Annotated in this window: 377 protein-coding genes, 4 tRNA genes, 4 pseudogenes and 1 riboswitch (2 of these 386 cut by a window edge); of the genes and pseudogenes, 175 read left to right on the forward strand and 210 right to left on the reverse strand. The window is 50.3% G+C overall.

Annotated features, from left to right (window positions below):
* Both LQ777_RS06015 and lepB read left to right on the forward strand, forming a co-directional pair.
* Positions 1-1,781, forward strand: partial view of a PspC domain-containing protein gene (locus tag LQ777_RS06015; protein ID WP_232561618.1) — the 3' portion only. The gene continues 748 nt to the left of window position 1, outside the view; only the last 1,781 of its 2,529 coding nucleotides appear in the window; the start codon falls outside the window, past its left edge; it ends in the stop codon at positions 1,779-1,781.
* Between the two features lie 202 nt (positions 1,782-1,983).
* Entirely contained in the window at positions 1,984-3,153 is a 1,170-nt protein-coding gene (gene lepB / locus LQ777_RS06020) for a signal peptidase I (protein ID WP_232561619.1), read from the forward strand.
* Positions 3,154-3,183: 30 nt separating this feature from the next.
* Here lepB and LQ777_RS06025 read toward each other — a convergent pair whose 3' ends face one another.
* From LQ777_RS06025 to LQ777_RS06050, 6 genes are all read right to left on the reverse strand, one after another.
* Positions 3,184-4,263, reverse strand: a complete 1,080-nt coding sequence (locus LQ777_RS06025) for an AI-2E family transporter (protein ID WP_232561620.1) — start codon at positions 4,261-4,263, stop codon at positions 3,184-3,186.
* A 68-nt stretch (positions 4,264-4,331) separates the two neighbouring features.
* Positions 4,332-5,714 carry an L-serine ammonia-lyase gene (locus LQ777_RS06030; RefSeq protein WP_232561621.1) on the reverse strand — a complete coding sequence of 461 codons (1,383 nt, stop codon included), beginning with the start codon at positions 5,712-5,714 and terminating at the stop codon, positions 4,332-4,334.
* A gap of 82 nt (positions 5,715-5,796) precedes the next feature.
* A complete protein-coding gene (locus LQ777_RS06035; RefSeq protein ID WP_232561622.1) occupies positions 5,797-6,609 on the reverse strand; it encodes an oxygenase MpaB family protein in 813 nt (270 codons plus the stop codon).
* A 206-nt stretch (positions 6,610-6,815) separates the two neighbouring features.
* The gene (locus LQ777_RS06040) at positions 6,816-8,621 is read right to left on the reverse strand and encodes an SGNH/GDSL hydrolase family protein (RefSeq protein ID WP_232561623.1); all 1,806 of its coding nucleotides are present in this window, start codon (positions 8,619-8,621) and stop codon (positions 6,816-6,818) included.
* Positions 8,622-8,677: 56 nt separating this feature from the next.
* Complete coding sequence (locus tag LQ777_RS06045) at positions 8,678-9,115, reverse strand: nuclear transport factor 2 family protein (RefSeq protein ID WP_232561624.1); 438 nt, start codon at positions 9,113-9,115, stop codon at positions 8,678-8,680.
* A 112-nt stretch (positions 9,116-9,227) separates the two neighbouring features.
* Positions 9,228-10,175 (reverse strand): bestrophin family protein, encoded by a 948-nt coding sequence (locus LQ777_RS06050; protein ID WP_232561625.1) that lies wholly within the window; start codon positions 10,173-10,175, stop codon positions 9,228-9,230.
* 144 nt (positions 10,176-10,319) lie between these two features.
* On the opposite strand from LQ777_RS06050, the gene LQ777_RS06055 reads away from it, so the two are divergent.
* The gene (locus LQ777_RS06055) at positions 10,320-11,615 is read left to right on the forward strand and encodes a type IX secretion system plug protein (RefSeq protein WP_232561626.1); all 1,296 of its coding nucleotides are present in this window, start codon (positions 10,320-10,322) and stop codon (positions 11,613-11,615) included.
* Positions 11,616-11,766: 151 nt separating this feature from the next.
* Here LQ777_RS06055 and ychF read toward each other — a convergent pair whose 3' ends face one another.
* On the reverse strand, positions 11,767-12,867 hold the full coding sequence (gene ychF / locus LQ777_RS06060) for a redox-regulated ATPase YchF (protein ID WP_232561627.1): 1,101 nt from the start codon (positions 12,865-12,867) through the stop codon (positions 11,767-11,769).
* A 246-nt stretch (positions 12,868-13,113) separates the two neighbouring features.
* Positions 13,114-13,434, reverse strand: coding sequence for a DUF3276 family protein (locus LQ777_RS06065; RefSeq protein WP_232561628.1), 321 nt, complete (start codon positions 13,432-13,434; stop codon positions 13,114-13,116).
* A gap of 271 nt (positions 13,435-13,705) precedes the next feature.
* Between LQ777_RS06065 and LQ777_RS06070 the strand changes: the two genes are divergently transcribed.
* Positions 13,706-14,146 (forward strand): septal ring lytic transglycosylase RlpA family protein, encoded by a 441-nt coding sequence (locus LQ777_RS06070; RefSeq protein WP_232561629.1) that lies wholly within the window; start codon positions 13,706-13,708, stop codon positions 14,144-14,146.
* A 184-nt stretch (positions 14,147-14,330) separates the two neighbouring features.
* Complete coding sequence (locus LQ777_RS06075) at positions 14,331-15,242, forward strand: DUF58 domain-containing protein (RefSeq protein WP_232561630.1); 912 nt, start codon at positions 14,331-14,333, stop codon at positions 15,240-15,242.
* A gap of 86 nt (positions 15,243-15,328) precedes the next feature.
* On the opposite strand, the gene LQ777_RS06080 is transcribed toward LQ777_RS06075, so the two are convergent.
* Entirely contained in the window at positions 15,329-16,810 is a 1,482-nt protein-coding gene (locus tag LQ777_RS06080) for a thioredoxin-like domain-containing protein (RefSeq protein ID WP_232561631.1), read from the reverse strand.
* A gap of 100 nt (positions 16,811-16,910) precedes the next feature.
* Between LQ777_RS06080 and LQ777_RS06085 the strand changes: the two genes are divergently transcribed.
* Positions 16,911-17,690, forward strand: coding sequence for a YdcF family protein (locus LQ777_RS06085; protein WP_232561632.1), 780 nt, complete (start codon positions 16,911-16,913; stop codon positions 17,688-17,690).
* Between the two features lie 45 nt (positions 17,691-17,735).
* On the opposite strand, the gene pfkA is transcribed toward LQ777_RS06085, so the two are convergent.
* The 13 genes from pfkA to pseB form a co-directional block, all read right to left on the reverse strand.
* Positions 17,736-18,710 (reverse strand): 6-phosphofructokinase, encoded by a 975-nt coding sequence (pfkA, locus tag LQ777_RS06090; protein ID WP_232561633.1) that lies wholly within the window; start codon positions 18,708-18,710, stop codon positions 17,736-17,738.
* 190 nt (positions 18,711-18,900) lie between these two features.
* Positions 18,901-19,668, reverse strand: a complete 768-nt coding sequence (locus LQ777_RS06095) for a glycosyltransferase family 2 protein (protein WP_232561634.1) — start codon at positions 19,666-19,668, stop codon at positions 18,901-18,903.
* A 41-nt stretch (positions 19,669-19,709) separates the two neighbouring features.
* The gene (locus LQ777_RS06100) at positions 19,710-21,029 is read right to left on the reverse strand and encodes a glycosyltransferase family 4 protein (RefSeq protein ID WP_232561635.1); all 1,320 of its coding nucleotides are present in this window, start codon (positions 21,027-21,029) and stop codon (positions 19,710-19,712) included.
* Positions 21,026-21,832 carry an FkbM family methyltransferase gene (locus tag LQ777_RS06105; protein WP_232561636.1) on the reverse strand — a complete coding sequence of 269 codons (807 nt, stop codon included), beginning with the start codon at positions 21,830-21,832 and terminating at the stop codon, positions 21,026-21,028. The genes LQ777_RS06100 and LQ777_RS06105 overlap by 4 nt, the downstream gene beginning before the upstream one ends.
* A 6-nt stretch (positions 21,833-21,838) precedes the next feature.
* Positions 21,839-22,684, reverse strand: a complete 846-nt coding sequence (locus LQ777_RS06110) for a class I SAM-dependent methyltransferase (RefSeq protein WP_232561637.1) — start codon at positions 22,682-22,684, stop codon at positions 21,839-21,841.
* A 36-nt stretch (positions 22,685-22,720) separates the two neighbouring features.
* On the reverse strand, positions 22,721-23,962 hold the full coding sequence (locus tag LQ777_RS06115; RefSeq protein WP_341871368.1) for a lipopolysaccharide biosynthesis protein: 1,242 nt from the start codon (positions 23,960-23,962) through the stop codon (positions 22,721-22,723).
* Between the two features lie 348 nt (positions 23,963-24,310).
* Entirely contained in the window at positions 24,311-25,366 is a 1,056-nt protein-coding gene (gene pseI, locus LQ777_RS06120) for a pseudaminic acid synthase (RefSeq protein WP_232561639.1), read from the reverse strand.
* 138 nt (positions 25,367-25,504) lie between these two features.
* Positions 25,505-26,443 (reverse strand): LamG domain-containing protein, encoded by a 939-nt coding sequence (locus LQ777_RS06125; protein ID WP_232561640.1) that lies wholly within the window; start codon positions 26,441-26,443, stop codon positions 25,505-25,507.
* Between the two features lie 55 nt (positions 26,444-26,498).
* Positions 26,499-27,041: a UDP-4-amino-4,6-dideoxy-N-acetyl-beta-L-altrosamine N-acetyltransferase gene (pseH, locus tag LQ777_RS06130; RefSeq protein WP_232561641.1), complete on the reverse strand. Its 543-nt coding sequence runs from the start codon at positions 27,039-27,041 to the stop codon at positions 26,499-26,501.
* Between the two features lie 7 nt (positions 27,042-27,048).
* Positions 27,049-28,083: a UDP-2,4-diacetamido-2,4,6-trideoxy-beta-L-altropyranose hydrolase gene (gene pseG, locus LQ777_RS06135; RefSeq protein ID WP_232561642.1), complete on the reverse strand. Its 1,035-nt coding sequence runs from the start codon at positions 28,081-28,083 to the stop codon at positions 27,049-27,051.
* Positions 28,076-28,777 (reverse strand): pseudaminic acid cytidylyltransferase, encoded by a 702-nt coding sequence (gene pseF / locus LQ777_RS06140; protein WP_232561643.1) that lies wholly within the window; start codon positions 28,775-28,777, stop codon positions 28,076-28,078. Before pseF ends, pseG begins: the two co-directional genes overlap by 8 nt.
* Complete coding sequence (gene pseC, locus LQ777_RS06145) at positions 28,774-29,949, reverse strand: UDP-4-amino-4,6-dideoxy-N-acetyl-beta-L-altrosamine transaminase (RefSeq protein ID WP_232561644.1); 1,176 nt, start codon at positions 29,947-29,949, stop codon at positions 28,774-28,776. Before pseC ends, pseF begins: the two co-directional genes overlap by 4 nt.
* 59 nt (positions 29,950-30,008) lie before the next feature.
* Entirely contained in the window at positions 30,009-31,049 is a 1,041-nt protein-coding gene (gene pseB, locus LQ777_RS06150) for a UDP-N-acetylglucosamine 4,6-dehydratase (inverting) (protein WP_232561645.1), read from the reverse strand.
* 363 nt (positions 31,050-31,412) lie between these two features.
* Between pseB and LQ777_RS06155 the strand changes: the two genes are divergently transcribed.
* Positions 31,413-32,171, forward strand: a complete 759-nt coding sequence (locus tag LQ777_RS06155) for a hypothetical protein (protein ID WP_232561646.1) — start codon at positions 31,413-31,415, stop codon at positions 32,169-32,171.
* 201 nt (positions 32,172-32,372) lie between these two features.
* Here the strand turns inward: LQ777_RS06155 and LQ777_RS06160 are convergent, their stop codons facing one another.
* From LQ777_RS06160 to LQ777_RS06170, 3 genes are all read right to left on the reverse strand, one after another.
* A complete protein-coding gene (locus LQ777_RS06160; RefSeq protein ID WP_232561647.1) occupies positions 32,373-33,278 on the reverse strand; it encodes a hypothetical protein in 906 nt (301 codons plus the stop codon).
* Between the two features lie 130 nt (positions 33,279-33,408).
* Entirely contained in the window at positions 33,409-34,359 is a 951-nt protein-coding gene (locus LQ777_RS06165; protein WP_232561648.1) for a GNAT family N-acetyltransferase, read from the reverse strand.
* Positions 34,360-34,791: 432 nt separating this feature from the next.
* The gene (locus LQ777_RS06170; RefSeq protein ID WP_232561649.1) at positions 34,792-35,679 is read right to left on the reverse strand and encodes a Ppx/GppA phosphatase family protein; all 888 of its coding nucleotides are present in this window, start codon (positions 35,677-35,679) and stop codon (positions 34,792-34,794) included.
* Positions 35,680-35,845: 166 nt separating this feature from the next.
* Positions 35,846-35,961: riboswitch (SAM riboswitch) on the forward strand.
* A gap of 152 nt (positions 35,962-36,113) precedes the next feature.
* On the opposite strand from LQ777_RS06170, the gene metH reads away from it, so the two are divergent.
* The 4 genes from metH to LQ777_RS06190 all read left to right on the forward strand — a co-directional run bounded on the left by metH (position 36,114) and on the right by LQ777_RS06190 (position 42,694).
* Complete coding sequence (gene metH / locus LQ777_RS06175) at positions 36,114-39,845, forward strand: methionine synthase (RefSeq protein ID WP_425276941.1); 3,732 nt, start codon at positions 36,114-36,116, stop codon at positions 39,843-39,845.
* 672 nt (positions 39,846-40,517) lie between these two features.
* Complete coding sequence (locus LQ777_RS06180; RefSeq protein ID WP_232561651.1) at positions 40,518-41,180, forward strand: hypothetical protein; 663 nt, start codon at positions 40,518-40,520, stop codon at positions 41,178-41,180.
* Positions 41,181-41,230: 50 nt separating this feature from the next.
* Complete coding sequence (locus LQ777_RS06185; RefSeq protein WP_232561652.1) at positions 41,231-41,944, forward strand: sensor histidine kinase; 714 nt, start codon at positions 41,231-41,233, stop codon at positions 41,942-41,944.
* Positions 41,945-42,046: 102 nt separating this feature from the next.
* On the forward strand, positions 42,047-42,694 hold the full coding sequence (locus tag LQ777_RS06190) for a response regulator transcription factor (protein WP_232561653.1): 648 nt from the start codon (positions 42,047-42,049) through the stop codon (positions 42,692-42,694).
* Between the two features lie 79 nt (positions 42,695-42,773).
* On the opposite strand, the gene LQ777_RS06195 is transcribed toward LQ777_RS06190, so the two are convergent.
* Entirely contained in the window at positions 42,774-43,394 is a 621-nt protein-coding gene (locus LQ777_RS06195; RefSeq protein WP_232561654.1) for a type II toxin-antitoxin system HicA family toxin, read from the reverse strand.
* A 607-nt stretch (positions 43,395-44,001) separates the two neighbouring features.
* Positions 44,002-44,958, reverse strand: a complete 957-nt coding sequence (locus LQ777_RS06200; RefSeq protein WP_232561655.1) for a GDP-mannose 4,6-dehydratase — start codon at positions 44,956-44,958, stop codon at positions 44,002-44,004.
* 963 nt (positions 44,959-45,921) lie between these two features.
* Between LQ777_RS06200 and LQ777_RS06205 the strand changes: the two genes are divergently transcribed.
* Positions 45,922-49,386 (forward strand): putative Ig domain-containing protein, encoded by a 3,465-nt coding sequence (locus LQ777_RS06205; protein WP_232561656.1) that lies wholly within the window; start codon positions 45,922-45,924, stop codon positions 49,384-49,386.
* A gap of 91 nt (positions 49,387-49,477) precedes the next feature.
* Here LQ777_RS06205 and LQ777_RS06210 read toward each other — a convergent pair whose 3' ends face one another.
* Positions 49,478-50,356, reverse strand: coding sequence for an HAD-IIA family hydrolase (locus LQ777_RS06210; protein ID WP_232561657.1), 879 nt, complete (start codon positions 50,354-50,356; stop codon positions 49,478-49,480).
* A 305-nt stretch (positions 50,357-50,661) separates the two neighbouring features.
* Here LQ777_RS06210 and LQ777_RS06215 point away from each other — a divergent pair, with 305 nt between their 5' ends.
* On the forward strand, positions 50,662-52,221 hold the full coding sequence (locus LQ777_RS06215) for a serine hydrolase domain-containing protein (RefSeq protein ID WP_232561658.1): 1,560 nt from the start codon (positions 50,662-50,664) through the stop codon (positions 52,219-52,221).
* Positions 52,222-52,240: 19 nt separating this feature from the next.
* Here LQ777_RS06215 and LQ777_RS06220 read toward each other — a convergent pair whose 3' ends face one another.
* Together LQ777_RS06220 and LQ777_RS06225 are read right to left on the reverse strand one after the other, a co-directional pair.
* The gene (locus tag LQ777_RS06220; protein WP_232561659.1) at positions 52,241-54,043 is read right to left on the reverse strand and encodes a cytochrome c peroxidase; all 1,803 of its coding nucleotides are present in this window, start codon (positions 54,041-54,043) and stop codon (positions 52,241-52,243) included.
* A gap of 186 nt (positions 54,044-54,229) precedes the next feature.
* A complete protein-coding gene (locus LQ777_RS06225; RefSeq protein WP_232561660.1) occupies positions 54,230-55,066 on the reverse strand; it encodes a fumarylacetoacetate hydrolase family protein in 837 nt (278 codons plus the stop codon).
* Positions 55,067-55,239: 173 nt separating this feature from the next.
* On the opposite strand from LQ777_RS06225, the gene recO reads away from it, so the two are divergent.
* Positions 55,240-55,932 (forward strand): DNA repair protein RecO, encoded by a 693-nt coding sequence (recO, locus tag LQ777_RS06230; protein WP_232561661.1) that lies wholly within the window; start codon positions 55,240-55,242, stop codon positions 55,930-55,932.
* A gap of 83 nt (positions 55,933-56,015) precedes the next feature.
* Here the strand turns inward: recO and lptB are convergent, their stop codons facing one another.
* A complete protein-coding gene (gene lptB, locus LQ777_RS06235) occupies positions 56,016-56,747 on the reverse strand; it encodes an LPS export ABC transporter ATP-binding protein (RefSeq protein WP_232561662.1) in 732 nt (243 codons plus the stop codon).
* 247 nt (positions 56,748-56,994) lie between these two features.
* Between lptB and LQ777_RS06240 the strand changes: the two genes are divergently transcribed.
* The 3 genes from LQ777_RS06240 (at position 56,995) to LQ777_RS06250 (ending at position 60,441) form a co-directional block, all read left to right on the forward strand.
* Positions 56,995-58,095 (forward strand): Nif3-like dinuclear metal center hexameric protein, encoded by a 1,101-nt coding sequence (locus LQ777_RS06240; RefSeq protein WP_232561663.1) that lies wholly within the window; start codon positions 56,995-56,997, stop codon positions 58,093-58,095.
* 17 nt (positions 58,096-58,112) lie between these two features.
* A complete protein-coding gene (locus LQ777_RS06245) occupies positions 58,113-58,868 on the forward strand; it encodes a zinc ribbon domain-containing protein (protein WP_232561664.1) in 756 nt (251 codons plus the stop codon).
* 67 nt (positions 58,869-58,935) lie between these two features.
* Positions 58,936-60,441, forward strand: coding sequence for a tetratricopeptide repeat protein (locus LQ777_RS06250; protein WP_232561665.1), 1,506 nt, complete (start codon positions 58,936-58,938; stop codon positions 60,439-60,441).
* 60 nt (positions 60,442-60,501) lie between these two features.
* Here the strand turns inward: LQ777_RS06250 and LQ777_RS06255 are convergent, their stop codons facing one another.
* The 4 genes from LQ777_RS06255 to LQ777_RS06270 form a co-directional block, all read right to left on the reverse strand.
* Positions 60,502-61,140 carry a hypothetical protein gene (locus tag LQ777_RS06255; protein WP_232561666.1) on the reverse strand — a complete coding sequence of 213 codons (639 nt, stop codon included), beginning with the start codon at positions 61,138-61,140 and terminating at the stop codon, positions 60,502-60,504.
* Positions 61,141-61,232: 92 nt separating this feature from the next.
* Entirely contained in the window at positions 61,233-62,420 is a 1,188-nt protein-coding gene (locus tag LQ777_RS06260) for a phosphoglycerate kinase (protein WP_232561667.1), read from the reverse strand.
* A gap of 70 nt (positions 62,421-62,490) precedes the next feature.
* Positions 62,491-63,678: a hypothetical protein gene (locus LQ777_RS06265; protein WP_232561668.1), complete on the reverse strand. Its 1,188-nt coding sequence runs from the start codon at positions 63,676-63,678 to the stop codon at positions 62,491-62,493.
* Positions 63,675-64,646 carry a DUF2157 domain-containing protein gene (locus LQ777_RS06270; RefSeq protein ID WP_232561669.1) on the reverse strand — a complete coding sequence of 324 codons (972 nt, stop codon included), beginning with the start codon at positions 64,644-64,646 and terminating at the stop codon, positions 63,675-63,677. Before LQ777_RS06270 ends, LQ777_RS06265 begins: the two co-directional genes overlap by 4 nt.
* Before the next feature lie 83 nt (positions 64,647-64,729).
* On the opposite strand from LQ777_RS06270, the gene LQ777_RS06275 reads away from it, so the two are divergent.
* The 3 genes from LQ777_RS06275 (at position 64,730) to LQ777_RS06285 (ending at position 68,502) form a co-directional block, all read left to right on the forward strand.
* A complete protein-coding gene (locus LQ777_RS06275) occupies positions 64,730-66,418 on the forward strand; it encodes a VRR-NUC domain-containing protein (RefSeq protein WP_232561670.1) in 1,689 nt (562 codons plus the stop codon).
* Positions 66,419-66,517: 99 nt separating this feature from the next.
* Positions 66,518-67,387 (forward strand): sugar phosphate isomerase/epimerase family protein, encoded by an 870-nt coding sequence (locus tag LQ777_RS06280; protein ID WP_232561671.1) that lies wholly within the window; start codon positions 66,518-66,520, stop codon positions 67,385-67,387.
* A gap of 314 nt (positions 67,388-67,701) precedes the next feature.
* A complete protein-coding gene (locus LQ777_RS06285; RefSeq protein ID WP_232561672.1) occupies positions 67,702-68,502 on the forward strand; it encodes an SDR family oxidoreductase in 801 nt (266 codons plus the stop codon).
* 132 nt (positions 68,503-68,634) lie between these two features.
* Here LQ777_RS06285 and LQ777_RS06290 read toward each other — a convergent pair whose 3' ends face one another.
* From LQ777_RS06290 to LQ777_RS06310, 5 genes are all read right to left on the reverse strand, one after another.
* Positions 68,635-69,711, reverse strand: a complete 1,077-nt coding sequence (locus LQ777_RS06290; protein ID WP_232561673.1) for a phytase — start codon at positions 69,709-69,711, stop codon at positions 68,635-68,637.
* Between the two features lie 76 nt (positions 69,712-69,787).
* The gene (locus LQ777_RS06295; RefSeq protein WP_232561674.1) at positions 69,788-71,062 is read right to left on the reverse strand and encodes a right-handed parallel beta-helix repeat-containing protein; all 1,275 of its coding nucleotides are present in this window, start codon (positions 71,060-71,062) and stop codon (positions 69,788-69,790) included.
* 62 nt (positions 71,063-71,124) lie between these two features.
* Positions 71,125-73,992, reverse strand: a complete 2,868-nt coding sequence (locus tag LQ777_RS06300) for a TonB-dependent receptor (RefSeq protein ID WP_232561675.1) — start codon at positions 73,990-73,992, stop codon at positions 71,125-71,127.
* 264 nt (positions 73,993-74,256) lie between these two features.
* On the reverse strand, positions 74,257-75,864 hold the full coding sequence (locus LQ777_RS06305) for a tetratricopeptide repeat protein (protein ID WP_232561676.1): 1,608 nt from the start codon (positions 75,862-75,864) through the stop codon (positions 74,257-74,259).
* A gap of 267 nt (positions 75,865-76,131) precedes the next feature.
* Positions 76,132-76,611 carry a hypothetical protein gene (locus LQ777_RS06310; protein WP_232561677.1) on the reverse strand — a complete coding sequence of 160 codons (480 nt, stop codon included), beginning with the start codon at positions 76,609-76,611 and terminating at the stop codon, positions 76,132-76,134.
* 110 nt (positions 76,612-76,721) lie between these two features.
* Between LQ777_RS06310 and LQ777_RS06315 the strand changes: the two genes are divergently transcribed.
* From LQ777_RS06315 to LQ777_RS06325, 3 genes are all read left to right on the forward strand, one after another.
* Complete coding sequence (locus tag LQ777_RS06315) at positions 76,722-77,279, forward strand: DUF3575 domain-containing protein (RefSeq protein WP_232561678.1); 558 nt, start codon at positions 76,722-76,724, stop codon at positions 77,277-77,279.
* A gap of 51 nt (positions 77,280-77,330) precedes the next feature.
* Positions 77,331-78,191 carry an AraC family transcriptional regulator gene (locus tag LQ777_RS06320; protein WP_232561679.1) on the forward strand — a complete coding sequence of 287 codons (861 nt, stop codon included), beginning with the start codon at positions 77,331-77,333 and terminating at the stop codon, positions 78,189-78,191.
* Between the two features lie 71 nt (positions 78,192-78,262).
* Complete coding sequence (locus tag LQ777_RS06325) at positions 78,263-79,093, forward strand: NAD-dependent epimerase/dehydratase family protein (protein WP_232561680.1); 831 nt, start codon at positions 78,263-78,265, stop codon at positions 79,091-79,093.
* A gap of 368 nt (positions 79,094-79,461) precedes the next feature.
* Here the strand turns inward: LQ777_RS06325 and LQ777_RS06330 are convergent.
* Positions 79,462-79,534: transfer RNA gene (locus LQ777_RS06330), tRNA-Thr, on the reverse strand.
* Positions 79,535-79,618: 84 nt separating this feature from the next.
* Between LQ777_RS06330 and LQ777_RS06335 the strand changes: the two genes are divergently transcribed.
* The 5 genes from LQ777_RS06335 (at position 79,619) to LQ777_RS06355 (ending at position 86,458) form a co-directional block, all read left to right on the forward strand.
* Positions 79,619-81,562, forward strand: a complete 1,944-nt coding sequence (locus tag LQ777_RS06335) for an ABC-F family ATP-binding cassette domain-containing protein (RefSeq protein ID WP_232561681.1) — start codon at positions 79,619-79,621, stop codon at positions 81,560-81,562.
* A 426-nt stretch (positions 81,563-81,988) separates the two neighbouring features.
* On the forward strand, positions 81,989-82,471 hold the full coding sequence (locus tag LQ777_RS06340; RefSeq protein ID WP_232561682.1) for a response regulator: 483 nt from the start codon (positions 81,989-81,991) through the stop codon (positions 82,469-82,471).
* Positions 82,472-83,733: 1,262 nt separating this feature from the next.
* A complete protein-coding gene (locus LQ777_RS06345; RefSeq protein WP_232561683.1) occupies positions 83,734-84,273 on the forward strand; it encodes a hypothetical protein in 540 nt (179 codons plus the stop codon).
* Between the two features lie 545 nt (positions 84,274-84,818).
* A complete protein-coding gene (locus LQ777_RS06350; protein ID WP_232561684.1) occupies positions 84,819-86,057 on the forward strand; it encodes a site-specific integrase in 1,239 nt (412 codons plus the stop codon).
* A 167-nt stretch (positions 86,058-86,224) separates the two neighbouring features.
* Complete coding sequence (locus tag LQ777_RS06355) at positions 86,225-86,458, forward strand: hypothetical protein (RefSeq protein ID WP_232561685.1); 234 nt, start codon at positions 86,225-86,227, stop codon at positions 86,456-86,458.
* 16 nt (positions 86,459-86,474) lie between these two features.
* Here LQ777_RS06355 and LQ777_RS06360 read toward each other — a convergent pair whose 3' ends face one another.
* Both LQ777_RS06360 and LQ777_RS06365 read right to left on the reverse strand, forming a co-directional pair.
* Positions 86,475-87,101: a P63C domain-containing protein gene (locus LQ777_RS06360; RefSeq protein WP_232561686.1), complete on the reverse strand. Its 627-nt coding sequence runs from the start codon at positions 87,099-87,101 to the stop codon at positions 86,475-86,477.
* Between the two features lies 1 nt (position 87,102).
* Positions 87,103-88,317, reverse strand: coding sequence for an ImmA/IrrE family metallo-endopeptidase (locus LQ777_RS06365; protein WP_232561687.1), 1,215 nt, complete (start codon positions 88,315-88,317; stop codon positions 87,103-87,105).
* 144 nt (positions 88,318-88,461) lie between these two features.
* Here LQ777_RS06365 and LQ777_RS06370 point away from each other — a divergent pair, with 144 nt between their 5' ends.
* On the forward strand, positions 88,462-89,265 hold the full coding sequence (locus LQ777_RS06370; protein WP_232561688.1) for a hypothetical protein: 804 nt from the start codon (positions 88,462-88,464) through the stop codon (positions 89,263-89,265).
* Between the two features lie 158 nt (positions 89,266-89,423).
* Positions 89,424-89,708: a hypothetical protein gene (locus LQ777_RS06375; protein ID WP_232561689.1), complete on the forward strand. Its 285-nt coding sequence runs from the start codon at positions 89,424-89,426 to the stop codon at positions 89,706-89,708.
* A gap of 99 nt (positions 89,709-89,807) precedes the next feature.
* Here LQ777_RS06375 and LQ777_RS06380 read toward each other — a convergent pair whose 3' ends face one another.
* From LQ777_RS06380 to LQ777_RS30655, 6 genes and pseudogenes are all read right to left on the reverse strand, one after another.
* Positions 89,808-90,785, reverse strand: coding sequence for a HEPN domain-containing protein (locus LQ777_RS06380; RefSeq protein WP_232561690.1), 978 nt, complete (start codon positions 90,783-90,785; stop codon positions 89,808-89,810).
* A gap of 213 nt (positions 90,786-90,998) precedes the next feature.
* Positions 90,999-91,790 (reverse strand): SH3 domain-containing protein, encoded by a 792-nt coding sequence (locus LQ777_RS06385; RefSeq protein WP_232561691.1) that lies wholly within the window; start codon positions 91,788-91,790, stop codon positions 90,999-91,001.
* A gap of 94 nt (positions 91,791-91,884) precedes the next feature.
* Positions 91,885-92,664, reverse strand: a complete 780-nt coding sequence (locus tag LQ777_RS06390; protein WP_232561692.1) for a hypothetical protein — start codon at positions 92,662-92,664, stop codon at positions 91,885-91,887.
* 375 nt (positions 92,665-93,039) lie between these two features.
* On the reverse strand, positions 93,040-93,981 hold the full coding sequence (locus tag LQ777_RS06395) for a DUF4145 domain-containing protein (protein WP_232561693.1): 942 nt from the start codon (positions 93,979-93,981) through the stop codon (positions 93,040-93,042).
* A gap of 19 nt (positions 93,982-94,000) precedes the next feature.
* The gene (locus LQ777_RS06400) at positions 94,001-94,486 is read right to left on the reverse strand and encodes a S24 family peptidase (protein ID WP_232561694.1); all 486 of its coding nucleotides are present in this window, start codon (positions 94,484-94,486) and stop codon (positions 94,001-94,003) included.
* A gap of 213 nt (positions 94,487-94,699) precedes the next feature.
* Positions 94,700-94,849, reverse strand: a pseudogene (locus LQ777_RS30655) (helix-turn-helix domain-containing protein); the annotation flags it as partial.
* A gap of 112 nt (positions 94,850-94,961) precedes the next feature.
* Between LQ777_RS30655 and LQ777_RS06405 the strand changes: the two are divergent.
* The 9 genes from LQ777_RS06405 (at position 94,962) to LQ777_RS06445 (ending at position 101,578) form a co-directional block, all read left to right on the forward strand.
* Entirely contained in the window at positions 94,962-95,198 is a 237-nt protein-coding gene (locus tag LQ777_RS06405) for a hypothetical protein (protein WP_232561695.1), read from the forward strand.
* Positions 95,199-95,202: 4 nt separating this feature from the next.
* Positions 95,203-95,565, forward strand: a complete 363-nt coding sequence (locus LQ777_RS06410) for a helix-turn-helix domain-containing protein (RefSeq protein ID WP_232561696.1) — start codon at positions 95,203-95,205, stop codon at positions 95,563-95,565.
* A gap of 158 nt (positions 95,566-95,723) precedes the next feature.
* Entirely contained in the window at positions 95,724-96,509 is a 786-nt protein-coding gene (locus tag LQ777_RS06415) for a hypothetical protein (protein WP_232561697.1), read from the forward strand.
* Positions 96,510-96,521: 12 nt separating this feature from the next.
* A complete protein-coding gene (locus LQ777_RS06420; protein WP_232561698.1) occupies positions 96,522-98,378 on the forward strand; it encodes a toprim domain-containing protein in 1,857 nt (618 codons plus the stop codon).
* Positions 98,379-98,494: 116 nt separating this feature from the next.
* The gene (locus tag LQ777_RS06425) at positions 98,495-98,929 is read left to right on the forward strand and encodes a hypothetical protein (RefSeq protein ID WP_232561699.1); all 435 of its coding nucleotides are present in this window, start codon (positions 98,495-98,497) and stop codon (positions 98,927-98,929) included.
* 2 nt (positions 98,930-98,931) lie between these two features.
* Complete coding sequence (locus LQ777_RS06430; RefSeq protein WP_232561700.1) at positions 98,932-99,624, forward strand: antA/AntB antirepressor family protein; 693 nt, start codon at positions 98,932-98,934, stop codon at positions 99,622-99,624.
* A complete protein-coding gene (locus LQ777_RS06435; protein WP_232561701.1) occupies positions 99,621-99,983 on the forward strand; it encodes a LytR/AlgR family response regulator transcription factor in 363 nt (120 codons plus the stop codon). Before LQ777_RS06430 ends, LQ777_RS06435 begins: the two co-directional genes overlap by 4 nt.
* 70 nt (positions 99,984-100,053) lie before the next feature.
* Positions 100,054-100,344 (forward strand): hypothetical protein, encoded by a 291-nt coding sequence (locus LQ777_RS06440; RefSeq protein ID WP_232561702.1) that lies wholly within the window; start codon positions 100,054-100,056, stop codon positions 100,342-100,344.
* Positions 100,337-101,578, forward strand: coding sequence for a phage integrase SAM-like domain-containing protein (locus LQ777_RS06445; protein WP_232561703.1), 1,242 nt, complete (start codon positions 100,337-100,339; stop codon positions 101,576-101,578). The genes LQ777_RS06440 and LQ777_RS06445 overlap by 8 nt, the downstream gene beginning before the upstream one ends.
* Before the next feature lie 203 nt (positions 101,579-101,781).
* Here LQ777_RS06445 and LQ777_RS06450 read toward each other — a convergent pair whose 3' ends face one another.
* The gene (locus LQ777_RS06450) at positions 101,782-103,077 is read right to left on the reverse strand and encodes a sensor histidine kinase (RefSeq protein WP_232561704.1); all 1,296 of its coding nucleotides are present in this window, start codon (positions 103,075-103,077) and stop codon (positions 101,782-101,784) included.
* Positions 103,078-103,321: 244 nt separating this feature from the next.
* Between LQ777_RS06450 and LQ777_RS06455 the strand changes: the two genes are divergently transcribed.
* Positions 103,322-103,702, forward strand: a complete 381-nt coding sequence (locus LQ777_RS06455; RefSeq protein ID WP_232561705.1) for a response regulator — start codon at positions 103,322-103,324, stop codon at positions 103,700-103,702.
* Positions 103,703-103,752: 50 nt separating this feature from the next.
* Here the strand turns inward: LQ777_RS06455 and LQ777_RS06460 are convergent, their stop codons facing one another.
* Positions 103,753-103,998: a hypothetical protein gene (locus LQ777_RS06460; RefSeq protein ID WP_232561706.1), complete on the reverse strand. Its 246-nt coding sequence runs from the start codon at positions 103,996-103,998 to the stop codon at positions 103,753-103,755.
* 189 nt (positions 103,999-104,187) lie between these two features.
* On the opposite strand from LQ777_RS06460, the gene LQ777_RS06465 reads away from it, so the two are divergent.
* Together LQ777_RS06465 and LQ777_RS06470 are read left to right on the forward strand one after the other, a co-directional pair.
* Positions 104,188-104,460: a hypothetical protein gene (locus tag LQ777_RS06465; protein ID WP_232561707.1), complete on the forward strand. Its 273-nt coding sequence runs from the start codon at positions 104,188-104,190 to the stop codon at positions 104,458-104,460.
* Between the two features lie 710 nt (positions 104,461-105,170).
* Positions 105,171-105,752, forward strand: a complete 582-nt coding sequence (locus LQ777_RS06470; RefSeq protein WP_232561708.1) for a hypothetical protein — start codon at positions 105,171-105,173, stop codon at positions 105,750-105,752.
* A 73-nt stretch (positions 105,753-105,825) separates the two neighbouring features.
* Here the strand turns inward: LQ777_RS06470 and lgt are convergent, their stop codons facing one another.
* A complete protein-coding gene (lgt, locus tag LQ777_RS06475; RefSeq protein ID WP_341871369.1) occupies positions 105,826-106,836 on the reverse strand; it encodes a prolipoprotein diacylglyceryl transferase in 1,011 nt (336 codons plus the stop codon).
* Between the two features lie 346 nt (positions 106,837-107,182).
* Between lgt and LQ777_RS06480 the strand changes: the two genes are divergently transcribed.
* On the forward strand, positions 107,183-107,539 hold the full coding sequence (locus tag LQ777_RS06480; protein ID WP_232561709.1) for a hypothetical protein: 357 nt from the start codon (positions 107,183-107,185) through the stop codon (positions 107,537-107,539).
* Between the two features lie 211 nt (positions 107,540-107,750).
* Here LQ777_RS06480 and LQ777_RS06485 read toward each other — a convergent pair whose 3' ends face one another.
* From LQ777_RS06485 to LQ777_RS06495, 3 genes are all read right to left on the reverse strand, one after another.
* A complete protein-coding gene (locus LQ777_RS06485) occupies positions 107,751-108,296 on the reverse strand; it encodes a hypothetical protein (protein ID WP_232561710.1) in 546 nt (181 codons plus the stop codon).
* Positions 108,297-109,976: 1,680 nt separating this feature from the next.
* On the reverse strand, positions 109,977-110,471 hold the full coding sequence (locus tag LQ777_RS06490) for a hypothetical protein (RefSeq protein ID WP_232561711.1): 495 nt from the start codon (positions 110,469-110,471) through the stop codon (positions 109,977-109,979).
* A gap of 450 nt (positions 110,472-110,921) precedes the next feature.
* A complete protein-coding gene (locus LQ777_RS06495) occupies positions 110,922-111,746 on the reverse strand; it encodes a PD-(D/E)XK nuclease domain-containing protein (RefSeq protein ID WP_232561712.1) in 825 nt (274 codons plus the stop codon).
* Between the two features lie 333 nt (positions 111,747-112,079).
* Between LQ777_RS06495 and LQ777_RS06500 the strand changes: the two genes are divergently transcribed.
* The gene (locus tag LQ777_RS06500; RefSeq protein WP_232561713.1) at positions 112,080-113,168 is read left to right on the forward strand and encodes a beta family protein; all 1,089 of its coding nucleotides are present in this window, start codon (positions 112,080-112,082) and stop codon (positions 113,166-113,168) included.
* Here LQ777_RS06500 and LQ777_RS06505 read toward each other — a convergent pair.
* The 7 genes from LQ777_RS06505 to LQ777_RS06535 all read right to left on the reverse strand — a co-directional run bounded on the left by LQ777_RS06505 (position 113,113) and on the right by LQ777_RS06535 (position 118,038).
* Positions 113,113-113,706 carry a sce7726 family protein gene (locus LQ777_RS06505; protein ID WP_232561714.1) on the reverse strand — a complete coding sequence of 198 codons (594 nt, stop codon included), beginning with the start codon at positions 113,704-113,706 and terminating at the stop codon, positions 113,113-113,115. The two genes, LQ777_RS06500 and LQ777_RS06505, sit on opposite strands and share 56 nt — an antisense overlap.
* Before the next feature lie 20 nt (positions 113,707-113,726).
* Positions 113,727-114,782: a type II toxin-antitoxin system antitoxin DNA ADP-ribosyl glycohydrolase DarG gene (gene darG / locus LQ777_RS06510; RefSeq protein WP_232561715.1), complete on the reverse strand. Its 1,056-nt coding sequence runs from the start codon at positions 114,780-114,782 to the stop codon at positions 113,727-113,729.
* A gap of 3 nt (positions 114,783-114,785) precedes the next feature.
* Complete coding sequence (gene darT, locus LQ777_RS06515; RefSeq protein WP_232561716.1) at positions 114,786-115,448, reverse strand: type II toxin-antitoxin system toxin DNA ADP-ribosyl transferase DarT; 663 nt, start codon at positions 115,446-115,448, stop codon at positions 114,786-114,788.
* Positions 115,449-115,546: 98 nt separating this feature from the next.
* Positions 115,547-115,620 (reverse strand) — tRNA-Asn (locus tag LQ777_RS06520).
* Positions 115,621-115,755: 135 nt separating this feature from the next.
* Complete coding sequence (locus tag LQ777_RS06525) at positions 115,756-116,085, reverse strand: hypothetical protein (protein ID WP_232561717.1); 330 nt, start codon at positions 116,083-116,085, stop codon at positions 115,756-115,758.
* A 65-nt stretch (positions 116,086-116,150) separates the two neighbouring features.
* Positions 116,151-116,780 carry a 16S rRNA (guanine(527)-N(7))-methyltransferase RsmG gene (gene rsmG / locus LQ777_RS06530; RefSeq protein WP_232561718.1) on the reverse strand — a complete coding sequence of 210 codons (630 nt, stop codon included), beginning with the start codon at positions 116,778-116,780 and terminating at the stop codon, positions 116,151-116,153.
* Positions 116,781-116,856: 76 nt separating this feature from the next.
* Entirely contained in the window at positions 116,857-118,038 is a 1,182-nt protein-coding gene (locus tag LQ777_RS06535) for a glycosyltransferase (RefSeq protein WP_232561719.1), read from the reverse strand.
* Between the two features lie 226 nt (positions 118,039-118,264).
* On the opposite strand from LQ777_RS06535, the gene tgt reads away from it, so the two are divergent.
* From tgt to LQ777_RS06565, 6 genes are all read left to right on the forward strand, one after another.
* Entirely contained in the window at positions 118,265-119,395 is a 1,131-nt protein-coding gene (gene tgt, locus LQ777_RS06540; RefSeq protein WP_232561720.1) for a tRNA guanosine(34) transglycosylase Tgt, read from the forward strand.
* A gap of 152 nt (positions 119,396-119,547) precedes the next feature.
* Complete coding sequence (locus tag LQ777_RS06545) at positions 119,548-121,884, forward strand: SLBB domain-containing protein (RefSeq protein WP_232561721.1); 2,337 nt, start codon at positions 119,548-119,550, stop codon at positions 121,882-121,884.
* Positions 121,885-121,887: 3 nt separating this feature from the next.
* Positions 121,888-122,982 carry a GNVR domain-containing protein gene (locus tag LQ777_RS06550; protein WP_232561722.1) on the forward strand — a complete coding sequence of 365 codons (1,095 nt, stop codon included), beginning with the start codon at positions 121,888-121,890 and terminating at the stop codon, positions 122,980-122,982.
* 65 nt (positions 122,983-123,047) lie between these two features.
* Complete coding sequence (locus LQ777_RS06555) at positions 123,048-124,352, forward strand: nucleotide sugar dehydrogenase (protein ID WP_232561723.1); 1,305 nt, start codon at positions 123,048-123,050, stop codon at positions 124,350-124,352.
* Positions 124,353-124,370: 18 nt separating this feature from the next.
* The gene (locus tag LQ777_RS06560) at positions 124,371-125,606 is read left to right on the forward strand and encodes a lipopolysaccharide biosynthesis protein (RefSeq protein WP_232561724.1); all 1,236 of its coding nucleotides are present in this window, start codon (positions 124,371-124,373) and stop codon (positions 125,604-125,606) included.
* Entirely contained in the window at positions 125,603-126,832 is a 1,230-nt protein-coding gene (locus LQ777_RS06565; protein ID WP_232561725.1) for a glycosyltransferase, read from the forward strand. Before LQ777_RS06560 ends, LQ777_RS06565 begins: the two co-directional genes overlap by 4 nt.
* On the opposite strand, the gene LQ777_RS06570 is transcribed toward LQ777_RS06565, so the two are convergent.
* Positions 126,833-127,711 (reverse strand): glycosyltransferase family 2 protein, encoded by an 879-nt coding sequence (locus tag LQ777_RS06570; protein ID WP_232561726.1) that lies wholly within the window; start codon positions 127,709-127,711, stop codon positions 126,833-126,835.
* 26 nt (positions 127,712-127,737) lie between these two features.
* Positions 127,738-129,204: a hypothetical protein gene (locus LQ777_RS06575; RefSeq protein WP_232561727.1), complete on the reverse strand. Its 1,467-nt coding sequence runs from the start codon at positions 129,202-129,204 to the stop codon at positions 127,738-127,740.
* Positions 129,205-129,405: 201 nt separating this feature from the next.
* Here LQ777_RS06575 and LQ777_RS06580 point away from each other — a divergent pair, with 201 nt between their 5' ends.
* From LQ777_RS06580 to LQ777_RS06620, 9 genes are read left to right on the forward strand one after another with little or no spacing between them, the layout of a single operon-like run.
* The gene (locus tag LQ777_RS06580; RefSeq protein WP_232561728.1) at positions 129,406-130,434 is read left to right on the forward strand and encodes a glycosyltransferase family 4 protein; all 1,029 of its coding nucleotides are present in this window, start codon (positions 129,406-129,408) and stop codon (positions 130,432-130,434) included.
* Positions 130,434-131,534 (forward strand): glycosyltransferase, encoded by a 1,101-nt coding sequence (locus LQ777_RS06585; protein ID WP_232561729.1) that lies wholly within the window; start codon positions 130,434-130,436, stop codon positions 131,532-131,534. Before LQ777_RS06580 ends, LQ777_RS06585 begins: the two co-directional genes overlap by 1 nt.
* Positions 131,531-132,709: a Gfo/Idh/MocA family protein gene (locus LQ777_RS06590; RefSeq protein WP_232561730.1), complete on the forward strand. Its 1,179-nt coding sequence runs from the start codon at positions 131,531-131,533 to the stop codon at positions 132,707-132,709. Before LQ777_RS06585 ends, LQ777_RS06590 begins: the two co-directional genes overlap by 4 nt.
* Positions 132,710-132,711: 2 nt before the next feature.
* A complete protein-coding gene (gene wecB, locus LQ777_RS06595; protein ID WP_232561731.1) occupies positions 132,712-133,815 on the forward strand; it encodes a non-hydrolyzing UDP-N-acetylglucosamine 2-epimerase in 1,104 nt (367 codons plus the stop codon).
* 39 nt (positions 133,816-133,854) lie between these two features.
* Positions 133,855-136,050: a bi-domain-containing oxidoreductase gene (locus tag LQ777_RS06600; RefSeq protein WP_232561732.1), complete on the forward strand. Its 2,196-nt coding sequence runs from the start codon at positions 133,855-133,857 to the stop codon at positions 136,048-136,050.
* Positions 136,043-137,650: an alginate lyase family protein gene (locus tag LQ777_RS06605; RefSeq protein ID WP_232561733.1), complete on the forward strand. Its 1,608-nt coding sequence runs from the start codon at positions 136,043-136,045 to the stop codon at positions 137,648-137,650. Before LQ777_RS06600 ends, LQ777_RS06605 begins: the two co-directional genes overlap by 8 nt.
* Positions 137,647-138,855, forward strand: a complete 1,209-nt coding sequence (locus LQ777_RS06610; RefSeq protein WP_232561734.1) for a glycosyltransferase family 4 protein — start codon at positions 137,647-137,649, stop codon at positions 138,853-138,855. The genes LQ777_RS06605 and LQ777_RS06610 overlap by 4 nt, the downstream gene beginning before the upstream one ends.
* Complete coding sequence (locus LQ777_RS06615) at positions 138,852-139,766, forward strand: NAD-dependent epimerase/dehydratase family protein (RefSeq protein WP_232561735.1); 915 nt, start codon at positions 138,852-138,854, stop codon at positions 139,764-139,766. The genes LQ777_RS06610 and LQ777_RS06615 overlap by 4 nt, the downstream gene beginning before the upstream one ends.
* Positions 139,763-140,761 (forward strand): MraY family glycosyltransferase, encoded by a 999-nt coding sequence (locus tag LQ777_RS06620; RefSeq protein ID WP_232561736.1) that lies wholly within the window; start codon positions 139,763-139,765, stop codon positions 140,759-140,761. The genes LQ777_RS06615 and LQ777_RS06620 overlap by 4 nt, the downstream gene beginning before the upstream one ends.
* A 21-nt stretch (positions 140,762-140,782) precedes the next feature.
* Here the strand turns inward: LQ777_RS06620 and LQ777_RS06625 are convergent, their stop codons facing one another.
* The gene (locus LQ777_RS06625) at positions 140,783-141,235 is read right to left on the reverse strand and encodes a thioredoxin family protein (protein WP_232561737.1); all 453 of its coding nucleotides are present in this window, start codon (positions 141,233-141,235) and stop codon (positions 140,783-140,785) included.
* A gap of 178 nt (positions 141,236-141,413) precedes the next feature.
* On the opposite strand from LQ777_RS06625, the gene yihA reads away from it, so the two are divergent.
* Positions 141,414-142,016, forward strand: coding sequence for a ribosome biogenesis GTP-binding protein YihA/YsxC (yihA, locus tag LQ777_RS06630; RefSeq protein WP_232561738.1), 603 nt, complete (start codon positions 141,414-141,416; stop codon positions 142,014-142,016).
* Positions 142,017-142,143: 127 nt separating this feature from the next.
* Positions 142,144-142,623: a DUF5606 family protein gene (locus LQ777_RS06635; RefSeq protein WP_232561739.1), complete on the forward strand. Its 480-nt coding sequence runs from the start codon at positions 142,144-142,146 to the stop codon at positions 142,621-142,623.
* Positions 142,624-142,720: 97 nt separating this feature from the next.
* Here the strand turns inward: LQ777_RS06635 and pyk are convergent, their stop codons facing one another.
* Complete coding sequence (gene pyk / locus LQ777_RS06640; RefSeq protein ID WP_232561740.1) at positions 142,721-144,157, reverse strand: pyruvate kinase; 1,437 nt, start codon at positions 144,155-144,157, stop codon at positions 142,721-142,723.
* A 349-nt stretch (positions 144,158-144,506) separates the two neighbouring features.
* On the opposite strand from pyk, the gene tkt reads away from it, so the two are divergent.
* Positions 144,507-146,558: a transketolase gene (gene tkt, locus LQ777_RS06645; protein ID WP_232561741.1), complete on the forward strand. Its 2,052-nt coding sequence runs from the start codon at positions 144,507-144,509 to the stop codon at positions 146,556-146,558.
* Between the two features lie 90 nt (positions 146,559-146,648).
* Here tkt and LQ777_RS06650 read toward each other — a convergent pair whose 3' ends face one another.
* Together LQ777_RS06650 and LQ777_RS06655 are read right to left on the reverse strand one after the other, a co-directional pair.
* On the reverse strand, positions 146,649-147,077 hold the full coding sequence (locus LQ777_RS06650; protein ID WP_232561742.1) for an RrF2 family transcriptional regulator: 429 nt from the start codon (positions 147,075-147,077) through the stop codon (positions 146,649-146,651).
* A gap of 571 nt (positions 147,078-147,648) precedes the next feature.
* Positions 147,649-148,035, reverse strand: coding sequence for a LytTR family transcriptional regulator DNA-binding domain-containing protein (locus tag LQ777_RS06655; protein WP_232561743.1), 387 nt, complete (start codon positions 148,033-148,035; stop codon positions 147,649-147,651).
* Positions 148,036-148,595: 560 nt separating this feature from the next.
* On the opposite strand from LQ777_RS06655, the gene LQ777_RS06660 reads away from it, so the two are divergent.
* Positions 148,596-149,411, forward strand: a complete 816-nt coding sequence (locus tag LQ777_RS06660) for an ion transporter (protein WP_232561744.1) — start codon at positions 148,596-148,598, stop codon at positions 149,409-149,411.
* A gap of 285 nt (positions 149,412-149,696) precedes the next feature.
* Positions 149,697-150,365 (forward strand): porin family protein, encoded by a 669-nt coding sequence (locus tag LQ777_RS06665; RefSeq protein ID WP_232561745.1) that lies wholly within the window; start codon positions 149,697-149,699, stop codon positions 150,363-150,365.
* 132 nt (positions 150,366-150,497) lie between these two features.
* On the opposite strand, the gene LQ777_RS06670 is transcribed toward LQ777_RS06665, so the two are convergent.
* Positions 150,498-151,112 (reverse strand): HPP family protein, encoded by a 615-nt coding sequence (locus LQ777_RS06670; protein WP_232561746.1) that lies wholly within the window; start codon positions 151,110-151,112, stop codon positions 150,498-150,500.
* 215 nt (positions 151,113-151,327) lie between these two features.
* Positions 151,328-151,401 (reverse strand) — tRNA-Ile (locus LQ777_RS06675).
* A 127-nt stretch (positions 151,402-151,528) separates the two neighbouring features.
* On the opposite strand from LQ777_RS06675, the gene LQ777_RS06680 reads away from it, so the two are divergent.
* The 5 genes from LQ777_RS06680 (at position 151,529) to LQ777_RS06700 (ending at position 157,119) form a co-directional block, all read left to right on the forward strand.
* Positions 151,529-152,782: an HD domain-containing protein gene (locus tag LQ777_RS06680; protein ID WP_232561747.1), complete on the forward strand. Its 1,254-nt coding sequence runs from the start codon at positions 151,529-151,531 to the stop codon at positions 152,780-152,782.
* Between the two features lie 188 nt (positions 152,783-152,970).
* A complete protein-coding gene (gene lpxD / locus LQ777_RS06685) occupies positions 152,971-153,999 on the forward strand; it encodes a UDP-3-O-(3-hydroxymyristoyl)glucosamine N-acyltransferase (protein WP_232561748.1) in 1,029 nt (342 codons plus the stop codon).
* A gap of 71 nt (positions 154,000-154,070) precedes the next feature.
* On the forward strand, positions 154,071-155,465 hold the full coding sequence (locus LQ777_RS06690) for a bifunctional UDP-3-O-[3-hydroxymyristoyl] N-acetylglucosamine deacetylase/3-hydroxyacyl-ACP dehydratase (RefSeq protein WP_232561749.1): 1,395 nt from the start codon (positions 154,071-154,073) through the stop codon (positions 155,463-155,465).
* A 109-nt stretch (positions 155,466-155,574) separates the two neighbouring features.
* Positions 155,575-156,369 carry an acyl-ACP--UDP-N-acetylglucosamine O-acyltransferase gene (gene lpxA / locus LQ777_RS06695; protein WP_232561750.1) on the forward strand — a complete coding sequence of 265 codons (795 nt, stop codon included), beginning with the start codon at positions 155,575-155,577 and terminating at the stop codon, positions 156,367-156,369.
* Positions 156,370-156,498: 129 nt separating this feature from the next.
* The gene (locus LQ777_RS06700) at positions 156,499-157,119 is read left to right on the forward strand and encodes an ABC transporter ATP-binding protein (RefSeq protein ID WP_232561751.1); all 621 of its coding nucleotides are present in this window, start codon (positions 156,499-156,501) and stop codon (positions 157,117-157,119) included.
* A gap of 9 nt (positions 157,120-157,128) precedes the next feature.
* On the opposite strand, the gene LQ777_RS06705 is transcribed toward LQ777_RS06700, so the two are convergent.
* The 25 genes and pseudogenes from LQ777_RS06705 to LQ777_RS06825 all read right to left on the reverse strand — a co-directional run bounded on the left by LQ777_RS06705 (position 157,129) and on the right by LQ777_RS06825 (position 181,585).
* Positions 157,129-158,679, reverse strand: a complete 1,551-nt coding sequence (locus tag LQ777_RS06705) for an NADH-quinone oxidoreductase subunit N (RefSeq protein ID WP_232561752.1) — start codon at positions 158,677-158,679, stop codon at positions 157,129-157,131.
* Between the two features lie 73 nt (positions 158,680-158,752).
* Entirely contained in the window at positions 158,753-159,565 is an 813-nt protein-coding gene (locus LQ777_RS06710) for a TerC family protein (protein WP_232561753.1), read from the reverse strand.
* A 126-nt stretch (positions 159,566-159,691) separates the two neighbouring features.
* The gene (locus LQ777_RS06715) at positions 159,692-161,233 is read right to left on the reverse strand and encodes a C1 family peptidase (RefSeq protein ID WP_232561754.1); all 1,542 of its coding nucleotides are present in this window, start codon (positions 161,231-161,233) and stop codon (positions 159,692-159,694) included.
* Between the two features lie 87 nt (positions 161,234-161,320).
* Positions 161,321-162,277: a hypothetical protein gene (locus LQ777_RS06720; RefSeq protein ID WP_232561755.1), complete on the reverse strand. Its 957-nt coding sequence runs from the start codon at positions 162,275-162,277 to the stop codon at positions 161,321-161,323.
* Between the two features lie 63 nt (positions 162,278-162,340).
* Positions 162,341-162,841, reverse strand: a complete 501-nt coding sequence (locus LQ777_RS06725; protein ID WP_232561756.1) for a hypothetical protein — start codon at positions 162,839-162,841, stop codon at positions 162,341-162,343.
* Positions 162,842-162,898: 57 nt separating this feature from the next.
* On the reverse strand, positions 162,899-164,041 hold the full coding sequence (locus LQ777_RS06730) for a hypothetical protein (RefSeq protein ID WP_232561757.1): 1,143 nt from the start codon (positions 164,039-164,041) through the stop codon (positions 162,899-162,901).
* Between the two features lie 66 nt (positions 164,042-164,107).
* A complete protein-coding gene (locus LQ777_RS06735) occupies positions 164,108-164,956 on the reverse strand; it encodes a TssN family type VI secretion system protein (protein WP_232561758.1) in 849 nt (282 codons plus the stop codon).
* Positions 164,957-165,032: 76 nt separating this feature from the next.
* Positions 165,033-165,965 (reverse strand): type VI secretion system baseplate subunit TssG, encoded by a 933-nt coding sequence (locus LQ777_RS06740; RefSeq protein ID WP_232561759.1) that lies wholly within the window; start codon positions 165,963-165,965, stop codon positions 165,033-165,035.
* A gap of 6 nt (positions 165,966-165,971) precedes the next feature.
* Positions 165,972-167,780 (reverse strand): hypothetical protein, encoded by a 1,809-nt coding sequence (locus tag LQ777_RS06745; RefSeq protein WP_232561760.1) that lies wholly within the window; start codon positions 167,778-167,780, stop codon positions 165,972-165,974.
* A 40-nt stretch (positions 167,781-167,820) separates the two neighbouring features.
* On the reverse strand, positions 167,821-168,297 hold the full coding sequence (locus LQ777_RS06750) for a hypothetical protein (RefSeq protein ID WP_232561761.1): 477 nt from the start codon (positions 168,295-168,297) through the stop codon (positions 167,821-167,823).
* Between the two features lie 24 nt (positions 168,298-168,321).
* The gene (locus LQ777_RS06755; RefSeq protein WP_232561762.1) at positions 168,322-168,759 is read right to left on the reverse strand and encodes a GPW/gp25 family protein; all 438 of its coding nucleotides are present in this window, start codon (positions 168,757-168,759) and stop codon (positions 168,322-168,324) included.
* 29 nt (positions 168,760-168,788) lie between these two features.
* Positions 168,789-169,154, reverse strand: coding sequence for a YrhB domain-containing protein (locus LQ777_RS06760; protein WP_232561763.1), 366 nt, complete (start codon positions 169,152-169,154; stop codon positions 168,789-168,791).
* Positions 169,155-169,167: 13 nt separating this feature from the next.
* On the reverse strand, positions 169,168-169,608 hold the full coding sequence (locus LQ777_RS06765; RefSeq protein WP_232562807.1) for a toxin glutamine deamidase domain-containing protein: 441 nt from the start codon (positions 169,606-169,608) through the stop codon (positions 169,168-169,170).
* Between the two features lie 21 nt (positions 169,609-169,629).
* Positions 169,630-169,926 (reverse strand): annotated as a pseudogene (locus LQ777_RS06770) (PAAR domain-containing protein); the annotation flags it as partial.
* Positions 169,927-169,938: 12 nt separating this feature from the next.
* Positions 169,939-171,786: a type VI secretion system Vgr family protein gene (locus LQ777_RS06775; protein WP_232561764.1), complete on the reverse strand. Its 1,848-nt coding sequence runs from the start codon at positions 171,784-171,786 to the stop codon at positions 169,939-169,941.
* 36 nt (positions 171,787-171,822) lie between these two features.
* On the reverse strand, positions 171,823-172,248 hold the full coding sequence (locus LQ777_RS06780) for a hypothetical protein (RefSeq protein WP_232561765.1): 426 nt from the start codon (positions 172,246-172,248) through the stop codon (positions 171,823-171,825).
* Positions 172,249-172,328: 80 nt separating this feature from the next.
* On the reverse strand, positions 172,329-172,724 hold the full coding sequence (gene tssD, locus LQ777_RS06785; protein ID WP_232561766.1) for a type VI secretion system tube protein TssD: 396 nt from the start codon (positions 172,722-172,724) through the stop codon (positions 172,329-172,331).
* An 80-nt stretch (positions 172,725-172,804) separates the two neighbouring features.
* Positions 172,805-174,175, reverse strand: a complete 1,371-nt coding sequence (locus LQ777_RS06790) for a DUF5458 family protein (RefSeq protein WP_232561767.1) — start codon at positions 174,173-174,175, stop codon at positions 172,805-172,807.
* Between the two features lie 48 nt (positions 174,176-174,223).
* Complete coding sequence (locus LQ777_RS06795) at positions 174,224-174,673, reverse strand: hypothetical protein (RefSeq protein ID WP_232561768.1); 450 nt, start codon at positions 174,671-174,673, stop codon at positions 174,224-174,226.
* A gap of 104 nt (positions 174,674-174,777) precedes the next feature.
* The gene (locus LQ777_RS06800) at positions 174,778-175,170 is read right to left on the reverse strand and encodes a hypothetical protein (protein ID WP_232561769.1); all 393 of its coding nucleotides are present in this window, start codon (positions 175,168-175,170) and stop codon (positions 174,778-174,780) included.
* Between the two features lie 15 nt (positions 175,171-175,185).
* Entirely contained in the window at positions 175,186-177,702 is a 2,517-nt protein-coding gene (locus LQ777_RS06805) for an ATP-dependent Clp protease ATP-binding subunit (protein WP_232561770.1), read from the reverse strand.
* A gap of 145 nt (positions 177,703-177,847) precedes the next feature.
* Entirely contained in the window at positions 177,848-178,357 is a 510-nt protein-coding gene (locus LQ777_RS06810) for a hypothetical protein (protein ID WP_232561771.1), read from the reverse strand.
* 17 nt (positions 178,358-178,374) lie between these two features.
* Positions 178,375-179,577, reverse strand: a complete 1,203-nt coding sequence (locus tag LQ777_RS06815) for a caspase family protein (RefSeq protein ID WP_232561772.1) — start codon at positions 179,575-179,577, stop codon at positions 178,375-178,377.
* Between the two features lie 53 nt (positions 179,578-179,630).
* The gene (locus LQ777_RS06820) at positions 179,631-180,425 is read right to left on the reverse strand and encodes a hypothetical protein (RefSeq protein WP_232561773.1); all 795 of its coding nucleotides are present in this window, start codon (positions 180,423-180,425) and stop codon (positions 179,631-179,633) included.
* An 11-nt stretch (positions 180,426-180,436) separates the two neighbouring features.
* On the reverse strand, positions 180,437-181,585 hold the full coding sequence (locus LQ777_RS06825) for an outer membrane protein assembly factor BamB family protein (protein WP_232561774.1): 1,149 nt from the start codon (positions 181,583-181,585) through the stop codon (positions 180,437-180,439).
* A 423-nt stretch (positions 181,586-182,008) separates the two neighbouring features.
* Between LQ777_RS06825 and LQ777_RS06830 the strand changes: the two genes are divergently transcribed.
* Both LQ777_RS06830 and tamL read left to right on the forward strand, forming a co-directional pair.
* Positions 182,009-187,096: a translocation/assembly module TamB domain-containing protein gene (locus LQ777_RS06830; protein ID WP_232561775.1), complete on the forward strand. Its 5,088-nt coding sequence runs from the start codon at positions 182,009-182,011 to the stop codon at positions 187,094-187,096.
* A gap of 42 nt (positions 187,097-187,138) precedes the next feature.
* Positions 187,139-189,610 carry a translocation and assembly module lipoprotein TamL gene (gene tamL / locus LQ777_RS06835; protein WP_232561776.1) on the forward strand — a complete coding sequence of 824 codons (2,472 nt, stop codon included), beginning with the start codon at positions 187,139-187,141 and terminating at the stop codon, positions 189,608-189,610.
* Positions 189,611-189,667: 57 nt separating this feature from the next.
* Here tamL and LQ777_RS06840 read toward each other — a convergent pair whose 3' ends face one another.
* A complete protein-coding gene (locus tag LQ777_RS06840; protein WP_232561777.1) occupies positions 189,668-190,381 on the reverse strand; it encodes an arylesterase in 714 nt (237 codons plus the stop codon).
* 97 nt (positions 190,382-190,478) lie between these two features.
* Here LQ777_RS06840 and LQ777_RS06845 point away from each other — a divergent pair, with 97 nt between their 5' ends.
* Together LQ777_RS06845 and LQ777_RS06850 are read left to right on the forward strand one after the other, a co-directional pair.
* Positions 190,479-191,180 (forward strand): ABC transporter ATP-binding protein, encoded by a 702-nt coding sequence (locus tag LQ777_RS06845; RefSeq protein ID WP_232561778.1) that lies wholly within the window; start codon positions 190,479-190,481, stop codon positions 191,178-191,180.
* 50 nt (positions 191,181-191,230) lie between these two features.
* The gene (locus tag LQ777_RS06850) at positions 191,231-193,732 is read left to right on the forward strand and encodes an ABC transporter permease (RefSeq protein WP_232562808.1); all 2,502 of its coding nucleotides are present in this window, start codon (positions 191,231-191,233) and stop codon (positions 193,730-193,732) included.
* 42 nt (positions 193,733-193,774) lie between these two features.
* Here the strand turns inward: LQ777_RS06850 and LQ777_RS06855 are convergent, their stop codons facing one another.
* Positions 193,775-194,527, reverse strand: a complete 753-nt coding sequence (locus LQ777_RS06855) for an SDR family NAD(P)-dependent oxidoreductase (RefSeq protein ID WP_232561779.1) — start codon at positions 194,525-194,527, stop codon at positions 193,775-193,777.
* Between the two features lie 255 nt (positions 194,528-194,782).
* Between LQ777_RS06855 and LQ777_RS06860 the strand changes: the two genes are divergently transcribed.
* The 3 genes from LQ777_RS06860 to LQ777_RS06870 all read left to right on the forward strand — a co-directional run bounded on the left by LQ777_RS06860 (position 194,783) and on the right by LQ777_RS06870 (position 197,102).
* Positions 194,783-195,469 (forward strand): class I SAM-dependent methyltransferase, encoded by a 687-nt coding sequence (locus LQ777_RS06860; RefSeq protein WP_232561780.1) that lies wholly within the window; start codon positions 194,783-194,785, stop codon positions 195,467-195,469.
* Between the two features lie 172 nt (positions 195,470-195,641).
* Positions 195,642-195,911, forward strand: a complete 270-nt coding sequence (locus tag LQ777_RS06865) for an ArsR/SmtB family transcription factor (RefSeq protein WP_232561781.1) — start codon at positions 195,642-195,644, stop codon at positions 195,909-195,911.
* 96 nt (positions 195,912-196,007) lie between these two features.
* Positions 196,008-197,102 (forward strand): alkene reductase, encoded by a 1,095-nt coding sequence (locus tag LQ777_RS06870; RefSeq protein WP_232561782.1) that lies wholly within the window; start codon positions 196,008-196,010, stop codon positions 197,100-197,102.
* A 75-nt stretch (positions 197,103-197,177) separates the two neighbouring features.
* On the opposite strand, the gene purQ is transcribed toward LQ777_RS06870, so the two are convergent.
* From purQ to LQ777_RS06900, 6 genes are all read right to left on the reverse strand, one after another.
* Entirely contained in the window at positions 197,178-197,867 is a 690-nt protein-coding gene (purQ, locus tag LQ777_RS06875) for a phosphoribosylformylglycinamidine synthase subunit PurQ (RefSeq protein WP_232561783.1), read from the reverse strand.
* A gap of 89 nt (positions 197,868-197,956) precedes the next feature.
* Complete coding sequence (locus LQ777_RS06880) at positions 197,957-198,880, reverse strand: bifunctional metallophosphatase/5'-nucleotidase (protein ID WP_232561784.1); 924 nt, start codon at positions 198,878-198,880, stop codon at positions 197,957-197,959.
* Positions 198,858-199,601 (reverse strand): 5'-nucleotidase C-terminal domain-containing protein, encoded by a 744-nt coding sequence (locus LQ777_RS06885; RefSeq protein WP_232561785.1) that lies wholly within the window; start codon positions 199,599-199,601, stop codon positions 198,858-198,860. The genes LQ777_RS06880 and LQ777_RS06885 overlap by 23 nt, the downstream gene beginning before the upstream one ends.
* A gap of 90 nt (positions 199,602-199,691) precedes the next feature.
* Positions 199,692-200,837 (reverse strand): hypothetical protein, encoded by a 1,146-nt coding sequence (locus tag LQ777_RS06890; RefSeq protein ID WP_232561786.1) that lies wholly within the window; start codon positions 200,835-200,837, stop codon positions 199,692-199,694.
* A gap of 182 nt (positions 200,838-201,019) precedes the next feature.
* Positions 201,020-202,330 (reverse strand): adenosylhomocysteinase, encoded by a 1,311-nt coding sequence (gene ahcY, locus LQ777_RS06895; RefSeq protein WP_232561787.1) that lies wholly within the window; start codon positions 202,328-202,330, stop codon positions 201,020-201,022.
* A 192-nt stretch (positions 202,331-202,522) separates the two neighbouring features.
* Complete coding sequence (locus LQ777_RS06900) at positions 202,523-204,388, reverse strand: outer membrane protein assembly factor BamB family protein (protein WP_232561788.1); 1,866 nt, start codon at positions 204,386-204,388, stop codon at positions 202,523-202,525.
* A gap of 191 nt (positions 204,389-204,579) precedes the next feature.
* Between LQ777_RS06900 and LQ777_RS06905 the strand changes: the two genes are divergently transcribed.
* Together LQ777_RS06905 and LQ777_RS06910 are read left to right on the forward strand one after the other, a co-directional pair.
* Positions 204,580-205,071: a MarR family winged helix-turn-helix transcriptional regulator gene (locus tag LQ777_RS06905; RefSeq protein ID WP_232561789.1), complete on the forward strand. Its 492-nt coding sequence runs from the start codon at positions 204,580-204,582 to the stop codon at positions 205,069-205,071.
* A 6-nt stretch (positions 205,072-205,077) separates the two neighbouring features.
* The gene (locus tag LQ777_RS06910; protein ID WP_232561790.1) at positions 205,078-205,557 is read left to right on the forward strand and encodes a GNAT family N-acetyltransferase; all 480 of its coding nucleotides are present in this window, start codon (positions 205,078-205,080) and stop codon (positions 205,555-205,557) included.
* Here LQ777_RS06910 and LQ777_RS06915 read toward each other — a convergent pair.
* Together LQ777_RS06915 and LQ777_RS06920 are read right to left on the reverse strand one after the other, a co-directional pair.
* The gene (locus LQ777_RS06915; protein WP_232561791.1) at positions 205,549-206,193 is read right to left on the reverse strand and encodes a GDSL-type esterase/lipase family protein; all 645 of its coding nucleotides are present in this window, start codon (positions 206,191-206,193) and stop codon (positions 205,549-205,551) included. The genes LQ777_RS06910 and LQ777_RS06915 overlap by 9 nt on opposite strands.
* A gap of 15 nt (positions 206,194-206,208) precedes the next feature.
* Complete coding sequence (locus LQ777_RS06920) at positions 206,209-207,528, reverse strand: UDP-N-acetylmuramoyl-tripeptide--D-alanyl-D-alanine ligase (protein WP_232561792.1); 1,320 nt, start codon at positions 207,526-207,528, stop codon at positions 206,209-206,211.
* A 119-nt stretch (positions 207,529-207,647) separates the two neighbouring features.
* On the opposite strand from LQ777_RS06920, the gene LQ777_RS06925 reads away from it, so the two are divergent.
* The 8 genes from LQ777_RS06925 to LQ777_RS06960 all read left to right on the forward strand — a co-directional run bounded on the left by LQ777_RS06925 (position 207,648) and on the right by LQ777_RS06960 (position 219,503).
* Entirely contained in the window at positions 207,648-209,909 is a 2,262-nt protein-coding gene (locus LQ777_RS06925; RefSeq protein ID WP_232561793.1) for an FG-GAP-like repeat-containing protein, read from the forward strand.
* Positions 209,910-210,009: 100 nt separating this feature from the next.
* Positions 210,010-210,372, forward strand: a complete 363-nt coding sequence (locus LQ777_RS06930) for a hypothetical protein (RefSeq protein ID WP_232561794.1) — start codon at positions 210,010-210,012, stop codon at positions 210,370-210,372.
* A 241-nt stretch (positions 210,373-210,613) separates the two neighbouring features.
* On the forward strand, positions 210,614-210,826 hold the full coding sequence (locus LQ777_RS06935; protein WP_232561795.1) for a heavy-metal-associated domain-containing protein: 213 nt from the start codon (positions 210,614-210,616) through the stop codon (positions 210,824-210,826).
* Positions 210,827-210,974: 148 nt separating this feature from the next.
* On the forward strand, positions 210,975-213,158 hold the full coding sequence (locus tag LQ777_RS06940; RefSeq protein WP_232562809.1) for a heavy metal translocating P-type ATPase: 2,184 nt from the start codon (positions 210,975-210,977) through the stop codon (positions 213,156-213,158).
* A gap of 136 nt (positions 213,159-213,294) precedes the next feature.
* On the forward strand, positions 213,295-215,241 hold the full coding sequence (locus tag LQ777_RS06945; protein WP_341871370.1) for a CocE/NonD family hydrolase: 1,947 nt from the start codon (positions 213,295-213,297) through the stop codon (positions 215,239-215,241).
* A 287-nt stretch (positions 215,242-215,528) separates the two neighbouring features.
* Positions 215,529-215,873 (forward strand): hypothetical protein, encoded by a 345-nt coding sequence (locus LQ777_RS06950; protein ID WP_232561796.1) that lies wholly within the window; start codon positions 215,529-215,531, stop codon positions 215,871-215,873.
* Positions 215,874-216,175: 302 nt separating this feature from the next.
* Positions 216,176-218,476, forward strand: coding sequence for a TonB-dependent receptor (locus LQ777_RS06955; RefSeq protein ID WP_232561797.1), 2,301 nt, complete (start codon positions 216,176-216,178; stop codon positions 218,474-218,476).
* A 1-nt stretch (position 218,477) separates the two neighbouring features.
* Positions 218,478-219,503, forward strand: a complete 1,026-nt coding sequence (locus tag LQ777_RS06960) for a DUF4249 domain-containing protein (protein WP_232561798.1) — start codon at positions 218,478-218,480, stop codon at positions 219,501-219,503.
* Here LQ777_RS06960 and LQ777_RS06965 read toward each other — a convergent pair whose 3' ends face one another.
* The 4 genes from LQ777_RS06965 to recQ all read right to left on the reverse strand — a co-directional run bounded on the left by LQ777_RS06965 (position 219,504) and on the right by recQ (position 225,648).
* Positions 219,504-220,721 (reverse strand): lytic transglycosylase domain-containing protein, encoded by a 1,218-nt coding sequence (locus LQ777_RS06965; protein WP_232561799.1) that lies wholly within the window; start codon positions 220,719-220,721, stop codon positions 219,504-219,506. It lies immediately after the preceding gene.
* Positions 220,722-220,851: 130 nt separating this feature from the next.
* Positions 220,852-222,108 (reverse strand): lytic transglycosylase domain-containing protein, encoded by a 1,257-nt coding sequence (locus LQ777_RS06970; RefSeq protein WP_232561800.1) that lies wholly within the window; start codon positions 222,106-222,108, stop codon positions 220,852-220,854.
* Between the two features lie 159 nt (positions 222,109-222,267).
* On the reverse strand, positions 222,268-223,362 hold the full coding sequence (locus LQ777_RS06975; RefSeq protein WP_232561801.1) for a lytic transglycosylase domain-containing protein: 1,095 nt from the start codon (positions 223,360-223,362) through the stop codon (positions 222,268-222,270).
* Positions 223,363-223,515: 153 nt separating this feature from the next.
* Positions 223,516-225,648, reverse strand: a complete 2,133-nt coding sequence (recQ, locus tag LQ777_RS06980; RefSeq protein WP_232561802.1) for a DNA helicase RecQ — start codon at positions 225,646-225,648, stop codon at positions 223,516-223,518.
* A gap of 210 nt (positions 225,649-225,858) precedes the next feature.
* Here recQ and LQ777_RS06985 point away from each other — a divergent pair, with 210 nt between their 5' ends.
* Both LQ777_RS06985 and LQ777_RS06990 read left to right on the forward strand, forming a co-directional pair.
* Complete coding sequence (locus tag LQ777_RS06985; protein WP_232561803.1) at positions 225,859-226,308, forward strand: hypothetical protein; 450 nt, start codon at positions 225,859-225,861, stop codon at positions 226,306-226,308.
* A gap of 188 nt (positions 226,309-226,496) precedes the next feature.
* A complete protein-coding gene (locus LQ777_RS06990; RefSeq protein WP_232561804.1) occupies positions 226,497-227,234 on the forward strand; it encodes a class I SAM-dependent DNA methyltransferase in 738 nt (245 codons plus the stop codon).
* Positions 227,235-227,321: 87 nt separating this feature from the next.
* Here LQ777_RS06990 and LQ777_RS06995 read toward each other — a convergent pair whose 3' ends face one another.
* The 5 genes from LQ777_RS06995 to accC all read right to left on the reverse strand — a co-directional run bounded on the left by LQ777_RS06995 (position 227,322) and on the right by accC (position 235,573).
* Positions 227,322-228,596, reverse strand: coding sequence for a hypothetical protein (locus tag LQ777_RS06995; protein ID WP_232561805.1), 1,275 nt, complete (start codon positions 228,594-228,596; stop codon positions 227,322-227,324).
* Between the two features lie 433 nt (positions 228,597-229,029).
* A complete protein-coding gene (locus tag LQ777_RS07000; protein ID WP_232561806.1) occupies positions 229,030-232,452 on the reverse strand; it encodes a ThuA domain-containing protein in 3,423 nt (1,140 codons plus the stop codon).
* 161 nt (positions 232,453-232,613) lie between these two features.
* The gene (locus tag LQ777_RS07005; protein ID WP_232561807.1) at positions 232,614-233,390 is read right to left on the reverse strand and encodes an META domain-containing protein; all 777 of its coding nucleotides are present in this window, start codon (positions 233,388-233,390) and stop codon (positions 232,614-232,616) included.
* Between the two features lie 217 nt (positions 233,391-233,607).
* Positions 233,608-233,937 (reverse strand): hypothetical protein, encoded by a 330-nt coding sequence (locus tag LQ777_RS07010; protein ID WP_232561808.1) that lies wholly within the window; start codon positions 233,935-233,937, stop codon positions 233,608-233,610.
* 127 nt (positions 233,938-234,064) lie between these two features.
* Positions 234,065-235,573, reverse strand: coding sequence for an acetyl-CoA carboxylase biotin carboxylase subunit (gene accC, locus LQ777_RS07015; RefSeq protein ID WP_232561809.1), 1,509 nt, complete (start codon positions 235,571-235,573; stop codon positions 234,065-234,067).
* A 266-nt stretch (positions 235,574-235,839) separates the two neighbouring features.
* Here accC and LQ777_RS07020 point away from each other — a divergent pair, with 266 nt between their 5' ends.
* Together LQ777_RS07020 and LQ777_RS07025 are read left to right on the forward strand one after the other, a co-directional pair.
* Positions 235,840-237,144 (forward strand): aminotransferase class I/II-fold pyridoxal phosphate-dependent enzyme, encoded by a 1,305-nt coding sequence (locus LQ777_RS07020; protein WP_232561810.1) that lies wholly within the window; start codon positions 235,840-235,842, stop codon positions 237,142-237,144.
* A gap of 143 nt (positions 237,145-237,287) precedes the next feature.
* The gene (locus LQ777_RS07025; RefSeq protein WP_232561811.1) at positions 237,288-237,473 is read left to right on the forward strand and encodes a histone H1; all 186 of its coding nucleotides are present in this window, start codon (positions 237,288-237,290) and stop codon (positions 237,471-237,473) included.
* A gap of 91 nt (positions 237,474-237,564) precedes the next feature.
* On the opposite strand, the gene LQ777_RS07030 is transcribed toward LQ777_RS07025, so the two are convergent.
* Positions 237,565-237,972, reverse strand: coding sequence for a MaoC family dehydratase (locus LQ777_RS07030; RefSeq protein ID WP_232561812.1), 408 nt, complete (start codon positions 237,970-237,972; stop codon positions 237,565-237,567).
* Positions 237,973-238,087: 115 nt separating this feature from the next.
* Between LQ777_RS07030 and LQ777_RS07035 the strand changes: the two genes are divergently transcribed.
* Positions 238,088-239,329 (forward strand): acyltransferase family protein, encoded by a 1,242-nt coding sequence (locus LQ777_RS07035; RefSeq protein WP_232561813.1) that lies wholly within the window; start codon positions 238,088-238,090, stop codon positions 239,327-239,329.
* A 16-nt stretch (positions 239,330-239,345) separates the two neighbouring features.
* Here LQ777_RS07035 and LQ777_RS07040 read toward each other — a convergent pair whose 3' ends face one another.
* Positions 239,346-239,777: a YybH family protein gene (locus LQ777_RS07040; RefSeq protein ID WP_425276943.1), complete on the reverse strand. Its 432-nt coding sequence runs from the start codon at positions 239,775-239,777 to the stop codon at positions 239,346-239,348.
* A 213-nt stretch (positions 239,778-239,990) separates the two neighbouring features.
* Between LQ777_RS07040 and LQ777_RS07045 the strand changes: the two genes are divergently transcribed.
* From LQ777_RS07045 to LQ777_RS07070, 6 genes are all read left to right on the forward strand, one after another.
* Entirely contained in the window at positions 239,991-240,143 is a 153-nt protein-coding gene (locus tag LQ777_RS07045) for a hypothetical protein (RefSeq protein WP_232562907.1), read from the forward strand.
* Entirely contained in the window at positions 240,144-241,022 is an 879-nt protein-coding gene (locus LQ777_RS07050; protein ID WP_232561815.1) for a diacylglycerol/lipid kinase family protein, read from the forward strand.
* 232 nt (positions 241,023-241,254) lie between these two features.
* A complete protein-coding gene (locus tag LQ777_RS07055) occupies positions 241,255-242,469 on the forward strand; it encodes an argininosuccinate synthase (protein ID WP_232561816.1) in 1,215 nt (404 codons plus the stop codon).
* Complete coding sequence (locus LQ777_RS07060) at positions 242,453-243,709, forward strand: glycosyltransferase family 4 protein (protein WP_232561817.1); 1,257 nt, start codon at positions 242,453-242,455, stop codon at positions 243,707-243,709. Before LQ777_RS07055 ends, LQ777_RS07060 begins: the two co-directional genes overlap by 17 nt.
* A gap of 66 nt (positions 243,710-243,775) precedes the next feature.
* Entirely contained in the window at positions 243,776-244,756 is a 981-nt protein-coding gene (argC, locus tag LQ777_RS07065) for an N-acetyl-gamma-glutamyl-phosphate reductase (protein WP_232561818.1), read from the forward strand.
* Between the two features lie 22 nt (positions 244,757-244,778).
* Positions 244,779-245,723 (forward strand): hypothetical protein, encoded by a 945-nt coding sequence (locus LQ777_RS07070; protein WP_232561819.1) that lies wholly within the window; start codon positions 244,779-244,781, stop codon positions 245,721-245,723.
* 8 nt (positions 245,724-245,731) lie between these two features.
* Here LQ777_RS07070 and LQ777_RS07075 read toward each other — a convergent pair whose 3' ends face one another.
* The 4 genes from LQ777_RS07075 to LQ777_RS07090 all read right to left on the reverse strand — a co-directional run bounded on the left by LQ777_RS07075 (position 245,732) and on the right by LQ777_RS07090 (position 250,651).
* Positions 245,732-247,003, reverse strand: a complete 1,272-nt coding sequence (locus tag LQ777_RS07075; protein WP_232561820.1) for a replication-associated recombination protein A — start codon at positions 247,001-247,003, stop codon at positions 245,732-245,734.
* A 93-nt stretch (positions 247,004-247,096) separates the two neighbouring features.
* A complete protein-coding gene (locus tag LQ777_RS07080; RefSeq protein ID WP_232561821.1) occupies positions 247,097-247,696 on the reverse strand; it encodes an RNA polymerase sigma factor in 600 nt (199 codons plus the stop codon).
* A gap of 102 nt (positions 247,697-247,798) precedes the next feature.
* Positions 247,799-249,499: an adenine deaminase gene (gene ade, locus LQ777_RS07085; protein WP_232561822.1), complete on the reverse strand. Its 1,701-nt coding sequence runs from the start codon at positions 249,497-249,499 to the stop codon at positions 247,799-247,801.
* A gap of 3 nt (positions 249,500-249,502) precedes the next feature.
* On the reverse strand, positions 249,503-250,651 hold the full coding sequence (locus tag LQ777_RS07090) for an acyltransferase family protein (RefSeq protein ID WP_232562811.1): 1,149 nt from the start codon (positions 250,649-250,651) through the stop codon (positions 249,503-249,505).
* A 189-nt stretch (positions 250,652-250,840) separates the two neighbouring features.
* Here LQ777_RS07090 and LQ777_RS07095 point away from each other — a divergent pair, with 189 nt between their 5' ends.
* Both LQ777_RS07095 and LQ777_RS07100 read left to right on the forward strand, forming a co-directional pair.
* Complete coding sequence (locus LQ777_RS07095; protein ID WP_232561823.1) at positions 250,841-252,514, forward strand: UxaA family hydrolase; 1,674 nt, start codon at positions 250,841-250,843, stop codon at positions 252,512-252,514.
* Between the two features lie 72 nt (positions 252,515-252,586).
* Positions 252,587-253,360, forward strand: a complete 774-nt coding sequence (locus LQ777_RS07100) for an SDR family NAD(P)-dependent oxidoreductase (RefSeq protein ID WP_232561824.1) — start codon at positions 252,587-252,589, stop codon at positions 253,358-253,360.
* 194 nt (positions 253,361-253,554) lie between these two features.
* Here LQ777_RS07100 and LQ777_RS07105 read toward each other — a convergent pair whose 3' ends face one another.
* The 3 genes from LQ777_RS07105 to LQ777_RS07115 form a co-directional block, all read right to left on the reverse strand.
* Positions 253,555-256,191, reverse strand: a complete 2,637-nt coding sequence (locus tag LQ777_RS07105) for a glycoside hydrolase family 2 protein (RefSeq protein ID WP_232561825.1) — start codon at positions 256,189-256,191, stop codon at positions 253,555-253,557.
* A gap of 29 nt (positions 256,192-256,220) precedes the next feature.
* The gene (locus LQ777_RS07110; protein ID WP_232561826.1) at positions 256,221-258,494 is read right to left on the reverse strand and encodes a GH92 family glycosyl hydrolase; all 2,274 of its coding nucleotides are present in this window, start codon (positions 258,492-258,494) and stop codon (positions 256,221-256,223) included.
* Between the two features lie 93 nt (positions 258,495-258,587).
* Positions 258,588-261,809, reverse strand: a complete 3,222-nt coding sequence (locus tag LQ777_RS07115) for an Ig-like domain-containing protein (RefSeq protein ID WP_232561827.1) — start codon at positions 261,807-261,809, stop codon at positions 258,588-258,590.
* A 182-nt stretch (positions 261,810-261,991) separates the two neighbouring features.
* Between LQ777_RS07115 and LQ777_RS07120 the strand changes: the two genes are divergently transcribed.
* The 5 genes from LQ777_RS07120 to LQ777_RS07140 all read left to right on the forward strand — a co-directional run bounded on the left by LQ777_RS07120 (position 261,992) and on the right by LQ777_RS07140 (position 266,324).
* Positions 261,992-262,846 (forward strand): fumarylacetoacetate hydrolase family protein, encoded by an 855-nt coding sequence (locus tag LQ777_RS07120; protein WP_232561828.1) that lies wholly within the window; start codon positions 261,992-261,994, stop codon positions 262,844-262,846.
* An 87-nt stretch (positions 262,847-262,933) separates the two neighbouring features.
* The gene (locus LQ777_RS07125) at positions 262,934-263,761 is read left to right on the forward strand and encodes an amidohydrolase family protein (RefSeq protein WP_232561829.1); all 828 of its coding nucleotides are present in this window, start codon (positions 262,934-262,936) and stop codon (positions 263,759-263,761) included.
* A 15-nt stretch (positions 263,762-263,776) separates the two neighbouring features.
* Positions 263,777-264,562, forward strand: coding sequence for an L-fucose dehydrogenase (locus LQ777_RS07130; RefSeq protein ID WP_232561830.1), 786 nt, complete (start codon positions 263,777-263,779; stop codon positions 264,560-264,562).
* 41 nt (positions 264,563-264,603) lie between these two features.
* A complete protein-coding gene (gene fucP, locus LQ777_RS07135) occupies positions 264,604-265,995 on the forward strand; it encodes an L-fucose:H+ symporter permease (RefSeq protein ID WP_232561831.1) in 1,392 nt (463 codons plus the stop codon).
* A gap of 2 nt (positions 265,996-265,997) precedes the next feature.
* Complete coding sequence (locus tag LQ777_RS07140; RefSeq protein WP_232561832.1) at positions 265,998-266,324, forward strand: L-rhamnose mutarotase; 327 nt, start codon at positions 265,998-266,000, stop codon at positions 266,322-266,324.
* Positions 266,325-266,447: 123 nt separating this feature from the next.
* On the opposite strand, the gene LQ777_RS07145 is transcribed toward LQ777_RS07140, so the two are convergent.
* Positions 266,448-267,074 carry a hypothetical protein gene (locus LQ777_RS07145; RefSeq protein ID WP_232561833.1) on the reverse strand — a complete coding sequence of 209 codons (627 nt, stop codon included), beginning with the start codon at positions 267,072-267,074 and terminating at the stop codon, positions 266,448-266,450.
* 75 nt (positions 267,075-267,149) lie between these two features.
* On the opposite strand from LQ777_RS07145, the gene LQ777_RS07150 reads away from it, so the two are divergent.
* Positions 267,150-267,611, forward strand: a complete 462-nt coding sequence (locus LQ777_RS07150) for a hypothetical protein (RefSeq protein ID WP_232561834.1) — start codon at positions 267,150-267,152, stop codon at positions 267,609-267,611.
* A gap of 99 nt (positions 267,612-267,710) precedes the next feature.
* Here LQ777_RS07150 and LQ777_RS07155 read toward each other — a convergent pair whose 3' ends face one another.
* Positions 267,711-267,866, reverse strand: a complete 156-nt coding sequence (locus LQ777_RS07155; RefSeq protein ID WP_232561835.1) for a hypothetical protein — start codon at positions 267,864-267,866, stop codon at positions 267,711-267,713.
* A gap of 225 nt (positions 267,867-268,091) precedes the next feature.
* On the opposite strand from LQ777_RS07155, the gene LQ777_RS07160 reads away from it, so the two are divergent.
* The 5 genes from LQ777_RS07160 (at position 268,092) to LQ777_RS07180 (ending at position 274,151) form a co-directional block, all read left to right on the forward strand.
* Complete coding sequence (locus LQ777_RS07160) at positions 268,092-270,011, forward strand: CocE/NonD family hydrolase (RefSeq protein WP_232561836.1); 1,920 nt, start codon at positions 268,092-268,094, stop codon at positions 270,009-270,011.
* A gap of 172 nt (positions 270,012-270,183) precedes the next feature.
* Complete coding sequence (locus tag LQ777_RS07165; RefSeq protein WP_232561837.1) at positions 270,184-270,465, forward strand: DUF427 domain-containing protein; 282 nt, start codon at positions 270,184-270,186, stop codon at positions 270,463-270,465.
* Between the two features lie 2 nt (positions 270,466-270,467).
* Entirely contained in the window at positions 270,468-271,181 is a 714-nt protein-coding gene (locus tag LQ777_RS07170; protein WP_232561838.1) for an ABC transporter ATP-binding protein, read from the forward strand.
* 64 nt (positions 271,182-271,245) lie between these two features.
* Entirely contained in the window at positions 271,246-272,799 is a 1,554-nt protein-coding gene (locus LQ777_RS07175) for an ABC transporter permease/substrate-binding protein (RefSeq protein WP_232561839.1), read from the forward strand.
* A gap of 83 nt (positions 272,800-272,882) precedes the next feature.
* Positions 272,883-274,151 (forward strand): hypothetical protein, encoded by a 1,269-nt coding sequence (locus tag LQ777_RS07180; protein ID WP_232561840.1) that lies wholly within the window; start codon positions 272,883-272,885, stop codon positions 274,149-274,151.
* A 21-nt stretch (positions 274,152-274,172) separates the two neighbouring features.
* Here LQ777_RS07180 and LQ777_RS07185 read toward each other — a convergent pair whose 3' ends face one another.
* From LQ777_RS07185 to pdxA, 3 genes are all read right to left on the reverse strand, one after another.
* Positions 274,173-274,808: a DNA-3-methyladenine glycosylase gene (locus tag LQ777_RS07185; RefSeq protein ID WP_232561841.1), complete on the reverse strand. Its 636-nt coding sequence runs from the start codon at positions 274,806-274,808 to the stop codon at positions 274,173-274,175.
* A 6-nt stretch (positions 274,809-274,814) separates the two neighbouring features.
* Complete coding sequence (locus LQ777_RS07190; protein WP_232561842.1) at positions 274,815-275,702, reverse strand: YicC/YloC family endoribonuclease; 888 nt, start codon at positions 275,700-275,702, stop codon at positions 274,815-274,817.
* Between the two features lie 90 nt (positions 275,703-275,792).
* Positions 275,793-277,409, reverse strand: coding sequence for a 4-hydroxythreonine-4-phosphate dehydrogenase PdxA (pdxA, locus tag LQ777_RS07195; RefSeq protein WP_232561843.1), 1,617 nt, complete (start codon positions 277,407-277,409; stop codon positions 275,793-275,795).
* 134 nt (positions 277,410-277,543) lie between these two features.
* On the opposite strand from pdxA, the gene LQ777_RS07200 reads away from it, so the two are divergent.
* The gene (locus LQ777_RS07200) at positions 277,544-278,482 is read left to right on the forward strand and encodes a 2-hydroxyacid dehydrogenase (protein WP_232561844.1); all 939 of its coding nucleotides are present in this window, start codon (positions 277,544-277,546) and stop codon (positions 278,480-278,482) included.
* 115 nt (positions 278,483-278,597) lie between these two features.
* Here the strand turns inward: LQ777_RS07200 and LQ777_RS07205 are convergent, their stop codons facing one another.
* On the reverse strand, positions 278,598-280,394 hold the full coding sequence (locus LQ777_RS07205; protein ID WP_232561845.1) for an IPT/TIG domain-containing protein: 1,797 nt from the start codon (positions 280,392-280,394) through the stop codon (positions 278,598-278,600).
* A gap of 201 nt (positions 280,395-280,595) precedes the next feature.
* On the opposite strand from LQ777_RS07205, the gene LQ777_RS07210 reads away from it, so the two are divergent.
* Entirely contained in the window at positions 280,596-282,134 is a 1,539-nt protein-coding gene (locus LQ777_RS07210) for a P-loop NTPase family protein (protein WP_232561846.1), read from the forward strand.
* A gap of 107 nt (positions 282,135-282,241) precedes the next feature.
* Here the strand turns inward: LQ777_RS07210 and LQ777_RS07215 are convergent, their stop codons facing one another.
* The 8 genes and pseudogenes from LQ777_RS07215 to LQ777_RS07250 form a co-directional block, all read right to left on the reverse strand.
* Positions 282,242-284,644: a T9SS type B sorting domain-containing protein gene (locus LQ777_RS07215; protein ID WP_232561847.1), complete on the reverse strand. Its 2,403-nt coding sequence runs from the start codon at positions 284,642-284,644 to the stop codon at positions 282,242-282,244.
* A 486-nt stretch (positions 284,645-285,130) separates the two neighbouring features.
* Positions 285,131-285,541, reverse strand: a complete 411-nt coding sequence (locus LQ777_RS07220; RefSeq protein WP_232561848.1) for a SpoIIAA family protein — start codon at positions 285,539-285,541, stop codon at positions 285,131-285,133.
* Positions 285,542-285,561: 20 nt separating this feature from the next.
* Positions 285,562-285,822, reverse strand: a complete 261-nt coding sequence (locus tag LQ777_RS07225; RefSeq protein ID WP_232561849.1) for a hypothetical protein — start codon at positions 285,820-285,822, stop codon at positions 285,562-285,564.
* A 285-nt stretch (positions 285,823-286,107) separates the two neighbouring features.
* Positions 286,108-288,704, reverse strand: a pseudogene (locus tag LQ777_RS07230) (TonB-dependent receptor).
* Between the two features lie 178 nt (positions 288,705-288,882).
* Positions 288,883-290,229: a DUF4270 family protein gene (locus LQ777_RS07235; RefSeq protein ID WP_232561850.1), complete on the reverse strand. Its 1,347-nt coding sequence runs from the start codon at positions 290,227-290,229 to the stop codon at positions 288,883-288,885.
* A 5-nt stretch (positions 290,230-290,234) separates the two neighbouring features.
* The gene (locus LQ777_RS07240) at positions 290,235-290,600 is read right to left on the reverse strand and encodes a DUF4907 domain-containing protein (RefSeq protein ID WP_232561851.1); all 366 of its coding nucleotides are present in this window, start codon (positions 290,598-290,600) and stop codon (positions 290,235-290,237) included.
* 3 nt (positions 290,601-290,603) lie between these two features.
* Positions 290,604-291,695, reverse strand: a complete 1,092-nt coding sequence (locus LQ777_RS07245) for a Kelch repeat-containing protein (protein WP_232561852.1) — start codon at positions 291,693-291,695, stop codon at positions 290,604-290,606.
* Positions 291,696-292,039: 344 nt separating this feature from the next.
* Positions 292,040-293,494 carry a S41 family peptidase gene (locus LQ777_RS07250; RefSeq protein ID WP_232561853.1) on the reverse strand — a complete coding sequence of 485 codons (1,455 nt, stop codon included), beginning with the start codon at positions 293,492-293,494 and terminating at the stop codon, positions 292,040-292,042.
* Between the two features lie 273 nt (positions 293,495-293,767).
* On the opposite strand from LQ777_RS07250, the gene LQ777_RS07255 reads away from it, so the two are divergent.
* Both LQ777_RS07255 and LQ777_RS07260 read left to right on the forward strand, forming a co-directional pair.
* Complete coding sequence (locus tag LQ777_RS07255; protein WP_232561854.1) at positions 293,768-294,865, forward strand: sensor histidine kinase; 1,098 nt, start codon at positions 293,768-293,770, stop codon at positions 294,863-294,865.
* Positions 294,837-295,622 (forward strand): LytR/AlgR family response regulator transcription factor, encoded by a 786-nt coding sequence (locus LQ777_RS07260; RefSeq protein ID WP_232561855.1) that lies wholly within the window; start codon positions 294,837-294,839, stop codon positions 295,620-295,622. The genes LQ777_RS07255 and LQ777_RS07260 overlap by 29 nt, the downstream gene beginning before the upstream one ends.
* Positions 295,623-295,682: 60 nt before the next feature.
* On the opposite strand, the gene LQ777_RS07265 is transcribed toward LQ777_RS07260, so the two are convergent.
* The 5 genes from LQ777_RS07265 to LQ777_RS07285 form a co-directional block, all read right to left on the reverse strand.
* Positions 295,683-297,323 (reverse strand): M1 family metallopeptidase, encoded by a 1,641-nt coding sequence (locus LQ777_RS07265; protein ID WP_232561856.1) that lies wholly within the window; start codon positions 297,321-297,323, stop codon positions 295,683-295,685.
* A gap of 10 nt (positions 297,324-297,333) precedes the next feature.
* Positions 297,334-299,553 (reverse strand): S9 family peptidase, encoded by a 2,220-nt coding sequence (locus LQ777_RS07270; RefSeq protein WP_425276927.1) that lies wholly within the window; start codon positions 299,551-299,553, stop codon positions 297,334-297,336.
* A 69-nt stretch (positions 299,554-299,622) separates the two neighbouring features.
* Positions 299,623-299,943 carry a heavy metal-binding domain-containing protein gene (locus LQ777_RS07275; protein WP_232561857.1) on the reverse strand — a complete coding sequence of 107 codons (321 nt, stop codon included), beginning with the start codon at positions 299,941-299,943 and terminating at the stop codon, positions 299,623-299,625.
* Positions 299,944-300,073: 130 nt separating this feature from the next.
* Complete coding sequence (locus tag LQ777_RS07280) at positions 300,074-302,611, reverse strand: carboxylesterase family protein (protein ID WP_232561858.1); 2,538 nt, start codon at positions 302,609-302,611, stop codon at positions 300,074-300,076.
* Positions 302,612-302,893: 282 nt separating this feature from the next.
* Positions 302,894-304,240 carry an alpha-L-fucosidase gene (locus tag LQ777_RS07285; protein ID WP_232561859.1) on the reverse strand — a complete coding sequence of 449 codons (1,347 nt, stop codon included), beginning with the start codon at positions 304,238-304,240 and terminating at the stop codon, positions 302,894-302,896.
* Between the two features lie 186 nt (positions 304,241-304,426).
* Here LQ777_RS07285 and LQ777_RS07290 point away from each other — a divergent pair, with 186 nt between their 5' ends.
* Positions 304,427-304,960 (forward strand): lipocalin-like domain-containing protein, encoded by a 534-nt coding sequence (locus LQ777_RS07290; RefSeq protein WP_232561860.1) that lies wholly within the window; start codon positions 304,427-304,429, stop codon positions 304,958-304,960.
* Positions 304,961-305,021: 61 nt separating this feature from the next.
* Here LQ777_RS07290 and LQ777_RS07295 read toward each other — a convergent pair whose 3' ends face one another.
* Positions 305,022-305,702: a uracil-DNA glycosylase family protein gene (locus LQ777_RS07295; RefSeq protein WP_232561861.1), complete on the reverse strand. Its 681-nt coding sequence runs from the start codon at positions 305,700-305,702 to the stop codon at positions 305,022-305,024.
* A 122-nt stretch (positions 305,703-305,824) separates the two neighbouring features.
* Between LQ777_RS07295 and LQ777_RS07300 the strand changes: the two genes are divergently transcribed.
* The 3 genes from LQ777_RS07300 to LQ777_RS07310 all read left to right on the forward strand — a co-directional run bounded on the left by LQ777_RS07300 (position 305,825) and on the right by LQ777_RS07310 (position 309,210).
* A complete protein-coding gene (locus LQ777_RS07300) occupies positions 305,825-306,700 on the forward strand; it encodes an SMP-30/gluconolactonase/LRE family protein (protein WP_232561862.1) in 876 nt (291 codons plus the stop codon).
* A 79-nt stretch (positions 306,701-306,779) separates the two neighbouring features.
* On the forward strand, positions 306,780-308,315 hold the full coding sequence (locus LQ777_RS07305; RefSeq protein WP_232561863.1) for an FAD/NAD(P)-binding protein: 1,536 nt from the start codon (positions 306,780-306,782) through the stop codon (positions 308,313-308,315).
* A complete protein-coding gene (locus tag LQ777_RS07310; protein WP_232561864.1) occupies positions 308,287-309,210 on the forward strand; it encodes an AEC family transporter in 924 nt (307 codons plus the stop codon). Before LQ777_RS07305 ends, LQ777_RS07310 begins: the two co-directional genes overlap by 29 nt.
* Before the next feature lie 116 nt (positions 309,211-309,326).
* On the opposite strand, the gene LQ777_RS07315 is transcribed toward LQ777_RS07310, so the two are convergent.
* The 8 genes from LQ777_RS07315 to LQ777_RS07345 form a co-directional block, all read right to left on the reverse strand.
* Positions 309,327-310,433, reverse strand: a complete 1,107-nt coding sequence (locus LQ777_RS07315) for a vWA domain-containing protein (protein WP_232561865.1) — start codon at positions 310,431-310,433, stop codon at positions 309,327-309,329.
* 230 nt (positions 310,434-310,663) lie between these two features.
* Positions 310,664-313,018, reverse strand: a complete 2,355-nt coding sequence (locus LQ777_RS07320) for a TonB-dependent siderophore receptor (RefSeq protein WP_232561866.1) — start codon at positions 313,016-313,018, stop codon at positions 310,664-310,666.
* 413 nt (positions 313,019-313,431) lie between these two features.
* Positions 313,432-314,355 carry an aspartate carbamoyltransferase catalytic subunit gene (locus LQ777_RS07325; protein ID WP_232561867.1) on the reverse strand — a complete coding sequence of 308 codons (924 nt, stop codon included), beginning with the start codon at positions 314,353-314,355 and terminating at the stop codon, positions 313,432-313,434.
* A gap of 73 nt (positions 314,356-314,428) precedes the next feature.
* Positions 314,429-315,853 carry an arylsulfatase gene (locus tag LQ777_RS07330; RefSeq protein ID WP_232561868.1) on the reverse strand — a complete coding sequence of 475 codons (1,425 nt, stop codon included), beginning with the start codon at positions 315,851-315,853 and terminating at the stop codon, positions 314,429-314,431.
* Positions 315,854-315,887: 34 nt separating this feature from the next.
* Complete coding sequence (locus LQ777_RS07335) at positions 315,888-316,820, reverse strand: M20/M25/M40 family metallo-hydrolase (RefSeq protein ID WP_232561869.1); 933 nt, start codon at positions 316,818-316,820, stop codon at positions 315,888-315,890.
* A 472-nt stretch (positions 316,821-317,292) separates the two neighbouring features.
* Complete coding sequence (locus LQ777_RS30660; protein WP_425276944.1) at positions 317,293-317,364, reverse strand: DUF433 domain-containing protein; 72 nt, start codon at positions 317,362-317,364, stop codon at positions 317,293-317,295.
* Between the two features lie 52 nt (positions 317,365-317,416).
* The gene (locus tag LQ777_RS07340; protein ID WP_232561870.1) at positions 317,417-318,976 is read right to left on the reverse strand and encodes an alpha-amylase family glycosyl hydrolase; all 1,560 of its coding nucleotides are present in this window, start codon (positions 318,974-318,976) and stop codon (positions 317,417-317,419) included.
* A gap of 118 nt (positions 318,977-319,094) precedes the next feature.
* Entirely contained in the window at positions 319,095-319,694 is a 600-nt protein-coding gene (locus LQ777_RS07345) for a Maf family protein (RefSeq protein ID WP_232561871.1), read from the reverse strand.
* A gap of 85 nt (positions 319,695-319,779) precedes the next feature.
* On the opposite strand from LQ777_RS07345, the gene LQ777_RS07350 reads away from it, so the two are divergent.
* The 4 genes from LQ777_RS07350 to LQ777_RS07365 all read left to right on the forward strand — a co-directional run bounded on the left by LQ777_RS07350 (position 319,780) and on the right by LQ777_RS07365 (position 323,581).
* Positions 319,780-320,310 (forward strand): GNAT family N-acetyltransferase, encoded by a 531-nt coding sequence (locus tag LQ777_RS07350; protein WP_232561872.1) that lies wholly within the window; start codon positions 319,780-319,782, stop codon positions 320,308-320,310.
* A 158-nt stretch (positions 320,311-320,468) separates the two neighbouring features.
* On the forward strand, positions 320,469-322,406 hold the full coding sequence (locus tag LQ777_RS07355; protein ID WP_232562813.1) for a BamA/TamA family outer membrane protein: 1,938 nt from the start codon (positions 320,469-320,471) through the stop codon (positions 322,404-322,406).
* Between the two features lie 60 nt (positions 322,407-322,466).
* Positions 322,467-322,922: a MarR family winged helix-turn-helix transcriptional regulator gene (locus LQ777_RS07360; protein WP_232561873.1), complete on the forward strand. Its 456-nt coding sequence runs from the start codon at positions 322,467-322,469 to the stop codon at positions 322,920-322,922.
* A 53-nt stretch (positions 322,923-322,975) separates the two neighbouring features.
* On the forward strand, positions 322,976-323,581 hold the full coding sequence (locus tag LQ777_RS07365; RefSeq protein WP_232561874.1) for a YceI family protein: 606 nt from the start codon (positions 322,976-322,978) through the stop codon (positions 323,579-323,581).
* Positions 323,582-323,662: 81 nt separating this feature from the next.
* Here the strand turns inward: LQ777_RS07365 and LQ777_RS07370 are convergent, their stop codons facing one another.
* The gene (locus LQ777_RS07370) at positions 323,663-324,106 is read right to left on the reverse strand and encodes a type I restriction enzyme HsdR N-terminal domain-containing protein (protein ID WP_232561875.1); all 444 of its coding nucleotides are present in this window, start codon (positions 324,104-324,106) and stop codon (positions 323,663-323,665) included.
* Positions 324,107-324,185: 79 nt separating this feature from the next.
* Between LQ777_RS07370 and LQ777_RS07375 the strand changes: the two genes are divergently transcribed.
* Entirely contained in the window at positions 324,186-324,956 is a 771-nt protein-coding gene (locus tag LQ777_RS07375) for an AMP nucleosidase (protein ID WP_232561876.1), read from the forward strand.
* A 58-nt stretch (positions 324,957-325,014) separates the two neighbouring features.
* Here LQ777_RS07375 and LQ777_RS07380 read toward each other — a convergent pair whose 3' ends face one another.
* Positions 325,015-326,352, reverse strand: a complete 1,338-nt coding sequence (locus LQ777_RS07380) for a tetratricopeptide repeat protein (protein WP_232561877.1) — start codon at positions 326,350-326,352, stop codon at positions 325,015-325,017.
* A 340-nt stretch (positions 326,353-326,692) separates the two neighbouring features.
* Between LQ777_RS07380 and LQ777_RS07385 the strand changes: the two genes are divergently transcribed.
* Positions 326,693-327,115, forward strand: a complete 423-nt coding sequence (locus tag LQ777_RS07385; RefSeq protein ID WP_232561878.1) for an Hsp20/alpha crystallin family protein — start codon at positions 326,693-326,695, stop codon at positions 327,113-327,115.
* 69 nt (positions 327,116-327,184) lie between these two features.
* Here LQ777_RS07385 and LQ777_RS07390 read toward each other — a convergent pair whose 3' ends face one another.
* Positions 327,185-327,850, reverse strand: coding sequence for a phosphoribosylanthranilate isomerase (locus LQ777_RS07390; protein ID WP_232561879.1), 666 nt, complete (start codon positions 327,848-327,850; stop codon positions 327,185-327,187).
* Positions 327,851-327,937: 87 nt separating this feature from the next.
* Here LQ777_RS07390 and LQ777_RS07395 point away from each other — a divergent pair, with 87 nt between their 5' ends.
* The gene (locus LQ777_RS07395) at positions 327,938-329,191 is read left to right on the forward strand and encodes an MFS transporter (RefSeq protein WP_232561880.1); all 1,254 of its coding nucleotides are present in this window, start codon (positions 327,938-327,940) and stop codon (positions 329,189-329,191) included.
* Positions 329,192-329,289: 98 nt separating this feature from the next.
* On the opposite strand, the gene LQ777_RS07400 is transcribed toward LQ777_RS07395, so the two are convergent.
* Positions 329,290-329,499: a hypothetical protein gene (locus LQ777_RS07400; RefSeq protein WP_232561881.1), complete on the reverse strand. Its 210-nt coding sequence runs from the start codon at positions 329,497-329,499 to the stop codon at positions 329,290-329,292.
* 195 nt (positions 329,500-329,694) lie between these two features.
* Here LQ777_RS07400 and LQ777_RS07405 point away from each other — a divergent pair, with 195 nt between their 5' ends.
* Positions 329,695-330,561 carry an SMP-30/gluconolactonase/LRE family protein gene (locus LQ777_RS07405; RefSeq protein WP_232561882.1) on the forward strand — a complete coding sequence of 289 codons (867 nt, stop codon included), beginning with the start codon at positions 329,695-329,697 and terminating at the stop codon, positions 330,559-330,561.
* Between the two features lie 154 nt (positions 330,562-330,715).
* Here LQ777_RS07405 and argH read toward each other — a convergent pair whose 3' ends face one another.
* The 4 genes from argH to LQ777_RS07425 form a co-directional block, all read right to left on the reverse strand.
* Positions 330,716-332,050 (reverse strand): argininosuccinate lyase, encoded by a 1,335-nt coding sequence (gene argH / locus LQ777_RS07410; protein ID WP_232561883.1) that lies wholly within the window; start codon positions 332,048-332,050, stop codon positions 330,716-330,718.
* A 117-nt stretch (positions 332,051-332,167) separates the two neighbouring features.
* Positions 332,168-332,722: a pyridoxamine 5'-phosphate oxidase family protein gene (locus tag LQ777_RS07415; protein ID WP_232561884.1), complete on the reverse strand. Its 555-nt coding sequence runs from the start codon at positions 332,720-332,722 to the stop codon at positions 332,168-332,170.
* Positions 332,723-332,772: 50 nt separating this feature from the next.
* Positions 332,773-334,863: a glycoside hydrolase family 97 protein gene (locus tag LQ777_RS07420; protein WP_232561885.1), complete on the reverse strand. Its 2,091-nt coding sequence runs from the start codon at positions 334,861-334,863 to the stop codon at positions 332,773-332,775.
* 67 nt (positions 334,864-334,930) lie between these two features.
* Positions 334,931-336,184 carry an MFS transporter gene (locus tag LQ777_RS07425; RefSeq protein WP_232561886.1) on the reverse strand — a complete coding sequence of 418 codons (1,254 nt, stop codon included), beginning with the start codon at positions 336,182-336,184 and terminating at the stop codon, positions 334,931-334,933.
* A gap of 145 nt (positions 336,185-336,329) precedes the next feature.
* Here LQ777_RS07425 and LQ777_RS07430 point away from each other — a divergent pair, with 145 nt between their 5' ends.
* Positions 336,330-336,983: a DUF1345 domain-containing protein gene (locus tag LQ777_RS07430; RefSeq protein WP_232561887.1), complete on the forward strand. Its 654-nt coding sequence runs from the start codon at positions 336,330-336,332 to the stop codon at positions 336,981-336,983.
* On the opposite strand, the gene LQ777_RS07435 is transcribed toward LQ777_RS07430, so the two are convergent.
* Positions 336,980-337,159, reverse strand: coding sequence for a hypothetical protein (locus tag LQ777_RS07435; protein ID WP_232561888.1), 180 nt, complete (start codon positions 337,157-337,159; stop codon positions 336,980-336,982). The two genes, LQ777_RS07430 and LQ777_RS07435, sit on opposite strands and share 4 nt — an antisense overlap.
* Positions 337,160-337,219: 60 nt before the next feature.
* Entirely contained in the window at positions 337,220-338,455 is a 1,236-nt protein-coding gene (locus LQ777_RS07440; protein WP_232561889.1) for a nucleoside recognition domain-containing protein, read from the reverse strand.
* Between the two features lie 183 nt (positions 338,456-338,638).
* On the opposite strand from LQ777_RS07440, the gene LQ777_RS07445 reads away from it, so the two are divergent.
* Positions 338,639-339,256, forward strand: coding sequence for a M15 family metallopeptidase (locus LQ777_RS07445; protein ID WP_232562814.1), 618 nt, complete (start codon positions 338,639-338,641; stop codon positions 339,254-339,256).
* A 169-nt stretch (positions 339,257-339,425) separates the two neighbouring features.
* Positions 339,426-342,734 carry a lamin tail domain-containing protein gene (locus tag LQ777_RS07450; protein WP_232561890.1) on the forward strand — a complete coding sequence of 1,103 codons (3,309 nt, stop codon included), beginning with the start codon at positions 339,426-339,428 and terminating at the stop codon, positions 342,732-342,734.
* A gap of 66 nt (positions 342,735-342,800) precedes the next feature.
* Here LQ777_RS07450 and panC read toward each other — a convergent pair whose 3' ends face one another.
* On the reverse strand, positions 342,801-343,640 hold the full coding sequence (gene panC, locus LQ777_RS07455) for a pantoate--beta-alanine ligase (RefSeq protein WP_232561891.1): 840 nt from the start codon (positions 343,638-343,640) through the stop codon (positions 342,801-342,803).
* A gap of 137 nt (positions 343,641-343,777) precedes the next feature.
* On the opposite strand from panC, the gene LQ777_RS07460 reads away from it, so the two are divergent.
* From LQ777_RS07460 to LQ777_RS07470, 3 genes are all read left to right on the forward strand, one after another.
* A complete protein-coding gene (locus tag LQ777_RS07460) occupies positions 343,778-344,584 on the forward strand; it encodes a glycogen/starch synthase (protein ID WP_232561892.1) in 807 nt (268 codons plus the stop codon).
* Between the two features lie 151 nt (positions 344,585-344,735).
* Complete coding sequence (gene glmS / locus LQ777_RS07465) at positions 344,736-346,574, forward strand: glutamine--fructose-6-phosphate transaminase (isomerizing) (protein ID WP_232561893.1); 1,839 nt, start codon at positions 344,736-344,738, stop codon at positions 346,572-346,574.
* A gap of 172 nt (positions 346,575-346,746) precedes the next feature.
* Positions 346,747-347,454 (forward strand): head GIN domain-containing protein, encoded by a 708-nt coding sequence (locus LQ777_RS07470; protein WP_232561894.1) that lies wholly within the window; start codon positions 346,747-346,749, stop codon positions 347,452-347,454.
* 44 nt (positions 347,455-347,498) lie between these two features.
* Here LQ777_RS07470 and LQ777_RS07475 read toward each other — a convergent pair whose 3' ends face one another.
* The 4 genes from LQ777_RS07475 to LQ777_RS07490 all read right to left on the reverse strand — a co-directional run bounded on the left by LQ777_RS07475 (position 347,499) and on the right by LQ777_RS07490 (position 352,038).
* Positions 347,499-348,080 carry a cupin domain-containing protein gene (locus LQ777_RS07475; RefSeq protein WP_232561895.1) on the reverse strand — a complete coding sequence of 194 codons (582 nt, stop codon included), beginning with the start codon at positions 348,078-348,080 and terminating at the stop codon, positions 347,499-347,501.
* Positions 348,081-348,118: 38 nt separating this feature from the next.
* The gene (locus LQ777_RS07480) at positions 348,119-348,571 is read right to left on the reverse strand and encodes a hypothetical protein (protein WP_232561896.1); all 453 of its coding nucleotides are present in this window, start codon (positions 348,569-348,571) and stop codon (positions 348,119-348,121) included.
* Positions 348,572-348,715: 144 nt separating this feature from the next.
* Entirely contained in the window at positions 348,716-350,917 is a 2,202-nt protein-coding gene (locus LQ777_RS07485) for a penicillin acylase family protein (RefSeq protein WP_232561897.1), read from the reverse strand.
* A gap of 275 nt (positions 350,918-351,192) precedes the next feature.
* The gene (locus tag LQ777_RS07490; protein WP_232561898.1) at positions 351,193-352,038 is read right to left on the reverse strand and encodes an SDR family oxidoreductase; all 846 of its coding nucleotides are present in this window, start codon (positions 352,036-352,038) and stop codon (positions 351,193-351,195) included.
* 101 nt (positions 352,039-352,139) lie between these two features.
* Between LQ777_RS07490 and LQ777_RS07495 the strand changes: the two genes are divergently transcribed.
* Positions 352,140-352,577, forward strand: a complete 438-nt coding sequence (locus LQ777_RS07495) for a winged helix-turn-helix transcriptional regulator (protein ID WP_232561899.1) — start codon at positions 352,140-352,142, stop codon at positions 352,575-352,577.
* Positions 352,578-352,580: 3 nt separating this feature from the next.
* Here the strand turns inward: LQ777_RS07495 and LQ777_RS07500 are convergent, their stop codons facing one another.
* On the reverse strand, positions 352,581-354,407 hold the full coding sequence (locus LQ777_RS07500; protein ID WP_232561900.1) for a M61 family metallopeptidase: 1,827 nt from the start codon (positions 354,405-354,407) through the stop codon (positions 352,581-352,583).
* 327 nt (positions 354,408-354,734) lie between these two features.
* Here LQ777_RS07500 and LQ777_RS07505 point away from each other — a divergent pair, with 327 nt between their 5' ends.
* The 4 genes from LQ777_RS07505 (at position 354,735) to LQ777_RS07520 (ending at position 360,203) form a co-directional block, all read left to right on the forward strand.
* Positions 354,735-355,418, forward strand: a complete 684-nt coding sequence (locus LQ777_RS07505; RefSeq protein WP_232561901.1) for a hypothetical protein — start codon at positions 354,735-354,737, stop codon at positions 355,416-355,418.
* A gap of 88 nt (positions 355,419-355,506) precedes the next feature.
* Entirely contained in the window at positions 355,507-356,100 is a 594-nt protein-coding gene (locus tag LQ777_RS07510) for a YbhB/YbcL family Raf kinase inhibitor-like protein (protein WP_232561902.1), read from the forward strand.
* A 305-nt stretch (positions 356,101-356,405) separates the two neighbouring features.
* Positions 356,406-359,264, forward strand: a complete 2,859-nt coding sequence (locus LQ777_RS07515) for a TonB-dependent receptor domain-containing protein (protein WP_232561903.1) — start codon at positions 356,406-356,408, stop codon at positions 359,262-359,264.
* A gap of 132 nt (positions 359,265-359,396) precedes the next feature.
* On the forward strand, positions 359,397-360,203 hold the full coding sequence (locus LQ777_RS07520) for a ThuA domain-containing protein (protein ID WP_232562815.1): 807 nt from the start codon (positions 359,397-359,399) through the stop codon (positions 360,201-360,203).
* Between the two features lie 8 nt (positions 360,204-360,211).
* Here the strand turns inward: LQ777_RS07520 and LQ777_RS07525 are convergent, their stop codons facing one another.
* The 4 genes from LQ777_RS07525 to LQ777_RS07540 form a co-directional block, all read right to left on the reverse strand.
* Positions 360,212-360,676 carry a pPIWI_RE_Z domain-containing protein gene (locus tag LQ777_RS07525; RefSeq protein ID WP_232561904.1) on the reverse strand — a complete coding sequence of 155 codons (465 nt, stop codon included), beginning with the start codon at positions 360,674-360,676 and terminating at the stop codon, positions 360,212-360,214.
* A 163-nt stretch (positions 360,677-360,839) separates the two neighbouring features.
* Positions 360,840-361,088: a hypothetical protein gene (locus LQ777_RS07530; RefSeq protein ID WP_232561905.1), complete on the reverse strand. Its 249-nt coding sequence runs from the start codon at positions 361,086-361,088 to the stop codon at positions 360,840-360,842.
* A 1-nt stretch (position 361,089) separates the two neighbouring features.
* Entirely contained in the window at positions 361,090-362,433 is a 1,344-nt protein-coding gene (locus LQ777_RS07535) for an ADP-ribose polymerase (protein WP_232561906.1), read from the reverse strand.
* 87 nt (positions 362,434-362,520) lie between these two features.
* On the reverse strand, positions 362,521-362,997 hold the full coding sequence (locus LQ777_RS07540) for a pPIWI_RE_Z domain-containing protein (RefSeq protein ID WP_232561907.1): 477 nt from the start codon (positions 362,995-362,997) through the stop codon (positions 362,521-362,523).
* A gap of 138 nt (positions 362,998-363,135) precedes the next feature.
* Between LQ777_RS07540 and LQ777_RS07545 the strand changes: the two genes are divergently transcribed.
* From LQ777_RS07545 to LQ777_RS07555, 3 genes are all read left to right on the forward strand, one after another.
* A complete protein-coding gene (locus tag LQ777_RS07545) occupies positions 363,136-364,158 on the forward strand; it encodes a helix-turn-helix transcriptional regulator (RefSeq protein WP_232561908.1) in 1,023 nt (340 codons plus the stop codon).
* A gap of 14 nt (positions 364,159-364,172) precedes the next feature.
* Positions 364,173-364,694, forward strand: coding sequence for a YdeI/OmpD-associated family protein (locus LQ777_RS07550; RefSeq protein WP_232561909.1), 522 nt, complete (start codon positions 364,173-364,175; stop codon positions 364,692-364,694).
* Between the two features lie 92 nt (positions 364,695-364,786).
* The gene (locus LQ777_RS07555) at positions 364,787-365,674 is read left to right on the forward strand and encodes an NAD(P)-dependent oxidoreductase (protein WP_232561910.1); all 888 of its coding nucleotides are present in this window, start codon (positions 364,787-364,789) and stop codon (positions 365,672-365,674) included.
* 85 nt (positions 365,675-365,759) lie between these two features.
* On the opposite strand, the gene LQ777_RS07560 is transcribed toward LQ777_RS07555, so the two are convergent.
* Positions 365,760-368,237 carry a TonB-dependent receptor gene (locus tag LQ777_RS07560; RefSeq protein WP_232561911.1) on the reverse strand — a complete coding sequence of 826 codons (2,478 nt, stop codon included), beginning with the start codon at positions 368,235-368,237 and terminating at the stop codon, positions 365,760-365,762.
* 85 nt (positions 368,238-368,322) lie between these two features.
* Entirely contained in the window at positions 368,323-368,691 is a 369-nt protein-coding gene (locus LQ777_RS07565) for a hypothetical protein (protein ID WP_232561912.1), read from the reverse strand.
* 145 nt (positions 368,692-368,836) lie between these two features.
* Here LQ777_RS07565 and LQ777_RS07570 point away from each other — a divergent pair, with 145 nt between their 5' ends.
* Positions 368,837-369,565 carry an SDR family oxidoreductase gene (locus LQ777_RS07570; RefSeq protein WP_232561913.1) on the forward strand — a complete coding sequence of 243 codons (729 nt, stop codon included), beginning with the start codon at positions 368,837-368,839 and terminating at the stop codon, positions 369,563-369,565.
* A gap of 49 nt (positions 369,566-369,614) precedes the next feature.
* Here the strand turns inward: LQ777_RS07570 and LQ777_RS07575 are convergent, their stop codons facing one another.
* On the reverse strand, positions 369,615-370,487 hold the full coding sequence (locus LQ777_RS07575) for an AraC family transcriptional regulator (RefSeq protein ID WP_232561914.1): 873 nt from the start codon (positions 370,485-370,487) through the stop codon (positions 369,615-369,617).
* Positions 370,488-370,622: 135 nt separating this feature from the next.
* Between LQ777_RS07575 and LQ777_RS07580 the strand changes: the two genes are divergently transcribed.
* The 3 genes from LQ777_RS07580 (at position 370,623) to LQ777_RS07590 (ending at position 376,516) form a co-directional block, all read left to right on the forward strand.
* Positions 370,623-371,501, forward strand: coding sequence for a sugar phosphate isomerase/epimerase family protein (locus LQ777_RS07580; protein ID WP_232561915.1), 879 nt, complete (start codon positions 370,623-370,625; stop codon positions 371,499-371,501).
* 46 nt (positions 371,502-371,547) lie between these two features.
* Positions 371,548-372,663, forward strand: coding sequence for a Gfo/Idh/MocA family protein (locus LQ777_RS07585; RefSeq protein ID WP_232561916.1), 1,116 nt, complete (start codon positions 371,548-371,550; stop codon positions 372,661-372,663).
* 85 nt (positions 372,664-372,748) lie between these two features.
* Positions 372,749-376,516, forward strand: coding sequence for a PVC-type heme-binding CxxCH protein (locus LQ777_RS07590; protein WP_232561917.1), 3,768 nt, complete (start codon positions 372,749-372,751; stop codon positions 376,514-376,516).
* Between the two features lie 67 nt (positions 376,517-376,583).
* Here LQ777_RS07590 and LQ777_RS07595 read toward each other — a convergent pair whose 3' ends face one another.
* The 3 genes from LQ777_RS07595 to LQ777_RS07605 form a co-directional block, all read right to left on the reverse strand.
* Positions 376,584-377,513, reverse strand: coding sequence for a sensor histidine kinase (locus LQ777_RS07595; protein ID WP_232561918.1), 930 nt, complete (start codon positions 377,511-377,513; stop codon positions 376,584-376,586).
* A 162-nt stretch (positions 377,514-377,675) separates the two neighbouring features.
* On the reverse strand, positions 377,676-378,131 hold the full coding sequence (locus LQ777_RS07600) for a hypothetical protein (protein WP_232561919.1): 456 nt from the start codon (positions 378,129-378,131) through the stop codon (positions 377,676-377,678).
* Between the two features lie 74 nt (positions 378,132-378,205).
* Positions 378,206-378,736 (reverse strand): RNA methyltransferase, encoded by a 531-nt coding sequence (locus LQ777_RS07605; protein ID WP_232561920.1) that lies wholly within the window; start codon positions 378,734-378,736, stop codon positions 378,206-378,208.
* 59 nt (positions 378,737-378,795) lie between these two features.
* On the opposite strand from LQ777_RS07605, the gene mutS reads away from it, so the two are divergent.
* Together mutS and LQ777_RS07615 are read left to right on the forward strand one after the other, a co-directional pair.
* A complete protein-coding gene (gene mutS, locus LQ777_RS07610; RefSeq protein ID WP_232561921.1) occupies positions 378,796-381,462 on the forward strand; it encodes a DNA mismatch repair protein MutS in 2,667 nt (888 codons plus the stop codon).
* A 19-nt stretch (positions 381,463-381,481) separates the two neighbouring features.
* Positions 381,482-381,985 (forward strand): Rad52/Rad22 family DNA repair protein, encoded by a 504-nt coding sequence (locus LQ777_RS07615; RefSeq protein WP_232561922.1) that lies wholly within the window; start codon positions 381,482-381,484, stop codon positions 381,983-381,985.
* Positions 381,986-382,026: 41 nt separating this feature from the next.
* Here the strand turns inward: LQ777_RS07615 and LQ777_RS07620 are convergent, their stop codons facing one another.
* The 3 genes from LQ777_RS07620 to LQ777_RS07630 form a co-directional block, all read right to left on the reverse strand.
* Complete coding sequence (locus LQ777_RS07620; RefSeq protein ID WP_232561923.1) at positions 382,027-383,169, reverse strand: acyltransferase family protein; 1,143 nt, start codon at positions 383,167-383,169, stop codon at positions 382,027-382,029.
* 207 nt (positions 383,170-383,376) lie between these two features.
* Positions 383,377-385,581: a M28 family peptidase gene (locus LQ777_RS07625; protein ID WP_232561924.1), complete on the reverse strand. Its 2,205-nt coding sequence runs from the start codon at positions 385,579-385,581 to the stop codon at positions 383,377-383,379.
* Between the two features lie 130 nt (positions 385,582-385,711).
* Positions 385,712-386,431: a DUF4292 domain-containing protein gene (locus LQ777_RS07630; protein WP_232561925.1), complete on the reverse strand. Its 720-nt coding sequence runs from the start codon at positions 386,429-386,431 to the stop codon at positions 385,712-385,714.
* A 192-nt stretch (positions 386,432-386,623) separates the two neighbouring features.
* Here LQ777_RS07630 and LQ777_RS07635 point away from each other — a divergent pair, with 192 nt between their 5' ends.
* The 7 genes and pseudogenes from LQ777_RS07635 to LQ777_RS07665 all read left to right on the forward strand — a co-directional run bounded on the left by LQ777_RS07635 (position 386,624) and on the right by LQ777_RS07665 (position 395,065).
* Entirely contained in the window at positions 386,624-387,847 is a 1,224-nt protein-coding gene (locus LQ777_RS07635; protein WP_232561926.1) for a nucleoside permease, read from the forward strand.
* A 95-nt stretch (positions 387,848-387,942) separates the two neighbouring features.
* Positions 387,943-388,720, forward strand: a pseudogene (locus LQ777_RS07640) (exodeoxyribonuclease III).
* Between the two features lie 41 nt (positions 388,721-388,761).
* On the forward strand, positions 388,762-389,355 hold the full coding sequence (locus LQ777_RS07645) for a pseudouridine synthase (protein WP_232561927.1): 594 nt from the start codon (positions 388,762-388,764) through the stop codon (positions 389,353-389,355).
* 111 nt (positions 389,356-389,466) lie between these two features.
* A complete protein-coding gene (locus LQ777_RS07650) occupies positions 389,467-390,057 on the forward strand; it encodes an RNA polymerase sigma factor (RefSeq protein ID WP_232561928.1) in 591 nt (196 codons plus the stop codon).
* Positions 390,054-390,794 carry a tetratricopeptide repeat protein gene (locus tag LQ777_RS07655; protein ID WP_232561929.1) on the forward strand — a complete coding sequence of 247 codons (741 nt, stop codon included), beginning with the start codon at positions 390,054-390,056 and terminating at the stop codon, positions 390,792-390,794. The genes LQ777_RS07650 and LQ777_RS07655 overlap by 4 nt, the downstream gene beginning before the upstream one ends.
* Positions 390,795-390,873: 79 nt before the next feature.
* Entirely contained in the window at positions 390,874-392,331 is a 1,458-nt protein-coding gene (locus tag LQ777_RS07660) for a S8 family peptidase (RefSeq protein WP_232561930.1), read from the forward strand.
* A 16-nt stretch (positions 392,332-392,347) separates the two neighbouring features.
* Positions 392,348-395,065: a CHAT domain-containing protein gene (locus LQ777_RS07665; RefSeq protein ID WP_232561931.1), complete on the forward strand. Its 2,718-nt coding sequence runs from the start codon at positions 392,348-392,350 to the stop codon at positions 395,063-395,065.
* Between the two features lie 6 nt (positions 395,066-395,071).
* Here the strand turns inward: LQ777_RS07665 and LQ777_RS07670 are convergent, their stop codons facing one another.
* The gene (locus tag LQ777_RS07670) at positions 395,072-395,692 is read right to left on the reverse strand and encodes a 3'-5' exonuclease (RefSeq protein ID WP_232561932.1); all 621 of its coding nucleotides are present in this window, start codon (positions 395,690-395,692) and stop codon (positions 395,072-395,074) included.
* A gap of 270 nt (positions 395,693-395,962) precedes the next feature.
* Between LQ777_RS07670 and LQ777_RS07675 the strand changes: the two genes are divergently transcribed.
* Entirely contained in the window at positions 395,963-396,805 is an 843-nt protein-coding gene (locus LQ777_RS07675) for a CvfB family protein (RefSeq protein ID WP_232561933.1), read from the forward strand.
* 10 nt (positions 396,806-396,815) lie between these two features.
* Here LQ777_RS07675 and LQ777_RS07680 read toward each other — a convergent pair whose 3' ends face one another.
* Genes LQ777_RS07680 through rpiB form a run of 3 tightly spaced genes read right to left on the reverse strand, consistent with a single transcriptional unit; the run spans position 396,816 to position 401,159 of the window.
* On the reverse strand, positions 396,816-398,963 hold the full coding sequence (locus tag LQ777_RS07680) for an FUSC family protein (RefSeq protein WP_232561934.1): 2,148 nt from the start codon (positions 398,961-398,963) through the stop codon (positions 396,816-396,818).
* Positions 398,956-400,716 (reverse strand): ABC transporter ATP-binding protein, encoded by a 1,761-nt coding sequence (locus LQ777_RS07685; protein WP_232561935.1) that lies wholly within the window; start codon positions 400,714-400,716, stop codon positions 398,956-398,958. The genes LQ777_RS07680 and LQ777_RS07685 overlap by 8 nt, the downstream gene beginning before the upstream one ends.
* Positions 400,717-400,727: 11 nt before the next feature.
* Complete coding sequence (gene rpiB / locus LQ777_RS07690; RefSeq protein ID WP_232561936.1) at positions 400,728-401,159, reverse strand: ribose 5-phosphate isomerase B; 432 nt, start codon at positions 401,157-401,159, stop codon at positions 400,728-400,730.
* Between the two features lie 142 nt (positions 401,160-401,301).
* Here rpiB and zwf point away from each other — a divergent pair, with 142 nt between their 5' ends.
* Both zwf and pgl read left to right on the forward strand, forming a co-directional pair.
* The gene (gene zwf / locus LQ777_RS07695; RefSeq protein WP_232561937.1) at positions 401,302-402,795 is read left to right on the forward strand and encodes a glucose-6-phosphate dehydrogenase; all 1,494 of its coding nucleotides are present in this window, start codon (positions 401,302-401,304) and stop codon (positions 402,793-402,795) included.
* Positions 402,796-402,894: 99 nt separating this feature from the next.
* Entirely contained in the window at positions 402,895-403,620 is a 726-nt protein-coding gene (pgl, locus tag LQ777_RS07700) for a 6-phosphogluconolactonase (RefSeq protein WP_232561938.1), read from the forward strand.
* Positions 403,621-403,868: 248 nt separating this feature from the next.
* On the opposite strand, the gene trpS is transcribed toward pgl, so the two are convergent.
* The 18 genes from trpS to hisG form a co-directional block, all read right to left on the reverse strand.
* Positions 403,869-404,849: a tryptophan--tRNA ligase gene (gene trpS / locus LQ777_RS07705; protein WP_232561939.1), complete on the reverse strand. Its 981-nt coding sequence runs from the start codon at positions 404,847-404,849 to the stop codon at positions 403,869-403,871.
* 96 nt (positions 404,850-404,945) lie between these two features.
* Positions 404,946-407,213, reverse strand: coding sequence for an NADP-dependent malic enzyme (locus LQ777_RS07710; protein WP_232561940.1), 2,268 nt, complete (start codon positions 407,211-407,213; stop codon positions 404,946-404,948).
* A gap of 69 nt (positions 407,214-407,282) precedes the next feature.
* Positions 407,283-408,212, reverse strand: coding sequence for a bifunctional riboflavin kinase/FAD synthetase (locus LQ777_RS07715; RefSeq protein WP_232561941.1), 930 nt, complete (start codon positions 408,210-408,212; stop codon positions 407,283-407,285).
* Entirely contained in the window at positions 408,209-408,928 is a 720-nt protein-coding gene (truB, locus tag LQ777_RS07720) for a tRNA pseudouridine(55) synthase TruB (RefSeq protein ID WP_232561942.1), read from the reverse strand. The genes LQ777_RS07715 and truB overlap by 4 nt, the downstream gene beginning before the upstream one ends.
* Before the next feature lie 84 nt (positions 408,929-409,012).
* Entirely contained in the window at positions 409,013-409,858 is an 846-nt protein-coding gene (locus tag LQ777_RS07725) for an undecaprenyl-diphosphate phosphatase (protein ID WP_232561943.1), read from the reverse strand.
* 95 nt (positions 409,859-409,953) lie between these two features.
* Positions 409,954-410,295: a DUF3098 domain-containing protein gene (locus LQ777_RS07730; RefSeq protein WP_232561944.1), complete on the reverse strand. Its 342-nt coding sequence runs from the start codon at positions 410,293-410,295 to the stop codon at positions 409,954-409,956.
* A gap of 99 nt (positions 410,296-410,394) precedes the next feature.
* Positions 410,395-411,276, reverse strand: coding sequence for a cell division protein FtsX (locus LQ777_RS07735; RefSeq protein WP_232561945.1), 882 nt, complete (start codon positions 411,274-411,276; stop codon positions 410,395-410,397).
* Between the two features lie 130 nt (positions 411,277-411,406).
* On the reverse strand, positions 411,407-412,951 hold the full coding sequence (locus tag LQ777_RS07740) for a glycoside hydrolase family 32 protein (RefSeq protein ID WP_232561946.1): 1,545 nt from the start codon (positions 412,949-412,951) through the stop codon (positions 411,407-411,409).
* Between the two features lie 102 nt (positions 412,952-413,053).
* Positions 413,054-414,013, reverse strand: a complete 960-nt coding sequence (gene metF / locus LQ777_RS07745; RefSeq protein ID WP_232561947.1) for a methylenetetrahydrofolate reductase [NAD(P)H] — start codon at positions 414,011-414,013, stop codon at positions 413,054-413,056.
* A gap of 93 nt (positions 414,014-414,106) precedes the next feature.
* Positions 414,107-414,967, reverse strand: a complete 861-nt coding sequence (locus LQ777_RS07750; RefSeq protein WP_232561948.1) for a phosphatase PAP2 family protein — start codon at positions 414,965-414,967, stop codon at positions 414,107-414,109.
* A gap of 26 nt (positions 414,968-414,993) precedes the next feature.
* Entirely contained in the window at positions 414,994-415,884 is an 891-nt protein-coding gene (locus tag LQ777_RS07755) for a phosphatase PAP2 family protein (RefSeq protein WP_232561949.1), read from the reverse strand.
* Positions 415,885-415,895: 11 nt separating this feature from the next.
* A complete protein-coding gene (locus LQ777_RS07760; RefSeq protein WP_232561950.1) occupies positions 415,896-419,231 on the reverse strand; it encodes a UvrD-helicase domain-containing protein in 3,336 nt (1,111 codons plus the stop codon).
* 47 nt (positions 419,232-419,278) lie between these two features.
* Positions 419,279-419,809, reverse strand: coding sequence for a hypothetical protein (locus LQ777_RS07765; RefSeq protein WP_232561951.1), 531 nt, complete (start codon positions 419,807-419,809; stop codon positions 419,279-419,281).
* A gap of 15 nt (positions 419,810-419,824) precedes the next feature.
* Positions 419,825-420,964 (reverse strand): histidinol-phosphate transaminase, encoded by a 1,140-nt coding sequence (hisC, locus tag LQ777_RS07770; RefSeq protein ID WP_232561952.1) that lies wholly within the window; start codon positions 420,962-420,964, stop codon positions 419,825-419,827.
* Positions 420,965-420,986: 22 nt separating this feature from the next.
* On the reverse strand, positions 420,987-421,484 hold the full coding sequence (locus LQ777_RS07775; RefSeq protein ID WP_232561953.1) for a peptide deformylase: 498 nt from the start codon (positions 421,482-421,484) through the stop codon (positions 420,987-420,989).
* On the reverse strand, positions 421,481-422,665 hold the full coding sequence (locus tag LQ777_RS07780) for an aminotransferase class V-fold PLP-dependent enzyme (RefSeq protein ID WP_232561954.1): 1,185 nt from the start codon (positions 422,663-422,665) through the stop codon (positions 421,481-421,483). Before LQ777_RS07780 ends, LQ777_RS07775 begins: the two co-directional genes overlap by 4 nt.
* A 213-nt stretch (positions 422,666-422,878) precedes the next feature.
* Positions 422,879-424,168, reverse strand: coding sequence for a histidinol dehydrogenase (hisD, locus tag LQ777_RS07785; protein WP_232561955.1), 1,290 nt, complete (start codon positions 424,166-424,168; stop codon positions 422,879-422,881).
* A 71-nt stretch (positions 424,169-424,239) separates the two neighbouring features.
* Positions 424,240-425,100 carry an ATP phosphoribosyltransferase gene (gene hisG / locus LQ777_RS07790; protein ID WP_232561956.1) on the reverse strand — a complete coding sequence of 287 codons (861 nt, stop codon included), beginning with the start codon at positions 425,098-425,100 and terminating at the stop codon, positions 424,240-424,242.
* Between the two features lie 494 nt (positions 425,101-425,594).
* On the opposite strand from hisG, the gene LQ777_RS07795 reads away from it, so the two are divergent.
* The 10 genes from LQ777_RS07795 to LQ777_RS07840 all read left to right on the forward strand — a co-directional run bounded on the left by LQ777_RS07795 (position 425,595) and on the right by LQ777_RS07840 (position 441,508).
* Positions 425,595-425,846 carry a type II toxin-antitoxin system HigB family toxin gene (locus tag LQ777_RS07795; protein WP_232561957.1) on the forward strand — a complete coding sequence of 84 codons (252 nt, stop codon included), beginning with the start codon at positions 425,595-425,597 and terminating at the stop codon, positions 425,844-425,846.
* A 26-nt stretch (positions 425,847-425,872) separates the two neighbouring features.
* Positions 425,873-426,244, forward strand: a complete 372-nt coding sequence (locus LQ777_RS07800) for a helix-turn-helix domain-containing protein (RefSeq protein ID WP_232561958.1) — start codon at positions 425,873-425,875, stop codon at positions 426,242-426,244.
* A 151-nt stretch (positions 426,245-426,395) separates the two neighbouring features.
* Complete coding sequence (locus tag LQ777_RS07805; RefSeq protein ID WP_232562816.1) at positions 426,396-427,880, forward strand: DEAD/DEAH box helicase; 1,485 nt, start codon at positions 426,396-426,398, stop codon at positions 427,878-427,880.
* A 344-nt stretch (positions 427,881-428,224) separates the two neighbouring features.
* Positions 428,225-430,744, forward strand: coding sequence for a glutaminase family protein (locus tag LQ777_RS07810; RefSeq protein WP_232561959.1), 2,520 nt, complete (start codon positions 428,225-428,227; stop codon positions 430,742-430,744).
* A 457-nt stretch (positions 430,745-431,201) separates the two neighbouring features.
* Positions 431,202-431,849, forward strand: a complete 648-nt coding sequence (locus LQ777_RS07815; protein ID WP_232561960.1) for a response regulator transcription factor — start codon at positions 431,202-431,204, stop codon at positions 431,847-431,849.
* 47 nt (positions 431,850-431,896) lie between these two features.
* Complete coding sequence (locus tag LQ777_RS07820) at positions 431,897-433,654, forward strand: tetratricopeptide repeat-containing sensor histidine kinase (RefSeq protein ID WP_232561961.1); 1,758 nt, start codon at positions 431,897-431,899, stop codon at positions 433,652-433,654.
* 93 nt (positions 433,655-433,747) lie between these two features.
* Positions 433,748-436,975 (forward strand): SusC/RagA family TonB-linked outer membrane protein, encoded by a 3,228-nt coding sequence (locus tag LQ777_RS07825; protein ID WP_232561962.1) that lies wholly within the window; start codon positions 433,748-433,750, stop codon positions 436,973-436,975.
* 76 nt (positions 436,976-437,051) lie between these two features.
* The gene (locus LQ777_RS07830) at positions 437,052-438,620 is read left to right on the forward strand and encodes a RagB/SusD family nutrient uptake outer membrane protein (RefSeq protein WP_232561963.1); all 1,569 of its coding nucleotides are present in this window, start codon (positions 437,052-437,054) and stop codon (positions 438,618-438,620) included.
* 43 nt (positions 438,621-438,663) lie between these two features.
* Positions 438,664-439,755: an IPT/TIG domain-containing protein gene (locus LQ777_RS07835; RefSeq protein ID WP_232561964.1), complete on the forward strand. Its 1,092-nt coding sequence runs from the start codon at positions 438,664-438,666 to the stop codon at positions 439,753-439,755.
* Positions 439,756-439,930: 175 nt separating this feature from the next.
* Entirely contained in the window at positions 439,931-441,508 is a 1,578-nt protein-coding gene (locus LQ777_RS07840) for a glycosyl hydrolase (protein ID WP_232561965.1), read from the forward strand.
* 82 nt (positions 441,509-441,590) lie between these two features.
* Here LQ777_RS07840 and LQ777_RS07845 read toward each other — a convergent pair whose 3' ends face one another.
* The gene (locus tag LQ777_RS07845) at positions 441,591-442,358 is read right to left on the reverse strand and encodes a cyclase family protein (protein WP_232561966.1); all 768 of its coding nucleotides are present in this window, start codon (positions 442,356-442,358) and stop codon (positions 441,591-441,593) included.
* 171 nt (positions 442,359-442,529) lie between these two features.
* Here LQ777_RS07845 and LQ777_RS07850 point away from each other — a divergent pair, with 171 nt between their 5' ends.
* The gene (locus tag LQ777_RS07850; RefSeq protein WP_232561967.1) at positions 442,530-443,981 is read left to right on the forward strand and encodes a BNR-4 repeat-containing protein; all 1,452 of its coding nucleotides are present in this window, start codon (positions 442,530-442,532) and stop codon (positions 443,979-443,981) included.
* Between the two features lie 62 nt (positions 443,982-444,043).
* Here the strand turns inward: LQ777_RS07850 and LQ777_RS07855 are convergent, their stop codons facing one another.
* Entirely contained in the window at positions 444,044-446,608 is a 2,565-nt protein-coding gene (locus tag LQ777_RS07855) for a M14 metallopeptidase family protein (RefSeq protein WP_232561968.1), read from the reverse strand.
* Between the two features lie 181 nt (positions 446,609-446,789).
* On the opposite strand from LQ777_RS07855, the gene LQ777_RS07860 reads away from it, so the two are divergent.
* Positions 446,790-446,861 (forward strand) — tRNA-Glu (locus tag LQ777_RS07860).
* A gap of 112 nt (positions 446,862-446,973) precedes the next feature.
* Here LQ777_RS07860 and LQ777_RS07865 read toward each other — a convergent pair.
* Complete coding sequence (locus LQ777_RS07865; protein ID WP_232561969.1) at positions 446,974-447,570, reverse strand: hypothetical protein; 597 nt, start codon at positions 447,568-447,570, stop codon at positions 446,974-446,976.
* A 351-nt stretch (positions 447,571-447,921) separates the two neighbouring features.
* On the opposite strand from LQ777_RS07865, the gene LQ777_RS07870 reads away from it, so the two are divergent.
* The 6 genes from LQ777_RS07870 (at position 447,922) to LQ777_RS07895 (ending at position 456,051) form a co-directional block, all read left to right on the forward strand.
* Positions 447,922-448,248: a PadR family transcriptional regulator gene (locus LQ777_RS07870; RefSeq protein ID WP_232561970.1), complete on the forward strand. Its 327-nt coding sequence runs from the start codon at positions 447,922-447,924 to the stop codon at positions 448,246-448,248.
* Positions 448,249-448,251: 3 nt separating this feature from the next.
* Complete coding sequence (locus LQ777_RS07875) at positions 448,252-451,017, forward strand: ABC transporter permease (protein WP_232561971.1); 2,766 nt, start codon at positions 448,252-448,254, stop codon at positions 451,015-451,017.
* Between the two features lie 13 nt (positions 451,018-451,030).
* Positions 451,031-451,396 (forward strand): hypothetical protein, encoded by a 366-nt coding sequence (locus tag LQ777_RS07880; RefSeq protein WP_232561972.1) that lies wholly within the window; start codon positions 451,031-451,033, stop codon positions 451,394-451,396.
* A gap of 51 nt (positions 451,397-451,447) precedes the next feature.
* Positions 451,448-453,793, forward strand: coding sequence for a DUF7133 domain-containing protein (locus tag LQ777_RS07885; protein WP_232561973.1), 2,346 nt, complete (start codon positions 451,448-451,450; stop codon positions 453,791-453,793).
* 124 nt (positions 453,794-453,917) lie between these two features.
* Positions 453,918-455,087, forward strand: coding sequence for an alpha/beta hydrolase family protein (locus LQ777_RS07890; RefSeq protein ID WP_232561974.1), 1,170 nt, complete (start codon positions 453,918-453,920; stop codon positions 455,085-455,087).
* A gap of 229 nt (positions 455,088-455,316) precedes the next feature.
* A complete protein-coding gene (locus LQ777_RS07895) occupies positions 455,317-456,051 on the forward strand; it encodes a YciE/YciF ferroxidase family protein (RefSeq protein WP_232561975.1) in 735 nt (244 codons plus the stop codon).
* 70 nt (positions 456,052-456,121) lie between these two features.
* Here the strand turns inward: LQ777_RS07895 and LQ777_RS07900 are convergent, their stop codons facing one another.
* From LQ777_RS07900 to LQ777_RS07910, 3 genes are all read right to left on the reverse strand, one after another.
* Positions 456,122-456,442 (reverse strand): hypothetical protein, encoded by a 321-nt coding sequence (locus LQ777_RS07900; RefSeq protein ID WP_232561976.1) that lies wholly within the window; start codon positions 456,440-456,442, stop codon positions 456,122-456,124.
* Between the two features lie 78 nt (positions 456,443-456,520).
* The gene (locus LQ777_RS07905; RefSeq protein ID WP_232561977.1) at positions 456,521-456,961 is read right to left on the reverse strand and encodes a hypothetical protein; all 441 of its coding nucleotides are present in this window, start codon (positions 456,959-456,961) and stop codon (positions 456,521-456,523) included.
* A gap of 66 nt (positions 456,962-457,027) precedes the next feature.
* Positions 457,028-457,777 (reverse strand): SDR family oxidoreductase, encoded by a 750-nt coding sequence (locus tag LQ777_RS07910; protein ID WP_232561978.1) that lies wholly within the window; start codon positions 457,775-457,777, stop codon positions 457,028-457,030.
* A gap of 110 nt (positions 457,778-457,887) precedes the next feature.
* On the opposite strand from LQ777_RS07910, the gene LQ777_RS07915 reads away from it, so the two are divergent.
* Complete coding sequence (locus LQ777_RS07915) at positions 457,888-458,790, forward strand: histone deacetylase family protein (protein ID WP_232561979.1); 903 nt, start codon at positions 457,888-457,890, stop codon at positions 458,788-458,790.
* Positions 458,791-458,929: 139 nt separating this feature from the next.
* On the opposite strand, the gene LQ777_RS07920 is transcribed toward LQ777_RS07915, so the two are convergent.
* Together LQ777_RS07920 and LQ777_RS07925 are read right to left on the reverse strand one after the other, a co-directional pair.
* Complete coding sequence (locus LQ777_RS07920; protein ID WP_232561980.1) at positions 458,930-459,580, reverse strand: response regulator; 651 nt, start codon at positions 459,578-459,580, stop codon at positions 458,930-458,932.
* Positions 459,549-461,373 carry the 3' portion of a ligand-binding sensor domain-containing protein gene (locus tag LQ777_RS07925; RefSeq protein WP_232561981.1) on the reverse strand. It continues 1,268 nt past the right edge of the window, so 1,825 of the gene's 3,093 nt are visible here — the last part of the coding sequence; the start codon falls outside the window, past its right edge — the gene reads right to left on this strand; it ends in the stop codon at positions 459,549-459,551. The genes LQ777_RS07920 and LQ777_RS07925 overlap by 32 nt, the downstream gene beginning before the upstream one ends.

The following is a 461,373-nucleotide window of genomic DNA, read 5'->3' on the forward strand; positions in this document are numbered from 1 at the left end:
TTATCCGGCTGTTGTTCGTGCTGGGCATTGTGTTCTTCGGTGTAGGGTTTCTGCTGTATCTGGTGTTGTGGATCATTGCCCCACAGGCCAACACACTAACGGAAAAAATGGAAATGCAGGGCCAGCCCATTACGTTGTCGAACATTGAGCACAGCATTAAACAGAACCTGAATATCAACGAATCGCCCAATAACGAAAGTACGCTGACGCGCGTATTACTCTTTCCCTTCCGGGCAATTGCGACCGTCATTGGTGGATTGGGTAGTGCACTGGGGCCGCTTCTGGCCGGTACGCTGACAATTATTCGCGTCTTTGCCGGGTTACTCATGCTGGTCGTTGCGTTTGCGCTGATGGTTGCCTGTCTGGCCATTCTGGGTGCAGGAATTGGCATTCAAACAAGTTTTGGACCGGGTAGTGGCTTTGAGCAGATTGAATTATTTCGCAACGACATTACGCTTCCTATGATTCTGTCCGCATTCCTGGTTGGCTTTCTTCCCGCGTTCGGATTGGCCATCTTGGGGGTTATGCTCATCACTACCCGCAATGTACTGAGCAGCCGTACCGCCCTAACAATAGCAGGTGTTTGGCTCGTTAGCCTGGTCATCTTCGGTGGAACGGCAGCTCCGTTGATCAACAGCTTCCAGCGTCGGGGAACCGTAACGGAAACGCTGGTGCTGACTGTCCCGACCGCTGTCCCAACGTTTGCCATCAATGAAATAGACAACGATAACTGGCGTCCATCCGTTGAACTGCAAGGCTACGACGGGGCCGCCTGGAATCTGGTGCAGCACTTCAAAGCCCAGGGGTCAAGCCGGGCTGATGCACAGGCCAATGCCCGTCAGATCAAGTACGCGTATGTGATTAACGATTCGACAGTGACCTTTGATAACGCAATCGAACTAAAGCCGGGTGCTCGTTTCCGGGCGCAGGATCTGGATATGGAACTGATGATTCCGTACGAGAAACCATTCCGCATGACCAAAGATTTTGCCCTTTTTGTTCGGAATGAGTTTGGTGGAAAAGAAATTGACCGGATGTCATCGAGCCTCTGGAAGTTTACGAAAAATGATGGACTCGTTTGCATAACCTATCCTCGTGAAAAAGACCGCGGCTTTGATAGCGAAGACAATGATGTGACCGACATCACCGATGATGTGCAGAACGCCGTAACTGACGAATTAGGAGACGACTTTGATAATGTTGGCGACCATACCCGTCAGTTCAACGTCAGCAATTTTTCGAAGGTCGATGTGGGTGGCGCGTTCGTCGTTCGTTTCCGCAAAGGCACTACCTACAAAGTCGTCGCCGATGGTCGGGAAGAAGACCTGGAGGACATCAACGTAAAAGTAGACGGCAACACGCTGGACGTATCCATCGAGCGTAACGGTGTATTCGATTGGAGTAACCGCAAGCGCATCGGTCTGACGATTACCGTTCCGTCAATCAATGAGCTTAAGTTGTCGGGGGCGTCGAAAGCCAGCCTGACCGGTTTCGACAAGTATAACACTCTGAGTATCGACATGAGCGGTGCCTGCCGAACGGTGTTCGATGGCGATGCCGAAAAGCTGACAATCAACCTGTCGGGGGCGTCGAATGCCGTCTTACGTGGTCGGGCAAAAGAGTTGGAAGCTGACTTGAGCGGAGCCAGCAAGATCGAGGCAACCGGCATGAATATCGACAAAGCAGCCGTTGACGCCAGTGGGGCCAGCCACGCGACGTTAGGTCAGGTCGTTTCACTGGACTCTGAAACATCGGGGGCCAGTAAGGTAACACGGCAGTAGCGTCAAGCTAACCAATCAACAGTAAAAACAGGCTCCAGTGCACTAGCGCGCTGGAGCCTGTTTTTTTATACGACTCGACATTTATCTGCTTATTGCGCCGTCGGTGTAAAAGAAAAGATTCGTTGATAGGGAATGGTTTACCTTTTGGCTATCAAGCGAAATCGCTATTTGGCGTACAGACAACCAGTAACCTCACTACAGTATGTTTTGGAACAAAACGAAAACCGTTGATCGAACGGCTAAACCTAAAAAATCAGCACTTCGGGAATGGGCTGACTCGGTTCTATTCGCTGTTATAGCCGCCACGCTGATTCGCTTCTTAACGTTTGAGGCTTTTGCGATTCCCACTCCGTCGATGGAAAATAGCCTGATGGTTGGCGATTATCTATTCGTCAGTAAACTGCATTACGGCGCTCGTACGCCCAAAACGCCGTTGCAAATTCCCCTCACGCACCAGAAAATATGGGGTACTAATATTCCATCCTACAGCACGGCTATCCAACTGCCTTCGTATCGGTTACCCGGTTTTTCGCGGGTCAAGAATGGCGATGTAGTCGTCTTCAACTATCCACCGCGTAAAGCGGGTGAACCCGACTATCCAACCGACCTGAAAACGAACTACATCAAGCGGTGTATTAGTATTCCGGGCGATGTTGTGACCATCCAGTCAGGCAACGTGTATGTTAATAACAAACTGTTTCCTGTTCCGGATCAGGCAGAAACCTCGTACTTCATCAAAACCACCGAGGTACTCGACGAACGGTTTTTTCGCAAATACGATATTGTCAACGATTTCAAATCGGCAGAAGGGCCCTTCATTAACTGGCAACCGCTCGAATCATACAACGATTCGACCAAGCTAGCAACCCTCGTTGGCTATCGCGTCAACGCAACGAAGGCTACTATCGACAAGTTTAAAGCATTCGACTGGGTGAAGGGTATCGAACCTATCTTGGAGCAACCGAATCAGGCCCAGCCCGGCATTTACGGTAGTTCTGCCAATCCGTGGAATCTGGATAATTTCGGACCGTTTACCGTTCCTAAAAAGGGGATGACGATTCCCCTGAACAAGCAGACGATTGCTGTTTACGGCCCTGCCATCGAACGGTATGAAGGCAACTCGACGGTTGAAGTAACGCCAGAGCGGATCACCGTTGGCGGTCAGCCCATTTCGTCGTACACCTTCAAACAGGATTACTACTTTATGATGGGCGACAACCGACACAACTCCGAAGATTCACGCGTGTGGGGCTTCGTGCCCGAAGACCATATCGTTGGCAAAGCTGTCTTTGTCTGGATGTCTATTGATCCGGTTCCAGCGGATATCTGGCACACAATCCGCTGGAATCATTTGTTCAGCTTGATCAATTAAGCTGGTTGCGAGTACTGACCGAGATTTCGGTTAGGTGTTTTTTTCGACGTGGCGTTCTGCTTCGACTTCCACCCGTTCTTTTTCTCTGGCAATCTCTTCCTCTTGCTTTTTGTTTTCCCGTTCGAATACTTGAATGAGAACAATGAAATACGAGAGGAGGAGAGGGCCAATAACCAGACCTAAAATGCCAAAGATAGGGACGCCTAGGACAATCCCTGTCAACGTGATGAGTGGATGAATATCACCCATGCGTTTGGCGAGCATAATACGGAGCAGGTTATCAATGTTGATGATCACGATAACGCCGACCAGCAGAATGCCAACCCCGTCGCCCGTGTCACCCTGTGATAACTTGATCAGTCCAGCCGGCCCCCAGACCAGAGGTGTTCCTAACAGCGGAATGAAAGCGAGAAAAAAGCCAACAACGCCCCAGAAAGGCGCATCCGGTACGTTGAAGAACCACAGCGTCAGGCCCGTCAGTATACCCTGCACCAAGGACACCAGTGCCTGACCCAAAACGTTAGCATTCACATTGTTTTTAAGGGATTCGCCCAGTTCCCGTTGGGTATCGCGTTTGAAAGGCAAGTATTTCTGCAAGCCTTTCTGAAAGGATTCCTGTTCCACATACATGAAGTACATGGTGAAGAACATCAGACCTAGGACAACGATAAAGTCCAAAGCTCCACCCGCGATAGATGGCAATAGTCGGCTCGCGTAACCGGCTCCCTGTTGGGCAATGGTACGGATATTCTGCTGGCTCGTGATTTTGTAGCCCGTCATATCCTCCGCTTTTTTCACCAGATTCAGAATGTCGTCGGTGTGCTGACTGTAGTACTGAATTCGCCCGATGAGCATGAGGCTCAGAGTCAGAAAGGGCAGAATGATAACGACCAGTGAAAAAATGATCAGCAGTGTAGCCACCAGGGGGCGGTTCCACTTGCGTTTGATGGCCAGTGCCGTAAACCAGGGGCGCAGGACAACGTAAAGAATGCCGGCACCCAGAAAAGCCGATGCGTAGCCACTGAGTCCTACGATAATAAAGCCGGCAATGATTAGCAGACTCGTTATCAGCAGAACCCGTTGTTGCTGGGAAGTGTATATGTTTGTCATGGAGATAAAGCGTGTTCAAATTCACACTGAGAGAGAAACACGTTATATCCCCTGAATTGTTTTGCTTTTCAGCATTCGGTGGCGCTGAGTGCCAGACCCGCTTCGGAAGTCTCTTTGTATTTGGTGGACATATCGCGTCCGGTTGCTTTCATTACCTTGACGACCGCGTCGAGTGAAATCTTCTGGAAAGAAGCGGCCCCGGATGTAGCCAGCAGAAAGGCGTTGTACGCTTTGACCGCTCCCATCGCGTTTCGCTCGATACACGGAATCTGAACGTAACCGCCAATCGGATCGCAGGTCATGCCCAGATGATGCTCGATGGCTATTTCAGCGGCTGCTTCAATGGCGCCAATCGGACCGTTGGTTTGCGCACAGCGCGTCAGGAAAGCGGCACCCATCGCGGAGGCCGTTCCAATTTCGCCCATACAGCCCATCTCGGCCCCGGAAATACTGGCATTGTGTTTGACCAGAAAACCAATCGCTGCCGCTGCGAGCATTCCGGAGCGAAGTGTCGCTTTGTCGTAGTGGAAATGGTGCTTGGCCAGGAACGTTAGCCCCGGAATAACCCCCGACGCGCCCGATGTTGGGGCCGTTACGACGATACCACCAGCGGCATTTTCCTCCGAAGCGGCCAGGCAGTAGGCATTGAGGAAAATCAAAAAGCTATCTGATGAATGGCTCATGCCCTTTGCCTGCTGAAACAGAATGGGCGCTTTGCGCGTCAGTTTGATCGAACCGGGGAGTGTACCTTTATGGCGCAGCCCACGCCGGACGGCTTTGTGCATGAAGTCCAGAATCTGGTCGATCCGCTGATTGATCTCCGCCCGGCTGCGACCCGTTAGAGCCGATTCGTTTGTCAGCATCAGTTCATCGAGCGAAATATTATGTTTGTCCAACTGCGCTTTCAGCTCGCCCATCGTGCTATAGGGATACGGCACCGACAGCTTGTCAGCGGGAACTTCCGGTTCGCCTTTGCGGATGATAAAGCCACCCCCAACAGAATAGTATTCTTCCTGCTGCAACACCTGTTCGCCCGCTCGTAGCTGAAGCACCATCGTATTGGCATACGGCGAATCGTATCGCTTCCGCTCAAAGTGAATATGCTGTGGGCCTATTTTAATTGGTTGAGTGCCTACCGAAATGGGATAGGAGACGCTCGGGTCACGGAGCAGACTGAGCAGCGCCGTAGGGTCAGTCGTTTCGGGTTGCCAGCCGAGTAATCCGGCGACTACAGCGCGATCGGTTCCGTGTCCTTTGCCGGTAGCGCTGAGCGATCCGTACAAAAGAACGTGAATCGAATCGCTTTGCGTCTGGCTATCGGCTGGTAAGCTGGCTATACGCTGGCGAAAGTCGAATGCGGCCTTCATAGGACCGATGGTATGCGAACTCGATGGTCCAGGCCCTACTTTGAATAAATCAAAAACAGATGTCGTAATTGGCGTAGTAGCCATGTTGATGCGTGTTAATAAAGCAATTTAGCGAATCATGCGCTTGAATCGCAACGGATCGCCCGTAGCTTCGATGTACTAGTGGCTACTTGTGAACGTCTAAGCTTTGGATCTGATCCAGATACTCGGTTGGTAGTAAGATTTGCTGAGTTACGGATCGTAGCCCAAACGCGTTCAGTACTTTGTACAGGCCAATGGAATAACCGAGCCACGGCTTCTGGGGCAACTTTAGTTCCGAACGTACCTGTTCGGGTACAAGAACGGCCTGCGCCTGCCGAAGCAGATCGTACCGCCATCCCCCCAGCTGCTCCCGGTACCGACGAAACAGTTTATCCGTGTATTCGCTGTAGACCAGATCGCGGCTGAGGTGTGCCTCTCGGTCGATTTGCCAGTCGGCGTAGGTAGTAGGTAGATCAGGAACGTGCATACCCGCACCCACTTCCCGGAACGTCCGAAATACTTCCTCCCGTTCGGGGTCGGTCAGAGGGCGGTGGAGCGTTTCGAAAGCCCGCATGGAGTAATCGATGAGCATGTACAGCACATCGCGGTAAGCCCAGTCGGGAATCTGATACCCTCGTTTTCGCTCGACACCGCCGTGAATAGCGCCCATGCGCGTAATGGCCTGTCGCGCTTGCTGCTCGGGCGCAAATACAATTTCCTGCGCGTAACGCACGGTCGAGAACAGCCGCGCGATAGGGTCGGCGGGAAGCTTACCCGTAAAGAACAGCCAGTCTACGGCTCGGTTGAGCGCAAACTCAGCGGCTGATCCGGCAAAGACAAGCAGGATAACGTCAGCGTCGCCCCAAATCCGGCGCACGATGGAATCGGATTGAACAAAAAAAGTACCCGACTCGTAGGGGTGTGAGTATTCGGTGGAAGGCCGGTTTCTGTGGCTCATGCCTGTAACGCTCTGAGTTGATTATGTCGCTGTAGGTAGAGTTTTTGCTTCGCAGACGAGTCGTTAAGAATTCGTAATGGGTATCAATAGAATAAGTCAATTCGCGGCCAGATGGTTCATTCCAAACACCGTGTCCATCCGTGGCCTGGCAAAGTTTGGCCGTTGTGTCGGTTGGGGGTTGAACTCGTAAGCATCCTGGGCCAGGACTACCGCTTTAGCTTGCGGCTTTGGTCAATGGGTTTCAGGTAGGGGGCCAGTTTACTGACTAGTTTCTGGTAACCGATGGCGTTGGGATGCAATCCGTCGGTGAACAACGACTCATCAATTTTGCCGTCACTAGTCAGAAAAACGGTTCCCGGGTCAGCGAAGGTTACGTTTAATTGTGCCGATGCCTGAGCAATACTTTTGTTAAGCTCCCGAATGCGCGGCTCTCCTTCACGACGGGGGAGGATACCCAGCAGCAGAATGGCGGCATTCGGTTGACGGACTTTGATAGCATTGACCAGAAACTTTAGTCCTTCGATGAGTTCGGTATCGGTGTTTAGTTGCAGATTGTTGGTACCGATCATAAGAACAACCTGCGCGGCTGCGTACCCATCAAGTTCGTCGTGGTAAACGCGCCAGAGTACATTCTCGATCCGGTCCCAGCCGTAGCCAAAATTCTGCGTACCCAGCGGTTCGAGTACGGCATTCCAGGAGTCGCTGCCCCGGCTGATGGGCGCTTGCGGCTGACCACCCCAAAAGTGCGTAATGGAGTTGCCCATGAAAACGATGCGGGGAGGCTTCACTTTGGTCAGCGCAATCATATCGCGGTGGCGGGTTTCCCAATCATAAATGGCGGCATCCCGAAATTGCGTGCAAGGCTTGGTTGTCGAATACGATCCGATGGGTTCGTTCAGAATAGGGCGAATGCTTTTTTCGTACGCATCGGCGTAGTGTTGCATACCCAAGTCGGTGGGGTGGGTACCGTCTACGGTGTCGTCCATGTCCAGATGAAAAGTCGTATTAGGCAGCAGATAAATCTGATCGACGCCCTCGCTCTGCAACTGGCTGAAAGCCTGCCGCATGGTTTCATTCACATCGGTGTACAGCTTTCGTCGGGAGGGGTTGAGGCTGCCATCGGTATAACCCGCGTGTTCGACCAACAACACCGGAACGGCGGGACGTTTTTGCCGTAAGGTCTTGACGGACTCCATAATGCGGGTTTTTATTTCGTCCGGGCTAATGCCAACGGTAGCGACCAGATTAGGCAGACAATCCAGAACGTAAAGCTTGGCGTCGATGTCGGGAAGCAACTGCACGATTTCTTTTTCCAGTCGGCCATTACCCGAGAAGCCTAAGTTGATCACTGGACGGTCGAGTTTACGGCCCAGGATGGCGGGCCAGGCCATACCGGGCCGCGACGCACAAGCTCCCTGCGCAATCGATGTACCGTAGACGACGATGGGTTTTTCAACGCGGGTGGGCAAGGGCGTAAACGAAGCGCCTTTTGGAACACCAATCTCCAGCCATTTGACGGAATTGTACAACGGCAAATACAACCGATATTCGCGGCCTTTCTGGTGGTAGGAATCGTTTGGCTCCAGATTGGCAAACCGGTATTCAATCGTGTCTTTAAACGCGTATTTGCCGGTGCACCAGCGCCAATCGCCATCGCTGGTCAGCGCATACAAATCCACCCCGCTAACGCCGGTGGCGGGCATATGGGGCAGGGCGTGCGCACCCGTTACCGCGTACCGGACCACTAGCTGATCGGTGCTGGCCTTGAACCGGATCAATAAACCAGCAGCATTGTGCGACAAATTCCAGACGATATTTCTAACCTTCTTTTCAGCCTGCGCTGGGAGCCGGTCGTATAGACTCTGCACGTCCTTGGGCCAGGCTTGTCCTTCAACGGTAGGGAATTGGCTCTGCGCTGGATTCCACCAAGTGTAATCTGTCGTGGCTTGGGCACGTACCAGCAACTGCTGACACCAAAGCAGCAGGGAAAGAAAAAGTAGTTTTCGAGTCATGGTGCGTCTGTCGCGCAGGAGAGGGAGCACTAACCGTTCCGCAAACGGTGGGTTAACTACTGAACTTTTACGGCTTGTCGGGCCAGCAATTTCCAATCATTCTTTTGTTTGACCCAAACGAGCAGGACCCCTATTTTGACTTGCCCCGTATTGCCTTTATCAATGGTTTCGCCCGTCAGCTTATGACGTACCAAAGCGGTATTGTCTACTACGGTAATGGTCTGATCGGTAAGTTCGATGCTTTTGAAATCGGATGCACCGCTGGTCAGTGCTTCCACGAAAGCCGCTTTGTCTTCAACCTTCCCGCTTGAGTGGCCGTAACTCAGCCGGTCGGACGCAATCGCTTCAAGCCCCGCTTTGTCGGGGTCGATCATCAGCTTTCGTAGTTTTTCGACGGCCTGTGCAACACCTTGATCCTCATTTTGAGCAAGGCTGTCAACGGTGGTTAGCAGACACAGCGCGAGGAGAGAGAAAAGTAACTTTTTAGCGATCATTGTTCTTAGTAGGAAATGTTCTAAATCCCGGCCGGCGGGTTTATCTACGCAAAGTCAATGAGGCCTTGTTGTTTACTTACGCCTGTCGCATTTCGCACCCTCCAGATCGTGCTTATTTTTCGTAGGTGAAGCCTTTTCGAGGTTTTTCGCTCGTCTCCGCCATCTGAGCCCGGAGGGTCGTATGGTCAAACGATTGGTTGACGGTTTTGTGGATGTTGGCGCAGATGGTTTCCAGCGGTAAATCGTTGTCGTCGGTTCCAAACGGGTTTTCGATTTCTTCGGCAATAATTTCCAGGCTGGCCAACACGTAAAAAACGAACACCACTAGCGGAATAACCAGGTAGTGCAGCGCGTGGACGTAGCCAAGCGGTAGGCTCAGGCAGTAGACGACGATAAACTTTTTGATAAAAGAACTGTACGAAAACGGAATCGGTGTGTTTTTAATCCGTTCACAAGCGCCACAAATATCCATTAGGGATTGAACCTCTGGATTGAGCACCAGCATGTGTTCCGCTAACAAGACACCCTTCCGTTGCAATTCGTTGATTCGGCCGAAAATAGCCAGGGCAATCTGCTGGGGTACGTGCTCGTCCAGGTGGAGCTTGCTAATCGGGAAGGATGAACTTTCGGTAAACTCCTGTTCGAAGGAATTCTGGCGCAGGTGATTTTTCAGGGCGAAGGCAAAATTGGAAATCATCGCCTTGAAAAAAAGACGGTTTTCGGTCTGGTCTGTTTCCAGCAATTGATCCAGCTTGAGCGCCATGTTGCGGCAGTTGTTGACCAGGCTCCCCCATAGCTTCCGACCTTCCCACCAGCGGTCGTAAGCCGAGTTGGTTCGAAAAACCAGCAGCATCGAAATTACAAAGCTCAGCAAGGTGTGCATGAGCGAAAAATTCTTTAAATGCGCGTTCTCGCTAAAGCCAAGCTGCTCGATAAAATGAACGATGATGAACGCGTAAACGCTCACACCAACCAAAGCCGGAAACAGCTTACGGGCGGTATCGGCCCGGTTGAAGGTGAAAAGAAAACGAAACCAATCTTTTGAATTATACCGAATCATATCCGAATGGGGTTGAGAAACCGTTATGCCTGTGTGGTTTTTACAAAGCTATCAACTTTTAAAATCAGCTAGTGGTTGATACGAGTGTGCAATCCCGGCCACGTAGTTTTGTTCGTATACCTAATTTTCTGAAAAATCGTTTACATGACTGTTTACCAAAAGCTGTTTTCTGTTTTGCTGATCGGGCTTTGTTGCACGACGGTGGTAGCGCAGCAACTCCAGACCATCGACCGGATTTACGATTCCAAAATTCAAACGGTGTTGCTGTTCCCGCAGGTGGGAACCAATCCCAACGATCCGGCTCTGACGTTGAATCCGCCCGTTATTTCGCTGGATGAGCAAGTACCGCTGCAACTCGAATTTGATGATCTAACGGCCGATTATCGGTCATTCCGCGCCCGGCTTGTTCATTGCAACGCCGATTGGCAACGCTCTGTTCTGAACGACATCGAGTTTACGTACGAATACAACGATAACCCGATTACTGACTATCAGGTATCCCTAAATACGAAAATTCCGTACTATCACTACCGCTTTACGATACCGCGCGTGAAGTTGCCGGGCAATTACGTGCTGGTTGTCTACGACGAGCGCAATCGGAACAACATCCTTTTTACCCGGCGGTTCAGCACTTACCAGAATCGCGTCACGGTAGCGGCCAGTGTTCGTTTCTCGACTGATCCGGCTCGGCAGTTTTCGGATCAGCAAATCGACCTGGCGCTCAACTACAAAGGCTACCAGGTCATTTCTCCACAGGATGATTTTAAAGTCGTTATCCGCCAGAACTACCGCGACGACCGCGAAATTCGGGGCCTTCGTCCGACCAACGTACTCGCGTTTGACCAGGTGCTGGAATACCGGCTGATTGATCTGAGCAACACCATGCCGGGGGGAAATGAATTTCGTTTTTTTGACACGCGAACCGTACTGTCCCGCGCCAATTACATCGACCGTATTGACCGGAACGCCGACCGGAACATCGCTTACGTACAGGTCGATCAGCCACGCAGCCGGGGTGCTTACATCCAGAGCGACGATTTCAACGGCTTGTTTGTAATCGATCACCGCGAAACGGGCAACGGAGCCACGAATGCCGATTACATTGAAACAATCTTTACGCTGCGTATACCCGAAGTGCCCAATGTGGATGTGTTTGTCAATGGAGCCTTTAACTTCTGGCAGTTGAACGACCGAAATCGCATGTCGTTTGATTCGATTCTGGGCGCTTACCGGGCTTCTATCTTGCTCAAGCAAGGCGTGTACAACTACGATTACATAGTTCAGACCACAAATCCGCCGAAGGTCGATGAAGCTTACATCGAGGGTAGTTACTCCTCGACTGAAAACGACTACGAAGTTTTCGTGTATCACCGCCCACCAGCCGCCCGCGCCGACCAACTCATTGCTTACCAGAAATTAGGCGTAAACAAACGTCGGTAATGCGGTGACGTGGCATACATACATCCTGGGTGCCGAAGACAAACAATGAGCCCAACAGCTTTGACCGTAGCTGTTGGGCTTTTCTGAAATCGATTTGTGCAAATAAAAAAGGCGGGCCAGATGGTGGTATACTGCACTACCGCCCTACTGGTTAGGCGCTGTGAAGGAACTCCATGATGTCGCCGTCCTGCACGATGTATTCTTTACCTTCGACGGATAGCTTGCCCGCTTCGCGAACACCGGCTTCTGTTTTGAACTGCTCGAAGTCGGCTAGTTTCATTACCTGCGCCCGAATGAATTTTCGTTCGAAATCCGAGTGGATAACGCCCGCAGCCTGTGGCGCTTTCCAGCCACGGTGAATTGTCCAGGCGCGTACCTCTTTGACGCCCGCCGTGAAATACGTGATCAGACCGAGCAATTTATACGAAGCTTTGATCAGTTTGCTCAGACCTGATTCGGTAAGGCCGTATTCACTCAGGAACAGTTCGCGCTCTTCGGGGTCTTCCATTTCGGCAATCTGCGATTCGATACCCGCGCTGATGATGATGACTTCGGCACCCTCGTCTTTTACTGCTTCCCGAAGCGTGTCCGAGTACGCGTTGCCGTTTGGTAGTGAACCTTCATCTACGTTTGCTACGTAAATAACTGGCTTCACAGTCAGCAGTGAAATGTCGCCGATAGCCGCTTCCCGATCTTCGGGCGATACCTGTACGGTACGGGCACTTTTGCCCGCTTCGAGCGCTGCTTTGAACTGCTTCAGAATTTCCAGCTCCGCTTTCGCTTTGGCGTCACCCACGCGCGCAGCCTTGTCGATGCGCTGTATTTTTTTGTCTACCGATTCCAGGTCTTTCAACTGAAGCTCGGCATCAATGATTTCTTTGTCCGATACAGGATTCACTTTACCCTCGACGTGAACGATGTTGTCGTCTTCGAAGCAGCGAATCACGTGAACAATAGCGTCTACCTCACGGATGTTTGCCAGGAATTTGTTGCCCAGGCCCGCACCCTGACTAGCTCCTTTCACTAGTCCGGCGATGTCGACAAACTCAATGATGGTTGGCACCACTTTCTGGGGTTTCACCAGTCCTTCGAGGGTGTCTAGTCGTTCGTCGGGTACGGTTACCACCCCAACGTTGGGTTCTATTGTGCAGAATGGATAGTTAGCGGCTTCCGCCTTTCCACTCGAAATTGCGTTAAAAAGCGTCGATTTACCCACGTTTGGCAAACCTACGATACCACATTGTAAGCCCATAATAAAGGATATATGAGTGAATGGCTGAACGAGTGAATAAGCGAGTTTCCAGTAATACCCAGTGCTCGTTTATTCATGAGTTCGTTCACTCGTCATGTTTGTGCAAAATTACAACCGCAGCAGCGGACCGCAAAAAAAGCCTTCGGCACGGAGCAAAGGCTTGATGACTTGGGAAAACCCGGTCTCAGTCAAGAATTAGCATGTATAGTTAAATCATGAACCGTAATTTATGCATTGAAAATTCAGTTAATCCCACTTTAGTTCACTGGCAAAGTCGTCCTGTTCGTCGCGTTGGGAGAATTGGGCAAAATCGACATCGGGCATAAGATCAGTTTTCACATGTTCCACCGTTTCCTGAAGGGCTTCGATAAATTTGTCGAAGTCTTCTTTGTAGAGAAATAGTTTGTGCTTCTCATACACAAACCCGTCTCCCTGCGGGTGTCGGCGACTCTCGGTAATGGTGAGGTAATAATCGTTGGCGCGGGTTGATTTTACGTCAAAAAAATACGTTCGTTTACCCGCCCTAACCCGTTTGGAATAGATCTTTTCCCGTTCTTTTTCGTCCACAATCAGTGAGGTTTAGTGTATTCGTAAATGCTAAAGATACAGGCAATTGGAGCAGAACAAAAATATTGGTACTAAATATATTTTGGGGTGAGATAACCCCGAAGTCTGACAGAGTTGTGGAGGCCGTTCCACAGTTTTTTCGCTAAATGCTTGGTAGATAGGTCTGTTTGTCCTATCTTTGTTTAATAGGAATTGCACTTTTTGGAGACGAAGGGAGTCGGAAGATACAACTGATTTGCCTTCGTTTATTTTTCACGTAACCAAAAGCTGTATGAGTTATATCATGTCCCTTATGTTGTTTTTTAACAGCATAAAACCGGCGGAGGCTCTCCCGAGCCTCATACAGAAAGGCAAAGCGTCTTTTTATTCCAAGAAGTTCAATGGTCGGAAGACCGCTTACGGCGAACGCGTCAGCGCGGAAGCCCTCGAAGGTGCCCATCGTTCATTACCAAAGAATACACTGGTTGAAGTAACAAACCTAGACAACAACCGCTCGGTAATTGTACGAATCAATGATAAGGGTCCATTTTCAAAAAGTCGCGTGATCGATCTGACGCACGCGGCTGCTCAGGCACTTGGCATGGTTTCTAAAGGAGTAGCCAATGTGTCTCTTCGGGTTGTTAGCAAAGGCCGTGAACTGGCGGCTGCTACCCCGGCTCCTCTTTTTGATACACCCGATGCTTTTCAGCCGTTGCTGGAGCCGGTGTTATAACCAAATACGGTTCTTTCCGTATTCGCTGTCGAACCGTTCAATGCTCATCCGTGCAATTCCTGACGCGGGCATTGAACGGTTCTTTTTTGTTATCCGGCATATGATTTGTAGCTTGTCGGTACGCTGGCCGTTTTCCTTTCGTTAACTACACAACGGTACATTATTCTTCTGTCCGGCATACACTATGAAACAAGCTCTTAACCTGGGCCAAGTGCGCTCGTTCGGCAACGTCGAGTTTCTGGCCCGTCAGTTGGTTGAAGGATTTATAACCGGTCTGCATAAATCACCTTTTCATGGTTTCTCTGTTGAATTTGCCGAGCACCGGCTTTACAATACGGGTGAAACCACGCGTCACATTGACTGGAAGGTGTACGGGAAGACCGAAAAATTGTTTGTCAAACGCTACGAAGAAGAAACGAATCTACGCTGTCATCTGCTGATCGATACGTCGTCGTCGATGTTCTATCCCGAGCCTGACTACGGTAAAGTGACCTTTAGCGTGATGGCAGCTGCGTGCCTGGCGTATATGTTGCAGCGGCAGAAGGATGCCGTCAGCCTGACTACTTTCGCTGATACGATTGACCTGCAAACGCCCGTAAAATCGACGCCTTCGCACGTGCACAAGCTGTTTACGCAGCTCGATCAGGTGATGCAGCAACCGAAGCCCCTGCGCAAAACATCGGCGGCTGACGTGATTCATCAGGTTGCCGAAAAAATTAATAAACGGTCACTAGTGGTTATTTTCAGTGATATGTTTGAAAACGCTGATAAGTCCGACGCGCTGTTTTCGGCCTTGCAGCACCTGCGCCATAATCTCCACGAAGTGCTGTTGTTTCACGTTACGGATAAGAAAACGGAGGAGGAGTTTGCCTTTGACGAACGCCCGTACGAATTCATTGATCTGGAAACGGGCGAGAAAGTCAAACTTCAGCCTGGACAAGTTCGGGAAACGTATCAGCAGGCGGTGAAGTCTTATTTTCAGGATCTGAAAATGCGGTGCGGCCAGTACAAAATTGATTTTATCGAGGCCGACATCGCTCAGGGATTTGATCAGATATTAACGTCGTATCTGGTGAAGCGAACGAAGATGAAATAACGTACATAGTGATGCGGCATACCGACCTATGGTCTACAGTGTTAATGGAAACTGCGGACCACAGGTCGGTATGCCACACCACCCCGTTACTTTTTCACGCTTGCTTTGGCGTTGACGGGAGCAACGGCGGGCTTTTGGGATGCTTGCTGCCGTTTATGGAAAAGCACAAAATCTTCGATTTGCTCCACAGGAAGTTTGCGGGCCAAGATTTTCTTGTTCTTGTCGAGCACATATACCGTTGGCGTTGTCCACACGTCGAACTGACGACGGAAATCAGTACGAGACGCATAATCGTAGCCGTTGATCGCGTTACCCAACTTAAACTCCCGAATAAATTTCTTCCACTCTTCCGGCGTCTGGTCGATGGCGATGGCTACCACTTCTATGCCTTTGCCTTTGTAGGTGTCAACGAATTTTTTGAGCTTCGGTGCGCTTTCCCGGCAATGGCCGCAATGAGGATCGTAGAAGTAAACGACGGTGTAATCCGACTTGATGTTCTGGAACGCGATCGGTCGGCGAAGCGTGTCGCTGACAGCCGGAGCCGGTAGCGTTTTACCAACCAACAAGGGCTTAAGCGTCTTGACCCGCTCGCCAATGTTCTTGATTGTCGACGAATCCGTAACGGGCATGATGCCGGTGGCGTAGTACTTCTCGAACATGTGGACAAACAACCCATCGGTTCCCATCACTTTGGGTTGTTCGTACTGGCTGGTGGTGTACCAGACGATGTACGACAGTACTTCTTTATTTTTGCCCGCCTGCGCCTTGCCAACCATGTAATCGGCGGATTTGATAAGCGAATCAGGTGTTTGGACAGTTAGTTCTTTCAGGTAGCGATCAATCTTCCGTTGTAAGATCGGCGTGCGAACAAACCGTTCATCGGCAAAATCGTAATCGTCCCAGAAATGGCCTTTAAAATAATTGAACACCCATACGGAATCAGGCCGACCGTTAGCCAGCTTCGGAGCGGGCGGCACGTCGGGTTCCGCCGACGCTTTGATGAGCTTAACGGCAAACGTGCCTTTATTTTCGGTAAAGAACTGGTCGCGGTAGACCTGCGCCTTTTTTTGTAACGCATTCATCTTCTGGGACACAAGCGCTACCGATGCGGCATCAGCATGGCTTTTTTTCTCGGCTTCCAACGCTTTTGCTTCATCGTAAAAACTGCCCAAACCCTGCTGATACGTATAGAACAGCTCGTTATCCTTCGAGCCGCTTACTTTCATGTTTTTGATGAGATTAGCCGTATCGGTCTTGAACGAAAAGTCCTGATCGGCAGTCATCAGAAATTCGATGTAGCCGTTCTTGGGCGTTACAGCGAGGTACAAGCCTTCCGGAAGGTGATTTTTTCCTTCAAAAACAAGGTTGCCGGTGGCATCAACGCGAGCGGTATCTTTAGGAATGTACTGACCCGAGCCGAAGTAGTGAGCCAATACGCAGGTTGTGTCTTTGACACCCTGAATTTGACCCGTGATTTTAAAGCCCTCGGATCGGGGCGTTGTCGATTGAGCCCGCAAACACGTGGTCAGCAACAAGCCGAAGAGGGTGGAGAGAAGGAGATTTTTCATACAAGCAGATGTGTATCTTCGCGGCAGAATAGAGACAAATTTACATATTTAGTCTAAGAAAATACCTTTTACAAAACGCTCATTGCGCTTCCTGTAGTCTATGTTTTATTTCTTTTCTAAGACGCTCTATTATTTGCTGACACCAGCGGGCTGGCTCTTAGGTGCCCTGTTTGTCGCCCTCTTCACCCGAAAGGCCAGGCTACGGCGTCGAATGATAATCGTTGCTCTCGTTGTCTTTTACGTTTTTGGCAACGCGTTCCTGATGAATGAGTTGGCTTTGTGGTGGGAGTATCCACCAACGAGCTTGGCCGCTGATTCAACAAAGCGGGTGGCGATTGTACTGACCGGTGGCATGATCAATGGGAGCAAGGAAACGCCGGATCATCGGTTTCTGCTAAATCGGGAAGCCGACCGGGCTGCGCAGGCACTGTATTTGTACAAGACGGGCGCCGTGCAAACAATCCTGATTAGCGGAGGATCGGGTGATCTGCCTTTTCAGGTAAAACAACTGAGTGACGAAGGCGAAATGACCGCGCGTTTTTTAACGACAGCCGGTGTCAGACCGACGGATATTGTGCTTGAGCGTAAATCACGCAACACCCACGAAAACGCGCTGTTCACGGCTAAACTCCTTCGGGCGCGTTTTCCCGCCAGTCAATACGTGCTCGTAACGTCAGCCTTTCACATGCGCCGGGCAGTGGCTTGTTTTCGAAAAGAAAACGTTTCCGTACTGCCTTATCCGGCTGCTTTCAGAAGTAGTCGTCGATCATTTGCGCCGACCGAATGGCTACTCCCCAACGAAGAATCGTTTGCCGATGCCTATTACCTCGTGAAAGAGTTGGTCGGCTACACGATGTACTCGGTGATGGGCTACAGTTAGCCATCGAGTGAGCGAATGGACTCGCTCACTCGATTAGTACGTCTATTAAACGCTCAAGATTTTTACCATCCGAAGCAGATCTTCGCTGATGGGCTTAGGCAAGCGAATCGTATCACGGAAAGGGGTGTAAACCAGTTCGTTGTTAACAACGCCCGCCATCACGTTCTTCTCGCCGTTCATTAATCCTTCCAGAGCACCAAGGCCCAGTCGGCTGGCCAGGATACGGTCGTAAGCGGTTGGGATACCCCCGCGCTGGATGTGTCCCAGCGTGGTAACCCGCATGTCGATGTCGGATGACACCTGAGCGCGTATTTTCTCCGAAATTTCGGTTGCGTTGCCTTCTTCTTCGCCTTCTGCAATAACAACAATCGACGAAGACTTCTGACGGCTCCAGCCCGACTTCAGCGTTTCGACAACCTCCGATATGGGAGTTAGTACTTCGGGAACCATCACCAGTTCAGCACCACCCGCAATACCCGACTGAATGGCAATATAGCCCGAGTCGCGACCCATTACTTCAATAAAGAAAATGCGGTCGTGCGAATCAGCGGTGTCACGAATTTTGTCGATGGCTTCCAAAGCCGTGTTCACGGCAGTATCGAAACCAATCGTGTGGTCTGTTCCGTAAAGATCGTTGTCAATCGTTCCGGGCGCGCCTACGGTTGGGATTCCGTATTCATCGTAGAAAATAGTGGCTCCGGTGAAGGTACCATTTCCGCCAATAGCAACCAGACCTTCAATACCGAACTTCTGGAGTTGCTCGTACGCTTTTGCCCGACCTTCGGGCGTCATGAATTCTTTACTACGGGCCGATTTCAGGACAGTACCGCCCCGCTGAACAATATTGCTCACCGAGTGGGAGGACATCTGAAAAATATCACCATTTATCATCCCGCTGTACCCCCGGCGGATACCAAATACTTCGAGACCGTGATAGACCGCTCCCCGGACCACTGCCCGGATACAGGCGTTCATACCAGGCGCATCACCACCAGAGGTAAAAACAGCAATTCTTTTCATTGATCAAGTCTATTTTTTATCAGGAAAGGACAAGAACTTGGGGTCTTCTCGTTTTCAACCCCGCAAATTTATCCGCATTTCACAATCTAAAGGCATGATTCTGGCAATTATCCCTTCTGATTCATGCAAATTTCATAAAAAGCACGAATCAGCGTACAAAAAAACAAGAATTACGCCGTAATGCTGACGCTCAAGACGAGCCAATCGCTTTATGCACTGCCGCCCGCCCAATAATGTAACCATGATTCAGCAGGGTTGGCAACAAGCCAAAATGGGCACGTAATACTCTGAACCGGTCGATCAGTGACTGGCGATGCTGCTGCACCGACAAACCACCGGTGAGGTATTTACACAAAACAAACGGCAGGAACTCAATTTTTCGGGCGGCTTTCAGACACTTAATTTCCCAGTCCAGGTCCGCGCTCAGGTTATCAGTTAAATAGTCCGGAGCTATCGAACGGCGGACGACAAAAGCCTGATGACAAACTTTCATGCCCAGTTTCATGTCCTGCCAGGTTAGGTTTTTGGGCAAGGCGTGCGGTGTCACTTCGCTTCGTAAACCAATGGCCGAGCCAGACTGCCGACTTCCATCATCGCGTACAAATAAAGCATCACTGTAGTACACATCCGCCCGACTCGTCTGAATGGCTTTCAATAGATTGGGCAACGTCTGGCTGTCGTACAGTTCGTCGCCTGCGTTCATAAACCAGACGTAATCACCCGTGGCGAGGTGCAGCCCTTTGTTCATCGCATCGTACAGCCCGTTGTCGGGTTCCGATAGCCAACGGGTGACGTGGCTTTCATGTTGTTTAATAATTGCCAGCGTTCCGTCCGTTGACGCTCCGTCGATTACGAGGTATTCGTAATCCGAAGCTTGCTGGGCAACAAGGCTATCCAGCGTGCGCTCCAGAAATCGCTCGGCGTTGTAGGTGATGGTGATGATGGAAACGCTAGGCATTGGCAAAAAGCAAAAGAGTTAACCGGTGAGCAAACGATCTGTTACTGGCTCCTTCGTTCGCTCATTAATTGATGGTACAAATGGATATACTGGCCGGCAACGACTTCTTCCGAGAAGCGCTCTTCGGCTGACAGCCGCGCATCGTACCGGAGTTGTTGCGGCTGAGCGTGATTCAGAATAAACGCGAGCCCGTCGGCTAATTGCTGCGTCGAACCGACGTCTGCTAAATAGCCATTCTGCCTGTGGTCGATCATTTCGGGAATGCCACCGGTTCGGAAAGCAACGACAGGTGTTCCGCAAGCCAGCGACTCGATCACTGTATTAGGCAGGTTATCTTCCAGCGAAGGGACAACCATGGCATCGGCTGCGTTGTAGGCGGCTACAATGGCTTCTTCGGTTGTCAGGATGCCCAGGTGCCGAACCGTAAACGGCAATTCATTAAACAAATACGAGCGACCTTTCCCGAATACCAGCACTTCTACATTCAGGTTTGGCTGTTGCTGATGGAGAAGCGTCAGGGCCTCCGCGAAATACCGGAATCCTTTGCGCGAGTCAGTCACGTTGGCGCTACCAAACAGCAGCCGAACCGGGGTCGCTCCCGACGAATCTGTATCGGGAATGCCGATGTGGGTATTGGCCTCTGTACGATCTATTGGCCGAAATATAGCCTGATCGATGGCATACGGGATCACTGAAAACGGAAAAGAACGAAGTAATTTCGAACGGATTCCTTCGTCCGACAGCCAGCGGCTCGGTGGCGTAAAATGGATGTTGGCGTTTTCAAAAACCGATATCTTCTTTTCGAAAGTCCTGTACGACAAATCCTGATCGCCCGGTTTTTTAAGGTACGGACACTGCCGGCAATGCGTCAAAAAATGGTCGCAGCCGCGTGAGTAGTGGCACCCACCCGTAAACGCCCACTGATCGTGAAGCGTCCAGACGATTGGTTTTTCCAACGCAAACAACGCCCGCAGTCCGTCGATGGACAGAAACCCGAAATTGATCCAGTGCAGGTGCAGAATATCCGCCTGCTGAATCGCTTCGTGGAAATCTACATTCGCGCCAACCACCGCCGGTGAAAACTGAAACCGAACGGAAGAATCGCGCTCGAAGGGTAAAAAATACAATCGTTCGGCCACGAAGCGCCCGAAGGCCGTTTGCTCCGCCAGAAAATTGTTGGCCAAATACCGCACACCCGGAGCGGGACGGTGTTTTTCCTGCCGGTTTGAGGTGCCTACCAGCAACGTGCTTTCGACCGCGCCCGTGTACTGCCCGACTTTCAGGAGAGCCTGATGCAGCCGGGTAGCCGCTACAGCCGCTCCGCCAAACAGGTGGTACGTGCTCAGGTGTGTAACTCTCACGGGCGGTAAGCGAAAATATTAAGTTGCAGATCCATCACATCGTTGCCCCGGTAGCGGTGATTTACCAGTGGGCGTACGCGGGCCTGGTTGCTGTCGATGTAATACCGAAACCCACTTTCTTCCAAAATCTGCACGACCGTACCCAGGGTTTGCGGGTGTCCGATGTAAGCGTGGTATTCGATGAATAGATTGCGAACGTGTCGCAGTGCGTCGCGGCAGTCGATCAGCACATCGGTTTCGGCTCCTTCGATGTCGATCTTCAGCATATCGACGCGAGTTTCCCGCAACAGATAATCGCGCAGACGAACCGACGGAACGTGCCGACGGTTGGTTTCCGAGAACAACGAAGCAGAGTCGGCTTCGCCACTGCCAAAATCGATACCGTCGTCGTCTATCCAAACGGCTTTGTTCACAACGTCTACGCCGTCAATCCGGTTATTGGCCAGGTTTTGTTTCAGGATAGCGCCAATGTCGGGATCAGCTTCAAAGGCAATAATCCGGGCTTTGGGGTACTGCTGCCGGAAATACGCCAGACTAGAGCCAATGTTGGCCCCGCAGTCCAGAATAACCGGTTCGTTGATGTCGGCCTGGAACCGGTACGATTCGTCTGCAAAAATCTCTTTAAACTGCCATACAAACGAAAGAGCGTCTGGCACCTGAAAGCGATACTGTAAAAACGGAATGATACCGCTCTGGTGACGTGGGCGCCCGGCATAGCGAAAAAATAACCACAGCAGTCGTCGTCCATTAGCGGTTTGAATGGCCCGGTACAGATTGGTAAAAAGATAGCGAAACAGCCACATAACAGCTTACTTATACGAAAAACCGATGCCCGCTCCCGGATACCAGTGATCTTTCGGAACTTCCTGATAATACACAAATTTACGGCCTACTTCCAGCGACAGACGGGCCAATACACCCGTTTCGTGTGCATTGTCGCTCAGCAGAATACCCGTTGGACTTAGCTTGGGCAATACCACTCGGTACTCATCATGCTCGTACTGTGACGAGTGATCACTGTCGTTGATAAAGAGATCAATCGGATCGCTGAACGCTTTCAGGCTGGTCAGCGAGTCGCCGTACAGCACCTGGCCTACTTCCCGGTAAACCCCGTCGAGCAGATAACCCGCTTTGGGCGCAATGTCAGTGCCGTAGTACCGACCCGGTTTCCCTTCGGCCCGGTTGCGCAGGAGTGCCGAACAAAGCAGAACGGCCCCTAAGCCTTTGTCAACGCCCGTCTCGATAACAACGCTAGGTTTGCGAAGTCGTACCAGCGCGTACCAGCCCAGCCGCCGGCCAAATTCAACCCGCAAATCGGCCACGCGACGGTACGAGGAGGTTTTGGTTTTCTCCAGAATGTACTGCCGAAGTGTCTCATCGGACTGTGCTTCACGGATGTAAGTCAATACTGCTTCGGGCTTGACATCGGCTACTACGGCTACCGTGTGCGCCAGATACAGCAGGTTGTCTTCCGTTAGCTCGTACGTGAAATTGGTGTCCTCGCGCGAGTTGACTCCCCAGCGCAGAATCTGGCCGTAGCGGTGGTTATAGCTTCGGCTAGCTTGACGGAGCCGGGGCAAAAAATTGACGGCGCGCGATTTGCGGACTTTATACAGCGTATCGAGACCGAAGATTTGAATGAGCAGTTTACGCATGAGTTAGGGTAGACAAGTGGGTACGAATGAGGTGTGTTAAGACAAGATTTTTTTAATACGAGACCAGCCTCCGTTCAATAATTCAGTGGCATCCGGCGATAAATTGAATACATAAATACCGCCCAGAAACAAGCCCCCTATAGCGGCTGATCGGAGTGCAACGTCGATGCCAAGAATCCACCAGGAACCGGTATGGTGAGGCACCAGTTCGGCTACAAACCAGATCAGGGCAGCCAGCACAAGAACGGCTGCGTTACGCCACGTAAAGGGTTGAAGGCCAAATTTAAGGCCAACCAGCACCGTACGGGCAAAGTTATACAAGAATGTCGCCAGCACCGCACCGATCGCGGCCCCATTCATGCCATATAAGGGGATCAACAGTTTATTCGCCAGGATGGTAATGAAGATGAGCAACACGAAAAAGACGGAATCATAGGCGTAATACCGGGATGTGCTCAAAATAACACCGTTGACCCCCGTTGCCATGTCGATTAGTTTGCTTAAACCCAGCCACAGAATGACGTAATAACCGGATTCGTACCCAGCCGGAAGAATGGCAAAAACGGTTGGTAAGTTGGCGGCTACACCGACAAAGACCAGACAGCCCGCAATCAACTGGTTGAGGCAGCTTTTGCGGTAGATGGTCATAATATTATTCATGTCGTTGGCCTTCCACGATTCGGCAATGAGCGTTCCCGAAACTTTGTAAAGTGCCGTAGCAGGCAAGGCAATCACGCTGGCGAAGTAAGAAGCCGTGCTGTAGACACCCGTATCATCCAGCCCTTTGCTGGTGCTGAGCATTGCTTTGTCGATGGTCCAGATGATCTGCGTCGATAGGGCAGTAGTCAGCGTAAGCGCCGAGTAACGGAAAATATTTCGGCGCAATTCGGGACTGACGGATATAAAGCGTCGGTTGAAAAAAAGCGATTTGTCCTGCGCTACGCTGTAAACCATCAGGACCAACGGGAGCAGGAAGGCCAGCAGCCAGAGCCCTACAAATTGCGGAAATGTGACCCAGCCGAGCCAGTACACAACGCCTGTAAGCAAGATTAATATTCGCTGCACCAGTTGTTGAAGCAGCGTTCCTGTAACGGGATCATACAGTAGTCGGGCGTAAGTGTCAAAGACGGCAAAAAAGACCGTGAACACCATCAGCGGAATCAATACATAATAATAATCGACAAATAAAGCCGATTGAGCCTGATAGAGCCCAACTGCCCACGGACGCGCCAGCCATAAAGCCAAGATAGACAAGCTAGAACCCGCAAGAGTAGTCATTGTTGCAATGAGCAAATAGCCATTGTGTTGGCGATCGGTATCACGAAAGAAAGGGAAGAAGCGGCCTCCAGCGCTGTTTAGACCAAGATTAGATGCTTGGGCTAAAATCAGAGAAACTGAAATTAACAACGACAGTAAACCGATTTGTTCCTTGCTGAATAGGTGAGGAAAGAAAAGACCTTGTGTAAGAAAACCAACTCCTACGCCTGCGTAAGCGTAAATAGAACTTTGAATAGTTTGCCGTTTAATTATACCCATTTGTGCGAAGGAGTGATTGAGTGAATAAATGGTTGAGTGAATAAAACGTACATAAGTAACTCACTCAATCACCCAATCACTCAATCACAATTAATTGATCAAACCCCATTCCAGGGCGGTGCCGGCGGCAATATCGGCTGCGGCAGTTTTACCAAGTATGGTGTTGTAGTAGCGGGTGTGCAGACCATACGCCGGGCGAATGCTGCGCACATTGTCAGTGGTAAACGGTTCGCCCGCTTTTACGTCACGCACGACGTAGAGCGACCGTTTAAATTGCAGACTCTTCTGCTCTTTAGCCGTCATTTCGTAGCTGACGTGACCCATAGCCAGATGCGCGCGCTCAGTTTCGATGACGAGGTTTTTGAGTTCGTCAGGTTCCAGCGAAAAAGCTGAATCAACGCCCCCGTCGGCCCGTCGTAAGGTAACGTGTTTTTCGAGGACAACGGCCCCCAATGCTACCGCAGCGACTGCCGCGCCAATGCCCATCGTATGGTCAGAAAGACCAACATGTACATTGAACAACTGCTGCATGTGCGGAATGGTAAGCAGGTTAGTCGTTTCGGGCGTGGCTGGGTAGGTACTCGTACACTTAAGCAGAATCAGGTCTTGGCATCCGTTCGCCCGGAGCACCTTCACCGACTCGTCTAAATCGGCCACCGTTGCTACGCCGGTGCTCATAATGACTGGTTTTCCCGTCTGCGCGATCTTTTTCAGAAGAATATGATCGGTATTTTCAAACGATGCAATCTTGTACAGCGGCACGTCGAGCGATTCTAAAAAATCGACGGCGGTGGTGTCGAACGGAGAACTGAAGGCGATCATGCCCCGTTTCTTGGCGTGTTCGAAAATAGGCTTGTGCCATTCCCAGGGCGTGTAGGCTTCAGCGTACAGTTTGTACAGATTTTTGTCGGCCCAAAGCGACTTGGTATCCCGAATGTAAAACTCCTCCGATGCCCCATTGAACGTGATGGTGTCGGGCGTGTAGGTTTGAAGTTTGAGTGCGTGAGCCCCCGCGTCGGCTACGGCATCAACGATTTCAAGTGCCCGGTCGAGCGACTGATTGTGATTGCCCGACATTTCAGCGATAACAAATGGCCTATGGATTGGGCTAATAACATGATGGGCAACCTGAATCGGATGATTCATTATTTGTTTACTGTTTATATTCTGTTGATTAGGCGTACATATATTTTAGTACAAAATTGGAACCTAAACGCCCTGATTTTTGCCTATTTTCATATACTCGCACCCTCAAATTTACCGCTTTTGAACGAGAATAGCCAATCAATGAGTAAGGACTAGCCGCCCACCAAGTCCGTAGGTTAATCGAGCAGCTCCATTAATATATACTCGAAATGCATTAGCTTGATAAGCTGTAGGGACTGTAATGATATGTCTTATCTGAACAGCATCAGTAGCAGTTGGAATACAACCACACGACCATACAGTTGGATCATTCCAGTTGCCATCTCGAAGAGAAACATACGGCTGAGCGGTAATAGGATTGAGCGTAAAATCAGTTTGGCAGTTCGTTGCATAATACAAAGCTCGTACCTCAGCATCAGATAATACTCCACGGTACACCCGAACATCATCGATAGCTCCATGGAATGGTTGAATAAGTGTATTCTGAGTTGGTCGGATACCTATGCAGGCTTGTAGCGGGCAGGTATACGTAAGTGGACCATTAGGGTAGATGGGTACGGTCTGAACTTTCTCCCCATTTATGTAAAAAATTAATGCGTTAGCTGCTCTGATAGCTGTTAAGTGCGTCCAAGTATCGAGACTAACCAACCGGGTTGTAATAATCGATCCCGTTGTATTGTAAGAAAAGAAATTCCATACATTTCCTCCGTAAATAGGCCGGTTTGTTAAAGTAAGACACTGGTTTGGCTCACTAAATGAGAAAATCGTGTAAGCGCCGTCCTCGACGGGAAATGAAGCGAGTTTTACCCATGCCGATAGGGTGTAAGTTGGATTAGTGAACGGTGCCGCTGGTAAATCTATATAGGCGTTACGATCAAAGAAATAAGCGCTAGAAGGGTTACCAAATCGGTCACTGGTAAGAGTAGCTCTGACGACAGTGCCGTGATTGGGACCGAAGCCGTCATCAGCGTTACCACTGAACGAATAGCAGGCTACTAATTGGTTAGCGGCTTGTCCAAAAGCGGAACAAGAATATACAAATAATAGGAAAGTATAGAAAAGTAGTTTGTATGCCATAGAGTAAATTCGTTTACTTAAATTATATTCAATTAGTAATATTATTACGAAAATTTCAAATGCGATAAATTTTATTTTGCATTACGGTACGATAAGATTCCCATTCTGATTTTAAAATAGCTAGGCCAACAACGTCCTGCCAGATGCCGTCTTTCTTTACATGCTGACGATAATAAGCTTCGCGTCTAAAACCGAACTTCTCGTGCATACTAATCACCTTTTCATTGAAGGTCATCACTTCACAACGGAGCTTGTTGAGCTTTAGCTCACCAAAAACATAATCAAGCACGCGAAATTCTATTTTAGCTCCCAACCCTCCTTTCCGAATCGTAACGTCGCCTAGATAAAATGCCCAGTAGCAACTGCTCAGCGTGTGATTTAGGCCGGTTATCGACGCTAACCCGACCTTTTGATTGTTGTACGTAATGACCCAATAACGACAGGTGGAATCGTTCTTGATACGAGCAAACCAACTCGCTTGTTGCTCGTAAGTGATCATTTCACTAGTGTACATATATTGAGACACTTCAGGCATGTTACGCCAAGTCCGTACCAGCTCAATATCTTCTTCGGTTAATGGCGTTAGTTCGATATCCATCGATTAATTAGTTTACTAGTAATTCTCGGAAAAATTTGGTGATTCTTTCTTCTGATCGACCGTCAAAAAATCGACGTTGATTAAACAGACTGGTATTTATTCGAGAGACTGGCAATGACAGGCTATCGTTTAGTTCGGCATCAGTAAAGTCTTTCTTTAAAACGGCTAATGCAATTTGGTTATCTGCATAAAATTGACTCAGAAAAGATTGATTGTCAGCAGTTAATATGCCAATAAATGGTTTGCCAACGGTTGCTGCTTCGTAAGAGATAGTACTGCACGACAGAATGCTTACGTCACATTCTTGAATGGCCGAAACCATCTCTTGCGAGGTAAGGTTTCGCCGAACCTGTACGCGGTTTTCTTCTTCATTTTCAGCTAGATCGTAGTGCGTATTTGCCGCGCCAGCTACAACGACTATCTGATTCGCCACGGTTTCTTTGAGCAAGCTATTTACAACTCTCTTGCTTATATTTTCAGGGTCCGCGCCCCCAAGATTGACTAAAACTTTATGGGGATAAAATGTAGATAATGTTTTGAAGGAAGTTCTCATGCCAGCTTCCAGAAATGGCTTTCTGAGTAAGCTATAGTCTGTTCCAAGTAAGAATCGGGTGTACGATTCCGCTTGATAGTCTGACATACGGGCATTCCCTCCGTGATTGATCACAACGTCAGCATACTGGTGCCAGGCTATTAAATCGTCGATGGCAATCAGTGTATGGCAGTGTCGTTTAATTAGTTTCTGATAATCAGATCCGAATGAATAGCCGTCCAGTATAACAAACTCCTGGCCAGTCAGATGATTGATCAGATTATTGGCGTCAACTGCATAATCACTAGTTTCTGGTAAATCAACAATGTCAAAAGAAGATTCTGTAATCAAGCTTTTTACAGAAGCAGAGGGATTTTGAACCAAAAAACTGATACGAAATAACGATTTAATCATATCCGCTATCGCCATACAACGTATAATATGACCTAAGCCTATTTGAGGACCTCCATCGACTCGAAAAATAAGTTTTGCTATGCAAGAGTCAGTCATAAGAATGCATGTTGTGAAGCAAGCGGTACTTAAATTCTGCTATTTGCCAATCATCTTCCGTATCAATGTCATGTGCGTGCATTTCGTCAATCACTATACCTCCAGCGGTTAAATTTGCTAGCCTCTGATGTTGGCGCAATGGGTTCACATTGAACCAATAAAACTGCCCTGTATCGTGATACATAGGTTCCAGATCCTGAGAGCGTAATAAAAATGAGTTAGGGTCAGCCCAGGTTATTATACCGGAGTTGAGTTTAAATGCTCGCTGGATGGGAAATGAGAATTGTTGGAGTGGATAAACAATGTCAACTTGCTTTTCCAAAAGCAACTCATACGAAGTTTTTAATAATTGAGAAGTGATGAATGGAGCCGTTGGGTATATGCAGCAAAGCGACTCATACGTACGGCCTATTAATTCATACTCGTCTAATACTTCCAATAACACATCGATTGTAGAGGCATGATCCCCCGAAGTTTTACTTTGACGCAGAAATGGAACCACTGCGCCATACTGCCGGGCGATGGCGGCAATTTCTTCGTCATCCGTCGACACCATAACCTCATCGAACAGATTCGAGTGGAGGGCCGCGTCAATGGCGTACGCAATGATGGGTTTACCCAGAAAAGGCCGGATGTTTTTTCGCGGAATACGTTTGCTGCCACCCCGCGCGGTAATGATCGCTACCGTACTCATGCGCCCATAAATTCCTTGACCGAAGCAACGACGTAATCCTGCTCATCGTCCGTTAGCGTTGGGAACATCGGCAAGCTCAGGCAACGGGCATAATAGCGTTCGGCATTCAGGAAATCGCCCGGTTTCCAGCCAAATTGCTGGTAGTACGGCATCAGATGCACCGGAATATAATGGACCTGCGCCATGATGTTTCTCGCCCGCAGAAAATCGTACAGCTCTTTGCGGTCATCTACCTGAATGATGTACAGGTGATACGCATGGCTGACGCCTTGGGGCGGAACGATAGTCGTAAGGGGAGAGTTTGCAAATGCCTCGTCGTATCGTTGGGCAATCGCCTGCCGACGCGTCATCATAGCGTCTACCCGCTTCAACTGGCTCGTTCCCAGAGCGGCCTGCATGTCGGTAAGGCGGTAATTGTAACCCAATTCCTGCAACTGCATGTACCAGCCACCCCGCTCGGGTTCGCCGTCGTAGGGTGCTGTAAAGTCGCCGGGTTTGTTGGTAATGCCGTGGGTGCGAAGCCGAAGCAGGTGATTATACAACGCTTCGTCGTTAGTGGTAATCATACCGCCTTCGCCCGCAGCAATATGCTTGACCGGATGGAAACTGAAAATAGCCAGCTCGGCCAGTGAACCATCACCACAGCGGTGTTCGATTCCGTTTTGATCAACAAAAGACGCCCCCGGTGCGTGACAACTGTCTTCCAGCAGCCAAAGCCCGAACTCGTCCGCCAATTCGCGAAAGGCTGCCATGTCAACCGGATAACCGGCAAAATCGACCGGAATGATACCCGCAAAATACCCTTTCGGATGTTGTTCTAATAAAGCACGAACGGCATTAACATCGAGCAAGGCAGTTTCGGAATCGATATCCGCGAAGAAAACCTCGCCACCGCAATACCGGACGCAGTTCGCCGATGCCGAAAACGTGATCGGTGTCGTGATGACGCGGGTGCCTTCGGTAACGCCGAGCGCCAGGCAACTCAGGTGCAAAGCCGCCGTACCGTTAGCGAGGGCCACGGCGTACCGACAACCGATGTACTGTGCAAAAGCCGCTTCAAAGGCAGCAATATGCGGTCCCTGGGTTAGAAAAGGGCCCCTCAGCACCTCCGCGACGGCGGCAATGTCCTCGTCCGTAATGTGCTGGCGACCGTATGGAATGGGTTGATTCATGAACAAGAAAGGCAAACGCCTGCATTTAGAAAGTTACGTTCAGCCGAATTACAGGAAAACTACACCTGAAAAGCAGGATCGACATGTTCGCGGATCTGCTCGCGGATCTGCTCGACGTTGAGCCATTCAGTGTTGGTGCCGGAATTGTATTTGAACCCCATCTCGACCTGTCGACCGTTGAACGCGTTCATGTAATCGTCCATGCTCCAGGTAGGCGTCGATGGGGTGATGACGTAATACTTGTCCGTTTCGACCGTGTTCAACGAATCCGTTTCCGTAATCATTTCCTCATGCAGTTTCTCTCCGGGACGAATGCCGACGAGCTTTTGTTCGCAGTTGGGGCCGATAGCGGTCGCTACGTCGGTGATGCGATACGATGGAATTTTAGGTACAAAAATTTCACCGCCCCAGGCATGTTCGAGCGCGTACAAAACCATTTCTACCCCTTCTTCCAGTGAAATGTTGAAGCGCGTCATGTCGGGGTGGGTAATGGGTAGCATACCGTCTTTTCGCTTCTCCAGAAAGAACGGTACGACCGACCCCCGCGATCCGATAACGTTACCATACCGAACCACCGAGAACCGAAGGTCGCGACTGCCTTTCATGTTATTGGCGGCCACAAACAGTTTGTCGGAGCAGAGTTTCGTGGCCCCATAGAGGTTGATGGGTGCGGCTGCTTTATCCGTCGAAAGGGCTACGACGCGCTGAACGCCGTTGTCCAGGGCGGCATTGATGACATTTTCGGCCCCGAAGACATTGGTTTTGATACACTCCATCGGGTTGTATTCTGCAGCCGGTACCTGCTTGAGCGCGGCAGCGTGTACAATAATGTCAATGCCTTCGCAGGCCCGTTTCAGGCGCTCGCTGTCGCGCACATCGCCGATGAAAAAGCGGATGGACTTGTACTTCGAATGCGGGTAATGCTGCGACAACTCGAACTGTTTCAGCTCGTCGCGCGAATAGACAACCAGCCGTTTGATATTCGGGTAACGCTGGTACACCATTTCAATGAATTTCTTGCCAAATGAGCCGGTGCCGCCCGTAACTAAAATCGATTTATTGGTTAGGTCAAACGGTTGACCCGTATTGATTTGATTCATACGTAATTACCTATGCTGGGCGGTTTTCTATAGACCACGGTTGCCGGGTTAAGAAGAACGCACTTCTTTAATGCTTCTACCCACAAAGGTAGGGTTATTTCTTACGGATTCCGTCACCATCTCGCCGTAAAGAACCTTCCTCGCTTCGCAGGTATGTCGCTGCTGTTTCTCCAGCTTCATCTAGCCTTGTCTCAAGCGCTCTGACGATAGGTGTATATAGGTGAAGCTTCTGGCTACAGGCGTCTAGGCCGGACCGTTACCTATTTATCCAGATGGTACAGCCGTCTATTTCAAACTAAGAGGTTACCTACAGGATATATCCGTTTACTGAAGTAAGATTAAGTTTAGGTAACGACAATTTTGATGAATATCCAGAATCCTAGTAAATCCCTTTACGGTAAAAAGTTCAATTATACGCATGTATCACTGTCTACCCGTGCGATTGCGCTCACGTTATTTGGCATAGCCTTCCTGTTCGTTATTATCAGTTTCGCTGGTATGTACGCTCGTTTATACGCGAGTGCTCAGGGATTTCAATGGCATCGTTACATCGAGCATCTGATTGACAAAACGTATGTTGATTCAGAATTAAACATTCCCACGTTCTACAACGCCTGTCTGCTGCTGCTGTCGAGCGTTCTTCTGCAACTGGCTAAATTGATCAAAGGACCCAGCCAGGTAAAGCGTCAGCATTGGTCTATATTATCAATCATTTTTCTGTTGCTGGCCATGGATGAATCAACGAGTTTTCATGAACTTCTCAATGTCAGTACCTTGCAGGGAAACGTGCCAGCCAGTAAATACTTACATTGGACCTGGGTGATTCCTGGAATGTTATTCGTTGTGGCCGTATTCGTTTTTTTTATTCCTTTTTTGCTCGCGTTGCCCCGTCGTACTGCTAGTCTGATGATCTTGGCCGGAGCGACTTACGTTGGTGGAGCAATAGGGTTGGAAGTAATTGGGTCGGCTGTGATCGTCGATGAAGGGTTTTTTAACTTGCACTATAGTCTTGTGACCCACCTGGAAGAGTTGATGGAAATGACAGGTCTGGTGGTATTTATCTACTGCCTGCTGGATTACATCAGCAAAAAACCTATCCAGGCAACCGTTACGTTCAACTAGCAAAGGCATATACTACAGCATTCAACTGGAAAAAGCAGACCGGGCTAAACAGCAGGAATTACAGCAGCTAAAGGCGGAAGTCGGCGAGTTAAAGCAACTGGTCAAGCAGCTTCTGGAGAAGAAATAATAAAGTTTAAATAGCGCCAATAAAGAAAACGCCCGGCTACTGTGATGTAGTCGGGCGTTTGTGTATCAACTACCTTATTTACTCGGCACTGTGTTCGCTATCTGGGCTCGTTCGAAAGCGTCGATGTAGCTTTTGGCACTGGCGTTCAGGATCGTAACCCCCCGCGAATCGGCGTAATGTCGAATCACCTCATAGCCTCTAAACACCTTGTGTAAGGACAGGAACTGCGAAGCCATCGAGAAGGTGCGCTGCCGAAACTTATCGGAGTATACGGGTTCATGCTTCACGTCACTAGGCTTGTCGTAGAAATGGATCTGCTTGATCAATAACTGATTTTGGTCGTTCAGCCTGATCTGCTCATGCCAAGAGGTATCCGCACCAAACAGATAAATGGTTTCGAACCGGCGGTTGATCATCAACGTCAAAGCCGCAATGATAACCGTTTGGGCCTGAGGCATTCCAAAGCCATTGGCGTACAGCCAGTATGTGAGCCGCTGAAAACCGCTGACCACGGTATAATTGAAATAAACAGGCTTGATCTGCGGATTGCCACGTTCAATCTGACCAAGCAGATACGACCCTTTTGCAAAATGAGGTACGTACAAGGTCATAGGCCATTTCACCTGCTCCAGAAAGACCGACAAGGTACGGCGGATGTCGTCGCGGTCGGTGGTCTGTTCGGTAAAGACAAAATAGTTTGGGTCAGAAATAACGTAGTTCTGCGGCTTGAGACGGAGAAAAATGTCGGCGTGGGCAAAGTTGTTGACGCAAACCATTTCCGTTCGACGGATAAAATCGAAGTGTTCGGTCAGGGACTCGTTTAAGGACGGACCGTTACCCAGAACCGAGCAGACAGGGAGCTGGCGGGCGGGTAGTCGAGTTCGGTGGCGACCACGGATCACCACTTTTATCAGGGAAAGAAGCGATTTGAATAACTCGCCCAGAAATCGACTTATGGAATTAAAAGCAGCTTCAAGCATGCGGTCAGTACCGGATGGGATACCCTTTTTTATACAAAATAACGAAAAAAACACCAGAACGGACTGTCATCAATGGGAAAGTGGCCTAAACGACGTAAGCGGCAACGGTCCAGAAGATCGTAGTTCCTGTCTACAACTTTTTCTCGAATGTGAGCTTGGGCGATGATTGTGCACCGAGGTTTTGCTTGAAACGAATAAGGCTGAGTTTGGGTTGCCGGTCAGCGTCAAGCGATACACCCAGGTCGAGTACGCGAATACCTTGTTGCTGGCAGTAAGTGAATACGCAATCCAGGAGCAGTACCATTGGGCTAAACGTTCGGTAGTCGGGGTGCGACGCGGGAAGAAAGCTATACAAAATGTCGTGCCGTACCCGTACTGCAACCGTCAAGGCAATGAGCTTTTCTCTATGCCGGACGGTAAAGACCGGAAACTGGTGGGGGAAGTTCTGTAAAAGAGTGATCAAATAATTCGTGCCAAGCGTAAGTCGATACCCTTGTTTGTGTCGGCTATCTTGTAAAAAAGCAGCGACTTCTTTTACATCGGGAAGAGACCCCTGCGTAAACCGGAAATGGGCCTCTCTGCACTTGCGTAACCGCCGGCGTTCGGACGCCACTAGCTTTGACTCGAACGCTGTTTCGGTAACGGGAAGAAAGAAATTTTGGTGGTTTTCGAGAAGCGCAAATTCGTGCTTCTCCAGAATACGAGTAAGCTGTTCGGCCTGCGTGGGTGCGTAACAGTGCGGATAGTTAACCAGCCGTAATGCACGAGCGCCGTTGGTACGAGCCGTGTCCTGAATGCAGCCTATAAACTCCTCGATTAGATCGTCCGGGAGCGTATTGCTGAATTCGACCGAACCAAACGGGGCAGCACCGGGACTCATTGCTACCTGATCACTGACAAAAAAAGCACATCGGGCTTCGGCTTGCTGAGTCTGTTGGTTGAGAACGGTGAGCAAATGAAAGGCTCCGTTTTGTTGCTGACGGAGATGCTCGATCTCATTGAAGAAAAAGCCGGGTTGACTAAACAAGGGAACGCTGGAGGCTTCGGGACTAAATTGGTGCAGAATTGTGTAGTCAATCATTACTTAGGCTGCCAAACGCTTCCTGATAGAGCGGGCACTCGATCGGTTTTGAAAGCAACCGATTTATTGGGCTTAGTCAACTTTTATGCCATCGGCAAAAGCGTATGGCGAATAGTCTACAAAATGAAGTGACCACTTCCGTACTACGGAGTCGTAAGAAGGTAGTTTCTAACCAGAAAAAGAAGTGTTTTTGGTTTCGCCGTGAGCCGGATGGGTAGGAACTACTCGCAAAAGTTAAACGATAGAACCTTTTTTAGATACAGATATACGGCGCTGACCGATGGATAAAGCCGGTTCACAGCGACACAGATGCCGATCAGGACGCAAATAAACTGGTCAGCTGATAAAATTGTAAGAGAGAATATGTCAATTAGAAATCCCGATGATGTTATTTCGTCGGGATTTTTTGTTGGCTGTCTAGGGCTACCAATCTTAAGAAAGGTGTTTTTTCTTCTTCCATTGGGAGTAAACCAACTGAATGATCCCGTCTTTCAAGCCCAAGTCTGGGACGATAATTGTATTGGCCCCGGCCCATTTCATGACCGATACGTAAATGTCGGCGGCTGGAACAATGACATCGGCGCGGTCGGCGTTCAGACGGAGTTTGTTGATTCGATCTTCCTGACTGAAACCCGCAATGTGGTTGCGAATCCGTTCAATCTCGGCTCGGGTGGTTTCCGATTCGGATGTCTTAGACGCCAAGTTGAACAGCTTGCTGATGTTACCGCCCGTACCAACCGCCGTGATTTCTTCCGACGAATCAACGTTGTCTTCTACCCAATCTTCAATTTTCCGCCAGGCACCTTTGGTTTCTTTGCCTTCCAGCAGCCGAACCGACCCAATTTTAAACGATTTGGAATTGATTTTCTGCCGGTTCTTGTACAGGTTTAACTCCGTACTGCCTCCGCCCACATCGATGTGCAGAAACTGCCGGTCGTCGAGGGCCTGCACGACCACGTTGTTGATCAGTTCGGCTTCTTTGCTACCGTCGATGATGTGTATTTTGATGCCCGTTAAGGCTTCGATTCGTTTGGCAACTTCGTGTCCGTTCGACGATTCGCGCATGGCTGATGTGGCACAGGCCATGTAATCTTCGACTTCATGCAGTTCCATCAGCAGTTTATAGACCTGCATGAGTTTAGCCGTCCGGGCTTCACTTTCGGGCGTCAGTTCACCAAAATTGAACACATCGTGCCCAAGGCGAAGAGGAAATCGTACGTATTCGACGCGCTTGAAGCTTATTACCTCGTCGTTGTGTAATACCGTTGAGATTTGCAGACGAGCCGCATTGGAACCGATATCAATGGCTGCTAGTTTCATCAAATATAAAGCGTGAGAGACTGGTTTGTTAGAAGAGCGCCTATGCGAATCAGGGCAGAACTGCTAACCAGTCAGTTATCCCATTTACTAAATTCATCCGTCAATTGTTCGGCCAAAAATAGGTTATTTTTGGGGACTATGGCTATAACCTATATCTTTGCTTAAGTGCTTATCAAGAAAGACGGAGGGACTGGACCCTACGATGTCTTGGCAACCAGCCGCTTAGTTTAGAGTCGGAAAAGGTGCCGCATTCCACCCCGGTTTTGTGGGGACAGATAAGTTAGCATTCCTGCTCTCTTCTCCTGATAAGCCCCTTCTTGTAGCGAATTGCTTTAAGGCTGCTCCTGGCATGCCTATGACTTTATAAACTTTTGGATCACTTGGAACTGATTACAGACCTTCTGAAAAAGCGAATTCTTGTTCTCGACGGTGCGATGGGAACGATGATTCAACGTTACAATCTTACCGAGGAAGACTACCGAGGGGAGCGCTTTAAGGACTATCCGCATGATGTAAAAGGAAACAACGATTTGCTGTCGATTACGCAGCCCGGTATCATTCAGGAGATTCATAAGCAATATCTGGAAGCCGGAGCGGATATTATCGAAACCAACACGTTCAGTAGTACGACCATCGCCATGGCGGATTACCACATGGAAGAGCTGGCCTACGAACTGAACTATGAGTCGGCCCGGATTGCCAAGGAGGCCGCCGTAGAAATAACGAACCAGAACCCGGATAAACCGCGCTTTGTGGCGGGGGCAATGGGGCCCACCAACCGCACCGCTTCGCTATCACCCGATGTCAACAATCCGGGCTACCGCGCCATTACGTTCGACGAACTCGTCAGTGCGTATTACGAGCAGGTAAGTGGTCTAGTCGAAGGCGGTTCGGATTTATTGCTAATCGAAACCATCTTCGATACGCTTAACGCGAAAGCTGCGTTGTTTGCTATCGATAAATACTTTGCCTTGAATCCGCAGCAGCGGGTCCTGCCCATCATGGTGTCGGGTACGATTACCGATGCTAGTGGGCGAACCCTGTCGGGACAAACGACGGAGGCTTTCCTGTATTCGGTTTCGCACTTGCCCTTGCTGAGCGTTGGCCTGAACTGTGCCCTTGGTGCCGAGCTGATGCGGCCTTACATTCAGACGCTGGCCAAGGAAGCCCCATTTTTTACGTCGGCCTATCCGAACGCGGGACTGCCCAACGAATTTGGCGAGTATGACGAAACGCCCGATAGCATGGCCTCGCAGGTCGAAGGGTTCATCCGTGATAGCTTTGTCAATATCGTTGGTGGCTGTTGTGGATCAACCCCGGATCACATTCAGGCGATTGCCAGGGTAGCCGCCAAGTACCCGCCCCGCCCGCTGCCGGAGCCCGAACCGTACCAGAAACTGAGCGGTCTGGAACCGTTAAAGATCACGGAACAAACCAACTTCCTGAACATCGGTGAGCGGACCAACGTGACGGGATCGAAAAAATTCGCCCGGCTCATCAAGGAAGGAAATTACGACGAAGCCCTGAGCATTGCCCGTGGGCAGGTTGAAGGTGGAGCGCAGGTGATCGACGTGAACATGGACGAAGGGATGCTGGATTCGGTAGAAGCCATGACCACCTTCCTGAACCTGATTGCCGCCGAACCCGATATTGCCCGCGTTCCGATTATGGTCGATTCGTCGAAGTGGGAAGTGATCGAAGCCGGTCTGAAATGCGTTCAGGGAAAAGCCATTGTCAACTCTATTTCGCTCAAGGAAGGAGAGGAAGCGTTTATCGAACGGGCCAACCTGGTTAAACGGTACGGGGCTGCAGCCGTGGTTATGGCGTTTGACGAATCTGGCCAGGCCGATTCCTACGAACGACGGATCGAAATCTGCGAACGCGCTTACCGGATTCTGGTTGATAAAGTCAATTTCAATCCGCAGGACATTATCTTCGATCCCAACATTCTGACGGTAGCGACGGGTATCGAAGAACACAACAACTACGCCGTAGACTTTATCAACGCCACGCGCTGGATCAAGGAAAACCTGCCGCTTGCCAAAGTCAGTGGGGGGGTGTCGAATATTTCGTTTAGCTTCCGGGGCAATGACGTTGTGCGGGAGGCCATGCACTCGGCCTTTTTGTATCACGCGATTCGGGCGGGACTGGACATGGGGATTGTCAATGCTGGTCAGCTCGAAGTGTATGACAACATTCCCAAAGAGTTGCTGGAACGTTGTGAGGACGTGTTGCTAAACCGGCGCGACGATGCTACCGAGCGACTGGTCGAATTTGCCGAAACGGTAAAAGCCAAAGGCAAAGTGGTGGTGCAGGATGAAAGCTGGCGCAACGAACCGGTTCGTGAGCGACTGAAATACGCCCTCATCAAAGGCATCACCGACTACATCGATCAGGATGTTGAAGAAATCCGGCAGCAGGTCGAGCGACCTTTGCACGTGATCGAAGGACCATTGATGGACGGTATGAACGTCGTGGGTGACTTGTTTGGCGAAGGGAAAATGTTTCTGCCGCAGGTCGTCAAATCGGCGCGGGTGATGAAAAAAGCGGTTGCTTATCTAACCCCCTTCATTGAAGCTGAAAAATCGGATGGTGAGTCGGCGTCGGCTGGAAAAATTCTGCTAGCCACCGTTAAAGGCGACGTTCACGACATCGGTAAAAATATCGTTGGCGTCGTACTGGGTTGTAACAACTACGAGATCATCGACCTTGGGGTAATGGTCCCAACGCAGAAAATTCTGGAAGAAGCGCGTAAGCACAACGTAGACATTATCGGGCTAAGCGGCCTGATTACGCCGTCGCTGGATGAGATGGTGGGCGTCGCTAAAGAAATGGAGCGGCAGGGATTCTCGATGCCGCTGCTAATCGGCGGAGCGACGACCTCTCGGATGCACACGGCGGTTAAGATAGATCCGCACTATTCAGGACCGGTTGTTCACGTGCTGGATGCCAGCCGGAGTGTTCCGGTGGCCGGTCGGCTCGTCAATGAACAGCAGACAACGAGAGACGCAATTTTCTCAGAAATAAAAACTGAGTACGCCAAATTACGCGACGACCACGCCCGCCGTCGGCAGGATAAAGCCACCCTGACCATCGAGAAAGCGCGTGAAAATCGGACGTCGATCGACTGGAGTAATTTTACACCGACAAAACCTGCTTTCTTAGGCAATCGCTATTTCGAAGATTACTCGATTGCTGAGCTGGCAAAATACATCGACTGGACGCCTTTCTTCCAGACCTGGCAGTTACACGGCAAGTATCCGGCAATTTTTGACGATGCTGTAGTGGGCAAAGAAGCGCGTCAGCTTTACGACGATGCCAACACACTCTTGCAGGAAATCATCGATAAGAAATTGCTGAAAGCCAAGGCTGTCGTTGGGTTCTTTCCGGCTAATTCGGCTGATGACGATGTGCTGCTCCACGATTTCGAAGAATACCAGCGCGACATTCCTTGTGAACGGCATGGTTCGCACCGTCACATTGAGTACAAAATCAGTCGGGCGCAGTCGCAGACGGCAGTTGGTCCGGCGGGTGAGTTGATCTACGATACCAAAACGGTGCTGCACTTCCTGCGTCAGCAAAACCAGAAAGCACCTGGTTTGCCAAATTTCTGTTTGTCTGACTTCATTGCTCCACTCGAAAGCAGCCGCGAAGACTACATCGGCGGCTTCGCGGTGACCGCCGGAATTGGCATTGAAGCCTTGCTTGACAAATACGAACGCGACCACGATGATTATAATAGTATCATGGTCAAGGCGATTGCCGACCGTCTGGCCGAAGCGTTTGCCGAGCGGATGCATGAGCGGGTCCGCACTGAATTCTGGCCCTACGCAACGGGCGAGACGTTTACCAACGAACAGCTTATCAAAGAAGCGTATCAAGGTATTCGCCCCGCACCCGGTTATCCGGCCTGCCCTGATCATACTGAAAAAGCAACGCTGTTCAACTTACTGGACGCGAACAAAATTGGGATCGAACTGACTGAAAGTTTTGCCATGTATCCGGCTTCGTCGGTAAGTGGTTTTTACTTCTCGCATCCTGAATCAAAGTATTTCGCCGTCGGTAAAATAAACAAAGATCAGGTGCATGATTACGCCTTGCGCAAGGACATGCCCGTTGACGAAATTGAGCGCTGGTTAGCACCGGTGTTGAATTACGATGCCTGATTACGGATACGAACTAAAAAGAGAAGCCCCGGCCGTATAACAGCCGGGGCTTCTCTTTTTATAAAAGGTAAGTCTGCCAAGGCAGTGATGCGGTAAACAAAGAACCGCCGGGGAGACCCGGCGGGACGATCCTCTAAAAGAGAACTGAATGTATGGGTGGATAAGCGGATAAATCAGCCGCACAAAGTTGTCTTATAAGTCTTTGTGTATGTAGGGGAGATCTGCCCAAAATCAGTACGGGAGAAACACGGTTTCGATTATGGTAAATTCCCGTATTTTCAGCGGTTAGGCAATATACTTATATGTAAGTAGTTGATCTGTAATAGTTTAACTTTAAGGGTGTTATTACGGTAAGTCGATGTCTTTCTATTCCTGATTTCGGTGATTACTTTAGCTATAACAACCATTCACCTGTACACTAGTATGCTGGAATTTGTGTTCAGTCGGGCCGAGATGGCTAGATTGATCGAGGAATGCGAATGCGACGATGATAGCAATGTTATTATCCGGTTGTCCTTCTCTCCTGGAAAGGATAAAGTGTTTCCCGCTCATGTTATTGCGTTTTGTGAAAATTCCCTTGGGGAAACTATTGGTGACGATGAAATCGATGGGTGTCCAAGACCTCCTGGGTGTGGTTAAACGCAAAACGTTACTGATTCGTATTCGCCGGGCATGTGGTTAGTTATTAGAAGGGCTATTGATTATTTCGATACCATTCCTCCCTTGATACTACTTATTTTAGCTGTAGCCACACTGGTTCAGCTAAAGAGGAATTACGTTATCTATTATATAGCCTGTCAGTTCGTGTTTAATGGCTATGCGAATCTATTGAATGAATTAGAAATTGATAACCTATACGTATACACGCTCAATTTTACGTGGTCATTCTTTATTCTTTCTCTTTATTTTATTGATGTCTACAAGTCGCCAGTCCTAGCCCGACTTGTTCTTACTATCGTTGTCTTGTTTCAGGTAATCTCACTTTTCCACGTACAGGAGGCTACTACTGAAATTACGTTTAACAGTGTATCGTTCGGGATTATCAGCTTGTTAGTGACGGGGTATAGTTTGATCTATTATACTAAACAGCTATCGGGGCAACCAAAAGAAAACATTCTGGGCGTACGCGATTTCTGGTACGTAAACGGTATTTTTACCTACTACGCCAGTAATTTTTTTATCTTCCTTACGTATAATATGCTCGTTAGTAAACACTACAGCAATATTAGTATAATATGGAGGGTTCATAACTTTGTTTTTCTGGCGATGTGCATTTATATTTTCATTGGATTACGATGCAAGCAGTCACCGGAGAAGTTGAAATCGTCATCATAGCAACCCTGTTCTTGCTCTTAATAACGGTAGCTCCTATTCTATTTGTGCTTATGCATCAACGTCAATACCATCGCTACTTGAGTGATAAAGAGGAGATGAAAAACCTGTATCAGCGGGAACTCCTCCAATCTCAGCTAGAAATTCAGAATCAGACTTTTCAACAAATCGGTGAGGAGCTTCATGATAACATAGGTCAGCTGCTTACGGTAGCCCTGATGCGGTTAAATGTCCTCGAAGACGTTGCTGGTCCAGATGCAAAATATTCGGTGGATCAGACGCGGGATATTATCCGGACGATTATAACCGATGTGCGGGCACTGGCGAAGACACTTGATCAGGATACCGTTCGTCGGTTTGGTTTAGTGCCCAGTCTAACGGTAGAGCTCGAACGAATCCAGCGCTCAGGTCGGTTGAAGACACACCTGGCAACCGCCGGAGACACCTATTCGCTTGGGGAGCAAACCGAAACCGTTTTACTTCGGATGGTACAGGAGGCACTCAACAACGCGTTGAAACACGCCAACGCCCAAAAACTAACTATTCTGGCTGACTACCAGAACGCCATGTTTACGCTGTCCATTGCCGATGATGGCTGTGGTTTTCGCCAAGAAGATATAACCCGGCGAACAATAGATGAATCGGGGGTTGGCCTGGTTAACCTGCACCGACGGGCAGGACTGCTGGGAGGAACCTGTACAATCGTTAGCCATCCCGGTGCGGGAACGAAAGTGGAGATCAAGCTGCCGCGCGAACTAACCGTTTAAAATATTAATTATCGGTAAAGCATAAATACTTATATTCAGCTATTGTCTGTGATAAAGCCACTGTTTACTTTTCGGGAATAATCATTTTCGCCCATCGTAGACATGCCCACTTCTATTGCTATTGCTGATGACCATCAGCTATTGGCTGAGGCTCTCTCGGACCTCATTCAAAAATTTGATGGGTACGAGGTCCTTTACGTAGCCGCCAATGGTCGTGATCTATTAAATCGCATGAGTGATGGTCCCTTGCCGGATATTGCCTTGGTAGACTTGCATATGCCCGACATGGATGGATTTGAGACGGCTGCCCAACTTCGACAGCATTATCCAACCGTTCGGGTACTGGCTCTTTCGATGTCCGATCGGGAGGAATACATTGTTCGAATGATGCGTAATGGTGCGCGCGGTTACCTGTTGAAAGGATGCCGACCCGTCGAATTTCGCCAGGCGCTGGACGAAGTAATCAACAAAGGGTTCTACTATTCCGACTTTCTGACGTCCCAACTGATCCGTAATCTGAATACAGCTGAAACGGGAAATGAGGCTCCCGTATTCAACCTTAATAGTCGAGAGTACGATTTTCTGAAAATGGCTTGTAGCGAACTAACTTACAACGAGATTGCTGATAAGATGTGCGTTAGCCCCAGAACCGTTGATGGTTACCGTGAAGTTGTTTTTCAGAAAATGAGCGTAAAAACGCGGGTCGGCATGGTCATCGAAGCCTTCCGACACGGGTTAGTCGAGTTGTAGATCAGCAAAAATTACTCATTATAGCGTCAAACCAAATGGGCAAGAATAACCGTTCGGCTTGACGCTACTGGATAAACGTTTACCGAATCGATAGCTGCATGAGTTGGCGGCCCAATTCATGAATTGAAGCCTCCAGGCGCTCTGCCTGCTCAACCGAAGGGAAGGTTGACCCTGTCATAAATCGGTTGATGGACTCTAGGTCGATGCCTGTATGTCCGGCGATGTGATTGGCTTTGAGTTGTCTAAACAGATCCCAGACGGCGGTTGTGTCATAAACAGGAACGAAATCGATCGCATTTATCACCGAACGATAGCAGGTCGTTTCGTCGCTGGCACAGCTCGTCAGGATTGCCTGTAAGGTGTTGATTACCTGTTCAACGCTGGTACCACGAGCAGCGGCCAGTATGTTTGGCGTTTCGATACGCCCCCAGATGGACTTTCCTTGTTTCTCCATCACAACCTCAAAAACCTTGGTGTGACGCAGGACCGTTGTCCAGTGGCTACCGGTTCCTGATTTGTACGCTGTCCGGAGTAAGGCGTTTAACGTACCGGTAGGGATTTTCTCCGAGTTGGTAGTCGGAATAACGAAGCAAGCGGCATTGTTTTTAATCGAATGACTAAGGAGATTATAACCTTTGTGTTTCTGAATTACTTCCCAACCTTTTTCTTGGAGAAGTTTATTAAGTACAGAAGTTTTCATAGGGAACATTCAAGCTAGTACAAAACGAGATAGACATGTAAATATACCCATTAAAGAGATACTACATATGCCGTATAGTTAATTTTTCAGATTTATTTTTTAAAGTAAGTAGAATGATGGTGACTTTTAAGATGAAAAGGAGTCTTCGTCGTTAACAAAAGATATTTATAAAGGTTCAAGAAAATATAAATTGTAACTTATATACGATATTGTTACTGTAATTAGTAAATGATAAATAACAGATTTTCAAGTATTTATAAGAATAACACCTCTATGCCTTTTCTATAATTCATGATTGACTGTCAGCAAATAGACGCAAGACCTTTTAAAAAGCTTATTCTGTACCTTATACCAAAAAGTACGTTACAAAGAAATGGGACTAGTCACAAAATGTGTATTCTTTTAAAGAAAGATTGTTGGTAAGATAATGTTCATCTTACCATAAAAGCGAATGAGGTAGTAAAATATTCCTTTAATCTTATCCAATCGCCCATTTGTAAGATCGTCAGGCTTGTAAACGTACCCATGCTGAAAGTTATGCGGTGCATGAATAGCCTACCGGTAGCAGCGCCTAACGCTGTCTGGATTGGACCAGACTACTATTTCATTAGGAGCAAAGCACGGTCTGTCGATACCAACTGACGAAGCGACTGATGCCTTCTTCGATTTGAACCGATGGCAGATAACCGATACGATTATTGGCACGATGTAAGTCCGCACTAGTCAGGGTTACATCGCCTGGCTGATTTGGCTGCCAGTCTATTACGGCTTTGCGTCCTACTGCCTGCTCAATGATTCCTACCAATTCGCTTAATTTAACCGCGCCTGATCCGCCGATATTAAGCAGGTCGAACCCTTTGAGATGGTTGATGGAGCGGCTAATTCCCATTATCGTATCATATATATAGGTATAATTACGTGATGTGCTGCCATCGCCATAGATTGTAATGGGCTGTCCGCCGTACATTTTTTCTGTAAAACGGCTGATGGCCATTTCGGGACGCTGGCGAGGGCCGTAAACGGTGAAAAAACGAAGGCAGGCTACATCGAAACCATGTAGGTGGTGATACGTATGAGCCAATAACTCCGCCGACCGTTTAGACATTGCGTAAGGGGACAAAGGTAAGTTTGCATCATCATCTTCCCGGAATGGTACAGCACTGGAGTTGCCATAAACTGACGAAGAGGAAGCCATTACCAAACGTCGGACCTCGGTCAGTCTCATGGCTTCTAGCAGGGAAAGGGTACCGTTAACATTTACATCAATGCATAAAGCTGGCTCGCGCACCGAATCGCGGACCCCTGTACGGGCAGCCAGGTGTACAACTGTGTCGCAGCGATACTGGCGTAGCACATCGGTCAGGGATGCTTGGTCGCGAATGTCATTTTGGATAAACGTAAAATTGGGATGGGTCGTTAGGAAGTGAATGTTTATGTGTTTACGAACCGGGTCGTACTGATTGTCGAAATTATCGTACCCGATTACGGTGTGTCCCATCGAAAGAAGGTGTTCGGTCAGATGGGAGCCGATAAAACCTGCGGCACCGGTAAGCAAAATTTTCATAAGTAGAGGTAGTTATCAAGTTGAGCCATGAGCAGTTCAATTCAAACTGTAGCAAGCCTAATCAGCATACAGCGCTGATTAGGGCGCCTGCTCATAACCAATAGCGAATTTAATAAACAAGCTGTATAATTTGCGGAGAAAAGTTTAATAAATATTTACAAATTCATTTATAAGTAAACTAATGAAAGATTTATAGAGCTATTGATTGGTAAGTAAAAGACATTCGTTAGGCTTGACACACAGCGGTTTCCGTCGAATAACCTCATCGCAGAATTGTGTATAACGATGCAATAGCTAGTAGTATATTACGGAAAACTGTGTAGACATGCAGACATTTATGTGAACTCGATCAGTCATTGAACTCTACCTTATATATACTGCTTCTATCCTTCTGCTACTAATTAAATAGGTAGCGTTCATTGCGTAGCAAGCAGGACCGTATTTAGTTGCGGACTTGACTCTTTGAGACGCGTAAGATTTCCTCGCCTGGAATAGTCATTATCTGATTCGCCCAGAACGTTAATGCTATTGCGATACTGCTGATTCTTCAGGCTGTATAGTTGACTTGAGCGGTATGAGAGACGGTGCGCGATTCAGGCTTGCCCGTAAACAAGCTTGAACCGCTATTGTGACAAGTCATTAGCATGGACTCATCGCCTAATAAAGCTTATTGTTGAAAAACGACATTTGTAATCATTGGTGCGTTCCTATTCTCATAAACGAATGGAAACTTATTAATTGCTTATGGGGTACATTTCTAAAAGGTGATTAAATAGGTTTTTGACAAATATTTATTTAATAAACTAGAAGCATTTGGTATTAAAGATTTTTTTATATGAATTTACGAAAGAATGTAAGCCACTACAAGGAAAGAAGCTGACGTCGATCCGTTATTTAATCGAATTACCTGTTTACTTATAAGTAGTTGGTTTGCTTTTTATTTTTTACTAACCTAATCCGTGTATGTTAAAAACACTACAAAAATGTGGTGTGGTTGCTTGTGCCGTAACGGCGCTGCTGGCCATGCCTTCGCTTAGTAAAGCGCAATCACCGGGCGATTTAAAAACCGTATCGAGAAGCGCTAAAATTACCTCTGATCTGCTAAGTGTTCAACAAAGCAACGGAGCGCCGACACCACCGCCAATCCGAGACGGGCAGATTAAGTATGAATACGTTATTAATGGCAACATGATTGCCATTGAAGCGGTGGCCAGCGATATGAACGGGGAGGCTCTGCTGGCCCAGTTGCAGGCCTTAGGTCTTACGCAGGGTGTCGCTTTCAAGAGTATGATCTTCGGATTTCTGCCCATCGACAAACTGGATGATCTGAAGAATGTGGCGTCTCTCAACTACGCGCGTCCTTACTACAAGCCGGAAAACAACGTCGGTAAAGTAACATCGCAAGGGGATAAAGCGTTGCGGGCTGACCTGGCTCGTCAAACCTACGGCGTAACAGGAGCCGGTTCGAAAGTCGGCGTTATTTCCGACTCGTACAACGTGCTGGGAGGGGCTGCTGCGGGGGTAGCGTCTGGCGATCTGCCCGCCAACGTACAGATCATTGATGATTTCAGCTCGGGTACCGATGAAGGCCGCGCTATGGCCGAAATTGTCCATGACGTAGCACCGGGAGCCGCTATTGCGTTCAACACGGCTAATAGGGGGCAGGCCGGGTTTGCCAAAGGAATCATTGACCTAGCCGCTGCGGGCTGTAATATTATCGTCGATGATATCATCTATCTGGCAGAGCCTTTCTTCCAGGATGGTATCGTTGGGCAAGCGGCTGATCAGGTCGTTGTGAACAACAATGTAACCTACTTCTCGTCGGCAGGAAACCGGGCCCGTCAGTCGTATCAGGCTAAATTTGCCAATTCAGGCATCAACATACCTGGCTACGGGGTAGCCCACGATTTTGGTGGGGGAGACATCTATCAAAAAGTCACGGTTGCTAATGGTGGGACCCTGCGCCTTGTACTCCAATGGGATCAGCCCTTCCGCTCAGTGAGTGGCGGAGTAGGTGCCAGAACGGATCTGGACATCTTGTTTTTTAGAAATGGTGTACCCCTAGCAGGAGGAGGCACTAATGATAACATCGCGTCCGGTGACCCTGTCGAAGTAACCGGTACCTACACCAACACAACAGGCGCTCCCGTCGATATTGACGTAGTGATTGTGAAATACGCCGGACCTGATCCTTCTCTTATCAAATGGGTCAATTTCGGTAGCCGTACAAGCATTGTCGAATATGATACCCGGAGTGGAGCTTCGTACGGTCATAACAGTGCTGCGCGGGCAATTTCGGTAGCGGCTACTGCTTACTTCGACACACCTGCTTATAACCCAAGTCTGTCAACGGCAGTGGTCGAAGTATTCTCGTCGGCCGGTGGTACGCCAACCTTGTTCGATGCTGCCGGGAACCGCATCAGCCAGGATGGGATTATTCGCCAAAAGCCTGAAATTACGTCGGTCGATGGCGGAAACAACACGTTCTTCTCGTCAGACTATGAACCCGATGGTTTCCCGAACTTCTTTGGTACGTCGGCGGCTGCCCCGCACGCTGCGGCTGTTGCTGCACTGATGCAGGAACGGGCGAAAAATACGCTCTCGCCCAGCGATGTTCTGTCAAAAATGACGAGTACGGCACTGGATATGGACGATCCGCTGACGCCTGGGTTTGACAATGGCTTCGATTACCGCACGGGTTACGGATTCATCCAGGCTGACAAAGCAATTCAGGCATCGGGTTCGAACGAGCCAATTGGTATCACGAGCTTTACCTGTAATACGACCAACTCGATGCTGACCAGCGTTGATTTCGTCGTTGGCTATCCAAACGGTACGTTTACGCCAGCGTTGCCTCCGCTGTTCATCAACGGCGTTACGGGTTCGGGCCAACTAGGTGTGAAATACAACTATCCGTTCGACAACAATCAAAGTCTGTTACCGATTCAGGATGCGGCCACGCGTTCAACCTACTTTGTTTGGAACTTCCGCGAAGCGTGTGCGACCAACACTACACCGAATCAGCCTCCTGTATTCAATGGTGTAACGTCACTGACGGGCGTTGTTGGAACTGCGTTCCGGTATAACCTGCCACCAACGACGTTCACAGATCCGGAGAGCCAGTCGTTAACGTTTGCCACAAGTGGTTTACCGGCCGGTCTTGGTTTTGAACCGATCACCCGTGTCATTAGCGGTACGCCTACATCACCGGGCACGAGCCAAGTAACAGTGACAGCTACGGACACTGGCGGCTTAGTCGCGTCGGGTACGTTTACGATTGCGATCAGCCAAACGGCTACACAACCGCAACCCCCTGCTTCGTTGACGATTACCAGCTACAGCTGTAACATCTCACCAACGGGATTGTCGAGCGTTAATTTCGTCGTTGGTTACACGACTGGCGGATTTATACCGGCTCTACCTCCGCTGTTGATCAACGGTGTAACGGGTCAGGGTCAGTTGGGCGTTCAGTACACGTACACGTTCGATAACAACCAATACGTATTACCGATTCAGGATGCAGCTACGGGTTCAACCTACTTCGTCTGGAACTTCCGGGCGGCTTGTGGAACCACACCCGTTGCCAACCGTCCGCCCATTTATAACGGCGGTCTGACCGATCAGGTAGGTACTGTCGGCGTACCGTTCAGCTACACGATTCCAGCCAATGCGTTCACCGATCCAGATGGACAGGCAACATTGCGGTATTCGGCGGTTAACTTGCCTGCCGGGCTTACTATCGGTGTTACGTCGCGTGTGATCAGTGGTACACCAACAACAGTAGGTACCCGAACTGTAACGGTTCGCGTTACCGATGCTTCGAGCGCGACAGCAGTCGGAACCTTCGTGATTACTATTGGCTCTACACCACCGGCTACGTTCGCTATCGCGAGCGTGAACACCATCAGCTGCGTGGCTACAACGCCTAGCGAGCGTCAGGTGACCTTTACGCCACAATACAGCGGTACCAACGGTCAGCCGATTACATTCTCAGTTGTGAATGAAACAGTACCAACGACGGCTCCTGGTCCCTACACGCTCCGTCTTTACACAGACAACCCAACGGTTACGCTGCGTGCTCAGCAAGCGGGAACTGCCGGTGCTTCTACCTTTGCTTATAACTGGCTGGCTGCCTGTAACACGGCTGCGCGAGTGGGTATAGCTGAACGCCAGTCTGATCTCACGGTCACGCTGATGGCTAACCCGGTACCTAGCCAGGATGCCGAAGTAGAAGTTCGTGGAGCGACGGGCCAAGCGCTGGATTTCCAGGTGTTTGACGAGCAGGGCCGTTCAATTAGCAAACGGGCTGTTAGCCAAGCCGCCGAAGTAGAGCGCCAGACGCTTCAACTCGGTCACACGAAAGGGTTGTATCTGCTGAAAGTCAACACAGCTACGCAAACGAAAACAGTGCGAATACTGAAAAACTAACAGCCGCTCTGTTGATGAAAAGAGGCACCTCCGTTGTAATGGAGGTGCCTTTTTAGTTAATGGCGAGTATGATTGAGCCGCAACCCTGATTTTATGGAATCAATACCGACTCACAGATGTACGTTGGAATGATACCCGTACTGCGAATTTGTACCTCAACGTCCTGTGCCTGCGTGTTGCCGCTTAATACCAGCACGGTGTCCAGCCCAAATTTGTTACCCCCCAGAATATCGGTGCGCAACGTATCACCTACCATCAGTACATCGCGCTTGCTGACGTGTCCGTCCTCCGGGGTTTCCAGACCGCGAGGAACCACATTCTCAAGCCGTTCGTAAGCAAACATAAAGAGTTGCGCATCGGGTTTGCCGAACCGAATGAACTGTTTTCCAACGATGGTTTCGATCATTTCCGCGACGGCTCCGATGGCGATGGCAATGCGTGTTTTGGAAACGGGATAGGTTTCGTCGGTATTGGCAACAATGACCGGAATATTACGCTTGCGCAGTAAGTTGACGGTTTTGTTTAGGTCCGTATTCCAGTCGAATCCTTCGTCGTCAAGTAGTACCAGTGCGTTTATGTCGGCGATATCGGCTAAATCTACCTGATTGATGGGCAGCGTTTTTAAGTCCGTCGTTTCGAGGTAGTGAGCCGAACTGGCAGTACCCAGATACGCTACTGTCCCGTGATTGACTTTTAGATCGAGGTATTCCCGCGCCAGCATGCCCGACGAAATAATACGCTCCGGCGTAATGGCGTAAAGACCCTGTCGGTAATACGATTCGGCCAGCTCTCTTGGACTGCGTGATGCGTCGTTCGTTAATACGTAAAACTCCTTGTCGTTGTCCCGAAGCCAGTTAAACGTGTTTTCAATACCGGGCAATACCCCTTCGTAGTTTTTCAGCACGCCAAAGGCATCGAAGAAAATTACTTTATAGTTGGCGGCTACGTCTCTGAAATCGGCAAGTTGCATAAGAAATGGTACGTGGCTATATAGTAATGCTTACCGCTATTTATATGAATATGGTAAGGCGGCAATAGATTATTCGTCTTTCTTTGAAAAACTCTTCGTAAAAATACGGGTATAGCGCGCTAAAATAACTTTCTTATAAAAAAAGCTGTGTCAAAAGGGACCACAGGCAGTCGCTCAGTGCTCTATGACGCTTGTACGAAACGGCTGTTAAATGCTCAAACAGCTGTTGAATATTATTAAGAAACACGTTGTAGGCCCCGATCTGACCAAAAACAGTATTTTTAGCAAATCAACCTGTACGACCTATGAACCGAATTGTTCTACTGCTGGCTTCTTTCGGAACGGCACTGGCCTTTGGGCAACCTACACCGAGCAAAATCGACGCATCAGCGCAGCAAAAAAACTACCAGCCACCTGTTTTCACCGATTCTGACCGACTAAAAAACATCGAAACGGTTTTTCCCGTAATCGATAAAATCTACCAGGAATATGCTGCGAAGAACCATTATCCGGGCGTGGTGTATGGCTTGGTAGTCGATGGAAAGCTCGTCCATTCGGGCGGGCTGGGTTATACCGATGTGGCCAAAAAAACGGCGGCAACGTCCCAATCTGTGTTTCGCATTGCCTCAATGACCAAGAGCATTACGGCAATGGCGGTTGTTAAACTCCGCGATGAGGGGAAGCTCCGACTCGATGATCCCGTTACGAAGTACATTCCCGAAGCGGCCAAATTCACGTACCTGACTTCCGATGCGCCAGTCATAACCGTGCGTAACCTGCTAACCCACTCGGCGGGATTTCCCGAAGATAACCCCTGGGGCGACCGTCAACTAGCCGATACGGACGAAGACTTACTAACGCTGCTCAAAGGGGATGTGTCGTTCTCCAATGTGCCCGGCGTTGCCTACGAATACAGTAATTTAGCCTTTGCCATGCTGGGCCGGATCATCGCAACCGTATCGGGAAAACCGTACCAGCAATACATCACTGAAGCTATCTTGAAGCCGCTGGGCATGACCCACACCGAATGGGAGTACACAAAAGTCCCCGCCAACCAACTCGCGCATGGCTATCGGTGGCTCAACGAGCAATGGGTCGAAGAGCCGCTGCTGCACGACGGGAGTCACGGGGCCATGGGCGGTCTGCTGACATCCATCGATGATTTTAGTAAGTATGTCGCGTTTCATCTGTCGGTCTGGCCTCCGCGTAACGGAGTCGAAACCGGACCAGTTAAGCGGAGTTCGGTGCGGGAAATGCACATGCCCCGTACGTTCCGGGATTTAAGCCCGGCTTTTCGCTTTCCTAACGGTCGGGTGACGCCGATGGTCACTCATTACGCTTACGGACTGACCTGGAGTCATGACGGCGACGGACGCGATTATGTAGCGCATAGCGGTGGATTGCCGGGCTTTGGTAGTCAGTGGCGGATGCTACCCGAGTATGGTATCGGCGTTATTGCCTACGGTAACCTGACGTATGCAAATCTGGGTGCGGTCAACTGGGCGGTGCTGGATACGCTGCTGTCAATGGCGAAACTGAAACCGCGTCAGCTGCCTGTCTCACAAATCCTGCAACAGCGAAAAGCGGAACTGGTCAGCCTGCTGCCCGACTGGACGAATGCCGAAAAAAATCCGATTTTCGCCGAGAACTTCTTCCCTGATCATTCGCTTGAAAACCGTCGCAAAGCGGCTCAGTTGTTGTTTTCAAATCTGGGTAAAGTCGTGCGGGTTGGCGAGTTGATACCCGAAAACCAGCTACGCGGTCATTTCGTAATCGAAGGTGAACAAGGGGCTGCCGATGTGTTTTTCACGTTAACTCCGGAAAACCCGGCCCTGATTCAGCAATTGGACATCAAAAAACTCTAAGACCGCCCGGCGTTCCGTGTTACAGGGCTTTCATAAAGGCGACCAAAGCTTGCTTCTCGGTAGTTGTCAGATTGAGCTTGTCGAAAGGTAAGGTCTGGTTCTCTAGGGTGAATCCCAAGCCTACACCACCTCCTTTGTCGTAAAAGTCAACGACCTGTTCCAGCGTTTTATAGACGCCATTATGCATATAGGGAGCCGTTAGTGCGACTTGCCGGACCGTCGGTGTTTTGAAAGCGTGGTGATGAATGCCGATCCGGGTTGACCGGTAGCGACCTTCGTCGGCGTCGAGCTGTTTTTCCGATGCCGTGGCGGGAGTGCCTATCACCTCGCTTTCTGTTTTGATATAAGCCGGTGGAATGGTGCCGTTGAAGAGCGGGAAAAAGTGACAGGTAGCGCACTTTCCTTTGCCCATAAATACGTTGAAACCCGCTTTTTCCTGAGCGGTCAAAGCAACTTGTTCTCCGCGCAGGTAACGATCGGGCCGCGCGTTTAGGTTGGTCAATGACCGAATGTAAGACGCGAGGGCGTTTTTTACGTTTTTCTCGGTTACGCCATCCGCATACGCCCTGGTAAATTGAGTGCGATACGTAGAATCGTTTTGTAAGGTTTTTATGGCCCGATTAATGGAACCGCCCATCTCCCGCGTGTTGTGAATGACGTCGGAAATCTGATCTTCCAGGTAGAACGTCCTTGAATCCATAAATTGAAAGGACTGGAAAGCCGCATTTACCAGGGTTGGCGTGTTTCGATCAATTCGATTTTTGGCATCCAGCGTTAGTGACGACGTTTCACCGTCGGTAAAAGCTCGGTTCGGCTGATGGCAACTCGCGCACGAACGTTGCCCGTTGCCTGATAGCCCTGGATCGAAGAAAAGCGTTTTCCCCAATGCCACGCGTTGGGTAGTCGGCTGGTCATAGCTGTAGGGCAGAAAAAAGGTGGGGTCGAAAGCGTTGGTATCCGAGAGGGTGCGGGCCGACGAACGGAGCATTCGTTTGTCAGTTGCCAACGGATAGCCAAGCGTCAATTGTGCATCCATCAACAAGCGACTCAACGGATAAGCATACTGCCGGATAAAACGGAGCCGATCGAACTGGTTGAACGACTGACCACGTAAGGCTTGCGTTGCCCCACGAAGCGTTTGACGAAGCTGCGCGTTGATCGGACTAGCTTGCGCCGAAAGGGGATAAGCGTCAAACGTTCGTTCTATACTTTCGAGTGCGGTAATGCTCTCGGGAAGCGAGTGCAGCGCAACCGGCGAGTCGAAGCCCGTGATACCCAGTGTAATCAGGCGAGCCACCTCCAGCCGCATGGCGTCGAATACCTGACTATTCGTTAGTTCGGTGTAGCCAGCTACCCGTCTCAGCTGACTTATCGTCGTCTGAATAGACGCTACCTGTTGAAGCAAGTCGGGTCGGCGGGACGCATCCAACGGAAAAATTAGCTCTTCCGCGACTTGTAAGCCGCTTGGCTCGATCACAATGCCTATTCCGTCATCAACCTCACCCTCCGGTAAAGGAGGGCCGTTGAGTGACTTGGCAGATCCCGAAAAGTAAAACTCCGTCAGGAACTCGACCCGCTTGTAGGCCAGCCTCGACCGGCGAAATGCGGCTTGTACGGCAGAGGCTGGCCGGTGTTTCTCAATAGCCGTGCGCAACGCCGTGACAGCGGAATCGAGCCGTGCCAGATCGGTTAGATAGGTTGCCTTAACGGTCTGATGCGGCTGTGTAGCAACAAAGGCCGGAACAAAAGCCGCCACTACGACCAGCAGCGCAGCAGCTACCAGGCTATGCGGTCGTGATAAACGGTAAAGCAGTGGCTTCATAAGACGATTCCTGAACACAAGTCAGCCAACAAAAATAAGCGTTTGGGCCATTGTGTCAAAAATCGGCATACCGTTGGTAACGAAGGCACGGCGGGTATTTCTAAATTGAGAAGAAACGCGGAGCTATCCAACCTCACGTTTCTACACCAACCCGAGAAATACACCAGAAACGTAAAGCTTACTTACTTAAGCAACGGTATTGGCCAAGGTCCCGATTCCGTCAATCGTGATGCGAATTTCATCACCCGATTGAAGGGTAAAACTGTCGGGTGGTACAATGCCGGTTCCCGTCATCAGAAAGCAACCGTAGGGGAATGAGCATTCACGGAAAAGAAACGAAACCAATTCCGTATGCTGGCGTTTCATCTGGCTGATGGCGATGCTGTTGGTAAAGGCTGTCTGCCCATCGCGGAGAATTTCGAGTTGGATTTGAGTTTCGGGCGAAATCGGCGCTTCTGGAACGTACAGGCAAGGTCCCAGGGCCGCGCTGCCATCGTAACTTTTAGCCTGGGGCAGATACAGCGGATTTTCGCCTTCGATGCTTCGCGAACTCATGTCGTTGCCGCACGTGTAGCCCACAATTTTACCCGATGCGGTGATGAACAAGGTTAACTCGGGTTCGGGAACGTTCCAAGTTGAGTCGGCTCGGATTCGAACGTCGGCACCAGGACCGACAACTCGTTCAGCTGTCGATTTAAAGAACAATTCGGGCCGTTCGGCGTCATACACCCGGTCGTAAAAATTGTCTCCTCCCGCTTTTTTTGATTCTTCCATGCGGGCGTCGCGGCTGCGCAGGTAGGTCACGCCCGATGCCCAAACCTCCTGCCGGCCGATAGGGGCCAGTAAGCCTGTTTGTACCCATTGCTGGTGATCATCAGCGGGCGTAGCCGATTGAGTGAGTTGCCGCAGTGTATCGTGCAGATTATCCTGGTTAACCAAGTCGTCCCAGCTATCGGCAGGAACGGAATAATACGAATTGTTGGATTCAAGAACGATGCCGGAACGGGTTTTGTAAAGTTTCATGGTAGGAGATTGACTATAATGGGTAAAGAAGGTTTGACGGATCTTTTACTTGACAACAGATCGTTCTTGACCGGGAATGTCTAAAATGAAATCGAGTACTCTGGGCCAAAATTCGCCGAAAAAGTGTTATATTAGTAGGCTTACGTACCACCGAACCGGTGGTTTTATAGAAAATGCTGCAAAAAACACGGGGCCTGGCCCTCAGTTATATCCGTTATCGCGAAACATCCATTATTGCCCGCGTCTACACCGAAGAGTTTGGCTTACAAAGCTACATTGTCAATAGCGTCCGAACGGCCAAGAGCAAAAACAATAAGATTGCGCTTTTCCAGCCGTTGACGCTGCTGGATATGGTTGTCTACAACAAACCGGATCGGGATATTCATCGACTGTCGGAAATCAAAACCAGCCATCCCTTCCAGAGCCTGCCTTTCGAAGTAAGCAAGTCAACGATTGCGATGTTCGTAACGGAAATGCTCAACAAGGTGCTGAAAGAAGAAGCGGGCAGCCCAATTCTGTTCCGGTTTCTGGTTGATTCGGTGCTGTTTCTGGAGGAAGCCCGTACGAATTACGAAAACTTCCATCTCACGTTTTTGCTCAAGTTATCGTTTTTTCTAGGCTTCGGACCGGAGAGCGCCCGCGAGTTTGAGAATCAGTTGCGCGAAAATGCCTACGCGTTTTTACCCGACGATGAAATGGAAACTGCGCTGAACAGCATGGTACGACAACCGTTTGGAACGCCCATTCGACTGGCGCGCGCGGCCCGGAATGAACTGCTCGATGCGCTGGTGGCCTATTACCAGATTCACATTGACACCATCGGTGAAGTAAAATCGTTGCCAGTTTTGCGGGAGCTGTTGAGCTAGTGTCACGTAGCGCAAGTGTTTTTAATCAGAGTGGTGTCGGGTTCTCAAACCCGACACCACTCTGATTAAAAACAGCTACAATCTTAAATTTTACGTTTCAGCTCAAAATGCTGACCCAGGTAAAGCCGGCGAACCTGTTCGTCATTGGCTAGATCTTCGGCAGAACCTTGCTTCAAAATTTTACCTTCGAACAGCAAGTAAGCGCGGTCGGTGATGGAGAGGGTTTCGTTTACGTTGTGGTCGGTGATCAGGATGCCGATGTTGCGGTGCTTTAGTTTCGCGACAATGCTCTGAATGTCTTCGACCGCAATGGGGTCAACGCCCGCAAATGGCTCATCCAGCAAGATAAACTTAGGATCAACGGCCAGCGCACGGGCGATTTCCGTACGTCGGCGCTCTCCACCCGATAGCACCTTGCCTTTGTTTTTACGCACGTGAGTCAAGCTAAACTCATTGAGCAGTTCCTCGACTTTCTCTTTTCGCTGATTTTTCGGTATGTCGCTCATTTCCAGAACGGCCAGTACATTTTCTTCGACCGTCAGATCGCGAAAAACAGAAGCTTCCTGCGCCAGATAGCCTAGGCCCAGGCGGGCCCGTTTGTACATGGGCAGGTCGGTTACGTCTTTGTCATCAATAAAAACTTTGCCGCTGTTGGGTTTGACCAGACCAACGGCCATGTAGAATGATGTGGTTTTACCCGCACCGTTCGGACCGAGCAAGCCTACAATTTCGCCCGTCTCGACCTGGTAGGATACGTTGTTGTTGACTAGACGCGACCCGTATTTTTTTATTAAGTTTTCAGTTCTCAGAATCATGCTGATGCGTTATCAAAAAACGGTCAGTACCGCAGGTGTTAAACCGGGGGTAACCACAAAGTTCGGACGAATACCAGCCACTGCCAACTATTTTTAGGGCTGGTCCGCTGCTAAACCTGTTTATTAACAATTTTTAAAGGGGAAGTATTCGTTTCCTGACGGATTTACACTTTAAGGCCGTTTTAGGAATAAACCAATTACTGGTATAGATTCAGGGTTTAATTCGTTGACTCTTCGTCCATTTCATATGCCTCAAATTCGTCAGTTAACTGCTTATCTGGAAGCCTTTGCTCCGCTGTCTTACCAAGAATCGTACGATAACTCCGGCCTGATTGTGGGCGATCCCAACGCCGAGATTGCAGGGGTTCTGGTCACACTCGATGCTACTGAAGCCGTTATCGACGAAGCGATTGCCAAAGGGTGTAACGTGGTCGTGGCCCATCACCCCATTGTGTTTAAGGGACTCAAAAAAATAAATGGCAAAACCTACGTGGAACGGGCTGTTATCAAAGCCATCAAAAACGACGTAGCGATTTACGCGGCTCATACAAACCTCGATAATGTGGCCGGTGGGGTCAATTTCAAGATTGCCGAGAGACTGAAATTACAGAACGTACGGATACTCGCTCCCAAATCGCAGGTGCTGAGCAAACTGGTTACGTTTGTGCCCGTCGCTGATACGCAACCCGTACTGGATGCGCTTTACGCGGCTGGGGCGGGGCAGATCGGCGACTACAGCAACTGTAGTTTTCGGGTGAGCGGTACGGGAACGTACCAACCGGGTGAGAACGCCCAACCCGTAATCGGTCAGGTAGGCGAGTACCACGAAGAAGCCGAAAACCGGATTGAGGTTATCATGCCAACGCAGCAGCAGGGGCAACTACTAACCGCTCTTCGGCAGGCGCACCCGTACGAAGAAGTCGCTTATTACCTAACGGCGTTGGATAATCAGAATCAGGAAGTTGGCTCCGGGGCCATTGGCGACCTACCTGAAGCGCTTGATAGTCAAACCTGGCTTCGGTATTTGAAAGAAAATATGGCCGTCAGTCTGATTCGCCACACGCCCTTTGTCGACCGCCCAATCCGGCGTATAGCGGTCTGTGGGGGCGTAGGGAGCTTTTTGCTGCCGGACGCGATCCGATCAGGAGCCGACGTTTTCGTAACTGCCGATTACAAGTATCACGAGTTTTTTGACGCCGATGGCCGAATCACGATCTGCGATATTAACCATTACGAAAGTGAAGTCTTTACAAAAGAGTTAATTAGCCAGTATTTGGCGAAAAAATTCACTACTTTTGCGGTAATTTTATCAGAAACGGACACCAATCCCGTCCGGTTCTTTATATAGCACTAACTATTTTCCGAATGGAACTGACGATTGCGCAAAAATTAGACGCTCTTCTTAAACTGCAATCCCTTGACTCTCAGCTAGACGAACTCATCAAAATTCGTGGCGGTCTGCCCGAAGAGGTGCGTGATCTGGAAGATGATATAGCCGGATTCGAAACGCGAATAGGCAAGTTTCAGGCTGAAATCAAGACGCTGGAAGAAGATATCGAGCGCAACCGGATTGCCAAAAAAGACGCTGAGAAGCTGATCACCAAATACAAGGATCAGCAGATGAACGTTCGCAATAACCGCGAGTTCGACGCGATTTCGAAAGAGATCGAGTTGCAATCGCTCGAAATCGAACTAGCCGAAAAGCGAATCAACGAAGCTCAATTCCGCGTGCGGGGTAAGGAAGAGGAGATTAAAACGACGACGGCTGCGCTCAACGAACGGAAAGAAGATCTGAAAGCGAAAAAGCAGGAGCTGGACCAGATTACGTCGGAAAGCCAGGAAGAAGAAAAAGCGATTATCGACCAACGCGACGAGCAGGCGACCACGATTGAGCCGCGCTTGTTGAACTCGTACAATAAAATTCGGGGCAACGCGCTGAACGGCCTTGCGGTCGTTATGGTGAAACGGGGCGCTTGCGGTGGTTGCTTCAACGTGGTTCCACCACAACGTCAGGCCGACATCAAAGACAAAAAGAAAATTATCGTCTGCGAACACTGCGGACGGATTTTTGCCGATGTCGAAGGTGTTCCCGAACCCGCTCCGGTTGGACGTGGTCGCTAGGTAATTCATGAATTGAACAAAAAAGGTCGTCTGTCAGGCGACCTTTTTTGCTGTATTGATTTTTAATATGTTGTCTGTCAAAGGCTTTTGCGTATTGGTTGTTGGGTTCTTTCTTTTTCCATTTGGCGTCTATGCACAGGATTTTGTCTGGACTCCGGGATTAGAACGGGCCTACGAGGATTTACAAAAGCTGAAAGTCCAATCGGCCCGGCAAGCGCTGGTGAAAGAAAGCAGTCGAAACGGTGTCCGTATTTTTCTGGATGATTACGCTGACATGCTCACGCTCGTTACTTCCGACGATGAACAGGTGTTTGCCGATAGGAGTGACCGGGAAGATGAGCGGATAGACGCTTTGAAGACGCTAGACGACAAGTCACCCTGGCAACGCGTATTGCAAGCTGAAGTCCGGCTTCACTGGGCGTTTGCAAAGTTGAAGTTCGGTAAAGAGGTCAGTGCTAGCTGGGACGTTATTCGGGCGTATAAGCTGTTGACTACTAACCAAAAAAAGTTTCCCGATTTTCTGCCCACTTACAAATCGCTGGGTACGCTCCACATCATGGTTGGATCGGTACCTGACAACTATAGCTGGGTCGCCAGTCTGCTAGGGCTTCGTGGTACGATTCAGCAAGGCCAGCAGGAGCTTCAGCGGGCGCAGCAAGATGCACGGTTTGGACTAGAAACTCAGTTAATCGATCTGATGGTCCGGGCGTACGTGCTGAAATTCTCGGATGCTGATGGCAGGGCGTTGCAGCGGCTGGTCAAAGACAACCCCGATAATGGGTTGCTTCACTTTTTTGGCGCAACCATCGAGCAAAAAAACGGGCATAGCGAACAGGCGTTGTCGTTTTTGGCAAAGCGTCCTACGGGTCCCACTTATCTGGCTATGCCAATCGTCGATAATATTCTGGGCGACATCTATCTGCAAAAAGGCCAGTATGGCAGTGCATCCAGTCATTTTCAGCAGTTTTTGAATGCCTACAAAGGTCGTAATTTTGTGAAGGATTCGTATTACAAATTGTTTCTATGCCATTGGTTAGGCAACGACCGGAGCGGGCAAAACGAAGATAAAGCGAAGGCGTTTTTACAGAAAGTAACAACCGTTGGCCGAACGACCGTAGAAGCGGACAAAGCAGCCCAGAAATTTGCCGAAGCCTATTTAAAACAAGGCGCATCACCGAACCAGAAAGCCCTGATGCGGGCTCGGTTAGCCTCCGATGGTGGATTTACGGACAGCGCATTGGCGTATCTACGAACCTATAACGAAGCAAAATTCGCGTCGTTGGCTGAAAAAGCAGAATATAACTACCGGATGGGGCGTATCTATCAGCGCCGAAACGATGCAGACGCGGCTGTACCGTATTTAACTCGGTCGCTGATGCTGAGCGAATCCGGCGAGGGGAGGCAGCAGTTGTCGTTTGGTGCGACGGCGGCACTTCAACTGGGTTATATCTATCAGCAAAAAAACGACCGGTCTCGTGCACTGTCATTTTTCCAGAAAGCGCTCAGTTTCAAGCATCACGAGTATAAAAATAGCGTTGACAACAAAGCAAGAGCGGCACTGAGCCAGTTGTAGGTTGAAATACATACGCCATATCTTGGAGATATGGCGTATGTATTTCAACCTACAACTGGCTCAGTCTTCAATAACTACGGAGCTGATTAATTCTAGGGCAGACGCTTGTTGATGAAATTGAATATAGGTAGCTACTCCGCCAAACCAATCAATAACGAATGATTTCATAAGCCTGGTTGGCTTAGGATCGATAATCCGTTGATACGAACTATATGGATAATCTGTATAATCGGCACAAATGCCGTGGGTCTGAGGATTCTGATGAATGTAAGCAACGAGTGTCGTAAAATACTGCTCAGAGTCAACCTGTTTGCGCCTGAAATTTTTCTCGAACAGGCTACCTGTACGTTCCTCCTGAATTTTTACGGATTTGGCATAAGAGACAAAGAACCGACGAAACTGTTCGCTAATGATGCGCTCGGGTGATGTAATCCATTCGTTACCGTGCCGCAAGGTCTGCTGCATTTGGGGCAAGTCCGAAAAGTTTTTAATGCGTACAAGTAAATGAAAATGATTCGGAAGCAGGCAAAAAGCGTATGTTTCTACGTATGGGCTTAGATACGCATCGTATTTCTGTAGAAAGTAGCGATAGTTTCTGTCCTGAAAAAATAGGTTATCGCCGTTGTTACCTCGGTTATAAATATGGTAATAGTGGTCCTCCAATAAGGGTGGATAATATTCCTGGCGATGAGTTGACATGACGGTAGGTAGCAATAGCCAGCAACATACAGAAAAAACAAACGCCGTATCTTGGAGATACGGCGTTTGTTTTTTCTGTATGTTGCTGAAAGCTAATCCAGCGCAGCGACACCCGGCAGAACTTTGCCTTCCATGTATTCGAGTAGCGCACCACCACCCGTCGAAACGTAGCTTACGCGGTCGCCATAGCCCGCCTGATTAACGGCAGACGCTGAATCGCCACCGCCGATGAGCGAGAACGCACCATTTTCTTCGGTCGCTTTTACAACGGCTTCGGCAATGGCATTCGTACCAGTGGCGAAATTCGGGAATTCGAAAACACCCATTGGGCCGTTCCAGAGAATGGTTTTCGAGCTAAGGACCACATCCGTAAACAGTTTGATCGTTTCGGGACCAATGTCCAGACCTTCCCAACCGTCAGGAATCTGACCCGTGACTACTGTTTGGCGGTTAGCATCGTTTGAGAAATCGTCGGCGCAGACGTTATCCACCGGCATATAAATCTTAACGCCTTTCTCTTCCGCTTTCTTCAACAGTTCGAGGGCTAAATCCTGCTTGTCCGCTTCGAGCAGCGACTTACCGATCTGACCACCCTGCGCTTTGGTGAAGGTATACGTCATACCACCGCCAATGATCAGGTTGTCAACTTTGTCGAGCAGTTTTTCGATGATCAGGATTTTATCCGAGATTTTGGCACCACCCATAATTGCGGTAAACGGACGCTCGGCGTTTTCCAGAATCTTTTTCGCATTGTCTAACTCCGCCTGCATTACATAACCAGCAACCCGGTCGTCGAAGAACTGACCCATAACAGCTGTGCTGGCGTGGGCCCGGTGCGCTGTTCCGAACGCGTCGTTAACCCACACGTTACCTAACTTCGATAGTTTCTCGGCGAAAGCGACATCGCCTTTTTCTTCTTCTTTGTAAAAACGCAGGTTTTCCAGAAGCAGAATTTCACCCGGTTGCAGGCTGGCAGCCTGGTCGATAGCTGATTGTCCGATGCAATCATCGGCGAATTTGACGGGACGGCCAAACGCCTTTTCCAGCGCTGGAATGATGTGCTTAAGCGAATATTTTTCTTCGGGACCACCCTTTGGCCGACCCAAGTGCGACATCAGGATCGCGGAACCACCGTCGTTCACAATTTTTGTGACAGTAGGAATGGTCGCCTTAATGCGCGTATCGTCGGTGATGTTGTACTGCTTGTCGAGTGGAACGTTGAAGTCAACCCGAACGAGGGCTTTCTTACCTGCGAAGTTATAAGAATCTACGGTTTTCATGCGACTACGTATGGTCGTTGGTTTGCGGGGCCAAACTTAGCGGTTTTTCGGGAGATGCGGGCCGAATAAGTTAGTACTTTCCGTCGCTGCCTGCTCCGCCAAACGATCCACCGCCAAAACGAACGTCATTTTTTCCGTCATGATGTACCCCCGCTGACGCCTGAATAGCCCCCAATGCCTCGGCGTTGATAAAAAACTCATCCGGTGAATCATCGTCTGGCGCATCGGTGAAGCCATTTTTAGGTGTACGCAGATAGCGAATGCTTAACACCGAGAGCCCAATCAGCGTTAAGCCGCCAATCGTCAGGGCGACATTAAGCGGAACCAGAGCCATGTAGTAATGAAACGTCATGATGCTTGCAATCAAACCCAGTATACCCAGAATGATCAGCATTCGGTCTTTTTTGAGCAGACCCTGCCACAGATAAATTACTGGAATGGCGAATGTTAGCAGCCAGAATAATACGGACAGACTCAGCTCAGGAGCATGCTCAGGTCTGGGTTTCAGCAGCAGCCAGTTGACTTCGCGCACGACAAAATAATTACTACTCGCGGCCAATACCGTCAGTGTAATCCACTGGAATAGATTCTGCGGGTCATTGTAATACGCTTCCTGAACCAGCGACTGAGACCATAGCCGTTTGGGATTTCGGGACAGAATATACAGAATAGCCGATACCGCCATCATAACGAAAGGAAAAGCACTTCGGCCCCAGCTAAAGGACAGGATGCTATCGAAGACAAAGGCGTAGAACGTTGCCAGCGTGAAAAAAGCGATAAGCGTATCGCCATAATACCACAGGATGGCGATCAATAAGGGCAGTGTCAGCAGGCAGTGCGTTGAGGTCGACAAGCCCGTTGGAAGCAATTGGTTGAAGCCGAAGGACAAAAAACCCGCCAGCGTAACAACAAACGCATTGTCAACCCCATTTCGGTAAAGGAGCCGTTTGTTGATGAGCTGATGACCGACAAGGCCGACAACGACGCCGAACCCGATATTGAATAGCCCATATGTCGTTCGGTTGTTGAGCAGTGCGGAAAAAGCGCTGGACGGCAGCAAATAGCTACCTAAAATAGCGACGGTCGTAAACAGAAACAGCCCGATTTCGATGAAGCCGTTTGTCTGGCGAAAATCAACCGGGTACGTCTGCCGGATGGTGTTGATCTGTGCATCGGACAAAAAACGCTTACGGTACCAACGTTCGGCCTGGGCGACAATTGCACGATTGTAAATCCACTGTTCATTATAAGCTTTCATGCATTCGTACGTTTTGGAACTTGGCTCATCAGGTACGCTACCAAAGCAATGCCCGTCAGAATAAAGTACCAATAGTATAAAGTATCGTTCCAGTTGCGGGGCGTAACGTAATGGAAAAAGAGATACGTAACGCCAATGTAGCCGTAAACCGTACTCATCAGCAGGAACATAAACGATTGATTCCGTCTGGCGTACTGATCGAGGGTGATGCAGGCCGCTGCAAGACCCACAACAAACCCCCAACGCAGGGCTTCGAAATTAAATACACCACCTAAGAGAGCAACCATAAGCAAGTTGCCCGCAATGGCAAGGTAAGTGTAGGTGAAATGGGTTTTGATACGTTGCCGCTCCAGGCCAAAGGCCAGGGCTATTAGCACAATGGCTAGTCCGATGGCTGAGAAAACGGTATCGCGATCAAAAAAATTGGTTTTGAAATACAACTCCAAGGGGCGAACCGTAACGCCGACCCACGAAATCAGCGCGGTCAGGGCCATGCCCAGTACGCCCCGGTGGTCGAACCGGTACGCCAGCGGCAGAAATAGCAGGGCAGGAAGTAGCGTTACCAATCCGTAGCGCGTACCGAAGACGGAATACTGATATTGGGCGTACCCTTCGAGCGTCAGAAACAAAAGACAGGCCATCAGCAGCGCATAATCGCCGAAAGGGGAGCGGTTTCGGGCCTGATCGGTAGTCCACGGAGGTTGGTATCGCCAGGCAAAGACAAAGCAGGCCAGGCAGGCGATTGCCATCGCTCCTAGCAAAACACCGTGTCCGATCTGATCAAAGTTATCGTAGACAAGCAGACCCAGCCCCGAACTCAGCAGGAGAATCCCGATGTAAAGCATCGAGCGTAATTCCCAATGCAGGGAAAATGGCTTTTTTTGCTCGTAGTCAGTGAGTTGAGCCTTCTGCTCGGCGGGCAAAATAGTTAGTTTATCTAAGGCATTCAGAACGTCGGTTGGGGACATAAACGGCGTTTTTTTTGTTTGTTAAGTATGGGTTTTACCCATACTACTCACTTAACTCGTGTGGGTTCGCACCCTTATTGCAGATGGTTGGACGCCAGAAAGTTATTCTTACGCCCCGGTACTACCTCGACAATTTCCGCTATGTGCTGGACTTTGTCAAACGGTTATACGGCAACTTGCTGAACGACTCCGAATGGGATTTTATCCGACGATTCGAAGCGCTGAGTCTTGATGCGCAATGCCTGTACGTACGATTCAGTAACCGCAAAGGACTCTTTTTCCGTATTAACAAGCTACAGTATAACGAAATTACTGACTTACCGGCGGCTGTTGGTGAATTGATAACGAACGGATTTCTCGAACGACTGTCGGTTCATCACGAGATTATGGGCGACGAAGCGCTGGGCGTCTTTACCAAATCTGAGCTGATTGACCTATTGCCACTTGAACCCGAAGAGATCAAGCCGCTGGGGAAAGAAAAAAAGGAGGGAGTCGTTCGGTACGCACTGCAAGAGCTTGATTTTGGCGAAGTTGTCACCAGTTTGACCACCCGCGAAACGGTAGTCAAGATGAACTTCGAAGCCGAAGGAATGATGGTGAAATACCTGTTTTTTGGTAACCGAGGCAGTAACATGACCGAGTTTGTGGTGCGCGATCTGGGTATGGTCAATTTTGAACGGTACGATGAAAGTAAGCTAACGGCCCGCTTCCGTACCCGTAAAGAAGTCGAAGACAAGCTGCTTATCTCGCTGACCAACGAGGAGTTTTACGAGCTTAAAGAAGCCGAAACCCCCGCCGAAGATATTTATAACTGGTTCCTCAACTGGAACGAGACCCGCCCTGAACTGACCGAGATCGCCATACCGGGGTATCAGAAGCTGGTGGTTCGCGTGGGCGCGTATCTCGAACGGCAGAAGTTACCGGAACAGGCGCTCGCGGTCTACGAACTGTCTGACCGTGTACCTGCGCGCGAACGGCGGGTGCGGCTACTCTTTAAAAACGGTTCGGTAGACGAAGCGCTGGCGCTCTGCGACGAAATTGCGGTGAACCCGTTGAATGCCGAAGAACGCTATTTTGCCAACGACTTCCGCGAGAAAATTCTGGGCATTGGCGAAAAGAAACGTCCCCGAAAAGCGACTACCCGCTTCTTGTCCGACGCCGAAAGCGTGAACATACCGGCGGCTTACCGGCATCACGTCGAAGCTGGGGTGATGAACTACTATCTGGAGCAGGGGTACGATGCCGCGTTTACCGAAAATTACCCGTGGCGGGGTCTGTTTGGTCTGGTTTTCTGGGATATTATTTACGACGCTAACGTACAGGCAATCCATCATCCGCTCCAACGGGCTCCGTCTGATTTTTACCTGCCCGATTTTTACCACAAACGGGAAGAGCTGCTGAAAAAACGACTCGCCGAATTGGCCACGAAAGACGACTGGCGACGCCACACGGGTCGGATGTTCAACGCTAAGTACGGCATTACGAACGTACTGGTCGATTGGTCGGACGAACTGTTGACGCTGGTGCAGCGAATCATTGAGTTGCTGGATGTCGAGCAATTGCGGCTGATCTTGCTGGAAATGTCGCGGAACGTGCGTGAACATACGCGGGGGTTCCCTGATCTGCTGGTCTGGAACGAGCAGGGACAGTATGATTTTGTCGAGGTTAAATCACCGACCGACCATCTCGGCCCGCAGCAGTTGCACTGGCTGGAATTTTTTCAGACGATTGGCGTCCACGGAAAAGTGGTGCGGGTCATTTGGGAATTGTAGCGCCGTGAATAGCTTTAACGATACATGAAAATATTTCTTGGTATTTTTTTATAGAAGTACCGCATCTTTGCGTTCTAAAGCCGCAAACAATCCTTTATCATGCAAAGACGGAGTTTCCTTAAACAGTCTGGCCTGCTCGCTGCCGGAGCTGTTGCCTTTTCACAAGCCGACCTGTTCGCAAATGCACCCGCCAAGGCAATTAACCCATTTGGCGTGCAGCTGTACAGCGTTCGGGATGTGCTGCCCAGTGATCCCAAAGGAATAATGACCCAACTAGCCCAGATGGGTTATAAACAATTTGAGAGTTTTGGTGGGGCAAAAGGATTTCTGTGGGGCATGGAACCCAAAGAAATTAAATCGTTCCTGGACGGCTTGGGGGTAAAAATGATCAGTACTCACTTCAATTACCGGGGCCAGGCCGATAAGCCCGATGAACTCAAGAAGAGTATTGAAATGGCGCACGATGCCGGGTTGACGTACCTGCTGTGCCCTTACATTGGCCCACAAAAATCGTTTGATGACTGGAAAAAGATTGCCGACGAATTCAATACCGTCGGGGAGCAGGTCAACAAAGCGGGTCTGAAATTTGGGTATCACAACCACGATTACTCGTTCAAACCAATCGACGGCAAGCTCCCACAGGAATACTTGCTGGAAAATACCGATCCCAAGAACGTGATGTTTGAGTTGGATCTGTGCTGGATTGATGTCGCTGGTGTCGATACGGCGGCTCACCTGAAAAAATACGGCAAACGCTACGAACTCTGTCACATCAAAGATTATAAGAAAGAAGGCGGCAAGCCGGTTCAGAATGATCTGGGCAAGGGAAGCGTTGACTTCAAAAAGACCCTGCGTGTGGCGATGGACAGCGGTATTAAGTATTTCATTGTCGAGCAGGAAGAATATCCTGAATCGCCGATGGTGAGCATGAAAAATGATGCTGAGTATATGAAGAAATTGACGGTGTAATCAGTCTCTTATCACGGTCAACAATAAGCCCCGAAATCATCACGATTTCGGGGCTTATTGTTAATAGTCTTGTTGAGTGCTGTCCATCAGGATGACTTCCAAATGCTTAACTTCTGGTAGCTAAGGGGTAATAGGTCATCGGCCAGTTGTTCCGGTTCGTTGTCTCGATTACTATCTTTGTCGCCAAGGACGATAATGCTATTCGTTCTATTGCCAGTTTTCGTAAACAGCGTCAATACGTTATTTATTCTGACTTGGCTCGTTTGTGGGCACTGAGTCAAAAACGATACGATAAGCCTTATCTATACATAAAGATGTCAAAAGTTATTTTAATTACGGGTGCCTCGACGGGGCTGGGGGAGTCAATCGCTACTTATCTGGTTCAGCGTGGACACACCGTATACGGTACGTCTCGTCAAACAGACTTGTCGGATAAACCCTTTCGTATGCTGACGATGGATGTGGACAGTGCGGACAGCATCCAAAAGGCAGTTGAGCGGATCTTGACGCAGGAAAAGCGGATCGATGTGTTGATTAACAATGCGGGCTTAGGCATTGCTTATCCCGTCGAACTGTTGTCGCTTGACGATGTACAGCGGGTATTTGACACCAATGTGATGGGAATCATTCGGATGGTGCAGGCCGTACTGCCTTCCATGCGTCAACAACGGTCGGGTTTACTGATCAATATCAGTTCGATAGCGGCTGAGGCTGGTTTGCCTTACCGAGGGGCTTACAGTGCCAGTAAAGCCGCTGTTGAGCGGTTGACCGAAGCCCTGCGGTTAGAGTTGGCCCCGTTTGGCATACAGGCTTGTTCGATCCAGCCGGGGGGTACGCGCACCGACATCAACAAAAACAGGTTACGGGCGTCGCTACCCGAAGGGAATGCCTATAAAGCAACGTTTGAGCGAACCTACGAACTAATCGACCAGAGCGTGAGCGAAGGCATTGATCCAGCCGTGTTTGGGCCTTTAGTCGAAAAGATCATCAACTCGGCCCAGGCCGCGCGGCTCTACCGGGTCGGTAAACGAATCGAAAAGCTTTCCGTTTTGTTAAAGCAGATTTTGCCAACTGCTATCTACGAACGCATGATCCGTAATCATTACGAAATGTAAACCGATTGGTATGGCTCTTTTTACGTCAACACAACCAAGCGTTAGGCAAAGCTCCAGCTTCTAGTCTACCAGCAAATGAGCTCCTTCAAAAAGCTGCGTCCGTCTCATCGGAACGCAGCTTTTTGAAGGAGCTCATTTAAGGTCTTTTCCGGCGATGTCTTCCCAGCGGTAGAAGTGAAATGTTTTTCCTTCCGACATGGCTACAAACAAGCCGTGCGGAAATTGCTTTCCAAGGGCCACGTTGGTTACGTCGGAGCCGTCACTGATCTGAGCGGCTACCTTCACGACTTTCAGCAGTTTATACTCGTTGGGATTGCCCGGCTCGCCTTCCCGACGAAATATGTGAAACTGGTTAGAACCCTGGTCGGATACGAGGATGAAGCCCGTTTTGGGGCCGGTTTTGTAAATCGAAATGCCTTCGTGATCTTCGGAAAAACCGGTTTTTGCAAACAGTGCGAGCTCCTGATTACCTTTCTGCGGATCGGCGTAGTATTTACGAACACCAACGCCCTCGTCGGAATAATAGACGTAGCCTAGCTCGTTATCCACTGCAATCGACTCAATTTCTTTCTTGCCGCTGTATGCGCCAAACTTACGGACCAGCGTAGCCTTCACCTGCCCTGTGCCATCGTCATCAAGCCGGTATTGACCAATGTACGAACCATCGGTGGGGCCAGACTTACGACCGACCATTGCGTACAATACCCCTTTCGGATCTTTGTAAAGGGCAATACCCATCAGATCGCGAAATCCATCGCCTGTATCGCCGGTAAACATGGCAAGCCCGCCGTTGTCAATGGGCTTAAGATCGGGCAACGAAAAAATGCGCAGCTTATGCGTAAAGCGCTCGGTCGTTACAGCAATGTCGGTTGGCTTGCCGTTGAGCGACAGACCGTAGGCGACATCAACGTTATTCGGACGCTTCAGGTCATGAATTTCCTTTACAATCTTGCCCTTCAGGTCGAAGACGTAAAGCCCACCATCCTGATCTTTATCCGTGCCGATAATCAGGCTTTTCGACGGGTCGGCTGGGTTGATCCAGATCGCCGGATCGTCGGTGTCGTGCCGAACGGTGTCCGTAATGTAAACCGGCTGGATAACGTCTGCCTGCTTTGACGCAGGAGTACTCTGAGCTTTGTATTGTTGGCAGGACAGTAGAAAAAGTAAACCAGCGAGAAGACTTGTAGCCGGAGAAGTTGAGCTAGTCATTGCTAATGAATCGTGCTTGTTGTCTGTCATTGAATCGCGCTGCGAAGTAACGACTCAATGACAGGAGAAGCGTGAATTAATTTGTTCCAAACGCACCAACGGTTGTCGATGGAGCGGGCGATTTGTAGACTTTACCGTTCGAGAGGGTAATGCCGTCGGCGTATAAACGCGTGAAGCTGGTTATGCCTTTGCCAACGGCGGGCGAACCATTTTGCACGCGAAAATCCCAGGCCGTATTAAACGTAGCGTTCTTCGAGTCGGTGCTAAGCGGATAGTTAACAAACTTCGGATCGTTATCGGCAACCGTTTTGCTGATCATATCATTCGTTCCCGTCAGGATTTCCGTCGATGGCTGGAAGCCTGTTACGCCGTCCTGCGTGTAGGCGTAGTACAGATTGTTGCTTACTTTGGTCCGGTTGTCTTCAGGGTTTTTCGGATCGCGTTTGATGCCGAAGCGGTCATTCGCCAGCAGGTTGTTGTACAACTCGGCTCGGACGCCCACTTCTACCCAGATCGAACCGCCTTTGATGGTTGGCCGACGCCAGCCCGCGTTGACAATCGTGTTGTTGTAGGCAACAACGTACGTCTGAGGGGTACGGTCGCCCGTGTTAGACAGTTTCAGCGCGTTGGTATTAGGACTGTACACCAGATTATACGCCACGTCGGCCTGAACGCCCGATTTGATGTTGACTGCGTCGCCACCCGATACGCCCTGCGTGTAGATCTTGTTGTTGGCAATGATCACCTTTCCGCCTTCGATGTAAAAACCGTCTTCATTCTGATTGTTCAGGCGGCTATTCACGATAATAAGTTTACCGTTTATGTTCGAGTAGTTAACGGCAGGCACGTGGTTCCCCGCCGACGCTTTGTACAGTCCGGCTTTTACGGATGGCGAGCTTTCTGTAGTAACAGCCCCGCCGTATTCGATCACCGCGTTGTCGAGAAGTAACTCCGAACAGGTTGGAGCCGCAATGATGCCGCCCCACAGGTTGCCCCACTGGTTCGCGGTGGTTTTCCAGGCGTCGGGGACCGTAAATTTCACCGGGTTCGTCGAGCTACCCATCACGTACAAATTACCCTTCACGATCACTTCCGGCTTTACGGTCGAGTCGCTGAAAACGACCGTTACGCCTTCTTCGATCACCAGCGACTGGCTGGTCGGCACCTGAATGTGACCCGTAATTTTGTACGTGCTTCCTTTAGTCCAGGTTCCCGATACATCACCGGAAACGGCGTCTTTCACGACTGGTGTTGTGGTTGGCGTTACGTTCGGATTGCTATTATCGTCGTTCTTTGAGCAGCCGACTAGGAGGGATGCCGACAAGGCAGCGAGAATAAGTACTTGTTTCATGGTTGTTTATTGATCGTAAAATCGGAATGATTGGTTAAAAAATAGATAAGCGTGCCGGACGATTACAGTTTGTAGCGAATGCCTAACACGTAGGAACGTTGGTAGAAGTCGCGTCGGATCAGGGTTTTGCCGCTGATGTCCTGACTCGGTACATCGGCATTTTTACTGTTGACGTTTTTGATGAAAATTTCGGTAGGCGTGTTCAGCAGGTTATTGGCTTTGGCAAACAGCAGGAATCCTCGGCCTGAATTGGCTCGGCCTGAATTGGCTCGGCCTGAATTGGCCCGGCCTGGATTGGTGCGGCCCGAGCGGTCTGCTTTCCCGATTCGTTTTTCGACAGACGCGTCCATCTGGACAAATCCTTTCTGGTATAAGTCGTTATCGACAAACTGCGATACGGTGTTGATGCGGGGGCCGGTATAGCTGGCGGCAACCTGAGCGTCCCAGCCGCGCCCGGCGTCTTTGTAGAGCAGCGACAGGTTGGCGACGTGTGCCGACTGACCGTACAGCGAACGGGTCTGATTGACCGTAATCGTTTGCAGATCGCCCTGCTCGTTGCGAATACGCTTCGACTTGGGCGTTGTAATGCGCGAATCGGTGTAGGTGTAGTTGGCTTTGATGCCCCACTGCCGAACGTATTTGATCGCGTCGATTTCGAGGCCAAAGTTGGTGGCGTTCCCGAAGTTGCCGGGTCCGTAGTACAGATCCTGCCCCCGAATAGCATCTTTCTGAAGCGTATACTCAATCGGGTCCTGAATGTGTTTGTAAAACAGCCCAACCATGAACTGTTCCAGCGGGCGTGGGAAAAACTCATACCGCAGATCTACATTGTCGGCAATGACCCGCTTCAGGTTTGGATTGCCGCGCTCCTGATACTCTTCGTTGACAATGCGATACGGCACGATTTCGAAGAAGCCAGGACGGTTCAGCGACCGGAAGTAGGATAAACGCCAGTTCGTTTGTTCGTTCGAGCGATACCGCAAATGCAGACTTGGTAACACGTCGGTGTAAATCTGGCTACCCGTTGGGTTGTCTTCACCGATTGGAAACTTCATCGCGTAGCCCTGGTCAGTATGCTCAACGCGAACCCCACCGATGACTTCCAACGGCTGATCCGTGGTGCGAAATTGTAGATACTCCGAAGTGGTTTGCTCACTGGCATCGTAATTCAGGGCCGAAGCAACCGATCCTAGTGGATTCTGAATGTTCCAGGAAATTTGGTTGTAGTCGGTAAAATCGGTGCCGTACTGCGCGAATGGATTAGACGGGCGAAGGGTGTAGTTGTTGTAAAAGTTAGTCCGCTGCTTATCCCGGTACAAACCGCCGGTCATCCATTCGACACGAACGCCCGCTACCGTCGTTTTAAGCGTCAGGTTCAGATAGCCTGCCAGATCGGTGTCTGTGTTGTGCTCCCATCGGCGTTGCCCATCCTGAACGGTGGTCCGCTGTTCCACAAAATTCTTACGGATCCCCAATAGTGGGATGTACGTCTGATCGGGTACCTCGTTCAGGGCAGTTGAATAAACCGCCGACCAGTTGAGACCCAGATTCTCCGTCAGTTGGTGGGTTCCTTGCAGCGTACTGTTGTAAATCTTTTGTTTCGTCAGCCGGGAGCGCGTCTCGTAACCAAGCGACGCATTTCCTACGACTGGGTCAAAACCGCCAATGCCGAGTTCCGTCGATTTTGTTTCCCGAATCTGCTCATTAGTCAGGCCAATAAGCGCGTTGAACCACTGAATTTTATGGCGTTCCGGTCCGCCGTCGCGGTTTGTCCGGAAATCCAGCTTGGCGTGAAAGCCGTAGCGCGTCTGATGTTCCGAATACATACGCTCGCTTTGCTTATTCAGCGTAATGCCGCGTAGTGTATCGACCACATCGCCGTTGAAAAATAAACTGTTGCTGCCCCGGAAGGTGTTCTGCAAACTACCCGCCAGCATGACGCCAAACCGCTGATTGAGAAATCGGTTGCCGATGGCAAAACTACCGATCAGGTTCGGCGGGAGACTTTGCCGGGTGTACGTCGCCGAAGCTTTGTTGAAATCAGTTGATTTCGCGCTGTACTGGTTTCCCAGTTGCTCGTAAGGTGATTTTAGGTTGATGTTTTTCGCGTCGAATCCGACGAACGGGCGGTTGAAAAACAGTTCGCTATAGCCCGTTGCTACGTTGGCCAATACGGTGAAATGATTGGGTGCGTCCCGCATGACCATGTTGATGGCTCCACCAACGGCATCCCCTTCCATGCTCGGCGTTAGGGCTTTGTATACTTCTAGCCGGTCAAGCAATTCAGCCGGAAAAATGTCGAGTGGGACGTACCGATAGCGATTGTCGGGACTCGGAATTTTGACGCCATTGACCAATGTATAGTTGTAGCGTTTGTCCATGCCGCGCAAAATCGCGTACTGCCCATCCCCGTTGCTGTTGCGCTCAATGGATATGCCCGATACCCGTTGAATGACATTGGCAACGGTTAAGTCAGGAGATAACTCAATGGAGCGACCGGATACGATGTTGGTTACCTGCAAGGCATTTCGTTCGAGATCACGGGCGGTGCGGTCGCTGGAGCCATCCCGTTTCGCTTTGATAACGACTTCCGTAAGCTGACGGTCGTTTTCGGTTTCCAGCGGTAGATCCAGCGTAACAATATGATCGGCATTTTGGATCACAACGTCGCGGCTCAGGGTCCGATAGGACACGTAACTGACGCGGATTTTGTGGTTTCCGGCGGGCACGTTTCGGATCAGATACGAGCCGTCCAAACCCGATACGTTGTACAGTTTTGTATTTTCAATGATTAGCGTTGCGCCAATGATTGGCTGACCGGTAGCGGCATCGATGGCCCGTCCGCGAATGGTTCCCGCCGATACGTTCAGCGCTACGAACAGGCCAATTAAAAGCAAAAGTCTGGTTACCCAGTTTGTACAATAAGACATTCCTTGACGGTCACCGATAGCATTGTCGGTTGACAACACAAAGGTGAGCGGAAGTCGGGGAGCTAGGCAAATTGACCGCGTGAACAAAAAGGCAACTTGCCTATTTCAGGCGTAATCAGGCAGGCAACAATGTCTATAATTTCGCTTTAAGTTGTTTATTGTCAGTGGTTTGCTGTGGGAAAAAACGCCATTAAGTTATTGTTATCAAACTGTTTCCTGAATATGAAGGGCCGAGCGTAAGCCGATAAGCGGGCTTCGGAAGGATTAATTCACCGACGATGGAAAGCGCTGAATAAAGCCGGAAAGTGATTCCCCTTCGGCCAGGCTGATTTTTTTACGAAGCCGATAGCGGGCTACTCGTAGGCTATCGGACGATATGCCGAGTAGCGTTGCTATATCCGCCGAGGTAATATTCATTTTCAGTAAGGCAATCAGCCGAAGGTCCGTGGCGGTTAGCTCCGGAAACCGCTGCGTCAGTTGACTGAAAAATTGCGGGTGGACCTGATCGAAAATAGTGCGAAAGTCATCCCAGTATTTGTCCTGATTAAAACTCAAATCGATCTTTTGGGCGAGTTGACGTAATTGCTTTTTCTGATCGCGTTTATCGTCTTTCAGAATCGCGTTCAGGTCGTCTTTCAGTTCTTCCAATACCTGATTTTTCTGAATAATTTGCAGCGTATGAGCCGTCAGTTCCTTGCTCTTTAGCGCGAGTTGCGTAGTTAAGTTTTCTTCCTGTAGCTGTTTATTTCGCAGTTCGGCCTGCACCAGTTCGTGCTGCGTTTGAAACATCTGCTGGTTCTGCTGGTTGACAGCCTGCTCGTTGCGGATCTTCAGGCGTTGGCGGTTGATGATTACGGCCCCCAGAATACCAATTAAAGCCAGCACTACACTCGTCGCGACGATGATAATTACATTAGCGCGTTTCTGAGCGTTTAACTGGGCGATCTCGCTGTCTTTTCGTTCGACGTTATACAGCGTCTGAAGCAAGGCGATTTGCCGGTTGCTTTCAACGGCGTAGATCTCATCCGTTAGATCGCGGCTACGCTCGATGTAGCTGTAGGCGCTGTCTGGCTGGTGCATCAGCCGGTACGTTTTCGCAATGTCACGCAGGGCAGCACTCAGTTGGTAAAGCTCTTTTTTCTGCTGTGCCATCCGCAGTGCCTGTCGCGACAAATCCAATCCTTGCCGGTAGTTGCCTGTTTTTCGGTATATATCACCTAAGTTGTTTATAATTTCAATCTGGCTAATCTCATCACGGGTGTGCTGCGTGAGCAGGAAAGCTTGCTGATAATAGTAACGAGCCGAGTCGTAGCGTGCTTCGTCCTCAAAAATGCTACCCAGATTCTCGTAGATCTTGGTCAGACTGGCCGTATCGTTGGTAGCCCGGCTATTGAGCAAAGCGAGTTTCTGGTAACGATACGCCAGATTGGGCGCTTGGCGCTTTTCGTAGATATGACCAATATTCGCGTAGGTATGCGCTAAGCCTTCGGTATTACGATGCTGCTTATAAAAAGTTAGCGCTTCAGTAAATTGCGTAAGTGCCTGATCTACCTGCTCGTTGTAATAGTATACCGTGCCAAGTTCGTTGCGGTTACGCGCCAGCCGATTCGTTTCGTTCGCTTCCAGAAAGATTTTTTGCGCCTGTAGCAGGAAATCAATGGCTTGTACATAACTGCCCTGATGGTAGAACAGCAAACCAATCTGTTGCAGGTAATCGCCTTGCGCAACCCTATTCTGCTGACTTACGGCCTTGTCCAGTTTTACTTTAATAAGTCGGTAGGCCGAATCGGGGTTCTGGCGGGATAGCCGATCTGTATCGCCGAGCGCCTGGGCATAACAACTAGTCAGGGTAACAAGCCAGTAAACCAGCACGCCCAGACAACTACGTTTTTGGATGCAGGAAAAAAGGGATGATGTTGAGCTCGAAACAGAAAAAAGCAAAGCTTAGATGAGGTTAGCCGAACCCATAAAGGTAGCTAATAACTAGGTGGAGGTATGTGAAGTTTATGTTATCAAGCGCTGGCCTACCCTTGACGAGATCGGTACAACTATTCTCTCAAAAAGGAAAACAGTGCAACAGGAGTCAGTGGCTCGCTGAAATTCGGGAGTTGTTGATCGTAAGGTGTAAAGACGAGCTGTCTAGCGAACTATCGTAAACGAATAGCCTTTTTCGGCTTTTCTCAAAGCGCGTCCATTCAGTAAGAAACCTAAACCCACGCCTACAGGAAGGATAACTGCTGCCCGCGTGATGAATCGATTCGCCCAACTACGACCTTCGTAGACGCTGCTGTTGGCATTGGGTAAAAACAGAATTGGTACCACGGCTGAATAAACGCTCAAGCGTTTTGCCGTGATACCAAATTTCGACGTTTTCTTTAAGGCCGTGACTTGATTCATCGCAACCTGTTTCGTTTGCCTGCGATCGACTATCGTAAGCGTGTCAGGTGTAAGGTCGATAAGTTGACCCGCTATGTAAACACCTGAGTAAGTTCTAAGCGCGACATAATCATAGCGGGAAGCCGTCGCAAACACACTACTATCAGGTCGGAGAATTTGAAGTTGCTGTCCAGTACAGGCGATTGCTGAAAACAAAAAAATAACAATCAGTTGAGCTTTCATAGACGAGAAGGTTTCTTGCGTAAACACGGTGGTTTTGAGCAACTACGCTGTTACAAAAGCCAGTATCGACCTTACTTTTACTTTATTTTATACAACTAAAAACACCCGGTATGCGAATTATCTTTACTCTGCTTCTCGTGATGTTCAGCTACTTGGCCATTGGTCAGGTGATAGTCAAAACGAATCTGTTGTATCCAACTTTAGTGAAAGGAGCATCCATCGCTCTGGAGGTCGCAGCGTCTAAAAACTCCTCGATAAATCTGTATGGGGCCTTTGGTTCGAACGGGAACTTAGTTTTCGCGGATACCTATACGTTTCAAAACCTGATCGCTGAAAAGCGTTTCTACAAAGCTTCTCAGACGGCTCCGCTACAGGGTTTCTACTGGGCGGCTTATGCCAAATACATGCATCGTCAAATCTATCGGGAAGGTATTCAGGGATCTCTCTTTACGACCAGAGGAAGGGATTCGGATGGTCATTCCTTGGGAGCAGGTACAGCGGTGGGTTTACAAGTTGCGAATCGATTTATTAAACGAACGTTTATCGACGCGTTTGTCGGAGCGGGGTATCTAGTTTATCTTAGTCAAACGGATACAAAAAATCCGGACCAAACCCGATTTGGTCATGTCGATTTGCGAACGGGTTTATCCGTTGGCTATAGGTTTTAGAACAAATTTTGCTGGTAGGCGTGTATAGTTTTTTATTGATCGAGCTAATTGATGGGCATTCGCAGTACTAATTCATTACCCAAGGGGTTCAGCCAAAATAACCAGCTGCCCATCCGGCTTGTTGCCCCGAATTTCGGCCATTTGTCGCCGGAGGTCGTAACTAACTATGGCCATACCCACCGGTTGTCTTACTATTTCTTTCTGTTTGTGCTAGACGGCGATACCCAGCATGGCGTCGATCTGGAAAAATTCGAGGTTGGAAAGCATGAGTTACTTTTCTCGCTGCCGCACCAGATTCAGCAATTACCGATCAGCGCTCATGGCAATGATTACTATAAACTGGGCTTTGACGAAGAATGTCTTTCTCAGTTACCCCGGTACTACCCTTTCTTGCTTAATCCGCTCAACCAGCAAAAAATACGTTTCTCGTCCGCTGCCGCGAGCAGGATGCAGGCGATTTTTGAGATACTCCTGGGATTACTAACCGCTCCAAGTACAAGCCCTGACCTTATCTTGGCGCATCTCAACAGTCTGCTGACGGAAATTAACACGGCTTATTTTGCCGGTGACACAAAGCCAGCCGATGACCGACTTACCAAATACATTGGCTTCAAAGTATTCGTAGAAAATAACCTGACCGATCACCCCTCCATCAAAGCCATTGCGCAGGAACTTGCTCTGAGTACCGATAGCTTATACCAGATTGTTAAACAGTATTCGGGACACTCACCGAAGGAGTTTGTGACGAACCGGCTTATCCTGGAAGCCAGACGCCGGATGTATTATGGCGACCGATCTTCTGTCAAGGAGCTTGCCTTCGAACTCGGCTTTAACGATCCTGATTACTTCTCTCGCTTGTTTAAAAAGGTGACGGGTAAAACTGTCGCCGAGTTTTCTCAGGATTTGTCCTGAACGGGTCGGCTTTTGTCCAGCTTCATTGGCTGCCCTATGCTGAGCTTTGTTCACAACTTGAAAGGTAAGCTATGAACAGAGAATCAGAAAAAATACTGGTAACTGGCGTTACTGGTTTAGTGGGCGCTCGCCTTCTGCCACGTCTTGTAGAAGCTGGTTTTGACTGTCGCGTGCTGGTGCGTGAGGGGAAGGACGCTCCCGCTAAAGCAATGGTTATACGGGGTGACCTGTTTGATACCGCATCCCTTGTACCAGCCGTGAAGGATGTGTCGGCGATTATCCATCTGGCAGCGGTATTCCGCTCACAGGATACCGATTTGATCTGGCGAAGTAATCTCGACGGTACGCGCAATCTCATCGCGGCAGCAAAGGCTCATGCACCCAATGCACGTTTTATCCTGGCAAGCACAGCCCACGTTTACAGCATAAACAACCCACACCCAGGCCGTGAGGACGATGCCGTAGATCCGCAACACGCTTACCCCGCCAGCAAAGTTGCGGCTGAGAATGAACTGCGTGAGAGCGGGCTTACTTGGTCGATTTTGCGGTTTCCCTTCGTGTATGGAGACGGGGATGGGCATCTGGCGATGCTACCGGAGCATATAAAGGCGGCCAACTGGCATCCGGCCATGAAAATCAGTACAATCCATCATCGCGACATCGCCACGGCGGTAAAGATGGCTTTGGTCGGGTCGATGGATAAGCGTGTCGTCAACATCACGGACGAAGCACCGACATCGATTTATGAGTTGGTAAAGCTTGTGGGAAAGACGCTGAAATCATCGGCTGATCCGCTCCCAAACCCTTGGTATTTACACGCCGATAGTTCGCTCGCCCGCAGTCTTGGCTTCCAGCCAGTAGTCAGGACAGTCTATCAGGCCTTGCAGGAAAAAATACTGTAACGCAGTTCTGAAAAGCAGCTTTGCGAGCATAAGATTAACTACTTCAAATACGTAGTTAGGCAATTAGACGAGCCCATCAATAAACAAGAACAGTAAATGATTCTATAAAATCAAGTTTTCAGTAAGGCAACGGTTTGCAAACGAGTTGGTCAATAGCATCTAAAGTGCCGGTCTTCCCCAGGAAATCTGTATTTTCGAAGAAGCGGCAATGATGTGTACAAAATTATTATCGCATGGGAGCCTTAGCTAGGCTTGCGAGATGAACCGAAATAAGGGGAGCGTTCTGTTGAACAAGATTTTACAACAAAACATAAAGGCGAGTAAACAGAAAAAGGCTAATCAGTTGATTAGCCTTTTTTCAAAAACAGAGCCTCCTACGGGATTCGAACCTGCGACCTACGCATTACGAATGCGTCGCTCTACCAGCTGAGCTAAGGAGGCTTTTTACTGCATTTGCGGGTGCAAATATAACAGAATGGAATTTAATAACGCAACTATCCGTTCTATTTTTGGTAAATTTGCGCTATGATTTCCATTACCAACCTATCGTACTACCTTGGTAGCCGGGCTCTTTATGAAAATGCCTCGCTCCACATCAAGCCTAACCAGAAAATCGGACTAATCGGTCTCAACGGCACGGGCAAATCGACTCTGCTGCGAATTATCAACGGGGAGTATCAGGCCGATGGCGGGACCATCTCCAAAGCAGGCGACGTAACGCTGGGCTTCCTCAACCAAGATTTGCTGTCGTACCAGACCGAAGACTCGATTCTGTCGGTAGCCATGCAGGCGTTTGAGCGGCAGAACAAGCTTCAAAAACAGATTGATGAGGTACTCCACGAAATGGAGACCGATTACAAAGACGAACTGGTGGATAAGCTGGGTAAGTTGCAGGAGGAGTTCGAAGCGCTCGATGGCTACTCGGTACAGTCGAGGGCGGAGGAAATTATGGAGGGGCTTGGCTTCTCGACGGAAGATCTGCAAAAGCCACTCCGGCAATTTTCGGGGGGCTGGCGGATGCGCGTGATGCTGGCGAAACTGCTACTGCAAAAGCCGTCGCTGCTCATGCTTGACGAGCCGACCAACCACCTTGACCTACCCTCGATTCAATGGGTAGAAAAATACATTCAGACCTACGAAGGCGCTGTTATCGTTGTATCCCACGACCGTGAATTCCTCGACAACGTAATCGATGTGACGGTCGAAGTGGCCAACGCCAAGCTGAACTACTACGCGGGCAATTACTCGTTCTATCTGGAAGAGAAGGCGCTGCGTAACGAAATTCAGAAAGGTGCTTACGAGAATCAGCAGGCTAAAATCCGGCAGACCGAACGCTTCATCGAACGCTTCAAAGCCCAGGCGACAAAGGCCAAGCAGGCGCAAAGCCGGGTGAAGCAACTGGCCCGTATGGAACGCGTCGACGACGTGATCGACGAGTCGGCGCGGGTAAACTTCAAATTCCAGTTCTCGACCCAGCCGGGCCGCCATATCCTGCACCTGGACGACGTTACGAAAGCATATGGTCCGAAAAAGATTCTGACAAGAGCGGACATCCGGCTCGAACGGGGCGATAAGGTCGCTTTGATCGGTGCCAACGGGCGCGGTAAGTCGACACTGTTGCGCATCATTTCGGGCTCGGAGCCGGTCAACGAAGGGAATCGGCAACTAGGTCACAATGTATCATTCAGTTTCTACGCGCAGCACCAACTCGAATCACTGAGCGTGGAAGATACGTTGCTCGACGAACTGAAACACGCTAACCCGACCAAGAGCGAAGGCGAACTTCGGGGTGTCCTGGGTTGCTTTCTGTTCTCCAACGACGAAGTATTCAAGAAAATTAAAGTCCTGTCGGGGGGCGAAAAATCGCGGGTAGCGCTGGCAAAAGTACTGCTTTCACAGGCCAATTTCCTGCTGCTTGACGAGCCGACCAACCACCTGGATATGCAGTCGGTAAACATCCTGATTCAGGCGTTGGAGCAGTACGAAGGCACGTATGTCGTCGTCTCGCACGACCGGTACTTCGTGTCGCAGATTGCCAACAAAATCTGGTACATCGAAGACGAACAGATCAAGGAATACCACGGTACCTACGATGAATACGAATGGTGGATGGAGGAGCGCAAAGCCGGTAAAGCCGAGGCACCACCCGCTCCGACAAAACCCGCTGCGACCAATGGTGCTGTCAACGGCAAGAAAAGTGGCTCCGACGACGAACGACGGGAGTGGCAGAAGACGCTGAAAAAGCTGAATCAGCAGGCAGAAGAATCAGAAACGAAAATCGGCCAGCTGGAGGAGCGCAAGAAGCGGCTCGAAACTGAACTGGCCGATCCCGCTACCTACGGCGACGACAAGCTGATGCAGGCCAAAAACGACGAGTACAGCCGGGTGAAAGCGCAGATTAGCCAGCTTCAGGACGAGTGGGAAACCGCCATGCTCGAAGCTGAAGAGTGGGAAAAAAAGCTAGCTTAAAAACAGCCATATACTTTGCCAAAGAAGCCGGAAAAGGAAACTTTTTCGGCTTCTTTGTTTCTGTTACTGCCTAACCGGAAGATGATGAGATAAGTATCCTAACTATCTATAGAATGGCTCAAATAGGCATTTTCTAATCGTGGTGATCGTATCCTGTATCAGATCACTGGTTGTTACGAAGGTCATCTAGACGATTCGCAGTTTGGTAGAAGGTATACGAAGAATAACAACGGTGAATTGACCTAACGACAGCCGCAATAATCGCGTAGTGGCTATCGAGGTACATTGTGTCGTTACTACTATCTTTATATTTGCCGATTATTGGTTTAGTAAGGGCGGACAAATCAATCCAACTTAGCATAAATAGCGTATGTATGCTGCATGGCATAAGCCAGAGCCGATCATCGATAAATTTAAATTCTATACATGGGCAAAATTGCCACACCAATACGTCGAAAGTCAGTTCAGTTACCGATTCTGGTCGTTGAAGATAATATTGATCAGTGGACAATTATAAAGTCAGCCTTAGCACAATGTTTCCCAGAAGTTGAGCCAATCTGGCTGAGCGACGCCGATCAAACGTTGGAATACCTATCCAACACCTCCCCAAACAAATTACCGCTGCTAATCCTTCTCGAGTTGTGTCTGCCTGATCAGGAAAGCGGATTAGCATTATTGGAAGCTATCAAAGCCGACGCTATCTATCGGCAAGTCCCCGTTGTTATACTAAGTCGCTCCCAAGATCAGGATGTTGTATCCAGGTCATATGGCTTGGGCATAACGTCGTACATCGTCAAACCTACGGTTTATCAGGAATGGCTAACCCGATTTTACTCGTTTCGGCGCTACTGGTGGGAGTCAGTAACGTTGCCGCAGCGGCCTTCGAAGTTAAAACAGAACCGCTCTTAGTGGTATTATCTGTAAAGCGCTCAATTAGGCGCTTTTTGCTTTTTGGAAGGTCTATCATACTCTTCTAGACAAAGTGAACAAAAAACGAGCTACTGACTAGCAACTCGTTTATACAACCTTCCTAACCCAGATTATAATTTTGTAACGGTAACATAAATAACAGAAGTAGGCATCAAATAAAAATAAGCGTAGACTATATTTACTGAAAGGGGGATATGTTTTACTAAAGTTAGATCACTATCCGAATTGTCGCTATCGTTGATTTTCCACTATCTGCTTTTATCTTATAGGCTAGTCGTCATACAAAGGCTTGAATCTGTTACATAGTCGAACAGATAAGTGTAGATCTAATTCGCCAGCGCAGGATGTGCTGAAGATACTTCCTTTGCTGTGAATCCGTTATTGTCGTTTCTGGTAACAATACACTATCATGCCTGAGCGAGGTGTCCAACAAGGGCGAAAAAGCGTGATAGCGGTTTTTATAGCCGGTTGTAAGTCCGTAAATACCTGAACGCTTTCACCTTAGTTACAGAAGCAATTAGCGTCGTGGTGTCGGTTTAAAGAGTTACGTGGGAAGCTCTACCGCTACCACAGTCAATCTTTGGAAATCACGTGATAAGCAACAGAATTTATGATTTTATCACGCAAAAGGACCAATTAATTACTGTTGATCGGTACGCCAAACAATTGTTAGGAAGAAATCCTCCTTCGTTAGTTGTAGTTGAATCTAATGAATTCAGTACAATGAATTAACTCTTGAACTAACCCAACCCTATTAATGACGATGGACGATCAACTAGCTAAAGAAACGCCAAAACTCGATCCCGATACGACCGCTTTGGCACTTATTGAGCGGCATCTGAATGATTGGCTTCAATTACAGGACTATCTACGGGACGCTCACGCACCTACAGACCAACTGAGGTACTGTTGCAAACAGGTTACACGATTGCAGCTCGAATTATACCAGCTACGCAACTCTTAACGTTTCGAGAGCCAGTTAGCCTATACTGACTGGCTCCATTATTCAAGAACGAAGATGGAATAAGACCTCAAACCTGTATGATTTAGTTTAGTCGTTGATATGCTTCATACAAAGAAAGATTGAGGGGTGACGGACTAGGGTTGTATTCGCATACTTGCCCCAGCAGAACGACTGCTTTTCTACGAGTGCAGCTTGGTTTCATGCATGTGCTTTTTTTTACGCTATTTTGTGGCAAATGGCTTCATAGTACGTCTACTGGTAAATTCCGTAACGTACTATGAAAAAACTATTACTTCTTCTTGTTGCCCTCTCCGGCTGTACCACGCCTAAATCTGTCACGCTAAGCACTTCTTCGATGAATGGGATACTCGATCGACACAATACGACCGTCCGATCTTTGTCCTTCAGCCGCAGGGTAACGCCATCGGACGAAGCCAACGCTCGAATGCGTCAGTGGGTCAACAGCTATTCACCTATCTTTGACCTACATCCACTGGTCCCGATTGAAAACAAGAATGATCTTTTATACGTAGGCAAATTGCCCTATAAGCGATTGTACGACCAATCGGGTGAGCAGATCAACTTTCCTCCCGTCAGCTTCTATCTGACTGTTAACAACAGCCCAGACAGCACAAAAATTTGGGTTACCAATCTAGAGCTACGCGGTAAGGCAGGCTGGCTCCCTATCAATCAGTATCGTACGACAACCGATGATAAGTACAAAACGATGTGGCTAGCTAATATAGATATGGCTCTAGGTGAGATGATCAATTCGATAAAACAACGGTTAGGGCAGCAAACAGCACTACGAAACTAAACAACGAGCCCCACCCAATTTTCAAGTCGAGCGTTAACATGAACAAGCGCAGGTAAAACCAGGCTTGGAAATCACTTATAGTTAAATGATTCATTCTGACATTCTACCATATCTAATCTCTTTAGCTAGAGAATAAGGCTGATAGCGCAAAAGAAAAGCAAAGAGTTGTGAAGGAGAATGGGCCATTACTTGAAGAAGCACCTATGAAAACGCTCCTTCCTTCTATGTAAGAAGCCAACTTGAAGTATATATAAACAAAAAGCGCTTAACATTTCTGCTAAGCACTTTTTGTTTAGGCTCCCGAAGCTGGGCTCGAACCAGCGACCCTCTGATTAACAGTCACTTCTGAGCCTACTTTCCTTCGTTCGTCTTTCTTTCTGTTGCTTCTGCTACACAGCTATTTAGCTGATAATTATTTCTTTATATTTCGTCTTCTTACTTGGTTATTGAGGGATTGTGTATGCAAATTTGTATGCAAATGTTTTTGCCCTCTGATTCTGGTGTAGCCTCTGCACAGTGTCAGCGAATATAAAGCAATACCCTGTATGAGCGCAATCGTTAGTCTGTATTTAGATACGCGTCGGCAAAAGAACGACGGTAGCTTTCCCGTTAAGCTGCGCGTTACGTTCCAGCGTAAACAGCAGTACTACCCGACTGGTATTAACCTCACCGAGCAACAGTGGGAAAAGGTTGGTAAGCCCAAGCCCAGGGAGGATTTCATTCGTGACACCAAACGGCTACTTGAAACTTTCAGCGACCGGGCCGAGAAGGTAATCCGGGAAATGCCTCTGTTTAGCTTCGATGAGTTTGAAACCCGCTACATTGGTACCGCCGAAGCGCCTTCGGACAGCGTGTTTGCGGGCTTTGAGCGTTACATTGGTCAGTTAAAGAAAGAGGGGAGGGCAGGAACTGCCAGCAGCTACCAATGTGCCGTCAATGCCATTCAGCACTACCATAGCCGTAAAACACCGCTTACCTACCGTGATATCGATCCGCAGTGGCTAAAAGGCTTTGAGCAGTGGATGCTGGCGAGCGGTAATTCGATTACCTCAGTGGGTATATACCTGCGGTCACTGCGTACGATCTATAACCAGGCCGTTGAGGATGGCGCTATTGATCGGGAGGTGTACCCCTTCACCAAACGACGCTACCAGATTCCTACGGGCCGCAATACCAAGAAAGCGCTGACCTTGGCCGATATCGAAAAGATCTTTCACTACGAAGCCGAGCCTGGTAGCGCCGAGGAACGGGCGCGGGATCTGTGGCTTTTCTCGTATTTGTGTAACGGCATGAACCCAAAGGACATTGCCCGGCTAACATATCAGCAGGTAGGAGAGAAGCAGATCCGTTTCGTTCGGGCCAAGACGGAGCGAACCAAGCGGGAGGTAAAGCCCATAACGGTAGCTGTGACTGACGATGTACTACGGATTATAGCCAAGTGGGGCCAAAAGCCAGTAAGCCCGCAGCGGTACGTATTTGGCGTTTTAGAACCAGGTATGAGCGCAGAAAGGGAGAGGGCAGTAGTACTTCAGTTCACCAAGACGATTAACAAGTACATCGGTCGAATCGCCCTATCGCTCGGCATTGACAAAGATGTAACAACCTACACGGCTCGCCACTCGTTTAGTACCGTTTTGAAGCGATCTGGAGCGCCGATTGAGTTTATCAGTGAAAGCCTGGGTCATCAGGATATCCGGACGACTGAAAGCTACCTCGACAGCTTTGAAGATGACGTAAAAGCGCAGTACGCTAGTGCGCTGACCTCGTTCAAGAAGAAGGAATGAGTTTGTTTAGTTGGCTATTTATAAATCAATTTAAGACTAATCTTGAGCTAGCGCCACATAGATTTGTAAGCAGTATCAAGGCGTATTTGTGTATAAACTGTACGCACTATACGAAAGGAAAAATATAATCCTCCGCTTGGTAAGAAGCGGTTTTGTATTTTCACTATATGATCAGAAACAACAGACCGAAAGATGTCAATCAACTCGCCAAGCTCGTTGTCGATATTGCTACGGGAAAGATACCAGACGAGCAGCCGAAAATGACCAAAAGTCAAGCTGCCGTAGCCTTTGGTCGTTTAGGTGGTAAAAAGGGTGGCGTTTCCAGAGCCAATAGCCTTACGCCCGAACAGCGTAAGGAGATAGCTAAAAAGGCGGCCGAAAAAAGGTGGAGTAAAGAGTGATTGCTATTATCTCTTCTTACTCAGGCATATCCTCGAATAAATCCATTTGATATGGCTTTCCGTACTTTTTGGCGAACCGGCCAATAAACTGATCCCAACGCTGACATTTGCTCATCACATCCATTGCATCTTTCAGGAATTGATGAAAATGTTTTTCGCCCAAAGAGCTTAAAAACTGATGATGTTTATATAAACGAACCCCATCTACAACTGGGTTCTGTGATCGTAGTTCTTTTAGGGTTCCAGCTGGGTATCGTAGATAGACCAGATCGTTCATCCACTTTCCAACTATACCCGGACGTCTGTATAATCTGTCGCCCGTTCTATCCCAGCCATTGAGCCGATAAATGTGGTCATAGAATATTAAAGGTACCTTAGGCTCGTATTTCTGCACCTTACCAATGAAGCGCTGTATTTGAGGGTCTGCGACAAGTGTAGATTTCTCATTTGCCTTGTCAAGATTTTCATCCCAAAAACGACTTTCATCAGATTGGTTGGCTTTGGCAATAAGCAGCCGTTTCTCTTCTTCCTTACTGGTTTTTGTACCTTGTTGGTCAGAACGGTTTATTGAAGAGTTTTGATTAATGTCAACCTCATTTGAACCCGGCTTCTGTGCCGCTGATTCTTCATCTTTTTCTTTCATATTACAAACTATTAAAGTTGTATTCTTTTCTCTGTTTAGCGAGTTCTTTCACTGTTTTGCGGCTTTGCCAAGGAATTGATTTTACTGCTTCACTATAATCAGGTAAATATTTAGAAAACTTCGCAAAGATGTCAGCGTCGTTGTCTTTATGCTCCCAGCAATAATTTATGTAAATTATACTTGGATGAATTTGATAGGCCTTTGCTGCTTGCGCTACGAACGTTTCGTTGCCAATTTGAGAGTTAACTCGATTCATTCTTTCACTCGGGAAAAGAAACTCGCGAGCAAATTCATCAGCCTCAACCTCATTCTTTGTGAACATATCCAACTCTCCGGATAAATGGTAGGGACTGTAAGTATTGGCCTTGATTTCATCCCAATCGTAGAGAACGTGATGAAGTTCGTGCATTAAGGCAAACCATAAAGATGGATAAAATCGACTGTAGTTAGTCAGGACCACACAAGGTTTATCATTTACGGCAAATGTTGCACCGCGAACAAAAATACCGTTGATGTAATCCTCGAATATTACCGTCACACCAAGTTTGAATAAGTCTCGGCTTACTTGAAAGAGACCCTTCTTTACATTAATCGAATGCCACCTTATTGATGGTATAAAATCAAGGAGCTTAGATCGATTGTAATCGTATGGGTTATTGATTAGCCGAAGGCTGTTGAGAGCAGATTCAACCCAGAAGTTTTTATTGAATTCGTTCTTTGGTTTACGTGCCCCGCTACTGAAGGCAGGACGGATTATGTCTTTCCCGTAGTCGTAAATAGAACTCAGGCCAAAGTAAGAAGTAATCCTTTCTTCAATATGTTCAAAGTCTGAAATGGTGTCTAGGAACCCGCACTTCATTAGGTTCGCTAGGTCAAAGTGGTTTAAAATAAACTCCCGCTTTTGGTAGTCAAAAAACTCATCTGGAAAGTTTTTTTCCAGCTTTTCCAACAGTAGGCCAATTACTTCTGCATTTGTAATCTGTAAGAAATAGGCAAGCCGAGAGAGCGCAGAAAAGTCGATGTTCTTCTGGGTGCCATCCAGTATTCCATTTAAAGTTCGGCGTTGAACGCCTAACAGGTCTTGCGCTTTGGTTTGTGTTAAATCAAGTTCAAGTAAGCGCTGCTCAAACAATTCTCTTAGCCCCATTTTCTGTTGACTGAAAAGGCCATCTATTAGGCGGTCTACTTGATAATATTTATTCTTGTCCTTGGACATGGTATTTGCTTGAGGTAATTTTACCTTTAACAAATATAGCCATATTTAAGCTAAAAGCAAGGATTTTTAAAAAAAAAAGGTAAAATTACCTTTGAAAGTGAAGTTATGCTTGACCCAAAGTGTTGAATAGCCTACATTCGATGTATGAACAAACTACCAGTTGCTAAGCAAGCACAAATCATACAGTTGATGGTGGAGGGTAAAGGCCTACAAGCAGTGTCACGCATTGCCGATGTTTCAATAAACACAGTTACCAAGCTATTGGTTAATGTAGGCCAGATCTGTCAGGGCTTGCATAACGCAACGGTAGTAAACCTAGACAGTCAGTGTATTCAGTACAGAGAGATAGAGAGTTTTGCTTGCAATAAGGTAAACACCTTAGAAGAAAATGTTGTTCCTGAGGATGCCAAGGACATTTGGACGTTTACAGGCATTGATAATGATAGCAAATTGATTGTTAGCTGGTATGTTGGTTACCGAGATGTTGAATCAGCTCTGAAATTTATAAATCAACTAACGAATCGCACTAAGAACAGAGTCGAATTAAAAAGCACCAATTCAAGGCCCTACTCGATACCTACAAGTAAAGGCTTTAATGAACTCATTGACTTTTCTCAACTGACGCTGGCTTACAGCTCCTTAGTTTATGGGATCAACGTCAATAAGTGCATTTCAAGCGAACACGGCGATGCTATTAAGAAGGCAATAGAGGGACTTTCGGAGAAGGAAAGCGTCAGTAGCTTTTGTATGGAGTGTCAGGATCTAACCAGGCCTCCCCATTCTCGGCTGACAAACGCAGTAAGGAACTATAGCTACGCTATTGCATTGCACTTTGTCTACTACAACTTTTGCCAGGTAGACGAAGCGCTGGGAGTAACTCCTGCCATGAAAGCTAAGTTGGTAAGTCAGCCAATGAGTATAGAGCAGATATTAGAGATTGCACAATAAACATTATATAATAGAGAACAAGAATGAAAAGGGAACTAGGTAATACTTACAGTAATGTAAGACAAACTCTTTTTGTTACCATACCCACTAGCCGTAGTCTAGACTCATATTCTGAAGAATTGAGACAGCCATGGGGCAAATTATCGTATCAATCAACTGTGACAGGAATAGAATTTGATGAAAGCGAATTCTTGCTTCAGTTGAATGTAAGAGTATATTACTCTGAAAAAAGGAAAAGCCATGTTAAAGTTGAGTACACTTTAAAGCCTAATGACTTGTCTGCAATTCCCCAAAATATTCTGACAGACTTAGGGAAATTAACCTTTCAAAGCACATCTAGCCCAGAAAGAAGGAAAGAGGTTATACAAGAAATTTTAACGAAAGGCTATCACATTACGTCAGCCCCAAGTATTACAACAAGGGAGAGTATTAAAAAAAGCTAGTTCAATTGAGCTCTAACTTTGTTGACATTAATTATAGGTCAGTAAGTTAATAATGGTCTATCATTTATTTGCTGACCTATAACTTAATAAAATAAATGTTCAAAAAGCTGATCCAACCAACCCATCAAACCAAAGCTTTAGCTCTTTTTCTTTTTGCAGAAAAATTGAGCTATCATGCCTGATGATTTTAATAAAAATATTTCTAATTAATTCATCTAGCTCTAATGATGTAATTGCCAAGTCTTCGTTCTTTTTGTCACTTATATTCAACTCTTGGCCGTGAACGTACTTGGAACGGATAGAATAGTATTTTTTTACTCGCTTAGCAATACGGTTTCTTTCCTCTGGATTAGATCCCATGTAATACGAGATTCTTTGAGAAATTTTGTGAGCAATTTTATGCGTATCATTTGCCGAAAACAGACATTCTAGCATTAAGACATAAAAAGATATCTTGGCAGGAAGTATTAAACTTTCTCGAGCAGATTTCAAAAACTTATATGCCCTCTGTATTCTGTTAAGTTCGCTATATTCCGAGATACCCCTAAAAGAAACTGACGCATTATCATTCATGAAGTCTACTTTATGAACAAGTGATTTGATTGGTGTATTAATCTTATGGTAATCATTAATTAGACTTACCACTTGTTTTACATCAGATGAAGTGAATGTGCATTTATCTACTGTGGTGTCTGCCTTGCAAAATTTTACATTACTGTTCAAAATCATTGTTAGGCGCCCTTCTGGCCAATAAGCGGCCATTTGGTCTATGTAGAAGCTACAGTCTTTTATAAACCAAAAGAAGTTGGAAATTTCAATAAATTCATTGAAGATTTTGCTTGTTTTCTGTTGATAGTCATTCTGATCTATATAAAGAATCTGACGGAAGAAATACGGTCTATTCACTAGTGAGTTTCTAAATATAGTTCCTAGGCGAGGCCAAATGTCATTATTGTCTATCCTATTATATAACTCCTCTTCTGAATCATTAAGTTGGAGGGTAAAACCATTGATTTTAAAATCAGCATTTCCATCTAAATCAAAATGCCTTTGATTAATAATTATACCTCCGTTCATAAGTTATAACTTCTTAGAGCTTCAATATTTTATCAAATGTGTTTTCTGTATCTCGCATCAAGCTTTACCATAGATGGCTTCGACTGCTATTCTTGTAGCCCACACATGTGCTGCTGATATAACTAGCGCAGCAGCCAGTGCAACAAGGATCATAAGGTCAGCAGTTAGTTTTCTCATTGGTGAGTATAATTAGGTGTGTTTGAGGTGATAGTTTTAGTCGCACATGCTCCGATCGACGTACTGCTTTCGTCCGCTTGCAGTTAAGTAGTAGCAACCTCCACGAGGCCCACGGATGTAGTATTGGGAAGACGATGAGCTTGAACGAGATTGGGTTTTGGGCCTATAGCTGGGCTTCGCTCTGTAACTAGGCCTGGTCGTAGTATAGCTGGAGTAATCGGAGCTGGTTTCAACGGCTGGCTGTAAACTGCGCTCAACGGCCTGGGGCGTTTTGCCAGTGGCCGCAATAAACGAGTTACCCACGTAGCCAACCTTCCCGTCTATTTCCGTTCTCCAGTACGTAGCGTTATGCTTAGTGACTTTAAGCATAGTCCCTTCCGGTATCGCGTAGATTGTTCGGGCACTGAAAGAAGGCTCGGCTTTCAAAGGTGATTCGACATTTACCTTGCCGTATAGCTGAAAGCTGTTTGACTCATTAGCGTAGTCTACGGGCTTATGGTAGTCGTCGTGGGCAAACTTGCGAGCCTTAAACGTTTTGTAATCCCCGTCAATGAAGGCAAAGTGAATGAAGCCTACTTCGTTGTCATACGTAGCCCTGTAAAAGCCATTGTCCCGCCCCGTCAAATGCACGATACTTCCTTTTGGAACCATCAGCAGCACTTTGGCGTCCGAATGAGGGCTTGCTTTCAGCGCAGCATCCGTTATAACATCCTGATCAACGGGAGTGGTAAAGGTATACCGCTCCTGCATCGGTAGCGGATCTAAGGTCGCATCCTGAGCAAAAAGAAAGGCAGGTAGGAAGAATAGAAATGTAAAGAGTATTTTCATGTATGGTGCGGTTTAATTTGGGGCTGTTAGGAAAAATTACTTGAACCTCATAAAGTAATAAGAATACAGTCTGCAATACCGATTTCAGTTTTTCTTAATTCTTGTATTTATTTACCCTTCTCATTTGTTCCAATATTTCTGGTGGGGGCATCTTACCCTCTCCCATATTTGTGTCGCCCTCTTCTATCATATGCCGCATAAATGGAATATCCATGTAGCTAGCTTTCTTTTTAGATTTCTTCATTGCTTCAACAAAATTCTGTTCTGGCATTTTTGTCCAATGATAGCCTCCATGATAATCATTGATACTCTCAAAGTAGAATGTATCATCCTGACGAGATCCAAAGTATCCCGAATGAATCACCACAGCTAGTTTGGCCTCAAAGAAGTGAGGTGGATTGGTATAATGGAAAAAATAATTATTGAGATCTATTTCAATAGGTTGGACTTCCGATCTTCTGAGTCCAACATCCCTAATGTATTTAGTTGACAAGATTACACTATCTACATCATCTCCCTCGAGTGTATGAATCGACAATACATACAAGGTGTAAGCGACTGTATCCATTTTAACCCAACTGTTGTTTTTTAGCTCAAATAGAATTTGTGGTCGATCAGTGGGCTGTATTAAGCTTAATTCTGCATCCGGTAGTATGTTGTTTATAGTGAAGCCGGTAAGGGTAACTAGTGCTCCGTACAAAGTCCATGCTTTTATAGACGTACTCTTTATGGAATTCCATATTGACTTATTAGATGCTGGCGAAACCGATTTCTTATTATATGATGTAATAGGTTTAGCAGGCAGGTTTGTATCTGCTTTATTTGCTTTATATGAGCTTTGTTTTCTGATACCTACCTTCTTTCTTCTAGCCATCAATTAATAAGATACTGAATAAAACATTAGTGTTAAGTAAAACCAGAATAGATTGAAGTCGGCATAGTAAAACTCAATGTGCTTTATTTTACCTCTCCGCTATTGAAGTAATTAGTCAACATTAACGATCAAGCATATTGTCGATTGAACCGTTCAACTTCGTTCTCGCTTTTATTAACCTGCTCTCGAAGTTTATAGCAATAGTAGGCCAGATTGGCCAGGACAATGCAGAGTACAAATACTACTAGTGTAGAGGTTTCAATCATTCTTATGGTGTGGTTAATTGGTATTCATGTCTTACTGGTAAATCAGCTGGTGAGTCGATTATACGAAACACTTTCCAATTTAAATTACGAGTCTTACTATTCAGATTAATCACTTTTGAGGTGAACTAGACGTATAAAATTCTCCTACGTAAGCAGTTTGCCCATTTACGAAAATCTCTATCCGGCCCAATTGGGGAAAGCTTTCGCAACTTTCAATCAACAAATTGGTTTCCCAGTAACGAGGTTTACCGCTTTGAGGGACAGCTTCTAATACTTTTGGCTTCTCAAATGCAGCTATTGGCCTTTGAGCGTTGTACATAATTCTGAAGGATACATTTGGCTTGGTGTCAAATTTACCGATCTTAAGCACCTTGCTATACCCCTCACTACGGTAAGCAGACTCTAATTTTATATTTGTTGGTTGCTTAAACTTAGGCCTTCTTTTTGACTGATCATCAACTTCGTTCTTTAGTCCTCGCTTTACTTTACTAGGCAAAACGAACAGGAACTCACCTAAGACTTTTGCAAACTCAAGGCAACGTTTTGCATCTGATAGTTCCGCAGGTATTGCTTTTAAATCGGCATGGCGTGGGTTATTTGACTCTAAACGGATGTCGTGTGCCCATTCACCCATTTCTTCAGTTAATAATCCATCAGTAACGGCTTGAATTATTCTGTGATAAACGCTCGCTTTAGGATCGTCATATCCCTTTTCTTTCAGCATCATATCAACGGCACTGTTAGACATGATAACCGAGGCATCAGGCGTTGACAAGGTTCGCATTGCTTGGCCTAAAAAACGCTTAACCTGTTCAGGTAGAGCTTGATTTACTACTTCTGTTGATGGATACGTTTCAATAACTTCTGTACTAGGCGGGTAGGACAAAGCCAAAATAACCCCACCACAACGTACACAAGCATATACTCCCCATTTCTGAGGCTCATCCTTTTCGTCACTGTCTGTATCAAGAGTGTGCCTGGAAACTAAGTTCGGAGTGTCGACCCAGCAATGAGGACAATTGTTAAGTTTAAGGGTAGAATCTAATGTCATGGTGTGGTTCAAGATTTTTTTATCGTCGGCTCCAGTCTCGGTCTACTTTCCGAATCTTGTAGAGTTCGTAGACCTCCGTAAGTCGCACGTCATAATCTGGGTACTCAACTTTATCGGGATTAATCGACGAGCAGGTAATAATTCCCTCTTTAGTGTCATGTTTTGTGATTCGCTTTATCACTACGCCATCGTGAGTTACGATAATGTAATCCGTACCTCCGTTGTTATACAGTTTAACATCCCAATAATCCGGTTCTATCATCCGGCCAATTGCTACATCGCCATAGCATATTGAGTATACCGTCCCGTCATTCATACTATCCCCACGCACTTCAAAAGCGCGAAAGACGCCACGCTCCCGCTTAGGGAGTACAATCGAGTATTTTGGTAGCTCAACAAGGTATTCCGGATCTTTCCAGCCGTGCGGATAACTAGCGTAGGCAAACTCGTCTACCAACGGAATAGTCATCAAGACCATACCATTATCCAAGTCTCGAAACTCCATGCCACTAGATGAAATAGTCACATCGGTCTCGTCTATGAGATTAATAGGGACAGCTTCGTCTTTTCTCGGCTTTCCAATGTTTGACTCAGAGTCTTCGTCAGAATTAGGCGCAAATATTTCACCTTGTCCTGTCTCCCACCAAGTTTGGTTTAAGCGAAGACGCCTAACTATCTGCTCGCTTAAGTGTTTTCCTATACTCTCTTTCCCGTTAAGTACCTTGCTTATATGAGATTGAGGTGAGCCAATTCGCCTTGCAAGCTCTGACTTGTTTACATTTAGCTTGTTTCTAACTACTTCAAGCCTTTCTCCTGTCATTATATAATCCTGATAAACAGACGATTGCGTAGATATTGGTCTCTGCATAAAAAATTTATATGTTTTCGCTTGACAATATTATGTGAAATCATATAAATTTGATGCATCAAACTTAACGAACGGTCAGCGAACGCCCGCCGTACGCAATATAACTACTCATATGGTACTAACGCAAGAACAACAACAGCGCTTAAGCGAACGGATTGACGCTGTAGCCGATGTGGGCGGAGTTTCTAGAGTTGCTGAGTTAGCCGAAATTACCCCACGGGTAATTCAGAAGGCTCAGTCAGGTGGCAACGTAAAAGTCGAAACAATGGAGTCTGTGATGGAAGCACTGCTTGCGGTGGAAGCAGAAAGGAAAGCCAAGCTCAATAAACTTCAAAAAGCACTCGCCTAACCCTATGGAAAATCCCTTTGAGTTGATCTTTCACCGCCTAGGCGTTATCGAAGAAATGTTGCTGACGATAACCAGCCGACCCGCAGATTCGGCAACCACCGAACCGACCGCCGACCAACTGCTGACCGTCACGCAGGCGGCTACGCTACTGGACCTGACCAAAAGCACGGTGTATGGCTTGGTATGGGAACGCAAGATTCCCCACAGCAAACAAGGTAAACGCCTGTATTTTTCCCGCAATGAGCTGCTTAGCTGGATTAGCGAAGGCAAGCAGAAGACAGCCGGTGAACTGGACGAAACAGCCCGTAAGCTAGTAGCCAATCGACAAACGCGCCGGAAACGCCCAGAAATCGCCAAGCTACCTTAGTCCCTCAGGCGCTGCTCGACCGCTAACCTCTCATCCAAACAATCAATGGACCTGCATCAACCCGGCTTTTTAGCCAGGCCGCTATCTCTTTGCCTAATCGGAACCAATGAGCCCGCCAAACGCCCACAATCTGCCCTCTACGACTCAATCCGCAGCCAATGAACGGATACCAACTCACCAAAGCCTTTTACGACGAGGTTGAAATCAACGAAGCCATGCAAATAGCGTGTAAGGCCCATCACCATAGCCTGTTTACCTGGATCTGCGAGCTACGCAATCGCAGCGGTCGTGAGATTCTTGATCTGCCCGTTGACTACACCATGCGGATGGCTTTTATCGGCTCACAACATACGTTGTCTAACGCCATCGAAGACTTAGCCAAGTGGGGACTGATCGAAGTGCTGATGAAGACTAAAGGGCAGGGTACCAAAGTCAGACTCGCTTTTGCATTTCTGCAAAAGCACTGCAAAAGCGATGCAAATGAGGAGGGCGCTTTTGCAGAAATGCAATTGCAAAAATGCAAATGCGGTGCAAATGAAATGCAAACAACTAAAATTAATAAAACTAAAAAAACTAAATATATATATAGGGGGCGTAAAAAAATTTCTGAAGAGTCAACAACCACCGACTCTCAAGAGCAGGAACCACTAACGACGGCACTACCCCTCGATCCGCCACCCGAACCGACTGCGCCCGACACTACTGTTCGTCTGAACGGCAAGGGTCAAATGATCAAACCTGACCTGCCGACCCTGACGGCTTTTGTGCTGGACAAAGGCGGTACCAAGCTAATGGCCGATGACATGTTCTACTTCTACACCTCCAAGGGCTGGATGGTCGGCAAAAGTCCCATGAAAGACTGGAATGCAGCGGCTCGCAACTGGATCTCTCGAAGCAAGTCGACTGAAAGCGCCCAGGCATCTCAGAAAAAACTAATCGTCTAACCAACTATCACAATGGCAACCTACGACGAACTCGGCATTGATGTCAAACTACATGGTAGCCGAAACCAGAAGGTCAAATGCCCTATGTGCAGTCACCAGCGCAAGGACAAACGCGACAAATCCTTGTCGGTCGACCTCACCCGGGGCTTGTACAACTGTCACTACTGTTCCTGGCACGGCTTCGTGACCGACAAAACCGATGAGGAAATACGGCAGGATCGTAAGAAGTACGCCAAGCCCGAACCCATTGAACTACCCCTCAATGAAAATACGGTTCGCTGGTTCAACCAGCAGCGCGGCATCGATCCTGAAACCTTGCAATACTTCCGCGTCAGTGAGTCCAAAGAATGGATGCCCGAACGCGATGGACACGCCGCGGGGAAGCGTAGTTGTATCAACTTCAATTACTTCCGCGACGGCGAAAAGGTCAACGTCAAGTATCGCGACAAACTCAAGTGCTTTCGCCTGACCAAAGATGCCGAGTTGGTGCTGTACAATCTGGACTCGCTCAAGAACCGGACGGACTGCTTAATCTGTGAGGGGGAGATTGATGCGATGACCTTCTACCAGGCAGGCCACTACGGCGCCGTGTCGGTACCCAACGGAGCGAGTAAGGGCAGCGCCAAGCTGGAATACCTCGACAACTGTTGGCCATCGCTCGAAAAGATGCAGAAGATCATTATCGCTGTAGATGGCGATCAGGCCGGAGAGTTTTTGAAAAACGAGTTGATCCGGCGCTTTGGCAAACACCGGTGTTGGGTAGTTGAATATCCTGCGGATTGCAAAGATGCCAATGAAGTGCTGCTCAAACACGGGGTGGAGACCGTCCGTACGTTGTGGCAATCAGCGGTCTCCCCTCCGTTGGAGTCGGTTTTACTGGTCGATGACCTGCGGGCCGAGTTGGAAGACATTGCCCTCAATGGCTGGCCCAAGTCGGACGCGATCGGTTATTCAGGGTTTGATCACCTGCTTCGGTTCCGGCGCGGGGAGGTCACCACAGTCACGGGTATTCCGGGTCACGGCAAAGGCGAGTTTACCGATCAGATCGCGATTCGACTGGCCTCCCGTCACGGTTGGAAAGCGGGCGTATTCTCCTACGAAGAGCCATCGTTCATCAAGATCATCAAGCTTTGCCAGAAGTACACCGGTTTGCCTTATTACCGCTCGGATAAGAACGCGATGATGAATGCCGCCCAGCGAAACGTAGCGCTCAACTTCGTTAACGACCATTTCTTTTTTATCGACATTGACACGGTTGACCTAACCATTGATGGCATTTTAGACAAGGGCCGTGAACTGGTTTTACGAAAAGGTATTGACCTATTAATCATTGACCCTTACAACTGCATCGAATCCAAACGGCAAGCCTTCCAGAGCGAAACCGAGTACGTTAGTGAAGTGATGGGTAAGATCACCCGTTTTGCCCGCTTGAATGACGTTCACGTGTTTTTGGTGGCTCACCCGACCAAAATGCGCAAGGACGACAAGGGCAACTATTACGTGCCGACGCTGTATGATATCGCAGGTTCGTCGAACTTCTTCAATAAGACCTATAACGGGCTGTGTGTCTACCGCAATTACGAAACCAATACGGCGAACGTACACGTACAGAAGGTTAAGTTTTTCTTCAACGGTCAGCTAGGTTCGCAGACCTTCCAGTTCGATGCCCACACGGGCCGCTATGCCGAGGAGGGCCACCCGGTCTGGCAAACCGAGATTGAGTACCAACAAAAGCGAAAGGTTCAATTAGCCATGGACTTAGAGCCTTCTACGCCACCATCAGCCGAAGCCAGTCAGCCCGAGCCGCCAAAGCCAACCGATTCGACTAGCTTTCAAGACCCCCTGGATAAGGAAGACGTTCCGTTCTAGCGAGTACACCGCTATGATCTTTTACGCTTCTAAGCGACCCCGCCTGAAGCTTAGTACCGCCAATCGACTATCAATCTAACCTGGCCCCGTACGGCCAACCGAACCAACTAAATCCGATGAGTACGCAACCACACGATGGGCCTGGTAGGGATTCTACACCCCAAACCGAAGCAACACCCGCATTTCCAGGTGTCATTCCAAGAACCAATTACTCGCTAGTGCTTCCGCTGATTGTTCGTCACGGCAACCAGGAAGCGGGGGCCATGCTAATCTACCGGGCTATCAGCCAGTACAAACAAAACGTCCTGCGCAATCTCTTGCAGAGCTACAGCGCCGACGATCATTCATCGACGGTTGAAGACCTGCGCGATCTGGAGCTACTGGAAGGCTACTCCCTCGAATTAGTATCAGCGCTTGAAACGGCGGCAAAAGCCAATTATCAAGCCTACTGCCAAACGGCTGACCCCGAGGAGTACCGCCAATCCTATCAGGAATGGGAACAGCAGGATGACAAGCGCTACAATGAGTACTACCAGACCTACAGCCGCTAGCCATGAAGGAGCTTATTGCGATTACGACCGGTGGGCAAGGCTCGCCCGTCGTATCAGCCCGTGAACTACACCGTTTTCTAGGCAACAGAAGACAGTTTGCGGACTGGATTAAAAACCGGATACGCCAATACGAACTTGTCGAAGGCCAAGACTACATATCGGTTTCACAAAATAGTGAAACCGGTGGACGGATGATTGAGTACGCCCTAACGCTCGATACCGCTAAAGAGCTATCGATGGTTGAACGGACGCCGAAGGGTAAACAGGCTCGGCAGTACTTCATTGATTGCGAAAAGCGGCTCCACAAACGAGCGCCCGCGCTGCCTAGTAGCCTCCTCGTCGATCATGCGCACCGAATCGCTGACCTGGAACAGCAGCTTAAGCAAATGATCGATTCGCAGCAACAGGCCGCTCGTTCGCTGCTTGACATACCGCGTAGTAGTGAGATTTTACCCGAAGAAACGACCCGCATCAAAGTACAACGGCTGGTCAACGCTTACTGCCGGGCGAAGAGTGTCGGCCAACAGGAAGTCTGGCGGAAGGTGTATGACCGTTTGTACTACCTCTACAAGATCAACATCCGCGCTCACAAACGCTCCGAGCGGGAAAGCTGGCTAGATGTCGTAGACCGTAAAGGCTACATGGACAAAGTGTACGCTATTGCCAGCGCGGAGCTAACCTACGAAGAGGAATGAGGGCACTAATTTACACTCGTGAGACTGGCCAAGGTGTCAGTCCTGCAACACCGGACCCATCGGCGATAGCGGCTGATCTGATCGTACGCATCGAAGGGCGCAGTAACTACGCCATCGTTCATACCAAAGACGGTAGTGCGCATTTGATCGCTAAAGGCCTGTCGGTACTGGCGAAGCAGTTGCCTACTTTCTGGCGAGTGCACAAGTCGCACCTGGTCAATCCGCACTACGTTGCCGGTTCGGTGGGCTCGGTTCGTTTCAATGCGCTGCTTCGACTCACAACGGGCTTCAGTGTACCGGTGTCCCGTAGGCAGCGAGCCGCTATCTGTGCTAAGCTCAGCCCGCTTAGCTTCCTGTAAGAAAATCTATCACTCCAGTTTCTTGTGCTGACCAATCCGGTTCAGCTTCACTATCTAATCTATGATTTCGATGAACACCCCAGCCAATACCAACGAAACGCCCCAAAACGCGCCATCCCAAATTGTTGTCAACAGTAAGCTTACCCTGACTCGCGAAGATTCGTGCTTAGTCGATATGATGAATCACCTGCCCATGATGAACGATACACGGGAAGAAGTAAGAAACTGGTTTCTGGCCTACGTCGAACGTGGCGACATCGGTACGCGGTCCTGCGATCACTACAAGTGCCTGGACGACTTCTTTAGTGCCATCATTTTGAAGCTTGTCGATGCGCAGAAAGGAGGACAGGCCAATGTATAATTCCCTGTTCATTAACTTCTATTTCCGTAAGTCTACTACGGACGCTACGCTCGGCTCGGTCAACGTTCGGGTAACGGTCAACGGTAAGCGAATAACCCTCGGTACGGTTACATCTGTCGCAGATTCGAGTTTGCCTAAATCGGTTATGATTCAGCGTGACCATTGGGACAAGCGCAAATTGAAAGTAAAACCCCAGAGTCCACACGCTGTATTGCTTAATAAGGCTATTGGCGAGTGTGAGCAGAAGCTCCAGAAGGTGTACGCGCAGCACGAAAGTTTCGATCAGAAGATGACCGCTAACGGCTTGAAAGGTGTCGTCAAACATGGTCAGCGGATGCTACTCACCTTTCCCGCTTTAATCGACAAGTTCTTGGAAGAGAAGGTTGCTTTAAAAACGAAAGCTTCGACCGTCGATACGTATCGGTTTAAGATTCGTCCGCTACTGGCTTTTTTAGAGTCCGAAAACGCGTCAGACCTGCCCGCCGTTGACTTTACACCGGGAACGCTCAAACGCTACCGGACGTACTTAATTACCCAGCGGGGTAACTCGGATCGCAACGCCGACAAAAGCTGTCAGGTTGTCAAAACCCTGCTTCTATGGGCCGCTGAGAGCGAGCTAATTCACAAAAACCCGTTGATGAACATTCGGATCAGGGTTGACAAAACGCCTAATCTGGAATGTGTGACACAAGAGGAATTGACTGTTTTGCGGGAAGCGGTCTTACTCCCTCAAATGCGGGAAGTGGCTGACTGTTTCGAGTTTGCTTGCTACACAGGACTAGCTTATCAGGACATGAAAACCCTGTCTCCTAAGAACCTGCAACTGGTGGAGGGTAAACACTGTATAGTAGGTTACCGGATGAAAACGGGTACGGAGTATTGTATTCCGGTTACGGAGCGGGTTTGGGCCTTGATGGACAAGTACGAAGGGGTCAACCTGCCTTTGCCCGCGCTTGACGATTATAACCCGTTACTCCGGCAAATCATGTTCACCGTAGGCATTGACAAACGGATTACGTCACACACGGCCCGTAAGACCTTCGCGGATTGGTGTATCAACGAAGTGGGGCTCAGTGAGGAAGCTACGATTGTGGCAATGGGTCAGAAAAACGCCAAGGAGCTAACCCCGTACCGCAAGACCAGACCTAAACGGTTGCTCGCTGAGTTCCCTACGGACTTGATGCGTCGACAGATTGATCGGGTTCCGTTTAAGCAGATCGTTAAAGCCTCATAAATAATGGACTATTATCGTAGGGCGCGAGAACGGATTGGCCTCGCGCCCTATGATAATAGCACTTGACGAGAGATCCATCGTATCAGCTATATCAATATGGATGCACTCACCGGATGCCTAGCCGTTGGCAGACCCTTAAGTAGGCACGGGTAAAGCCTAGTCCTATAAACCCTATAAGCGCAACGGCGACTTGGGCTGTCAGCTTAGCGTCCCTGCTCGGATAGGCGTTGATTGACCAGCAACCGAATGCGGATCAACGTACCCCGATCACTTGTTTCAATATCCATGCTGCCTTTCATCAACTCACATAAACGCTTGACAATAAACAGCCCAATGCCCTCCCCATCGGCTTTGGGCTGACTGGGCTGGTCTTTCTGCTCGCTGGTAGCCGGTATGGCATCGCTGGGATAGGTGGCGGGGCCTTCCGGCTGGTGCGAACTGGTCGGCTGCGCTAAGGATTGCAACTGATCGGCTAGTAGAGCGGTGGGGCCAGCGCTGAAACCAGGCCCCGTATCCTGCACACTGATGATCCAGCGCGTATCGTTTTCCATCGCCCAGGAAACGCTTACCCAACCTTGCTGGGTATATTTGAGGGCATTGACCAGCAAATTCTGCACCAACCGCTGCACCTTTAGCTCATCACCTACTACGGCCAATTTATCCGGTCCGTCTGCTTTTAAGAGCAGATTCTTGCTTTTGGCCACACTCTGAGCGCCTTTAACTAGGGAGTGCAGCAGTTGAGCCGCATCAAACGACTTGCTATGGAGGCTTTCCTGGCCCGCTTCCAGACGCGAGTAGTCCAGCAGTTGATTGAGCATGTGCTCGGTATCCTTCAGGTTGCGGCTTAGCATATCCAGAAACTGCGTTCGTTGTGCTTCATCGGTTGGCAGTTGCAGGAGCTGAGCGGCACTGCTGGCAATACCAAAGCTACCCCGCAAATCATGGGAGGCTTGCCGCAGATGATGGCCCCGTTGTTTGGTGAGCTGGTGCAGCTTGTCGAGCGATAACTCCAGGGTTTGTACCTGTTCGGCTGTGGCGGTCTGGCGAAGCTGGTCGTAGTACATCACACTGCCCATGCCCATCTCCTGGGAGAGTCGCAGCAGTTGACTGTGAGCCTGGGCCACAACTGTAGGTAAAGTTTGGGGATACAGGTCAAGAAACTGCCCAATCTCCTCCTCAAGAATTGCGTAGAATTTGGCCAGTTCATTCATCAGCTCCGCCAGCGAATAGCCGCGCTGCCGGCGGTGGAGTCCGTGCTGACCGGCTCTCTCGACGGGGGCGGTTTCGGGGGGCTCACTGGCAAGACGTTGGGTGAGGATATTCAGCAGGACGGGCAATTGGTCGTTAAACTCTTCGCGCGAAAAGCTGGTTCGGGTGTGCAGGTCCTCATCAATCGAACAACGGGTTCGCCACTGATTGAGAATGGACTCCCGGCGGGCGTACAGGTACTCCTTGAGCTGATTGATTTGATCGCCATACGGATCGGTTACTTTAGCCATAAACCCTGTTGAACAAGACGATGAGCTAGTGACAACGTGCCTAGGGAGGAAAGGTTTACTAGCCACACCGTTAAGCGGGTAACGGGTTGGGGGTCGCGGATTAGTCCTGGTTCATGACTTTTTACCTGGCATTGGTGATTTCCTAGCGTTGTGGCTGCCGTTTAATCACCATTTGGTGAGTGGCGGGAGTAATTCATTAGGTAGCTCGTTACTACCCTAGCTTAACCAGCTGATTACACCCGCTATGATTTATATTGTCGATGATAAGGCCGATAACCGTTTTCTGCTCGAACAGACCCTAAAACGAAATTGTCATTATAAAGACCCCATTCAATCGTTGCCTGATGGGTATTATCTGTTGCAACATATGGCAACCGTAACGGAGTTGCCCCAACTCATTTTGCTGGACCTGCATATGCCCCTGCTCAATGGCTACCAAACGCTCAAAGGCTTGAAACAGCATCTGGACTGGCAAACGATTCCAGTCGTGATCATTTCAGCGGATGCCTCTGAGCAGGAGGTGGAAGCGTGCTATGGGGAAGGGGCTGATATGGTGCTGATTCGTTGTCTGGACTGGCGTGCGTATTCGGCTTCGCTACGAGCGATTTGCCAGCGCTGGCTTTGAGCCACTGACGGCCACTAATTCGCCTAGTCGCGTGGGCCAAGTGACGACAATCAGGAATAACGGTTTGGCTTACAACAACCCGCGTTTCGTTTGTTCCTGGCCCGACCCATGCGGCTGGGCTGCTTGAGGTGATTGATTGCTATCTGTATACTCCCTAAACGCTGCGCCAATTGGGTTACTCGATTGTTAATTAGCGTCTGGCGCTCAATCGCCTGACGCGCACAAAGCAGTCCTTTTTGACAAACCTGTTTTGCCTGCTCTCGGGCAAGCGTGGCTCGATCGTTTTCTAGTGCCATTATCATGTCGTTTTACCCAGTCGACCCTAAATGGTAGTAATAACCAAATTGGCAAGCTTATGATTATGGCGAATAGCCAAAGCGACGAAAGACGATATCGATATAGCTTTCCCGCGCTTGAATGCGTATTTTTAAGTCCGTTTAGTCGTTAGCGACTAGCCGTACCTACCGTAACTTGTATAAATCTTCATGCTCATCTGTAAGCCTAAACAGGCTCAGCCTTGCTTTTTCTATCGGAGTAGCGCCGATCAACAGGCACTCAACACGTTTCTAGTCCACTGTGGAGGCTCACACGCCACATTCGAACCAACCGGTAAAGCGTTGTTTATCACCGATCGCAAAGGGCAGGCCGTTTCTATCTTCGTGATGCCTGGTTCATGGGTACGGTGTTTGGACAAGGGACAGTTCACCGCCGTGCCTGACCGGATCTTTCAGCAACAGTTCGAGCTGGTTTTAACCTAGTAAGTCGGTATTCGCTTCTATTTAGCCCCAAAACTATTCGTTCATAAATGGCAAACTCAGTAGAAAGCGCCTAAATTAGCGGTACCACAATACTTCATTTTTGTCTAACTTTTCATCTAGGTTATCATAACATCACTTATACAACAGCACAAACAACCATTGTAAGGTGTGGGGGGTCTTGTTATAAAACTCACAAGATGAAAAAAATAATAGCTGCTGCGAGTGTTCTTGTCTGGATTAGTTGTACTAAGGAGACTACGGAGGAACCGTTTGTTTCTACAGATAACTGTGACTGTAAGGGTAAAGCTTCGGTGGTGGTAAAAAATATGACTGCCCGGATCACTGAGCGTAGAAGTATACTTCTGAAAGATGTTGACTACAGCAAAGTGGCTTACCGAGAATTATTCCCTTGTGATACCTCCAAAATTTCGGGCTTGCCTACTTCCAAAGAGGGAGAGTATGGTTATTCTGTTAGCGGTGATCTTAGACCGCCGTGTATTACTAATGGAGTCGCCTATTTCTGGTCAATAGATTTGCTCTCAATTGATAAGAAGTAGTTAGATATTTCTAAGATTATTGACCAAAGTCATAGGCTTGCTGATTCCAGTCAAAATCGAATAACGTAACGTTAGTTATACAACAGGGCTGGAAAAAGTACAATATGTTTTAAGACATTAATTAGACCATAAATTGTAGTTATCTGAGATTATATGAAAGGGATAGGCATTGGTGTGGCTGTTATGCTAGTTAGTCTAGCTGGATGGAAAGTCTTCAGAGAGCCTAGAAATGTTGCTCAGATTAATTTCAGTGGTCAAAATTGGTCTTTTCCCCGAACTGTTCAAGAAGCTGTTAGTGAGCATCAACTGGCCTACAAGTCTCCTGGCTTTTATTACAAATTCAATCAATCACCAGACTATCAGATTCGACTTTTACCTATCTATCAGGCTAACGACTTACTCAATGAACATCAACCAAAGCAGCACCTGTATAATCGACCTATCCAAGCGTATTTATTCAAATTACGTGATACAGGCTTAACATTTGATTCGCTTTTAGCTGCTCTTCGAACTGAGTATAAAATTCCTTTTCAAATCGAGCGTGACTCTGTGCTAGTTGGACACCAAAAGAAAGAGGCAGAAGCTTTAGCCCTAGCCACCCTATCTGAGCATATCAATGTGGGCTTGATCAAGCCTTATACTGAACCACTAGCCAAGAAAGAAGTAACCTTAGGTATCTATTACGACCTTCCTTTATCAGACTTAAAGTACTCCCTAAAAAGCAACGCTTATTAAAAAAGCCAAGAAATTGATTCCCGCTAGTGTTGCTAAATCATGTACTTTTTCCATCCCTGTTGTATAACTACGATTATGTTAATGAACTTCTTTTAGAAAACTCCTTTTTTATTTTCACCATGTGATCTTGAAAACGTCTGGTTTCGAGAGAATAAGTTTCTGAAATCAAAACTTCACCGTTATTCATGTTGACCTTTTTAGAGTCTGGTAAGGCTGACTGGTAGTCGCATTGATAACAAAGGCTCGACGACTGAATCACTAGGGCAATTGGAATTAAGGAAGTCAGCTTGGTGAAATTTCTTAGTAGTAAAATCAACCCTAGTAAAATGGCAGGTACGCTCAAAAGCTGACCCATATTAAGGCTCATACTATCTTCAAAAGTAACCTGGTTTTCTTTGAAGAACTCCCAGACAAAGCGGAGACCAAATATCCAAACCAAAGAGAGGCCTAACATAGTCCCCGATGCGGCTTGGCTGCGGTAGTTTTTCCAATACCAGAACAAGCCAAAGAACAAGATTAGGTAAGATAACGATTCATAGAGTTGAGTAGGATGACGAGGTACATGACTAAACTGATGATCTCTTAAGAAGACGAAAGCCCAAGGTACATCAGTGGGTTTACCGAAAATTTCGGAGTTCATCAGGTTACCGAATCGAATAAAAGCCCCTGCTAAAGCCCCCACAATGCAAATTCGATCACTAACCCATAGAAACGTCTGATTACTGATTTGACTTGACTGTCGACGTGAGTAAAGCCAAAGCCCTATAGCGACGCCTATTATACCGCCATGACTAGCTAAGCCGCTAAAGGGGGGTGTTATGATGTATAATGGATTTTGAATAAACACAGTGGGCTCATAAAACAAAAAGTGGCCTAATCTTGCCCCCAAAATAGTCGAAGCCACTATTGTTATTAGCAACGAATCTACATCAGAAAGGGGCTTCTTCTCAGTTCTAAAAATGTGGGTCATAATCTGAACGCCAACTAGGAATCCAGTAGCGAACAGCAAGCCATACCATTTTATGGGAAAAGAGCCAATACGAAAGATCTCAGGATCAACATTCCAAATGATGTATTGAAGCATGTTTTCTGTTATATAAATGGCGTTATGTTAGCTAAAGTACAAATACACCATATAATACCGTTTCAATAAACGCTCCATTCCCGCAACACGTTACACGTGAAGGATCGAAGTAGCTTTCAGCGTATGTGACTGATATGAAGTTAGCTATCGCATATTTACGAAAGCCCTACGATTGCTCTGCGATTACTCCCCCAATCAACTCCTTAATTGCTCTCTAACCTTCGCATATATGCGATAGCTATGCGACACTAGCAATGGTAACACCTCAAAACTGTCGCAGATATGCGATTGCCGTGCGGCAGTGACGCTAATTCCGATCCTGAACCTTTGCAGATATGCAATAGCAGTGCAAAAGCTAGTCCAAAACGACGATCAATACAAGGCTGAACCTTTGCAAATATGCAATAGCGGTGCAATAGCAATGCAAAAGCCGGATGAAATCGATGATAATTCTAGTCCTGAACTGTCGCATATATGCGATTGCGATGCGATTGCCGTGCGATTGCCATGCGACAGTGACGCTAATTCCAATCCTGAACTGTCGCAGATATGCGATTGCGATGCGGACAACAAAAACAATATAAAACAGACTATATATAATGGGGGTATGCCTGAAAAAAAATCAGAAGGGCAAGCTCTCGACGATACTCCATCCGAAGCGACCATTGATACGGCAGTCAAAAAAATAAGGCCGGTCAAATGATCGTACGACCTACCGACGTTGACCAGCCTGAACCTTCGTAAATATGCGAAAGTGACACGCTCGGATTATCCCTTTGTCTACATAGAGTAGCGAATCATAGCAGCGAATAGGCGTAGAAGCACAAAATCAGCCCCGTCACGCGACGATCTATACCAAAACGCACTCTACTTCATCTGTCCATAAAGAGCGTCTTAAATCGAATGTTTTGCTATCAACTATACAACCGATCTGTCAAGCGTTGATAACGTAACACCCGCTTTGTGGGTTTGCCCCGGTAATGCCGCTTCGCATAAGGTCCGAAGGTTTCCTGATACAACTCAAAATCGTCTCCCCGTAACTGTCTTCCCATTGTATTGTCCAGATCCCGATACCGCTTTGACCAAAGCTGCTTTTCATAGTAGGTGTCGGCTAACGCATAGCGGGAAATAAACCGACCATCGACCAGGTACAACTTCCGGCAGCGCTTAGCGGTGATCGGACAAACAAAGTAGAATACGGTTCCCTTTCCCAGGTTGCTGGGTGCAATGAGCAGATCAATCCGGTACAACTTGGTTTCTCCTCGAAACGAGTAGCGCAGCATGAGGCATTTTGCCTTTAAGCTGGCGGCTATATCGATCGTGGCGACTCGTTCACCATTACGATTCCATCCAAGCTGGTGCGTCTTGCCGTCAATCAGACAGCCGGATTGTTTGACGGTTGCCGTGCTGAGATAGAGAAAGTCATCAATCGTGGTGGGACATTGACCAATACGGGGCATGAGGATAGAGTTTTCCGAGTGTTGAAACCTAAATTGTTAAGGAAGATGGGCAAAAACTCTTCCTTGTCAACTAACAGAGTCAAATGGGTGACCGTTCAGAGCAGGCTAATTGCTCTCGACGATCATGCGCGTTATGGACTGAAAAAACTCTTCAATTGCGCAGAGTCGCCTGCGCACGATGTGATATCAAACAAATCATAGGCTTCTTACTACACGCCTTTTTATGGACTCGGAAAACTCAATGTTGCTCGGCTCGCGTGCAGGCGATATGATGTCAGAAAAATCATGAGCTTATTGCTACACATCTTTTATGGACCCCAAAAACTCAATACAATCCGGCTTCGCGCCCACACGATATGATGTCAGAAAAACCTTCATCAATAAGCAGTCTCCCTTCATGTGTAAGACTTCATTACTTCATCGGTAACGGATCGGGCTTCGCGGGCGCACACGAAACGACCGTGCATTAATCATGGACAGGTTGAACAAGCGCTTATCGGCAAGCCTTTTTTATGGACTGAAATAAACTTCAATTAGTCCTATTCGCCTACGCGTTATGACTGGCAGAAAATCTTCAGTTGGCTCGATTACGCCTATGCGTATTGATTCCCGAAAAATCATGGCGTTGTCAATACACGTCTTTTTAGGGACTGACAAAACTCAATGTCGCTTGACTACACGAATGCGAATTGACCAACGAAAATCATTAGCCCGCCCTCAACTTCCTTTTTATGGACTCCGAAAACTCTTCGATCGATTGGGCCCCGCGCGTGTAGACTGACCCAAATAAACTTCATTTCGCTTTAAACAAGGTTTTTCTTTTTCCGGCCTTGACTGGGGCCGAAAACTCCTTATTTGGCTCTAAACTCTGTTTTTGCCTCGCGTATAGACTGACTGAAAAAACTCAATTCTTGTTGGGCCCCGCCTTCGTAGACTGCCCCAAATAACTCAATGAACTAGCATCAGGCCGAACCTCGTACGGGCGCGCACGCGTGTAGCGGTGTGCAATAACTTAGTTTGTTGGAGTAGGCCTAGCTATAGATGTCCAATAAACCTTCGTTGCATCGACAAGAATAGTGACTACCATTCCTGATGGAGAGGGCTAGGAGTCGACACCTCTGCATGACCGTACATCAATCATCGGATTGGCTTGTAACGCCTTTTTTATGGACTCCGGAAACTCAACGGTACTTTACTCGCATACCCCGTATTTGACCGTCGATAAATCTTCAGATCGTTCTGTATGCCCTTTTTTATGGACTCGGAAAACTCAATACAGCTACACTGCACATGCGTGAATTGACTCCGAAAAAATCATGGGAAGGTTTCTGTGACAGTTATTGGCAACCTGTGACAGAAATGAAGCGGCCCCGCTCAAACTTTGATTGTTCGAGGTGCGCTGGCTTGTTAACAAAAGTCATCGATTATGTAAGATGAGATCATTCATCCTTACTTTCGACAAAAGACATAAAGTTAACTTACCTTCTTTTGTCGAAAGTGAGGATGTTGCGCCAAAGCTTCGTTGCGTTATCGATCGCTCTATAATGTAGGGCTTGTCTCGCGTGCGCGCGCGAAACGACCGTGCATTAATCATAGAAACACTGGAAAGGGCGTTTTCGGCCCTCTGCGCTGTTTCTATTGAACGCTTCGGTTTTCACTGCCTTTGCCTCAGCAGGCCAATCAGTTTAGGCTTGGGTTGATAGGATGTAAAGGACGACCACCTGTCGGGTCGGTTATAAAGCCATCATCAATATCGTCCTCGTCTTCATCGATGTCGTCCTCATCATCATTGTTGTCGTCGTCTGATGGAAGGGTACCCACATACGAGTTCACCGCTTCGTCCTGTACACTTTGAAAGTCCTCCGGTGCGTCGGGTATCAGCATCCAGGCATTTACCGATTTGGCCTCATCAGTTACCCAGTCAAGGTTGTTGTTAATTTCCTGCGAACGGCTCCATCCGGGCATCCGCTCGTCATCGAAGTCATCATAACGCTCGCAATGCCAATAGAACTTGCCGTCCTGATGCATATAAAAGCCAGGCCGAGGACCAAACCCGACGATATTCAGAATCATTGCGTACTTGTTTATCAATGGTTCGACATAGAGGTCAGGTGGGGGCTGAGTGGCGGGGTACCATTTGCCAAGTTCAATATCCGTACCAGGTAGAGTTGCCATAGTAAGTCTGGGTCAAGATTAGACCTACAATGTAGTCAATTCAGGGATAGCCGGAAGGCTGTTTGCTTTCTGATGCTAAACTCACCCAAGCGTTAGTACCAATCGGGTGTTGTCGAAGATTGATAGCCTGACAGGGGGCGAGTGCTGAACATAATCAACGAGCCCACTGTCGTACATATGCGACAGTGGGCTCGTTGATTATTCGCTTTTGCAGTGCATTTGCATTTATGCAAATACTAGATCAATACTGTTACAACGTATTTGCATTTTTGCGATAGCCGTGTTTCGCCGAGCTACTCAGGTGCAAAGTGGGCATGGATTCAAAAATTACTGGCCAATATTATAGTATTGATATAACTGGATTTTAACACCAATAGTATTTTCACATAAATGTCAAATAGGTTTTTCGTGACAGCAGCCGAAGAAGGCGAAGTGATTCAGTATTAGATATTATTGAAAAAGAATAATCGGGGTCCAGTTAGTTGGGAAATTCTTGCTTTCCCATGAGTGAAGAATAGATTCCTTTGTACCCGAAATTTTATCTTGTAGACAAATAACAGCAACAAAGCGTTCTCCAGTTTTTTCACTAATGTAGTTAGTAGCGTCTATCTTAATCTGATCTATGTATTCGTCGACGTTACTTCCCTTCCTAACGTATTTGTATTCTATAGATGTACCTAGTTCTGGTATTTGAATATCTGGCTTATATATTTTAAATTTTTGATTGAAACCTCCTTTAGCTTTCCGTATGGATGGAAAGTATAATTCAAGCACCCATTTAACGGGTGTATAAATAGAAGTCTCATTCGTTATGATAGTATCAGTTTTTTCAACAATAAAGAAGGTATTTTCTAATATTGAAATTAGCCTTTTAAAATCTTTTTCCTTTTCTTCTTTGTATCCAAAGAACTGGAATGGATACAGAAAAGATGCAAATTCATCAAGTATGACAAGTTCAAATTCAGCATCTTCATGTGGAAAAAGCTTTTCACTTATTAACAACTCTTTCGAGTTGTTAATCTTATCCTTGAAAATGTCTTTAAAGTTTTTTAAGTAATCTGTTAGACCAATAACTTCGAAGTAAATACATATAGAATTATATAGCAGCTTAATTCCTCGCTTGATTTGTAGTTCATCTTCTTCCGGGTCATAATTGTATCCAGTCAAATGACTGTGCATTGAATTCATTACATAATTATAGTTTACCCTTTCAATTTCTGTTTTAAGCTCTGTGATTTGCTTTTCAAGGTAAGTAAGGTCAGTTTGCTTGAACATCCTTTATAAAGTTTTGGTACTTTGATTAGTAATGCCAGAATTAGGCTTGAGTAGCTACCGGGTTACTTTTTACGGCATCTATTACTTAATCTGTCTAAGGAATAAATGCTTCTAATGGCTAAGCGATAGTCTTGCTTTTAAGATCAATAACATCAATAACATCAAGGTTGTATCAGCAACTAAGACCTTACAGACGGCTGATATGTGACTACAGATGAATTATGTCCCGAATTTGATAGTATTTGTCCCAAATTGAAAAGTGGAAAAAAGCAGGGGGCCATAACTTTGAACTACCCAATCCAAATTTGGGTATAGAAGCTCAAACCCTTTATTATGTTTAATTTTAATCACTATGTGCCTATACTAAAAGGCAAGTCCGGTGAATTCCAGGCTCTAAGTAATCTGTCAGACAAAGCCTTGTCATCTATAACTCCAGTTATCGAAATTCCAGATATCCCTTACGATTATGTAACTAATCAACCGAGTAAAACAACTGATAACCACTTGTCTAGGTATGGAGAAGATCTCGCTAGCTGTTGGGTTGCAGATAAAGAGCTATTTATAGATGCGCATTTGTTGCCGGTAGATTGTAGAACAGCCGCCGGGCAGCACCCATTTATATTTTTGTTTGAGGATTTTCGACGTTTGGGCCTTTTAACTATTCCTGTTATTAACATAGACAGTGATGAAGCATGTATAGATTCTGTTAGGGAGATTGTTGCAAATGATCAGAGAGGCGTATGTTTACGAATTAGTTTAAATCAATTAGAAACTCCTGATGGGGGCACACAACTTCTTCAACTTCTTTCATCCATAGGCGTTGCCGTGAAGGAGGCTGATATACTTATAGATTTAGCAAGTCTGGGTAGCGGAATATCAAATGAGTTAATGACAACTCTAATGACTTTCGTTATTAACAATACTATTCCACAACTTGAATCTTGGAGAACAATAAGTCTGTCATCTGCGGCTTTCCCAACAGATTTATCCGGCATTCCTGCTGGTAGTGAGCGTCAGATACCACGTCTAGACTGGGAATTGTACAAAGCTCTTGTATCTAAAAATTTACGCCGTCTTCCTAGCTTTAGCGATTATTCGATTGCTCATCCAGAAATTAACGAGATGGATCCACGAATGATGAACATTAGCGCTAGCATAAGGTATACAACTCAGGATAGTTGGCTGATTATGAAGGGACGGGTTATTAAAAAATATGGTTCTGATCAATATCACCAACTTTGCCGAGAATTGTTAGACCGGCCGGAGTATAAGGGTAAAGACTTTAGTTGGGGGGATGATTATATCAAGCAATGCGCAGAAGGACAGGTAGGGCCTGGAAATTCAACTACATGGAGAAAGGTTGCTACTAATCATCACTTGGAATTAGTGGTAGATCAACTCGCCAACCTGTACGACACTTAAGAGATTCTCTGACGTAATATCTCAGGCTGTCAACATCAAGCTCCTCAGTTAATAGCTTCCACAAGTAGGGTTTTGGTTTTGAACCCACCCTTTTAGAATAGCCAATAGTATTTAATATTTGAAGAATTTCATCTTTCCATAAAAATTGAGCAATACTATAAGGCTCAATTTTTGTGTTGCGCCTTGATTCACGAACCAAATTGAATTTTACTGATTGGTGTGGGCTAGGCTCAACAGCAATTAAACCACACCAATCAGGCAGTAAATCTTCAACTTTTTTTAAATGTCGATGGCTCGCTACAAGAGTTAGATAATCAAAAACTTTTGCATAAGAATCTAATTGAGAGGGCAGCCTAACTAATGTATCTCTTTCACTTTTGATTTCATACCCGGAAATACTGCCGTTAATTAGTGCTATATCAATTCTAGAAACACCTAGGCAAACATCTAGCTCATCAATAATTCTACAAGATAAATCTTGACGATGAGAGCATAACAAATCCTCTTTCATTGCAAAACGAATATCGCGATCTCTCATCGTCAAGCTCTTTAACTGAGCTAAGCTGTTATACGGTTAAAAGTAGTAAAGCATAGAACTCGTTCATAGGCCATTTGAACAAGTGAAGGAGTCATAATATCTTTTTTCCGCGTACTCCAGTTATGAATAAAATCAATAACAGATTCGATTGAAGTAGCTGGTTTATTTATTTGCTTAAGTGCCCAATGTACAGTTGCAAGCAGCTCCAGGCCAAAGGGTGATTCAAAACCTTCAATTAGTTGAGTTACTGTGTTTAGGCGCTGTTTTTCGGCTTGGGATGTATTGTTAACCAAATAGGCCTTAATTTCTTCATTCTTATCTTTGAATAAAGACAAGGTGTCATGTGGCCGAGAATCAGCTACTCTAATATCTCCTTGTAAATAAGCTCCTTCCAGCCTACTTAACAAATGCTGAAGATTGTAAGCATATGGTCCGTATGTTCCTTGCTGATATTTTAGTCGGAGGTCAGTTTGGCCAAACTCTTGAAGAAAGTAGGCCAGTTTCTGGACTTCAATATGGGTTACATCATAGCCCAAGATTGTATAGCGATTAATAAGCGTCAATATCAGAGCCCTCGCTTTTGTCAATTCGCGGCTAACTTCAGGAGCCGGAGCTTCTTTGGGATTTAATCCAGGTTCGTATAAAAACACGTCAGCGTCAAGCTCTCCTAATTTCTCAATCAAAAGAGGTTTAACCACATTCCAATCTAAGCCGCCATATCCACAGCCTAATGGTGGCACTGCTACTGATTTTATGCCATATTCATTAATAACCCTGACTAAGTCATCTAAGCCACGCACAATATATTCTAATTGTGAGCTACCTTTCCAGTGGACTTTAGTCGGAAAGTTAATGATGTATGTTGGGTGACCTATACGCTCAGTCCTCGTGACGAACATGCGTCCAACCTGAACTTCTTTATTCTGGCAAGCCTTTCTGTACAATTCGTAATTAAGTGGATACTTTTCACGGAACTGTAGAGCAATGCCTTTACCCATTACACCGACTGTGTTGACTGTATTGATCAACGCTTCGGCTTCTGACTTTAAAAGGTTATCGTGTGCGAACTTGATCATTTGTTAGTAATATAGATTAGGGCGACATGCGATGGGTAACGATACACCTGCGTCCTTCATTGCTGCTTCTACCAAGCGATAAATTTGGTCATTCTGGCAAACTATTCCCTGTACTAAATTAAGAGAAAGTGACTGATAAACAAGGAATTCTGCTTGTTTTTTCTCCTTTTTGTCTGCCCCGTATTGTTGGCCCCAGTTATCACTACTTATTGTATCCCAATCAAGCTCTTCTAGCTTAGAATACTCATTGTAATGATTGGCGTAACTTAGTTTAGCGTGTCGATCAGTGAATACATAAGGGATATTTTCCTCCTGAATTACTTCAACATTACTGACTAAATAAACTAGTTCCTCTTGCGTTCCCTCGTAGTCTTCCACCTTGCCTTTATAGATCATAAACAGCATTGGGGAGCGGGTTGTAAAATAGAAGGGGATATAATCGTTTAAAACACCACCAGGCGCTGCTTTGACCGGCGTTATGCCTCGAGAGCTGATCAAACTCTGAAAACCGATATTTACAAAATCAGGATGCTTAACGTCACTATTTGCACAATGCAAACCATTCTTAAAGATGAATGGTAAGTTTTTATAGTGAGTCAATCGGTAGATACGTGTTTTGGGAAGAGCATTCATCAGCTTTTCTACTATTAAAACCTGATTTGCCATATGTGCATACTGCCTATATAAACCTTTCAGTATGCAAATCCGTATGCAAACAAAAAAGCCACTTACAGTTTTAAGGCTATAAGTGGCTGACTATCAGGCTCCCGAAGCTGGGCTCGAACCAGCGACCCTCTGATTAACAGTCAGATGCTCTAACCGACTGAGCTATTCGGGAATCGTGGTGCAAAAGTAGGCCGGAATCGGGCACCACGCAAGTCTTTTCTTAAAAAAAGTGTTATTATTTTTCTTTAAAAAGCTCATTGATCGTGCAACTTGCTGACAACCAAAAGAGAAACTTTTGAAAAAATTTCTATCTCGGAAGCGTTCCACCTTGGGTTGGACCTCCAAATGCGTCGGGGCGATGGCTGGGAACATTCTGGAGAATCAATTCCTTGATACGCCGGGCGTCGCTCTTCGTAAAATTCTTGATGATGATCTCGGGCCGGGCGCGTGGTAGGATGCGTACTGTCGAAAAGAACAGGCCATTGTCGATCTCAACGCCCGAAATGTCGGAGTAGAATACAAAGTTGTCGGTACCACCGATCAGCTTTCTGACACGGAATGTGACACCCTTATCGTTGAATTCAACTTCATCGCGGTTAATTGGGTCTTTGAAACTGCTGCTGTGAAACTTTTCCATTTTTAGTGAGAGTCTGTGAGATTTGTTTGATACACGACGGTTAACAGCCGTATACTAATCCGTTGTCACTTTTTAGGTACGTAAATTACTTTCTTTGTTTCAAAAAAAGGCTCGACGAAATAGTCTGAAAGGTCATAAACCCGGTAACGGTCAGTTACTTCGGCTAGTTCTTCGGTCAGATCGCCACCTTTTAGATACAAAACTCCGTTGGGTCGGTCGTTGTTGCCAGCCTTGTGGATTTTATAGCGCACCCAGCCCAGGAACGGCTTCAGACGTGTAACGGCCCGGCTAACCACAAAATCGTAAGTCGTATTCAACTGCTCCACACGCGCTTGCTCTGCTTTTATGTTTGTTAGTCCCAAAGCTCCGGAAACTTCCTCGACAACTTTTATTTTCTTGCCGATGCTATCGACCAGATGAAAATCAGCCATCGGAAACAAAATGGCCAACGGGATACCCGGAAAACCTCCGCCCGTTCCAACGTCCAGAATTTCGGTGCCCGGCTTGAACTGCACAATCTTGGCAATACCCAGCGAATGGAGAATGTGTTTTTCGTAAAGCGAATCGATATCCTGCCGGGAAATGACATTAATTTTGGCGTTCCAGTCGCGATATAAGCCATCCAGAGCCGCAAACTGTTCTTTCTGCTGGGTGGTCAGGTTTGGAAAATATTTTAATAAAAGGTCGATGTTCATGCTGTAAGTAGCTTAAGTGCGCGAAACCAGATCCAGCCTTCGTGAACGGGCTTTTACATCTGGTCGATGAGCTGTTCTATCGCCAGGTAATTCGTTTTTTACGCTGGCTGATTATCGTTTGTAAACCGGCGATGCCGTAATAAGTTGCCAGCAACAGATCCATAAAGGGCATAATGGACCACGGTACGGTATGCGCTAGTCGGTAACTGATACGGCCAACAATTCCCCAAAAAGCGAGGATACGGAACGCAAACGTACCCGTAGCGATCAGCAAAAGTAGCCATTCGTCTGGTGTAAATGCGTAGTGGGCAATCTCATAGTATAAAATCACGGCACCCACGAATAGGCCAGTAAACCAAGTAAGGACATGAGAACCTGTAAGCAGGCCGAGCCGAAATTTATTGCCGAATGTGTAATAATTGCCGACGTTGAGATGACGGCGTTTCTGAAGCCGCCAATCCGCCCATGTTTCTTTGGGTTTCGACCACATAAACGTAGCTGGGTCTAAGCAAACGGCGGTGTTCTGACCGGTAGCAACTTCATTGACGAATAAGTCATCGTCGCCCCCCACCACGTTCATGTGCGAATAGAACCCCCGGTTGGCGAAGAACAACTGAGTGCGATAAGCCAGATTACGACCTACGCCCATGTAGGGTCGGCCAGCCATTGCCAACGAAAAATATTGTACGGCGGTAAAAAGCGTTTCGGAACGGATCAGCAGATTCAAAAAACCCGGTCGTTGTTCGTACGGAGAAAAGCCCAGGACAAGTTGTTTGTCAGCCGTTGCCAGCTGAGAAACCATCTGTGTTATCCAATCCGCTGAAGCAGGACGGCAATCGGCGTCGGTCAGCAAGACGGTCGGGTAGAGGGCTTTTTTGAGCGCGATGGTCAGGGCGTATTTCTTGGGCGTTACGTGTTCGTGCTCTTTGTCAATTCGGATAAACCGAATGTGGTTGCGTTCAGTGGCTATGTTTTCCAAAAAAGCGGTGGTGCCATCGGTCGAGCGATCATCCATAACCAGGATTTCAAACGTCGGGTAGTGTTGCGCATCCAGCAGGGGCAGCAACTCCGTCAGGTTGTCTAGTTCGTTACGGGCACAAATGACAACGGTAACACCTTGCTGTGCCGGATGCTTATTTTCAGATAAGCTAACGGGGGGCGGAAAAACGCTAAACGCGGTACGAGAGAAGATAAAGAGGACAAAAATAAGCTGAATACTGACCATAACTAGCCAGAATATCAGCAGCGAAGTAATCACAAAGAACGGAAAGGTTTGATCGTTAAGCGAATGGTTTTCTGAACAAACGGCAAAGATACGTGAGTGGGGTGCAGGGAGCAAGGAATGACGCAAAGAGTCCGGGACAGGGATTTCGCAGAAAGGATAAATGAGAGCCGTCAATAGAATACGCATCGTGCTCCAGACTACGCTTCTTGCTTTATACCCGCACCTTGCACCCCGCTCTGTTCCCTTGTATCTTTGTTGTATGACTTTTTCAATTACTGACCATGACCCACAGTCGAAGGCCCGAATGGGCACGTTGACAACCGATCATGGACCTATTCAGACACCAATTTTTATGCCTGTCGGGACAGCTGGGACGGTGAAAGCGGTTCACCAGCGCGAACTCGAAACAGATATCAACGCCGACATTATTCTCGGAAATACGTACCATCTTTATTTGAGACCCGGTCTTGAGGTGTTGCGTCAGGCGGGGGGATTGCATGCGTTTAACGGCTGGCGTCGGCCTATTCTGACCGATTCGGGTGGTTATCAGGTATATTCTTTGTCGAACACGCGAAAAATCAAAGAAGAGGGTGTAACCTTCAAATCCCATATCGACGGCTCCAGCCACCGATTTACGCCCGAAGGGGTGATGGATATTCAGCGGACGATTGGCGCTGACATTATCATGGCGTTTGACGAGTGTACGCCCTATCCCTGCGAATATGGCTACGCCCGGCAGTCGATGGAAATGACCCACCGCTGGCTTGACCGTTGCATCGACCGCTTTGACACGACCGAAGGCCATTACGGCTACCGGCAAACGTTGTTCCCGATTGTCCAAGGTAGCACCTATCCTGATCTGAGACGCCAGTCGGCGGAAGTGATTGCCTCGAAAGAACGGGAAGGAAACGCTATTGGCGGACTGGCGGTAGGCGAACCCGCTGAAGAAATGTATTCGATGATCGAACTGGTCAACGGTATTTTGCCCGCCGATAAACCTCGCTACCTAATGGGCGTTGGAACACCTGCGAATATCCTGGAAGCGATTGCATTAGGGGTTGACATGTTCGACTGCGTTATGCCAACCCGTAATGCCCGACATGGTATTTTGTTCACGACGGAAGGTATTATCAACATCAAAAACGAAAAATGGAGCCGTGATTACAGCCCGATCGATCCCGGTCTAGGTGGCTATGCCAGCACGTTCTACTCCAAAGCGTACGTCCGCCATCTGTTTAAAGCGGAAGAGCTGTTGAGCGGGCAGATCGCCAGTGTGCACAACCTGACGTTTTATCTCTGGCTGGTTCGGCAAGCTCGGACGCACATTGCTGCCGGTGACTTTGTATCCTGGAAAAATAGCGTGATTCCTCAATTAATGCAGCGGCTGTAACCGTACAGTCGTGGCTAGCGTCGTGACGATTTAAAACCCTCCGCAACGTTGACTCTGCGGAGGGTTTTAAATTTTTTGTTCGTTTGTCGATAGAATGGCACATAATGTGTACAAATGTGGAAGGTATCTATCCGTAATCTGAACCGTTGATTTTGTCCGTTGTTTTGCGCTTTATTGGCGCATTGGCTCTATTTCTGATTTGCCTTGTCACGTCGCTTTGTGTGTGTGCTCAGCAGCTACAAAGCCTGAGCGACGAACAGGTACAGCGTTTGGTGCAGCAAGCTCAAGCTACCGGTATGTCCGTTGAGCAAGTAGAACAAACGGCACTTAGCCGTGGCTTCTCATCGGCTGATTTTGACAAAATACGTCAGCGGGTCAATCAGCTGAAAAGCACTGCGCCACCGTCACTATCGCCGATGACGGGTAAAAACTCCCTTGAAACTAATGTCGTGCGTGAAGCTCCGGCTATTCCAGTCTTGCCGGAACCGGTTTCTACTCAATCGACCGTTTTTGGCGCTTCTCTATTCACCAATACAAATCTCACGTTTGAGCCGAATTTGCGTATCCCAACGCCCCGCAATTACCAGCTAGGCCCCGAAGACGAGTTAATCATCGATGTGTACGGCAACGCTCAGCAAACCTACCATCCTAAAGTAAGCCCCGAAGGAAGCATTCGGATTGAAAATCTTGGTCCCATCTACGTCAACGGTTTGACCATTGAGCAGGCCGAACAACGGATTGTCAATCGCCTTCGAACGCTGTACCAGGATCTCAACTCGGCGGGGAGCGGTATCAGGGCGCAGGTTACGCTTGGCAGCATTCGAAGCATTCGGGTAACACTGATGGGGCAGGTCGTTCGGCCCGGTACGTACACGCTTTCGTCGCTGGCGTCGGTTTTCAATGCGTTATACGCAGCGGGCGGCCCTTCGCCCGAGCGGGGTACGTTTCGGGCGATTAAGGTGTACCGAGGAAACCGGCTCATCCGAACGCTCGACGCGTATGATTTTTTGCTTCGTGCCGATCAGAAAGACAATGTTCGCCTGGCTGACCAGGATATTATTTTCGTTGATCACTACACCACGCGCGTCGAACTGACAGGCGAGGTAAAACAACCCGGCACGTACGAAGTCAAACCGGACGAAACACTTCAGCAGGTGTTGACCTTTGCCGGAGGGTTTACGGACCGGGCGTATACGGCGACCATCAATCTCCGTCGAAACACGACAACGGAACAACAACTCGTCACGGTTTCGGGAAACGAAATTACCAGTTTTCTGCCCAAGCCGGGCGACCGCTACACCGTTGGCACTATTCTGGATCGGGTTGATAACAAAGTGACCATCGCGGGAGCGGTATTTCGTCCGGGAGAGTTCTCTCTGGAAAGGAATACCAGCCTGAAGCAGCTTATCAAGAGTGCCGAGGGGCTGCGCGAAGATGCATTTCTAAATCAGGCGACTATCCGGCGACTGCGGCCTAATCTGGAACCAGAACTTCGTTCGGTAGACATCGGTAAACTCATGCGGGGAGAAATTCCCGACATCCCGCTACAACGCGACGACAGGGTGCAGATCCGGGCGGTGAGCGAGCTTCAGCGGGAGCGAACGGTGTCAATTCAGGGGGCTGTCAACAAAGCGGGCTCGTTTCCGTTTGCCGATAGCATGACGGTCGCCAACCTGATCGTGCTGGCGGGCGGCTTTTCCGAAGGGGCTATTGCTTCGCGGATAGAAATCGCCCGGCGCATCACCACCGATACCGTAGGGCTACCCGAAGGACAGACGACGAGCATCCTGACGTTTGCCATCGACCATAATTTACGACTCAACCCAGCCGACGCTCGCTTCACGTTATTGCCTTTCGATCAGGTGTTTGTGCGGATGTCGCCCCGCTACGAGACTCAGAAAAGCGCTACGATAGTGGGTGAGGTACATTTTCCCGGTGTGTACGCCATTCGCACATCGGCAGATCGCATTACGGACTTGCTCGTTCGAGCCGGGATGGCGAAGCCTGACGCGTATTTGCCTGCTGCTCGAATTGTACGTAAGGGTGAGAATCTATCCGTCGATCTGCGTAAAATCCTGGTGAACCCTGCTGATCTGGGTAACCTTCTGGTGGAGGACGGTGATTCGATTGTGATTCCGCGCCGGGCCGAACTGGTACGAATTCGTGGTGAGGTGCTGAACCCCGCGATTGTTGAGTACGATCCGGCTAAATCATTTCGAGATTACATCGCCGAAGCTGGCAATTTTACGGGGAAAGCGTTTCGTCGAAAAAGCTACATAGTGGCGGCCAACGGCAAAATCAGACCGACCAAGTCAGTGCTGGGTATTCACCGGTTTCCGAAGCCGGAGCGTGGGATGGAGATTGTCGTTCCCGCCGTGCCGCCGAAGGAACAAAGCAAAACCTCGTCTGCCGAACGGGCCGCGTTGCTGGGGGTCATTGCTTCGTCGGTGGCTGTGGTATTAACCGCTTTACGCATCTTTGCAAACTGATTGATGCCAGACAGACTAGTAACAGAACCTGCCCAGAAAGAACAGGTACGACCTGATGACTGTATCAATCTGTCGTTTAGCGGCTTGGTACGCCTTGCCTGGCAGGGACGGTTGCGGTTAGCGGGTATTACGGCTTTGTGTGCGCTAGTGGGTGTTGGGGTAGCGTTGTTGACCCCCGCCGAGTTTGTCTCCAACGCCCGGATTATGCCGGAGATGAACAGTGCGACCGGCGGTATGTTTAAACAACTCGCGTCCGTTGCGCGCATTTCGGGGCTCGATTTGTCGGATGCCGAAGGTGTCGATGCGGTGCGCCCGGATCTGTACCCGAATGTACTCCAAAGTACGCCGTTCGTGCTATTTCTGCTCGATCAGGTTGTCGCGCAGACGGGTGGAAAACAAACTACCGTGGCAGAGGTGCTGACGGAAAATAATGGTTTGCTGGTACGATGGTTCGCAAGCGATAGGGAAGAGGTTCTCAAGCGGATTCGAACGCAGGCCGGTAAGCCAGTTGAACTGACGCAACAGCAGGAAGAGTTAGTGGCTGAAATCGGCAAACGGGTCGATGCCCGGCTGGATACGCGGTCGGGCGTGATTACCATCACCGCCAAAATGCCCGATGCACACGTAGCCGCGGCTGTCGCGCAACGGGCCATGGATTATCTGACGCAATACGTGACCAGCTATCGAACCGAGAAGGCCCGGCAGGATTTACGGTTCTACGCGCAACGGCTAAGCGAAGCGCAAAAACGGTACCAAACGGCACAGTATCAGGTGTTTCATTACAACGATGCGCACAAAAATTTTGTGGTTCTGGCGGCTACGATGGAAAAGCAGCGAAGGGAAGCGGAGTTGACGATTGCGCAAACGGTTTACACGGAATTGTCGCGTCAGTTTGAGCAGGCCAAGTTAAAAGTGCAGGAACGAACCCCGGTGTTTAAGGTGCTCGAACCGGCTACTGTTCCGACGCTTCGTGTATCGCCAAAGCGAACCCTGATGGTGCTGGCGTATGCCGTTGCGGGCTTTTTTCTTGGTATGGCCTACCTGCTGGCCCAGCGGGCTAATTGGGCGGGACGACTGCAAGCCATCATCCAGACTTGATTAACAGAGAGTCGGTTCGACGCCAACGAACCGATTGTAGGAACGATATAAATAGCCATTTTCAATTGAATACGCCCTTGTTCAACGCACTCAAACAGAAAGAAAAGAAGCTTGCCGTGATTGGACTGGGCTACGTTGGCTTGCCCATCGCGCTCGAGTTTGCCCGGCAGTTTCGGGTGATCGGCTTCGACATCAGTGCGGAGCGTGTGGCTATGCTAAAGCAGGGCGAAGACCCCTCACGGGAGTTGCCGCCGAGTGCTTTTGACCAGGCCGACATTACGTTTACCGCTGATCCCAACGAGTTGAAACAGGCGAGTTTCTTCGTCGTTGCCGTTCCGACGCCGGTTGACGATTACAAAGTTCCGGATTTGAAACCACTTCAACGCGCGTCCGAAGCCATTGGCCGCGTGCTGAAGCCCGGCGATTACGTAGTGTACGAATCGACGGTGTACCCCGGCTGTACGGAAGACGACTGCATCCCGATCCTTGAGCAGCAATCTGGTTTGCGGCTCGGCGAGGATTTTAAAGTAGGATACTCGCCCGAGCGAATCAATCCCGGCGATAAGCAACGCACCTTGCCTGATATTCTTAAAATTGTGTCGGGCAGTGATGCCGAAGCGCTCCGGGAAATTACGGCTGTTTACGAATCGATCATCCGGGCGGGCGTTTACGAAGCACCAACGATTAAAATAGCCGAAGCGGCCAAGGTAATCGAAAATGTGCAGCGCGATCTGAACATTTCGTTGATGAACGAACTGGCGATTATCTTCGACAAAATGGGCATTGATACGCAGGAGGTTTTGAAAGCTGCGGGGACCAAATGGAATTTTCTGCCGTTTACGCCCGGTCTGGTGGGTGGGCACTGCATCGGCATCGATCCGTATTACCTGCTTTACAAAGCTCGTCAGCTGGGCTATGATCCGCAGGTGATTCACTCCGGCAGGCGCATTAACGACGGAATGCCCGCTTATATCGCCACCAAATTGGTGCAGATGCTGCTTCAGCGCGGGAAAAATCCGCGTCAGACAAAGGTGTTGGTCATGGGTTTGACGTTCAAGGAAGATGTCGCCGACATCCGAAATTCGAAAGTGGCCGATCTGGTGCGCGAGCTGATGAAATTTGCCATCAACGTACACTTAGTTGATCCGCATGCATCGCCGAACGAAGTAGCGCAAGAGTACCGAATGACGCTGATGGATACACCCTCGACCCATTACGACGCGGTGATCGTGGCCGTGGGACACACCAACTACCGGACGCTGGACAGCACGTATTTCAAATCATTGATGAACGGAAGTCCAATTCTGCTGGATCTTAAAGGGTTGTATGTGGTCGAAAAAGAGAGTGGTATCGATTACTGGCGTCTGTGAGAAAAGCGGCTATCACGCATGGGTAGAGCGTTGACAAGCTGGCCGATCAACCGGTCGTTGGGATTACTCGTCGGTGCTCAGGGCGCAACGGCGTTGCTAGGTTTGGTCACGGGTAAACTCATCGCCTTGTACCTGTCGCCGGATGCTGTGGGAAACTACAATCTGGGTTACGTTAGCCTGATGCTGGCGAACACCGTACTCATCACGCCAACCCTGAAGTCGATGCGGGCGCTACTGCCCATTGCGCCAACCGATGCCGTGCTACGCTTTCACCTGCGGGTTATGCTGCTTGTATACGCCGGTCTGTTAACGAGTATTACGCTTTGGGGAGTACTGATGGCCAATAGCCTGCTGGCGGCCTTAGCCGGGTTAGCCCTGGTAGGACAGGGCTTTTATGCACTTGGGTTGGAATACATGAACGCGCTCGCCCGTCACCGCGCCTTTAGCCGAACCCAGGTCCTGTATTCGTTTGTCAACGCGCTGTTGATCGTTTTGCTTGTCGTAAGTAATCAGCGGCAGCAGACCGGACTGTGGATTGTGCTGGCGCTGCTGAATGGAGGCTTTGCAGTGGTAATGCTAACTGGGTTTTCTGCCCTACGAGCGGCATTCGGACGAATAAGTGACGCCGATTCAATTTCGTATTGGAACCCGTTCTGGGCCTACGTGCGCCCGTTGCTGGGGTCAGCCGTGTGCGCCTGGGTCATCAACTACGTGGATCGGTATTTCATTGAACGATACGGGTCAAGTGCCGATGTTGGTTACTACAGCGTAGGCTATAGTCTGGGCTCAAAGATCGTGCTGCTGTCCATGCCGGTGCAGGCGTATCTGACGCCTTTGGTGATGCAGTTGAAGGGCAGTGGACAAAAGCCCTCATCGGCAAATCCGTTATTGCTTCGCGTATTCTGGCTGTATGTGCTGGTCGTCGGCGTTATCTGTCTGTTGTTTTTCAACCTGTCTGCCGAAGTTGGAAGGCTGTTGCTGTCGAAATCGTATGAACCCGCTTTTCGGATTGCCCCTGTTATCGCGTTCGCCTATCTAGGTATGACCGCCAGCTACATCCTGGAAGTAAAACTCTACGCCTTTTCCATAACGCGTCCTATTTTTAGTTGCTATCTGGTGGGCGCAATCGTCAACGTATTGCTCAACTGCGCGTTGACGCCAGCCTACGGCATCTGGGGTGCCGCTCTGGCTACGTGCCTAAGTGCTTTCTGCCAGTCTGGGCTGACGCTGTACGTCTTTCTAAAAACAGAATGAACACTAAAAAGCCCGAAATCGTCTTTGTCTGGAATTACCTCGAATGGGGCGGGGCACAGCTGGTAATGCTGGGTGTCATGCGGTTGGCACTGACTCGTGGTTATCGAGTTAGCGCTTTAATACCGGCTGGAACGACGGGAAAAATTCTAGCTTATCTGGATCAGGAAAATGTGACGGTTACTTTTTTCGACGCTCATGTTGATTTGGCGAAAGCGCGTACGGTCTGGTCTAAAATCCGCCGACGTGGCCGCGACTGGCGTTGTCATTTCGTGCTGGCCCGACACCTGACAAAGCAGCGATCCAAGGACAAAGTGGTGTTTATCGATGCGGCACCCTGGTCGAATTTTCTGCTGTTGAGCTGGCTGGCACGGCAAATGCCTACGTTTGTGATGCTGCACATCGCTCATTCCAACAAACCAACGCTGGCTAACGGGTTGAGCCGTTTAAAGTTCCGGCTCCTGGAGCGAACGCGTTTTTACCTGTTGGCTTCCAATCGGGAAATGAAAGAGAGTTTGCGGTGGTATACAACGCCCGCTATCTGGCGAACAATTCCCGTAGCCTACACGGGTGTCAACGTCAGTGAAATCAGAAGCGTTTTAGCGCAACCGCTTGACATACAGGTCGAGCGTAGACGTTTTTCACTGCCTGACGGAGCACTAGTCGTGATGACGCTCGCCAATGTGATTGAGCGAAAAGGCTTTCAGGTCTGGCTGGAGGCCGCTCGGTTACTACATGAGTGCGAACCGGAGTTGGTCTGGATTTGGGTTGGTACGGGTGAAGGGCATCCGGTTATGGAAGCGTTTATTCAGTTGCATAAAATGGAGCGGTTTGTTCGGCTTATTCATCCCGCTCAGTTGGGGAGCCAACGGTCTGATCTACTCCGGTTTTTACGGTTAGCCGATCTTTTTGTCTTGCCGAGTTACCGCGAAGGATTACCGGGCGCATTGCTCGAAGCGATGGCTTTAGGCAAAGCGGTGATTGCTTCGAACATCAATGCGATACCCGAGGCTGTTCAGCACGGCGAAAATGGATTGCTGGTTCAGCCAGGAAATGCGCGCGAACTAAGCGATGCCGTTCGGCGATTGGTCAATAATTCATTGCTGCGTCAGGCGATGGGGCGGAAGGCGCAGCAGACGGTTTTAACCCATTTTCTAGAGGAATCCTGCGCCGAAATTACATTGGATTATATCGCCCAAATGGCTGGGCTACGCCAAGAGCACCCATAGTCAAGGCCAGTTTTTGGTCACACCGATGCCGCGAAGAATCAACCGGACGAAAAAGATACCGAACGCCACAACTGCTTGAAATTGAGTTGGAGCCGTGACCCAATAGAGCATAAACCGCCCGCGCAGATTATGATAACTGCGTAAGTCGCCCCACAGGGCCTGGTAACGATTTGGCCAACTCATCGAGCGCAGCGTTTTAGGGAATGAATTAGGTTGATTGTATACCTTGGCCCGTGGCTCCACCCAGAGTTGCCATCCGTTTTTACGAAGGCGAGCCGTGAATGTTGAATCACCGAAGTTCGGAAACCGAACCTCATCCATAAAACCAAGTTCGGCAAAAACGCGGGTCGGGAACAACACGCAGTTTCCTGCTAGCGTAGCAACCCGAAAGGCTTCCTCAGGTACCGTTTCTATAGTTAGTTGCGTTTGATGCCGCCAGCCACCGTACCAGGTGTCCCAGCGTGGATCTACCTGAAAGACGCGGTGCGGTTCGTCCCAGCGTAGTAGCAAACCGCCAACGGCACTACGTGGATGGGTTTCGGCGCATTCGACTAGGTATCGTAAAAAATCGGTATCGAAATACGTGTCGTCGTTGATGAGCAAAATGTAATCCGGCTTATGCACCAGGGCGGCTTTGATACCTAGATTCGCCCCAGCGGTAAAATATAACGTACCATCCCCTGCAACCAGCTGAACCGCTGGGAACTCGCGTTCAATGGCCGACCGGGTTCCATCCGTTGAACCGTCGTCAACAAGGATGATGTGTACCGTTAAGCCTTCGCTGTTGATAGCGGCAAGACTGCGCAGGCACTGTTGAGTAAGTGCACAGCGGTTATGCACCGGAGAAACGATCACAATGGAAGTTGGCGTGGTAGGCATGGCTTTTTGGTGGGTTCTCTGTTCGCTTACAGGGAACGGCGAATCTGCCATTGGACAAGAACATTGGTGAGATAAAGGCCAAGGACGACGACAAATCCAACCCGAACCAGGGTAGGCAGGATTGTCCCGTAGAACCCTTCGTACGATACCGTCGTCAGCAGCATGTAATAGGCCGTTGTTCGCCCAATGGTAAGCGACTGATTTTGAACAAGCGACGTGTATAGGGTGCGTAATAGAACGCCTAGAAGCGCCATACCAACCGGAACACCCGCTGGGCCGTAGTTGCGCAGCAGGTCGATCATGGGCGTGATGGCAAATGAGTTTTTCGCAAAGTTGAAATAAAGCAAACTATATCGGCGCGGATTCGATATTTCGGGCTTGTCTTTCCAGATAAACCGGGGAATGAAGGCCGTCCAGGTAGCGATCCAGATGTTGCCATCGATACCCAGTTTTTCTTCGTCGGGTTTGAGCCGTTCGTAGTTCGATACCCACACACCAACGGTACTCGTCATTTCAAGGCGACTCCCGAATATCGTCAGCATGGTTGGGACCAACTCTGTATTTTGTTCGTCGGTGAGCGTTCCCAGCGTAGTCGTGGCCGTAGACACATAATCGCTCAGACTCATTTTGGCTTCCGACGCTTTCAGAATCCGGAACGTCGTGCCGTAGATGATGCCTAGCAATAAGCCGACGGTGGCCAATGAGCCAAATAGCAGGCCGTGGTTACGGGTGAAACGCCGTCCCGAATAGACGAATGCCATGAGAATCAGGAACACGAAGACCAGGATGGCTCCCCGGTTTCCACCCAGCACAATACGAACGCCCATCGTCATTAACACGGATACCAGCGCAACGACAAGCCTCTGTCCCGTCGTTTTCGTCCTGAATATGTACTGCCACAACATAAAACTGGCGAGAACGGTGAGCAGCGACATAAAGAAGTAAGTTGTTCCCAATTCGTTTTCCTTGTCGGCCAGCTGAAAACCGATATTGCCGGAGAGCCAGGCCAGTAAGTAAAACGCGAAACCCAGCGCCAGCAAAACCAGTGCCGGTAGTAATAGGGTTGAAAGCGGCCAGTCACCCGACGGAAGTTTTTGGGAAAGGCGTTCGCCAGTTTTTCGGCCAATGGGCAATAGGAAACCAACCGTCAAACCCACGTAGCCCACCGAAACGTAGATGAGTGCCAGCGGTAAACTTGCTTTCGGATTGGCAATCTGCGTGAAAAAATACGGATTAACCAGATCAGCGGCCAATAACAAACTTCCTAAACCAAAGGCCGGTCCCAGATAAGACCAGGCCGCAAAAACAAGTGGATTGAACGGGTCAAACCGTTCTGTAGCCCATAAATAGAGGCTCGGCGTCGCTAGAATAAGCGCCGTCAGGAAAATCCAGGGAAGCAAGAAATGATTGCTTCCTGTGTAGAAACGCTCTTCATCGTAGCTGAACAAGAGCCAGAACAAAAGACTGATGAAGCCCATAACAAGACCGCTCATTGTCCAAAAAAGCCTTGATATACGAAGCGGTATAGGTGTAGATGGCATGAAAGATGCAATAACGACGGACTGGATCACCAAGGACCGTGTGGACGAAAAGATGGTCGATTAAAGGCAAAAGCGACGTGAGTAGTCGCGATCACTTGTCGCCAATTTTTAGAAAGACGGTACAAAAAACGGTCCATTTTCCGTAACAGCAGCATGACCGTAACGTACTTATCCCGAAGCCTTGGTACCGGGCACAGCATCGAAAAGCTCTTTGGTGCAATTCGCCGGGAATTAGAAAAAGATCCCTCGATCAGTGTTGAGCACGTTCAGCTTCCATTCATCAGTAGAGGACTACGATCCGTATGGCAGAACCTACGTTTCATCGCGCGACAACGGTTCAGTGGGTTGGTCCACGTTACGGGTGATGCGCACTACGCGGTATTGGCTTTGTCCCGTTGGCGCACCCTGTTGACGGTTCACGATTGCATTACGTTGGAAAAGAATCGACATAATCCGCTGCGGTACGGGTTGTTCTGGCTATTCTGGTTTTACCTGCCCGTGCGCCATGCTGCTGTCGTCACGGTCGTGTCGGAAAAAAGTCGGCAGGATTTAGTACGGTATTTAGGCCGAGTCGCGAAGAAGGCTGTTGTTGTTCCTAATGCCTACGACCCGCGTTTTGTGTATCACGCCCAATCGTTTCGAAAACAACGACCCGTGCTGTTACAGATCGGCACCGCACCCCATAAAAACGTTTCTCGACTGCTCGAAGCCATTGAGGGAGTATCCTGCCTGTTAAGTATCGTTGGCCCTCTGTCAGAAGACCTTGTTCGTGTGCTTCGTGACCGGCAGATTCTGTACCAAAACTACGTTAACGTAAGTCAGGATGATATGCTGGCGCTCTATGTGGCAAGCGACATCGTTACGTTCGTGTCTACCTACGAAGGGTTTGGGATGCCTATTCTGGAAGCCAACGCAGTAGGGCGGGTGGTACTCACCGCAGACCGCTTGCCCATGCGTGACGTAGCCGGTAAGGCCGCTCATCTTGTCGATCCGGACGACAGTATTGCGATCCGTAGTGGAATCCAGCGGCTAATTGACGATGATTTGTATCGGCAACAACTCATTGAGGAGGGGCTGCGTAATGCCGTCACCTATTCCGCTCCGATTGCTGCTGCTCGTTACCTGTCCATTTATCAACAACTGGCTAACACCAGATGCGAAGCAGGAGACGTATGCGAATAATGATGTCAGCCGATTGGTTTTATCCGTCGCAGATGGGTGGGCCAAGCAATGCGATCTATTGGCAGGCAAAGGCGATGACACAGGCGGGGCATCAGGTAACGGTGGTAGCTACGTCGCAGGATATACCATCGACTGTTCCTACTAGCCGTTGGTTGACGTTGGCGTGTGGCCGTGTGATGTACACAAAGAATCCGCACTTCTACCTGCCGTTCGCGCACATCTGGTATGCTGTGGTGGCCATTCGGCAGGTGGAAGTGGTCCATATCAACAGTCTGTTTTATCCAAGCTCGGTTGTGCTGGTTATCGCTGCGCGACTGTTGCGTAAACGAATAATCTGGGCACCCCACGGCGAGCTAAGTCCAAGGGCATTGATCTACCGATCCCGGCTCAAGCAAGGGTTGCTGCGGTTGTTTCGCGTTGTAAGCAAGGACGTAATTTTTCATTCGACTTGCCCAGCCGAGACGGTACATATCCGTCAACATTTTGGTCATAACGCACTGGTACAGGAATTGGAAAATATGATGGAAATGGCACCGGCTCGTACGCGTAAACCGGAACCGTATTTGCTGTTCATCGGGCGGTTGCATCCCATCAAAGCTATTGATCGACTCCTCGAAGCCCTGAGTGAATCGGCTATTTTTCGGAGCGGTGCTTACTCACTAACGATTGCCGGACCTGACACGAATAATTACCAAAGTCATCTCGAAGAACTCGTTACAACCTGGGCATTGACGGAGAAAGTAACCTTCGTTGGACCAGTTCATGGTGAGCATAAAGAACAGTTGCTTGCCAATGCCTACGTGACAATTCTGCCCTCGCATTCCGAAAACTTCGGCAATGTCGTCATCGAATCGCTGGCGCAGGGAACGCCCGTTATCGCATCGACCGGGACGCCCTGGCAATTGCTCGAAACAAAACGGGCTGGGTGTTGGGTCGACAATAACCCCAGCGATTTGTGTCATGCTATCGAACAGTTTTTGCGCCTGTCTGTCGATGCGTACGCGTCGTATCGACAAGGAGCTTCCGAGTTGGCACGCCGATTCGATATTCACGCGAACGTCGCGCAGTGGGAACGATTCTACGAAGATGCACTAGGATGAACGAGCAGTTGGGAATCATACTGAAGATGCTGAAACTGGTTCGGTTTGCCCGGATCTACGGCTGGCCGAGAGCGCTTAACAAAGCAATTGCCCGCACTCGCCCGCATTGGTTGCGTAAACGAATTTCGTATCGCTGTAAGGCGACGATTTCCGTGATCGGCTGTGGCCAGTTTGCGTTTAGCAGCGTCTGTTTTTTTCTGCAAAAGGACCGCAGGAATGGCTTTCTGAGCGCGTATGATGTCAATCTTCAGCAAGCGCATTCTTTAGGCCATTATTATGGTTTTCGGGAGATCGCCGTTACTGTAGACGCCGTTCTAAACCATCCGGCGCTGGCCGTTTTGTACATCTTGTCCAACCACGCATCGCACGCGGCTTATGCCATTGCAGGCTTGCAGCGTAACAAAATCGTGTACGTTGAAAAGCCGATTGCCGTTACGCGGTGTCAGTTCATTGAGCTGAGCGTGGCTGCTCGGCAATCGTCAGGGCAGGTTTTTGCGGGCTACAACCGACCTTACTCAGAAGCGATTCAGGTGCTTAAACCGTATGTGATTACTCAGAAAACGGCAGGCAGTTTTAGCCTTAACTACGTCATTAACGGTCACGTAATTCCGCCCGATCACTGGTATAGACGCCCTGACGAAGGCACCCGTATTTGTGGAAACATAGGGCACTGGATTGACTTGACGATTCACCTGTTTGCCTGGCGGAGTTTGCCCGACTGGATTGCGGTTCAGATCGCTTACGCCAATCCTGATGAACCCGACGATAATCTGGTTATAACCTTTACAACGGATCAGCACGACCTTGTTTCCATGCTGTTCACGTCGCGAGCAGAATCCTTCGAAGGCGTTCGGGAGGCCATGCACCTACAATACAATGACCTCATTGCGCACATCGACGACTTTCGACAGTTGACCGTCCATCAGGGAGCTAAACGCCGAAACTGGCACTTTACGCCGAAAGATGTCGGGCACGAACGGGCGGTGTTACAGCCGTTTTGCGCCGATAACCGCGCTTGGCATGAGGTTGAGCTATCGACGTTACTGATGCTGTTCGTTCGGGATCAGGTACTGACCGGTCAGGCCATGTCGCGTTTTGATGTTCCGGCTGAGTTGCGCCGTCTGGAAGCCGACGTTGAGCACCTAATCGCATCTCCATCCACCGTTTCTTTCTAATTGTGAAAATTGTCAGCATCGTCGGGGCGCGTCCGAATTTTATAAAGATTGCTGCTATCCACCGCGCTTTTAAGCAGCATTCTGTCATCCAGTCAACGCTTGTTCATACAGGACAGCACTACGACGCTTGCTTGAGTACCGTGTTTTTCGATCAACTCGATTTACCATCACCCGATTATTACCTGGGCGTTGGTGCCGGAACGCAAACGCAGCAAACCGCCCAAATCATGCGCACGTTTGAGCCGGTTCTTGAGGCTGAACAACCCGATTGGGTCTTGGTGGTTGGTGACGTTACCAGTACGCTTGCCTGTGCGTTGGTGGCTGATCAAAAAGACGTTCCGGTTGCGCACGTGGAAGCGGGACTTCGCTCGGGTGACCGCCGGATGCCGGAAGAAAGAAACCGGATGCTGACCGACTCGCTGGCCAACCTGCTGTTTGTGACGGAACAGGCTGGAATAGACAACCTCAAACGGGAAGGCGTTGCGGACGAACGAATTCAATTCGTAGGTAATGTGATGATTGATTCGCTGGTGCAGTACCGTGCCCAAGCCAACAAGCTCAACACTGTTCAGAAACTGGGGTTGACACCCGATAATTATGTGCTGATGACCATGCATCGTCCGGCCAATGTAGATCGGGAAGCGGGCTTGCTTCAGATTGGTCAAATCGTTGAGAACACGGCTCGTTACAAAACGGTGGTATTTCCGCTACATCCACGAACGCGAGCGAATCTGGCCCGAATGGGCCTACTGGATCGGCTAACAAATATGCCAAACGCCCGGCTGCTCGAACCGCAGGGGTATCTTGAATTTCTAAATCTGCTGGAACACGCGGCTATTGTGATCACAGATTCGGGCGGAGTTCAGGAAGAGACAACCTACCTACGAGTTCCCTGCCTGACATTGCGCGACAGCACCGAACGCCCGGTTACGGTCGAATTGGGCACGAATCAATTACTGACTGAGCTAAATCCGCAAAGCGTTCAGAATCGCGTCGCGGCTATTCTGGCTGGTCGCACCAAACAGGGCTGTATCCCGCCGTTGTGGGACGGTCATGCAGCCACGCGCATTGCTAGAATCATGAGCCATCAAGCCTATAAGCGCTAAACTCCTTGATCGTTTGCCTTTCCATTTTACCCCACCTTCATGAAGCAACTTGTACAAAATCTTAAAACTGGCGAAACTCTCTTGGAAGAAGTACCTACTCCGCAGGTTGGCCGCGGACAGGTATTGATTCAAACGCGTCGGTCGCTGGTGTCTCTTGGTACCGAGCGGATGCTTGTTGAGTTTGGAAAAGCCAGCCTGATTGCCAAAGCCCGGCAACAACCCGACAAGGTGAAGCAGGTGCTGGACAAAATGCAGCGCGATGGACTCCTGCCTACTCTGGAGGCCGTATTTCGTAAACTCGATCAGCCGTTGCCACTCGGTTACTGCAATGTTGGAACGGTCGTATCGGTAGGTGAGGATGTTACAGATCTGCGCGTTGGCGACCGGGTGGCGTCCAACGGCCCGCATGCCGAACTAGTCTGTGTACCGCGTAATCTGGTGACGCCCGTACCCGATAGTGTGAGCGATGACGAAGCGGCCTTTACGGTGATTGGAGCAATTGCTTTGCAGGGCGTTCGGTTACTGGCTCCCACGCTGAATGAAACCGTTGTTGTGTTTGGTCTGGGCCTCGTCGGATTGCTGACCGCCGAGTTACTGCGGCTCAATGGCTGTCACGTGATCGGGCTGGATGTGGATGAGAACAAACTGCAACTGGCCAGAAAACGAGGTTTTACAGCGTTCAACCCGGCTGAGGATACCGATCCTGCTCTGGCTGTCTTGGCGCTTACCAGGGGTATCGGAGCGGACGGTGTCGTAATAACGGCTTCGATAAAAAGCAACGAAGTCATCACGCAGACGGCTCGCATGAGTCGGAAAAAAGGTCGAATTGTGTTGGTCGGCGTGGTTGGGCTAAGCCTGGATCGAGCCGATTTTTATGAGAAAGAATTGACGTTTAGGGTGTCGTGTTCCTACGGTCCCGGTCGCTACGATGAAGAGTATGAGCAGCGAGGACACGACTATCCGCTGCCGTTTGTCCGCTGGACGGAAAACCGCAACTTTCAAACAATTGTGCAACTGCTGGAGCGTCAGCAACTGGATGTGAAGCCGTTCATTACGGAGGTTGTTTCTTTCGCTGACTATCGTACCATTTACGACTCAATTCATCAGCCGGATCGGTCGGCAATCGCGTCGCTACTGGCTTACCCCGAAACGGTTAGGTCGCTGCCTATACCGAAAATTACATCTGTCCGCTATGTCGGTGGTTCTGCGACGGTGGGTATCATCGGGGCCGGAAATTTTGCAGACGCCACGCTCATCCCTGCCCTGAAAGCGGCTGGGGCCAACCTGAACGCGATTGCTTCCGCCGGAGGACTGAATGCCGCCTTACTCGCCAGAAAATACGGTATTTCGGAAAGTACGACCGATTACCGACAGCTTATCGATAACCCTGAAATCGACCTGTGTTTGATTGCAACCCGGCACAATCTTCACGCGCGGATGACGGTCGAAGCGTTGCAGGCGGGTAAACACGTATTTGTTGAAAAGCCATTAGCGATTTATGACAAAGAACTGTTACCGATCATCGAAGCGCAACAGGCAACTGGGCGGCTGGTTATGGTTGGCTTCAATCGGCGCTTTTCGCCTTACGCGCTAAAAATGAAAGCTTTGGTCGGCGGTCGTTTTTCGGCTGAGCTACCCATGAATGTAATTGCGACTGTTAACGCTGGCGCTATTCCAGCTAATTCCTGGGTGCATGACAGGACTGTAGGCGGTGGTCGCGTATTGGGGGAAGCCTGTCATTTTATTGATCTGATTACCTTTCTGACGGGTAGTCGGGTGATCAGCGTGTGCATGAATACGATGGGAAAACAGCCTTCCGAAACGAGTGATTCGGCATCGCTGCTGCTGCGTTACGAAAATGGGTCAACGGGCGTCGTCAACTATTTCGCCAATGGAAGCAAAGCCTACGTGAAAGAACGAATCGAGGTGTATTCACAGGAGCGGACGTTGGTTCTGGACAACTTTCGCAAGCTGACAGGGTATGGCTTCAAGCGCTTTTCGAGTTTGTCCGGACGGCAGGATAAAGGCCACGTGGAGCAAATGAAGCGGCTCATCCAGCAGGTTCGAATTGGTACAATAGACGCGCAGGACGATTTACTTATTCCGTTCCCGGAGATTGTCAACACGACTCAGACGACACTGGCGGCTTTGCACAGTTTTCGACAAAACGGATGGATTAACGTAAAGGGCGTGGGGACATTTCAGGAAACAGCTTTGTCGGAAGGGCATGAGTAAGATCGGGCTTATCTGGCGAACGGTTCGGTACTTGCAATGTCGTCAACTAGTTTATCAGGTTATCAACCGGTTGCGTCGGCGACCTAGATTGCGCCTGCCTAAGCATCTACCATCTATACAGTTTGTGCGTGTGCCGGAAGCCGATAAACCTGTATCATACGAGAACAGGGCGTTTACTTTTCTAAATCAGTCCGTTCAGTTCGATTCCGAAATTGACTGGAATTATGCCGAAAATGGAAAGCTATGGACCTACAACTTTACTTATTTCGATTACCTAAATCAGGGCGAAAAAGAATTAGCAGCAGGACTTTGGTTGATCCGGCAGTTTATGGCGAAAACCGATTCGGTAGCTGCTGGTCTGGAACCGTATCCAACATCGTTACGAATTATGAACTGGGTGCAGTTTCTGAGTCGCCATCGGATGCAGGACGATTTGGTAAATACACACTTGTTTGCGCAGGTTCATCTGTTAAGCCGACGATTGGAGTATCACCTTGGCGGTAATCACCTGCTCGAAAATGGCTTTGCGCTTCTGGCGGGAGGGTTGTTTTTTCGCAACAAAAGCTGGTTCGAAAAAGGGTCCAAACTCCTGCGGGCGGAACTAGCGGAACAGATTTTGCTCGACGGTGCTCATGCGGAACGAAGTCCTATGTATCACCAGATTCTGCTGGGTCGACTGCTGGATGTGCTGATCATGTTGCAGGACGACACCTGGCATGGTGATTCGGCGCTTGTCGAACTGCTAACGACGAAAGCGGTCGTGATGCTCCGCTGGCTCACAGGCATAACGTTCTCCAACGGTGACGTGCCTATGGTCAATGACGCGGCCTTTGGTATCGCTCCGACAACCGAACAAATTCAAAAAAAGGCGGAAATGGTTTTACCTACGGCTTGTTCCGAGCGATTGACACGTAGCCCGCAAAGCGAAAGTAAAGAAAGCGGTTACCGGCTGTTTCGGTATTCTGACTACGAGTTTTTTGCCGATGTGGGCGCTGTTGGTCCTGATTACCAGCCGGGTCATGCTCATGCCGATACCTTTTCGTTTGTTTTGTATGTGCACGGTCAGCCAGTGATTGTCGACAGCGGCACCTCAACGTATCAGAGCGGTCTGCGTCGGTCGTGGGAGCGGAGTACTGCCGCACATAATACAGTTGAAGTTAACGGTACCGATTCATCCGAGGTTTGGGCGGGCTTTCGCGTTGGGCGACGGGCATATGTTACGTTGCTGGTGGACGAGGAAGCGGTTTTATCGGCTCAGCACGACGGCTATTCATCGGTTGGAATTACCCATCAGCGAACGTGGCATTTTGAGCCTACCAGGATTTGTATATTGGACCAGATTACTCGCAATACGTCTGGCGGGTATGAGCCGCTAACGGCTGTGGCACGGTTGCATTTTCACCCTGACGTAGCCCTAAACTTGACCGATGGTGGCGTTGACGCGGGACCATTGACGCTTACGTTTCAATCTGACAAACCGCCAATTGTCGTAGTAAAATCGTATGACATGGCTACAGGTTTCAATCAGTTGCGGACGGCTCATTGTCTGGAAATCACGTTTGCAAATTGCCTGAACACCCTCGTAACCTTGGCTGAATGAAAATTTTGTACTTAAGCTTTTACTTCGAGCCAGATCTTTGTCCTGGTTCGTTTCGCAATACAGCACTCGTCAACGAACTGGCGAACCAGCTTTCGGCTACTGACCTCATCCACGTTGTTACCCCGCAACCGAACCGTTATCAGTCATTTAAGCGGACGGCATCAGGTCATGAAATCAGAGAGAAAGAGAATGCCTGCCGAGTAATTATTGATCGGGTTACGGTACCAACTCACGCCAGCGGACGACTCGATCAGATGCGTTCGTTCCTGACGTATTTTCGGGCGGCACATCGGTTAACGAAAGACAGGCAATATGATTTGGTATTCGCTTCGTCTTCCCGATTGTTCACAGCTTTTCTGGGCGCACGTCTTGCCCGAAAAAGGCGCATTCCTTTAGTTCTCGACATTCGGGACCTGTTGCGCGAAACAATCGTGGAGCTATTCAGCCGTTCATGTTTACGATTCGGACTCCATTGGGTTTTGTCCGCTGTCGAACGATACACATTTGGCTACGCTCGACATATTAATCTGGTTTCAGAAGGGTTTCGCGATTATTTTACCTCGTATTCACAAGCTACGTATAGCTACTTCACGAACGGAATTGACGAGGAGTTTTTAAATATACCTCAGGTTAGTCGCCCAATCGCTAACGAGAAAATTATCCTTTACGCCGGTAATATCGGTGAAGGCCAGGGGCTACACAAAATTATTCCGCAAGCCGCCCGAATGCTGGGTGATCCGTATCGGTTTGTGATCATCGGGGCCGGTGGTGCACAGGTTAACCTCGAACAAATGATTCGTACCGAAACGCTTACCAATGTCCGGATTTACGAACCCATGAGTCGGGAAAAGCTCGTGATGGCGTACCAGAACGCCGATTATCTGCTTGTGCATCTTAATGATCTGGAGGCTTTTAAGCGTGTCCTGCCTTCCAAGTTGTTTGAGTACGGAGCCATGACAAAACCTATTCTGGCCGGAGTAGCCGGTTACGCGGCTCAGTTTATCCAAACGCACATAAGTAATACCATTTTGTTTGAGCCGGGTGACGCGAAAAGCCTTGTTGCGCAACTCCGCCAGACCCCGTATCGAACGGCTCATCGTGCTGACTTTGTAGCTACCTTTCGACGAAAAACCATTATGCAGGCTATGGCTGAACACATTCTTAAAACGGTTTCATCTCTGCGAGACAAGCCTTACGCCGTATGAATATTCTTATGACGGGTGCTTCTGGTTTTCTGGGAAGCCGGATTCGTAGCGAACTTGAAGGAAATCACGCGCTCACTACACTGGGCAGGCAGACAATCAGTCAACAGCATATTCGTTGTGATCTGGTCGACGAAACGCCCCAATTGAAAGGCTACACATTCGATGTTGTCATTCATGCCGCCGGGAAAGCGCACGCTGTTCCTCGAACTTCGCAAGAGCGGGGCGACTACGAGCGCGTGAACGTACAAGGAACCGTTCGCTTGTTGACCGCGCTGGAACAACTGCCGGTGTTACCTCAGGCAATTGTGTATATCAGTACCGTGCTGGCCTACGGACGTTCGGAGGGACAGTTGCTTGACGAAAAAACTTCGCTAGATGCTACTGATGTCTACGGGTTAAGTAAGGCGCGGGCAGAAGCACTGGTTTGCGCGTGGGGCGAACGAACGGGCGTTCGCGTTGCCATTCTGCGGCTACCACTGGTGGCTGCTCGTGAACCGACGGGCAATCTGGCTGCGATGATGAACGGACTTCGGCGCGGGTATTACGTACGGATAGGGGACGGCGCTGCCTGTCGAAGCATGGTCCGGGCTGACGATGTAGCGACTGTTGTGCTCAAAGCCGCTGCGGTTGGCGGAACCTATAACCTTACGGACGGCTGTCATCCGAGCGTCTATCAACTTGAAGAAGCGATGGCCCGCCTGGTTGGTCGAAACCGTATACCAACGGTTCCGCTGGGCGTCGCCAAAGCCGTCGCGAACGTCGGTGATGGAATAAACGGGTTAATCGGTCGTCGCTTTCCGCTCGACTCAATGGCACTCCGAAAATTGACGAGTTCGCTAACGTTTTCGGACGAAGCCGCTCGCCAACACCTCGACTGGAATCCACGCGCTGTTCTCGATTGCTTCCGATGAATCTGATTGAGTACGTACTGATCGTTATTTTTCTCCTGATAGGCGAGTTGCTGTATCTACGTGCCGCGCGTCATTTCGGTATTGTCGATATACCCAACGAGCGTAGTTTACACACCGACCAAACGATTGTTCGGGGCGGAGGTATTGTACTCTGGCTTGCGGCTGCGGTTTCAGTCGTCTACAGCGATTTCGAGCCGACTTGTTTTTTTGTGGGCTTATCGCTCGTTGCGCTGGTCAGTTTTCTGGATGATATACGCGGTGTAGCGTGGCAGTACCGAATCTACGCGCAGTTTGTGGCGGTAAGTCTACTGATGTACCAGACAACGAATTTGTTACCGACACTGTGGGTCATCCTGTTGCTGGTCGTTGGCGTCGGTATACTTAACGCGTTCAACTTTATGGACGGTAGCAACGGCATGACGGCTTTCTACAGCCTTATCACTATCGGAACGATTTGGTACGGTCAGTCACTGTACACTACAGCCAGCCTGTTACTTCCCCTGACATTTGCGGCTTTGTTGATTTTTAGCTGGTTCAACGCTCGTCAGCAGGCGATATGCTTTGCGGGAGATGTCGGCAGTGTATCCATTGGTTTTATCTGCCTGTATGTACTAATTGAATTTGTCAAAGCTAGTGAAAGCTATTTGCCGGCGCTGTTTTTGGCCGTATACGGCATCGATAGTGTCCTGACGATTGGGTACCGACTTTATTTGGGGCAGAATATAGTACAGGCCCACCGACTGCATTTGTTTCAACGGATTGTTTATGAGCAGCAATGGCCTCACTTGCTGGTAGCAGCGTCATACGCATTCGTACAATTGGTTGTCAACGGACTGGTTTTTTACGCTTTAGATTGGTCGCTCAGCGCTCAATGGGTGCTGGCTGTTGGTCTTTTATTGGTTTTGGCAAGTGGGTACGGGCTGGCTAGCCAACGATTAACAAAGGCACAAAAAAAGAGTCGGCTTTCGAAAGCCGACTCCGTAATGCTAAGCTAATGACGAACAACAGCGAATCAGTTATTTAACGCTCTTGCCGATTGCAATCAGGTCTTCGGGCGATTGCAAACCGATTACTTTTTTCAACACTTTACCGTTGCCGTCGATAAAAAGCAACGTTGGATAAGCCTCAAGCGGGTATACCTGCGACAGAGCGGGGCCTTCGCCTTTTTCCATGTCCATCTTCACGTTGATAAACTTGGCATTGTAGAAATCGCCCACTGCTTTCTTGGTGAAGACGTTCTTTTGCAACAGCTTACAGGGACCACACCAGCTTGCGTACGCGTCCAGGAAAATAACTTTCTTTTCGGTTTTGGCTTTCTGAAGAATTGCTTTCCAGGCCGCTTCCGTAAACTGAATACCCTGGCCGTCTTCTTTAGGTGCTGGTTTGCGATCACCCGCCGAAAGAGCCTGGCTGGGCGAGTAGCTGAATCCGACAAATAGAATGGCTAAGAACCAAATTACTTTTTTCATGCTCGGACCGGTACACCGGTAATTGTTTAAGTTTCGGATGAATAACGCACTGGGAAGACCTTTTCGTTTCCGTCGGCGTTTTGAATAAGCAAAATAATAGGCGCACACTCAAAAGGCAAATCATGTGCCATTTTCCTTATTCTTTCCGACCTTTGCAGCTGTTTTAGTCTTTACTGCTATGCCCGTTAAACAAGCTGAGTTCTTTGTCAGCAATTCAGATCCGGCCAAATGCCCCAAGCCCGATCGGCCCGAGTACGCGTTCATTGGCCGCTCCAATGTGGGAAAATCGTCGCTGATTAATATGCTGACGGGTCGCTCGTCGCTGGCTAAAATTTCTGGTAAACCCGGCAAAACCCAGCTTATCAATCATTTTGTGATCGATAACGAGTGGTACCTGGTCGATTTGCCTGGTTATGGTTACGCCCAGGTGAGCAAAACCGAACGTGAGAAATTTGCCGCCCTGATCGACGGCTATCTGACCGGTCGTTCTAATCTGCTTTGTATTTTTGTACTGGTCGATTCGCGCATTGAGCCCCAAAAAATTGACCTTGATTTTATGTACAATCTGGGTGAAAAGGGCTTGCCGTTTGTCATCGTGTTTACCAAAACAGAGAAATTGGGCCCCAACAAGTTGCAGGCTGCTCTCGACGCTTACCGGGCCAAGCTGCTGGAAACCTGGGAGGAAGCCCCCCAGTTTTTTATCACATCAGCAGTTACGGCTGCCGGACGCGAAGAAATTCTGTCGTTTATTCGTCCGCTGAACGCTGAATTCCGGAAGTAAGAGGGAAGATAAATTGATGCCGCAGAAGAGGCTTGTTCAGAACAATAAACTTACCGATTAACCATTATCCTTTATTAAAAAGGCAATACGTCGGCCTAAACAGGCGTTACCAGTTTACAAAGTATTTATGGAAGCTTTAAAACAAATTGCCAACATTGCCGGTCAAAGCGGCCTTTTTCGGATTCTGAAGCCGAGCCGCAATGGTGTTATCGTTGAAACGCTGGACGACAAAAAGGCGAAAACAATGATGGGCCCAACCGCACGGGTATCGGTGCTGAACGACATTTCGATCTACGTCGATACGCCTGACCAGTCGATCCCACTGGCTGATGTGCTGTTGGCTGTCAACGATAAATACGGCGAAACGCTGACGGTTGATCCGAAAGGATCAAACAGCGAATTAGCGGATTTCATGGCTGAGGTTGTCCCCGATTACGACCGTGACCGCGTTCGGCCCGCTGACATTAAGAAACTAATTGTTTGGTACGGAATTTTACGTCAATTCGCTCCCGAAGTGTTTGAAAAACCAGTCGGTGAATCAGCCGAGCCAGCTACTGAAGCCGCTCCCGCTGAAGCGTCGGACGCCGAAACCGAAGAAAAAGCATAAGCTATTAAAAACTCCATTTTCAGTGAGCACAGAAAAGCCGTCAACCATTGGTTGACGGCTTTTTAGTCGTTTAAGCGAAATTGCGTTGATTCACCAATTAATCAACGGTGCTTAATTTAACCGTGTTCGTACGACGGGCCTGAGTCAGCGGCATACTAAGCGTATTGATGAAAATATCGCCGGATTCCAGCTTGCCTTGACCAATCAGTGTTTGCTTGATACCTTCTACGGTCTGATCAACTGTCAACTCGAGGTTGGGCTCATACGGCATTACCTGAACACCCCAGTACAAGCCCAATGTGTTGCGCAGTTGTGGGTCGTTGGAGAAGACGAACAAATCGGCCTTGGGGCGGTGGTGCGACAACCGTACCGCCGTGTAACCCGAGTTTGTAATACCAATGATTGCTTTAGCTTTTGTATCACGGGCTAACCGGCAGGCACTCATGACCACGTTGTCATTGATAAAGTTTTCGCCGGGGTGCTCGTTAACATACGCGTGATAGCGGTAGTAAATTTTGTCTGTATTCGCTTCGACCTGCCGGATGGTATTCGCCATGCTCTCAACGGCCAGAATCGGGTATTTACCCGAAGCGGTTTCGGCGCTAAGCATCACCGCATCGGCTCCGTCCATTACAGAGTTGGCAATGTCGTTGATTTCGGCGCGGGTTGGGCGGGGCGCATCAATCATGCTTTCGAGCATCTGGGTAGCAACAATGACAGGTTTACCCGCCTTGTTACACTTCTCGACCAGCATTTTCTGGATCATTGGCACTTCTTCGGCGGGTAATTCCACGCCGAGGTCACCACGGGCAACCATCAGACCGTCCGTTGCTGCGATGATCTCGTCAATATTCACGATAGCCTCTGGCTTCTCGATCTTGGCAATGACGCGGCTTGTCTTGCCCTGGGCTTTGATGTATTCTTTGATTTCGATGATTTCGGACGCTTCACGTACAAACGAAAGCGCAATCCATTCCGCATTGTGTTCAAGACCAAATTTAAGGTCTTCCCAGTCTTTATCGGTCACGGCAGGCATCGAAACCTTGGTGTTAGGAAGGTTAACGCCTTTTTTGGACTTCATCGGACCACCGTATACTACTTCGGTGACGACATCGGTACCTTCAGCGCCAACAACCCGCACTTCGAGTTTGCCGTCATCCATCAGAATGCGTTCGCCTGGGTGAACATCTTTGTACATGTCCTTGTAAGGCGTACTAACACGTTCTGCGGTACCGATAATATCATCGTTGGTGAATACTAGCTTGTTGCCCGGCAGGATCATAACGCCATCTTTGCTCTCGACGTTGCCAATCCGAATTTTCGGACCTTGTAAATCCTGCAATACGCACAGATTCAGGTTGTATTCTGCATTGATCTCGCGGATTCGGGTGAGCCGCATGAGATGGTCTTCGTGGGTACCGTGGGAGAAATTAAGCCGGAATACATTAACACCGGCTTTGGCTAATGCCAGCAATTGTTCTTTCGTTTCGGAAGCCGGGCCGATGGTGGCCACGATCTTGGTTTTCTTAGACATGAGGGACGGGAAAATTGGGCAATAAGGGCCAATAGCCGGTGCAAAAATAACCGGTAGGGCTTATAAACAGTTGTGTTTACCGAAATTTTACAACTTATCGCAAAACGGTTGTTTTCCACGAAGGGGCTATTCGCCGGAAAACGCTTTGGCCATTTGGTCATAGAAAGCCCGATTTGGCAGATTTTTGGGCTGAATGTCAGGATAGAATAGAATGGATCGTTCGACTGGGCGTTTATCACTAATTGCTCTTTTTTTAATCCTCTTCCTCTGTTTGCGAGTTACTTACAAAGAATGTCCGGTTTTACTGGCAAGAACAGAATACATCGTTTTAACCATTTTCTTTTTCGCTATGTCTAACAAGACGGTTGACCTCGACCAACTTAGCATCAACACGATTCGGCTGCTATCGGTAGACGCTGTTCAGAAAGCCAATTCAGGCCACCCTGGTTTACCACTGGGAGCGGCTCCGATGGCGTACGTACTTTGGTCTCGTTTTTTGCGATTCAATCCGCAGGACCCGCAATGGCCCGATCGGGATCGGTTTGTTTTGTCGGCTGGACATGGTTCAGCGCTGTTATATAGCTTGCTTCATCTGTACGGCTATGATCTGACGCTCGATGATCTGAAAAGTTTTCGTCAGCTCCACTCCAAAACACCAGGCCACCCCGAATCAAACCTGACGGCAGGGGTAGAAGTAACTACCGGACCGCTGGGGCAGGGGTTTGCCAACGGCGTAGGGATGGCTATGACCGAAGCGTTTCTGGCGGCTACGTACAATCGCGAAGGCCATACGCTGGTAGACCATTATACGTATTCGATTGTGAGTGATGGGGATCTGATGGAAGGTATTGCTTCGGAAGCAGCGTCGCTGGCCGGGCACCTCAAGCTGGGCAAGCTGATCTATCTCTACGACGATAACCTGATTTCGCTCGACGGACCAACGAATCTGGCGTTTACCGAAGATCGGATGGCCCGGTTCGATGCCTATGGCTGGCACACGCAGGAAGTTGCCGACGGAAACGATCTGGATGCGATTGAGGCTGCTATCCGGGCGGCTCAGGAAGAAACCGAACGTCCGTCGATTATTTCCGTCCGCACCATTATTGGCTTTGGTAGTCCGCAGGAAGGAACCAGCAAAGTACACGGTAGCCCGCTGGGTGAAGAAAACGTGCGTAAGACAAAAGAGTTCTTCGGCTGGGACCCCGATCAGACGTTTGTTGTGCCCGACGAAGTACGACCCCATCTGCTGGAAGCCGGAAAGCGGGGCGCTGATCTGCAAGCCGACTGGCAAACGCGCTTCGATGCGTACAAAGCGCAATTTGCGGCCGAAGCAGACCTCTTTACGGTGTCGTTTGCCGGCAAACTTCCCGAAGGATGGGATGCCGATATGCCGCAGTTCAAACCGGAAGACGGACCACTGGCTACCCGGCAGGCATCGGGTAAGGCCCTAACGGCACTAAAACAGCGGGTTCCTTATCTATTTGGTGGTTCGGCTGATCTGGCGTCTTCCAACGACATGCCAACCAAAGGTGATGTTAGTTTCCAGCCGGGTCATTACGATCAGTCGAATATCTGGTTTGGGGTGCGCGAACACGCGATGGGAGCTGCGCTCAACGGCATGGCTCAACACGGGGGTGTACATCCATACGGGGGAACCTTCTTGAATTTCTCCGATTACATGCGGGGAGCCATTCGGTTAACGGCCCTGGCTGAGTCGTCGGCAACGTTTGTGTTTACCCACGACAGCATCGGTTTGGGTGAAGACGGACCAACGCACCAGCCCGTCGAGCAGTTTGTTTCGCTCCGTACCATCCCGAACATTATCGTTCTCCGCCCCGCCGATGCCAACGAAACGGCGGAAGCCTGGCGCGTAGCGATGATGCAACCCAAGACGCCGGTTGTTTTAATTCTGTCGCGGCAGAAGTTGCCCGTGTTGGATCAGAGCAAATATGGTTCGGCGCGTGGTCTGGAGCGGGGAGCGTACATTTTGAGCGAAGCTGAAGGTTCACCGCAATTGATTCTGATTGCGACCGGGTCCGAAGTTTCACTAGTTCTGGACGCTCAGGCCGAACTAAAGAAGATGGGCATCCAGGCGCGTGTGGTGAGTATGCCGTCGTGGGAGCTTTTCGAAAAGCAGGATCGAACCTATCAGCACGAAGTATTACCGCCTTCAATTCGGAAGCGGCTGGCCGTTGAAGTCGGTTCGCCAATCGGCTGGCACAAGTACGTTACCGACGAAGGCACCACAATCAGTATGAACCGCTTTGGTTTGTCGGGGCCTGGCGAAGAGGTAATGAGCTACTTTGGCTTTACCGTCGAGAACGTTGTGAAGAAGGCAATGTCGGTACTGCAAGGATCGCCGGAAGGTATTGAAGAAAAAGAAGTTTTATCCCACGAGTAGTTGATCGCAACAGGTCACGAACAGAACCGGCGAGTTTGTCTAATAGGCAAATAAGCCGGTTCTGCTGTTAAAGCATTGGGGCAACCGTTACTACACGATCTGCGATTGATTCTGAACCAGTGAGCGTAGGGTTGTGCGTTCATATACAGATAAGTTGGCGTCACGAACACGCTCCATAATAGGTCGAATTGTGCAGGTTTCTTCATCTTCACAGTCATCGCAGCGGACGTAGAAATTCAGAGAGACGCAGGGCGTAGGCGCGATGGGGCCGTCGATAATCCGAACCACCTGCGCCAAATTGACGCGTTCCGGCTCGACCCGAAGCAGGTATCCCCCGCCTTTACCTTTCTGACTTTGCAGAATACCGTGGTTGCGTAATTCCAATAGAATCGCTTCCAGGAATTTTTTGGGTATGCCTTCCTGCGCCGAAATGTAAGAGATAAGCACTGGGCCATTACCGAACTGTTCGGTGAGCACTTTGAGTGCTTTGATGGCATATTTAGCTTTTTTTGAGATCATTTTATCAGTACATTGATAGTAGGTGAATGGGAAATTTGAAATAATGACAATAAAATACGCAACTTCTTTCGGGTATTAAAAGAAAGTTTTCGTGAAAAGGCTTCGTTGAATCACTTTTCGCCATTACTATATGGAGAAAATGTGTTTATCAGTAAATATACTTATACAAACTGGCTTCCGTATCGCACTGTATTGATTCCGCTCTTCTTGCTTTGGCCACAAATAACGATTATTTTACTTATTATTCCTACCTGTTCTGTAGATATTATATAATTTTAACGGAGGTATTTCATGGAATTTTCTTTATCGTAAGTAATTTCAGGGAGGGCGAGGTAACCTAGTACCGTTGGGCAGGTTATTACCAATAGTACTAATGACGGTAGTACGTTACGTACCGTCAGTGAAGCCATTAAGGCAATTGGTGGAGGTAAAAAACGAAAAGATCGGGTACTAGCAGATGAATTGTCCAGAGGTTTAGTTCCAGAACAAAAAAAGGTGTAAAGCAAGCTACATCTGATTAAAGAAATCAGTTGATGCCATTGGATGCCCGCTAAAGTTTACGATGTACTAGCTAGCTAACCGGGAAATCTTCTTGTGGTGAGCGAATCTCATCAAGTAGTGTGCGGAACAAAGTTAGTCCCTTTACGCGGCTGCCCGGAAGATTCTGAAGCTGTCTCACAACTGAACTAACCCGACGCCGACTCACTGGAAGCCAGTTTCCATTTACTAATACGTCAGCCGACCGGTCACCTTTCCGGCGGATTTGTAAGATGTGGTTAGGGTTTACGGCCAGGCTTTTGCTCAAGCGAATAAAGCCGGGAAGTGTGCCAACGCACTTTTTTAGCGTAGTAGAATTTAATTCGGGGGAAGAGTCTACCAGAAATACACGGGTGTAATTCCCCCAACCCATCAAGTAGGTAATGCGGGAGGTGTTGTTGTTTAACTTGCTGAACTTCATGTAGAGTGTATGCTGATAAGGTAACTTGTAGTTTTATATTTTACATAAGCGTAAATATAGCGGTTTCGTTGAATAAGACAAAGCCGCTTAAGAAACCGTTGAAATTTTTTGGAAAAGGAGTAAAAATACTTACTAATAGTAAGTCTATATAGACTTGAAACAAGAACAATTATTTACAATGTATTGGGCAAAGGTTACAATTACTGATAATTAATAAATTAACGGCGCGTCAAGCTCGGCAGATTTGCGCATGAATTAGTCAGAACTGCTTACTTCATTGTGGGCTTACTGTAATATTAAGAAAAAGGGAGATCAATCGAAAAATACTAACGGTATATTATAAACGAATTAAAGCAAAGATAGGCTGGTGCCTTCATGCAGGGAAGGTAGTATTTACAGGAAATTGGCCCCGTCGCCCTCACAGCAGCCTTTTTGGAAGATCCGATAGCGACGCTGGAACTTTCTGTAAAAATTTAGTCACTAATAACGTAACTGGATAAAACCTGGCTATCGTACTTATTTTTGGAAAACTCTCTGAATCAAGGATTACTCGGTACCCCATGCAAACACGCTGGCAACGCATCCAGAATCGGTTGCACAATATAGTTTTCGAAAACGATACGTGGGCAGGACGAGCCTTCGATATAACCTTACTGCTGCTTATCATTCTGAGTGTTATATCCGTTATTGTCGAAACTATTCCTGCTTTAGACCAGGCGTATAGACCACTCTTTCACGTTCTTGAATGGATATTCACGGGTGTATTTACGCTTGAGTTTATCATTCGATTGCTTGCCGTCGGAAGTCCAATTCGATACGTGTTCAGCTTTTTCGGTCTGGTTGATCTTCTTGGTATCCTGCCGGCTTACTTAAGCTTGTTTTTCATCGGTTCGCAGCAACTGGTTGTAATCCGTATTCTTCGGTTACTGCGGGTTTTTCGAATTTTGAAATTACAGGAATATACCTCGGCAGCCGATGTGCTGGCGGCTTCGCTTCGGGAAAGTCGGGCCAAGATTACGGTATTCTTCGTTGCTATTTTTACGCTGGTCATTACGCTCGGCGCGATGATGTACGTGGTAGAAGGGCACACGAATGGCTTCGAAAGTATTCCGGTCAGTATCTATTGGGCGATTATTACCATTACGACGGTGGGCTACGGCGATATTGTTCCCTCTACTGCCGTCGGCAAGCTGATCGCTAGTCTAATCATGATGCTGGGGTATGTGATCATTGCTGTTCCCACGGGTATTGTCGCTGTTAGTTTGACCGGTGTTGCCAATCGTCGGGAGCTCAATTCACAAGCCTGTCCCAATTGCGGTCGTCGAGAGCACGATACGGATGCGGTCCACTGCAAGTATTGCGGGGAAAAACTGTAATACGGGTTGATGAATCGCATGTTGAACGAATGGTAATCGTTGTTACCAAAAGCATACATGGATGAGTTTTCGGGATCAGAGTAATCTAAACGGAAAGGTTGTCAGTGGCTTCGCACGATTCATAGTCGTGCGTTCTTTTAGTAAAACCTTTTCCAATAAGTAGATGCATCGTAGTCACCCCCTTTTCAACGTATCTGAACACCAGGCCAGCCATTCATCATGGTGTAAAATACTGATTATGAATAGGTAGCCTAGTGGTCTGATTAACCTTCAACCGATCGACACATGAAAAAGCTTTTTAAAACTACTTTGTGCCTATTCATGCTCATGAACAGTCTTTGGACGCAGGCACAAGTCCAGCTTGGTATTAAGGCGGGGGTCAATTCGTCAACGATTAACATCCCCGATATTGAGCCGGGCGTTTCGGTCAAGCCACGCATTGATTTTCAGGGAGGGGTGGTACTGGATATTCCAGTAGCCAGTTCATTCTCTATTCAGTCCGCTTTATTGGTCAGCGCGAAGGGAAGTAAAATCAAAGCCAAACTTATTGATGGTAATACCGGCTCCACGATTAGCGATATCAATACGTCGATTAAACTGGTTTATACTGAACTGCCGGTTTTAGCGCTGTTTAAAAAGAACTTAGGTCAATCGTGCCGATTCTATGGGGGGGTAGGACCGTATGTAGGACTGGGTCTGGGCGGTAAGATCGCTTCTTCGTTCCAACCCATAGCCGAGCGAGATGTTAACTTCGGGTCAGGGGAGCCCGGAACGAACAGTTACAGGCGATTTGATTACGGGGCCAGTGCAGCAGCCGGAGTAGAGATAAACCGTCTGCTGATTGGGGTAAACTATAATTATGGCCTAGTCGATTTAGGGAGCGCAATAAATAAATCGTACAATCGCACTTTGGGCATTAGTGTCGGTTTCTGGCTAAGTAAGGCTCAATTATAGCCAAGTCCTTAGTCGATTTTAGTAACCGCTTGTGTGCATCATAGGTAAGGATTCACGGCCAACGTCCCGCCATCAATCTTCACGACAAAATAATCAGCCAAAGGTTTCGTATTGGGGGCTTTGATGCCGTGTTCAGGTTCTATCCGATGATAGCGAGTTCAACCCTTTTCTTCGCTTTACGGCTATCTTCAACCGCGCCAAAGACCTGACTCCGTAGGAGCGTCCGGAAGGTATGTTGTTGACGATTAGAGCAGTTACAAACAGAATGGCGACTCCGGTCATCACGGGCGTTAGGGTGTAGCCGAAACCCAGGTTTATAATTTTTTCCGACCCAATGTTGGCGATCAGGGCGGTTGCGCCCGCCGGGGGATGCATCGTCTTTGTTATCTGCATACAAACAATCGACAGCGAGACCGCCAGGGCCGATGCTAACCATACCTGATCCGGAATCAGCTTATGAATTGCTACGCCAATCAACGAAGCCAGCAGGTGACCGCCAATCAGGTTTCGGGGCTGTGCCAAAGGACTGTTCGTTGCGCCAAACAATAGCACACAGGAGGCTCCGAAAGATCCGATTAGAAAGATACTGTCCTGCTGCGTGAAACCGGCTTGCTGCAATAAACCAATCGAAGCGATGGCGATAAACGTACCGACAAAGGTCCAAAGGTGATCGATAGGTTCTAAGATTGTCTCCCGATAAAACACGTATCGGGCAATTCGATAGTGCCTCTTTATTCGTTTTCTCATACTTACCTAACTACATAGCAAGGCATACCGGCAGTTCCTTCGCAGGAAAGGATTAACAAAAAAGTTAGTCTGGTGCTGAGCCTACGTAATTCATCCACATCGATTAGCCTTAGGCAACAGCCCGATCCGTCAAATGGGGCGATGTGGGCGAGTTTATGGGCGTTAATAAAATGAAAAAAGCACTTAGTTTTGGGCTAAGTGCTTGATTTTCAATGTGGGCCAGCCTGGACTCGAACCAGGGACTTACTGATTATGAGTCAGGCACTCTAACCAACTGAGTTACAAGCCCATTGCTGTCCAACAGCTTGGTTTCAGCAGTGCAAATTTACGCTTTTTTCGACATAATTTAAGCGAACACCTAATTATGCGTAAAAAAAGATGACATTCCTTTAACCCTATGGGCCTATTTTTGTTGAATGTCAGTGGCAAACAAGAAAAAAATTCTCAACGATCCGGTATACGGATTCATTACGATTCCGAGCGATTTACTATTCGATCTGGTTGAGCACCCGTACTTTCAGCGATTACGGCGCATTAAGCAACTGGGCTTGTCGGAATACGTTTATCCGGGGGCTCTACATACGCGTTTTCATCATGCCTTAGGCGCTATGCACCTGATGGGGCAGGCGACGCATACGCTCCGGGGCAAGGGGCACTACCTGTCCGACGACGAGTGCGAGGCTGCTCAGATAGCCATTCTCCTTCACGACATTGGTCACGGGCCGTTTTCCCACGTTTTGGAGTGCTGTTTGCTTGATAATGTTCATCATGAGAAGATTTCATTATGGCTCATGCATGAGTTGAATCGGCAGTTTGACGGCCGGCTTAGCTTGGCGATCAGTATGTTTGAAGGAACCTACGAGCGACCATTCTTTCATCAGTTGATATCAAGCCAGCTGGACATGGATCGGATGGATTACCTCAACCGCGATGGCTATTATACCGGTGTGGCCGAGGGGGCTATTGGCGCCGAACGAATCATCAAGATGCTCGACCTGGTAGACGACCAGCTGGTTGTCGAGGCTAAAGGAATTCTAAGCGTCGAAAATTTTCTGAACGCCCGGCGGTTGATGTACTGGCAGGTCTATTTGCACAAAACGTCGATCTGTTGCGAATCAATGCTGGTGCAAATTCTACGACGAGCGCGGTTTCTGATTCGGCAGGGAGAGCCGGTGTTTGCTCCGTATACGTTCATGCTGTTTTTGCGGGAAAGCGTGTCGCTGGATGCTTTTTTGGCGAATCCGATCTATCTGGACGCGTTTACCCAACTGGACGATTACGATGTCTGGGGGTGTATCAAGGAGTGGGCCTTGCACAACGACCCGGTCTTATCGGCGCTTTGCCGCATGCTCCTGGACCGGCGACTCTTCAAAATCATACTTTCTACGGAGCCGTTTGCCAATGAACTAGTCAACGAATTGACCGCTCAGTTACGGCAGCAGGGTTTGCCCGATGAAGAGCTATCGTATTTTCTGGTAGAAGGGCAGGCAACGAACGCGGCTTACTTACCTTCGGGTGATCGGATCAATATAAAACTTAAAAGCGGCAAGGTAATCGACATTGCTGATGCATCGGATTTGTCGAATGTTCGGGTGCTGACCAATATCGTACGTCGATATTATGTATGCTGGGCAAAAGGACTGCAACTAGCCAACTGGGCAAGTAAATAAGTAAGCCCAGGACAAGCCGATGGATCATTCCCGCTTCTGATCGTCTTGTCAATTTACGTAATCTGCCAATTACTCAACCGTGCAACACTATTTCCGGCGATTTTATCCAAAAAGTGCAATTTGTTGCCTACCTTAGCGGCCAAAATAATCGGTACAAGCGATTGTTTTGCGATGGTTGTCATACGCATATGGAGTTTACAGTCAAGCAGATTGCCACGTTACTGGGAGGTGAGGTAGCCGGAAATGAAACACTGGCGATTCGTAAATTAGCTAAAATAGAGGAAGGCCGACCGGGTGATATTTCGTTTTTGTCGAACCTTAAATATGAACCGCATCTCTACACAACACAGGCTACGGCGGTGATTGTTGATCGGTCATTTCAACCCCGGAAGCCGGTAGAAGCTGCGCTTATTTTTGTCGAAAATTCGTACACGGCCTTTACCCGCTTGCTGGAAGAATACCACAAGCTACGGAGCTATGCACGCGCTGGTGTGGAACAACCCGCTTTTCTGGGCGATGGAACGCAACTAGGCGAGCAAACCTACCGGGGCGCTTTTTCGTACATAGGCCGCAACTGTCGCATCGGGAATAACGTGAAGATTTATCCGCATGCCTACATCGGCGATAACGTCCGCATTGGCGACAACACAATAATTCACACCGGAGTCCGTATTCTGGACAATTGTATTGTTGGTCAGTCGTGTGTCATCCATCCAAATGCTGTGATTGGTAGCGAAGGATTTGGGTTTGCTCCCCAGTCCGATGGAACCTATAAAACGATCCCGCAGCTCGGCAATGTCATCCTGGAAGACTTTGTAAACGTCGGTTCAAACACCACCATCGACTGTGCTACGATGGGATCGACCGTTATTCGGCAGGGGGCTAAACTCGACAACCTGATTCAGATCGGTCATAACGTCGAGATTGGTAAAAACACGGTGATTGCCGCGCAAACGGGTATTTCGGGCTCTACTAAAATTGGCGATAATTGTACGATTGCCGGTCAGGTAGGCTTTGCCGGTCATCTCAACATCGCCAACGGCACGAAAGTCGGCGCCCAGTCCGGTGTCGGAAAGAATGTGACGGAAGAAGGTACCGCTATCAATAGTTCACCCGCTTTTGGGTTAAAAGAAAGTATGCGTTCACTGGCTGTATTCCGGCGGTTGCCGGATTTGGACCGACGATTGAACGAGTTGGAAAAGAAAACAGAAAAATAGTTTACAGTTTATGGTTTCTTGATACGTCAATGACCGAAAACCGAAACCATTCTACTGAAAACTGAGAACGAATGAATACCAAACAACAGACGATTCAGAAGGCCGTTTCGGTATCGGGTGTAGGCTTACACACGGGCGTTTCGGCTACGATGACATTCCTGCCCGCTCCAACCAATCATGGTTATAAATTTCAACGCGTTGACCTACCCGGCCAGCCGATCGTAGATGCGGATGTTGATAATGTCGTCGATCTTTCACGCGGCACAACCATTGAACAGAGTGGGGCGCGGATTCATACGGTCGAGCATACACTGGCAGCACTGGTTGGTTTACAGTTGGATAACGTGCTGATTCAGTTGGATGGTCCCGAGCCTCCAATCATGGACGGTTCGTCGATTCAGTTTATCAACGCAATCCGGGAAGCTGGTATTGAAGAACAGAACGCTACTCGTAATTATTTCGAAGTAAACGAATACGTTCATTACCGAAATTCCGAAAAAGATATTGAACTGGCTGCGCTCCCACTCAACGATTACCGCCTGACGGTTATGGTTGATTACAACTCGCGGGTAATCAGTAGTCAGCACGCTTATCTGAACGATATCAGCCAGTTTCCGGAGCAAATCGCCAGTTCACGGACGTTTGTTTTTCTGCACGAGCTGGAAGCGTTGTATAAGCAAAACCTGATCAAAGGGGGCGACCTAACCAATGCGATTGTTATTGTCGACCGCGACGTGAACGACGGGGAGCTAGACTATCTGGCCGATCTGTTGAACAAGCCGAAGGTAAGCGTCAACAAGAGAGAAGGGATTCTAAATAACCTGGAACTGCACCATCCCAATGAGATGGCGCGCCATAAACTGCTGGACGTTGTTGGTGATCTGGCGCTTATTGGTCGACCCATCAAAGCGCAGATTCTGGCGGCTCGTCCGGGCCACGCGGCCAACGTTGCTTTTGCCAAAAAGATAAAAAAGCTTATCCAGAAAAACGCGGCTAATCAGGTTCCTCAGTACGATCCGAAGCAGCCGCCTGTGATGGATATCAATCATATTTCGCAGTTGCTGCCGCACCGCTATCCGTTCCAGATGATCGACAAGATCATTGCGCTGGACGAAAACAGTGTGGTCGGTATCAAGAATGTGACAATGAATGAGCCGTTTTTCCCCGGCCATTTTCCCGGCAATCCGGTGATGCCCGGCGTCATGCAGCTTGAAGCGATGGCCCAAACGGGGGGTATTCTGGTACTTAGTACGGTGCCCGATCCCGAAAATTATTGGCCTTACCTGATCGGAATCGAGAATTGCCGCTTCCGGCGCAACGTTTTACCCGGTGACACCGTAATCTTTAGATGTGAGTTTACGTCACCAATGAAGCGGGGAATCGTAAAAATGCAGGGCCGTGGCTACGTCAACGACAATCTGGTTTGTGAGGCCGATATGATCGCCAGTCTGGTAAAGAAAAAATAGGTTACAGTTAAGGTTGTCTGCTCGTGCGTATCGGTTTGTATTCGGCTCAGATAGGGCGGTTAAACCTGATACGAATGGACTATGAACCAACAAGCTGAAAGCAAATAAAATGATTCAACCATTAGCCTATATTCACCCCGAAGCGAAGATTGCGCAGAACGTGGTGATTGAACCGTTTGCCATTATTCACAAGGACGTTGAAATTGCTGAAGGAACGTGGATTGGCTCACACGCAGTTATTAACGAAGGGGCTCGCATCGGTCGCAACTGTAAAATTTACCCCGGCGCTGTTATTTCGGCAACTCCGCAGGACTTAAAGTTTAATAACGAATACACCCGAACATTCATCGGCGACAACACGACCATTCGGGAGTACGCAACGATCAGCCGGGGTACGGAAGAGCATTGGAAAACCGAAATTGGCGCTAACTGCCTGGTGATGGCTTATGCCCATGTAGCGCATGACTGCCGGATCGGTAACCACTGCCTGATTATCAACAACGTACAGATGGCGGGTCATGTCCACATGGGCGATTGGGCGATTGTCGGCGGTTCGAGTTCGGTGCATCAGTGGGTAAAAATCGGCGCTCACGCTATGGTTTCGGGTGGATCGCTGGTCCGGAAAGACGTACCGCCGTTTACGAAAGCAGCCCGTGAGCCGCTATCCTACACAGGTATCAACTCAATTGGGCTTCGTCGTCGTGGATTTGAAAATGACAAGATCAATCAGATTCAGGAGATCTACCGGTACATTTACCTGCGCGGATTAAATAATGCCGAAGCGTTGACGCAGATCGAACTTGAGCTGACTCCGTCGGATGAGCGTGATGAAATTGTGAACTTTATTCGCAGTTCAGAACGGGGTATCATGAAAGGCCCATCCAGCAGCAGCGAGCGGGAGTAGTCATACATCTAGGTAGGCTTTGTCCGGTTTCACATCAAAAAATAATGGCCTGTGTCCCCACAGGCCATTTGGTTTTATCAGCAGGCGAGTGGTCTGAGGGGACGCAGACGATGACGATTGTAATTTTCTATGCTGACAATTAAAGCCGAGCAGTTAGGGAAAAAGTACCGGAAAGAGTGGATTTTTCGCCGGGTCGATCTAACGTTGACTGCCGGGACTAGCTACACGTTCGTAGGGCCAAACGGCAGCGGTAAATCGACGTTACTGCAACTGCTGACCGGGAACCTGCCAATCTCCGAAGGAAAGATAACGTACACCTTGAATGGCACGGTTCTCGAATCGGAGCGCTGGTTTCGGCAGGTGTCTATCGCAGCTCCTTATCTCGAATTGGTTGAAGAGCTAACGCTCGACGAACTGCTCGTTTTCCACCAAACGTTCAAACCGTTTAAAGCGGGCCTTACGTCCGAGGCCGTAGCCGAGCGATTATTGCTCTCGCACGCCCGGCATAAGGAAATAAAGTTTTTTTCGTCGGGTATGAAGCAGCGCGTTAAACTTGGCCTGGCTTTTTTCTCCGATGCACCAGTTGTTATTCTTGACGAACCGACCTCAAATCTCGACCGTCAGGGGGCGGCTTGGTACCACGAGCAGGTGCGTCAGCTTACGCCAGATCAACTGCTGCTTATTGGTTCTAACCAACCGGAAGAGTACGATTTCTGCCCCAACGTGCTGGATGTGATGCAATGGAAATAGGTACCCGCATCACCAACCTGTCACCCACTGTAACAGCCACTCGGGTTTAAGAAATAAGGCAAGTACCGGTACGACCAACCCTAAGGCCAGCCAAACCGCCGGCTTTGCCAAGTTCCCTTCTGCGGTTGTAGCCGAATCGCCTGGGCGGAAGAAAAGTAGAAAAGGAATTTTCAGGTAATAGACCAGTGAAATCAGGGCGTTGAGCAACCCTAGGATAAAGAGCGCCAGCAGCCAGTTGTCGCCCGTGTGTTGGTAGGCATCGTAAAGAGCCGAAAAAGAAAGCAGTTTTGCCGTAAAACCAACGGTTGGCGGTAAGCCCGTCAGCGCAAGCATCACCACGGTTAGACCAATCGATAGCAGCGGGTATTTCGACCCTAACCCCGCGAACTGGCTGATTGTTAAATCTGTACCGTTTGCGCGGGCGAGTAAGTCAATCAGGAAAAAAGCCGCCAGCGACATAAAAAGGTAGGTGCCTGCGTAAAAAAGAACGGCATCAAAACCGGCTTTGTTGAAAGCGACTACACCGACCAGCAGGAAACCGGCGTGAGCAATGGTCGAATAAGCTAACAACCGTTTGGCGTCGGTCTGACGCAGTGCCGACAAGTTGCCAATCAGGATACCCGCCAGCGCCAGCACAGCCAGTGGGGTTTGCAGCGACGTTGTTGTAGCCCCTGTCAGCGCATCGGTCGTTGGTGGGTCAATGGGCAAGGCCGTTACCAGCCGCATCAGCACCAGTACGGCTGCTGCTTTGGGGGCAACGGAAAAGAAAGCCGCTACAGGAACAGGTGCTGCTTCGTACGCATCGGGCGTCCAGACGTGAAATGGCACTCCGGCCAGCTTGAAAAACAGTCCAGCCAGGGTTAGTAAAACGGCGACCGAAGCAACAGCGGCATCTTGCCGGGCCAACTCGATGCCAAACGACTCGGCGGTGAGATCAAGGGTACCGGTCATGCCGTAGAGCAACGACATTCCGTAGAGCATAATGGCGGAGCTGACCGCGCCAAAAAGCAGGTATTTAATGCCGCCTTCCGACGCTTTTCGGTCCGTAGTAAGCGCAGTGAGCAGATAAGAGCAGATCGAAACCAGTTCAATGCTTAAATAAATGCTGAGCAGATTAACCGAAACGGTCATCAGAAACAACCCTAACGTCATCGCTATCAGCAAGGAGTACCACTCTAACGGCAACTGCGGGGACTTCACTGTGTTGTCGAACCCCTCTAGTTTCTCTCTAGAAGGGAATGCGGTAAACAAGTCATAAAGCAGCACAAGGATAGCAGCCAGGGCCGTTATCACCTGAAAATAGATCGCCTGATTGTCGACGAACAGGAGATGCATGAACAGAAATCCCCGCGTGGGGGACACAACCGACCATAAAGCAGCTATCAGCAGTGAGGCAACGCTCAGAACGGCTAGCCACTGTCGTGTTCTGAAAGGGGATGCTGACCGAATTAGGAATAATTCGGCTACTAACAGTCCGCAAAAAGCCAGAGACAACCAGGCCATCGGGCCAAAGCCGCCGAGGCTATTCAGAATGTCGGTAAGCTGTTCGGTAAGAGACAAAATAATGCAGTTTTCGGGCGATAGCCATGCGGACACCAGCTTGACACGGATAACCGCTGGCTATCAACTCAACTTAAATCATACCATCGCGGTGCGCTTGTTCTTCGTACCCACGCAGTTGAATGGGCGTTTGTTTCTTGCGAAGACGGATGTTCAGAAACTCAACCAAAAGCGAGAACGCAATCGCAAAATAAAGATATCCCTTGGGTACAGTACCCACTTCCTGATTGAAAATAACAACTTCTGACAGGTGGGCGCCTTCGGCCACAAGCATAAAACCAATCATGATCAGGAACGCCAGTCCCAACATCTGAATCGTTGGATGTTCATTGACGAATTTACCGACTGGTCCCGCAAAAAACATCATAATCAGGATGGAAAGCACAACGGCAATCATCATGATCGCAACATTCTGCGTCAGACCAATGGCCGTAAGAATCGAATCAATTGAGAAGACAATGTTGGTGATAGCAATCTGGGTCACTACACTCGAAACGCTTGTTTTGCCTTTCGTGCTGCCGCCTTCCTGTTCGTGGTCGCCACCTTCCAGTTTATGGTGAATTTCGGAAGTGGCTTTGTAAAGCAGAAACAGACCTCCCGCGAACAAAATCAGGCTTTGACCCGTGAACGCAGCCTTAAACCATCCGGCATCAACGTGGGTAAAGGGTTTGCTGAGCGAAATAACGAATGAAATGCCGAGCAACAGAATAAGCCGGAAAGCCATTGCCAGGATCAAACCGATGTTTCGGGCTTTGGCCTGGTCCTGCTGGGCCAGTTTGTTGGCGGCTATTGAAATGAAAATGATGTTATCAATCCCTAAGACAATTTCCAGAAAAGTCAGGGTTAATAAGCTAATAATCGATTCAGCAGTGAAGAGATCGCTCATAGTTGACAAAAGTACAGCCCAAAACTACCGGCTCCAAGCCGGGTCTGCAACAACTTGTTCAAGAATGAACGCTAAAAACGGATAAAAGGTCAGGAAATTATGCTGATTGGCGACCAGGCGGGCTGTTTATTTGTATTGCAACTCAACAAGTAGCGGTACGACATTGCCCGTTGCGCCAGGCTTTACCTCGAACGCAACCTGATCGTCGCGATACCGAATCTGCTCCTGCTTTACCAGCTGATCGCCGAGCACATCGGCCAACCGTTTGTCGAGCGGCCCTTTTTTCCGGTCGAGCGTTTTGATAAATCCGTCCATGTTCAGCGGTCGCTTGGCGAACAGAATCAGCAGGTAGTCGGCTTTGTTGCCTTTGTGTTTTTCCATCACAATCGAGCTTGTCTCCGACGGATACGCAATCGTTGTGTTCGGTCCCAGCAGGGGGCTGGTCAATTCGTCCGCTGGAAATAGCTTCTCGATTTCACCATCCTTTTGGGTAGTCAGCGCGTAGACGTACGCGTTTTCGGAGTTATTGAGATAAAACTTGAACCGCGTACCCGACTCATACGCTTTGAGCATCCGGTAAGGGCGAATGTCACCGGGAGCCGACTCGTCCGAGACAACTTTCAGGTCGCGGGAAGCCTGACGGGTTACGTCCATTGCCATTCCGTTGTTTAGCTTAAGTTCTGCCGATCCGCGTCGCATTGGGTCGCCTGCACCCATTTCGGACCCCGTATTTCCTTTATTGGCGCTTGTCAGGACAACTGTTCCCGGACGATTGCCTGCTTCGGCCTCAGCTCCGTACACCTGGAAGGCGTTCAGGACGAATTTTCCAAAATACGTGTATGGGATCCAGCAGAACCCTTTTTCGCCCCAGCCGGTATTCCAGCTGTTGACGATCCGAAAAGCCCCGCCGTATTGTTTATCGTCGTAGCCAATCACGCAAATGGCCTGGTTATACAGGGCGTCGTTTGTTTTTTCGTTCGGCGCTGGTTCCCAAACCGCGCGGGCTTCTTCAAACGAGAGCGGAGCGCCGATACCGGCTACGACCGGATTCCCTTCCGCCAGGGCTTTCTTCACCACCAGCACTTTCTGGGCCGCATCGGTCTGATCGGTAAACAATTGCTGAAAATCGCCAATGCGAAACTGGGTAGCCTCCTTGGTTGCAGCGGGTGGTATTGCTTGATTACAAAGGGGATACGCTAGTGTCTTCAACCGAGGAACGCCGTCGGTTTTGAGTACATTGAGTGCTTCCTCGAGTGTACCACCGCCTTGACAGCTTGCGTCTTTGGGATCGCGGATTTTGTCGTAAACAAACGTTGGCGAGAAGCGTGTCTGATCGATTTGCGGCTTCTGGGTGATGTTTTTTTCTTTCCCCTCCATAATTGTGCGGAGGTAGTACGCCGTGGCGAACGCTACGGAGGTTTCCTGTTTTCCCTGATCCCCGACACTGGGGCAGTACTGCTCGTAAGACACCTGCGTGGGAAGGTTTTCGAAACTGCGCGTAGCCAATGGTGCCTTCGTCATGACCGTCAGAGATCGACTTCGATTCAGCGTAAGGCCTCCCGCGTATTTCCGTACGGGCTTATCCTGCGCTTGAACCGATAAGATCACTGGCCCCGCCGTCAGGAATAGGGCAAGTCCGAAGCGTATGCAAACAATCGTTGGTTTCATGGTTGTAAGCGAATAAAATCCCGAGCGGCCACGTCGGGCTGATGAATACCGTATTGCCCGGACGTGGCCATCCGAACCGTTGATTGATTATTCTTTTTCTAACTCAACTTTGATTGGTTTTTTCAACTGAATGGACAGCGCACTGCCGCCCGTTGCGCCAACATCGAGGCCGGGCGTGTTGCCGTTCACCGTCAGAGTCATCAGACCATCCGCAATGGTAAACGTATCGGACGTCGTTGTTTTGTCGATGTAGTTAATCCGCCAGGGTGTGCGCTCTGGTACCGATAATCCCGCGATCTTGTAGCCCGGTGGAGCCGTATAGATCTCTTTTCGCTCCGTTACTTTCGCCAGCGTTCCGGCATCGGCTCCTCCTGTTTCAAAGTAGACGCCCATCATCACCTGCCGGTCGCGAACGATCATAAACTGTACCGATGCGTTGATTTCTGGCTGATTTTTTCCGAACTCGCCCGTTCCCGAAATAAGCAGTGGTTTAAACGGTCCGTATACGCCCGGACTGATAACGGGTCCAGCGGGAGCTGCCGATGGGGGAGGTGAGCCCGCCTTCGGGGCAGCGGCTACTTTCGTTAATTCATTGCCCGCAGCAGCCAAGGCCGCTAGTAGGGCTGCTTTCCGCGCTTCGAGTTGAATTTTTTGCGAGTTGAGCAGTTGAATGGATTCGTCACCCGCTCGCTTGGCGTTTTCGTATTCGCCCGCCAATTGCCGGTAGCTATTGGTTGTCGCCATAAACAGCGGTTTCGGAAATTGCTGATCCAAGGCACTGGCATTAGCGTAAAAAGTTCGGCTCCAGCTTTCGGTAAGCGGGGCACCCTGCTCGATGTCGGTCAGCATCTTGTCCGTTAGCATTAGTTGTTTTTCATACGCCATCATCTCCCGCTCACTCTGGTTCTGTTGCACGTTGGTGAGCCGGGGAATCAGGGCCAGTGACAGCCACCAGCACAGGGTCGTCAGCACGAGCAGGGCCGCGTACAAGCCCAGGAAGTGGCTCCATCGTTTGTTGCGTTCGGTATAATTAAGTGGTTTCATAGAGTTCGGTGTGATAGAGGCTATGAGCCGCGTTAGATCGTAGCCTTGCCTTGGGCACGGTAGTTACTGTTGCGACGCTTTGATTGCCCGCATACTTTCCAGACTTGATTGTTTAAGCATCAATTGGGTTTCCAGACTTTGAATGTCTGTTTTGAGCGTGGCCACCTGATCGGTTAGCTGCTCTTTCGTTTCGGCCTTACTTTGTCGATCCGTGGCCTGAACCGATACCGTACCTAGTAGTTTGCTATAGTTGCGGCCCGTCAGTTGGGCGAGCGAGCGAAAAAGAGTGTCAGCTTTATAACCGGTTTCCATCCGACCGATGGCTTCCTCCTGCTGAAACCGTAGCGCCGAAAAATCGCTGGCCTGTTCGTTCGGGTCCGTCTTTTTGAGCTTGATGTGTAAGCTGTCCGCTTTTCGAATATCGCTCAGAAAGTGATCTTCCTGTTCGGCTGACGTACCTTTTTCGTTGGCTGGCCCTGGGCCACTCAGCGCGTAGACCAGTGCGCCAATACCCCCGGCGAAAACAAGCGTTACAAGTAAAAATTTGATTAGGGATGCGTTCATAATCGTCACGAAGCTATGCGGGTAAATGTCGGATTAGCCTGTTCGTCGGGGCAGGACTTATCGACCCCAGAAACTGGATTTATTGCCGTTCTTGTTGGTTGTATTATCCTGTCGGTCAACGAAAAATTCGTCTTTGTCTTTCTCGACGTAATTCAGCTGACTCAGCTTGCCATAAAGCGCAATCACCACGTCACACAAATTGATAATGGCGCTTATAACCGGTTGACAGTCGGCATGAGCATACTCTTTGTCCAGTACCTCCTGCATAGCCGACTCGAACTGCACCGGGCTGATCCCGCACCAGTTTTTGAAATAATTGAACATGGCTTCTTTTTCGCGGTCGGGGGTGCTTCGAATCATGAGTGTCATGGCGCGGGCAAACCGCATACCGAATTCGGCGATGAACACCTGTGATTCGTAGGAACCACGTAGCTGAAACGAGTCGAGATTATCGGCAATCGTTCGCACGGTGGCCTCGGCCAGATAGCCAATCGTGGTAGCCAGCAGGTTCGGCTGACCCGAACGGGCGTTGGTCCGCACCCGTACGAGGATAGTCGTTGCGAAGCCGGCAATCTCACCCATCCGACTACCAATGGTCAGGTACAATTGCTGCATCGCGGGCAGAACGCTCACCATTCGGCAAGGCGGAATGTAATCGGGGGTTAAGGTGAAAAGGCCATTCGCCAGCGTCAACCGACCAATGGGCAAATGATACGCTGCGGATACTGAATTCGCCAGGGCCGAATTTGGCACTGCTCCCAATCGATAAGCGGGCGTGGTAAACGGATAGCGCAAAGGAACTTCGTCCGGATTGGGTTGCCCCCAGGGTTGTGGCTCAAAGGGATTTACTTCAACTATCGCGTAGCCAGTCGATTGAGCCAATCGCATCCATTCGTCGCGGGCGGCACTCAGGGCAAGTCGCAACGGCGGCTGGGACGCATCGAGTTCAATCCGTGCACCACCAGGCGTGACAGCCCGGCAATCGCTTACCACCATCTCATGACCGTCGCAGCTGAGCGCCAGTGGACTCGCTTTGCCAGGAGCGGGGGGGAGCAGGCCGTAGTTTAGCGGGGTAAGAAGCATTCCTCCCGCATCGCGAATCGCATCTTGGTAGGCGTTATCGTTGCCTATCAGATGCGACCGGGTTATTTTCATGCCATCGGCCCAGTTAACCGGCCAGTGTGAACGTTCAGGTAACATAGAATGGATTCAGTAAAAAAGGAAAGACGTACTTCGTGTCGTCGATAGAATCAGCGGTCAGTCACTTTATTCGGTACTCACAAAACTGCGGGCAATGATGACATCATTGGCTTTTATGCCATTGCGGGTCAAGGGTACGGCTGGGTCCAGAAACTGCTTCGATAAACCGCCCAGTGATTCCTTGTAAAAAACCCATCCCAGCAGGCTGCCTTCGTGGTTTTGTTCGTAATACAGAATGGGGGCTTCCGGGTTTTCCTCCGCGTTGTGAGAGTAGATCATGTAATGAAACAAATCATGCAGGGTTCGATCAATCGGGGCCTTGACGGTATACAGAGCCAGGTCTAATGTATCCGGACTTTTGGCTACGCGGAAAGTCAACCGGACGGTATCGTTGAGTTCGATGAGCGGTACCGCCTGATCAATCGGGTAAAACCATTTGCGATAAATTTTCGGAGGAATAGCCAACCAGGCATGATACGCATAGAGAAACAGCAGCGGAAGCAGAAACGGCAACAACCCCGATGCGAGCGCGGGCAAGAACCGGTCGGAACGTTGTAGGCTTTGAAACAGTCCCGTGAAGGCGGCTGCAATCAAAAAAAGCGTTGCGCTGGTCAACAAAAATTCAGACCAGAAACCTCCTTCGGTTATAAACGAAAACAAGCGTCGGGATACCAACACATGAATGGTACCTACTACAAGCGCTAACCCCTCAATCCAGTAAAATACCGTTACCAGCGATTCAGAACGTGCAAACGATGCACCTAGCGCAGCCGCAATGGCAACAGTGCCAAGGGCATACATGAGTAGTTTCTTTGTTAATAAAGCACCTGCCGAATGGCGCACGATCAAGCCAATCAGGCACCCTATCGCCATGACGGCGTAGAACGCAACGAGAATAATACTGGCTGTTTTCATAGAATACGGGTTTGTCTTACTCTTTGGCATTAGTCGCCGTTAATCCGTTGCTTCGAAACATCGGTTGACTGAACGGTCAATTGCTTAGCCAGGTCGTCAACCCCAATCGTCCGGCGATATCACCGTCGGATAAACGGAAGAAGCTTGTTTGCTCGTCGGGTTCGATCTCCAATTCCCAGTCTGCGTCGGCTGGTAAAAGGTAGTCGGCCAGCAGGCGTACGTAACGGAGGCCAATACCATCCGGTAAAAAATCCGATAATTGATCGTTGCGGAGTGGACCGATCTGAAGCCGAACTGTACCCCCTTCATCGACTAAGTAATCAGTGTTGAGTATCCAGTCCTGCCCCAGATAGGCATTGCCCAGCGTTACCGATTGTGGACCTGCCAAAGCTGATTCTGTGCTACTGCCGAAGTCGCCGTATTGAATCTGAACGGGAACTTGCAGAAACTCGCTCAGGTAAAACGCCGTCCCTTCCCAATCGCCCACTATTCGATACGCGTTGGTCCAGGTGGCGAGCAAACACGCGCGCTGCCGAACGGATAACGGTATCGGTAAGTTGCCCCACAGACAGTTCTGTAGCTCATCCCAAACGGCTCCGTACGCATGGGTCAATGCTTGTGCTTCTTGTGCTTCGATCTGAACCCGTTGCCGAAATGACTCCTGTTCGAAAGGCATCCAGAACGTGCGTGCTTCGTTTTCTTCGTGCCGGAGTCGTTTGCTTTGGTCGAGCATCGCCCGTGCTTCATCCCGTCCGGCTCGCAGCGGAGGAGTTGGGGGATGGTGAAGGGTCTCGGGCAACATGTCATACAGTCCTTCGCGGCTCAGGTCCAGCACATGCGTAAGCGGATGCTGCGCGTCGGCTTCGTTCGTTTCCAGATTCAGCACATCCGGGCTATAGGCCCGACTAAACGTACCTTTGGGCCGTACCTGCACTTCTACCGGAGTAGTAGCGTTCTGGTAGCAGTTCGCGATCCAGACCTCGGCGCGTATGTCGTACAAAAACTTCATGGGCGGTTAGCGAAGCGTTGGGTCAGTTAGTACAATGCGCAAGGGAAGTAAGCCCGTCCATTGATCGTCTAAAACAAGGCTCAACTCGTGCGAAAGCTGTTGTTGTTCTTCCGCTGTCAGTCGGACGGTTGCTCGTAGTTTAACCTGTACGTCGAGGGTGCGGAGCAAGCCCTGGCGCGGATTCGGGCTTACGGCGTAGCCTTTCTGCACGTCAACCTGTTCGATGAGTTCAGGCGCTGTTGCCCGGCAAACCGTCCGGATATCTTCGACGGTTAAGGCTCTTCCGCGCGTCAGGAGCGCCTGGCGAAAAGCGGGTAAGCTGGCCGACGGGTTGAGCCGGGCCATACCGCCTACCGTTGGTCGTAATAACGCCATTCCTTCGCGCCGAAAGGCTGGTAGCGAGGTTTCAATTCGGGCGCCAATGGGTAAGCGGTTCCCTCGTTCAGCGGCTGTTACCCAGTAATTGACAAACAAATTCCCCCGGTCCGGTCCATTGCTGATGAGTAACAGGGGAGCCGATTCGCCAGCGGGTGATACGGGCATAGACTGCCGGATACGCAACAGACTTTTCTGAATATCCTCGATGTTGCTGCGTAACGTATCGTAGCCAATAGCAGCAAAAGATGCGCTTTCGTCGCGGAGTAAGTCCATCAGTTGCCGGACCATTTCGTCGGCGTTGCGGCTATCGAAGCGGCCTACCCCTTGTCGCCGAACGGCATAGCTGCGGGCTGCCGGGTCACTAGCGTTTACTTCGGTGTAGGCCGGATAATCGTTGCCATCGCTGTCGGTTACGTCGGTAAGTTCAATCAAAGGCAGGTCCGCCTGAATCGGAAAAACGTTCATACCGTCCGTCAGACGAAAGACAGACCGCCCTAGTTGTCGGTTTAATACCGGAAAGGCATTCAGGACACACTCCGTTTTGGCTATGATCTCGGCTCTAAATACGGTCGGGAAGTCAACGCGAATCCAGGTCAGCAGGGGTAATGCCTGCAAGTAAGCGGCATCGAAAACATCGGTCACCTCAGCGGGGATGAACGATCCATTCGCGTACGGAGCTGGTGCCGGGAAGCGACCCTGTACGGTCAGAAAGTTTGACCGGTAATACCGATTGGCGTGTCCTTCCATCGTTTTCAGCGCAGGCGACAGACCGGATTCCAGAACCGTGTCCGTGCCCGGTTGGACGGTTAACGGCTGATCGTTCAACCACCACTGCGTTTGCGATAAATGCTGCGCGTAATCATAAATAGGAAGCGGTAGATTTTTCCAATCAATGAAAAAGCGTAATAACAGGTGTTCGGGTAGCCCTGGCATCAGCTCCAGGCCCAGCCAGAGTGTATAATCCGGTAACTGGCGGTGAAGTGACGCTTGGGCTACAGGAATAGAGTTACCCGTATCATCGACCCGCCACAGTTGATGACCAGTGGCTAGGCAGGCTACTCGCCCGTTTACAATTGGGTATCGGCCAGCGGGTGAGAGCGACACCTCGTCGCCCGTTTGGGGGTGGCGGGTTGTGAACGGATCAGTTCGCGTTACTTCGCTGACCAGCTCAATCGGGCGCGTTGCCATGACACTATGAGCGGGTCGGGGTGCTGTCACTACTTCGGGTAACAGCAATTCGACCAGCCGTTCGAGGATGCGCCCGCGTGATGCCTGAATTTCACCGTAAACACGTTCTGATTCGGTCGCCAGTGCGCTCACCAGCAAATCGACCAGCGGGTCGAAAGCAGTCGTATCGATGGCGGCTTCCTGATAGCCCCACAGCCGGGCGGCCTGTTGCAGCATCCGGCTTTTGATCTGATCGCGGGTGTCAAGCATGATAAGTAGGTAGGGCTACGTTGTTTTGCCGAGTGCTCTGTTATTTCTTGATCGGTCGATACGCCCAGATCTTACCCGTGACTGCTACCGACTCTCCCCAGTTGAGGCCCGTTCCTGAGCTTATGTAAAGCGTGTTGATTTGTACCGTCCTGTTGTTGGCGACGTTTTGTTCATAAACAGCTACTACTTTGGCACCAATAACCGGGTAAACAGCGGCTACAATGGCGGTGTGGTGCGGTCGGCTCTGCGTTTGCCATCCCGTACCGCTTGTTACTTTCGTGGTGTAATTTCGAAATTGAATGATGTCGCCCGGCTCAACGTCCATGACCTGAATGGGCGTACCCCAGCGATAATCCGCATTCGCCGTGACGTTCTTCGAGCCCATAATGTCGTTCGATGTTTTAGCACCGGCATATTTGAGGGCTTCCTCGGCTAAGTCCCAGCATTCGCCCCGCTTGACCTGATTACCATATTGAGAATAGGCAAAACCAGCGACGCTTAGATTGGTAGCATTCATCGTTCAGTTGATTTAAGGTGGAATTTATTCACTGGCCAGCGGGCTGAAATACATGACGAACGTTTGCTCCGGCATGGTTTCACCTGTCTCCGGCAGGTTACCGGTTACCCGAATGGTTATTCGTCGGCGCACCCGGATTATTCGTCCGTCGGTGTCCTGATCGGCCGGTTCGTCGATATCGACATACACGCGTGCGTACTGAAGCCGTTTTTCGTACTGTAGGATCAGGTTCGTAATGGTTTGCTCGGCGTCACTTTTCCACTGGGTCGGATTGGTGATATTGGCATAGTCTTCATTCCAGATGCTACAGCCCATATCGGGGTCATACCGGTACTCGCCCAGGCGGGTAGCCAGCAGCAGGTTGATATGTTCCCGAATCGCTTCAACTACCGTAATCCGGGGCTGAGTCCGTTTATGAAGCAGGTTCGAAATGGGAGCGTGGAGGGAATAAGCGTTAGCCATAGGTCATTCGGAGGACGGTAATCAATTGATCAGGGCTTCTTAAGCTGATCTTCGTAATACTTCAGATACGTTTCGATAGGAACCGATGTTGGAGCAATGTGCGCGGTTCGGTGCTGGCGGTCAACAATAATCGGTCCTACTCCCGGCACCGCGTATTTAATGTCGCCGGTTTTGTTGTGCATTTCGGTGGTAATCGGAAACACCCAGGCGTAGCTTTTTTCGATGATTTTCGAGTCTATAATGACAAAATGCTCGCCGGGCTTATCGAGATCCAGCGTTTTCATATATTCCAGAGCGATGGTTCGGGCTTCCTGCTGAGTCATCTTCGAAGTGGTGTGTTTTTTGACGGATTGACACGTGATAACCAGAAATGCGTACAGAACGGCCGTTTTCATGGGATCATTAAGGCTAAGGCGTTGCTGGAGCAGGGGCCGGAATGATGGCAACGCCAACCTCGCTACCACTACCATACCGCTGATTGGCGCGGTCGGGGCCTGTGATTACTTCCCGCCCATTATTGCCACCCCAGTCCTGACCTTCTATGATGGCCGGCTGCCCGTTATAATTCGTCATAATAACTACGTGACTGCCCCCGGAAGGGTACTGAATACCCACCACCGCCGTTGTACCAGGACCGCCAGCCTGTACAGCCGCAAACGCCTGATTGAAATTCTGTCCCCAGGCAAAGGTGGTTCCAAACCGGCTTTCGATGTTCTGCCAGCTACCATCCCGTCCGGCAGGTGCCGTTGCGCCCGGATTTGTACCCTGCAACTGCGCGACTACAGCGTCGATGATGAAGCCACAGTTGATGACACTGGCTAACGGATTGACCGAATTCGCTATAGCCATCAGTGCCGCAATGTAAATGTCGCCAATGAGCACCGTAGGCAAACCAACCACAATAGACCCCCCGTGCGTTGTTAGGTCGCCCATGCGGGCGGCTGGCTTTTTGCCTATAAACACGCCGAGTGATCCTTTCAGAATAGCGTCCGGAGGACCCGTACAGAAACACATGTCGCCCATGCGGGCGGCTGGCATACCGCCAATCAGGACTGTTGCCTGGCCGGGGGGAAGCACGGGACCCCCGACGTGCGGTACGGGTGGCACGCCCGGAGTAACCATTGGGCAAACGTGGTTATCACCCACGCGGGCAGCAGGTTGTCCCATAATCGTAACGGATTAATTGATCATGACGGTCATGGCTTTCAGCGATGCCTGTGCGGCACCCTCCAAATCAAGTTTCTGCCCTTTGACGGTTGTTTGCGTCCGGCCATCGACTTTAATCTGCGCGCCGTTTACATCAACGGTTGCCTCCGAACTCGCTTTTACACTTGTTTTTCCGTGTAAGGTCAAGTCCGTTGTTGCGTCAACGTCCATCGTTTCTTTTGTTTTAATTTCGCCTTTCTGCGCATCGACTTTCCACTCTTTGCGGGCTTTCATGCTGATGGTATCAGCATCCATACTAATACTACCCGCACTAAGGTTGATTGCTCCCTGGCTTTTGATAGCAATGTGCGCACTGCCATCCAGCGACATCATGATGTGGTTCTTCCAGTCTTTGTCGTGCAGACTAATACATTCTTTTCCTGGCTCGTCGCTGATGACGATGTGATTACCACCGTTTGTGATAATGGCTTTGTAGTAATTCTCAGTTGAGTAATACCGATTCATTTTGTTCTGTTTGTTCGGCACAACACCGGCGATTAGCGGTCGGGCGGGATCATCGTTTTCAAACATAACCATCACCGTTTCGTTGATTTCCGGAATAAAGTAGAAACCCTGATCTTCAATGCCATTGTAGGGGCTAATCAGCCGTACCCAGGTTGAGCTTTCGGTATCGCCCTGCGCCGACTGCCACAGAAACAGCACCCGAATCCGACCCAGGTGCTCCGGATCGTCAACGTGCGTTACCCTTGCCAGCTGGGTTGACGCTCGGGGCAAAGAAAACGAGGGGTTAGCCCGAAATTCGACACCCGCCGGAATCGCTTCGAAGTGGTTTGTGTAGCCCCCGCTTAAACTGGCTTCGTGGCTGATCGAAATGATGCGGTACTGACCCAGACTCTCGGTTCGCTGCGAACGTGCGTTGAGACTGGTGCTCTCCTTGATGTCAATGACCGACCCTACTTTCAGGCCAATTTTTGAGCTTGATCCACTAAAAATAACGGCATTGGCTACGGACGCTTTTTTCTCGTATCCAGCTTGTTGTTTAGCAGCATTGTCGGACCAGATCGGCACAGGTGGGTAGCTAAACGTACGTTCGGGGTAAAGACTTTCCGCTTTATCGATCAAAAACTGACCATACTCGCCTAGTCCGGTTACGGTTACGTCTTTGGAGTGACTTTTAACCGTCTGCATCTTCGTGTAGTCGTAGTCTTCAATAAAGAATTCTCCGCCGGGCAGATCCATCCGCATATCGAACGCGCTGATGTCGTTACCGAATTTCAACTCAATGGGGGAGCCGCCGGGCACATCGCCAAATACGGTTCGGTCGCCGTCGAAGTAAAACCAGTTGCCCGTTGCAGCTGCAAAGCGGTGCAGGAAATTATAGCTGCTTTCGTCAAATTTTACCACATAATCTTCCGGCTGATTATTACGTGGGCTCACACTGGGTTTCAGCAGATTCTGATCGTACTCTTTGAGTACTTTGTCCACAATGGCCGCGTGATCTTTCTGGTAAAAGGCAGCATAGCGCGTACCCTGCTCGAGTAGAATGGACGCGCTGAATCCACGAACGACGACAGAGCTACCGGTGGTTCGCTGTTTGGACAGATACAGCTGCGTAATAAAACCACGGAAGACAAACGGTGAGCCGCCACCTTGCCGGTATTTGATCGTAATCAGGATTTCTTTACTGATAAACTCTTTCGACTGATTGATTTTCATGGCGCCTGCTCCCTCGACCTGCTCGATAGGCACGTATAATTCAAACGTGTGGTGCCGGTCAATCCACTGGCTAATGCGTACCCGTGAAAACAGATCGATGCGTTTGCCGCCAATGTCAATCTGGACGCTGGAAAGATTACTCATGTAAACTAAGGCTTTAGCCGCTTAAACGGTAAACAATTAGAAACCAAGCAACAATACCATGACGGGTATATCTTTGCCGTTAACGTATGCTTTGGCTGTCCATTCTTTGTACGATTTGTTCGTCGGAATCAGTACGCCGGCGATACCACCAACCACGCCCCCCATTCCTGCCCCCAGCAACTTACTGGCGAAAGAGCGCAAGGCTCCAGTCGCCATTTTACCAAATCCGTTACGCTCAACCCACTGGATTATTGAATCAATAACGCCTGAGCCACTGATCCCCAGGGTAATTAATAATCGTTTCCGTCCGTTATCGTCGACCAGTACGGCTGTTCCTTCGGCGTCGTCATACCACATTTTACGAGGTGGCAACGGTACCCAATAGCCATCCAGTCGAGCGTAACCAACTTCTAAACCTTCGTCAAAGCCTAAAGGCCATTCGTTGAGCTTGATGACTGCCATGATTTATTCGATATGACGGTGTTTAGCCATGCGTTAGTTGTGGTGTCGAGTTTCAGAACCCGACACCACTCAATGTTCACTTAATAAGCGGCCCACTTATTTTCGTGCGATGCGCCGTCGATTGATAACTTACGGGCTGAGATAACCACGCTCGTTGACATGGGCGTGTTGTTCCGGGCATCCATGCTTTCGGAATAGCCCGTCAGGAAAGCGTCTTCAAACTTTAATTCCTTCATGGGCGAGTCTTCATCCTGCTTGAAGAACTTGATAGCCCCGCTGAATTTCTTGTTCGGGTCAATCATCATCTTGAAAGCAGTGGTATCCTTAGTCGACTCAAACTCGGCGTTGACCTGCCCACCCATTACATCGGAGGTTGGTTTTCCGGTTGTATAGTCGGTATTCTGGCCCAATGAAAAACTACAGTGTAACAAACGATACTCCGTACCGTCAAGGTCAATGGTCGCTTTGAAAGCCATGATTATAATTGGTTATTGGTTGATTGAACGATAGTTGAAGAAAAGTCAGGGTATACGAGACGAACTGTTAAACAGTCGTTTTACGCTTGTTCGACTCCGGCTTGCCAGTCGTTGGCATCGTCGCCTTTCGTGCCGTCGAGCTTTACCAGAAAATTCTTGGCTGGGAAGTAAGGCTTAATGTGAATGTCGAGGTGGATACGATCCTTCACATTCTTGTCGCGTTCGAAGCGCAGGATTTTAAAGTCTTCGATGATTTTATCGGCTCCCGTAACGCTATTGAGGAACTTGACAATCTGGGCGCGAAGGTCTTTTTCGGCGTCGTAGGTCCAGTTCTCAAAGGCCCGGCGGTTCAGAAAGTCGATCAGGACTTTCATGATCCAGTCGAACACCCGCACGACGGAATACGTCTGCAAGCCCTGGTTGTCGCCGTTGAACAGGGTTTTGGCTGAATACGCCATCACCTTGTTGTATTCGTTGACCATGGGTACCAGACCCAGCTTTTCGAGGTTGGCTATTTCGCTTTTCTTCATTTCGAAACGCACCCCATCGACTTCATTGAGTGTACCGTGCTTACTACCCGCTACGGGTTGTTGAAGCATGGTTTTGTAGATTTTTCCGGCCAGGGCTGCGGAAGGGGGAATATAGAGCGGCTCGTCTTCGCCGAGTTCGCTGAACGCTTCACGACCAACCAGGTAGTTGCAGGTCATCATGACGTTGGCTTTGTACGCATCCGCGCTGGGCATGTCTTCGTCCTGCCAAAGTTCCAGCACATCGTCGGGCGAATCCAGGTGCCGGTAATCGGTGAGCATCATCACCTTATTTTCGTGAGCCAGCTGAGCCCACTTGTCAACTACTTTTTTAGAACCCAGATAGCCCGGCAGTACCATCAGCGAGTAATTCTGGCGCAGGTCAAGTTTGTCGTAATTCTGACGCAGTTCGTTCGCTATTTCGTCGAAGAACAGCGTGTTGTCGAGGTCCTGAATCTGCTCCGGATCCGCATTGACGATGGATAGGTTCTTTATTTTTTCGGTGTCCGCGTTTTTGTAAAAAAGTGCCGTGGAGCGGTAGGCTGTTTCAAGGTCTTTCGTCTCATCGACCGCTTTCTTGAGATTTCGGCGAAGCGTTTGGGCAGCGGTTTCTGTCTTTTGTTCAGCTTCGCCAATCATGTCGGCGGTATTGTCGTGGGCTTCGAGGAGTTCGGTCCACTCCTTCAGGCGTTTCTTGAGGAGCTTCCGATCTTTTTCGGAGCCTTTCTCGGTCAGGAAAATGTTTTTACGCGCTTTCTTAGCCGGGTTCATGTTCTGCGCGCCATCGATTGTCGTTTCCACAAACTCGAAGCCGCCAAATTTGGCTAGTTGCTGACTGCTGTCGGTAAGCGTCTGGGCAGGGTTGGCAATTTTTACGCGCTCCTCTACGGCTTTGCCGTTTTCTAACTGGTCGGGTGCTTCCATGCTATTAACGAAAGAGGGGGTTGGGGACGTTTTGCTAGTACTGATTCATCATTTAGCATCTTCGAGTTCCTGCAACATGGCTCGCAAAGCCGTTATGTAGGATTCCTTGGCGGATGGGTCAGCCAGAATTTTTTGCAATACTTTGTTCGACTTTAACTGCTTGATAAACTTTTGATAATCATCCTGCTGGCTTTGCAGATCCTGTAAAAATGGACTTTGTGCGGTAATGCCTTTTTTGCCAAAATCACCCAGGTTGTTAAAGTGAAGCGTTTCCTCAAGGCCGGTTCCTTCGGCGTCTTCAAACTCAATGTCGATTTCGGGTTTAAACCGGGCGAACACAGCATCGACCGTTTCCATCTTCTCTTCGATTTTCGGTTTGAAGGGCGCATCGGCGGTAAGTTTCTGCACCAGCAACGTGCGGTTCTTCTGAATGTCGGCGATTGCTTCGTTGGCGTCATTCCCTTTCTTTTCCTGACCGCCGATTCCATAGTCCATCATAGAGGATATGCGTTTAGATGATTGATTATGCGTTTGATGATTTAGTCGAAATCCGTTGGTAGAGGCAAACACTGCTTGAGCGAACGGTAAGCAATGGCGCGTTTTTACACTCTGGGAATATCGTCGCACTCCAAAATCGCGATGGCCGCCGGACAGCCATCGCCATTGTAATGAGCCATCAGCATGTAGCGGGTCTGGGATGGAGGAGCAAAAACACTTAATCGTTCACCAGGCCTCAATTCAATCCATTTTAGAACGATCAAGTCCTCCGAAACGGCTGCGACCTCAATAGTACACGATCCTGGATTATGCAGGTTACGAACCGGGAGTCGGGCTTCGACCGGGCTGCGAAATGAGCCTATTTTCTCTCCACAGCGTCGCGTTATTCGGATACGTCCGCCAGGAATAGGCGTATAGTTGGGCTTGAAGTCCGTCAGAGGAGCGTAGTCAGGCAATGAGTACGTGTCTGAAAAATCAGTACTTAATAGGGATTCCATCGTTGTAAGCAGCGTTTATTGCCGTTGAAAATTGACCTCGCCCTCTTCGCCCATGGCTACTTTGAGCGTACTTCCTTTTCCGATCTCACCCGAAACAATCATGCGGGAGAGTGGTCGGCGCAGTCGATTGCGGATAACACCCCGTAGCGGACGCGCTCCGTATTTAGGGGTATAGCCTTCAAGCGCGAGTTGCCTTCGTACCGAATCGTCAATCGTTAACGTAATTCCTTGTTTGCTGAGCAGTGTTAACAGCGGTTTCAACTGAATAGTGAAAATTCTTACGATGGCATCCTCGGTAATCGGCTGAAACGGAATGATTTCGGTGAGTCTTCCCAGAAATTCGGGCCGGAAATAGCGGCCCATGATTTCCAATAGATCGTTGGAGGCTGCGATTTCACCCTTCGCGGCTTTTTCCACCACGTAGTCGGAGCCAATGTTGGACGTGAACAGGATAATGGCGTTGGAAAAGTCGCCCTCGCGGCCGAGCCGGTCGTGGAGCATCCCTTCGTCCAGAATTTGCAGGAAAAGGTCGAATACCGACGGGTGGGCTTTTTCGATCTCATCGAACAGCACTACGGCAAAAGGTTGCTGTCGGATCTTCGTCACCAGGAGACCACCATTTTCGTAGCCGACGTAGCCCGGTGGAGCGCCGTAAAGCAAGGCTGCCGAGTGTTCTTCCTTGAACTCCGACATATCGAATCGGATCAGCGCCCGTTCGTCGTTGAACAGAAAATCAGCCATCGATTTTGCCAGTTCGGTTTTACCCGTTCCGGTTGGACCCGAGAAGAAAAACGATCCGATTGGCTGGCCGGGCCTACTCAAGCCTGACCGGTTTTCCAGAATAGCGTCGGCAATAATTTTCACGGCGTGATCCTGACCAACAACCCGCTGTTTCAGGTGTTCGTCCAACGCCAGTAGTTTGTCGCGCTCTTTTGACTGAATTTTACCAAGTGGAATGCCCGTTCGGCTAGCGACTACAGCGGCTACTTCGGTTGGCTCCACTTGGTTCCGGACCTGGTCCCCGAGCGTTTCGAGCGTTGTCAGCACATCCAGTAAATGATCGGATAAAGCGTCGGGCAGTTCAAAGGCTTCGGTGTGTAATTGTTCCTCGACCTGCCCCAGCAATACAGGGCTCAAACGATTCCTCAACTGACGTTCAAGCCAGCGAACGTTATCCATATACGTTAAGGGGTCGGCGCTACTTTCCTGCTCCCGAATTTGGGTAAGTTCCGTGCGTAGTCGATTGATTTCGGGTCGAGTTGTTTCAGTGGCCATTTTCATCGCGGCCATCGTGCGGTCGATTAGATCAATGGCGGCATCGGGCAGTCGGCGGTCTTTCAGATAGCGTTTTGCCAACCGCACCGTTTCGGCTACGGTCGTATCGGCTACTCCGATTTGATGGTGCTTCTCAAATAGAGGCAGAACGGTCTGTACCATCCGGGTAGCGGTGATCTCGTCGGGTTCGTCAACGGCTAAAACCTCAAACCGGCGGCTGAATGCTTCATCTTTTTCCAGGTACTTTCGGTATTCGTCGTTTGTCGTAGCACCGATGAGGGTCAGTTCGCCACGCGCCAGTTCGGGCTTCAACAGGTTAACCGTTCCGGCGGCTCCGCCATTAGGGTCAAGTAACAAATGAATTTCATCGATGAACAGGAGCGCGCGGTCAAGCTGTTTCAGATCAGCGAGAATACCTTTAAGCCGATCTTCGATTTCACCTTTGTAGGACGCTCCGGCAATCAGCGAACCCATATCCAGTTGAAACAACTGCGCATTTTTGAGATGAGGAGGCACATGGCCCGCCACAATCTGCTGCGCTAATCCTTCGACTAGTGCCGTTTTGCCAACACCGGGTTCGCCCGTGATAATCACGTTCGGTTTGAGTCGTCGCCCCAGAATCTCGATCATCTGCCGAGTTTCCCGATCCCTGCCGACGATAGGGTCAAGTTTGCCTTCACGCGCGGAAGCGGTACGGTCAACGCAGAATTTAAAAAGCGTTTTGCCCGTGTTCGCCGGGGTACTTTCATTTGGTGTGGTTCGCCCATTACTCGTTGTTGCTGCGTTGCTACCGCCGGTTTGCCCGCTGATTGCCTGCTGAAAACTAACCGCTGCAATGGCTTTTTCCAGAAGCTGATTTTCAGTAAGCGGAAAGGATTTGAGTTGATCCCTGGTGAACGCCAGGTCGGGCTTGCACAAGGCAATCAGTACGGCCACTGGCGTCAGTTCATTTTCACCGAGTTTCATTCGAACGACGTCGGCAACTTCCATCAAAGTGCGTACCTGTTTGTCGCCGGTAGGGTCTTCAACCGGGCGGGCCGACTTCGGATAGGTTTCGATTCGGATGTCGGCCCAGTCGCGTAAGTAGGGTACGTCAATATCCCATAATACCAGTTGCGAGGCAAGGCCAACATCGTTGTGCAGCAAACCGGCCAGTAAGTGCCCCGGCGAGAATGTCTGGTGCTGATACTCACGGGCGATGGCCTGTGCAATACCAACCGCTCGTCTTAATTCGTCAGTGTAGGCAAGGGTTATCATAGATGGAGACTGTGAAAAGACGCCAGGAATGGACGAGATGAGTTAATGCCGTGTGGCTAGTGGATACGCGTCGAGATGCTTACTACCCTGCGTCTGTTTGGTTAGTCGTCGAAAAGGCAACCGCAGGAAACAGGCTTTCCTTTTTTCATTTATTAAAGGTCACCCACGTCAGGGTAATAGATAGGTCCGTCCCAAGTTTATCAACCCGAAATACCCCGTACCGGCCTTCGTTGGTTCGAAAAGCCAGAACGCTACCCGTTTTTATCGGCGTACTGGAGTCGGTGGCAATTGAATTGTCTGAATAGGTCAGTCGCCTTATCGTTGCATACAACGTAGCCGACGGGTTCGACAGGACAGACTGATCCAGCGTAGTGATCGCGTACTGAGCACCGTTATGCGGGTAGAGTTCTGCGTGCGAGGTTCTGCCAACCTGCTCGACATTCCAGTAAAAATCGGCCGGTGATGAGCCATCTGCCAGTGTCTCACCCCCATCCAGATCATACCCTTTCAGACCAGGAATCAATACCTGTCCTTTCGAAAAAACGGCACTGGTGCCACTGTCGGTGGTTTTGACAGTCTTTGGTTCCAGGTTCCACTGCGAACAGGCCGATAGCAGGTAGCTTAACCCGAATACGAATAGCCATACGATTCTCATAGCACGACGAGGTTAGTTTATTTCCGCTGGAAGTAGAAGTCGCCGGTCAGTGAGGTTGATTCCCACGGCACTTGCTTTCTATCCGATTGCCGGACCACTTCGGAGCGTACCTGCTGAAAAAGCTGGATAATAGTCTGGTTTGGCGTTTGAAGCGCTTTAAGCAAGGCGGCTGTGTATAAACCGTTTCGACCATTCCCATCCGCAGCCGTTTTTCCGGGGGCAGTGGCGTAGGCAATCACGGAACCGATGGGCGCGTCCATACTGGCCAGACCTGTGTTGTCGCCCCCCCGGCTCCAGCTCCGATCCAGCGGGTTATTCCGACAGGCATCCAGCACCACAATGTTGGTACGGGTACGGGCGTCTTCCATCTTGGTCAGAATACGATTGGCGTCAATGCATTCGTACTCAATCTCGTTCTTGCTTTCGGGTTGCGCATCCGTCGGCACCAGATAATTATTGCCGTTATTCTGAACGCCATGACCGGCGTAGTAAAACAGCCCAACCTGATAATCGCGCAGCTTCTCCCCGAAGTTATTGATGGCCTGGCGCATGCTTTTGTTGTTCAGATTGGCAAACTGAAGGACTTCGAAGCCCAGCTTTTTCAAGGCCGTCGCTACATCGTTGGCGTCGTTGACGGGATTGGTCAATTTATTCGATCCGACATAGTCCGAATTACCAATGACCAGCGCCAGCCGCTTTTCCAATACCAGCACAGGCGGTTTTTTGTAGATTACGGTCAGGTTAGAAGTTACTTCCCCGCCACCGTTCAGGTAAGCAGTCAGGCGAAGTTTGTTTTCGCCTTCATTTAGCTGAACCGTCTGATTAAACACCTGCTGACAATCCTTATCGCGCTCAACTTTAAGGTCGCGGACTTGCGTCTGCACTTTGTCGTTCAACAGCAGGCTGTAGCGCAAAACCGGTTTAGCGGAAGTAATGCAGGCTTTGGCGATAAAAGTCGGTGCCGATACGGTCTGATCAGCTTCAATATCACTCGTCCAGTCAATGCGCGATACTACCGTCTGGGCCGGGGTCGCTGGAAAGAAAGGAGTCGTGTTCAGATGCGTAACTGGACTTTGAGTCGCTGGAAAGAAAGGAGTCGTGTTCAGATGCGTAACTGGACTTTGAAATGTCATCACCGATTTTGATCCCGAGGGTGTAGGCTGCGCCAATAGGAAACGAACGGACAGACAGCCACCGATAATTAATAAAAACGTTTTCATACGGAACGACTTGACTTAGGATTGAAACGCTTCAGGAATAGGAGAGGGTGAAATCAAAACGTATGGCGTACACCGATACCCGTTATTCGATTGTCTGACTGAATGAGCAGCGACGTGCGAGCTGGCTTTGGCTTAGCAACGAAGGTGTAGATAACGTTGGCAACGGCAACTGCAACAGCAGCTCCGGCAACAATCGTAAAGGTGGACTTCTTTTTGTTGACGTTGTCTCTCAGTTCGTTGAAGCGCTGAAGGTCGGCGGCATCTTCGGCGTAGGCCTTGCTGTTGTATTCGTCTACATCTTTGTTGATGCCAAGCGCCAGTACAGTTGCGTAGCCCGCTAAACCAGCCGTGGCAACCCAACCAATGATCGGCAGTGGCGATTTTCTGCGTACAACGCTCCCCGGCTCGGCAATTCGATCCGTAGTGGGTTTGGGTCGGTCTGGTTCAAGCACCGGGGTTGATTTGGCGGAGGAGGGAGCCGCAGCGGTTGAGGCCGGACTAGCTACGGTTACCAGCCGGGCTACGCGCAACAATACTTTTACTTCCTCATCAATTCGGGCGTTATCCCGAACCACATCCCAAGCAATGAGTTTGTTCTTACCCGCTTTGATGGATTTACCGACATCACCGTTGACGCTGATTGGGCGAATGATGCGTCCCGAAGCCGTTTCGAGTTCAACATAAATTGAATCATCGGGTGAAACCTGCGGAAGCTCGTATTCGATAACGACTTTGCGTACCGTCGGCTCGGTGCGTAAGCGGACACCGTTGATCGACGTTTGTGCCTGACCCAACTGACTTGTCAGGAACAGGGCAAGCGAAAAAAGAAGTGAATAAATGAGTTTCATGAGTTTACTGGTTAATTAATGATTCCGCTAATGGTTGGGTACTCCCCAACAACAGCGCCGTTGCTGAGAATCAGAGGAGTAGCGTATATCTGGTCACCGGTCGCAAACTCCCATTTTTTAGCGCCCGTCGCGGCATCCAAACAGTACATCTTACCGTCGTTACTGCCGATGTAGACCAAACCGTTTGCCACGACCGGACTGGCATACACTTCGTTGTTGGTGGCAAATTCCCAGCGCTTGGCTCCGTTCGTGGCGTCAAAGGCGTACACTTTGTTGTCGCCACTGCCCACATAAACCAGCCCGTTGCTGTAGGCTGGGCTCCCCCCCACGAAGTTGCCTGTTTTGGCCGTTGTCCATAAGATTGTGCCGGTTGCCGTACCCACCGCGTATAGTTTGAAATCGTCGGTGCCTACGTAGACGGTACTACCGACCACCAGCGGGCAGGAATTAACTTTATCGCCCAGTGTAGCTACCCATTTCTGTTTGCCCGACGTTGCCTCGATGGCATACAGTTTTTTGTCGCTGCTACCAATGTAAACAGTGCCGCTAACCACGGTCGGACTGGACAGAATGATGCTTCCCGTCTTAAATGTCCACAGCGTTGATCCATCGGTCTTGAGCGCGTACACTCTGGTATCGCTGGAGCCAACGAAAAGAACACCGTTGCTGATGGCTGGACTGGAAATGATTTTGTCGCCTGCTGTAACCTGCCATTTTTGGGTTCCCGTAGCCGCATCAATGGCGAAAAAACGCTTATCGTCATTGCCGATGTACAGGACGCCATTGTCGATAACCGGACTACTTTCGAACCGATCCGCTGCCGCCTGTCTGGACCATTTTCTGGCTCCCGTTGCGGCATCAATAGCGTACAGATAAGCGTCGAATCCGCCTACGTAAACGGTTCCGTTGTAAAAAGCCGCACTGGTATTGACGGTGCCACCGTTTGTAATAAATTCCCAGTACTTAGTGCCCGTTGCAGCATCCAGCGCGTAAACCTTTTTGTCTTTGCTACCGAAAATGACCAGTGAAGAAGGCAGTGGCGACGAGGGTTGAGTCGAGGTGTCGCTCTGAATCGTTTTAGGTTCTAAATTCCACTTTGAGCACCCCGCCAGCAACAAACTGACTAAAAAAGTCGTAATGAGTATAGAGTATCGTACCATGCGAATAGAATTTGAATCGAAATTCAGTTTGTAGCCAACGCTCGACGGCTCGTTGATTCGATGCGTGAGCAGTGGTTTTCACGGGGAATCAATTGATCAGGCGTATACAGCACGTCAGTCGGCCAGTCGATGGGTTAGTCGGCATGGACGCTGCGCATGGAAACACAGATTTGTAAAATAGTGTGAAGGTCGACCGGCAAGGAAGCCACGGGTTGCGTTCGCTTTATTCGGACGGATGCGAAAACAAGGGAGATTATTTGGTTGATGTAGTATAAATGAAGAAAATATGTTGATGTCGTTCAATAGCTTTCCGGTTGAATTGCCAACATATTTCGCCGTATGCTGGTTATGGAGGCATAATTTTTGTCCTAATTTGTAATAGGATCGGCTTCCTACCGGCCGAAAACCCAAGATTCACGACGAATGTCAGTGTCAAAAACGCTTGTCCGTGTTTTGATTGGGTTGCTTGCTCTTATCTTGTTGATAGCGGGGTTTGTCGTGCTTGTGGCGACTACACCTTGGGGGCAGCAATTCGTGACGAAACAGGTAAACTCTTATTTGTCCCAAAAACTACAATCGCCTTTCCGCATCGGGCGAATCGGTTATTCTATACCCGACTGGATCGAACTCGACGATGTATTCTTCAAAACCCCCCAGGGCGATACACTGCTGAATGGCGGACGCATGCGCGTTGACCTCGACATGTGGAGCTTACTCAACAATAAAGTAGCCATCAACCAAATCGAACTAGAGCGGGTTCAGGTAAACATCAGCCGGACATTGCCAGATACGGTTTTCAATTTTCAGTACATCGTCAACGCCTTCACCTCGCCTGGTCCTGCCACGCCCGTTGATTCGACGGCTAAGCCAATGGACATCAACCTGACGGGGATTACGCTTAAAGATGTTCGCATCAAATACCATGACGATGTGGTGGGGGCCGATGTCAATGCCTATGTTGACAGCCTACGAGCCAATTTCAATAAGACGGACATTAATAAATCACAGTACCATCTATCCGATGTGATGGCTGATGGGCTGAACGTTTATACCCGTTTGTACGAAGGATTGCCAACGCCCCCCAGTCCGCCTAGCGACCCTAGTGACTCGCTGGACATCGGCCTGGGAAAATGGCAGGTGAATCGGGCTAAGTGGGATGTTCGGGTGGAGACCGCCGATTTTCGTACCCAGGGTAGCATCGGCAAACTGGCGATGGAAACAAACTATTTTTACCTGAACGGATCGAAAATAGGCATCAAGTCGCTGGATCTGGCAAACGCCGATATTGCGGCTGTACTAACGAAGCCAGCTAGTAAAACGGCGGCAGCCAGCGCACCAGCATCAACAACCGCATCAACTTCGGGCGAACCGGGCTGGCAGGCAAACCTAACGAATGTTCGTTTCGCCAATAACCGCATTCGCTTCGACGACGAAACCGCGCCCCGACAAAAACAAGGCCTTGATTACGGACACCTCGATCTGCAAAATCTGGGCATCGACGGAAAATTTCTGAGCTATGCGGACTTGGGAAAGCGCGGGCAGCGTGTCAGCGGTCAGCTTCGCAATGGGCGTTTTCGGTCAACGAGCGGGTTTGTGCTGCAAAGTCTGAATGGTGACGTACTTTACAGCGATACGACAACGACGGTGAACAGGCTGTTTGTTCAGACCCCAAGCTCTGTCATTCGGGATCAGCTTGTGTTGCGTTATGATTCATTAGGACAGTTAAGCGATCCTCGTTTTGCCAAACGGGTTGGTGTTCGGATTAATTTGCGTCAGAGTCGGCTGTCGGTAGATGATGTTCTGCAACTGGCCCCGTTCCTGGCCGATACACCACCGTTTGCCGGTAACCGGGGTGGGGTTTTCCGAGCCAATGCTCAGGCGGTGGGTACATTGGCCGCGCTAAATATACCCCGTCTTGAATTCGATATGCTGTCCGGTACGCGGATCGTTGCCAGCGGTCGGCTTACAAACGTGACTGACCCCGAACGGCTGGGAGTAGACGTAACGGTCAAAGAAGCGACGACACGACTCGCCGACATCAACAAGCTGGCTCCCAAAGGGTCAATTCCGTCGTCTATCGCGTTGCCATCCGATCTTCGGCTGACGGGACAGTTGAAAGGGCAATTGAATAACCTTATTCTGGACGCCAAATTAAACACAAGCTGGGGAACGGCTGCTTTTGACGGGCAACTGGCTGGCTTCGTGACGGGCAAAAACCAGACCTACAAAGGAACGCTCAACTTGAACGATTTCGATGCCGGGAAGTGGCTTAAGCAGGAAGGAACCGTTGGCAAAATAACGGGCCGGGCTACCGTTGACGGACGAGGGATTGACGTAAATACGTTGACGACCCGCTTTGACCTGGACGTGCAATCGGCTGATCTAAACGGGTATCAATATCAGAATCTGGACGCGTCGGGTAGCTTAGCGAATGGAACGCTCGATATCAACGGTGCTCTGAAAGACCCGAACGCCAATCTGAAACTCGACGCAAAAGTTGGTTTAAAGGGTGATTTCCCGAGTATAGTCGGCGAAACCGTTATCAACGAGTTGAACTTGCAAAAACTTAAACTCTATCAGGACCCATTGTCCCTCAAAGGACGGATCGTGATGGATATGGCGTCGGTTGACCCGGCTAAACCGGTCGGTACCATTTCAGCAAACGACGCAGTGCTGACCTTGCAAGGTAAAAACTACCCTGTCGATTCGCTTTACGCCCGGCTGACGGCGAATGGCAACGATAAAGGAGTAGTTGCTCAACTGCCGGGCGCGAGGCTGACGATGAATGGTCAATTTGAGTACACCCAACTTTACGACATTATTGCCGGCGAGGTAAGCAAATACATTGCGTTGCCCGCTTTAAAATACAAAACGATTCCTCCACCTTATGCCTTCACCATCAACATGAAGGCCTACCAGAACCCGCTTTTCCAAGCCTTCGTGCCTGAGTTGACGCGGCTGGATACGGTCCGGCTGAACGCTTATCTGGACAATACCCGAGACACTACCCTGTCAGCAACCCTCCGAACGGGCGTTATTGTCTACGATACAACGACCGTGAGAGGAAGCATAATGACGCTCCGGGGCATCGACAATCAGCTGAGGGTTAACGGACGAATCGACGGTATTTTGTACGATGGGTTGAATATTCGGGAGACGGATCTGTCGGGTGTTGCTGCCAACAATCAGTTACGTTTTTCGGTCGTCAACAAGGATTCAATTAACCAGGATCTGCACGGGGTGGCGGGGACGCTCAGCATTGTGGATTCTAGTTATCGATTCAGGTTTGCGCCGAACGGTCTGCTAACCAATTACCAGCGATGGCAAACCGACACAAGTGGATTTGCGCAGTATGGCAATAATGGCGTACTGGTCAACAACCTGCACATTGAAACCGATCAGCAATCGCTTGAAATAAATAGTACGGAACAGTACGCCAATGCGCCGATCCGGGTAACGGCGCGTGCTATAGAAATTGCGAATCTGGCAAGGTTGGCGAATCAGGATACAACCTTGGCCGCTGGACAACTCAACGGAACAGTGGTTGTTCGCGATTACATGGGCGAAGACAACAACTTGTCGTTCTTGGGGTCTGTCTACGTGGATAGCTTGCAGGTTATGCAGAAACCTATCGGTGATCTGACTGCCCGTTTCCGGAATAATTCCGATGGACGAATCAGCGTAAACACGACCCTTGCCGGGCCTTACAACGACGCCACCGTTACGGGTTTCTACAACCCAACGGATGCCAAGCAGGCACTGGATCTAGCAATTAATCTGAACCGGCTGGATGCCCGTACGATTGAAGCGTTTAGCTTCGGTGAGTTGCGGCAAGCCCGAGGAAAATTGACCGGTAGTTTCAGTGTAGCCGGGTCTACCGATAATCCAAAGATGGATGGTAGCGTAGCATTTGATTCGGTGGCTTTTAATATCAAACAGATCAACGCTACGTATCGGATCGATCAGGAAAAGCTGGCTTTTTCCGGGCAGACCATTACGCTGAATGACTTCAACGTACGGGATACGCTTGGGCGAACGCTGACAACGGACGGCACCGTTGTGTTGAAAAATCTGCCTGATGCGAGCTATAATCTACGTGTTCGCGCGGCTAATTTTCAGGTCTTGAATGCCGCTCGGAAAGACAACGATTATGCGTACGGGCAGGCTGCTATCAGCGCTGATCTACGAATTAAAGGCGTAGGAGCGAGTCCATCGATCAATGGCACCGTTCGTTTGGAAGACGACAGTAAAATAGCCATTGTGCTACCCGATGAGTCGACCGACGTAACGGAGTCCAGTAAGATTGTCACGTTCATTAATCACAATGATTCGTTAGCCATCGCGAAGTACTTATATAAGCCAAAACCCGATACAGCGGCAACAACCCCACGTCTTCAATTTGAACAGCTTAGCAACGCGACCATCTCGCTCGATCTGGAGGCTGACGAGAAATCGGAGTTAACCATCGTCGTGGATGAGTTGAACGGTGATTACCTGCGTGCACGCGGTAACGCCCGGCTCAATGTAGGCATGAATGCCGCCGGGGAGTTAACCGTGTTAGGGCGTTATGACGTGACGGAGGGAGAATATTCAATGACTTACGAAGTGCTGAAGCGGCAGTTTCAGATTCAGAAAGGGGGGTATATTCAGTTCACCGGTGATCCGCTCAAAGCTGATATCAACATTACAGCTATCTACCAGGTATCAACCTCGCCAGCTGATCTAGTTGGAAACGAAATGTCGACGGCCGATGCCGCATCACTTAATCGTAAACTACCGTTTGATGTCGCGCTAACCATGAGCAATAACCTGGCAGCACCCAAATTGGATTTCGATATTCGGTTGCCAGATGCTGAAAATGGAAATAGTGCAATCTCGTCAAGTCCGCTCGCTGCCAGCATCGAAAGTAAGTTGAAAACGTTGCGTCAGGACCAATCACAGATCAACAAACAGGTGTTTGCGTTGCTGATACTGAATCGTTTTCTTCCCGAAAATACGTCCGATTTCTTTTCTGGATCGGGCAATGGCGGGTTAGATACGCAAGCAGAAGGAATCGCCCGGAGTAGTGTCAGCAAACTTATTTCGGACCAGTTGGGACGATTGGCATCTAACGTTTTGAAAGGCTTCGACGTTGACTTTAACTTACTATCACAAACGGGGAGCACTAATACAGGCGGAACAACCAACGGGGCGCGTACTGATCTGAACGTCGGTTTGTCGCGGAGTTTTCTGGAAGGGCGGCTGACGGTTTCGGTCGGCCGAAACTTCGTTCTTGAAAACGCGGCTAACAGTGCCACCCGTAACCCTAACGAAGTTTTTGATAATGTGTCGCTCAATTATAACCTTACCCGCGACGGGCGGTATATTTTACGCGGTTATCGTCGTAACGATTATCAGGCCGTGCTCGATGGTTACATTATTGAAACAGGGGTTGGATTTGTTATTACGGTGGATTACAATACCCTATCCGACATCTTTCGTCGTCGGTCGCCTGGTCCGACGCTGAATTAATTAATTATGGCCTATTTATTCAACGTATTTGTTAGCTGCTTGATGTTCATAAACCTTTCGGCAAGAAAAGCTGTCAGGTTTTGGCATATTGGTGTCAGGAGTAAGGAAAATAAAAGCGTATTAGTCTCGATCAATGGTGCTCAAGTAGCCACTCGTTCTAAATCACTCGTTCTTTGCGTTGGGATAGCCATTACCTTTCTGCTTAACGCTTGTAATGTCGGCAAACACTTACCCGCCAAGGAGCGACTTTATGCGGGAACGGATATCATTATAAAAGCCGATTCGACCGTTTCAAAAGATGAGCAAAGCGCTATACAGGAGCAACTGGCGACACTCGCTCGTCCCAAACCGAACAGCCAGCTGTTTGGTTTTCCCTATAAAGTGGCATTGTATTATTTATTTGGCGAGCCTAAAAAACCAAAAGGGTTTCGTTCGTGGTTTCGGCGAAAGTTCGGGCAGGAGCCAGTATTAGCCAGTGCTAAAGCGATCTCATCGAATATACCCAACTGGGAAGCTACGTTACAGAATCAAGGGTACTTTGGGTCGGAAGTAACCGGCGAGTTGAAAGAAAGTGGCTATAAAGCACGTGGTGTCTATGAAGTTGATGTCAGGCCCCGTTTTTACATCGACTCCGTGGCTTTTCTGGTCGATTCGACGCCCGTCAGAAAAGCGCTCAACGCATCGCTTCGTCGGACGATCATCAAAAAAGGCGATCCATATAATTTCGACAATATCAAGCTAGAGCGCGAACGTATCAGCCAGGCCATCAAGCAGCGGGGTTTCTACTACTTTCTGCCTGATTACGTAGCCATTCTGGCCGATAACGATACATCCATCCATCGGACAAAGCTTTACTTTGCCATCAAGCCTGACATGCCGGACGCAGCTGGTGTACCCTATTCGATTCGCGATGTATTTATCTATCCGAACTACAACCTCTCGACAGCCCGGCAGGATACCAATATCCGACGCTCGTATCAGTCAGAGGAACTGTTTCATATTGTCGATTCAACGCGTCGATTCGATGATCGACTTTTCCGGGATATTGTGGCCGTCAAACCGGGTCGTAAGTATAGTAGCCGGGTGCAGGATCTGACGCTTTCCCGGTTTATCAATCTAGGTGCGTTTAAGTTTGTTCGTAACCGATTTGAACCCGACCAACAAGGTGACTCGGCGGTGTTGGACGTTCATTATTATCTGACGCCCTACCCGACAAAATCCATGCGTTTGGAACTGGACGGTACATCACGGTCTAATAATTTCAACGGGACGCAAGTTATCGCCAGCTGGCGTAACCGCAACTACTTCCGACGAGCCGAGCTGCTGACCCTCAACGCCAATGCTGGGATTGAATTTCAGGTGGGCACGGGCGACAAAGAAAGCATCACAAACTACCGTCTCGGAGCAGACATCCTGCTGAGTTTTCCACGTCTGGTTTCTCCCGTTCGGTTTAACTACGATCAGCGACAAGCGTTACCTAAAACAAACGTTACGTTAGGGTATCAGACAATTATACGGGGTGGTCTTTATCGGATCAATTCAGCGCAAACCACCTTTGGCTATGCCTGGCGACAAAACCAACAAGTCGAACACGTTTTTCAGCCATTCAACGTGAACTATGTTTACGTACCGCAAAATCGTATTGGGGACCGAGTTTACGAGATTCTTGAGGATACAGCTGTCAGCCCGCTTGTAAAGCGCCAATATATAAACACAATTTTTTACTCGAATCAGTTGATTTTGAGTACATTGTATAGCTTTAATTATAATTCATCACCTCGCACTAACTCGCCAACCACGTTTCGCCTGACCGCTAATGCCGAAGCTGCCGGTAACCTGGCAAGCCTACTGTTTAAACAAGTAATTGTTGATGATGCAGATCAGAGAAAGGGAGTTTTTGGAACTCCCTACGCTCAATTTCTACGTTTTGATGCAGATGCTCGTTTATATCATCGACTATCATCTAACATAACATGGGCCAATCGTTTATTCGCTGGGGTTGGTTTTACGTATGGAAACTCTAAAGATCGCGCCCTTCCTTTTACAAAACAGTATTTCGTTGGGGGAAGCAACAGTATAAGAGCGTTTAGACCGAGAGCGATTGGACCAGGATTGTTTACGCGTGATACGATCCAAAATGTCCCGTTATTTCAAGATGGTGGTGGAGACATCCGACTAGAAGCAAATACGGAGATACGAGCTAAATTCAATAAATACATTGAGGGAGCCGTTTTTGTGGACGCTGGAAACGTATGGACGTATTCAGATATAGGTACGTTCGGACCAGAAGCAAAATTCAGCCCGGATTTCTATAAGCAGATTGCTATCGGTACGGGCGTTGGTTTACGCATTGACTTGTCTTACTTCCTGATTCGCTTCGATCTGGCGACACCCCTCCGAAAACCGTATAAAACCGAAGGTAGCGAATGGGTACTCAACCAGATCAATTTTAGAGATTCTGCCTGGCGAAAGCAAAACCTAGTGTTCAACATTGCCGTAGGCTATCCATTCTAGTTCAGTAACGGGGTGATGTGGTATACCGATAGCGTGTCGGTATACCACATCACCCCGTTATCTCAAGACAGGGCGTAAAATGTTCCAGACCGTGTTAGCGACAATTTTGTGGCCGGCAGGAGTGGGGTGAATGCCGTCGGGCTGATTAAGTTTGGCTACACCGCCAACTCCTTCAAGCAGAAAGGGAATTAATACAAGTTTATTTTTGTCGGCCAATTCCTTGTACAACCCTCTGAATTCACGAGTGTATTCCGTACCAAGATTAGGGGGGATCTGCATGCCCGCCAGCACAATGGTCGCCTGTGGACTTTTCTGACGGACGGTGTCGATGATCGCTTGCAGGTTCTGGCGCGTAGCCTTCAGCGGAATACCACGCAGCCCATCGTTGCCGCCCAATTCAAGCACAAACACCGAAACCGGCTGACGCATTACCCAACTGATACGGCTTTTTCCTCCGGCTGTCGTCTCACCACTAAGTCCGGCGTTAACGACCTGATAAGCCAGACCCGCCGAGTCAATCTTCTGACCGACCAGGGCTGGAAATGCCTGCGACGGTTCAACGCCATAACCTGCCGTCAGACTGTTGCCGTAAAACAGGATAATTGGCTTTTTCGCGGCTGTCGCTTTCGGCGCTTCTCGTTCGTTTTGGGTGTCCGAGGAGGCAGTTGACTCCTTTTTCTGGTCAGATGGGCCACACGCCCACGCCGTTAAGAGCAGCATCAGGCCGCTTATCACAGAATATAACGATTGGCTACTGCGGAAGAACTTCATTAGTAGAATGTCAGTTTAGTAAAATACGGGCTTACAAAAAGCAGAGCGTTTTTGACTCTGTTCATCAATCAAAGTTGCAGCAAGCGTTTTTTGTTCCATGAGCATTCTCCACGTCGAAAATCTTACCAAAACATACCAGAGCGGAGGCCGGGAGCTAACGGTTCTGCACAGCGTCAACTTCACTCTCGAACCAGGTGATACTTTTTCCATTGTTGGGCCGTCGGGTAGCGGTAAAACGACACTGCTAGGGTTATGCGCGGGCCTGGACCGGGCTTCGTCGGGCAGCGTTTACCTCAACGATATTCGGCTGGATACGTTGTCGGAAGATCAGCGGGCGGCCATTCGAAACCAGTACGTTGGCTTTATTTTTCAGAATTTCCAGCTTCTGCCGACGCTTACGGCCCTAGAAAACGTCATGGTGCCGCTTGAACTGCGCGGTGAAAAAGGAGCGCAGAAAACGGCTCAAAGTCTGTTGGAACGGGTCGGTTTAGGTCAACGGGGGCATCATTACCCGACGCAGCTATCCGGCGGTGAACAGCAGCGGGTTTCACTGGCGCGTGCGTTCGCCAATCGACCAAAACTATTATTCGCCGATGAACCAACCGGCAATCTGGACGCTGATACCAGCGCAACGGTAGTCGATCTGCTTTTCGAACTCAACCGGGAAGCGGGTACGACGCTCGTTCTGGTTACCCACGATCTGGAACTGGCCGCCCGAACGCAACGGGTCATTCGCATCAAAGGCGGTACGGTGGTATCGGATTCGTTGCAGTTGGCGAATGGACGATTGAGCCAATAAGTAAAACAGGCACCTTATTTATGAAAACTCCATTTTCCTGGCTCTTTCGCATGGCCTGGCGCGATAGTCGTCGGAGTCGCCAGCGATTGCTGCTGTTTATGTCGGCTATTGTGCTGGGGATTGCCGCGCTGGTGGCAATCAATTCGTTTGGCGATAACCTGGCCCGTAGTATCGACGATCAGGCGCGTGAACTGCTGGGTGCTGACCTGACGCTCTCCTGGACGCGTCCACCCTCCGCCAAAACGCAACAACTGGCGAAGACCCTCGGTCGCGACCGAGCTTACGAAGTTTCGTTTGCGTCGCTGGTGTCGATTCCCCGAACGGGTGGGGTGCGGTTGGCGCAGGTGAAAGGGTTGCAGGGCAATTTCCCGTACTACGGAGCCTGGGAGGTAGAACCTGTTTCGGCCATTCAGTCATTTCGGAGCGCCCAAAGCCGGGTCGCGCTGGTGGACGATGGGTTGTTGGTTCAGTTGGGAGCACAACTCGGCGATTCGGTCCGGGTCGGAAATCTGTCTTTTGTGATTGCCGGACGGGTTACCAAAACGCCCGGTCAGGCGGCCATTGCGGCTACCGTGGCACCGACCGTATTTATTCCCAATCAGTTTCTGGCTAGCACCGGCTTGTTGCAGCGTGGCAGCCGGATCGCTTACAAATACTACTATAAGTTTGCGCCCGGCACGGACATTGCCGCTTCGATAAAAAAATACGAAACCCGCTTTGAAAAAGAAGGCCTCAATACCGACACGGTTGCCGACCGGCAACGCCAAACGGGGCGATCCTTTGCGGATCTGACCAAGTACATGAGTCTGGTAGCTTTCGTCGCTTTGTTGTTAGGCTGCGTCGGTGTCGCCAGTGCGGTACAGTTGTACGTCAAGGAAAAAATTGCGTCAGTAGCAATCCTGAGAACGCTAGGAGCCAGCGGTCGGCAGGCGCTGTTGATCTATTTAGTGCAGACAGCCCTGATGGGTTTAATCGGCGCTACCGTTGGCGCCTTGATTGGTTCAGTCGTTCAACTGGTCTTGCCGCAGGTGTTTGGACGTTTTTTGCCAATTACGGTCGAAACGACTTTATCGGCTCCGGCTATTTTGGGCGGTATTGGAACAGGGATGCTTATCTCCGTGCTGTTTGCCTTGCTACCCCTGCTGGCCATTCGGAACGTGGCTCCCCTGCGAACGCTTCGGACTAACTACGAAGACGATCTGAACGGGCGTGATCCGTGGCGGTGGCTCGTCTATGTGCTGGTCCTCGGTTTCATCGTGGGATTTGCTTACTGGCAGACGAAAAATCTACAACTGGCGCTTGGCTTTACCGCTGGGCTGACGTTAGCATTTGGTGTTCTGACCGCGCTGGGGCTGGGATTGATCTGGCTGGTGCGCCGGTTTTTTCCCGCATCCTGGAGCTTCGTCTGGCGGCAGAGTCTGGCGAATCTATACCGACCCAACAACCAGACGCTTATTCTAGTGACGGCCATCGGTTTGGGCGCGTTCCTGATCGCGACGCTTTACCTGACGCAGGGGCTGCTGCTCAGTCGGGTTGAATTGTCCGGTAGCGGTAATCAGCCCAACATGGTTCTGTTCGATATTCAGAATGAACAGGTTGCGGGTGTCCGGTCGTTAGTTCAACAGCAAAAGCTACCCGTTTTGCAGGACGTGCCGGTCGTAACCATGCGACTGAACGATGTAAACGGCAAATCGCCCGCGACTAGTCCGAAAGATACGAGTCTGAAAATGCCGAGTTGGGCTTTTACGCGTGAATATCGGGTGACCTATCGCGATACGCTGATCGCATCCGAGAAGCAGGTCGCCGGGAAAGCACCTTATCAGGCCGACGGCAACGTGTACATCTCGATGGAAAAAGCGTTTCTCGATCGTCTGCATCTAAAGCTCGGCGATACGTTAAACTTTAACGTCCAGGGTACGCTTATTCCGGCTATCGTCGGGGGAACACGAGAAATCGAATGGAACCGCGTTCAGACTAACTTTCTGGTGGTGTTTCCGTCGGGTGTGCTGGAGCAGGCCCCGCAGTTTCACGTTTTGATGACCCGCGTTCCTAATAACCAGACATCCGCTATCCTGCAACGAAATCTGGTCAGTCAGTTTCCGAACGTATCGGCGATTGATCTGGGGCTGATTCTAAAAACGGTAGACGAAATTCTCGATCAGATTTCGTTCGTGATTCAGTTTATGGCGCTTTTCAGTATTCTGACTGGCTTGCTGGTACTGGGTAGTTCGGTCATCATCAGCAAATACCAGCGGTTACGTGAGAGCGTTCTATTGCGGACGCTAGGCGCTAGCCGTAATCAGATTTTACGAATCACGGCGCTTGAATACGGCTTGCTGGGCTTGTTGGCGGCTTTGTCGGGGATTTTATTGTCCGTTGTTGGGACATGGGCACTGGCGCGATTCGTATTTGAAGTGCCGTACCGACCAAACGCGGTGCCGTTGGCCATTGTCGCCATCGTTGTGACAGTCCTGACCGTGCTGATTGGCTTATTTAATAGCCGCGATGTGCTGGTTCGTCCACCACTGGATGTGCTGCGGTCCGAAGCGTAAATAAACCGGTGGCAACGTTCGAACGTTGCCACCGTGTTACGATTAGTGCGCCAGATAACCGCCATCGACCGGGTAGTACGATCCCGTCACGAACGACGCTTTGTCGGACGATAACCAAATAACCAGCTCCGCTACTTCTTCGGACTTTCCGAGTCGGCCAATTGGGTGAAGGCTGATCAACTGCTGACGAGCCTCATCGGGTAAGGCCGAGAGGAGGGGCGTATCGATATAAGCCGGACCTACCGCATTAACGCGTATACCTTGTTGAGCGTATTCAAGGGCCACCGTTTTGGTAAGACCGACAACAGCGTGTTTAGCCGCGACGTAGCCGGGTGAGTTGGGCGTACCAACCTGACCCAGAATCGACGCCATATTGACAATGCTACCTCCGCCTTGTTTCAGCATCTGGGCGATCTGGTACTTCAGGCAGAAAAAGACGCTGTTCAGGTTTATGTTGATGATCTTTTGCCAGCCTTCCAGACTGTAGTCCGCCGTCGTGCTTAGCTCACCGCCGATACCCGCGTTGTTGCAGGCAATATCCAGCTTGCCGTACCGATTCACCGTTTCATGAACGAGTCGTTCGCATTCGGCTGGGTCGCCGACATCCGCCAGTACAAAATGGCTTTTCACGTCCATCCCTTTGATTTGCTCGACAACGACCTGCCCTTTCTCAGCATCCAGATCGGAGACAAGAACATTTGCGCCATGCTGGGCATACAAAAGAGCAACCGCCTTTCCAATCCCCGAAGCGGCCCCGGTAACGAGTGCCGTTTTTCCTGCTAATGAATGTTCCATAACTGTATGTATTTCTTTTAAAAACGCATCCGTCCATAAATGGTTACGGTAACATTGCCCTCCGCGAGGCAACTGCTGGCCGGACCGCGCACCAACGTAAAAGAACAGACTTAATACGGCTTCGGTGATTTTCCGCTATCGACTACGGGATACTACGCATTGTGCAAAAGCCGTGAATCCGCGCTAAAAGTACGCTGGTACAGTGCCGAACTTTGTCCCATCGAAAATTCACTAAACACCGTCTCCTCTTTTGTCATGGAAAAAGCATTCTGGTTCAACTCCTGGGAATTGGAAGGACATTACACCAGCTTTCACCGGAAAGATATTCACCCGTACGCCATCAAATACCTGCCTCCCTTTGCTTTGGAAGGGCAGACGGTATTCGTACCGCTTTGCGGCAAGTCACTAGATCTGCTGTATTTCAGCCGGTTTGCAACCCGCGTTATTGGCGTCGAAATCGTTGAGAAGGCGATCATTCAGTTTTTTGAAGAAAATCAGTTAGCGTATCGGCAAATCGGTAGCCGGTTCGTGTCGGGTAACATCACCATCCTTTGCCGTGATTTCTTCTCGCTCAATCGCGAAGATGTAGGTGCATTCGATATTGTTTACGACCGGGCGTCGCTGGTTGCGCTGCCACCTGCCATGCGGATGCGGTATCTGCAAACGTTGGAATGGCTGACGCCCGTAGGTACGCTAAGTCTCTTGAATACCCTCGAATATGGACCTATATTGCCAAGTCCACCATTTAGTATAGCACCTGCTGATGTAGTGGGGTACTTTCCGAATTATGCCATCGATCATGTCGAGAGTCCGACTCTGCCAAACCACGGCATGGTAAAGAAATTCAATCTGTCTTATTTGAAAGAGCACGGATTTATGATGCGTAAATTGTATGACTCGCCCGTGCTGATCGATATTGACGAGGTAATGCAGATGGCGTAGGTAGGGCAGGTTCATAAGATAGTCTCCCGATATAGTTTTGAAGCCTATATCGGGAGACTATCGGCTAAAAGCGGGAAGCGCTACAGTGCCGTTTCACCGAATCGAGGCACCTAGTTCGTCTAGAATTTGTTAGCTTTGTTGAGAACGGCGCTATAAAGCGGTGCCCGAATGCATGGACAATCGGTTTGTTGAAAAAGCTACTGGTGCTATCGCCGATAAATATCGGTTAGCCATTTTAATGGAACTCTCGAACAAAGGAAGCCTTACGTCGTCCGATGTTCAGGAGTTGACCGGCTTGTCACAGCCCTGCGTATCGCATCACGTCAAACTATTGACCGACAGTGGCTTAGTCAATGCCCAGAAAGAAGGGCGTAATGTCCACCTAACCCTCAATAAAGAATCGCTGCAACAGCTATCGGGGTTCTTCGATAAGCTGGTCTAAATTTTTATTTCAATACATTCAAACTTTTAAATATTTGATTGTGTTTCTTGCCCGTACATTCACTTCAAAATCCGTTTACGGCAACGTACAGTACTCATGGCACAGAAACTTTTCTCAGAAGCCAAACTTGGTAACCTGACGCTCCAGAACCACATCGTGATGGCACCGATGACGCGCAACCGGGCCACCGCCGATCATATACCCACCGACATTATGGCGACTTACTACGCGCAACGGGCGTCAGTTGGTCTGATCATTACCGAAGGTGTTGGCCCATCGCCCAATGGTGAAGGCTACGCCCGGATTCCGGGAATTCACAATGCCGCGCAAATCGCAGGCTGGAAAAAAGTAACGGAGGCTGTTCACGCCAAAGGTGGAAAAATCTTTGCGCAGATCATGCACACGGGACGCGTTAGTCACTCGATTCATTTGTCGGAAAATGCAGAAGTCGTAGCGCCATCGGCAGTAGCCGCGGCTGGCGAAATCTATACCGATACCGAAGGCATGAAGCCTTTCCCAACACCCCGCGCTCTGACGACGGAAGAAGTAAAGCAGACCGTTCAAGAATACGTAACGGCGGCTAAAAATGCCATCGAAGCGGGTTTTGACGGCGTTGAAATACACGGAGCCAACGGTTATCTGATCGATCAGTTTATCAGTCCGAATACAAACCAGCGGACCGATGAATACGGCGGCAGCTTTGAAAACCGCAGCCGTTTCCTGCTTGAAGTTGCTGAAGCAGCCGGACAAGCCATTGGACTGGATAAAGTAGGTGTTCGGGTGTCGCCTTACGGTGTTTTCAACGACATTAAGCCCTTCGACGACGTTGATCAAACATTCACATACATTGCGCAGAAGTTAAACGAGATTGGTATTGTTTATCTTCACCTTGTCGATCATACGTCGATGGGAGCGCCGATTGTACCGGATACGATTGTCAGCGCGATCCGTGAAGCGTACAAAGGTACGTTGATCCTGAGCGGTGGATACGATGCCGAACGCGCTGAGACAGTTCTCGAAAGCGGCTTAGCTGATCTGGTAGCGTTTGGTCGGCCTTTGATCGCCAATCCTGATTTCGTTGAGCGTCTGCAAAGCGGTAGCGAATTGAATCAGCCGGATTTTTCTACGTTCTACACGCCCGGTGAGAAAGGCTTTATCGATTATCCGGTCCTGGAAGAAGTGAACCGGTAATATTGGCTATAAAAAAAGACGAGGACCTGAGCAGCGATAAGCCACTCAGGTCCTCGTTTTATTATCGATCCGTTGTTAGACGGGAATTGTCTTTAGAATCTGCTCCAGAATCAGCCGACCGTCGGTGTTGCCAAGATTGGGGTCCGCAGCGCGTTCGGGGTGAGGCATCATGCCGAAAACGTTTTTGCCTTTGTTGGTAACGCCCGCGATATTTTCCAGACTACCATTCGGGTTAGCCGATTCGGTGATCACGCCCGCTTCGTCACAGTAACGGAATAGCACCTGATCGTTATCGTTCAACGCTTTGAGCGTGTCTGCGTCGGCAAAGAAACGACCGTCGCCGTGGGCCATCGGTATTTTATACGCTTTACCCGAGTCAAGTCCTGCCGTCAACAAGGCGTCGGAGGATTGCGGTTTCAGGTAAATGTTTTTGCAGATATACTGCTGATTGGAATTCTGCAACAATACCCCCGGAACCAGGCGGGCTTCGGCCAGGATCTGGAAGCCATTGCAAATACCCATGAGGTAACCGCCCCGGTTGGCATGCGCAATAACTTCATTCATGATCGGCGAGAACCGCGCTACCGCACCCGTACGGAGGTAGTCGCCGTACGAAAAGCCACCGGGCAGAATGATAAAGTCGCAACCTTGCAGGTCGTGGTCTTTGTGCCAGAGCTTAACGACTTCCTGGTCCATCAGTTCCAGCGTATCGACGGCGTCCTGATCACAGTTAGAGCCGGGGAAAACAACAACGCCAAATTTCATAGAGATAACAGCGTGAAAGAGAGTGACAGCGAAAACTAACAAACGCTGGGTCGCTATTGACTAGTTCACTGGCCACAAAGATACGGAGTTTACTTTACTTCGACAGATTTTCCGGTGCTCGAAATGGCTTTTCCTTGCTCAAACGTTAAGTCAATCCGACCAAGGTTGATTCCTGCGAACCCTACCTGATTGATCCAGACCGGCTGACCGTCCGGATTATTGACCGCTACCGGTGCATCCAGGAATGTATGCGTGTGTCCACCGATGATCAGGTCGATGTTGCGGGTTTTGGCCGCCAGCACGTTGTCGGAAACGGTCGCGTCGTCGTATTTGAAGCCCAGGTGGGACAGGCAGATTACGTAATCGCAGTGCTGTTCCGAACGTAATTTGGCGGCTGTATCGTTACCGACTTCAATCGGGTCGAGGTACTTGGTTTCTTTGTAGGCATCTTTTGGTATTAATCCCTCCGGTTGAATGCCTAGCCCGAAAACGCCTACGCGTATGCCTTCTTTTTCGAAAATCCGGTACGGTTTTGTGCGACCATCCATGACCGTATTTTTGAAATCGTAGTTCGCGATCAGCAGCGGCCAACTGGCTTTTCCGAACTGCGTAACCATATTGTCAATACCCCCGTCGAAGTCGTGGTTACCGATGGTTCCGGCGTCATAGCCGAGTCTGTTCATGGCCAGCACTTCGGGTTCACCTTTGTACAGGTTAAAGTAGGGAGTTCCCTGAAAGACATCACCTGCGTCGAACAGCAACACGTTTTTTTGCTCCTGCCGGATCTGTTTGATCAGCGTGGCGCGACGGGCAATACCACCCTTACCCGCGTTACGACCACCATCCATCGGGAACGGATCGAGTCGGCTGTGTACGTCGTTTGTGTGCAGAATGGTTAGCGACGTTGCTTTGGCTTGGTCAACGGCCAGCGTGTCGGGCGCAACCGTACCGATCACGGCGGCTGTACCCAGGAATTTTAAGAACTGGCGTCTATTCGACGATAATGCGTCCATCAGAAACTGGATTAATAGGTTGTCCGGTTTTACCCAGTTGGCGGAAATGATCGATCAGGGCATCACGAACCAGGTAGCCAATATTTTCGCGTTTGACCGGATTCTTTAAGAAACCAGCGTCGTCGCCCCCGTTCGCTACGTAATCGCTCATGACGACCGTGTACGTTTCGTTGGGCTGTAGGGTTCTGCCGTTGACAAAGCTAACCGAACTCACCTGGCCTTCATGAATTTTAGCCCGTAAGCCACCCATCACCAACTCATTCTTCTGGGCGAAGTGATTCATCATTTTCTGTAGCATGTCCCCCTTGAGCGTCAGGATAACGACCTGGTTGTCAAAAGGCATCACTTCAAAGATGGAGCCGGTAGTGATGTTGCCTTCGGGCAGGTTGTTTCGGATGCCACCGTAATTCAGATGCGAACAGTCGAGAGGCTTGCCGTAGCGTTGGCTAGTCTGCTGGAGCAGGGCGTCGGTAAGCAGATCGTTGAGCGGAGCGTCGGGTTTGCCTTTTTCAATCCGTCCAGTCGAGTGGGCCAGCACTTCGTTCATCGACTTGTCGAGTCCCTGCCGATACGGTTTTAGAAAGTTTGTAACGCTGCTGTCGGGCCGAGCCGTGGTTGAGTCTACGCCAATGCGGTTGGCCGTGCGATTGGTAAGGTGATACCCGCCGGGGTTACAGGCCCATAGACCTAGCAAGGCTAGTACCAGTACGTATTTTTTCATAATACCTGCAAGTTCGGAAAGTCTGGCCAATCGTGCGTTAACAAATGGTTAGAAACCACTAATTCGACGGCTATTAACAGAACGTACCGCTTATAACGTACTTGCTGGTAAGGGAATGACCGTTGGTTCGGGCCGATAACTGACTTTACGGATGTGGGTAAAGCCACCCAGGCCAATTTGCAGGTTGATCAGGCTGCCGCAAAAAGGAGAAACTGACTGAACGGGGCTGACCGACAATTTGGTGCGCACAAACCAAAAACTGTCATCCGAATCGGTAGACTTTTGAGCGTTGCCGCCTAGCTTAAAGTCAAAAATAAGACCGGCTGTTGGCGCGTGATTCAGTAAGGAATAGCCCTTGTATCGTTCGTCGTTGCGGTCACGGGGCACCAGGTCGAGCAGGCGGTAACCAACGTAAGGTATAAACCGGCTACGGGGCGAATCGTAAACAATACGGCCTAGACCGATTTCAAGCAGCGATGGCTGGACACGCATGCCTTGTTCCCACGGCTGGTTCTGATGCACAAAAGCCTGGTTCAGCTTAGCGCTGTACAGGGTAGGGTGGAGCAGGAGCATGGTTCGGCGAAACGCAATGTCGATGCCTGCCTCAATACCAACGGGCGGGCTGATTGTTTCGGCGAGCTGACCGGTTGGTAAAGCGCCACCAACACCTACAAATAGGCCGAAGCCAACTTTTGACGAGCGTAAAGTCGTTACCAGATCGGGCGTTTCATAAAGTCGCTGCACAACCTGCTTTTGCCAGCGTTGCAAAGCTTCCAGATCATCGCCCCCGCCCGTTTCGCCCCGAAAGCGGTTTACCTCAGAACCCAGTTCAGAATTGGTCAGGTATTCGATTTGTTTGGCTTGCTGCTTAAAATGGCGGTCAACTCGTAGGGCAATCAATTTCGCTTTCATTTGCCGGGCGTGCACCTCGACCAGATCAAACAAAACCTGATTATAAGCCAGCGTGCGCTCGTTTTTGGCCGTTTCTGAGACCCATGATAAACTGCGGAACATCAGGCAATACGCGTCGATAGCGGGTTCGCTCCAAAGCGACGTAGGACGAACTTCGTAGCCGAGTTGATAATGAAAATCTGAACCGCCTAAACCCGGTTGCGTAGGCGAGCGAAAGTCCGCTAGTCGTAACCGTCGGGTGGCACTCCAGTGCAGCGTGTCAATCGTCGTCTGCGCCCAGACTAGCGCAGGCGATAGCAGCAGCACAACGAGCAGACGGTTCATAAAAAGATCTTGAAAGGTAGTGCGTAAAGGTACAAATAAAGCCGTATGGTGAAATTATTCCGGGCTCCGAACAATCAATACTATCTAATTTTACGCAAAAAAAGCGCGGCTCGTTGCAGAGACCGCGCTTTTTGACGCACGTATACCAGTTCGAGTAAACGACTAGCTACGAATGAGTTATTCTAGTAACGGTACATTTCCGATTTGAACGGGCCATCGACAGCTACACCGATATAATCCGCTTGCTCCTGCTCCAGTGGTTCGAGTTTCGCGCCAACGTGGGCCAGGTGCAGAGCCGCTACTTTCTCGTCGAGTTTCTTCGGCAGCACATACACTTTGTTCTCGTACTTGTCGGAGTTCGCCCACAGTTCCAACTGAGCCAGCGTCTGATTCGAGAACGAGCACGACATCACGAAGCTAGGGTGACCCATCGCGCAACCCAGGTTCACCAGGCGACCTTCGGCTAATACGATGATTTCTTTACCGTCGATTTCGTACATGTCAACCTGCGGTTTGATCTGGCTCTTGGTGTGGCCATACGCTTCGTTCAACCACGCCATGTCAATTTCGTTGTCGAAGTGACCGATGTTGCAAACGACCGCTTTGTCGCGCATCAGTTTGAAGTGGCGCTCTTTGATGATATTAACGTTACCGGTCGCCGTTACGAAAATGTTCGCGCGGGTAGCAGCTTCGTCCATCGGAACAACTTCGTAACCGTCCATCGCTGCCTGTAGGGCGCAGATTGGGTCGATTTCGGTCACCAATACCCGGCAACCGGCACCACGCAGCGATTCTGCCGAACCTTTACCTACGTCACCATAACCTGCTACAACAGCTACTTTACCAGCCAGCATCAGGTCAGTCGCCCGGCGGATTGCGTCCACCAGCGACTCACGGCAGCCGTATTTATTGTCAAATTTCGACTTCGTTACGGAATCGTTTACGTTGATTGCAGGCAAGTGAAGCGTACCGTTTTTCATCCGCTCGTACAAGCGGTGAACGCCCGTTGTCGTTTCTTCCGACAAGCCTTTGATGCCCTGAATCAGCTCGGGATACACGTCGAAAACCATGTTGGTCAGGTCGCCACCATCGTCCAGAATCATGTTGAGCGGCTGACGATCTTCACCGAAGAACAACGTCTGCTCGATGCACCAGTTGAACTCTTCTTCGTTCATGCCTTTCCACGCGTAAACCGGAATGCCAGCGGCTGCGATAGCGGCTGCTGCGTGATCCTGCGTCGAGAAAATGTTGCAGGACGACCAGGTTACGTCGGCTCCCAGTTCAACCAGGGTTTCGATCAGTACCGCTGTTTGAATCGTCATGTGCAGACACCCGGCAACACGGGCACCTTTGAGTGGCTTCGACGGACCGAACTCGGTGCGAAGGGCCATCAGCCCTGGCATTTCAGCTTCAGCCAGTTTGATTTCTTTACGGCCCCACTCGGCCAGTGCGATGTCCTTAACTTTGTAAGGTACGTACGTGGAAGTTTGCATATCGCTTAATAAAAACAAAAGACTTTACTAATGAATAAAAGATGATGCGTTCGCGGTTGTATTCTTAGTAAAATGCAATAATAACGACAATTTACTAGAATCCCTATTTGAATCAGAATAGTTTAGCATCCGGCAGGGTCAATCTTAGCGAACGCGCTTTCAGGAGCAGGATGCTGACTCGTCTGTTGGGCCTTATGGTTGGTTATCAGCAAGTTGAAGACGCGCTATTTTGCCATCCATGGTTGTTACTAGCACCTCGCGGTTTCTGAGCGGAAACACGCGGTTCATCATGGCATTGGATAGCTTATGCACCCCTTCTACCTGACGTGTTCGGCGATTGATCGCGTACAGGACACCGTCGTCGGTTGGGACGTAGATAATGCCATCGCGTTCGACAACAGATGATGGACTAATCTCGTAACCGTACTTACAATTCACGAACCAGGCCGGTTGCGGACTGTCGGATTGCGTTGACAACGCCCAAAGAGTGTCGTTCATGCACTTGACGTAGATATGCAATTGATCCGCCGATAAACCACTGGCTTCGAATCCTTTATGCTGGTTGGTCTTCCACACCTCTTTACCCGTTTTTGCGTCGATAGCAGTAACGGTGCGGTCGGGTGTTTGAAGGAAAATTCGTCCGTTGCTAAGAAGCGGTGTGCCAGCGGCTGGCGAAAAATTGCGGCTTTTGCCATTCGTCCAGGTCCAGGTAAGCTGGCCCGTTTTCTTGTCGAGGGCGTAAAGTGTGGAGCCCCAAGAGCCAACATAAACGGTGTGCTTATCGGCAATGGGCACGGATTCGACAAAACCTTTAATGCCGTCAAACGACCATTTTTCTGAGCCATCTTTCAGGGATAAGGCTCTGAATTTGCCCTCTGAACTGCCGATATAGACGACCTTTCCATCAATGAGCGGGCTTGCAACGATGGGTTTCTTCGTTTCAACTTTCCAGCGAAGGGTTCCGTCATGCTTGCTGAGGCAGTAAATCGTACCGTCGCTTGACGCAACAACTAACCGGTTTTTTTGCATCATGGGCGTAGAATACACTTTTCCTCCCGTCGCGAACCGCCATTTCACCGATCCGTCGGTCAGGGATAAGGCAACGATCTGACCATTGGTGTTGGGGTAGATCGCTACTGTCTGATCAGCGATGATACCGGCTCCGATGTCGCTGCTGTCTTGCTTCTCCCAAACGGACCGCACGTTTTTGTACTGCTCATTGACTTGGTACGACGGTCTCGGATACGGCTTCGATTCTTTATCGAAGTAATGATTCTGCAAGGGAATTATTCGCCAAGCGGGGGCTGTTTGCCCTTCGATTGAACCGACCGTGGGTGTCCGGGCGGCAAAAGACAGCGTGTCGTTCTGGATCGTAACCAGGTTGTAACCACCGACCGGATCTTTCGCGCGCAGGTTGGAGCGACCCATTGTGGCTGGAATCCCTTCGGCATCCATTGCCTGATTCGCGTGGCCGTGGCCACACAACGTAGCCTGAATGTTGATTTTTTTCAGATCGTCGATGAGTAGGTACCAGTTTGCCAAACCCTCATCGAGTGGGTAGTGATTCATGAAAATGACTGGTCGATCCGAGTTTCTTAGTTTTTCGACTTCTGAGCGTAGCCACAGAACGTCTTCGCGGGCCACCAGCCCCGGCGACATGCGCATATTGGGGCCACTGCCGCAGCCAATGAACCGGTACTTGCCAAAATCGAAGGAGAATCGCTCGCTGCCGAAAATTTTCCGAAAACTATTGCATCCGTTTTCCGACCATTTTGTGTCATGATTACCCGGAAAAACGTACCACTTCTTGTTCAGCCCGTCCAGAATGCGCTTGGCGGTAGTCAGTTCCTGCTCGGTTCCAAAGTCCGTTACGTCGCCGGTTACAACGACAAAATCAAGGTCGGGAAGCGCGTTAATGTCGTTGACGGTTCGTTGCAGATCTTCGGCGGCTGTTTCGGGCGCTCCTACGTGCGTATCCGTCACGAACGCAAATCGAATGGGCTGAGCGAAGGAAAGAGTAAAAGTGAAGAAGCAAAGAAGTAGTAAGTGGGCTTTCATCGGTCAATAGAAGTTGTTTTCGACTAGGTCTGCTAGTTGGGCCTGCCTAAGTAAGCCTTGATGATCAGCGTTTCGCGGACAAGCAAATATCAGTAAACAATAAAATTATTAACCATAGATAGGGGACAAACTTGACTTTGTGTCTCCAAACAATTAATTATGTAAGAACTTACGTAAGTTCTTACATAATTATGGATTTTATGGCCGAAATGGCCGAGCTGGCTCTGGCGAGTCGGCTTCGGCGCTTAAGTGATACCTACTGGCAAGCCGTAACGGCAACGTATCGGCAATCGGGGGTTGACTTCGATGTGCGCTGGGCGACAATTTTTGTGCTCATCGCGCGGCAGGGGCCGGTGGCTATCACCGAAATCGCTGGTCGGCTGGGTATTACGCACCCGGCTGTCATTCAGGTGACCAACGAACTGGAAAAGCGGAACCTGATCGTATCAACGAAGTCGGAGCAGGATGGCCGAAAGCGGTTCCTGTCTTTGAGCGAAGCCGGTCAGGCGATGTTACCCAAATTACAACCGCTGTGGGATGCGTTCATTACGGTTAATCAACAGATGATCGCGCAACAGACTCATAACTTACTGCTATCGCTTCAGGAAATGGAAGCACAGCTGGCGGAGCGCAACTTCTTCGACCGGGTTCAAGATCAATTAACAACTAAAAAGTCCGAATAAATAGCCATGAACAACGTGTCTATCATTCCTTACTCACCAAACTATCAACCTGATTTCAAGCGGCTGAATATACAGTGGATCGAAACCTATTTCCGCGTTGAACCACACGATCTCGAACAGTTGGATCACCCCGAAACGTACATTCTTCCGAACAACGGCCAGATTTTTTTCGCCAAAGTGGATGAGCACATCATGGGTTGCGTGGCGATGGTTAACACAAGCGAGCCGGAAGGAAGCGTCCTAAGTTTTGAACTGGCTAAAATGGCCGTAGCGCCTGAAGCACAAGGGAAAGGGGTAGGCCGATTACTTTGTCGGGCGGCTATTGATTACGCTTGCCAGCTAGGCGTTAAGACAATCTGGCTTGAATCAAACCGGATACTGACGCCTGCCTTAACGATGTATGCAAGCGTCGGTTTCCGGGAAGTACCCAGCGTGCCAACGCCATACGCCCGCGCTGACATTCGGATGGAAATGAGTTTACTTTAGGTACGGTTGCAACACCGGTGCCCATCGCTGGTAGCCTGCATCGGTCATGTGTAGGCTATCTGATTTAAACAAAGCAGGGAGCGGTTGCTTGTTTGAACCCAGCATCGATGGCCGAATATCAACGAACGTCGCGTCGGACTGTTTCGCTAAAAACTGGCTAATGAGCTTATTCGCTTCGTTCACGACCGGCCAGTATTGTCGCCGGGACGGGCTGAGCTTGATGGCGATGTAAACGAAAGGTACGTTGGGCAGTTTCTGACGCACGTATTGAAACAGATCAACGAAATTGTCGTAGGTCTGTTGGGCGCTCAGCTTTCCGGTTGCAATATCGTTTTCGCCAGCGTACAGGACGATTTGTTTCGGCTTGTAGGGGAGAATAACGCGGTCGGCAAAAAAGCGTACGTCGCTTAGTTCCGAGCCGCCGAACCCCCGGTTCAAGACTACTTTGTCGGGAAAATACTGTTGCAGGTTAGGCCACAACCGAACGGATGAGCTGCCCGTAAACAGAATCGGTTGCGCGGGTGGCGGACTTTGCTTATCCTGTTTTTCAAACGCCTGGATCTCGGCCTCAAACCGGTGCGCCTGGGACCATACCAACGAAAAGAGCAATGTCGCTAACAAAGTGATTTTTAGCATGAGTTCAGAACTGATTTACAAAAAAGGTAAGACCGATTCCAAACCCATGCCGCGTGACCCTTTGACCAGAATGTGCGTATCCGTCATGGGGTGGTCCATCAGCCAGTTATGGAGCGAAAATTTATCGGGAATGTAATACGCTTTGGGAAGCCAGCCGAGGGCAAATTTCATGTCTTTGCCCGCCAGAATAACGATATCAAACTTGCCTTCCGCAACGAGTTTGCCCAATGCCGCGTGTTCGGCTTCGCTTTCCGAACCGAGTTCGTACATGTCTCCCAGAATAACCACCTTACGCTTGGCGGGCGTAGCGGCAAACTGACGAATTGCAGCCGCCATCGAACTCGGATTTGCGTTGTAGGCGTCGAGCAGAATGGTATTCGAGCCTTTGTGAATCACCTGAGAGCGGTTGTTCGTCGGGTTATAATCCGCTACGGCATGGTTGGCTTCTTCGGGCGAAATGCCAAAATAATCGCCGATGGCCACTGCCGCCATCATATTCTCGAAGTTGTAACGGCCGGGTAGGTGCGTTGAGACTTCGTGGCCTGTTGCGTCGCGGTAAATAACGACGGGCGACTCCTGAATCAACTCGACCAACTCGCCGGGGTAGAAAATCGCTTCGGCGAAGGTGGTTTCGGAGCGCAGGGCTTTCAATCGTTCGCGGTACATGGCCGTCAGCACCGTGTCGCGGGAATTGATAAAAACCGTCCGGGCATTTTGGGCCAGATAATCATACAATTCGCCTTTGCCTTTGCGTACCCCTTCGACACCTCCAAACCCTTCGAGATGAGCTTTCCCGACGTTCGTAATCAGCCCGTGAGTCGGTTGCGCAATCGAACAAAGCAGCTCGATTTCTTTCTGGTGATTGGCCCCCATTTCGACAACGGCCATTTCGTACTGCTCGTTAATAGCCAGCACGGTCAGCGGAACGCCGATGTGGTTATTGAGATTGCCCATTGTAGCGTAGGTCCGGTACTTTTTCGACAGAACAGCCGCAATCAGCTCTTTGGTGGTGGTTTTTCCGTTAGAACCGGTCAGGCCAACAACCGGGATGGTGAGGGTCCGACGGTGGTGACGGGCGAGGTCCTGAAGTGCCAGCAAACCGTCGGCTACCAGCAGGCACCGAGGGTTACGACCGGCAACCGTCGGATCATCGACGAGCGCGTAACGGGCTCCCGAAGTAAGCGCCTGTTCGGCAAACTGGTTACCGTCGAAGTTGTCACCTTTGAGAGCAACAAACAAACAGTCCGCAGTAATCTTGCGCGTATCGGTCGATACACCGGTACACTCTTGAAATTTTGAATAAAGTTCTGCCGTTGACAGCATACCTATAGACATAAATGAAGTCGCAGTTCGTTCTTCTCTACGAACCGGGTTGGTCTTTTAACCAAGAGCCGTTTCGCGAATGATACGCTTACGCGTTTCGTAAGGATTGACAGAGAATTGCCCAAAATTAGATGAAAAAGCTGTTTACGCTTTGTTTTTTCGTTATTCCGCTTCTCGACTACGCTCAGTCGGCGGGTAAGTTCGGTTTTCAGTATGATCAGCGACCCACCGTTAGCATCGACGGGCGGGCGTTACTCAACCCGTGGGCGGGCGGCCTGAACGCAACGCAGTACGCAACCATGCGCCTGAATACCGATAACCGCGATGATCTCGTGGTCTTTGATCGGTCAACCAATAAAATCAGCACATTCGTCGCTATTGATAACCCCGTGGGAAGCGGAATTGCCTGGCAGCACGCTCCGGATTACGAGAAAGCGTTTCCGAGTATCAACGGCTGGCTGGCGGTTGTCGATTACGACGGTGATGGCCGTAACGATTTGTTCTTACCTGGTCCTACGGGCAATATCATGGTGTATCACAATGATTCCCAGAATGGGCAGCTATCGTTCAGTATGGCGGTTGGTTCACTGATGACCGTCGGATTTGGTGGTAAACAGAATTTGTTCGTAGCACCGACCGACTTGCCCGCCATTACCGACTTCGACGATGATGGCGACATTGACATACTGGCCTTTGATGGGACGGGCAATCTGATCACGTATCAGCAGAACATGAGCGTCGAACGGACGGGTAAAAAAGACGGTCTGGACTACAAACGAGCTGATTGTCAGGTGTGGGGTCACTTTATTAAAGAGTACTGCAATGACTTTACATTTGGGGTCACCTGCGATGGAATGGTTGGCATGAAGAAAGTCGGTCCGTTGGTGAATGCGGCCAAACCGAGTGGCGCTAAACCAATGCACTCCGGCAATACGCTTTCGGTACTGGATGCCAATGGCGACGGCAAAAAAGACTTGCTGTTTGGCTTCGTTTCCTGCGAGAACATTGCCGTGTTACACAACGCGGGGCCCAACAATGAAAATGCCTCGTTCACGTCGTTCGATAGTTTGTTTCCAGTGCAGAATTCCATCAAGTTTCCTGCCTACGCGGCTACGTACTGGCAGGACGTTGACGGGGATGGTGTTAAGGATCTGTTAGCCTCAACGTACTCGGATTTCAACGAAAACCGAGCGTTTGACTTTCGAGCGTCGGGTTGGTTTTATAAGAACACAGGGACAAACCAGAAGCCTGATTTCAAGCTGGTTCAGAAAGATTTTCTGCAAAGCGATATGCTGGATCTGGGCGAAAATGCCGCTCCGGCCCTGGCTGATCTGGATGGTGACGGTGATGTTGATCTGCTGGTCGGCTACAGTGGGGTTCGTAGTGGAACGAACTACCGCGCCGGACTCTGGCAGTTTGAGAACAAAGGAACGACGCAGAATCCGGCTTTCTCGCTCGTCACGACGGATTACCTCGGACTGACGCAGGGGCTGGGGTGGAGCGACGTGGTGCCGTCGTTCACGGACGTTGACGGAAACGGAAGCATAGATCTGGTCCTGACCGGAACAGCTGCCAGCGGCCTTGAAATTCGTGTATTCTTCAACACCGCTCCGAAAGGGGCAGCCGCTCAGTATAGCCTGGCAGGTGCCACCAAATGGGCTAACCCAGACGGACGGGTTCAGCCGGGTGAACTCATCACCGTGACGGACGTTGACCATGACGGCAAGCCCGACTTACTGATCGGTAAAAACGAAGGAACGATCAATTACCTACGCAATACAGGAACAGCTACCAATCCAGTTTTCCAATTGCAAAATCAAACGTTCGGCGGATTTACCAACAACAATTCGTATTACGACCGGGCCCGTTCGCTCGTGGTCGCTGATCTGAACGGTGATCAGAAAAACGAAATCATTGCCGCTTCCAACAATGGTCGCGTTCGCATTTATCAATTCCCCGACAGACCTGACCAGTCTCTGACCCTGATCGACTCATTACCCGCCCTGGGTTTGCCCGGCACACGGTTGATAGCGGCAGCGGCTGATCTGGACGGTGATCAGTTACCGGACCTGATGCTGGGAAGCGTGGCTGGCGGGCTGCGATACCTGAAAAATACATCGCAGAAAGTTGTTATCACGGGCGTACCGGAAGAGTCGACTGGCCCCTGGGCGTTTCCTAATCCAACGGATCGTTTCCTGACCGTGAAACCGGCGTTTTCGGGTCGGCTTGAACTGGTTTCCTTGTCAGGGCAGGGCATGCTACCGGTTCAGGACGTTCAATCGGATGCCGAAACGGTGCTCGATCTGAGCGCTTTACCCGATGGAACCTACCTGTTGCGCCTATCGGCTGACAACCGGCCCGCCCAGGTGCAGAAGGTTGTTGTGTGGAAGTAGTGAAAACTCTTTGGGAAGTTGGTGGTTACTGAAGTAAAGACGCGTGACTAGTGACCGATGAGAACAATCGGCGGCTAATCACCCTTAACGAGCATTAATCATGGAAAATAATAACAACTCCAGCCAACAGCCTGTAGATCAAAACTCGGGTGGTCCACTAGAAGGGATGTCTCCTCAGCATACCAACATGCCCGCCAATAACGATGAAGAAGATGCCATTGTCTACGCCGGCCTGGGTGTCAATAACGAACCTGACATTATGAATCCGGGCGATGAGGAAGCGTCGGATACGCTATTATACACGGATACCATCACAGCTATGCACGCTACCGACGAAGTTCGTAACAGCGAAGATCTGGATGCGCTGCCCGACGATTTACTGGAAGATATTTCGGACGATGAACTCGACAACGAGATCAGCGAATTAGCCGAGGAGGAAGAGGAAGGCAACGAGCGTTACTAGTCTTAATTTTCAGCGTATTTAGAAGCCAGCAATGGGAATCAGATCCTGTTGCTGGCTTCTTTGCTGAGTAGCATCCTGACGCAACTCATTCGATTGGTTTCGGGTTATTTTATAAAAGTAGTCGACAATTTCGTAATACAAATCAGCTGGTTCAGAGCGACCTTTGTTAGGTCAACCGAAGCAACCATGACCGACACAATTGGGGATTACGCAAAGGCAGACAAGTCTATTAATCAATCCTATGGAAACTGTAAAATTCAAAACGAATATTAAATGTGGTGGCTGCATTGCTACCGTTACGCCTTTTCTGAACGAAGCCGTCGGCGAAGGTAACTGGCAGGTGGATGTCCAGGACCCCAACAAGATTCTAACGGCTGACACTACGTCGGCTACGGCTACGCAAATCAAGCAGGCTATCGAGAAAGCAGGCTATAAAGCAGAGCCCCTGAATTGACGCACACTTAGCCAGTCGTTTGCTGCATACCGCAGTCAGGATGGCAAACGAATACGCATAAACTCCTAATGAAGTGAATACGCTTCTCAACGAACCGAAGGAGAAACCGTCGGCTTCGGACATAAAAAAAACGTATCCGGTGCTGGAAATGACCTGCGCGGCCTGTGCCGTGAGTGTTGAATCCACGCTTAAAAACACGCCCGGTGTCAGCGATGCGAGCGTTAACTACGCGAATCAGAGTGCGTCGGTACAGTTCAATCCAAAGGTCGTAACCCCAGAAGGATTGCAGACGGCACTTCGTTCTGTCGGGTACGATATGGTTGTCGATGCCGAGGACCCGCAGCAGGTGCAGCAGGAAGCCCAGCAAAAGAGTTACGAAGTGCTGAAAAAACGGACGATCTGGGCGGTCTTGCTATCAATACCCATCGTGCTGATCGGCATGTTCTTCATGGACTTGGTGCCGTTTGGCAACTACATCATGATGGCGCTGGCGGCACCGGTGGTGTTTGGTCTGGGACGCACGTACTTCGTCAATGCCTGGAAGCAGGCTCGTCATGGTAAGGCGAACATGGATACGCTCGTCGCGCTTAGTACGGGCATTGCTTTTCTGTTTAGTGCGTTTACGACGATTTATCCGCAATTCTGGCTGAATCGTGGGCAGCATCTGCACGTCTATTTTGAAGCGGCTGCGGTGATCATCGCGTTTATCTCGCTCGGTAAATTGCTCGAAGAGCGGGCCAAATCGAATACGTCGTCGGCCATAAAGAAATTGATGGGCCTCCAGCCCGAAACCGTACGGCTGATTGATGGTGACACCGAGCGTGACATCCCCATTGGGAACGTACGTGTGGGCGATAGGCTGCTGGTGCGACCCGGTGAGCGGATTCCTGTGGACGGAATGGTACAAAGCGGAGCTTCCTTTATCGATGAAAGCATGATCAGTGGTGAACCCATGCCGGTAGAGAAAACCGCTGACGCACCTGTCTTTGCCGGTACGATCAACCAAAAAGGTAGTTTTCTATTTCGGGCCGATAAAGTCGGGTCGGATACGGTGTTAGCCCGGATCATTCGGACGGTGCAGGAGGCCCAAGGCAGTAAAGCCCCTGTCCAGCGGCTTGTGGACAAAATCGCGGGTATTTTCGTGCCGGTCGTCTTAGGAATCGCTTTGTTGACGTTTGCCAGCTGGCTCCTATTGGGCGGGGATAATGCGCTGACAACAGCCTTGCTAACTTCGGTGACGGTGCTGATCATTGCCTGTCCCTGTGCGTTGGGTCTGGCTACGCCAACGGCTATTATGGTCGGTGTTGGAAAGGGCGCAGAAAATAACATTCTGATCAAAGACGCGGAGAGCCTGGAACTCGGCTATCGGGTCAATGCGGTTGTACTGGACAAGACAGGCACAATCACGGAAGGTAAACCCGTCGTTACGGACTTGCACTGGCTGGTATCGGAAGGGGAGCAGAAGCGCCTGGCTTCGATTCTGTACGCGTTGGAGGGTCAATCGGAACACCCACTAGCTAATGCCGTAACCGAATATCTTAAACGTTCGGGTGTGTCCAGCGTTGCGGTCAATCGGTTTGAAAGCGTGACGGGACATGGCGTAACGGCTGATTATGAAAGCGAAACGTATGTTATTGGTAATCGGCAGTTGATTGATCGGCAAGGAGTTTCGTTGCATGAGGACGTGGAGAAACAAGTCGATGGACTTTATAAATCGTCTAAAACGGTTGTCTTTTTTGCGAACCAACGGCAACTTCTAGCTGTGCTTGCCATTGCCGATCCGGTCAAAGCAACATCCCGTCAGGCAGTTGAAACCTTACAGCGCCGGGGCATTGCCGTTTACATGCTGACCGGCGATAATACGCAGACCGCAGCCGCCGTCGCCAGTCAGGTAGGTATACCCCAATACCGCGCTGAGGTGTTACCAGCTGACAAAGCGGCTTTTGTTCAGGAGCTGCAAGCGCAGGGTAACGTAGTCGCCATGGTTGGCGATGGCATCAACGACTCACAGGCACTGGCACAGGCGGACGTGAGCATTGCGATGGGCAAAGGCTCCGACATTGCGATGGATGTAGCCAAGATGACGCTTATGACCTCCGACCTGACTAGTGTACCCAAAGCGCTACAACTTTCCCGAAAGACAGTTCAAACCATCCGACAAAATTTGTTCTGGGCTTTCATTTACAACCTCATCGGCATTCCTATTGCCGCCGGTGTGCTGTATCCAGCATTCGGGTTTTTGCTTAATCCGATGATCGCCGGGGCGGCAATGGCCCTAAGTTCGGTATCGGTTGTCAGTAACAGCCTCAGGCTGCGCTCGATACGGCTCTAAGACTAAGCCATGATTTTCAAGTGCTGAGTAGGCCAGACTCTCGATGAGTCTGGCCTACTCGCGTTTTGGGGAGGTAGTTGTCTGCGTTAATTAGTATACTTGTCCAGCAATTTATTTTTTGGCAAGAAAATCAGGTATGATGCGTATAAAAATACTCGTTGTTGCCCTGTTAGGCAGTTTTTCGCTTAGCTACGCGCAGTCAAAAAGCGCCGATTCGCTCTTTGTTCGGCAGCACTACAATAAGCTGGATCGACAGATTACCATGCGCGATGGCGTCAAACTCTACACCGTCATTTATGTTCCGAAAGAGGGCAGTTCGACTAATCGGTACCCGATTCTGATGGAGCGGACACCGTACTCGGCGGGACCATACGGTGAGACGAATTACCCAAAATCAGGCCCCGGCCCAAACAAGGCGCTATCGGAGGAAAAATACATCTTCGTCAATCAGGACGTTCGGGGACGTTACATGAGCGAAGGTAATTTCGAAGAAATGACGCCCGGTGTGGATGTGCCCGGCGAGTCCACGCCCGGTGCGGGTCAAAAGAAAGCGACGGCGATTACAGCAACCAAGAGTCGTAAAAAAAGTACGCAGCCTACAGCAACGGATGAAAGTACGGATACGTACGATACGATTGAGTGGTTGCTCAAAAATGTACCGAACAACAACGGGCGGGTTGGCTTGATGGGAATATCGTACCCTGGTTTCTACGCATCAGCGGCTTTACCGAATGCCCACCCGGCCCTAAAAGCCGTGTCGCCACAGGCACCCGTCACCGACGAATTTATCGGCGATGATGCCCGACATAATGGCGCGTTTTTTCTGCTCGATAACTTCTCGTTCATGAATTACTTCGACAGTCCGCGACAAGGACCTTTGGAGAATTACGAACAGTTGTTCTCGTGGCGACCCACGGATGCCTACAAGTTCTTCCTGGAATTGGGGCCCGTTAAAAACGCGAACGGTCCGAAGTATTTTAACAATCGGGCGAAAATCTGGAACGAGTATCTTCAACACGATACCTACGATGATTATTGGCAAAAGCGAAATATCCGACCCCATCTCAAAAACGTAAAACCAGCTACGATGGTCGTTGGCGGCTGGTTTGATGCCGAAGATTTGTTTGGCGCATTACGCACCTATGAGGCTATCGAAAAACAATCGAGTGGCAATCGGAATACGCTCGTGATGGGGCCGTGGACGCATGGCGCGTGGGCTCGTGAAGACTGGAGCCAGTTTGGGCCGTTGTCGTTTGGACAGAATACCGCTAAATACTACCGCGATAATCTGGAATCAACATTCTTCGCGTTTCATCTAAAGGACAAAGGAAAGTTCGAAGCGCCGGAAGCACTCGTTTTCGATACGGGCAAAAACGATTGGAAGTCATTCGACGCGTGGCCGCCCAAAGCGGCTGGCGCACGCCATTTTTATTTGGCCCCAGGCCAGAAGCTGACGACGGACAAACCAACCGGCAACGATTCTTTCGAAGAGTATGTCAGCGATCCGGCCAAGCCTGTGCCTTACACGAATGGCGTACAAGCTCGCCGGAATAACCAGTATGTTATTGAGGATCAGCGCTTCGTGGCTAACCGGCCCGATATAGTGGTTTTCGAAAGCGATGTGCTTACGGAGGATTTAACCGTGGCTGGTCCCATCAACGCAAAACTATTTGCGTCAACGACGGGTACGGATGCTGACTTTATCGTCAAGGTAATCGATGTATTGCCCGATTCGGCCAAAGCTAATCCGCAAGGCGTTCAAATGGCGAACTACCAGCGCTTGGTGCGGGCTGAAGTACTGCGTGGTAAGTTTCGCAATAGCTTCACTACCCCCGAGCCGTTTAAGCCGGGAGAAGTGACCGCCGTAACGATGCAGTTGCCCGATGTGATGCATACGTTTAAGAAAGGTCACCGGCTGATGGTGCAGGTACAGCATTCGTGGTTTCCGATTGTGGATCGTAATCCGCAAACGTTTGTTAATATCGGAACGGCAGATACCGCTGACTTTCAAAAAGCGACCATGCGGTTATATCATGATGCTAATCATCCATCCGAAATTGTACTTGGCATGACAGAAAAATAGGAATACGGGTATAATATTCTAGTTTGTTAACATTGGGGTAATATTGGATTTGGAAAAGATCACCTACAAGTGGTCTTTTTTGTTTTTATAAAGTATTGAAAATTAGCAGTTTGGCCTAATTGTGGAGGCCTGAGATAGAAGCAGTATCATTTTTTCAATATTAAGTTTTAACGCAGATGTTAACATATAGATAATATTTGAGTAATATTATCATAACATTAGTCCTGATCACTCACCTGTAGCGTCTGGGCGAGTGGGTATTGTTGATCTTTCACTAAACCGAAGTCATGAAAAAATCACTTTTTCTACTTACGCTGGTAGGCTTCCTGGCGACGCAAGCCTACGCTACGCCGACAAAAACTCGCAAGACTAAAGCGCCCAAGGCAAATCTTGAGCAACAGTTAGCCAAATATATTTCGTACCCTGATGCACTCAGGCCAACCCAACAGGCGGGTGTGGTGGTGATTCAGTTTCGCGTCAACTCGGACAGTGAGCTGTGTCAGCTAAAAGTGTTCAGTCAGAATGACCAGATCAACCATGCATTGCTTCGTGAGTTGACAGGCAAAAAACTAGTTGGTTATGAAAGTGATGCTGCTGAACTGCACACGGTTCGGCTACGGTTCCAGCCCTAGAAGGCGTTGATCATAGCAGAGCCACTCTTTGAAGAGTGGCTTTTTTTGTGACATATTCTCCGTTTAATCAGCAATCGAGAGGAGGGATAGCGAACCGCGCTTTATTTGTACGTCTAGCCGATCTGCCAACTGTACAGTAATAAACCATTGCTAATTGATTGGATGGCTTCGCTAAGTAAAACAGGTACATTCCTGCCTTACTGTAACGTTAGGACTATCCACGAAGTGTCTTCTGATTCAACGGTATGAATGTGCGGCTATTGGTTTTTGTAGTACTTTGTTGCTTTCATACAATTTCCGCAGTGGCCCAGCAACGGCTTCGTTTAACGATTACCGTTCAGGATGGCGTAACCAAAAAACCGATTCCGGGAGCCAGCGTCTTTATTGCTGAAACAAAAGCGGGCGCAAAGGCGGACAGCCTGGGCAACGCGCTTATAAACCATGCCCCTGGTGTACTGACGGTTTATGTTTCGGCGGTAGGCTACATTCGGGGCCGCGAGACGATTGTACTCGATTTCAATAAACGAATTGTCTATGCCCTACAACCCCGATCGACCGATCTGGAAGAAGTAGACGTTCGCGCCACGCGCGAAGATCAGAACATTCGAACGGTGCAGATGGGACAGATTCAGCTGAGCATGCCTGAGTTGAAGCGAATGCCGGTTGTGCTGGGTGAGCCCGACATTCTGAAAGCGCTCGCTCTGCAAGCCGGGGTTACGACGGCAGGAGAGGGGGCGGGTGGATTTAACGTTCGCGGTGGCCGATCTGACCAGAATCTGGTTCTTGTGGATGGAGCGCCTTTGTTTAATACGTCGCATTTGCTCGGCTTTTATACGAATATCAATCCGGATTTGGTGCAGGATGTCAGCCTGAGCAAAGGAGCGTTTTCGGCGCAGTACGGGGGGCGTGTTTCGTCTTTGTTGCTGATGAGTACCCGCAACGGCAACAAAGATGGTTGGCGACTATCAGGCGGTGTTAGTCCGGTAAGTGTGCGGGCGGTGGTGGATGGACCAATTACCAGGAAGCTTACCTTATTGGCAGGCGGACGTATTGCGTTTCCCAACTACCTGCTACAGGTGTTTCCCAGTCCCAGCGTCAAGAATAGCCGCGCTTTTTTTTATGATGCGAACCTGAAACTGACGTACACGCCTGATGAGCGAAATACCATTGCCTTGTCGGCTTATCGCAGTCAGGATAACTTTCGATTTCCGGGAGACACCCTGTACGGTTGGAACTCCCAGGTGCTGACGGGCCGGTGGAGTTATTTGGTTCAACCGAATCTACAGCTAAACCTGACCGCTTTGTACAGTGGTTATCACCTGAACGTCGATGGGGTGAAGCCCGGTCTGACTTTTCGGTTTGCGTCGTATATCGAGCAGCGGGAGGGCAAAGCGGATTTGTTTTATACCCTCAGGCAGAAGTACAAAGTTCAGGTTGGCGCAAATGGTATTCTGTACCAAATCCAAACGGGTGATGTACAGCCAACTGGCGAAAATTCCAGCATAAACCCCCAACGAATCGCACCGGAGCATGGGCGCAAACTGGGCGCTTATGTGAACACGGAGTGGGAGCTGACGCCAAAAATCTCGTTCCAGGCGGGGTTACGTTATTCGGCCTTCGCACTGCTGGGAGCGCGCACCGTGTACGACTACGCGCCGAATGGACCACGTTCTCCCGAAACCGTTATCGATTCGGCTCGTTACGGGAGTGGACAAGCTGTACAGACCTACGGCGGACTGGAACCCCGGCTGGCTCTGCGCGTACAGGTGGCCACACATACCGCCGTTAAAGCCAGTGCCGGACGAACCCGCCAGTATGTAAACCTTATCTCGAACACCACGGCGATTACTCCGCTCGATTTCTGGAAATTAAGTGATCGCTACGTGCCGCCCCAAATTGCTGATCAGGTATCGCTGGGCGTGTTTCAGAACCTGCGGGACAATGCGTTTGAAGTAAGTGTAGAAGGATATTACAAGCGTCTTCAGAACCAGATCGAGTACCGCTACGGCGCTAACCTGATCCTCAACCCAACGCTGGAAACCGCGTTGCTCCAGGCGGCTGGCCGTGCTTACGGCGTCGAATTCGGGGTGAGTAGCAACAAAGGACGACTAACCGGGCAACTCAACTACACCTACGCCCGATCACTGGTGTCCGTACAAACGCCTTATGACGAACTGCGCATCAACAACGGTGCCTATTATCCTTCGTACATTGACCGACCGCACACGTTAAACGTACAGGCTCGTTGGGCCATGTCGCATAACTGGTCGTTCTCGGCCAATTTCGTGTATTATACCGGCGTTCCGGCTACCTATCCCGATGGGCAGTACACGTATAATGGTGAACCGGTTCAGGATTATTCACGGCGCAATGCGGATCGAATTCCCGACTATCACCGGCTGGATGTCGCATTCTCGAAAGATACCCGGTTCAACAAAGCACAACGTCGGTACGGCATCTGGACACTGGGTGTCTACAACGTATACGCGCATAAGAATCCGTATTCGATCTATTTCACTCGATTCAACCAGCGAACCGAAGCGTATCGCTTGTCGGTGTTTGGTACGCTGATTCCGTCCATTGCCTACAATTTTTATTTCTGATATGTATCGGCTCGTCGTTATTCTTATCATTCTGACATCCCTGGCTGCCTGCATCGACCGGGTTGAGTTGCCAATTCGTACGGAAGAGGTTCGGCTTGTTGTTGAGGGTCAGATTACCAACGAGGCTCCGCCGTACACGGTTCGGTTAACTTATACCGGCAATTACAGCGAAGGAGCTATTGCCGATCAGTTCGTACAAGGAGCACAGGTGAGTTTAGGTAATGATCAGGGACGTTCAACGAAGTTTGTATCGATCGGGCCGGGGCTTTACCAAACGACAGATTTGACCTTTCGAGGAGAAGTAGGCCGGGCATATAGCCTGACGGTGGCGCTCAGCGATGGTAAGCGCTACGTATCGAAGCCAGAGCAAATGCCGTCGGTGCCGGTAATCGATAGCGTACTAACAACGTTCAGACGCTCAGACAATTTCGCCACTCCTTACCGCTACCTTTACTCGGTTTCCACCCGTGATCCGGCTGCGGAGAAGAATTACTACCGCTGGACCGCGTACGGAATCACTACCCGTAAATCGACAGGAGCACCCTGTAGCCTCAACTCGCCATCCTCTATTTGTTTTGACCGCTGCTGGATTACTATCGTAAATAACGATGTGAACATATACAGCGATGAAGCCGTCAACGGGAATCGTATCCGAAGTCAGGATATACTGAGTTTACCCGTGTATGCCGTTGGGCCACAACTGATGGAAGTTCTTCAGTATGGTATCACGCAGTCAAATTACCAGTTCTGGAAGCTGTATCAGCAACAAAATGCCCGAACCGGCAGTATTTTCGACCCCTTACCCGCACCCGTAGTCGGCAATCTAATCAATGTCAATGATCCGACTGATGTGGCGCGGGGGTATTTTGCCACGGTATCCATAACGCGCAAGCGATTTCGGAATCAGGCACCGGAATCGACGGGTACGGCTGTGTACGGATTTATCAGCAGTCAGCTTTTACCCCAGGGCGATTGTCGGAATACGTACGGTCCGGTACCGGTTGTCGAACCCGACGGCTGGTTGTAGTTAAAATTTCCACTGCACGAGCCAGCCCGGCTTGATGGTTTTAGGTCGGGGAATACCCGCCAGGCCCGTACCCGGATTCATGGCCGTCAGGGTAAGCGGAATAACGCTTTTCGTTTGCGAGGAAATGACTTTTGTTGCGCGGAGAAATAGGTTTCCCTGCGCGTCAACATCATCAACAACGGCATAGAGCGCGTCGCCGGTTTTGAGCTCATCTTCGCCAATCTGCACATCTTCGGCTAAGGCGAATGACCAGCTTTGCCCAACTTTCAGCTGTCCCGCCCGGATCAATTTGGCCGACAGGTCGCCCACGAAAACAGGTGGTGCAGACGATTTGTTTTTCAGCAATTCGGACAGAACGCTATCCATTACGGTCGCTTCATTGCGCAGCGTGTTTCTTTGTGGGTCAGTCAGCGACTCAACCGGAACACCGACGGGTTCGGGTTCTTCATCCTGAAGCCAACCCATCCGGCGAGCCTGGGCGCGTTCCTGCTCGTAGGCGTTCCCGGAAGCGACCATCTTGCCCAAACTCATTCCGTAGACCGGGTTGGTGAAGAGTTCTTTCATCGCCAGAATCCGGTACAAGTAGTAGCCCGTCTCCGTGTTCATCGTCATGGCGTAGTAGTCGCGGTGACCAACCCGCGTTATTTTACGCTGGACCATACCTACCCCGCCGTTGTAAGCAGCCGCCACCAGCGTCCACGAGCCTAATTTTCGGTAAAGAAAGCGAAGGTAACGGCAGGCTGCTTCGGTGGATTTTCGCAGATCAGTACGCTCGTCGTTGCCAGGTGCAATTGACAGGCCCATATCCTGGGCGGTATCATCCATAAACTGCCAGTAGCCGACAGCACCCGCTGACGAAACCGCATTCGCCTGCCAGGCGCTTTCGATCAAGGGCAGGTACTTGAAATCGTTGGGAATATTGTGCTTGCTTAGTATGGGTTCGATAACGGCAAAGTAAGGCGCAGACCGCGCTTTCAAACCACCCAGATGATTACTATAGCCAGCGCTACCGGCGAGAGCAAAGGCAAGTTTCGTAGACACATCACCCTGCTCCGTTGGAACCATCTCGCCACAAAAATGCAGGCGAGTCAAACCACTGGTCAAACGTGGTTTGGGTACAAGGGGGCGAACTGCCGATTTTTTCTGCGCAAAAATAACCGGCTCCAGAAACAACCCAAGGCTAATCAGTACCAGATAAAAACGTACGGACGAATTCAACGTAACAGGTAATTGTTCGATCTGTAGACAACGATGGAGCCTAAAGGTTTAGTTCAGAGGATAGTTTTACCGGAACTGGTCGTTCGCCAAACGGAGCAGATGTCGTTGATCCGCTCCGTTTGCGCTCCGATTATAAAGCCTTCCAGGTCAAAATCCAGCCTGACTTAACTTGATCCAGATCAGGAATTTTAATGCCAATTCTACCCGTAGACGCATCAACAGCCGCCAGAGTAAGATTGTACGTATGTTTCTCGGTCGTGGAGTACAGTTTATCCGCCCGCAGATACAGCTTTCCTGCCTTAGTATCAATGTCCTCGACCACCGCATACAGAACGTCGCCTTCATCTACGTCTTTGCCATCGGCCATGCCATCACGAGTAAGATGGAAAGTCCAGACCTGACCGCGTAGTAAGCTTGACGATTCCGAAAGGCGGGCTTTAATACCTCCTCTGAACACATCGGCTGCGTTAGGTAAAGGAATATCTTCGGCTCGGTCGGGAGCCGCTACGGGTGGGCCAATAAACGATTCGCTGACCGCTGATTGGGTGGCTTCGTTCACGACAAGTTCGGGCAACAGTACTTCGTCTTCATCACCGTAATCAGCCGTGGGTATCAGCGGTTTGCTCAGATAAGTCATCATCTGATTCGGGATGATACCTTCGTAACAACGGTAATTGGAGAATATTTCTTTGAAGGCCAGAATTCGGTACAGGTACTTGCCCGTTTCCGCATTCAGCCGTAAATAATAATAATCCCGCTGTTGTTGACGACGAATATTACCCAGTAATGCGCCAATGCCGTTGTTGTACGCAGCCGCAGCCAGTGTCCAGGAGCCTAGCTTGTTGTGCAGGTAATTCAGGTAGCGGCAGGCTGCGTCAGTTGATTTGGTCAGGTTTCGTCGTTCGTCGTGGCCGGGTCGGATCGATAAACCTAGTTCGCGCGCGGTACCCGGCATAAATTGCCAGTACCCGACAGCTCCTTTGGGCGATACGGCAAAGCCGGTCAGTGCACTTTCCACCAACGGGAGGTACTTAAAATCCGACGGTACTCGGTGACGGGCCAAAATTGGTTCGATGATCGGGAAAAACGAAGCCGCTCGTTGACGCATTTTGTACAGTGCCTGGTTTCGACCTGTATTGGATGCGAGCGCTGACACCATGCGTCGTGCCACCGTTTCCTCATGAAGTGGTACCGATTCTCCGCAGAAATAAACGGGAGGCAGCAGGGGCCTCAACATGGGTTTAAACGAGCCAGCGGCTAGAGAACTTACTGAGGACGAAGCGACGACAAGTTGTGAGCTGGTCGGTGACGACAGGTCAGACGCATGTGATAGGCTAGCTAAGGTCACTAGGCTAGCTACCAGTGATAACGAAACTAAAATATGCATCGGTTACGGAGAGTACTAGATCTATAGGTTATACTCCTTCGACGCTATTTTTTGGCTATAGTAACAAAGCGATCCAGATTTTTTCTACATAAAAAAGCAACCCATTTACTTAGCGATAAAACTAGAAGTAAACAGGTTGCTAACGAGTGTCACAAGGTGCTACAGCCAATCCCAGAAGTGAAGTGGACGAATCCCTTCTCCTTTCTTCCGCTGTAGAATGCGGGGGCGACGGAAGCGCAGAACCATCAGACCCATCATCAGTTTCTTAATCGGCAAACCTGTGTTCTGCTTTTCCAGATCCGCATCCGGCATGGTAGCCGATTTTTTAGCCGAGGCAGCCATCGCTATCAACTGCTGTGTATCCGACGGTGCTTTTGTTAAAGTTGTGTTTGGACGGGGACCCCAGGTTGGGTAGGTATAGTCCGCATCGACCAGTTCGACAGTTGGTGCGTCTTTGATTTTCTTCGGCAGCGCCAGGGGTTTATGCCAGCTGGGCAGTGGCTTAACGAGCTGTTCGATGGTTGATGTGCGAAGCAACAGCGCGTACTGTCGGGGGTTACTCAATAGCTCTTTGTACGCCAGAATGCGGAAGAGGTAATGGCTTGTCTCGCGGTGCAGGCGTAACCGGTAGTAATTGGAATGACCCTGCTGTTCGATTCGGTGCTGAATACGGGTGATTCCCCCGTTGTAGGCAGCTGCGACGAGTGTCCAGGAACCTAGCTGACCATACAGCTCGTGAAGATACCGACAGACGGCTACGGTAGCTTTCTCGAGGTCATACCGTTCGTCAACTTTCTTGTTTACCGTCAGACCCAGTTCACGGGCTGTTTCGGGCATCAGTTGCCAATAGCCCGAAGCGCCTTTGTGCGAAACGCAATCATTGACCAGCGCACTTTCTGCCAAAGGCATGAACCGGAAGTCGCGCGGAATTTTGTACTTTCTAAGAATGGGATCGATGATTGGAAAAAACGTCGAAGCCCGGCTGCGGAGGTCAAAAAGACATTCTTCCTGAGCGCCGTACGTGCGTAGCGTTTGCAGCCAACGGCGCGATACGCGGGGTTCGTGAACCGGAACCTCTTCTCCGCAAAAATAGATTGGAAAGACCCGTTTGGAGGAGTCGACAACCAAGAGCGAGGGGTTGTCCAGGCCGTTTGATGACGGAAGTGACCGGCTCGAATCAGGCGTCCAGAGAGAAGGATCGCCAACCGGTTTCAAAGCGGCAATGAGCAGAGAAAAACTGACTTCTTTGATCAAAATAACGTTGGTTTCTGTGAGACATAAGACGAAAAAACCCGTACCGAAGTAGCGGGCTCGTCCAAGAACATCCTACGAATATAACTGATATTCTGGGATATATCTAATAAGCGCTCTGAGAATTATCCAACGGTCTACCCTAAAGTAAGCTCTTTAGCCTTCCATTAATCCTACTACGAGCGTTAGCTTGCTGTAATCGTAACGACCGCCTAAATAATCAAAAACGGGTTTTAAACGGCCTTCTTCCAGGCCAACCAGAGCAACCGCTTTTTCGATCTCCCGCCGTTCGTCAGGACTGATTAGCGACTCCAGATCAATGGCGTAACCGGCCTTTGCTAACTGGACCAAATGGCCCGCAATAGAGCCGGCAGTGAGCTTGCGTTCGGCGGCAATCTCATCAATGCTCATACCGCTGTTGTAAAGGTCAAGGGTCATTAGCTGGGTTGATCCTTTGGGCTTCTCACCAGCTTGCACCCGCCCCTTAACGTAGCCGACGATTTCGCTGAGGAATCGCTTTCCGAACAGTTGCAGTTTCCGTTCGCCCACCCCACTAACATTGCGTAAGGCGTCGGGAGTGGTTGGCCGCAGCCGGGCCATATCTTCCAGCGTCGTGTCGGTAAAAATCACGTAAGGTGGAACGTTCTGCTGGTCGGCAATCTGCTTGCGCAGTGCCCGTAGTCGCTCGAAGAGTTCGTCGCGGTTGGTTTCGGTTTTTGCCTTTGGTTTTTCAACAACGGGTTTCGGTGCATCATCGGGCCGGACAAGCTCGATCTTACGTCCGCCATACAGTACCTGATCGGCCAGAATCCCCCGGCGTAAGGCGTAATGATGGTCGTAGGCAACCTCGATAACGCCGATGTTGATTAGCTGATGCAGGTAGTTGCGCCAGTCTTCAAAACGAAGATCGCGACCCGCGCCGTACGTTTTAACCTGATCGTAGCCATTCTGCATAACCTGTTGACTGCGGGAGCCGCGCAAAATATCGATCAGCAGATTCATGGGTACGCGCTCACCTGTTCGAACCATCGCCGATAAGGCTTTCTGGGCCAGAATAGTACCGTCGAAGGTTACGCGCGGATCACGGCAAACGTCGCAGTTGCCGCAGGGTTCGGGCAGTTCTTCCGAAAAGTAGGAGAGCAGGATCTGACGGCGACAGGTATGGGCATCGGCGTATTGCTGCATCCGTTCCAGCTTTGCTAGTTGCAAACCAAGGTTAGCCGGGCTGTTTTCGGACAGCATGTCTTTGTAGGTGGCAACGTCGGCAAAACTGTAAAACAGCACCGTCTGAGCCGCAGCCCCGTCGCGGCCCGCCCGCCCGATTTCCTGGTAGAAACCCTCGATGTTTTTGGGCATGTTGTAATGAATCACCCACCGCACGTTCGATTTGTCGATGCCCATGCCGAACGCAATGGTCGCGCACATGATCCGTACATCGTCGCGGAGGAAAGCCTCCTGCGTACGGGAGCGCTCGGCGGGGTCCATGCCCGCGTGGTAAAAAGCCGCGTTGAAACCTTTCTCCTGCAACTTAGCCGCCAGCGACTCGGTCGATTTTCGGCTCAGGCAATAAATAATGCCCGAGGTGTTGGGCTTTTGCTGCAAAAGTTTAACGATCTGCTGAATGCGGTTCTGGCCGGGTAGAACCTGCAAACTCAGGTTTGTCCGGTTAAACGACGATACAAAGACCTCCGGATCATTCATGCTCAGTCGCTCGGCAATATCCTGCCGGGTTAGCTTATCGGCGGTGGCCGTCAGCGCAACGGTCGGTACGTGCGGGAATCGCTCTTTCAGAATTGCTAACTGGGTATATTCTGGTCGGAAATCATGGCCCCACGACGAAATGCAGTGTGCTTCGTCGATGGCGAAAAGCGAAACGTTGATGCGCTGCAGAAAGTTAAGAAACGATTCCGACAGCAGCTTTTCGGGAGAAACGTAAAGTAGTTTAAGATTGCCACTGTGCGCATCCTCTTCGATATCGCGTTGCTCACGTCCATGCTGTGTGCTGTTGATATAAGCCGCCTGGATACCGTTCATATGCAGCGCATTGACTTGATCTTTCATGAGCGCGATCAGCGGAGAAACGACGATCGTGACGCCCGGAAGCATCAGGGCCGGAATCTGAAAGCAGACGGATTTGCCGCCCCCCGTTGGCATAAGCACAACGGTGTCGCGCCCGCTTAGCACCGACTGGATAATAGCCTCCTGCATGGGCCGGAAGCTATCGTAGCCATAGTAACGTTTGAGGTAGTCAGCGGGATTCTGCGAACGAATAGGGGCTTCACTGGTCATTGAATGAATTCTATAGGTAGTACGTCGGGTAAATTGACGACAATGATTGTTACAAAGCGCTGTTAACCAATGGCTAATGGGCTTTAGTCTTTCAGTCAAATTTAAGAAAAATTTAAGACTTTTTCGGCACGGATCTGGTGATTTTATGCCCATCTTTCCGTCTAAAAGCTCCTAATACAGTGTTTTTCAATCTAATTTTTCGAACCGATCATGAAAAAAACAATCGTGTTGCTTGGCGTTGTATGCAGTTTGTTGATCAATTTTAAGGGAATCGCGCAGGAGAACAAGCCTGGGAAAAACGAAGCGAAGAAAGAGCAGAAAGAAGCGGATAAGAGCGCTAAAAAAGCGGCCAAAGCCGAAACGAAAGCTGCTAAAGATGCCATCTCAACGGCTGATGAAAAAGCCGCAAAAGAACAGGCGAAAGTAGAGAAAAAGGCCGGGAAGGTAGAAAACTCGGGTTTGAAAGATGATAAATTAAGCAAGTTAACGGTTGACAAGGCACTGAAAGAAGAAAAAGCTACCCCGGCTGACTACAAAGCACCCGTTGATAAGAATACGAAAGGACCGGACGGAGCAACCGTTTACGTTGGCCCGCGTGGTGGTAAATACTACATCAATAAGAAAGGAAACAAGGCGTATCTGAACAGTCCTAAAAAATAGCAACGAACCAGGCTGCCGCCGTAGGAGTGGGCTTGTTGATTAGGGAGGTGTCGGCGTGGCCGTCCGCGTGGTTCTCAAAACTGACACTTCGCATATGTCTACCAAAGGAAATTTAATCCTCGGCTTCCCAGGGTCAATAATTCGATCTCGGAACTGGTAATGAATAGTACTTAACATCACCCAAGGGTATGGAGCCATATGATGGAAGCGACTTCTATGATGATGACCAGGTGTTCAGGCAATATATACTGCATCGGTCACGCGCGGAAAGCCCCAATGAGCTAATCGAAAAGCCAATTATTCTCGACCTGCTCAAAAGTTCACCAAGGAAAGCTGTTCTGGATTTAGGCTGTGGATATGGCGATCTGGTAAACGAATTGACGGCAGGTGGCGTAACAACGTACACGGGAATCGATGCGTCGCGTAACATGATCAATCTGGCCAAATCGCGTTTCCCGGATAAGCGGTTCGCGTTTATTCAGGCCGACATCACGCGCTGGCTCTATCCAGTAGCGCACTATGATACCGTTTTGGCCCAGCTGGTCTTTCATTACGTGGCCGATTTAACGAGCGTGCTGGCAAATATCGGGAAAGCATTAACCGCAGGTGGAGAGTTGATCTGTTCCGTTGAACACCCCGTCATCACTTCATCCCTGGAAAGCTATGCAGCTGGTCAAAAGAAGACTTCTTGGGAAGTTGATGATTATTTTGCTCTGGGAAGGCGCTCGCAGCATTGGATGGGAAGCAACGTTGTCAAATACCACCGAACTGTCGAGGAATATTGGCGATTGGTCACGCAAGCCGGATTCAGAATAACAGTTTTACGGGAAGGCTGTCCCCAAGCTGCTCTGTTCAATGACAAAGACGAGTTCGAGCGACGTAAACGCATACCACTTTTTCTGATTCTCCAGGCGACGAAGCTATAATCAGATAACGGAGGGCTTATAAAGTTCGCGGGGGTATTACCGATAGATGATTTCGGTAATACCCCCCGCGAATTTAATTTATAGTAATTAAGCTTGCAGTGCTGTTTCTACAACGTATGGTTGATGCAAAGGCGTTTCGGCCATACGGCTCAGCAAAAGGGTGTTCATCGCATCCCGGCCCGTGTTCCAGCGACGAATGATATTGACTTCGCGAACATATTCCGGTTCTCTGGTTTGATTCGCGCCTTCGTAATATTCGGGCATCAGTGCCGTCATCTGGCTTACGATGTCCTTAATCGCACCGGTCAAAATCAAATCGGGATTCGCTTGCGCAAGTTGGACTAAAGCCCGACCGATTGACGCCGTGTAAAAAGCGCAGTCGATATCCTGGTGGCGTACGGGTACACCGTCGTGGAGACGTTGCAATTTAACCCCGCCATCTTCCAGAATGTCAGAAACGAACGCTTCCCCTTCTGGTTGCGGGAAAATGGCATCAATCTTACGCTTAAACGAATGCCACCAGGGGGGTGTTCCGGACGGATTCAGCGTATCGCAGAAGATAATCCGTTCAGGTTTGTTCGGCTGAGCTGGATTCATGATCAGCAGCGCAGCGCCAAGATGACGATCATCGGCAGCGTGCCGCCGTTGGATGATAAAACAATGCCGTTTCGTGGCTTCTTCTTCGCGGATGTGCTCCGTAATCTTCTTGACTACGCGTAGTGAATCCTCCATGTATCCTTCCGTGATGACATGAACGGGTAGCGACGAAGCGGGAAATGCTTCGCGACGAAGTTGCCGACCTAGGAGCGTCAGGGCGACCTCGTCGGAACGACGGGTGCCGAAGTAAACACCAATGTCTTCCCGGAACTGGTCGGGCGGCAGCTGCGATAGGGCAATTGTGTCCGCATAAGCGTTCTGCCGACTAAGCGAACTGTAGCGAAACGAAACCTGATGGTGCTCCTGTTGGGCCGCCAGATTGTAGATACGCTGCTCGAACTGAGAAAACAGCGGCTCGTAAGCATCGTTCAGAAAATGCACGTTACTAACCGGACGAAGCAGATGACGGGCTACGGCTGGCTGTTCGAGCAGTTGTTCGAGTGCATCCTCGTTGTATCTGAAGAAGCTACGCAGTGCGTTTTGTTCAATAAAGTCGTCTAGTGTAGTGTCATCGTCAATAAGGTCTGTTAACAGTAATACTGGACTTTGGTCTAACCAACTACGTAAAAAATCTTTAATTAAATTGTCGAAGGCAATGTTGTCGAAGATTGCCTGCTCTTTGGAACACCCAAGCTGACCAAAGCTAAAATTACTGTACATCATCGGATCGTTGTGGGTAAGCGTGACCCGAACGGTTTCTTTCATAGACCTAGTTAGTATGACGGTATATACCAGACAAGGCTACCCCCTTAAGATAGCCGAATTTTGTTGAAATTTTGAAATTGTTGGGTGCTCAAAAACACACGTTAATACGTGCTTACTTCTGAAGATTGGTGAAAAACAAGGCCTTTATGCTGGCTTTCTTTTTCGTGGTACAAGTTACTAACCTTGTACCTGAAAAACTAAAGAAATCTGCAATTAGTTTCATAAATATTTACAAACCGGAGTGGGCTGGCAGGAGGGCTAAACTAGGGAATAGCTAGGCAATAGATTATTTGCTTCGTTATCAGATTCTTACGTATTTGCTGAGGTCAAACCGAAACTTGGTTCATAATACATTGTTAATATTGCCCAAAACAAACACAGCCCGCCTAAGCGGGCTGTGTCGTAAAACTAGATTTAAACAGGGTTTTAGGTCCTACATGCCTTGAGTCGAAAATTGTACTTTGTCAACGGCAAAAAGTGGCTTCTGTTTGGCTTCCGGGTTCACGAAAATCAGGTACAGTTTGTGGACACCCTGAACCGGCTGACGGAAAGGTATGCTTACTGGACCGGCTGTTCCCTTTTTCACCTCCGCTTCACCAATCAGGTTACCTGTAGGTGAGTCAAGCCGCGCTTCCAACTTACCACCTACCACTTGGTCGTTCGACGCAAACACCGTCGGCGTTAACCCTTGGATGTCGGTAAGGTCGATGTCGTTAAATGCAAGGAAACTACCCGATTGAGTGCCAATAGCTGCCGGACCCATTTTAGGGATGTCGTATTCGAAGATGTTTTGTTTTACATCCGCCGAAACGGCTTTCACCAGGGGCGACCGTAAAGCCAGCGAGGTAGATCCTGTAGCAGGGCCCATTGTGCCGTTGCCCCGGTCAGTATAGCTGGCAGTCAACACGTACGAGCCGTCTTTTTTCTGCGTTGCCGGTACATAGTCGCCCGCGAGTGGCTTCCGGTTGGCTGCTTTATCATCAGCCAGTGACAGAATGTAACGAACCATATCGGTTGCTTCGCTTTCTTTCAGTTGTGGGTGCGCACTCATAGCCTGTTCGCCCCAAACACCGCCACCACCGCTGATTACCTTCCGCGCCAGCTTTCCTTCAACCTGAAAACCACCTTTGTATTTTTTGGCAACGTCGATGTAAGCCGGTCCAATCGATTTTTTGTCAATCGAATGGCAGGCTTTACAATCGCTTAGTTCGATCAACCGTTTGCCCGTTGCAAAACCCGTGTTGGCCTGGTGACCCTGGGCCAGCATGGTCTTGTCAAAACCTTCGAGGTAATCGATCGTCATGGTCACGTCGTCGGGGCTGATGCCTTTCTGCAACGTACCATCTTCTTTATCCACAACCTTTACCGCGTACTTGACGGGCTTGTTCGGGAAATAAAAGGTTTTGTTACCCGCAACCGCTACTTCTACCTTTGGCTCGTCATTTCCGACTTTGATGTCCATCGTTTTGGTCGACGAATTGCCAGCCGCATCGGTAACTTTAAGGACGGTGGTATAAACGCCCGGCTTGCTAAAGGTTACGGTTGGGTTAGCCGTTGTCTGCTTCGGTATTCCGTTTCCGAACGACCATTCGTATTTAAGCGCATCGTTGTCGTAGTCCATCGATCCTTTCGAATCAAATTTTACGGTCAAGGGAGCTGCACCAATCATTTTATTGGCACTGGCCATGGCCACAGGCTTACGATTACCCGCGTTGTAGGTAATGCGCGACAGGCGGGCATCGGCGTTGGCCGCAAACCACTGCTGACCGTATTCGAGCGTGTACAGCGAGCCGTCGTTGGCAAACTGCATATCGATCACGTGCGAGAATTTCGTGTTTGGCAAAAACGTTTCCATTTTCACGAAGTCGCCGTTCTCTTTCATCGTAACCGGGTGAATCCAGTCCCGCATCCAGTCGTACGCAAAGAACTTACCGTCGTAGTAGCGGGGAAATTTTACTGGCGAATCGGCATAATCGTCGTAATAATATACAGGACCGCCCATTGCGTTACGGCCACCTTTGCCAACAATCTCACCAAACTCCGGCGATTCGGCGTAGGGGTAATAAATAAACGCTTTCTGAGCCGGAGGCAACTCGGTCAGACCCGTATTGTGGGGTGAGTCGTTGATCGGCTTTTGCGGGTCGAACAGGGGTCCGGTGGTGCTGTCGGCAAAGCTACGGGAATGGTAAGGTCGGTTGTCAGCGACAAACAGCGGCCAGCCAAAATAGCCGGCTTTCCGGGCCTGGTTAATCTCGTCGTGACCGCGTGGACCGTATTTCTCACTGTTGTTACCAGCATCGGGACCTACTTCACCCCAATACAGGAAGCCTGTCCGCTGGTCAACCGAGATCCGATACGGGTTACGATTACCCATGACGTAGATTTCGGGACGCGCCTTTGGATTACCTTTTGGAAACAGGTTGCCTTCGGGAATTGTGTAGGTACCATCCGCTTCGGGGTGAATCCGCATGATTTTTCCGCGCAGGTCGTTGGTATTACTCGATGTCAGACGGGCATCCCAACCGCCCCGGTTTTTCCGCTCATCAATCGGCGCAAAACCATCGGAGTTAAAGGGATTCGTATCGTCACCCGCCGACAAATACAGGTTGCCTTTACGATCCCAGGCAATCGAGCCGCCCGTGTGGCAGCAGCCGTCGCGTTTTACGGGAATGGTCAGCAACACTTTTTCCGTATTCAGCAGTAAGGTGTCCTTCACGTCATCATACACAAAACGGGAGAGGTGTTGAGCGGTGTCGGCTACGGTATTTCCCGTCAGGGGCGAATAATAAGCGTACACCCATTTGTTTTGCTTGAAGTTCGGATCGATGTTTAAACCCATCAAACCGTACTCGAACTTGGTGAACACCGGAAAATTGGCGACGACCTTCACCGATTTCTTTTGTGGGTCCCAGAGCTTAAGCGCGCCTTTGCGTTCGGCAAACAGCACCTTACCGTTGTCGAGTACGACCAATTCGGTTGGTTCGTCTAGATTGGCTGTCAGCACCTGCCGCTCGAAGCGGTTTTCTTCGGGATACGGCTGCGTTTTGGCCTGACCAAATTTGAGGTTGCTTGCCATCACCGATTTGATACCGCCGAGGATATGCTGTAGAAACAGGGCATCGCTGTACGACTCGTCGGTATGGCCACCGCCCGTGTAGAACGACTTACCACCGTCGAAATCGCGGTGCCAGATAAACGGGTGATTATCGCCGTTTTTGCCACCTTCGTAGGTTTTCTCGTCCAGCTTACCCAGCACTTTCAGTTCAGGAACAATGCTTTTGTAGCTATACCACTCGTCCCAGCGTTTCCAGCGATCGGGAAGCATCTTGGTAGACGGGTGGTTCTTATCTACGATCTCAATCTCGGCGTTTTGCTGTTTGGGGTGGTTGAGGAAGTACGCACCCACGAGCTGATTGTACCAGGGCCAGTCGTATTCGGTATCGGCGGCCGCATGAATACCCACAAAGCCACCGCCCGCCTGGATGTAGCGTTCGAAAGCTGCCTGCTGCGCATCATCGAGCACATTTCCGGTGGTACTAAGCCAGATAACAGCTCCGTACTGCTTTAGATTGGCTTCGGTAAACTTGCTCGCATCTTCGGTCGTGTCAACGGCGAATCCATTTTCTTTACCCAGTTTCATAATGGCTAGCTTGCCTACTGGAATCGAAGCATGGCGGAAGCCTTTTGTCTTTGCGAAAACCAGCACACGGTTCAAGGCAATAGGTGCCTGAGCCGCTGTTGCTACCGGTTTCGTGGCTGTTGTGCGCTTAGCCGTTGTCTGGGCCAATCCAGGCAAAGCCGCAGCCAGCGCGCCCGCCAGCAGCATGGCGCGGGAGGGTAGCCGAAAGTTTTTCATACAGATAGGAATTTATTCAGATTGTTGGGTACAATAGACCAAGAAGACAAGCGAAGGTTAACTTATTCAAGTATTCGATTGTCTTTTAGTAAGAAGCAAAAGTAACGAAAAACCTAATACTGTAATAGGGACTTTTGGCTGAATTAGGTGCTTAAAGGCTACTAATTTACCTTTTTGAAAGTAGCCACGGTTTTTCCGTGTTGCAGAAGGGTAAGTTTGCCATTGCCAACCCGGTAGGCCAGGGGCTGGAGCAGGGCATTGAGGAGATTTGCCTCAATGGTATTGGCTTCACCAGCGCAGGCCATTTTCGTTGTAACAAGCGGTCCAAGACGGATGAGTCGGGTATCGGCCCGTACCTCACCACTTAACCGATTGCAACCCGTTGTACCCGTTACGCGACCTTCCGTAAGCGAGATTTCCAGACGGGGCGCTTCCGTCTGCCGATCGTTGGTTGTAACGGGCTGGCCCTGCAACTCGGTTAGTACCCAAATATCCTGTAATAAGGTGACCTGCCGAAGCGATGCGCCACAACCTATATACGTCTTGCCCCGGAAGTTGACTTCAACGCGGTAATCGAAGCGTTGCCGAGATAATTTATTCACGCAACTATCGGGCGTAAATAAGGCTTTGAAACGATCCTGCCCTGCCACAATGTCGAGCCGAAAGGAGCCATCCGAATCGGGTTGCCGCTCCGGACTGGGTGCGCTGATACTATCGCCGGTCAGCGATTTGAACCGTAATGTTCCTTTCGATGGGTTGACTGTCAACGACCAGGCTGGATCATTACCCACGGCAATCAGGTCATCACCCGCTTTCAGGTTGGCGGTAAAGTCAGCAATTTCAGGCTGGTCGGCTGGCGTAAGCATGGCCGCCAATTGTTTCGAAGGTCGGCGGCAAGCCGAGAAAAGAAGTAGAACACCGAAAAGAAGAAGTCGCATGGCGCGTTCGTTGAGAGAGCGAAAAAATTTACCTACCCAGTTACTTAAGCTACCAAAGAGAAAGCTTGAAAACCGTTCGGGTATTCGAAAGCTATATAAGTCTTTATTTTGTAGTTTGGTTAAGATAACTGACTAATGCTCCAATTTAGTCCTGTAAATAAGGCATCCTCTCCAATCAGCCATTCTGATTCATTATTTTGCTTCAGAGAAACGCCGTTTAAAGCTTGATCGAGATTGGAATAAGAAACTCCTCCGCATATTTCATTCGTATATACACCAGTGGTTTGAAATCCTCGTTTAGTTTTTTTAGGAGAAGGCCGCTGATGTATTGATCTGACAAGTCAAAAACAATGAACACTTGCTGCCCTTTCTCGATTTTACCGATTCTGTCGACCCAATACTCGATAAGCCTGCTAGCTGCGAAGAATGATCCGTGGCCGTGTTCTTGAATAGTCTTTCGTAAATCCTCTTCACTTATTTCCAGAAAATCAAATAAATAATAGCTGTCTGCGATCAACACACGACTTGGCATAGCATCTATTTTCAAGAATAAATACGATATCCACCACCAAGAGGATCAATCAGTAGGCGGAGCATGTTTGATTTTAGTTTTGCTTTTTAATGATCGGTCGTTGATTTCAAGAGCAGGTATTTACCGTACTGGGACAACAATTCTATCGCATTCGATTGGTTTTCCACTGGCTTTTCTTTGTCAGTGTCGATGGACTATTTGCTGCCGGTTGTTTCTTACTGGACTTAGCCTGTTCCAGCAGGTAAGCGGCTAGCACAGCCGCTAGTTCAGCTTCCGCCGGATCGGGCTCCGGGGTCAATTTATCTGGTGAAAAATAGTTGCTCACAAAACCGGTGTCGAACTGACCGGATCGGAAGGCTTGGTGCTCCATGACGAACCGGCCAAACGGTAACGTTGTCTGAACACCCGAAATCTGGTACTCATCGATGGCCCGGATCATTTTCTGAATCGCTTCCTCCCGCGATTCGCCGTAGGTGATCAGTTTGGCAATCATCGGATCGTAATAAATCGGAATCGACATGCCCTGCTCAAAGCCATCATCAACGCGAACGCCGTTCCCCTGCGGTCGTACGTATGTATCAAGCGTACCTACGTCGGGCAGAAAGTTGTTGGCCGGATCTTCAGCGTATACCCGCACCTCCACCGCGTGACCGTTGATCTGCAAATCTTCCTGACGAATCGTTAGCGGTTCCCCCTCCGCGATGTAAATCATCTGCTTCACCAGATCAATGCCGGTGATAAGTTCGGTAACGGGATGCTCCACCTGAAGGCGCGTATTCATTTCCAGAAAATAGAAGTCGAGATTGTCATTGACAATAAACTCGACTGTTCCAGCTCCGTAATAGCCACAGGCGCGTGCCACATCGACGGCGGCTTGCCCCATTGCCTCGCGGATCTCGGGCGTCAAGATGGCCGATGGAGCCTCTTCGACTACTTTCTGGTGCCGACGCTGAACCGAGCATTCGCGTTCGAATAAATGAATGATGTTGCCGTGTTGATCGCCCAAAACCTGAATCTCGATGTGGCGGGGTGAGGTTACGTATTTCTCGATAAAAACGGAACCATCGCCAAACGCTGACAGCGCTTCACTAACGGCGCGGTCCATCTGTTCGTCGAACTCTGCTTCGCTCTCGACTACGCGCATTCCTTTGCCTCCACCGCCCGCACTCGCTTTAATCAGGACCGGATAGCCAATCTGGGTGGAGATAGCCTTGGCTTCGTCCCGATCGGTGATGGCCGAGGGCGTTCCCGGAACCATCGGAATGTTGTAATCCGCTACGGCAGCTTTGGCGGCTAATTTACTACCCATGACCTCAATGCTCTCCGGCGAAGGACCGATAAAAATCAGACCAGCCTCGCGGACCATTCGGGAAAAATTAGCATTTTCGGACAGAAAACCGTAGCCGGGGTGAATGGCATCAACACCCAGTTGTCGGCAAACGTCGATGATTACGTCCGCTTTCAGGTACGATTCGACGGAAGGAGCCGGACCTACGCAAACAGCCTCGTCGGCATAGCGCACATGCAGGGCATTCCGGTCAGCTTCGGAGTAGATTGCTACCGTCTGAATGCCCATTTCGCGCGCTGTACGCATAATTCGCAGGGCAATTTCGCCCCGGTTGGCAACGAGTATTTTTCGAATTTGGGTCATGGAAGAGTCATTGAGTAGCCAAACCTGATTGCAGCTAGTACAGCTAGTTACTGGCCATTTTGTGTCATTTACTTCGTATACGTTCTTTAGTGGCAAACGACAATAAATGGCCCAAAACGACTATCAATGACCAATAATACGCTTTTGTAACAAAAGGATCATAAAACTGAATTTTCGGGGATGAACTTGTACTCCCAAAAGTTAAGCGTATTTTTGCACTTACCGCATAAAAAAGAAGGGGTTAGCCCATTAAACTATAAAAAAAAGTGGATTTATTTGAGAAACTGCGCACCAATCTAGGCCCCATCGGCTCGCCATCCCGCGAGTTCAATGGCCACCATTATTTTGCGTTCCCCAAACTTGAAGGCGAACTGGGTCCTCACATGCGCTTCCAAGGCAAGGATGTCCTCAACTGGAGCCTAAACAACTACCTGGGTCTGGCCAACCATCCTGAGGTCCGCAAGGCAGATGCCGACGCAGCCGCACAATGGGGGCTTGCTTACCCGATGGGCGCTCGGATGATGTCGGGTAACAGCGACCTGCACGAACAGTTCGAAAAAGAACTGGCTCAGTTTGTCGGCAAAGAAGATTCGTTCCTGCTCAACTACGGTTACCAGGGCGTTATGTCGGCTATCGAGGCTGTGGTTGATCACCGCGACGTGATCGTTTACGACGCCGAGTGTCACGCCTGCCTCATCGACGGTATCCGGCTTCACAAGGCCAAGATGGGCGAATATTACAAATTCAACCATAACGATATGGCCAGTCTGGAGAAAAACCTCCAGCGGGCCACCAAAAAAGCGGCTGAAAAAGGCGGTAGCATCCTGGTTATTACCGAAGGTGTATTCGGTATGTCGGGGAAAGTCGGTAGCCTGGATAAGATCGTAGCCCTCAAACAATCGTATAATTTCCGGTTGCTCGTTGACGATGCACACGGATTTGGTACAATGGGCGAAACGGGTGCCGGTGTTGGCGAAATGCTGGGCTGTCAGGATGGTATCGACCTGTACTTCTCAACGTTTGCGAAGTCGATGGCGGCTATCGGTGCGTTCATTGCCGGTGACCACGACATTATCATGTACCTCAAGTACAACATGCGGTCGCAGACTTACGCCAAGGCTTTACCAATGCCTTACGTTGTTGGTGGTCTGAAGCGCCTTGAGATGATCCGCAATTCGTCGGAGTTCCGCGAAAAACTGTGGACGAACGTACGGGCGTTGCAGGAAGGGCTGCGCGAACGCGGATTTGACATTGGTGATACGCAATCGCCGGTGACACCCGTTCTGTTGCAGAACGTGAAGGGTGGTATTCCCGAAATAACGGGCCTGATCCGGGACTTGCGCGAAAACAAAGGGATCTTCTGTTCGATCGTCGTTTATCCGGTCGTACCGAAAGAGATCGTTATGTTGCGCATTATCCCAACGGCTGCGCATACACTCGAAGACGTGCAGTATACGCTCGAAGCGTTCTCAGCAGTAGCTGAAAAGCTGGCTAACGGTAGCTACCGGCAAAATGGAGCTCCAATTGCCCCCGAAACGCTTGAAGTATCGGCCGAAGCAGCCACTGAGTAGGGTTTTTGCCTAAAAGTTGCATTTTTTTGCTATTTTTTTGGCTAACCTATTGCGCTGTATGGTAGAATGACTAAATTTCAGCCGAAAACCGCGTTTTTAGCGGAATTTGGGCATTTTTCACACTTTAACCCATACATATCGCTATGGCTCGCTTCGATGAAGTAAAGGATCTGATTCTGTCGTTGGAAGGTGATTTTGAGAAGTTCTACGAAAAGAACAATCAAGCTGCTGGTACTCGCGTTCGGAAAGGAATGCAGGATTTAAAGACTCTGGCGCAAACGATTCGTTCGGAAGTTCAGGACACCAAAAACAAAGCTGAAAAAGAGTAAGCAGCTAGCTCTTTTTACTACAAAACTCCCTCATTAGACACTGGTCTGACGAGGGAGTTTTTGTCTGTATAGACCGATCTGTGCGTTTGCGCTAAATTTTTTCCCGGTGCATCAGGGTCGCTATACCCCGGGTAGTCACTTTCTTCGTCTGCACGTCACGGATTTCGCCCAGAATCTGAGCAGTATGTTTAGCCGCATCGATCGATTGAACCGTAAACGTTGCTTCGTAATCGGTATCGACGAACATGGGACGCAGAAACTCCAGCGTCTGGCCTAGATAAACCGAGCCGTAGCCCGGAAATTCGGTGCCTAACACTTTGGTAAATACGCTGGCTCCGAGCATACCGTGAATAATCGGTCGTTTGAATGGGGTCGTAGCGGCAAATTCGGCGTCGAGGTGAAGCGGGTTGTTATCGCCTGTGACGCGGGCAAAGTCAGCCACATCGGCCTGCGAAAACCGGAACCCATACTGGTGAACGGCGTTCAATCCAAATTCCATAAGTCAGTATTGTAAAATAAAGAATGTAAACTCTTACGCGGACAAAGTTCGGTACTTCCCTCTGAATCATTGTTCAGGTAGCGTAAATCATTATCCCTTACCTTCGCAGATACTTATGCTTAAAAACCTGTTTTCGCTCGATACGTCGCTCGACAAGCGCGTGTTTGGGTTAGACGTAATGCGGGCCATTGCCATCCTGGTGGTCGTTGATGCTCATGCGAGGGTAGCGCTCGGTGACTATTACAGTGGTGCATTCTGGCATCAGCTCATCCCGGATGGCGTAGAGCTTTTTTTTGTGTTGAGTGGTTTCCTGATCGGTGGTATTCTGATTCGGTCGTACGAAAAAAAAGGCCGCTTCGATGCTGACTTACTGCTTAATTTCTGGACGCGTCGCTGGTTTCGAACCTTGCCCAATTATTACCTGGTTCTGGGCGGCCTGATTGGACTTGCCTTGGTCCGTGCGTGGCGAAGTGGACTGCATCACACGCTGCCTCCGAAAGAAACGCTGGTTAAGTACTTTTTCTTCGTGCAAAACTTCGCCCGCTTTATTCCCGACTTTTTCCCGGAAACGTGGAGTCTGGCGATTGAGGAGTGGTCGTATATTACGTTACCGCTGGTGTTGTGGCTGATGCACCTGCTACTGCCCGCCAGCTGGCCGCGCCAGCGCATTGTACTGGCCGCAATTTTAACCGTCATTGTCGGTACGAACCTGTATCGCTTTCTGCTGGCCATCCATTACCCGATTGAAGACGGTGAGTTGGGCTTTCGCGGAATTGTACTGGCCCGGCTAGACGCTATATCCTATGGTGTGCTGGCTGCTTACGCCAAGCATTACTTCCCCGCTCAGTGGACCCATCCGCGACTGCGTCAGCGGTTATTCGTCGCGGGGCTGCTGTTAACTGTTTTGGTGGCCTTTTCGGCGTCTATCTACATTCTGCGTTTTTATGTCGAAGCGGGCGTTTATCCGGCCTACGTTTTCTACAAACGAACGTTCTATTTTCCGCTCATCGGACTCACTATGATGCTGGTGATGCCGTACATGGACGGCTGGCGAAACGCCACGGGTGGCTGGTCACGGTTTGGCATCGCCCAGATAATCACGCATATCAGTCTGATTTCCTATTCGATGTATCTGCTCAATCTGACGCCCATCATGCTAATGATCATCGAGCGATTTCCGACAACGTCACTGGCTGTTGGCTGGGCAAAAGTTGCTGTTTTCTGGGTACTGGTTTTGGTATCGTCAACGTTGCTGTTCAAATATTTTGAAAAACCCGTCACCGCACTGCGGGAACGGTTATCCAAAAAAGAACCTACGCTACTGAACGAGCAAAAGACAGGTTTACCGGTGCAATAAACAAGGACGGTCGCGATTAGCTTGTGTGGTCACTAACGATAACCCAGCGTTTTTTGATCTTGTGCCATAGCAGTGTGAAATGCCCGCCCTTGTTGCCGACTTTAGGACGGGTCAGGTGCCAGCGGCCAATCACGTAAGCAACGTTGGGCGACGGAAAATCCATTTGCAGAATGTCGAATTTGAGTGTCCCCATCGAATCCCGATCCGGGTATCGTTTTTTGTAATTCGCTAATGTCGCCGTGTAACCGTAGGTGACGCCGGTGCTGCTGACAAAGGTTAACGAGTCGGAAGGCCAATAGGTGCTCATGAACCGATCGATGCGCCCAGCATTCCAGTCTTCGGTCTGTCGTTTAAGCGCTAGGAGAATTGTCCGGCGGTCGGTGGCCTGCTGGCCCAGTGCGGGCAATGCAAGCAGGAACAATAAACCAGCGCAAAAAATCGGTTTCAACAGAAACGGCTTACTTCGTACGGTTGGCGTAAAAACTAAAGAAGCGATACCGTAAATAAATCTCTTCATGACAGGCTGTAGAGTGAATGGATTAAATAGTATACCCCATCCGTTGTTTATTGTTTATTACCAAGCTGTAGGACTACGGGATAAATCAGCTATCCATACCGATCGTAGGCATCAGACCGGGCAGACGTTGTGACCTGACGGCTAATGCTTAACTTTGCCGGAACATTCAGCGCACCCACCCTTATGAATCGAATCCGGAAGTTCTACGACGAGTACAAGCCTTACATCTTTTCGGATGGCTGGTACTACGTGTTTATCGTTGTTTTTATCATTATCCTCTTTATCTTCTTTTCCTAAGTGCCCACCTTACCGTCTGTTCTGGCCATCATCAATCCACTATCGGGTACAACAACCCTAGCGCAGAAGATGGTCCTGCGCGATACGTTTCTGCGTAAGGCCGAGGAACGCCACTTTGCACCCGAAGTAGCAGTTACGGAGTACCCTGGCCACGCGACCGAACTAGCTGCCGACGCTACCCGACGGGGGGTAAGCCGGGTGCTGGCCATTGGTGGCGATGGTACCATCAACGAAACGGCGCAGGCGTTACGTCGGTCGGCTACCGCGCTGGGTATCGTGCCCGTCGGGTCGGGTAATGGACTGGCCCGGCACCTGGGCGTTCCACTCAACCCCATAAAAGCCGTTGAGCGCGCGCTGAATGGTCAGCCGGTCGTTATCGACAGTGCCGAAATCAACGAATATTCTTTTTTCTGTACCGCTGGATTGGGGTTTGAGGCTTATGTCGCTCATGCCTTTGCGTTACAGCCCGTCCGGGGATTGCCGACGTACGTACGAACAGCGTTCCGGGCGTTTTGGGCGTACAGACCGCTTCAATTTTCGCTTGACGGACAGGAGAAAACGCTTTTTTCGCTTACATTCGCTAATGCGGGTCAATTTGGCAATAATGCCTGGATGGCTCCGAAAGCGAACATCGCCGACGGACGTTTGGAACAATGCGAAATACGACCGTTTCCGGCGCAGGCGGCTGGTATGCTGACTTGGCGGCTGTTCAATAAAACGCTTGATCAATCACCCTACTGGCACGGTCGTTCGGTTACTAAAGCGACAGTTGTAGCCGATGGTCCGTTGCTGATCCATGCCGATGGTGAGCCGTTGACATTGCCCGAAGGAAAAGCAGAGATTCGAATTTTACCGGGAAGTTTGTTGGTATTATTATAAGCAAGGTATGGCTGCGCCTAAACAAAAACTTGTTATTTCGTTCGATGCGTATTACGCGCTGTAAGGTTGCGGAATAGAGCCGGGAAAATCACAAATCGGCTCGCGAATTAAGGACGATGTAAATTCATTGGCGCAACATAACGTTGAAAGCCCGATATTTGCCCCTCCAAAACTATACTGATGGCGGACAAACAACCCCAATAGCGGTCTAGTGTCCGGCGTCCACTGTCTAATGGCTCAAAAAAAAGTAGTTCTTGCCTTCAGCGGAGGCCTCGATACCTCCTTTTGCGTTAAATATCTGTCCGAAGACCGGGACATGGAAGTTCACTCGGTGCTAGTCGATACGGGCGGTTTTTCCGATGCCGAACTCAAAGCCATCGAAGAACGGGCTTATTCGTTAGGCGTTAAATCCCACGCGACAATTTCCAAAACCGACGATTATTATCAGCAATGCCTGAAATTCCTGGTGTTTGGTAACGTTTTGAAAAACAATACGTACCCGCTTAGCGTGAGCGCCGAACGAATTTTCCAGGCTATTGCGGCTGCTGAATACGCCCGCCAGATCGGCGCGTCGGCCATTGCGCACGGTTCGACCGGGGCCGGTAACGATCAGGTGCGCTTCGATATGGCGTTCCGCATTATCATTCCCGACGCGGAGATTATTACCCCAATCCGTGATCTGCGTCTTTCCCGCGAAGCCGAAATCGAATACCTTAAATCGAAAGGGGTGGAGCAGGAATGGCACAAGGCCGCTTATTCGATCAACAAAGGACTGTGGGGAACGTCGGTTGGCGGTAAAGAAACGCTGACCTCCGATCAGTTTCTCCCCGAATCGGCCTGGCCTACGCAGGTTACGAAAACCGAGCCTGAAACCATTACGCTGTCGTTTGAGCACGGTGAAATTAAAGGAATTTCGGGTGCTGCCTTCGGCAACGAAACCTACGCCAATCCAGTTGACGCCATCCGTAAGCTGACCGAACTGGCCGGTCCGTATGGTATTGGTCGCGACATTCACGTTGGCGATACCATTATTGGCATCAAAGGCCGCGTTGGTTTCGAAGCACCAGCCCCGTTGATTCTGATCAAAGCTCATCATGCCATCGAAAAACATGTGTTGGGTAAGTGGCAGATGTACTGGAAAGAGCAACTGGCCAACTGGTATGGTACGATGCTTCACGAAGGGCAGTTTATGGACCCGGTGATGCGGAATATCGAAACGTTCCTGAGCGACACGCAGGGCCACGTTTCGGGCAAAGTGCACGTGCAGCTGGCCCCTTACCGCTTCCAGGTACTCGGTATCGAATCTGACTACGACCTGATGTCGTCAGCTTTTGGCAGCTACGGTGAGATGAACAACGCCTGGACGGGTGACGACGTGCGTGGCTTCTCGAAAGTAGCGTCGAATCAGGTAATGATTTACGAGAAAATTCGTGAACATAATTCTTGACGCCAGCCCGCTGGGGATTGGATTTTACCATCGGCAGGCGCAAACCGGCATCAGCCGCGTTGTGGAACAGCTATTGGCTGGTCTGCAACGGGCCGATGATGTCGAGTTGCAGCTGGCGGCACCAACCCACCTGGCCGAAACGATGCGCTTTGCCCAGCTATCCTTTGGGCAAAGCGCACCACCGTTTGTCAATCCACCCAGTGAGCAGGCGCTGGCCCGGTTTGAAAACAGGCTGCTGGGTTCACTCGCGCCCGGCAAGCTACCGTCTAAACTAATCCGTGAACTGGCGTTCCGGCTGCGTCGGGCAACGGGGCGGGAGATGGCCCGGTTCGACAAGAGCGACTTGCCGACCAACGCTGTCTACCACAGTCCGTTTTTCCCAATCCCTGAAAGTCTGCGCAACCGCCGAACTTTACCACTGGTGCAAACCATCCATGACCTGATTCCGATTCGGCATCCGGAGTGGTTTACATCAGGAGAACAAACCGTAAAAAAAGTGCTGGCAACGCTATCGTCCGAAACGTGGGTAACCACGGTTTCTCAGGCGACGAAGGACGATTTCTGTGAGCATACTGGGTTCGATCCAGCGCGGGTAGTACCTATTCGTCTGGCGGCTTCGTCGGCGTTGTTTTATCCGGTAACGGATGAAACGCGAAAACGAGCGGTACGGCAAAAACTCGGTATTGGCGATGAGCCGTATCTGCTGAGTCTGGCTACGTTGGAGCCACGCAAGAATATCGCGCACCTGATTCGTTCGTTTGGCCGAATGATTGATGGCGGAGACTTACCGGCTGATGTTCGGTTGGTACTGGTCGGTACCAAAGGCTGGAAATTCAACGACATTATGGCTGAAGCCAGTAAGAACGCAGCTCTGGCATCGCGGTTGATTTTCACGGGATTCGTGCAGGACGACGATCTGGCTCCGCTATATAGTGGTGCGTTGGCTTTTGTCTATCCATCTCTGTACGAAGGCTTTGGGCTGCCACCGCTGGAAGCGATGCAGTGTGGTGTGCCGATTGTTACGTCTGACATACCCGCCCTTGCCGAAGTGGTCGGTGAGGCTGCCATCCGGGTTCCACCGACAGATACCGACGCGCTCTGTCAAGCCATAGGTATGGTGGTAAACTCTCCGGCGGTTCGAACGGAGCTGTCGGACAGGGGCAGAAAACAGGCAACGCAGTTTTCGTGGGACAAATTTACCGCAGAACACGTTGCTCTTTATAAGCGAACTGTAGGGTAACTGAACAAGACCCATCACTTGATAAACATACGGGTTGGCTATGGCTTAGCTGGCCCTGAAAATAGTATGAAACTAAACGTTGGCATTATTGGCGGGGCGGGCTACACCGGTGGCGAGCTGCTGCGCATTCTGATTAATCACCCATTTGTTGAGGTAGCGTTTGTGCACAGCAACAGCCAGGCCGGTAAACCCGTCTGGAATACGCACACCGATCTGTTGGGGGATACGGATCTAACTTTTTCGGGCGAAGAACCGGCGGCTTTGCTGGCTCAGGAAGGCTTGGATGCCATTTTTCTTTGCTCGGGACATGGCGCATCGGCAACGTTCATGGCCGAACATGATCTGTCGGACGACATTACCGTGATTGATCTCAGCAATGATTTTCGCGATGAGCACGACGATTTCGTGTACGGTCTACCCGAACTTCAGCGCGAACGGATTCAGGAAGCGACCCGTATTGCCAATCCCGGTTGTTTCGCTACCAGTATCCAACTGGCTTTGCTGCCGTTGGCTAAGGCGGGCAAACTACAGGCGGATGTTCAGATCAGTGCGATCACGGGTAGTACGGGTGCCGGTCAGGCGCTTGTGCCCACAACGGGTTTTACCTGGCGCAACAACAACATTTCCATTTACAAAGCATTTACCCATCAGCACCTGGCCGAAATTCGGCAGAGTCTGACTACGCTTGATCCGGATTTCAACCACACGATCAACTTCATTCCGTACCGGGGCGACTTCACGCGGGGTATTATGGCGAATGTGTACACGCCGTTTTCGGGTACGCGGGAAGAAGCGAAGGAACTGTACAAGGCCTACTACGCCAATCATCCGTTTACACACGTGAGCGATGCGCCGGTGGACGTAAAGCAAGTGGTGAACACAAACAAGTGCTTTTTACACCTCGAATTGCACGACGGTCAGCTGTTGATTACCAGCGTCATTGACAACCTCACCAAAGGTGCTTCGGGGCAAGCGGTGCAGAACCTGAATCTGGTTTTTGGTTTGCCGGAAGATACAGGTCTTCGACTGAAGCCCGTAGCGTTTTAGCCAGAATCGGAACCCGTTAGTTATGCGCTCCTTGCTGATTCGAATCGTATGGATAATCGCTCCGGTATTGTTGCTGACTGATTGTAGCACGTCCAATCGTGTTATTCAGCAAGCAACCGTGGGGAGCGATTATTGCACACCCGTGTTGTCGTACTCGTACAATCCGGCTTATGCGCCCAGACCGGATATTGACGCGGTCTTGCAATCAGATACCATTCTGACCAAACACTACTCGCGGCATGATTTATTAATGGCCAATGCTACCGGTGTTCTGCCTTTGTTGCAGGAGTTGAGTCGGTTACACAAAGGCCGTTCTGACGAAGAACGTTTGGAGCGTATTACCAAGCGTCTGCAAATTCAACAGCGGTTGCAGCTGGCTTCGACCGAGTTGTCTAGTTTTGCCGCCGAACTCGACTGCGAAGGCGAACGCGCTGATCAACTGGCTACGTATCTGGACGAGAAAGACACCCGGCGCGTTCGGCGGCTGACCATCTTTTCGGTCGTGATCGGGGCTGTTACAACCGTAGCGACGGCGTTGATTGAAGCAAGCAATCCAAACAAGATTATCGGAATCTCGGGTGGTCTGGTGAGCGCAACGACGGGTGGCCTGGCCGCTTTTTCGTCCAATAAATCAGTCGCGTTTAGTCATAAACGAAACCTGTTGGCTGATCTCTGGAACCAGCCCGAACAATCATCGATTTATCCGCCGTTTATCTGGTACGTACTCAACGAAAAGTCGTTTAGCAACACCGGGCAGACATCCATTGGGTACAACATTCGCCAACGCTGGCAGGGCTACGTACTCGAAGAAGCTTCAAAAAAACAGCAGGATTTGTACTTCGGTCCGGGCGGAAACTACCTGGCCGACGACCTGCATATCCGGGCGAATATGCTCAACCAACTTCAGTCGTCGGTCCGGTCGATCAACCAGGATTTACAGGCATTGATGCTTAGCTTACCTGATTAACGCAACGATCAGTAGCCGTACCAATCGCCCCACCATTTCTGCAAACTACGACGAATTTCGGCTTCTCGGGCGTTTTGACCCGGCTCGTATAGTTTATGCCCTTTCAAATCATCCGGAAGAAAGTTCTGCTGGGCAAAGTTACCTTCGTGGGCATGGGCGTACTGGTACTCTTTTCCGTAACCAATCTGCTTCATTAGCTTGGTGGGCGCATTGCGCAGGTGCAGCGGTACGGGTAAGTGCGCCGTCTGCTCGGCCAGGGCAATGGCATCGTCAATGGCAACGTAGCTGGCGTTACTTTTGGGTGAGGTGGCCAGGTACACCGCTACCTGCGATAAAATAATCCGTCCTTCCGGCATACCGATTGCCCGAATCGCCTGCACGGCTTCCGACGCCATAATCATAGCGGTCGGATTGGCATTTCCTATATCTTCCGATGCCAGAATCAGCATACGCCGGGCAATGAAAACCGGATCTTCACCGGCAACGATCATACGCGCCATCCAGTACAAAGCCGCGTTGGGGTCCGAACCTCGCAACGACTTGATAAACGCTGAAATAATATCGTAATGCTGTTCGCCCGACTTGTCATAGCGAGCAATGTTCTGCTGGGCTACGGTGGTAACTCCCTCATCCGTAATAACGAGTGGTTCGGTTGATACGTGGGCGGACGCCACCAGTTCCAGCAGATTCAGCAGTTTACGTCCATCACCACCGGACAGCCGAAGTAAGGCATCGTACGACTCGACCGTGATGTGTTTCGACCGTAAAAAAGCATCCTTATCGATGGCCCGGTCCACAACCTGAATCAGTTCTTCACGGCTTAACGCTTCCAGAATGTAAACCTGAGAGCGCGATAATAGGGCGCTGTTTACTTCAAACGACGGATTTTCGGTCGTCGCGCCAATAAGAATGATCTGACCTTTTTCGACCGCGCCAAGCAGCGCATCCTGCTGACTCTTGTTAAACCGGTGAATCTCGTCGATGAAAACAACGGGGGGAAACATACCCGACGGACGACTGAGCACATCCCGGATTTCCTTGACGCCCGAATTGATGGCGCTTAAAGCGATAAATGACCGCTTGACGGCTTCGGCCAGCAACAAAGCCAGCGTCGTTTTGCCCACACCCGGCGGGCCCCATAAAATCATGGAAGGTAGCCGTCCGGCATCCACGGCCCGACGCAGGGCTCCGCCGGATCCAATCAGTTTACGTTGGCCAATAACATCGTCGAGGGTGCGCGGGCGAACCCGTTCAGGGAGGGGCGTTGAGTCCGTATTCATTCCGCAAAATTACACACAAAAAACGGTAGCCACTCGCGCAGCTACCGTGATCAGAAAAGGTTTAGGAATAATCAGGGGTAAGAATAGGTTGGTTTATAGGGCAACGTTTTCGGGGGTGATGTAGCGTTTCAAATTGCTCATCGCGCCAAAAATCAGATTGTAAACAGACTGTATATTTATTTGCATTAGGGTCGAAATCTCTTCATTACTCATGTTCTGGAAATAGCGCAGATGAACGGCTTCGCGCTGACGGCGGGGTAATTTCTCCAGGGCTTGATGCAGGCAGTCGTTCATGTACGAATCTTCTTCATAAGCAATCAGCAGGTTCTCGTGCGACGGATCTGCACCGGGAAGCGTATCGCCCACGCGCCGACCATTGGCTATTTCATCCTGGCTTACCAGCTTCTGTTCGGCGGTCAGGTGGCGAACCAACTTCCGCTTGATCGAGGCCATCAGATAAAACCGTACAGAGGTGGTTGGGCCGATGGTTGTGCGGTGTTTCCAGAGCTCAACAAACAAGTCATGAATGCAATCTTTGATCAACGCTCGGTCGGTAGCAAAATGGGCACAGTAGTGATAGAGCGTTTGAACGTAGTTTTGATACAGTCGGGCAAAAGCGTTTTCATCGCCACTGCGAAACTGGTTCCAAAGAGTTTCGTCATCAGGTCCGATTTGCGTACGAGAGCGAGGCATGAGGATATAGGTAAAGGTTTAGGAATGCGAAAGAAGTCTGTAAACATATTAATAATAAATTGAATTTAAAATGGTAATGCGAAATAAAATTTTTTTGTGGGCTTATTTAACAATTTGAAGAGGAACAAACGAGAACCTTTTGCCATCAAATAGTCCTTTGTCACTCAGTTTTAACGCAGGGATGACAAGTAAGGCCATGAACGACAGCGTCATAAAAGGTGCGGCCAAGGTGCTGCCCAACTCCTTTTTGGCGAATTGATCCAGCTTTGTGTATTGAGCGGCTACCTCATAGCCGTCGGTGTCGGTCATGAGCCCCGCAACGGGCAGGGGAAGCAATTGTGTTTCGGGGCGGGTCGTTAGGTGTAAAAATTCACGGCGGCTCATCAATTCCTGATCATGTTCGTGCGGTTGGGTACCTGCCACCGCCGATAGTCCGCCTTTTGCTTCAATAACCAGGTTGATCGCCTGACAGATGCTTTCGTCATCACAGCCAACCGCCGTAATGTTGTGCGAATCGTGACCAACCGATGAGGCAATAGCTCCGTGTTTCAACCCGAAATTTTTGATGAACGCAACGGACGGTGGCACATTTTCATAGCGGTTGACGACCACCAATTTGAGTATATCCCGCTCCGGATCAGACACCAGCTGGCCGTTTTCAACTTTCGGTTCAAAAAGCAGTTCGTTGGTGATGAGCTGCCCGTCCAGCGCTTCGATGACGCGAATTACCGGGGATGCCTGCGCGCGCACCGCAAACTCATCAACTGATTTAGGTTCGCAATTGAATTGATTTACGTGTTCATTCCGTAAATCAGCGATATTTGACGTCCCGTTTTCGGCCACCGATTCGCCATTGATAACTGTCTGCTGGATCGCAAAGGTTTGTAAGTTGTCGATGATGATGTAATCGGCGGGGTCGCCCTCGCGCAAAAGACCAACTGGCAACCGGTAGTGCAATACCGGGTTCAGGCAGGCAGCGCGCAGGACGTTCCACAGGGTATGGCCTTTAGCCAAAGCACGAAGAACCAGCTGGTTGATATGGCCTTCCGCCAGGGTATCCGGGTGCTTGTCGTCGGAACAAAACATGATCTGCTCCGGGAACTCGGCCAGCAGTGCGATTAAGGCGTCAAAATTCCGGGCGGCACTCCCTTCTCGAATGAGAATATGCATACCGCGCCGGGCTTTGTCGAGTCCTTCTTCGTAGGTAAAACACTCATGGTCTGTGCTGATGCCCGCGTCGATGTAGCGTTGCGCGTCGTCGCCAGTCAGCCCCGGTGCGTGACCGTCAACGGGTTTGTTGTAGGCTTTGGCTAGGGCAATTTTGGCCATAACGTCCGGATCTTCGTGCAGGACACCCGGAAAATTCATCATCTCGGCCAAATAACCAATCTCGTCTAAACCGAGCAGGTAGCGTACATCGTCAACACTAATTGTTGCGCCTGCCGTTTCGAAGGGAGTGGCCGGAACGCAGGAGGGCGCGCCAAACATAAACTTGAACGGCACTCGGGCGGCTTCGCGAAGCATGTATTCGACACCCGCTACTCCTAATACGTTGCCGATTTCGTGAGGGTCCGATACGGTTGCTACGGTGCCATGAACGACCGCCAGTCGGGCAAACTGGGGCGGGGTCAGGAGCGAACTTTCAACGTGAACATGGGCATCGACAAAGCCGGGGAGGATGTAGGGTTCGCCAATTCGTTCGGGACCGAGCAAGTCAATACGAGTAATACGACCCTGATCGATAGTAAGCGTACCGTAACTGATTGTCTGGTCGAACAGATTTAGAATGTTAGCCGTAGGCATAAATTAGATTCGGATAAAAAGTTTTCGGCGGTACATCCACCGGAGGATAAAGTAAAAGATGCCCAGCGTAACGGCACCCATGAGTAGCTGTTCGTAAGCAGGGCCAAAGATCTGAAATGGACCGTGCCCCAGATGCGTGTACAGCGAATTAATGATGAAGCGGTCGATTAGATGAACCAGACAGTAGATCGCAATGGAGTTCATGCCGACCACCACCAGCGGAAACGCCCAGCCCCGTCGCCCGGCTACATCGATAACGTAGTAAAAAAGAGCCAGCAGCCAGAAGCACCACCCACCACTGAACAGTACCCAGGCGGGTGTCCAGATCCGTTTGACCACCGGACAGATTCCGGCGAAATGGAGCAGAACGCCCGTTGCCAGACCGATACCTCCCGCCATCAGAAAACGTTTGAGAACGTCAGAGGACGATAACCCGGAACGGAGCCAGCGCCCCGCCTGTAGACCCAGCAGCATAGTGCCGAGCGTTGGGATAAAGCTAAGCGTTGCGTAGCCGCCACCGTTGAAGAGGAACGGACTTTCTCGCGGGAACAGGTTGAGAAACCACCGGTCGAATGCCCACGCCAGGTTACTGTTTTTGTTGAAATGCGCCATCAACCCCGTATAATGCTCTGGCCAGTTGGCCGGAACACCTACCGCACTATAATCGAAATTTGTCATGCCCGCGGGGTAGAGTACAAAGGCGAGCCAGTAGCCAAACAGAATCAGCCCAAAGGCGATCCAGGTCGTTCGGGTCGATGTTCGGCCCAACAGAAACAGGAAAGGGTAACCCAGCCCGATTTGCGTCAGCGTATCCTCAAAGGTGAAATAAGTCTGTTCCGAATGGGTCGAACGCAGAAAAATACCGAGCAAAATCAGGGTCAGCGACCGCCGGAGTGCGCGCCAGAATTGCGTGGTTGCGGGTTGGCCGTGCGCATTCTGACTGGCTACTGAATACGGTAACGCGACCCCCACCAAAAACGAAAACGACGGCTGGATAAGATCGTGCAGTGAACAGCCCGCCCAGGGTACATGATCCTGTTGGTAAGCCAGAAAGGCCCAGAAGGAACTTGTAGGAAACGTTTTGTGCAAGCCGTTGAAGTTCAACAGTTCGGCGGCCATCAGGGTCATAACGAAGCCTCGGTAGGCGTCCATGGACATCAGGCGGCCCGCCGGAAAACCGGAAGCGTGGGAATCGGAAGGAAGGGGCATGAAGAAGCGCGGAATCAAATACCAAAACTTGGGATTGCCATTCACATTCGCAAGAGGGGCAGGCAAAGATTTTTAAGAAAGGGTGGTATATTTCGGGCTAATGCGTCTCTTACTGTAAAAAATACTTAGCGAATGTCTGCCCGTGTGCTGAAAGTTCATCCTGCTGACAACGTCATAGTCGCGTTGCGCAATCTGTCGGCTGGTGAACGAATCGAGTTTGAAAATGACGTTTATGAGCTTCCTTACACTGTGGAAGCGAAGCATAAATTTGTGACCGAAGATCGGCAGCCCGGCGATCCGATTATCATGTACGGCGTACTGGTCGGTAAAGCGACGCAGCCCATCCGTAGGGGAGAATCCATTACAACGTTTAACCTGAAGCACGATGCCGACCGCTACGGTCTGGATAAAAAACAGCCTTATTCGTGGCACGCGCCCGACGTTACCGCCTGGGAGAACCGGACGTTTATGGGCTATCACCGGGCTGATGGGAGCGTAGGAACGCGCAATTACTGGCTGGTGGTGCCGCTGGTTTTCTGCGAGAACCGAAACGTATTGATTCTGAAAGATGCGTTTGAGCGTGAGCTTGGCTATGCGCAACCGGAAGCCTACCGCGATCAGGTGCACGAGCTACTGAGTCTCTACCGCGCGGGCGATATGAGCGTCATCAAGAAAATGCAGCCGTTCGTTGATGAATCGCAGAACAAGACCCTGCATCACACGAATCAGCAAACCGACCGACCGTTCAAAAATGTTGACGGCATCAAATTCCTCACGCACGAGATGGGGTGTGGTGGTACGCGACAGGATTCGGCGTATCTGGGCTCTCTACTAGCTGGTTTTATCAACAATCCAAACGTCGCCGGTGCTACGGTGCTGAGTCTGGGTTGCCAGCATTTGCAGGCTGATATGATCAGCGCCGAGATCAAGCGGCAAAATCCCAAGTCCGATAAGCCGGTGTTGTTGTTCGAGCAGCAGGCCGGAACGGAATATGCCTTGATGTCGCAGGCGGTTAAGGAGACATTCCTGGGCTTGGTCGAAATAAACAAGATCGAACGGAAACCCGCTCCGCTGAGTGCGTTGACCGTTGGGTTGAAATGTGGCGGATCGGATGGATTTTCGGGTATTTCGGCAAACCCGGCAATCGGTCATCTGTCGGATGTTATTGTCGCGCTGGGTGGTAAAACGGTACTGGCCGAATTCCCGGAACTGAACGGTGTGGAGCAGGAACTGATCAACCGTACCGACGACGAAGCCAAAGCGCAGAAGTTTATCAACTTGATGGGCGATTATTCGGCCCAGGCACAGGCGGTTGGCTCGGGCTTCGATATGAATCCTTCACCGGGAAACATTAAGGATGGATTGATTACCGATGCCATTAAATCGGCGGGTGCGGCCAAAAAAGGGGGAACAGCTCCCGTTGCCGATGTGCTGGATTATGCCGAGCCGATCACGACGCCCGGTCTGAATTTATTGTGCACGCCCGGCAACGACGTTGAAGCCACGACAGGTATGGCCGGTTCGGGGGCAACCGTCATCCTGTTTACGACCGGTTTAGGGACGCCGACAGGAAATCCGGTCTGTCCGGTTGTCAAGATATCGACCAATACCACGCTCAAAAATCGCATGCCGGATGTCATTGATTTCGATAGCGGTCCTATCGTAGATGGTGAGCAGGGTATCGAGCAAAATGCCGACGCGTTACTGGAATACATCATCCGACTGGCTTCGGGTGAGGAGATAACCCAGGCCGAACGACTCGGACAGGACGATTTTATTCCCTGGAAGCGGGGCGTGTCTTTATAATCAGCGCATCAGTGAACGCGTGAATGGGCGAAGTGCCATTCACGCGTTCATGCTTTTACTTCTTTACGTTTTATGTTTTCACTCAACAATAAAACCGCTCTGGTGACGGGTGGAGCCAGCGGGATTGGACTGGCGATTTCACAGGCATTTGCGGAAGCGGGTGCCACGGTTCATATTCTGGAAATCAACCAGGATCTGGCGAATCAGGTAGCCGATGACATCAAGGCGTCGGGCGGACGGGCCGAAGCGCATGCAATCGATGTGTCGAACCAAACGCAGGTCGTTGACCTAATCGGTCAGATTGCCGCGCAGGGACCAATTCATATTCTGGTCAATAACGCCGGAGTAGCCCACGTCGGTAAAGCGGATACCACGGACGAAGCGGATTTTGAACGCATCTTTCGGATCAACGTTAAAGGTGTTTATAACTGCCTGTACGCGACGATTCCCCATTTTAAAGCCAACGGGGGCGGGGTGATTCTAAATATGGCGTCGGTCGCGGCATCGGTTGGTATTGCGGATCGGTTCGCGTACTCGATGAGTAAAGGGGCTGTATTGACGATGACCTTGTCGGTAGCCAAAGATTATTTGAACGACAATATTCGGTGCAACTGCATTTCGCCCGCTCGCGTCCATACGCCGTTCGTAGACGGGTTCCTAGCGAAAAATTATCCGGGTCAGGAAGCCGAAATGTTCGAGAAACTGTCTAAAACGCAACCCATTGGCCGGATGGCCGAGCCGAAAGAAGTTGGCGCTCTGGCGTTGTACCTCTGCTCCGACGAAGCGGGCTTCATCACCGGCACGGATTACCCGCTGGATGGTGGATTCATCCGGCTAAACAATTAAAGCGAATTAGCAGAAAAACGAGGTGTCGGCAGGGCCACCCGCGTTCAAAATAGATAGTCGGCAGTGGTGTCGGCGGGGCCGCCCGCGCGGTTCTTAAAACCGACACATCACAGCAATAGTTGGTGTCGGTTTTAAGAACCGCGCGGGCGGCCCCGCCGACACCACTGCCCTCCGCGTTTTTCTGCTTATGTCGATTACTTACCAATCGATACCGTCTGCTCGGGTACGTTCCAGCCTTCTACCGACACAAGGGGTGAATTGGCTGTTGGGGTATAGTCGATGACCACTGTTTTCTTCTCGCCGGGAAGCACCGATACATAATTGTCGCTGTAAAAAACGGGTAGCAGTCGCTTCTTCGTCTGCGGATCAAGCAGCGACAAGCGGTTGAAAAAAGCAACCGGACTGCCCACCGGATTCGTTAGCGTTACTTCTAGTTTTCCAATTGAAACCAGTCGTGTGCTGATCTGCACCGGTGCTTTCGCCATCTGTTGCAAACCCGAATACGTACCATTGGCATCGGGAAGCCAGTACAGGTTTTCGCTGATCGGTTTTTTGTCTAAATCAAGTAGTTTGAGCGACAGAAACGCGCCTTTGTCTTTGGCTAGGGAACGTACTGTCCGGCCAATGGGCACGTAAGGGCGAACGAGCGTAGGACCAATCTCAGAAAACACCTGCGTCAACGTGCTGTCTTTTCCGGCCATATCGTACACCTTGATTACCATCATCATGTCGCGGTGGTAGCTGAACGTGTTGTTGGCCACCATGACCATGCTGTCTACCGGATTGAACATGATGTGAAGCGGCTCGCTACCGTTGTGCAGTCCGTAAAGACAGGCATTTTGGTCAAGGTAATAATCGTACATCTGACCGCGCAGGGCTGTCCACGGATTCTGCGTTTTCCAGATGATCGTTCCCGTATACCAGTCCCACATGTGCGCCGAAAAACCTTCCATTAGACCCCGGTATTGATCGTAATTCACGAGTTGCGCTTTTCGACCAAAGTCGCGGGCGTCGGTTGCCTCGCCGTAGGGCGCAATGGCTCCGTCGTAACCGATGTATTTGTGATAGTCCCACACCGAATCGACTTTCGCCCGCTTGCGGTCGGCGGAGTACTGCGGAGCGACTAGATTTTCTTTGGGAAGAAACCGCTCCAGCGACTCATAATCCCCGACACCCACCGAGCCAACTTCCGAGTTGAATGGCCAGGTGCGGTACTCCCAGAACTTCCGAACGGGTTGAATGCCGTAGGGCCCATCGCCGTTGCCGCCCAGGAAGTTGAAGGACATGTCATCGGAATTGGAATAGTCAACGAACCAGCGGGTGCCGTCGAGCCGGGGAAGTATCGAGTCGCGGAGGGGCGTCATAATATCCTGCGGCAGCGTAATTTCGTTGCCTCCGCACCACATCGCCAGCGACGCGTGGTTACGAATCATCTTAATCTGATCGATGGCCGAGGTCAGAAAAAGGGTGTGATCGTCCGGGTATTTTCGACGCGCCCATTGATCGTCTTTCTTCATCGGGTCAACCCATCGTCCGTTGCAGTCACCCGAACCCCAGAAATCCTGCATGACCAGCAAGCCGTATTTGTCGCACGACTGGTAAAATTCGGGACGTTCCGACAAGGCACCACCCCAAATACGAAGCAGGTTAAGGTTCATGTCGCGGTGAAACCGGATTTCGGCGTCGTAGCGTTCGGGTGAGAAGCGAAGCATGGCGTCGGAGATAATCCAGTTACCACCTTTGATAAACACTTTTTGTCCGTTCACCAGAATCTGGCGGCTCCGCGTCGTGCTGTTCCATTCCGTTTGTATTTCCCGGACGCCAACCAGCAACTTTTCTACATCCGATGTTGTACCGCTAGCCGTTTTGAACTGAATCGTCATTGGGTAAAGAGGCTGTTGTCCGTACCCGTGCGGCCACCACAGTTTAGGATTGGTCAGCGTTAAGGCTGGCAAATCAACGGTCACCGAACTGCGTGCGTTGACGCTTACCGACTTGGTTACAGTCCGTCCGTCCAGTGTGTACGTTAGCGTACCCGTTTGTTTGGTCGCTGTCGGGTTTTCCAGTTCGGCCGACACCCGAATGGTTGCCGGTTGCTGCGGCCCGTCGGGATGCCGTTTGCCCGGTACGAGCGTGACAACGTGTGGATTTTTGAGTTGTACCGCGCCTGTTTTTTCAACGATTACTTTATCCCAGATGCCGGTGTTGCGGTCGCGAATCGGCTGAATCCAGTCCCATCCGGCTACGTACTGATGCGCTACGTTGCGGGCAATGGTACCATCTCCGCCCTGTCCGCCGTTCGGATTACCAACCGGATCGGGTGGGTAAACGATAACAGCCAGCCGGTTCTTTCCTCCTTTTTGCAGAAAGGAGGTGATGTTGAACGTCTTTCGCAGAAACATGCCCGTATGAGGCTTATCGGTTAGTTTATGTCCGTTCAGAAATACGTCGCAGCTGTAATTGATACCCCGGAAGTTGAGCCAGACCTGTTCGCCCGCGTTTGCTTTTTCGGTAAATTCCTTGACAAACCAATACGTGTAGTAGTCGCGACCGGTCTGGTAAATGTCCGGGATGTGCTTGTTGTTCATGCCGTAAAACGGGTCGGCAATCTGCTTGTTCGCAAGCATCGTCGTCAACACCGTTCCGGGCACAATCGCCGGTTGCCAGTTCGTTAGTGAATAGGACAGATTCGAAATCGTTGTCCCGGCTTCTTTTACCTGCGCGATGGGGCGGCACTGCCAGCCAGCATTCAATTCGTAGCTGCTTTGGCCGTAAACGACGCAGCGTAAGAGGCACAGGAAGGCAATCAGTCGGTACGACAGTCGGTTCATAGGCGTAGTAGGATGGAATAGAGGATAAGCTAGTAAACGGATTTGGGGCGGTCCGTCGTGGCTACACCCCAGGTTGTGCTTGGTTTGTCGCTCATCTCAATGGTCAGATTACCGCCATTGACCAGCGTCTGGTGGAGCAGGTACGAGCGCGTGTACGGCTTGCCATCGAGCGTAATTCGCTTGATATACCGGTTTGCTTTGCCGTTGTTCACGACGTTGATATGGAACGTTTTACCATTCGCCAGACGCATCGTAACCTCATCGAAAACGGGGCTGCCGAAAACATACGCGCCGTTAGCCGGATTGACCGGATAAAAACCAAGTGCCGAAAAAACGTACCAGGCCGACATCTGACCAACGTCTTCGTTACCGCACAGACCGTCGGGCTTGGGCGCGTACAAGCTATCCAGGATGTAACGCACTTTGTCGGCGGTTTTCCAGGGCTGACCCACGTAAGCGTACAGGTAGGTGATGTGGTGGCTCGGTTCATTGCCGTGTGCGTACTGCCCGATCAGGCCGGTAATGTCGTTCGAAGCTTCGCCACCCATGTCGCCCTGAACCACAAACAGCGAATCAAGCTTTTGGGTAAAAGCTTTTTCGCCACCCAGCAACGTCATAAGCCCTTCCACGTCATGTGGAACTAACCAGGTGTATTGCCAGGCGTTCCCTTCGGCAAAATCGTCTTTCATGTGACGGGCTACCAGGGGGCTAAATGGTGTCCGGCGCTCGTTGTCAGAAATGCGTCCTCGCATAAAACGGGTTACCGGATCGAAGTAAAATTGGTAGGCTTTGGCCCGTTTGCTGAAATACGCGTAGTCGTCGGTTTTGCCGAGCTTTTTGGCGACTTGGGCAATGGCCCAATCATCGATGGCGTATTCCAGCCCCTGCGCCACACTTTCTACCAGGCTATCGCCCGGAATGTAGCCCTGTGCTTTCACGAACTTCAGACCGCGTTCGTCGCGCATGGCCGACGCTTTCATGGCCTCGAAGGCAAGGTTTGCGTCAAAGCCCGTGAAACCTTTCAGATACGCATCGGCAACGATTGGAATGGCGCTGTTGCCCGGCATCGTATTCGTTTCGTTACCAACCAGATGCCAGATCGGGAGTTTGCCCTGCTGCTGATAGATCGCCAGCATTGAGCCGACCATGTCGTTGACCCGTTTGGGTTGCAGTAGCGTAAACAGCGGATTAGCCGCCCGATAAGTGTCCCACAGCGAAAACGTCGTCAGGTTCGTGAAGGGCGCATTCTGGTGGAGCTTTTTGTCCGCGCCCACGTAATCGCCGTTGTGATCGTTGAAAATCGACGGAGCGATCATCGTGTGGTACAAGGCTGTGTAGAAGGTTTTCAGCCGGTCTTTGTCGGCGGTCTTAACGACTACTTTGCCCAATTCTTTGTTCCAGGCTGCGTCGGCGTCAGCGGCTACCTGATCGAAATTCCAGTGCGGCACTTCGGCCCGGATGTTAGCCAGTGCATTGTCGGGACTGACGGGCGAGATGCCTACTTTGATGGCTACTTTTTCACCAGCCTGCGTCGCAAAGCTGACAACACCTTTGGCGTGCTTGGCCGTAACGGTATTTCCTTCAACGGGCTTCTGATCGTCGTACAGGGCTACTTTCTGAATCGGTTTCGCAAAAACAATGGCGAAGTAAAGCCGTTGATCGCGTGCCCAACCCCGCGAATAGCGGTAGCCGACGAGCGTGGTGTCGTTCTTCTTTTCGAGGTGCGTTTCGGTCGGAATGTCGCCGATGCCTTCCTGCAAATCAATCACGATATGCGCGTCAGACGATTTTGGAAAGGTGTAGCGGTGAACACCAACGCGTTCCGTTGCTGTCAACTCCGCCTTGATGGAATAGCGTTTGAGGTTTACCGAATAATAACCGGGCCGTGCTGTTTCGTCGGCGTGGGCAAAGCGGGAAGCGTAACCACTCTGGCTGTCTTTCGACGTGCCTTTTGTAACCTTAACCGGACCCGTGGTGGGCATGATCAGTATGTCGCCGAGGTCGCCGATGCCCGTACCACTGAGGTGTGTGTGCGCAAAGCCAATGAGCAACGAATCCGAATAGTGATAGCCCGAACACCAGTCCCAGCCTTTCGACATCTGGCTGGGGCCAAGCTGCACGGCTCCGAACGGGACGTTGGCTCCCATAAACACGTGACCGTGAAAGCTAGTACCAATAAACGGATCGACGTATTGGGTAAGTTTGGTAGAAGAGGGGGCTGACTTTCTTGATTGAGCCGATACCAGGCCGGAGCCAGTCAGCAGCAGAAGGGTTACTAGAGGATAAAAGAACGTACGTTTCATTCCGAGATGAACGCGAAAAAGGGCGTCCCACCAAAGATAATACCCCCGGCTGGTTCAGCGAATCAACCGGGGGTATTCCTGCAAAATATGCTATTAATTGCCCGCTTTCAGCAATTTTAGCGTGCGTTCGGCTTGCTTCTCGTAACGAATACGTAGCAGATAAACACCCGGCGAAAGCTTTTCGCCAAACGTTATCGTTTGTCCAGCTTTGGCTGATCCGAGTTGCAGGTGTTCGTGTCCGGTCTGGTCAACGACGTTCATGGAATGAATATCTCGCTCGGCCACAAACGTAAAGTAATCGTGTGCCGGATTCGGAAATACAGGGTTGTCGGCTACCTCATCGGCACCCACGCGGGCTCCTGCCGGACAGACCGTAATGGTCTTGCAAAACGATTTGTACCAGGGCGCGGCCGAATAATTAACGCCGACGCAAACCTGACCACCCGAAAACCAGGGGCCGAAATTATACGTCGCCTTGCCCGCCTGCGTTGCGGTGATGCTCTGGCTGGAACCCGTAAACCACCACGAAAACTGCGTTGCGTTGGGTAGATTACGAGCGTTGACTTCATAAACCTTTACATCGTTGGGCCGGGCGCAGTCCGCACCGATCAGATCCGCTTCGGGACTTGGCGTTGTCGCGTTGTTTACCTGAATCGTTACGCTGGCGGAAGTCGTTGTAGCCCCCAGGTTGTCGGTGGCTTTGGCGGTCAGCGTATAGGTGCCCGCACTTACGTTATTCCAGGCGAATTGGTAGGGAGCGCTGGTAGTTTCGCCCAACTTGGTTGAGCCGTTGTAAAACTCGACCTTGGTGATGGTTCCATCCGCATCGCTGGCGTTTGCCGAAAGAGCCACGGTTGCCGGAGCCGTAAAGGTTGCGCTGTTGGCCGGAGTCGTCAGCGTCACGGTTGGCGACTGGTTAGCCGGTGCTTTTACGCTGATAGTGATAGCCGCTGAGGTGGCTACAGCCCCCGCGTTATCCGTCGCTTTAGCCGTTACACTGTACGTACCAGCACCAACCGCATTCCACGTAAACTGGTACGGAGCAGACGAGCTTTCGCCTAGTTTCGTTGTGCCGTTGTAGAACTCAACCTTGGTAATGCTTCCGTCCGCGTCACTGGCCGAAGCTGTCAGAACAACGTTAGCCGGAGCCGTGAACGTGGCGCTGTTGGCTGGTGACGTAAGCGATACCACCGGAGCCTGATTGGTCGGGGTAGGGTTACTAACCTGAATGTTGATTGTGCCCGAAGTAGTTGTTGCACCCGCATTGTCGGTGGCTTTGGCGGTCAGTGCGTAGTTGCCTGCACCAACGCTCGTCCAGGTAAAGCGGTAAGGAGCGCTGGTACTTTCACCCAATTTGGTCGAGCCGTTGTAAAACTCGACTTTGGCGACGGTTCCGTCGGTATCGCTGGCGGTAGCAGTCAGCGTAATAGATGCCGGAGCCGTGTAGGTCGTACCGTTGGTTGGCGAAGTTAGTGACACACTGGGCAATTGATTCGTTGGAGTTCCCGGACAAACGGTGACGGTTTTGCAATACTGGCTGTACCAGGGAGCTGCCGAATAGTTGATACCGACGCACACCTGACCACCCGTGAAACTGGGACCGAAATCGATGCTGGCTTTGCCCGCCTGCGCTGTCGTAATACTTTTCGTCGATCCGGTGCACCACCACGAAAATGTGGTTGCATTGGTCAGTTTGTTTGCATTGACCTCAAACAACTGAACGGTGTTGGGGTACACACAATTGGGTCCGATCAGATCGGCCGTTGGGTCGGAATCGCCCTGGTTGTAAACAAGCACCGTCACCGCGCCGGAAGTCGTTACGGCTCCCTGATTGTCCGTCGCTTTGGCCGTGAGTGTATAGGTTCCGGCGGTCATGCCCGTCCAGGTGAACGTGTAGGGGGCGGTGGCGTCTTCGCCTAGTTTGGTTGATCCGTTATAGAACTCAACTTTCGAAACGCTACCATCATTATCGGTAGCGTTGGCCGCAATCGAAATCGTTGCCGGGAGCGGAAAGGCCGTATTGTTGGTTGGTGACGTCAGGCTGACAATAGGTACCTGGTTGGGAGCCGGGGCCGCTGTAACCTGTACCACCGATGAAGTCAGGTTGCCGTTGCTGATCAGGGCTTTGGCCGTTAACGAGTATGTCCCCTGCGGAACGCTGACAATGGTCCACGAGTAAGGCGCCGTAGCGTCCGAGCCTAGCAGCATTGTGCCGTTGTAAAACTCCACAGCCGTTGCCGAAGCGTTATACACCGAAGCGTTGACAACCAGGTTGGAGCCGATGGTTACGGTCGTGTTGTTGGCTGGGCTGGTAATTGCTACCGATGGCGTCGCCGGCCCAAAATCATCGGCGGGGTTAAGGATACGATCTTTCACCCACGTACCCGACGGACTGGTGTTGTTCCACTGCTGGCCGTTGCAGGCTCCCGAGTTGAGAGCCGCCGATGACTCGCCCGCATCCGAGTAGGTCCAGTTACACCAGCTAATTTTCTGATTGCCCGGATTGTTACCCGCCATCAGATCGAGCCAGGCTTGTCCGTTGTTGAAATCCAGACTTCCGCCACCTGAATACGTGGATGTGCCCCACTCACTGAAAAAGACGGGTAGTTTGTTCGTAATGGACCGAACGTCGTTCTGAAAAAAATGCGAGGCTGCGTAAAAGTGAACCGTGTACAGCAGGTTAGGATAGCTTAGTTCATTACCGATTACATCCTGCGGTCGCTGGTCCCAGTTGGGTGTACCCACCAATACGACGGCGTTGGGGGCGTTTTTTCGAATAGCTGGAATGACCTGCTCCGCGTAGCTTTTGATCTGCGACCAGCTAACACCGTTCGGTTCGTTACAGATTTCGTAGATAACGTGTTTCTTCCCCGCGTTGCGCTGCGACATGATGGTAAAAAACTCAATGGCATCGGCGGTATGAACGTTTGGGTCGCCGGGGTTCAGAATGTGCCAGTCGATGATGCAATAGATGCCGCTTTGCTCGGCCCAGTCAACGATTTGATTGACTTTGGTACGCATTGCTTCTTTGCCGCTCAGGTAACCACCTTCGTCTACGTACATGGCAATGCGCAGCACGTCGGCTCCCCAATCCTTGGCTACGGCCTGCACCGAACTCTGGGTGTAACACTGAGGAAACCATTGCAACCCGTGCGTGCTCACCCCCCGAAGCTGAATGGCTTTTCCGGCCTCGTTGGTTAGTTGAGTGCCTACCACTTTAAGCTGCCCATTGGCCGCCAAAGGCGTTGGTGACTGGGCTACGGCCAACAAACTCGAAAGTAGGAGGCCGAAAATTAGAAACGTACAAATTTTCATAAAAAGAGAATAGTTAAGAACCAGGTGAATTTTATAGGCAATATACTACGGGTGTAAATAAAATGTGGCAAGTCGTGTATTTGCTTAAAGAAAAACACGGCTAATGGATTTCAAGGATTTACGGCAGAATGGTTAAACTTGCGGCTTAGTCTGCTTTTTCTGTCAACGTATCTTATTTCTGCATGAAACTATTCCGCTTCGGCCAGCCCGATCACGAGCATCCCGGCGTTTTGTTGCCCAACGGCCAGCACATTGACGTAACTCATTTTGGCGAAGATTTTGACGAGTCGTTTTTTGCCAGCAACGGCCCCGAACGACTGGCTCACTGGCTTGAGTCACACGCGCAGAACTGTCCCGAAGTGTCGTCCGATGAGCGCTTCGGTCCCTGCATCAAACGGCCATCCAAGATTGTTTGCGTGGGGCTGAACTACGCTAAACACGCTGCCGAAACGAACGCGCCGATCCCGGCTGAACCGATTTTGTTTTTCAAAGCAACGACCGCCCTGTGTGGGCCGAACGATAACGTGGTGATACCGAAGCGTTCCGAGAAAACAGACTGGGAAGTTGAGCTGGCTATTGTTATTGGTAAAAAAGCCAGTTATGTCGAGCTGGACGAGGCTATGGATTACATAGCGGGGTATGCCCTGCACAATGACTACAGCGAACGGGCGTGGCAGCTTGAACGCGGTGGGCAATGGGTCAAAGGCAAAAGTGCCGATACCTTCGCGCCCCTGGGACCGTACCTGGTGACGAAAGACGAAGTCGAAAACCCGAACGCGTTACGGCTGTGGCTCGACCTCAACGGAGAACATCTACAGGATTCCAATACGGATGACATGATTTTCAACGTACCGACGCTCGTTAGCTACATCAGCCAGTTTATGACGCTGTTGCCCGGTGATGTGATTTCGACCGGTACCCCCGCTGGTGTTGGTTTAGGACTGAATCCACAACGGTACCTGAAACCCGGCGACGTGGTCGAACTCGGTATCGAAGGGCTGGGCGAACAGAAACAAACAGCCATTGCTTTTGCCTAACTGTACCGTAGAGGACGGGTATGCGTGTCTGATCTTGCCCCAGGCTGGATACGCATACCCGTCTTTTCATAAACCAAAAGTCTGCTTATGACGATCGATGCGCATCAACATTTCTGGCATTACGACCCGGTTCGCGATAGTTGGATAACCGACGATATGACGGCCATCCGGCGCGATTTTTTACCCGCCGATTTGGAACCCGTTCTGGCCGAACACGGAATCGATGGCTGCGTAGCGGTCCAGGCATCGCAGTCCGAAGAAGAGACGCTGTTTCTGGTCAACATGGCGCAGAATTACGACATCGTCAAGGGCGTGGTGGGCTGGGTCGATTTGCAGTCACCAACCTTGAACGACCGGTTGGAAGCGTTCGCCACCTACAAAGAAATCAAAGGATTTCGGCACGTTGCCCAGGCGGAACCCGACGATTTTCTGGCAACGCCTGCGGTAATCCAGGGTATCCGGCAACTGGCCGCTTTTGATTTAACCTACGACATTCTTATTTATCCTACGCAGCTTAAGGCCGCGTTGCAACTGGTTCGCGCCGTTCCCGAAGTCAATTTCGTGATCGATCACCTCGCCAAGCCGTACGTCAAGAAACAAGAGATCACGCGCTGGTCGAATTTTATGACCGAGATCGCCAAGAACTCGAATGTTTCGTGTAAGCTGTCGGGGCTGGTAACCGAAGGCGACTGGCAAAACTGGAGCAAAAAAGATTTCTTCCCGTACCTGGATTTCGCCTTCGAGGCATTTGGCCCGGATCGGCTGCTGTATGGCTCCGACTGGCCGGTATGTCTGGTAGCGGCTAACTACACGCAGGTCAAAAACGTCATCGAAGACTATCTGCTTCCCTGGGGTGCGGACGTTCGGGCAAAGGTGATGGGGGAGAATGCGGTGAAATTTTACGGCTTAAGCTGACAACTAACGTCAACCATGAATTTACATTTGAATGATAAGATCATCCTCGTCACGGGCGGGGCAAAAGGGATCGGTGAAGGTATCTCAACGGTGCTGGCGGCTGAAGGAGCCATCCCGGTAATCATCGGTCGTAGCGAAGCCGACAATCTCAAAACCGTCGAGGCTATCCGGTCGGCGGGCGGTCAGGCGCACCAGTTTGCGGCTGAACTGACGAAGCCGGAAGACTGCCAGCGGGCGGTTGAGCAAACGTTGGCGCAGTTTGGTCGCATCGACGGACTGGTCAACAATGCCGGTGTGAACGACGGCGTGGGACTGGAAAGCGGTAACTATGAAGGATTCATTGCGTCGATCCACAAAAATCTGGTGCATTACTACCTGATGGCGCACCATGCGTTACCGGCTCTTAAAGCGTCGAAAGGGGCTATCGTAAATATCGGATCGAAGGTGGCCGAAACGGGGCAGGGAAACACCTCGGCTTACGCGGCTGCCAATGGTGGTCGGAACGCACTTACGCGCGAATGGGCCGTCGAACTGCTGCCCTACAGCATTCGCGTCAACTGCGTCATCGTAGCCGAAAGCTGGACACCCTTGTACGCGAGCTGGATACAAACGTTACCCGATCCCGAAGCGAAACTAAAGCAAATCGTTTCGAAAATCCCGCTTGAACAACGGATGACCACTACCGAAGAAATTGCCAATACCGTTGCATTCCTGTTGTCGGACAAATCCAGCCATACTACGGGCCAGTTGATCCACGTCGATGGCGGCTATACCCACCTCGACCGTTCGATCACGGATTAAGCATACCTACGTTTTAAAACCTCCTAAACCCAAAGTCAAGAATGGCTTTACCAACCCCTACGACTCCACTCAAAGTAAAAGACGGAACCAGCGGTAATTACGGCATTGCGTTTGCGCTCGTTACCAGCCTGTTCTTTCTGTGGGGCCTCGCCAACAGCCTTAACGGATCGCTGATTAAGCAGTTTCAGATCGCGCTGGACCTGAACCGTTTTCAGGCCGGCATTGTCGATTTCGCGTTTTACCTCGGTTACTTTTTTATGGCTTTGCCCGCCGGCTATGTCATGCGCAAATTCGGCTACAAACGGGGTATTCTGTTCGGGCTCTTGCTGTACGGTGGAGGAGCCTTCCTGTTCTACCCAGCCGCCGAAGTGCGGGTGTACGGCTTTTTCCTGCTGGCTCTGTTTACGATGGCCTGCGGTATTGCCTTTCTGGAAACGGCTGCCAACCTGTACGTTACGGTTCTCGGAGATCCGAAAAAAGCCGAATGGCGACTGAATTTTTCGCAGTCGTTCAACGGAATCAGTACGATTTTGGGGCCAGTTATCGGTGCGCTGTTTATCTTTTCCAAAACTGAGTACACCCCCGATATGCTAAAGGCTATGGCACCTGCGCAGGCCGAAGCGATTCGTGTCGAGGAAGCGCTTTCGGTGCAGGGACCGTACCTGGTCATTGGTACGATCATTGCCTTCGTAACGCTGTTGTTTGCGTTCACTAAAATGCCGGAGGTTGGTGCTGACGAAGAAAAGGCAGCTGGAAAAACGTCGATTTTTGGTGTATTGCGTCATCGTCATCTAGCGCTGGGCGTTATTGCACAGTTTGCCAACGTAGGGGCGCAGGCGACCTTGTGGGGTTATTTCGTAGATCTCAAACTCGACTTCTCGCGCGACGGACACTGGGCACTGGCGGAAGCGTATATGAACGCCATCAATTCGCTGACGGGCTCGCCAACGGATCTGTCGGCCACGCAGATCGCCGGTTTTCACGCATCGTTCGCATTAGTCCTGTTTATGCTGGGCCGGTTTGTGGGTACGTTCCTGATGGCTCGGGTTCGTCCAAATCTGGTCCTGGCGGGCTACGCATTAGGAGCGGTGGCTATGGTGATCATCGCGATGCTGGCCGGTGGGCTAACTGCCGTTATCGCCCTAAGCTTCACGTATTTCTTCCAGTCGATTCAATTCCCGACGATCTTTGCGCTGGCAACTAAAGGACTGGGCGCTGAATCAAAAATCGCGTCGTCGCTGGTTATTATGAGCATTGTGGGTGGCGCATTGATGCCCCTCGTAGCCGGCGCGTTATTCGTCAACGGAGCGGTGTACGCCTTGCTTGTACCGTTGGTTTGTTTCTCGTTCATCGTCTTTTTTGCCTTGAACGGGTACCGTCTGACCACCGACGATCTTCATAGTTCAACCATTCCCCCCGAAATTGCTCCCTAACCATGCGTTATTGTCTTGCTCTTGATCTCAAGGATGATCCAACCCTGATTGCTGAATACCAACAGTATCATCAGCGCATCTGGCCCGAAATTGAAGCCAGTATCCGAGAATCGGGTATTACTAATATGGAAATCTACCGGCTGGGCAACCGGCTGTTCATGATTATGGAAACGGATGAGACGTTCTCGTTCGAAGCCAAATCAGCCGCCGATGCCGCCAACCCGAAAGTCCAGGAATGGGAAACGCTTATGTGGAAGTACCAGCAGGCGCTACCTCTGGCTAAACCCGGCGAGAAATGGCTCCTTATGGACCGGATATTTGCGTTGTGAGGGTTTCAATAAAGAAGTGGTGAGCGTTCAATAAAGTCGCATAGATGGCTTTATTGAACGCTTTTTCTATTTCAAGAAAGAGCGCTAGTCGTTTGGTTCGATAAAACAGACCAGAGTTTTGCCTTATTGCTTCGTAAGCTTCACCTCCTGCAAACCCAAAGCTGATTCGCTGCTGTAGCCATACCAGCGTCTACTGCTGCTATTGTTTCCTTCTTTCTCTTCAAAGGTTGTGTGGAAGAAGCCGAGCTTTCTGAATAAAAGGGCATTTGTATCGGGAATGGGCGTATTGTAGGCACCAGCCGGATAAGACCATAGACTCATCCGTACTGGTGAACTGTCTACGTTAGAAAGCGTATTTTTTCCATCCACGGCAGTTGAAAGAGTTAGGTAAACCGGATAGGATTTGCCCCCGTAGTCCAGCTGACATACCAGCTCAGTTTTAAAGTCGTAGATATACTGAGGGCTTAACGCATGTTTAATCTGGGTCGGCGATGAAATGGTCAAGGTCGCCAGGTTACGCAAGACCGTGTCCTGGGTGATACCCAGTTCCACGAAATAAGGATTAAAACGCTTCCAGGCAATCGATGTTTCGTCAATAAGCCATTTCCCCGTCAGTTGCCCGGCTCTTTTGGTGAGCAGAGTCTGGCCTAGCTGTACGTTGTCAACAGGGGGAGTAAGTTCAGCTTCTTTCTTGCAGGCAGATAAACCGAAGACGGTACTGACCAAAACTATGAGCAAATGCTTTTTCATGTTTGTGACAGAGAGTAAGGACAAACTAACGAATAGACACCAAATTAACTAATCTTCGTTGCATAACGAACGCTTATGGATTTTGCGGTAGCCGTACATCTTAGAGAAGTCAACTTTACCGTCGAAACAATATTGCCAACGTATTTCTCTTCACAAACCATTCGCCAGGCTCGGATTTCGATTCGTGGGTTTCTGGTAGTTATGGCGCTGCTGCTCGAAAGTTGTTATGCAATAACGGTTGCCCAAAACAATCCAATAGCCCTGCAACACATCTATTTTAAAGATAAAGTTCTAGCCAACAATCTAGGCGGCTTTTGTAAAGAAGTTAAAGCGAAAGCGGTACGCCTACGCGTTACCCGGTGGGACGATGGCTTTTTATATCATCTGTCAAAAATTGAATTTGCCGATTCTATTGAAGATTGGCCGGCTACCCATTGGGGACAATGGCAGGATAAAATCGTGCTGTTTTATTCAGGGGCGGACTTGGACGGAATATGCACGATAACCGATACAGTACCCTACAAGAATCTAGTGTAATACAGCAAAACGATCTTACCGCAAATTCCACCGCCACCTCCCCGTAAATTTGATCCTAAGCACAAGCGAGTTTGGATCAAGTATGGAGCCCTGGACGGATTAGAATGGACGTTCAGGGTTATCAATGGTCGTGAGGTATTCTTTAGAAACAATCAGGGTTACGACTCTGAAGAAGACGTTCCCGACGTTTTGCCAAAGGTTCCAGATGGTGATCTGTAGTAATTCGAAAAGTATGCCCGCTAAAGTTTTTGTCATGCTGACCGGCCCGCCGGAGCGGAAGGAAGCATCTTCGGGGCAGGTAGTCCTTGTAGATGCTTCCTTCCGCTCCGGCGGGCCGGTCAGCATGACAGAACGCCAATGTTAAACATGCCATTTAATACATGCCAAAAGGTCCGTTGCGCAACGGACCTTTTTTGTTGACCGGCGATATGGCGTAGAACTGTATCTTTACGGTGGTTTCCTACTTAACTCCATCAGCTCATGAAGAATTGGCTCTACGGCCTGCTTGCCATTGCTTCCGTTTCGTTCGTTCGGGCACAAACGACGCCCGCAGCCAGCTATGTGCGGGAGAATTACCAGAAGTTTGAATACAAAATCCCGATGCGCGACGGGACAAAGCTGCACACTAACGTTTACGTTCCTAAAGACGCTTCACCGACGAACAAATACCCGTTCATGATGCAGCGGACGTGTTATAGCGTGGCTCCTTACGGCCCCGACACGTATCCAAATGCCGTTGGCCCGTCGGGTACGCTCATGCGTGACAAATACATTTTCGTCTACCAGGACGTGCGTGGGCGCTGGGCTTCGGAAGGGACCTGGACAAACATGACGCCGACCGTAACCGATCAACAACCTGCCACCGCCAGCAAGAAAAAAGGTAAAGCACCCGCCCGTCAGTCGGCGATGGCCGTCGATGAAAGCTCGGATACGTACGATACGGTGGAGTGGCTCCTCAAAAACGTACCGAACAACAACGGTCGTGCTGGACAGTGGGGCATTAGTTATCCCGGTTTTTATACCATTGCCGGAGCCGTTGGCGCTCACCCCGCGTTGAAAGCGTCGTCGCCCCAAGCCCCCGTATCGGACTTTTTCTTCGACGATTTTCACCACAACGGCGCATTCATTCAGGCGTATCTGTTTACCTTCCCGGTGTTTGGTGTTCAGCATCCGCAGCCTACTACGGAAGCCTGGTACAACAATCAGCTCATTAGTACCAAAAGCAAGGACGGTTTTCAGTGGCAGTACGATCTGGGTCCGCTGAAAAATGCTGACAAGTATTACAAGGATAATTTCTTCTGGCAGGAAACGGTCGAGCACCCGAATTACGACGAGTTCTGGCAGAAACGAAGCATCATTCCGCACCTGAAAAACATCAAACACGCGCTGATGACCGTTGGGGGCTGGTTCGATGCTGAGGATCTATACGGTCCGCTCACTATTTACAAGAACGTTGAAAAAAATAATCCCGGCACTTACAACACGCTCGTGATGGGACCGTTCGGCCACGGGCGCTGGTCGCGGGAAACGGGCCATACGCTCCACAGTAACGTTTATTTCGGCGATAGCATTGCGACGTTCTACCAGCGGAATATCGAAGCGAAATTCTTTAACCACTTCCTGAAAGGTCCCGGCGACGGAAAGACGGGCTTGCCTGAAGCGTATCTGTTCAACACGGGCCGGAATGAGTGGAAAACGTTCGATAAATGGCCTGCTGCCAGTGCACAAACCGTGCAGTTCTCGCTGACTAGCGACGGCCAATTAACGCAACAGGCTGGAAACGGGGGTAAGTTTTCAGAATTTATCAGCGATCCATTGAAGCCCGTTCCGTACACCGAAGACAACACGACCACGCAGGGCTTTACGCCGTTCAATTACATGTCGGAAGATCAGCGGTTTGCCAGCCGTCGACCGGATGTGCTGACTTTCCAGACCGATGTGTTGACCGACGATCTGACGCTGGGCGGTGAAATAATGGCTAAGTTAAAGGTGAGTACGACTGGTACCGATGCCGATTGGGTTGTAAAACTAATCGATGTGTACCCACCCGACGAACCAAACCATCCGTACATGCCGAACAAAAACATTACGCTGGGCAACTACCAGCAGATGGTTCGTTCGGAAGCCATGCGGGGACGGTTCCGTAACTCGTTTGAGAAGCCGGAGCCGTTTAAATCGGGCGAGGTAACCGACGTAAATTTCCGTTTGCAGGATGTACTGCATACCTTCAAGAAAGGCCACCGGGTTATGATCCAGGTGCAAAGTACGTGGTTCCCACTCATCGACCGGAACCCACAGAAGTACGTCGATAATATATTCAAAGCTAACGCCGAAGACTTCCAGAAAGCGACCCATCGGGTTTACGATAACTCGGTCATTGAAGTACAGGTGCTGAAATAATGGTTTTTCGACAGGATTTACATGATTGACAGGATTACTTACTGATCTCAATTTAATTAATGAAGTAGAACCTGTTTAGAGTATTCTCTGATTTAGTTTTGACAGGCTGACGAATTGAAATCAATAATCCTGTCAATCGTGTTAATCCTGTCAAAAGATTAATTGTCAGACTATGAAAGCCATCTGGAACGGTGAAACCATCGCAGAAAGCAACGATACCGTCGTTGTCGAAAATAACCACTATTTTCCGAAGGACTCGGTCAAGGCCGATTACTTAGTGGACAGTCAAACGCATACGACCTGTCCGTGGAAAGGATTAGCGTCGTATTACTCGCTGTCGGTCGATGGCAAAACGAACGCGGATGCCGCCTGGTATTATCCTGATCCGAAACCAGCCGCCAGTCAGATCAAAGACCGGGTAGCGTTCTGGAAAGGCGTTCAGGTGGTCGATTAACCATGATCGAGATTCAAAACCTGACCAAACAATTTGCGTCGCATACGGCCGTCGATAACGTTTCGTTGTCGGTCGGGCGTGGCGAAACGCTGGTTCTGCTGGGCACGAGCGGCTGCGGCAAAACCACCACGCTAAAAATGATTAACCGACTGATCGAGCCTACTACAGGCTCGATTCGCGTTGATGGGGTCGATGTCCGGCAGCAGAACGGTCCTGAACTGCGTCGACGCATTGGTTACGTCATTCAGGACGGCGGGTTATTTCCGCATTATACCGTTGCGGAGGCAATCGCTACCGTTCCAAAATTACTGACTTGGGAGGCATCCCAGATTGAGCAGCGAACCCACGAATTGCTGGAAAAACTGCAATTGCCCCAAAACCTGTTGGCGCGTTATCCAGCTGAATTGAGCGGAGGGCAGCGACAGCGCGTTGGACTGGCGCGGGCGTTGGCCGCTCGTCCGCCCGTGGTGCTTATGGACGAACCATTTGGCGCGCTGGACCCTTTCACGCGTCGTCACGTTCGTCGGGAACTGTTCGGATTGAACGAGTTAAAAGAAACAACGGTCGTGCTGGTGACGCATGACGTAGGGGAAGCCCTCGAACTAGCGGATCGCATCGTCCTGATGGACAAAGGCCGCATTGTCCAGATCGGACCGCCCGATGAACTAAGGCAGCAGCCCGCCAACGCGTTTGTCAAGGATTTTATGGATGTCTGATCACAGATGAAGGAAATGCCGCTTCCTGTTCGGCTAACGCCATCGCCGTATTCACGCAACAACTATGCTCGAATTTATACGTCAGAACGCCGATAAATTGCTGGAACAAGTCCTGACTCATGTCGGACTAACGTTTGTTTCGCTGCTGTTTGCCTTGTTGATCGGTGTGCCGTTGGGCATCGGTATTGCCCGCCGTCCCCGACTGGCGAGTGGTGTTTTGGGCGTAGCGGGCGTTTTGCAAACCGTACCGAGTGTCGCACTGCTAGGGTTTCTGATTCCGTTGATTGGTATCGGTGTCTGGCCCGCGCTGGTTGCCCTGTTCCTGTACGCGCTTTTACCCATCATCCGCAATACCTACGTGGGGATCACCGAAGTAAGTCCGTCGGTGAAGGAAGCCGCGAAGGGGGTGGGCATGACCGACCGGCAGGTGCTGACAAAGGTAGAATTTCCGTTGGCCCTGCCGGTTATCTTCGCGGGTGTCCGCACGGCAACGGTTATCAATGTTGGGGTGGCGACTCTGGCGGCTTATGTGGCAGCTGGCGGACTGGGTGAGTTTATTTTTAGCGGTATTGCGCTCAGTAACGTGAATATGATGCTGGCCGGAGCGATTCCCGCAGCACTGCTGGCCGTTGGCTTCGATCTTGCGTTGGCACGCCTACAGCGGTTGTCGGGGAAGCGTTTACGGGTCGGTGCCTTGACGTTCTTGTTGCTGGTGCCTTTTTTATCGGCGTTTTACCTGCTGCCGGGTCGGGAAGATAAGCTCGTTGCCGGGTTTGCCCATGAATTTTACGGTCGGGCCGATGGTTATCCCGGTCTGCAAAAAACGTACGGCTTACAGTTACGTCCTAGGCTCATCGATCAGAATTTGATGTACGAAGCCATCCGCCGGAAACAGGTGGACATCATCAGCGGCTACTCGACCGACGGGCGAATCAAAGCGTATGACCTGCTGGTACTGGCCGATAACCGTCACGCTTTCCCGCCCTACGATGCCGCGCCGATCGTCCGTCAGACGACGCTTAACCGCTATCCCGATCTTGGCCCAACGCTCAATTTACTGGCCGGAAAACTGACCGATTCAGTAATGACTGCCCTGAACTACCAGGTCGATTACGAAAAAAAAGCACCGGAAGCAGTAGCGCGTACCTTCCTGAACCAACTGGGTTTGTACAAAACGCCGACGCCGGGTGAGCGAACCGAGACGGTTGTGATGGGCTCGAAGGTGTTTACTGAACAGTACATTCTGGCCGAAGTGTACCGCCAGCTTATCGAAGGACAGACACAACTCCGTGTAGCCACGCGCACCGGCCTGGGAGGAACGCAAATTTGTTTTGACGCCCTGCGTACGGGTGCGATTGATTTCTATCCTGAATACACCGGAACGGGCTTACTGGTGATTCTGCAACCACCGGCTGACCAGTTAAAAACGCTTCCCATACAGTCGGACTCGGTATACCGATTTGTTCAGCAGCAATTTCTTGACAAGTACCAGCTCAGTTGGCTAAAACCGCTGGGATTCAACAATAGCTACTGCCTGATGATGCGTCGGGAACAGGCTCGCCAACTGGGTATTCAATCAATTGACGACTTAGTGGGTGTACTTACCAAACGACGATAGGGCAAACGATTCAATCAGTATAATTGCATGAGGTGGGTACTTTTGGCAAAAGTTGCCCGTAAATTACCTACTGTTCCGACTCAATGAACGCTTTTTACCGAACCTGTAAAGCCCAAAACTCCGTAGGCCATGCATCGATTATAATTCTTCTAACGGTTCTTCTGCTGGGGCTGAACGGATGCAAAACCAAAGAGATTGCGCCCGTTGAACCAGCCGAACAGCCCCTACCGCTCCCCGCTCCGAGTTGGCAACTTAATGGTGACATCACGCTTGAAAATAAATTTCTATTGGCCGCTCACGCTAATCAAAAGCGGCTGGTGGTTGCCTGTACAGAAGGGTTTTTCCAGTTGGATGCGGGCGATTCGTCTTTTGTGCGAGCGGGAGGATTTGGGCGGATGGTGCCGAGATTAGGAACTAGGGGAAGCGCGAACGTGGGTCTGTCGCTGTATCCGCCCATACTCAGTAATAACCTGTACGTGTCTGTACAAACGGATAAAAAAATAGTAGGGCTGTCGTACATCGGCAATACATTTCAGGAATCAGACTACTACAGTGATAGCGGAGCCGGTATTTATCCTGATCTGTTCGATCCTACAAAAAATCTGACGATTGCGGCTCAAGATTTCCGGTACAACCAACCCTTTGGCGCGTTCAACGAACAGGTAAACACATTACTGTTACATTCCTCACAAGGGGTACTCCTGGTGTCCCGCAAAGACACATCAAAAGTTTTCTCGCTGCTCAAGCCGACCGGAAGCAATTACCAGGAAATGATGAACAACAACTATCGACTGATTCCGATCGCGCTACCCTTAACGGGCACGTACAAAACGTCCGTACGAACTTCTATCGCTGTAGGCGACCACTTTATAGCGACGCCCGGCGAAAGCCTGTTATTCAATGACGTATATCTGTACGCTATTTACCCGGATGGAACGGTTAAAAAAGTGCCTACCCCATCGATTGTCCCCAGTACGTACTTTTTCTACAAAGGCAAACTATACGGCTACCAGCAGTATGATGGCTTACTGGTTCGCTCAACAGACGGAGGGTTTACCTGGCAAAAACTGATCAAAATAAGCTTTAGCAGTAACGTCAATTTTGCGGAGATCGATGGTCGCCTGATTGCGTACGGGCAAAGTCAGGTACTCTTGCTGGACGACGGAACCGAAACGTTTTCGACTTACCACTCAGAAACAAACAAATTCGACCAACTGATCAATACCGGCCTGGCTGGCAACAAGATAACGGGTCTTGCCAGTCTTGGCAAGATGGTTTACGCCACAACATTGAGTGGTTTATATCAGATCAAACTGGCCGATTTTTTCACGAAACAGCCCGCATCGGATTAAGTCGTCCTTGTGTAGCACGGTTTACTTCTTGCTGATGTATCGGTTTCCTTTCACGTAGTACCGGTACGGTAAATCAGCCCCGTATGTGATACCAATCCGTGTGGTCGTTACCATGTCGAAATCGTGCAGGACCGGACCGCGAATAAATAAACTGCTGGTTGTCAGCGAGGCAAAATTGTCTTTCTGCCGGTTGATGCCCATTGAAATCGTCAGTTTACCCGGACCGTTACAAAGATTGCGCTGACCGTCGGCGGTAGTCGGGTCAATGGTGTTGTTGCGGTAGCGCTCAAAGCCCGTTTTGAAGGCTTCGTTGCGTCGAATGCCCATCAGGTCGATTCCTTCCGTTGGCTCCAGCGCGCGGACCAGTACGGCTTCGCCAATACTTTCCGGTCCGGTTACGATGTTGATGCAGTTGTGGTGGTTATAGATCTGATAAACGTACAGCGTTCCGGCGGGGCCGAACATAGCGGCATTGCGGGTCGTTTGCCGACGGTAGGCGTGGCAGGCCGGGTCGCCGGTGATGTAGCCTTCGGTTTCGACAATGATGCCAGCAGTTGTCCCTTCCGGGCTTTCGTGAACCAGCTCGCAGCCAAGCAGCAGCTGGGCCAGTGTCAGCGTATCATGCGATTGGTAAAAATCAAGCGGAAGCTTTTGCATGGCTGCTTAGATCACATTCATGGTCTGCTCCTTGATTTTTTCCAGCTCGTCTTTCATCTGGACCACGAACCGCTGAATAGCCGCATCGTTGGCTTTGGAACCGATGGTATTGATCTCGCGACCAATTTCCTGCGAAATGAAGTTTAGCTTCTTGCCGTTGGCTTCTTCGCTCGACAAGACTTCCAGAAAATACGCCAAATGACTTTTCAAGCGAACCTTCTCTTCCGAAATGTCAAACTTTTCGACGTAGTAAACCAGCTCCTGTTCGAAACGATTCTGATCGAAGGTTTCGCTATCAAGCAGTTCCTTGACCGAGTTACGCATCCGCTCCCGAACCGCCGGAATCCGCCGAACGTCCTGCTGTTCAACATCGGCCAGCCGGTCCGTAATGGTTTGAATATACTCCTGAAATTTGCTTTCCAGAACGGCTCCGTCCTGCCGACGAAACTCGTCGCACCGGCGAATGGCTTCTTGTACCGCAGCTTGGATGGTTGCCCAATCGGATGCATCGGAGGTGGGGTCCACTGATTCGGTTTGGTACGCATTCGGTTGTTGGAGAGCAAGTTGCAAAACGTCGCTGTCCGAAACGCTCATGAGCATACCATTGGCCGTTTCTTTCAGATCAGCGACATAAGCGCCGACCAGCGGCCGATTGATCGTCACGCCGGGTTTTACGGCGTTGGTACGGGTCAGATTAATCGATAACTCAACTTTACCTCGCTCCAACTGCTGCGTGAGTAACGCCCGCAACTCGATTTCTTTGTCGGAAAACTGCCGGGGAATGCGGCAATAGATGTCCAAAAATTTAGAATTGAGCGTTTTTACTTCGGCCGTTACAGACAGGCTACCAGCCTCTACTGTTGCGTTGCCAAAGCCGGTCATGGATTTAAGCATTTGTGAATTGGTTAAAGTTTTTGGTACGTAGCCAGTCGGTCAGGAACCAGGTGTTCATATGACGAACGGCTGCGTACCAAAAACAGTGCATTATTTTTCCGTCGGTTGTTTTTTTAGGGCATTCGCTTCGAGGTCCGCAAACTCTTTGCGCTGGCGAGCCACATCGACGGCTGTATAAATAGCTTGTAGCATGGACGTTTCGTTCGCCTGATTTTTACCGGCAATGTCGTAAGCCGTCCCGTGGTCGGGTGACGTTCGGACGGCGGGCATACCGGCTGTGAAGTTCACGCCATCTTCAAACGCAATCGTTTTAAACGGAATCAGGCCCTGGTCGTGGTACATAGCCAGTACCGCATCGAACTTCCTGTAGCTTTGGGTGCCAAAGAAACCGTCGGCGGGGTAGGGGCCAAACACCAGTTGTCCTTTGTTGCGCCACTCGGTAATAAGCGGTTTAATGATTTCCTGTTCTTCATTTCCCAGCAGACCTTCTTCGCCCGCGTGTGGATTGAGGCCAAGTACCGCAATTTTGGGCTTATCAATGCCGAAATCCTGCCGTAACGACTGCATCATCATCGTAAGCTTCTGCGCAATTCGTTCGCGCGTCACGTTTTGACGAACTCGACCCAGCGGAATATGCCCCGTTACGACGCCGACCCGCAGGTGTTCACTGACCAGAAACATCAGGTTGTCCTGAACGCCAAATTCCTCTGCCAGGTATTCGGTATGGCCCGGAAATTTAAATTCCTCTGACTGGATGTTGTACTTGTTGATCGGGGCCGTTACGAGCGCATCCAGCTTACCCGCTTTCATGTCGTCAACAGCACGTTGCAGACACGCTAGAGCGGCTTGTCCGGCTTCGGGCGTCACCTGACCGGGCTGAATGTCCTGATTCTGATCGGGCCAGCACGTAATCACGTTGGTCATCTTATGGCTGATCTGCCCAATGGTCGGCGCTCCGTTCAGGTTCCAGTCTTTCAGGTTCAATAGGTTGCGATACCGGTTCAGCACCCGCATGGACCCGTAAATGACGGGCGTGCAGATTTTCTGTAGCCGGTTGTATTGCAGGGCTTTCAGGATCACCTCAGGCCCAATACCGTTGTAATCGCCCAGGCTGATACCAATAACCAGCCGATCTTCGCGCACGACTGATCCGGCATCGCGCGGACCCCGATCCTGGGCTCCCTGTTCCCGCTCAGAACGGCCTATTGCTTCGGCCTGCTGAGCCGCTGCCGCACTCGACTCCCGAGGATCAATGTTTCGGTCGCGATTCCCGTTGTTACGATCCCGGTCGTTCGGGCGTGTATCGTTACGGGAATTTTGCTGGCCGTTCTCATTGGCGACTCGTTCGGGCGTTCCGGTCTCACGCTGGTTACGATTAGGTGCATTGCCGTCGCGCTGACCGCGGTTGGGGGCACCCTGATCGCGGGAGCCACGGTCGGATGATCCGGCTTCCCGTTCGTTCCGTTGAGTACGTACGTTTTCATCCCTGGAACCGTTGGACCGGTTGTTCGGCTGACGATTGTCCCGCTGGCTGAACTGTCGCTGATTGGGCTCCCGCTGGTTGTTGGGACGCGGGGGTGTTTCTGGCTGGTCAGCCGCTGGCGTTGCCGGGGCTGACTGAGTATCGGTTGGCCGATCATCCGGTGCAGGACCGGTGGTCGGGGGCGTACGTGTTTCGTTTGGCTCGTCGGATTGGCGTTGTTCCATCTACTTTTGTTAGTTTCGCCAACTAGTTTGAAGGAACGTCGGATGTTGAACAGCCGCTTCTGAATACGTTCAGGCGGCTGCGATTACCCAGCGTTCCATGTCTGTAATTGCCGCAAGTTACGAAAACCCTACGGATGTCCCAGAATCAGCGTTCTATTCTCATTGCCGACGAAATGCACCCGTCGCTTTTTGCCATGCTCGACGAAGCGGGCTTTGTGTACGATTATCAACCCAAAATCACCCGTGAAGGGTTGCTGGAGCGGTTAGCGTCCTTTGACGGACTCATCATCCGAAGCAAAACAACGGTAGACGAAGAAATTTTTAGTAGAGCACCAAACCTGCAATTCATTGGCCGGGCCGGGGCTGGTCTTGATTTAATTGACCTCGACGCAGCCGAACGACGGAATGTTCGGGTGTTTCATGCGGGTATGGGCAACCGCGATGCCGTCGCGGAACACATGGTTGGTATGCTGCTGGGGTTACTGGCGAATATCGTCAAAGCGGATCAAGAAGTTCGGCAGGGAATCTGGGATCGCGAAGGAAATCGGGGCTACGAACTCGGTAGCCTGACGGTTGGCTTGCTTGGGTATGGCAACAACGGCAGCGCGACGGCCCGGCGGCTCAGCGGCTTTGGGTGTCGCGTGCTGGCCTACGATAAATACCTGACCAACTACGGCGACGCGTTCGCGCAGGAAGCTTCCCTGGAGCAGATTATCGCGGAAGCCGATGTGCTGAGCCTGCATATCCCGCTGACCGACGATACACGGATGATGATCAACGATACGTTCATCGACCGTTTTGCCAAGCCGTTCTACCTCATCAATGTCGCGCGGGGCGAGATAACGTCGCTGGCTGCTTTGGTTCGCGGATTGGAAAGCGGCAAAGTGCGGGGAGCTTGTCTGGATGTTCTTGAGAACGAAAAGTTGAGCAAGCTCACCCCTGACCAACAGGCTTCGTTCGATTACCTGCGTCAGTCGAATCGGGTTATTCTTACACCACATATCGCAGGCTGGACGCACGAAAGCTACGTTCGTATTAACGAGGTGTTAGTTAGCCAGTTAGTGGCGGGGTGATTAGTTTTTAGTGCGGACAATATGTCTATGTCTGCGTTACGGTTGCCATGTAACGCAGACATAGACATATTGTCCGCACACAAGAGAAAGGTATTTGGGACAACCGTGGCGCAGGTTACTTGGCGGGCGTAAAATTCGCGCTGCTGCACGTGGTTCCTGCTTCGTTAGTCAGGCAGATCTGACCAGTGACGACGCCCGCCGGGACCGTTACGATGAGCGAGCTACCCGACAGCCGGAACGTAGCCGCAGCCGACGTACCACCGTTGAATTTGACAGTGGTTACGCTGGTCAGATTGAGCCCGGTGATGGTAATTTCGTCGCCTGCCTTCGCTGTCTTGGGCGAAAAATCGCTGACACTTGGAAGGTTAATAACCGTAAAGGCATCCGTGAGCGTGGCATCATTCGTGGTATTGACCACGCGAATCGGGCCGGTTTTTGCATCATCCGGTATAATGATCCATCGTTCCGTCTCTTCGTTTTTGCCGCCGTCGGCAGCTGCGCTGGTTGAGCCGGTAAAGAAAAACTGCGCATTCTGAAGGTAATTTCCGCGTACCACAATACGGTCGCCCGCGCGGCCCTGCGCCGGAATAAGAGCGCTGACTACTGGTTTCTGAACCACGACCAGTGTTTGACTCGTAGCGGTTCCCGCCCGGTTTATGACGGTCACTGGTCCGCTGACCGCATCGGCGGGTACGCTGACGACCAATTGGGAACCCTCGACGCGGCTAGTAATAGGAACGGTAATGCCACTAATTCGTACTTCGGTAATGCGGTATAAATTCTGGCCCGTGATCGTGATGGGTTGCAGACGTACCTGACGAGTTGGGCTTACAGCCAAGTTGGAAGGGGCAACGTAATAAAGGAACGGGTCCGATGCACTGGCGTTGCCGCCGACGCTGTTGACCGAAACCGTTAGCTGAGCCGATGCGCCCAGCGCCGGTACGGTTGCTTCCAGCTGGGTATCACTGATTACGCGGAAAGGAACCGACACTGTCCCAAACAGTACCGCCGAAACGTCGCGTAGGTTAAGACCCGTTAAAATAATTTTGTCGCCCGATATGCCGTCGCGCGCGCTCAGGTTGGCTATGGCCGGTTGCAGGATAATCTGGAGACTATCGGCGCTCGTTGCTACTAATTTTTCGAAGACCGTAACCGTCACTTTGCCCGATGTAGCATTCGTTGGGATGATCGTACGAATCTCGGTGTCTTTAATGGTCGTCTGGTTGCGGTCGGTGGCTAAACCATTGATGCGTACCACGCCATCCAGTAGGTTCTGGCCCTGGATGATCAGTTCCGAACCGGGTTTGGCCTGCTTGCCCGACAAGCTCGTAATCTGCGGGGTTCCGGCAACAATAAAGCTGGACGATACCTCTCCACCTTTGGTGGTAATGACGAGGCTGAGTGGGCCGCGTGGCATCTTGTCCGGTACGATAAGCGTGAGCTTAGACGCTGAACTGTCTTTAACAATGGCTGGCGTCTGTTCGAACCGAATCTCCTGTACCTGATTCAAATAATTTCCCGTGACGATTACTTCCGAGCCCGGCAGTCCATTGGCTGGAGTTATAGAGGCAACTGACGGTGGAGGTTGGAGAACATTAAGCGGCAGCGGGTCTGAAATGCCTTCACTGGTTTGCACGCGAACCTGCGTTATGCCGGGTGAAACAAGCGGAATCTTTACCCGAATGCTTTGCTCCGACGCGCTAACAACCTGCCCTGCTACAACCGACGTAGCCGAAGTAAACGTTACCGTGGGCTCGTTGCCAAATTGATACCCGCCGAGGGTAATTTCCTGACCGACAAAGGCTTCTTTGGGCAAAAGCGATGTCAGCTCAGGGGGGGCATTCTTAACGCGGCAGGCCGAGAGACCCAGTAGCAAAAAGAGAAAAGCAATAATGACCGAACCTGACTTCATAACTGGCGGAGGGCTGTTTTGCCCGGCGCAACCATTTGTTGCTGCGTAGTAAAAGTAGCCAATTTTACTGTCTAAAAACCATTTCTTACCAAAGCCTGTTAGCAATAGTGTACGGCAAATAGACTAGAACACGCGAAAGTACGACTCATAATTCGTTAATCTATTACCAGTTGTACAGTATCCGTTATTCATAAAACACGAATGAACTACCGCAGCCTGAAGTCATCGAATTTATTGAAAATTACAACGCTAGGCGAACTGAAAGCCGCGGGGTATACGTCCCGATCTATTAAACAGGAATTACGCGATAACCTGATCGAACGGATACGGGATAAAGAAGTTGTTTTCCCCGGTATCTGGGGGTACGAAGATACCGTAATACCCGATGTGGAGCGGGCTATTTTGTCGATGCACCACATCAATTTGCTTGGTCTGCGCGGACAGGCCAAGACGCGCATTGCCCGCCTGATGGTCAATTTGTTGGACGAATATATTCCCATAGTTGCCGGGTCTGAACTGAACGATGATCCGCTTCAGCCTTTGTCGCGCTTTGCCCTGGATTTGATTGCCGAAAAAGGCGATCAGACACCCATAACGTGGCTGCACCGGAACGATCGCTACACCGAGAAACTGGCTACGCCCGATGTGTCGGTAGCCGATCTGATCGGTGATGTGGACCCCATCAAGGCGGCAACGCTTAAGCTGCCGTACTCCGACGAACGGACGATCCACTTTGGGTTGATTCCACGTTCGCACCGCTGCATTTTTGTGATCAACGAGTTGCCGGATTTACAGGCCCGTATTCAGGTATCGCTGTTCAATATTTTGCAGGAAGGGGACATCCAGATTCGGGGTTTCAAACTTCGGTTGCCGCTCGATATTCAGTTTGTGTTTACGGCCAACCCCGAAGATTACACAAATCGGGGCAGTATCGTGACGCCGTTGAAAGACCGGATCGATTCGCAGATTGTGACGCACTATCCGAAATCCATTGAAATCGGGAAGAAGATTACAATGCAGGAAGCGATCGTTAAGACCGAGCAAAAGGGAATGGTTAAAACCAATGACCTGATTACCGATCTGATCGAACAAATCGCACTCGAAGCGCGGGAAAGCGAATACGTCGATTCAAAAAGTGGCGTGTCGGCGCGGATGACCATTTCGGCTTACGAAAACTTGCTCTCTTCTGCCGAACGTCGGGCGTTGCTGAACAGCGAAAAAGAAACGTACGTCCGTATCGCCGATTTGTACGGCGTTGTGCCTGCTATTTGCGGGAAGGTCGAGCTGGTGTACGAAGGCGAAGTGGAGGGCCCCGTTATTGTGGCGCAGAACCTGATCGGGAAAGCGGTGCGTACGCAGTTTTTACAGTATTTCCCCAATCCGGAGAAAGCCAAAAAAGATAAGCGAGGTAATCCGTACAAGAAGATTACGGACTGGTTTGGTGATGGCAATATCATGGAGATCTTAAGCGAACTCACCAACCGCGATTACGAAGCCCGGCTACGTACGATTGATGGCTTGGACGATCTGGTTGATCAATTCCATCCACGATTGAGCAAGCCCGAAAAGCTATTTATGATGGAATTTGCCCTGCACGGTCTGGCTGAGTACTCACTCATTGGCAAAAAAGCGCTCGACACGGGTCAGCAATTTAAAGACCTGCTTGGTTCCATGTTCAATCCGGGAAAGGATTTCGGTGAAGAAGAGGAAGAAGATGATGATGACGACAGCCGGTACTAACGCTGTCTTATAAAAAAAGGGAAGGGTCGTTTCACAACCGGAGAAACGACCCTTCCCTCTTTTTGCAGTGAATGAACCGACATAGGCTAACTCGTTGAACCAGTAGGCTAATTGTGGTCGCGTAGGAGTAGTAAACGACCTTCTATAGACGGTTTGTTTGGAATTGGCCGTAGGGTGTACGGATATACGCCTGTCGGTAACGCATTACCGTTTGACGTTCCATCGAATGGTTGCTTGTAGCCATTTTTGGATAGGTAAACAACTTCGCCCCACCGGTTGAAGATCGTTACAACCGCATCCGGGAAAGCTTCAATACCGGGCAAGCGCAACACATCGTTCATGCCATCGCCGTTGGGGGTAAATGCGTCAGGTACCCAAACCCGTTCAAACACGGTAACGTGAATGGTGTCCTTTGCTTCGCAGCCACTGCTGTTTTGAATAGCAATGGTATACGTTATGTCATCCAGGATGTTTGTAATTGTTGGATTAGCGGCATGATCGTTGTCCAGATAAGTAGACGATACCCATTGAAACTGATTCGGATTGCCGGTATAAACGGGGTTGAAGGTAAAGGTGTTTCCCTTATAAGTTATCAGTGAATCGGTTAGTTGAATCGTTGGCACCGGGGCTACAATCGCCCTACGGGTGGCTACTGTGCCGGGGCACTCGGGCGCTGCTTTTACGGTATAAGTTACAACATGGTTGCCAACACCGGCAGTCTGGGCGTTGAATTCAGACTCTGCAACGCCTACTCCGGCGTATTCGCCACCGGGAGGACTACCCTGTAGGGCAACCATCGGTACGTTGGTACCGCACATATCGGCAATAGAATCCAAGGTGACTGTTACCGGAGGAATTTGTTCCAGCACAAAGTCGGACGCAGTACCCGTACATCCGTAGGTATCTGTGGCGGTGAGGCTATAAACGCCAGCCGTTGTGGCCGTATAAGTCGGGTCCGTTATCCCTGAAAGCAGTTGTCCATCTTTTTGCCAGCTATAGCTGATCCCACCGCTTCCCGTTAGTGCCATCGTCGATTGGGGACAGAGCCGTTGCGAACCCGTTGCCGATTGAATAAGGGCCTGTACTGCCGGAGACCGATTCGCAGCAAACGTATCGGTTCGTGTTACACAACCCGTACTCTGTTGCTTTAGGGCGACCCAGTAATTTCCCGGCTGGCTGACGGTGATCGAATCCGCTGTTTTGCCCGAAAGGGGCTGCCCGTTTTGGTACCATTGGTAGGCGGCATCCGTACTCCCGACAACCTTCATCTGAACGGAACCCGTCGTCGCGCACAAATGACCCCCTGCGAATAACTTCCCCTCAGCGCCAACAACCCTGATGGTAACGGGCTCCGAATTGCCCGTTTTGCTACAGGCCACTTTTTGCGAAACGACAACGGTATACTCGCCCGCTTCACGAATCGTTAGCGACGGTTTCGTGGCATTCGCCAGATTAATTCCGTTTCGACGCCACTGGTAGTTCCAGCTTGTATTCGCCGTTGCCTGAATCACTATGGAGTCGCCCCGGCAAATGGTTGCATCACGTAAGCCCAGGGTTCGGTTCTGGAGCTGAACGGTGGGATCGGGCACGGTAGATGGGGGACAGTCGACAACCAAGAACTGAAAGTCGCGCCGAACCTCGCCAATCTTAACGCCGTTGCGGTATTCCTCAACTTTTACGGCAAAAACAAACAAGCCTAGCTGGCTGGCGGTCACGGAGAGTTGACCCGTTCGTTCATTGATGGACAGAGACGGACTACCGGGTATTGCATTGGTCGCATTGAAACCCGACAACCAGGTGACATCGGGGTAGGGACCGGCTGAAACGATGCTCTGGGCATTGTTTTGCCCCGTTCTGCCAGATCCTTTCTGGTCTAGCGGGGTTACGAGCGAATAACGCAACTCATCACCATCGGGGTCGGTGGCGCTGAATGGAAAGGTAAACGGCTCGCCCAGACAAAGGTATTCGCCATTGATGGGCGCAAAGCGGGGAGAGGAGTTGTTGAATGCGGTGCCGTTTTGTTGTAAAGCCGGAAATTCAAGGTAGAATGTAAAACCGATTTGACTTGGATCGCTGATATTGTTGATGCCCGCGTTGCGGTTGCGGGTCTGGTATGACATGTAATAACCCTCCGAATCGGTGTAAGCAGAAGGCGTAAGTTGGATATCACCCTCGTAGGTGAAAACGACAAATTTTAAATTACGCATCTCTGCGCAGTACTCATTGCTGTAAATGACGCGCTGACGCGCTGCTGATTCCCGGACGGTAAAGGAAAGCATCAACGTGTTGTCCCGTTTTCTGAAAATACCCAGGTTGCCCGTGTTTGATTGCCGGGCAATACCCTGCGTACCATCTTCCAGGTAGTTTGTTACGATAACCTTAAAATGGCCAGGCACATCGCCAACCGCCTTCATTTCCAGTTGCCCACCAACCTGATGCGTTGCCCTTGACCTGAGGGGAAGTGTAAGCGTAAAAAATCCCAGTAAAACCAAAAACGTAGATGTACGCATAAGCAAGTTGAGATAATGCGATTCATTCGTTGACGTACGGTTACTTTATGCACCATGCCGACTCCCATTTTAGGAATGTAAGCATCGACTTTGAAGACTGTTGCTAGGCGTCGGTGGTTCGCCTTTGAATGACTTTGAAAATAGGTGTGCTTGCTTTAATGATAACCTGGAAATCCCTAAACTCCACTTCGTAAGAACCTGTGGCGTAGCGTGATAAACCTTAAATCAAACAGTACTGTTATACGATAGGTCTACTTCTAGTGAAGATACCACTTATCGATGAGTATACCGTCTGCTTGGGCATTAAACTGATTTTACTGTCACAATTGGTAAGTGGTTATGTAAGTAAGTCCAACGTGCGGGTAGTTACGGATGAACGCACGAGACCGGCCTTACCACCAGCCTCTTCTGTTGCTCAGTACGTTGATAATGAACCGTTCGTTGCGTTGTTCCGGGGAAAAAGTGGGAAGAAGCCTGCTAAAATTGTCAGTAGGGAAGCATCAACCACAATCGAGCCTCCTCCGTGTCGGTGAAATAGCGGCTTGTCAGCGTATCGTTCAGCGTTGTGGACGCGCGTAGTATTAAATCTGCTCCTAACTTTCCGAACTGGTTGGCATCATTCAGGACAACGGCTATCCGAACGTTATGCTGTAGCAACACGACGGCTTTCGGTAGCCAGTGCTGGATAAACCACTGGATGTCGGTGGGGTTAAATATACGTAGCTGCCGGAGGTCAATCAGCCAGCGTTTGATCTGGTGATGTCTGGCCAGCGATAGGGTAAGTTGCGAACCTTGCCGAAAGCTTTCGCCGGAGGGGATATTCACCCACTGTTGCTGTAATAAATGCACCCCACATTCGACTACGATTGTGAGGTGCTCATTCTGGTAGGATTTCATGGGGCTGCGGCAAAGGTCAGCTAACGAATCGGGGAGGCCACAAACACGACGTCTTTTTCTGAAAATGCGCGTTGCAGTTCGACTTCGGCAAACCGGTAGGCGTACATGTATTTATCGTTGTTATCGTGGATAAGCCCCATATCTTCGAGTTGCACCACATTGTTCCAGATGCGTTGCAGACTGCCGTAAAACTCGTCATCTGACTGCGAGAGGAGGGATTGCAGGGATTGCGCAGAGGGCGTATTTCGGTTGGCTTCCTGGTTGATGGATGGACGTTGCATCTTCTGGCTTATTCAGTTTGGCCGCTGTTTCTCGGTTTAAGAAGTAACGTACATCTTTCGCATCTGATATGGGTTTTTGAGGGGGCTAGGCTGCTTTTAAGGTCTTTTAACGATCCCGCAGTCGTTGAAAAAAGTGCTGCCTCGTCGCCGTAAGCTGTGGTCGTAGCGTACAGCGACGATGGCAACCGATTAACACGCTGCTTGTAAGAATGAATACGTGATTGGACGAAGGCCCGTTGCAATGATCAACGCATGTGTCGAGAAAGAGCCGAATTGTAGCGACATTTAGTTTTTGGTACCTGCCGGAGACCCACCTCCGCTGTCGCCACCGCCTTCGCCTTTTACATCGTCGTTATTGACCGACCGGCCTTTTTTACGAGGGGCTTCGAACGTCATTTTGCCAATACGATACGTAAACGTCACTTTTACGTTCCGGTTGATTAACCGCATAACGCTTACCTGCGACAGTTGTGGTGAATTAAACTCCGAACGCATCTGAACACCTTGCCCAGCAAAGTTTTCGGCGGCCAGACCAATACTGCCCCGCTTATTGTTCATGTCTTTTCGGATACCGAGCGAGTACATGTACATACTCCCCATCTGACCCTGTAGCTGCGGCATCGGCCCCCGAAAGAAACTGAATACCTGAGCGCTCCATCCTTTATTTAGTTGAAGCTGACTCATTAGTCGCCCGCCCAGGCTGAAACCCGTATTCGTGATCGTAACGGATTTGCCGTCTGCGCCATGCCCTGCATGTACATGTAGTAACCGTCGAAACCACCGTTTACGCTCCATTTGGGGGTGATGTTGACGTTGGCAAATACGTTGGCACCGGTTGTGCGCTGAATGCCGATGTTCTGAAAGGTCGTGATGATTGCACCGGCCAGCGTGTCCGACGGCAGACGAATCTGCGTGATGGCGTTGTTGGTCAACCGACCGAACAGGGCGACATTTAGGTAGGTCTTCCTGATATTTGTACCCATACTTAGCTCCACATTGTCGGTTAGTTCAGGACTGAGCAAGGGATTCCCGACCATGATATTCTGGGGGTTAGCCGCGTTGAAGTTGGGGTTCAACTGTTGCAGACCGGGACGTTGGATTCGCCGGTTGTATCCCGCTTTTATCGTCGTTCCCTTGACGGTTTTGGATACGTTGACGCTCGGTACCAGATTGCTGTAGGCCGGAATCGGTAAGGCTACATTCTCACCTGTTTTGGCCGTAATACTGGTGTGCTCGTAGCGGGTACCTACCTTAAACGAATATTTATTTCGGGTGACAAAGGTGTACGACACATAACCCGCGCCAATCATTTGCTGGTAGTTGAGCGAACCCGCCGGATTGTTCGGGTCAAGAGTAAACCGGTCCGACGAGCCGGTAGCTACCTGGTATTCATAGTTGCTGTTTACCTGCCGCATAATTCCTTTTGCGCCAAATTCGAGCAGCTGACTTTTCCCGATCGGGGTTTGGTAATCGGTCTGAACCGTCGTTTCCTGATTGACGTTGCCGTTTATGTTGCGCTGCCGATTGGTTAATTCACCCGCTTGGCCAAACAAGTCGGCGTAGAAGTTATTGGTCAGGTTAGTACGGCTGTATTGCGTTGAGATCGACCATTCCTGTTGAGGCTTAAACTGCCGGACGTAATCCACGTTCATGTCTACGGTGTTCGACAGATCTTTGCGATCTACGTTGCGGTTCGTTATTCCCGTCAGGATGCCATCGGTAAACAGATTCGTCAACTGATTTTGCTCCTGTACGAAATTGCGCGTTCCGTACCGAATGTTGGCCGTCAGCGATTGGTTCTTTGCAATGTCGTAATCAAAGCCCAGCGTGTACTGACCAAACAAAGGCTTATCATAAGCGGAGGCTTCCTGATTGGAGCGAATCGACCGGCCATCAACAACCGTTGTCTGGTTCAGGCTCGATGTTGCCCGGTTGTACATAGCTCGCCCGAAGCCGCTTAAACTAATGCCTAACTTTCCCTGTCTGTACGAACCGTTCAGTCCCAGGTTTGAGCCACGAATGCCCGCACCTGCATCGACGTTAAGTGTAAGACCGTGTAGCGTATTTTTCTTCGTTACGATGTTGATGATACCACCTGCTCCTTCGGCGTCGTATTTGGCGGAGGGCGATGTAATCACTTCCACCGTTTTGATCATGTCGGCGGGTAATTGCTTTAAGGCATCGGCTACGCTGCTGGCGACAATGGTACTGGGCTTGTTGTTGATGAGCACCCGAATGTTCTGACTACCCCGTAGCGATACATTGCCGTCGAGATCAACCGATAACATCGGGACTTTTTTGAGAATATCGGTTGCGTCGCCCCCTTTAGCAGTCAGGTCTTTTTCTGCGTTATAGACGAGCCGATCCACCTTTTCTTCCAATAGCGCTTTCTGACCAACAACCTCTACTTCACCAAGCGTCTTGGTGTCGGCGGGTAAGGCCACCGATCCTACGCTGAGGTCAGATCCCCGCTTTACGGATAGGAGCGCCGATTCAATCGATTTGTAGCCAATGAATGAGTATTGAAGCCGGTAGTCGCCGGGAGCCAGTTTCGTGAGCGCGAAATGTCCTTTGTCATCGCTGGTTGTCCCGTCAATGGGTTTGCCAGTTTTGGCGTTCAGCAGCGCAACGGTGGCATACTCGACGGGTTTACTGGTAACGGAGTCTAGTAGAATTCCCGAGATTTTGCCATTACCCCGTGGCTGTTGAGCATCGGTTGCATTGTCGTCGCTCCCAAACGTCTTTCGCTGGCGTTCTTCCTGATTGCCAAACCCGCCACCGGGCGGAGGACCGCCTGGCCCTGGCCCCATTTGAGCCAGACTCAGGGAAGAGATTAATAAGCCGGTACAAACCAGAAGAAGGTGAGTGTAAGTGCGCAACATGCTTGTTTTCGTTATCAACAAGACAAAAAAAGCAAGCAATCGAAGCAGCTAAAAACGAGTGCCGAGACAGACCCAAAATGTGCCGACGAAGAAGAGGTAAGAACCGGGTTTGGTAAAAACACAAAGGCCAGCAACTGTAAAGCTTGCTGACCTTTGATAAGTAAAAAAACGTTGGCGCTTACAAACCCGACGTCAGATACAACTGTACCTTCATCTGATCGTTTGGCCGCTGCTGGTTGCCTAACGTGACTCGCTGAATCAGGTTTTGCAGCGATAAGCCGTTTTGAGGATCAGGGGAAAACGTCAATAATAAGGGTCGGTTCGGTACTCTACCTCGAATCAACTGATTCATATAGTATGTTACGTCGAACGTATATGTATCATTCAACGTCAACTGGCTCTGGTCGTAAATGTAGTTGGCCGTGGCTGCTGCCAGTCCCGAAGCCGCTCCGGGAACGGCTGTAATAATCTCATTCTGGCTGTTTATTTCGTATAAAGCCAGTGTCGTGAACGGAGCCGCATTATCGCGCAGGCTATTGCGAACCGGACTAACAACCAGAACGGCACTATTGATGCCTGCATAGTTGGCGGGTAGCGCAAACTGGTTAATATACGGGAGTTCAATACGCGTCTGCAAACCGGCTCCCCAGGAGATAAACGAGGTGTTATCGGTTAAACGACTGCTTACCGCATCCGAGCGACTGCGCAGGGCGCTAAGTGGCGTTCCTGTACGATTATTACTCAACTGGGTGAAATAGACCGAGTTCGTCGTAAACAAAATGTTTTGACTGGCTGGAGCCGTTCCTGTGGATGTTGGTTCCGTGGAGTGGTAATAAAGCCGAATACCGGTAGCTGCGGAATTCCGGGAGTTAAGAATACCTCTGAAACAGTTCGTAGTTGACGGAGTGACAAACGCAAACCCTGGTATATAATTTGCCAAAGTTGTCTCGTCATTTATCTCGCCTGAAACTATTTTAGAATAAAACGATTGAGCCAATGCATCCGGAAAGCGAAGCCGAATGACGGAAGTACCCGTTACGGATTGCGGACCAATCGTTGTCTGCAAAAAAGGCTTGGTTTCGTAATCGGCAGTACTGGTGGTATAATACGTTCGTTCACTGACAAGCGGTCGGGTCAACCGATGGACATTTAATGCAAAGGTATTTGTCGTATCGCCGTAGGTAAAAGCAACACCAAGTTCCAACACCACGGAATCCAGCTGAATATTCGTTAGTGAAGCCAGCGAATTGGATACGTAGTTCAGCGAGGCAAAGCTCTTCGCTGTCATCTGCCCCGTTTGAGCGTCCGTCCACTGACCTACGACAAGCGCCCCGCTGCTAGACGTAGCAAAAGAATCCACCCTCAGTACGGTAGAGGCCTGAACCGTTATCGTATCAATAGGTTGAACCAATAATCCCTGTGGATTAATGACCGACTGCCCAACGTTAAGATCACCCGATTGGCAGGCAACAACTATAAAACCGGTCAGCAGCAGCAAACCGGCGTACCAAAGAGTACGCATCATAAAAATCAGGGAATGTTAACGCCTAACTGGCGCAATTCGTCATGAGTAAGAGTTGGCAGCTCTTTGTCTCGTTCTAACTTCTCGACGGCTCGTTCGCCAACCCGCCGAGCTTGGTCTTCGTTGGCAAAGCCAACCATACCAGGAACGCCCGGTATGGTTGGCTGATGAATGAATGCTTTGCCGTTATTCACTATGTCATACCCCCAGCCATTCGGTGCTTTGAACACCTCAACTCGGTAATGAGGCTGGCGGCTGTAAAACAGATATCCGGTTATCAAGGCCAGACCCAGTATGATCAACAGTAGTCCTGTACGAATGAACCCTGAACGAGGGGTTCGTTGCTGTGATCGGCTTGGCTTCGCTGTGGACATTGATTATTCCGTGACCTGCGCTATCGTTGGATCGAACTCCCACAGATCGTCATAACGACCCGTACCAACGCCACCCGTGGTTACGTAGCCTTTTCCGCCGATTGCAAAGCCAACCGCGTTGACACGCGTAGCGCCTTCGAAGTTACCCAGCGTAGTCCAGCTGTCACTTGCCGGGTTGTACTGCCAAACCGTTGTGCTGCTCGCATCACCCGTTGTGATGTAGCCAAGATTGTTGATCGCAAAACCAACCGCAGAACTCCGGGGAAGCGTCGATTGGTCGGTCGAGAACTGCGTTTTTTCTACCCAGGCATCCTGAGCCGGATCATACGCGTACCAATCACGCTGAGCCGTATTGTTGTTGTTGCCTGTGCCGACATACGCCAGTCCGTTAAGCACGATCGCAACTGCGCCTTGCCGTTTTTCACCGCTGTAGCTGGTAACTTTCGTCCAGGTGTTCTTCGATGGATCAAACGACCAGAAATCTTTCAGGTAGTTGCCGTCAAAGCCAGTACCGATGTACCCTTTGTTGCCAACGGCGAAGGCAACCGCCTGCTGACGCGCTGTTCCGCCAAAGTCAGCGGCTTTTTTCCAGGCGTTCGACGCCTGATCGTATTCCCAGAAATCTTTCAGCCGCACACTGTTTGCGTCAATACCTGTACCAACATATCCTTTGGCACCAATAGAGAAGCCTACCGCGTACACACGACCAACGCCACCGAAGTCAGCGATTTGCGCCCAGCTGTTCTTCGTCTGGTCGTAAGCCCAGAAATCCTTCAGACGGTTGTTCGACGCATCAAAGCCGGTTCCTACGTAGCCAAAGTTACCGATAACAAAACCGGTAGCCGCCGAGCGAGCAGGTCCTTCGAGCGACGAACGTGTTCTCCAGTCACCCAATGTAGTAGCCGTTTCTGAGCTGCCACAACCAACGAGCGCACCAGCCCAACCTATACAAACAAGTCCTAATGCCCAGTTGATGAGCTGCGAGCGACGGTGAGTTTTAGTATCCTGATCTGCTTGTGGAAGGGAAGTCGTTTGGGATTTAGACTTCGGCAGAAACCCAGTTGCCGAACGAAATCGGTTTGGTAAATTAATCATGAAAGATAGCGTAAACGAAAGAACTGAACCGTAAAATTATACCAATTTGAGTTAAGTACGATGCTCTTGAGCCAATGACCAAGTTAAAGCGATGAAACAGAAGATACCGACGCGTTGTCAATAAATTGTCTTCTTATGCTGCTCCGTGTGGGTTAATGACTCAATTGCGTTTTGCAAAATTACGCCAAACTAGTCTTACTTACTAACGAGTCCGATTCATAAAAATTCTTAATTATCACGGAGTAATGGAAACTTTGGCGGCAAAATCACCCTGTTAACGCATTCAAGCGCGTCCTGGTACGTCTATACAGACCTATCAGGACGCGCTTGGCGAGAGGTGTATTTTACAAATTGAAATGCTTTAGCGGGCGGATCATCTGGCTGCCCCCTGCTTTACGCTGAATCGAGGAACCTAGTGCTTTAAGTGAGTTCTGGGTAGCGCCCACCCGACTGCTAGCAACTGTGCCCGTAATCTGACCAATGGCTGTGCCCAGCAGCGCATCGCGGGTGTCACCGAGCGGATACAGCGTGATCGGTTCTTCGACTTCGACCGACGGTTTAAAGCCCGTTGCGTAGTCGGATTGGCCCAGGCTATTGTACGATTTAAACACAATCGGTTGCATACCCCACTTGATCTTGCCCGAATCGTCGGTGATTGTAATGGAGCCAACATTCTTGCCATAGGTCGTCGTACCAATCGTTGTAACGGTCATATAAGGACGAAGGCCGTTGATGATCAGTTCGCTGGCCGAAGCGGTGTGGTCGGTGGTCAGCACAAATACGCGTGAAAGGTTACCTCCGATATTTTGCGCTTTTGTGCTGAATTTTTGCAGGAAGAAATCGCTGCCGTACTCTTTCTGCAAATAAGGCGTAAGCGTTGCATTCCACTCTTGCCGGAAATAAAGCTTGCTGGCATCGACACCTTTTCCGATGAGGCTGGCCAGGTTAGCTGACGACGACGTATAACCGCCGGGATTGTAGCGGAGATCAAGCACCAACTCGTTCACACCCTTCGATTTGAACTTGCTAAAAATGGCATCTACTTGGTTGTCATATTCCGTTCCCTGACTGCCGTTCGGAGCAGGAACAAACTGATTGTAAACCAGATAGCCAATGGTTTTGCTGCCGATGGTGTAGACCGAGTCCAGAAATACCGGATTCTCCTGGTACACCGCCGTATTGACCGTTTTTGTTACATCGGTATCGACCAGCGACTGGTTGTTAAGCTGCGCCAAGCCATACGTATACGTCGATGCATCACTGAATAGTAACGACTCGTAGTTGGTCGTTGTAATCGATTGCCCGTTCACTTTGCTGATAATGTCACCGCGTTTCAAACCCGCCTGGGCCGCCGGCGAGTTAGGCAGCACGTAGAGCACCTGGGCAATGACATCCGTAGAGCCGGAAGAACGTAGGTAAAGCGTAAACTCCATACCGGTGGTTTTGGTCTGGCCGCTTAAGGAAGCTGTCAGGTCATCGGCACTTTCCTGAATCCAGGAAAACCGGTCACCATCGGGCCGCAGCGTCTCGTCAAACTTGTAAAGAATCGAATCAAAAAAGTCGGAGGGAGCCAGCGTTGTATCTGGGTTTGCGGGAATTTTATCGTTCCAGTAATACACATCGCGCATGTTTTCCAGAATCCAGTTGTCTACAGTTCCGTTCTGGTTTGAGGTGGCTGCCGTTTTTGGGCTGACATCGTCTGCTTCTTTGTGACACGACGACAAGGTTAAGAGGAAACCGGCCAGTAGCCACAAACCGGATTTCTGCCAAACAGGCTGATTATTAAATACGTTGATCATAACAAAAGTTATCGACTAAGTCTGTATGATAAGATGACTAGTAGCATTCTTCTGTATTCAAGTACGTTGGTACCCGCCGGTTTGTTGCAGGCTGGTGTTAAGTGTCGGCATAAAGCGAATTGTGCCGACGAAACCCATCACAGTGTCAACGAGTTAATAAATTAGTATAATGACTTTTTAATTTCGCTGGATGTCTCTATATAATGGATTTACGTCGTCAGATGACCTGACCGTAACTCGGCTTGCTGGTGAAGTTGTGTATTTTGCTGCCGTATGAAATTCATCGAGCGTTATCAGGTTTGGTTGCACATAATCGGCTGGGCAGTTTTTATCGGACTTCCTTTCCTGACGTTACCCGATTTTGTCTGGAATAGACAGGACCTGATCAGCATTGGCATGGCTCAGCTTTTGACCAGTGCCTTCATTATCACGTTCTTTTACATCAATCTGCGTACGCTAACGCCAAGGTTGCTTCGGGATCAGGATACCAAACCGTTTCTGGTTGTGCTGATGGGTATGCTATTGACCGTCGTTCTGGTAAAACTGGCCTGTTATTATCTGTTCCCACCCTCTTTTGTGACAAAAGATCCGAACGCCGAAGTGCGCGCGCACGGGCCTAAGACGCCCTGGCCTTTTATGCTTAGTACAAGCATTTCGTTTAGTTTCGCTATCTTGGTTAGCTCATTGATGGCGGTTTTTCGCTATCATGCCAAAGCCCGTGAAGAACAGCAGCAGACGGTGCTCGAAAAGGTTTCGGCTGAACTGGCGATGCTTAAATTACAGGTTAGCCCGCACTTTCTGTTCAATACGCTGAACAACATCCGGTGGCTGGCGCGGCAGAAATCGGATCAGACTGAAGTGGCCGTAGTCGCTTTGGCGCAGCTTCTGCGCTACATGATTTACCAGGCCCGGCAGGACAGGGTGCCGTTACGTCAGGAGGTACAGCATCTTCAGCACTACATTGATCTGCAAAAGATGCGTTTGACGGACAATCACTCGGTTACGTTTAATTGTGAGGGGAATGTTGATGCGTACTCAATTGAGCCGTTGCTGTTCATCCCGTTCGTCGAAAATGCTTTCAAGCACGGTTTTCATGGTCAGAAAGCGGGTTACATTCAGATTGACTTACGGGTGACGGGCAACAAACTGATATTCTGCACCGAAAACCCGGCGGACGCTTCAACCGCGGCCGTTGAACCACTGACACAACCGGGCGAGGATTCAGGAATCGGTATTGTCAATATAAAACAACGCTTAGCATTGCATTATCCCGGACACCATACGCTACAACTGACCCATGAACAGAACGTGTTTCGGGTTGTTTTGACCTTAGATCTTCACCATGAGAAAGTTGCGTTGCATCGCTATTGACGATGAGCCGTTTGCGCTGGAAATTCTGGCCGATGACATCCGAAAAGTACCTTTTCTTGACCTGGTGGGGCAGTTCGCCAGTCCGCTCGACGCTTGGGCGGTGTTGCAGGCCGAATCGAATCAGTCCAAAGAGTCGAATCCGTCTGATGCTGGCTCCGTCGATCTGCTGTTTTTAGACATTCAGATGCCGACACTGACGGGTATCCAGTTTCTGCGCACACTCCCGCGCCCGCCAATGGTGATCTTAACAACGGCCTATGAGCAATATGCCCTGGAAGGGTACGAGTTGTCGGTTGTCGATTATTTACTCAAACCAATTCCGTTCGAGCGGTTTCTGAAAGCGGTTAATAAAGCGTATGAACTTTTTAAACTGCGCCAGCCCGACTCGCCGGTACTGATGCCTATACCAGCAGCTAGTCCGGTGAGTGTCTCGCCCGAGCGGACGCACTTTTTTATTTTTTCCGAATACCGGGAGATCAAAATAGTCTACGATGACGTACTTTACATCGAGGGGCTAGGGGATTACGTGAAAATCTACGTCACTTCGCAGCCCAAGCCTTACCTGAGTCGATTGACGCTTAAGGCAATCGAAGCTAAACTTCCCGTCGAGGACTTTTGTCGGGTACATAAATCATTCATCGTGCCCCTGGCAAAGATCAGTTCATTCCAGCGGACCAAGCTATTCATCGATAAGCAGGAAATTCCCGTTGGCAGCAGTTACGTCGATGAGTTCGAACGGAAATACCGGGCGGACTAAATGCATTGGTTCGTTGGCAACCAACTGGCCGGTAGCCCATTGATTGCCGTGACCGTAGTTTTACAAACTGTTCGCCAACTTACTCAATACATAATAGTTTGCGTCAGGGGTCAATGTTGTTGCGCCTTTAGCGGGTAGGGTTTTCCACTGCGCAGTTGGCGTCAGCTGCTTGTATGGTCCTGCTTCGTCCAGACACACACGCACAGGCATGGCAAAACCCGCCACGCAATTGGTCCAGCGATACTGAAGTCCACCAGCTACCGGACGATATTCAAGCACGGGAATCCGGGTATCGCGCAGGTATTGATCGAACACCGGCTTGAGGTTGATACCCGTCTGCTGACTCATGAAATCCTCGATCTGCTTGGTCGTAACAGTCTGATGATAAAACGTTTTGTTCATGCCTCGCAGGAGTTGCCGCCATTTGTCATCGTCATTAACGAGCTGCCGAATGGTATGCAGCATGTTGCCACCTTTGTAATACATATCGCCCGACCCGCTGTGGTTGACGTTGTACGTGCCGATGATAGGCCGGTCGTTGCGAATATTGTCGCGGCAGCCGATTACGTACTGAGCGCCCGCATCTTTGCCGTAATAGTATTCGGTAAACAGATTCTCGGAATAGTTCGTAAAACTCTCGTGAATCCACATGTCGGCTACGTCCTTGTAGGTAATGTTATTGGCGAACCATTCGTGACCTGATTCGTGGACGATGATAAAATCCCAGAGAAGGCCCCAGCCCGTTTTAGACAGATCGCGGCCCAGGTAACCATTGCGGAATTTATTACCGTACGTCACCGAACTTTGGTGCTCCATACCCAGATAAGGTGTCTGTACCAGTTTATAGCCATCCTCGTAGAACGGGTATGGTCCGAACCAGTATTCAAACGCTTTCATCATCTTCTCGACCTGTTTGAACTGCCTGCGGGCTGAATCCACATCGTCGCGCAGGGCGTAGAAATCAATCGAAAGCGGACCTTTTTCGCCCGCGTACTGCTCGCCCCAGTGTTCGTATTTGCCGATGTTCAGATTGACGCCGTAGTTGTTGATTGGGTTAGTCACGTACCAGTCAAACGTCTGGGTGTGATCTGTGTTCGTGGTTACTTTCCGCAGCCGTCCGTTCGAAACGTCAGTTAAGCCTTCGGGAACTGTCACGCTGATAGCCATCGAATCGGGTTCGTCGTACATATGATCTTTGCAAGGCCACCAGGCGCTGGCTCCCAATCCCTGACAAGCTGTTGCAATAAACCAGTTGCCTGATTTGTCCCGCGACCACACCATGCCACCATCCCAGGGTGGGCGCTTGGCTACGCGTGGTTTTCCGGCGTAATAAACCGTTACCGATTCGGTCTGACCGGGTTGCTGTAGCTTGGTCAAGCTAACGAAATACGCATTGCCATCCTGCCGAAATTTAAGCGACTCGCCGTCCTGTTCCACTTTAACGACCCGTAGAGGCCGTTGCAAATCAACCTGCATAGATTGGCCCGCTTTCAGAACGCGGTAGCGAATGGTTGTCGAACCGCTGAGCGTGCTATCGGTTGGCTGGACGCGTACCTTGAGGTGGTAAAAAGTCAGATCCCACCAGGCCCGTTCAGGCGTGATTGAGCCGCGCAACGTGTCGTCGTGCGTGAATTCGTACGTTTGCGCCGATGCGAGAAGCGGTAGCGCGATAAACAGCAAAATTAGTTTTAACCGGCTCATAGATAAGCACTCATCGAGGGCCCGGAGGGCAGTGTTGCAATAGGTAATTGGTGTACAGCGTGCGCAGATGCTGCGAGGTGCCCGGTCCTTCCGAAATACTGTGTGTTCGGTTTGGATAAGGCATCACCTGAAACTGCTTGTTGTGTTTAACCAGTTCGTTGATCAGTACTTCCGCATTGGAGTAGTGTACGTTATCGTCACCGGTGCCGTGAATATACAGTAGGTTGCCCTTCAGGTTCTTAGCGTAGGTGATGGGCGAACCCGCCACGAAATCCTCGCGATTTTCCTGCGGCAAACCCATGTAGCGTTCCTGGTAAATATTGTCGTAAAACAGCTGGTTGCCAACGGCGGCAATGGAAATGCCGGTTTTATAAATGTCGGGATATTGGAACAATAAGTGCAATGTCGTAGAACCACCACCGCTCCAGCCCCAAACCGCCACGCGGCTTGTATCGAGATACGCGTGTTGAGAGAATAGCTTTTTAGCGCCCATCGCCTGATCGCGGACGTTGATGCGACCGATCTGCCGGTAAATGGCTTTCCGCCAGGCAGCCCCTTTCAGGTTCGGGGTTCCTCGGTTGTCGAGCGCTACGTACACATAACCCGCTTTGGCCATATCGCCCGCAAACAGATTATTCATGCCAACCGAAAAAACATCGTTGACCGTGCTGCTGGCCGGTTCGCCGTACACGTGAAAAACAACCGGGTATTTTTTGGTGCTGTCAAAATCGGTAGGTTTTGCCATCCAGCCGTCCAGCGTGATACCGTCGTCGGTCGTTACTTTAAAAAAGCTGACGTTCGGTTTGGCAACGGGTTTGCTGCGAGCGGCAATGCTTTCGGCTTCGTTTACGGGTTTATGGTCGGGCAGGCTAATCCATTCGCGGGCCGGTAGCGTCTGATAGTTCGTGAACGTGTGCATGGCCAGTCGGCCATTGGGCGAAATCGTGTAACCGTGGGTGCCTGCCAGTCCCGCCGGGGTAACGCGCTCGGCTTTACCTTTACCATCGAGCCGGGTGCGGTACAGGTACCGCTGGTTCGTATTTTGGGGCGAGGCAATAAAGTAAATCTGGTTTGTTGCTTCGTCGATGTGGTTGATGGACGCGATGTCGTACGAACCGGGCGTGAGCAGTACTTCCTGCTTGCCGTCGGCGCTGACGCGGTAGATATGCCGCCAGCCATCTTTTTCGGATACCCAGACGAACGCCTTTCCACCATTAAGCCATTCCCAGCCCGCTGGTCCGCTCGGACTCCATCGGTCTTTCCCGTCGATCCAGGCTTTGTCGGTTTCGGTCACAATAAGGTTCGCGGAGCCGTTGCTTGGATTGCAGATAAACAACTTGCTTTCGTTCTGCTTCCGGTTCAACTGCTGTACAATCACTGCGTCGGTTGTTGGAAACCACTCCATCCGGACGAGGTAATGCTGCTGTGGATCTCCCGGAATGGTAAGCCAATTCGTGGCTCCACCCGTCGCGGCCACGATACCGATGCGGGCAGGGGAGGGGCTCTCGCCAACTTTTGGGTATTCAACCGGAATCACGTACGAATAAATTGAATCCGTCGTGTTGAGCATGAGGTAATCCCGGATTTTGGTCGCATCGACCTGCCAGTAGGCAATGCGTTTGCTGTCGGGACTCCACCGGAATCCGTCGCGGCAATCAAATTCTTCTTCGTAGGCCCAGTCAAATGTACCGTTGATGCGTTTGCGAGTGCCGTCGGTCGTGAGTTGGGTGCGTTGCCCGGTCGCTACATCCTCTGCGTACAGATTATGCTCACTGACGTAAGCTACTTTCTTACCGTCGGGGGAGAATTTTGCGTACATCAGCGACTGCGCCGGTAAAGCCGAAGCCCCGGAACCAGCTCCCAACTGTCGTTGCTGACCGGTTTTTCGGTCAATAAGGTAGTAATCACCCCGCGTGTTGTAACGCCAGACACGGGCTGTATTGGTGAAAATCAGTAGCTGGCTGCTGTCGGGTGTGAACGCAAAATCGACAACGTCGAGCTGCCGATTAGAGACGGGTACTTGAAATTTGTCTTTGGTAAGTAGCGTCGTCTTTCGACCCGTACGAATATCCGTTGCCACTAAGTTTCCCTGATCCAGAGAAGCGTAGGCATTGCCATCTGCCGACCAGTGCGTTTGGCGCCCGGGAACCTGAGCAAGCGTAAGCGTGAGCGAAAAACCAAGCCACGCGGTCAACAAAGCATGGCGGACTGACAAGGGTGATGAAGTCACAAAAATGTAGCTAGTTTCGGTTAGTTAGTAAAGTTACATTAAATTTAGTCGACTAACAGCAGCCGGGCTTTATTCAACGACAACCGCTGTCCCGTTGGCACTGACCATGAGCATAGCGCCGTTAGAGCCGATGGTTTGATAATCGAGGTCAACGCCGATGATGGCATTAGCTCCGAGTCGGGTAGCCTGATCGATCAATTCTTTCAGGGCAATGCTTTTGGCTTCGCGCAATGCCTGCACATAAGCCCCGGAATGCCCGCCAACGACATCCTTAATGGTGGTGAAAAAATCTTTGACGAGGTTAGCGCCGATGATGGCTTCCCCGTTGACCAGACCGACGTATTTTACAATGCGTTTGCCTTCGATATTCGATGTAGTGGTTATGAGCATGGAAAGGAGCTGGAGAGATTAATAGAGCGTAAAGGTATGCACTTGTCTGCTTTATGGAAGTATTCGTTGATACCGATTGTGGTGTCGGTTTTGAGAAACCGACACCACAATCGGTATCAACGACAATTTTTTACTCATTCGCAACGGTATCATTACCGACTAATTTCCAGGTGTTGTCGAAGAAACCGGCCAGTTTGACGCCTTTGCTACCTTCACGGAGCATGTCCAGGCTGAAAATCATGAAATCGGGGAAGCCGCTGGCACCCGCAAAGTACTGGTTGGCGGAAGCTGCTTTCATGCCTTTGAGACCCGTACCACCAATGACGGCTACCGAGGCTACCGGCGACCCTTTAATTGGCCACACGAAATAACCCGCCAGATCGTCGCCTTTCCAATTCTGGCTACCTGCCCGAATTGCATTGCGCTCGACCTGAACCGGGCAGTCGCTAAGCAGCACTTTCCAAGCGGCATTCGTAGTGGCATTACCAAACAAAACAACACCCCGGTCCGCGTATTTTTGCAGCGAAAATTCTTTGTCCGCAATGACGTCTACGGCTCCGTTACCCCGATAATACCAGGTTTCGGCATCGTAGCGGGCTTTTTGCAAGCTCCACTCGTTTTCTTCTTTGGTGCCAATTGTGCTGTAGACAAATACCATCCGGTTTCTGAATGCATCTTTGAACGTCCCGTACCGATGTGGCCCTTTTTGTGTTTTATCGGGTTCGGTGGCTACGATCCATTTGTCATTTTCCCGGCGCAGGAACAGGCTATCGCTTGTGCCTTTTGTTGTGTAAGCTACAGGAGACTGTCCATCCAGCGTGATCGCTACGTTGGTGTTCGCGTTGAAATCCGTGAGCTTGAGTTTTAGCAGTTGAACGTTTTCAGTCGTTCCTGTAATCGCCTGCTTTGCCCGGTTCAGCTTAATCCGGCTGTACTGCAACGGCTGGATCTGCTGCTCGATAGAAGCCCAGTAATACGAAGACGAGATGCCGGGGTTCGACGTCATGAAATCAATCGCGTTGACCGTTGAATCGGCTGGCCGCTGGTGCCACTTGAAAAAGTCGAACAGGGGTTTCCAGTCTACGCTTTGATCGCCAAACCAGTGTTCTCCGTTCGGGTATTCGTAATAGCTCAAATCCGAATGAAACGTACCCAGCAGTTTACGCATCTGTCGGGCGTAGGTTACAGGAACTGTCCGGTCGGCATCGCCATGCAGTACATAAACGCCCAGCGGTTTGTAGTTGCTTACCAGTTTCAGGACATCGCTCTGATTGCCAGATCGTAGCAAGACGCGCTCCATCGGGTTGTTGCTGCTATCGGGAATAACCCCGTCGGCGGAACCGTATTCTTTCAGGGTCGGGTAGCCTGCGCAGGGCGCAATAGCCGCCCACTTGTCGGGATAGGTCACACCCAGGAACCACGTACCATGACCACCCATTGAGTGACCCGTCAGGTAAACATGCTGCGGATCGGGTTTAAAGCGATTTTTACCGATGTTCAGGACTTCCAGCGCATCGAGACGGCCCCAATCTTCCCAGTTGAAACCGCGAGGTCGGCGGTTGGTAGCGGCTACCAGCGTGCCCCAATCTTTTGGTTTGTAGGCTTTTGCCTGGCCGATGGCTTCAACGCCCGCACCGTGTACAGACAGAAATAAAGCGGAATTAGCTGTGTTCGTCGCAGACTGTGGCGTCACGGCGTAGTATTGCAGGCTGCCGTCGATGTTGCTGATAAACGTGCTGCTGTACGATTCACCCGGCGCAACCGCATCCAGCGTAACCTTCGATTCATCAATCGCTTTACCTTTGTTGACCAGCGTGAGCGTACAATCGTGCTTACCTTTCTTGCTCACGGCGCTTCCGTCAAATGTGAACGGCACTTTGCGCGTAGATAGGGCGGGTATGGTTGGTAAGGTGGTCAGTACTTCTTTGCCGGCCAGTTTACTGCGTAGCTGCAAACCAGTTAGTGCCTGATTGGACGTGTTGACGACGACAACGGCACCCTGCAAGCCCGCATTCTGACCGCTGACGACAAGGCTCGGCAGGGTTGGATCGTCCGTGAGAAGCGAAACGGGTTTTTCGGGAAACGTCAGATTCGCGATGATCATCATACCGCGAACGTAAAATTCGTTCAGCCCTTTTTTGAGTTTAACAGGCAACGACAGATAGCCCATGCTGTACGCGTCGCCCATGTGTAGTTCGCCATTGACGTACACGTTGCTGTTGCCTTTGATATTCAGCAAAGCCGTTTGTTCGTTGGGCGACGAGTAAGTCAGATAGATATACCCACCGCCCGTGCCGATGCCACCGCGCATACTACCGGGGGTAATGCCTGGTCCGGCTGGTCCGCCGGAGCCGAACCGGAACCCGTTACGACTTCTGAGCCGGTTCAGGCTATCAGCCGCGATGGATTGCCACTTGATTTCCTGTCCCTGCTCGGTTTTGCTGAATACCGATCCCTCGGTTGGTTGCTTGATGGTGTTGGTATACAACTGATACGCCAGCGGGTCCATGTAAATTGCTTCTCGCCCGTAGCGGCTACCCGTAACGGCCATGAGTCCTTTGGTGAACTGGTAAACGTTCTGCCCGGCTGGGGGAGTGGGCTTGACCTGAGCTTGCGCGGAAAAAAAAGTACTGATTACTAAACTGAGGAGACTAAGTGTCCTGTGCATGTTGAAGGAGTAGTTAATTACTAGCAGGAAGGTTAATCATGAAAGATTTTGCTTTCTTGGTTAAAACAGAGGAAAAGTTTTGCGATATGCTTCCTAAATAGCTTTTGGGCAACAATACTACCATAGCCAGCCTTATTTTACAAGACAAAGTCGTCTTTACTGGCTGCGTAGAGGAAACGCATGGGAAATTTGCTATTTAATGATTGTAAAATAAACGAAAGCGCCGGACTGACAATCCGGCGCTTTCTGGGTACTAGAGCTACATTGGTTAAGAAAACGTGTTTATTTTTTCGCCACTTCCGGGGCCATCTCCAGTTCGACGATGGTGTCGATGGCATCGGCGCTGGGCGCTGCGTTAAGTGTCAATACTACACCGTCGGGTGATTGCGTAAATTTGACGGGGCTCTTATCCGCAAACAGTTTCGCCGAACGAATCTTTGCAGAAACAGAAGGTAACGTCAACTGCCGGTCCTGCCAGTTGAGAATGTGCACAAAAACGCGGTTACCTGCTGCCGTCGTAACACCCCAGTCGCGGGCGGGTACAGGACCGCTTCGGGTTCCGTAGATCGTTTCGCCGTTTTTCTGCGTCCACTGGCCCATTTCGGCGAGCGTCTTGACAAATTCGGGCTGAATCTTACCGTTGGGCATTGGACCGACATTCAGCAAAAAATTGGCGTTGTGCCCAGCTGCTTTTACCAAGTACTGCACCAACTCTTTCGTGCTTTTGTAGCGGTTGTCCTTAATGTTGAAGCCCCAGGCTCCGTTCATGGTTTCGCAGGTTTCGAGCGGCAACTGTCCAATGATCGACTCCCCGCTGAATCCGGTTTTGTTCTGGCCCGGCAGGTCTTTTTCAAACATCTGAAAATCTTCACCAGGGAAAGGTGCAACGTGGTGGTTGTTGCCGATAAGCGTAGCGGGCTGAAGCTTATGAATCAGCGAATACGTCCGGTCGAGCTTCCAGTCGACAAGTGTTTTATGTGGATCTTTTTTGTCATGGGCCGACTGATCCCACCAGCCATCGAACCAGATTCCGCCAATCGGGCCATAGTTGGTCAACAACTCGGTTAGTTGCGTATCCATGTACGTTAGGTACTTATCGAAGTCACCGCTTTGGGGGCGGCCCGCCGTTGTACCCGTCTGACCGCGTGGAAAGTAATCGGGATGATGCCAGTCGAGGTGTGAATGGTAGAAAAACAGTTTGATGCCCTGCGCGTGGCATTCGTCGGCGAGCGCTTTGATAACGTCTTTCTTGTAAGGCGTCCGGTCAACGATGTCATAGTCCGATACCTTTGAATCGTACATCGCAAAGCCATCGTGGTGCTTGCTCGTAATCGTAATGTACTTCATGCCCGCGTTTTTGGCCATCGCAACCCATTCTTTCGCGTCGAAAGCGGTCGGATTGAAAAAGGCCGGTAGTTTTTCGTAATCCTTGATCGGGATTTGGCGCTGGTTCATAATCCATTCGCCGTCGCCCAGGATACTATAAACACCCCAGTGAATAAACATGCCGAACTTATCGTCCTGAAACGCTTTCCGGGCGGCCAGATTATCGGCTGTCGGCTGGTAACTGTTTTGAGCGTGTGAACGGAACAGGATACCGAAACACAGTGCAATGAGAAGTAAACGCATGAGCTAGGCTATTTCGTTGGTGGTACGTCTGCTTTAAAAGAAACGGATTAATTCATTTTACTGTAAAGCGGGTTTTGCAGTTCATCCGGCACTTATGACGCTTCGTTAATTGGATTATACGGTTCAATCTGGTTGTCCCTGTGGCCTCGCGTTCGCTCCTATATTTTTGTAGCGAACCAGAAAAAAATGAATCAAACAAATACACAGATGGACATGATGAAGTTAGGTCGTTTACTTACTTGGGCGTTGGTCGTAGCGATGCCGTTATGGTTTGGAAGTTGTAAGAAAGAAGGGGGCGGTGGTGATCTTGTAACGCCAAATTCCGTTGAAGGAAGCTGGAAAATTTCGGGTATCAAACTGAAACAGGGTACCCAGACCCAGGACTACCTAGAAGTAATGAAACAATACGTTGGTGAGGGAGTAATCGATTGTCTAACCGATACGAAGATTACCTTCAATAGTAACAGCAAAATCACGGGTGTCGCATCGCCCAAATGCCAGACGGATAATGCGGACGATATAAGTCCGGTAAGTGATACCTCGACCTGGAAAGTAACGGGCAATAAGCTGACGATCACGGATGGCGACGGATCAACATCTACCTACGATCTAACCCTCAACGGCGGTACCATGACCTGGGGCATTGATGCGCAGGAGGATCTGGATGGAGATGGTAAAGATGATAACTACACCACAATTATTGAATTCAAACGCGCGTAGGTTACTATTCTCTCTTTGCTAAAAAAACAGCCCGTCGCACGACGGGCTGTTTTGGTATAAGTCAGTTGGTGGGCAGGCAATCGGCCAGAACGCGGATGTATTGATCCAAATAAAGAGCCATATCCCGGCTCTTGTACTGCAAAACATAGCGGGGATGATCAAGCGTGACGATGCGGTCGAATAAGCTCTGCTGGTCGTTGAGCCGACGTAGGTACGTTTCATTTTTGCGACCCAGGCATACGGCTGCCCGTCTGTCGTAGCCAAAGCCGATCTGGGTCTTTACCGTTTCGGTAATGGCGGGCCAAAGCGCTTCCGTAGTGGCCCGATCATCGTAGAAATTATAATTCTTACCCGCCTTCGTCAAGGCCAGGGGGAACAACGAGGTCAGGAAGAAACGACTATAAAATTCCTTGGCCCCACCGAACGCTTCGATAACTTGGTAAATAAACCGACTCGACAGTTCGGGCGTATCGCGCAGGTCGTTGTCTATACCGCAATACCGGCGAAGGTTTTGGGGGGTGGTAAAAGAAATACCCGTCACGCCCGCCCCAAACCGTCCCGGATTGATGCCCAAAACGAAAATGCGCGGTGTTGTGTCGCTGTAGAATCGGTTATAGAATATACGTATAATTTGCTGAACATCAGTAGACTGGTATGGATTCATGACGCCAATTTCAGGGGGCAGGCTGGTTGGTGCCGTGAGTGAATTATAGTAGGCAATGGCTTTATCAGAAAATGTCATAAGAGTAAGCGTTAGCGGGCTTTGTCGAACCATTGAACCGGTTGATTTATAAACAAGCGGTCGGTGGTGGGGGTTCTTTTTTTAGAGACATGACCGAACACCCCTAATTTCAACAATCAACTATGGCACAATCTGAACAAGAAGTCTTTACCGCTTTCGACGCGACAAATCTTATTGCTCCTGGCGCTACGCTGACCCGCGTATCCAACCAGTTTAGCTTTACCGAAGGCCCCGCCGTTGATGCCGAAGGTAACGTATTCTTTACCGACCAGCCGAACGATAAAATTTGGCGGTATGGTATTGATGGTACGCTGTCGGTATTCATGGAAAAGTCAGGCCGCTCGAACGGGATGTATTTTGATCCTGCCGGTAATCTGGTAACCTGCGCCGACGAGAAAAATGAAATCTGGTCAATCAGTCCGCAAGGTAAAGTAACGGTGCTGATGACGGATCACGAAGGCAGCCGGCTCAATGGTCCCAACGATCTTTGGATTGATCAAAAAGGAAATATTTACTTTACCGATCCGTATTATGAGCGGGACTATTGGGCGCACAATGGGCCGCAGGTAACCGGCGAATACCTGTATTTTTTGCCTCATGGTAAACCCCATCCTGAGAAAGTCGATACAGACTATGTAAAACCAAACGGTATCATCGGCACCGCTGACGGCAAGCAGCTCTACGTCGCCGACATTGACGACGACAAAACCTATCGCTATACCATAAATTCCGACGCCAGTCTAAAAGACCGTCAACTTTTCGTGGAACAGGGTTCAGACGGAATGACGCTCGACGAACAGGGTAATCTTTACCTGACGGGGGGCGACGGCGTAACGGTTTACAGCCCTGCCGGCGAAAAAATTGCGCAAATACCAATTGATGAAGACTGGACGGGAAACATCTGTTTTGCCGGTACTGACCGCCAGACGCTGTTTATCACGGCATCCGAGTCAATTTACACCCTGAAAATGCAAGTGGCAGGGCAAAATAAGGCGTAACAATACCATTAAAAAGAGGTTAAAGAAGCAGGGGTGTTACCAACCAGATGAACTGAATAAGCCCTGCTTCTTTACCCAGATGGACCAGCAAAGGATTGCTATTGTAGGAGGAGGTGCCTGTGGAACGGCTACGTTTATTCACCTCGTATTGAAATTGATCGTAACGCCCGAATCGGAACCCGTATCATTTGCGCTCATTGAAAAACGAGATGAAATAGGACCGGGGTTAGCCTATGGCACAGGCCAGAAAGGACATTTGCTCAACACATCAGCGGGATTGATGGGCATCTTCGCCCAGGAGCAGAACCACTTCGTCGAATGGATGGCTAGCCACCGCGAACTGATCGATGCCGAATACCCCGACATCGCTACCGACGAGCACAGTTACCCGCCCCGCGAACTTTACGGCATTTATCTTAAAGAAACGTTTGAGGAGTACGTCGAACTGGCCCGGCAGCATGGTATGACGGTCGATCTGTACCACGAACTGGCCGTCGACGCAGCAATTACTGAAGAGGGTGCTACCGTTACGCTCGAATCAGGACAAATTATTGAGGCTGATGTATTGGTACTGGCGACAGGAACGCCCAAGTCCAACACCTTTAACGACCTGGAATCGTCGCCAAATTACCTGGATTCGCCCTGGCCCGCCGGTCGTATTCTGGACACGATTACCGATAAAGACGCGTCGGTTTGCGTACTGGGAGCCAGTCTGACCGCCATTGATGCGATCATAACATTGGTCAACAACGGCCACCGGGGACCCATCAAATTATACTCGAAAGACGGATTGATACCCCGCGTACAGTCGCCGGAAGAAAAACCCTTCGATCGAAAGGAGCTGACCATCGGCAACGTTCGGCGAATCATCCGGGAGCAGAAGCGGGCGCTACGTGCCAGCGATCTGTTTCGCTTGTTTCGGGCTGAGGTTGAGCGAATAAAAGGTCCACTGGACTGGAAGCAGTTCCGCCGGATCGGGAAATCTCAACTCGACCTGTTGAACGAAGACATTGAACAGGCACTTCAGGGTGACAGTATCTTCCAGAATATTCTGTATTCAACTCGCTATAGTTCGTTTGCGATCTGGCAACTGCTGCCGCAGGATGAACGAATTCGCTTCTCCAAGTGGCTTAAGCCTTATTCGGACATCAACCGTCACGCTATTCCTCTCCAGAACGCGTACAAACTCCGCGATCTGCTAGCTTCGGGTCAGGTGACAGTTACGGCGTATTCGGACGAAGTGACATGGGACGACAAAACCCGACGTTTCACGATGACGACGGAAAAAGGATTTACCGATGAGGCCGACTACGTAATCAACGCAACTGGTCCGGCTACAAAAGCAGAAAAAATGCTTGTTCCGGTTTTGGAACGACTGCTTAAGAAGAACCAGTTGGTTCCTTGCGAAGCGGGTGGCGTACAGGCCGACGTCAATACCATGCAGCTCTACGTGCCAAACATGGGCGATGCGCCCGCCTATGGAATCGGCCATCTGCTGGTCGGCGAATTGTTCGATACAAACTCCGTTTGGTTCAATGTGGCCCGCATTGACCCGCTAACCCAATCGATTATCAAACGAATCCAACATGAACGTACTGAGCGAGTTGCTTACTAGTGTCGTACCCTTGTACGGTTTTATCATACTTGGGTACGTTGCCAGTCGGTGGCTTGGTCTCAAAAGTAAGCCTATTTCGAGCCTGCTACTTTACGTGCTGATTCCGCTGGTCATTTTTGATAACATCCTGAAAGCCGAACCCGCCCAGTTGGCAACGGCTATGGGCATTATCTTTCTGTTGGCGGCTCTTATGAACATTCCCGCTCAACTGGCCGGTCGGCGGTTGGGGGGGGATATCAATCAGGACTTGCTTCGTTGCTCGTTTTCGTACTTCAACATCGGCTGGTTTGGTATTCCGGTTGTGATGGCTTTATTCGGAGAGGAAAAGATGCCACTGATAATCAGTGCTTATATGGGTAACGTACTGTACGGTGATACCGTGGGCTATTACCTCATATCCCGTAGTAAAGACATGGGCGTCGGCGATTCAGTCAAAAATGTCCTGAAGATTCCGGCTATCTACGCGCTGGTGGCAGCTATTATTGCCAATGCGTACGGGTTTACAATGCCCGAATCACTGGAACCGGTAATGAAAGGAGCCAGTTGGACGCTCTCAGCCCTCGGCATGACCATCATCGGTGTCACACTGACCGCCGTTGATGTGAAAAAGGTTGATTATAGCCTGTTCAGTAAGATCATGGCTGTACGCTACGTGGCCGCTGCCGTGATCCTGGGAGCACTGGTCTGGCTTGAGTCTATCGTGCTGGGTAAACTGGAAGGTGACGATCAGAAATTGATCCTGTTAATGGCGTCGTTCCCGATTGCCGCCAATCTCGTCGTGTTTGCCACCTTTATCGATTCCGAAACAGAAAACGCGTCTATTCTGGTGACGTTCTCGTCAATTATCTCGTTGTTCCTCGTTCCGGCAACTTGTCTGTTGCTGTTTCAGTCCTGAGTAGAGTTAGATTATTTCTTTTCGTAACCTACCTCTCACAAGTTGGGTATAGTTTTTTGTCATGGCTCCGGCCACCCGGCCCGACGCCATGACAAAAACTATACCCAATACCTCTGCTAACCTTTAATGTTCTTCCGGCGGTTCCGCTGGAAATCCTCGAACATCATATTGCCTAATCCCTGCAAGCCACTGTAGTAAGCGCGCCCGTTATTCACCTTCGTAAACTCCTGCACGAATTGTTTCAGATACGGGTCCGAAGCAATCATGAACGTGGTAATGGGAATCTCTAATCGACGGCATTGAGCGGCTAACGTCAATGTTTTGCTCACTACCTTGCGATCAAGCCCGAACGAGTTTTTGTAATACTTAATCCCTTCTTTCAGACAGGTCGGTTTTCCGTCGGTGATCATAAAGATCTGCTTGTTCTTGTTTTTGCGTCGACGCAGCAAGTCCATTGCCAGTTCAAGCCCGGCCACGGTGTTGGTGTGGTAAGGACCAACTTCTAGATACGGTAATTCCTTCGCCTGAATCTGCCATGCATCGTTCCCAAACACCACAATGTCGAGCGTGTCTTTCGGGTATTTCTGTTTGATCAGCTCGACCAGTGCCAGGGCTACTTTCTTGGCGGGCGTGATGCGATCCTCGCCGTACAGAATCATCGAGTGGCTAATGTCGATCATCAGTACCGTTGACGTCTGCGTTTTCTGCTCTTTCTCCGTCACCTCCAGGTCACGCTCCATCAGCCGAAAATCATCGACACCGCTGTTGATCTGCGCGTTTTTGATGGATTCGGTCATCGAGATCTGTTCCAACGTATCGCCAAACTGGTAGGTCCGTAGATCACTGCTCAATTCATCACCCGAGCCCGAGTAAGGCGTATTGTGGTTCCCTCCTGACTTCGACCGCTTGAGTTTACCGAAAATCTCATCGAGTGCCGACCGGCGGATCGTTTGTTCGCTTTTAGGCGTCATCACGATTTTGCCTTCCTCGTTGTCTTCGGTCAGATAGCCTTTTTCTTTCAGATCGTCGAAAAAATTGCCGATGCCGTATTTGTCGTCGGTCAGGCCGTACTGCCGATCAAGCTGGCTCATCCAGGACATCGCCTGCTCTACGTCGCCGGAGGTCAGCAGGAGCAGTTGCTGGAAGATGTTAAGGAGCTGATCGAACTTATTGCCGTCCTTTTGTTCGGGGGGGACGTAGTCAGAAAATTGAAAGCCTTTCATATAGCCAATGAGTGATTGAGCGAACTGTAAATGCGTGAGGTGCTAGTTACGTAAAATCTTTCTTTGAGAACAGTATGGGTAACGGATTTGTTCGGCTGGCTAAAATGAGTCAGCGTATGGGCAAAATAGGCGTGTCGTTAATGGATAGCTGGCATGCAAAAATCCCCGCCATCGACCAATGCTAACGATCAGTCAATGGCGGGGATTGTCCGCTAACGAATTAAAATGGTTTAGAACCGGTAGCTGATGCCAACGCGTGAGTTACGACCTGGCTCAGCCTGATAGTAGTAGAAGGTCAGGTAGGGCGAACCGGAATACAGATAAGCGTCGGTCAGGTTGAAGACGTTAGCCGTGACCCGGAACCGATCCTGTTCCCAGAACAACCCACCGTCGAGTTTGAAGTAATCGGGTAGTGCCAGCTGTCCCGTTGCCCCAGTCCAGGCCCAGGTTGTGCGCTCACCCTGGTAGTTGAAACCCAGAGAAGCTCCAACCCCTTTCAGTATACCCTGCTGAACCCGGTAGCTCAACCAGGCATTGGCGTTGTGCTTCGCGTAGCCCGGCACTTTGTTGCCGACCAGAGACTCGGTAGCCGAACGTGAAATCTTTGAATCCGTCAAGGCGTAGTTGGCAACCAGGTTCAGACCGCTTACAATTTCGCCCCGCAAATCGAATTCAATACCCTGCGTTTTGGTTTGGCCGAACTGGATAACAAACTGCTCGCTAGCCGTATTGCTGGGATCAGCCGAGTTCTGGTTGTTTTGCAGGATGCTGTACAACGCCAATGTCGTATTCCAGCGACCGCCAAACCAATCGCGTTTTAGGCCGATCTCCTGGTTGTTGCCGGTAACGGGTTTCACCTCGCCACCGTCGCGCCGGATACCGGTCTGCGGGACAAAGGACTGATCGTAAAGGGCATAAACCGATGTTTGTGGATCAATCGAAACACTCAGGCCCACCCGGGGCGTAAAGCGTTTTCCTTTGGTGATGGTACCGTACGAATTATTCGTTACGTCGGTAAAACGACCCGCCAACGTCAGGCGAAGGCGATTATTAAGAAAGCCTAATTCGTCTTGGGCGTAGAAGCCGGTATACGACTGCGTCAGCACACCGCCCGCCCGCTGGGCTAAGCTCTTGCTCCGGTCAAAGTTGCTAATGGGGAGCACAGGTGCTCCTCGCGTAGCCCGGTAGATGTTGAACGAACCCGCTGTGTCTAGATCAAAGGACTGTCCCCAGTCGGCGAGGTACTCTTTGCTGCCTAAATCCAGACCTGTCAGGATGCGATGCTGAATACCGCCCGTCTGCGCCGTTCCGTTCAGGTATAGCTGACCAAATTTCATAACAGACGACGCGTCCCAGATGCTTACGTTTCGGATGACGTCGCCATTCGCGCTCACCGAGTTTACCCACATCGAACTACCCATCTGCTGGTAATTGAAGTACGAGCCCTGAGCCGTTATTTTCCAGTTGGGATCGATCTGGTGCTGAAGGTTAATGGTCAGGTTATGATCGTTGATAGTAGTCGGTTCCAGACCGCGTTCGGCAAGCGTAAAATCGCGGGGGAGCTTCGCATAGCCACGCGTATCGAACGCATAGTAACTACCCACGTTCGACATTTTTGAATACTGATAAATGTATTCGGTCGTCAGTGTTGTCCGGTCGCTTAGGCGGTAGCTGATAACGGGAGCAACGCTGTAGCGGTTGTTGTATTCGTACGGGCGGAACGAGTTTTTGGTTTGCCCCATCGCGTTGAAGCGGTACAACAAACGACCATCCGAACTGAGCTTGCCGTCCAGATCAATCGAAGCCCGGTAGAAATCGTAACTGCCCAGAATAAGGCTGGCTTCACCTTTGGTAACACCCGTTGGCCGTTTGGTCACGACGTTGTAAATACCGGTTGGGTCGCCATTCGACATCATAAAACCGGCGGGACCTTTCACAAACTCAATGTGATCGACAAAGCTCATGTCTTCCGTTAGCGGACCCCAGGTTGAGGTGATGTTCATGCCGTTCCGAAACGCTGACAAACGACCACCCCGCGCGTTTACCCGCGAATACATATCGCCCCAATGTTCGAGCCGTGTCGCTCCGCTAACGTTGCGAATAACGCCATCACTCATGCTGGTTACCAGCTGATCCGATAGCACCTTATTGGTGATAACCTGAATATTCTGCGGAATTTCAAGAATGGGAGCCGCCAGCCGTAGCGACGAAGAAACGTTCGGGTCGGTGTACTTGCCCCGTCCGGCCATCACCATGACTTCCTGCAACTGGTTGGCACTTTCGTTGAGCATAACGGTTGGGACATCGGTAACCTGTCCTGCTTGTACGCTTACGGCCTGTTCCCGAGTTTCCAGGCCAATCAGTGAAATTTGAAGCGTATAGTCGCCCGCTTTAATGTTTTTTAGCTCATAGGTACCCTCCGCCGTAGACATGGCACCGTAACGAGTTCCTTTCAACTGTACGGTAACCGATTCGACTGGATTGCCTTCGGAAGAAGTAATCTTACCGCGAAGGCCACCCGTTTGCGCAAAGGCAACACTACTACTAAGACACAGTAGTAGAACGTACATATATAATTTGCTCATCTTGACTGAATTTGGTTAACGGCTGCAAAAGTACATATTAGTTCTTATTTAGACCACGTATAAATAAAAATAATTGAGTATATTTCTTGTCGGACATTCTTTTATACAACTTGGTCCTACTGAGAAAGCCTCAAAAAAACGGCTGAAATGACGACGGGCGGGTTGATTTCGGGTATTTGCCCAAAATCAACCCGCCCGCCAGGTAAGGATTATACTTACTTATCAATTCGTGCTTACGCCTTTGACTACGTCAAAGTAGATGTCGGATCAGCTACCAAAGCGGACAAAGTTGTGGAGTCAGCGGGACCGCCATGTGGTGTCGGTTTCTCAAAACCGACACCACATGGCGGTCCCGCTGACACTGCTCTTCCAGCCCGCATGGGCGTCAATCAGCGAACTATTATCAAACGTTTCTACAATTGGGCCAGTAAATAAAGCACCGCCATACGAACCGCAACGCCATTCTCGACCTGATCCAGAATAATCGAATGCGATGAGTCGGCAGCATCGGAAGTCAGTTCGACACCCCGGTTGATGGGGCCAGGGTGCATCAGAACGATAGGCCGATCGAGTTCGTCGAGCATTTGCTTCGAAATGCCGAAGTACAGCGAATACTCGCGTAACGACGGGAAGTATTTGATTTGCTGGCGTTCCAGCTGAATGCGAAGCACGTTCGCCACATCGCACCAGGCCAGGGCCGCCCGAACGTCATGCCCGACTTTCACCCCAAGGGCTTCGATGTGTTTTGGAATAAGCGTTTTGGGGCCACACACCATCACTTCGGCTCCTTGTTTCTGCAAACAGAAAATATTGGACAGCGCTACCCGCGAGTGGGTAATGTCGCCGATGATGGCAATGCGCTTACCAGCTACGTCGCCGAGCTTTTCGCGAATGGAAAAGGAATCCAGCAACGCCTGGGTCGGGTGTTCGTGGGTGCCGTCGCCCGCGTTGACGACATTGGCGTTGATGTGCTTGGTCAGGTAGTGCGGAGCGCCGGGGCTGCTGTGCCGCATCACGACCATATCCACTTTCATCGCCAGAATGTTGTTGACCGTATCCAGTAAGGTTTCGCCCTTCTTCACCGAGCTGCCCGACGCCGAAAAATTAACGACATCCGCCGACAATCGCTTTTCGGCTAGTTCAAACGACAGTCGGGTACGGGTCGAATTCTCGAAGAAAACGTTGGCGATGGTCACATCACGCAACGAGGGAACCTTCTTAATCGGGCGGTTGATGACTTCTTTGAACTGCCCAGCCGTTTCTAGAATGAGCTGAATGTCAGATTCGGTCAGGTCTTTAATGCCCACCAGATGGCGGACGCTGAGAGATTGGGCCATGGAAGCAGTAAAACTATAAATTGGGCAAAGATAGTGGTCTGCTTCACGGAACAAGTCATAGAAGGCTATTTTTTCATTGCTTTACCAGGGGAAAGAGTGCGGACTCAACGTGCGAACTGGTCATCAATCGGCCCAGTTCGTCCGCTTTGTCGGGGTATTGGGCCGCTAGGTTTTTGGTTTCGCCAGGGTCTTTTGACAAGTCATAAAGCTCGACTAGCCCCTTCGGATTCTGGACAACCTGTAGCCGAACCGCTTTCCAGTTGCCCTGACGGATAGCCTGTTTGCCACCTCCTTCGTGAAATTCCCAATACAGATAATCGTGTTTTTGCTGCGTTCCTCGGCCCGTCAGCGACGAAACAAAGGATAGACCATCAATTGGAGTAGTTGACTTGGCTCCTGCCAGTTCGGCAAAAGTGGGAAACAGATCCCAGAATGCGCCCATGTAATCGCTTTTCGATCCCGACTTGATGACGCCGGGCCAGCGGGCGAGGAAAGGCTCCCGGATACCCCCTTCGTACAAATCCCGTTTGACACCCCGAAAGCCACCACCACTGTTGAAAAATTGAGGATCGGCTCCTCCTTCCGTATGTGGGCCGTTGTCGCTGGTAAAAATGACCAGCGTGTTCTGGTCCAGTCCTTTCGCTTTCAACGAAGCCATCAACTGACCGACATACAGGTCGAGCCGGGCTACCATAGCGGCAAACGTAGCCCGTGGATAGGCCTGCGAGGTATACCCACCCGTTTTGGCGTCGGGTCCATAGTCGGCTCCGTTGAACGGTTTCTCATCGAATTTTCCTTTGTACTGCGCAAACAGACTGTCGTCGGGGACGAGCAGTTCGGCATGAGGGAGGGTGTAGGGCAAAAAAAGAAAGAACGGTTGTCTGCCCGTCTGTTCGTTCAAAAACTGAAGCGCCTGTTTCTGAATAAGATCCGGCGCATAGTCGCGGGCTTGTTTCAGGTCCTGATTGCCAGCTAGCACAATCTTCTGATCGTTATGCCAAAGATGATCGGGATAATAACGGTGGGCCAGCGCCTGACAGTTGTAGCCATAAAACTGGTCGAACCCTTGTCGGGTTGGGTCGCCCTCCGAACCGACGGGGCCTAATCCCCATTTGCCGAATGCCGCCGTGGTATAGCCCGCTTTTTTTAACAGTTCAGCCATGGTAACGACCGAATCAGCGATGGGTTGCTGGCCCTCGGGCTTTACTTCTTTGTTCCCCCGTATGTACGTATGGCCCGTATGCTGCCCCGTCATAAGTGATGAGCGCGACGGGGCACAGACGGATGTACCCGCGTAAAACTGAGTGAACTGCATTCCTTCCTTGGCCAGCCGATCAATATGGGGTGTCTTGATTCGTTTCTGTCCATTAACGCCAATGTCGCCGTACCCCAGATCATCCGCCAGAATGACGACGATGTTGGGGCGGCTAGGTGTCTGCGCGTAGTTGACAAGAATAAAAGAAAGACTAATGGAAAGGCAGAGAAGAAAGGTTTTCATAGGCTGCTGGTTACTGTTTCGGTATTCGCGGAGGTTATTTTACCGCCGTGAAATTCATTTTCGGCTGCTGCATGGCGTTTTCCAGAATCTTTATTTCAAGCTGGAGAATCGCTTCTTCCGCTTTGCTGTCGATCTTGTCGGGATCGTCGGAGGGTTTGTGGTAGTCGGGGTGGCCGCCCGTGTGAAAGAACAGCACCGGAATCTGTTTGGCGTAAAAAGCCGCGTTGTCGGAGCCTCCATTGCCGGGACGATCCGTGAAAAACTTGATTGTACTTTCGACGCCCTTGAACACAGTCGGCCAGGCATCGCTCGTTCCGTAACCACCAATGCCAACGCCCCGCTCAGGATTGTAGCGGCCAATCATGTCCATACAGATCATAAAATTCATTTTCTCCAACGGCAATGTCGGATTATTGAGAAAGTAGCGGGAGCCCTGCAAGCCTAGCTCTTCAGCACCAAAGGCCATAAATAAGAAATTATATGGCTCTTTGACGTTGTTTTTAGCGAAATACTGTGCTAACTCCAGCAAACCAGCCACACCCGATGCATTATCATCGGCTCCGTTATGAATCTTTCCTTCGGGTTGCGTCTCCAGCGAACTACCCTGCCGACCCAAGCCGAGGTGATCATAGTGAGCGCCGATGACAATGGTGTACGGTGCGCCGTTGTCCAGAAAACCAATCACATTGGCGGCTTTTGGTAAACTGTCAGCAACGACTACCCGTCTGATTTTTGCCGTAAACGGCTGGTAATAGCCATTGGTGCCCAATGGTAATAGTTTGTACTTGCGAAACTGTTTGGCGATGTACGCAGCTGCTTTAGCATTTTCGGGGCTGCCTGTACCCCGGCCCTGCATCTTATCGGAAGCGAGTTTGTCGATGTGTTGAGCAATCCGTTTGGCGGATGGCGTCTGCCCAAAAAGGGGGGCAGCTAAAAAAACCAAGAAAAAGAGAAAGCGGTTTTGCATAAAATACTTTAGACGAAAAGCCCAAAGATACTAACCACTTACGCTACCAGAGACAATACATACGGCTAATCTAAAACCAGACTTTCATTGTCAGTTGATTAATCTTTTTCTTTTAGCCAATCGGCTAGTAGATGGGGAAGTTGTTCATTCACTAAAAAATTCATGCTGCTAACAAGCTGTCTAAATTTTTTCCTGAAGGATCGAAGTGAGTGTTTTTTGCCATCCCGGGGAACGAGGGATCTTTGCGAACCGGTACTTTATATTATTTCCGAAGATCCCTCGTTCCTCGGGATGACAAAAATGGTACAAAAATAAATTCTTAGACAGTCTCTAGAGGAAGGATATTAAAGTGCGCTAGTCGAACGGCATAGTTTAAACATTCTTGAATATCATCGGCTTACAGACCTGGATAATCAGCTATGATTTCAGACTATGTCATTCCGCTGGCTAACAATTCTAGAATTGTCGTGACTTACAGCCGTGACCCACGAATCGTGGGTTTGCCGTGGCATATAGTTGGGTCAATGGTAATTCGGGTCAGCATAGTCTCTATGTTTATGTAAAAGTAAGACAGAGAATAGTATTCGCAATTTGCTCTATTTCAACACGACACAACTGTAAGCAGGTACGGTCAGGCGGTCACTGTTGAGCGAGCTACCTGCTGCGCCTTCAAAAACGATGGCTGTACACCATTCTTCCGTTGGCGAGAAGAAGACATCAATCGATTTTTTGGTCAGGTTATGAACAACCAGTACACGCTGACCGTCTGAGCCATTTTGCCGGATGAATGCGACAACGCCCTTCTGGCGGATACCCGACTGGCTCAATAGGCTCAGGTTGTTATTCAGAACGGGATGGGTATTCCGGTAGTGGATCAGGCGTTGGTAGTGGTTGAAAAGCGAGTTCGGGTCCGACTGCTGCTGAGCCAGTGGCTGAATCGTCTGGCTGGTACTGTAGCGACCCCGACGCCAGCGCGTCCGTTGTTTGTCCCGTTCCCGAATGTCCCACAAAAACGGTTCCCGTATAAACTCATCCGGCTTCATACCCAACATCCCGATTTCTTCGCCATAATACAGATAGGGAAGGCCGGGCAATGTCAGCAAGAGATTGGCCGCTACTTTCAATTGATCAATATTTCCATGAAGCAGACTGCCAATCCGGTTCTGGTCATGGTTTGACAGGAGTAAGGCGTCAATAAATTGAGGGTTAACCGTTCGGAAGGTGGCGTGGACATATGAAAGATACTCCACCAAGTCTTCGGTGTCATTTTCTTTCTGAACGATCTCCGCGATCATCAATTGAAGGTCGAAATTGAAATTGGCTTTCAACCCCCGGAAATAAGGCGCAATGTGTTCGGGGCGGGTCCAGACTTCGCCGACGGTATAGGCACCGGGCTTAGCCGCTTCGACTACCTGCCCGAATTGTGCCCAAAACTCATGATTTTTAGGTTCTTCAAACTCGCGGTATAAATGACGTGCCGCGTCGAGCCGGAAACCGTCTACGCCAATGTCGTTGAGCCAATAGCGAACAATCTTAAAAACTTCGTCCCGTACCGGCTGATAGTCGAAATTCAGGTCGGGCATACCGCTCCAGAACATGCCGTAATACCGTTCGGGGTAGGCTGCTCCACGGACTGCGTGCCAGGGGTTTCGTTCGCCCGAATCGGCCGTAATGTCGCGGGTTGCCAGCTTACGCCGTTTGATCTCGTCAGGGCGAAGCCATTTATAGTAGTTCCAGTACGGGTTATCAGGCCCCTTTGATGCTTCCTCAAACCACGGATGTTTGATGCTGGTGTGGTGGAGAACCAGGTCGATAATAACGCCAATACCCCGCTGGTGCGCTTCGGTAACGAGCCGCTTAAAATCGTCCATCGTTCCATACTCCGGATCAATGCCATAGTAATCCGTCACATCGTACTTATGGTACGTTGGCGACGGGCTGATCGGCATGAGCCAGATCGTCGATACGCCAAGGTCTTTCAGGTAATCAAGTTTGCTGGTAACCCCGTTCAGGTCGCCGATGCCATCGCCGTTGGAGTCGGCAAAGGAACGGACAAAAATTTCGTAGTGAACCCCCGTCTGGCCGACCGAAGGAGAAGACGCATCAGCTGTAAAGCGTGAGCCTACCGCTGATGGCGTGGCATTATTTGTGTGCATTCAGGAAAATGTAGCTATCCTTTTGGTGAACGGAGAAACGAACGGATGAGTTTATCTTTGCGTCAATCTTGACCGGTTTTGCCGAGTAGCTAATACAGCTAAAGCAATGAGTAGTTCTTTACACGTTGATAGCGTAAGGCTTTAGCGCCTGATAAACCCGGTGCGTTGGCAAACCCATTACCGTGTAGAATGAGCCTTCTAACTGGTCGATACCAACTAAACCGATAAAGTCCTGCGCGCCGTAAGAACCCGCTTTATCGAAGGGTTTACACTCGTGGATATAGTACGAGATTTCTGCATCGGTCAGCGTGACAAACCGAACGGTTGTTTCATCGGTAAAGGATTGTACGATTGGCTCGGTCGAATCAACGGACGGAGTCAGGAGGGCAACGCCGGTCCGGACGCGGTGGGTTCGTCCCGATAGCGCCCGCAGCATTCGGCGGGCGTCGGCTTCGTCCTGGGGCTTGTTCATGATCTGGTTGTCCAAAATAACAACTGTATCGGCGCAGAGAACAATGCGCTGCCCTAAGTCCGGCATAAACTGTTCCGCTTTCTGACGGGCGAGGTATTCGGCCACTTCATTGACGGGCATCGTGTCAGGAAAAATCTCGTCGGTGGGACGCGTCTCAATCGTAAACTGAAATCCGGCGTCGTTCATGAGTTGTTTCCGGCGGGGCGATCCGGATGCCAGCACGAGCGGGTAACGTAAGAGGAACATGTATAGATCGGTTATGTACTATTGACGCACAAATTTCGGGCTATATTCGTAAAACATACAGAATAACCTATAAATCACTAGTCTCTTGAGAATTCGTCCTGCTACTGGTGCCGATGCGCCAACACTCGTGCCGTTAGCGGCAACGACCATGCGCGAAGCTTTCGGGCCCCCTCACAATCCGGCTCAGCTTGTTGAGGAGTACATTGAAACGGCCATCACTGAGCCCATCCTGGAAGCTGAACTGGCCGACCCACGTTCAACGTTCTTCATCATCGAAAATGATGAACAGATACCCGTTGGTTACGCGAAGTTACGTCGGCATCGGGCACCGCGTCGGTTGGCGCAGTCGCTTGGCGAAACGGATAAAGCCATTGAAATACAGCGGATTTATTTGTTGCAGCATCAGACAGGGCAGGGGCAGGGTCGCCTGCTTATGCAACACTGTTTAGACTGGGCGCGTAGTGCTGGTTACACCGTCGTCTGGCTCGGTGTTTGGGAGCGGAATGAACGCGCACTTGCCTTTTACCAAAAAAATGGGTTCGAGCGCTTTGGGTACCACTATTTTCAGTTTGGGTCCGAGCGGCAGCGGGATTTTTGGCTCAAAAAACAGTTATAGCTTCGAGAATTAATCAAGAGCTACAATAGCTGACCTGGCGAAAAGGCTATGAGTCAGAAAGAAAATAATTTTTGAACCGCCTAAACGAACGGAAGTTTTTACGCTCTAACTAAAAAACACATCCAGTGAACCGCTCCTATCCGAATCTATTAGTGCTGATGCCCTGCCGTTTGCTGGTCTGGTGCATCGCATTACTAGGAGCGGGCGCGTATGGTCAGATCGGTCAACCAGAGAATGATTCGACCCGGTATGTATCGAAAAAACTAAACGATTCACTCGCCACCAAAACGATCTCAACGATTGCCGACAGCGCTCTTTTGCAGCGAGACAGCGTTTTTTATAATCGCCTGAAAACAAGAATGTACAAGCATCGGCTGACGCGTCAGTTGTATGACCTTGTTTTTCAGGATGTTTACAACAGCCAGGTTCGGACGGGGGAAGTTAAGCAGATCGAAGTAAACCCATTCAAAGCCTACGAAGGCCGCATTATTGGCGATATTTACATTCGTCGGCTTGGCGTGTTCGGACATTCCGTTTATGACACGCTACGGAAGCCCGGTAACTGGGTTGAACGAACGGGTAACCGACTGCATACCAATACCCGCGAACACATCATTCGTCGATCCTACCTGCTTTTTAAAGAGGGGGATGCGCTGAACCCGACGGTGCTGCGTGACAACGAACGCTTGTTACGGACGACATCCATCTTTCACGACGCCCGGATTCTGGTATTACCACGTCCCGGAAGTCGGCAGTTCGTTGACGTATATGTGATAACGCAGGACGTCTGGTCGCTTTCGCCGACAGGTGGCGTTGGGGCGCTGAATCAGTTTAGCGTTGGTTTTGAACAACGAAATTTTCGTGGGCTGGGCCATCAGCTGTTTGCTCAGGTTGCTTACTCGGGACCCGATCCGCGCCAGAAGATGGAATACCAGGGGCGCTATACCGTTCCATTCATTGGCAAAACTTTTTTGACCGCTCAGGCCGAAGTGCTGTATTTGCGCGACCTGAAGCAGGCTGCCCTTCGCTTGTACCGACCCTTTCTGACGCCGGACACCAAATATGCCGGGTCAATCGAACTCAACCATACGCAGGTAAACAACCGGTTTGTGGCTCGTAACGACAGCGTACTATTTGTACCGCTCAGTTACAATTATTCCGATGCCTGGATTGGGCGGTCGTTTCGAATCTTTTATAGCGCGAAAGACGACGAACGAAAAGGCCGATCAAGACTGATCCTAGCCATACGCAACACCAATTATGAGTATTTGCGTAGACCAACCGTTACGGCGGATACCAATCAGCTTTATCAGGATAGTCGCACAACGCTGTTTAGTATCGGCTACACACGACGAAGATACGTTCGCGATGTACTGATTTACGGTTACGGGCGCACCGAAGACGTTCCGGTCGGAGAGGCCATCTCCGTGGTGACTGGTTTTGATAACGCAGAATTAGGCCCCAGAAAGTACGGGGGCTTAAATTTTTCGCAGGGAAAGTACCTACGTAAGCTGGGGTATCTCTACGCCCTGGTGAGTATTGGCGGCTATATCCGCAATCAGCGGATGGAGCAGGGCGTTTTTTCGCTGGAAGGAAATTATTTCAGCTCACTTCTGTCAACCCGATGGGGCAATATGCGACACTTTTTTAACAGCCGCTTTTACCTTGGTATTAATCGGTTCGACAACGAATACATTACGCTCAACAGCAGTGGCAGTGGCATTAATACGGACGGAATTGGCATCAATAACGATGCATTACGCGGCACGAACCGCTGGCTGATCAACTACGAAACGATCCTATTCTCGAAACTGAACCTAGCGGGATTTCGCATTGCCTTTATCGGATTCGCCAATCTGGGGCTCATTAGCTTTCCTGAGCGACCGCTCCTAAGCAGCCCTGTTTACCAGGGTTATGGGATTGGATTTCGATTGCGAAATGAAAACTTGACTTTCAACAGTTTTCAGATCCGATTTGCGTATTACCCAAACATACCCAACAATACTATTCCGCTCCGGATTGCTTTCGAAGGCATATCGGGATTACGGTTCCGAGACTTCGATTTAGCAGCTCCGCAATTAATTCAATACCGATAGGGAACAATTATAATTGTATATAATGTTGCTACATTAAATGTTATCGATTATATTTGCGCCATGTCAATAGAAACCGACATTAAGCAAGCAACTCCATTCAGGACGCCTTACCACCGGGTGATGGTCAACCTGATTTATACCAGCAATTGGATGGCTGATAGTCAGATGCGCTTGCTGAAACCATTTGGGTTAACCTTACAACAGTATAACGTCTTGCGGATCTTGCGCGGGCAGTCCCCCAACCCGGTTAAGGTAAGCGACATTACGGAGCGGATGCTCGACAAAATGTCCAATGCATCCCGGTTGGTTGACAAATTGGTCGCTAAAAAACTTGTGCTGCGGACCGAATGTCCCAGTGACCGCCGGGCCGTAGACGTTGTTGTTACCGACAAAGGACTGGCTCTGCTTACGCAGCTGGACGTTCATCAGGCCGAACTGGACGCTGACTACCAAAGCAAGCTTACCGAAGAAGAAGCGGTTTACTTGAGTCAGTTACTCGACAAACTAAGGGCTTAAACAGAATCACCTTTACTTACACATACAACCACAAAACAAAAACAAATAAACAAATGAAAACGCGTCAATTTTTAGCTGGTCTTGTTGCAGTTGCTGTAATGGCCGGTACCTCGGCTTTTGTTGGCCCAAAAAAGGTAGCTACATATAAAGTAGATACACAGAAAAGCGTATTGAACTGGAACGGTAAGAAAGTAACCGGCGAACACTCTGGAACGGTTAAATTATCAGATGGTTCTCTAGCTGTAGACGGTGGTAAACTGACGGGCGGAACCTTCTCGTTCGACATGAATAGCATCGTTTGTACGGACCTGACCGACGCTGGCTACAATGCGAAGTTCATTGGACACATGAAGTCGGAAGATTTCTTCAACACAGCGAAGTACCCAACGTCGACCTTTAAAATCACCAAAGTAACCCCAAAAGGTGGTGATGCGTACGACATCACGGGTAACATGACCATCAAAGGAATCACGAACGCTGTAACGTTCCCTGCAACGGTTAAGGCTACTGCCAATGGCGTTGAAGCAAATGGTAAAGCAACGCTTGATCGTACCAAATACGACATTCGTTATGGTTCGAAATCGTTCTTCGAAAACATCGGTGACAAAGCAATCTACGACGATTTCACCATCGAAATGAAAGTAGTAGCGAACAAATAAGTTCTGTTTGTACCTGATAGTGATTAAACCCGGCGTCTGGCGATGCCGGGTTTTTTGTGCAGTTAAGTAAACCCGTGATGATCAGACGTAAGCGGGGAAGTCATCCAAAAACTGCACTTCCGATGTGGCATGGTTGATGCCGCAACAGTAGTGAGTTATTCCGTTCGAAACAACCAGATAAGGGGCACGGTGAACGTGATTGTACCGGGCAATCTGATCAAACACCGACTGGGTAAGTTGGATGTGGGGCGCTTTGCACTCAACGATCAGGAAGGGCTGTCCCTGGCGATCAAATGCTACCACATCGGTGCGCTTCTGGGTCATGTTCAGGGTCAGGCCACCTTCGGCACGAATAAGCGCTTTCGGGTACGCATAATGCGTGAGAAGCAGGTTGATAATGTGCTGTCTAACCCACTCTTCGGGTGATAGACGAACATACTTCCGGCGTAACAAATCGAAAATATAAGGTTTACCGTCGACTTGCTTAATTTTGCAATCAAACTCGGGTAGGTTCAGCGTAACCATACCCCAAAGATAGTGAGCAAATAGGTGAATTTTCGTGTCATTCGTTATTTGCTTATTCGGTATCTCCTTATTGAAAACTATGAAGACAAAAGAAGAAATCGTCCAGAACTGGTTACCGCGTTACACCGGCACGCCAATTGAGCAATTCGGAGAGTATATCCTGCTAACCAACTTTATTAATTATGTTGACCTGTTCGCCAAAAAGTTCGATGTAGAAATAAGTGGTATCGGACGGGCTATGCAAACGGCTACGGCCAACAACATTACGATTATCAACTTTGGCATGGGTAGCCCCATGGCCGCAACCGTCATGGATTTATTGTCAGCCGTTAATCCGAAAGCTGTGTTGTTTTTGGGAAAGTGTGGCGGACTCAAAAAGACCCAGATCGGTGATTTGATCTTACCGATCGCGGCCATTCGGGGTGATGGAACCAGTAATGATTACATGCGCCCCGAAATACCAGCCCTGCCGTCTTTCCGGTTGCAGCGAGCGGTTTCGTCAACGATCAAACGGTACGAACTCGATTACTGGACCGGTACCGTTTACACCACTAACCGGCGTATCTGGGAGCACGACGAAGCGTTCAAAGATTACCTGCGGGAGATTCGCACGATGGCGATTGACATGGAAACGGCTACCATTTTCACCGTTGGCTTCGCCAACTCCATTCCGCACGGAGCCCTATTGCTGGTGTCGGATAACCCACTCGTGCCGGAAGGCGTTAAAACCGAAGAAAGCGATAAACGCGTGACGGGGCAGTTTGTCAACAAACACCTCGACATTGGCATTGACGCACTGCTTGAACTCGAATCATCCGGCGATTCGGTGAAGCACCTCCGGTTCGAATAAGAATAAAGCGCTCACTAGATAAGCAACAGTCGCTTATCTAGTGAGCGCTGGCTTTTAATTAGTTGCAAATGTCGCTAATGACTTTATAAGCAGGGCTATAACCCATTTCGCCAGCTTTGGAAAGGTCAAGGCAGCCGCTGTTTTCGTCGCCCAGGCTGTACTTGATGAGCCCTCGTACATAGAACGCTTCACCGTAGCGAGGGTTTAACTTGATGGCGTCGTTACAGTCGGTGATCGCTCCCCGCTGGTCACCCTGGGCCGATTTGATCAGACCCCGTGAAAAATACGCTTCGGCATAAGTAGGGTTCAATTCAATCGATTTGCTCAGATCAGCAATAGCACCTTTCTGGTCACCTTGTTTGTTTTTGCTAACCCCCCGACTAAAATACGCTTCGGAACGCTCCGGCGAAAGTTCGTTGATGCGATCCCGATCCTGTACCCGATTCCGGAGATTATCCAGAATAGGCCGGGTTACACGCGTGTTGTACACCACTTTCGTATCGGAGTTGGTATTGTTCATGTCAATCGATTGGGTGAAATCCAAAAGCGCCCCTTTCTGATCGCCGAGTTTACTACGGCAGAAACCCCGGCCATAGTACGCTTTATAATTGTCTTTCTTAAGCGCAATCGAGCGGTCGTAGTCGGTCAGTGCGCCTTTATACTCTTCGAGCTTGCCTTTCGCAAAACCCCGGTAGAAAAACGATTCAGCGTCTTCAGGACTTAGTTCAATTGCTTTGTTAAGATCGGCAATGGCTCCGGTAAAGTCATTAAGCTCCACTTTCGACACACCCCGTCCGGCATAAGCCTGGGAGCGTTTGGGAGTCATGTCAATAACCTTCGTGAAGTCGGCAAGGCTACTCGAAAAATCATTGAGTTTTTGCTTGGTGATGCCCCGGGCGTAGTACACCTGAACATTGGCCGGATCGAGTTCCAGCGTTTTCGTAAAATCGGCTAGTGCGCCCCGGTACTGGTCAATCCGGCTTCGGCTGACGCCCCGGTTGTAGTAAGCCTGTGGGTCGTCGGGGTTCAGTTCGATGGCGCGGCTGAAGTCAAGTAGCGCAGCCCGGTGGTCTTCCTGTTTGCTTTTGCTAACGCCCCGGCTTAGGTAGGCCATCGCATCTTTACCGTTTAGTTCGATAGCCCGGTCGTAGTCCAGAATGGCCCCCCGGTGATCTTTGAGATTGGCTTTGGCCAGTCCCCGATTGTAGTAGCTGGGTGCATTTTCGGGGTTCATCGTGATGGCCATGCTAAAGGCTTGGAGAGCACCGGTGAAGTCGCCCGATTTACTTTTCCCGATTCCGTTCTCGAAAAAATCGACGGCAGTTTGCTGGGCGGATGCGGTAAGCGTAAAACCAGCAAGCAATAAGGTTCCTAGCGGCAGAAGAAGTCGCTTCATAAAAAATAAGTACAAGATAAAATGTGGTGAGTATACTTACATGTATCTGGTCATAAATTTAAGTGATGTTACTAGATAGGACAAGAAAAATTAGCGTTAAATTATTGTTAGTCAAGACTATAGGATTGGTGGGATAGTGGCCTGCTTACGGAATAAACTGCCAAAATAGAGGCTGTATGTCTATAAGGACTAATTTTTTATGACAATATGTCATTTGCATTTTAGGGTTTTAATCAATATTGTGTCATTTTGTCTGCTATATTTTGCTATTTCGGATTGGTACATTGTTTGTCTATATCCGTATGTATTCGATAGAAGACAACTCAAACAACAGAAAAACATGGCAACTTTAGTTCGATATAACCGCATCCCAACTTTCTTTAACCCTTTCTACGGTCGTCCAGTCATCAACCGGTACCAAAATGTAAATCCGAATGTTCCTGCTGTGAACGTGAAGGAAGTTGAAGCTGGCTATCAGCTTGAATTAGCTGCTCCAGGTTTGAAAAAAGAAGATCTGAAAATCAACGTAGAAAATAATACGCTGACAATCGCTTACAAACCCGAGGAAAAAGCAGAAGAAACAACCCAGAAATTCACCCGGCACGAGTTTGGTTTCAGTGCCTTCGAGCGGAGCTTCCGTCTGCCTAAAACGGTGAACGCCGACGCCATCGCAGCTACCTACTCGAATGGTATCCTGACGGTTGAATTACCCAAAGTTGAAGTGAAAGAAGAAAAGCTTGTGAAAGAAATTAGCATTGCTTAATTGAGTAGGCAAATACAGAAGAGAACTGGGGAGTTGGTAGCTGATTGGGCGACCGGCTCCCCAGTTTTTTTATCCGATCAGGAGCCGTACGAAGGCTTCCAGTTTGTAGGCGTCCAACTGGCCATTTGTCCGAACGCCACTGCAAATATCAAGACCAAACGGCTGTACCGTTTCAACCGCTTTTCGGACGTTGTCGATGCTCAGTCCGCCCGCCAGAAAAACCGGCACGGGCGACTGTTCAACGATTCGACGGCTCACCGCCCAGTTATGCACTCGTCCGGTACCGCCCAGTTCCTTGACAGCCAGATTGGGATTGCCAGAGTCGAGCAGCAAGGCGTCGGCTCCGTGCTGAATGGCCAGTAAGGCTTCGTCAATGTTTTTCTCATCAATGACGTGAATGACCTGCACCAGTTTGATCGCGGGCAAGGTCGCACGCAACTGAGCGTAGGTTTCGGGTGGTACGGCGTCAACCAACTGGATGGTATTGGCTCCTACACGCTGTTGATGGGCAATAATGTCTGCCGTGTTTGTTTCGCTGGTGAGCATAAATGTGGCTACGGGCGGGGGCGTTGCCTGAACAATCTGGGCGGCTAACGTATCCGCTACGACACCGGGACCGCTGGGCATTCGACCAACCAGACCCAACGCGTCGGCACCGAGCCGGACGGCTAATCGGGCTTCGTCGAGGCTACTGATGCAACAGATTTTAATCCGTGTTCTGAACGGAGATTCCATGAGGTACTGCGTTTTATGAATTTGATGGTGAAGGGAGGGACAAAAATCGGATTTAATCGGTTAATCAGGTAATCAGCATCCCAAAACATGGTTTCCGACAGTACCCGACCAGATACCTACGCATCCCTCCGTATTCCTGATTTTCGCTATTTTGTCATGAATAGCTTTCTGATGACGGTTACGTTGCTCATTCAGGAAGTTATTTTAGGCTACGAACTGTACAAGACAACGCACGATCCACTGGCCTTGGGTCTGGTGGGTTTGGCCGAAGCTATTCCATTTATTGCCCTGTCGCTTTTTGGAGGGCATCTGGCGGACCGTTACGATAAGAAACGTATTTTGCAGTGGAGTTCGCTCGTAATCGTGTTAGGCTCCGTAATCCTGTACCTTGTCTTTCGACCGTCTGTAGTTGCCGGATTATCGCAAACCGCACGATTGGCGACTATCTATGGTGTATTGATGCTGATCGGTACGGCCAAGGGATTTTACTCACCGGCTAGTTCGTCGCTGAAACCGTTTTTGGTACCCCGCGAATTATACGCCAACTCGGCAACCTGGAGTAGTTCGGCCTGGCAGGCTGGCGCAATCGTAGGGCCGGGTCTGGCTGGTTTTATATACAGTTGGGTTGGCTTCGACAACACGCTGATCGTTGTCATCGGTCTTTTCGCTGTTTGCCTGTTTTTGATTAGCCTGATCGAGTCGAAGCCTGTACCCGTTACCAATGCACCCACGCAGGGATTTCGCGAGAGCCTGGGTGAAGGATTCCGGTTTGTGTTTAAAACGCCGATCGTGCTTTACGCCATTTCGCTTGATTTGTTTTCGGTGCTTTTCGGCGGAGTGGTGGCTATTCTACCCGTTTTTGCCGAAGATATTCTGAAAGTGGGTGCTGAAGGCTTAGGGTTTCTGCGGGCGGCTCCCTCCATTGGTGCGCTGACGACAATGGCTTTCATGACAAAATATCCGCCAACCCACAACGCATGGCGAAACATGTTATTTGCCGTTGCTGGCTTTGGGATTACAACGATCGTCTTTTCGTTATCGACGAATTTTTACCTGTCACTAATTATGCTGGCGCTGACGGGCGCGTTTGACAGTGTGAGTGTGATTATTCGCCAAACAATTCTACAAATCTTCCCCCCCGATCACATGCGTGGTCGTGTGGCGGCTGTTAACGGTATCTTCGTTAGTTCATCCAATGAGATAGGCGCTTTCGAATCGGGCTTGTTGGCTCGATTGCTGGGTACTGTACCGTCTGTAGCGTTGGGAGGGGTTGTTACACTCTTTGTGGTCGTGTACGTATACGCTAAATCGAAAGAGCTGTTCGCTGTACGATTGAGTTAAAAACAGCAGCTGAGAAGCCGGTTGAACACGGAAGCACTCGCCTGATTACTGGTCGTTGACGGGTAATCGGGCGAGTGCGTTTGCTTTGTACAAGAGCGTTAGCGGGGGGCTGCGTACTTATTACTGTCACCAATCAACGCGTTCATGTCAATCTGCTCGTTGAGAAGGACGCGCGTGTTAAAAATTTCCCAGAATAGTTCGTCGGGCAACTGATAGTCACGTTGCAGTTGAACCATATCGCGGATGCTTTCTTTCAATTGTCCAACAAGAGGTTGCACCTGAGAAGCGCGGGGTTGGTAATTTTCCATTGCCTTTGTTTTTAGCGTGCGAGATTCTAAACAGCCTCGGTTTTATATTGTTTTACAAAAGGAAAAGGGTAGCTAACAGACAGTTAGAATAATTATATTGTTTCTACTTGGTACAAGTCATAAACGAGCTTTGACCCCGCTATCTTACAACTAAATTTTTTTACAACGATAAATCCCCTGATTATCAACGCGCATATGAAAAGAATTCTGCTTTTTTCACTAGCCCTGCACGTCGGAGCGCTTCTTCTGGCCCTAACGCCTGCCGCTCGTCCTAAACCCGTTAAGCTGGTTAAGGTATGGGAAACAGATACGACGTTACGAACACCTGAATCGGTTCTGTACGATGGTAAAAGCACCCTCTACGTCGCTAATATTGACGGAAAGTCGGATTCACTTGACGGAAGCGGGTTTATTTCAAAAGTGTCACTGGATGGTAAGATAGAAAATCTGCACTGGACCTCTGGACTGAATGCGCCTAAGGGCATGGGATTGTATAAAAATCGGTTGTATGTGACGGACGTATACCGGCTGGTGGCTATCAATACTGAGAATGGTCAGGCGGAAAAAACCTGGGATGCCGTTGGCAAAGGAGCCTTTCTGAACGACGTAACGGTTGATAAAGATGGAACCGTTTACGTATCGGATAGCCGCGCTGATAAGCTGTATCGGTTGAAAGGTGACAAGTGGGAAGTGTTTATGGAAGGCGAACAACTCAACAAACCCAATGGGGTACTGGCAGTTGGGAAAGACCGGCTTATGGTGGGCAGTACCAAAATTGGCGCACTACGAACGCTGGATCTAAATACGAAAACCATGAAGACTGTCGCCGATGGCATGGTGAATACCGATGGAATTGTGCCAGAAGGAAAAGGCAACTTTATCGTGTCCGATTGGAGCGGCCAAGTCTTTCACGTGAGCGCCGATGGTACCAAGCAACAGCTTCTGGATACACGTTCCGATAAAGTCAATGCGGCTGATATCGAGTATATTCCTAAAGAGAAGCTGTTGATTGTTCCCACTTTTTTTAAGAACAAACTCGTCGCTTACCGGCTTGAAAAGTAGATAGCCATAATTTGAAAGACTATACTTTTTTGTCATCCCGAGGAACGACCGGGATGACAAAAAAGTACTCATTTTGGTTCGTCAGGACAAAATTTAGACAGCCTATAAAGGAAGAGGGTTGTTAAAAAACCGGAGCCAACTGGCTCCGGTTTTTTTAATGCAGTAGCTGTTCGATGGCTGCCTGGGCCCGGTCGGCACCAAAGCCCGCCAGCGCGGTTTCCATCTGGGCGATAATCAGTCCGGTACCCAGATTGCCAATGCTACCCTCGTGCGTGTGATGAAGCGTACGGGGTGGCGCATAGGTGTGCTCCGCAATTTCTTTACCGACTGTCTGATAAGCCTCGCGGAAAGGAACGCCCTGCAAAACCAGTTCGTTGACCCGCTCAACGCTGAACAGCAGATCATACTTGGAATCGTCAAGCAGGTTTGTTTTTACCTGAATATGTTCCAGCATAAAATCGGTGATCTCCAGGCAATCAAGCAGTTCGTCGAAAGCAGGCATCAGGATTTCCTTCAACAGCTGCATGTCGCGGTGATAGCCCGACGGTAGGTTGCTCATAACCAGCGTTACTTCCATCGGTAGCGCTTTTAGCCGGTTCGTTTTGGCCCGTAATAGTTCGGCTACGTCGGGGTTTTTCTTGTGTGGCATGATGCTGCTGCCCGTTGTGAGCGCATCCGGTAGCGTCAGGAAACCAAAGTTCTGGCTGTTGTACAGGCATATGTCCATAGCCATACGCGAAATTGTCGATGCGACGGCTGCCAGCGCGGTCAGAGCCGTTTGCTCGGTTTTACCCCGGCTCATCTGCGCATAAACCACATTGACGTGCATCCCTTCGAAGCCCAGTAGCTCGGTCGTCAGTGACCGGTCGAGTGGAAAGGACGACCCGTAGCCTGCGCCCGATCCCAGTGGGTTGCGGTTAGCGAGTCGGTAGGCGGTTTGTAAGGTTAACGTATCGTCGGCCAGCGCTTCGGCGTAGGCCCCAAACCACAACCCAAACGACGAGGGCATGGCGATTTGCAGATGCGTGTAGCCGGGAAGTAAATCGTTTTTATGCTGTTCCGAGAGACTGATAAGCCGGTTGAATACGCGGTGCGTAGCCTGCGTAACCCGCCACAGTCGATCCCGCGTAAAGAGCTTAAGGTCAACCAGCACTTGGTCGTTACGAGACCGGCCCGAGTGTATTTTCTTCCCAACGTTCCCCAGCGTGCGGGTTAGCAAAAGTTCGACCTGCGAGTGTACGTCTTCAATACCGTCTTCGATGGCGAACTTTCCCGCTTCAATGGCGCGATAGATCGTTTTCAGTTCGGCGGTAAGCAAGCTCAGTTCCTGATCCGTGAGCAGGCCAATCGTCTCAAGCATCTGCGCGTGTGCCAGATTACCCAGTACATCGAAAGGCGCAAGGTATAAATCCATTTCACGATCCCGTCCGACCGTAAAACGCTCAATCTGTTCGGCGGTAGAAACGCCTTCTTTTTGCCAGAGTTTCAAAATGAATGAGTTAATAAGCGAAACGAGCGGCTAAATCAGGTCCATACCGGCGTCCCTGCCCGCTTCTAAAGTCCCGCAAAGTTCGTAAAGAAAGTTGGTTACCGGATGGTTGCCGTCTTATTGTTTTAAGCCCAGGCTGGTTGGCAAACCATCGAGACTAACGAGGTTTTTCTCCTGAATGTATTCCTGAAGGCCGTCGGCTCCTTTTGTTTCCGCCCATTTGAAATGCACATCGCGCTCCCCGGCGTAGTCGTAGAGCGGAACACCAAAACCGCAGGATGTTTGAACCAAACTGATATCGGCAACAATGATCTGGCGGGTACTGGGCAGTATGGTAAAATGCGGAGCGTAGACATCCCATTCGTCCGTACCGGGCAACACAGTAGACCCTTTTCCGTAGAGCCGGAGAATGTTGGGCGCACCGTCGAACGAGCAGAACATAAGGGTGATCCGTCCGTTTTCGAGCGTGTGCGCCGACGTTTCGTTGCCGCTACTGATCAAATCCATGTAAGCGACCTTATTCTCTGAAAGGACCCGGAATGAATCAAGTCCTTTTGGTGATAGATTGACGTGCCCATCGGCGCTTAGCGGAGCGGTACTGACAAAATAAATATGCTGTTTGCCAATGAATTCCCGATGGGCGGGCTTAATTGAATCGTGAAATTTACCCATGACTGCGTTGGTGTATCCTGGTTTGATTGGCTCTTACGAAGTAAATAATCTTATTTCTTGATCAGCTGAATTGCACAGCCACCGCCCTTGGCCAAGTGAATCGACAGGTTTGTTTTAGCCGTAACTTTTTTTCGTTCGATGGTGTACGCTTCCGGGTTTTTGTCCCAGTCAGCATCGGCGGCATCACGGTAGATGACGGCTTCGTACGAACTTCTGGGGTCCAGAAAATTTAAGTTGACGGATAGATCGCGGCTGTTCTCGTCGGTAATACCGCCCACAAACCAGCTGTTCTTTCCTTTTTCTTTACGAGCCATGAGGATGTAATCGCCGGGTTCGGCTGCGAGTATTTTGGTGTCGTCCCAATCGACCGGCACATCCCGGATAAACTGAAACGCGTCCAGGTGTTTTTCGTAGTTTTCCGGTAAGTCCGCTACCATCTGCAACGGGCTGTACAACGTGACGTACAAAGCCAGCTGTTTAGCCAGGGTAGTGCGAACCTGCTGCGTGCGTGTGCTGTCGAACTGATTGAGTCGAAAGCGAAACAGACCGGGCGTAAAATCCATTGGCCCGCCCAATAGCCGCGTAAACGGTAAAATCGTTGTGTGTTCCGGTGTGATGCCCAACGTTGGCGCGTTATTAAATTCGCTGCCCCGGGCCGCTTCGCTAGCCATCCAGTTCGGGTACGTACGGTGCAGACCCGTCGGGTGGGCCGACTCGTGGGAATCCAGCATGATCTTGTACTGCGCCGTTTTTTCGGCAACCCGTTGGTAGTGATTGATCATCCATTGACCGTCGTGGTGTTCACCACGGGGAATGATGCGGCCCACGTATCCCGTCTTGAGCGTGTTGATGTCGTGCTTGACCATGTACTGGTAGGCCGCGTCCATCCGGCGTTCGTAGTTCGTGACGGAGCCGGACGTTTCGTGGTGCATAATGATGCGTACGCCTTTGCCGCGAGCGTAGCGTACCAGCGAGTCCAGGTTGTAATCGGGGTAGGGCGTAACAAAATCAAAAACGTCTTCTTTCCAGTTGCCGAACCAATCTTCCCAGCCGACGTTCCAGCCTTCGACCAATACACCGTCAAAGCCGTATTTTGCCGCAAAGTCAATGTATTTTTTAACGTTCTGCGTATTTGCTCCGTGCTTGCCGCCCGCCTTTTCCCAGGTCGCTTTACCGATGTGCATTTCCCACCACATACCCACAAATTTCTGCGGCTTTATCCAGGACGAATCACCGATTTTGGAGGGTTCGTTCAGGTTCATAATCAGCTTGGAGGTCAGCAAATCAGCGGCTTTGTCACTAACCAGGATGGTCCGCCAGGGCGTCTGAGCCGGCGTCTGAAGATACGCTTTGTTGCCCACGGCATCGGGTACCAGTTGAGCCGTCAGGGTTCGCGTCTTTTTGTCGAGCTGAAGGTGCATGACTGGATAGTTGAGCAAAGCCGCTTCGTAGAGGCTGATGTACAGGCCGTCTGCCGTCTTGAACAGCAACGGTGTCTGCACCGCATTGGAGCCAATCACTGACTTGAGGGCCGTATCTTTCTCCCGATCAGCGGCTGTTACTGCATCTACCTCGCTTAGCTTGGTGGTGTTGTAGAGATATTCATTGGAATCGTAATCACCCGGCATCCAGAACGTTTTGTGGTCAGCCGAGAGCGTGAATTGGGTTAACTCATCAGCTACGACAAAGTGCGTCAGGGCTTGCTGGGGAGGAAACTCATAACGGAAGCCCATGCCGTCGTTAAAGACTCGAAAACGCACCCGCAACTGAATACCGGAGTCGACTTTGTCCTGTAACGTCAGCAGTAGTTCTTTGTAATGATTGCGAATCCGGTTGGTTTCGCCCCAAACCGGTTGCCAGGTTTCATCCTTCGTGGATGTGTCTGCCGCTACGATGGTGAAGCGGTTCAGCGTTGCTTTCGGTTTACTAAGGCTGAAACCAAGACCAGAGGGTTCAATAACAGACTTGCCTTTGTACGCAAGCTGGTAGTTGACCGCGCCTGTCTGCGTGTTGCGAATGGTTAAGGTAATGGCTTTGTCGGGCGACGTAATCGAGGTTACGGGTTGTGCATGTATACTTTTTGGTAAGGAAATAAGTGCTGCAACGAGTAACAAATACTTGACTGTATAGGTAGATATCATAGGGAATAGGGGTAAGACAACGAACGTATCAACGCAAAAACAAGTAGTTGAAATTTCGCCGAAAATCCTATTTGTTCGCTGAACTCGCCGGCAAACGTTGGCCTAAAATCCAGAAGCCACCAGCGGCCAGCAAACTAATACCGGTGACGGCTAACCAGTGAGTGGAAAAGTTGAAATGAGCGATCATTTGCGAGCCAAAAGCCGGGGCCGTCGTCTGAGCCAATGCCCCCGCCATTGAATACAGCGCCAGGTACTGCCCGCGTGTCGATGGGGTAGATCGCTCGACGGTAAACGACTGAATAAAAGGCATAACGAGCATTTCGCTAAGCGTGACGAGCACGATAAAAAACAGGGTCGCCGTCAGTATGGACAAGCCCGTAGCCTCCAATAAAGTCAGCGATGCGTAGGCAATCGAGGTGAGCACGATGCCCCCGACAATCAGATTGACTTTTTTCCATTTCTGCTGCTCAACACTGTAGACCAACGCCATTTCGACAACGACAATAATGACCCCGTTGAGCGCCATCAGTGCGCCGATTTTGCCTTCTGTCATGTGCAGAACCTGTTTGAAAAACAGCGGCACAACAGAGAATAACTGCATGAATACAATCAGGTATAAGGCTGCGCACACCATGAAGGCAATAAATACCGTGTCCCGGTAGGGTGAGCTGACCAAACCCGATTTGTCGGCGTCAGGGTGCAGGGTTTTGGTAACGCTGAAGGTCGATGCGTTATCGGGAGCGGGCAGGTTCAACCAAAGGACAACTGTTGCCAGCAGACAGGTTAATCCGTCGGCCCAGAAAAGAAGGTTGTAATCGATGCCAGCAATCCAGCCACCCAGACCGCCACCAACCGCCCAGCCCAGATTGATGGCTAATCGGTTGAGTGAGAAAGCGCGGGTGCGCGTATCTGCATCGGAATAATGGGCAATAGCCGCCTGATTAGCCGGGCGAAACGAATCGCCGAATAAGGTAAAAATAAAGACGCTTCCGCAGAGCGCATAAAAACCCGTAACCAGCTGAAGCATCAGCAGAAAAAAACCGCTGAACAGCAGACTGAATAACTGAACGTAATAAAACCCAAACCGGTCGGTTAGCCGCCCGCCTAGAAAAGTACCGACAAAAGCGCCCATGCCGTAAACCGCCATGACGATACCCGCGTCAGCAACAGAATAGTGCAGATGCTGCGTCAGGTAAAGCGTAAGAAAAGGAAGTACCATCGTGCCACATCGGTTGATAAGCATAACACCCGCCAGCAGCCATACCGATGGCGCTAATCCTTGATACGCATTCCTGTAGAGTCGAAGGGAGGCCTGGAACATAGCGCGAAAGTACGACGAATCTATACGCGGGCGAACATCCGACAAAATCTCCGTCGGCTTGTTATTTAGAAAAGCGATTCGTGAATTTTAGAGTTATACCATCAAAAACACGTACCGTACTACGCTTATCGCTTGCCCCTAATCCATGTTTCTGGAAAGAATCACTCGTTTTGAAGCCAATCACCGACTAATGATTGGCCTTACCGTTGCTTTTATCACTTATTTTCTAGTACCGCCAACGGTTAAGGGGGCTGCCACCCTGATTATTGTCTGGATCGCATTTGCCCTGACCTTGCTGCTGTTGATGTGGCTGACTATTTTCATTGCGCATCCCCGTGATCTACCCCGGTTATCGCGTCTGGAGGATTCCAGTCGAACGCTGATTCTGGTATTCGCCATTACAGCCGCCGTAGCCAGTTTGTTCGCGGTATTTGCGTTGCTGGATTCGATGGATAAAGCGAATCAGAGCCGGAGCGTTACATTATCAGTTCTGGCCGTGGCCAGTTCCTGGACGTTATTGCATACGCTTTTTACGCTTCGCTACGCGCACCAGTTCTACGGCGATGATCCTGAACAGAAAAAGCGTCCCGGCGGATTGGAGTTTCCGAATGACTCTGAACCGGACTACCTGGATTTTGCCTATTTCAGCTTTGTCATTGGTATGACTAGTCAGGTATCGGACGTGGCTATCAGCGCTAAGCGTGTACGACGAACAGCGCTGGCCCACGGAATACTATCGTTTTTGTTTAACACCGTCATTATTGCCCTGACGGTTGGCGGACTCTCAGGAAAGCTTTAACGGGCTCGTCCACCGGATCGGCTTTGCCGTTGTGCTTTCTCCTGCTGCTCTTTCTCGTAATCTTCACGCTGCCGTTTGTCAGAAAGTAAGGTACGGTAAAGACCATTCAAGACGTAAATATCATCAACTTCATCAATCAGTCGGTGCAGGTGCTCGCGGACTTGCGTAATGTTCATGCGGATTCGTTTGTTGAGTCGTACTGTTTAGGTGTATAACACCGTCGTCTGGCTTTTAGCTCAGTGAAAAAAGAAATAACCGAGGGCAATACCGGCGATGACGCCCACCAGATCGGCAAATAAACCATACGGAATCGCATGACGTGAGTTGCGGATGCCGACCGAGCCAAAGTACAGCGCAACGATGTAAAACGTCGTATCCGCCGAACCCTGAAAGATGCAAACCAGCCGCCCCACGAACGAATCGGGTCCGAACTGTTTCATGGCGTCGATCATGAGCGCTCTGGCTCCCGAAGCACTCAGCGGTTTCATCAGGGCCACGGGCAGCGCATCTGTAAAGTCGGTGTTCATGCCGGTAAGGGCAAACAGGTATTTCAAGCCACCGACGAGGTAATCCATAGCCCCCGCATTGCGGAATACGCCGATTGCGACCAGCATACCCACCAGATACGGGATGATCTTTACAGTTGTTTCGAAACCACCTTTGGCTCCTTCGATGAACGTTTCGAAAATGGGTACTTTTTTCCGGATCGCGCCCAGCAGAAAAGCGACGATGATCGTCAGCAAAAGGCCGTTGCCAAATACTTTCGAGATGGTTTCGATTTCTTCTTTGGGTCTACCCGCCAGAAACCACAGGGCCAGGGCGATCAGGGTCGTAATGCCCCCTAGCCAGCCCAGTACCGTGCTATTCAATAGGTCGATGCGTTGCTTGATACCTACGGCTATCATGGCTACCACCGTGGTTACGTACGTGCCGATTACGCAGGGGATAAAGATATCCGACGGATCGGTAGCGCCCAAGATAGCTCGCTGCGCCATCACGCTGAGCGGAATGATCTGTAAGCCAGAGGTGTGAAGCACCAGAAACATGATCTGGGCATTAGAGGCCGTGTCTTTACTTGGGTTTAACTCCTGAAGGCTTGCCATTGCTTTCAGACCAAAAGGGGTGGCGGCATTATCCAGACCCAGCATATTAGCCGAGAAATTCATGATCATCTGCCCGTTGGCGGGGTGATCTTTCGGTACTTCGGGGAAGAGTTTGTTAAAAAACGGACCAATAACGCGAGCCAGCAGATTGATGGCCCCGGCTTTCTCGCCAATGTTCAGCAAGCCCAGAAAAAATGTCATGACGCCCGCCAGGGGTAGGGCGATGTCCATAACGGCCACTTTCGAAGAGTCGAACAACCCTTCGACTATCACCTTGAAAATTTCAGTATCACCCAGAAAGATGAGCTTAGCCAGCGCAACCAGAAAGGCAATGACAAAAAAGGCAACCCAGATGTAATTTAATGCCATGTAACGAGGTAGGGCAAGTTGGTGGTTATGCACCCGATTGCCGGAGCAGTCGGTAGTTTTTTGTTATTTAGGCCTAAAATTCACGATTCAGGACCAATAACCAAAAAAACGATGCGTTTCTTCGTCACTCAGCTTGCTTTTTCCCTGTTGATGTTAGCAGCCTCAGTTGTTTCTACTGGCGTTATGGCTCAGGAGGTTGAACAGGCTATGATCAAACAGGGATTGGTCGATGTTCAGAAAGTTGACCCGACCATTCTAGTCGAACTCAAATACTCAACGACTGATAATTTTGTTGGTAAAGACGTGTATGGCGATTTGACGCGGGCGTACATGCAGCCGATGGCGGCTAAAAAACTAGCTAGTGCCAGCCAATACCTGCAAAGCAAACACCCCGACCTGCGGCTGCTGGTGTACGACGCGGCCCGACCCCGTTCGGCCCAGTGGAATCTCTGGAATGCATTGCCCAACATGACCGAAAACGAACGCCAGAAGTACGTAGCCGATCCGCGAAAAGGGTCCATTCACAACTACGGATGTGCCGTTGATCTGACCGTCGCGACGAAAGACGGTAAGCCACTCGATATGGGTACCAAGTATGACTTCTTCGGTGAGCTGGCGTATCCATCGCGTGAAAACGAATTGCTGAAAGCCGGGAAGCTAACGCAGAAACAAATCGATAATCGGCAAATTCTGCGAACAGCAATGAGGCAGGGCGGCTTTAGCCCGATTGAGTTTGAGTGGTGGCACTTCAACGCTTTATCGCGGGAAAAAGCAAAAATGGCTTTTCGCATCGTCGATTAGCGAGGAGCCAATCTCTTTCTGATAAAAAGGTAAGTTGTTAAATTAATGGATGTTAATATTTTTAGTAGTAATATGACATTGTCTATATAGTCTATAATTTTAATGATAGCTTAAAATGGAACAGGCAAGTTTACAGTAGCTTTACATAAACTTAACTAATCCATTTTATATGATCTTTCAACGTTTACGGTCTTCGTATTCAACGGCTCGGCTGTGGCTGTTATTTGCGGCATTGCTGGTGGCCGGTGCTACCAAAGCACAAGAGCAAATAGTAATTAGCCAGGTGTACGGGGGTGGTGGTAATGCAGGTGCCCCTTACAAAAATGATTTTATTGAGTTGTTCAACCGGGGCACAGCAGCGGTTAATCTTGACGGCTGGAGTGTACAATATGCAGCAAGCGGAGGAACTAGCTGGCAGGCAACCCGGTTGAGCGGTACTATTCAGCCGGGCGGTTATTATCTAGTGCAGGAGGGGGCTGGTACAAACACTACTCTTCCAGGCTTGCCTATGCCTGACGCAACGGGTGGTATAAATATGAGCGGCACTGCGGGTAAAGTTGCTTTGGTAAAAGCGACTTCGGTGCTGTCGGGTTCATGCCCAGTAGTAAATGATTTTGTGGGCTTCGGTACGGCTACAAACTGTTCAGAGACAGCTCCTACTGCCAATTTGACTAATTCGACTGCCGCTGTTCGGGATGGTAATGGCTGTACGGATACGGGTAATAATTCTGCGGATTTCACCATAGGTACGCCCAGCCCACGCAATTCGGCAAGTCCAACTAATCTGTGTAATTCAACGGCACCTACCATTGCTGCAACGCCTAACCCGGTAAGCTTGAGCTACGCAGAAGGCAGCGGTCCGGCTACACGGATTATAACAACCAATGCCACCAATCTTACGTCAGCAAGCGGTGGTATTACCGTAACGGTATCGAATCCTGCGTTTGCGGTTTCGTACAATGGTTCGTCTTTTGGCAACTCCGTTACTATTCCTTACACTAATTCAGGCTTGTCCAGCACAACCCTGGCTGCCCAGTTGACAGCGGGCCTATCCCCAAATTCATATTCGGGGTCAATCACATTTAGTGGGGGAGGAGCAACGGTTGACCTCCCTGTTACGGGCGTTGTCAGTGCATCCGTTTCGACAGGAATTGTGTCAATTGCCGCAGCACGGACGGGTATTGGTAATACCTACACGGTTCAGGGCCGGGTAACGGTTACGAATCAGCTGGGTGCTCGTCAGATTTATATCCAGGACGAAACGGGTGGTATTGTTGTCTACGCTAGCCCGTCTGGTACTGACATCAGTTCGCTCGTACAGATTGGCGATCTGGTGCAGGCACGTGGACCAGTCACGGTATTCAACGGTTTTACCGAAATAACATCGCCGGCAGCTACAAACTTCACGCTGGTTTCAGGAGCTGGTACCGTCGTGCCGGCGCCGATCGAGATTACACCCGATCAGTTGCCCAACTATCAAGGGCGGCTGGTTAGTATTTCAAACGCTTCCATCAGTGGCTCAGGGGCTACGTTTGTGGGCGGAACCAGTTACACCATTACCAAAGATAACCAATCGGCTACCTTACGCATCAGTGCCAATTCGCCACTAGCGGGTGCCGGTCGTCCAAGCAATCCGGTTAGTGTAACGGGTATCGCCGATCGGTTTGTGTCGGGAGTGACTACGCCAGGAAACAATGGTCTGCAACTACAACCCCGGATTCTGGCTGACATTCCGGGAAGCACAGCCGCGCAGGATGCTATTTGCGGACCAGCCGAAAATACGGCACTGCCCCGCACGCAAACGCTGGATGTTGCTGCCTGGAACATGGAATTCTTCGGTGCTGACGGTGGTTCGATCAACTGTCCAAGAGGAACCTACACGTACGAAGACATGGGGCCTGTCAACGAAGACCTTCAACAGGCTAACGCGACAGCCGTATTGACGAAGCTGAACGCCGATATTATTTCGGTAGAAGAAATCAGTGATATCAACCGCTTTAGCGCAACGGTAGCCGCTATTCCAGGAAGTTACAGCTACGTTTGCTCTGACAAGTTCTCGTATTTCTTCCAGGACCAGTGCGACCAGCAGGTCACGAACGGTACGGTATTCGGACCAACCTCGCTGGCTCAGAAAGTTTGTGTGATTTACAATACCGCTACGGTAACGCCGGTTCTGTCCGAAACGAAACCGCTGCTGTTGGATAAATACAACTACCCATCTGGTAACGGCTGGTCGTCGGGTCGTTTGCCTTTCCTGTTCGTTGCCGATGCGACGATCAATGGCGTTACGCGCCGGGTTCACGTGGTTACGGTACACGCTAAATCGGGAAGTGCAGCGGGTGATTTCAACCGTCGCAGACAGGATTTCGCCGATCTGAAAACGTTGCTTGACACCGAATACGCGACTGCAAACATCGTTATGATGGGTGATTACAACGACAAAGCTACGTCATCGATCTACACGAGTTCGCCGGTTTCATCGTTCAACAACTTTGTGTCGGACGAAGCTGGTTATAAAACCATGACCAAGCCGCTCGAACAGCAAGGTTGCTCGACGTTTAACTCGTCGGCCAGCTTCATCGATCACATGATTGTTTCGAACGATCTGGCCGCTGGGTACATCGACAACTCGGCCTACGTGTTATTGCCGTTCAGCATTCCCAATTATGGCAACACCACATCGGATCACAACCCAATTTTTGCCCGTTTTGACTTATCCAAGCTGGCAGTAACGGTTGTAAAAGCGCTTTCGCGCGATCCTGATAATGGTCAGCTTAACTCCAATACGCTCAAGCCTTACCTGACGCTTCAGAATCAGGGTACTACTTCGGTTGATTACAGCACCATCACGGTTCGCTACTGGCTGAATGTTGAGGACAACATGGACCTAATCTTCCAGAAAAACTACGTAGCTATCGGTCAGAACAACCTCAACCTACGCTACGTGTCAACTCCGGGTCGTCAGGGTGCAACGGGCTACATCGAGTATAGCTTCTTGCCGGGAGCGGGTAGTCTGGCTCCAATGAGCGAATCAGGACCGATTGAGATCCAGGTTTACAAGCAGAACTACAGCGCCTTCAATCAGGCTGGTGATTACTCCTATGTCAACAACAGCGCCTTTGGGCTTAACAACCGCATCACGGTTTACCAGGCCGGAAGCTTGATTTACGGCGTTGAACCCGCTAGAACTAATGCTGCGCGGCTGGGTGCCGAAGAAGCGGGTGCTACGTTACAGCTTAACGTACTGGGTAACCCAGTTGTAAACGAGTCGGTTGAGGTTGAAATTCGCGGGGCGGCTGGTCAGAAACTGCAACTCCGAACGATCGACAACCGTGGCCGTAGCGTGAACACAACGATTATCGAACACGCTGCTGCCGTTGAGCGCGCTACGATTTCGGTTGGTAAGTCAACGGGCGTGTACCTGCTCCAGGCGACAACCGCAACGCAGAAGCAGGTTGTAAAACTTGTCAAGGAATAAGACTCCCTGGCGCACAACAAAAAAGGGCCGCTCAACTGAGCGGCCCTTTTTTGTTGGTCTAACTTGTCAGAATACCAGGTTATCAATCAGGCGTACCTGGCCCAGATGAGCCGCCAGGCAGATGGCGGTTTGTCCCGGAGCCAGCACTTCTTCGACAGGCTGCATGGTATCGGCATTAACAACGTCAATGTATTCAAGCCGGAAATTTGGATTGCTGCTAAAAACGTCGATTACTGCCTCTTTTGTCTGCGCGGCACTCTGACCCTCGGTTAACAGATTTTGAGCCAATGTAAGGGCTTTAAACAGGGTTACGGCCTCTATGCGCTGATCGGGCGTGAGATTTCGGTTCCGGGATGACATCGCCAGCCCGTCGGCCTCCCGGATCGTTGGACAGCGAATCAGTTCAACGGGGAAGCTCAGGTCGCGGATCAGGCGTCGCACTACGGCTACCTGCTGCAAGTCTTTCTGACCGAAGTAAGCCCGGTTGGGTTGTACGATATTGAACAACTTACCCACCACTAAGCCGACGCCGTTGAAGTGACCCGGTCGGAAAGCACCTTCCATGATCGTTTCCAGCTCGCCGAAATTTAGCCGGAGTGTAGGCGGCTCTGGGTACATCTCGTCGGCAGAGGGCGCAAAAACTACGTCGCAGCCAGCGGCTTCCAGTTTTTGGCAATCTTCTTCCAGTGTCCGTGGGTAGCGACTCAGATCGTCAGGATTGTTGAATTGTATGGGGTTGACGAAGATACTGCTTACGACGATATCGTTCTCCTGTTTAGCTTTTTCGATAAGCCGGATATGACCTTCGTGCAAAGCGCCCATCGTTGGCACAAATCCAATTTTCTGGCTTGGACGGGCTACGGAAAGGTGGTTGCGAAGATCAACAGCGGTACTAAAGCGATGCATAACGAGCGACTGATTTTTTAGGCTGCAATGATAGCGGATTCGTATCTTTTTCGGGCAAAATGTATTGAAATACGGAAAAAAATTGTATAATTTTGCAAGTTTTTTGATAGTCTTAACAACACACCCCGCCCGTTTTTATGAGCAAATTACGCATCCTTTACGTGGCCAGTGAAATAAATCCTTTCCTGAAAACGTCTGACGTTGCCGATTTCGTCCGCAAGCTGCCCCAGGCTATGCAGGAACGAGGAATGGAGATTCGAATTTTAGTGCCACGCTTCGGGCTTATTAATGAACGCAAAAATCGGTTGCACGAAGTTGTGCGGCTATCGGGAATCAACATCGCCGTTGGTGATGAAGAAAAACCGTTGATTATTAAAGTTGCGTCAATTCCGACGGCCAAGTTACAGGTCTATTTTATTGATAATGAAGATTATTTTCAGCGTAAATACGTTTTCCACGACAAGGAAAACCGATTCTACGATGACAACGACGAGCGGGCTATCTTCTTCTGCAAAGGGGTGCTGGAGACGGTGAAGAAACTCGGTTGGGCTCCCGATATCGTTCACTGCAACGACTGGATGACCTCCCTGATTCCGCTTTACCTTAAAACAACCTATAAGAACGACCCAATGTTTAAGGACACCAAGTCGGTTTTTACGGTGTACAACAATGGGTTTGACCATCGTTTTGAAGGGGATATCATCGAAAAAGCGCGCATGATGGATATCGACGATTCGATGCTGGAAGAATTGAAAACGGCTGACTTCGGTGGTTTCATCCGGATTGGTTGCGCCTACGCCGATGCCGTGGTCCGTGCCGAAGAAGAATCAAGTGCTAGCCTGAACGCGGTGCTGAACGACCTGCCTGAACATAAGTTCGACGGGGCCGAGGAGAATGATGTGACAGAGCGGTACTACAATCTATACACGCAACTAGCTGGTTAACGCAAAATAGCTTGGTTCAAACCTTACCCAGGTAACGTATAGTAAAACTCATTTACCCAAAAGCCGGATATTCCGGCTTTTGGCGTTACTTTACGCACGTTGATTGATTATCGAAAAACGGTGACATTACTCCTAAACAGATAAAAGAGCTATGTGCGGTATTGTAGCGTACGTTGGGCACCGGGAAGCGTGCCCATTGGTTTTGAAAGGTCTGAAACGACTCGAATACCGGGGGTACGATAGCGCCGGTATTGCCCTGATGAATGGGCACGGCCTACGTGTGTACAAGAAAAAAGGTAAAGTAGCCGCTCTGGAGCAGGAACTGGCTGCGCGCGAAAGCAGCGGTACCATCGGAATGGGCCATACGCGCTGGGCAACGCACGGTGAACCCAACGACGTAAATGCGCACCCGCATTACTCCTTTCACCGGAAACTAGCAATTATTCACAACGGAATCATTGAGAACTACGCGGCTATCAAGCAGGCATTGCTCAAAAAAGGCCATACGTTCACCAGCGAAACCGACACGGAAGTGTTGGGGCAGTTTATCGAAGATATCTGGGAAAACAATGGCGGTTCGCTCGAAGATGCGGTCCGGCTGGCGTTGCAGGAGGTCGTGGGTGCGTACGCTATTGTGATCATGAACGAAGCCGATCCGACCCAGCTTGTTGCCGCTCGAAAAGGATCTCCGCTGGTGATTGGTGTGGGCGAGGGTGAGTTTTTTATGGCTTCGGATGCGACGCCAATCGTTGAATACACCAAGGATGTCATTTACCTCAATGACTACGAAATCGCTGTTATCAAAAACGGCCTGCTTACCGTCGTAACGCTCGACAATACGACGACCACGCCTTACGTGCAGAAGGTAGAGCTGGAATTGGAAGCAATCGAAAAAGGTGGATTCGACCACTTTATGCTCAAGGAAATCTTTGAGCAGCCGCGTTCCATTGCCGATTCGATGCGAGGACGCGTTCAGGCTGACAGTGGTACCATGCAACTCGGTGGTTTACGCGATTACCTGGATAAACTGGCGGCTTCGGAGCGGATTGTCATTATCGGTTGTGGTACGTCATGGCACGCGGGCTTGGTTGCCGAGTATATTTTCGAAGAACTGGCCCGGATTCCCGTCGAAGTTGAGTATGCATCCGAATTCCGGTATCGCAATCCGATCATCAAAGAAGGCGATATTGTCATTGCTATTTCGCAGTCGGGCGAAACCGCTGATACGCTGGCCGCTATCGAACTGGCAAAGTCAAAAGGAGCAACGATCTTCGGTGTTTGCAACGTGGTAGGTTCATCAATCGCGCGGGCCACGGATGCAGGAGCCTACACGCACGCAGGACCCGAAATTGGGGTTGCCAGCACGAAAGCATTTACGGCGCAGGTTACCGTGCTGACGCTGATGGCACTGGCCGCTGCCAAACGGAAAGGAACAATCTCGGAGTCGCTGTTTCGCTTGTTACTGGCCGAGTTGGAAAGTATTCCGGCAAAGGTCGAAAAGGTGCTGCAAGCCGCCGACAAAATCAAGGAAATCGCGTACATCTTTACCTACGCTCGTAATTTCATCTATCTGGGACGGGGGCTGAACTTCCCGGTTGCACTGGAAGGAGCGTTGAAGCTGAAAGAAATCAGCTACATCCACGCCGAAGGCTATCCCGCTGCCGAAATGAAGCACGGACCGATTGCGCTCATCGACGAGGACATGCCGGTGGTCGTCATCGCCACGAAGGACAGTTCGTACGAGAAAATAGTCTCGAATATTCAGGAGGTAAAGGCCCGCAAAGGTCGTGTCATTGCCATCACAACGGAAGGCGATACGCATTTGCCCAGCCTGGTGGATTTTACGATTGAGATTCCCAAAGTCCACGAAGTACTGGTTCCGCTTGTCTCGGTAATTCCTTTGCAACTGCTGGCCTACGACATTGCAGTTATGCGGGGCCGCAATGTTGACCAGCCGCGCAACCTGGCTAAATCGGTGACTGTCGAGTAAAGAGCGAAAAATTTTGGGTCAAAAGCGCGATGAGCAGTAAGCTTATCGCGCTTTTTCAATTCAGAGCAAAAATGGGTTATTTCAGCAAGTGAAAACTACTATTCGTCTAGGGAAGTGCTGTTTCTGGTAAGCGGGTAAGTGACATTTGCAGCTGTAAATAACAGCTATACCCATGAAACAGCGATTGCTTTTTTACGCTCTTCTGTTTTTTCTGTCTGTCCAGCTGACAGCTTGCCAACAGGAACTTGGACCTTACAAGGAGGTAACCCAGACCTATCCGCTGGCTAATTTCGACCGGCTTGATATGGGCAGTGCTTTTCATATAGATGTTCGGTCAGGGAGCAGCTTCGAGGTTGCCGTTCGGGGGAACGAAGCCGATGTAAACGACCTTGACTTGAGAGTACGAAATGGAACGTTGCACGCGGAATATCGGGGTACATCGCGCCGAAAACGCTACGATATGTACGTTACCGTTACAATGCCAACGCTACGGGAAATTAAGCTGTCGGGGGCGGCTCAATCAACTATCACCGGCTTTACCAGTTCATCGGTGGTTAATGCCTCGCTGTCAGGGGCGTCGAACGTAACGATAAATCTTGCCGGTTCCCGGTTGACTTCAGAACTGTCAGGGGCCTCTACGATCCATGTAGTAGGGACTAGCGATGGCCTGACGAGCAACCTGTCGGGAGCCAGTAAACTCGACGCTTTTGACTGCCTGGCGAAACAGGCTCAGCTGGATTTGTCGGGAGCCAGTACCGCCCGCGTCCGGGTTCAGGAAGAGCTTACCGTAAAGGCCAGTGGAGCAAGTACGGTGCGGTATCAAGGCAGCCCACAGACCCATATTGAGTTGTCGGGATCCAGCACGGCGGCTAAGGAGTAAAAACGTGCGGGTCGTAAAAGTTACCAGCACGTTCTTCGTAAAGTCTAGCTGCGCCAGATGGTGGGTAGTCCAGCCGTTTTGCCGAGTAGCGGATCGGTAGCCGGTATGGGTAGAGCCGCAATGTTTTTGTCGGTTTGCGGTCGTTCACCCGCCAGTCCCCGGTTTACATCCCATTCGCGTCCGTCGGGATAAGCACCGACAATGCCCAGGTTTTCGCTGCCGAGGTTTTTATGCCCAACTCCGGCTGGAATAACCAGAATATCGCCAGCCTGAACATTTATTTTCTGCCCATTTTCTCCGCCCAGGTGCAACAACGCCTTTCCGGAATAAACGCCCAAAACCTCGTGGGACGTGCTGTGGTAATGATGAAAGGCGTAAACGCCGTTGCGCCAGGAATTTGTCCAGTTGTTGTCGGCAAAACGTTTTTCCAGCCAGCTGGCCCCCTGTTGGTTGCGCTCCGTGAACGCATTTCGATACACAAGCAGCGGGTATTTGCTGTTCGGAATTTTGCCATCGTCTTTAAAATAAAACGTTTCGGGGCTGTCGGACTGCGCTATGCTCATGGTCGAATAAGGGAAGCGTATAGAGGCTAAGCCGAGCAGAGACAAAAAGGTTTTTCGTTTCATACCATCAACGCAAGGCTACCAGACCACAATTGATAATGTTAGTTTGTGACTCGTTTGTAGGTTTCGACAATCACCCGGTCGATACCGAGCTTTTCTACTTTCTCAACGCCTTTCTGAACGAGCGTATCGCCGGATAGCTTCACCACAAACTCAAATTTGTTGTTTTCCCACGCTTTATCGGAGTAGTAGTCCAGGTATTCGGTGTACGTACTGTCCGTAAACGTGTATTTCCCTCCGCCCGCTGAGAACCTGGTTGCCGACGAATCGTTCTGGCCGCTGATGTCGTGGTTTAGGAAAGCAAAGTGCGTTGGGTTCAGGATTTTGATCATTTTACGTTTCGGATCAAACGTCGAATAAGTAGAGTCTTTTTCGGTTGCCGTTGCCGATACAAGTTCCCACGTTCCCTGAATGGGTGCGTCGGATTGTTTGGTTGCACAGCCGTAAAGAGTAGAAAGGGCTATGCCTAAAAAAAGTAAACGGTTGCTTTTCATTGTGGGGGTTTAGATGACAGCGGGCAAGTTAGTTTATTTTCAAATGTACGCCAATCGCTGGCGTACGCTGTACGTCTTCACGGATCATAGATGGATCGATAGTCAACGCAACCGCCCTGCTTTTGCCCGTTTGTGGTTCATAAACTATTCGCCGGGACGATACGTCTTTTCGACATGCTGTTGTACCTCTTCGGGATAGAACCAAACATCTTTGAACTGACCCGCGCAGTAGAGCGGAGCCTGATCCGTGAAGTGCTTCATACCCGGTTTGCTGCTTTGGCCGCCCGTAACGACCGAACGCGCTTTTACTTTCCTGCCGAATTCAACAACCGCAACAAAGCTATTGCCCACGTAACCGTACCGTTTTTTCGTGTTGGGATACGAACGAGCACCGAAAGCCGCCAGCGATCCCCAGGCGGAAGGCGTAAAACCAACCGCAATACTTGGCTGCTGATCGTCAAACGTTTCCTGAATTTTTCCGGTCAGGCGCTGGTATCGGTTAATGTCACCCCAGGGCGTTTTCCAGGTTCCGAAGTCACGCGTCAGATCGGTCAGCACGTCCTTCAGGGCGGTTACTTTCTCCTGTGGGGAGGTATTGTTGGTGGTGAAGTCGGTGAAGCTTAGATAGTCAAGGCGCTGGTCGGCGGGGACGCGGCTCCGTGCCAGTCGCTGAATCTTCTCACCCCACAAGATGGCGAGTGCTGTCCCGACGGAGCCTGTTCCGTAGCTTTTATCCCAGCTCTGCAACAACTGTACGGCTTCCCGCAGATCGCTCGACTGGTTGGCGGCATCACCCGCAACGGTTTGGTATGCGTTCAGCAGGGGAGGAAGCAAAGCATCGAAAGCGGCCAGATGGGGGTCGTTGGCAGCCGCAATGAGCGTGTCCAGCGTAAAGACGGATTTCTGGCTTAACACACGAACGGCATTGATACCCCGGTAGTTTTCGGCGTCGGGAGCCATGTACGTCGGGTATGTTGCCTTGTCGGGGCTGCTGTTGCCCGATACGGTGAACGGTGTCGAATTGCAGTTCTGAATCCAGCCGCTGGCCGGGTTACGAACCTGAACGAGTTCATCTACACCATGCAACCCTTTCCATTCGGTAGCCGGATTGCTGCCATCGACGGGTTGGTTCCAGTCAAATTTAGGGTCGCGTTTAGGCATAAAATTGCCGTGCCAGTACGCAATGTTGCCGTCCCGATCCGCAAAAACGGTGTTGTTCGACGCGTTACCGTTGAGTTTCATCACCTCTTTAAAACTCTGGTACCCTTTCGCCTTGGTGCGTAAATATGACTGTTCGAGCGCGTTCAGGGGCGTATTCATCATACTGACCGTAACCCATTTGTCGCCTTTTTCGCCAACGACGGGACCGTGGTGCGTCCAGTATAGCGTAAACTCCTTGTACTGAATACCGTTGCCCACCTTGTACGGTAGCCGCACTGTTTGCGTCCGAACGGGTTTCTGCGTATTGCCTTGCCGATAAACAAGCGAATTACCTTTTTTCTCGACGGTTTCCAGATACTCATCCATCGAATCCGCACCGCTGGACGTGTGCATCCAGCCGCAGTTTTCGTTAAAGCCCTGATAGACAAAAAACTGCCCCCACGTAACGGCTCCGTACGCATTTAATCCGGCCTGACTAACCATGTGAACCTCCGACCGAAAGTAAAAAGACGTGTGCGGATTGATGAGCAGTAGGGGATTTTTGGTGGCGCTTTTCGAAGGAGCGATAGCGAAGCCGTTTGAACCAACCGGGTCCCGTTCAAATTTGTCGAAATCGTAAATCCAGGAGGTTTTGCGGTGTTCGTAAAAGTCTTTCAGTCGGTCGATGGAAACTACGCTGATGTTGCCGCCGATGCTACCTTCGCTAAACATGAGCGGCATCCATGGCTGAAAACGTTTTAAAAGCCTGGGCGTAACAGCCGGGTGGGTATACAGGTAATAGTTCGTGCCATCGGCAAAGGCATCAAGTAGACTTTTCATCCAGACCGGGCTTTCTTTGTAAAGAGCAAGCGCCTGCGTCGTGTCCATGAAAAGACGTGCCCGTAAATCATGGTAAAGGGCGGACTCGCCATCGACCTCCGCCAACCGGCCAATGGCGTCCAGGTAGTTTTCTTCGACGCGGTCAAAATCATCTTCGCACTGGCTGTACAACAAACCAAAAACCACGTCAGCGTCGGTTTTTCCGTAGATATGCGGAACGCCCCAGGTGTCGCGGGTGATGGTAACTTGTTTCGCCTGTTTTTGCCAGCGCGCAATCTCGGCTTGACTAAATGGCTGGCCTTTTGTCGTGAGAAACGATAGAAACGCGGCAAAAAAGAAAAGGATCGGTGACCTGTAACGATTCATCGAAGTGGAAAAAGGATTGGTGGAAAATGACCGTCAGTAATGACCGTGAAAATAGAAAGGATTAAGCAGACTAAATGACTATAGCTTATGGAAACTGCCTAAATCGAATAATTGGGCATAAAAGTGCAATTTGATGGGGAATTGCCAGTAAAAAGCGACATCGACCAGTATTCGTGCTGGTTAATCGGTAATCTACAAAACTAAGTAGCTCCGTCCTACCAGCGATAGTGCTGTAAGACGGAGCTATATTTTCCTTCGAATGACCGCTGGGCGGATTAGCTTTTTAGGAAGTCTTCCAAGTTAACCGGCTGACGGCCCAGCAGTTTTTCCAGCGCCGAATCGGGCCGGTTGAAATCATTTTGTTTAATTGCTTCGGCCATACCGGTGTACAGGCTGACAACCGGAGCGGGCAGGTGCTTGGCTAGTTCAGCTTCGTAGGCGCTAGCGGGAATGTCGAGGTAATCAACGGTTTTATCGCTTTTCTGACCCAGAATAGCCGCAATATCAGCAAATGACCAGGCGCTTGTCGCACCGATCTCGTAAATCTGATTCTCATGTCCCTCACTGGTCAGCGCGTTGGCTAGTCCCTCGGCAATATCTTCCCGAAGCGCGTAACTGACTTTTCCGTCACCGCCCGGAAAGGGTAGCTGCCCCGACTGAGCCGCATCACCGATAATCATGGGCAACACATCCAGGTACAGATTATTGCGGAAGATGGTGTACGTCAGACCCGATTCTTTCAGGAGGTTTTCGGTGTGGAAATGATCGATAGCGGCAGGGAATAGCGCGTTTGCTGACGGACTGGTAGCGCTGGTGTAGACGATGTGTTTCACCCCGGCTTCTTTGGCTGCGTTGACGGCGTTGGTATGCTGACGAACGCGCTCTTCACCGACTACCGAACTGGAGATCAATAACAAGGTATCAACGCTTGCCAGGCTGGCTACTAACGATGCCGGTTCGGTATAATCGCCGGTACGAACCTGAATACCTTTGTCGGACAGGTCCGTTGCTTTGGCAGGGTCTCTGACGATGGCAACTAATGAATTGGCGTCTGTTTTTGCTACTAAATAATTGAGCGTGGCTTTTCCTAAATGGCCTGATGCTCCGGTAACTGCAATCATAATCAATTGGTTTTTATCTGTTTCTTAGTTACTTTTGGTAACTCAAAAGTATTTCGTAACCGTATTCACCGCAAGAAGGTATTTTTTTGTGCGTCAGTAACATGAACAGAACTATTGCTGATAATCAGCAGGATATAGTGCAGGAAAAATTGCAGAAAATTTTGGGGCCCGTTGGCGGTTCAATCGCCAACTGCCCAATCCGGAATATTCTGGACCGGTTTAGCGATAAGTGGTCAACGCTGTCGATCTTTCACCTGGGCAATGCCGGAACACTCCGTTTCAACGAATTAAAGAAACGAATCGACGGTGTCTCACAACGGATGCTTACCGTTACGCTTCGTACCCTGGAACGCGACGGTTTAGTCTCGCGCCGGGTTTATCCCGAAATTCCGCCCAGAGTCGAGTATGAATTGACGGATTTAGGAAAAAGTTTTCTCGTGCAGATCATTGAGTTGGGTGATTGGGCCAGCAACCATAGCGCGCAAATCATACAGGCTCGCGAGCAATACGCTGCCCGCGAGCGCGTACCTGTTGCGTAAGTCTTATCGTTCTTTTAACCAATCGTTTAGAATCGCTTGCTGCTGTTTGTTTGGATTGGGCAGGCGCGAGAGCTGAAAAGTACGTTCGAATTTTTGGCCTACCCGAAGTGTTTTCTCGTCTGTCTGACCGCCTTGAACGATGCGTAGCTTGACTGACTGATCAACGGGAATGGCTTTAACAGCCGCTAAGGTGGCCGGTTGGTTGTTTAACATTAGCAGGACGGCACCGCTCCGGATTCCGGCTTTCCAGGCGGGCGATTCCCAATCAACGCTCGACACCAGCAGGCTGTCCGATTTTGGGCGGAGATTTAAACCAAGCCATCCGCCGGGTGCTTCCCGGAGCGTGGTGTCAACGGATAAACCGGCGTAGGCCAAGTATTTCGGATAATCCAGGGGCTTGACCGTTGATGCGTAGTCAAAAATTTCGTCCAGCGGTTTGCCCGCCGTTTTTTCGCAAATCGCCCGAAATTCTTCGTCCGTAAAACCGCGCTTTTCTTTCTGGTAATACGTCTGATACAGTGTCCGCATCACATCGTCGAGCGATTTTTTGTTGTCGGTCTCGTGCCGAATTTTAAAGTCCAGGAGCATGCCCAGGACCGGACCTTTCTCGTAGTACGAAATCGTTTTGTAGGCATCATCGCCGGTGCGACCAAACGGCCCGTCCGACCAGGTTTCGTAACTCGCTTGTGTCGCCGACTGAAACCGGTGGCCCGGTTTATTTTCGTACGAAGCCATGTTGCTTCGAAGGGCGTTCAGCAGTTCAGCTTCGGACATCAATCCCGCTCGTCGGAGCATCAGGTATTCGTAGTAAACCGTAAAGCCTTCGGATACCCAGAGCATGTTTGTCCGGTTTTCCTGATCGTAATCGAAAGGACCCAGGGCAGCGGGCCGGATGCGCTTCACATTGTAATGGTGAAAGTATTCGTGAGCCAGAAACAGATACAGCCGTAGCTTGCCTTGTGGGGTGTTCAATCCACTGCCGTCAAAACTAATGGCGGTCGAGTTGAGGTGTTCGATGCCGCCCCCGCCCGGCCCGATGGCTATAAAGGTGTAGTGCTTGTAGGGAATGTCGCCAATGATCTCGGAACCCGCCTGAACAATCTTTTTGAGGTCAGCAACGAACTGGTTTCGGTCGAAATTGCCGATGTTATACCCGACAAAGTAATGCGGGATTCCGGCTACGGTAAAGGAAGGAAGCTGTTCCAGATTGCCCATGAGCATAGGGCTGTCGTACAGCACGTCAAAATTAGGCGCGGTAAACGTATTCGGTTTGCCGGGAATCGAATCGAGACCCGTAGCGACAAGCGGTTTCCAGGCCGAATAAGGGTGCAAGGTTACCGTAACCGGCTGTTGAAGCTGGTTCGGCACGTACATAAACACGCCAGCGGGCGAGATGTAGCCTTTGTTATCGTCCAGATAATTACCCGCCACAAAATCACGGGTTGCCTTTACGTCGTACGACAGCGTTACAGATGGGGTTTTGTTGGCACGGACACGCCAGGTGCTATTCGCCAGTTTTTCCCATTGCAAGGGCTTGCCCGCTGCGTCGGTCACCTGCATGTTGGCAACGCTACTCGCATAATTCATGAGTTGGTAATAGCCGGGCGTCCACACCGGCATTTTGAAATCGATTGTTTCCTGGCCCGCGTTCGGGTAGGTAAAAACCACATGATACAAGTGATCGGCTGGTTTCGCCATCGTTACCTCGAAAGCCATAGCGGCTGGCTTGGTTTGCGCAACCCCATACTGAAACGAAGTTAGAAAAGTGATGGCGAGCAGATAGACACGGCAGGTACTGGTAAACGCGTTTTTTACGGTTCGATCAAGCATAAAGGTAGCGAATGATAAAGCACAGACGAGTTAGTATAAGGCCCTTACTTTCTGGTCTGCGCACGGGTAGTATCAAAGATAAGCTGTAGGTCTTCTATTCACCGGCAAGACCGGTTTTTATTGATAAAATACCCTGTAACCAGATTGGGTAGAAGTGTTGGGTAAGCCTTCCTATTTATTAATTAAAATATCTGATTTTCGTCAGCTTATTGCTTTGTTATCAGTCGCTTGTTGCGTATATTTACTGTTGCGATTTACAACAAACAACCAAACTAATGATGCCGGTTTTTGTGCTGTGAAAAAGCGACTGGCCGGCTATATAACCGCATGAAGCGACGCTCAAATTCGAATCAACTCCAGATCGATTTTCTGGCGGCTTTCCGTCGAATGCTCATCAGTCTGGGCAACCCCGACAATCTGCCTGTCAACGAAAGTCTGTTTATGCGCATGACCGACCAATGGGAAAATACCCAGGTCATGCCTGCCGATTTATTATTCCAGAAAAGCCCGGTCGAAGCGGTTGTTTTCCGACTTCAGAAAACGGATGCCCGGCTGCGTTTTCCCGCCGAACTTATTGCGGGCGAAATCCGTGGTGAACAGGGGCTGACAGGCTTTTCGGCCAAGTTTCGGGAGCAGGGTTGGGTTATTTTACCCGCCGAACTGTCTGCCATGTACAAAAACCTGTTTCTGAACATTCTTTCTGCGTCGATTGGTTTGGAATACCTGTATCCGTCACGGCAGGAATTGCTGGCCGAAGCGGAGCGCGTAGCCTTAGCCGCTATGCTGCCGGAAGAGGAAGTTCGTAAGTTTTTTGGCTTGCGACTGTCGAAATTTCCGGACAGCTTCCGCAGCGAGGTTTCCAATTACTTTAACCTGCCGTTTGACTATGTGTTGAAACGGGCCAACCACCTTGAACTGGTTTCGGAGCAGGTCGTTGAGGAAGCCCGCACCAACACGCAATCGCTTCGGTCTACGCCCTTGCGTCGCCCGCAGAGCAGTCGTGCGGCCTAGCCACAGTAATGTAGCGTAGGGTATTTCTGGTAAACTTTTTAATAATCAGCCGGTTAAGAAAATAATATGTTCTTAGCCGGCTGTTTTTATGGGCATAGTTACTCGAATCTTACTGGGCCTTATTTTGCTGTTCGGCATATTTCTGGTCGTTATGCAGTACAGAGCCAGCGGCCAGCGCGAAGACGAGAAGGCTTATCTGGCTACGTTGCGCAAAAACATCACGGTGCTGAGCAGTTCATTTCCACCGAATGGTGATATGCCAATCAGGTGTAGTTGTCGGGGTAAGCAAGTTTCGCCGGCGCTGACGTGGGAGGAGCAACAGTCCAACGCCCAATCCTACGCTGTAATCGTGACGGACTATGACGTCCCAACGCCTATGTTTTCCTTATTCGACTTTTCGCATTGGGTGCTCTACAACATACCCGCATCGGTGCACGGTCTGCCGGAAGGCTTAACGATGGAACAGATGCAGTTGCTGGGCGGAAAGATAGGTAGAAATTCGGCGGGTACTTTAACGTTCATTGGCCCCTGTCCATCCGCCGGACGTCATGCTTACGTGTTTCGTGTATACGCCCTGGATAAACCACTTACCTTAACGGGGACACCCGTGAAATCTAACGTGCAGGAAGCTATGAAAGGGCATATTCTGAGCTACGGTGAGCTGCGGGGTTATTTCGAATGACGGTTGGTCACAGGCTTAGGCTGTATGCTTATTGGCCAAAATCAGGCGTCAGGACGCGTTTTTAAATCGCCCAAAACGTTTATAACTTAGTAAGTACCCCTTACCTTCGTCTAAAATGGTCGATGACGACTAGATGATAAACCTATATTAACAAAAATAAATGTTATTAAATCTACTATAAAGTAAATTATAAGTTATTTTTTATAAAAGATAATCGCGTTAATGTATAAAACGAAAGCGACTTTCGTACTTTTGTGGCGTACATGTCCAACTTCGATAATCGTTGAATTTCTCAAGCCTTACCTATGAAAAATCTTTTTTTTCTGGTGGTTCTGTCTCTTGTTGCTACTGCTACAATTCAGGCGCAGACAAATATACTGGGACGAATTACGGATAAAAAAGATGAGCCCGTTGCGGGCGTTTCGGTTGTCATTCGAGGAACCACCACCGGCACCAGATCGCAGGCTAATGGGGTATTTAAGCTGCCGACTACTCGGGATCTGCCGCTGACGCTTACCGTTTCGTACGAAGGCTACGAAGATCAGTCGGTCGTTGTGCGGGGTAACAACTTTCGAAGTCTTTCGATTCGGCTCATCGAGACAGCCGCTAAGAGCAACAACGTTATTTTATCGGTTAGTCGGAGATCGGAAGAAAGTCGAAAAGCGGGTTTGACCGTCGAAAAATTAGATACCCGACAGGTTCAGCAGTCGCCAGCCGCCAGCCCGTTCGATGCATTACAGAACGTGCCCGGTGTAGATCTGTTAACCCAGAGCCTGACCTTCAAGTCAGTTAATGTACGCGGCTTTGGCGCAAACAACAATACGCGGTTTCTTCAACTAACCGATGGTGTGGACAACCGGGCACCAGCGTTCGGGTTTGGCCTGAGTAACGTTGCGAGCCTACCCGATCTGGACGTTGAAACAATCGAACTGGTACCGGGAACATCAGCGTCATTGTACGGACCGGATGCTTTTCAGGGCTTGTTATCGACTACCAGCAAAAATCCATTTACGCATCAGGGACTGAGCGCTCAGGTAAAAGTGGGCGTCAACAACATTGGAAAGCCGGGCTTTGGTGCGAAAGGATACAGCGACCTTGCTATTCGTTACGCCAAGCAACTCGGTTCGCGGTTTGCGTTCAAAGTGAATTTCCAACGGCTAAGCGGTACCGATTTTATGGCCGACGATTATAGCGACCGTTCGACTCGGGCGCGCTCCAATTTCTTCGCTACCGATGTTAGTCAGGGCAATCTCTCTACGGCAATTGGTTATGTGCCGAATAACGATCCGAATACAAACCTGCAATACGACGGTGTGAACGTTTACGGTGACGACATCAATGCCGGGGGAGCTTACCGGTATCCGGCTAATTACGCGAATGCATCGTTGCAGAATGTATTGGTAACGCGAACCGGCTATTCCGAGCAGGACGTTTTGGGGACCAACGGTAAGGTATTTAGCAACCGAGCCAATGTAGCGCTGCATTACAAAATATCGGATCAGATCGAAGCGTCGGTAGGCTGGTATTACGGAAATGGCAGCTTCACTCAAACTGCCGGAACGCGCGCGTATTTTCCGGATTACCAACGCAACCAGTTTAAAGCAGAACTACGGGGTGACAACTTCTTTTTGCGGGCATACAGCACGCGGCAGAACGCCGAAGGCTGGAACATTGGCCAAACGGCCGTCAGCGTCAACAATGCCTGGAAACCCCTGACACAATGGGCTACCGAGTTTGGACAGGTGTACGTTGCCAACAAAGTAAGTGCGGGACTGGCACGAAGCGAAGCGGATCGTGGGCGTTATCTACCCGGTTCGGCCAGTTTCGACAATGCGCGAAACGCGTTTGCCAACACCTTTAGTACCGACACGGTTCCGGGGTATAAAGGGGCGAAAGGAACGCGGTTCCGGGATAACTCGGCGTTCTGGCACTACGAAGGCATGTACGACTTTACGAAAATGCTGGACGTAGTCGAGGTTCTGGTAGGCGGTTCCATTCGCCGTTACGCGCTGAATACCGGAGGAACTTTGCTTGCCCGCCAGGCAGATAGTGCGGAATACACGATCAACGAATACGGGGCGTACATACAGGTGGGCAAAGAACTAAAACTTGGCGATGCGCTGAGCATAAAACCAACCGTGGCCGTTCGTTACGATAAACAGCAGTATTTCGACGGTGGATTTAACCCACGAGCGTCGCTGGTGGTTAGTGCTGGTAACCATAGCTTTCGGGCATCGTGGCAATCGGCTTTCCGGAATCCGTCGCCAATCGAGTTTTTGGGCGTTTCGGCAGCGGGAGTAGGTCGGCAAGTCGGCGGCTCGGCCATCGCTATCCAGTCGTCGGGTTTGCTCCGCGATTCGGTTTATCGGGATAATGACGTAAAAGAATTCACGGCTGGCCGCATCACCGAAGCGCAATTGCGGAGCCGTGGGTACAAGCCCGCTACGTTCACGACGGAGAAAGTAAAAACCTGGGAAGTAGGGTATAAGGCTTTTATCGCGAACCGACTGGATATCGATGCTTTTTATTTTTACAGTCAGTACACGGATTTCATCACAGCGCAAAGCTATTACCTGCCCGCCAACAATCGAGTCGGCAGTTTTACCACAAATGCGTACCAAGCGTTACAAATCAACGGCAACAGTCCCAACGAGCTTTTCGTGAACGGGGCTGGTCTGAGTCTTGCCTATAGCGTAGGAAAAGGGTACACCTTAAGCGGAAATTACACGTACCAGGTTGGAACCGTAACGCTCCGTGATGCACAGGGTACTATTCTTCGCGACAATGCCGGAGCGGAGATAGTTAAGCGGAAAACAAGCAGTACCGAAGTCATACAGCAGGGACGAACCTATTTTAACTCACCCCAGAATCGCTACAACATCAGCTTGGCTAACCCGCAGTTGACCGAACGTTTAGGTGCAACCGTTACCTATCGCTGGACAGATCGGATGTGGTTTGAACAAGGTATAACGGCGGGTGACGTTTGGTTGCCGTCGTGGGGGAGTGTCGATGCGCAGGTTTCGTACCGACTACCGGAGTACAAATCCATCGTTAAACTAGGTGGAACAAACATCTTCAATGACTACTACGCGCAAGGGTACGGTCTGGCCCGGATTGGCGGACTGTATTACGTGAGCGTCACCTTCGACCAATTGTTTCGCTAAATCGGCGGATTAGCTCCTTCGTTTGGCGTGAGTAGGTTTGCCGATCTTACGCCTTATTTCACGACCAGTCAGGTTAATAAAAGCGGTATAGCTGTGGTTGTCAGAAAGAGCGTTGTCCTAGTTGTCTTTTGTTTGTCTTGCTTTGTTTCGCAAGTTGTTGCACAAAACAAAGTCCCCCCGTTTAAGGTCATTGCCTTTTATACGGCCAAAAACGATCAGGCGCATGTCAGTTACGTGCATGAAGCGAACCGATGGTTTCCGCAGGCGGCTGCCCGGTACGGTTTTCGCTACGATTCAACAGACAACTGGGCTAATTTGAACCCGGATTTTCTGGCCAATTATCAGGTTGTGCTGTTCCTGGACACCCGCCCGGAAGATCCGGTACAGCGAAGGGCTTTTCAGCAATATATGGAAAAAGGTGGGGCCTGGATGGGGTTTCACTTTGCCGGTTTCGCGCTGACTCCGTCGGCTTATCCGCAGAACTGGGATTGGTATCATAATCAGTTTTTGGGATCGGGTTCGTATAAAAGCAACACCTGGCGGCCCACATCCGCTACTTTGCGGGTTGAAGACCGCAAGCATCCGGCCACCAGGCGTTTACCTCAAACGTTCAGATCGACACCCAACGAATGGTACTGTTGGACAAACGATCTGAAAGCCAATCCAGACATTGATGTTCTGGTGTCCATCGATTCAACGAGTTTTCCGTTAGGAACCGGACCCAAGCCGCATGAGATATGGCATAGCGGTTATTACCCGGTGGTGTGGACCAACAAGAAGTACAAAATGCTGTACCTGAACATGGGCCACAACGACATTGACTACGAAAATAAAACCAACAAAGAACTGTCTTTCACGTTTGCCAACGAGACGCAGAACCAACTGGTCATTGATGGCTTATTCTGGCTAGCGGGCGTAAAACCGCCCGCCTGGAAATAAAGCCGTTTCTAGGCCAACGCTTCCTGAAATAAGCTTAGTCGTTCGCGCATTACGTAACTGCTAACCCCCGCATTCCAGCCGCCCCCCCCTTTTACCGAGTAGATGCGTAGTTCAGACGAGAGGGTAGCATAGCGGTCCAGTGCCTTAAACCAGACCGTCCGGTCACGGTAGGGAGCCAGTAAAACCCGGGCCTGGCTTAGCGTCCGGTGCTGCCGGGGCGACCAGATGGTACGCTGACGGTAGGCCGGGCCCTGACCATTCAACAAGTCGGGCAGTGACAGCGCCGGAGCCAGCGGCAACAATTCCCCCATCAGATACAAACCCAGTTCGACGTTGAGAAGCCGGTTGGCTACCATACCCGGAAGGGCATGACGGTAGCGTAGGCGAGTCGCCAGCGGCTCCTGCCAGCGCAAAAGGCTGGACAGAGCCGGGCGGGCTGCGGTGGGATAGTTTGCTGTTAATTGGGCGTTCATTCGTATTGTTGTTCGTTGTTCATATCAAAGATGCAACTAGAAGAACGTAACGTTTTTACGTTGTACATCAAATCGCAACTTTTTTTCTTCCCGTCAAGCGCACTAGTTATGAGGGATTGACCAGCTCATTGGTTAATCGATCCCGTGGCGGTCTGGCTTTCGGTTACTGGGGTACCGCTTTGAGGGTAGGAAAGTAATAGACTCGGAATAGGCCGTTGTCGTTAATGGCCCAGCCTTCCCGCACGGCCAAGGTGAATAACCAGTCTGACACTTCGCTTTGGTAGGCCCGATACCCCCGGTTGCGCAGAAACTGCTTTACAATCAATGAACTTGTCGCACCTTCGGCCAGAATCAGCGTTGTTGCGGCCAGACAAACACTGGCGGGAGTGAGTTGCTTGAGGGATGCGTTCATATCAGATTTTGATTTTAACCATGTACCGGACCGTGCACTGCGCTGGATTGTAAACGATAAATTCGTTTTTCAATAGACTGACACCCCGTTGGGCAAACACTGAATCGTAGGTTGGGTTGATGCGTTTAAGGGCGTCGCTGTCCAGTTGCTGGTACTTGACCTCGTGCTCTTTAACAATCATCTGCTCCCCGACGTGGACTTCGTAAATACCCAGATACGCTTCTTTTTGCCGACCATTGGCCCAAACAGAACCGTGCAGTGAGGTGTAGTTAAGCGATTTGCTGAACTGATCGGCGAAGTAGATACCATAGCCAAACATCTTCCCCGTAATGACCGCATTGGCCGGACGTAATACAAGACCCGTTTTGAGGATCGACATCCAGTTTTCGCTGCGGCTGCCGTGCCAGAGAAGCTGCGTTTTCGGCTTTCGAGCCTGACCGACGTGAGCGTCAAAGGCGGCTTGCGTACTGGCCTGGCAAACGCTGAAAGCCGCATCGAACTTATCCGCATCCGGACCCATCATCTGCTTGATGAGTGTCAGCACCCGTTTGTCGGTGACGGGTTCAACCGTTAGGTTCATGGCTTCCAGCAAGCTCGGGGAGGGCAGATCGGCGTCTGTTTTCGACTGAGCCAGTTCGACTTGTCCACGCATAACGTCGAGCGTGTCCTGCTCACTGGCTAACTGGTCGTGCAGTTTCTGTACGTCATCGGCTGTTTGGGGAGACTGGGCCAGAAGATGCTCGCTTACTTTTCCCATTTTGCGGGGAATGACTTTGAACAGATCAAGCTGTTTCTGATTGTACGCCGGAACGTCAACGCTCAGCGCGATCAGCGCAGCTAGTTCATCCAGGAGTTGCTGAGCCGTTTCGACCTGTTTGCGGGTTACCTGTTGAGCGGAGACTACATAATTCTGGTAAATTGACTGGTTGGCAAACTCCAGGAGCCGACTCATCAGCCCGCGTACTGCCGGATCAGCAATGCTGCTAGCGTCCGTAGTTGTCGTTTTTTCGGCGTAGAGATGCGTCTGATCGACATAACCTTTGGCTAGTTTCTCCCGCATCTTTTTCGCCCACTGGGCAATCGGGTACGTCGCTACACTTTTCGAGCCGCCCACCCGTCCGTAATGCACCTCGAACGTGTCGTTATCCTGCTCGTATAGTTCATAAAATTTGTTGTTATTCTCCGCTGTTACCATGATCAGTTTCAGGGTTCGTAACGATCGGGCGGGCGGAGTTGGCGCAACGGGTTGAACAAGTACGGGTGGCGCCGTGGCTGGTTGTGTCTTTTTTAAGGCGCGAGAGGGGTCAGCGTAGTCTTTGACTCGTTGTACTAGATTAGCAAGCATGAGCAGAAGGTGGTTGGGATGGGCAATAGTGATCCTGTCATTGCCCGAAAAAGCAATGGAATGGAAACGAAGAGAAATGGAACGGACTTAGCTTACCATCTGCTTCAGCGTAAAAATCCGGTTGCGGAAAAAGCCAACGGTCTTTTCGCAGAAGCGGCTACGGTCGGCGCTGATGTCGTAAGCTTGTAGTCGGTCGGGGATGGTTGTGTAGGCATCGAGCAAAGACGACCATACCGTGTGCTGTTGAATGTGGCTTAGTATAGCCCGGCCCCGGTTCAAAATCTTTAGTTGTTTGGGCGTCCAGGTTGGGCGATCAAGGAACGAGGAATTACTGCCACTGAGCAGGTTTGGTAAGTCATCGGGTGAAGCCGCCGGAACAAGTTGGGAAAGCAGAAACAAGCCTAGCTCGATGTCCAGCAACTGACCTGCCGACAACGTGGTCCGTTTTGACGAGCGGGGTTCAATGGCTGCGGCTGTCCACTGGTCCGGGGTGTTCAGGGCTGAAAAAAGTGGAGCAGACGGGCTTACTGCGCGATTAGGAGTGGGACGAAAGAAAGTGTTCATTAGTAGGGTTGTTTAAAAATTCACAGAACAAAGTTCTACCGGGAAGAGCGTAATCTTTTTACGTTCAAATTTTTTTGTGAAAATTTTTTCCAGCATCTTGCCTGACCATCCAATCGCAGAAACGCGTACTTCCCGACAATGCCTATCACCCGATCCGCCTTTCAGCGCTATCGACTCATCGATGAGATCATCAGCCGATACCCTCGTCAATATTCCAAACAGAAGCTGTTCGATCTTTGCCGGGACAAGTGCGGTATCCGGTCGATCTCGTCGCTGGAAAAAGACATTCAGCGGTTGCGGGAAGACCATGATGCGCCCATTGCTTACGACAAACGGCGTAACGGATATTATTACACCGATCCCCAGTTTCGACTGCTTCGCCTTATGCTTTCGCCGGACGATATGGAAGCGCTCGACTACGCACGTGAAGTTCTAACGGCAACGCAGGGGGCGTCGGTGGCGGGCGAACTGGCGAATGCGCTTCAGAAAGTACGACAGAGCCTGGACATTATTCGGGAGGTAAAAACGGAAGGGTTGACCCGGCGGGTTGTTTACGTAGAAGAGCGGGTGCTGGGCGGCAATCGCCATTACGTACCCGTACTGATTCGGGCGATCAACCAGAACCGTCAGATCGCGTTTCGCTACCGGAAACACGAAACGGCGGTTGCCGAACCGGACGGCTTAACCGAGGTGCCCAAACGGCGAACCTTACATCCAATCCTGTTGCGCGAAGTAGCCGACAGCTGGTACGTAATCGGCTACGATGAACCAACGGGCAAAGAGCGGACCTTTGCTCTCGACCGAATGAGCGATCTGGAAATTACCGACGAAGCCTGTGCGGTCCCCCCCGATGTGTTGACAAACGTCAGTGAGTTGTTCGAACATATTTACGGCATCACCGACAGCAGCGGTCCGGTGGAAGAAGTCGTGCTGTCGTTTTCTCCTTTGTTTGGCCGGTACGTGAAGGCGAAGCCAATCCATCAGACGCAGGAAGTTATTCGGGATACGGATACCGAATGCGTCGTTCGGTTGCGCTTAGCACCGAACCGTGACCTGCTCATGCACTTGCGGAGTTACGGCGAACACGTGGCGGTGTTGCAGCCCGCCAGTTTAGCACAGGCTATAAAAGAATCCCTCATAGCCACGCTGGCTCGGTACTAATTGGTCAAATCAGTATGTTTTCATTTACGGCTGTCCTGCATAAGTTCGACAAAAAAGGCGAGAAGACGGGCTGGACCTATATCGAGATTCCGGTTGAGGTGACGAATGGGCTTAAACCGGATCAGAAAACATCCTTTCGGGTTACCGGCACCCTTGACGAATTTCCGATTAGGCAAGTTGCGCTGATCCCGATGGGCTGGTCCGATGGATTTGAAGGAACGTTTATCATGGCTATCAATGCCACCATGCGCCGGGGTATTCGAAAAGAAGTAGGTGCAACGGTACGAGTAGTCATTAAAACTGATGATTCCCCTGTAGCGCTGTCTGCTGATTTTCTGGCTTGTTTGCAGGATGATACCGAGGCCCACCAGTTTTTTGAAACGTTGCCCAAAGGTCACCAGAACTATTTCAGCAAGTGGATTGACGATGCCAAGACGGCGGAAACCAAGGCTAACCGTATCGCAAAGGCCCTGCGCGGCTTGTCGATGCGGATGGGATACAGTGAGATGATCCGGTATTTTAAAAATAGACCGTAAGCCGTTTGGACGAAGGACAGAAAAATAAATCATTTCGCCGGAAGGTTATAGTCTAAAATCGGTTTGCTAAAAAGAAGCTAATTGATACAACCATGAACATTGCTTTTATCGGTCTGGGCCAGATGGGACAGGCTATCGCTCACAATCTCCTGAAAGGCGATCACACGCTGACCGTTTTTAACCGAAGCCGCGACAAGGCTGAATCGTTGCTACAGGCCGGAGCCAGCTGGGCCGATACGCCCGCCGAAGCCGTTGCTGAAGCCGACGTTGTGTTTACAATGGTCAGCGACGATGCCGCTTTGCGCAATATTACCCTGGGCGACTTTGGCTTTTTAACCGCGTTGCCCGAAGGCGGTATTCACGTTTCCTGTAGCACTATTTCGCCCGAGACAGCCCGTGAGCTGGCCGAACAACACCGGCAGAAAAATACCGAGTACGTAGCGTGTCCGGTATTTGGGAAACCCGAAGCGGCACAGGCGGCCAAATTATGGATCTGTACGTCGGGTAGCCAGTCGGCCAAAGATCAGGTTGGTCCGTTACTCGAACTGATCGGGCAGGGGACGTATGACTTCGGTGACGACGTAGGGGCCGCTAATGTGGTTAAACTGGCGGGTAACTTTATGATCGGTTGTGCTATCGAAGCGATGGCCGAAGCATTTACATTGGGCGAAAAAAACGGCGTTGATCGGAAAGCGATGTGGGAGCTGTTCAGCAACACGCTCTTCGCATCACCGGTTTATAAAAATTACGGGAAGATGATTGCCGAGGAAGCGTATCAGCCCGTTGGCGCGTCGCCCGCGCTGATCCGGAAAGATATACGATTGGTGCTCGATACGGCTCAGCAGTCGATGGTTCCCATGCCGTTTGGGATGGTTGTCTTCCAGCAATTAACGGCTACTGTTGCCAAAGGAATCGATAACATCGACTGGGCAGGATTCGCCGGAGAGGTATCCGAAAACGCAGGCGTCGGCAAACGGTAAGGCAACTGATATCGAGCTGTGGTGTCGGTTTTGAGAACCGCGCGGGCGGCCCCGCCGAAACCACAGCTCGAAAATCGACACTCGCTTAACTGAACGGTAAGGTTATTTTAAGGCAGATGTTGCGGCCCATACCGTAGATGCCCAGTCGACCATTTGGCGATTCGGAAAAATACTCGAAGTATTTTAACCGGCTCAGGTTCGACTGATAAGCCACATCGAATACGTTGTTGACTTGCAGCAACACCCGTAGCGCAGGCCGGTTCTGACCGAGGTGAATCTGTCCGTCAACACCCGCATTAACGAGCGTGAAACCGGCGGTGGCCGTTTCCGTATTGTTTAAGCCCAAATACCGATCCTGCCGAGCGTTGTATTCCACGTCGGCCTTCACCGTAACGTCTGATAGCCACCGTCGTCTCAGAGGCAGCGTCTGGCTCAGACCGGTAGAAACGCGCAGGGGCGGAATAAACGGCAGGTACTCCCCGTTGACACCCGCATCAGAATAGATGTTGCCTCGGTTATAGCCGTAAACCAGCGCTACGCTGTTATCGAACGAAAAACCGCGCCAGCCGGTCGGGTGTACACTGAGCTGCGTTTCGAAACCATACAGTTGAGCGGACGATTGCTGATACTGGTACGTTCGGTTGCCGGGGACAATCACCACGGGATCGCCCTGGTCGTCAACAAGCTGCGCCAGATAAATGTAATTCTGAATGTAATTGTTGAAAACGCTGACGCCCAGATTCACATCGGGTAACGTCAATGTCAGGCCGATATCCTCCTGCAAGCTAAATTCTGGCTTGAAGTTACGGTTGCCGATGTACACAATGTGCGCACCCGGATCGAGCCCATTCGACGCAATTTCGGTAATGCTGGGTGCCCGATAACCACGCGCTATGTTGGCTTTCAACGCCAGCTTATCCGAGAATTCGTAGGTTAAACCAGCGCTCATCGACACGCCCGTGAAGGGCTGCTTTAAGCGAGGAAACTGCAACGTAGCCCCAGCGGTATCCGGAAGCGCAACTTTTTCGTCAAAGCCCGTTCTCGGGTTGGTACGCACGTAAAAATCGTCGCCCCGCAGCTGTCGCTGATCGTAGCGAAGACCACCGCTCAACGTTAGTTTCTCGACCTGCCATTTCAAAAAAACAAAGCTGCCGACGTCGAAAAGGGTATAATCCGGGATTGGGAAATCGGTACCCGCTTTGTTTTTGTTAGCCTGATACATGCCATTGACCCCCACACTCGCCGAAATATTGGCCAGCGTAGGAAGGTTGTAGCGCAGTCCGTAGTTCAGCGTGTTCAGGCGTACGTACAAACCCGCCTGATCGGTACGGGTGGGGTGGTTGTATTCCCGGCGCACATTTTGCTGAAAGGCCAGCAGGAAATCAAGATCGCCCTTGCCGACTTCATAATGGTTATTGGTATGAATGCGGTAATGCTGAATGTGCTGGTGCAACGGGCTAAGCCGGTACGAAGTCAGTTCACTGGCGGGTACGATGGGGCGATTCTTGATGTCATCCGCGTCCGATTCGGCGACTTGCCTCGTAAACTGGCGGGTCAGCGAATCGCGGCTTCCATCGGGAATTCCCTGCAAATTGTCGTACAGCGAAGCACCAAAGCGGGAATAGCCGCGTTGACCCGTATAGCCCAGCATAGCCGTCGCCGTTCGTTCGGAAAAGCCGGTGTTATAGACGCGACCGTCAATCTTGTTCTGGTAGTTGGTCGCGGCCCGTATCGAACCCCGCAGATTCCAGGCCCAGCGCGAGTTTCCCGACATTAAACTAATCGATTCACCCAGCAACCGGTTGTTCGACTGGTATTCGGTCGTAGCGCTCACTTTGAGTTTGCCTTCCGTATTTTTTGGGTAAATAGGCATCATGCTGACTACGCCCGCCAACGCATCGGAGCCGTACATCAAACTGGCTGGTCCCTTAATAACCTCGGCCCGGTCGATGTTATAATTGTCAACTTCGACGCCGTGTTCGTCGCCCCACTGCTGGCCTTCCTGCCGGACCCCATCGTAGAGGGTCAAAACGCGGTTATAGCCCAGACCCCGAATAAACGGTTTTGAAATGTTCGGACCGGTTTTAACGGCAGTCAGGCCGGGCGCATTTTTGACCAGAACATCAATGATATTGCTGTTGGCTGTGCTTTCGATGGCGCGGTGCGAAATAGCCAGAATTGCCACCGGGTTTTGCCGAAGCAATGTACTGCGTGTAACACCCGTCGTAACCACCACTTCGTTGAGCGTGTTTGTCACGGGCAATAACGTAACGGCGTAGCTGTCCGTTGCGGGCTCTATCTGGATGGTATCGGACTGATAGCCAACGCAGGAAATAACCAGTTGACGCGTGAGAGAGTCGGTAGGAATGGACAGTGTAAACTGACCTCTGGCGTTGGTTAGCGCCCCTTTTCGCTGACCAAGCAGGCTGATTGTACCAAAAGGAACGGCTTTGCGGTTATCCGCGTCAATGACCGATCCGGAAATAACTCGATTGGGCGATGGCTGTGCATAAGCAAGCCCTCCCATCAGCCCAAGGCTGATTAAGAAGAAAAATGATTTCATTCAGGAAGATTTCGTTTGGTTGAAGGCTCCAATGGAATGCAGCAAAAACGACCGGTCAGAAGGCCGGTGTGCGCAGAACAAGAAGTTACCGAACGACAGGTGGTCCCCGATGAGCAAAACACGTAAAGGAAGTAGCGGAGCGAAACGAGTAGGTTTTTGACCAGAAAAGGCAATGCTGGTAGCTCCGCAACAAGAAAAGAAACGCAAAAAAGGCGCTTACAACAACCGGAAGGTGGGCCGCCAGATCCAGCAGCAGTATTTCCTGAGCCGTGTGGTTGTTGGGTAAAATGGGCCCTTTACCAAAAGGCCAATAGGGGTGAGCGTGAACAATCACGCGACCATCTGATAATCGGTGAGCGTGTCGAAAGACCACGCCGTTGGCCCAAATAGCCAGAAAGAGCCCTAGCAGAATCCGGGCCAACTGGAGTCGGTGTGTATGGAGCCAACCGATCATTTGTTCTTACACTACAGAATAGATAGTCAAATTGTCGGCCAAATATAAGAAACATTAGTTATGCCAATTTATCTATTTACTTTTAGGACGAGCTGTAAAACGGATAAATCAGCGGATTATTAAAGAATTCAGGCGAATTGAGTACATGGGGACGAACGTCGAAAACAAAACGGTTATTATTTCCGGAGCCTCACGGGGCATTGGCCGGTCAACGGCGATGCTACTGGCTCAGCATGGCGCTAATGTGATTGTCACCGCCCGCAATGCTGATGACTTAAATGAGCTTCAGGTAGAAGCTACGCAAGGATCGGTTCGCGGGAAGATCATTGTCGCACCCGGCGACGTTAGCAACGAGTCAGCTATGGCTGCCGTGGTCAAAACGGCTTATGACCAATTCGGTCGTATCGACGTAGTGATCAACAACGCGGGTTACGGAATTTTCAAAAACGTGGATGAAATCTCCGTCGAGGAGTGGGACAGTCTGATGGCGACCAACGTGAAAGGTACGTTTTTGCTGACCAAAGCTGCTCTCCCAATCCTGAAAGCACAAGGATCGGGGCATATCGTTGTCGTAGCCTCCGATGTAGCCAAGCGTACGTTTGCCGGTGGCTCGCTCTATACGGCCAGCAAGTACGCCCAGGAAGCTTTTATGGGAGCCTTGCGGAAAGAAGTGCGACCGTTCGGCATCAAAGTCACTGGTATCTACTCAGGTCTGGTCGATTCGCATTTTCACGCCAAAGGTCACGGCCATGAGACATCGACGCATTACCTGCAAAGCGAAGACATGGCCGAATCCATGCTGTTCATCATCAGTCGTCCCGCTCACGTTGTCATTGATGAGTTTATGGTCCATCCGTTGGCGCAGGACTATTGATGACTAACGGTGCTAGTTTCGCCGAAACTGCTTAAGCGGTTGGCCCGACTTATATGTGCCGGTACGTTTTTACGTATGCCGATGGCGTTTGACCAGTGATGTCCTTAAATTGCCGGTTGAAGTTCGACAGGGTTCGGAAACCACTTTCGAAGCTAATCTGCGTAACACTTAACTTACCACCGATGAGCAATTTACAGGCATGACCGATGCGCACCTCGGAGACGAATTCAGAAAACGTTTTATTAGCCCGCGCTTTAAAATACCGGCAGAAAGCCGGCGGAGTCATGCCCGCCAGATCGGCAACGGTTTCGAGGCTCAGATCGTCCGGGAAATGACCCAGTACGTAGTCGTGGACAAGCTGCATCCGGTCGGTTTCCGTTGGTTTAACGGTATTGGTGTAGCCGGGGCTGGTAATGCGCTGGTAGTCCATGGCATGAGAAAGGTCGTTCAGCAGAATCAACAGACTAATGACCCGTTCAAAACCAACGGACTGTCTGGTCATGCTCTGGAGTGCTGCTTCGGCGCGGGCGCGGGTTGGCCCTGTCCATTCCAGCCCCTGGCGAGCCTGGTTCAGCAATTGCCGCAACAACGACATTTCCTGGTTTTTGAAAAAATCCGTACCAAGGAAATCTTCGGCAAAGTAAACTACGATTCCACGGGTGGCTAACCCGGATTGTTTTTGAAAATAATCCTGATCGCTGCGCCACAGATGCGGCAAATTAGGGCCAAGAAAAACTAGATCGCCGGGACCAAACGGTTTGATGGAGTCGCCGATAAACCGGGTCCCGCTGCCTTCTTCTACCAGAAAAAGCTGGTAGTGGGGGTGAAAGTGCCAGTTTGGGTCAAAGTGCGATTCAACTAATTCTTTTACGATAAAAGAAGTGGCAACCGGTTCGAGATCTTTACGGAGAGGCTGTTTCATTCAATTACTCCTTTTTAACGTAAATAAAGGATTCTTTTGCGGTTTTGTGTGAAAATAAAGTCAGTATCCGCTAATAAAAGCCGCAATATGATGCGGGCTACTCGTTACATTTGTTTAATTTTTTAGAGACTGAATATGAATAAGCTAGGAATGAATCTGTTCGTCTGGACGATGTCAATGGACGAAGACCTCTCTGGTACGCTTTCGTTCCTGAAAACGAGCGGCTTTGATTTTGTCGAAATACCGATCAATAACACGGATCTCGACAAATGGGAGCGTATCGGTCAGCAGTTGGCTGAACTAGGACTAGGCGTACAGGCTTGTACGCTCTGCGGGGCAGAACACGATCTGATCAATGCCGACGAATCGATTCGCCGGGCGGGTATCGAACACCTGAAAACGGTCGTCGACTGTGCCGCGCTGGCGGGAGCAACCATCCTGATGGGACCGTTTTATGCAGGCTTCAAAGTCTTTAGCGGCAAACCGGCAACTGCCGACGAATGGGCCTGGTCGGTGGAAGGTATGCGGGAGGTAGCTGCGTATGCCGAAACCAAAGGGGTCATACTGGCGATGGAATACCTGAACCGTTTTGAAACGTATTTGCTTACCTGCGCCGATGAACTCGTTCGTTACGTAGAAGCGGTCAATCACCCCAACTGCCAGGCTGCGTTTGACACATTCCACGCGAATATGGAGGAAAAAAGTATTGCTGACGCCCTCCGGAAAGTAGCTCCTTATTTGGTACACGTGCAGATTTCGGAGAACGACCGCTCGACGCCGGGGCAGGGGCATATCAATTTCGATCAGGTTTTCAACGTGTTACACGAGATTGAATACAATGGTCCTATCGCCATCGAAGCGTTTGGGCCAAACCCGCCCGAGTTAGCTGCCGCCACCCACATTTTCAGACCCATGTTTGAATCGCCCGAGCAGCTGGCGGTTGACGGACTGGCTTTTATCAAGGAATATACCAAGCGCGTACCCGAGTCAACCAGCGAAGCGATCGTATCCTAACGTATTCGCTCTTGTTCACTCATTAACTTCTTAACTTTTTTGACGAATGATTAACGTTGCCATTGTGGGCCTTGGATTCGGGGCCGAATTTATTCCCATCTATCAACGCCATCCAAATGCGAACATGTACGCTATCTGCCAGCGTAACGTGCAAAAGCTGAACGAGATCGGCGATGCGTACGGCATTGAAAAACGGTACAGTAATTACGATGAGCTGCTGGCCGACCCCAATGTTGACGCTGTACACATTAACTCACCGATTCCGAATCACGCTGAACAGACCCTGAAAGCCCTGCGCGCAGGTAAGCACGTTGCCTGTACGGTACCGATGGCTACGACGGTTGAGGATTGCAAAGCCATTGTACAGGCCTGCAAGGAGAGCGGCAAAAAATACATGATGATGGAGACCGTGGTATACAGCCGTGAGTTTCTATTCGTTAAGGAATTGCACGAAACCGGCGAGTTGGGTAAAGTGCAGTTTTTGAAAGCCAGCCATCAGCAGGATATGGACGGCTGGCCGGATTACTGGCCTGGTTTGCCACCCATGCACTACGCTACGCACTGCGTCGGTCCGGTAGCGGGTCTGCTGAAACTCGAAGCGGATTACGTGTCGTGCTTTGGTTCTGGTACGATTCGGGAAGATTTGGCAAAAATTCACAACTCACCGTTTGCCGTTGAGTCGGCACACATCAAATTCAAGGATAGCGATTTGTCGGCGTACGTCTATCGGTCGCTGTTCGATGTGGCACGGCAGTACCGCGAGAGTTTCGAAGTATACGGTGATAAAAAATCGTTCGAATGGCAACTGATCGAAGATGAGCAGCCGGTCATTCACACGGCGAAGAAACCCGAACCGGAGATTCCAGAGAAAGTAACCGTACCTGATTACGCGCATTACCTGCCGGAAGAAATTCAACGGTTTACCACGAAAGGCGTTTACGACGCCGACGAACAGCAACACCTGTCCTTTACGCAGGGGGGCGGCCACGGCGGATCGCACCCGCACATGGTTCATGAGTTTGTGTCGGCCATTGTTGAGGACCGCGAACCATTCCCCAATGCTGCCCAATCGGCCAACTGGACGAGTGTGGGAATTTTGGCGCACGAGTCGGCTCTTCAAGGTGGGCAGCTAATTAAGCTGCCGGATTTTGGAAGCATCTAATCTAAACGCAGCGGTTGTTGTGATGAGATAGACCATAAACCGTGTTCTGTTTCCGATAAATAACCGCTGTTTTTCGTCTTTAAACATGAAAAAGGCACTTCTTTTTGTACTGGCAGCTGGGCTAATGACCCAATGCGCCCGCCAGACAGCTAATCAATCCTCAACCCGCCAGACCGCCACGAAAGCGCGTCGAACCGAGATTTTGTTCCTGGGTGACAATGGCCACCATAAGCCTATCGAGCGCGTGCCTCAACTGATGGCCGCTCTGGGTAGCAAAGGAATCAACATCACGTACACGGATAAACTGGAAGACATCAATCCGGATAATCTGAACAAGTATGATGGTCTGCTGATTTTTGCTAACTGGGATAGCATTCCTAAACCGCAGGAAAAAGCCCTGCTGGATTATGTTTCGTCGGGAAAAGGCTTGATTCCGGTGCATTGCGCATCGTACTGTTTTCGCAACTCCGCCGAATATGTCGATAAAGTTGTTGGCGGGCAGTTCTGGCGGCACCGGATGGATACCATTCAAACCCGCTTTACGCAGCCAAATAATCCTATTGTAGCTGGTTTGCCTTCGTTTAAGGCGTACGACGAAACCTACCTGCATTCGCATCTTCAGGCGGATAACAACGTGCTGGCCGTTCGGGAAATCAAAGCCGACCAGGAAAAAGACAAACCGGGTGTGAAGGAAGAACCGTACACCTGGACGCGTCAATACGGCAAAGGGCGCGTTTTTTACACCGCCTACGGTCACGATGAGCGGACCTGGAGCCAGCCCGGATTTCAGCAACTGCTGGAACGGGGAATTCTGTGGGCCGTTGGTGACGACGTAAAAAAGTTACACGATGATCTGAAGCCACAGACATTTACCTATCGCGCAGCGAACTTGCCGAACTACGAGAAGCGTCCGGGTGCTCAGATGGAGCAGGAGCCGCTTTCGCCGGAAGAATCCATGAAGCACATTCAGGTTCCGGTCGATTTTACGCTCGATCTGTTTGCCCATGAGCCGAATGTCATGCACCCCATTGCCATGACGTGGGATGAAAAAGGGCGGCTTTATGCTTTGATTACCAAGGATTATCCGAACGAGCGCAAAGAAAGTGGTGGTTCTGATTACATTGTTATCTGCGAAGATACCGACAAGGATGGTAAAGCAGACAAGTTCACCAACTTTGCCGAGGGACTAAGCATTCCAACCGGAATGACGTTCGGAAACGGTGGATTGTACGTGTCGCAGGCACCGCACATGCTTTTCCTGAAAGATACCAACGGGGATGACAAGGCCGACGTAAAACAAGTCGTGTTTACAGGTTTCGGTACGTTCGATACCCACGCCGGACCGAGCAACCTGCACTACGGTTTCGATAACTGGATATGGGGAAGCGTCGGCTACTCAGGTTTCAAAGGAAAGGTCGGAGCGGATAGCGTAAAGTTTAGCCAGGGCTTTTTCCGGTTCAAACCCGACGGTTCGCAGCTTGAATACGTGACGGCTACGTCCAACAACACATGGGGATTAGGTTTCAACGAAACGGGCGACGTTTTCGGCAGCACAGCCAATAACGCGCACGGTTGGTACATGGCGATACCAAACCGGTACTTCCACGGTGCTCCGCATATTCGGGAAAACGGTAGCCGCAGTACGGATACCCACAAAGACATGAAACCGATCACCGAAAAGGTACGTCAAGTAGACGTATTCGGTGGTTTCACAGCGGCAGCGGGTCATAACTTGTATACTGCCCGCGCTTTCCCGAAAAAATACTGGAATAAGGTCGCTTTCGTATCGGAGCCAACGGGCCACATCCTGCACCAGAACGTGATGCAAAAGAATGGAACCGATTACGAAGATGTAGAAGGCTTCAATCTCATGGCCGGCGCAGACGAATGGTTTGCACCCGTCTTTGCGGAAGTTGGTCCAGACGGAGCTGTTTGGGTTGTTGATTGGTACAGTTATATCATCCAGCACAATCCAACGCCAGCCGGCGCTAGCAATGGTTCGGGTAATGCGTATGAGACACCACTGCGCGATTTTACGCACGGTCGTATTTATCGGGTAGGGTACAAGAATGCGCCTGCTTACACGCCGATGACCTTGAGTAAAGACCGCCCGGACGAACTCGTAGCTGCGTTGAAAAATACGAACATGTTCTGGCGGACAGCGGCTCAACGTCTGCTCATCGAACGGAACAACAAAGACGTGGTTCCACAGCTAATCGCGTTGGTGAATGATCAGTCTGTCGATGAGATTGGTATCAATCCAGCGGCTGTTCATGCCTTGTGGACACTGCACGGGTTGGGCGCGCTAAACGGTTCAGACGAAAAAGCGATGGCGGCTGCGACTTCGGCGTTGCAGCACCCTTGCTCAGGTGTACGTAAAACAGCCGTTCAGGTATTGCCACGTAATCAAATGGCAACCAATGCGCTGCTTCAGAACAATTTGTTAAATGACAAAGAGCCAGTTGTTGCCCTAAATACACTCCTCGCCTTGTCGGAGATGCCGCAAAGCGCCGTTGCCCAGCAAGCTATTCTGAGCCGGTTGGATAAAGCGACCGAAGTAAATGACCGCTGGTTGCCTGATGCTTTTGCCTGCGCCCTCACGGGACAAAATGGGCAGCTGATGAAAACCTATCTGAAGCAGGTAAGTATGAATGCTCCTGCGCAACCGAAGGCAGCACCTGCTCACGACATGAATAGCCATGCCGGACACGGACCTAACGCGCCAACGCCAAAAGCCGCTGTAACAACATCAGGTAACCAACCTGATCTGGTCATTGCCGCGATTCGTACGACGCCGGAGTCGCCTTCGGTTCGGGAAGGAACGAAGCTTTTTGTGGATGTGACCAATGCGGGTGGGGCTGAAATTCCGGCTGGAACCCCGATCCCCTTGTCCATTCGCGTGGAAGGACCGAAGGGCGTTACGGATGCTGCTAAAATTGATTTTGTGAGCGTGACGCACAACACGGGGATCAAACCCGGTGAAACCGTGACGATCAGCAAAGCCAACAACGGTCCTTGGGTCGGTGATATGGGCGTAACGTTTGAGCGGGCGGGCCAGTACATGATTACGGCCATGCTTGACCGCGAAAACAAAATCGCCGAAGGCAATGAACAGAACAACAACGCTACGCACACGCTTGTCTATCGGGCTCCGCAAAGCATGAGCGCTTACGTACTCGAACGTGCGTCGCGTAGCTACGCGTCCGTTGCTCCGGTGGATTCGGTGGTTGCCTTGCTTCGGCAGACGCAGAAGTTAGAGACAACACAGGGTGACGCGATTGTTAAAGGCGTCGCGGAAGGGTGGAATATCCGCACAAAAGCGCAGGTGAACGAGACAGACAAGCAATTCCTGGCCAGTCTGACGAACTCCGTTTCTTCCGAAAACCGGGAACGTCTGGGGCGGCTCTACGAAGCTTGGGGCATTGTCAAGAGCGAACCTACCGACCCCAATGTTGAGGTTGTTCGGATGAAAACCATTCGCGAAGAAATGCGCTTTGACAAAAAAGAGTTTACCGTAACGGCTGGCAAACAGGTTGAAATCGTTCTCGAAAATCCGGACGCTATGCAGCACAATCTGGTGATTGGTAAACCCAAAAGTATGGACGTGATCGGTGCGGCAGCCGACAAGATGATTACTGCGAAAGACGGGGCCGAAAAGAATTACGTGCCAAGCATTTCTCAGGTAATTGTGGCTACGCCGTTGGTTAACCCCGATCAGACGTACCGACTTAAGTTTACGGCTCCGGCCACGCCCGGCGATTATCCATTCGTTTGCACATTCCCTGGTCACTGGCGCATCATGAATGGTGTCATGAAAGTTACCAAGGCTGGAGCAGTCGCTACGGCTAAGTAAACAGGTCAGCTTTTAGTACAAAAAAAGCGTCGCCTATGTCATAGGCGACGCTTTTTTTTGATACAAACTAGCTTACTTCTTTTACCCGAATGCTGTTTGGTAGAACAGGTAGTAAGGATGAGGTGGGAATCTGAATGCTGAACTCGCTGCCCTGACCGAGTTCGCTTTTTACCCATATTGTCCAGTTGTGCGCCTGAACGATACGCTGTACGTAACTCAGTCCAAGGCCGAAACCTTTAACGCTGGTTTGGTTGCAGTCGTCAACCCGGAAGAAAGGTTGAAAAATATGGGATACTTGTTTGGGGGAAATACCTACGCCCCGGTCACGAACCGAAATGGTCATGCCGTCGGCATTGGCTTTGGTAACCAGCGTAATCTCTGGTTTGTCAGCGCTGTACTTAACGGCATTGTCGATCAGGTTATACAGGACATTGGTTAGGTGCAGACGGTCTGCCAGTACGTACGTATCTTTTCCCTGTAAATTCAGGTTTAAATAATCACCATGCCGCTCCGCAACCGAGTGGAGCAGATAATGGATCTGAATTGGTTCCAGATTAAGTGTCAATGTGTTACGATCAGCCCGCGCCAGTGTCAGCATCGTTTCGACCTGCTGCTGGAGCCGCTCCGTTTCTTCGCGGATAATCCTTACGTATTTGTCCGTACGCTCGGGGTGATTACGGGCGATGGGAGAATCCAGAATATCGGCTGCCATCTGAATGGCTGTGATAGGCGTTTGAAATTCGTGTACAATAGAATGCAGTACTTCGGTCTGTACCATTGATCGCTGCCGCCGACGAAGTAACCACCATAATGAAAAACCTAACAGAAGCTGCGCTGTTAGAGCGAGGGGAAACAGGGCTAGCCAGCGTAAGGAGGGACCTGGCGCTAATGCTGTTTCCGGAAAAACGAAGCGATTTGCATAGATCAAGGCCGCCGTAACGACAGACAGCACAAGGGCAAAAGCAAAGAGCGGAGGGGCTGTAGACCTACGTATCATACTCCGTTTGAGGTGGGTTAGTAACGAATTAGTACAAGATGACTACTAAGACGCAGTTACTAGGTAAATGTCACAAGCAGCTTACTAGAAAAGCAGTGGGTGAAAACAAAATTGCCCGTTTAAAGCGGGCAATCGGTAAAAATGGTTTCAAAATTTATTCGTCTACACGTTTTCCTCGGTAGTCTCGACGGAAGTTGGCGTGCTGGTAGGCTTGGGAGCGGTTCGGCGAGTTGGGGCTGTCGCCTTAGGAGCGGGAGCCTGCTTGCGAATCGAACGAGTCGCCTGCGGAACGGAAGGGATGAGGCTATCCGCCGACGGATCGACTAATTTACTAGCTGCCGTGCGTTTCGCGTTTTTCTCGGCCTTGTCCGCGTTCTTCTTTGCTTTTATGGCCTCCTTTTTTGCTTTCTTTTCGGCTTTTTTGGCAGGCGTCGATTTCTTTTTTTCGTCTTTATTGAGCAACTTCGCAAGTTTCTTCGCCAGTTTGTCGGCCGATTTTTCAATCGACTTCTTCATTTTTTTGGTTGCTGTACCCGTTTCGGTAAGCTTAGCTTCAATGGAACTGACGATGTCTGCGGCTAGCGACTTACGTTTGTTTTTTGCGTTCTTGTCTGTCATTTGTCTAGATGAAAAAAATTTACAAATAAATACGAAGAAATCGGGACAATCAAAAATCCAATGTTAAGTTTTCGTTACCTTTTTTGAAGAAATTCCCAGCAAACAATGCCCGCTGTGACGGCAATGTTCAGGGAGTGCTTCGTACCAAACTGGGGAATTTCGAGTACCACATCGGCCTGTTCGACAACGGTCTGCCGAACGCCGGTTACTTCGTTACCGAACACAAAAGCGTATCGTTTGTTTGGATCAGGGTTGAAATCTGAGAGTGAAGTACTGCCTTCGGCTTGTTCGATCGCGGCTACCACCCAACCGTCAGATCGTAATTGACTAACGAGGGCATCCACATCCGCAACGTATGTCCAGGTAACCGATTCGGTCGCGCCCAGTGCCGTTTTCGTGATGTCGCGGTGGGGTGGCTGGCCTGTAATACCACAAAGATAGACGCTGGCAGCCCGGAAGGCATCAGCCGTTCGGAACACCGACCCAACGTTGTTGAGGCTGCGGATATCGTCTAAAATCAGGCAATAAGGAAACTTGTCGGCTTTTTTGAAATCGTCAACAGACAGGCGATTCAGTTCGTCCAGTGATAGTTTGCGAGGGGTCATAGCGTCTTTATTATTCGTGCAAATTTTGGTATATTTGTTTGAAATAACTGTAATGCATAGTGAAGACAGCCACCGCAGCAAAACCTCAATCAAAAAAGAACGAAACTCCCCTCAACCGCCAATACAACCAGATTAAAGCCAAATATCCCGGTGCATTGCTTCTCTTTCGTGTCGGTGATTTTTACGAAACGTTCGGTGAAGATGCCGTCAGAGCCAGTAAGATTTTAGGCATCACACTCACCAAGCGCAACAACGGCGGATCGAATGAAGAACTGGCCGGTTTTCCGCATCACTCTCTTGACACCCACTTACCTAAGCTTGTCCGGGCGGGCGAACGCGTAGCGATCTGTGATCAGCTGGAAGACCCATCGGTTGCAAAGGGTATCGTTCGTCGGGGTGTTACGGAGCTGGTGACACCGGGGGTTTCGTTCAATGATAACGTGCTGGACACCCGGCGCAACAACTACCTCGCAGCTGTGCATTTCGGTAAGAGCGCGGCCGGTAGTTCGGAGGAGCAGTTTGGCGTGTCGTTTCTGGATATTTCAACCGGTGAGTTTCTGGCTTCACAGGGTAATGCGGCTTACGTGGACAAGTTGCTCCAGAGTTTCAATCCGTCGGAAGTGTTGTATTGTAAGCGCAACCGCCAGGAGTTTGGTGCTTTATTCGGCGATAAGTTTCACACCTACACGCTGGAAGACTGGGCCTTCACCTACGATTTTGGTTACAATTTCTTAAAGCAGCATTTTCAGACCAGTTCGCTCAAAGGCTTCGGTATTGAAGGGTTGCCCGATGGTATCATTGCTGCCGGGGTGATCCTGCATTATCTGAACGAAACAGAACATAAAGATCTTCAGCATATCACGCGCGTCACGCGGCTGGAAGAGGACCGCTACGTGTGGCTCGACCGGTTCACGATTCGTAACCTCGAATTAACGGTGGCTCAGCAGGAGGGGGGCGTTCCGCTGATTCAGATCCTGGACCAGACCGTTACGCCGATGGGCGCGCGGTTGCTTCGTAAATGGCTCAGTTTGCCGCTTAAAGAAAAAGCCCTCATCGAAGAGCGGCTGAGCATGGTTGAATTGCTTACCAACGATATTGATCTGTCAGAAACGTTGGTCGGACACCTGCGTCAGATTGGTGACCTTGAGCGGCTCGTCTCGAAAGTGGCAGTTCGGCGGATCAATCCGCGCGAGTTGTTGCAGCTTAAACGGTCGTTGCAGCACGTGTTGCCCATCAAAGAACTGCTGATAACGGCGTTGAATCAGACGGAGTCGTCATCGCTGAAAAAATACGCGGATCAGCTCAACCCGGTTTCTTTTCTGCTCGACCGAATTGAAGCAGAATTGCGGGAAGATGCGCCAACGCTTTCGAACCAGGGCGGGATGATCAAACCCGGTATCAACGCAGAGCTTGATGAGCTAACGGCGATTGCGTATTCGGGCAAGGATTACCTGTTGCAGCTTCAGGAACGCGAAGTACAACGAACGGGCATCAGTTCGCTGAAAGTGGCTTACAACAAAGTATTCGGCTACTATCTGGAAGTGACGCACGCCCACAAGAGCCGCGTTCCGGAGGACTGGATTCGCAAGCAAACGCTGGTCAATGCCGAGCGGTACATTACACCTGAACTAAAGGAGTACGAAGACAAGATTCTGAACGCTGAAGAGCAGATATTCCAGATCGAATCCCGGATGTTCAACGAGATGATTCTGGCGGCTGGTGAATATGTGGGAGCGATTCAGCAGGATGCGCGCGTTTTGTCCGTGCTGGACGTGCTGGCGTCGTTTGCGCGGGTTGCGGTGAAAAACAAATACGTACGGCCCCAGATTCTGGACACGAAAGTGCTGGACATTAAAGACGGTCGTCATCCGGTTATTGAACAGCAACTGCCGCCCGGCGAACACTACATTCCGAACGATATTTTTCTGGATGACGAAACGCAGCAGATCATCATCATTACCGGGCCGAACATGGCTGGTAAATCGGCTTTACTTCGGCAAACAGCACTGATTGTCCTTATGGCGCAGTCGGGAAGCTTTGTGCCTGCGTCGCTGGCCGAGATCGGGATCGTTGACAAGATTTTCACGCGCGTCGGGGCTTCCGATAACCTCTCGCGGGGCGAAAGTACGTTTATGGTGGAGATGACCGAGACGGCTAGCATCCTGAACAACCTGAGTGAGCGGAGTCTGGTGCTGATGGATGAAATTGGTCGGGGAACGAGTACTTACGATGGTGTTTCGATCGCCTGGTCGATTGCCGAATACCTGCACAACAAAACGGATTGCCGTCCGAAAACCTTGTTCGCTACGCACTATCACGAGCTAAACGATCTGGCGACGGATAACCCGCGCATCAAAAATTACAACGTGTCGGTCAAGGAGATGGGCAACAAAGTGATTTTTCTGCGCAAACTCAAGGAAGGGGGTTCGGAACACAGTTTTGGTATCCACGTGGCGCAAATGGCCGGAATGCCCGCTCAGATCGTGAGTCGTGCGACCGAAATCCTGAAGCAGCTCGAAGCGTCGCATGGCCGGGAAGAGAATCGGGAGAAGATTCGCGAGGCTGCTCCGAGAGATGCGACGCCGGAACTGGCGTTGCGAATTATTGAATCGGGCGACCCGAAATCGGAAGCCATCAAAGAAAAGTTACGTACGATTGACGTAAACCGGTTGACGCCTATCGAAGCGCTGTTGAAGCTGAACGAATTGCTGAAACTGGTCGAATAAATTTTAACAACAATTACCAATGGATTTAAACGTAATAACAGCCCCGCTTACCCCCCAGGAGGTTGAATGGCGGGTGCAAAGCCAAACCAAGGATGGCCAGAAGATTGTCGTCGTTCCCTACATTACCAACCGGTGCGTCATGCAGCGCTTTGATGAGCAGTTTGGCTGGGCGGGCTGGCAAAACGAAATAAAGGAGATCGACGGGGGATTTCTGTGTACCATCACCGCCGTTATGCCCGGTGGCGAAATCGTCCGCAAAACGGATGGTGCCAGCCGGACGAGCGTCGAACCCGTAAAAGGAGGGATCAGTGATGCCATGAAGCGGGCCGCCGTGCAGTTCGGTCTAGGCCGTGGTTTGTACGACTTCCCAAAGGTGCTGATTCAAACTACCGATAAATACATACCCGATTGGGCAACACCCTTGCTCGATAAGATGGTCGAAAAAATAAATGCGGGTGGCATTGTGCGAGATGTAGTCGTGCTGAAGCCTGAACATGCTAAACCACCAATTAAAGCGGCTTAGTAAAAACAAATGCCACACCCTCTCGAGTGTGGCATTTGTTTTTACTGATTAATTTCCACTGCTGCGGGGAGTGCACGGTCCTTACGCCGGCGCAAAAACCGCTTGCCAACTTGCTGAGCCGGTTCTTCGATCAAACGATACGTAATGGATGAAAACAAAACGGTTGGCACGAGGATCAGCACAAATTTGAGATGAAAGTTGATCACGTTCGTCAGGGTGCTGGTTACCGGAATCAATGCTTTGGGAAGAACTTTATTTAGCCAGTATAAGATACCAAAATGGGTCAGATATGCGCTGTAACTTACTTTGCCGATGTAACGCGTAACCCGATTGACCAACAATTGGCTTGGCCACTTTGCCAGAACAATGATCAGTACGGCAAAACCAATACTGCCGAACAGATGAAGCGTATGCGGAAGATTAGGCAGAACAGTTTGACCGACGGTTTTGCTAAGAATAAGAAACGCGACTACGCTCACCGCGAAACCAGTTACCCACGGACGAACGCACCGTTCCTTCCTGATGACTACGTAATAAGCGACAATACCACAGCCGAAAACGGGTAGCTGATAGGGTAAATAATAAAATAAATACTCGACCAGGAGCTGACTGTTTTGAATAGCCGGTACGTGCAACAAAACAGACGTGAGGACAAAACCGCCCAACAAAGTTAGTGCTGTAAACAAAATGGCCCGATTCAGATTTGTGATTCGGGTAAATAAAAACGGAACCATCGCGTAAAACAATACTTCGATCCCAACCGACCAGCCACCCGGAATAATGCTATTGATCCAGACCGGGCTCAACCCATGCAGGAGCAGCATATTCGCCATAATCCCGTAGGCATTGTAACGAATAACCGACGATAGCGGCTGGCTGTAAAAGTAGGCCATCTGCCACAGGTAATAGGGGATGGCAACGTAATACATGGGCGCAATTCGAAATAAACGCCGGTAAAAAAAGTCTGTTTTCTGAATATCGGCTCCCTTCCGTCTGTCCTGAGAAAGAAAAAGCGTGAAGGCACTAAGTGCGTAAAAGAGCTGAACGCCTATAGCTGCTGGCGATCCCAGCGTATCCATCAACGAATAAAACGTTGTGTTGCTGAAGTGTTCTAAGTGGCAATGAAACCAGATAACACTTAAAATCGCCATACCCCGCAGGGCATCAATGTAATCTAGCTTCATTCAGTGGGGGTACCTTATCTGATGGCAACCAATAACGTGTGGACCGTCAGCATAGTGTTTTTGTGCTAATATGTCGCAAATTTAATAGGTCCATACCTATGTAAACGGGTATTAGTGAGCACTTCTCCATGCAATTGCAACCGAAGAATAAATAAGGCCATTGTCCAGGGCGCTAGTTGCAAGAGGTGGACAATGGCCTTCCGACTTTTATTTGCCTCCGCCGACGGCTGCCGGGTTCCCCATCCCTTGCGATAAAGCCAGTAGCTTATCACTAAGGGTTTGGATGGCTTTTTTGTAACGACTTTCCAGATCGGGTAGGTTGGCGGTTGATTTCAGCGATGCTTCGTACAGGAAGCCCGGCAGCATCCACGACGCATAGCCGCTGTTCGGGTCCGACGACGCATAAAGCGACCGGTACCAGGCTCCGAACGCATTTCCTTTGGGATCAATAAACGAACGTTCCAGCAGTCGTAATTCTCGATTCAGTTCGACCAACTTATCTGTACGGCCTGATTTGAGGTAATTCTGGCGGGCCGCTTCGCAGGCGTCAGCGTTCTTTTTTAAATCGGCGACTACGTTCAGGACGGGGGCAATGGAATAGCTGGGTGCGTAAGCCTGAATGGCTTTTTCGGCAGCTTTCAGATGAATAGCCAGATCCGTTGGGTAGCGGGCAACGTCGTAAGGTACGAGGTCAGCGTTGGCAAGTCGCATGGTCATCGTGCCAACAACCTGCTCCATCATCGGCCCCATTTTGTACGTCGGATCGGCAAACTTATCGTAGAAAAACAGATCGTCGTACTGCGAGTGATACAGCGTTGGCCCTTCCATACCGGCACTAAGCGACGGAATGCCGATGTGCATATAAGGCGCAATATGATCGGAACCACCGCCGAGGTTACCGATGGTCGGTTCGCCGGCCAGGGTAGCGGGGGCTGACGAACCCGTTACGCGCGTGGGATTCCCCGCTGCTTTATGGCCCATCCAGTGCTGATAGACCGTCTGGTTCGAATCCGGATACTGTACCGATTGCGTTGCTTCGATGATCAGCTTTTTCATGGATGGCGAAGCGCTGGCTCCGAACGTCCGTCCCGAAACGGCGGCATCGTAATTCATGTAGGCAACGGCTTTTTGCGTTAGCTCGTCGCGAAACTGCTCACTCCATTCCGCGGAGCCAATAACCCCCGGTTCTTCAGCATCCCAATGGCAGACTTTAATGGTGCGTCGAGGCCGTTGACCCGCTTTGGCCAATTTTCCCAGCGTTTCGGTCATGCTCAGCAGCATAGCCGTTCCCGAATTAGGGTCGGTGGCACCGTACGACCAGGCATCGTAATGGCAACCGGCAATAATCCATTCGTCGGGAAAGTCAGCACCGGTCAGCGTGCCGACCACCTGATAAATGCGCTGAATAGTTTTCTCCTGTTTGACCATCAACCGAACTTTCAGGCCTTTTCCGCCTTCAAGTCGGTAGGTATATGGCAAGCCACCCTGCCAACCAGCCGGAACAGCTCTGGAGCCAGTCATGCGTTTTAAAATGTCCGTAGCCGATCCGTAAGGGAGCGGAGTAACCGGAATTTTGTGCAACCCTACGGCATTCTGATCGAGTCGCTTGGGCGTGTTTTTGGCGTCCATCGGTAGCGCTGCTTCGCCCGGTGTGAGCGGATCGCCCGTATAAGGTGTTGTCAGCAACGAACCGCGCTGAATAACGCTTTCGCTGTAATACGGACCCTCGGGAAACGTCAGGCCACGCATGTAGCCCGAATCGGCGGGGTCGGTAAAAATGATAACGCCAAGGGCACCGGCTGCCTGCGCCCACTGCGCTTTATAGCCCCGGAAGTTGCCGCCATAGCGGGCCAGCACGATCTTATCCTTGACCGAGATACCCATGGCTTTCAACTGCTCAAAATCTTCCTTACGCCCGTAATTGGCATAAACAACTTCGGCGGTCACGTCGCCCGAACCCGACCAGGCATTATAGCCGGGCGTCAGGCGGGGATCACTGCTGTATTTGTCTTCTTTGAACAGAAACTCCCGGATATTGAGCGGCTGGCGAACAGGCTCGACCAATTCGACGGCAATTTCACCGGGACCTTTAGGGAGCAGTACATCATGCGGATAGATGTCAACCTGCCAACCTGCTTTGCGCATGGTTTCGGCAATGTAGTCGCGTACCTGCTCGTTTTCTTTTGAGCCCGTAATATGCGGTACACTGCTTAGTTTCTGAAGATGCTGTTTAAAAGCGGCTGATGATTGTTTTGTCTTAAACTCGGATTCGAGCTTTACTTGTGCGGCCTGCCGAGCCGGAACGAAACCAGTGAGACTCTGGCTTTCGCTTGACTGCGCCTGTGCGATTAATACACCGAGGCTTAGCAGCACGGCATAACATGCAATTTTAAATGAAAAGTAGTGATTCATTGATAATAGGTTGTATAAGCGTTAAATATCGGTATTTACTATTGAATAAATCACTATTTGCAATTAAATATTGGGAAACAAAAAAAGGCGCAGCTAGCTGCGCCTTTTTTTGTTGCTGTAAACGGATTGCTTATTTAGGCATCGCGAAAATAGACGAATCTACTTTAGGGTTGAAAACCACGTTCGATAGCGTAAGTGTAATCGATCCTGGCATCGCTGGGCTATTAAGTTCTACCGTCGAAGGAAGCGTGAGGCCATCAATCGTTTTGTAATTGCTATACTGGGTTTTCACTTCACCCGACTGTCCCTGTACGTTGATGGTTGTTTTTGCGCCCGCCAGTTGAAACGTATTGGCATCGACGTAGTAGTTGACCACGCCTTCGGGCCGGGTTACTTTCAGGTTAAACACATCTTTGTCGTTCAGCTTTTCTTTACCCACCAGTTCAACCGGATATTTCTTGTCCTTGGTTGTCGCCAGTTCGGTGCCAATCACATACGCGTTGCCTTTTTGCATTTTCACCTGCTCTTCGGGTAACGCCTGCGCGCCCGCGCCACCTGCCATTGGATTGATCGTCCAGCCTTTGTCGCCATCAACGACGGTCGTGATCTGCTGACCCATCGCGGTAATATCGGTACGGGCGGACTGACCGATAACAACGGTAGTTTTGCCTTTCATTTCCATGCCCATCAGGCTCATGTTCTGATCGTACTGGGCCGTTTTGATGGCAGCAACTTTATCTGTTCCCCCCAAGGCGGCAATATTCTTGTCAATTACTTCACCGGCGGTTTGGGCAAAAGTTAAGGCCGGAATCGCCACCAGGGCAATGATGTTAATCAGTTGTTTTCTCATGAAAAATTTAGTCAGAAACGTTGTCAAATATACTTATCTGACGCCAGAATACGGCACGAGTTTCCGCATAGTTCATCAAAAATAGCCATCATATTGCATGATCGGCAACTTTAACGGGTAATCGGCTTGCAGGGCTGATGACGGTTGGCTACCTTCATTCATTCAAACGCTAACCGCAATACAATTCCTCGAATGTTACCTATAACCCGTATCAAACTTTCCGTAATGATGTTTCTCCAGTTTTTTGTTTGGGGAGCCTGGTACGGTCAGATGAGTAAATACCTGTTAACGCAACTCCATGCCACCGGCGATCAGGTGGGCAACGCTTATGCGGCTTTTTCGCTGGCTATGATCATCGCGCCGTTCTTCGTCGGGATGATTGCCGACCGGTATTTTGCGGCTCAGAAAGTTCTTGGCGTGCTCAACCTGCTGGGGGCGGGGGTCTTGTTTTTTATCACGCAAAACACCAATCCTGACAATTTCTTTTACCTGATTCTGGCGTACTGCATTACGTTTGCGCCTACTTTGGCCCTGACAACGTCCATCGCGATGCAGCAGATGACTACGCCCGAAAAGGAATTTCCGGGCATTCGGGTCCTGGGAACAATTGCCTGGATTATTGTAACGAACATCATTGGGTATTACGGTTTCGGCGACAAGGTCACCATCTTTCAGCTGTCCATGTATTCGGCGATTGTGCTCGGTGTCTTTGCTTTTTTCCTGCCGGATACTCCGCCAAAGGCTACAGCCTCCACGTCGTTCTCGCAGATACTCGGTCTGGATGCTTTCAAACTGTTCAAGGATCGTTCGTTTGCCATCTTCTTCCTGTCGTCGGTGCTGATCTGTATTCCTTTGTCGTTTTACTACGCGATGGCCAATCCGTCGCTGACGGACGGGGGAATGCAGAACGTAGAAAACAAAATGTCGCTCGGTCAGGCATCCGAGGTTATTTTCATGTTACTGATTCCATTGGCTTACACCCGCTTAGGTGTCAAGAAAATGCTGATTGTTGGTCTGGTTGCCTGGATTGTGCGATTTATCGGCTTCGGCTACGGTGATGGCGGCTCCAGCGAATGGATGCTGTACATTGCTATTTTGCTGCACGGTGTATGCTACGACTTCTTCTTTGTTACGGGGCAGATTTATACCGACAACAAGGCCGGTGAAAAAATCAAATCATCGGCGCAAGGGCTGATTTCGCTGGCCACCTACGGTATCGGCATGGGGATTGGCTCTAAAATTTCGGGTATCGTACTGGACATGTACACCCGCCCCGACGGTAGTAAAGACTGGCTCGGTGTCTGGCTGGTTCCGGCTGGTATTGCCGCTGCTGTCCTAGTCGTATTTGTGCTGCTCTTCAACGACAAAAAACGGATTCAGGCGACGAAGGATGAGCTTGTACCGGGAAATTTATGAGAATAGTAAACACTGGGCTAACGGAAGAATCCTAGAAAGACAAGTTTTTCTCTGTGTTTCGGGAAATTCTACAGTTAGCTTTGTGTTTAATGACTATGCAACTCATTTCGTACAACATAAACGGTATTCGGGCGGCCATTCGCAACGGATTGACCGAGTGGCTTTCTCAGAATCAGTTTGATATACTTTGTTTTCAGGAAGTAAAAGCCACTGCTGATGTTGTAGACTTATCGGTATTCGAGCAGCTAGGCTATCAGTACCACTCACTGGCACGCTGCCGAGAAGAAAGGCTATTCGGGCGTGGCTACCTTTTCAAAAATTGCACCGACCAACGTCATTATGGGGTGCGGTCTGGATGTGTACGACTGCGAAGGCCGTATCCTCCGTACCGACTTTGGCGACTGGACACTGCTGAACTGTTATTTTCCGTCTGGCACAACGGGTGAGGTACGGCAAGGCGTTAAAATGGAATTCCTTCGTGATTTTAACGAGTATGTGCAGGAACTGCGAAAAACTCGGCCCAAACTAATTGTCGTCGGCGACTACAACATTGCGCACACGGCCATTGACATTCACGATCCGGTGCGGAACAAAAACACAACGGGTTTTCTGCCCGAAGAGCGGGCCTGGATGGATCGCTGGTTTGCGGCTGGCATGACCGACGCGTTTCGGTACAAACACCCCGACGACGTGGCGTATAGCTGGTGGAGTTACCGGGCGGGTGCCCGAAGTGGCAACAAAGGCTGGCGCATCGACTATGCTTCCGTTACAGATAACCTACGCGATCAACTTGTTGATTGTCGGATGCTCCCGGATGCGGTTCACGCCGATCACTGCCCGGTATGGCTATCGCTGGACGTTTTGTCGAATTAGAATCGTGTTGCTGCTTTTTGCGCCAGAAATAGCGTTTATTTATGAATTCCGGTTCCGAGTACTTTCTTATCTACAAACCATACCTGATGCTTTCGCAGTTTAGCCGGGAAGGTGACAAACCTACCCTGGCTGATCTGGACTACGATTTTCCGAACGACGTGTATCCGGTTGGGCGACTCGATGCCGACAGTGAAGGCTTGCTGCTCCTGACGAATGACAAACAACTGAATCACCGTCTGTTAAATCCTAAATTTCGGCACAACCGAACCTATTACGTACAGGTCGAGGGTACTTTGACCGACGATGCCTGCCGCCAATTAGCAGATGGCGTTACGATTTCGGTCGATGGTAAACCTTACCATACGCTCCCCGCTACAGCGCGTCCGCTCGCAGATCCGCACTTGCCGGACCGAAATCCGCCCATTCGGTACCGGGCGGCTATTCCTACGTCCTGGCTGTCTATCGCGTTGCACGAAGGGAAAAACCGGCAAGTGCGCCGAATGACAGCTGCTGTGGGCTTTCCAACGCTTCGACTGGTTCGCTGGGCCATCGAAGACCTGACCGCCGAAGCGATGTTGCCCGGTCAGGTTAAGCCGTTGAGTCGGGTAGACCTGTTCCGGGGATTACGCTTGTAAAAGACAAAATTCGGTTATCCTGCAACGCATGTAAGGCGCGTTGAGCCGGGTAGACGCATTCATTTCGTTGCATTTTTTAGTACCTTACCGGCAGGTTCTACTTCCTGCTCTATGCCTCTTTTTTCTCGACAACTCCCTGACGCTGACTTGATGACCGGTATTCGGGCGGGCGGAACGCAGCGTCGGCTGTACGAAAATAAGTTGTACGAAAAATACGCTTACCTGATTGCCGATGGTACCCGCAAGCATCGTTTAGGCGAAGACGAATGTGCCAGTGCCTATTCCGACGCTGTGCTGACAGTTATCGAACACGTCGCCAGTGACCGATTTGAAGGACGTTCTGAACTCAAAACGTATCTGTATCAAATATTCACGAACAAATGTGTTGACGCAATCCGAAAAAAGACGACTAATCGGAGTAGTGTCCATGATGCGCTTTCACTTGATGACTCGCTCCTGCAACTGCCCGACGCAGCCCGGTCGGCTATCCAGCACCTCATTGCTCAGAGTGATGTAGATCGGCTTTACCGCCATTTGCAGGACTTGGGTGACAAATGCCGGGCCATGATCCTGTCGTGGGGCGAAGGATATTCGGACGATGAAATCGCTCAGGCACTCGGTTACAACTCAGCCGCTGTTGCTAAAACCAGTCGATTGCGTTGCTTAGACAAACTCCGTGAACGTTTTCGCGATATTTTATGAATACAGACCTTGAGACAATAGAGAATTACGTAAACGGTCAGCTTTCGGCTGAAGACCGGGCGCAATTCGAAGCAACCCTTCGAACGGACCCTGCTCTGGCGGACGCGTTGGCTTTTTACGTCATGTCGAAGCGGGTGGCACAGGCGCAGGCCCGTGAGCAACGTCTTCGCGAATTCGATGCTTTACGTAATAAAAACGCCCGTATCGGCCAGCGAATCACCGGTACGTGGATACTGTATGCAGCGGCTGCCTGTATTGTCTTCCTGCTTGGTCTGAGCTGGTATTTTTTTAGCCTGTCAACAGAGCCAGCAGCGGTAGCCAGCCAACAGGTTGACGCGTACATCACTGCCCAGTTTAGCCAACTGCCAACTACGATGGATGCGCGCTCGGACAGCCTGAAAATAGGCGTTGATTTGTTCAACAAAGGCAATTTGGGGGAAGCCGCTACCGTCTTTGGGGGTATCCTGGCGCAGCATCCCGACAACGACACAGCCTTAAAATATGCGGGTATTGTTTCCCTCCGGCAGGGAAATTACGACAAAGCCATCGACCAGTTTGACCGCCTTAGCCAGCGAACCGATCTGTACGCCAACCCAGGCTTATTCTACAAAAGTCTGACGCTGCTGAAGCGCGGACGACCGATGGATAAAAGCCAGGCCGAAAAATTGCTTCGTGAGTTGATTAGCAGGAATTTAGAAGGAAAACGGGAGGCCCAAGAGTTGCTGAAAACGTTGTGAGGAAGAATGGCTTCGCGGAATCTGGTTAGCACGAGTCAAATCGGTTTGTTCCGCTATTTATATCTATTCTTATTTCTCTATGCTTCCGACGCGAAAAATACCCCCTCTGAGAACGCCCTATGAGATTGTTCCTAACCAATTATCGAATCGCAAACTCCTAGAGATAGACAGACGAACAAAAGATCGGTCAGCAAGGATTTTTCCTAACAGGGTTCGCGTCGATCAGCGTGGACGGCTTATCAACCCTACTCAATTTATTATAGCAGGCATAGGGCGCGACATCGACCAGTTTACCGAAGGCCGTGAACTTTGGTTACAGGCTCCCAAAGGAGGAATAGGACAGCAATCAGAACGGAAAAAGGTTAAGGTTATTAAGTCCCGGAAATGCTGTCCGGACGGGAAGCGCTATGTGCTGTTGGAAGCCTTGGAGTCGTCTCTGGATAGTCTGGAAGGACAAGAGACCATTATTTACGAAAGTAGTACGTCGCCCAACGGCATTGGCGTTATTCATCCCGGCGGATCAAATCCCGGCGGCAAGGATCACTCAGGACAGGTAAATACCTATGGCGTGAATTTGCTGGTCAGAGCTAGAAACGAAGATACTACGCCCTCACTGGCAGAAATAAGAGATATAAGGAAAGTCGCTACCTACGAGCGCGATGCCGTGCGCAAAAGGCTGAACGTAGCTGTCTTGGACTCTGGTATTCTCTTCACAAATCCATTACCAGCAGATGCACCAACGGATTGCATCAATAGCCAGTTTGTAGGTTGGGATTTCGTTCACGACAGTCCCTTTCCGGTTGACGATCATAAGGGGTTGCACGGAACAAAGATTAGTACGATCATCAAACACTACGCGCCCGACGCCGGAATCATTCCTGTCAAAATATCGAACACAAACGGTAGTCTGACGCTGTACGATGCGCTTTGCGGACTAGAATACGCGCGTTGTCAAGGTGCTACGATCATCAATGCCAGTTGGTCGTTTACGGGGGCAAGCGAAGCCGTAGCTGGTAATGAAACCGATTTTCCACTTTTGTGGAAGGCCGTTAAATCGCTGACGGACGCTGGAGTTATCGTTGTGGCTGCGGCCGGAAACAAAAACCAGTACGACCATCCGGATGGTCATATTACCACGCCTAGAATTTACCCAGCCTGCTACAGTGACAAACAGGATAAACTATTCACCATAACAACCGTCAGGCATCAGCCGGCTGACCCTTCGGCTGGAATCAGGAAACCAAAATATATTGCGTTTGAAAATTACTCGCCTGATTTTGTCGATACAGGCGTATTGGCCGATGCGGACTCGAAAGAAACCCCAGGCCGGTTTAGCATACCGGGTTTTTTAGGGAGCTATCAGGGATCATCGTTCGCAACGCCGATTGTGGTAGCCAAAATGGTTAATGCGCTACTGGCAGGAACAAGCTATTCTGTTACAAAGGAAGAATTACTGGAAAAGCTGGATGGATTCACGGCGAAAGAGGCTGATCTGGCGTACGCTATTCGGGAGAAGAGTTGCTATATCAACGTGTAAGACGGTTATTTTTTTAGTGCTGTTTTGCGTCAATAATGCTCAGGCTCAGTGCGTCAGTCGTGCTGAGCTTTTGGCGTTACTGGATTCTGCACGATCCTATTCGTATGTTGAGCAAGTACCCCGGCTTTCGGTGATCGTAACAACCTGGAAGCAATGCCATTACGTCCGGGATTCGGCTTACGTAACTGTTCTGCTCGACCGCGCAAAAGCGTATTTCCGAACGAATGATATTCAGCAGGCCATCGGTGATCTGAATGAAGTGGTTAGCCTGTACAAGCGAAAGAATCCTTCGTTGAGCCGTAGCGATCAGATTAAAGCTTATTATCGTTTAGGCTTTTACTGGAAAACGGTAAACAACTTCGAGGATGCTCGAAAAGCGTCGGAGCAAGCGGTAAAGTTGAACGGTGATCAGCCCAGTAGCTGGGCGTCATTTGCCAGCAATACCCTGGCGTACGTTCATTATTCCGTCGGGGAATACCAGAAAGCGCTGAATTATGCCGAGCAGGGAATGTACGAAGCCCGAAAAGCGGGCGATGATGTGGCCTATCTCGAAAATTGGTGCGAAAAAATAAAAGCGTTGGTCGCTTTGGGCGATGACCGAAAAGCCGCAACAGAAATAGATCAGGCGGTCAGGCAAACGCGGACTATTCCGGAATCAGACTATTATCTGGCGTTGTTGCTAACCCATAAAGCGAACTGGGAAAACCGGAATAACCACCCTCAGGCAGCCTTTGCGGATTACAAAAGGGCGGTAGACGTTAACAGGAAAAATAAGGATCAGGACGGCATCGCGAACAGTTGCATTGATACGGGCTACTTCCTCTACAGCCAGAGTGATTGGGTCGGCGCCCTGCGGTATTATCAGGAAGCGTTGCGAGTAGCTTCTGACCCGTATGTCAGGCTTCGCATTCTCGACAACATAGGCGCTGTATACTGGCAGAAGAAACAATATGAAGTAGCGCTAACCTACTATCAGTCAGGACTGAATGCCATACCCCTACGGTTTAGCAAACGTCAGGTGTCGGCCTTGCCGGATGCGCAACTGGTCAGGGCGGCCTCTCAGAAAGAATTTATCCTTACGCTCATTCAGGACAAGGCCGACACCTGGCTCGATTACGCGAAGGCTACCGCAAATCGGCAGCGGTTGCAGCATGCACTTGATACCTACAAGGTGGCCGATCAGATGATTGATTTCATGCGCTGGGAGCACACCGGTCAGCAGTCGAAGTTGTACTGGCGTCATAAGACGCGGGTCTTGTACGAACGGGCGATTGAAACCTGCCTCCGACTCAACAATCCGGACGAAGCCTTCCGTTTTCTGGAAAAAAGCCGAGCCGTGCTGTTAGCCGATAAGCTCAACGAGCTGGGCGCTCGTCAGAAACTGGCTCCCCAGTTGATTGCCAAAGAGCAGCAATTGCGGCAGGCCGTAGTCAATCAGCAGCTCAAACTTGCCGGTCTACCAACTGACGACAACGGTTATTTACAAGCCCGGACAACGCTGCTGGCTAAGCAGGACAGCCTGGAGTCGTTTCTGAAACAACTTGAAACGTCGAATCCGGCCTACTATCAGTACAAATACGACAATGCGATCACCTCTTTGCCAACACTGCGCCAATACCTGAAAAAAACGCAGAGTTCACTCATTACGTATTTTATAGGCGACAGTGCTTTGTACCTGATGGGCGTAACCGCCGATACGGCTATCCTGCGTAAACAGTCAATCCAGGACTACAACCGAGCGGTAGGCCAGTTTGCGCAGTTGCTGGCGAGTCCGGATGCAATGAATAAGCGCGCTACGGTTGACCGGTTTCTTGCACTCAGTAATAGCCTTTATCGCCAGTTGTTAAGTCCTTTATCGTTGCCGAAAGGCCGCGTCGTGATTTTGCCGGATGGTTTCTTTGTACCGTTTGATGCACTGAGTCGCTCGGCTAATCAGCCGGATTATGCCGTCACCGATTATGCGTTCAGCTACGCTTATTCAGCTAGTTTGTTGCTTAAGAACAGCCATAAGCAATCAACTGCACCGAGTTTTGGAACGGCTGATTTTCTGGGAGTGGCACCGGTGGACTTTGCTCCCAAACTAAAGCAGGTCGCATTGGCTGGCTCCGATGTAGCCATAAAGTCGATTGCCGAACGGTTCCGCTCACCCACGCTGCTGACTTACAAAGCCGCTACCCGGCACGCTTTTCAGCAGGAAGTGCAGCGCTATCCGGTCGTTCTTCTGTTCACCCACGCCAATGCCGACAGCACCGATCAGGAACCGACACTTTATTTCGCCGACTCAACTCTGCGCCTTTCCGATCTGGGCGACGGCGCACTGCCCAACGCGCAGCTGGTTGTACTGGCCGCCTGTAAAACGGGTATTGGCGCTAACCAGCAGGGCGAAGGCGTGTTCAGTCTGGCACGCGGCTTTTCGGCGTTGGGTGTACCCAGTGTGCTGACCACGCTGTGGAGCGTACAAAATCAGGCTACCTATAAGTTAACCAGCCTCTTTCACAAACAGCTTGACGAGGGTTGGCCCAAAGATATTGCTCTGCAACGAGCGAAACAGGAGTGGCTCGCTCAGGCTGAGGGAATGAATCAACTGCCCAACTATTGGGCAGGATTAATTATTGTCGGCGATACCGAACCCTTGTCACGCGTTAACTACTCGCTTTGGGGTGGTGTCGGGCTGCTGGTGTTTCTGGTCGGAATTGGTAGCTGGCGTTACTTGCGTAGCCGTTCAATTCGTTAAATCAAGCTAGCCGCCGGTTACGGTAAACCCTTCGCCTAGTTTAAATACTTCCTTTAAACATTGAGCGGTCAATACGGAATCTTCCAGCGCATTGTGAAAACCATCTTCGCGGGCAAAGCCAAAATAATTGGCAATGGCTGTCAGACTCAAACGATCCGGCACTTTACGACCGTTCGTTTTCAGAATCCGGAAGGTAAAATAAGCCAGCGTATGCAAATCGATCAGCACGCGCGAGTAGGGCCATTTCAGCTTTTCGTATCGGTACGCTTCTTTCAGAAAGTTAATGTCATTGATAACGCTTTGCCCGCAGATAATCACGTCGCGCAAGAATGGCGTCCGATCCAATTGACCTTTGGGAACGCGTATGTTGAGTTGCTGACAGATCCATTCTTCCATCTCGGGTAGTACATCGTAGATCATCGGAGCATCCTGCAAATCCGCGAGCGAGAGGTTATGAATTTTCTCGGAAGCCGACGAAAAGGCTTCTTCATTTTCAGGGTAAACGTTGGTCAGGTAGCGTCCTTTCTCATTCCAGCCGTCGTCGAAAAGAACGGCACCAATCTGAATAATTTCGTTGTAGTCCGGTTCGGGCCCGGTCATTTCGAGGTCAAGTACTAAAAAAGGCATGGCAGATTCGTTAACTATTTCGGCGAAAAGTTAACGGATTTATTTTTGAAAAATATACTGGAAAACTATCCGCCAATTTTTCGAAATTGACTGTTCAGCGGCTACCAGGAACGTACACGTTTACTAACCAAACGAACCGTTGGCGTTCTCTATTGTTTTACTAGACATGAAGTCGGCAACCCATATTTGGCGACGGGCGTTTGTCGCGAGTATAGTCGGAGCGCCGTGATTTGTCGTTACTTTTGCCAGAAACATTTGCAAACTTAAGTTATGATTGAAATCGGCCGCATGAACAAGCTTACGGCTTTGCGTGCTACCAGCGTTGGGTTTTTCCTGGGTGAATCGGATTCCTACAATAGCCCGGACGATGTGTTACTGCCGAATAAATACGTTCCGGCGTCATTGGCGGTCGGGGATGAAATCGAGGTTTTCATCTACACCGACTCCGAAGACCGGCCTATTGCCACGACGCTGACACCGCACATCATGCGCGACGAGTTTGCTCCGTTGCCTGTTGTGTCGGTTACCAACGTCGGTGCTTTTCTGGACTGGGGATTAGAAAAAGATTTGCTGGTCCCTTTTCGGGAGCAAAGCCGTCCGATGGTTGTCGGTAAGTGGTACGTCGTTTACATGTATCTCGATAAGGATACCGGTCGGTTGGTGGCTTCCAGCAAGGTAAGCCGGTTTCTTGACGATGATGTGTCTGATTTGTGCAAAGGCGATGACGTTGATTTACTGGTGTATGAAAGTACCGATCTTGGTTTTAATGTCATTATCAATGATCGCTTTCAGGGCTTGCTGTATCATACGGGAATTTTTCGACCCGTACAACCCGGCGACCGGATGCCAGGGTTTATCAAACACATTCGCGACGATAAGCTGATTGATGTCAGCCTACAGCAGGAAGGTTTTCAGAACGTTGAACCCAGCGCGCAACAGATTTTGGATGCACTGAACGCTAATAACGGCTTTCTGCCTTTGAACGATAAGAGCGACCCTCAGCTCATCTACCAAACGCTGGAAATGAGCAAGAAAACGTTCAAGAAGGCAATTGGAACGCTGTACAAAGAGCGGAAAATTGTTATTCAGAACGACGGAATTGCGTTGGTGTAAACGCAGTTCATTACTTTTTTAGTTGATCGACTAGCTTACTGATATCACTGCTGATCTGCTGGATAAAATTCAGTTGTTCGGTCAGGGATGGATCATCGGCGGCAACAACTGACGGATCGCTTAAAGGCTGGCCCGACGCGGTTGGTTCCGACGAAGTAGTCTCTGGTGCCCCGTCTAGTCGGCGGAGGCCATCCGTCAAGGCAAAAAGAGCCCGTTTGACCGTCCGGATTACGGATGACGAATACAACTGGGCCTGATCGGTAAGTAAGGTAGACGTGATTGTCGCGATGTTGGAGGATAGGATGTGGTTCAGCACGACAAATTTGTAGATGAGTCGTTCGTTACGTTGCTTGTGCTTTGGTTCCGACACCATTCGTTCGAAAGCGGCCGCCATGTTGGCCGACGTTACGTACACGTCTTTACGAGCCAATTTATAGTCAACGACACGAATTGGTACACCCGATAAGATGTTGAGTAGAAGCTGCGTATACCGAACATTGGCGTTCAGCATATCGTGCAGGGGTTTGGTCAGCTGTTCCGACTCCCAACGTGGAAAGACTAGATAGCTGGCGGCAAACGCAATCGCTCCACCAAGTATGGTGTCCAGTAAGCGCTCTTCCGCTGCGCCGTAATAACTGATGCCCAAAAAATTGAACAGGATCAGTATGTAAGGCGTCAGGCAGATGACCATAATAATGTAGTTGACCCGTTGGGCACTGTAGGTGCCAAGCATAAACAGCACCATCAGAACAAAATGCGTGGTGGTGTTGGGAATAAATTTCAGAATCGCCAGACCAATCACTCCTCCGGCAAACGTGCCAATAATACGTTCAATGTTACGCTGCTTGGTCAGGCTGAACGCTGGTTTGAGAATGACGGAGATTGTTAACAGCACCCAGTAACTATGGTGACCGTAATCAATCAATTGCGTAACGATGAAGCCAAGCAGCATCGCCAGCGCTACCCGTACCGAATGCCGAAATACCGACGAGTTGAGGGTAAGGTTGTCCCGTAAGGATTTTACGTCAATCGCCTGATGCGACACGAAACGACCATATTCCAGATCGTCGAGCGAAGTAGGGTTCGTGTCTGGCGAGACAATATGCTTTTGCATGATAGCCAACCGTTGGCTGATGTTTCGCAAACCAACCAAAATCTTTTTGAGGACGAGCGTACTCCCTTCCCGGTCGCCAAGTGCGTCGATCTCGCTTTTTAGTTTGTTGAGCGGGTGCGTGAAGTCAATGGGTTTGCGGGAAGAGGCAACCGACTGAACCCTCAGTCCGATATAATCCAGTTCGGTGGCCTGTCGGTGAATAAGCCGCGAGATTGTGTTCAGAACCCTTGTTTTGCCGAACCGTTCGCGGATGGCCGCGTAGTCGTAATACATGGTTACAATCTGCTCGAACAGATCGACCGTATCCACAAACGTCAGCACCAGCAGGCGGCTGGTATTAGTCGATTCGGCCACAAACTGCCGGTTTTTGAACAGCAACTCCCGAACTTCGTCCTGCTTCTCACTAACCGTCACCTGCTGAGCCAGCAACCGGCGGTAATCTGTGTCTAATTCGGTGTGTGTGTCATAAAAATCAGCCTTGATACTCATGAACTTGGCTATTTCATGAATACACAACCCAAGGGACTGTCTGGCCAACCGATAGGGGCGAAGCTGTACGGAGACCAGACTAATCAGGGTGTACCAGATACCGCCGACCAGAATCAGGCCCGCTTCTCGCAGAATTCCAACGGGGTCGAGTGGCCGGTCGAGCGTGAGAATCATGATCAGAATAGCCGCCGTACCAACCGATGTTGCACGAACGCCATAAACGGCGAGCATGGAAAACAAAAAGCCGAAAAAGAGAATTTCAACCCCCAGCGTGTAATCGTTCATGCGGGCAAACCCGGTCACTATGGCCACGATGACGCCCAGCACCACCGTCGCGGCCATTGCGTTGCGTCGATGCTGAATCGGTCCGGGGGCATCGCTCAGGCTGACGCTCAAGGCTCCCATCGACATAGCCATGCCGGTTGTCAGTTGGTCGAACTGAGCCAGAATCAGGGACGGTAGCAGAATCGATACGGTTGTTCGGAAGCCGTTCGAGAAGTGCTGTCCCGATAAAAAGTAGTTGACTTGCCTTGTGCGCCGGTTTATACTATGCATTGACGCTTCCCGTTTTTCGTTCGCCAATTTGCTGTCGCCACATCGCGTAGTACAGTCCCTTCTGGGCAACGAGCGCGTCGTGGCTGCCGGTTTCAACAATTTTACCTTTCTCCAGGACAAAAATCGTATTGGCGTGCAGAATGGTTGAGAGCCGATGCGCGATCAAAATAGTAATTTGTTCATTCATTGCCGAAACGCTGCGCACGGTATCGGTAATTTCTTCTTCGGTCAACGAATCCAGCGCTGATGTCGCTTCGTCGAATATAAGCAGGCGCGGATGTCTGACCAAGGCTCGGGCGATGGACAACCGCTGTTTTTCACCGCCCGACATTTTTAGGCCACCTTCGCCAATCTGCGTATCGAGTCCCTTTTCGGAGCGGGCCAGCAAGTGGTCGCAGGCGGCTTTGTCCAGCGCATCGAGTAATTCGGCCTCGCTGGCGTCGGGTTTAACAAATAACAAATTTTCCCGGATCGAACCCGAAAATAGGTGCGTATCCTGCGTTACAAAACCAATCTGACGGCGCATGGGATTGAACCGAAGGTCTTTGGTCGAAATGTTGTTGTAATAAATCTCGCCATCGACCGGGCGGTACAGTCCGACCAGCAGCTTTACCATCGTCGATTTACCCGAACCCGACGGTCCCACAAAAGCGATGGTATCGCCGAGCGTTGCCTCGAACGAAACACCATCGATGGCGTTTTGCTGTGCATTCTTGTGCCGAAAAATAACATTGGCGAAACGTAATCGATTGATTGGACCAACTTCAATAGGCGATTCCGGATTCCGCTCAATTGGTTTCTGCATCAACTGATCAAAGCTATTCAGTCCGGCCTCGGCTTCGCGGTAGGCCAGAATAATCGTGCCCAGGTCCTGCAACGGATTAAAAATGGAGACGGAGATAAACTGCATGGAAATCAACTCGCCCGTGCTGAGCACGTTTCGGAAGATAAGCCACAACAGCGTAAACAAAACGGATTGCTTCAGGATGTTGAGCGTTGTGCTTTGCCAGAACGACAAGAGACGTACTCGTCTGACCTTGAACATTTCCAACTCGAAAATCCGGTTGGTTTGCGCTTTCAGTCGGCGAATTTCGGAAAAGGTTAAGCCGAGACTTTTGATCAGTTCAATGTTTCGCAACGACTCCGTAATGACCCCCGACAGCAGGGCCGTTTCGCGGTTAATCGACCGTTGCGTTGTTTTAATCTGTTTGCTCAGCAAGCCCGTCAGGCTACCGAGTACCAAGACACCAATCAGAAATAAGGGAACCAGCGCCCAGTGCTTCGTTACCGCGTACCAGACCAGAAATCCAATACCAACAACCGAGGAAAAAAGGACGTTGACAAACGAGTTGATAAACTTCTCGGTGTCGGTACGCACTTTCTGCAAAATCGAGAGCGTTGCTCCGCTACTCTGGTCGCCAAACTCCTGATACGAGAGCCGTAACGTTTGTTTCAGCCCGTCGTTGAAAATGTCAGTGCCGAATTTCTGAACGACCAGGCGCGTCAGGTATTCCTGAAACGCTTTCGTCAGATTCGACAAAATGGCGACGCCAACCGCAAGCCCTAACAACTGCAAAACGCCCGAAATTTTTTCGGATTCAGTTTTCGGACTACCCTTGGCAGCGTATTCGTCGATTAATTTTCCAAAGATGATCGGGTCAATTAAGGCGAGGATTTGCGCAATCCCCGCCAGAATCAATGCTGACACAGCTAAGCCACGGTATGGCTTCAGGTACTTCCAGAGAATAGCCATAGATGCAGCGGCTACTCGTCCAGTTCCTGAATCCGGGCCAGATGCCGCCCCCCCTCAAACGGGGTGTCGAGCCAAATCTGAACGAGTTTCAAGGCCGTCTCTTCCGACATCATCCGTTCGCCGATAGAAATCACGTTCGCGTCGTTGTGCTGTCGTCCGAGCCGGGCCGATTCCTCATTCCAGCATAAGGCCGCGCGAACACCTTTGATCCGGTTGGCCGTCATAGCCTCTCCATTGCCTGAGCCACCCAACACAACGCCCCGCTCTACCTCGCCAGCGGCAACCGCTTCGGCAACAGGACGAATGAACCGGGGATAATCGACGGATGGGGTTTGGGCATAGGTGCCTTTGTCGACGACTTCGTGTCCAAGATCGGTCAACATTTTTTTGATCGCTTCTTTGTAAAGAAAACCTGCGTGATCGGAACCAATAGCAATTTTCATAGCGTGATTTATGAATGAGAAACAACGGTCAAAAGTAGCAGAAACGGGTTCTATCTTGAACCTTACCAAACGAAACTTGTTCAACAGAACGGACGCCGGTATCTTGCACCGACTTTCGGTCTGACAACAATCTTGTTTACCAATGATCCCAGCTACTAATCAGCGGCCTCCTGCCAGCATAATTTTTATTTTTGGCGGCAGCGGAGACCTCAACCTGCGCAAATTAACTCCCGCGCTCTACAATCTGTTCATCGATAAATACTTGCCCGAGCACTTTTCGGTCGTGGGCATTGGACGCAGTAAATATACCGACGAAAGCTTCCGCGAGCGGCTCGAAGAAGGCGTTAAGGAGTTTTCCCGGCGTAAAGAAGGACCTTGGGATGAATTTTCTTCGTCCATTTCTTATCTCCAAATGGATGGGGGCGATGAGGCTGCTTATCCAAAAATATCGGATTACGTTGCCAGTAAAAAAGAAGAATGGGGTGTAGAGCCCAATGTGCTTTTTTACCTGGCAGTGGCTCCCCAGTTGGTACCCGGCATTGCCACCAACTTGGCTAAACTGCCGCTTTGTGGCGATAAATCGCACGTTCGGATTGTGGTTGAAAAGCCGTTCGGTCACGATTTGAAAACGGCTCAGGAGCTTAACGCGCTGTTGCGTGGCTTGTTTGCCGAAGAACAGATTTACCGCATTGACCATTACCTCGGCAAAGAAACGGTGCAGAATATTCTCGCCCTGCGCTTTGCCAACTCGCTTTTCGAGCCAATCTGGAACCGGCGTTTCGTGGAACATATTCAGATTACAGCTTCCGAAACGGTTGGTCTGGAAGGACGCGGTGGTTACTACGAAGGCTCTGGCGCTTTGCGCGACATGATCCAGAATCACCTTTTGCAGGTGTTGTGTATGGTAGCTACCGAGCCGCCCATCAGCTTCGAGGCCAATGAGGTGCGTAACAAAAAGGTAGACGTGCTGAACGCAATTCGCCGGATTGAACCCGAAAAGGTTAACGACTTTGCCGTACGCGGTCAGTACGGTCCTGGAAAAATAAAAGACAAGGACGTACCCGGTTACCGGGAGGAGGAAGGGGTTGATCCTAACTCAGCCACGGAAACGTTTGCCGCTGTGAAGTTGTACGTCGACAACTGGCGTTGGGAAAATGTGCCGTTCTACCTGCGTACGGGAAAATCGATGCCCGAAAAGGCAACGGTTATTACGGTGCAGTTCAAGCCCGCGCCAAGCTTTGCTTTCCCTGGTGAAGCGACGAGCAACTGGCAGGCTAATCGTCTGATAATCGGTATTCAACCGGCTATGGACATTCGGCTGCGGTTCCAGGCTAAGCGCCCCGGTCAGACCTTGGCTATCGATCCGGTAGAAATGGTGTTCAGCTATAAAACGGCCTACGATGGGCAGGAGCCGGAAGCGTACGAAACGCTGCTGCTGGACGCGATGACGGGCGACGCGACCTTGTTTATGCGGGCCGATCAGGTAGAAGCTGCCTGGAAAGTTGTAACACCGATCCTCGATGCGTGGGGCAGTCAGGCACCTGATGATTTCCCGAACTACACACCCGGCTCCTGGGGACCGCAAGCCGCAATGGACCTGATCGAAAAAGATGGGTTCGAGTGGATGACAAAATAAACCGTGACAGGCAGATCTTTGGTCGTAAAGGCTAGACGCTGGGTAACAAACCTGGCTGGCGTTTAACATCAAAGATCTGCCTTTTTGAATTCATTACGTATGCAACTTATTGTTACGAAAAATCCCACTGATCTGGCGAAACAGGCGGCTGATTTTATTGCCAAGCGGATCAAAGAGGTTCTGAAAAAAAAGGACCGATTTACAATTGCGTTGTCGGGAGGAAGTACCCCAAAGGCGCTGCACGAGCTGCTGGCAAAATCGCCGTATCGCGAGCAAATTCCGTGGGCGCAGCTGCATGTATTCTGGGGCGACGAACGTTACGTACCCATCGATGATGAGCAGAGCAATGCCGGGATGGCTTACGATACCCTGCTTGGTCATGTGTATACGCCCGAAGACCAGATTCATGTGTGGCGTACCGAACTCGAACCGGAAGCCGCTGCTGCCGATTACGACAAAATTTTACACGAGTACTTTGGCGATACGGGCCCGACTTTCGATTTAGTGTTGCTTGGGATGGGCGATGACGGACACACGCTGTCCCTTTTTCCCGGCACGGAGGTCGTCCATGAACAAACAGCCTGGACAAAAGCGTATTTTCTAACGCAGCAGAACATGTACCGTCTGACGCTGACTGCACCAGTTGTAAACCGGGCTTCCTGCGTCGCATTCTTGGTGGCTGGTCCGAAAAAAGCGGAGCCGCTGAAAGAAGTATTGGAAGGAGAGTATAATCCGGACAAATATCCGTCGCAGGAAATCAAACCAACCGAAGGGGAACTGATCTGGATGGTTGACGAAAAAGCAGCATCCCTGCTTGCCAAATAAACGGAGCGTCCCCGCTCTGGTCTGTGGACTACGTGACCAGAATGGGGACGCCCAAACGGTCCCCATCACTTAACGTGAATAACGGGTACTTTTTGTCATCCCGACGCAGGAGGGATCTTCGGTGATTACTAGGAAGGTTTCCTGTTACCGAAGATCCCTCCTGCGTCGGGATGACAAAAAAATCGGCACTAAATTGATCACTAATCAATTGATTATCAATAAATAAAAACACCCATCATTAACGTTACTTAGTTAAAGCCGAGTTTTTCGCGCACACGGGCAATGGTTTTGCTTGCCACGGCACGGGCTTTCTCTTCCCCAGCCTGAAGTTCTGCTTCCAGCGCGTCCGGGTTTTCGATAGTGTAGTAATGGTAGCGCTCCCGTTCCGTCGCAAACTGATTGAGGATCAGTTCATAAAACGCTTTCTTGGCCGTACCGTAGCCGTAATTCCCGCCCTCGTACAAACTTCGTAACTCCGCCGTTTGTGCTTCGGACGCTAACAGGGAATAGAGCTGAAACGTTATATCCGTATCCGGGTTTTTCGGCTCTTCGAGTGGCGTCGAATCGGATTTAATCTTTTTGATAACCTTCCACAACTCGTTTTCGGGCAAGAAGATATTGATGTAGTTGTTGTACGACTTACTCATCTTTTGGCCGTCAATACCGGGAATGGTCATTAGTCGGTCATCAATCCGGGCCTCGGGCAAGACAAAGACCTCATCGTCGTACTGCCGGTTAAACGTACTGGCAATGTCGCGCGTCATTTCAATGTGTTGCCGCTGGTCTTTACCGACGGGAATAATTTCGGCATCGTAGAGCAGAATATCAGCGGCCTGCAACACCGGATAAACAAACAATCCCGTATTGACCGCTCCCGTGGCCCGATCCGATTTTTCTTTAAACGACGTAGCGTTGTTGAGCATCGGTATGGGCGTAAAGCAATTCAGGTACCAGCACAATTCGGTATGTTCGGCCACGCGCGATTGACGCCAGAACGTATTTTTCGTCGTGTCCAGTCCAAACGCCAGCCAGGTAGCCGCTACCGCCCGGATGTATTCCCGACGCAGTGAGCCGTCCTTAATGGTTGTGAGCGAATGGAGGTCGGCAATAAACAGAAAAGACTCATTACCGGGCTGTTTTGATAAGTCGATGGCGGGTTTGATCGCCCCCAGAATATTGCCCAAATGCGGTAGACCGCTACTTTGAATACCAGTTAGAATACGTGCCATAAAAGTTGTTAGTCGTCAGCTCTCAGCATTCGGTTGATCCAATCTTCGGAAAGGAGCAGACGAATACCGAAAACTGACGACTCATAAACTGTGTATTTATTTGCCCTGCGCTTCGACAACGGCAATGGCAACCATGTTGACAATCTCGCGCTCCGATGAACCCAATTGCAGTACATAGACCGGCTTGCGAATACCCAGCAGAATAGGGCCAATTGCGTCGAAGCCAGCCGCTTCCGACATCAGGTTGTAGGCGATGTTGGCGGCTGAAAGATTGGGGAATATCAGCGTGTTCGCGCCTTCGCCCACCAGCTTGCTGAATGGATGATTCTGTTCCAGCAGTTCCGTGTTGAACGCAAGGTGAGCCTGAATTTCGCCATCTACGATCATATCAGGATGCCGCTGCTGCAAAATTTCAACCGCGCGATTCATTTTCTCCGCGTCTTCGCCTTTGGCACTGCCAAAGTTCGAGTACGTCACCAGCGCAATGCGTGGTTTGATGTTGAACCGCTCGACCGCGCGTGCCGTCATCTCCGTGATTTCGACGATCTCCTCAGCTGTTGGGTTGAAGTTTACCGTTGTGTCGGAGAAAAACAGCGGTCCCCGTTTGGTCAGCAGGATGTACATACCAGCCACCTTCTGGACCCCCGGTTCTTTGCCGATTACTTGCAAAGCGGGACGGATCGTATCAGGGTAGCTGCGGGTAAGACCAGAAATTAAGGCATCGGCTTCGCCCGTTTCGACCATCATAGCCCCGAAATAATTGCGGTAGAACATCATCTTTTCCGCTTCGAGCGCATTGACGCCTTTCCGTTTCCGTTTATCGAAATAAACGTTGGCAAAGCGCTGAATCAACTCACTTTGCTCGGGAGCACGGGGGTCAACAATGCGAATACCAGCGAGATCAAGGCTGTTATCAGCGATAATCTGCTGAATCTTCGCCGTTTCACCGAGTAGAATCGGGAACGCAATGCCCTCATCCCGAACCTGTTGAGCCGCTTTCAGTACTTTTAAATTTTCGGCGTCGGCAAAGACAACCCGTTTGGGGTTTGACTTCGCTTTGCTTAGAATAACCCGCGAGATCTGATTGTCCTGTCCGATTCTACGCGCAAGCTGATGACCGTAAGCTTCCCAGTCAGTAATCGGTTGCCGAGCGACCCCCGATTCCATGGCGGCTCTGGCAACCGCTGGTGCTACTGTTGCCAGCAGACGGGGATCAACGGGTTTCGGCAAGATATACTTCCGGCTAAACACAATGTTGTCTTCGCCGTAAGCCAGATTAACGATGTCGGGAACGGGTTTTTTTGCCAACTCAGCCAGCGCGTAGGTAGCCGCGAGTTTCATAGCCTCGTTGATCTCCGTAGCCCGAACGTCTAAAGCACCCCGGAAAATGTACGGGAAACCAAGTACGTTGTTTACCTGATTGGGATAATCCGAACGGCCCGTCGCCATGATGATATCGGGCCGGGCGGCCATCGCATCTTCGTAGCTGATCTCAGGATTTGGATTCGCCATTGCAAAGACAATTGCGTCTTTTGCCATCGACCGGATTAAATCCTGGCTAACGATATTGCCTTTTGAAAGCCCGACGAACACGTCAGCCCCTGCAAATGCGTCGGCCAGCGACTCGATATTGCGCGAAGTGGCAAACGGACGCATGATCTCATTGAGGTCGGTACGGTCGGTGCGAAGCGGCCCGTTCACGTCAAACATCACAATGTTCTCGTGTTTCGCGCCCAACGCTACATACTGACGAGCGCAGGAAATGGCCGCAGCTCCAGCTCCCAGAAAAACAAACTGTGTGGTTTCGATCTGCTTGCCGACCAGTTCAAGCGCATTGAGTAATGCCGCTGCACTAACAATCGCCGTACCGTGCTGATCATCGTGCATGACCGGAATGTTGAGTTCGCGCTTGATCCGCTCTTCGATTTCAAAACATTCCGGTGCTTTAATGTCTTCGAGGTTTACCCCACCGAACGTCGGTTCCAGAATCTTGACGGTTCGGGCAAACTCGTCAATGCTTTTGGTATTCAGTTCAATATCAAAAACATCAATATCGGCGTAAATTTTAAACAGCAGCCCTTTTCCTTCCATAACGGGCTTACTGGCGGATGCACCAATGTCACCTAATCCCAGGACTGCCGTTCCGTTACTGATTACGGCTACCAGGTTGCCTTTGGCCGTGTATTTATACGCATCATCGGGATTGGCTTCGATGGCGAGACAAGGCTCGGCTACCCCCGGAGAATAAGCTAGTGAAAGATCGCGCTGGGTACTGTATTCTTTTGTCGGAATGACTTCAAGTTTACCCGGACGCCCCTTGGCGTGGTAATCAAGGGCATCTTCGCGCCGGATTTTCTGTTGCATAACACTTCAATTGATGATCTGGATCGCGAAGGTAAGCAAAAAGCCGGTTTGTCACCGGCTTTCTAGAGTTTATTGCGTCAGGAGCGCTCGCGCTGTCTGCTCGTCTTTTTTTAACTGAGCAACCAGGGCGGGCAGCCCATCAAACTTCTGTTCGGGGCGTAGAAACTCGCGGAATCGGAGGGTCATATGCTCACCGTAAATGTCTTTATCGAAGTCAAAAATATAGGTTTCAATGGTCTGGTGCGTTCCCGCTACGGTTGGCCTAAAACCAATGTTGAGCATACCACCGTGTACCTGTTCATCGTGTAGCACATCGACGGCGTAAACTCCGTTGGCCGGAACAAGTTTGACGGGGTCATCGACCTGTAAATTTGCCGTTGGAAAGCCAATGGTACGACCCAATTGCTGGCCTTTGATGATGGTTCCGGTCAGGCTATACTGCCGTCCTAGAAACAGGTTCGCCGTGTGAACATTGCCTTCCTGCAAGGCTGCGCGAATCTTGGACGAGCTAACGCCCACGGCTTCGACATCCTGGCGAGGAATCTCTTCTACTTCGAACCCGTATTCGCTTTGATGAGCTCGAATGTAATCGAAGCCACCCTCACGGTCGCGGCCAAAGCGGTGATCATAGCCGATTACCAACTTCTTCGTACCGATTTTTTCGATCAGGATCTGCCGGATGTACTGTTCCGACGTAAGCTCCGAAAAGGACCGGGTAAACGGAATAACGACCAGATGATCAACACCCGCTTGTTCGATTAACTCTATTTTCTCGTCGAGCGTCGTCAGTAATTTTAAATCCTGACTGTCGTTGGACACAACGGTACGCGGATGGGGCCAGTACGTAATCAGCACCGATTCGCCATCGCTATTTTGGGCGACTTCCGTCAGGCGGGCCAGGATTGTCTGATGGCCGCGATGGACACCGTCAAATGTGCCGCTCGTAACAACGGCGTTGGGAAGTGGAGCAATATCGTCGAGACCGCGATGAACTATCATAACATTGGGGGGACTATCGCTGAGCGGTACTTGGCAATAAAGCTATCGAGCGTATCGGCATCCTCTACGCGAAAATCACCGATGCGGGTCCGTCGCAGGCCGCTCATGTACGCGCCGTTGTTGAGCAACAGGCCCAGGTCGCGTACCAAACTGCGAATATACGTGCCTTTTGAACACACAATGCGGAAATCAACTTCGGGAAATCGCGTAGCGTCTACCTCGAACACCGATACGGTAACTTGCCGGGACTTGATTCCTTCGGCGGCTTCGCCCCGACGCGCTTTTTCGTACAGCCGTTCCCCATTAACCCGAATGGCGGAGTAGATCGGTGGAACTTGCAGGATGTCGCCGGTAAGCTGGCGGGCGGCTTCCTCAATTTGCTCACCTGTAATGCCTGTCGTGTCGAATTCTGCATCGAACGTCGTTTCAAGATCGACGGATGGGGTCGTTTTTCCCAGAATAAGCGTACCGGTGTATTCTTTCTCCTGCGCCTGATATTGATCGATCTGCTTGGTCATTTTACCGGTGCAAAGAATCAGCAAACCGGTGGCCAGAGGGTCGAGGGTACCGGCATGGCCAATTTTCTTGAACTTACAGGCGTATTTGAGCTTATTCGCCACGTCGAACGAGGTCCAGGTAAGGGGCTTGTCGATTAAGATAAGCTGCCCGGGGTCCGGTTGAGCGGGCGTTTGTGAAGATGCGTTCTGTTGCGACACGAAAAAATAGAAAAGAAGCACAAAGATACACGGAGATCAGTCTCGGTGAATCATCATGCTTCTTTCTGTAGTAGTGTATAGGTGTTACAGAACGTCTAGTTTAACGCCCGCAGCGACTAGGCCGAGCAAAATCAGGCCGAGGACAATCCGGTAATAACCAAATACCTTGAAGCCGTAACGCGTCAGAAAACCAACGAAACCCCGAATAGCTAACATGCCCACAATGAACGCAATAACATTGCCAATCAACAGCGTTTGGTAGTCGGCGGGTTGAAGGAGTTTATACGTTTTCAGGAGTTTGTACCCCGATGCCGCTGCCATGGTCGGAACTGCCAGAAAAAACGAAAACTCAGCTGCCTGAGTCCGCGTCAATCCTTGAAACATACCGCCGATGATCGTAGCTGCCGACCGCGACACACCCGGAACCATCGCAATGCACTGAAAGAAACCAATTCGAAGCGCATCCGGGACCGTTACATCGCCGTCTTTGGGTTGACGATTGACAATTTTGTCGATGAATACCAGAATGATACCACCGACTAGCAAGGTAACCGCTACGACGACAACGTTTTCGAGCAAGGAGTCAATAAAATCGTTCAGAAGAAAGCCAATAATGGCGGCTGGAAGAAAAGCGATCAGGATTTTGCTGTAAAAATCCAGCATCGGCTGAAACTTCGGTGGAAACGACTTGAGATAAGCCGGAACCTTGAATGTACCCGATTGCGGGCTGGTCATAAACCGGCGGTGATAAAGAACCAGAACCGATAAGATACAACCAAATTGAACGTCGACCGTGTAGAGTTTGGTGAATTCGTTGCCAGCTATACCAGCCAGGGAAGAGTAGATGATCATGTGGCCCGTTGAGGAAACCGGCAAGAACTCGGTCAAACCCTCAATGATCGCCAGTGCAATCGCGTGAATTAGCTCCATATATATTTAATTGTTCATCGATAACGGTTTGCCCTGAACAGCCGTCAGAAACAATCGGTTATCGATGAACCGTTCCGGCGAACCGGCATAAACAGTTATACCTTTGGCCGGCTAAGGATGGCGAAAAATTCAAGAACGAAGCCACTCATAACCACGATAGGGCCGAGCGTTAGCCCCAGAAAACCGAAGCCAAATTCTTCTTTATCGAGGCTCATGATGAAAAAACCTGCCAGGATAACCGCGATACCCGCCAGCATCAGTACGTAGTTCTGCCGACCGAAAGGCAGGGCAGCCGAAGCCGTTTCCCGATGGCTGGTTTCCGAAATCGGCTTCCGCAACGGCGCTGGTTTTGCTACCGGCGTAGTGCTAATCGGTGCTTTTTGGGCTGGTTCTTCGCGTGTCAGCGTAGCCGAGCCATATTGTTTGTCTTTTGCCATGTTCGTAAGTCCGTTATACTGTTTGTGTAACTTTAAAACAGGTCTCTGGGTTGTGTTTTGTTGTGGCAACAAACCAGAAACCTAAACTACAACTGCTGATCAATACAGTTCATCCAGCGTCAGGCCCAGATAGCGGTTAACCGCCTGGAAGGTACTGAGAAAACCAATCAGAACACCAAGTCCTACGATTCCTGCCAGCAGAAACGTTAACTTTTCGACATCCTGAAACATAGCCAGTTCGGGCAGATTGTGAATGGCGATCTGCAACCCAACCAGCAGAAGCACTACCGCAACAATACCGGCTATAAAGCCCTGCCAGATGCCACGACCCAGAAAGGGCCGCGTTATAAAACCGTTTGTGGCACCGACTAGTTGCATACTCCGAATGAGCATGCGTTGCGAGTGCAAGGCCAACCGGATCGTGTTATTCATCAGTAGAACAATGATCAGCAGCAAAATCAAGGCAAAGGCCGACATAACCGCATAAATCTTGGTAATGTTGCGGTTGATGTTATCGACCAGATTTTCCTGATAAACAACTTCAAAGACACCATCGATACTTTCCAGATCCTGCTTTACCTGTTGCAGCTTAGCTTCTTCAAAATACTCTTCCGTTAGCTTGATCCGATAGCTGTCACGCAGTGGATTTTCGCCCAGAAACTTCGAAAAATCTTCTTTGGTTTCGGCGATAAACTCTTTGGCGGCAACATCCTTCGGAACAAAGTTTAATTGCGCTGTTCCATTCGTTTTCAAAAGATAAGGCTTCTCCGCTATCGTTTGCGACAGTTTTGTCAGCTTCGTATCGCTAAGCCCTTTATCGAGAAATGCCCGCATCTCATAGTTTTCGCGGATGTAGGTCACGACCCGTTTCGACTGGATCGCCAGCATACCGCAGAATCCAATCAAAAATAAAGCCAGCGTCAGGCTAAACAAAATCATGCCGCTGGGATACATACCTACTTTTTTCTTTGTACGAGCCATTCAGGGTTCGTGTTATTGAGACAAAAATAACGCTTTAGGCGGGTGGACGGCCCAATTTAAGAAAATTTAAGGGATGTTGAACACGAGCATCTCAATAGGAGGCAAATGACAACGTTCCCTGCAAAGCGCCTTACTTCCAGATTGGCTCCACCGAGCGGATCAGCACGGATCGTAGGCCCTCCCCAAAAAACTCAATGCCGCGACTATCTGACTTTGGAAAGATTTGGTTCGTCAGGGTTACCTCCCCATTGTTTCCAAATACTTCTATCGACGAGCGGTCTACCCAAATCTGTAACGAAATTCGGCCATTCTGTGGTTTAAGCGGGGCCGTAAATCGTCCGGGAAATTCTTTCTTGAAACCAACATGCCCCGAGCGACTACGGTCAACATAGAGTTGCTGGCTTGCCGGGTCATAACCGATGACGGTTTCTTCGCCTTTCCCCTGCGCAGCTTCTTCCTTTTTCACGCGAACACCCACCCCGGTCTTGGCCGCTTCTAGCTCAAGCTGTAGCCAGTAGGTATCGCTTGAAAGGCTATTGCTGGCCAGACTTTGATTGAGTTGGGCTACGTCGGTGCCCGTCCATTGAAAGGTAGGGCCAAGCAGCGGTTTCAGCTCCTGAATCGGTTGCTGGCGTAACTCATAGCGATTGACGGGAGCCGGAACTTTCACCAGACGCAGTTCGCGCGGTAAGGTCATCGCGCCACGGAATGGGGTTGTTGGAACATCATTCGCGTATTGCAGATTGTTCATCCAGCCAATGCTAATAGCACCCCGGTTACCGCGTCTTGGCAGGTTGTTGAACGTAATGGCTGCGTAATAGTCCTTTCCCCAATCGACGTAGCGAAGCTCGCCCGGCTTGGATTCATTGATAAACGTTGATCCGTTGAACTGACCTACGTAATACTGCATTCCCGATCCGCCAGCCGGACCGTTGTTGCCCATCGATAGCATCAGTACCCATTTTCGCTCCATCGTGCCATCGACCGGGACTTCTACCAGGTCCGGACACTCCCAGATACTGGCTGGGCTGTCGTTCGCGGTAAATTCCCCGGCTTTGGTCCATTCTTTCAGATTAGACGACTTATAGAACAAGGCTTTTTTGTCGGTAGGCAACAACACGATCATGACCCAATGTTGGGAAGGCTCGTGCCAGAAAACCTTTGGATCACGAAAGTCTTTCCGTTTAAGGTCGATAATCGGATTACGGGTATATTTAATCCAGGTGCGGCCTTTGTCCAGACTATACGCAATGTGCTGACTCTGATTATCCTGACGCGCTCCGGTATAAATAGCTACCATCGGTACGCGTCCGTCCTGCCCAAAACCACTTGTGTTCGTTTTGTCGATAACGCAGCTACCCGAATAAATCATGGTTGCACCTTCTTCGGGAATAGCCGGAGGAAGCTCTTGCCAATGAACCAGATCACGACTGATGGCATGCCCCCAGGTCATATGCCCCCACTGGTTGCCAAACGGATTGTGTTGGTAAAATAAATGATATTCTCCGTCGTAATAGACCAGGCCATTCGGATCATTGATCCAGTTTGTTCGGGAAGAAAAGTGATATTGCGGGCGGTAAGGTTGCTTATAGGTTGTATCGACCGTTATTCGCTGGGCCAGCAAAGTAGAAGTCATCAAACCGAAAGCGAGCAATACCACAAGGGTACGAGTCATAAATAGTTTACGTCAACAGGTCATTCGTATAATAATTCAGTAAGTTGGTAAGTATTTTTCGCTTATCGTATGCTAACTTATCAACTGGCTGCATTATTCGCATTAAAATAATTCGCGGGCGATTTTCAGGATATTATCGGCTTTCCCCATCGTGTAGAAGTGCATAACGGGAGCCCCATAGGCGATTAACTCGCGGCACTGCTGAACACTCCACTCGATACCGACCTGCCGCGCCTGCTGATCGTTTTCACAGTTTTCAATGGCTTTGACGAGATCTTGAGGCATTTCGAGATGAAAAATTTTGGGCAGGATCTGAAGCTGTTTGCGTGTACTGATTGGCTTTAGGCCCGGAATGATCGGCACCGTGATGCCTTCCTGACGGCAGCGCTCCACGAAGTCAAAGTACTTCTGATTATCAAAAAACATCTGGGTCACGATGTAATCCGCGCCCTTGTCGATCTTCTGCTTCAAGTACTGAAAATCCGTATCGTGATCGGCTGCTTCGAAATGTTTTTCGGGATAAGCCGCCACGCCGATGCAGAAATTGCTGGCCGCCAGCGGAGTATCTTCTTCGTGCAGATAGATGCCCTGGTTCATATTCGCGACCTGTTCGACGAGTTCGCTGGCATACGAATAGCCGTTGTCCTTAGCCTTGAAGGTCGTGAAGGGCTTAGCCGGGTCGCCCCGGAGCACCAGCGCGTTGTCGATACCCAGGTAATGCAGATCGATCAGGAAATCTTCGGTTTCTTCGCGCGTAAAGCCGCCACAAAGCACATGCGGTACCGGGTCAACACCAAACCGGTGCATAATTGCCGAACAAATACCGACAGTGCCGGGCCGTTTGCGCGTCACAATTTTCTGAATGGTGCCGTCGGGTAGGGGACGCTCGATGTATTCTTCGCGATGGTAGGTAACGTCAACAAAAGGAGGTTTGAACTCCATCAACGGTTCAATGTTGTCGAGCAGACTCTTTAGGTTGTCACCTTTGATCGGCGGAATTACTTCAATTGAGAAAATCGGTTTGCCGTTGGCGGCTTGTATGTGATCGGTAATTTTAGTCATTCAACAAATCGATTGCTTACCCCTTATTTTGTATATCGCTGGAGACCGCTTAGGTAAACGACTACCACGAACTGCGACAGCAAGCTTGTCCACCTATCGCGAAAACACCAGCAACCGTGCGTTAATTCCAGTAGCGAAACCGTTGTTCCAAGGCTGTACATGGAGTCGTTGGCTTAATGTGAATTGCCTTTTGACTTCGTGTAATTTGGGAATCCCCCAACCCGCAACGGACCCAAACAAAGCACCAACCAGGATGTCACTCGGAAAGTGATACCCGGCTTCATACCGCATCAGGCTGGTTGTCGAAGCCAGTCCGAGCATCACAACCCAGACAACAGGCTTTAGTTTCGAATTCGGATAAAAATGCCGGAACATCTCAGACGCGAAGACAGCGGATGCAAAAGCGGTTCCGGCATGCCCCGAAAAAAAGGATTGTCTGCCGTTCGGAGCCAGTTTTGGGTCGAGGGGAGCGTCGGGATTGTACACGTAAGGACGTGTTCGCAAGGCGATGTTCTTAACCGTTTGCTGGATGAGTGTTGGTAAAGCGAGGACTTCAATGTACATCAGGGGTACCGTCGCCCAGTTCTTGTGGCGAAACAGGGTCGGTACGGCAATCAGACCGGTTGCCACAAAATTGGCGGTCAGCGTCTGATCGCTCAGCTGAAACGCGCCAGGTGACCACTTGTACGTCGCCCCCCGGTCGAAAGCATTGACCTGACTGCGATCAAATTGGCCTAGATCACCGACGCTAAACGGCTGAACCTGTTGTTCCAAAAGAAGTGAGGAAACGCCCGCAACACCAACTAATCCCATCAATGTAGCGTCCGTTTTCCAGCTAAGTCGGTACGGATTTGGCCGGAGCCGTGTTGTCGATAGGGAAAGCGTATCCTGTGCCTGCGTAACGGATAGCTGCACGAGAAACAGGACGGAAAAAACGATACGGGTGGTTCTCAACGGGAAACGGTATTTACGACGCAAAGTTACGGATAAAGCCGAGACCTTGAATGAAACTGAAAGCGGGTGTACAAGCCCGTCGATGAACCGTTCGTCCAGGGCTGAATGTCGAACCGACGTCCTACCTTACCCCGGTTCTTTACTTCGTGTAATTTCGGAATGGCCCAGCCTACCAACGAGCCAAAGGCCGCGCCAGCCAGCAAATCCGTGTAATAGTGGCGACCGCTTTCGTACCGCATAACGCAGGTGGCTGTGGCCAATCCGAGCGTACCCGCCCAGACGACGGGCTTTAGTTTTGAATACGGAAAATAGTGCCGGAATACTTCGCTCGTAAAAACGGCAGTGGCAAAGGCGGTGGTGGCATGTCCCGAAAAAAACGATTGCCGGGCATCGCGGTTGAGTTTTCGTTCGAGCGGTACGTCCGGGTTAAAGACGAAAGGGCGGGGACGTTGGGAAAGTGCTTTGACGGTACTCTCAACGCCGTTAGCCAGCAACAACGTTTCGATGTACATGATCCCCAGCGTTTTTACATCCTGGCGCATCGGCTTAAGCCCCAGCGTTAGCAAAGCGGGCAGCGCAACGTTAGTGTACAGCGTAATGTCGCTTGCCTTGGCAATGGATGGGTTCCAGTTGGCTGTCGCGGGGCGATCAAAGGCGTTAATGTTGTTTCGGTCCAGTGCCGCTACCTGATCCGGCGTAAGCGGGTCAACCGCTTTGTCGAGTAGTACCGATACGCCGTAAGTGACTACCCCGGCCCCCAGTAGGCCAAGTTCCCGGCCGGATTTAAGCTCATACGGTGAGTCGGCATACTCTGTATTGAGTAGGCGTGGACTGGTAAACTGCGCCGTGCTGACCAGCGACTGAATGGTTAACCAAAGGAATAAGACCGAAGATGAATGACGGAAACGTAATCGCATATTTTTTACCATTAAACTACCCGTACTACTTGAGGTTCGTCTGCTAAGTAAACCAATCGGCCCTCCACCTCAGGAAAGCCCATGTCACGGTAAAGACTCGTAAAATATTTCAACGAACCGGTGGGGTCTGACTCCTGATCAGGAGCTGATTCCGGCGCTGGCAGCGATTCGTACTGAACCAGCACGACATGACCGTCGGGATAATGAACCACACGATGCGGTGCGCCATGAACGCGTTTCTTACTCAGAATACTCCGGTCGGTATCAATGCGCAGTGTCGAATCGAACAAGGCCGACAAGGTCGGGTGTGATACAACCGCCGTTAGTACCTGCTTCAAATCCGCGCATTCGGCGTTACGGACGAGTCCCTCGCTGACGAGCTGCCGGAGTGTTTTATCGATGCTCTCCGGTCCTTTTATCAGGCTCAGAGCCGCACAGAGTTTGCGGTCGCGTTCGCGGGTTCGCTCAAATGTAGCCACGTCAAACACCCGATCCGCCTGCCGACGAAGTTGCAGATCCTGACCACGGTGCCCGCTAATGACATCATCCAGCACAATCTCATCGATTACCTCCTCGGTTTTCTGGTGCGAGAAAGCATCGGCGCACAAACTGATTTCGTAGCTCAGTTGCCCATCCTGCCAGGCACAGCCGCAGTTACGCGCTATTTCACTATCCCGCAAAAAAGCGTGTAACCAATGACTGATGGTATTGGGCTGCCCCTTGCCAAAATCTTTGGCCTCGCTGATGATGTACAACCGGTCGGTTGGGCGCGTAAAGGCGACGTAGAGCAAGTTCATGTTTTCCAGAAACGTGCGCGTCAACTCTTCTTCGTACTGGGCGGCAATCGCGTCGGGAGCACCGCGTAATTTACTCGTCGTGTTGGCCGGGGCCGACAGTAGTCGGGCGAGCTGCCCGGAACCGCTTTCATGGGTCAGCATGTCGGTTCGAATCGCTGTTAGGTCAAGCCAGATCGTGCTGTCGTTGATGGGTTCGACTTTCCAGTTGGCAAACGGAATGATGACAACCGGAAATTCGAGTCCTTTCGACCGGTGAACCGTCTGGATACTGACGGCATTACGCGCGTTTCCTTCCACTGATACTTTCTGCCGAACCCCTTCCCAATACACCAGAAAATCGCTCAGGTGACCGCTCCGTTTCTGATTAAACGTGAGCACTTCATCCAGAAAGCGAAACAGGAACGGATTGTGATCGGCCTGGCTGAACAGATTGAACTGAGCCGTCAGTCGTTCAGCTAGTTCGTAGGGGTTGAGTTGGCCCAGTGCGTACGGGTCGAGCGGATAACCCTGATCGGTCAGGTACGTGTATACGCCCATCGCGTCGCCTTCGGCCACGAGTCGTAGCTCTTCGGTCAGTGCGTCGTCCGGGAAGATGCCGCGTACCACCCGGTGAAAAAGATACAGCAATTCGTAGCGCAGTAACTTCTGATCGGGCTGTTGCAACAGTTGCATCAGCGTGACAATCCACTTCACCGGGTCCGAAAATTCCAGTGACAGCGAATCGGCTGATACCAGCGGAATTCGCCGGGCGTTTAACTCATTCGCCAGCGCTTTCGCATGGACTTTTTTGCGGCATAAAATAGCAATGTCGCCGTAGCTGTACCCATCCGCCAACGCCTGTTCCAAATGCCTGATGGTCTGATCGAGCATGAGCGTCGTCAGGTCGGCGTCGTCCTCTTCGTTTTTGGCAACGAAGTCGATCTGAACATGCCCTGCCTGCCGCGCTTTGGGCTGAGGTTTCTGGTGGAATAATTTCTCGGTGTCGAAAACGTCGGCCAGTTTCGGATGCTGGTGTTCAAACTTGCGGGCCGTAAATTCGAAAAAATCGTTGTTAAACCGGACAATTGGCTCGGCACTGCGCCAGTTGGTATCGAGCATTTCGTCCTGCAAATGCCCGTCGAGCATATCGATCCGGTCTGCGGTCCAGGAGCCGGGGTTGTGCGCCTGCTTGAGTCCTTCCAGATCTTTCCGGTGCAGGGCCACGATCTGATCCATGTCGCCCCCCCGGAAGCGGTAAATGGCTTGTTTGCCATCGCCAACGGCCAGGTTGAAATGGTCGCCACCCAGCGCGTTTTCGATCAGCGGTAGCAGGTTCGCGAATTGCAGCCGCGATGTATCCTGAAACTCGTCGATCAGGATGTGATTGTATTTCGTGCCCAGCCGTTCGTACAGGAACGGCACCGGCTCCGAAGCGACAATGTTGAGAATTTTCTTATTGAATTCCGAAATGTGCACGCGTCCATCCTTGCGCAGCAGATCGTCAAACTCAATCCGCATCTGTTTCAGAAGCGCCAGTTTCTGGAGGTGCGGCAGCAGGCAGTCGAACAAGGTTAGCTGCTGGCCGTTGTCGTCCCGAATTGTGTTGATCTGAACCAGGCAGTCGCACAAATCAGCCGCCATGCCGTCGATGATCGCTTGCACCGGTTTGGGCGCTTTTTTTCCGTACCAATCGCCGTTGTTGATGGCATTGTGCACCCGCGTTCCGGCTTCTTTCTTGGCGTTACCTTCGGCAATCGCTTTCAAATAACCGCCTACCCCGCTGGCTCCGTAGCTGAAATCCGTTTCGTTGAGACCCGCACCGGTGATGAGTTGCCAGGCTCGTTGACCATGTCCGACAATACTGGCTTCGATCTGTTGATTGTAGTTGAGTAGCTGCGTTCGAATGGTTCGCAAAGCGCTGGGCGACAATTCCTGAGCCGCATTGACCGCTTCGTAAAACTGATCGGACGTCAGGTTTTTGCCAAACTCTTTCAGCAGTTCCGGTAGCTGGTTCCAGCTTTTGCCCTCGGCGGCTGTATGCGTGTAGTACTCGCTTAAAATGGTCGTAATCTCGTCCATCTCGTCGGTGCCTGCCTTTTCAATGAGGTTATCGATTGCCAGCTCGAGCACTTCGTCGGTATCAAGCTCTACCTCAAACGAGTAAGGAAAGCCCAGCTCGTCGGTAAACGCCATCACGACGCGCTGCGTAAACGAGTCGATGGTCGTGACACTAAAATCAGCGTAGCGGTGCAGGATCGTTCTGAATACCGACGCGGCTTTCTGGCGCAGGCTGGCTTTGGCCACATCGAACGCGTCCGTGTTCGGCGCAACACCGTGTAATTCCGTAGTCAGCTCATCCAGCAGCGTAAGTTCTTTTCCACCGGCAATGTCGGATAGGCGTTCAAGAATACGGTTCTTCATCTCATTGGCAGCCGCGTTCGTAAAGGTTACCGCCAGAATATGCCGGAAATAGCCATCCGACCCATCCGGCCGGAGCGCCAGTTTGAGGTATTCTTTGGTGAGCGTGTACGTTTTGCCCGATCCAGCCGAAGAACTATAAATCTTGAACATACCCGTGCGTAGAGAGACCAGACTGCCAATGCTCGCTACTATTGCTGTTAAAAGTTATACCGCAGCCCTAAGCCTGTGTTGAGGTTCAGGAAAAACGGAGCCTGGAGCAACTCAACGTAAACGCCGGTTTCCAGAAAAAACGAATACGGCTTGCCGGTGGGGAAAAATTCCAGTCCGCCGATGCCCGAACCGCCCAGCGAGAGTGCATTTTCGTACTCGCCGTTAAGTCGGGGTGGGTAGTACCGTCGCGTGTTGACCTGACCACCGAAGCCATAATAACCGCGTATGCTTTCGCTCTTAGTCAGCGCCTTATGCCAAAGATAATGACCCTGAATGGCTAGCCCAACGCTTTTGTACTCGCCCGCGCGGTAGCTCCGCTTGGTGCCGTACAAACCGCCGTAGGTGCCAATGTTGAGATCGAAAGCGTGGTTTTCGCTAAAATATTTTCGGACGTTGATGCCGGATGGCTCGCCAACGCGGAAGCCCACCGCCCAGTTGTTGTACTGCGCCTGCGCCTGGTTTGGGATGAGTGCCCAGCCAAACAAAAGGAATGCTACAAGAAGAAGTGATTTTCTCATCGACAGTAAATCGAGTTAGGGAGTTGATACGAACTCAGGTTTGGTAGCATCTTCACCCGTGCCTAAAGACGCGTCTGCACCACTCACGTGTGCCTGAGACGAACGGGGCATCTGCCGAAGCGTATCGACAAACCGCTCGTTTTCGGCGCGGGTTCCGATAGAGATGCGTAGACAACCGTCGCAGAGTTTTACTTTTGAGCGATCCCGGACGATCACCTGCTGCTCGATCAGGTACTCAAATGTTTGTTTGGCATCCTCAAACTGAACCAGCAAAAAGTTTGCGTCGGACGGGTGAATAACCTGTACGAAGGGCAAAGAACGCAGAATTTCGGCTAAATTGGTTCGCTCCGTCAAAATAGTTGTAACCATTTCGTCTTTTTCGGCTTCACGGTCGAGCGCTTCGAGTGCCAGGGTCTGCGTAGGAGCCGAGATGTTGTAAGGTGGCTTGATCTTGTTCATGATTCCGATCAATTCTTCCGAAGCAAAACACATGCCTAAGCGCAGCGCTGCCAATCCCCAGGCTTTCGAGAAGGTCTGTAAAACCACCAGGTTGGGGTATTGGTCCAGTTGATTCGTCCACGAGGGGGTATCGGCGAAGTCGATGTACGCTTCGTCCACAATCACCAGCGAGTGGTCGGCGGCCTCAAGAATCGTGCGGATTGCCTCTTCCTGAAGCAGATTGCCCGACGGATTGTTAGGCGAACAGAGCCAGATTAGTTTTGTATTCGCGTTGATGGCTTTCAATACCGCATCTGTATCAACCTGAAAAGCAGGCGTTAGCGGGACTTTGATAAGCGCAACATCATTGATATTGGCCGACACTTCGTACATGCCGTAGGTAGGCGGCATAATCAGAATGTTGTCTTTCCCCGGCGTGCAGGTCGCTCGTACCAGCAGGTCAATCGGTTCGTCGGAGCCATTTCCCAGAAAGATCTGTTCAGGCCGAACGCCTTTGATTGGAGCCAATTTTTGTTTGATGGCCCACTGGTGCGGATCAGGATAGCGGTTATAGTCACCTTCGGGCGTTGCCGAGCCCAGCGGGTTTTCGTTGGCATCCAGAAAAACGCCTTCTTTACCGGTATATTCATCGCGGGCCGACGAGTAAGGCGTTATACCCAGGATGTGAGGACGCAGGAGATTCGTGAGTGTAAACATGTAGCTAGGTACTAAATAGCGGTTAAATAGGCGTTGGTCGCCACCGGAACGACTGGTTATCAATGGCGCGCATCGTGCAAAGAACGCCGTTCAGATGATCGTATTCGTGTTGAATCAATTCGGATAAGCCCCAGTCGGTAACGTCCCAGGTGTGCGGTTGCCAGTGCTCATCCCGATACGACAACGTTAGCGTACGGTGTCGGCGTACGTGCACCAGTAAGTTTGGGAAACTCATACAATCATCCCAAAGTTCATCTGTTTCATCGCTGACGGTTACCAGTTCGGGGTTAATGATGACCTGGGGAAGGTCTACATTTAAGTAGATCAGCCGTTTCATGATACCAAGTTGCGGAGCGGCAATACCCCGCCCGAACTGGTATTTGGCCCGAATTTCTTCCATTACCGCGTGTAGATCGGTAACCCAGCCGTTTACCAAGGGTAGTTCCGATTCCAGAACGGGGGCGCAGCTTTCGTACAAGCGCGGGTCGCCTAACAACAGCAGGTCGTCGAGGTGCTTCATGCCAGTATTCGTGTCAGCGCGTCAACCAGCGTGGTGATTTCTTCCTCGGTGTTGAAATAGTGGGGCGAAATGCGCAGCGCTGCCGTTGTTATACCTTTTCGGTCGTAGTCCAGAATGGCCGAACCGTGATCACTGAGTGAGGTATTGATGCGCTCGGCCAGCAAGGCACTTTTCAGGTCTGCCGCCGGTTTTCGTTCGCTGGAGAGCGTAATGATACTGGCTAGTCGTTCGCCTTCATCCAGCAGCCGTACATCCGGTAGCTGACGTAGCCGATTGCACAAGTTTTCCCGTAAAGTGGTATTGCGACGAGCGATGGCTTCAAGGCCAACTGACAAGGCGTAGCGATTCGCTTCGGCGGCACCTTGCAGGAGCGCATGGGGAAACTCCCAATATTCAAATCGCTGGGCCGTTGGCAGAAGCTGATACGAATCGGCAGACTCCCAGACCGCACCGCGCAGATCAACGAATAGCGGAGCGAGTTGGCTGGACAGGACCTTGTCAGAGACGTACAAAAAGCCTACACCGCGTGGTCCCCGCAGAAATTTTCGGCACGTCGCCGTTAGGAAATCGCAATGAATCTGGTTTACGTCGAGGGGGAGTTGACCTACTGACTGACAGGCATCGACCAGATACAAAACGTCAGCTTCCCGACAAAGCTGTCCGATGGCTTCAACGGGCTGAATTAGACCGGAGTTGGTTGGTATGTGCGTAACCGCTACCAGCCTCGGACGAAGTGCCTTGATCTTGCTGGCTATATCCTCGACCGAAACGCCACCCGCCGGGCTATCCTCCGCCCGAACGATGTTGACGCCTAATCGCTTCTGCAACGATAGAAACGCCAGTTGATTCGACACGTAGTCGTTGACCGTTGTCAGAATCACATCCCCCCGCTCGAACGGAATTGACGACAAAGCCCGCGCGTAGGCATCCGTGGCATTGGCGGTAGCGGCAATGTGTTCGGCGGTCGTATTGAGCAGGTCAGCCGTCGAGGTGTAAAACTGCTGCGTGGCGTCTTGCCGCAACTGGGCCGCTTCATAACCGCCGATCTCTGATTCCAGCGTTAGATGACTGGTAATCGCATCGATAACCGGTTGGGGCATAAGCGACGCTCCGGCATTGTTAAAATGTACGACATGCCGGGTTCCGGGGGTATCGTTTCGAAGCGTAAGGAGGTCAATCATAAGCGGAGGCAACTATCGGTACTGTACTTCGGGATTTTTGTTGTCTGTGGTGAGTGGTGTCGGTTTCTCAAAACCGACACGGATTGCTGACGCGATGTGTCGGTTTTGAGAAACCGACATCACCATAGAAGGACATCAGATTGGAGCAAATCCAACATTTCGGACAATACTAGTACGCATCCCCTGCACCACATTGCTGCTGGACAACAAAAACTAGGTCATCTTTTCTTCCAGCAGACTGGCAAGGCGCAGGCTTACGGCCCGCTTGTGCGCATCGAGTGATTCGGCTTCGGCCATGGCTTCAACCACCGGCCCTAGCTTCTGCAAACCTTCCGGACTAATGTGCTGCACCGTAATTTTCTTGACGAAGCTGTCCAGTGAGACACCACTGTAGGCGCGGGCAAAACCGTTGGTGGGCAGGGTGTGGTTCGTACCCGATGCGTAATCGCCTGCTGATTCGGGCGTGTAATTACCGAGAAAAATCGATCCCGCATTCGTGATCCGTTCGGCTACCTCTTCGGCGTTTTCAACACTCAGGATCAGGTGCTCGGCGGCATAGGCATTGAGTAGGTCAATGGCTTCCTGCTGGGTTTCGACCAAAATAGTTTTGCTGTTTTCCAGCGATTTAGCCGCCAGTTCCTGACGGGGAAGCTTGCCCAGTTGCGTGGGCAGGGCCAGATTAACCAGTTCAACCAGCCGTTTGCTGGTCGAAACCAACAATACCTGGCTGTCGCTGCCGTGTTCAGCCTGCGAGAGCAGATCGGCGGCTACAAAGGCGGGAACCGCCGAATCGTCAGCGTAAACCGCTACCTCACTTGGTCCGGCGGGCATATCGATAGCAACTCCTTCTTTGGCAACGAGCATCTTAGCCGCCGTGACGTACTGGTTACCCGGTCCAAAAATCTTGTATACTTGCGGTACCGACTCCGTTCCGTACGCCATAGCCGCAATGGCCTGTGCTCCACCGATGCGGAATACCTTGGTGACGCCGACGAGTTTAGCCGCAAAGTAGATAGCTGGGTGGTTGCTGGGTGTACACAATACCACCTCGCGGCAACCGGCCAGTTGAGCCGGAATGCCCAACATCAGCACCGTGCTAAATAACGGAGCCGTACCACCCGGAATGTAAAGGCCCACTTTTTCGATACCAACGCTCCGACGCCAGCACACGACACCCGGCATGGTTTCAACTTTTTCAATCGGCTGTTTTTGCCGTTCGTGAAACAACCGTATGTTTTGGTAAGCCTGGTGAATGGCTGCCTTTAATTCATCACTCAACTGTGATTCGGCGGCCTCGATTTCCGTTGCCGGAACGTCCAGACCACTCGTTGATAAGTCCACTTTGTCAAACTTCTGGGCCAGTTCGATCAAGGCGGCATCGCCCCCGGTACGTACCTGGGAGAGAATAGGAGCAACAGCCGCTTCGATTTGCTGCGTTGACTGTACGGGTCTGGCCAGTAAGGCGGGCCATTCGATGCGGTCGGGAAAAGAAATGATGTTCATCTGCTTCGAAAAACAAGGTATACAAACAAGAACACGACGGTCTCGGGTCGTTGTTTTACGCTTGTTCGGTCTTAGTAAATCATTTTTTCAATCGGGATCACCAGAATTCCTTCCGCACCAGCGGTTCGGATGGCTTCGATATTTTCCCAGAACTCGTTTTCGTTCAACACCGAATGAACGGAGCTCCAGCCCTCAGTGGCCAGTGGGGTTACAGTCGGGCTTCGCATACCGGGCAACAAAGCCGTAATCGTGTCGAGTGCGTGGTTTGGTGCGTTCAGAACGATGTATTTGTTGTTCTTGGCCGCTTGCACCGCTTTGATGCGGAACAATAGTTTATCGACCAGCGCTTGCTTATCCTCATCCAGTTCAGCACGGGCAATCAGAATGGCTTCGGAGCGGAAAATGGTTTCTACTTCTTTCAAGCCGTTGCTCAGAAGCGTGCTGCCCGAACTAACAATGTCGCAAACGGCTTCGGCCAGGCCAATGCTCGGCGCGATCTCGACCGACCCGCTGATCTCGTGAATTTCAGCCTTTACACCTTGACCAGCCAGGTAATTGCCAAGTAAATTCGGGTACGATGTGGCAATATTCTTACCGTTCAGACTCTCAATCCCCGTCCAGTCGCTGCCGCGCGAAATGGCAATCGACAGGCGGCACTTGGAAAAACCTAACTTATGAATGGTTTGTACCGGGCGGCCCGTTTCGACGGCCACGTTCTCACCAACGATGCCTAAATCAGCAACGCCGTCTTCGACATAACCGGGAATATCGTCGTCGCGCAGGAACAGAAACTCAGCGGGAAAGTTCGACGAAACAGATTTGAGTTTGCCGGTGCCGTAGTCGAAACGGATGCCACACTCTTTAAAAAGCTGGTACGAATCTTCGCTCAGCCGACCGGATTTTTGTAAGGCAATGCGTAATACAGAAGACATTACTGGATGTATGCTAGACGATTTGGGTTGTATTGCAAAATAAATACCCTACTTCGTTGGTTGTGGGACTTAAACCAATGACGGACAAGTGATTTGTCTGACTTAGGTTGAAACAAGGGGTAAAAGTACGGGAAAACGGTGGACCAACAGGCGGTTAGTCGCGGAATTGACCAACGACAGCCTAGCAGCCGTGCGGATGGCGACGATGTCGAAAAGGAGAGAGTGTTGCCTGTTGGGAAATCATGGACGCAAAAGTAAAGGTACGCCACGAAACGAGCAAGACTTTTGATCTAACATTACTACGAGACGATCTGCTACGGATCTAACTTTTTGATTGCTTTTATTAGTGGTAATTAATTTTTGAAATGTGTAAGTTTTCGTTATCTTTGTTTGAAATGTTATCGCTATCGGCCCGCGATGACCATGTGTTATAAAAACAGACAGGAACGAACATGGTAATTGTAAGCCGAAAAGTTATCCGGGAATATGCGATCATGAATTCACAATCGACCGAAGCACTCAATGAATGGTATTTGAAAACAAAAGCTGCCGATTGGGGTAATCTAGCTGATGTAAAAAACACCTTTAATTCAGTCGATTATGTTGGTAATGATAACTACGTGTTCAATATAAAAGGCAACCAGTACCGTCTGATCGTTCGTATTATTTTCCCAGTTCGTACTGTGTTCATACGTTTTATCGGTACTCATGCGGAGTACGATAAAATAAATGCTTCATCTGTTTAAATGAAATCTTTTACGAAGAAGCGACTATGATTCTAACCATAGAAACACCTCATGACTATGAGCAGGTTATGGAGGTGATCGAAACACAGTTAGCGAAAGGTTCGGCCAACATGACCGAAACCGATCTGGCTGAATTGCAACGCCTTTCACTATTAGCCGAACACTATGAAGAGGAGCATTACCCAATGCCTGTTGAGCCAGCTACATTGCCGGAAATGATTCGACTACGAATGTTTCAGGAGAATCTTAAACAGCGCGATACGGCTAGAGTTCTAGGTATTACTGAAACGCGACTTTCGGAGGTCCTGGCCGGGAAACGTAAGGTGAATATGGACTTAGCAAAGCGCTTATATGATAAGCTTCATATCAGAGCCGATTACATCTTGAAAATGGCCTAATAATCTTATCAGGCTTTTCGTTATATTTGTTACAAATCAAGCGGTTTGCTGACCGGGAACGCAAGGTCAGCTGTTTTTCACCTTCACGAGCTGTACCTTGACATTTCAGGAATTTAATCTTCACGACGACCTGTTGGCCGGCGTGGATGCTATGAACTACTTACAGGCCACGCCCATCCAGGAAATGGCCATCCCAAAAATCCTTGCGGGGCAGGACCTCATCGCCAGTGCGCAGACGGGTACCGGCAAAACAGCGGCTTACTTAATCCCGCTCCTCGACCGGATTTCTCACGCGGAGCACGATCATACGAGCACGCTTATTCTGGTGCCTACCCGTGAACTGGCTAAGCAGATCGACGAGCAGGTCGAAGGTTTTGGTTACTTCGTTCAGGTCAACAGCACGGCGATCTACGGCGGAGGAAAGGGCGACGACTGGGATAAACAGCGCAAAGCCCTCGAAACGGGTGCTGATATTATCATTGCCACGCCGGGCCGTCTGATTGCGCACATGCAGCTCGGCTACGTCAGCTTTGACAAAATAGATTATCTGGTGCTGGATGAAGCCGATAAAATGCTGGACATGGGCTTCTCGGACGATATTCTGAACATTGTCAATAAACTACCGACCAAGCGGCAGACGTTGCTTTTCTCGGCGACGATGCCTAATAAGATTCGGGAGTTTTCGCAGCGCATTCTGAAAGATCCCGAAGAGATTCGATTGGCTGTCTCCAAGCCAGCCGCGGGCATCGATCAGCAGTTTTACATGGCGTATGATAACCAGAAACTACCCTTGCTGGCGCACCTGATCAAGAACAGCGCGACGCCCGTGCAGAGCATGGTTCTGTTTACTTCGCGCAAGTCCGAAGTAAACGGCATTGTTCGGGCGTTGAGTAAGCTCGGCTACGAGTCGCGGGGCATCAGCTCGGATCTGGATCAGGATGAACGCGAAATTGTCCTGCGCGATTTCAAAAATAAGGCGTTTCCGATTCTGGTGGCTACCGATGTGTTGTCGCGCGGTATCGATATTGATAACCTGACGCACGTTGTTAATTACGATATTCCCCGTGATGCCGAAGATTATGTGCACCGGATTGGCCGGACAGCGCGGGCGGCTACAACGGGCACGGCGATCACGTTTATCAGCGATCAGGAGCAGAAACGGATTGTCAGTATTGAAAAGCTCATTGAGCGGGAAGTTGAAAAACGATCGATCACGGAGGAATTGGGTATGGGTAAATCACCCCTATTTGAGCCTCGGCGATTTGGTGGAAGAGACCATCGGGGCGATGGTGGTCGCGGAAGTAGCCGTAACAATAAGTCGGGTCGAAAAAATAATCACGCCAGAAGCCGGGATGCGCAGCAACCGTCTGAGGCCATCGCTACACCAGTAGGCGACCAGCCCGCTGACAAAACGGCGAAGCCGCCCCGTAGAAAGCCCAAGCCTCGTCCCGTTGCCCCAGCCGGTGATCCATCAACGAATCTTTCGGCTGAAGCTACTGAATCGGTATCCCCGGTTGTTGCAGAAGGACAGGCTGCTGATAAACCCAAACGACGCAAAAAACGTCGGCGTGGACCGAAAGGTGAAAAACCGGAGGGCACAGCGCAGTCTACGGCTCCTGTTTCGACCGTAGAATAAGTAATAAAGGTACTGAATGCCGATAAGCAGGGAGACTACTCTCTGCTTTTTTTGTGCACTTCAGGCTAGTAGTGAACCGCTTACAACAGGTTTGCCACGTACCAAATGTTGCGAGCAGAACGGGTTATCACAAATACTAACAGGCTGGTAAGGTTTAGACCGAATAAGGTAAGGTCTTCCTACCGAAATTAGCGCAGTAAATCAATCGCCGATACGCAATGAGCAAAGCTAGATATGGGGTTAACGCTCCATGAGCTGCTTGTTTAACGGATCACCTAAAGGTCGATTTTGCAATGATTTACACGTTCCGACAGTACCGCTTAGGGTAAAACAATTAATTATCAATGCAAGCCAACAATCTATTCCGCTCAACCTGTGCTGTAATCGCTTCCCTGCTTATCAACGGAGCACAGGCGCAGTCGCTGCGGCCACCTGCTTACCCGCTGGTAACGCACGATCCTTACTTCAGCGTATGGAGTAACACCGACAAACTGACGGATTCGCCCACGCGCCACTGGACCGGTAAGCCGCAATCCCTCGAAGGTATTATTCGGGTTGATGGTAAGGTATACCAGTTTCTGGGAGCTGTTCCAACCACCTACCAAGCCATTCTGCCAACCGGTGAACTAAAACCGTACACGGCTTTATACACGACCAAAAATCCGGGATCAGGTTGGGAAAAGCCCGATTTTGACGCGAAAGGCTGGACATCGGCACTAGGTCCGTTCGGTGACACGCCCGAAGCAAAAACCCGGTGGGTCAATAGCGACACGATGAAGGATGGTATCTACGTTCGCCGTGAGTTTACGTACGATGGAAAAGCGAATCCTGCTAAGCTGCTGTTATCGCTGAATCACGACGATGATGTTGACATTTACCTAAACGGCACAAAAATTCTGTCTAAGGCGGATTACGTCAGCGAATACGTTCTGTTGCCGTTGTCGGCAGAAGGGCAGAAAGCACTAAAAACGGGTAAAAACGTGCTGGCGGTCCATTGTGTCAGTCCACGCGGTGGGTCATTTGTTGATGTTGGTATTGTCAACCCGATAACGTCATCGGCGATAACGACGGCTACGCAAACGGCTGTCAACGTGTCGGCCACCCAAACCGAGTACACCTTTACGGCGGGTCCGGTTGGACTGACGGTCAACTTTCTGTCGCCCCTGCTCTTGGATGAACTTGACGTTGCCGCCCGCCCGGTGACTTACGTTAAGTTTACGGCGAAATCGAGCGATGGCAAGCCTCATTCGGTGCAGGTTCTTTTTAGTGAATCGGCTACCATTGCGACAAACAATGCCGGACAGACCGTGACGGCGAAGGCTGGGCAGACGTCAGGAGTTACGTATCAGATGGTCGGTACCCAGGAACAGCCGGTACTACAGAAAAAAGGCGATAACATCCGTATTGACTGGGGATACGCGTACCTGGCCCTACCACAGGCATCGACGGGTAGCCGAACCGCATCGGGTGAAGCCACCGCGATGAAGCAGGCCTTTACGGCGAATGGACAACTGCCGACTGCAACCCCCAAAGCCGGTGCCGAACCGGCACAAACGATGGCAATGGCCGCTGTGCTCGATCTGGGCAACGTGAAGCAGGCAACGGCAAAGCACCTGATGCTGGCCTACGACGACTTATATTCGGTACAGTATTTTGGGCAAAACCTGCGGGCCTGGTGGCGTCGGGATGGGAAGACAACGATGCCGGATCTGCTGCAAATGGCGGAGAAAGAGTACGACAGACTACAGAAGAAATGCACGGATTTTGACGCCAAAGTACGGGCTGATGCCGAAAAAGCAGGCGGAAAAGAGTACGCTGATCTGTGCGTTCTGGCGTATCGTCAGGCCATATCGGCTCATAAGATTGTGGCTGGTCCAAGTGCTGCGGGCAAGGAGGCTCCCGTGCTGTTTTTCTCGAAGGAGAATTTCTCAAACGGCTCAATTGGTACGGTGGATATAACGTACCCGTCGGCTCCGCTATTCCTGTTGTATAGTAACGAACTGGCCAAGGGATTACTACGCTTTATTTTCGATTACAGCGAATCGGGCCGGTGGAAAAAAGATTTTCCGGCGCATGACGTTGGAACGTACCCACTGGCGAACGGACAGACGTACGGCGAAGACATGCCAGTCGAAGAAGCGGGCAATATGATGATTATAACAGCCGCTGTCGCTCAGATCGACGGTAAGCCTGATTTTGCTCGCGAGCATTGGCCGACGCTGACCAAATGGGCCGGGTTCCTGAAGCGCGATGGCTTCGATCCAACGAATCAGCTCTGTACCGACGACTTTGCAGGACATCTGGCCCGTAACGCTAATTTATCGGCGAAAGCGATTGTGGGCATTGCCTGTTACGCGAAAATGGCGCAGATGATGGGCGACCAGAAAACAGCGGATGAACATTTTACTCTGGCGCGTGAGCTGGCCCGCAAATGGATGCAACTCGATGGGGAGGGAGATCACTATGCGCTCACGTTCGACAAAACGCCCGGTAGCTGGAGCCAGAAGTACAACATCGTCTGGGATAAACTTCTAGACTTAAACGTTTTCCCGGCTGAGGTAGCGCAGAAAGAAATTGCCTTCTACCTGAAGCACCAGAACACGTACGGATTGCCACTCGACAGTCGCAAAACCTACACCAAATCGGACTGGATTATGTGGACGGCTACGCTGGCTGATTCCGACCAGGATTTCCAGGCGTTAATTAAACCAATCTGGAAATTTGCCAACGAAACGCCGTCGCGCGTACCCCTTTCCGACTGGCACGAAACGACCGATGCCAAGCAGGTTGGTTTTCAGGCTCGCTCGGTCGTTGGCGGATATTATATCAAACTGCTGGAAGATCGCTTAAAGAGCAAGAAGTAGCGAGGCAACGGATTGGAGTCCGGGCGAAACCTAAGCTTGGTGGCGGGCTGTGCTCAAGGACGAAAGTCAAATGCCGAAAAAAGGGGGTTAACAAAACAAATGCTTGTTTTGTTAACCCCCTTTTTGGTCAATAATTGGTGGTGAAATTCGTTTAGTGAATTATAATTCTAACGATATAGATCACAATTGACGCTTGAATAATGCACGTATAAGTTGGACTTAAATTATATTATTGTTAATTTTAGTGATGAAAAAAAGAGTATAGGGTAAACCCTATATTTCTAAACAGTTGGGTTTTTACTATTCTCTACGCCGGGCGTTAATCCTACTTTTGATAAACAAAGTTCTATTTGTTGCTGAGAGGAGGAACGGTACTATCATTTTTAATAGGTCAGCAATACGAATCAAACTACACATAGCTGTTTTCCTTTGCGTCTACTAGTACACAAAAAAATTAATGATACGAGTACTTATCGCTGATGATCATAACGTGTTTGTTGAGGGCATCGAATCGCTTGTTTCGGGTTCGCCGGATATAGTGGTGACAGAGCGATGCTACACCGTGCAGTCGGTTATTGAACGGCTGATCCTGACACCAATCGACGTCGTTTTATTAGACATTTCGTTTCCGCAGATAGAAGATGGCCTGGGTTTGTGTGAACACATAACGCGTACCTATCCGAATACAAAAGTTGTGGCGCTAACCATGCACGACGATGCAAGCCTTATTAAGCGGGTTGTCAAAAAAGGAGCTAAGGGTTATCTGTTGAAGAATACAACCAAGACGGAGTTATTACAGGCTATTCAGACGGTTCATCAGGAGAAGCAATATTTTAACGATACCATAACGCACATTCTGCTAAACGATAGTCCAAAGGCGCGCAAGTCAACCGCTGGGGTGGGTATAAAGCCTAATCTGACACCCCGCGAATCGGAAGTGCTCGCCCTGATGGCACAGGGAATGACGACCCAGCAAATGGCTACTCAACTGTTTGTCAGCGCGAAAGCCGTCGAATTTCACCGGAGTAGTTTACTAATGAAGTTTGGCGTACCCAATACAGCCCTGCTCATTAAGACTGCTATGGAAATGCAATACATTGATTAATAGCTGCTGGTTGTCGAAATAGATTAATGAAGGTTCATTTTACGCGCTTGATACTTCCTTTTTGGTGGATTGCGGCTTTGTTGCTCGTTGGAGTAAGTGGCCGCTTCCAGCCGGTTAAGGCTGTGTCGGAATCAGCGTCGATTGACAGCTTGAAAAACCAGATTAAGCGCCAGGTCAACGACAAAAAATATGAGCAGGTTGCCAAGTCGTACGAGCAATTGGGGTGGCAGTACCATCAACGGTACGGGTACAACAAGTACACAATCGATTCGTACTTCAATAGCCTGAAATACTACAGCTTAGCCGACGATTCATTAGGTTACTACAACGAACACATTGTCATTGGCGATTACTACACCCATGATTATTTCATGCAGCCGTACGCCGATAAATACCTGCGGAAAGCGCAGTCCTATTTTGAGCGAACCCACAACATGCCTAAAGTCATCGAGTGCAGACTGGGGCTTGCCAACATCGCTCAGAACAAAAATCCGATACCACGTAACCTAATTACACAATTGCGCGAAGCCGAACGGTTAAGTGTTCAGTACAAACAGGCATACTCGCAGGCCTATGCGCAAAATTTGCTGGCGAACACGTATTCACGGTTGAAGCAACCCGACTCCGCTGACTATTTCGCCAGTAAAAGTTTGGTGTTATCGACACGATTGAAAATTAACTGGTTGATAGCCTTAGATCATTTTTATCTGGGCCTTGTCAAACAGTTCAGAGATCAATCGAAAGAAGCGATTGAAGCGTACCAGAGAAGTTTTAAAATCGCCAGGACCGAAAACAACATAGCCATGCTTCGGGAGTTGTCGCGGCATACGGCAGACAGTTACTCACGCATCGGGGATTACAAAAACGCCTATGAAGCTTCCTTAAAAGCGCTTGATTTTGAGCATCAGTTTTATTCATCCGAACAAACGAAAAGCATTCGTTTGCAGGAGTTGGACAGTCAGATCAAAACATTGGCCGTAGAAAAACAATTGGCGGAACAGCAGAGCCAGCACCAGCGGGTTCTCAATTCAATGCTGGCGGTTGGGCTACTAATCAGTGTATTAGGTGTTGGTGCCTTGATCTATCTGCGTCGTCAGCAAAAGTTGATTGCCCACCAGCAAACCGTTATTGCGCAACAGCAGATTCGCCAGCTGGAGTTGAAATCGCTGCGGGCAATGATCGAAGGGCAGGAGGGAGAACGCAGTCGTATTGCCCGTGACTTGCACGATGGTCTGGGTATTCAGTTGTCTCGTATCAAGTTGTTTGTCGAAGCGCACCAGGAGCAGTTACCCTTGTCCGTTAAGGAGCCGTTAAACCAGTTTTTAGATGAAGCCTGTACCGAAACTCGATTAATATCCAATGACCTCCGTCCGTATGCCTTGTCTACGTTTGGCCTGATTCCGGCGCTAGAAGATCTGGTTCAAAAGTTAAACCTTGTCAATCAGACCAAGCTCGTGCTGGAACATTACGGCGAAGTACCCGCGCTGGATGATGAAGCCTCGGTTATGATCTACCGGGTCGTGCAGGAGTTGCTGAACAATGCGCTCAAACACGCCAGTGCGCAGACTATTACGGTGCAACTCATGGCCAGTGATGAAACAACGCTGATCAGTGTTGATGACGACGGGCAGGGTGGAGACTTTGAAAATACCCCATTAAAAGGCAATGGCATCGCCAATATCAAATCGCGTATAGCGTACCTCGGTGGGCAGGTTATGTGGCAGAGTGAGCCCGGTAAAGGAACCTCTGTGATGATTTCGCTGCCCGTTCATAGACAAGCTCAACCAATACTATCCAGTGCGTAAATCTTCCAATTAACTGTAAAACTGTTCAGGGATAGCACAATGCAGGTATTTAACCTACTACGTCTACATCCTTAATTCCATTTAACTTTTCGTATGATCAAACATGTGCTTTCAGGCGTGTTCGTCCTGAGTAGTTGGCTTACTGTCTCTGCTCAAGACCGAACCATCAGCAGAATGGCCCTCGACAAAAATCGATCGGTTCTGGCTACTACCAAAGATGCCAAAGCGGGCATCAACAACGCATCGGACGTAAAGGCGCTCATCAAAGGGGTCGTTTCGGACGAAAAAGGCAATACGTTACCCGGTGCAACTGTGTCAGTGAAAGGTACGCAGCTTGGTACCACAACCGACGCAGAAGGGCGTTTCTCGATCAATATGCCCGCTGGTTCCAAAATACTGGTTTTCTCGTTTATCGGGATGAAAACGCAGGAAGTTGAAGTCGGCACGCGCACGACGCTGAACATTACACTGGCAACCGGCGATCAGTCGCTGGACGAAGTCGTGGTGATCGGGTATGGTACGGCAAAACGGTCGGACGTTACATCGTCCATCACAACGGTCAAAGCGGCTGAGCTAAAAGATATTCCGGCGGCTGGTGTTGACCAACTTCTCCAGGGCAAAGCGGCTGGTGTAACTGTAACCAGCAACGGCGGACAGCCCGGCGGTGGTGTATCGGTTAAAGTACGTGGTGTTACGTCCATCAACAGCAACGACCCCTTGTTTGTAATCGACGGGGTGCCTTTTGTCAATGGGAACACTTCGGCGAGTTCGGGCTATGCGGGTCTGGGCGGTGGTGATGGACAAACCGGCAACAGCGTCATGGCGATGCTGAACCCGAACGACATCGAATCCATCGACGTGTTGAAAGATGCGTCGGCGCAGGCCATCTACGGTTCTCAGGCGGCCAACGGGGTTATTCTGGTTACGACCAAAAAAGGTAAGCAGGGCGAAGGTAAGATCAACTACGAAATGTACACGGGCGTTTCGGAAGTAGCGCGTCGGATGGATCTGATGAACCTGCGCGATTTTGCCCGCTATCAAAATGAAGTGCTGCCGATTATCGGGAATCCGGTCGCTGACGAATTCAAGAACCCCGATTTGTTAGGAACGGGTACGGATTGGCAGGAAGCTATGTTCCAGCGCGGAGCGATCAACAACCACCAGCTAAGCTTTTCGGGTGGCCGCGACAAGACGACGTACTACCTGTCGCTGAACTACTTCGACAACAAAGGGATTCTGCTTGGTTCGGATTTCAAACGGTACGCATCACGTTTCAGCCTGGATACGCAGTTGAAAAACTGGGTTAAAGTCGGCTTGAGTGCCAACGTCTCGCGCAGCATTCAGAACGTCTCGCTGGCCGATGCCGCCGAAGGAACCATCTGGTGGGGTGCATCGACCAGCCCGCTGATTCCCGTCAAAAATCTGGATGGCTCCTGGGGCGGTGGTCAAACCGTTGGTGGTGTCCAATACAACAACGCTAACTTGGTGGGCAACAGCCAGTACCGGGGCAATACCAAAACGACGAATACTGTTTTTGGTAGTCTGTACGCTGAACTGCAACTAACCAAGGATCTGTCGTTGCGGAATGAGCTGTCGTATTCGTTGGGGCAGGACAACAACGTGGCGTTTCAGAAAGCCGGAAACGTAGGGGGCACATCGTTCCGGAGTAAACTGATTGATTCGCGGTCGGACAGCTATTACTACTCGATTACCAATTACCTGAACTATAACAAGTACATCAACAAACACGGTTTTCAGGCAACGTTGGGCCATCAGGCGCAAAACTCGTACTACCAGTCGATTTCGGGTACCAAAGTCGATTTGCAGGCCAACATCTTTGACCTGAACACTGGTAGCGCCGACCAGACTACCTGGGGCTTGGGTGGTGGTAAAGGCCAGTGGGCAATGGAATCGTATTTTGCCCGGGCTAATTACACCTACGATGATCGCTTCTCGCTGTCGGCTAGTTTCCGCGCCGATGGTTCGTCAAACTTCGGTCCGAACAATCGGTGGGGTTATTTCCCCGGTGTGTCGGCTGGCTGGACCCTTTCGAACGAGAAATTCATGAAAGGCGACATTTCGAAAGTGCTGAGCTACGCAAAACTTCGCCTAGGCTACGGGATCGTAGGTAACCAGAACTTCCCCGGTGGTGCGCCAAACCCGGCTTACGTAGGAGCTGTGCAGTTTTTCTCGGGTCCGGTCGGTTTCGGCTCATCGAACATGATTAACGGGATTCCAAACCCAAATCTGAAATGGGAGTCGGTAAAAACGGCCAACGCCGGTGTTGATCTGGGCTTCCTGAATGGCCGGGTCGACGCGACGATCGATGTGTACCGGAAAGTAACCTCCGACATGATTATTTTCCTGACGGGGCCAAACCTGATCGGCGTGGGCGACCAGTGGGACGATCTCAAAGCACCGCTAGGCAATGCTGGTCAGATGACCAATACCGGAGTTGATATTGGTCTGACAACTACGAATATCAAGAAAGGCAATTTCAGCTGGAAGTCGAACGTCGTATTTACGCAGTTCACCAACCGCTACGAAAAAGCCGCTAGTGCCGCTTCTGCGCTTGATGGGAAAGTGTATTACAACAACTACCTGGTTACGCACACCACACCGGGCCGTCCGGTAGGTTCATTCTGGGGATTGGTAACGGACGGTTTGTTTCGTACGCAGGCGGATCTGGACGCCAGCCTTCCTCAGTTCGGGTATAAAGTAAACACCAACGAAACCTGGCTGGGCGACATTCGCTACAAAGACATCAACGGCGATGGAAAAATTGACGCGCAGGATCTTACCTTCATCGGTAGCCCGCTGCCGAAATTCACCTGGGGCTTTACCAACACTTTGAACTACGGTGATTTCGACTTTTCGTTGTTCTTCCAGGGTAGCCAGGGGGCCAAAGCGTTCAACTTCCTACGCTGGCAGTTGGAAGGACTAAACAACGCCTATACCAACCAGCTGAAAACGGTGACGGATCGCTATACTGAGTCGAACCCGAACGGGTCGCTGCCGCGCTTCACAAACACCAACAAAAACAACATAGCGATGTCGGATCGCTACGTGGAAGATGCGTCGTACGCTCGTATTCAGAATATTACGCTGGGCTACCGGCTGCCGAAAAACTTGTTGAACAAAGTGAAGGTGTCTAATCTGCGCGTCTACGGTTCGATTCAGAACCTGAAAACATTCACCAAGTATTCGGGCTACGATCCAGAGATCGGTGCGTTTAACAACAGCATCAAACTGATGAACGTAGATACGGGCCACTATCCAAACCCACGCACGTTTACCGTAGGTGCCAATCTACAATTCTAACATTCGTTGGTGAATGAACGGTTGAGCGAACAATGCCACTCAATCGTTCATTCACCCAACCACTCAATACAAGATTATGAAACTAAAGCCATTATATGCCCTGATGCTTCCGGCCGCTTTGTTGTCTTCGTGTTCGAAAGACTTCATTGATCGACCTTCGCTGTCAGGCACCACAACCGGAAATTATTACAACAATGCCGACGAGGTACGGTCGGCGACTAGTACGCTGTATAGCGGCTTGCCCTGGCGTAACTACGAGAGCCGGGCGCAGGATGCGATTGGTGACGTGATGGCGGGTAACATGTTTACCTATACCGACGTTGAATACCTGAACTTCACCGTTTCCGGAGCTTCCGAACGGGTTGGAGCCGCCTGGAGTGCGTTTTACAAGATCATTGGCTATGCCAACGTAATGATCAAAACGTTCGAAGAAAAGAAAGCAGCGGGTGGTGGCGCGGCTTATCTGGACCCCGCCATTGCGGAATGCCACTTTATTCGGGGTGCCGTTTATTTCTACATCGCCCGCACCTGGGGAGCGGCTCCAATCATTACCGATCCGGGTGAAACCGCCTTGTCGGGTAACTTCAATATTCCGCGTTATCTGCAAAAAGACGTGCTTCGGTTTGCGCTGGAAGAATTGAAACTAGCCGAAGCAAGCTTGCCCGAGTCTGATGCTGCCGGACGGTTGACGAAGTATTCGGCGAAGGGAATGATGGCGAAGCTGTATCTCTACAGCAAAGATTACGCGAACGCAAAAGCAAAGGCCGAAGAGGTAATCAATTCAGGTCGATACAGCCTGGTGAGCGATTACAACGGCATGTTCACCAAAATGAGCATGAACAACAACGCGGAGTCGCTTTTTTCGATTCAGCATCAGTTGTCGGGTGATCCCTGGGGAACCGGTAATCTGAAGAATGCCGACCGGGGTGCGGGAAACCTTCGCACGGCCGAAGCGGATGCGTGGGAAATGTACGTTCCATCGCTTGATATCCTGAAAGAATACGAGTTCGGTGATCTGCGTCGGAAATGGTCGGTGATGGAACACGGCTGGACGAACCCAAACTGGAAGCCCCAGCGTGTCAACGCGCCGAAGTATAATGCGTTTATGGCGAATGGGTTTAAATACGACACGCTGCAACCAACCGAAGACGGTGGTATCCTGAACGCTACCCGCTCCAACATCGCCAAGTACTTTGCTGGTCCCGGTAAGAGCTTTGGCGGAGATCCGGTGCTTGGCCAGAATTCGGGCAATAATGTTGTGCTGCTGCGTTACGCCGACGTCCTACTGATTTACGCCGAAGCGACGCTGGCAGGTGGGCAGTCAACGAGTGATGCGAAAGCACTTGACGCGTTGAATAAAGTACGGACCCGCGCGGGCTTATCGCCCAGAACGTCGTTTACACTGGACGATATTTTGCACGAGCGCCGGGTTGAGTTTGCGTTCGAAGGTGATTACTGGTACGACATTCAGCGTCAGGGATTTGCAAAGGCAAAAGCGATGATCGAAAAACAGAACCGGGGCACCGTTACCGGGGCCAACTACATCACCAACTTTACGGAAGACAAGATGTATTTGCCAATCCCTGCCGGCGAAATCGTACAGGACCCGGAGCTGAGTAAAGAGCCTGTTCCGTACTACAAGTAATTCGGTCAACGTCTCACGTAGCTGATACCAACGAAATAATCAAATGAAAATCAATAGATTCAATCGAATAGCAGGCTTGTCTTTCCTAACGGTGCTGACCGGTTTTGTGATTAGTTCCTGCGAAAAAGATACCGACGGAAGCCCGCAGATTGGTCCGGGTAACCCGGTTGCAACGGCCCTTTCTCCTGATTCGGCCTCTGGCGGAACGGTTATCACCCTGACAGGTACCGGCCTTGGCGACATACGCAGCATTATGTTCGACAAGCAGAACGTAGCCGCCGGTTTCCAGCCTACGCTGAATACCGACAACGCCATTATTTTCCGGGTACCGACCGAGGTAGTGGGTGGTACCCAGAACATTGTGTTTACCAACAGCGCGGGACGAACGCTGACCGTACCGTTCAAAGCACTGGCTTATCCGACGGTTTCGGACGTGTCGAATTACAACTTCTCCGCAGGAACCGAGATCACGCTTACCGGAAACAACCTGAGCGATGTAAGTTCGGTGATGCTTTCCGACTCGGTTCGGGGAATCGCCGATCCGGTGACGATTGTGTCTAAAGACCAAAAGCAACTGGTTGTTAAAATGCCTTCGTCTAAACTGAGCCGCGCCACGCTGGCCATCGTGAACAGCACGGGACGGATTCGCACCAAGCAGGAATTTGTGAACATCGACCAGTCGTACCAGATTTTTACCGATGCGTACGGCGATGGTTTCCAGGATGGTTCATGGGGCGACGCGGCTGCCGTATCGACCAAGGAATTTAAGTCAGGCAAAGCGTCGATTGGTAAGAACTTCCAGAAAGGCAACTGGCACCTGATCGCTTTTGCAAACTGGTCATCGGCCCTTGCGTACTCCGCTGATTACACCTACGTAACTGGCTGGATCAAAGGCGGATCTGCTGATTATTCGCTCTACCTGACAACGGATGCTGGTAAAGGCGGGTTTGGTGATTTCAACGATAAAAATAAGATCGATGTGAAAGCCGGAACCTGGACGTACTTCAAGCTTAAACTTTCTGACATTGATTTTTGGGTAGCTGGTAAAAAATTGAGCCAGGTAGGGTTCCGGATTCAGGGACCGAACAACCAGGATGAAACGTTCTACTTCGACGACATCATGTTGGTTAAATAAATAAAAACGATACAGGTAAGAGGCAGGGTAAAACTTGCCTCTTATGCTGTAAATCCCTTCCATTCGATTCGCCTACTTCGCAGCCCGAATCACTACGAATCCGTTACTGATACATACCGCCAAAGTTGTATTCTACAGCTTTCCAGCTACCCTTTTGCCTTTTTATTTCATGTTTATGCCCAGCGGTTTACGTACGTTGTTCCGGCAAACGCGTATCCTTTTGCTACTGTTATTCTTCGCCGATAATGCGACTATATCTGCCGCCAGTTCGAATCTAGCCAACGTTTCAGCGACTCGCAACGCTGTCTACGAATCATTGGGTGTTGTTCCGTTGGTAAATGGGCGGGCCGAGGCTGAACATGGTGAGATGACTGGTGTTGACGTCTCCTCTGTCAATCCCGGCTTTTCGGGAACCGGCTACGTAACGGGTTTCGTCAATCCGACGGCCAAGTTAAGCCTGACGTTCAGGGCATCGGCAGGTCTGTATGAATTAGCCATCGGTTACGCATCTCCCCGTGGTGACAAAGGCGTTGACTTTCAGGTGAATGACGAGAAGGGCAGCGGCAAGCTCCGGCAAACGTCAACTGGTTTTGGGTCAAGCAATTTCGGTAAGGTGCTGTTACACGATGGTCTGAACACCATTACGATTTATCGCGGCTGGGGTTTTTTCGATGTTGACTACATTCAACTGACGCCGACCACGATCATCGTACCCGTTAAACCACCTAATCAGCTCGTCGATGCCCAGGCTACACCATCAACGAAGGGTCTGTTCTCATTTTTGATTGACCAGTACGGCCGTAAAGTTATCTCGGGCCAGCAGGATGACATTGAGTACGTTCTGGAAAAAACCGGCAAAGAGTCTGCCATTGGTTCGTTCGATCTCATGGATTACTCGCTGACGCGTGTTCGGCAGGGTGTCAAACCCCTACGGACAAGCGAAGCCATGATTGACTGGGCCAAAAAGGGGGATGGCAGAGGTATTGTCAGTCTGCTCTGGCACTGGAACGCGCCTGCCGACCTGATCAACGAGGCTCCCAATAAGCTATGGTGGCGCGGTTTTTATACGGAGGCCTCCACATTCGACATAGCCTCGGTGCTAGCTGATAAGAAAGGCGAACGGTATGGGCTTCTGCTCAAAGACATTGACGCCATTGCCGAGCAGTTGAAGAAATTTCAGGCTGCCGATGTGCCGGTCCTGTGGCGACCGCTGCACGAAGCACCCGGCGGCTGGTTCTGGTGGGGAGCCAAAGGAGCCGGGCCGTTCAAAGAACTCTGGCAGATCGTCTATGACCGACTTACCAGGTACCATCAGTTGCACAATTTGATTTGGGTGTATACGGGCACCGACACGTTTAACAACGACTGGTATCCTGGCGATCAATATGTTGATGTGGTCGGTCTGGATATTTATACCGATGCAACGGCGAACATGAGCGGCAACTGGGCCAGTGCGCAGGCGCAGTTGAACGGCAAAAAACTCGTCGCCTTGTCAGAAACAGGCAATCTGCCTGATCCCCGCAAAATGCGCGGCTTTGGCACCCGATGGTCCTGGTTGTCGGTCTGGACGGGAGCGGATTACATCAAAAAGCAACCGCTTGATCGACTAAAAGCCTTATTTACGGATGAAGATGTCATCACCCGCGACGAACTCCCCAACTGGCGGCTCCCCGTCAGCGTGGGCAGCGGTTTGATTAAGCCCAATTCTACAGGTATCGATAAGAAAGCGGCTACAGACCGTCGTTCTGACTAATACGTACCTTACTCACCAATAGAGAGCTGGTTGTTTAATGAGCAGGTAGAAAGTTACCTGCTCATTTTTGTTTTGATACACGTCACTCATCCAGTAGGGCGACTACGCGTGCCGGAGCTGCCGACGCCCCAATGATGTTGAGTGGAAAAACACAAACTTTAAAACCAAAGGGTGGCAACGCGTCCAGGTTGACAAGCTGCTCCATATGGCAGTATTCCTGTTCGCGGCCAACCAGATGAGCCTGCCAGAATAACTCCGAATCACCGCTTAGCTTGGCTTGTTTAATCATGTACGGAAGCGGTAAGTCCCAACCCCACTGATCGATACCCATGACTTTGATGCCCTGATCAATTAGCCAGCGTGTAGCGTCGGGGCTCATGCCGGTTCCTTTTTCTGGAAATTCTTTGGTACCGTTCAGCTTGTCGCGACCCGTACGTATCAAAACAATCATCGCGGGTTTAAGGGTTGCGCCCGTCTTCTGAAGCGCATGCTGTAGGTCATCTACCGTGATCGCATCGAAATCCGCTTTGTGGCTCATGTCGATAACAACGCCGTCGCCGTAACACCAGTCCAGTGGTATCTGATCAATTGTTTTGGCTGGTTGGCCAGCTACGGTAGGAGCGTAATGCCAGGGCGCGTCGATGTGCGTAGTCGAATGAACGCCCATTGACTGAATCGTGTCGTCGGCCCAGCCAACGAAATCCTTGGGAAACAAGCGAAAGGGAAGGCCCAGCAGTCGGATAAGCCATTTGGCCTGACGGTGTGGTTTGTGTTTGATTTTGACCCGCATAAACCACGGGTCGCTGGAATTGTAACGAATCGGTTTGGAAAGGTCGATAATGCGTGGCATAAAGAAGGGGCTGTACTATGGATGGTATAAAGGTAGGATAACCTCCGAATATGTTCGCGACAGCGCACTCAAAACGCGTAGTCTGACTACGGACGTAACCGCGTAGTTCGGGTAGAAGCGGTTGACCGTATCGCTTTATAAAAGCTAGTACTGGTTTAACCTCTTTTCCGAATGATACGTATAAGCCTGACCGTATTTTGCCTGCTTACAGCGCTCACGAATTACGCGCAGACACTAAACCAAAAAGCGAGTGGATACCATGGTATCTGGTACTTTATCGGACCCACCAAAAATGAGTATGCCTACAAGTACAGCGGAGGATTGGGCACGTATCCGGCTAATCACTATCCTTTTTCGGTTTATGCGTCGGCTGTGAACCGGACGTTTTTCTGCTACGGTGGCGTCACGGATTCGTCTTCGCGCGATCTGTGTCACATGGTTGGTTATTATGATCACAAAACGGGGCTGGTCTCCCGGCCTACGCTGCTGCTGAAAAAAGGCACAGACGACGCGCACGACAATCCGGTTATTCAGCTCGATGAACAGGGCTACGTCTGGGTGTTTTCTACCTCGCATGGTACCGAACGACCGTCATTTATTCATCGGAGCCGTAAGCCATACGACATAAGTCAATTCGAGTCGATTCCGGCTACGCGTCTTGACAATAAAGGGCAACGGATTCCATTCGACAACTTTTCGTACCTGCAAACCTATTACCAGCCGGGACAAGGATTCCTTAATTTGATGACCCACTATGACCGCGATGTGCTAGTTTACGGGGCTAATAAACCCCGTCGGACCATCTCGTTTATCACAAGTCCGGACGGCACGACCTGGTCGGCCTGGCAGGATTTGGCGATTATCGAAGAAGGGCACTATCAGACGAGCGGGCAATGGAAAAACAAAGTAGGTAGCGCTTTCAATTACCACCCAAACACCAAAGTTGGCGCTGGACTGGATTATCGCACGAATGTGTACTATATCGAAACGGACGATTTTGGCAAAACTTGGCACACCGCTGGCGGTGAATCGCTTAAACTGCCATTGGCGGAGGTCAATAATCCGGCTTTGGTGAAGGACTATAAATCCCTGGGGCTGAATGCGTACATCAGCGATGTCAATTATGATGGGGCCGGGCGACCGATTATTCTGTACATCACCAGCAAAGGCCCCGAACCCGGTCCTGCCAACGGGCCCTTCGGCTGGCACATTGCGCACTGGACGGGGAGCCAATGGGGTATCTACGACGTGACTCAGTCGGACCATAATTACGATATGGGATCCCTTTATGTCGAAGGCAATACCTGGCGAATTATCGGTCCCGCCGAAGCCGGTCCGCAGCCCTACGGTACAGGTGGCAATCTGGTGTTGCTGGAAAGCCGCGATGGGGGGAAAAGCTGGAAGTCGGCGAAAGCCATTACGGCCAGTACCGTTAGGAATCAAACCTATCCCCGTCGTCCGGTTGCCGTGCATCCTGATTTTTACGCGTTCTGGGCCGATGGAAATGCTCGTCAACCATCCGCGTCGTTTTTGTATTTCTGTAATCAGGCTGGCGACGTTTTTCAGTTACCAGCCGTGATGAAAGCCGATCTTGAGAAGCCTATTCCGGTCAACAAGAAGTAAGGTATAGAAGCACGAAAAGCGGGCATAAGTCCGCTTTTCGTGCTTCTATACCTTACTTCTTGTTAGTTACCAACCATAAAGACGGCGTTACCGAAAAGTAGTTTGCCGTTGTACCAGAAGCCCCGGAAAAGTGGGTCATCCGCGAGGTAAACGATACTGCCGCGACCGTAATTCTGAACGCCCATCATCAGCGTATTTTTCAGTTTGTCCTTCGCGTTCTTACCCGAGAAACCAGCCACGTAATTGTCGGTTTTCAGGTAACCAACGTTCCAGCCATCTTTCAGAAAATCGAAATTGAACGTGTTCTGCACGAGCGTGTAATAACCACCACTCAAGCCAAAACCCAGCGGGTGCGTCGTGTCGATGTTGACGCGGTAGATGCTACCCGGCGTTTCGTCGGAGATCGCTACCCGTTCGCGGTCGCCGTACACCTTTAGTGAGTCGGCGGGATTACCTTTTCCTTTGTCTTTATCCTTACCGCTCTTGTCTTCTTTTTCTTTCAGATCGAAGCCGTCCTTGCCCGCCAGAAACGACGTAGCCCGTTCCAGGGCGATAAGTTTACCACCGGCCCGTACCCATTCTTTAATGGCCAACAAATTTTTGTCGTTCAGGAAACGGGCGTAGTTGTAATTCGTCGGTAAGATCAGCACGTCCAGCTTGTTCCATTCAACGTTGCCCAGTGTGTTGCCATCCAGCAGTGAAATCGGATAATTCAGCTCCTGGTCGAAGAAATGCCAGATTTCCCCCGCCGATGGGGGAGGGGTACCGTCACCAATGACAAGTCCTACGCGCGGGGCTTTCAGGCCCGTAACAAAATCAGAACCGAAGTCGGAGCCTTTCGTTACAAAACCGGTCTGTACAGGCGTAAGGTCAGCGCCAACTTTGGCGGCTTCGGCCCGGACCAGCGCATCGAGACGATCACCGAATCGTTCGTTACCCGCCCGCGTTACGATGAGCGTTCCCGATGGGTACGTTTTGTTATCTAACTCGAACGGCTTTTCGGCGGCTCTAACCCGAACTTTCTGTTTCAATAGACCCGCCAGCAGTTGCACCGCCGGTAGCGACTGCCACTGCGCGATGTAGGCGTACGGCTTCGTAACCGTGCTTGAAGAAGGCTTGCTGGACGCTGCGGGTTGAGTACTCGAAGGCGTAAGTTTTGTCGTCAGACCATACGTTTGCAGCCCGAACGCGTACGGCAACGACCAGGCTGTAATGTCGTAAGTTGCCGAATCTTCCAAAGCAGAGTTGGGTTCAAACAGAATCTTGAGTAGCGTTGATTTGGGCTGATACGAACTGATAACCATATCCTCAGCGGCTACGGCAACACTCTTTTCGTTTTTCTGACTTGTGTAGTTAAAACCGTTCAGGGTTTGCGCTTTCCCGGCGTAACCATAGGTGATTTTATTACGATCCAGCAGTTGTTGTAGTGCCTTCAGGCGGCCAGCGTCGCCATTCGCTTTAACGACGTAGCTTTTGTAAGGGCCAATCGGCGAGTTGCGCGATTTGTCGAAAAACTGACCGAACTCTTTTACTACTTCCGCCGGACGATCGGCCACCGATTCAAGCGTAGCAATACTGGCTACGTAGTGGTGATCGATCCGCTGGCGAAGGGTTAGCGTATCACCGTCTTTTCTCTCGATTGCCAGGCCCGCGCGGGTGTTACCGCCCTGCTCGTAGGTCATCCCAATAGCTCCGTTATAAGTCGGATAGGTATCGCCGTAGCTTGGATAAAATAAATCAAAGCGTTCGCGGGTGTAATACAGCCAGCCGTTTTTATCGAAGTAGCGACTGCAATACTGACCAATGGTCTGCTGAAATTGACGCTGGAATGGCGTGATATCTTCGTGGTACGGCTTAGCCGACGGCGCAAAATAATATGGACTTTCGACGCCCATTTCGTGGAAATCACCGTGCAGATGGGGCATCCACTGCTGATAGAGTGCCATACGCTGCTGCGTAATCTCCTGAGTTTGCCAGGCCCAGTCGCGGTTCGGATCGAATAGATAGTGGGTATAGCGACCACCCGGCCAGGGTTCGTTGTGTTCGCGGGCAAACGGCGTTGGGTCTGGGTTCTGACCCAGCATCTGGTTGTACCAGTTTACGTACCGGTCATGCCCGTCGGGATTTAAACCCGGATCGAGGATTACGACCGTTGTATTCATAATTTTCTGCGAAACCGGGTCAGATGTATCGAGCAAGCGGTACAATACTTCCATGAACGCTTCTGAGCTGACAGCCTCGTTGCCGTGAACGTTATAGCTAAGCCACGCAATTGGCGGTTGTGAGGCACTCGACGGCTGACCATCGACCATACCAATGCGTTTGAGGTTGTTTGTCCGAATCTCCTCGAGACGAGCCAGATTTGCTTCTGAAGCAACGGCAACCGCCATTAGCTGACGGCCTTCATAGGTTGTGCCGTAAGGAAGCAATTTGACCCGGGATGGCATCTGTCGGGCAATTTGTTCTGCATACGCAATAACACGGTGGTGAGGACTGAATCGTTCGCCAATCTTGTAGCCAAGAAATTGAGCGGGTGAATCTGGACGAGAGGAAGTAGTGCTGGTTGTTTGCGATGAAGCCGATAGCGACGCAACCAACAGGCCGACCAGCAACAAAAGATGTTTCATGAAGGCGAAAAAAATTTTAAAAGCTAACACCCTCAAAAATAGCACTAAATCGCTGAGAGACGTTTTTTTTGAAAAAATTTTAGGGCCACCTATTGCATTATCAAAATATAGCCCTACTTTTGCATCACGATTCGACAACGAAGTAGCGGTAACGCAAAAAGTTGGGTCTTGGACACAAGATGGCCGATTCGTCTAGCGGTTAGGACATCGCCCTTTCACGGCGGTAACACGGGTTCGATTCCCGTATCGGTCACTAACGAGCAACGATGTTGCGCAAGAACCCTGAAAACATTGTTTTCAGGGTTTTTTGTTTAAATTATGTCTGTGCTACCGATTTTGAGAACATAGTGGTACAGAAAAAGCGTCTAGTGATCCCAGCGCAGGCCAGCTACCCTGAATTTAACCTGGTGCGTACCCTGGCTGTTGAACCCAATAGTGACGACCATCTCTTTGGCCGTTTTTAGCTGACGAATCAATTTTTGCTCGGCATCGAAGAAAATGATATTGGCCCTACCGTTTTCGGCTCCCGAAAAGAAGTACGAAACTGGCGATCCGTTGTCAAAACGAATTTGGGCGTTTCCCCCCTGAAAACTTCGGTTAAACTGACCTTTCGATACTTCCAGGTAAACCGTTGTGCCTGTGCTGCGCTTGCGAATGGTCAAGGTGCCGACCGAGCCACCGGCATAAGGAAAAGCAAAGTCAAGCACGTTGGACGAAACAACCGACGCTTTGTAGACCGGATTATTCGTGTTGTCTGTTGTTCGTTCGTAATGCCATGTACCAGCCCCGGCGGTCAGCGCATTTTTTGTAGGCTGTTTTTCGGGCAGCGTCTCCCTGGTCCGTATCGGACCCGAATCGATTGTCGTCTGAACACTATCCGTGGGGGTCTGCGGGGGCGATTGTTTTTTTGTCGAGCAATTAATAGCCGTTAAAAGCCAAACCAAATAAAGCGTTCTTTTCATCGCTGCTTGCCATCAGGAAATCGTGACCTGATAGTCACTAAACGCAAGATGTGGGTTTCTGACGAATAGTTTAGCTGGTTTCTCTAAAACTAATTGTTGTCGGTGACCATCTGCGTGGAATGAACCGAAAAGCACGGAACCTAAAGCGTGCTGTAAACTGTCGAAATACTTCGCTGTCATTCATATTGGTAGCTGTCCAGAAGCGTACGGAAACTGTCCGTTTGTGGACAAGCTATGAACGGCAGAAATCGGGCAAATGGCCGCTCTGAACACCTAGAAGCACTATTCGTACTTTGGCAAGGCATTTGTTTAGCAAAGTATAAGTAAATGCAGACGTAGCCGTTTGACCCGATGGGAAGACCGTACTTAGGTGAATTTGAAGAGTTGGTTTTACTGACCGTAGCGGTGTTGCAAGGCGATGCGTATGGCGTTACAATTGCCGCTGAATTGAAATTGCGTACCAGTCGAACAATCAGCCTTAGTGGCGTACACATTGCCTTGTATCGGCTGGAGGAAAAAGGGTTTGTAGGTTCGGAATTGGGTGGGGCAACCACCACTCGGGGAGGACGCCGAAAGCGCCTGTTTACGATCACATCGGCGGGTAAGGAAACGCTGAGTGAGATGCGCAATGTACGCAATCAACTGTGGGATTCTATTCCTAACCCTTCGCTGACGTAGATTATGGATGATAAGCTGCCAACTCCTCCGGCCTGGGCCGATCGCTTACTTAAATGGGTGTGCCCGCCCGAACTGCTGGAAGAACTGCTAGGTGATCTGCACGAGCAGTTTGCCGATCAGGTAATAGCGGTTGGCGAGCAAAAGGCGCGACAGGATTATCTGCTCGAAGTGATCAAGTTTGTTCGTCCCTACTTCATTCGGCAACGGGCTGTCCAACTTTTAACGCAAAAAACGACGCTACCCGATTCCTTAACGACGGCTAACAACATAAGCAATAGATCGATCCACTCTCAGCACAAAGCAAGTGATTACCCAAGACCTCTTTTAGTAAGCCCCGATATGCTACGCAATTATTTGAAAATCGCCTTCCGTACTCTTTGGAAGAGTAAAGGCTACGCGGCTATCAATGTGGTTGGACTGTCCGTTGCCTTCTGCATCTGTTCCTTTCTGTTTCTGACGGCCTACCTGCAACTGACGTTTGATCAGTTTCATCAGGACAGCGACCGGATTTTTCAGGCGTATCTTTTTTCGAATGACCCCCAAAAAGTGAGCAGGACGGGTACTTTGCCGCTGCCGCTGATGCCCGCCCTGAAAGCCGATTATCCAGAAATTGAAGCCGCCACCCGGCTGGTAACAGGTCGGAAGAGTCTGGTCGAAGTGAAGGGCAGGTATTTCGACAAGCTGGTCTCGATGACCGATCCCGATTTTTTGAAAATCTTTTCGTTTCCACTCATCAAAGGCAATCGGGCAAACGCGCTCAATAACCTGAGTAGTATCGTGCTCAGCGAAAGCATGGCCAGGGCAGCCTTCGGTACCGAAGATCCCATTGGTAAGCCCGTAAAAGTCGGTAGTGACAACACCGTTAAACAATACATTGTCAGCGGTGTGATCCGTGATGCACCTTACAATTCATCGATTCGGTACGATGCGTTGGTCCGGGTGGAGAACGCACCCAGCTACCAAACCGAAAAAGAAAATTGGAGCGCTTTTTTTCATCCCGTATTCGTCAAATTGCCCGCCCGCGTTGATCCAACTACGTTGGAGGAGCGATTGAAGCCGTTTACGCAAAAATACTTTCCGGGCAATCTGGAAGAGCTTGTCAAGAAGGGAGCCAAGCCCGACCAACGGGGCGATATAATGGCTGTTCGGCTGCAAAAACTAACCAACGTTCATTTTGACCGTGACATATCGAACGGGCGAGGAGCACCAATAGCCGTTGTTTATGTGCTGTTAGGCATCGCTTTTTTTATTCTGTTGATTGCCTGTATCAACTTCATCAACCTGAACATTGCCCGGTCGTTTACCCGCGCTCGTGAGGTGGGCGTGCGTAAGTCGTTAGGCGCGCTGAAAAATCAACTTTTTGTGCAGATCGGCGGAGAGGCTACCTTGATTTGTCTGATCGGCTTTCTGGTTGGTCTGCTGCTTACTTACCTGCTTTTCCCGCAATTTAACGCTACGTTCGACTCCCGACTGTCGTTCGATTACCTGCTTCAACCGGGTTTTGTCGCGCTGATGCTGAGCGTTTTTATTCTGGTAGCGTTGGTAGCGGGCGGTTACCCGGCTTGGCAAATGACCAAGTTCAACGCAGTGGAGGTACTGAAAGGAAAAATCTCCATGAAACGTCCCGGCATCTTGCGGAACTCACTCATCGTTACCCAGTTTGCCATGTCCTGTCTGCTGGCTTGCTGTACCATCATTGCCGCTCAGCAAGTTGATTATCTGCGAACAAGGCCACTCGGCTTTCAGAAAGAACAGGTGATCAGCATTCCGGTTGGCAATCAGGTCAATGGGCGTCAGGTGTTACAACGCTTGCGAAACAAACTGGCTACCGACCCGGCTGTGCTGGCGGTTACTGGTACGGGCGTCAATTTGGGGCAGGGAAAAGATCGTGTCAGTTCGCGGTCAACGATTGGATTTACCTACAAAGGCAAAAAGATCGCTACGGATTGGCTGCTGGTTGACTACGATTATGTCAAAACGTTGAACATCAGGATGCTATCGGGTCGGGATTTTAACCGGGCTTATGCCGCCGACTCCGTGGATCGGGTGGTCGTTACGGAAAGTTTGGCCAAGCAACTTGGAGAGACTAATCCCGTCGGAACTTATTTCCGGGATGATGAAGACACGACGGGGGCCAAGTCGCAGATTATAGGCGTCGTTGCTGACTTTCACCTGTATTCGGTTGCTGACGAAAAGAACCCGATTATGATGCACGTTTCGCATTCGGAGCCCATTCACTACATTTTTGTTCGCGTGTCGGAGTCGAGTTTGGCGGTGGCAATGGATAAACTGAAAAGCGTCTGGAACGAAGTCGCTCCGCAGGCCGAATTTATGGGCTCGTTCCTGGACGAAAACGTGGATGCGTGGTATCAGAATGAAGAAATGCTTTCCCGGCTGTTCAGCCTGGCCTCGGGCATTGCCATCCTATTGTCCTGTCTGGGGTTGTTCGCTATAGCCCTGATGGCGATTGAGCAGCGAACCAAGGAAATCGGCATCCGGAAAGTGATGGGAGCCAGCATCCCCAGCCTGATTGTGGTACTCTCGCAGGATTTTGTCAAGCTGGTGATCATTGCGTTGGCTATTTCTACACCGATAGCCTGGCTGGGTATGCAGTCCTGGCTTACTAATTACACGGAGCACGTTGCCATAAGCGTGTGGGTTTTCGTTCTGGTTGGTCTTGGGGCTGTGCTCATTGCGCTGGCAACAATAAGTATTCATAGCGTTAAGGCGGCATTGATGAATCCGGTGAAAAGTCTACGCAGCGAATAAATTGTACGTACCCATGAAAATGAAACTGTGTTGTTTGCTGCTACTCGTCAGCTCCCTGTCAATGGCCCAGGGGCCTACCTCGTCAACCTTGAGAACGCGCATCAGCGATGACCAGCAAACGCTCTCGATTCAAATCGATGGAAATAAAGCGGGCCGAAGAATCCATTACGACGAGTCGTTTGCTGTAACAGGTAAGAACGAGCTGCAAAAAGAAGTACTTAAATACTGGGCCTTCGAGTCGCAGGGAATCACGGTACCGTTCAGCCAGATACCGTACTTACTTTTCTCGGCGGCTAGCTTGGTTGTGGCCGTCAGCATCCTCATAGTCACGCGCTTCCGGCGGTCTCGGAAATCGCTCGACGGCTTATTGACGAAGTAGCAGTAAGAGCGTACGAGAGTTTTCTTTTGGGTATACGCTAAACCTATACTCATGAAAAGTAAGCTCTCAACAGTAGGTCTGATTGCTTTGTCGATGCTGGCAGTAACGTGCCGGGTAGCCCAGAAAACCGCCACCACGGCTACCGAATCGACCGCGCAGCAAGTAGATACCGTACCGGCTTTTACGGCCAATCCGTCGCCCACGCAGTTAACGCCCGAACAAAGCCTTCGCTCGTTTCGAGTGCCCAAAGGCTACCACATGGAGTTGGTCGCCAGTGATCCGATGATCAAAGAGCCCGTTGCTATTGCCTGGGACGGAAATGCCCGAATGTATGTAGCGGAGATGGACACCTACATGCAGGACGTGGACGGCTCTAACGAGCATACGCCGGTAAGCCGGATCATGCTGCTGGAAGACACGGACAATGACGGAAAAATGGACAAAAGTTCGGTGTTCATCGATAAGCTGCTGTTGCCGAGAATGATCCTGTGCGTTGGTCACGAATTGCTGGTCAACGAAACCGACACCTACGACATTCATAGCTATAAAGATACCAACGGCGACGGCGTTGCCGATGCGAAAAAGACCGTTTTTCAGCTCGGGAAAAAAGCACCCGGCAATCTGGAACACCAGCGAAGCGGTCTGGACTGGAACCTGGACAACTGGATTTACGTAACCGTCGATCCGGTACGGTTTCGGTACACGAACGGTATGCTAAAAGCGGATACGATGCCGAGCGGCTCAAACGGGCAGTGGGGACTTACGCACGATAACTATGGACGTCTGTTCTTTTCGCGGGCGGGCGCTGAGGTTCCCGCATCCGGTTTTCAGATCAATCCCGCGTACGGCGGTCTTGAGTTTCCAGACCAATACAATGAAGAGTTCAGCGCGGTATGGCCGATTATGGCCACGCCCGACATTCAGGGTGGGTTGCGTCGGCTACGGCTCCCCGATAGTACGCTCAACCATTTCACGGCCAGCAACGGTCAATCCATTTTTCGGGGCGATAAACTCCCGGCTGATCTGGTTGGCGACTACTTGGTTGGCGAACCCGTTGCCCGAATCATCCGACGGGCTAAGGTCATTAACACGAACGGAAAACTACGATTAGAGAACGCGTATAAACAGCAGGAATTTATTGCCTCGACCGACATGAACTTCCGTCCGGTCAACACGTACACGGGCCCCGATGGCTGTCTGTACATCGTAGACATGAACCGGGGCATCATTCAGGAGTCGCAGTGGACGCCAAAGGGCAGTTACTTGCGCCCACAGATTCAGCGGTTAGGACTGGATAAAAATATTCAGCACGGACGTATCTACCGACTGGTCTATGATGGCATGAAACCGGGTCCCCAGCCGCACATGCTCGATGAGTCCGTTGCTAAGCTGGTTACGTACCTCGATCATCCGAATGGCTGGTGGCGCGACAATGCACAAAAGCAACTCGTAATCGCAGGCGACAAATCAATCGTGCCCGTTCTGAAACAGATCGCCGTCGGGCAGCAAGGCTCTCTCAACCAGAAACCTTCGGTGTTGGGACGACTCCACGCTTTGTGGACGCTGGAAGGGTTAGACGCAATCGATAAAGATATTCTGTTTACCATGATGAAAGACAGCGACCCGCAGCTTAGACGAGCCGCTGTCTGGATTGGTGAGCGGTACGTAAAGCAAAACGACGAGCAGGTATTGGAGAAGCTGAACGAACTTAAAAATGACCCAAGCTACGACGTTCGTACCCAAATCATTTTGTCGACGCATACCAGCACGTCGGCAAAAGCCAAGACGCTAGCCAGTGACATTGTGGAGCAGAGTACCAGCAACGAAATGCTCGTTAGTGCAAAGAAAAGTCTGCTTAAGAATGACGATGTAAAGACGTATGGTTTGCGGCTTGGCCGTCTTGAGGCCGCCGACCGTAAACTGGTGATGGCGGGAGCCAATACATTTAAAACACTCTGCGCTACCTGCCACGGACCGGATGGCAAAGGGATGGCCATTGGTGGGAGCAGTATGGTTGCACCACCGTTGTTCGGTTCCAAGCGCATTGTCGGCGAAAAAGAAGACGTGATCAAAATTCTGCTCCACGGTCTGCAAGGGCCGGTTGACGACAAAAACTACCCGGACGTTATGCCGTCGATGGGGGCCAATGACGACGAATGGATAGCCTCCGTACTGAGCTACATCCGCTACGAGTTTGGCTACACCGGCAATTTCCCGCCTAGTCCGCCACCCGCAGGGCCACGGCCTACGAACGCAGAAGGAATTCCGCTGGATGTGCTCAAACGACGCAACTTCAAACCCTTCGTTCAACCCGAAGACGTCAAAAAGATTCGGCAGGAAACAAATGGACGAACTAAAGCCTGGACATTAGCCGAGATCGAAAAAGCAGGACAGTAGCGCTGTCAATCTTCTGGGATGTCGGGTTCTCAAACCCGACATCACGAGATCAAAGCAATTTGTGGTGTCAGGTTTGAGAACCTGACACCACTTTAGTTTGGCAATGACTATACCTAAATCACGTATGTACATCCGAATTCTTACCACACTGATTAGTCTTACGTGGGCTTGGCAACTTAGCGCCCAGCCAAATCCCGATCGCCCTGACTTATGCCAGGGCGCTTATTATACCGAAGCGCAGGGAGCGGAGGCTTTACGAACGTTTGCCAGTACCTACCACGACCGAACAAGTTGGGAAGCGCGTTCCCACCAAATTCGCCAGGGACTTCGGGAGGGAATGGACTTGCCAACGAAACCTTTGTTTGCACCCCTTCGTCCGATTCGCCACAGCCTCAGGAAGATGGATGGGTATACGGTCGAAAACGTAGCGTTCGAAAGCTTACCGGGCATTTACGTGACGGGCAATTTGTATCGGCCCCTTAAGGCTACGGGCAAATCGGCGGGTGTTCTGTGCCCACACGGACACACAGCCAACCAAGACGCCCGGTTTTTGGAGCAGGCGCAGCAACGGTGTGCGACGCTGGCCCGGATGGGAGCCGTGGTATTTATCTACGACATGCTCGGCTATGGTGATTCAAAACAGTGTTCGCATAAGATTCCAAAGGCGCTGAAGCTACAAACGCTGAACGGATTACGCGCCCTGGATTTTCTAACCAGTTTACCCGAAGTCGACACAGACCGGATCGGTGTATCTGGTGAATCGGGTGGAGGAACACAAACGTTTTTGCTCACGGCGCTTGATTCGAGGGTAAAGGTTTCTGTACCGGTTGTGATGGTCTCCGCGCATTTTTTCGGCGGTTGCGTCTGCGAGAGTGGTATGCCCATTCACAAGCGTCCTACACACCAGACCAGCAATGTAGAAATTGCCGGGTTGGCCGCCCCGCGCCCTATGCTGCTGGTATCGGACGGAAAAGACTGGACAAAAAATACGCCTACTGTCGAGTTCCCATACATCCGTACTATCTACGAATTCTACGGGGCTACGGACAAACTCGAAAACGTCCACTTACCGGACGAAGGACATGATTATGGCCCTAGCAAGCGCATGGCTGCTTATCGGTTCCTGGCAAAGCACCTGAAACTAGACCTAAACCGAGTGCTGAAAGACGGTCAGATTGACGAAAAGCGGAATACATTACTCGATCCAAACGCTCTGCGGGTGTTTAACGATGCTTTTCCTCAGCCCAATTCTGCTGTTGTCGGTGATGAAGCAGTGATGACCCTGCTAAAATAAACCGATAGTTACGTGGTGTTACTTTACTGTTAATCCTTCGCGCTGCTTGGCATAGGCTTGGCGGGCACATTGTTGCACTATTGTATCTATACTCTACAGAACTTGTGGAAAAATAGAAACAATTGTATCACCTTCAAATAGGTAAGTTGCAGACTATCAGCGGTTGGCATGGAATTGGTACATTGAGGGACAAAACAATAAACTAACTAACCTTAAAACCAGTAGCATTATGGCAACGTTTGGAGAACGCATCGCTAATTTCTTTGGAGGTAATGATTCAGCCACACAAGAAGGTCTTCATGGCCTGTTCGTTACCGAACTAAAAAACATATATTATGCTGAAAAGCAAGCCGTGGACGCGCTAGGCGAACAAGCTGATGCATCTACGACTGACGAAGTACGCAGTGCCTTCCTGCAACACCAGGACGAAACCCGGAATCAGGTGACTCGACTGGAGCAAGTCTTCAACAGCATCGGAGTTGATGTAGAAGAAGGAGCGTGTGCTGCGATTGACGGATTGGCCGACGACGCACAGTTGGTCGTATCAAATACCGAATCCGGTTCGCTGACACGTGACGCTGGTCTGATCATCGCCGGTCAGAAAATCGAGCACCACGAAATCGCTGCGTACGGTTCTGCTGTTACGTTGGCACAGGTGCTTGGCTATACTGAAGCCGCTCGACTGCTTGAACAGACGCTGGACGAAGAGAAAAATACGGACAAAAAACTAACCGCGTTGGCAGAGTCGTTTATCAACAGCCGAGCCGCGTCGGAAAGTGACAATGATTCGTACCGGAACGATAACGATCGTGACGACTACAGCCAGGGTGGCGTGGTTAGTCCAGACGGTACGCGTTACTCAGACAGCTCGTACGGTAGCACGACTTCGACCGGCTCTGGTTATACCAACTCAGGAACAGGATACACCTCCAATGGACCAATCGGTGGTACATCGGGTATCTAACCAGACAAGTAATAAAAAAGGCCCTTCCAACGAAGGGCCTTTTTTATGCCATATAGTAGGCAGAAATAGACTAGTTTGAATAGTCGGTCTCTTCGGGATCGTCTTCCGTACCGTCGTTGTTACCGAGGGTATCACCGTTTCCGTAGTTAGAATAATCGGCTTCCATGTTGGGACTACCCGAAACGGCACCCATACCATCGTTGCCTGTTGCAGCTTCCTCTTCGTCGGTTGGGGTTGTCGGCACCGAATGGGCATCTCCAGATAGATCAGTTGGATCATACTCTTGGTTCAGCATTGTGCTTTGGTCGGGTGCTTGTACAGGGCCGCCTGTATCGGGAGTAAATGTTTGTCCCTGTTCGTTCAGCATAGCATCCTGATTCGTGTTTTCCATATAGTTGAGCGATAAAATGAATTACGCTCAACTACCAACGGAGAACATCGGTGGATAGTTGAGCGTACTGAACCTTAATTAACCTCTTGTAAATACTTCCCAAAGTCGATTGTACAGTTTACCCGCATAGCTTGTAATATCGTGATGAGACGCGTGAATGGTAAACGCTGTGAACGAAGTTGCCGACGATGAAAGCGGCTCGATCCGAACAGTCCGACCAGTAGTCCAACGTCCTGCCAGTCGCCGGACAGAACCGGTTAAGCGTATACCCGCGTCGGTTAAATCGACCTGACAGGTTTCAGGATAATGGGCAGACGCTAACTCCTGCGAGAAGCGCTGTAACTTACTGGCATCAAACCACGATAAGGTGGGAATGTGCAGCAGATTTGTTTTGCGATCTTTACGCAAGAGGAGACGTAAAGAAAGTAATGATTTTCCCGTAGCCGTTTTAGGCACAACCTGTAAGTCGAGTACTTCCAGGGGAGCCGTTTCGAATGCGGTAGCAACTTCAATATTCATGGGGTGTGATGCTGAAAAAAAGTGTAAGGTGTAAACCTGACAAAGGTACAGGATGTTTTGCCTTCTTTACACGTAGATCATCTTCCGGGTGATCCCACCGTCCACTATAAAGTTCTGACCGGTAATAAAATTATTTTCCGGTGCAATCAGGAACAGAATCATGCGGGCAATATCATCGGCCTGACCGACCCGGCCCGCCGGATGCTGGGCGTGGTCTTCGGGACGCAGCTCCTCCGATTTTGCCTTGGCTTTCTTTTTCAACGCCGACACATCAATCCAGCCCGGACTAATGGCATTGACGCGTATATCGGGTCCTAAGCTAACAGCCAGTGCGTGAGTCAGCGATAGAATACCTCCTTTGCTGGCTGTGTAAGGAAACGTGTCGGGTTCCGACTGAAACGCCCGTGTTGAGCCCATATTGATAATGCTGCCTTTTTGTAGGGCCAGGTATGGGGCTACGTGTTTGGCGCAAAGGAAGGCTCCGGTCAGGTTCGTACCGATGACGCGGTTCCATTCATCAAGCGTTAATTTGTCGAGCGACTTTTCAATCATTATAGCCGCATTGTTGATCAACGTGTCGATCTGCCCGAAATGCGAGAAGGTTTGTTCGGCGGCTTTACGCACGTTTACTTCGCTGGACACGTCGCAGGAGACAAATAGAATTTGGGCTGAAGAGGCTTTAAACGCTTCGCGGAGTTCAGCCAGCGCATCGGTATCGGCCTCCCAAATAGCCACGCGGTAGCCATGCGTGAGCAAATACTGTGTGACAACTCGGCCAATTCCCTGACCACCCCCGGTAATAATAGCTGTTTTCATAGAAGTTGGATGAACTCTAGAAACGCTCAAACTACTCGGATTGGTAACACAATCAATCGATGTTGGGTTAAGTAAGCCGTATCCTTATCAAACGGGACACGTATACGTACATGCTTCAAATTGCCTTTTCGCCCGTTTATCGGCTTCGATTACCTGAGGGTCACCGCTTTCCAATGCTTAAGTACGAATTAATCCACGAACAGTTGCTTTATGAGGGCACTTGTACGGATAACAATTTTTTTGCCCCCGCGCCCGTTGACGACCGCTGGGTCTTGGGCGTACACACATCGGACTACGTGGAGGCACTGAAAACAGGAACGCTGGCACCCGCTATGGTGCGTCGGATTGGCTTTCCGCTTACGCCCGAACTAATCGAGCGCGAATGGATCATTACGCAGGGAACGATTGACTGTACGCAGATTGCTTACCGGGATGGCGTTGCTATGAACATTGCCGGTGGAACACACCATGCTTTCCCGGATCGGGGAGAAGGTTTTTGTATGCTCAACGATGTTGGGGTTGCGGCCCATTACCTGCTGGAAACGAATCAGGCCCGAAAAATACTGGTCATCGATCTGGATGTGCACCAGGGCAATGGTACCGCCGTGATGTTTCAGCAGGAGCCACGCGTATTTACGTTCAGCATGCATGGCAAAGATAACTATCCGCTCCGGAAAGAACAGTCTGATCTGGATGTTGAACTGGCGACGGGTACCGCCGACGAATTCTATCTGAATACACTCTACGATAGCTTACCTGCACTGATTCGGCGCGAACAGCCTGATTTTTTGTTCTACGTATCCGGAGTGGATATTCTGGCGTCGGATCGGTTGGGTAAGTTGGGGGTAAGCCGGGAGGGTTGTAAGACACGTGATGTGTTTGTGTTTGAACAGGCCATGCATTTTGGTCTGCCCATTACGGTGTCAATGGGAGGAGGCTATTCACCCCGCCTGACGGATATTGTTGAAGCGCACTGCAATACATTTCGGGTAGCAGCTGACCGATTCTTTTAACAAAAAATGGTCGTCCTGCGTGACCAAGACGACCCGTGTTGTTAGATTGAGTAACCGACCGGTGTGGATAAAAACTAAGCAAAGCTACTCCACATAGATTAGGTAGACAATACCCAAATCCGGGTATATTTCCCGTGTCCTACAAGCCCATTTCTATCGCAAAACGTACCAGATCGGCTACGGTACTAATGCCGAGTTTGGCGTGAATGTTTTTCCGATGGGTATCAACCGTATGCTGGCTCAGGTGGATTTTTTCGGCTATTTGGGGGCTACTCAGTCCCGATTTGATATGACGGATAATCTCTACTTCGCGGGGTGACAACCGGTATTTTTTCAGAAAAATATCATCGGTATGATTGCTGAATTGTTTCTCGTCGGCGAGTTTGGGATCAAAATAAAGGGTACCCGCTGCCACGGACCGAATGGCCGTCACCAGTTCTTCCTTACTCGATGTTTTTAGCATATAGCCAGAAGCGCCTGCTTTGCGGAAGTCGTCAATATACCGACTCTCGCCGTACATGCTTAACACTAGAATGCGTTGCGGTCCAAGAGTCGCTGTGAGTTGACGAGTGAGATCGAGGCCATCAATTTCGGGCATATTGAAATCAATGATCAGCACATCCGGACGACGTTGTAACACCTGGGCAATGGCTTCGCGGCTGTGGTAAATCTGGCCCACGACCGTAATAACAGGGTCGTCAGCCAGCATCAGGTTTAAGCCATCGTTGAACAGACGATGGTCATCAATAATCAAGACGTTAATGGGAGGCTGATCCGGCGGCTGCATCATAAGGAACGTCGAGCATGACAGTGTAACTCTGAGCATTGCTGTCGGTGCTTAACACGGCCTGCAAGTACTCGGCCCGATAAGTTATGTTTTTTTGACCGATTCCTGCTGATTCCTGCTTAGAAAAAGTAGTGTTTAGTCGATTATCGCCCAGTGGAGTTTCAACAAGTATATTCAACTGCTTACTATGATAACCCAATTGTACGATAGCGAGCCCTTCGCCACCGTGTTTCAAGGCATTCTGAATTAACTCGGCAATAATTCGGTAGAGAACCAGTTCACGCTCAGGATTTAGCCGATGAATCTCACCGAAAAGAATAAATTCGAAGGTGGTGTTGGATGAGCGGTTTGCCCGGTCTACCAGGTGCGAGATAATATCGGGTAGCGCATATTTTTCGAACTCGATGGGCATCAGATCGTGGGTGATGAGTCTGAGGTCATTACTGGCTTTATCCAGCATTGCGTAAGCCCTGGCTACTTCGGGTATCTGAGCGGCCACGGCAACCCGGTCTTGGGCCAGGCCCAATAAGCCTTTAATAGCGGACAGTGTATTCCCCACATCGTCATGCAGATCGCGGGCAATACGTCCGCGCTCCGCTTCCTGCGTTGCCAGCGTATTCTGGAGAAGCCGTTGTTGCTGAGTAAATTTTCGGCGGTTGTAGCGGGTTATCGAGTATGTGACAGCCAAGGCGATGAGGAATCCACTGGATAACCAGAACCACCACCGTAACCAAAAGGGAGGCTTGATATTGATCTGCAACCGGGTGATCGGTGTCGGCTGTCCGCGTGCATCGATGGCTCGTACCTGAAAAACGTAGTCGCCGGGCGACAGATCCGCGTATCGTACCTGGTTGGCGTCAACGAGTGGCACCCAATCCTCATCGACTTCCGACAACCGGTATGAAAATTGACTTTTGCCCTGACTCAAGTAATCCAGTGCCGCTAGTCCGATTGAAAAAGTGTTTTGCTTATGGGAAAGGTTTAGGACCTGCGTTTCCCCAACGAATGTATCAGTTTGATACGGCTGATCATTGACCTCAAAGCGCACGATGCGTACGGGTACGCTGGCTTTGTAGCTATCCAGTTGGTCGGGCGTAAATCGATCCAAACCGTGTACGCCACCAAAATAGAACGTACCGTCTGAGCCAATTAGGGCAGCATGGCTGTTGTATTCCCGCCCTTTCGTTGAGACGACCGGACTGGCTATTCCTTCATTCGGAAAAAATTTAGCCAGTCCGTTGTTTGTACTGAGCCAGAATCGCCCTTTACGGTCGGGTAGCAAACAGTACACTACGTCGTCGGGTAAGCCGTCACGCACAGTATAAGTATGAACCGCTTTTCGGGTGATTGGATCAAAGCGAACTAATCCACGGTCGGTACAAAGCCATAAACACCGACGAACGGTGTCCGGGTAAAAGGCCATAATGTTATAACCCGGCAAGGTTATGTACTGCCGCACCAACTGATCGTGCTCATAGCGGTAAACAACCAGATCCTGATCACGACGGGCTGTATACAGCAGATTGGTTGCCGGATCAAAATACAGAGAACCAAAGTAGGTTCCATCAGCATCGACGCGGGCAAGAGGCTTAAGGTTGGGACTGAGCAGAAACAAGCCGCCATAAGTTGCCATCACAAACCGGCCATCGGGCAGTTCGCAAAGTCCCCGCGCGAATTGACAGTCAGAGTCGTTGCAGAGGGGATTAGGAATATCAACGAACCGGTCCTTTTTGGGACCATACTGAAGCAGACCCTGTAAATTAGCAACCAACAACCGTCCATCGCGCGTGCGTAGG

This window comes from Spirosoma oryzicola, from assembly GCF_021233055.1.
In the GTDB taxonomy this organism is placed as follows: Bacteria; Bacteroidota; Bacteroidia; order Cytophagales; family Spirosomataceae; genus Spirosoma; species Spirosoma oryzicola.

Excerpts from the sequence above, each read along its gene's own strand:
- LQ777_RS06635 (WP_232561739.1), top strand. The coding sequence starts at position 142,144 with ATGGAAGCTTTAAAACAAATTGCCAACATTGCCGGTCAAAGCGGCCTT.
- panC (WP_232561891.1), bottom strand. The coding sequence starts at position 343,640 with ATGCATCGCTTTAGTACCGCTGTTGATCTTCGCAACCACCTTTCCGTA.
- LQ777_RS07715 (WP_232561941.1), bottom strand. The coding sequence starts at position 408,212 with ATGATAGTTCATCGCGGTCTCGACGATATTGCTCCACTTCCCAACGCC.
- LQ777_RS06570 (WP_232561726.1), bottom strand. The coding sequence starts at position 127,711 with ATGCCTACCACGCCAACTTCCATTGTGATCGTTTCTCCGGTGCATAAC.
- LQ777_RS06340 (WP_232561682.1), top strand. The coding sequence starts at position 81,989 with ATGGGCAAAATTGCCACACCAATACGTCGAAAGTCAGTTCAGTTACCG.
- LQ777_RS07760 (WP_232561950.1), bottom strand. The coding sequence starts at position 419,231 with ATGTTCAAGATTTATAGTTCTTCGGCTGGATCGGGCAAAACGTACACG.
- LQ777_RS06450 (WP_232561704.1), bottom strand. The coding sequence starts at position 103,077 with ATGGCTAAAGTAACCGATCCGTATGGCGATCAAATCAATCAGCTCAAG.
- LQ777_RS06240 (WP_232561663.1), top strand. The coding sequence starts at position 56,995 with ATGCCTCAAATTCGTCAGTTAACTGCTTATCTGGAAGCCTTTGCTCCG.
- LQ777_RS07545 (WP_232561908.1), top strand. The coding sequence starts at position 363,136 with ATGCCTATCACCCGATCCGCCTTTCAGCGCTATCGACTCATCGATGAG.
- pdxA (WP_232561843.1), bottom strand. The coding sequence starts at position 277,409 with ATGGAACAACGCCAATCCGACGAGCCAAACGAAACACGTACGCCCCCG.
- LQ777_RS06505 (WP_232561714.1), bottom strand. The coding sequence starts at position 113,706 with ATGAGAGATCGCGATATTCGTTTTGCAATGAAAGAGGATTTGTTATGC.
- ahcY (WP_232561787.1), bottom strand. The coding sequence starts at position 202,330 with ATGCAAACTTCCACGTACGTACCTTACAAAGTTAAGGACATCGCACTG.
- darT (WP_232561716.1), bottom strand. The coding sequence starts at position 115,448 with ATGGCAAATCAGGTTTTAATAGTAGAAAAGCTGATGAATGCTCTTCCC.
- LQ777_RS07590 (WP_232561917.1), top strand. The coding sequence starts at position 372,749 with ATGAAAAAGGCACTTCTTTTTGTACTGGCAGCTGGGCTAATGACCCAA.
- LQ777_RS06860 (WP_232561780.1), top strand. The coding sequence starts at position 194,783 with ATGGAAAAAGCATTCTGGTTCAACTCCTGGGAATTGGAAGGACATTAC.
- LQ777_RS06525 (WP_232561717.1), bottom strand. The coding sequence starts at position 116,085 with ATGGAAAAGTTTCACAGCAGCAGTTTCAAAGACCCAATTAACCGCGAT.
- LQ777_RS07605 (WP_232561920.1), bottom strand. The coding sequence starts at position 378,736 with ATGACCCCTCGCAAACTATCACTGGACGAACTGAATCGCCTGTCTGTT.
- LQ777_RS07115 (WP_232561827.1), bottom strand. The coding sequence starts at position 261,809 with ATGAAAATTTGTACGTTTCTAATTTTCGGCCTCCTACTTTCGAGTTTG.
- LQ777_RS07185 (WP_232561841.1), bottom strand. The coding sequence starts at position 274,808 with ATGCAAAAGCTTCCGCTTGATTTTTACCAATCGCATGATACGCTGACA.
- LQ777_RS07655 (WP_232561929.1), top strand. The coding sequence starts at position 390,054 with ATGAATACAGACCTTGAGACAATAGAGAATTACGTAAACGGTCAGCTT.
- LQ777_RS07265 (WP_232561856.1), bottom strand. The coding sequence starts at position 297,323 with ATGAGCCGGTTAAAACTAATTTTGCTGTTTATCGCGCTACCGCTTCTC.
- pfkA (WP_232561633.1), bottom strand. The coding sequence starts at position 18,710 with ATGAAAAGAATTGCTGTTTTTACCTCTGGTGGTGATGCGCCTGGTATG.
- LQ777_RS07595 (WP_232561918.1), bottom strand. The coding sequence starts at position 377,513 with ATGATACGTAGGTCTACAGCCCCTCCGCTCTTTGCTTTTGCCCTTGTG.
- LQ777_RS07070 (WP_232561819.1), top strand. The coding sequence starts at position 244,779 with ATGCGCTCCTTGCTGATTCGAATCGTATGGATAATCGCTCCGGTATTG.
- LQ777_RS06620 (WP_232561736.1), top strand. The coding sequence starts at position 139,763 with ATGAATCTGATTGAGTACGTACTGATCGTTATTTTTCTCCTGATAGGC.
- LQ777_RS07495 (WP_232561899.1), top strand. The coding sequence starts at position 352,140 with ATGAACAGAACTATTGCTGATAATCAGCAGGATATAGTGCAGGAAAAA.
- LQ777_RS06825 (WP_232561774.1), bottom strand. The coding sequence starts at position 181,585 with ATGGTACGATACTCTATACTCATTACGACTTTTTTAGTCAGTTTGTTG.
- LQ777_RS07490 (WP_232561898.1), bottom strand. The coding sequence starts at position 352,038 with ATGATTGCAGTTACCGGAGCATCAGGCCATTTAGGAAAAGCCACGCTC.
- LQ777_RS07030 (WP_232561812.1), bottom strand. The coding sequence starts at position 237,972 with ATGGAATTTGGATTGAACGCCGTTCACCAGTATGGGTTCCGGTTTTCG.
- LQ777_RS07865 (WP_232561969.1), bottom strand. The coding sequence starts at position 447,570 with ATGAAAAGAACGCTTTATTTGGTTTGGCTTTTAACGGCTATTAATTGC.
- pseH (WP_232561641.1), bottom strand. The coding sequence starts at position 27,041 with ATGGATATCGAACTAACGCCATTAACCGAAGAAGATATTGAGCTGGTA.
- LQ777_RS06990 (WP_232561804.1), top strand. The coding sequence starts at position 226,497 with ATGGAGCCATATGATGGAAGCGACTTCTATGATGATGACCAGGTGTTC.
- recQ (WP_232561802.1), bottom strand. The coding sequence starts at position 225,648 with ATGACCAGTGAAGCCCCTATTCGTTCGCAGAATCCCGCTGACTACCTC.
- LQ777_RS07470 (WP_232561894.1), top strand. The coding sequence starts at position 346,747 with ATGAAACAGCGATTGCTTTTTTACGCTCTTCTGTTTTTTCTGTCTGTC.
- LQ777_RS07530 (WP_232561905.1), bottom strand. The coding sequence starts at position 361,088 with ATGAACGCATCCCTCAAGCAACTCACTCCCGCCAGTGTTTGTCTGGCC.
- LQ777_RS07425 (WP_232561886.1), bottom strand. The coding sequence starts at position 336,184 with ATGTTCCAGGCCTCCCTTCGACTCTACAGGAATGCGTATCAAGGATTA.
- LQ777_RS07235 (WP_232561850.1), bottom strand. The coding sequence starts at position 290,229 with ATGATGCGTACTCTTTGGTACGCCGGTTTGCTGCTGCTGACCGGTTTT.
- LQ777_RS07650 (WP_232561928.1), top strand. The coding sequence starts at position 389,467 with ATGCCTCTTTTTTCTCGACAACTCCCTGACGCTGACTTGATGACCGGT.
- LQ777_RS06575 (WP_232561727.1), bottom strand. The coding sequence starts at position 129,204 with ATGAGCGGTCTTGTTATGGGCTTCATCAGTCTTTTGTTCTGGCTCTTG.
- accC (WP_232561809.1), bottom strand. The coding sequence starts at position 235,573 with ATGACCCAAATTCGAAAAATACTCGTTGCCAACCGGGGCGAAATTGCC.
- LQ777_RS06420 (WP_232561698.1), top strand. The coding sequence starts at position 96,522 with ATGGCAACCTACGACGAACTCGGCATTGATGTCAAACTACATGGTAGC.
- LQ777_RS07890 (WP_232561974.1), top strand. The coding sequence starts at position 453,918 with ATGTACATCCGAATTCTTACCACACTGATTAGTCTTACGTGGGCTTGG.
- LQ777_RS07370 (WP_232561875.1), bottom strand. The coding sequence starts at position 324,106 with ATGGTTACGCTGAACCTACCCGAGTTTGATTGCAAAATTAAGCAAGTC.
- LQ777_RS07380 (WP_232561877.1), bottom strand. The coding sequence starts at position 326,352 with ATGAAGCGACTTCTTCTGCCGCTAGGAACCTTATTGCTTGCTGGTTTT.
- LQ777_RS06050 (WP_232561625.1), bottom strand. The coding sequence starts at position 10,175 with ATGATTCGGTATAATTCAAAAGATTGGTTTCGTTTTCTTTTCACCTTC.
- LQ777_RS07375 (WP_232561876.1), top strand. The coding sequence starts at position 324,186 with ATGAAGACAAAAGAAGAAATCGTCCAGAACTGGTTACCGCGTTACACC.
- LQ777_RS06850 (WP_232562808.1), top strand. The coding sequence starts at position 191,231 with ATGGCCTGGCGCGATAGTCGTCGGAGTCGCCAGCGATTGCTGCTGTTT.
- LQ777_RS07730 (WP_232561944.1), bottom strand. The coding sequence starts at position 410,295 with ATGGCAAAAGACAAACAATATGGCTCGGCTACGCTGACACGCGAAGAA.
- LQ777_RS06810 (WP_232561771.1), bottom strand. The coding sequence starts at position 178,357 with ATGAGAATCGTATGGCTATTCGTATTCGGGTTAAGCTACCTGCTATCG.
- LQ777_RS07025 (WP_232561811.1), top strand. The coding sequence starts at position 237,288 with ATGGCTCGCTTCGATGAAGTAAAGGATCTGATTCTGTCGTTGGAAGGT.
- LQ777_RS06270 (WP_232561669.1), bottom strand. The coding sequence starts at position 64,646 with ATGTCCCCAACCGACGTTCTGAATGCCTTAGATAAACTAACTATTTTG.
- LQ777_RS06855 (WP_232561779.1), bottom strand. The coding sequence starts at position 194,527 with ATGGAACATTCATTAGCAGGAAAAACGGCACTCGTTACCGGGGCCGCT.
- LQ777_RS07045 (WP_232562907.1), top strand. The coding sequence starts at position 239,991 with ATGCTTAACTTTGCCGGAACATTCAGCGCACCCACCCTTATGAATCGA.
- LQ777_RS07325 (WP_232561867.1), bottom strand. The coding sequence starts at position 314,355 with ATGGCCCAATCTCTCAGCGTCCGCCATCTGGTGGGCATTAAAGACCTG.
- pseB (WP_232561645.1), bottom strand. The coding sequence starts at position 31,049 with ATGAATCAAATCAATACGGGTCAACCGTTTGACCTAACCAATAAATCG.
- LQ777_RS06760 (WP_232561763.1), bottom strand. The coding sequence starts at position 169,154 with ATGAAAACGGCCGTTCTGTACGCATTTCTGGTTATCACGTGTCAATCC.
- LQ777_RS07275 (WP_232561857.1), bottom strand. The coding sequence starts at position 299,943 with ATGCTCATAACCACTACATCGAATATCGAAGGCAAACGCATTGTAAAA.
- LQ777_RS06030 (WP_232561621.1), bottom strand. The coding sequence starts at position 5,714 with ATGGCTACTACGCCAATTACGACATCTGTTTTTGATTTATTCAAAGTA.
- LQ777_RS06655 (WP_232561743.1), bottom strand. The coding sequence starts at position 148,035 with ATGAAGTTCAGCAAGTTAAACAACAACACCTCCCGCATTACCTACTTG.
- LQ777_RS07875 (WP_232561971.1), top strand. The coding sequence starts at position 448,252 with ATGGATGATAAGCTGCCAACTCCTCCGGCCTGGGCCGATCGCTTACTT.
- lpxA (WP_232561750.1), top strand. The coding sequence starts at position 155,575 with ATGATTCAACCATTAGCCTATATTCACCCCGAAGCGAAGATTGCGCAG.
- LQ777_RS06995 (WP_232561805.1), bottom strand. The coding sequence starts at position 228,596 with ATGAAAGAAACCGTTCGGGTCACGCTTACCCACAACGATCCGATGATG.
- hisD (WP_232561955.1), bottom strand. The coding sequence starts at position 424,168 with ATGAACATCATTTCTTTTCCCGACCGCATCGAATGGCCCGCCTTACTG.
- LQ777_RS06440 (WP_232561702.1), top strand. The coding sequence starts at position 100,054 with ATGAACACCCCAGCCAATACCAACGAAACGCCCCAAAACGCGCCATCC.
- lepB (WP_232561619.1), top strand. The coding sequence starts at position 1,984 with ATGTTTTGGAACAAAACGAAAACCGTTGATCGAACGGCTAAACCTAAA.
- LQ777_RS06185 (WP_232561652.1), top strand. The coding sequence starts at position 41,231 with ATGCATCAACGTCAATACCATCGCTACTTGAGTGATAAAGAGGAGATG.
- LQ777_RS07830 (WP_232561963.1), top strand. The coding sequence starts at position 437,052 with ATGAAACTAAAGCCATTATATGCCCTGATGCTTCCGGCCGCTTTGTTG.
- LQ777_RS07335 (WP_232561869.1), bottom strand. The coding sequence starts at position 316,820 with ATGCAAAACCGCTTTCTCTTTTTCTTGGTTTTTTTAGCTGCCCCCCTT.
- LQ777_RS06670 (WP_232561746.1), bottom strand. The coding sequence starts at position 151,112 with ATGAGAAAACGAATAAAGAGGCACTATCGAATTGCCCGATACGTGTTT.
- LQ777_RS07100 (WP_232561824.1), top strand. The coding sequence starts at position 252,587 with ATGTTTTCACTCAACAATAAAACCGCTCTGGTGACGGGTGGAGCCAGC.
- LQ777_RS06245 (WP_232561664.1), top strand. The coding sequence starts at position 58,113 with ATGGAACTGACGATTGCGCAAAAATTAGACGCTCTTCTTAAACTGCAA.
- LQ777_RS06490 (WP_232561711.1), bottom strand. The coding sequence starts at position 110,471 with ATGGCAACTCTACCTGGTACGGATATTGAACTTGGCAAATGGTACCCC.
- LQ777_RS07200 (WP_232561844.1), top strand. The coding sequence starts at position 277,544 with ATGTCCCAGAATCAGCGTTCTATTCTCATTGCCGACGAAATGCACCCG.
- LQ777_RS06085 (WP_232561632.1), top strand. The coding sequence starts at position 16,911 with ATGTTTTATTTCTTTTCTAAGACGCTCTATTATTTGCTGACACCAGCG.
- LQ777_RS07555 (WP_232561910.1), top strand. The coding sequence starts at position 364,787 with ATGAACATTGCTTTTATCGGTCTGGGCCAGATGGGACAGGCTATCGCT.
- LQ777_RS07420 (WP_232561885.1), bottom strand. The coding sequence starts at position 334,863 with ATGATATCTACCTATACAGTCAAGTATTTGTTACTCGTTGCAGCACTT.
- LQ777_RS06395 (WP_232561693.1), bottom strand. The coding sequence starts at position 93,981 with ATGACATTAGATTCTACCCTTAAACTTAACAATTGTCCTCATTGCTGG.
- LQ777_RS06295 (WP_232561674.1), bottom strand. The coding sequence starts at position 71,062 with ATGAAACAAGTACTTATTCTCGCTGCCTTGTCGGCATCCCTCCTAGTC.
- LQ777_RS07155 (WP_232561835.1), bottom strand. The coding sequence starts at position 267,866 with ATGACAAAAACTTTAGCGGGCATACTTTTCGAATTACTACAGATCACC.
- LQ777_RS07210 (WP_232561846.1), top strand. The coding sequence starts at position 280,596 with ATGAACTACCGCAGCCTGAAGTCATCGAATTTATTGAAAATTACAACG.
- LQ777_RS06720 (WP_232561755.1), bottom strand. The coding sequence starts at position 162,277 with ATGAAACCACTTAATTATACCGAACGCAACAAACGATGGAGCCACTTC.
- pyk (WP_232561740.1), bottom strand. The coding sequence starts at position 144,157 with ATGTCTAAGAAAACCAAGATCGTGGCCACCATCGGCCCGGCTTCCGAA.
- LQ777_RS06790 (WP_232561767.1), bottom strand. The coding sequence starts at position 174,175 with ATGGAAGCACCCGACCAGTTAGAAAACGGCAAAGCCGTAGAGGAGCGC.
- LQ777_RS06335 (WP_232561681.1), top strand. The coding sequence starts at position 79,619 with ATGATTTCCATTACCAACCTATCGTACTACCTTGGTAGCCGGGCTCTT.
- LQ777_RS06195 (WP_232561654.1), bottom strand. The coding sequence starts at position 43,394 with ATGAAAACTTCTGTACTTAATAAACTTCTCCAAGAAAAAGGTTGGGAA.
- darG (WP_232561715.1), bottom strand. The coding sequence starts at position 114,782 with ATGATCAAGTTCGCACACGATAACCTTTTAAAGTCAGAAGCCGAAGCG.
- LQ777_RS06845 (WP_232561778.1), top strand. The coding sequence starts at position 190,479 with ATGAGCATTCTCCACGTCGAAAATCTTACCAAAACATACCAGAGCGGA.
- LQ777_RS06775 (WP_232561764.1), bottom strand. The coding sequence starts at position 171,786 with ATGAGTAATCTTTCCAGCGTCCAGATTGACATTGGCGGCAAACGCATC.
- LQ777_RS06795 (WP_232561768.1), bottom strand. The coding sequence starts at position 174,673 with ATGATGGACTATGGAATCGGCGGTCAGGAAAAGAAAGGGAATGACGCC.
- metF (WP_232561947.1), bottom strand. The coding sequence starts at position 414,013 with ATGACTAAAATTACCGATCACATACAAGCCGCCAACGGCAAACCGATT.
- LQ777_RS06660 (WP_232561744.1), top strand. The coding sequence starts at position 148,596 with ATGCAAACACGCTGGCAACGCATCCAGAATCGGTTGCACAATATAGTT.
- LQ777_RS07320 (WP_232561866.1), bottom strand. The coding sequence starts at position 313,018 with ATGAGCAAATTATATATGTACGTTCTACTACTGTGTCTTAGTAGTAGT.
- LQ777_RS06465 (WP_232561707.1), top strand. The coding sequence starts at position 104,188 with ATGCTCATCTGTAAGCCTAAACAGGCTCAGCCTTGCTTTTTCTATCGG.
- lptB (WP_232561662.1), bottom strand. The coding sequence starts at position 56,747 with ATGATTCTGAGAACTGAAAACTTAATAAAAAAATACGGGTCGCGTCTA.
- LQ777_RS07840 (WP_232561965.1), top strand. The coding sequence starts at position 439,931 with ATGCCCAGCGGTTTACGTACGTTGTTCCGGCAAACGCGTATCCTTTTG.
- LQ777_RS06125 (WP_232561640.1), bottom strand. The coding sequence starts at position 26,443 with ATGGCATACAAACTACTTTTCTATACTTTCCTATTATTTGTATATTCT.
- LQ777_RS07395 (WP_232561880.1), top strand. The coding sequence starts at position 327,938 with ATGGTTTCCGACAGTACCCGACCAGATACCTACGCATCCCTCCGTATT.
- LQ777_RS06985 (WP_232561803.1), top strand. The coding sequence starts at position 225,859 with ATGAAAAAAACAATCGTGTTGCTTGGCGTTGTATGCAGTTTGTTGATC.
- LQ777_RS07480 (WP_232561896.1), bottom strand. The coding sequence starts at position 348,571 with ATGAAAAGCAACCGTTTACTTTTTTTAGGCATAGCCCTTTCTACTCTT.
- LQ777_RS06665 (WP_232561745.1), top strand. The coding sequence starts at position 149,697 with ATGAAAAAGCTTTTTAAAACTACTTTGTGCCTATTCATGCTCATGAAC.
- LQ777_RS06190 (WP_232561653.1), top strand. The coding sequence starts at position 42,047 with ATGCCCACTTCTATTGCTATTGCTGATGACCATCAGCTATTGGCTGAG.
- LQ777_RS06155 (WP_232561646.1), top strand. The coding sequence starts at position 31,413 with ATGAATATCCAGAATCCTAGTAAATCCCTTTACGGTAAAAAGTTCAAT.
- LQ777_RS07080 (WP_232561821.1), bottom strand. The coding sequence starts at position 247,696 with ATGCCTCGCTCTCGTACGCAAATCGGACCTGATGACGAAACTCTTTGG.
- LQ777_RS06935 (WP_232561795.1), top strand. The coding sequence starts at position 210,614 with ATGGAAACTGTAAAATTCAAAACGAATATTAAATGTGGTGGCTGCATT.
- LQ777_RS07475 (WP_232561895.1), bottom strand. The coding sequence starts at position 348,080 with ATGAAACGAAAAACCTTTTTGTCTCTGCTCGGCTTAGCCTCTATACGC.
- LQ777_RS07615 (WP_232561922.1), top strand. The coding sequence starts at position 381,482 with ATGGATTTAAACGTAATAACAGCCCCGCTTACCCCCCAGGAGGTTGAA.
- LQ777_RS07400 (WP_232561881.1), bottom strand. The coding sequence starts at position 329,499 with ATGGAAAATTACCAACCCCGCGCTTCTCAGGTGCAACCTCTTGTTGGA.
- LQ777_RS07365 (WP_232561874.1), top strand. The coding sequence starts at position 322,976 with ATGAAAACGCGTCAATTTTTAGCTGGTCTTGTTGCAGTTGCTGTAATG.
- LQ777_RS06070 (WP_232561629.1), top strand. The coding sequence starts at position 13,706 with ATGAGTTATATCATGTCCCTTATGTTGTTTTTTAACAGCATAAAACCG.
- LQ777_RS06170 (WP_232561649.1), bottom strand. The coding sequence starts at position 35,679 with ATGAAACTAGCAGCCATTGATATCGGTTCCAATGCGGCTCGTCTGCAA.
- LQ777_RS07190 (WP_232561842.1), bottom strand. The coding sequence starts at position 275,702 with ATGCTTAAATCCATGACCGGCTTTGGCAACGCAACAGTAGAGGCTGGT.
- LQ777_RS07570 (WP_232561913.1), top strand. The coding sequence starts at position 368,837 with ATGGGGACGAACGTCGAAAACAAAACGGTTATTATTTCCGGAGCCTCA.
- LQ777_RS06910 (WP_232561790.1), top strand. The coding sequence starts at position 205,078 with ATGAACAACGTGTCTATCATTCCTTACTCACCAAACTATCAACCTGAT.
- LQ777_RS07920 (WP_232561980.1), bottom strand. The coding sequence starts at position 459,580 with ATGATGCAGCCGCCGGATCAGCCTCCCATTAACGTCTTGATTATTGAT.
- LQ777_RS06740 (WP_232561759.1), bottom strand. The coding sequence starts at position 165,965 with ATGAAGTTTTTGTACGACATACGCGCCGAGGTCTGGATCGCGAACTGC.
- LQ777_RS07835 (WP_232561964.1), top strand. The coding sequence starts at position 438,664 with ATGAAAATCAATAGATTCAATCGAATAGCAGGCTTGTCTTTCCTAACG.
- LQ777_RS07675 (WP_232561933.1), top strand. The coding sequence starts at position 395,963 with ATGATTGAAATCGGCCGCATGAACAAGCTTACGGCTTTGCGTGCTACC.
- LQ777_RS06425 (WP_232561699.1), top strand. The coding sequence starts at position 98,495 with ATGAGTACGCAACCACACGATGGGCCTGGTAGGGATTCTACACCCCAA.
- LQ777_RS06095 (WP_232561634.1), bottom strand. The coding sequence starts at position 19,668 with ATGCCTAGCGTTTCCATCATCACCATCACCTACAACGCCGAGCGATTT.
- LQ777_RS07215 (WP_232561847.1), bottom strand. The coding sequence starts at position 284,644 with ATGCGTACATCTACGTTTTTGGTTTTACTGGGATTTTTTACGCTTACA.
- LQ777_RS06560 (WP_232561724.1), top strand. The coding sequence starts at position 124,371 with ATGGGTAGAGCGTTGACAAGCTGGCCGATCAACCGGTCGTTGGGATTA.
- LQ777_RS07900 (WP_232561976.1), bottom strand. The coding sequence starts at position 456,442 with ATGGAAAACACGAATCAGGATGCTATGCTGAACGAACAGGGACAAACA.
- LQ777_RS07405 (WP_232561882.1), top strand. The coding sequence starts at position 329,695 with ATGAAAAGAATTCTGCTTTTTTCACTAGCCCTGCACGTCGGAGCGCTT.
- LQ777_RS06315 (WP_232561678.1), top strand. The coding sequence starts at position 76,722 with ATGCGAATTATCTTTACTCTGCTTCTCGTGATGTTCAGCTACTTGGCC.
- LQ777_RS07825 (WP_232561962.1), top strand. The coding sequence starts at position 433,748 with ATGATCAAACATGTGCTTTCAGGCGTGTTCGTCCTGAGTAGTTGGCTT.
- LQ777_RS07240 (WP_232561851.1), bottom strand. The coding sequence starts at position 290,600 with ATGTCCACAGCGAAGCCAAGCCGATCACAGCAACGAACCCCTCGTTCA.
- LQ777_RS07390 (WP_232561879.1), bottom strand. The coding sequence starts at position 327,850 with ATGGAATCTCCGTTCAGAACACGGATTAAAATCTGTTGCATCAGTAGC.
- LQ777_RS06430 (WP_232561700.1), top strand. The coding sequence starts at position 98,932 with ATGAAGGAGCTTATTGCGATTACGACCGGTGGGCAAGGCTCGCCCGTC.
- LQ777_RS06280 (WP_232561671.1), top strand. The coding sequence starts at position 66,518 with ATGCAAAGACGGAGTTTCCTTAAACAGTCTGGCCTGCTCGCTGCCGGA.
- LQ777_RS07220 (WP_232561848.1), bottom strand. The coding sequence starts at position 285,541 with ATGAAATCCTACCAGAATGAGCACCTCACAATCGTAGTCGAATGTGGG.
- LQ777_RS06805 (WP_232561770.1), bottom strand. The coding sequence starts at position 177,702 with ATGATAACCCTTGCCTACACTGACGAATTAAGACGAGCGGTTGGTATT.
- LQ777_RS06600 (WP_232561732.1), top strand. The coding sequence starts at position 133,855 with ATGAAGCAACTTGTACAAAATCTTAAAACTGGCGAAACTCTCTTGGAA.
- LQ777_RS07345 (WP_232561871.1), bottom strand. The coding sequence starts at position 319,694 with ATGTTCCTCTTACGTTACCCGCTCGTGCTGGCATCCGGATCGCCCCGC.
- LQ777_RS06940 (WP_232562809.1), top strand. The coding sequence starts at position 210,975 with ATGACCTGCGCGGCCTGTGCCGTGAGTGTTGAATCCACGCTTAAAAAC.
- LQ777_RS06930 (WP_232561794.1), top strand. The coding sequence starts at position 210,010 with ATGGAAAATAATAACAACTCCAGCCAACAGCCTGTAGATCAAAACTCG.
- metH (WP_425276941.1), top strand. The coding sequence starts at position 36,114 with ATGGGAACGATGATTCAACGTTACAATCTTACCGAGGAAGACTACCGA.
- pseF (WP_232561643.1), bottom strand. The coding sequence starts at position 28,777 with ATGAGTACGGTAGCGATCATTACCGCGCGGGGTGGCAGCAAACGTATT.
- LQ777_RS06105 (WP_232561636.1), bottom strand. The coding sequence starts at position 21,832 with ATGTGGCTGTTTCGCTATCTTTTTACCAATCTGTACCGGGCCATTCAA.
- LQ777_RS06470 (WP_232561708.1), top strand. The coding sequence starts at position 105,171 with ATGAAAGGGATAGGCATTGGTGTGGCTGTTATGCTAGTTAGTCTAGCT.
- LQ777_RS06225 (WP_232561660.1), bottom strand. The coding sequence starts at position 55,066 with ATGAAACTTTACAAAACCCGTTCCGGCATCGTTCTTGAATCCAACAAT.
- LQ777_RS06920 (WP_232561792.1), bottom strand. The coding sequence starts at position 207,528 with ATGTCTATAGGTATGCTGTCAACGGCAGAACTTTATTCAAAATTTCAA.
- LQ777_RS07510 (WP_232561902.1), top strand. The coding sequence starts at position 355,507 with ATGGGCATAGTTACTCGAATCTTACTGGGCCTTATTTTGCTGTTCGGC.
- LQ777_RS06045 (WP_232561624.1), bottom strand. The coding sequence starts at position 9,115 with ATGATCGCTAAAAAGTTACTTTTCTCTCTCCTCGCGCTGTGTCTGCTA.
- LQ777_RS07205 (WP_232561845.1), bottom strand. The coding sequence starts at position 280,394 with ATGAAGTCAGGTTCGGTCATTATTGCTTTTCTCTTTTTGCTACTGGGT.
- LQ777_RS07125 (WP_232561829.1), top strand. The coding sequence starts at position 262,934 with ATGACGATCGATGCGCATCAACATTTCTGGCATTACGACCCGGTTCGC.
- LQ777_RS07180 (WP_232561840.1), top strand. The coding sequence starts at position 272,883 with ATGAACGCTTTTTACCGAACCTGTAAAGCCCAAAACTCCGTAGGCCAT.
- LQ777_RS06745 (WP_232561760.1), bottom strand. The coding sequence starts at position 167,780 with ATGCTTGACACCCGCGATCAGATCAAAAGCCGGATGCTGCAACAGGCC.
- LQ777_RS06830 (WP_232561775.1), top strand. The coding sequence starts at position 182,009 with ATGTCAGTGTCAAAAACGCTTGTCCGTGTTTTGATTGGGTTGCTTGCT.
- tamL (WP_232561776.1), top strand. The coding sequence starts at position 187,139 with ATGTTCATAAACCTTTCGGCAAGAAAAGCTGTCAGGTTTTGGCATATT.
- LQ777_RS07285 (WP_232561859.1), bottom strand. The coding sequence starts at position 304,240 with ATGCGTTTACTTCTCATTGCACTGTGTTTCGGTATCCTGTTCCGTTCA.
- LQ777_RS06565 (WP_232561725.1), top strand. The coding sequence starts at position 125,603 with ATGAACACTAAAAAGCCCGAAATCGTCTTTGTCTGGAATTACCTCGAA.
- LQ777_RS07560 (WP_232561911.1), bottom strand. The coding sequence starts at position 368,237 with ATGAAATCATTTTTCTTCTTAATCAGCCTTGGGCTGATGGGAGGGCTT.
- LQ777_RS07440 (WP_232561889.1), bottom strand. The coding sequence starts at position 338,455 with ATGGCATTAAATTACATCTGGGTTGCCTTTTTTGTCATTGCCTTTCTG.
- LQ777_RS06260 (WP_232561667.1), bottom strand. The coding sequence starts at position 62,420 with ATGAAAACCGTAGATTCTTATAACTTCGCAGGTAAGAAAGCCCTCGTT.
- LQ777_RS06025 (WP_232561620.1), bottom strand. The coding sequence starts at position 4,263 with ATGACAAACATATACACTTCCCAGCAACAACGGGTTCTGCTGATAACG.
- LQ777_RS07580 (WP_232561915.1), top strand. The coding sequence starts at position 370,623 with ATGAATAAGCTAGGAATGAATCTGTTCGTCTGGACGATGTCAATGGAC.
- LQ777_RS07160 (WP_232561836.1), top strand. The coding sequence starts at position 268,092 with ATGAAGAATTGGCTCTACGGCCTGCTTGCCATTGCTTCCGTTTCGTTC.
- LQ777_RS06355 (WP_232561685.1), top strand. The coding sequence starts at position 86,225 with ATGATCAGAAACAACAGACCGAAAGATGTCAATCAACTCGCCAAGCTC.
- LQ777_RS06215 (WP_232561658.1), top strand. The coding sequence starts at position 50,662 with ATGAACCGAATTGTTCTACTGCTGGCTTCTTTCGGAACGGCACTGGCC.
- LQ777_RS06415 (WP_232561697.1), top strand. The coding sequence starts at position 95,724 with ATGAACGGATACCAACTCACCAAAGCCTTTTACGACGAGGTTGAAATC.
- LQ777_RS06495 (WP_232561712.1), bottom strand. The coding sequence starts at position 111,746 with ATGTTCAAGCAAACTGACCTTACTTACCTTGAAAAGCAAATCACAGAG.
- LQ777_RS07625 (WP_232561924.1), bottom strand. The coding sequence starts at position 385,581 with ATGAATCACTACTTTTCATTTAAAATTGCATGTTATGCCGTGCTGCTA.
- LQ777_RS07800 (WP_232561958.1), top strand. The coding sequence starts at position 425,873 with ATGATTCTAACCATAGAAACACCTCATGACTATGAGCAGGTTATGGAG.
- LQ777_RS07360 (WP_232561873.1), top strand. The coding sequence starts at position 322,467 with ATGTCAATAGAAACCGACATTAAGCAAGCAACTCCATTCAGGACGCCT.
- LQ777_RS06610 (WP_232561734.1), top strand. The coding sequence starts at position 137,647 with ATGAAAATTTTGTACTTAAGCTTTTACTTCGAGCCAGATCTTTGTCCT.
- LQ777_RS06900 (WP_232561788.1), bottom strand. The coding sequence starts at position 204,388 with ATGAAAGCCCACTTACTACTTCTTTGCTTCTTCACTTTTACTCTTTCC.
- LQ777_RS07245 (WP_232561852.1), bottom strand. The coding sequence starts at position 291,695 with ATGATTAATTTACCAAACCGATTTCGTTCGGCAACTGGGTTTCTGCCG.
- tkt (WP_232561741.1), top strand. The coding sequence starts at position 144,507 with ATGTCTAACAAGACGGTTGACCTCGACCAACTTAGCATCAACACGATT.
- LQ777_RS07680 (WP_232561934.1), bottom strand. The coding sequence starts at position 398,963 with ATGCATAGTATAAACCGGCGCACAAGGCAAGTCAACTACTTTTTATCG.
- LQ777_RS07130 (WP_232561830.1), top strand. The coding sequence starts at position 263,777 with ATGAATTTACATTTGAATGATAAGATCATCCTCGTCACGGGCGGGGCA.
- LQ777_RS06385 (WP_232561691.1), bottom strand. The coding sequence starts at position 91,790 with ATGAAAATACTCTTTACATTTCTATTCTTCCTACCTGCCTTTCTTTTT.
- LQ777_RS06040 (WP_232561623.1), bottom strand. The coding sequence starts at position 8,621 with ATGACTCGAAAACTACTTTTTCTTTCCCTGCTGCTTTGGTGTCAGCAG.
- LQ777_RS07340 (WP_232561870.1), bottom strand. The coding sequence starts at position 318,976 with ATGCACACAAATAATGCCACGCCATCAGCGGTAGGCTCACGCTTTACA.
- LQ777_RS06110 (WP_232561637.1), bottom strand. The coding sequence starts at position 22,684 with ATGCGTAAACTGCTCATTCAAATCTTCGGTCTCGATACGCTGTATAAA.
- LQ777_RS06970 (WP_232561800.1), bottom strand. The coding sequence starts at position 222,108 with ATGCATATTTTAGTTTCGTTATCACTGGTAGCTAGCCTAGTGACCTTA.
- LQ777_RS07330 (WP_232561868.1), bottom strand. The coding sequence starts at position 315,853 with ATGAAAACCTTTCTTCTCTGCCTTTCCATTAGTCTTTCTTTTATTCTT.
- LQ777_RS07075 (WP_232561820.1), bottom strand. The coding sequence starts at position 247,003 with ATGAATACGGACTCAACGCCCCTCCCTGAACGGGTTCGCCCGCGCACC.
- hisC (WP_232561952.1), bottom strand. The coding sequence starts at position 420,964 with ATGTTTACACTCACGAATCTCCTGCGTCCTCACATCCTGGGTATAACG.
- LQ777_RS07005 (WP_232561807.1), bottom strand. The coding sequence starts at position 233,390 with ATGCGACTTCTTCTTTTCGGTGTTCTACTTCTTTTCTCGGCTTGCCGC.
- rsmG (WP_232561718.1), bottom strand. The coding sequence starts at position 116,780 with ATGAACATCGACCTTTTATTAAAATATTTTCCAAACCTGACCACCCAG.
- LQ777_RS07755 (WP_232561949.1), bottom strand. The coding sequence starts at position 415,884 with ATGCGATTACGTTTCCGTCATTCATCTTCGGTCTTATTCCTTTGGTTA.
- LQ777_RS06690 (WP_232561749.1), top strand. The coding sequence starts at position 154,071 with ATGAATACCAAACAACAGACGATTCAGAAGGCCGTTTCGGTATCGGGT.
- argC (WP_232561818.1), top strand. The coding sequence starts at position 243,776 with ATGAAACTAAACGTTGGCATTATTGGCGGGGCGGGCTACACCGGTGGC.
- LQ777_RS06580 (WP_232561728.1), top strand. The coding sequence starts at position 129,406 with ATGACCGTAACGTACTTATCCCGAAGCCTTGGTACCGGGCACAGCATC.
- LQ777_RS07500 (WP_232561900.1), bottom strand. The coding sequence starts at position 354,407 with ATGCTTGATCGAACCGTAAAAAACGCGTTTACCAGTACCTGCCGTGTC.
- LQ777_RS06625 (WP_232561737.1), bottom strand. The coding sequence starts at position 141,235 with ATGAAAAAAGTAATTTGGTTCTTAGCCATTCTATTTGTCGGATTCAGC.
- glmS (WP_232561893.1), top strand. The coding sequence starts at position 344,736 with ATGTGCGGTATTGTAGCGTACGTTGGGCACCGGGAAGCGTGCCCATTG.
- LQ777_RS07170 (WP_232561838.1), top strand. The coding sequence starts at position 270,468 with ATGATCGAGATTCAAAACCTGACCAAACAATTTGCGTCGCATACGGCC.
- LQ777_RS06890 (WP_232561786.1), bottom strand. The coding sequence starts at position 200,837 with ATGAACCGTCTGCTCGTTGTGCTGCTGCTATCGCCTGCGCTAGTCTGG.
- LQ777_RS06735 (WP_232561758.1), bottom strand. The coding sequence starts at position 164,956 with ATGAAAACAGCCAGTATTATTCTCGTTGCGTTCTACGCCGTCATGGCG.
- LQ777_RS06615 (WP_232561735.1), top strand. The coding sequence starts at position 138,852 with ATGAATATTCTTATGACGGGTGCTTCTGGTTTTCTGGGAAGCCGGATT.
- LQ777_RS07315 (WP_232561865.1), bottom strand. The coding sequence starts at position 310,433 with ATGAAAGGCTTTCAATTTTCTGACTACGTCCCCCCCGAACAAAAGGAC.
- LQ777_RS06880 (WP_232561784.1), bottom strand. The coding sequence starts at position 198,880 with ATGGACGCATTATCGTCGAATAGACGCCAGTTCTTAAAATTCCTGGGT.
- LQ777_RS06055 (WP_232561626.1), top strand. The coding sequence starts at position 10,320 with ATGACTGTTTACCAAAAGCTGTTTTCTGTTTTGCTGATCGGGCTTTGT.
- pgl (WP_232561938.1), top strand. The coding sequence starts at position 402,895 with ATGCAACTTATTGTTACGAAAAATCCCACTGATCTGGCGAAACAGGCG.
- LQ777_RS06865 (WP_232561781.1), top strand. The coding sequence starts at position 195,642 with ATGGACAATCGGTTTGTTGAAAAAGCTACTGGTGCTATCGCCGATAAA.
- LQ777_RS07740 (WP_232561946.1), bottom strand. The coding sequence starts at position 412,951 with ATGACTCGTACCCTTGTGGTATTGCTCGCTTTCGGTTTGATGACTTCT.
- LQ777_RS06200 (WP_232561655.1), bottom strand. The coding sequence starts at position 44,958 with ATGAAAATTTTGCTTACCGGTGCCGCAGGTTTTATCGGCTCCCATCTG.
- LQ777_RS07915 (WP_232561979.1), top strand. The coding sequence starts at position 457,888 with ATGCTTCAAATTGCCTTTTCGCCCGTTTATCGGCTTCGATTACCTGAG.
- LQ777_RS07905 (WP_232561977.1), bottom strand. The coding sequence starts at position 456,961 with ATGAATATTGAAGTTGCTACCGCATTCGAAACGGCTCCCCTGGAAGTA.
- LQ777_RS06840 (WP_232561777.1), bottom strand. The coding sequence starts at position 190,381 with ATGAAGTTCTTCCGCAGTAGCCAATCGTTATATTCTGTGATAAGCGGC.
- LQ777_RS06485 (WP_232561710.1), bottom strand. The coding sequence starts at position 108,296 with ATGCCCCGTATTGGTCAATGTCCCACCACGATTGATGACTTTCTCTAT.
- LQ777_RS07460 (WP_232561892.1), top strand. The coding sequence starts at position 343,778 with ATGAGCAAATTACGCATCCTTTACGTGGCCAGTGAAATAAATCCTTTC.
- LQ777_RS07415 (WP_232561884.1), bottom strand. The coding sequence starts at position 332,722 with ATGGGTAAATTTCACGATTCAATTAAGCCCGCCCATCGGGAATTCATT.
- LQ777_RS07630 (WP_232561925.1), bottom strand. The coding sequence starts at position 386,431 with ATGAGAAAACAACTGATTAACATCATTGCCCTGGTGGCGATTCCGGCC.
- LQ777_RS06905 (WP_232561789.1), top strand. The coding sequence starts at position 204,580 with ATGGATTTTATGGCCGAAATGGCCGAGCTGGCTCTGGCGAGTCGGCTT.
- LQ777_RS06265 (WP_232561668.1), bottom strand. The coding sequence starts at position 63,678 with ATGAAAGCTTATAATGAACAGTGGATTTACAATCGTGCAATTGTCGCC.
- tgt (WP_232561720.1), top strand. The coding sequence starts at position 118,265 with ATGACTTTTTCAATTACTGACCATGACCCACAGTCGAAGGCCCGAATG.
- LQ777_RS06165 (WP_232561648.1), bottom strand. The coding sequence starts at position 34,359 with ATGATTGACTACACAATTCTGCACCAATTTAGTCCCGAAGCCTCCAGC.
- LQ777_RS07145 (WP_232561833.1), bottom strand. The coding sequence starts at position 267,074 with ATGAAAAAGCATTTGCTCATAGTTTTGGTCAGTACCGTCTTCGGTTTA.
- recO (WP_232561661.1), top strand. The coding sequence starts at position 55,240 with ATGCTGCAAAAAACACGGGGCCTGGCCCTCAGTTATATCCGTTATCGC.
- LQ777_RS07855 (WP_232561968.1), bottom strand. The coding sequence starts at position 446,608 with ATGAAACATCTTTTGTTGCTGGTCGGCCTGTTGGTTGCGTCGCTATCG.
- LQ777_RS06180 (WP_232561651.1), top strand. The coding sequence starts at position 40,518 with ATGTGGTTAGTTATTAGAAGGGCTATTGATTATTTCGATACCATTCCT.
- LQ777_RS07225 (WP_232561849.1), bottom strand. The coding sequence starts at position 285,822 with ATGCAACGTCCATCCATCAACCAGGAAGCCAACCGAAATACGCCCTCT.
- LQ777_RS07815 (WP_232561960.1), top strand. The coding sequence starts at position 431,202 with ATGATACGAGTACTTATCGCTGATGATCATAACGTGTTTGTTGAGGGC.
- LQ777_RS07710 (WP_232561940.1), bottom strand. The coding sequence starts at position 407,213 with ATGCAACAGAAAATCCGGCGCGAAGATGCCCTTGATTACCACGCCAAG.
- LQ777_RS07305 (WP_232561863.1), top strand. The coding sequence starts at position 306,780 with ATGGACCAGCAAAGGATTGCTATTGTAGGAGGAGGTGCCTGTGGAACG.
- LQ777_RS07175 (WP_232561839.1), top strand. The coding sequence starts at position 271,246 with ATGCTCGAATTTATACGTCAGAACGCCGATAAATTGCTGGAACAAGTC.
- LQ777_RS06820 (WP_232561773.1), bottom strand. The coding sequence starts at position 180,425 with ATGAAACTCATTTATTCACTTCTTTTTTCGCTTGCCCTGTTCCTGACA.
- LQ777_RS06115 (WP_341871368.1), bottom strand. The coding sequence starts at position 23,962 with ATGACTACTCTTGCGGGTTCTAGCTTGTCTATCTTGGCTTTATGGCTG.
- LQ777_RS06205 (WP_232561656.1), top strand. The coding sequence starts at position 45,922 with ATGTTAAAAACACTACAAAAATGTGGTGTGGTTGCTTGTGCCGTAACG.
- LQ777_RS07735 (WP_232561945.1), bottom strand. The coding sequence starts at position 411,276 with ATGGCTCGTACAAAGAAAAAAGTAGGTATGTATCCCAGCGGCATGATT.
- LQ777_RS07445 (WP_232562814.1), top strand. The coding sequence starts at position 338,639 with ATGGCTCAGGAGGTTGAACAGGCTATGATCAAACAGGGATTGGTCGAT.
- LQ777_RS06325 (WP_232561680.1), top strand. The coding sequence starts at position 78,263 with ATGAACAGAGAATCAGAAAAAATACTGGTAACTGGCGTTACTGGTTTA.
- LQ777_RS07515 (WP_232561903.1), top strand. The coding sequence starts at position 356,406 with ATGAAAAATCTTTTTTTTCTGGTGGTTCTGTCTCTTGTTGCTACTGCT.
- LQ777_RS06800 (WP_232561769.1), bottom strand. The coding sequence starts at position 175,170 with ATGGAATCCCTATTAAGTACTGATTTTTCAGACACGTACTCATTGCCT.
- LQ777_RS07550 (WP_232561909.1), top strand. The coding sequence starts at position 364,173 with ATGTTTTCATTTACGGCTGTCCTGCATAAGTTCGACAAAAAAGGCGAG.
- LQ777_RS06650 (WP_232561742.1), bottom strand. The coding sequence starts at position 147,077 with ATGATCTCAAAAAAAGCTAAATATGCCATCAAAGCACTCAAAGTGCTC.
- LQ777_RS06250 (WP_232561665.1), top strand. The coding sequence starts at position 58,936 with ATGTTGTCTGTCAAAGGCTTTTGCGTATTGGTTGTTGGGTTCTTTCTT.
- LQ777_RS07850 (WP_232561967.1), top strand. The coding sequence starts at position 442,530 with ATGATACGTATAAGCCTGACCGTATTTTGCCTGCTTACAGCGCTCACG.
- pseG (WP_232561642.1), bottom strand. The coding sequence starts at position 28,083 with ATGACTGACTCTTGCATAGCAAAACTTATTTTTCGAGTCGATGGAGGT.
- ychF (WP_232561627.1), bottom strand. The coding sequence starts at position 12,867 with ATGGGCTTACAATGTGGTATCGTAGGTTTGCCAAACGTGGGTAAATCG.
- LQ777_RS07150 (WP_232561834.1), top strand. The coding sequence starts at position 267,150 with ATGGATTTTGCGGTAGCCGTACATCTTAGAGAAGTCAACTTTACCGTC.
- tssD (WP_232561766.1), bottom strand. The coding sequence starts at position 172,724 with ATGGCTTTCAAAGCGACCATTGACCTTGACGGTACGGAGTATCGTTTG.
- LQ777_RS07600 (WP_232561919.1), bottom strand. The coding sequence starts at position 378,131 with ATGACAGACAAGAACGCAAAAAACAAACGTAAGTCGCTAGCCGCAGAC.
- LQ777_RS07725 (WP_232561943.1), bottom strand. The coding sequence starts at position 409,858 with ATGGAGCTAATTCACGCGATTGCACTGGCGATCATTGAGGGTTTGACC.
- rpiB (WP_232561936.1), bottom strand. The coding sequence starts at position 401,159 with ATGAAAATTGCTATTGGTTCCGATCACGCAGGTTTTCTTTACAAAGAA.
- hisG (WP_232561956.1), bottom strand. The coding sequence starts at position 425,100 with ATGTCTTCTGTATTACGCATTGCCTTACAAAAATCCGGTCGGCTGAGC.
- LQ777_RS07780 (WP_232561954.1), bottom strand. The coding sequence starts at position 422,665 with ATGATTGACCTCCTTACGCTTCGAAACGATACCCCCGGAACCCGGCAT.
- LQ777_RS07535 (WP_232561906.1), bottom strand. The coding sequence starts at position 362,433 with ATGCTTGCTAATCTAGTACAACGAGTCAAAGACTACGCTGACCCCTCT.
- LQ777_RS06220 (WP_232561659.1), bottom strand. The coding sequence starts at position 54,043 with ATGAAGCCACTGCTTTACCGTTTATCACGACCGCATAGCCTGGTAGCT.
- LQ777_RS07685 (WP_232561935.1), bottom strand. The coding sequence starts at position 400,716 with ATGGCTATTCTCTGGAAGTACCTGAAGCCATACCGTGGCTTAGCTGTG.
- LQ777_RS07505 (WP_232561901.1), top strand. The coding sequence starts at position 354,735 with ATGAAGCGACGCTCAAATTCGAATCAACTCCAGATCGATTTTCTGGCG.
- LQ777_RS07870 (WP_232561970.1), top strand. The coding sequence starts at position 447,922 with ATGGGAAGACCGTACTTAGGTGAATTTGAAGAGTTGGTTTTACTGACC.
- LQ777_RS06585 (WP_232561729.1), top strand. The coding sequence starts at position 130,434 with ATGATGTCAGCCGATTGGTTTTATCCGTCGCAGATGGGTGGGCCAAGC.
- LQ777_RS06300 (WP_232561675.1), bottom strand. The coding sequence starts at position 73,992 with ATGTCTTATTGTACAAACTGGGTAACCAGACTTTTGCTTTTAATTGGC.
- LQ777_RS07645 (WP_232561927.1), top strand. The coding sequence starts at position 388,762 with ATGAATTCCGGTTCCGAGTACTTTCTTATCTACAAACCATACCTGATG.
- LQ777_RS07775 (WP_232561953.1), bottom strand. The coding sequence starts at position 421,484 with ATGAAGCACCTCGACGACCTGCTGTTGTTAGGCGACCCGCGCTTGTAC.
- LQ777_RS06605 (WP_232561733.1), top strand. The coding sequence starts at position 136,043 with ATGAGTAAGATCGGGCTTATCTGGCGAACGGTTCGGTACTTGCAATGT.
- LQ777_RS07430 (WP_232561887.1), top strand. The coding sequence starts at position 336,330 with ATGTTTCTGGAAAGAATCACTCGTTTTGAAGCCAATCACCGACTAATG.
- LQ777_RS06405 (WP_232561695.1), top strand. The coding sequence starts at position 94,962 with ATGGTACTAACGCAAGAACAACAACAGCGCTTAAGCGAACGGATTGAC.
- LQ777_RS06160 (WP_232561647.1), bottom strand. The coding sequence starts at position 33,278 with ATGCTTGAAGCTGCTTTTAATTCCATAAGTCGATTTCTGGGCGAGTTA.
- LQ777_RS07090 (WP_232562811.1), bottom strand. The coding sequence starts at position 250,651 with ATGGACGCCTACCGAGGCTTCGTTATGACCCTGATGGCCGCCGAACTG.
- pseI (WP_232561639.1), bottom strand. The coding sequence starts at position 25,366 with ATGAATCATCCGATTCAGGTTGCCCATCATGTTATTAGCCCAATCCAT.
- LQ777_RS07435 (WP_232561888.1), bottom strand. The coding sequence starts at position 337,159 with ATGAACATTACGCAAGTCCGCGAGCACCTGCACCGACTGATTGATGAA.
- LQ777_RS06345 (WP_232561683.1), top strand. The coding sequence starts at position 83,734 with ATGAAAAAACTATTACTTCTTCTTGTTGCCCTCTCCGGCTGTACCACG.
- LQ777_RS06290 (WP_232561673.1), bottom strand. The coding sequence starts at position 69,711 with ATGACTAGCTCAACTTCTCCGGCTACAAGTCTTCTCGCTGGTTTACTT.
- LQ777_RS07290 (WP_232561860.1), top strand. The coding sequence starts at position 304,427 with ATGAATCAAACAAATACACAGATGGACATGATGAAGTTAGGTCGTTTA.
- LQ777_RS06870 (WP_232561782.1), top strand. The coding sequence starts at position 196,008 with ATGGCACAGAAACTTTTCTCAGAAGCCAAACTTGGTAACCTGACGCTC.
- LQ777_RS06815 (WP_232561772.1), bottom strand. The coding sequence starts at position 179,577 with ATGAAAACGTTTTTATTAATTATCGGTGGCTGTCTGTCCGTTCGTTTC.
- LQ777_RS06780 (WP_232561765.1), bottom strand. The coding sequence starts at position 172,248 with ATGGCAGTCATCAAGCTCAACGAATGGCCTTTAGGCTTTGACGAAGGT.
- lgt (WP_341871369.1), bottom strand. The coding sequence starts at position 106,836 with ATGCTTCAATACATCATTTGGAATGTTGATCCTGAGATCTTTCGTATT.
- LQ777_RS07585 (WP_232561916.1), top strand. The coding sequence starts at position 371,548 with ATGATTAACGTTGCCATTGTGGGCCTTGGATTCGGGGCCGAATTTATT.
- LQ777_RS07260 (WP_232561855.1), top strand. The coding sequence starts at position 294,837 with ATGAGAAAGTTGCGTTGCATCGCTATTGACGATGAGCCGTTTGCGCTG.
- lpxD (WP_232561748.1), top strand. The coding sequence starts at position 152,971 with ATGGAGTTTACAGTCAAGCAGATTGCCACGTTACTGGGAGGTGAGGTA.
- LQ777_RS07895 (WP_232561975.1), top strand. The coding sequence starts at position 455,317 with ATGGCAACGTTTGGAGAACGCATCGCTAATTTCTTTGGAGGTAATGAT.
- LQ777_RS06410 (WP_232561696.1), top strand. The coding sequence starts at position 95,203 with ATGGAAAATCCCTTTGAGTTGATCTTTCACCGCCTAGGCGTTATCGAA.
- LQ777_RS07310 (WP_232561864.1), top strand. The coding sequence starts at position 308,287 with ATGAACGTACTGAGCGAGTTGCTTACTAGTGTCGTACCCTTGTACGGT.
- LQ777_RS07485 (WP_232561897.1), bottom strand. The coding sequence starts at position 350,917 with ATGAATCGTTACAGGTCACCGATCCTTTTCTTTTTTGCCGCGTTTCTA.
- LQ777_RS06370 (WP_232561688.1), top strand. The coding sequence starts at position 88,462 with ATGAACAAACTACCAGTTGCTAAGCAAGCACAAATCATACAGTTGATG.
- LQ777_RS06255 (WP_232561666.1), bottom strand. The coding sequence starts at position 61,140 with ATGTCAACTCATCGCCAGGAATATTATCCACCCTTATTGGAGGACCAC.
- LQ777_RS06765 (WP_232562807.1), bottom strand. The coding sequence starts at position 169,608 with ATGGCTATAGCGAATTCGGTCAATCCGTTAGCCAGTGTCATCAACTGT.
- LQ777_RS07095 (WP_232561823.1), top strand. The coding sequence starts at position 250,841 with ATGTCTGCCCGTGTGCTGAAAGTTCATCCTGCTGACAACGTCATAGTC.
- LQ777_RS07140 (WP_232561832.1), top strand. The coding sequence starts at position 265,998 with ATGCGTTATTGTCTTGCTCTTGATCTCAAGGATGATCCAACCCTGATT.
- LQ777_RS07910 (WP_232561978.1), bottom strand. The coding sequence starts at position 457,777 with ATGAAAACAGCTATTATTACCGGGGGTGGTCAGGGAATTGGCCGAGTT.
- LQ777_RS06455 (WP_232561705.1), top strand. The coding sequence starts at position 103,322 with ATGATTTATATTGTCGATGATAAGGCCGATAACCGTTTTCTGCTCGAA.
- LQ777_RS07165 (WP_232561837.1), top strand. The coding sequence starts at position 270,184 with ATGAAAGCCATCTGGAACGGTGAAACCATCGCAGAAAGCAACGATACC.
- LQ777_RS06885 (WP_232561785.1), bottom strand. The coding sequence starts at position 199,601 with ATGAAAAAATACGTACTGGTACTAGCCTTGCTAGGTCTATGGGCCTGT.
- LQ777_RS06945 (WP_341871370.1), top strand. The coding sequence starts at position 213,295 with ATGATGCGTATAAAAATACTCGTTGTTGCCCTGTTAGGCAGTTTTTCG.
- LQ777_RS07450 (WP_232561890.1), top strand. The coding sequence starts at position 339,426 with ATGATCTTTCAACGTTTACGGTCTTCGTATTCAACGGCTCGGCTGTGG.
- ade (WP_232561822.1), bottom strand. The coding sequence starts at position 249,499 with ATGCCTACGGCTAACATTCTAAATCTGTTCGACCAGACAATCAGTTAC.
- LQ777_RS07845 (WP_232561966.1), bottom strand. The coding sequence starts at position 442,358 with ATGCCACGCATTATCGACCTTTCCAAACCGATTCGTTACAATTCCAGC.
- LQ777_RS06320 (WP_232561679.1), top strand. The coding sequence starts at position 77,331 with ATGGGCATTCGCAGTACTAATTCATTACCCAAGGGGTTCAGCCAAAAT.
- LQ777_RS06590 (WP_232561730.1), top strand. The coding sequence starts at position 131,531 with ATGAACGAGCAGTTGGGAATCATACTGAAGATGCTGAAACTGGTTCGG.
- LQ777_RS07880 (WP_232561972.1), top strand. The coding sequence starts at position 451,031 with ATGAAAATGAAACTGTGTTGTTTGCTGCTACTCGTCAGCTCCCTGTCA.
- LQ777_RS06500 (WP_232561713.1), top strand. The coding sequence starts at position 112,080 with ATGTTTAATTTTAATCACTATGTGCCTATACTAAAAGGCAAGTCCGGT.
- LQ777_RS06755 (WP_232561762.1), bottom strand. The coding sequence starts at position 168,759 with ATGGCTAACGCTTATTCCCTCCACGCTCCCATTTCGAACCTGCTTCAT.
- LQ777_RS06710 (WP_232561753.1), bottom strand. The coding sequence starts at position 159,565 with ATGAGCGATCTCTTCACTGCTGAATCGATTATTAGCTTATTAACCCTG.
- LQ777_RS06915 (WP_232561791.1), bottom strand. The coding sequence starts at position 206,193 with ATGCTAAAAATCACTTTGTTAGCGACATTGCTCTTTTCGTTGGTATGG.
- LQ777_RS06035 (WP_232561622.1), bottom strand. The coding sequence starts at position 6,609 with ATGAGCCACAGAAACCGGCCTTCCACCGAATACTCACACCCCTACGAG.
- trpS (WP_232561939.1), bottom strand. The coding sequence starts at position 404,849 with ATGGCACGTATTCTAACTGGTATTCAAAGTAGCGGTCTACCGCATTTG.
- LQ777_RS06210 (WP_232561657.1), bottom strand. The coding sequence starts at position 50,356 with ATGCAACTTGCCGATTTCAGAGACGTAGCCGCCAACTATAAAGTAATT.
- LQ777_RS06310 (WP_232561677.1), bottom strand. The coding sequence starts at position 76,611 with ATGAAAGCTCAACTGATTGTTATTTTTTTGTTTTCAGCAATCGCCTGT.
- LQ777_RS07565 (WP_232561912.1), bottom strand. The coding sequence starts at position 368,691 with ATGATCGGTTGGCTCCATACACACCGACTCCAGTTGGCCCGGATTCTG.
- LQ777_RS07660 (WP_232561930.1), top strand. The coding sequence starts at position 390,874 with ATGCTTCCGACGCGAAAAATACCCCCTCTGAGAACGCCCTATGAGATT.
- LQ777_RS07385 (WP_232561878.1), top strand. The coding sequence starts at position 326,693 with ATGGCAACTTTAGTTCGATATAACCGCATCCCAACTTTCTTTAACCCT.
- LQ777_RS06725 (WP_232561756.1), bottom strand. The coding sequence starts at position 162,841 with ATGAACGCATCCCTAATCAAATTTTTACTTGTAACGCTTGTTTTCGCC.
- LQ777_RS07540 (WP_232561907.1), bottom strand. The coding sequence starts at position 362,997 with ATGAACACTTTCTTTCGTCCCACTCCTAATCGCGCAGTAAGCCCGTCT.
- LQ777_RS06435 (WP_232561701.1), top strand. The coding sequence starts at position 99,621 with ATGAGGGCACTAATTTACACTCGTGAGACTGGCCAAGGTGTCAGTCCT.
- LQ777_RS07805 (WP_232562816.1), top strand. The coding sequence starts at position 426,396 with ATGAACTACTTACAGGCCACGCCCATCCAGGAAATGGCCATCCCAAAA.
- LQ777_RS06730 (WP_232561757.1), bottom strand. The coding sequence starts at position 164,041 with ATGTTACCTGAACGTTCACACTGGCCGGTTAACTGGGCCGATGGCATG.
- LQ777_RS07810 (WP_232561959.1), top strand. The coding sequence starts at position 428,225 with ATGCAAGCCAACAATCTATTCCGCTCAACCTGTGCTGTAATCGCTTCC.
- LQ777_RS07120 (WP_232561828.1), top strand. The coding sequence starts at position 261,992 with ATGAAACTATTCCGCTTCGGCCAGCCCGATCACGAGCATCCCGGCGTT.
- LQ777_RS06960 (WP_232561798.1), top strand. The coding sequence starts at position 218,478 with ATGTATCGGCTCGTCGTTATTCTTATCATTCTGACATCCCTGGCTGCC.
- LQ777_RS07575 (WP_232561914.1), bottom strand. The coding sequence starts at position 370,487 with ATGAAACAGCCTCTCCGTAAAGATCTCGAACCGGTTGCCACTTCTTTT.
- LQ777_RS06380 (WP_232561690.1), bottom strand. The coding sequence starts at position 90,785 with ATGAACGGAGGTATAATTATTAATCAAAGGCATTTTGATTTAGATGGA.
- LQ777_RS07250 (WP_232561853.1), bottom strand. The coding sequence starts at position 293,494 with ATGATCAACGTATTTAATAATCAGCCTGTTTGGCAGAAATCCGGTTTG.
- LQ777_RS07885 (WP_232561973.1), top strand. The coding sequence starts at position 451,448 with ATGAAAAGTAAGCTCTCAACAGTAGGTCTGATTGCTTTGTCGATGCTG.
- LQ777_RS07035 (WP_232561813.1), top strand. The coding sequence starts at position 238,088 with ATGCTTAAAAACCTGTTTTCGCTCGATACGTCGCTCGACAAGCGCGTG.
- LQ777_RS06365 (WP_232561687.1), bottom strand. The coding sequence starts at position 88,317 with ATGTCCAAGGACAAGAATAAATATTATCAAGTAGACCGCCTAATAGAT.
- LQ777_RS07105 (WP_232561825.1), bottom strand. The coding sequence starts at position 256,191 with ATGAACCGACTGTCGTACCGACTGATTGCCTTCCTGTGCCTCTTACGC.
- LQ777_RS06680 (WP_232561747.1), top strand. The coding sequence starts at position 151,529 with ATGTCAGTGGCAAACAAGAAAAAAATTCTCAACGATCCGGTATACGGA.
- LQ777_RS06350 (WP_232561684.1), top strand. The coding sequence starts at position 84,819 with ATGAGCGCAATCGTTAGTCTGTATTTAGATACGCGTCGGCAAAAGAAC.
- LQ777_RS06445 (WP_232561703.1), top strand. The coding sequence starts at position 100,337 with ATGTATAATTCCCTGTTCATTAACTTCTATTTCCGTAAGTCTACTACG.
- purQ (WP_232561783.1), bottom strand. The coding sequence starts at position 197,867 with ATGAAATTTGGCGTTGTTGTTTTCCCCGGCTCTAACTGTGATCAGGAC.
- yihA (WP_232561738.1), top strand. The coding sequence starts at position 141,414 with ATGCCCGTTAAACAAGCTGAGTTCTTTGTCAGCAATTCAGATCCGGCC.
- LQ777_RS07280 (WP_232561858.1), bottom strand. The coding sequence starts at position 302,611 with ATGCACAGGACACTTAGTCTCCTCAGTTTAGTAATCAGTACTTTTTTT.
- LQ777_RS06285 (WP_232561672.1), top strand. The coding sequence starts at position 67,702 with ATGTCAAAAGTTATTTTAATTACGGGTGCCTCGACGGGGCTGGGGGAG.
- LQ777_RS06460 (WP_232561706.1), bottom strand. The coding sequence starts at position 103,998 with ATGGCACTAGAAAACGATCGAGCCACGCTTGCCCGAGAGCAGGCAAAA.
- LQ777_RS07795 (WP_232561957.1), top strand. The coding sequence starts at position 425,595 with ATGAATTCACAATCGACCGAAGCACTCAATGAATGGTATTTGAAAACA.
- LQ777_RS06700 (WP_232561751.1), top strand. The coding sequence starts at position 156,499 with ATGCTGACAATTAAAGCCGAGCAGTTAGGGAAAAAGTACCGGAAAGAG.
- LQ777_RS06080 (WP_232561631.1), bottom strand. The coding sequence starts at position 16,810 with ATGAAAAATCTCCTTCTCTCCACCCTCTTCGGCTTGTTGCTGACCACG.
- LQ777_RS06550 (WP_232561722.1), top strand. The coding sequence starts at position 121,888 with ATGCCAGACAGACTAGTAACAGAACCTGCCCAGAAAGAACAGGTACGA.
- LQ777_RS07055 (WP_232561816.1), top strand. The coding sequence starts at position 241,255 with ATGGCTCAAAAAAAAGTAGTTCTTGCCTTCAGCGGAGGCCTCGATACC.
- LQ777_RS07295 (WP_232561861.1), bottom strand. The coding sequence starts at position 305,702 with ATGACATTTTCTGATAAAGCCATTGCCTACTATAATTCACTCACGGCA.
- LQ777_RS06360 (WP_232561686.1), bottom strand. The coding sequence starts at position 87,101 with ATGAAAGAAAAAGATGAAGAATCAGCGGCACAGAAGCCGGGTTCAAAT.
- LQ777_RS07670 (WP_232561932.1), bottom strand. The coding sequence starts at position 395,692 with ATGCCTTTTTTAGTACTTGACCTCGAAATGACCGGGCCCGAACCGGAC.
- fucP (WP_232561831.1), top strand. The coding sequence starts at position 264,604 with ATGGCTTTACCAACCCCTACGACTCCACTCAAAGTAAAAGACGGAACC.
- LQ777_RS07635 (WP_232561926.1), top strand. The coding sequence starts at position 386,624 with ATGTTACCTATAACCCGTATCAAACTTTCCGTAATGATGTTTCTCCAG.
- pseC (WP_232561644.1), bottom strand. The coding sequence starts at position 29,949 with ATGAATCAACCCATTCCATACGGTCGCCAGCACATTACGGACGAGGAC.
- LQ777_RS07525 (WP_232561904.1), bottom strand. The coding sequence starts at position 360,676 with ATGAACGCCCAATTAACAGCAAACTATCCCACCGCAGCCCGCCCGGCT.
- LQ777_RS07355 (WP_232562813.1), top strand. The coding sequence starts at position 320,469 with ATGCCCTGCCGTTTGCTGGTCTGGTGCATCGCATTACTAGGAGCGGGC.
- LQ777_RS07765 (WP_232561951.1), bottom strand. The coding sequence starts at position 419,809 with ATGAGAAAATCACTTCTTCTTGTAGCATTCCTTTTGTTTGGCTGGGCA.
- LQ777_RS06715 (WP_232561754.1), bottom strand. The coding sequence starts at position 161,233 with ATGAAACCAACGATTGTTTGCATACGCTTCGGACTTGCCCTATTCCTG.
- LQ777_RS07000 (WP_232561806.1), bottom strand. The coding sequence starts at position 232,452 with ATGAAAAACTTTCGGCTACCCTCCCGCGCCATGCTGCTGGCGGGCGCG.
- LQ777_RS06075 (WP_232561630.1), top strand. The coding sequence starts at position 14,331 with ATGAAACAAGCTCTTAACCTGGGCCAAGTGCGCTCGTTCGGCAACGTC.
- LQ777_RS06750 (WP_232561761.1), bottom strand. The coding sequence starts at position 168,297 with ATGAATGCTACCAATCTAAGCGTCGCTGGTTTTGCCTATTCTCAATAT.
- LQ777_RS06390 (WP_232561692.1), bottom strand. The coding sequence starts at position 92,664 with ATGGCTAGAAGAAAGAAGGTAGGTATCAGAAAACAAAGCTCATATAAA.
- LQ777_RS06925 (WP_232561793.1), top strand. The coding sequence starts at position 207,648 with ATGAAAAAGCTGTTTACGCTTTGTTTTTTCGTTATTCCGCTTCTCGAC.
- zwf (WP_232561937.1), top strand. The coding sequence starts at position 401,302 with ATGATCCCAGCTACTAATCAGCGGCCTCCTGCCAGCATAATTTTTATT.
- LQ777_RS06275 (WP_232561670.1), top strand. The coding sequence starts at position 64,730 with ATGGTTGGACGCCAGAAAGTTATTCTTACGCCCCGGTACTACCTCGAC.
- LQ777_RS07620 (WP_232561923.1), bottom strand. The coding sequence starts at position 383,169 with ATGAAGCTAGATTACATTGATGCCCTGCGGGGTATGGCGATTTTAAGT.
- LQ777_RS06950 (WP_232561796.1), top strand. The coding sequence starts at position 215,529 with ATGAAAAAATCACTTTTTCTACTTACGCTGGTAGGCTTCCTGGCGACG.
- LQ777_RS06400 (WP_232561694.1), bottom strand. The coding sequence starts at position 94,486 with ATGGAGTTTCGAGACTTGGATAATGGTATGGTCTTGATGACTATTCCG.
- LQ777_RS07110 (WP_232561826.1), bottom strand. The coding sequence starts at position 258,494 with ATGAAACGTACGTTCTTTTATCCTCTAGTAACCCTTCTGCTGCTGACT.
- LQ777_RS07300 (WP_232561862.1), top strand. The coding sequence starts at position 305,825 with ATGGCACAATCTGAACAAGAAGTCTTTACCGCTTTCGACGCGACAAAT.
- LQ777_RS07255 (WP_232561854.1), top strand. The coding sequence starts at position 293,768 with ATGAAATTCATCGAGCGTTATCAGGTTTGGTTGCACATAATCGGCTGG.